At 56.9% G+C, this 449,349-nt stretch carries 445 protein-coding genes, 5 tRNA genes, 1 other RNA gene, 1 pseudogene and 1 riboswitch (2 of these 453 only partly in view); of the genes and pseudogenes, 235 read left to right on the top strand and 217 right to left on the bottom strand.

Features of this window, described 5'->3' with window-relative positions; genetic code table 11:
• The 3 genes in view from ACRZ96_RS05095 to ACRZ96_RS05085 are tightly spaced (each overlapping or abutting the next) and all read right to left on the bottom strand, a layout consistent with a single transcriptional unit that may run on beyond the window.
• On the bottom strand, positions 1 to 648 hold the 5' portion of the coding sequence (locus ACRZ96_RS05095) for a DUF1194 domain-containing protein (protein ID WP_480704430.1). 123 nt of this gene lie to the left of the window's left edge; only the first 648 of its 771 coding nucleotides appear in the window; its start codon is at positions 646 to 648; its stop codon lies off the left edge, out of view.
• A complete protein-coding gene (locus ACRZ96_RS05090) occupies positions 645 to 1,349 on the bottom strand; it encodes a DUF1194 domain-containing protein (RefSeq protein WP_170510742.1) in 705 nt (234 codons plus the stop codon). Before ACRZ96_RS05090 ends, ACRZ96_RS05095 begins: the two co-directional genes overlap by 4 nt.
• On the bottom strand, positions 1,346 to 1,774 hold the full coding sequence (locus ACRZ96_RS05085; RefSeq protein WP_170393645.1) for a VOC family protein: 429 nt from the start codon (positions 1,772 to 1,774) through the stop codon (positions 1,346 to 1,348). Before ACRZ96_RS05085 ends, ACRZ96_RS05090 begins: the two co-directional genes overlap by 4 nt.
• Positions 1,775 to 1,951: 177 nt before the next feature.
• On the opposite strand from ACRZ96_RS05085, the gene thyX reads away from it, so the two are divergent.
• The gene (gene thyX, locus ACRZ96_RS05080) at positions 1,952 to 2,863 is read left to right on the top strand and encodes an FAD-dependent thymidylate synthase (RefSeq protein WP_170393643.1); all 912 of its coding nucleotides are present in this window, start codon (positions 1,952 to 1,954) and stop codon (positions 2,861 to 2,863) included.
• A 115-nt stretch (positions 2,864 to 2,978) separates the two neighbouring features.
• On the opposite strand, the gene ACRZ96_RS05075 is transcribed toward thyX, so the two are convergent.
• Positions 2,979 to 3,185 (bottom strand): cold-shock protein, encoded by a 207-nt coding sequence (locus ACRZ96_RS05075; protein WP_008758035.1) that lies wholly within the window; start codon positions 3,183 to 3,185, stop codon positions 2,979 to 2,981.
• A gap of 214 nt (positions 3,186 to 3,399) precedes the next feature.
• On the opposite strand from ACRZ96_RS05075, the gene ACRZ96_RS05070 reads away from it, so the two are divergent.
• On the top strand, positions 3,400 to 3,717 hold the full coding sequence (locus ACRZ96_RS05070) for an arsenate reductase family protein (RefSeq protein ID WP_170422413.1): 318 nt from the start codon (positions 3,400 to 3,402) through the stop codon (positions 3,715 to 3,717).
• Positions 3,718 to 3,759: 42 nt separating this feature from the next.
• Positions 3,760 to 4,128: a hypothetical protein gene (locus ACRZ96_RS05065; RefSeq protein WP_170420996.1), complete on the top strand. Its 369-nt coding sequence runs from the start codon at positions 3,760 to 3,762 to the stop codon at positions 4,126 to 4,128.
• Position 4,129: 1 nt separating this feature from the next.
• Here the strand turns inward: ACRZ96_RS05065 and ACRZ96_RS05060 are convergent, their stop codons facing one another.
• The 5 genes from ACRZ96_RS05060 to thrS all read right to left on the bottom strand — a co-directional run bounded on the left by ACRZ96_RS05060 (position 4,130) and on the right by thrS (position 8,814).
• A complete protein-coding gene (locus ACRZ96_RS05060; protein WP_480814281.1) occupies positions 4,130 to 4,648 on the bottom strand; it encodes a hypothetical protein in 519 nt (172 codons plus the stop codon).
• Complete coding sequence (locus ACRZ96_RS05055) at positions 4,645 to 5,406, bottom strand: HvfC/BufC family peptide modification chaperone (RefSeq protein WP_480814280.1); 762 nt, start codon at positions 5,404 to 5,406, stop codon at positions 4,645 to 4,647. The genes ACRZ96_RS05060 and ACRZ96_RS05055 overlap by 4 nt, the downstream gene beginning before the upstream one ends.
• The gene (bufB, locus tag ACRZ96_RS05050; protein ID WP_480814279.1) at positions 5,403 to 6,260 is read right to left on the bottom strand and encodes an MNIO family bufferin maturase; all 858 of its coding nucleotides are present in this window, start codon (positions 6,258 to 6,260) and stop codon (positions 5,403 to 5,405) included. Before bufB ends, ACRZ96_RS05055 begins: the two co-directional genes overlap by 4 nt.
• A gap of 71 nt (positions 6,261 to 6,331) precedes the next feature.
• A complete protein-coding gene (locus ACRZ96_RS05045) occupies positions 6,332 to 6,634 on the bottom strand; it encodes a BufA1 family periplasmic bufferin-type metallophore (RefSeq protein WP_010439128.1) in 303 nt (100 codons plus the stop codon).
• A gap of 221 nt (positions 6,635 to 6,855) precedes the next feature.
• Positions 6,856 to 8,814: a threonine--tRNA ligase gene (gene thrS, locus ACRZ96_RS05040; protein ID WP_480814278.1), complete on the bottom strand. Its 1,959-nt coding sequence runs from the start codon at positions 8,812 to 8,814 to the stop codon at positions 6,856 to 6,858.
• 216 nt (positions 8,815 to 9,030) lie between these two features.
• Here thrS and ACRZ96_RS05035 point away from each other — a divergent pair, with 216 nt between their 5' ends.
• From ACRZ96_RS05035 to ACRZ96_RS05020, 4 genes are all read left to right on the top strand, one after another.
• Positions 9,031 to 9,780 carry an alpha/beta fold hydrolase gene (locus ACRZ96_RS05035; protein ID WP_480704441.1) on the top strand — a complete coding sequence of 250 codons (750 nt, stop codon included), beginning with the start codon at positions 9,031 to 9,033 and terminating at the stop codon, positions 9,778 to 9,780.
• On the top strand, positions 9,780 to 10,787 hold the full coding sequence (locus ACRZ96_RS05030; RefSeq protein ID WP_480704443.1) for an alpha/beta hydrolase: 1,008 nt from the start codon (positions 9,780 to 9,782) through the stop codon (positions 10,785 to 10,787). Before ACRZ96_RS05035 ends, ACRZ96_RS05030 begins: the two co-directional genes overlap by 1 nt.
• A 20-nt stretch (positions 10,788 to 10,807) precedes the next feature.
• On the top strand, positions 10,808 to 11,422 hold the full coding sequence (locus ACRZ96_RS05025; RefSeq protein WP_170510826.1) for a hypothetical protein: 615 nt from the start codon (positions 10,808 to 10,810) through the stop codon (positions 11,420 to 11,422).
• 73 nt (positions 11,423 to 11,495) lie between these two features.
• Positions 11,496 to 12,206 (top strand): alpha/beta fold hydrolase, encoded by a 711-nt coding sequence (locus ACRZ96_RS05020; RefSeq protein WP_170510715.1) that lies wholly within the window; start codon positions 11,496 to 11,498, stop codon positions 12,204 to 12,206.
• Here the strand turns inward: ACRZ96_RS05020 and ACRZ96_RS05015 are convergent.
• Together ACRZ96_RS05015 and phaZ are read right to left on the bottom strand one after the other, a co-directional pair.
• On the bottom strand, positions 12,203 to 12,787 hold the full coding sequence (locus tag ACRZ96_RS05015) for a DUF6151 family protein (RefSeq protein ID WP_170635515.1): 585 nt from the start codon (positions 12,785 to 12,787) through the stop codon (positions 12,203 to 12,205). The two genes, ACRZ96_RS05020 and ACRZ96_RS05015, sit on opposite strands and share 4 nt — an antisense overlap.
• Positions 12,784 to 14,055, bottom strand: coding sequence for a polyhydroxyalkanoate depolymerase (gene phaZ, locus ACRZ96_RS05010; RefSeq protein ID WP_480704445.1), 1,272 nt, complete (start codon positions 14,053 to 14,055; stop codon positions 12,784 to 12,786). Before phaZ ends, ACRZ96_RS05015 begins: the two co-directional genes overlap by 4 nt.
• A 111-nt stretch (positions 14,056 to 14,166) precedes the next feature.
• Between phaZ and ACRZ96_RS05005 the strand changes: the two genes are divergently transcribed.
• From ACRZ96_RS05005 to ACRZ96_RS04990, 4 genes are all read left to right on the top strand, one after another.
• Entirely contained in the window at positions 14,167 to 15,969 is a 1,803-nt protein-coding gene (locus tag ACRZ96_RS05005; protein WP_170393622.1) for a class I poly(R)-hydroxyalkanoic acid synthase, read from the top strand.
• A gap of 132 nt (positions 15,970 to 16,101) precedes the next feature.
• A complete protein-coding gene (locus tag ACRZ96_RS05000; RefSeq protein WP_029621740.1) occupies positions 16,102 to 16,548 on the top strand; it encodes a phasin family protein in 447 nt (148 codons plus the stop codon).
• Between the two features lie 135 nt (positions 16,549 to 16,683).
• A complete protein-coding gene (gene phaR / locus ACRZ96_RS04995) occupies positions 16,684 to 17,238 on the top strand; it encodes a polyhydroxyalkanoate synthesis repressor PhaR (RefSeq protein ID WP_170393618.1) in 555 nt (184 codons plus the stop codon).
• 8 nt (positions 17,239 to 17,246) lie between these two features.
• Positions 17,247 to 18,002, top strand: coding sequence for a trypsin-like serine peptidase (locus ACRZ96_RS04990; RefSeq protein WP_480814277.1), 756 nt, complete (start codon positions 17,247 to 17,249; stop codon positions 18,000 to 18,002).
• A gap of 9 nt (positions 18,003 to 18,011) precedes the next feature.
• On the opposite strand, the gene ACRZ96_RS04985 is transcribed toward ACRZ96_RS04990, so the two are convergent.
• From ACRZ96_RS04985 to ACRZ96_RS04965, 5 genes are all read right to left on the bottom strand, one after another.
• Entirely contained in the window at positions 18,012 to 19,211 is a 1,200-nt protein-coding gene (locus ACRZ96_RS04985) for a DegT/DnrJ/EryC1/StrS family aminotransferase (RefSeq protein WP_480814276.1), read from the bottom strand.
• A 112-nt stretch (positions 19,212 to 19,323) separates the two neighbouring features.
• A complete protein-coding gene (locus ACRZ96_RS04980) occupies positions 19,324 to 20,628 on the bottom strand; it encodes an NAD(P)/FAD-dependent oxidoreductase (RefSeq protein ID WP_480771340.1) in 1,305 nt (434 codons plus the stop codon).
• Between the two features lie 12 nt (positions 20,629 to 20,640).
• Positions 20,641 to 21,999 (bottom strand): glutamine synthetase family protein, encoded by a 1,359-nt coding sequence (locus tag ACRZ96_RS04975; RefSeq protein WP_170393610.1) that lies wholly within the window; start codon positions 21,997 to 21,999, stop codon positions 20,641 to 20,643.
• A complete protein-coding gene (locus ACRZ96_RS04970) occupies positions 21,999 to 22,679 on the bottom strand; it encodes a type 1 glutamine amidotransferase (RefSeq protein WP_170404894.1) in 681 nt (226 codons plus the stop codon). Before ACRZ96_RS04970 ends, ACRZ96_RS04975 begins: the two co-directional genes overlap by 1 nt.
• A 58-nt stretch (positions 22,680 to 22,737) precedes the next feature.
• Complete coding sequence (locus tag ACRZ96_RS04965) at positions 22,738 to 24,057, bottom strand: glutamine synthetase family protein (RefSeq protein WP_480814275.1); 1,320 nt, start codon at positions 24,055 to 24,057, stop codon at positions 22,738 to 22,740.
• A gap of 211 nt (positions 24,058 to 24,268) precedes the next feature.
• On the opposite strand from ACRZ96_RS04965, the gene ACRZ96_RS04960 reads away from it, so the two are divergent.
• A complete protein-coding gene (locus ACRZ96_RS04960) occupies positions 24,269 to 25,078 on the top strand; it encodes a M90 family metallopeptidase (protein WP_170421024.1) in 810 nt (269 codons plus the stop codon).
• On the opposite strand, the gene ACRZ96_RS04955 is transcribed toward ACRZ96_RS04960, so the two are convergent.
• The 4 genes from ACRZ96_RS04955 to ACRZ96_RS04940 form a co-directional block, all read right to left on the bottom strand.
• Positions 25,075 to 25,881 (bottom strand): ABC transporter permease subunit, encoded by an 807-nt coding sequence (locus ACRZ96_RS04955; protein ID WP_170421026.1) that lies wholly within the window; start codon positions 25,879 to 25,881, stop codon positions 25,075 to 25,077. The two genes, ACRZ96_RS04960 and ACRZ96_RS04955, sit on opposite strands and share 4 nt — an antisense overlap.
• Positions 25,878 to 26,765: an ABC transporter permease gene (locus tag ACRZ96_RS04950; protein WP_170393600.1), complete on the bottom strand. Its 888-nt coding sequence runs from the start codon at positions 26,763 to 26,765 to the stop codon at positions 25,878 to 25,880. Before ACRZ96_RS04950 ends, ACRZ96_RS04955 begins: the two co-directional genes overlap by 4 nt.
• A gap of 80 nt (positions 26,766 to 26,845) precedes the next feature.
• Entirely contained in the window at positions 26,846 to 27,595 is a 750-nt protein-coding gene (locus ACRZ96_RS04945) for a transporter substrate-binding domain-containing protein (protein WP_170393598.1), read from the bottom strand.
• Between the two features lie 33 nt (positions 27,596 to 27,628).
• The gene (locus ACRZ96_RS04940; RefSeq protein WP_170393596.1) at positions 27,629 to 28,405 is read right to left on the bottom strand and encodes an ABC transporter ATP-binding protein; all 777 of its coding nucleotides are present in this window, start codon (positions 28,403 to 28,405) and stop codon (positions 27,629 to 27,631) included.
• Between the two features lie 366 nt (positions 28,406 to 28,771).
• Here ACRZ96_RS04940 and ACRZ96_RS04935 point away from each other — a divergent pair, with 366 nt between their 5' ends.
• Positions 28,772 to 28,927, top strand: a complete 156-nt coding sequence (locus ACRZ96_RS04935; RefSeq protein ID WP_223118239.1) for a DUF5993 family protein — start codon at positions 28,772 to 28,774, stop codon at positions 28,925 to 28,927.
• 9 nt (positions 28,928 to 28,936) lie between these two features.
• Positions 28,937 to 29,515: a disulfide bond formation protein B gene (locus ACRZ96_RS04930; RefSeq protein WP_170563413.1), complete on the top strand. Its 579-nt coding sequence runs from the start codon at positions 28,937 to 28,939 to the stop codon at positions 29,513 to 29,515.
• A gap of 31 nt (positions 29,516 to 29,546) precedes the next feature.
• Here the strand turns inward: ACRZ96_RS04930 and ACRZ96_RS04925 are convergent, their stop codons facing one another.
• From ACRZ96_RS04925 to secG, 6 genes are all read right to left on the bottom strand, one after another.
• Positions 29,547 to 29,984: a tellurite resistance TerB family protein gene (locus ACRZ96_RS04925; RefSeq protein ID WP_170393592.1), complete on the bottom strand. Its 438-nt coding sequence runs from the start codon at positions 29,982 to 29,984 to the stop codon at positions 29,547 to 29,549.
• Positions 29,985 to 30,005: 21 nt separating this feature from the next.
• Complete coding sequence (locus tag ACRZ96_RS04920) at positions 30,006 to 30,455, bottom strand: tellurite resistance TerB family protein (protein ID WP_170393590.1); 450 nt, start codon at positions 30,453 to 30,455, stop codon at positions 30,006 to 30,008.
• 41 nt (positions 30,456 to 30,496) lie between these two features.
• The gene (locus ACRZ96_RS04915; RefSeq protein ID WP_480814274.1) at positions 30,497 to 30,790 is read right to left on the bottom strand and encodes a DUF1330 domain-containing protein; all 294 of its coding nucleotides are present in this window, start codon (positions 30,788 to 30,790) and stop codon (positions 30,497 to 30,499) included.
• 71 nt (positions 30,791 to 30,861) lie between these two features.
• Complete coding sequence (locus ACRZ96_RS04910; protein ID WP_170393586.1) at positions 30,862 to 31,638, bottom strand: isocitrate lyase/PEP mutase family protein; 777 nt, start codon at positions 31,636 to 31,638, stop codon at positions 30,862 to 30,864.
• A 102-nt stretch (positions 31,639 to 31,740) separates the two neighbouring features.
• Positions 31,741 to 33,384, bottom strand: coding sequence for a CTP synthase (locus ACRZ96_RS04905; protein WP_170421030.1), 1,644 nt, complete (start codon positions 33,382 to 33,384; stop codon positions 31,741 to 31,743).
• Between the two features lie 159 nt (positions 33,385 to 33,543).
• Entirely contained in the window at positions 33,544 to 33,912 is a 369-nt protein-coding gene (secG, locus tag ACRZ96_RS04900) for a preprotein translocase subunit SecG (RefSeq protein ID WP_010439184.1), read from the bottom strand.
• 151 nt (positions 33,913 to 34,063) lie between these two features.
• Between secG and nthA the strand changes: the two genes are divergently transcribed.
• From nthA to ACRZ96_RS04870, 6 genes are all read left to right on the top strand, one after another.
• Positions 34,064 to 34,678 (top strand): nitrile hydratase subunit alpha, encoded by a 615-nt coding sequence (nthA, locus tag ACRZ96_RS04895; RefSeq protein WP_170404906.1) that lies wholly within the window; start codon positions 34,064 to 34,066, stop codon positions 34,676 to 34,678.
• Entirely contained in the window at positions 34,675 to 35,352 is a 678-nt protein-coding gene (gene nthB, locus ACRZ96_RS04890) for a nitrile hydratase subunit beta (protein ID WP_480814273.1), read from the top strand. Before nthA ends, nthB begins: the two co-directional genes overlap by 4 nt.
• Positions 35,349 to 35,678: a nitrile hydratase accessory protein gene (locus tag ACRZ96_RS04885; RefSeq protein WP_170404914.1), complete on the top strand. Its 330-nt coding sequence runs from the start codon at positions 35,349 to 35,351 to the stop codon at positions 35,676 to 35,678. Before nthB ends, ACRZ96_RS04885 begins: the two co-directional genes overlap by 4 nt.
• Before the next feature lie 220 nt (positions 35,679 to 35,898).
• Positions 35,899 to 37,191, top strand: a complete 1,293-nt coding sequence (locus ACRZ96_RS04880; protein WP_170393577.1) for an adenylosuccinate synthase — start codon at positions 35,899 to 35,901, stop codon at positions 37,189 to 37,191.
• Positions 37,191 to 37,433: a DUF2842 domain-containing protein gene (locus ACRZ96_RS04875; RefSeq protein ID WP_170511086.1), complete on the top strand. Its 243-nt coding sequence runs from the start codon at positions 37,191 to 37,193 to the stop codon at positions 37,431 to 37,433. The genes ACRZ96_RS04880 and ACRZ96_RS04875 overlap by 1 nt, the downstream gene beginning before the upstream one ends.
• A gap of 79 nt (positions 37,434 to 37,512) precedes the next feature.
• A complete protein-coding gene (locus tag ACRZ96_RS04870) occupies positions 37,513 to 38,220 on the top strand; it encodes a porin family protein (RefSeq protein ID WP_480814272.1) in 708 nt (235 codons plus the stop codon).
• A 98-nt stretch (positions 38,221 to 38,318) separates the two neighbouring features.
• Here the strand turns inward: ACRZ96_RS04870 and ACRZ96_RS04865 are convergent, their stop codons facing one another.
• Positions 38,319 to 39,992 (bottom strand): hypothetical protein, encoded by a 1,674-nt coding sequence (locus ACRZ96_RS04865; protein WP_480704464.1) that lies wholly within the window; start codon positions 39,990 to 39,992, stop codon positions 38,319 to 38,321.
• 120 nt (positions 39,993 to 40,112) lie between these two features.
• On the opposite strand from ACRZ96_RS04865, the gene ACRZ96_RS04860 reads away from it, so the two are divergent.
• Positions 40,113 to 40,820, top strand: a complete 708-nt coding sequence (locus ACRZ96_RS04860) for a thiamine diphosphokinase (RefSeq protein ID WP_480814271.1) — start codon at positions 40,113 to 40,115, stop codon at positions 40,818 to 40,820.
• On the opposite strand, the gene ACRZ96_RS04855 is transcribed toward ACRZ96_RS04860, so the two are convergent.
• Genes ACRZ96_RS04855 through ACRZ96_RS04840 form a run of 4 tightly spaced genes read right to left on the bottom strand, consistent with a single transcriptional unit; the run spans position 40,765 to position 44,245 of the window.
• Positions 40,765 to 41,679 carry a DMT family transporter gene (locus ACRZ96_RS04855; protein ID WP_170404926.1) on the bottom strand — a complete coding sequence of 305 codons (915 nt, stop codon included), beginning with the start codon at positions 41,677 to 41,679 and terminating at the stop codon, positions 40,765 to 40,767. The genes ACRZ96_RS04860 and ACRZ96_RS04855 overlap by 56 nt on opposite strands.
• A gap of 45 nt (positions 41,680 to 41,724) precedes the next feature.
• A complete protein-coding gene (locus ACRZ96_RS04850; protein ID WP_170404929.1) occupies positions 41,725 to 42,141 on the bottom strand; it encodes a GFA family protein in 417 nt (138 codons plus the stop codon).
• Positions 42,142 to 42,168: 27 nt separating this feature from the next.
• Entirely contained in the window at positions 42,169 to 43,542 is a 1,374-nt protein-coding gene (locus tag ACRZ96_RS04845; RefSeq protein WP_480814270.1) for an L-serine ammonia-lyase, read from the bottom strand.
• 1 nt (position 43,543) lies between these two features.
• Positions 43,544 to 44,245 carry a glutathione S-transferase family protein gene (locus ACRZ96_RS04840; RefSeq protein ID WP_480814269.1) on the bottom strand — a complete coding sequence of 234 codons (702 nt, stop codon included), beginning with the start codon at positions 44,243 to 44,245 and terminating at the stop codon, positions 43,544 to 43,546.
• Between the two features lie 167 nt (positions 44,246 to 44,412).
• On the opposite strand from ACRZ96_RS04840, the gene rpiA reads away from it, so the two are divergent.
• From rpiA to ACRZ96_RS04810, 6 genes are all read left to right on the top strand, one after another.
• Entirely contained in the window at positions 44,413 to 45,198 is a 786-nt protein-coding gene (gene rpiA / locus ACRZ96_RS04835) for a ribose-5-phosphate isomerase RpiA (protein ID WP_170421048.1), read from the top strand.
• 129 nt (positions 45,199 to 45,327) lie between these two features.
• On the top strand, positions 45,328 to 46,686 hold the full coding sequence (gor, locus tag ACRZ96_RS04830) for a glutathione-disulfide reductase (protein ID WP_170393558.1): 1,359 nt from the start codon (positions 45,328 to 45,330) through the stop codon (positions 46,684 to 46,686).
• A gap of 72 nt (positions 46,687 to 46,758) precedes the next feature.
• Complete coding sequence (hflK, locus tag ACRZ96_RS04825; RefSeq protein ID WP_170393723.1) at positions 46,759 to 47,901, top strand: FtsH protease activity modulator HflK; 1,143 nt, start codon at positions 46,759 to 46,761, stop codon at positions 47,899 to 47,901.
• Positions 47,901 to 48,797: a protease modulator HflC gene (hflC, locus tag ACRZ96_RS04820; RefSeq protein ID WP_170393556.1), complete on the top strand. Its 897-nt coding sequence runs from the start codon at positions 47,901 to 47,903 to the stop codon at positions 48,795 to 48,797. The genes hflK and hflC overlap by 1 nt, the downstream gene beginning before the upstream one ends.
• Positions 48,797 to 48,991, top strand: coding sequence for a DUF2065 domain-containing protein (locus tag ACRZ96_RS04815; RefSeq protein ID WP_170393554.1), 195 nt, complete (start codon positions 48,797 to 48,799; stop codon positions 48,989 to 48,991). Before hflC ends, ACRZ96_RS04815 begins: the two co-directional genes overlap by 1 nt.
• A gap of 179 nt (positions 48,992 to 49,170) precedes the next feature.
• Positions 49,171 to 50,613, top strand: coding sequence for a Do family serine endopeptidase (locus ACRZ96_RS04810; RefSeq protein WP_480503421.1), 1,443 nt, complete (start codon positions 49,171 to 49,173; stop codon positions 50,611 to 50,613).
• Between the two features lie 229 nt (positions 50,614 to 50,842).
• On the opposite strand, the gene ACRZ96_RS04805 is transcribed toward ACRZ96_RS04810, so the two are convergent.
• The 5 genes from ACRZ96_RS04805 to ACRZ96_RS04785 all read right to left on the bottom strand — a co-directional run bounded on the left by ACRZ96_RS04805 (position 50,843) and on the right by ACRZ96_RS04785 (position 55,070).
• A complete protein-coding gene (locus ACRZ96_RS04805) occupies positions 50,843 to 51,511 on the bottom strand; it encodes a Crp/Fnr family transcriptional regulator (RefSeq protein ID WP_170393550.1) in 669 nt (222 codons plus the stop codon).
• Positions 51,512 to 51,620: 109 nt separating this feature from the next.
• Complete coding sequence (locus tag ACRZ96_RS04800; RefSeq protein ID WP_170393548.1) at positions 51,621 to 52,226, bottom strand: inner membrane-spanning protein YciB; 606 nt, start codon at positions 52,224 to 52,226, stop codon at positions 51,621 to 51,623.
• A gap of 16 nt (positions 52,227 to 52,242) precedes the next feature.
• Entirely contained in the window at positions 52,243 to 53,145 is a 903-nt protein-coding gene (locus ACRZ96_RS04795; RefSeq protein WP_170393546.1) for a DMT family transporter, read from the bottom strand.
• Positions 53,146 to 53,233: 88 nt separating this feature from the next.
• Positions 53,234 to 54,373 (bottom strand): signal recognition particle-docking protein FtsY, encoded by a 1,140-nt coding sequence (gene ftsY / locus ACRZ96_RS04790; RefSeq protein ID WP_170404941.1) that lies wholly within the window; start codon positions 54,371 to 54,373, stop codon positions 53,234 to 53,236.
• Between the two features lie 58 nt (positions 54,374 to 54,431).
• Positions 54,432 to 55,070 carry a lysoplasmalogenase family protein gene (locus ACRZ96_RS04785; RefSeq protein WP_480704476.1) on the bottom strand — a complete coding sequence of 213 codons (639 nt, stop codon included), beginning with the start codon at positions 55,068 to 55,070 and terminating at the stop codon, positions 54,432 to 54,434.
• Between the two features lie 156 nt (positions 55,071 to 55,226).
• On the opposite strand from ACRZ96_RS04785, the gene ACRZ96_RS04780 reads away from it, so the two are divergent.
• Positions 55,227 to 55,607, top strand: coding sequence for a hypothetical protein (locus ACRZ96_RS04780; RefSeq protein ID WP_255612129.1), 381 nt, complete (start codon positions 55,227 to 55,229; stop codon positions 55,605 to 55,607).
• Here ACRZ96_RS04780 and ACRZ96_RS04775 read toward each other — a convergent pair.
• A complete protein-coding gene (locus tag ACRZ96_RS04775) occupies positions 55,583 to 56,245 on the bottom strand; it encodes a glutathione S-transferase family protein (protein ID WP_480762274.1) in 663 nt (220 codons plus the stop codon). The two genes, ACRZ96_RS04780 and ACRZ96_RS04775, sit on opposite strands and share 25 nt — an antisense overlap.
• 3 nt (positions 56,246 to 56,248) lie before the next feature.
• Positions 56,249 to 57,733, bottom strand: coding sequence for an exodeoxyribonuclease VII large subunit (xseA, locus tag ACRZ96_RS04770; RefSeq protein WP_170393536.1), 1,485 nt, complete (start codon positions 57,731 to 57,733; stop codon positions 56,249 to 56,251).
• A gap of 74 nt (positions 57,734 to 57,807) precedes the next feature.
• Between xseA and purD the strand changes: the two genes are divergently transcribed.
• Positions 57,808 to 59,070 (top strand): phosphoribosylamine--glycine ligase, encoded by a 1,263-nt coding sequence (gene purD / locus ACRZ96_RS04765; RefSeq protein ID WP_170635543.1) that lies wholly within the window; start codon positions 57,808 to 57,810, stop codon positions 59,068 to 59,070.
• A gap of 94 nt (positions 59,071 to 59,164) precedes the next feature.
• Here purD and ACRZ96_RS04760 read toward each other — a convergent pair whose 3' ends face one another.
• From ACRZ96_RS04760 to ACRZ96_RS04745, 4 genes are all read right to left on the bottom strand, one after another.
• The gene (locus ACRZ96_RS04760; protein ID WP_480814268.1) at positions 59,165 to 59,863 is read right to left on the bottom strand and encodes an FG-GAP repeat domain-containing protein; all 699 of its coding nucleotides are present in this window, start codon (positions 59,861 to 59,863) and stop codon (positions 59,165 to 59,167) included.
• A 92-nt stretch (positions 59,864 to 59,955) separates the two neighbouring features.
• Positions 59,956 to 60,279: a 2Fe-2S iron-sulfur cluster-binding protein gene (locus ACRZ96_RS04755; protein ID WP_170404961.1), complete on the bottom strand. Its 324-nt coding sequence runs from the start codon at positions 60,277 to 60,279 to the stop codon at positions 59,956 to 59,958.
• 183 nt (positions 60,280 to 60,462) lie between these two features.
• The gene (locus ACRZ96_RS04750) at positions 60,463 to 61,296 is read right to left on the bottom strand and encodes a TPM domain-containing protein (protein WP_480771348.1); all 834 of its coding nucleotides are present in this window, start codon (positions 61,294 to 61,296) and stop codon (positions 60,463 to 60,465) included.
• A gap of 113 nt (positions 61,297 to 61,409) precedes the next feature.
• Positions 61,410 to 62,099 carry a glutathione S-transferase N-terminal domain-containing protein gene (locus tag ACRZ96_RS04745; protein WP_480704484.1) on the bottom strand — a complete coding sequence of 230 codons (690 nt, stop codon included), beginning with the start codon at positions 62,097 to 62,099 and terminating at the stop codon, positions 61,410 to 61,412.
• A 130-nt stretch (positions 62,100 to 62,229) separates the two neighbouring features.
• Positions 62,230 to 62,307: riboswitch (SAM riboswitch) on the top strand.
• A 62-nt stretch (positions 62,308 to 62,369) separates the two neighbouring features.
• Here ACRZ96_RS04745 and metZ point away from each other — a divergent pair.
• From metZ to ACRZ96_RS04720, 5 genes are all read left to right on the top strand, one after another.
• On the top strand, positions 62,370 to 63,560 hold the full coding sequence (gene metZ / locus ACRZ96_RS04740; RefSeq protein ID WP_223118223.1) for an O-succinylhomoserine sulfhydrylase: 1,191 nt from the start codon (positions 62,370 to 62,372) through the stop codon (positions 63,558 to 63,560).
• A gap of 181 nt (positions 63,561 to 63,741) precedes the next feature.
• Positions 63,742 to 64,845: a GTP cyclohydrolase FolE2 gene (gene folE2 / locus ACRZ96_RS04735; RefSeq protein WP_170563343.1), complete on the top strand. Its 1,104-nt coding sequence runs from the start codon at positions 63,742 to 63,744 to the stop codon at positions 64,843 to 64,845.
• 281 nt (positions 64,846 to 65,126) lie between these two features.
• Entirely contained in the window at positions 65,127 to 65,894 is a 768-nt protein-coding gene (locus tag ACRZ96_RS04730; protein WP_480704486.1) for a hypothetical protein, read from the top strand.
• Between the two features lie 51 nt (positions 65,895 to 65,945).
• The gene (locus tag ACRZ96_RS04725; RefSeq protein WP_170393516.1) at positions 65,946 to 67,394 is read left to right on the top strand and encodes a TrkH family potassium uptake protein; all 1,449 of its coding nucleotides are present in this window, start codon (positions 65,946 to 65,948) and stop codon (positions 67,392 to 67,394) included.
• Positions 67,394 to 68,968: a thiamine pyrophosphate-binding protein gene (locus ACRZ96_RS04720; RefSeq protein ID WP_480704488.1), complete on the top strand. Its 1,575-nt coding sequence runs from the start codon at positions 67,394 to 67,396 to the stop codon at positions 68,966 to 68,968. Before ACRZ96_RS04725 ends, ACRZ96_RS04720 begins: the two co-directional genes overlap by 1 nt.
• A 55-nt stretch (positions 68,969 to 69,023) precedes the next feature.
• On the opposite strand, the gene ACRZ96_RS04715 is transcribed toward ACRZ96_RS04720, so the two are convergent.
• On the bottom strand, positions 69,024 to 70,763 hold the full coding sequence (locus tag ACRZ96_RS04715) for a serine protease (RefSeq protein ID WP_480704490.1): 1,740 nt from the start codon (positions 70,761 to 70,763) through the stop codon (positions 69,024 to 69,026).
• A 205-nt stretch (positions 70,764 to 70,968) separates the two neighbouring features.
• On the opposite strand from ACRZ96_RS04715, the gene ACRZ96_RS04710 reads away from it, so the two are divergent.
• Positions 70,969 to 71,898, top strand: coding sequence for a glycine--tRNA ligase subunit alpha (locus tag ACRZ96_RS04710; RefSeq protein WP_170511026.1), 930 nt, complete (start codon positions 70,969 to 70,971; stop codon positions 71,896 to 71,898).
• 8 nt (positions 71,899 to 71,906) lie between these two features.
• Here ACRZ96_RS04710 and ACRZ96_RS04705 read toward each other — a convergent pair whose 3' ends face one another.
• Positions 71,907 to 72,539, bottom strand: coding sequence for a MarC family protein (locus ACRZ96_RS04705; RefSeq protein WP_223118220.1), 633 nt, complete (start codon positions 72,537 to 72,539; stop codon positions 71,907 to 71,909).
• Positions 72,540 to 72,617: 78 nt separating this feature from the next.
• Between ACRZ96_RS04705 and ACRZ96_RS04700 the strand changes: the two genes are divergently transcribed.
• The 9 genes from ACRZ96_RS04700 to glmM all read left to right on the top strand — a co-directional run bounded on the left by ACRZ96_RS04700 (position 72,618) and on the right by glmM (position 84,844).
• The gene (locus ACRZ96_RS04700) at positions 72,618 to 73,139 is read left to right on the top strand and encodes a DUF6446 family protein (RefSeq protein WP_480814267.1); all 522 of its coding nucleotides are present in this window, start codon (positions 72,618 to 72,620) and stop codon (positions 73,137 to 73,139) included.
• Positions 73,139 to 74,347 (top strand): sodium/glutamate symporter, encoded by a 1,209-nt coding sequence (gene gltS, locus ACRZ96_RS04695; RefSeq protein WP_480814292.1) that lies wholly within the window; start codon positions 73,139 to 73,141, stop codon positions 74,345 to 74,347. Before ACRZ96_RS04700 ends, gltS begins: the two co-directional genes overlap by 1 nt.
• A gap of 9 nt (positions 74,348 to 74,356) precedes the next feature.
• On the top strand, positions 74,357 to 76,576 hold the full coding sequence (glyS, locus tag ACRZ96_RS04690) for a glycine--tRNA ligase subunit beta (RefSeq protein WP_480814266.1): 2,220 nt from the start codon (positions 74,357 to 74,359) through the stop codon (positions 76,574 to 76,576).
• Between the two features lie 36 nt (positions 76,577 to 76,612).
• Complete coding sequence (locus ACRZ96_RS04685) at positions 76,613 to 79,174, top strand: putative PEP-binding protein (RefSeq protein WP_480569179.1); 2,562 nt, start codon at positions 76,613 to 76,615, stop codon at positions 79,172 to 79,174.
• A 186-nt stretch (positions 79,175 to 79,360) separates the two neighbouring features.
• The gene (locus tag ACRZ96_RS04680) at positions 79,361 to 79,999 is read left to right on the top strand and encodes a cell wall hydrolase (RefSeq protein WP_170393504.1); all 639 of its coding nucleotides are present in this window, start codon (positions 79,361 to 79,363) and stop codon (positions 79,997 to 79,999) included.
• A gap of 73 nt (positions 80,000 to 80,072) precedes the next feature.
• Positions 80,073 to 81,446, top strand: coding sequence for a multicopper oxidase family protein (locus tag ACRZ96_RS04675; RefSeq protein WP_480704498.1), 1,374 nt, complete (start codon positions 80,073 to 80,075; stop codon positions 81,444 to 81,446).
• A gap of 105 nt (positions 81,447 to 81,551) precedes the next feature.
• Positions 81,552 to 82,472 (top strand): dihydroneopterin aldolase, encoded by a 921-nt coding sequence (locus ACRZ96_RS04670; protein WP_170393501.1) that lies wholly within the window; start codon positions 81,552 to 81,554, stop codon positions 82,470 to 82,472.
• Entirely contained in the window at positions 82,469 to 83,467 is a 999-nt protein-coding gene (gene folP, locus ACRZ96_RS04665; RefSeq protein ID WP_170405004.1) for a dihydropteroate synthase, read from the top strand. Before ACRZ96_RS04670 ends, folP begins: the two co-directional genes overlap by 4 nt.
• 33 nt (positions 83,468 to 83,500) lie before the next feature.
• A complete protein-coding gene (gene glmM / locus ACRZ96_RS04660; RefSeq protein ID WP_170662194.1) occupies positions 83,501 to 84,844 on the top strand; it encodes a phosphoglucosamine mutase in 1,344 nt (447 codons plus the stop codon).
• On the opposite strand, the gene ACRZ96_RS04655 is transcribed toward glmM, so the two are convergent.
• The gene (locus ACRZ96_RS04655) at positions 84,841 to 85,743 is read right to left on the bottom strand and encodes a DMT family transporter (RefSeq protein WP_170405007.1); all 903 of its coding nucleotides are present in this window, start codon (positions 85,741 to 85,743) and stop codon (positions 84,841 to 84,843) included. The two genes, glmM and ACRZ96_RS04655, sit on opposite strands and share 4 nt — an antisense overlap.
• Positions 85,744 to 85,821: 78 nt before the next feature.
• Between ACRZ96_RS04655 and ACRZ96_RS04650 the strand changes: the two genes are divergently transcribed.
• Together ACRZ96_RS04650 and ACRZ96_RS04645 are read left to right on the top strand one after the other, a co-directional pair.
• A complete protein-coding gene (locus ACRZ96_RS04650; RefSeq protein ID WP_170510577.1) occupies positions 85,822 to 86,130 on the top strand; it encodes a metalloregulator ArsR/SmtB family transcription factor in 309 nt (102 codons plus the stop codon).
• Positions 86,127 to 86,582: an SRPBCC family protein gene (locus ACRZ96_RS04645; protein ID WP_480569191.1), complete on the top strand. Its 456-nt coding sequence runs from the start codon at positions 86,127 to 86,129 to the stop codon at positions 86,580 to 86,582. Before ACRZ96_RS04650 ends, ACRZ96_RS04645 begins: the two co-directional genes overlap by 4 nt.
• Before the next feature lie 45 nt (positions 86,583 to 86,627).
• Here the strand turns inward: ACRZ96_RS04645 and ilvC are convergent, their stop codons facing one another.
• A complete protein-coding gene (gene ilvC / locus ACRZ96_RS04640) occupies positions 86,628 to 87,650 on the bottom strand; it encodes a ketol-acid reductoisomerase (protein ID WP_170393489.1) in 1,023 nt (340 codons plus the stop codon).
• A gap of 131 nt (positions 87,651 to 87,781) precedes the next feature.
• Here ilvC and ACRZ96_RS04635 point away from each other — a divergent pair, with 131 nt between their 5' ends.
• Together ACRZ96_RS04635 and ACRZ96_RS04630 are read left to right on the top strand one after the other, a co-directional pair.
• Complete coding sequence (locus ACRZ96_RS04635; protein WP_480771355.1) at positions 87,782 to 88,237, top strand: Lrp/AsnC family transcriptional regulator; 456 nt, start codon at positions 87,782 to 87,784, stop codon at positions 88,235 to 88,237.
• Positions 88,234 to 88,692: an Lrp/AsnC family transcriptional regulator gene (locus ACRZ96_RS04630; protein ID WP_170393485.1), complete on the top strand. Its 459-nt coding sequence runs from the start codon at positions 88,234 to 88,236 to the stop codon at positions 88,690 to 88,692. The genes ACRZ96_RS04635 and ACRZ96_RS04630 overlap by 4 nt, the downstream gene beginning before the upstream one ends.
• Here ACRZ96_RS04630 and ACRZ96_RS04625 read toward each other — a convergent pair.
• Positions 88,689 to 89,390, bottom strand: a complete 702-nt coding sequence (locus tag ACRZ96_RS04625) for a GntR family transcriptional regulator (protein WP_170393483.1) — start codon at positions 89,388 to 89,390, stop codon at positions 88,689 to 88,691. The two genes, ACRZ96_RS04630 and ACRZ96_RS04625, sit on opposite strands and share 4 nt — an antisense overlap.
• A 232-nt stretch (positions 89,391 to 89,622) precedes the next feature.
• Here ACRZ96_RS04625 and ACRZ96_RS04620 point away from each other — a divergent pair, with 232 nt between their 5' ends.
• A complete protein-coding gene (locus ACRZ96_RS04620; protein WP_480704510.1) occupies positions 89,623 to 90,750 on the top strand; it encodes an aminotransferase class V-fold PLP-dependent enzyme in 1,128 nt (375 codons plus the stop codon).
• A 31-nt stretch (positions 90,751 to 90,781) separates the two neighbouring features.
• Here ACRZ96_RS04620 and ACRZ96_RS04615 read toward each other — a convergent pair whose 3' ends face one another.
• From ACRZ96_RS04615 to ACRZ96_RS04605, 3 genes are all read right to left on the bottom strand, one after another.
• Positions 90,782 to 91,978, bottom strand: a complete 1,197-nt coding sequence (locus ACRZ96_RS04615; protein WP_480704512.1) for a UbiH/UbiF family hydroxylase — start codon at positions 91,976 to 91,978, stop codon at positions 90,782 to 90,784.
• Positions 91,979 to 92,050: 72 nt separating this feature from the next.
• The gene (locus tag ACRZ96_RS04610) at positions 92,051 to 92,299 is read right to left on the bottom strand and encodes a hypothetical protein (protein WP_480704514.1); all 249 of its coding nucleotides are present in this window, start codon (positions 92,297 to 92,299) and stop codon (positions 92,051 to 92,053) included.
• Positions 92,300 to 92,386: 87 nt separating this feature from the next.
• Positions 92,387 to 93,031, bottom strand: a complete 645-nt coding sequence (locus ACRZ96_RS04605; RefSeq protein ID WP_170635565.1) for a pyrimidine 5'-nucleotidase — start codon at positions 93,029 to 93,031, stop codon at positions 92,387 to 92,389.
• A gap of 100 nt (positions 93,032 to 93,131) precedes the next feature.
• Here ACRZ96_RS04605 and ACRZ96_RS04600 point away from each other — a divergent pair, with 100 nt between their 5' ends.
• Complete coding sequence (locus ACRZ96_RS04600) at positions 93,132 to 93,779, top strand: GntR family transcriptional regulator (protein ID WP_170662202.1); 648 nt, start codon at positions 93,132 to 93,134, stop codon at positions 93,777 to 93,779.
• Here ACRZ96_RS04600 and ACRZ96_RS04595 read toward each other — a convergent pair.
• Both ACRZ96_RS04595 and carA read right to left on the bottom strand, forming a co-directional pair.
• Positions 93,736 to 95,664 carry a glycosyltransferase family 2 protein gene (locus ACRZ96_RS04595; RefSeq protein ID WP_480704516.1) on the bottom strand — a complete coding sequence of 643 codons (1,929 nt, stop codon included), beginning with the start codon at positions 95,662 to 95,664 and terminating at the stop codon, positions 93,736 to 93,738. The two genes, ACRZ96_RS04600 and ACRZ96_RS04595, sit on opposite strands and share 44 nt — an antisense overlap.
• A gap of 62 nt (positions 95,665 to 95,726) precedes the next feature.
• Positions 95,727 to 96,893: a glutamine-hydrolyzing carbamoyl-phosphate synthase small subunit gene (gene carA, locus ACRZ96_RS04590; protein ID WP_170510981.1), complete on the bottom strand. Its 1,167-nt coding sequence runs from the start codon at positions 96,891 to 96,893 to the stop codon at positions 95,727 to 95,729.
• A gap of 182 nt (positions 96,894 to 97,075) precedes the next feature.
• On the opposite strand from carA, the gene ACRZ96_RS04585 reads away from it, so the two are divergent.
• Entirely contained in the window at positions 97,076 to 97,558 is a 483-nt protein-coding gene (locus ACRZ96_RS04585) for a GatB/YqeY domain-containing protein (RefSeq protein WP_170393469.1), read from the top strand.
• Here ACRZ96_RS04585 and ACRZ96_RS04580 read toward each other — a convergent pair whose 3' ends face one another.
• From ACRZ96_RS04580 to ctaD, 4 genes are all read right to left on the bottom strand, one after another.
• Entirely contained in the window at positions 97,559 to 98,044 is a 486-nt protein-coding gene (locus ACRZ96_RS04580) for a DUF2244 domain-containing protein (protein WP_170510555.1), read from the bottom strand.
• Between the two features lie 46 nt (positions 98,045 to 98,090).
• On the bottom strand, positions 98,091 to 98,690 hold the full coding sequence (locus ACRZ96_RS04575) for a DsbA family protein (RefSeq protein WP_480704519.1): 600 nt from the start codon (positions 98,688 to 98,690) through the stop codon (positions 98,091 to 98,093).
• Between the two features lie 83 nt (positions 98,691 to 98,773).
• A complete protein-coding gene (locus tag ACRZ96_RS04570; protein ID WP_480814265.1) occupies positions 98,774 to 99,802 on the bottom strand; it encodes a bestrophin family protein in 1,029 nt (342 codons plus the stop codon).
• A 162-nt stretch (positions 99,803 to 99,964) separates the two neighbouring features.
• Positions 99,965 to 101,623 (bottom strand): cytochrome c oxidase subunit I, encoded by a 1,659-nt coding sequence (gene ctaD, locus ACRZ96_RS04565; RefSeq protein WP_170393460.1) that lies wholly within the window; start codon positions 101,621 to 101,623, stop codon positions 99,965 to 99,967.
• A gap of 278 nt (positions 101,624 to 101,901) precedes the next feature.
• Here ctaD and ACRZ96_RS04560 point away from each other — a divergent pair, with 278 nt between their 5' ends.
• Entirely contained in the window at positions 101,902 to 102,321 is a 420-nt protein-coding gene (locus tag ACRZ96_RS04560; protein WP_170610159.1) for an HIT family protein, read from the top strand.
• 486 nt (positions 102,322 to 102,807) lie between these two features.
• Entirely contained in the window at positions 102,808 to 103,743 is a 936-nt protein-coding gene (locus ACRZ96_RS04555) for a cation diffusion facilitator family transporter (protein WP_170510547.1), read from the top strand.
• A gap of 314 nt (positions 103,744 to 104,057) precedes the next feature.
• On the opposite strand, the gene lipB is transcribed toward ACRZ96_RS04555, so the two are convergent.
• Together lipB and ACRZ96_RS04545 are read right to left on the bottom strand one after the other, a co-directional pair.
• The gene (lipB, locus tag ACRZ96_RS04550; protein ID WP_480704525.1) at positions 104,058 to 104,714 is read right to left on the bottom strand and encodes a lipoyl(octanoyl) transferase LipB; all 657 of its coding nucleotides are present in this window, start codon (positions 104,712 to 104,714) and stop codon (positions 104,058 to 104,060) included.
• A gap of 39 nt (positions 104,715 to 104,753) precedes the next feature.
• The gene (locus ACRZ96_RS04545) at positions 104,754 to 105,413 is read right to left on the bottom strand and encodes a DsbA family oxidoreductase (protein WP_480704527.1); all 660 of its coding nucleotides are present in this window, start codon (positions 105,411 to 105,413) and stop codon (positions 104,754 to 104,756) included.
• Positions 105,414 to 105,543: 130 nt separating this feature from the next.
• On the opposite strand from ACRZ96_RS04545, the gene ACRZ96_RS04540 reads away from it, so the two are divergent.
• Positions 105,544 to 105,630: transfer RNA gene (locus ACRZ96_RS04540), tRNA-Leu, on the top strand.
• 27 nt (positions 105,631 to 105,657) lie between these two features.
• Here the strand turns inward: ACRZ96_RS04540 and ACRZ96_RS04535 are convergent.
• The 6 genes from ACRZ96_RS04535 to ACRZ96_RS04510 form a co-directional block, all read right to left on the bottom strand.
• Positions 105,658 to 106,653 carry an ABC transporter ATP-binding protein gene (locus ACRZ96_RS04535; protein ID WP_170662208.1) on the bottom strand — a complete coding sequence of 332 codons (996 nt, stop codon included), beginning with the start codon at positions 106,651 to 106,653 and terminating at the stop codon, positions 105,658 to 105,660.
• A complete protein-coding gene (locus ACRZ96_RS04530; RefSeq protein WP_480814264.1) occupies positions 106,650 to 107,684 on the bottom strand; it encodes a Gfo/Idh/MocA family protein in 1,035 nt (344 codons plus the stop codon). Before ACRZ96_RS04530 ends, ACRZ96_RS04535 begins: the two co-directional genes overlap by 4 nt.
• Entirely contained in the window at positions 107,681 to 108,520 is an 840-nt protein-coding gene (locus ACRZ96_RS04525; protein ID WP_170393445.1) for a carbohydrate ABC transporter permease, read from the bottom strand. Before ACRZ96_RS04525 ends, ACRZ96_RS04530 begins: the two co-directional genes overlap by 4 nt.
• A gap of 10 nt (positions 108,521 to 108,530) precedes the next feature.
• Entirely contained in the window at positions 108,531 to 109,445 is a 915-nt protein-coding gene (locus ACRZ96_RS04520; protein WP_170421115.1) for a carbohydrate ABC transporter permease, read from the bottom strand.
• A gap of 66 nt (positions 109,446 to 109,511) precedes the next feature.
• A complete protein-coding gene (locus ACRZ96_RS04515; RefSeq protein WP_170405048.1) occupies positions 109,512 to 110,762 on the bottom strand; it encodes an ABC transporter substrate-binding protein in 1,251 nt (416 codons plus the stop codon).
• Positions 110,759 to 111,682, bottom strand: coding sequence for an N-acetylmuramic acid 6-phosphate etherase (locus tag ACRZ96_RS04510; protein ID WP_170421117.1), 924 nt, complete (start codon positions 111,680 to 111,682; stop codon positions 110,759 to 110,761). Before ACRZ96_RS04510 ends, ACRZ96_RS04515 begins: the two co-directional genes overlap by 4 nt.
• 159 nt (positions 111,683 to 111,841) lie before the next feature.
• Here ACRZ96_RS04510 and ACRZ96_RS04505 point away from each other — a divergent pair, with 159 nt between their 5' ends.
• From ACRZ96_RS04505 to ACRZ96_RS04485, 5 genes are all read left to right on the top strand, one after another.
• Positions 111,842 to 112,729 (top strand): glucosamine kinase nucleotide-binding domain-containing protein, encoded by an 888-nt coding sequence (locus tag ACRZ96_RS04505; protein ID WP_480704535.1) that lies wholly within the window; start codon positions 111,842 to 111,844, stop codon positions 112,727 to 112,729.
• Complete coding sequence (locus ACRZ96_RS04500) at positions 112,716 to 113,471, top strand: GntR family transcriptional regulator (protein WP_170393434.1); 756 nt, start codon at positions 112,716 to 112,718, stop codon at positions 113,469 to 113,471. Before ACRZ96_RS04505 ends, ACRZ96_RS04500 begins: the two co-directional genes overlap by 14 nt.
• A gap of 12 nt (positions 113,472 to 113,483) precedes the next feature.
• Positions 113,484 to 114,512 carry an SIS domain-containing protein gene (locus ACRZ96_RS04495; RefSeq protein WP_480814263.1) on the top strand — a complete coding sequence of 343 codons (1,029 nt, stop codon included), beginning with the start codon at positions 113,484 to 113,486 and terminating at the stop codon, positions 114,510 to 114,512.
• On the top strand, positions 114,509 to 115,642 hold the full coding sequence (gene nagA, locus ACRZ96_RS04490; protein WP_223118203.1) for an N-acetylglucosamine-6-phosphate deacetylase: 1,134 nt from the start codon (positions 114,509 to 114,511) through the stop codon (positions 115,640 to 115,642). Before ACRZ96_RS04495 ends, nagA begins: the two co-directional genes overlap by 4 nt.
• Before the next feature lie 155 nt (positions 115,643 to 115,797).
• Entirely contained in the window at positions 115,798 to 117,798 is a 2,001-nt protein-coding gene (locus ACRZ96_RS04485; RefSeq protein WP_480704539.1) for a tetratricopeptide repeat protein, read from the top strand.
• A gap of 2 nt (positions 117,799 to 117,800) precedes the next feature.
• Here the strand turns inward: ACRZ96_RS04485 and ACRZ96_RS04480 are convergent, their stop codons facing one another.
• Complete coding sequence (locus tag ACRZ96_RS04480) at positions 117,801 to 118,103, bottom strand: DUF6476 family protein (RefSeq protein WP_480704541.1); 303 nt, start codon at positions 118,101 to 118,103, stop codon at positions 117,801 to 117,803.
• On the opposite strand from ACRZ96_RS04480, the gene ACRZ96_RS04475 reads away from it, so the two are divergent.
• Together ACRZ96_RS04475 and rpoH are read left to right on the top strand one after the other, a co-directional pair.
• Positions 118,102 to 119,136 carry an RluA family pseudouridine synthase gene (locus ACRZ96_RS04475; protein ID WP_170393425.1) on the top strand — a complete coding sequence of 345 codons (1,035 nt, stop codon included), beginning with the start codon at positions 118,102 to 118,104 and terminating at the stop codon, positions 119,134 to 119,136. The two genes, ACRZ96_RS04480 and ACRZ96_RS04475, sit on opposite strands and share 2 nt — an antisense overlap.
• A gap of 147 nt (positions 119,137 to 119,283) precedes the next feature.
• Positions 119,284 to 120,180, top strand: coding sequence for an RNA polymerase sigma factor RpoH (rpoH, locus tag ACRZ96_RS04470; RefSeq protein WP_170393423.1), 897 nt, complete (start codon positions 119,284 to 119,286; stop codon positions 120,178 to 120,180).
• Between the two features lie 47 nt (positions 120,181 to 120,227).
• Here rpoH and ACRZ96_RS04465 read toward each other — a convergent pair whose 3' ends face one another.
• Positions 120,228 to 121,295, bottom strand: a complete 1,068-nt coding sequence (locus tag ACRZ96_RS04465) for a fasciclin domain-containing protein (protein ID WP_480814262.1) — start codon at positions 121,293 to 121,295, stop codon at positions 120,228 to 120,230.
• A 339-nt stretch (positions 121,296 to 121,634) separates the two neighbouring features.
• On the opposite strand from ACRZ96_RS04465, the gene ACRZ96_RS04460 reads away from it, so the two are divergent.
• From ACRZ96_RS04460 to ACRZ96_RS04450, 3 genes are read left to right on the top strand one after another with little or no spacing between them, the layout of a single operon-like run.
• Positions 121,635 to 122,609, top strand: coding sequence for a Gfo/Idh/MocA family protein (locus ACRZ96_RS04460; RefSeq protein WP_170510509.1), 975 nt, complete (start codon positions 121,635 to 121,637; stop codon positions 122,607 to 122,609).
• Positions 122,610 to 122,665: 56 nt separating this feature from the next.
• On the top strand, positions 122,666 to 122,935 hold the full coding sequence (locus tag ACRZ96_RS04455) for a DksA/TraR family C4-type zinc finger protein (RefSeq protein WP_010439380.1): 270 nt from the start codon (positions 122,666 to 122,668) through the stop codon (positions 122,933 to 122,935).
• A gap of 15 nt (positions 122,936 to 122,950) precedes the next feature.
• Positions 122,951 to 123,844, top strand: a complete 894-nt coding sequence (locus ACRZ96_RS04450; protein WP_170393415.1) for a DMT family transporter — start codon at positions 122,951 to 122,953, stop codon at positions 123,842 to 123,844.
• A gap of 27 nt (positions 123,845 to 123,871) precedes the next feature.
• On the opposite strand, the gene ACRZ96_RS04445 is transcribed toward ACRZ96_RS04450, so the two are convergent.
• The 3 genes from ACRZ96_RS04445 to ACRZ96_RS04435 form a co-directional block, all read right to left on the bottom strand.
• On the bottom strand, positions 123,872 to 125,692 hold the full coding sequence (locus ACRZ96_RS04445) for a M3 family oligoendopeptidase (protein ID WP_480814261.1): 1,821 nt from the start codon (positions 125,690 to 125,692) through the stop codon (positions 123,872 to 123,874).
• Between the two features lie 79 nt (positions 125,693 to 125,771).
• Positions 125,772 to 126,743, bottom strand: a complete 972-nt coding sequence (locus tag ACRZ96_RS04440; RefSeq protein WP_480771367.1) for an alpha/beta fold hydrolase — start codon at positions 126,741 to 126,743, stop codon at positions 125,772 to 125,774.
• A complete protein-coding gene (locus tag ACRZ96_RS04435) occupies positions 126,743 to 127,033 on the bottom strand; it encodes an SCP2 sterol-binding domain-containing protein (protein WP_170393409.1) in 291 nt (96 codons plus the stop codon). Before ACRZ96_RS04435 ends, ACRZ96_RS04440 begins: the two co-directional genes overlap by 1 nt.
• Before the next feature lie 30 nt (positions 127,034 to 127,063).
• On the opposite strand from ACRZ96_RS04435, the gene ACRZ96_RS04430 reads away from it, so the two are divergent.
• From ACRZ96_RS04430 to ACRZ96_RS04405, 6 genes are all read left to right on the top strand, one after another.
• Positions 127,064 to 127,672 (top strand): tetratricopeptide repeat protein, encoded by a 609-nt coding sequence (locus tag ACRZ96_RS04430; RefSeq protein ID WP_480704548.1) that lies wholly within the window; start codon positions 127,064 to 127,066, stop codon positions 127,670 to 127,672.
• A 23-nt stretch (positions 127,673 to 127,695) separates the two neighbouring features.
• Complete coding sequence (locus ACRZ96_RS04425) at positions 127,696 to 130,512, top strand: helicase-related protein (RefSeq protein ID WP_480704549.1); 2,817 nt, start codon at positions 127,696 to 127,698, stop codon at positions 130,510 to 130,512.
• A 6-nt stretch (positions 130,513 to 130,518) separates the two neighbouring features.
• Positions 130,519 to 130,884 carry an RNA-binding S4 domain-containing protein gene (locus tag ACRZ96_RS04420; RefSeq protein WP_480704550.1) on the top strand — a complete coding sequence of 122 codons (366 nt, stop codon included), beginning with the start codon at positions 130,519 to 130,521 and terminating at the stop codon, positions 130,882 to 130,884.
• 65 nt (positions 130,885 to 130,949) lie between these two features.
• A complete protein-coding gene (gene fdxA, locus ACRZ96_RS04415) occupies positions 130,950 to 131,288 on the top strand; it encodes a ferredoxin FdxA (protein ID WP_010439399.1) in 339 nt (112 codons plus the stop codon).
• 284 nt (positions 131,289 to 131,572) lie between these two features.
• Complete coding sequence (locus ACRZ96_RS04410; protein WP_010439402.1) at positions 131,573 to 132,082, top strand: CarD family transcriptional regulator; 510 nt, start codon at positions 131,573 to 131,575, stop codon at positions 132,080 to 132,082.
• Positions 132,083 to 132,206: 124 nt separating this feature from the next.
• On the top strand, positions 132,207 to 132,968 hold the full coding sequence (locus ACRZ96_RS04405) for an ion channel (RefSeq protein WP_170406404.1): 762 nt from the start codon (positions 132,207 to 132,209) through the stop codon (positions 132,966 to 132,968).
• Here ACRZ96_RS04405 and cobS read toward each other — a convergent pair.
• The gene (gene cobS / locus ACRZ96_RS04400) at positions 132,965 to 133,729 is read right to left on the bottom strand and encodes an adenosylcobinamide-GDP ribazoletransferase (protein ID WP_480771369.1); all 765 of its coding nucleotides are present in this window, start codon (positions 133,727 to 133,729) and stop codon (positions 132,965 to 132,967) included. The two genes, ACRZ96_RS04405 and cobS, sit on opposite strands and share 4 nt — an antisense overlap.
• Before the next feature lie 79 nt (positions 133,730 to 133,808).
• Here cobS and cobT point away from each other — a divergent pair, with 79 nt between their 5' ends.
• A complete protein-coding gene (gene cobT, locus ACRZ96_RS04395) occupies positions 133,809 to 134,819 on the top strand; it encodes a nicotinate-nucleotide--dimethylbenzimidazole phosphoribosyltransferase (protein WP_480704553.1) in 1,011 nt (336 codons plus the stop codon).
• Here the strand turns inward: cobT and ACRZ96_RS04390 are convergent.
• Both ACRZ96_RS04390 and ACRZ96_RS04385 read right to left on the bottom strand, forming a co-directional pair.
• On the bottom strand, positions 134,816 to 136,699 hold the full coding sequence (locus ACRZ96_RS04390) for a monovalent cation:proton antiporter-2 (CPA2) family protein (RefSeq protein WP_170393396.1): 1,884 nt from the start codon (positions 136,697 to 136,699) through the stop codon (positions 134,816 to 134,818). The two genes, cobT and ACRZ96_RS04390, sit on opposite strands and share 4 nt — an antisense overlap.
• A gap of 20 nt (positions 136,700 to 136,719) precedes the next feature.
• On the bottom strand, positions 136,720 to 137,223 hold the full coding sequence (locus ACRZ96_RS04385; protein WP_370644441.1) for an Lrp/AsnC family transcriptional regulator: 504 nt from the start codon (positions 137,221 to 137,223) through the stop codon (positions 136,720 to 136,722).
• Between the two features lie 99 nt (positions 137,224 to 137,322).
• On the opposite strand from ACRZ96_RS04385, the gene hppD reads away from it, so the two are divergent.
• Entirely contained in the window at positions 137,323 to 138,420 is a 1,098-nt protein-coding gene (gene hppD, locus ACRZ96_RS04380) for a 4-hydroxyphenylpyruvate dioxygenase (protein WP_170563182.1), read from the top strand.
• A 56-nt stretch (positions 138,421 to 138,476) separates the two neighbouring features.
• Here the strand turns inward: hppD and ACRZ96_RS04375 are convergent, their stop codons facing one another.
• On the bottom strand, positions 138,477 to 140,363 hold the full coding sequence (locus tag ACRZ96_RS04375) for a hypothetical protein (protein ID WP_480814260.1): 1,887 nt from the start codon (positions 140,361 to 140,363) through the stop codon (positions 138,477 to 138,479).
• 164 nt (positions 140,364 to 140,527) lie between these two features.
• On the opposite strand from ACRZ96_RS04375, the gene ACRZ96_RS04370 reads away from it, so the two are divergent.
• Positions 140,528 to 141,223, top strand: coding sequence for an SIMPL domain-containing protein (locus ACRZ96_RS04370; RefSeq protein ID WP_170421149.1), 696 nt, complete (start codon positions 140,528 to 140,530; stop codon positions 141,221 to 141,223).
• 1 nt (position 141,224) lies between these two features.
• Here the strand turns inward: ACRZ96_RS04370 and ACRZ96_RS04365 are convergent, their stop codons facing one another.
• The 3 genes from ACRZ96_RS04365 to ACRZ96_RS04355 all read right to left on the bottom strand — a co-directional run bounded on the left by ACRZ96_RS04365 (position 141,225) and on the right by ACRZ96_RS04355 (position 144,300).
• Positions 141,225 to 141,935 carry a GNAT family N-acetyltransferase gene (locus ACRZ96_RS04365; RefSeq protein ID WP_480704559.1) on the bottom strand — a complete coding sequence of 237 codons (711 nt, stop codon included), beginning with the start codon at positions 141,933 to 141,935 and terminating at the stop codon, positions 141,225 to 141,227.
• Positions 141,936 to 141,939: 4 nt separating this feature from the next.
• Positions 141,940 to 143,232 carry an O-acetylhomoserine aminocarboxypropyltransferase/cysteine synthase family protein gene (locus ACRZ96_RS04360; RefSeq protein WP_170405113.1) on the bottom strand — a complete coding sequence of 431 codons (1,293 nt, stop codon included), beginning with the start codon at positions 143,230 to 143,232 and terminating at the stop codon, positions 141,940 to 141,942.
• Positions 143,233 to 143,304: 72 nt separating this feature from the next.
• A complete protein-coding gene (locus tag ACRZ96_RS04355) occupies positions 143,305 to 144,300 on the bottom strand; it encodes a hypothetical protein (RefSeq protein WP_170405116.1) in 996 nt (331 codons plus the stop codon).
• Positions 144,301 to 144,452: 152 nt separating this feature from the next.
• Between ACRZ96_RS04355 and ACRZ96_RS04350 the strand changes: the two genes are divergently transcribed.
• The 3 genes from ACRZ96_RS04350 (at position 144,453) to preA (ending at position 147,929) form a co-directional block, all read left to right on the top strand.
• Positions 144,453 to 145,085 (top strand): cupin domain-containing protein, encoded by a 633-nt coding sequence (locus ACRZ96_RS04350; RefSeq protein ID WP_480704561.1) that lies wholly within the window; start codon positions 144,453 to 144,455, stop codon positions 145,083 to 145,085.
• Positions 145,086 to 145,244: 159 nt separating this feature from the next.
• On the top strand, positions 145,245 to 146,579 hold the full coding sequence (locus ACRZ96_RS04345) for an NAD(P)-dependent oxidoreductase (protein WP_480704563.1): 1,335 nt from the start codon (positions 145,245 to 145,247) through the stop codon (positions 146,577 to 146,579).
• A 45-nt stretch (positions 146,580 to 146,624) separates the two neighbouring features.
• Positions 146,625 to 147,929 carry an NAD-dependent dihydropyrimidine dehydrogenase subunit PreA gene (gene preA, locus ACRZ96_RS04340; protein ID WP_170645896.1) on the top strand — a complete coding sequence of 435 codons (1,305 nt, stop codon included), beginning with the start codon at positions 146,625 to 146,627 and terminating at the stop codon, positions 147,927 to 147,929.
• A gap of 51 nt (positions 147,930 to 147,980) precedes the next feature.
• On the opposite strand, the gene ACRZ96_RS04335 is transcribed toward preA, so the two are convergent.
• Together ACRZ96_RS04335 and ACRZ96_RS04330 are read right to left on the bottom strand one after the other, a co-directional pair.
• The gene (locus ACRZ96_RS04335) at positions 147,981 to 148,202 is read right to left on the bottom strand and encodes an N-(5'-phosphoribosyl)anthranilate isomerase (protein WP_480704565.1); all 222 of its coding nucleotides are present in this window, start codon (positions 148,200 to 148,202) and stop codon (positions 147,981 to 147,983) included.
• Between the two features lie 37 nt (positions 148,203 to 148,239).
• Entirely contained in the window at positions 148,240 to 148,848 is a 609-nt protein-coding gene (locus tag ACRZ96_RS04330; protein WP_170393378.1) for a TetR family transcriptional regulator C-terminal domain-containing protein, read from the bottom strand.
• 171 nt (positions 148,849 to 149,019) lie between these two features.
• On the opposite strand from ACRZ96_RS04330, the gene ACRZ96_RS04325 reads away from it, so the two are divergent.
• The 10 genes from ACRZ96_RS04325 (at position 149,020) to ACRZ96_RS04280 (ending at position 158,346) form a co-directional block, all read left to right on the top strand.
• Positions 149,020 to 150,270, top strand: coding sequence for a Zn-dependent hydrolase (locus tag ACRZ96_RS04325; protein WP_170662813.1), 1,251 nt, complete (start codon positions 149,020 to 149,022; stop codon positions 150,268 to 150,270).
• A gap of 92 nt (positions 150,271 to 150,362) precedes the next feature.
• The gene (hydA, locus tag ACRZ96_RS04320) at positions 150,363 to 151,817 is read left to right on the top strand and encodes a dihydropyrimidinase (protein ID WP_170393377.1); all 1,455 of its coding nucleotides are present in this window, start codon (positions 150,363 to 150,365) and stop codon (positions 151,815 to 151,817) included.
• A 55-nt stretch (positions 151,818 to 151,872) separates the two neighbouring features.
• Positions 151,873 to 152,670, top strand: coding sequence for an ABC transporter ATP-binding protein (locus tag ACRZ96_RS04315; protein ID WP_170421163.1), 798 nt, complete (start codon positions 151,873 to 151,875; stop codon positions 152,668 to 152,670).
• Positions 152,670 to 153,101, top strand: a complete 432-nt coding sequence (locus ACRZ96_RS04310; RefSeq protein ID WP_480814259.1) for a GNAT family N-acetyltransferase — start codon at positions 152,670 to 152,672, stop codon at positions 153,099 to 153,101. The genes ACRZ96_RS04315 and ACRZ96_RS04310 overlap by 1 nt, the downstream gene beginning before the upstream one ends.
• Positions 153,098 to 154,015, top strand: a complete 918-nt coding sequence (locus tag ACRZ96_RS04305; RefSeq protein WP_480814258.1) for an ABC transporter permease — start codon at positions 153,098 to 153,100, stop codon at positions 154,013 to 154,015. Before ACRZ96_RS04310 ends, ACRZ96_RS04305 begins: the two co-directional genes overlap by 4 nt.
• The gene (locus ACRZ96_RS04300; RefSeq protein WP_170421165.1) at positions 154,012 to 154,857 is read left to right on the top strand and encodes an ABC transporter permease; all 846 of its coding nucleotides are present in this window, start codon (positions 154,012 to 154,014) and stop codon (positions 154,855 to 154,857) included. The genes ACRZ96_RS04305 and ACRZ96_RS04300 overlap by 4 nt, the downstream gene beginning before the upstream one ends.
• A 59-nt stretch (positions 154,858 to 154,916) precedes the next feature.
• Positions 154,917 to 155,906 (top strand): ABC transporter substrate-binding protein, encoded by a 990-nt coding sequence (locus ACRZ96_RS04295; protein WP_170393369.1) that lies wholly within the window; start codon positions 154,917 to 154,919, stop codon positions 155,904 to 155,906.
• A 161-nt stretch (positions 155,907 to 156,067) separates the two neighbouring features.
• Complete coding sequence (locus ACRZ96_RS04290; protein WP_170626032.1) at positions 156,068 to 156,781, top strand: ABC transporter permease; 714 nt, start codon at positions 156,068 to 156,070, stop codon at positions 156,779 to 156,781.
• A complete protein-coding gene (locus tag ACRZ96_RS04285) occupies positions 156,774 to 157,508 on the top strand; it encodes an ATP-binding cassette domain-containing protein (protein ID WP_480704569.1) in 735 nt (244 codons plus the stop codon). The genes ACRZ96_RS04290 and ACRZ96_RS04285 overlap by 8 nt, the downstream gene beginning before the upstream one ends.
• 22 nt (positions 157,509 to 157,530) lie before the next feature.
• Positions 157,531 to 158,346, top strand: a complete 816-nt coding sequence (locus ACRZ96_RS04280; protein ID WP_480584792.1) for an ABC transporter substrate-binding protein — start codon at positions 157,531 to 157,533, stop codon at positions 158,344 to 158,346.
• 39 nt (positions 158,347 to 158,385) lie between these two features.
• On the opposite strand, the gene ACRZ96_RS04275 is transcribed toward ACRZ96_RS04280, so the two are convergent.
• From ACRZ96_RS04275 to ACRZ96_RS04230, 10 genes are all read right to left on the bottom strand, one after another.
• On the bottom strand, positions 158,386 to 159,258 hold the full coding sequence (locus tag ACRZ96_RS04275; RefSeq protein WP_480704571.1) for a substrate-binding domain-containing protein: 873 nt from the start codon (positions 159,256 to 159,258) through the stop codon (positions 158,386 to 158,388).
• Positions 159,259 to 159,384 carry a hypothetical protein gene (locus ACRZ96_RS04270; protein WP_255612119.1) on the bottom strand — a complete coding sequence of 42 codons (126 nt, stop codon included), beginning with the start codon at positions 159,382 to 159,384 and terminating at the stop codon, positions 159,259 to 159,261. It lies immediately after the preceding gene.
• 13 nt (positions 159,385 to 159,397) lie between these two features.
• The gene (locus ACRZ96_RS04265; protein WP_170626029.1) at positions 159,398 to 160,660 is read right to left on the bottom strand and encodes a c-type cytochrome; all 1,263 of its coding nucleotides are present in this window, start codon (positions 160,658 to 160,660) and stop codon (positions 159,398 to 159,400) included.
• Positions 160,661 to 161,869, bottom strand: a complete 1,209-nt coding sequence (locus ACRZ96_RS04260) for a formate dehydrogenase subunit gamma (protein ID WP_170510449.1) — start codon at positions 161,867 to 161,869, stop codon at positions 160,661 to 160,663.
• Between the two features lie 73 nt (positions 161,870 to 161,942).
• On the bottom strand, positions 161,943 to 162,536 hold the full coding sequence (gene fdh3B, locus ACRZ96_RS04255) for a formate dehydrogenase FDH3 subunit beta (RefSeq protein WP_037307340.1): 594 nt from the start codon (positions 162,534 to 162,536) through the stop codon (positions 161,943 to 161,945).
• Positions 162,537 to 162,547: 11 nt separating this feature from the next.
• Entirely contained in the window at positions 162,548 to 165,442 is a 2,895-nt protein-coding gene (locus tag ACRZ96_RS04250) for a formate dehydrogenase subunit alpha (protein ID WP_480704574.1), read from the bottom strand.
• A 105-nt stretch (positions 165,443 to 165,547) separates the two neighbouring features.
• Positions 165,548 to 165,736 (bottom strand): ubiquinol-cytochrome c reductase iron-sulfur subunit N-terminal domain-containing protein, encoded by a 189-nt coding sequence (locus tag ACRZ96_RS04245; protein ID WP_170393361.1) that lies wholly within the window; start codon positions 165,734 to 165,736, stop codon positions 165,548 to 165,550.
• A 56-nt stretch (positions 165,737 to 165,792) separates the two neighbouring features.
• Positions 165,793 to 166,404, bottom strand: a complete 612-nt coding sequence (locus tag ACRZ96_RS04240; protein WP_170393360.1) for a molecular chaperone TorD family protein — start codon at positions 166,402 to 166,404, stop codon at positions 165,793 to 165,795.
• A gap of 4 nt (positions 166,405 to 166,408) precedes the next feature.
• Positions 166,409 to 166,990 (bottom strand): DUF3306 domain-containing protein, encoded by a 582-nt coding sequence (locus ACRZ96_RS04235; protein ID WP_480814257.1) that lies wholly within the window; start codon positions 166,988 to 166,990, stop codon positions 166,409 to 166,411.
• The gene (locus tag ACRZ96_RS04230) at positions 166,987 to 167,541 is read right to left on the bottom strand and encodes a DUF3305 domain-containing protein (RefSeq protein ID WP_170510438.1); all 555 of its coding nucleotides are present in this window, start codon (positions 167,539 to 167,541) and stop codon (positions 166,987 to 166,989) included. Before ACRZ96_RS04230 ends, ACRZ96_RS04235 begins: the two co-directional genes overlap by 4 nt.
• A gap of 250 nt (positions 167,542 to 167,791) precedes the next feature.
• On the opposite strand from ACRZ96_RS04230, the gene ACRZ96_RS04225 reads away from it, so the two are divergent.
• Complete coding sequence (locus tag ACRZ96_RS04225; protein WP_480705722.1) at positions 167,792 to 169,747, top strand: 4Fe-4S binding protein; 1,956 nt, start codon at positions 167,792 to 167,794, stop codon at positions 169,745 to 169,747.
• On the opposite strand, the gene ACRZ96_RS04220 is transcribed toward ACRZ96_RS04225, so the two are convergent.
• Positions 169,741 to 170,469, bottom strand: a complete 729-nt coding sequence (locus ACRZ96_RS04220; RefSeq protein ID WP_480704576.1) for a hypothetical protein — start codon at positions 170,467 to 170,469, stop codon at positions 169,741 to 169,743. The two genes, ACRZ96_RS04225 and ACRZ96_RS04220, sit on opposite strands and share 7 nt — an antisense overlap.
• A gap of 132 nt (positions 170,470 to 170,601) precedes the next feature.
• Between ACRZ96_RS04220 and ACRZ96_RS04215 the strand changes: the two genes are divergently transcribed.
• Genes ACRZ96_RS04215 through ACRZ96_RS04205 form a run of 3 tightly spaced genes read left to right on the top strand, consistent with a single transcriptional unit; the run spans position 170,602 to position 172,834 of the window.
• On the top strand, positions 170,602 to 171,663 hold the full coding sequence (locus ACRZ96_RS04215; RefSeq protein ID WP_480771377.1) for an Mrp/NBP35 family ATP-binding protein: 1,062 nt from the start codon (positions 170,602 to 170,604) through the stop codon (positions 171,661 to 171,663).
• Positions 171,660 to 172,358: a biotin/lipoate--protein ligase family protein gene (locus ACRZ96_RS04210; protein WP_480704578.1), complete on the top strand. Its 699-nt coding sequence runs from the start codon at positions 171,660 to 171,662 to the stop codon at positions 172,356 to 172,358. The genes ACRZ96_RS04215 and ACRZ96_RS04210 overlap by 4 nt, the downstream gene beginning before the upstream one ends.
• The gene (locus ACRZ96_RS04205) at positions 172,355 to 172,834 is read left to right on the top strand and encodes a DUF6505 family protein (protein WP_170801118.1); all 480 of its coding nucleotides are present in this window, start codon (positions 172,355 to 172,357) and stop codon (positions 172,832 to 172,834) included. Before ACRZ96_RS04210 ends, ACRZ96_RS04205 begins: the two co-directional genes overlap by 4 nt.
• On the opposite strand, the gene ACRZ96_RS04200 is transcribed toward ACRZ96_RS04205, so the two are convergent.
• The 8 genes from ACRZ96_RS04200 to acs all read right to left on the bottom strand — a co-directional run bounded on the left by ACRZ96_RS04200 (position 172,831) and on the right by acs (position 182,223).
• Positions 172,831 to 173,331, bottom strand: coding sequence for a flavin reductase family protein (locus ACRZ96_RS04200; RefSeq protein ID WP_480771378.1), 501 nt, complete (start codon positions 173,329 to 173,331; stop codon positions 172,831 to 172,833). The genes ACRZ96_RS04205 and ACRZ96_RS04200 overlap by 4 nt on opposite strands.
• An 86-nt stretch (positions 173,332 to 173,417) precedes the next feature.
• Positions 173,418 to 174,830, bottom strand: coding sequence for a 3'-5' exonuclease (locus ACRZ96_RS04195; protein WP_170393352.1), 1,413 nt, complete (start codon positions 174,828 to 174,830; stop codon positions 173,418 to 173,420).
• Between the two features lie 2 nt (positions 174,831 to 174,832).
• Positions 174,833 to 175,351 carry a hypothetical protein gene (locus ACRZ96_RS04190; protein ID WP_170393351.1) on the bottom strand — a complete coding sequence of 173 codons (519 nt, stop codon included), beginning with the start codon at positions 175,349 to 175,351 and terminating at the stop codon, positions 174,833 to 174,835.
• A gap of 27 nt (positions 175,352 to 175,378) precedes the next feature.
• On the bottom strand, positions 175,379 to 177,202 hold the full coding sequence (locus ACRZ96_RS04185) for a DUF294 nucleotidyltransferase-like domain-containing protein (protein WP_480704582.1): 1,824 nt from the start codon (positions 177,200 to 177,202) through the stop codon (positions 175,379 to 175,381).
• Between the two features lie 108 nt (positions 177,203 to 177,310).
• Complete coding sequence (locus tag ACRZ96_RS04180; protein WP_170393349.1) at positions 177,311 to 179,095, bottom strand: sodium:solute symporter family protein; 1,785 nt, start codon at positions 179,093 to 179,095, stop codon at positions 177,311 to 177,313.
• A 5-nt stretch (positions 179,096 to 179,100) separates the two neighbouring features.
• Complete coding sequence (locus ACRZ96_RS04175) at positions 179,101 to 179,385, bottom strand: DUF4212 domain-containing protein (protein WP_010439512.1); 285 nt, start codon at positions 179,383 to 179,385, stop codon at positions 179,101 to 179,103.
• A 182-nt stretch (positions 179,386 to 179,567) separates the two neighbouring features.
• Complete coding sequence (locus tag ACRZ96_RS04170; protein WP_170510418.1) at positions 179,568 to 180,251, bottom strand: adenylate kinase; 684 nt, start codon at positions 180,249 to 180,251, stop codon at positions 179,568 to 179,570.
• 7 nt (positions 180,252 to 180,258) lie between these two features.
• Entirely contained in the window at positions 180,259 to 182,223 is a 1,965-nt protein-coding gene (acs, locus tag ACRZ96_RS04165; protein ID WP_170595883.1) for an acetate--CoA ligase, read from the bottom strand.
• 408 nt (positions 182,224 to 182,631) lie between these two features.
• Between acs and ACRZ96_RS04160 the strand changes: the two genes are divergently transcribed.
• The 3 genes from ACRZ96_RS04160 to ACRZ96_RS04150 are packed head-to-tail and all read left to right on the top strand — an operon-like array spanning position 182,632 to position 185,744.
• Complete coding sequence (locus tag ACRZ96_RS04160; RefSeq protein WP_480814256.1) at positions 182,632 to 183,648, top strand: C4-dicarboxylate TRAP transporter substrate-binding protein; 1,017 nt, start codon at positions 182,632 to 182,634, stop codon at positions 183,646 to 183,648.
• 59 nt (positions 183,649 to 183,707) lie between these two features.
• Positions 183,708 to 184,337, top strand: coding sequence for a TRAP transporter small permease subunit (locus ACRZ96_RS04155; RefSeq protein WP_480814255.1), 630 nt, complete (start codon positions 183,708 to 183,710; stop codon positions 184,335 to 184,337).
• A gap of 3 nt (positions 184,338 to 184,340) precedes the next feature.
• Positions 184,341 to 185,744: a TRAP transporter large permease gene (locus tag ACRZ96_RS04150; protein WP_170393344.1), complete on the top strand. Its 1,404-nt coding sequence runs from the start codon at positions 184,341 to 184,343 to the stop codon at positions 185,742 to 185,744.
• A gap of 50 nt (positions 185,745 to 185,794) precedes the next feature.
• Here ACRZ96_RS04150 and ACRZ96_RS04145 read toward each other — a convergent pair whose 3' ends face one another.
• Genes ACRZ96_RS04145 through rocF form a run of 3 tightly spaced genes read right to left on the bottom strand, consistent with a single transcriptional unit; the run spans position 185,795 to position 188,685 of the window.
• Complete coding sequence (locus ACRZ96_RS04145) at positions 185,795 to 186,838, bottom strand: ornithine cyclodeaminase (RefSeq protein WP_480704589.1); 1,044 nt, start codon at positions 186,836 to 186,838, stop codon at positions 185,795 to 185,797.
• A gap of 6 nt (positions 186,839 to 186,844) precedes the next feature.
• On the bottom strand, positions 186,845 to 187,765 hold the full coding sequence (gene ctlX / locus ACRZ96_RS04140) for a citrulline utilization hydrolase CtlX (protein WP_480704591.1): 921 nt from the start codon (positions 187,763 to 187,765) through the stop codon (positions 186,845 to 186,847).
• Positions 187,765 to 188,685, bottom strand: a complete 921-nt coding sequence (rocF, locus tag ACRZ96_RS04135; RefSeq protein ID WP_170801112.1) for an arginase — start codon at positions 188,683 to 188,685, stop codon at positions 187,765 to 187,767. The genes ctlX and rocF overlap by 1 nt, the downstream gene beginning before the upstream one ends.
• An 86-nt stretch (positions 188,686 to 188,771) precedes the next feature.
• On the opposite strand from rocF, the gene ACRZ96_RS04130 reads away from it, so the two are divergent.
• Both ACRZ96_RS04130 and mprF read left to right on the top strand, forming a co-directional pair.
• Entirely contained in the window at positions 188,772 to 189,200 is a 429-nt protein-coding gene (locus ACRZ96_RS04130) for an Lrp/AsnC family transcriptional regulator (RefSeq protein ID WP_170393340.1), read from the top strand.
• A gap of 91 nt (positions 189,201 to 189,291) precedes the next feature.
• On the top strand, positions 189,292 to 191,898 hold the full coding sequence (mprF, locus tag ACRZ96_RS04125; RefSeq protein ID WP_480704594.1) for a bifunctional lysylphosphatidylglycerol flippase/synthetase MprF: 2,607 nt from the start codon (positions 189,292 to 189,294) through the stop codon (positions 191,896 to 191,898).
• Between the two features lie 3 nt (positions 191,899 to 191,901).
• On the opposite strand, the gene ACRZ96_RS04120 is transcribed toward mprF, so the two are convergent.
• From ACRZ96_RS04120 to ACRZ96_RS04105, 4 genes are all read right to left on the bottom strand, one after another.
• Positions 191,902 to 193,452, bottom strand: a complete 1,551-nt coding sequence (locus ACRZ96_RS04120) for an efflux transporter outer membrane subunit (protein ID WP_480704595.1) — start codon at positions 193,450 to 193,452, stop codon at positions 191,902 to 191,904.
• 11 nt (positions 193,453 to 193,463) lie between these two features.
• Positions 193,464 to 194,609 carry an HlyD family secretion protein gene (locus ACRZ96_RS04115; protein WP_170393337.1) on the bottom strand — a complete coding sequence of 382 codons (1,146 nt, stop codon included), beginning with the start codon at positions 194,607 to 194,609 and terminating at the stop codon, positions 193,464 to 193,466.
• A 21-nt stretch (positions 194,610 to 194,630) separates the two neighbouring features.
• Positions 194,631 to 194,993 (bottom strand): DUF3302 domain-containing protein, encoded by a 363-nt coding sequence (locus tag ACRZ96_RS04110; protein ID WP_170393336.1) that lies wholly within the window; start codon positions 194,991 to 194,993, stop codon positions 194,631 to 194,633.
• A gap of 89 nt (positions 194,994 to 195,082) precedes the next feature.
• Positions 195,083 to 195,841, bottom strand: a complete 759-nt coding sequence (locus ACRZ96_RS04105; protein WP_170563120.1) for a DeoR/GlpR family DNA-binding transcription regulator — start codon at positions 195,839 to 195,841, stop codon at positions 195,083 to 195,085.
• Between the two features lie 189 nt (positions 195,842 to 196,030).
• On the opposite strand from ACRZ96_RS04105, the gene glpD reads away from it, so the two are divergent.
• A complete protein-coding gene (glpD, locus tag ACRZ96_RS04100; protein WP_480814254.1) occupies positions 196,031 to 197,608 on the top strand; it encodes a glycerol-3-phosphate dehydrogenase in 1,578 nt (525 codons plus the stop codon).
• An 80-nt stretch (positions 197,609 to 197,688) separates the two neighbouring features.
• Here glpD and ACRZ96_RS04095 read toward each other — a convergent pair whose 3' ends face one another.
• The 3 genes from ACRZ96_RS04095 to metG all read right to left on the bottom strand — a co-directional run bounded on the left by ACRZ96_RS04095 (position 197,689) and on the right by metG (position 204,017).
• Positions 197,689 to 200,826 carry an efflux RND transporter permease subunit gene (locus tag ACRZ96_RS04095; RefSeq protein WP_480771379.1) on the bottom strand — a complete coding sequence of 1,046 codons (3,138 nt, stop codon included), beginning with the start codon at positions 200,824 to 200,826 and terminating at the stop codon, positions 197,689 to 197,691.
• Positions 200,826 to 202,007 carry an efflux RND transporter periplasmic adaptor subunit gene (locus ACRZ96_RS04090; RefSeq protein ID WP_170393332.1) on the bottom strand — a complete coding sequence of 394 codons (1,182 nt, stop codon included), beginning with the start codon at positions 202,005 to 202,007 and terminating at the stop codon, positions 200,826 to 200,828. Before ACRZ96_RS04090 ends, ACRZ96_RS04095 begins: the two co-directional genes overlap by 1 nt.
• A gap of 291 nt (positions 202,008 to 202,298) precedes the next feature.
• A complete protein-coding gene (gene metG / locus ACRZ96_RS04085) occupies positions 202,299 to 204,017 on the bottom strand; it encodes a methionine--tRNA ligase (RefSeq protein ID WP_170405227.1) in 1,719 nt (572 codons plus the stop codon).
• A 210-nt stretch (positions 204,018 to 204,227) separates the two neighbouring features.
• On the opposite strand from metG, the gene ACRZ96_RS04080 reads away from it, so the two are divergent.
• The 3 genes from ACRZ96_RS04080 to ACRZ96_RS04070 all read left to right on the top strand — a co-directional run bounded on the left by ACRZ96_RS04080 (position 204,228) and on the right by ACRZ96_RS04070 (position 207,786).
• Positions 204,228 to 205,154 carry a hypothetical protein gene (locus tag ACRZ96_RS04080; protein ID WP_480814253.1) on the top strand — a complete coding sequence of 309 codons (927 nt, stop codon included), beginning with the start codon at positions 204,228 to 204,230 and terminating at the stop codon, positions 205,152 to 205,154.
• Between the two features lie 206 nt (positions 205,155 to 205,360).
• Positions 205,361 to 206,077 carry an OB-fold-containig protein gene (locus tag ACRZ96_RS04075; protein WP_480814252.1) on the top strand — a complete coding sequence of 239 codons (717 nt, stop codon included), beginning with the start codon at positions 205,361 to 205,363 and terminating at the stop codon, positions 206,075 to 206,077.
• Between the two features lie 35 nt (positions 206,078 to 206,112).
• Positions 206,113 to 207,786, top strand: a complete 1,674-nt coding sequence (locus tag ACRZ96_RS04070) for a flotillin domain-containing protein (protein ID WP_170595861.1) — start codon at positions 206,113 to 206,115, stop codon at positions 207,784 to 207,786.
• A 31-nt stretch (positions 207,787 to 207,817) separates the two neighbouring features.
• Here the strand turns inward: ACRZ96_RS04070 and ACRZ96_RS04065 are convergent, their stop codons facing one another.
• The 7 genes from ACRZ96_RS04065 to ACRZ96_RS04035 form a co-directional block, all read right to left on the bottom strand.
• Positions 207,818 to 209,041 (bottom strand): MFS transporter, encoded by a 1,224-nt coding sequence (locus tag ACRZ96_RS04065; protein WP_170393328.1) that lies wholly within the window; start codon positions 209,039 to 209,041, stop codon positions 207,818 to 207,820.
• An 81-nt stretch (positions 209,042 to 209,122) separates the two neighbouring features.
• On the bottom strand, positions 209,123 to 209,719 hold the full coding sequence (locus tag ACRZ96_RS04060; protein WP_170563100.1) for a YceI family protein: 597 nt from the start codon (positions 209,717 to 209,719) through the stop codon (positions 209,123 to 209,125).
• Positions 209,716 to 210,930, bottom strand: coding sequence for an MFS transporter (locus tag ACRZ96_RS04055; protein ID WP_170421226.1), 1,215 nt, complete (start codon positions 210,928 to 210,930; stop codon positions 209,716 to 209,718). Before ACRZ96_RS04055 ends, ACRZ96_RS04060 begins: the two co-directional genes overlap by 4 nt.
• A gap of 43 nt (positions 210,931 to 210,973) precedes the next feature.
• Positions 210,974 to 211,600 (bottom strand): hypothetical protein, encoded by a 627-nt coding sequence (locus ACRZ96_RS04050; RefSeq protein ID WP_170510792.1) that lies wholly within the window; start codon positions 211,598 to 211,600, stop codon positions 210,974 to 210,976.
• Positions 211,601 to 211,649: 49 nt separating this feature from the next.
• Positions 211,650 to 212,231: a TIGR02281 family clan AA aspartic protease gene (locus ACRZ96_RS04045; protein ID WP_170563097.1), complete on the bottom strand. Its 582-nt coding sequence runs from the start codon at positions 212,229 to 212,231 to the stop codon at positions 211,650 to 211,652.
• Between the two features lie 41 nt (positions 212,232 to 212,272).
• Entirely contained in the window at positions 212,273 to 212,893 is a 621-nt protein-coding gene (locus tag ACRZ96_RS04040; RefSeq protein ID WP_170393323.1) for a MarC family protein, read from the bottom strand.
• Positions 212,890 to 214,743, bottom strand: coding sequence for an ABC-F family ATP-binding cassette domain-containing protein (locus tag ACRZ96_RS04035; RefSeq protein WP_480704610.1), 1,854 nt, complete (start codon positions 214,741 to 214,743; stop codon positions 212,890 to 212,892). The genes ACRZ96_RS04040 and ACRZ96_RS04035 overlap by 4 nt, the downstream gene beginning before the upstream one ends.
• A gap of 105 nt (positions 214,744 to 214,848) precedes the next feature.
• On the opposite strand from ACRZ96_RS04035, the gene ACRZ96_RS04030 reads away from it, so the two are divergent.
• The 3 genes from ACRZ96_RS04030 to rpiB all read left to right on the top strand — a co-directional run bounded on the left by ACRZ96_RS04030 (position 214,849) and on the right by rpiB (position 217,146).
• Positions 214,849 to 216,051, top strand: a complete 1,203-nt coding sequence (locus ACRZ96_RS04030) for a multidrug effflux MFS transporter (protein ID WP_170405251.1) — start codon at positions 214,849 to 214,851, stop codon at positions 216,049 to 216,051.
• Positions 216,052 to 216,155: 104 nt separating this feature from the next.
• Complete coding sequence (gene ndk, locus ACRZ96_RS04025) at positions 216,156 to 216,578, top strand: nucleoside-diphosphate kinase (protein WP_008757405.1); 423 nt, start codon at positions 216,156 to 216,158, stop codon at positions 216,576 to 216,578.
• Between the two features lie 118 nt (positions 216,579 to 216,696).
• Positions 216,697 to 217,146, top strand: coding sequence for a ribose 5-phosphate isomerase B (gene rpiB / locus ACRZ96_RS04020; protein WP_480704612.1), 450 nt, complete (start codon positions 216,697 to 216,699; stop codon positions 217,144 to 217,146).
• On the opposite strand, the gene ACRZ96_RS04015 is transcribed toward rpiB, so the two are convergent.
• Positions 217,143 to 217,490, bottom strand: a complete 348-nt coding sequence (locus tag ACRZ96_RS04015; protein WP_480704614.1) for a TfoX/Sxy family protein — start codon at positions 217,488 to 217,490, stop codon at positions 217,143 to 217,145. The two genes, rpiB and ACRZ96_RS04015, sit on opposite strands and share 4 nt — an antisense overlap.
• 92 nt (positions 217,491 to 217,582) lie before the next feature.
• On the opposite strand from ACRZ96_RS04015, the gene ACRZ96_RS04010 reads away from it, so the two are divergent.
• Positions 217,583 to 218,806, top strand: coding sequence for a cytochrome P450 (locus ACRZ96_RS04010; protein ID WP_480814251.1), 1,224 nt, complete (start codon positions 217,583 to 217,585; stop codon positions 218,804 to 218,806).
• A gap of 35 nt (positions 218,807 to 218,841) precedes the next feature.
• On the opposite strand, the gene ACRZ96_RS04005 is transcribed toward ACRZ96_RS04010, so the two are convergent.
• The 9 genes from ACRZ96_RS04005 to ACRZ96_RS03965 form a co-directional block, all read right to left on the bottom strand.
• Positions 218,842 to 220,212, bottom strand: a complete 1,371-nt coding sequence (locus tag ACRZ96_RS04005) for a sensor histidine kinase (protein ID WP_170563499.1) — start codon at positions 220,210 to 220,212, stop codon at positions 218,842 to 218,844.
• Positions 220,205 to 220,885, bottom strand: coding sequence for a response regulator transcription factor (locus ACRZ96_RS04000; protein WP_170393316.1), 681 nt, complete (start codon positions 220,883 to 220,885; stop codon positions 220,205 to 220,207). Before ACRZ96_RS04000 ends, ACRZ96_RS04005 begins: the two co-directional genes overlap by 8 nt.
• A 163-nt stretch (positions 220,886 to 221,048) precedes the next feature.
• On the bottom strand, positions 221,049 to 222,485 hold the full coding sequence (locus tag ACRZ96_RS03995) for a DegQ family serine endoprotease (RefSeq protein ID WP_480704618.1): 1,437 nt from the start codon (positions 222,483 to 222,485) through the stop codon (positions 221,049 to 221,051).
• A 746-nt stretch (positions 222,486 to 223,231) separates the two neighbouring features.
• A complete protein-coding gene (locus ACRZ96_RS03990) occupies positions 223,232 to 223,846 on the bottom strand; it encodes a nucleotidyltransferase family protein (protein WP_170393314.1) in 615 nt (204 codons plus the stop codon).
• 31 nt (positions 223,847 to 223,877) lie between these two features.
• On the bottom strand, positions 223,878 to 226,295 hold the full coding sequence (locus ACRZ96_RS03985) for a GcvT family protein (protein ID WP_480704620.1): 2,418 nt from the start codon (positions 226,293 to 226,295) through the stop codon (positions 223,878 to 223,880).
• A gap of 105 nt (positions 226,296 to 226,400) precedes the next feature.
• Positions 226,401 to 227,708, bottom strand: coding sequence for an HlyC/CorC family transporter (locus ACRZ96_RS03980; protein ID WP_170393312.1), 1,308 nt, complete (start codon positions 227,706 to 227,708; stop codon positions 226,401 to 226,403).
• A gap of 63 nt (positions 227,709 to 227,771) precedes the next feature.
• The gene (locus tag ACRZ96_RS03975) at positions 227,772 to 228,728 is read right to left on the bottom strand and encodes a site-specific tyrosine recombinase XerD (protein WP_170563074.1); all 957 of its coding nucleotides are present in this window, start codon (positions 228,726 to 228,728) and stop codon (positions 227,772 to 227,774) included.
• Between the two features lie 2 nt (positions 228,729 to 228,730).
• A complete protein-coding gene (locus ACRZ96_RS03970; protein ID WP_480704622.1) occupies positions 228,731 to 230,257 on the bottom strand; it encodes a hypothetical protein in 1,527 nt (508 codons plus the stop codon).
• Positions 230,247 to 230,396, bottom strand: a complete 150-nt coding sequence (locus ACRZ96_RS03965; RefSeq protein ID WP_170393309.1) for a hypothetical protein — start codon at positions 230,394 to 230,396, stop codon at positions 230,247 to 230,249. The genes ACRZ96_RS03970 and ACRZ96_RS03965 overlap by 11 nt, the downstream gene beginning before the upstream one ends.
• A 79-nt stretch (positions 230,397 to 230,475) precedes the next feature.
• Between ACRZ96_RS03965 and ACRZ96_RS03960 the strand changes: the two genes are divergently transcribed.
• Both ACRZ96_RS03960 and aroB read left to right on the top strand, forming a co-directional pair.
• Positions 230,476 to 231,063 (top strand): shikimate kinase, encoded by a 588-nt coding sequence (locus ACRZ96_RS03960; protein ID WP_170393308.1) that lies wholly within the window; start codon positions 230,476 to 230,478, stop codon positions 231,061 to 231,063.
• A complete protein-coding gene (gene aroB / locus ACRZ96_RS03955) occupies positions 231,063 to 232,175 on the top strand; it encodes a 3-dehydroquinate synthase (RefSeq protein ID WP_480704625.1) in 1,113 nt (370 codons plus the stop codon). Before ACRZ96_RS03960 ends, aroB begins: the two co-directional genes overlap by 1 nt.
• 3 nt (positions 232,176 to 232,178) lie before the next feature.
• Here the strand turns inward: aroB and ACRZ96_RS03950 are convergent, their stop codons facing one another.
• A complete protein-coding gene (locus tag ACRZ96_RS03950) occupies positions 232,179 to 233,249 on the bottom strand; it encodes a site-2 protease family protein (protein WP_480704627.1) in 1,071 nt (356 codons plus the stop codon).
• 18 nt (positions 233,250 to 233,267) lie between these two features.
• Positions 233,268 to 233,753 carry a single-stranded DNA-binding protein gene (gene ssb, locus ACRZ96_RS03945; protein WP_170393305.1) on the bottom strand — a complete coding sequence of 162 codons (486 nt, stop codon included), beginning with the start codon at positions 233,751 to 233,753 and terminating at the stop codon, positions 233,268 to 233,270.
• 207 nt (positions 233,754 to 233,960) lie between these two features.
• Between ssb and ACRZ96_RS03940 the strand changes: the two genes are divergently transcribed.
• From ACRZ96_RS03940 to ACRZ96_RS03930, 3 genes are all read left to right on the top strand, one after another.
• Positions 233,961 to 234,539 (top strand): lytic transglycosylase domain-containing protein, encoded by a 579-nt coding sequence (locus tag ACRZ96_RS03940; RefSeq protein ID WP_170405293.1) that lies wholly within the window; start codon positions 233,961 to 233,963, stop codon positions 234,537 to 234,539.
• 87 nt (positions 234,540 to 234,626) lie between these two features.
• Positions 234,627 to 235,589, top strand: coding sequence for a LuxR C-terminal-related transcriptional regulator (locus tag ACRZ96_RS03935; protein WP_170405297.1), 963 nt, complete (start codon positions 234,627 to 234,629; stop codon positions 235,587 to 235,589).
• Positions 235,590 to 235,719: 130 nt separating this feature from the next.
• On the top strand, positions 235,720 to 236,706 hold the full coding sequence (locus ACRZ96_RS03930) for an MBL fold metallo-hydrolase (RefSeq protein WP_170510750.1): 987 nt from the start codon (positions 235,720 to 235,722) through the stop codon (positions 236,704 to 236,706).
• A gap of 114 nt (positions 236,707 to 236,820) precedes the next feature.
• Here the strand turns inward: ACRZ96_RS03930 and ACRZ96_RS03925 are convergent, their stop codons facing one another.
• The 5 genes from ACRZ96_RS03925 to miaA all read right to left on the bottom strand — a co-directional run bounded on the left by ACRZ96_RS03925 (position 236,821) and on the right by miaA (position 244,563).
• On the bottom strand, positions 236,821 to 238,908 hold the full coding sequence (locus ACRZ96_RS03925) for a dipeptide ABC transporter ATP-binding protein (protein ID WP_170393301.1): 2,088 nt from the start codon (positions 238,906 to 238,908) through the stop codon (positions 236,821 to 236,823).
• Between the two features lie 93 nt (positions 238,909 to 239,001).
• A complete protein-coding gene (locus ACRZ96_RS03920) occupies positions 239,002 to 240,465 on the bottom strand; it encodes an ABC transporter permease (RefSeq protein WP_480569394.1) in 1,464 nt (487 codons plus the stop codon).
• Positions 240,466 to 240,478: 13 nt separating this feature from the next.
• On the bottom strand, positions 240,479 to 241,525 hold the full coding sequence (locus ACRZ96_RS03915; protein WP_170393299.1) for an ABC transporter permease: 1,047 nt from the start codon (positions 241,523 to 241,525) through the stop codon (positions 240,479 to 240,481).
• Between the two features lie 121 nt (positions 241,526 to 241,646).
• Positions 241,647 to 243,317 carry an ABC transporter substrate-binding protein gene (locus ACRZ96_RS03910; RefSeq protein WP_170393298.1) on the bottom strand — a complete coding sequence of 557 codons (1,671 nt, stop codon included), beginning with the start codon at positions 243,315 to 243,317 and terminating at the stop codon, positions 241,647 to 241,649.
• A gap of 352 nt (positions 243,318 to 243,669) precedes the next feature.
• Positions 243,670 to 244,563 carry a tRNA (adenosine(37)-N6)-dimethylallyltransferase MiaA gene (gene miaA / locus ACRZ96_RS03905; RefSeq protein ID WP_480814250.1) on the bottom strand — a complete coding sequence of 298 codons (894 nt, stop codon included), beginning with the start codon at positions 244,561 to 244,563 and terminating at the stop codon, positions 243,670 to 243,672.
• 97 nt (positions 244,564 to 244,660) lie between these two features.
• On the opposite strand from miaA, the gene pyrH reads away from it, so the two are divergent.
• The 10 genes from pyrH to ACRZ96_RS03855 all read left to right on the top strand — a co-directional run bounded on the left by pyrH (position 244,661) and on the right by ACRZ96_RS03855 (position 255,952).
• On the top strand, positions 244,661 to 245,413 hold the full coding sequence (gene pyrH / locus ACRZ96_RS03900) for a UMP kinase (RefSeq protein ID WP_170405311.1): 753 nt from the start codon (positions 244,661 to 244,663) through the stop codon (positions 245,411 to 245,413).
• 334 nt (positions 245,414 to 245,747) lie between these two features.
• The gene (locus ACRZ96_RS03895; RefSeq protein ID WP_480704630.1) at positions 245,748 to 246,974 is read left to right on the top strand and encodes an aminotransferase class V-fold PLP-dependent enzyme; all 1,227 of its coding nucleotides are present in this window, start codon (positions 245,748 to 245,750) and stop codon (positions 246,972 to 246,974) included.
• Positions 246,975 to 247,021: 47 nt separating this feature from the next.
• A complete protein-coding gene (locus tag ACRZ96_RS03890; protein WP_480704632.1) occupies positions 247,022 to 248,446 on the top strand; it encodes a cryptochrome/photolyase family protein in 1,425 nt (474 codons plus the stop codon).
• Positions 248,447 to 248,515: 69 nt separating this feature from the next.
• Positions 248,516 to 249,724, top strand: coding sequence for an SAM-dependent methyltransferase (locus ACRZ96_RS03885; RefSeq protein ID WP_170393292.1), 1,209 nt, complete (start codon positions 248,516 to 248,518; stop codon positions 249,722 to 249,724).
• A gap of 16 nt (positions 249,725 to 249,740) precedes the next feature.
• Positions 249,741 to 250,181, top strand: a complete 441-nt coding sequence (locus ACRZ96_RS03880; protein ID WP_480704634.1) for a TrgA family protein — start codon at positions 249,741 to 249,743, stop codon at positions 250,179 to 250,181.
• Between the two features lie 29 nt (positions 250,182 to 250,210).
• Positions 250,211 to 251,329: an NUDIX domain-containing protein gene (locus ACRZ96_RS03875; RefSeq protein WP_480704636.1), complete on the top strand. Its 1,119-nt coding sequence runs from the start codon at positions 250,211 to 250,213 to the stop codon at positions 251,327 to 251,329.
• 66 nt (positions 251,330 to 251,395) lie between these two features.
• Positions 251,396 to 252,430 carry a cysteine synthase A gene (locus ACRZ96_RS03870; protein WP_170393289.1) on the top strand — a complete coding sequence of 345 codons (1,035 nt, stop codon included), beginning with the start codon at positions 251,396 to 251,398 and terminating at the stop codon, positions 252,428 to 252,430.
• A complete protein-coding gene (locus tag ACRZ96_RS03865) occupies positions 252,430 to 254,883 on the top strand; it encodes a DUF3772 domain-containing protein (RefSeq protein ID WP_480814249.1) in 2,454 nt (817 codons plus the stop codon). The genes ACRZ96_RS03870 and ACRZ96_RS03865 overlap by 1 nt, the downstream gene beginning before the upstream one ends.
• An 87-nt stretch (positions 254,884 to 254,970) precedes the next feature.
• Positions 254,971 to 255,798: an exonuclease/endonuclease/phosphatase family protein gene (locus ACRZ96_RS03860; RefSeq protein WP_170510728.1), complete on the top strand. Its 828-nt coding sequence runs from the start codon at positions 254,971 to 254,973 to the stop codon at positions 255,796 to 255,798.
• 64 nt (positions 255,799 to 255,862) lie between these two features.
• Positions 255,863 to 255,952 (top strand) — tRNA-Ser (locus ACRZ96_RS03855).
• 107 nt (positions 255,953 to 256,059) lie between these two features.
• Here ACRZ96_RS03855 and ACRZ96_RS03850 read toward each other — a convergent pair.
• On the bottom strand, positions 256,060 to 256,938 hold the full coding sequence (locus ACRZ96_RS03850) for a LysR family transcriptional regulator (protein ID WP_480704640.1): 879 nt from the start codon (positions 256,936 to 256,938) through the stop codon (positions 256,060 to 256,062).
• Positions 256,939 to 257,034: 96 nt separating this feature from the next.
• Here ACRZ96_RS03850 and ACRZ96_RS03845 point away from each other — a divergent pair, with 96 nt between their 5' ends.
• Positions 257,035 to 258,342, top strand: coding sequence for an aminotransferase class I/II-fold pyridoxal phosphate-dependent enzyme (locus ACRZ96_RS03845; protein WP_480814248.1), 1,308 nt, complete (start codon positions 257,035 to 257,037; stop codon positions 258,340 to 258,342).
• A 58-nt stretch (positions 258,343 to 258,400) separates the two neighbouring features.
• Here the strand turns inward: ACRZ96_RS03845 and ACRZ96_RS03840 are convergent, their stop codons facing one another.
• On the bottom strand, positions 258,401 to 259,072 hold the full coding sequence (locus ACRZ96_RS03840; RefSeq protein WP_170393284.1) for a GntR family transcriptional regulator: 672 nt from the start codon (positions 259,070 to 259,072) through the stop codon (positions 258,401 to 258,403).
• 128 nt (positions 259,073 to 259,200) lie between these two features.
• Here ACRZ96_RS03840 and ACRZ96_RS03835 point away from each other — a divergent pair, with 128 nt between their 5' ends.
• The 5 genes from ACRZ96_RS03835 to ACRZ96_RS03815 all read left to right on the top strand — a co-directional run bounded on the left by ACRZ96_RS03835 (position 259,201) and on the right by ACRZ96_RS03815 (position 263,399).
• Complete coding sequence (locus tag ACRZ96_RS03835; protein WP_170421277.1) at positions 259,201 to 260,145, top strand: class II glutamine amidotransferase domain-containing protein; 945 nt, start codon at positions 259,201 to 259,203, stop codon at positions 260,143 to 260,145.
• On the top strand, positions 260,142 to 260,855 hold the full coding sequence (locus ACRZ96_RS03830; RefSeq protein ID WP_480814247.1) for a GltB/FmdC/FwdC-like GXGXG domain-containing protein: 714 nt from the start codon (positions 260,142 to 260,144) through the stop codon (positions 260,853 to 260,855). Before ACRZ96_RS03835 ends, ACRZ96_RS03830 begins: the two co-directional genes overlap by 4 nt.
• Positions 260,840 to 262,264: an FMN-binding glutamate synthase family protein gene (locus ACRZ96_RS03825; protein WP_480814246.1), complete on the top strand. Its 1,425-nt coding sequence runs from the start codon at positions 260,840 to 260,842 to the stop codon at positions 262,262 to 262,264. The genes ACRZ96_RS03830 and ACRZ96_RS03825 overlap by 16 nt, the downstream gene beginning before the upstream one ends.
• Positions 262,265 to 262,314: 50 nt before the next feature.
• Positions 262,315 to 262,959, top strand: a complete 645-nt coding sequence (locus tag ACRZ96_RS03820) for a type 1 glutamine amidotransferase (protein ID WP_480771392.1) — start codon at positions 262,315 to 262,317, stop codon at positions 262,957 to 262,959.
• Positions 262,960 to 263,048: 89 nt separating this feature from the next.
• Positions 263,049 to 263,399 (top strand): hypothetical protein, encoded by a 351-nt coding sequence (locus ACRZ96_RS03815; RefSeq protein WP_170510714.1) that lies wholly within the window; start codon positions 263,049 to 263,051, stop codon positions 263,397 to 263,399.
• Here the strand turns inward: ACRZ96_RS03815 and ACRZ96_RS03810 are convergent.
• Positions 263,396 to 264,535 carry an FAD-dependent oxidoreductase gene (locus ACRZ96_RS03810; RefSeq protein ID WP_480569433.1) on the bottom strand — a complete coding sequence of 380 codons (1,140 nt, stop codon included), beginning with the start codon at positions 264,533 to 264,535 and terminating at the stop codon, positions 263,396 to 263,398. The genes ACRZ96_RS03815 and ACRZ96_RS03810 overlap by 4 nt on opposite strands.
• A 92-nt stretch (positions 264,536 to 264,627) precedes the next feature.
• Here ACRZ96_RS03810 and ACRZ96_RS03805 point away from each other — a divergent pair, with 92 nt between their 5' ends.
• The 14 genes from ACRZ96_RS03805 (at position 264,628) to ACRZ96_RS03740 (ending at position 276,012) form a co-directional block, all read left to right on the top strand.
• Positions 264,628 to 265,920 (top strand): glutamine synthetase family protein, encoded by a 1,293-nt coding sequence (locus ACRZ96_RS03805; protein ID WP_480814245.1) that lies wholly within the window; start codon positions 264,628 to 264,630, stop codon positions 265,918 to 265,920.
• Positions 265,920 to 266,186: a EutN/CcmL family microcompartment protein gene (locus ACRZ96_RS03800; protein ID WP_480814244.1), complete on the top strand. Its 267-nt coding sequence runs from the start codon at positions 265,920 to 265,922 to the stop codon at positions 266,184 to 266,186. The genes ACRZ96_RS03805 and ACRZ96_RS03800 overlap by 1 nt, the downstream gene beginning before the upstream one ends.
• Before the next feature lie 43 nt (positions 266,187 to 266,229).
• The gene (locus ACRZ96_RS03795) at positions 266,230 to 266,538 is read left to right on the top strand and encodes a BMC domain-containing protein (protein ID WP_170393275.1); all 309 of its coding nucleotides are present in this window, start codon (positions 266,230 to 266,232) and stop codon (positions 266,536 to 266,538) included.
• Positions 266,539 to 266,561: 23 nt separating this feature from the next.
• Entirely contained in the window at positions 266,562 to 267,746 is a 1,185-nt protein-coding gene (locus tag ACRZ96_RS03790) for a hypothetical protein (protein WP_480814243.1), read from the top strand.
• On the top strand, positions 267,746 to 269,125 hold the full coding sequence (locus ACRZ96_RS03785) for an aldehyde dehydrogenase family protein (protein ID WP_170510285.1): 1,380 nt from the start codon (positions 267,746 to 267,748) through the stop codon (positions 269,123 to 269,125). Before ACRZ96_RS03790 ends, ACRZ96_RS03785 begins: the two co-directional genes overlap by 1 nt.
• The gene (locus tag ACRZ96_RS03780) at positions 269,122 to 269,745 is read left to right on the top strand and encodes a BMC domain-containing protein (protein ID WP_170563025.1); all 624 of its coding nucleotides are present in this window, start codon (positions 269,122 to 269,124) and stop codon (positions 269,743 to 269,745) included. Before ACRZ96_RS03785 ends, ACRZ96_RS03780 begins: the two co-directional genes overlap by 4 nt.
• Entirely contained in the window at positions 269,745 to 270,926 is a 1,182-nt protein-coding gene (locus ACRZ96_RS03775; RefSeq protein WP_480814242.1) for a malate dehydrogenase, read from the top strand. Before ACRZ96_RS03780 ends, ACRZ96_RS03775 begins: the two co-directional genes overlap by 1 nt.
• Entirely contained in the window at positions 270,923 to 271,333 is a 411-nt protein-coding gene (locus ACRZ96_RS03770; protein ID WP_480561597.1) for a Rid family hydrolase, read from the top strand. The genes ACRZ96_RS03775 and ACRZ96_RS03770 overlap by 4 nt, the downstream gene beginning before the upstream one ends.
• A gap of 96 nt (positions 271,334 to 271,429) precedes the next feature.
• Positions 271,430 to 272,710 carry an ABC transporter substrate-binding protein gene (locus ACRZ96_RS03765; RefSeq protein ID WP_480814241.1) on the top strand — a complete coding sequence of 427 codons (1,281 nt, stop codon included), beginning with the start codon at positions 271,430 to 271,432 and terminating at the stop codon, positions 272,708 to 272,710.
• A 65-nt stretch (positions 272,711 to 272,775) separates the two neighbouring features.
• Positions 272,776 to 273,627 (top strand): branched-chain amino acid ABC transporter permease, encoded by an 852-nt coding sequence (locus tag ACRZ96_RS03760; RefSeq protein WP_170510277.1) that lies wholly within the window; start codon positions 272,776 to 272,778, stop codon positions 273,625 to 273,627.
• A gap of 2 nt (positions 273,628 to 273,629) precedes the next feature.
• Positions 273,630 to 274,304: a branched-chain amino acid ABC transporter permease gene (locus ACRZ96_RS03755; protein ID WP_480814240.1), complete on the top strand. Its 675-nt coding sequence runs from the start codon at positions 273,630 to 273,632 to the stop codon at positions 274,302 to 274,304.
• Positions 274,305 to 274,322: 18 nt separating this feature from the next.
• On the top strand, positions 274,323 to 274,577 hold the full coding sequence (locus tag ACRZ96_RS03750) for a hypothetical protein (RefSeq protein ID WP_480814239.1): 255 nt from the start codon (positions 274,323 to 274,325) through the stop codon (positions 274,575 to 274,577).
• On the top strand, positions 274,574 to 275,305 hold the full coding sequence (locus ACRZ96_RS03745; protein ID WP_170393267.1) for an ABC transporter ATP-binding protein: 732 nt from the start codon (positions 274,574 to 274,576) through the stop codon (positions 275,303 to 275,305). The genes ACRZ96_RS03750 and ACRZ96_RS03745 overlap by 4 nt, the downstream gene beginning before the upstream one ends.
• Entirely contained in the window at positions 275,305 to 276,012 is a 708-nt protein-coding gene (locus ACRZ96_RS03740; protein ID WP_170393266.1) for an ABC transporter ATP-binding protein, read from the top strand. The genes ACRZ96_RS03745 and ACRZ96_RS03740 overlap by 1 nt, the downstream gene beginning before the upstream one ends.
• Before the next feature lie 7 nt (positions 276,013 to 276,019).
• On the opposite strand, the gene ACRZ96_RS03735 is transcribed toward ACRZ96_RS03740, so the two are convergent.
• The 5 genes from ACRZ96_RS03735 to ACRZ96_RS03715 form a co-directional block, all read right to left on the bottom strand.
• Positions 276,020 to 276,772 carry an outer membrane protein gene (locus ACRZ96_RS03735; RefSeq protein ID WP_255612112.1) on the bottom strand — a complete coding sequence of 251 codons (753 nt, stop codon included), beginning with the start codon at positions 276,770 to 276,772 and terminating at the stop codon, positions 276,020 to 276,022.
• 82 nt (positions 276,773 to 276,854) lie between these two features.
• Positions 276,855 to 278,099 (bottom strand): DUF3179 domain-containing (seleno)protein, encoded by a 1,245-nt coding sequence (locus ACRZ96_RS03730; RefSeq protein ID WP_480704653.1) that lies wholly within the window; start codon positions 278,097 to 278,099, stop codon positions 276,855 to 276,857.
• A 45-nt stretch (positions 278,100 to 278,144) separates the two neighbouring features.
• The gene (locus ACRZ96_RS03725) at positions 278,145 to 279,812 is read right to left on the bottom strand and encodes a sulfatase-like hydrolase/transferase (RefSeq protein WP_480704655.1); all 1,668 of its coding nucleotides are present in this window, start codon (positions 279,810 to 279,812) and stop codon (positions 278,145 to 278,147) included.
• A 99-nt stretch (positions 279,813 to 279,911) separates the two neighbouring features.
• A complete protein-coding gene (locus ACRZ96_RS03720) occupies positions 279,912 to 281,552 on the bottom strand; it encodes a sulfatase-like hydrolase/transferase (protein ID WP_480814238.1) in 1,641 nt (546 codons plus the stop codon).
• Complete coding sequence (locus tag ACRZ96_RS03715; RefSeq protein ID WP_480704658.1) at positions 281,549 to 281,827, bottom strand: hypothetical protein; 279 nt, start codon at positions 281,825 to 281,827, stop codon at positions 281,549 to 281,551. Before ACRZ96_RS03715 ends, ACRZ96_RS03720 begins: the two co-directional genes overlap by 4 nt.
• Positions 281,828 to 282,066: 239 nt before the next feature.
• Here ACRZ96_RS03715 and ACRZ96_RS03710 point away from each other — a divergent pair, with 239 nt between their 5' ends.
• Positions 282,067 to 283,284: a tetratricopeptide repeat protein gene (locus ACRZ96_RS03710; RefSeq protein ID WP_480771393.1), complete on the top strand. Its 1,218-nt coding sequence runs from the start codon at positions 282,067 to 282,069 to the stop codon at positions 283,282 to 283,284.
• Between the two features lie 11 nt (positions 283,285 to 283,295).
• On the opposite strand, the gene ACRZ96_RS03705 is transcribed toward ACRZ96_RS03710, so the two are convergent.
• The 10 genes from ACRZ96_RS03705 to guaA form a co-directional block, all read right to left on the bottom strand.
• Positions 283,296 to 283,910 carry a TetR/AcrR family transcriptional regulator gene (locus tag ACRZ96_RS03705; RefSeq protein WP_170393260.1) on the bottom strand — a complete coding sequence of 205 codons (615 nt, stop codon included), beginning with the start codon at positions 283,908 to 283,910 and terminating at the stop codon, positions 283,296 to 283,298.
• 83 nt (positions 283,911 to 283,993) lie between these two features.
• Positions 283,994 to 284,863, bottom strand: a complete 870-nt coding sequence (gene ppk2 / locus ACRZ96_RS03700; RefSeq protein ID WP_170393259.1) for a polyphosphate kinase 2 — start codon at positions 284,861 to 284,863, stop codon at positions 283,994 to 283,996.
• A 48-nt stretch (positions 284,864 to 284,911) separates the two neighbouring features.
• On the bottom strand, positions 284,912 to 285,865 hold the full coding sequence (locus ACRZ96_RS03695; protein WP_480771394.1) for an alpha/beta fold hydrolase: 954 nt from the start codon (positions 285,863 to 285,865) through the stop codon (positions 284,912 to 284,914).
• Complete coding sequence (metA, locus tag ACRZ96_RS03690) at positions 285,855 to 286,772, bottom strand: homoserine O-acetyltransferase MetA (RefSeq protein WP_170393257.1); 918 nt, start codon at positions 286,770 to 286,772, stop codon at positions 285,855 to 285,857. Before metA ends, ACRZ96_RS03695 begins: the two co-directional genes overlap by 11 nt.
• Positions 286,773 to 286,810: 38 nt before the next feature.
• Positions 286,811 to 287,683, bottom strand: coding sequence for an ATPase (locus ACRZ96_RS03685; protein ID WP_480771395.1), 873 nt, complete (start codon positions 287,681 to 287,683; stop codon positions 286,811 to 286,813).
• Between the two features lie 49 nt (positions 287,684 to 287,732).
• Complete coding sequence (locus tag ACRZ96_RS03680) at positions 287,733 to 288,644, bottom strand: DMT family transporter (RefSeq protein ID WP_480814237.1); 912 nt, start codon at positions 288,642 to 288,644, stop codon at positions 287,733 to 287,735.
• A gap of 82 nt (positions 288,645 to 288,726) precedes the next feature.
• Positions 288,727 to 289,953, bottom strand: a complete 1,227-nt coding sequence (locus ACRZ96_RS03675; RefSeq protein WP_170393255.1) for an OmpP1/FadL family transporter — start codon at positions 289,951 to 289,953, stop codon at positions 288,727 to 288,729.
• 137 nt (positions 289,954 to 290,090) lie between these two features.
• Positions 290,091 to 290,978, bottom strand: a complete 888-nt coding sequence (locus tag ACRZ96_RS03670) for a DMT family transporter (protein WP_170421307.1) — start codon at positions 290,976 to 290,978, stop codon at positions 290,091 to 290,093.
• A 187-nt stretch (positions 290,979 to 291,165) separates the two neighbouring features.
• The gene (locus tag ACRZ96_RS03665; protein WP_170393253.1) at positions 291,166 to 291,756 is read right to left on the bottom strand and encodes an acyltransferase; all 591 of its coding nucleotides are present in this window, start codon (positions 291,754 to 291,756) and stop codon (positions 291,166 to 291,168) included.
• Between the two features lie 57 nt (positions 291,757 to 291,813).
• Positions 291,814 to 293,373: a glutamine-hydrolyzing GMP synthase gene (gene guaA, locus ACRZ96_RS03660; protein ID WP_480771397.1), complete on the bottom strand. Its 1,560-nt coding sequence runs from the start codon at positions 293,371 to 293,373 to the stop codon at positions 291,814 to 291,816.
• Positions 293,374 to 293,443: 70 nt separating this feature from the next.
• On the opposite strand from guaA, the gene ACRZ96_RS03655 reads away from it, so the two are divergent.
• Together ACRZ96_RS03655 and ACRZ96_RS03650 are read left to right on the top strand one after the other, a co-directional pair.
• Positions 293,444 to 293,884, top strand: coding sequence for a GNAT family N-acetyltransferase (locus ACRZ96_RS03655; protein WP_170510246.1), 441 nt, complete (start codon positions 293,444 to 293,446; stop codon positions 293,882 to 293,884).
• Between the two features lie 134 nt (positions 293,885 to 294,018).
• Positions 294,019 to 295,563 carry a trimethylamine methyltransferase family protein gene (locus ACRZ96_RS03650; protein WP_170393250.1) on the top strand — a complete coding sequence of 515 codons (1,545 nt, stop codon included), beginning with the start codon at positions 294,019 to 294,021 and terminating at the stop codon, positions 295,561 to 295,563.
• On the opposite strand, the gene ACRZ96_RS03645 is transcribed toward ACRZ96_RS03650, so the two are convergent.
• Positions 295,564 to 295,863, bottom strand: a complete 300-nt coding sequence (locus ACRZ96_RS03645) for a DUF6477 family protein (protein ID WP_480704670.1) — start codon at positions 295,861 to 295,863, stop codon at positions 295,564 to 295,566. It abuts the gene before it with no gap.
• Between the two features lie 241 nt (positions 295,864 to 296,104).
• Here ACRZ96_RS03645 and ACRZ96_RS03640 point away from each other — a divergent pair, with 241 nt between their 5' ends.
• Together ACRZ96_RS03640 and ACRZ96_RS03635 are read left to right on the top strand one after the other, a co-directional pair.
• Positions 296,105 to 297,202, top strand: coding sequence for a DUF6456 domain-containing protein (locus ACRZ96_RS03640; protein ID WP_480704672.1), 1,098 nt, complete (start codon positions 296,105 to 296,107; stop codon positions 297,200 to 297,202).
• 60 nt (positions 297,203 to 297,262) lie between these two features.
• Positions 297,263 to 298,186 carry a hydrogen peroxide-inducible genes activator gene (locus ACRZ96_RS03635; RefSeq protein WP_480584899.1) on the top strand — a complete coding sequence of 308 codons (924 nt, stop codon included), beginning with the start codon at positions 297,263 to 297,265 and terminating at the stop codon, positions 298,184 to 298,186.
• Positions 298,187 to 298,237: 51 nt separating this feature from the next.
• Here ACRZ96_RS03635 and ACRZ96_RS03630 read toward each other — a convergent pair whose 3' ends face one another.
• A complete protein-coding gene (locus ACRZ96_RS03630) occupies positions 298,238 to 298,786 on the bottom strand; it encodes a redoxin family protein (RefSeq protein ID WP_480771399.1) in 549 nt (182 codons plus the stop codon).
• A 262-nt stretch (positions 298,787 to 299,048) separates the two neighbouring features.
• On the opposite strand from ACRZ96_RS03630, the gene lipA reads away from it, so the two are divergent.
• On the top strand, positions 299,049 to 299,999 hold the full coding sequence (gene lipA, locus ACRZ96_RS03625; RefSeq protein WP_480569492.1) for a lipoyl synthase: 951 nt from the start codon (positions 299,049 to 299,051) through the stop codon (positions 299,997 to 299,999).
• Positions 299,996 to 301,141: an amidohydrolase gene (locus tag ACRZ96_RS03620; RefSeq protein WP_480814236.1), complete on the top strand. Its 1,146-nt coding sequence runs from the start codon at positions 299,996 to 299,998 to the stop codon at positions 301,139 to 301,141. Before lipA ends, ACRZ96_RS03620 begins: the two co-directional genes overlap by 4 nt.
• On the opposite strand, the gene ACRZ96_RS03615 is transcribed toward ACRZ96_RS03620, so the two are convergent.
• Positions 301,131 to 301,304 carry a hypothetical protein gene (locus ACRZ96_RS03615; protein ID WP_480814235.1) on the bottom strand — a complete coding sequence of 58 codons (174 nt, stop codon included), beginning with the start codon at positions 301,302 to 301,304 and terminating at the stop codon, positions 301,131 to 301,133. The genes ACRZ96_RS03620 and ACRZ96_RS03615 overlap by 11 nt on opposite strands.
• Positions 301,304 to 301,852: a hypoxanthine phosphoribosyltransferase gene (gene hpt / locus ACRZ96_RS03610; protein ID WP_010439696.1), complete on the bottom strand. Its 549-nt coding sequence runs from the start codon at positions 301,850 to 301,852 to the stop codon at positions 301,304 to 301,306. Before hpt ends, ACRZ96_RS03615 begins: the two co-directional genes overlap by 1 nt.
• A gap of 72 nt (positions 301,853 to 301,924) precedes the next feature.
• Between hpt and ACRZ96_RS03605 the strand changes: the two genes are divergently transcribed.
• Entirely contained in the window at positions 301,925 to 302,368 is a 444-nt protein-coding gene (locus ACRZ96_RS03605) for a type II toxin-antitoxin system RatA family toxin (RefSeq protein WP_170393242.1), read from the top strand.
• A 38-nt stretch (positions 302,369 to 302,406) separates the two neighbouring features.
• The gene (locus ACRZ96_RS03600; protein ID WP_480814234.1) at positions 302,407 to 303,702 is read left to right on the top strand and encodes an MmgE/PrpD family protein; all 1,296 of its coding nucleotides are present in this window, start codon (positions 302,407 to 302,409) and stop codon (positions 303,700 to 303,702) included.
• On the opposite strand, the gene pyrC is transcribed toward ACRZ96_RS03600, so the two are convergent.
• Positions 303,699 to 304,736: a dihydroorotase gene (gene pyrC, locus ACRZ96_RS03595; protein ID WP_170817703.1), complete on the bottom strand. Its 1,038-nt coding sequence runs from the start codon at positions 304,734 to 304,736 to the stop codon at positions 303,699 to 303,701. The genes ACRZ96_RS03600 and pyrC overlap by 4 nt on opposite strands.
• A gap of 146 nt (positions 304,737 to 304,882) precedes the next feature.
• On the opposite strand from pyrC, the gene ACRZ96_RS03590 reads away from it, so the two are divergent.
• Positions 304,883 to 305,791, top strand: a complete 909-nt coding sequence (locus tag ACRZ96_RS03590; protein WP_170421335.1) for an AAA family ATPase — start codon at positions 304,883 to 304,885, stop codon at positions 305,789 to 305,791.
• Positions 305,792 to 305,825: 34 nt separating this feature from the next.
• Complete coding sequence (locus ACRZ96_RS03585; protein ID WP_480814233.1) at positions 305,826 to 307,082, top strand: vWA domain-containing protein; 1,257 nt, start codon at positions 305,826 to 305,828, stop codon at positions 307,080 to 307,082.
• A gap of 3 nt (positions 307,083 to 307,085) precedes the next feature.
• Here ACRZ96_RS03585 and ACRZ96_RS03580 read toward each other — a convergent pair whose 3' ends face one another.
• Positions 307,086 to 307,586, bottom strand: a complete 501-nt coding sequence (locus ACRZ96_RS03580; protein ID WP_170510628.1) for a hypothetical protein — start codon at positions 307,584 to 307,586, stop codon at positions 307,086 to 307,088.
• A gap of 206 nt (positions 307,587 to 307,792) precedes the next feature.
• Between ACRZ96_RS03580 and ACRZ96_RS03575 the strand changes: the two genes are divergently transcribed.
• From ACRZ96_RS03575 to ACRZ96_RS03555, 5 genes are all read left to right on the top strand, one after another.
• The gene (locus ACRZ96_RS03575; RefSeq protein ID WP_480771402.1) at positions 307,793 to 308,761 is read left to right on the top strand and encodes an XdhC family protein; all 969 of its coding nucleotides are present in this window, start codon (positions 307,793 to 307,795) and stop codon (positions 308,759 to 308,761) included.
• Positions 308,758 to 309,759: a molybdopterin-binding protein gene (locus ACRZ96_RS03570; protein ID WP_170393235.1), complete on the top strand. Its 1,002-nt coding sequence runs from the start codon at positions 308,758 to 308,760 to the stop codon at positions 309,757 to 309,759. The genes ACRZ96_RS03575 and ACRZ96_RS03570 overlap by 4 nt, the downstream gene beginning before the upstream one ends.
• 156 nt (positions 309,760 to 309,915) lie before the next feature.
• Positions 309,916 to 310,401 (top strand): (2Fe-2S)-binding protein, encoded by a 486-nt coding sequence (locus ACRZ96_RS03565; RefSeq protein ID WP_170393234.1) that lies wholly within the window; start codon positions 309,916 to 309,918, stop codon positions 310,399 to 310,401.
• Between the two features lie 51 nt (positions 310,402 to 310,452).
• Complete coding sequence (locus ACRZ96_RS03560; RefSeq protein WP_170405437.1) at positions 310,453 to 312,813, top strand: xanthine dehydrogenase family protein molybdopterin-binding subunit; 2,361 nt, start codon at positions 310,453 to 310,455, stop codon at positions 312,811 to 312,813.
• Between the two features lie 95 nt (positions 312,814 to 312,908).
• Positions 312,909 to 313,700, top strand: a complete 792-nt coding sequence (locus ACRZ96_RS03555) for an FAD binding domain-containing protein (protein WP_170662396.1) — start codon at positions 312,909 to 312,911, stop codon at positions 313,698 to 313,700.
• A 47-nt stretch (positions 313,701 to 313,747) separates the two neighbouring features.
• Here the strand turns inward: ACRZ96_RS03555 and ACRZ96_RS03550 are convergent, their stop codons facing one another.
• The gene (locus ACRZ96_RS03550) at positions 313,748 to 314,647 is read right to left on the bottom strand and encodes a MurR/RpiR family transcriptional regulator (RefSeq protein WP_480814232.1); all 900 of its coding nucleotides are present in this window, start codon (positions 314,645 to 314,647) and stop codon (positions 313,748 to 313,750) included.
• A gap of 110 nt (positions 314,648 to 314,757) precedes the next feature.
• Between ACRZ96_RS03550 and ACRZ96_RS03545 the strand changes: the two genes are divergently transcribed.
• Positions 314,758 to 315,510, top strand: a complete 753-nt coding sequence (locus ACRZ96_RS03545; protein ID WP_255612110.1) for a beta-keto acid cleavage family enzyme — start codon at positions 314,758 to 314,760, stop codon at positions 315,508 to 315,510.
• Positions 315,507 to 316,823: an aspartate aminotransferase family protein gene (locus ACRZ96_RS03540; RefSeq protein WP_480814231.1), complete on the top strand. Its 1,317-nt coding sequence runs from the start codon at positions 315,507 to 315,509 to the stop codon at positions 316,821 to 316,823. The genes ACRZ96_RS03545 and ACRZ96_RS03540 overlap by 4 nt, the downstream gene beginning before the upstream one ends.
• A 75-nt stretch (positions 316,824 to 316,898) precedes the next feature.
• Here ACRZ96_RS03540 and infC read toward each other — a convergent pair whose 3' ends face one another.
• The 6 genes from infC to ACRZ96_RS03510 all read right to left on the bottom strand — a co-directional run bounded on the left by infC (position 316,899) and on the right by ACRZ96_RS03510 (position 321,744).
• The gene (gene infC / locus ACRZ96_RS03535) at positions 316,899 to 317,360 is read right to left on the bottom strand and encodes a translation initiation factor IF-3 (protein ID WP_238528775.1); all 462 of its coding nucleotides are present in this window, start codon (positions 317,358 to 317,360) and stop codon (positions 316,899 to 316,901) included.
• 245 nt (positions 317,361 to 317,605) lie between these two features.
• Entirely contained in the window at positions 317,606 to 318,439 is an 834-nt protein-coding gene (locus ACRZ96_RS03530; RefSeq protein ID WP_170405452.1) for a ferredoxin--NADP reductase, read from the bottom strand.
• A gap of 105 nt (positions 318,440 to 318,544) precedes the next feature.
• On the bottom strand, positions 318,545 to 318,952 hold the full coding sequence (locus ACRZ96_RS03525) for a DUF934 domain-containing protein (RefSeq protein ID WP_170393227.1): 408 nt from the start codon (positions 318,950 to 318,952) through the stop codon (positions 318,545 to 318,547).
• On the bottom strand, positions 318,949 to 319,710 hold the full coding sequence (locus tag ACRZ96_RS03520) for a phosphoadenylyl-sulfate reductase (protein ID WP_170595766.1): 762 nt from the start codon (positions 319,708 to 319,710) through the stop codon (positions 318,949 to 318,951). Before ACRZ96_RS03520 ends, ACRZ96_RS03525 begins: the two co-directional genes overlap by 4 nt.
• Positions 319,700 to 321,364 carry a nitrite/sulfite reductase gene (locus ACRZ96_RS03515; RefSeq protein ID WP_480771407.1) on the bottom strand — a complete coding sequence of 555 codons (1,665 nt, stop codon included), beginning with the start codon at positions 321,362 to 321,364 and terminating at the stop codon, positions 319,700 to 319,702. Before ACRZ96_RS03515 ends, ACRZ96_RS03520 begins: the two co-directional genes overlap by 11 nt.
• A gap of 65 nt (positions 321,365 to 321,429) precedes the next feature.
• A complete protein-coding gene (locus ACRZ96_RS03510) occupies positions 321,430 to 321,744 on the bottom strand; it encodes a DUF2849 domain-containing protein (RefSeq protein ID WP_170393224.1) in 315 nt (104 codons plus the stop codon).
• Between the two features lie 245 nt (positions 321,745 to 321,989).
• Between ACRZ96_RS03510 and ACRZ96_RS03505 the strand changes: the two genes are divergently transcribed.
• A complete protein-coding gene (locus ACRZ96_RS03505) occupies positions 321,990 to 322,463 on the top strand; it encodes an Lrp/AsnC family transcriptional regulator (protein ID WP_010439761.1) in 474 nt (157 codons plus the stop codon).
• 106 nt (positions 322,464 to 322,569) lie between these two features.
• On the opposite strand, the gene ACRZ96_RS03500 is transcribed toward ACRZ96_RS03505, so the two are convergent.
• Positions 322,570 to 323,751, bottom strand: a complete 1,182-nt coding sequence (locus ACRZ96_RS03500; RefSeq protein ID WP_480704698.1) for a cytochrome P450 — start codon at positions 323,749 to 323,751, stop codon at positions 322,570 to 322,572.
• 46 nt (positions 323,752 to 323,797) lie between these two features.
• Between ACRZ96_RS03500 and ACRZ96_RS03495 the strand changes: the two genes are divergently transcribed.
• From ACRZ96_RS03495 to ACRZ96_RS03465, 7 genes are all read left to right on the top strand, one after another.
• Complete coding sequence (locus tag ACRZ96_RS03495) at positions 323,798 to 325,531, top strand: ATP-binding protein (protein WP_170421367.1); 1,734 nt, start codon at positions 323,798 to 323,800, stop codon at positions 325,529 to 325,531.
• Positions 325,528 to 326,757 (top strand): sigma-54-dependent transcriptional regulator, encoded by a 1,230-nt coding sequence (locus ACRZ96_RS03490; protein WP_170393221.1) that lies wholly within the window; start codon positions 325,528 to 325,530, stop codon positions 326,755 to 326,757. Before ACRZ96_RS03495 ends, ACRZ96_RS03490 begins: the two co-directional genes overlap by 4 nt.
• A gap of 318 nt (positions 326,758 to 327,075) precedes the next feature.
• Entirely contained in the window at positions 327,076 to 328,077 is a 1,002-nt protein-coding gene (locus tag ACRZ96_RS03485; RefSeq protein WP_480438504.1) for a DctP family TRAP transporter solute-binding subunit, read from the top strand.
• A gap of 116 nt (positions 328,078 to 328,193) precedes the next feature.
• Positions 328,194 to 328,871 (top strand): TRAP transporter small permease, encoded by a 678-nt coding sequence (locus tag ACRZ96_RS03480; protein ID WP_170393219.1) that lies wholly within the window; start codon positions 328,194 to 328,196, stop codon positions 328,869 to 328,871.
• A complete protein-coding gene (locus tag ACRZ96_RS03475; protein ID WP_480771408.1) occupies positions 328,871 to 330,247 on the top strand; it encodes a TRAP transporter large permease in 1,377 nt (458 codons plus the stop codon). The genes ACRZ96_RS03480 and ACRZ96_RS03475 overlap by 1 nt, the downstream gene beginning before the upstream one ends.
• A gap of 157 nt (positions 330,248 to 330,404) precedes the next feature.
• Positions 330,405 to 330,716: a DMT family transporter gene (locus ACRZ96_RS03470; RefSeq protein ID WP_170562909.1), complete on the top strand. Its 312-nt coding sequence runs from the start codon at positions 330,405 to 330,407 to the stop codon at positions 330,714 to 330,716.
• A gap of 65 nt (positions 330,717 to 330,781) precedes the next feature.
• Positions 330,782 to 331,228, top strand: a complete 447-nt coding sequence (locus ACRZ96_RS03465) for a nucleoside deaminase (RefSeq protein ID WP_170645982.1) — start codon at positions 330,782 to 330,784, stop codon at positions 331,226 to 331,228.
• Positions 331,229 to 331,237: 9 nt separating this feature from the next.
• Here the strand turns inward: ACRZ96_RS03465 and tpiA are convergent, their stop codons facing one another.
• Positions 331,238 to 331,987, bottom strand: a complete 750-nt coding sequence (tpiA, locus tag ACRZ96_RS03460; RefSeq protein ID WP_170465411.1) for a triose-phosphate isomerase — start codon at positions 331,985 to 331,987, stop codon at positions 331,238 to 331,240.
• Positions 331,988 to 332,107: 120 nt separating this feature from the next.
• Between tpiA and ACRZ96_RS03455 the strand changes: the two genes are divergently transcribed.
• Positions 332,108 to 333,022 carry an isopenicillin N synthase family dioxygenase gene (locus ACRZ96_RS03455; RefSeq protein ID WP_480704704.1) on the top strand — a complete coding sequence of 305 codons (915 nt, stop codon included), beginning with the start codon at positions 332,108 to 332,110 and terminating at the stop codon, positions 333,020 to 333,022.
• Here the strand turns inward: ACRZ96_RS03455 and ACRZ96_RS03450 are convergent.
• Positions 333,019 to 333,384 (bottom strand): HesB/IscA family protein, encoded by a 366-nt coding sequence (locus ACRZ96_RS03450; RefSeq protein WP_170465407.1) that lies wholly within the window; start codon positions 333,382 to 333,384, stop codon positions 333,019 to 333,021. The two genes, ACRZ96_RS03455 and ACRZ96_RS03450, sit on opposite strands and share 4 nt — an antisense overlap.
• Positions 333,385 to 333,548: 164 nt before the next feature.
• On the opposite strand from ACRZ96_RS03450, the gene ACRZ96_RS03445 reads away from it, so the two are divergent.
• Entirely contained in the window at positions 333,549 to 333,872 is a 324-nt protein-coding gene (locus ACRZ96_RS03445) for a hypothetical protein (protein WP_170393212.1), read from the top strand.
• A 304-nt stretch (positions 333,873 to 334,176) separates the two neighbouring features.
• On the opposite strand, the gene ACRZ96_RS03440 is transcribed toward ACRZ96_RS03445, so the two are convergent.
• The 3 genes from ACRZ96_RS03440 to ACRZ96_RS03430 form a co-directional block, all read right to left on the bottom strand.
• Positions 334,177 to 334,539: an SUF system Fe-S cluster assembly protein gene (locus ACRZ96_RS03440; RefSeq protein WP_170393211.1), complete on the bottom strand. Its 363-nt coding sequence runs from the start codon at positions 334,537 to 334,539 to the stop codon at positions 334,177 to 334,179.
• 95 nt (positions 334,540 to 334,634) lie between these two features.
• Complete coding sequence (locus tag ACRZ96_RS03435; RefSeq protein WP_170405488.1) at positions 334,635 to 334,913, bottom strand: NfeD family protein; 279 nt, start codon at positions 334,911 to 334,913, stop codon at positions 334,635 to 334,637.
• Positions 334,913 to 335,803: an SPFH domain-containing protein gene (locus ACRZ96_RS03430; protein WP_170393209.1), complete on the bottom strand. Its 891-nt coding sequence runs from the start codon at positions 335,801 to 335,803 to the stop codon at positions 334,913 to 334,915. Before ACRZ96_RS03430 ends, ACRZ96_RS03435 begins: the two co-directional genes overlap by 1 nt.
• A 175-nt stretch (positions 335,804 to 335,978) precedes the next feature.
• On the opposite strand from ACRZ96_RS03430, the gene ACRZ96_RS03425 reads away from it, so the two are divergent.
• The 4 genes from ACRZ96_RS03425 to lon all read left to right on the top strand — a co-directional run bounded on the left by ACRZ96_RS03425 (position 335,979) and on the right by lon (position 341,229).
• Positions 335,979 to 336,890: a nucleoside hydrolase gene (locus tag ACRZ96_RS03425; protein ID WP_480704707.1), complete on the top strand. Its 912-nt coding sequence runs from the start codon at positions 335,979 to 335,981 to the stop codon at positions 336,888 to 336,890.
• Between the two features lie 63 nt (positions 336,891 to 336,953).
• A complete protein-coding gene (tgt, locus tag ACRZ96_RS03420; protein ID WP_170393702.1) occupies positions 336,954 to 338,084 on the top strand; it encodes a tRNA guanosine(34) transglycosylase Tgt in 1,131 nt (376 codons plus the stop codon).
• Positions 338,085 to 338,176: 92 nt separating this feature from the next.
• A complete protein-coding gene (locus tag ACRZ96_RS03415) occupies positions 338,177 to 338,587 on the top strand; it encodes a DUF6636 domain-containing protein (RefSeq protein WP_170393207.1) in 411 nt (136 codons plus the stop codon).
• 233 nt (positions 338,588 to 338,820) lie between these two features.
• The gene (gene lon / locus ACRZ96_RS03410) at positions 338,821 to 341,229 is read left to right on the top strand and encodes an endopeptidase La (RefSeq protein WP_170393206.1); all 2,409 of its coding nucleotides are present in this window, start codon (positions 338,821 to 338,823) and stop codon (positions 341,227 to 341,229) included.
• A 51-nt stretch (positions 341,230 to 341,280) separates the two neighbouring features.
• Here lon and ACRZ96_RS03405 read toward each other — a convergent pair whose 3' ends face one another.
• Positions 341,281 to 342,867 carry an APC family permease gene (locus tag ACRZ96_RS03405; RefSeq protein ID WP_480704709.1) on the bottom strand — a complete coding sequence of 529 codons (1,587 nt, stop codon included), beginning with the start codon at positions 342,865 to 342,867 and terminating at the stop codon, positions 341,281 to 341,283.
• A gap of 248 nt (positions 342,868 to 343,115) precedes the next feature.
• Here ACRZ96_RS03405 and ACRZ96_RS03400 point away from each other — a divergent pair, with 248 nt between their 5' ends.
• Positions 343,116 to 343,343 carry a hypothetical protein gene (locus ACRZ96_RS03400; protein WP_170393204.1) on the top strand — a complete coding sequence of 76 codons (228 nt, stop codon included), beginning with the start codon at positions 343,116 to 343,118 and terminating at the stop codon, positions 343,341 to 343,343.
• A 75-nt stretch (positions 343,344 to 343,418) separates the two neighbouring features.
• Here the strand turns inward: ACRZ96_RS03400 and ACRZ96_RS03395 are convergent.
• A tRNA-Val gene (locus ACRZ96_RS03395) sits at positions 343,419 to 343,493 on the bottom strand.
• A 213-nt stretch (positions 343,494 to 343,706) separates the two neighbouring features.
• On the opposite strand from ACRZ96_RS03395, the gene ACRZ96_RS03390 reads away from it, so the two are divergent.
• The 4 genes from ACRZ96_RS03390 (at position 343,707) to uvrA (ending at position 347,546) form a co-directional block, all read left to right on the top strand.
• Positions 343,707 to 343,783, top strand: a tRNA-Asp gene (locus ACRZ96_RS03390).
• Between the two features lie 52 nt (positions 343,784 to 343,835).
• Positions 343,836 to 343,912 (top strand) — tRNA-Asp (locus tag ACRZ96_RS03385).
• Between the two features lie 127 nt (positions 343,913 to 344,039).
• Positions 344,040 to 344,582: a methyltransferase domain-containing protein gene (locus ACRZ96_RS03380; protein WP_480459362.1), complete on the top strand. Its 543-nt coding sequence runs from the start codon at positions 344,040 to 344,042 to the stop codon at positions 344,580 to 344,582.
• A 105-nt stretch (positions 344,583 to 344,687) separates the two neighbouring features.
• A complete protein-coding gene (gene uvrA, locus ACRZ96_RS03375; protein ID WP_170800955.1) occupies positions 344,688 to 347,546 on the top strand; it encodes an excinuclease ABC subunit UvrA in 2,859 nt (952 codons plus the stop codon).
• A 74-nt stretch (positions 347,547 to 347,620) separates the two neighbouring features.
• Here uvrA and mmsB read toward each other — a convergent pair whose 3' ends face one another.
• From mmsB to ACRZ96_RS03360, 3 genes are read right to left on the bottom strand one after another with little or no spacing between them, the layout of a single operon-like run.
• Positions 347,621 to 348,493 carry a 3-hydroxyisobutyrate dehydrogenase gene (gene mmsB, locus ACRZ96_RS03370; RefSeq protein WP_480814230.1) on the bottom strand — a complete coding sequence of 291 codons (873 nt, stop codon included), beginning with the start codon at positions 348,491 to 348,493 and terminating at the stop codon, positions 347,621 to 347,623.
• Positions 348,494 to 348,496: 3 nt separating this feature from the next.
• Complete coding sequence (locus tag ACRZ96_RS03365; RefSeq protein WP_480771412.1) at positions 348,497 to 349,537, bottom strand: enoyl-CoA hydratase/isomerase family protein; 1,041 nt, start codon at positions 349,535 to 349,537, stop codon at positions 348,497 to 348,499.
• Between the two features lie 8 nt (positions 349,538 to 349,545).
• Positions 349,546 to 350,688 (bottom strand): acyl-CoA dehydrogenase family protein, encoded by a 1,143-nt coding sequence (locus tag ACRZ96_RS03360; RefSeq protein ID WP_480704717.1) that lies wholly within the window; start codon positions 350,686 to 350,688, stop codon positions 349,546 to 349,548.
• A gap of 159 nt (positions 350,689 to 350,847) precedes the next feature.
• On the opposite strand from ACRZ96_RS03360, the gene ACRZ96_RS03355 reads away from it, so the two are divergent.
• Positions 350,848 to 351,708 (top strand): hypothetical protein, encoded by an 861-nt coding sequence (locus ACRZ96_RS03355; protein ID WP_480704719.1) that lies wholly within the window; start codon positions 350,848 to 350,850, stop codon positions 351,706 to 351,708.
• Positions 351,709 to 351,710: 2 nt separating this feature from the next.
• Here the strand turns inward: ACRZ96_RS03355 and ACRZ96_RS03350 are convergent, their stop codons facing one another.
• Positions 351,711 to 352,826 (bottom strand): carboxylate-amine ligase, encoded by a 1,116-nt coding sequence (locus ACRZ96_RS03350; protein ID WP_170610460.1) that lies wholly within the window; start codon positions 352,824 to 352,826, stop codon positions 351,711 to 351,713.
• Between the two features lie 135 nt (positions 352,827 to 352,961).
• On the opposite strand from ACRZ96_RS03350, the gene ACRZ96_RS03345 reads away from it, so the two are divergent.
• Together ACRZ96_RS03345 and ACRZ96_RS03340 are read left to right on the top strand one after the other, a co-directional pair.
• A complete protein-coding gene (locus ACRZ96_RS03345) occupies positions 352,962 to 353,813 on the top strand; it encodes a class I SAM-dependent methyltransferase (RefSeq protein ID WP_170421403.1) in 852 nt (283 codons plus the stop codon).
• A 71-nt stretch (positions 353,814 to 353,884) separates the two neighbouring features.
• A complete protein-coding gene (locus ACRZ96_RS03340) occupies positions 353,885 to 354,361 on the top strand; it encodes a fasciclin domain-containing protein (RefSeq protein ID WP_170393195.1) in 477 nt (158 codons plus the stop codon).
• 78 nt (positions 354,362 to 354,439) lie between these two features.
• Here ACRZ96_RS03340 and ACRZ96_RS03335 read toward each other — a convergent pair whose 3' ends face one another.
• Entirely contained in the window at positions 354,440 to 355,039 is a 600-nt protein-coding gene (locus ACRZ96_RS03335; protein ID WP_170393194.1) for a L,D-transpeptidase, read from the bottom strand.
• A gap of 188 nt (positions 355,040 to 355,227) precedes the next feature.
• Positions 355,228 to 356,727 (bottom strand): CoA-acylating methylmalonate-semialdehyde dehydrogenase, encoded by a 1,500-nt coding sequence (locus ACRZ96_RS03330; RefSeq protein WP_170405524.1) that lies wholly within the window; start codon positions 356,725 to 356,727, stop codon positions 355,228 to 355,230.
• A gap of 104 nt (positions 356,728 to 356,831) precedes the next feature.
• Between ACRZ96_RS03330 and ACRZ96_RS03325 the strand changes: the two genes are divergently transcribed.
• From ACRZ96_RS03325 to coaD, 3 genes are all read left to right on the top strand, one after another.
• A complete protein-coding gene (locus ACRZ96_RS03325) occupies positions 356,832 to 357,734 on the top strand; it encodes a LysR family transcriptional regulator (RefSeq protein WP_170405527.1) in 903 nt (300 codons plus the stop codon).
• A gap of 61 nt (positions 357,735 to 357,795) precedes the next feature.
• Positions 357,796 to 358,233, top strand: coding sequence for a CBS domain-containing protein (locus ACRZ96_RS03320; RefSeq protein ID WP_170405529.1), 438 nt, complete (start codon positions 357,796 to 357,798; stop codon positions 358,231 to 358,233).
• A gap of 82 nt (positions 358,234 to 358,315) precedes the next feature.
• Positions 358,316 to 358,807: a pantetheine-phosphate adenylyltransferase gene (coaD, locus tag ACRZ96_RS03315; protein WP_480569583.1), complete on the top strand. Its 492-nt coding sequence runs from the start codon at positions 358,316 to 358,318 to the stop codon at positions 358,805 to 358,807.
• Here coaD and gap (ACRZ96_RS03310) read toward each other — a convergent pair.
• The 3 genes from gap (ACRZ96_RS03310) to gap (ACRZ96_RS03300) form a co-directional block, all read right to left on the bottom strand.
• The gene (gene gap / locus ACRZ96_RS03310) at positions 358,799 to 359,803 is read right to left on the bottom strand and encodes a type I glyceraldehyde-3-phosphate dehydrogenase (protein WP_170393189.1); all 1,005 of its coding nucleotides are present in this window, start codon (positions 359,801 to 359,803) and stop codon (positions 358,799 to 358,801) included. The two genes, coaD and gap (ACRZ96_RS03310), sit on opposite strands and share 9 nt — an antisense overlap.
• An 81-nt stretch (positions 359,804 to 359,884) precedes the next feature.
• Positions 359,885 to 360,028, bottom strand: coding sequence for a hypothetical protein (locus tag ACRZ96_RS03305; RefSeq protein ID WP_010439846.1), 144 nt, complete (start codon positions 360,026 to 360,028; stop codon positions 359,885 to 359,887).
• A 73-nt stretch (positions 360,029 to 360,101) separates the two neighbouring features.
• Positions 360,102 to 361,103, bottom strand: a complete 1,002-nt coding sequence (gene gap / locus ACRZ96_RS03300) for a type I glyceraldehyde-3-phosphate dehydrogenase (protein WP_170393188.1) — start codon at positions 361,101 to 361,103, stop codon at positions 360,102 to 360,104.
• Positions 361,104 to 361,285: 182 nt separating this feature from the next.
• Here gap (ACRZ96_RS03300) and ACRZ96_RS03295 point away from each other — a divergent pair, with 182 nt between their 5' ends.
• Both ACRZ96_RS03295 and ACRZ96_RS03290 read left to right on the top strand, forming a co-directional pair.
• Positions 361,286 to 362,257 (top strand): DUF808 domain-containing protein, encoded by a 972-nt coding sequence (locus ACRZ96_RS03295; protein ID WP_480704727.1) that lies wholly within the window; start codon positions 361,286 to 361,288, stop codon positions 362,255 to 362,257.
• An 87-nt stretch (positions 362,258 to 362,344) separates the two neighbouring features.
• Positions 362,345 to 363,145, top strand: coding sequence for a thioesterase family protein (locus ACRZ96_RS03290; RefSeq protein WP_170421417.1), 801 nt, complete (start codon positions 362,345 to 362,347; stop codon positions 363,143 to 363,145).
• A 50-nt stretch (positions 363,146 to 363,195) separates the two neighbouring features.
• On the opposite strand, the gene tkt is transcribed toward ACRZ96_RS03290, so the two are convergent.
• The gene (gene tkt, locus ACRZ96_RS03285; RefSeq protein ID WP_480814229.1) at positions 363,196 to 365,217 is read right to left on the bottom strand and encodes a transketolase; all 2,022 of its coding nucleotides are present in this window, start codon (positions 365,215 to 365,217) and stop codon (positions 363,196 to 363,198) included.
• Between the two features lie 234 nt (positions 365,218 to 365,451).
• Here tkt and ACRZ96_RS03280 point away from each other — a divergent pair, with 234 nt between their 5' ends.
• The 3 genes from ACRZ96_RS03280 to ACRZ96_RS03270 are packed head-to-tail and all read left to right on the top strand — an operon-like array spanning position 365,452 to position 367,027.
• The gene (locus ACRZ96_RS03280) at positions 365,452 to 366,285 is read left to right on the top strand and encodes a coiled-coil domain-containing protein (protein ID WP_170393184.1); all 834 of its coding nucleotides are present in this window, start codon (positions 365,452 to 365,454) and stop codon (positions 366,283 to 366,285) included.
• Positions 366,285 to 366,677 carry a cell division protein ZapA gene (locus tag ACRZ96_RS03275; RefSeq protein WP_170393183.1) on the top strand — a complete coding sequence of 131 codons (393 nt, stop codon included), beginning with the start codon at positions 366,285 to 366,287 and terminating at the stop codon, positions 366,675 to 366,677. Before ACRZ96_RS03280 ends, ACRZ96_RS03275 begins: the two co-directional genes overlap by 1 nt.
• Positions 366,677 to 367,027 (top strand): MliC family protein, encoded by a 351-nt coding sequence (locus ACRZ96_RS03270; RefSeq protein ID WP_170405544.1) that lies wholly within the window; start codon positions 366,677 to 366,679, stop codon positions 367,025 to 367,027. Before ACRZ96_RS03275 ends, ACRZ96_RS03270 begins: the two co-directional genes overlap by 1 nt.
• A 1-nt stretch (position 367,028) precedes the next feature.
• On the opposite strand, the gene grxD is transcribed toward ACRZ96_RS03270, so the two are convergent.
• From grxD to ACRZ96_RS03240, 6 genes are all read right to left on the bottom strand, one after another.
• On the bottom strand, positions 367,029 to 367,391 hold the full coding sequence (grxD, locus tag ACRZ96_RS03265) for a Grx4 family monothiol glutaredoxin (protein WP_170393181.1): 363 nt from the start codon (positions 367,389 to 367,391) through the stop codon (positions 367,029 to 367,031).
• Positions 367,378 to 367,668 carry a hypothetical protein gene (locus tag ACRZ96_RS03260; RefSeq protein WP_170393180.1) on the bottom strand — a complete coding sequence of 97 codons (291 nt, stop codon included), beginning with the start codon at positions 367,666 to 367,668 and terminating at the stop codon, positions 367,378 to 367,380. Before ACRZ96_RS03260 ends, grxD begins: the two co-directional genes overlap by 14 nt.
• 43 nt (positions 367,669 to 367,711) lie before the next feature.
• Positions 367,712 to 367,948 carry a BolA/IbaG family iron-sulfur metabolism protein gene (locus tag ACRZ96_RS03255; RefSeq protein WP_170393179.1) on the bottom strand — a complete coding sequence of 79 codons (237 nt, stop codon included), beginning with the start codon at positions 367,946 to 367,948 and terminating at the stop codon, positions 367,712 to 367,714.
• Positions 367,949 to 368,086: 138 nt separating this feature from the next.
• Positions 368,087 to 370,246, bottom strand: a complete 2,160-nt coding sequence (purL, locus tag ACRZ96_RS03250) for a phosphoribosylformylglycinamidine synthase subunit PurL (protein WP_170393178.1) — start codon at positions 370,244 to 370,246, stop codon at positions 368,087 to 368,089.
• 189 nt (positions 370,247 to 370,435) lie between these two features.
• Positions 370,436 to 372,682 (bottom strand): mechanosensitive ion channel family protein, encoded by a 2,247-nt coding sequence (locus ACRZ96_RS03245; RefSeq protein WP_170393177.1) that lies wholly within the window; start codon positions 372,680 to 372,682, stop codon positions 370,436 to 370,438.
• A 268-nt stretch (positions 372,683 to 372,950) separates the two neighbouring features.
• Positions 372,951 to 373,859, bottom strand: a complete 909-nt coding sequence (locus ACRZ96_RS03240; RefSeq protein ID WP_170393176.1) for a LysR family transcriptional regulator — start codon at positions 373,857 to 373,859, stop codon at positions 372,951 to 372,953.
• A gap of 169 nt (positions 373,860 to 374,028) precedes the next feature.
• Here ACRZ96_RS03240 and ACRZ96_RS03235 point away from each other — a divergent pair, with 169 nt between their 5' ends.
• The 10 genes from ACRZ96_RS03235 to ACRZ96_RS03190 all read left to right on the top strand — a co-directional run bounded on the left by ACRZ96_RS03235 (position 374,029) and on the right by ACRZ96_RS03190 (position 385,471).
• Positions 374,029 to 377,448, top strand: coding sequence for an indolepyruvate ferredoxin oxidoreductase family protein (locus ACRZ96_RS03235; RefSeq protein ID WP_480814228.1), 3,420 nt, complete (start codon positions 374,029 to 374,031; stop codon positions 377,446 to 377,448).
• A 78-nt stretch (positions 377,449 to 377,526) separates the two neighbouring features.
• Entirely contained in the window at positions 377,527 to 378,405 is an 879-nt protein-coding gene (locus tag ACRZ96_RS03230; protein ID WP_480771414.1) for a lysophospholipid acyltransferase family protein, read from the top strand.
• A gap of 8 nt (positions 378,406 to 378,413) precedes the next feature.
• Complete coding sequence (murI, locus tag ACRZ96_RS03225) at positions 378,414 to 379,223, top strand: glutamate racemase (RefSeq protein WP_480771415.1); 810 nt, start codon at positions 378,414 to 378,416, stop codon at positions 379,221 to 379,223.
• A gap of 94 nt (positions 379,224 to 379,317) precedes the next feature.
• Complete coding sequence (gene argC / locus ACRZ96_RS03220; protein WP_480771416.1) at positions 379,318 to 380,346, top strand: N-acetyl-gamma-glutamyl-phosphate reductase; 1,029 nt, start codon at positions 379,318 to 379,320, stop codon at positions 380,344 to 380,346.
• A gap of 7 nt (positions 380,347 to 380,353) precedes the next feature.
• Positions 380,354 to 380,800, top strand: coding sequence for a cytochrome c maturation protein CcmE (ccmE, locus tag ACRZ96_RS03215; RefSeq protein WP_170405562.1), 447 nt, complete (start codon positions 380,354 to 380,356; stop codon positions 380,798 to 380,800).
• 149 nt (positions 380,801 to 380,949) lie between these two features.
• The gene (locus ACRZ96_RS03210; RefSeq protein ID WP_480704735.1) at positions 380,950 to 381,561 is read left to right on the top strand and encodes a holin-associated N-acetylmuramidase; all 612 of its coding nucleotides are present in this window, start codon (positions 380,950 to 380,952) and stop codon (positions 381,559 to 381,561) included.
• A complete protein-coding gene (locus ACRZ96_RS03205) occupies positions 381,552 to 382,130 on the top strand; it encodes a holin family protein (RefSeq protein WP_480704737.1) in 579 nt (192 codons plus the stop codon). Before ACRZ96_RS03210 ends, ACRZ96_RS03205 begins: the two co-directional genes overlap by 10 nt.
• A gap of 74 nt (positions 382,131 to 382,204) precedes the next feature.
• Positions 382,205 to 384,169: a heme lyase CcmF/NrfE family subunit gene (locus ACRZ96_RS03200; RefSeq protein ID WP_170563485.1), complete on the top strand. Its 1,965-nt coding sequence runs from the start codon at positions 382,205 to 382,207 to the stop codon at positions 384,167 to 384,169.
• Positions 384,166 to 384,621: a cytochrome c-type biogenesis protein gene (locus ACRZ96_RS03195; RefSeq protein ID WP_170405571.1), complete on the top strand. Its 456-nt coding sequence runs from the start codon at positions 384,166 to 384,168 to the stop codon at positions 384,619 to 384,621. The genes ACRZ96_RS03200 and ACRZ96_RS03195 overlap by 4 nt, the downstream gene beginning before the upstream one ends.
• Positions 384,622 to 384,694: 73 nt before the next feature.
• Positions 384,695 to 385,471 (top strand): enoyl-CoA hydratase-related protein, encoded by a 777-nt coding sequence (locus tag ACRZ96_RS03190; RefSeq protein WP_170393167.1) that lies wholly within the window; start codon positions 384,695 to 384,697, stop codon positions 385,469 to 385,471.
• A gap of 8 nt (positions 385,472 to 385,479) precedes the next feature.
• On the opposite strand, the gene bmt is transcribed toward ACRZ96_RS03190, so the two are convergent.
• Together bmt and ACRZ96_RS03180 are read right to left on the bottom strand one after the other, a co-directional pair.
• Positions 385,480 to 386,493, bottom strand: coding sequence for a betaine--homocysteine S-methyltransferase (bmt, locus tag ACRZ96_RS03185; RefSeq protein WP_480814227.1), 1,014 nt, complete (start codon positions 386,491 to 386,493; stop codon positions 385,480 to 385,482).
• A gap of 121 nt (positions 386,494 to 386,614) precedes the next feature.
• Positions 386,615 to 386,935: a DUF1476 domain-containing protein gene (locus ACRZ96_RS03180; RefSeq protein WP_170393165.1), complete on the bottom strand. Its 321-nt coding sequence runs from the start codon at positions 386,933 to 386,935 to the stop codon at positions 386,615 to 386,617.
• Positions 386,936 to 387,122: 187 nt separating this feature from the next.
• Between ACRZ96_RS03180 and purC the strand changes: the two genes are divergently transcribed.
• The 6 genes from purC to ACRZ96_RS03150 all read left to right on the top strand — a co-directional run bounded on the left by purC (position 387,123) and on the right by ACRZ96_RS03150 (position 395,403).
• Complete coding sequence (gene purC, locus ACRZ96_RS03175) at positions 387,123 to 387,878, top strand: phosphoribosylaminoimidazolesuccinocarboxamide synthase (protein ID WP_170393164.1); 756 nt, start codon at positions 387,123 to 387,125, stop codon at positions 387,876 to 387,878.
• 100 nt (positions 387,879 to 387,978) lie between these two features.
• Positions 387,979 to 388,209, top strand: coding sequence for a phosphoribosylformylglycinamidine synthase subunit PurS (gene purS / locus ACRZ96_RS03170; protein ID WP_010439914.1), 231 nt, complete (start codon positions 387,979 to 387,981; stop codon positions 388,207 to 388,209).
• Positions 388,210 to 388,234: 25 nt separating this feature from the next.
• The gene (purQ, locus tag ACRZ96_RS03165; RefSeq protein WP_480771419.1) at positions 388,235 to 388,903 is read left to right on the top strand and encodes a phosphoribosylformylglycinamidine synthase subunit PurQ; all 669 of its coding nucleotides are present in this window, start codon (positions 388,235 to 388,237) and stop codon (positions 388,901 to 388,903) included.
• Positions 388,904 to 388,939: 36 nt separating this feature from the next.
• Entirely contained in the window at positions 388,940 to 390,718 is a 1,779-nt protein-coding gene (locus tag ACRZ96_RS03160; protein ID WP_480438519.1) for a sensor histidine kinase, read from the top strand.
• Positions 390,719 to 390,729: 11 nt separating this feature from the next.
• Positions 390,730 to 392,064 carry a sigma-54-dependent transcriptional regulator gene (locus ACRZ96_RS03155; protein WP_170393162.1) on the top strand — a complete coding sequence of 445 codons (1,335 nt, stop codon included), beginning with the start codon at positions 390,730 to 390,732 and terminating at the stop codon, positions 392,062 to 392,064.
• A 507-nt stretch (positions 392,065 to 392,571) separates the two neighbouring features.
• On the top strand, positions 392,572 to 395,403 hold the full coding sequence (locus tag ACRZ96_RS03150; RefSeq protein ID WP_480771420.1) for a ribonuclease E/G: 2,832 nt from the start codon (positions 392,572 to 392,574) through the stop codon (positions 395,401 to 395,403).
• A 57-nt stretch (positions 395,404 to 395,460) separates the two neighbouring features.
• On the opposite strand, the gene ACRZ96_RS03145 is transcribed toward ACRZ96_RS03150, so the two are convergent.
• Entirely contained in the window at positions 395,461 to 395,694 is a 234-nt protein-coding gene (locus tag ACRZ96_RS03145) for a sulfurtransferase TusA family protein (RefSeq protein ID WP_480613598.1), read from the bottom strand.
• 105 nt (positions 395,695 to 395,799) lie between these two features.
• Here ACRZ96_RS03145 and ACRZ96_RS03140 point away from each other — a divergent pair, with 105 nt between their 5' ends.
• The 4 genes from ACRZ96_RS03140 (at position 395,800) to ACRZ96_RS03125 (ending at position 400,154) form a co-directional block, all read left to right on the top strand.
• Positions 395,800 to 396,552 (top strand): cytochrome c biogenesis CcdA family protein, encoded by a 753-nt coding sequence (locus tag ACRZ96_RS03140; RefSeq protein WP_170393160.1) that lies wholly within the window; start codon positions 395,800 to 395,802, stop codon positions 396,550 to 396,552.
• Positions 396,553 to 396,639: 87 nt separating this feature from the next.
• Positions 396,640 to 397,854: a hypothetical protein gene (locus ACRZ96_RS03135; protein WP_480814226.1), complete on the top strand. Its 1,215-nt coding sequence runs from the start codon at positions 396,640 to 396,642 to the stop codon at positions 397,852 to 397,854.
• Positions 397,851 to 399,200, top strand: a complete 1,350-nt coding sequence (locus ACRZ96_RS03130; RefSeq protein WP_480771421.1) for a cytochrome P450 — start codon at positions 397,851 to 397,853, stop codon at positions 399,198 to 399,200. The genes ACRZ96_RS03135 and ACRZ96_RS03130 overlap by 4 nt, the downstream gene beginning before the upstream one ends.
• A gap of 72 nt (positions 399,201 to 399,272) precedes the next feature.
• Positions 399,273 to 400,154: a fructose bisphosphate aldolase gene (locus tag ACRZ96_RS03125; protein WP_480704746.1), complete on the top strand. Its 882-nt coding sequence runs from the start codon at positions 399,273 to 399,275 to the stop codon at positions 400,152 to 400,154.
• Between the two features lie 12 nt (positions 400,155 to 400,166).
• Here ACRZ96_RS03125 and ACRZ96_RS03120 read toward each other — a convergent pair whose 3' ends face one another.
• Genes ACRZ96_RS03120 through fumC form a run of 4 tightly spaced genes read right to left on the bottom strand, consistent with a single transcriptional unit; the run spans position 400,167 to position 402,617 of the window.
• Positions 400,167 to 400,769: a DNA-3-methyladenine glycosylase I gene (locus ACRZ96_RS03120; RefSeq protein ID WP_480771422.1), complete on the bottom strand. Its 603-nt coding sequence runs from the start codon at positions 400,767 to 400,769 to the stop codon at positions 400,167 to 400,169.
• Positions 400,770 to 400,828: 59 nt separating this feature from the next.
• Positions 400,829 to 401,050, bottom strand: a complete 222-nt coding sequence (locus ACRZ96_RS03115; RefSeq protein WP_170405591.1) for a ribbon-helix-helix domain-containing protein — start codon at positions 401,048 to 401,050, stop codon at positions 400,829 to 400,831.
• Entirely contained in the window at positions 401,047 to 401,223 is a 177-nt protein-coding gene (locus ACRZ96_RS03110; RefSeq protein ID WP_170393154.1) for a DUF4169 family protein, read from the bottom strand. The genes ACRZ96_RS03115 and ACRZ96_RS03110 overlap by 4 nt, the downstream gene beginning before the upstream one ends.
• Complete coding sequence (gene fumC / locus ACRZ96_RS03105) at positions 401,223 to 402,617, bottom strand: class II fumarate hydratase (RefSeq protein ID WP_480704750.1); 1,395 nt, start codon at positions 402,615 to 402,617, stop codon at positions 401,223 to 401,225. The genes ACRZ96_RS03110 and fumC overlap by 1 nt, the downstream gene beginning before the upstream one ends.
• A gap of 207 nt (positions 402,618 to 402,824) precedes the next feature.
• Between fumC and ACRZ96_RS03100 the strand changes: the two genes are divergently transcribed.
• On the top strand, positions 402,825 to 403,388 hold the full coding sequence (locus ACRZ96_RS03100) for a hypothetical protein (protein WP_170421470.1): 564 nt from the start codon (positions 402,825 to 402,827) through the stop codon (positions 403,386 to 403,388).
• A 26-nt stretch (positions 403,389 to 403,414) separates the two neighbouring features.
• Here ACRZ96_RS03100 and ACRZ96_RS03095 read toward each other — a convergent pair whose 3' ends face one another.
• From ACRZ96_RS03095 to ACRZ96_RS03055, 9 genes are all read right to left on the bottom strand, one after another.
• Complete coding sequence (locus ACRZ96_RS03095; RefSeq protein ID WP_170393151.1) at positions 403,415 to 403,882, bottom strand: SspB family protein; 468 nt, start codon at positions 403,880 to 403,882, stop codon at positions 403,415 to 403,417.
• Positions 403,883 to 403,958: 76 nt separating this feature from the next.
• Positions 403,959 to 405,209 (bottom strand): chromate efflux transporter, encoded by a 1,251-nt coding sequence (gene chrA, locus ACRZ96_RS03090; protein ID WP_170510464.1) that lies wholly within the window; start codon positions 405,207 to 405,209, stop codon positions 403,959 to 403,961.
• Positions 405,206 to 406,021, bottom strand: coding sequence for a chromate resistance protein ChrB domain-containing protein (locus ACRZ96_RS03085; protein WP_480814225.1), 816 nt, complete (start codon positions 406,019 to 406,021; stop codon positions 405,206 to 405,208). Before ACRZ96_RS03085 ends, chrA begins: the two co-directional genes overlap by 4 nt.
• A 129-nt stretch (positions 406,022 to 406,150) precedes the next feature.
• Entirely contained in the window at positions 406,151 to 406,582 is a 432-nt protein-coding gene (locus ACRZ96_RS03080; protein ID WP_170393148.1) for an ester cyclase, read from the bottom strand.
• A gap of 99 nt (positions 406,583 to 406,681) precedes the next feature.
• Positions 406,682 to 407,028: a transfer-messenger RNA gene (gene ssrA / locus ACRZ96_RS03075) on the bottom strand.
• Positions 407,029 to 407,064: 36 nt separating this feature from the next.
• Positions 407,065 to 407,427 (bottom strand): DUF4345 family protein, encoded by a 363-nt coding sequence (locus tag ACRZ96_RS03070; RefSeq protein WP_480814224.1) that lies wholly within the window; start codon positions 407,425 to 407,427, stop codon positions 407,065 to 407,067.
• 62 nt (positions 407,428 to 407,489) lie between these two features.
• Complete coding sequence (locus ACRZ96_RS03065; protein WP_170421484.1) at positions 407,490 to 408,140, bottom strand: hypothetical protein; 651 nt, start codon at positions 408,138 to 408,140, stop codon at positions 407,490 to 407,492.
• Positions 408,141 to 408,153: 13 nt separating this feature from the next.
• The gene (locus tag ACRZ96_RS03060; RefSeq protein WP_170393145.1) at positions 408,154 to 409,554 is read right to left on the bottom strand and encodes a selenium-binding protein SBP56-related protein; all 1,401 of its coding nucleotides are present in this window, start codon (positions 409,552 to 409,554) and stop codon (positions 408,154 to 408,156) included.
• Between the two features lie 116 nt (positions 409,555 to 409,670).
• Positions 409,671 to 410,402, bottom strand: coding sequence for a FadR/GntR family transcriptional regulator (locus ACRZ96_RS03055; protein ID WP_170405607.1), 732 nt, complete (start codon positions 410,400 to 410,402; stop codon positions 409,671 to 409,673).
• Between the two features lie 89 nt (positions 410,403 to 410,491).
• On the opposite strand from ACRZ96_RS03055, the gene ACRZ96_RS03050 reads away from it, so the two are divergent.
• The 18 genes from ACRZ96_RS03050 (at position 410,492) to ACRZ96_RS02965 (ending at position 426,603) form a co-directional block, all read left to right on the top strand.
• Positions 410,492 to 411,283, top strand: coding sequence for a DUF2182 domain-containing protein (locus ACRZ96_RS03050; protein WP_480814223.1), 792 nt, complete (start codon positions 410,492 to 410,494; stop codon positions 411,281 to 411,283).
• 4 nt (positions 411,284 to 411,287) lie between these two features.
• Complete coding sequence (locus ACRZ96_RS03045) at positions 411,288 to 411,992, top strand: DUF1326 domain-containing protein (protein ID WP_170393142.1); 705 nt, start codon at positions 411,288 to 411,290, stop codon at positions 411,990 to 411,992.
• Positions 411,992 to 412,498 (top strand): DinB family protein, encoded by a 507-nt coding sequence (locus tag ACRZ96_RS03040; protein ID WP_480704760.1) that lies wholly within the window; start codon positions 411,992 to 411,994, stop codon positions 412,496 to 412,498. Before ACRZ96_RS03045 ends, ACRZ96_RS03040 begins: the two co-directional genes overlap by 1 nt.
• Position 412,499: 1 nt before the next feature.
• A complete protein-coding gene (locus ACRZ96_RS03035) occupies positions 412,500 to 413,594 on the top strand; it encodes a dimethylsulfoniopropionate demethylase (protein ID WP_170510029.1) in 1,095 nt (364 codons plus the stop codon).
• 50 nt (positions 413,595 to 413,644) lie between these two features.
• Positions 413,645 to 414,640 (top strand): acryloyl-CoA reductase, encoded by a 996-nt coding sequence (gene acuI / locus ACRZ96_RS03030; protein WP_480771426.1) that lies wholly within the window; start codon positions 413,645 to 413,647, stop codon positions 414,638 to 414,640.
• A gap of 184 nt (positions 414,641 to 414,824) precedes the next feature.
• Positions 414,825 to 415,388, top strand: a complete 564-nt coding sequence (frr, locus tag ACRZ96_RS03025) for a ribosome recycling factor (protein WP_170393138.1) — start codon at positions 414,825 to 414,827, stop codon at positions 415,386 to 415,388.
• Between the two features lie 9 nt (positions 415,389 to 415,397).
• Positions 415,398 to 416,129, top strand: a complete 732-nt coding sequence (locus tag ACRZ96_RS03020; protein ID WP_170421502.1) for an isoprenyl transferase — start codon at positions 415,398 to 415,400, stop codon at positions 416,127 to 416,129.
• Entirely contained in the window at positions 416,126 to 416,908 is a 783-nt protein-coding gene (locus tag ACRZ96_RS03015; protein WP_170393136.1) for a phosphatidate cytidylyltransferase, read from the top strand. Before ACRZ96_RS03020 ends, ACRZ96_RS03015 begins: the two co-directional genes overlap by 4 nt.
• Positions 416,908 to 418,080 carry a 1-deoxy-D-xylulose-5-phosphate reductoisomerase gene (gene dxr / locus ACRZ96_RS03010; protein WP_480814222.1) on the top strand — a complete coding sequence of 391 codons (1,173 nt, stop codon included), beginning with the start codon at positions 416,908 to 416,910 and terminating at the stop codon, positions 418,078 to 418,080. The genes ACRZ96_RS03015 and dxr overlap by 1 nt, the downstream gene beginning before the upstream one ends.
• 5 nt (positions 418,081 to 418,085) lie before the next feature.
• Complete coding sequence (gene rseP / locus ACRZ96_RS03005) at positions 418,086 to 419,438, top strand: RIP metalloprotease RseP (protein ID WP_170595683.1); 1,353 nt, start codon at positions 418,086 to 418,088, stop codon at positions 419,436 to 419,438.
• Positions 419,439 to 419,529: 91 nt separating this feature from the next.
• Positions 419,530 to 419,658, top strand: a complete 129-nt coding sequence (locus ACRZ96_RS03000; protein WP_255612105.1) for a hypothetical protein — start codon at positions 419,530 to 419,532, stop codon at positions 419,656 to 419,658.
• A gap of 128 nt (positions 419,659 to 419,786) precedes the next feature.
• On the top strand, positions 419,787 to 422,147 hold the full coding sequence (gene bamA / locus ACRZ96_RS02995; protein ID WP_170393133.1) for an outer membrane protein assembly factor BamA: 2,361 nt from the start codon (positions 419,787 to 419,789) through the stop codon (positions 422,145 to 422,147).
• Between the two features lie 6 nt (positions 422,148 to 422,153).
• The gene (locus tag ACRZ96_RS02990; RefSeq protein ID WP_170393132.1) at positions 422,154 to 422,738 is read left to right on the top strand and encodes an OmpH family outer membrane protein; all 585 of its coding nucleotides are present in this window, start codon (positions 422,154 to 422,156) and stop codon (positions 422,736 to 422,738) included.
• A 72-nt stretch (positions 422,739 to 422,810) separates the two neighbouring features.
• On the top strand, positions 422,811 to 423,284 hold the full coding sequence (gene fabZ, locus ACRZ96_RS02985; RefSeq protein ID WP_170393131.1) for a 3-hydroxyacyl-ACP dehydratase FabZ: 474 nt from the start codon (positions 422,811 to 422,813) through the stop codon (positions 423,282 to 423,284).
• Positions 423,281 to 424,066, top strand: coding sequence for an acyl-ACP--UDP-N-acetylglucosamine O-acyltransferase (gene lpxA, locus ACRZ96_RS02980; RefSeq protein WP_170405636.1), 786 nt, complete (start codon positions 423,281 to 423,283; stop codon positions 424,064 to 424,066). Before fabZ ends, lpxA begins: the two co-directional genes overlap by 4 nt.
• Before the next feature lie 4 nt (positions 424,067 to 424,070).
• Entirely contained in the window at positions 424,071 to 424,865 is a 795-nt protein-coding gene (locus ACRZ96_RS02975) for an LpxI family protein (RefSeq protein ID WP_480814221.1), read from the top strand.
• The gene (lpxB, locus tag ACRZ96_RS02970; protein ID WP_480569653.1) at positions 424,865 to 426,022 is read left to right on the top strand and encodes a lipid-A-disaccharide synthase; all 1,158 of its coding nucleotides are present in this window, start codon (positions 424,865 to 424,867) and stop codon (positions 426,020 to 426,022) included. Before ACRZ96_RS02975 ends, lpxB begins: the two co-directional genes overlap by 1 nt.
• A complete protein-coding gene (locus tag ACRZ96_RS02965; RefSeq protein WP_170393127.1) occupies positions 426,022 to 426,603 on the top strand; it encodes a cadmium resistance transporter in 582 nt (193 codons plus the stop codon). The genes lpxB and ACRZ96_RS02965 overlap by 1 nt, the downstream gene beginning before the upstream one ends.
• Here ACRZ96_RS02965 and mnmA read toward each other — a convergent pair.
• Positions 426,600 to 427,745: a tRNA 2-thiouridine(34) synthase MnmA gene (gene mnmA / locus ACRZ96_RS02960; RefSeq protein WP_170405650.1), complete on the bottom strand. Its 1,146-nt coding sequence runs from the start codon at positions 427,743 to 427,745 to the stop codon at positions 426,600 to 426,602. The genes ACRZ96_RS02965 and mnmA overlap by 4 nt on opposite strands.
• A gap of 130 nt (positions 427,746 to 427,875) precedes the next feature.
• Between mnmA and sciP the strand changes: the two genes are divergently transcribed.
• The 5 genes from sciP (at position 427,876) to ACRZ96_RS02935 (ending at position 433,668) form a co-directional block, all read left to right on the top strand.
• Positions 427,876 to 428,169 carry a CtrA inhibitor SciP gene (gene sciP / locus ACRZ96_RS02955; protein WP_170393125.1) on the top strand — a complete coding sequence of 98 codons (294 nt, stop codon included), beginning with the start codon at positions 427,876 to 427,878 and terminating at the stop codon, positions 428,167 to 428,169.
• 84 nt (positions 428,170 to 428,253) lie between these two features.
• Positions 428,254 to 428,970 (top strand): response regulator transcription factor CtrA, encoded by a 717-nt coding sequence (ctrA, locus tag ACRZ96_RS02950; RefSeq protein WP_170393124.1) that lies wholly within the window; start codon positions 428,254 to 428,256, stop codon positions 428,968 to 428,970.
• A 125-nt stretch (positions 428,971 to 429,095) separates the two neighbouring features.
• Positions 429,096 to 431,348 carry an NAD-dependent DNA ligase LigA gene (gene ligA, locus ACRZ96_RS02945; RefSeq protein ID WP_480704769.1) on the top strand — a complete coding sequence of 751 codons (2,253 nt, stop codon included), beginning with the start codon at positions 429,096 to 429,098 and terminating at the stop codon, positions 431,346 to 431,348.
• A complete protein-coding gene (gene recG, locus ACRZ96_RS02940) occupies positions 431,345 to 433,435 on the top strand; it encodes an ATP-dependent DNA helicase RecG (protein ID WP_480704771.1) in 2,091 nt (696 codons plus the stop codon). Before ligA ends, recG begins: the two co-directional genes overlap by 4 nt.
• Before the next feature lie 110 nt (positions 433,436 to 433,545).
• Positions 433,546 to 433,668: a hypothetical protein gene (locus ACRZ96_RS02935; RefSeq protein ID WP_255612104.1), complete on the top strand. Its 123-nt coding sequence runs from the start codon at positions 433,546 to 433,548 to the stop codon at positions 433,666 to 433,668.
• Positions 433,669 to 433,853: 185 nt separating this feature from the next.
• Here ACRZ96_RS02935 and ACRZ96_RS02930 read toward each other — a convergent pair whose 3' ends face one another.
• Together ACRZ96_RS02930 and ACRZ96_RS02925 are read right to left on the bottom strand one after the other, a co-directional pair.
• Entirely contained in the window at positions 433,854 to 434,492 is a 639-nt protein-coding gene (locus tag ACRZ96_RS02930; protein WP_170393121.1) for a MarC family protein, read from the bottom strand.
• A 55-nt stretch (positions 434,493 to 434,547) separates the two neighbouring features.
• Positions 434,548 to 435,000, bottom strand: a complete 453-nt coding sequence (locus ACRZ96_RS02925; protein ID WP_480704773.1) for an iron-sulfur cluster assembly scaffold protein — start codon at positions 434,998 to 435,000, stop codon at positions 434,548 to 434,550.
• Positions 435,001 to 435,048: 48 nt separating this feature from the next.
• Between ACRZ96_RS02925 and hisI the strand changes: the two genes are divergently transcribed.
• Positions 435,049 to 435,438, top strand: a complete 390-nt coding sequence (hisI, locus tag ACRZ96_RS02920) for a phosphoribosyl-AMP cyclohydrolase (protein WP_170421534.1) — start codon at positions 435,049 to 435,051, stop codon at positions 435,436 to 435,438.
• 23 nt (positions 435,439 to 435,461) lie between these two features.
• Here hisI and gluQRS read toward each other — a convergent pair whose 3' ends face one another.
• The 4 genes and pseudogenes from gluQRS to ACRZ96_RS02900 all read right to left on the bottom strand — a co-directional run.
• Positions 435,462 to 436,307, bottom strand: coding sequence for a tRNA glutamyl-Q(34) synthetase GluQRS (gene gluQRS / locus ACRZ96_RS02915; RefSeq protein ID WP_480704775.1), 846 nt, complete (start codon positions 436,305 to 436,307; stop codon positions 435,462 to 435,464).
• A complete protein-coding gene (locus ACRZ96_RS02910; RefSeq protein ID WP_170595665.1) occupies positions 436,304 to 436,918 on the bottom strand; it encodes a class I SAM-dependent methyltransferase in 615 nt (204 codons plus the stop codon). Before ACRZ96_RS02910 ends, gluQRS begins: the two co-directional genes overlap by 4 nt.
• Before the next feature lie 38 nt (positions 436,919 to 436,956).
• Positions 436,957 to 438,297 (bottom strand): methylenetetrahydrofolate--tRNA-(uracil(54)-C(5))-methyltransferase (FADH(2)-oxidizing) TrmFO, encoded by a 1,341-nt coding sequence (gene trmFO, locus ACRZ96_RS02905; protein WP_170405674.1) that lies wholly within the window; start codon positions 438,295 to 438,297, stop codon positions 436,957 to 436,959.
• A gap of 251 nt (positions 438,298 to 438,548) precedes the next feature.
• Positions 438,549 to 439,343: pseudogene (locus ACRZ96_RS02900) on the bottom strand (enoyl-CoA hydratase); the annotation flags it as partial.
• Positions 439,344 to 439,392: 49 nt separating this feature from the next.
• Between ACRZ96_RS02900 and ACRZ96_RS02895 the strand changes: the two are divergent.
• Positions 439,393 to 439,836 carry a PaaI family thioesterase gene (locus ACRZ96_RS02895; protein WP_480704777.1) on the top strand — a complete coding sequence of 148 codons (444 nt, stop codon included), beginning with the start codon at positions 439,393 to 439,395 and terminating at the stop codon, positions 439,834 to 439,836.
• A gap of 59 nt (positions 439,837 to 439,895) precedes the next feature.
• Here the strand turns inward: ACRZ96_RS02895 and ACRZ96_RS02890 are convergent, their stop codons facing one another.
• Positions 439,896 to 440,123: a YjiS-like domain-containing protein gene (locus ACRZ96_RS02890; protein ID WP_170393113.1), complete on the bottom strand. Its 228-nt coding sequence runs from the start codon at positions 440,121 to 440,123 to the stop codon at positions 439,896 to 439,898.
• Positions 440,124 to 440,222: 99 nt separating this feature from the next.
• Between ACRZ96_RS02890 and ACRZ96_RS02885 the strand changes: the two genes are divergently transcribed.
• A complete protein-coding gene (locus ACRZ96_RS02885; protein WP_170421552.1) occupies positions 440,223 to 441,626 on the top strand; it encodes an aminotransferase-like domain-containing protein in 1,404 nt (467 codons plus the stop codon).
• A gap of 3 nt (positions 441,627 to 441,629) precedes the next feature.
• On the opposite strand, the gene ACRZ96_RS02880 is transcribed toward ACRZ96_RS02885, so the two are convergent.
• Positions 441,630 to 441,995, bottom strand: a complete 366-nt coding sequence (locus ACRZ96_RS02880) for a nuclear transport factor 2 family protein (RefSeq protein ID WP_170421555.1) — start codon at positions 441,993 to 441,995, stop codon at positions 441,630 to 441,632.
• Between the two features lie 239 nt (positions 441,996 to 442,234).
• On the opposite strand from ACRZ96_RS02880, the gene rplM reads away from it, so the two are divergent.
• A complete protein-coding gene (gene rplM / locus ACRZ96_RS02875) occupies positions 442,235 to 442,693 on the top strand; it encodes a 50S ribosomal protein L13 (protein WP_039536983.1) in 459 nt (152 codons plus the stop codon).
• 6 nt (positions 442,694 to 442,699) lie between these two features.
• On the top strand, positions 442,700 to 443,185 hold the full coding sequence (gene rpsI / locus ACRZ96_RS02870; RefSeq protein ID WP_010440030.1) for a 30S ribosomal protein S9: 486 nt from the start codon (positions 442,700 to 442,702) through the stop codon (positions 443,183 to 443,185).
• Positions 443,186 to 443,245: 60 nt separating this feature from the next.
• On the opposite strand, the gene ACRZ96_RS02865 is transcribed toward rpsI, so the two are convergent.
• The 6 genes in view from ACRZ96_RS02865 to ACRZ96_RS02840 are tightly spaced (at most 30 nt apart) and all read right to left on the bottom strand, a layout consistent with a single transcriptional unit that may run on beyond the window.
• Positions 443,246 to 444,406 (bottom strand): ABC transporter substrate-binding protein, encoded by a 1,161-nt coding sequence (locus ACRZ96_RS02865; RefSeq protein ID WP_480814220.1) that lies wholly within the window; start codon positions 444,404 to 444,406, stop codon positions 443,246 to 443,248.
• 30 nt (positions 444,407 to 444,436) lie between these two features.
• A complete protein-coding gene (locus ACRZ96_RS02860) occupies positions 444,437 to 446,323 on the bottom strand; it encodes an AMP-dependent synthetase/ligase (protein ID WP_480814219.1) in 1,887 nt (628 codons plus the stop codon).
• Between the two features lie 5 nt (positions 446,324 to 446,328).
• Positions 446,329 to 447,102, bottom strand: coding sequence for an ABC transporter ATP-binding protein (locus ACRZ96_RS02855; RefSeq protein WP_170405694.1), 774 nt, complete (start codon positions 447,100 to 447,102; stop codon positions 446,329 to 446,331).
• The gene (locus ACRZ96_RS02850) at positions 447,099 to 447,863 is read right to left on the bottom strand and encodes an ABC transporter ATP-binding protein (RefSeq protein WP_170662527.1); all 765 of its coding nucleotides are present in this window, start codon (positions 447,861 to 447,863) and stop codon (positions 447,099 to 447,101) included. The genes ACRZ96_RS02855 and ACRZ96_RS02850 overlap by 4 nt, the downstream gene beginning before the upstream one ends.
• Positions 447,860 to 448,957, bottom strand: coding sequence for a branched-chain amino acid ABC transporter permease (locus ACRZ96_RS02845; protein ID WP_170662529.1), 1,098 nt, complete (start codon positions 448,955 to 448,957; stop codon positions 447,860 to 447,862). The genes ACRZ96_RS02850 and ACRZ96_RS02845 overlap by 4 nt, the downstream gene beginning before the upstream one ends.
• A gap of 4 nt (positions 448,958 to 448,961) precedes the next feature.
• A protein-coding gene (locus tag ACRZ96_RS02840) for a branched-chain amino acid ABC transporter permease (RefSeq protein WP_170393104.1) crosses the window boundary here: on the bottom strand, positions 448,962 to 449,349 show its final stretch. 488 nt of this gene lie beyond the right edge of the window; the window shows 388 of its 876 coding nt (coding positions 489-876); its start codon lies beyond the right edge, outside the window; the stop codon is at positions 448,962 to 448,964.

Here is a 449,349-nt window from a genome sequence, read left to right as displayed (position 1 = left end):
ATCTTCATAGGCTTCGAAGCCAAGGGCGACTTCGACGAAAGCATCGGGGCCTCGGATGACCCACGCGTGGTAATAAGCAGATAGCTCCCCAATTTCTACCTGGCGGGTGTCTCCTGGATTGGGGTCGTCGATACCGATTACAAGGGCATTGATTGTAATATCAGTGTTTTGCAGAGTGGCTTTTATGTCCCGCGGGTGATGTCCGAGATTGTGCTTACCATCACCGGACAGATCCAGTGTTCGCCGCCAGCAATCGCTTTGGCTCTCCAACATCTCAGCACCGTACAACATGGCCGACCCGACCGCCGTTCCCTGCGGCGCTGATGAGCGTGTTGTGCTTTCTAAATGTTGCTGAATTCGACGCAGATCAGCAGTCGAGCGAACATCTGTCCAACCAAGCAAGAGGCGTTGGTGGCCAGGTTCGCTCCATTCGTAGATAGCGATCCGTACAAAGGTGGACGGGTTTGAAAGGATCAGTTGAACCACCTCGGGATGGCGCAACGCCGCCGCAAGGCCACTAAGTTGCAACCTGTACTCACGACTGTCGACCGAACCAGAGACATCCATTCCCAACGCCAAGGCCTGTCGACATTGCGCTGAAAGCGGGTTGGCCAGCAGGCAAAGAAGTGTCACACACAGGCGGATCATTTCGCATTATCCGGTTGCAACGCACTAAGTTCCAATCCTTTCAATTCCCGTTCCAGTTTGCGACGCATGGCACGCTCAAAATCTTCGAACCCAGCGGCGATCTCAAGAAAAGCTCCGGGTCCGTGTAGAACATTTTTCTGAAAGAACGGGATCAAGTCGATTTCTCCTTCGAAATCAGCTGCATTGATCACCAGACCATTCACGGTCGTGTTTTCGAACGGAAAGTGTTTGTAAGCGATCTGTGGCCCGTAGCCATCGTTGTTCTTGCCATCGCCCGAGATATCGATGGTTTGGAACAGACAATTCGGGGCGCTCTCCAGCAAGGTCGCCCCAAAAGCCAGTGCGTGACCCATCGCAGTTGGAAACTCGTCTTCCGATCGCTTCGATGTCCCGATCCGATGCGCGGCGGAGATCAAATTGGCCCGAGTATCGATTATCGTCCAATCCAAAAGCAATGTCTGGTTGAAACTGCCGGACCATTCATAGACGGCTAATGCAACCGGTTGAGGTGAAAGGAAGAAAGCCTCCTGCACCTCGGGCGCAATCAATGCGTTGGCCAGCCCCTGTCGTTGCAGCGCATCCTCGGTCGCGTCCACCGAGGTCGAGATGTCCATGGCCAGCGCCAGCGCCAGGCGGCAGGTCTCGGCCCAAAGGGGGCTGCCCGTGACAGCCAGCCCCAGCGCTCCCAGCCAGCGGATCACCAGTGGCCGGTGCTTTCCATGCTAGACCAAGGCTCTGCCGGGGCTAACGCTTCACCATTTTGCAGCAACTCGATCGAGACATTGTCGGGCGAGCGAACGAACGCCATACGCCCGTCGCGTGGCGGGCGGTTGATCACGACGCCATTGTCCTGAAGATGCTGGCAGGTCTCGTAAATGTTGTCGACGCCATAGGCGAGGTGCCCGAAATGGCGGCTGTCGCTTGGCAGTGCGTCGTCGCCATCCCAGTTGTATGTAAGTTCAATGGGCGCGTCCTCTTGTCCCGGTGGGGCGAGGAATACCAGTGTGAACCGCGCAGCCTCGCTTTCATAACGACGCGTTTCCTTCAGGCCCAATAGTTCATAAAACGCTATGGATTTCTCAAGATCCTTCACGCGGACCATGGTGTGGAGATATGTCAGCCCCATCGCGACTTTCCTTGCATTGGTTGTGATGCCAAGCACCTTAGCGCGCCTTCATCCCATGTCGAGGGGCTGGCCGGACACAATTCCGATTTAGCGCAATGCGCCGCACATATCGCGGTTCCGATGGCAAGCTTGCCGATATATAGTGGTCGGCGACTCATTGCTGGAAAGGATAATTTCATGCCTCTGTCTGCCGACCAACTGGCCGAGATCGAAGCTCAGCGCGCACAGTCGAGCCCGACCCGCCGCGTCGTTGCCGAAGGTATGGAAGATCATCTGTACACGGCGCATCAGGTTCTGGATCACGGATTTGTCCGCGTTATCGACTATATGGGCGACGATGCTGCGATCTGTCAGGCCGCGCGTGTTTCCTACGGCAAAGGCACCAAGTCGGTGCAAAATGATGAAGGTCTGATCCGCTATCTGATGCGCCACTGGCATTCGACCCCGTTTGAAATGTGCGAGATCAAGTTGCACGTCAAACTGCCCGTATTCGTAGCCCGCCAGTGGATCCGCCACCGCACGGCGAATGTGAACGAATATTCGGCGCGGTATTCGATCCTGGATCGAGAGTTCTATATCCCGGCACCCGAACATGTCGCCGCGCAATCCGAGGTTAACAATCAGGGCCGTGGAGACACATTGCAAGGCGAAGAGGCCGCGCGCGTGTTGGAGATACTGAAAGCGGACAGTGCGCGCTGCTATGACAACTACGAGGCGATGATCGGTCAGGACGGCCAGCAAGGGCTTGCGCGTGAACTGGCGCGGATGAACCTTCCAGCCAACATTTATACGCAATGGTATTGGAAGGTGGACTTGCACAACTTGTTCCACTTCTTGCGTCTGCGTGCCGACCCGCACGCGCAGTACGAAATCCGCGTTTACGCAGATACCATGTGCAAGATTGTCGCCGACTGGGTACCGTTTGCCTACCGCGCGTTTGAGGACTACCGCCTTGGCGCAGTCAACCTCTCGGCGCAGATGGTGACCTGCTTGCGTCGGATGCTCAGCGGTGAAGATGTCACTCAGGAAAACTCAGGCATGACCGCACGGGAATGGCGTGAGTTTGAGGCTGTTATCCGAGAGGGTTGATTCAACAGAAAACCGAGCACGTCCCAAGGTGGGCGCGTTCACTAGGGTTTGCGGTTAACGGCCTGAAATTGGCCGTCAACCTTCTTTTATCTTTCCCGCCGGGGCGGGCTGTGCCTTACAGCGGCTTCAAATCAGCAGCCATTTGGCGGCCGTCACGTCCGTCCTGCAACTCGTACGAGACTTTCTGATTGTCAGCGAGTCCGGTCAGACCGGATCGTTCTACGGCCGAGATATGAACAAACACATCTTTGCCCCCTTCGTCGGGCGCAATAAAACCATAGCCTTTGGTTGTATTAAACCATTTCACGGTGCCGGTTGGCATTTCCCGTGTCTCCTTCTACTTACAAGTTGTCCCACAAATTGGTGGGGGCCTTGGCTGGCAAAACCGCCACACGTCACTGTTCGCCCTCACGATACAGCCCGGGTCGCGTGTTTCGCCTTTTTCAACATTACACGGTGAAGTAAAAAATCAAGAATAACTGGGGCAGCCTGATGGGTTTGTCTAAATTTGCAGCGATTACAGGATTAGTTAGATAATGCAGCTATATGGGTTAAAAACTTGCGATACGTGCCGTAAGGCATTGAAACTGCTTCCAGATGCGGTTTTCGTTGATGTCCGCGCACAAGGGGTTCCCGAAAATGTGCTGTCCGAGGCGTACGAGACTTTCGGCAAAGCCTTGCTCAATACGCGATCAACAACCTGGCGGGGATTGGATGATGACACACGCAATCGACCGGTGCTCGCGCTGTTGGCTGATCATCCGACCCTGATGAAACGCCCACTGATAGTATCCAATGGTCAGATGTATCTGGGCTGGACGCCTGAAACCCGTCAGGCCCTTGGTGTTGCCTGAAGAACTGCTTATGTGACACGGGCAACAAGCGGAGACCTGTGAATGCGAAACGCTGCCATGATTTTAGGCGTCATTGCCGGGCTGATCGGGATGATCGTCGGTTTTTTTGGCTACGGCTTTGTGGAACTGATCGACCAGTTTGGTGAGATCGAAGGCATTGCCGAGCAGGTAGAGAACCCCGAGTTGATCCAGACGGCTTCGATCGTGGCGCCTTTGTTGGCAATCGTTGGCGGGGCGATGGCCCATTCTCGAGCGCTGATTGCGGGTTTATTGCTGCTGATTTCTGCGGCTGGGATGTACTACGCCTTTGGCTTCGGCGTTTTCACCATGTTCCCGATTGCCTTTGCAGGCGTAGCAGGGTTGCTTGGGCTCGCCGCAGGAAAACCGGACGAGCCCAAGGCACATTTCTAGGTCACTTCAGGCGTAGTAACCGATCCAGAGACAGCGGACCCGCGCCGTTGATCACAATCACCAGCAGCAGGAATGTCCACATCACGCGCTGATCCATCAACGTAATTGCGTTGTCGAACAAGCCGCCCAGTTTGACGCCATGTCCGGTGACATCGGTCAGTGTTTGAACCCAGACAAATCCGATCATGCCAAGCGCGGCAAGGCGCGTCAGCAGGCCGACCAGCAAAAGCACAGGCAGGACAAATTCGGCCACTGTGCCAAAGAAGATGACGACCCGCTGGAAAAAGGTCATCTGAGTCACATCATACAGCACCGACTCTGCAGCTTTGGGAAAGATCTGGCCGAAGGCTCCGGCCGATGGCGAAAAGATCGAGCCGTCGATTTTCAGCGTGGCCGAGTTCCAGTAGTAGACGAACAACACAGCGATAAAGACCACCCGAGCCAGGGTTGGTGTCAGCCAACCGGACGCGTGATCCGCTTTTTCCATCGCATTATTGTAAGTTGAGATCAGGGCAGTCATGTGTCCAGCCTTTCGATAGTCACAGAAGTTATTGCACCGCCCTGCAAAAGCAGTGCCAGAGTGGTTCCAAGATCAAATTCGGGTGTTTCGGCCATGGTGGATTCAAATGCCTCACCGATGGATTTGCCATCCTGAATCAGCGCGATCCATGCCGCACCACCCGGTGGCAATGGGTGAGGGGCAGGGTCGTATTCGGGACGCATGATCAAAGTATCCTGAGCGCCCGCCTCAGGTTTCGGCGCGCCTTCTTGGGTGTTAAATAGCCAGATCGCATGTACGGGCCAGCTTGAACGCAACACCTGCACCGACGGCGCGAGGGTCAGTTTGGCCTGCATCAAGTCTTCCGGTGGCAAGCTGAGCGCTTCGGCATCTATGGGTTGTCGATCAGCGGCGTGGTAAGCCCTACGCAGCGCCAGTTCCAGACGGGCAACATCTGGCAGGTAGCCCAGATGCGACAACTGCTCCATTCCTTCCAGAAATTTTGGGAATTCCTCGCCATAAAACATCATCAGGGGTGAGGACGGCGGGTGCTGGCGCAAGAATATTCCAGCCAGCCCGTCCATATTCTGGGGTCCCAGCAGTTTTGTGATCACCGGGAAGGCCTGATGCATCGCCTCGGTCAGCGAGACGGCGACGTTGTTGCGATAGACGCTGAAGCGACGACCGGCGGGCTGCGCCTCGGCGTCCAGCAACCCATCGGGAATGGGCTTGTTGGCATCTAGCAGTGCCATATGGAATGTCGTTTGCGACACGCTCATGCGGGCACGCGATCCAGCGCTTTTTGCGCGCGCTCGGCTTCGGCCCGTAACACCGGCCAGTCCGGTACATCGGTGTCCCATTCAATCAACAGGGGTTTGGGGCCGGATTTGTCTAGTACGTAGTCCAGCAGCGCCCAGACCGGGTCCACCACTTCGCGCCCGTGGCTGTCGATCAGCAAGGGATGCCCATGATCGTCCTCGTCCTCATCATGCCCGCCCAGGTGAATCTCATCGACTTGGTCTAGCGGGTAGGCATCAATATAGCCCTGCGGTGAGAAATCCAGATTGGTGGCTGAAACAAAGACGTTGTTCACGTCCAGCAACAGCCCGCAGCCGGTGCGCCGGGTGATTTCGCGCAAGAAATCAGGTTCGGACCATGTGCTTTCCTCGAAAGCCAAATAGCTTGAGGGGTTCTCTAACAGCATTTGCCGCCCGACAATCTCTTGCACCTCATCAATATGGTCGCAAACACGGTCCAGAGTCGCATCAGTATAGGGCAGAGGAAGTAGATCGTTCAGGAAGTGGCTGTCATGGGTTGACCATGCCAAATGCTCCGAAAAGCTGGCCGGGTTCAACCAGCCGACAAGATGCTTCAGGCGGTCCAGGTGATCTGGGTCAAGTGGCGTTTCGCCGCCGATCGACAGCCCGACACCATGCACTGAAATGGGGAATTGTTCGGACAGGTGACGCAGTTGTGCCAGAGGTCTGCCACCATCGCCCATATAGTTTTCGGCATGAATCTCTAGCCACGCCACAGGCTTGGCCTGTTCAAGAATCTGCGAGAAATGCTGTGGTTTGTAACCAACGCCCGGTGCTGCAGGCAGCCGGTTCGATCTGAGCGCATTGTCCAACATTTGCAAATCCCCTGATCACGTGGAAAGGGCGGGCGATCCTGCCCGCCCTTTCTGGTTCATTCGGAAAAGCCTTATGCAGGCAGGTCACGCTCCAGCGGCTCAAGCGAGCCTTTGCGATCTGCACCGTCTGCTGTTTTAGGCAGCTCGATGTCGGCGCAGGTGCCTGCGTCAACCAGGGTCCATGCGTTGCCCTGATAGTCGACGGTCGAAGTGCCCGCGCAAGTTGTGCCGGGGCCGGCTGCACAGTCGTTCTGACCTGCCAGAGAAACGCCATAGCACTTTTCTTTGGCCTGGGCTGTTGCGGTTGTGGCCGCGCCGGAAACGGCTGCAGCAACTGCGCTTGCGATAACCAGTGTTTTTGCAGTGTTCGACATCTTGGTAATCCTTGTTAATGACTGCGTATGTCTGCTTGTGACAACGACAAGGTAATGGTTCAGGGGCAGCAGTTGAATTCACGAGCCCGTGTCTCACAACCCCGTCAAAGGTCGTCATGCACCCTTGAACGTTAACAAATTGTTTTTGAATTGAAAAATGATATTTGTTTCAATCCGGCCCAAAATAACGGGCCGGATTTCTAGCGGTTTGCTGCCGAATGTTACAGCAGATCGGGGGGCGTTGTAGCCACGCTCAACTCATTTGTTACAGCCTCAAGCGATTGGACCCGCGTCTGTTTTTCGCCAAGGCGACGGACACTGACCGTGCGATCTTCGACTTCACGGTGACCAACGGCCAGAATGATCGGCACTTTGCCAACCGAATGTTCGCGGACTTTATAGTTGATCTTCTCGTTGCGAATATCCGCCTCGGCGCGGATGCCTGCTGCGCGAAGGGTGTTGACCACTTCGGCCACATACTCATCGGCCTCGGAGGTGATCGAGGCCACAACGACCTGGCGCGGGGCCAGCCAGAACGGCAGCTTGCCCGCGTGTTCTTCGATCAGAATGCCGATGAAACGTTCAAACGAGCCCAAGGTCGCGCGGTGCAACATAACTGGGCGGTGTTTGCCACCATCAGCGCCGATATACGTGGCGTCCAGTCGCTCGGGCAGAACAAAGTCCACCTGATGCGTGCCGCATTGCCAATCCCGCCCGATCGCATCGGTCAGAACAAACTCGAGTTTCGGGCCGTAGAATGCCCCTTCACCCGGATTGAGTTCCGGCTCGATCCCAGCCGCGCGTGTTGCGCTGAGCAGGGCGGCTTCAGCCTTGTCCCAAACTTCGTCCGATCCTGAGCGTTTTTCCGGCCGGTCCGAGAATTTGACCGAGAAGTTCTCAAACCCGAGGTCTTTGTAGATACCGGACAGGAACCGAATGAACTCAGCGGTTTCGGATTCGATCTGGTCTTCGGTGCAGAAGATATGGCCATCATCCTGGGTAAAGCCACGCACGCGCATGATGCCGTGCAGCGCGCCCGAAGGTTCGTACCGGTTACACGATCCGAACTCGGCCATGCGCAGAGGAAGGTCGCGATAGGATTTGAGACCCTGATTGAAAATCTGCACGTGGCAGGGGCAGTTCATCGGTTTCAGGGCGTTGACCGCCTTTTCCCGTGCATGTTCCTCGTCCACTTCGACGATGAACATGTTCTCTTGGTATTTGTCCCAATGACCCGAGGCTACCCACAGCTTGCGGTCGACGACCTGAGGGGTGTTGACCTCAACATAGCCACCTTTGCGCTGTTGCCGACGCATGTAATCTTGCAGAAGAGTGTAGATGGTCCAGCCATTAGGGTGCCAGAAAATCTGCCCTGGGGCCTCTTCCTGCATGTGGAACAAATCCATCTCGCGACCCAGCTTGCGGTGGTCGCGCTTGGCGGCTTCTTCCAACATGTGCAGATGAGCCTTAAGCTTTTCCTTGCCGGTGAAGGCCACGCCGTAGATGCGCTGTAGCATTGCGCGGTCGCTGTCGCCGCGCCAATAAGCCCCGGCGATTGACATCAGCTTGAACGCGTCGCCCGGCAGTTGACCGGTGTGCTGCAAGTGCGGGCCACGGCAGAGATCCTGCCAGTGTCCGTGCCAATACATGCGCAGTGGTTCATCACCCGGGATGGATTCGATCAGCTCAACTTTATAGGGCTCATTATTGGCCTTGTAGAACTCGATCGCGCGATCGCGATCCCAGACCTCGGTGGTCACCGGGTCACGCTTGTTGATGATCTCTTTCATCTTTTTCTCGATGAGGCCGAGATCTTCGGGCGTAAACGGTTCCTCACGGTCAAAGTCATAGTACCAGCCGTTTTCGATGACGGGGCCAATGGTGACCTTGGTTGCGGGCCAAATCTCTTGCACGGCGCGGGCCATGACATGCGCCAGATCGTGTCGGATCAGCTCATTGGCTTGCGCCTCGTCCTTCATGGTGTGAATAGCGATTTGCGCGTCGGCTTCGATGGGCCATTGCAGGTCCCAATGCTGTCCATTCACCGTGGCAGAAATGGCTTTTTTCGCCAGCGAGGTCGAGATGTCGGCGGCGACCTGTGCGGGCGTAACGCCTGCTTCATAGGATCGGGAATTGCCATCGGGAAAGGTAAGGGAGACTGACTGTGAGTCCAGGGCCATATCGGCTCTCCTCGTCGGTTTGGCGCCCACTGAACGCCCGGTTGCGGGTTATGTATGCTCGGCTCATGTGGCAGGTGGGGACACAGGTGTCAAGGGCAGGAGCGAGGGGCCAGCCCCTCGCACTCCCCGAGGTATTTTTAGCCAGATGAAGAAGGATCGGGCAATTGCAGAGAGGTGCGTGACATGCATGATGGAAGGACAAGCAAAGAGGGTAGCATGGCAGAGGCAGAATTTCTGGAAACCGCTCAGGGACGACGTCTGGCGTATCACAAGAGTAATGGGCGCGGGCCGACCATCGTTTTTCTGGGTGGCTTGAAATCAGATATGGAGGGCACCAAGGCGGTGCATCTGGAAGCGTGGGCGCGCGCGCGCGGGCAGGGGTTCCTTCGGTTTGACTATTCGGGGCACGGTGAAAGCTCGGGCGCCTTTACTGACGGGTGTATCGGGGACTGGCACGAGGATACGCTGGCTGCAGTTTCTCGGTTAGCTGATGGTCCGCTGGTTGTTGTGGGATCGTCGATGGGCGGGTGGCAAGCGCTGTTGCTGGCGCGTGTCATGCCCGAGCGGATCGCAGGTATGGTGACAATTGCGGCGGCCCCGGATTTTACCGAGGATGGGTATTGGGCGTCGTTTTCGAACGAGCAGAAATCTGAACTAGAGACGGTTGGACATGTGGAACTGCCATCGGACTACATGGAGCCCTACGTCATCACCAAGCGGATGATTGAGGATGGGCGGCAGCGGTTGGTTTTGCGCGCTTCGCTTGATCTGCCTTTCCCTGTGCGTCTCCTGCAGGGGACAGCAGATACGGCCGTCTCGACCGATACGGCAGTGCGCCTGCTGGATCATGCCACTGGTCCAGACATGCAACTGCTGCTGGTCAAAGATGCGGATCACAGGTTCTCGGATGAGCGATGCCTCGGGCTGATTGAGCAGGCTCTGCGAGAAGTCCTGGAAGGCACCTGATGCGTCGCCTGGGCTGGGTTTTGGGGCGGGTGCTGGTGGGTTTGACGCTGGTTGGTGTGTTGATCTACGCCTTTGGCCCGCGCGAGCAAGTGGACCTGCATCCGCGTTTCGATCCGCGCAAATTTGGCGAGGGCGTTCAGGTTTACTTTGAAAGTATCGAATCCGCCTATGATGACATCGTGCCAGGTGTTGAAAAGCGCGTGGTCTGGCAGGATGGTTTTGTTGAACAGCGGACAGCTTATGCGGTGCTCTACATTCATGGGTTTTCCGCCACGTCCGAGGAGATCAGGCCAGTACCTGATCGCGTTGCGGACGCGTTGGGTGCCAACCTTGTCTACACAAGGCTTCAAGGGCATGGCCGCGATGGGGACGCAATGGCCGAAGGTACAGCGTCGGGCTGGATGCAGGATACAGCCGAGGCGTTGGCTGCCGCCAGGGCTGTTGGTGAGCAAGTCATTGTGATCGCAACATCAACGGGGGCGACATTGGCCGCCGCGGCTGCGATGGATACGGAACTGAGCACTGATGTGGCTGCGTTGGTTTTGGTGTCGCCGAACTTTGGCGTAAACTCGGCTGGTTCCTGGGTGCCATCCTTGCCGTGGGCCCGGCATTGGCTGCCGCCTTTGATGGGACAGGACCGGGATGTCTCAAGCACTGATCCCGAGAAGAACATCTTTTGGACAACTGTTTATCCGTGGGAGGCGGTCGTGCCGATGTTTGCCCTTGTAGATGCGGTCAATGCGCTGGACTTCTCGGGCGCGCGGGTTCCGGCGCTGTTCTGGTTTTCTGATGATGATCAGGTGGTGCGTCCGGATAAAATGCATGAGGTGGCCAAGACCTGGGGTGGTCAGGCGATGGTTTCATTGGTGACAATGGGGCCCGGGGATGATCCGGCCTCACACGTGGTCGCGGGGCGTCTGATGTCACCGGGTCAGACCGACGCGGCGGTCGCGGGCATATTGGAGTGGCTGTCAGAGCAGGGGATTCAGAGGCAAAGCGGGGGCTGAATATGCGTAGACCGGGCAGTATGTGGAGCCTTGAGACGTTGGGTCGCGTGCGACTATCCCGGCATTTTTTCATGCGTGATTTTCTATATTCCGAGATCGGGAACTTTCACGCATTGCAAAATATTCCCGACAACCCTGATCTTGCGATCGAGACCGGGCGCGCGTTTTGCGAGACCCTGCTGGATCCGCTGGAAGAAACCTTTGGTCGTATCGCGGTGCGCTCGGGCTATCGCTCGCGATCTCTGAACCGGTTCGGGAACGAGAACAGGTTGAACTGTGCCCGCAATGACAACCCGTTGGAGTGCCACATTTGGGATTGGGGCGAAGGTGACGCACGTGTAGCAGGGGCGTCGGTGGTAATTCCGTGGTTTGCAGACCGCTATGCGCAGGGGCGCGATTGGCGCGATCTGGCGTGGTGGATGCATGACCATCTGGATTATTCCGAGATTTGGTTTTTTCCCAAATTAAGCGCGTTCAATCTGGTTTGGCGGCCCAAGCCTGTACGGCGGATCGACAGCTATATCGCCCCGCGCGGCTGCTTGTTGCGGGCCGGGGCTGAGCCAGATGAACCGCTGGGCCAAAGGCAGGAACGCTATGCGGATTTCCCACCGTTTCGGGCGATCAGCTATCCGTGAAGTTTTGCTTGCCCGCTGTTGGCAAACCTCTCATCCTGTAACAAAACAATAACAACGAGCGGAGGGCACCGAGGTGATCGAGCCGTTGGTTTTGCTACCCGGATTGATGTGCGATGCACGGTTGTTTCAGGCGCAGATCACCGCGCTGTCGCGTGAACGTGCAGTTATGGTCGCACCGATCACCGGCGGTGAACGGTTCGAAGAAATCGCGTCGGGCTTGCTGGATCAACTGCCGCACCGGTTTGCTTTGTGCGGGTTTGGTCTGGGTGGTGGCGTCGCGCTTGAGATCGTGCGGCGCGCACCTGAGAGGGTGACACGACTGGCCTTGCTGGCGACGGATGCGCAGGCCGACACACCTCATATCGCGGCGAGTCGCGAAGACCTGATCGTTGGCGCGCAGGCGGGGAGGTTGGACGAAGTGATGCGCAAGCTGATCGGCTCGGACATGTTGTCTCCCGGTCCGCAACGCATCCCGATTTTGAACGAAGTGTTGCAGATGGCCGAGGAATTGGGCTCGGATGTGTTTGTGCGTCAGATAAGAACCATGCAACGCCGTCCGGACCAACAAGGCACGCTGCGCCGGATCAGGATGCCCACGCTGATCATCTGCGGTGCCCATGATGCGGAGAATCCGGTCCGCAAGAATACCTTCATGGCTGATCTCATTCCGGATGCAGAGTTGCGCGTGATTGATGAGGCCGGGCACTATCCGACACTGGAAGCACCCGAATCCGTGATTGCGATGCTGCAGGATTGGCTCCGGAAACCACTGCGGCTGACCTAGTCGTAGAAAACCGCGCGCTGGTTCTTGGTCAGAACAGTTGGTTGCACCACCGGCCGACCGGTTTCAGAGTCAAAGAATGGCGTTTTCTTCCAGCTCCCGGACAGACGCGATTTTAGTACGCGTTTAAGCAGACCCACAGCGGCATAGCGGATTTTCTCATGAGACTGCTTGCCGTCAGCCCTTGGCACAAATCCACGCGTAGTAATGGGACCCAAACTGCTGGGGTGGGGAATACGTTTGACGATAAAACCCGCGAACGGAAATTTTGGAGTTGTCGGCGTCGTGGCCAGCGGCGCGTTGCAGCATCTGGCATACCACCGCAACATGCCCTTGGGGCTAAGTTGCATAGCTGCCAAGTGCTCGACCCCTGCATCGATCTTGATGTCTTCCGGTGACATCTGAAACACCTCGACTGGGTCGGGCGCAGGGTCGGGCTGTTCAAAATAAAGCTGAGCCGCGCGGCAGTCATGGCAAAAACACACGACATGAGTGCCGGATACGACGCCGTGTTCAGTAATGCGCCCCGAAAGGGCACCGCAATTGCAACGGAAAGGAAGGTCTCCTGCCGCTGCGCGGCTCATGCAACTTTGTTGCTATTGGCGGCTCGTTGACGGGGATTGCGGCTGTTTTCATTCATGAAATCAATCACTAGCGGACGGATGTTGTCGCGCCAGCTGCGGCCCGCAAAAATGCCATAGTGACCCGCGCCGGGTTCAACATGGCTGGCCTTTTTGCTGTCGGGCAGACCCGTGCATAAATCCAGCGCCGCAATGCATTGCCCGGGGGCTGAGATATCGTCATTCGTGCCTTCGACCGATTTCACAGCCACATCAGTGATCTTGCCGATATCTACCTTGTGGCCGGCTACAACGAACTCGTTGCGCGCGATCTCACGGTTTTTGAAGACACGTTCAACGGTCGAAAGATAGAACTCGGCAGTCATGTCCATCACCGCCAGATATTCGTCATAGAACCGGTTATGGGCATCGTGGTCGGATGCCTCGTCACGAATAACGCGCTGGATCTGATCCGAGAACGCCTTGCTGTGACGTTCGGCATTCATTGACATGAACGAAGCCAGTTGTAGCAAGCCGGGATACACCATCCGGCCTACGCCCTTGTATTTGAAGCCAACCCGCTGGATCATCGTTTCTTCCAACTGACCCATCGTTACACGGCGACCAAAATCCGTAACCTCGGTCGGAGTTGCGTCGGGGTCGACGGGACCGCCGATCAGGGTCAGGGTACTTGGCTGCGCCTTCGGCTCGACCTCGGCCAGATAGGCGGTTGCGGCCAGAGTCAGCGGTGCGGGCTGACAAACCGCAATAACATGCGTATCGGGGCCGAGCTCTTTCATAAAATCGACAAGGTAGAGCGTGTAATCCTCGACATCGAACTTGCCTTCGGACACGGGAATGTCGCGCGCGTTATGCCAATCAGTAATGTAGACCTCACAATTGACAAGCAGGCTTTTGACGGTCGAGCGGAGCAGGGTCGCGTAATGCCCCGACATCGGTGCAACTAGCAGCACCTTGCGTGGCTGTTCTTTGCGTCCATTAACGCGGAAATGGATCAGGTCGCCGAAAGGACGCTCAAGCACGGTTGTGATATCGACCAGATGGTCCTTGCCGTCTTCGCAGGTAAAGGTGCGGATGCCCCAATCAGGCTTGACGACCATACGCTGGAATGTGCGCTCGGTTACTTCGCCCCATGCAGCCATCCAGTTGAAGGCCGGGTTGGGTGTCATCGAGAACAGGGGGTAGGATGCCATCGCGCTTGCGGTTGCACCAAGCCATTGGTTGGTGTTACGCATGGTTTCCATCAGGTCATAGGTCATCATGTAGCGCATCGAATGTGCCTCCTGAGTATCAGCCTGAGAATTCGGACCATTCGCCGCTTTGCCCCCCGACGCCAACGACGTTATTCTGCACAGCAGCGAGACTAGGGGGGAATTGTTAAAATGACAACTACCGAAGACCAGACGCCAAAACTGACCGAAGAACATATTGAACGACTTAAAGAAAATATGGACAAAGTAGAAGAACTGTCCAAACGCCTGGTCGAGGTCATGGCCGGAAAAACGCCGCACACCCCCGCTCTGGATGGCCCGAATCAAGAGCTTTTTGCAAAAGCAGCAACTGCGTATTGGGCTGAAGCGTTTCAAAACCCCACAAAGCTGTTAGAGCAGCAAATTGAGTATTGGGGAAAATCGGTTCTCAACTTTGCGGAAGCGCAGAAAGCGATGACCCAAAGCGACGGGGATGTACCCCCAGCCGCTGCCAAAGATAAACGGTTTGCCAATCCAATGTGGGAAACCAACCCCTACTTTCGCCTCATTCGCCAGCAGTACCAAACCAATGCCGAAGCGATCGCGCAGGCCGTTGCATCGGTTGACGATCTGGAAACCAAGGATAAGCAGCGTCTGCAGTACTTCTCGCAACAGATCATAGATATGATGGCGCCAACGAATTTTCTGGCCACCAACCCCGATGCGCTGGAAAAGGCGATCGAGACCGAAGGGCAGTCCCTGATACAGGGGCTGGAGAACCTCGTGTCGGACCTTGAGGCCAATGACGGCGAAATGGTTGTCAGGCTGGCTGACGAAAGTGCCTTTGAGATTGGCGGGAATATCGCAACTACACCCGGCGACGTCGTCTATCGCAACCGAATGATGGAACTGATCCAGTATAAACCGGTGACCGAGACGGTGCACGAAACGCCGATCGTTCTGTTCCCGCCATGGATCAACAAGTTCTATATCTTGGACCTAAAGGCTCAGAACAGCCTGATCAAATGGGTGACCGAGCAGGGCTATACCCTGTTTGTGGTCAGCTGGGTGAATGCCGATAGCTCGCACGCCGATATTGGGATGGAGGACTATATTCAGGAAGGGTTCCTGACCGCCATCGAAGAGGCGAAGAAAATCTGCAAGGTCAAGCAGGTCAACGCAGTGGGTTACTGCATCGCCGGTACGACGCTTAGCCTGACGCTTTCGCTGATGAAGCAGCGCGGTGACAAGTCGATCAAATCTGCCACCTTCTTCACCACCCTGACAGACTTTGGTGAGCAGGGGGAGTTCACGCCGTTCCTGCAAAATGACTTTGTGGATGGCATCGAAGAACAGGTCTCGAAGGATGGTATTCTAAAGGCATGGATCATCGGGCGAACGATGTCTTTCCTGCGATCCAGAGATCTCATCTATACTCCGGCGATCCGCAGCTACATGATGGGTGAAACACCGCCAGCGTTTGACCTGTTGTACTGGAACGGCGACGGGGCCAATCTGCCAGGTCGGATGGCGATCCAGTATCTGCGCGGTTTGTGTCAGAGCAACGATTTCGTCAACGACGGGTTCGAACTGCTTGGCCATAAGCTGCATATCAAGGATGTCGATGTGCCTTTGATGGCGATCACCTGCGAGACGGATCATATTGCCGCGTGGAAGGATTGCTATCGCGGGGTGCAGCAGATGGGCGCGAAGTCGAAGACCTTTGTGGTGTCCGAGTCCGGTCACATCGCGGGCATTGTGAACCCGCCCAGTAAGAAAAAATATGGTCACTATACCAATCCTGAGCTGAAGTGTGATGCTGATACATGGCTGAAAGAAGCTGACTTCCACGAAGGTTCGTGGTGGCCGATGTGGGAAGCGTGGTTAAAGAAGCGATCAGGCAAGCAGGTTCCCGCGCGCGATACCGGCGATTCGGATCATCCACGCCTTTGCCCGGCTCCGGGTACCTATGTTTTGGTCAAGGCAAACCGCTGATATCATTTTGAAACTCAAATTTTTCTGCATTGCAGCAAGAAAAAACTTGCAATGCTGCAATGCAGCAATCATATTACCTTCAAGCTGATGAGAACCGGGGTGGGCCCGGAACGGCTAGAAGGATTTAGGACAATGGCAAAGACCCAAGACTTTACCGCGACCCTGAAAGACATGATGGGCGCGTTCCCGGTTGACACAACCGCTCTGGAAGACGCATTCAAATCGACCGCTTCTCTGAACGAAAAGCTGTCGGGTGTTGCTCTGGACGCAGCTGAGAAATCGGCTGAAATCTCGAACAAATGGACCAAAGAAACCCTGGCCAAACTGACCGAGATGTCGAAAGCAAAAACCGAGCCTGCGGATTACGCAAAAGCTGCAACCGACTTCGCAAGCGCGTCGGCTGAAGTTGCCGCTGAAAACCTGGCTGCTTTCGCTGAAATCGCGAAAAAAGTTCAGACCGAAACCGTTGAGCTGCTGATGGCGGCTGGCAAAGACGCTGCAGAAGATGCAACCGCAGCCGTCAAAAAAGCCACCAACGAGGTGACCGCTGCCGCAAAGAAAGCAGCAACCGCCAAGTAAGTAAGGCTGCGATATAGCACCCATTCCTCCCAAATGGTGTAATCGCTTCGGGCAGGTCGCTTGACCTGCCCTTTCTTTTTGTTCTGCAGTCGCATAACCTCTGCTGCAACGCATCATCCTTGGGGAGGGTACAGGGTGTCGGAACAAGACAAACCGCTGCTGATCAAGCGCTATGCCAGCCGTCGGCTGTATAACACCGAGACCAGCGATTACGTGACGCTTGAAGATATAGCCGGTTTCATACGCGATGGCCGCGAGGTTCAGATCATCGACCTAAAAACCGGTGATGACCTGACCCGTCAGTATCTGCTTCAAATCATTGCCGAACACGAAAGCCGCGGCGAAAATGTTTTGCCGATTAATGTGCTGAACGATCTGGTGCGCAGCTACATGGTGCCGGGCGGGGGCATGATGCCGCAATTCCTGCAAAGCTCATTCGAGATGCTGCGCGAAAGCCAGTCGAAGATGATGGAGAACATGAGCGCCATGAACCCGATGTCCCAGATGCCGGGGTTCGAGGCGATGCAAGCGCAGCAAAAGGCCTTTCTAAAAGCCATGACCGGTGGTCTGTCGGGGAACTGGTCGGGGCCGGATGATGAACAAGAAACATCGCCCGAACCCAAAGAGGATTTGGACGACATCAAAAAGCAACTTGCCGAGCTGCAACAAAAACTATCGAAGCTGAGCTAGCCTGACCGATGCGCTGGCTGTCTGTTCTGGGCGCGTTGATCTGGGCCCAGACTGCACAGGCCCAAGGCCAGTTTACATTCGTGTGGGAACCTATCTGCACAATGGGTCGGGATACGGCTGCGGGCTGCGATGAGATTCGCGCGCGCGAAATTCTGGATGCAACGACCCCGCCCTGGCGCGCCATTGGCCGGGTCAATTTTGCCAGCCGCAGCCAGCGGTCCCATTGTACCGGCGTGCTGGTGTCTGAGCGGCTGGTTTTGACCGCGGCACATTGCTTGTACAACAGCGCGCGCAACCGCTGGATTCCTCCGGCCAGTATCCGGTTTGCCGCAGGGTATCAGCGCGGCGAGGCTGCCGCCGTGTCCAATGTATTGGCCTATCGGCTGGATTCGGAACAGGGGCGCGACGGTGTATTCAACAATCGCGCCGATCTGGATTGGGCCGTGTTGGAGTTGGCCGAGCCAATTGGAGAGCAGGTTGGTTTTTTCGATATTTCCCGGACTGTCCCGCAGATGGGCTCGTTCGCGGGCTATCCCGGATTGCGGCCCCACGTGCTCAGTCGCACCGATAGCTGCAATGCCGCACAGGCCGGCCAAGGGCTGATGCGCGCGATCTGCCCCGTCATGATGGGGGATTCCGGTGCGCCGTTTCTGATGCAAACAGAAACCGGGCTTGCCGTTGCCGGGATTTTGTCGCGCGTCGCGCCAACCCCTGACGGGATCGACGCATTGTTACTTTCAGTTCATGACCTTGATCTGCAATAGTACTGACGATCAGGTCCCGTAGACTGGCACCGGGCCAACAACCTCGCCAACAGAAGCCAGCAGGATGTCCGAGATTACGTCCAGTTCATCGCGCGTCAAACGCACGGGCAGACGTACATCGCAGGCCTTCATCAGCATCGCACGGGTCTGTGGCAGGTCGAACTGTTCGGGTAGGAACTGCCAGTTCCAGAAGGCACGAGCGTTATCCTGACTCAGGCCAAAGACCTGCACCTTGACACCGCGTGCCTCGGCTGCGGCGGCAAAGGCGCGGATTTCATCGTCGCTGAGGTCAACCAGATTGAATTGGATCGAATCCGGTGCGCGCTGCTCGGGTGTCAGAGGGGCAGGGACATCGATGTAGGGCGATGTGTTCAGACGATCAGCCACATAGTCATGGTTTGCCAGCCCGTCGCGGACACGGCGTGCCAATTCGGGGATTTGCGGACGAATGACTGCGGCGCTGAGGTTGCTCATGCGCAGGTTATACAGTGGCAACTGGTTCTGCCATTTGGCAAAGGCCTGTTCCAGCTCTGGTGAGCCAGAGTGCTTTTTCCAGTTGTGCTCGTATGCGCCCGACATGATAACAGCGCGCGCCACAAGATCCGCATCGTCGCTGACCAGAATGCCACCTTCGCCTGCGTTGATCATTTTATAGGACTGGAACGAGAAGCAGCCGACCTTACCGATGGTGCCAATATTGCGCCCATGCCAGGTTGTGCCCAATGAGTGGGCGGCGTCTTCGATCACCGGGATATCGCGCGCTTCACACAGCTCCATAATCGCGTCCATGTCCGAGGTATGGCCGCGCATATGGCTGATGATCACTGCCTGCACGCTGTCCAGCTTGGCCGTGAAATCGGCCATATCGACGCGATAATTGTCCCCGACCTCGCACAGAACCGGAATGCAATCCGCGTGAACAATCGATGACGGCACGGCGGCAAAGGTAAATCCGGGGATCAGAACCCGTGCATCGCGGGGCAGCTCAAGCGCCTTGAGCGACAAAAACAGCGCGGCAGAACAGGAAGAGACCGCCAGCGCGTATTTTGTGCCGAGCAGTTCGGCAAACTCTGTTTCCAGAAGAGCAACGGGCGCATCCTGAGGTGCGGTATAGCGAAACAGATCGCCTGACTTCATCAGGGCGTCGATTGCGTCTCGGGCGGCTGCGGGGATGGGTTCGGCTTCATGAACGTTGGGTACAAGCGTCATATTTGGATTTCCCGAATTTTATCTTTGGGAAATATAAATTCGATGTGCAGGCAAGCCAAGTCCCAATTCGCATCGTCAGCGAGATTTCACCAAATCGTCGTAAAGAATGTGTTCAGATACCCAGCCTGTCACGCAGCGCATACCAAGTCATGGCCAGTATCAGCAACGGCGTCCGCAAAGCAGGACCACCCGGGAAGGGCACTGCAGGAACGCGGGCCATGGTATCGAACCCCTCAGCCTGCCCCTGGATCGCCAACGCCATGAGTTGCCCCGCATGGGTCGCGGTGCCGACGCCGTGGCCAGAATAACCCGAGGCGGACAGGATATTTGGCGCAACCCGGGTCAAATAGGGCATGCGCCGCATGGTGATGCCCAGCGTTCCGCCCCATGCGTAGTCGATTTTGACGTCACGCAGATGCGGAAAAATCTCGGTCATCGGCTTGCGGACTTTTGCGGCGATGTCCTCGGGGAAACGATAACCATAACTTTCGCCACCCCCAAACAGCAGCCTGCCATCGGCGCTTAGCCGGAAATAGTTTATCACGAACTTGGTGTCAGCAACGGCGATATCTTTGGCCAGAACTTTTTGCACTTCAGCGCCCAAAGGTTCGGTTGCCGCGATGAAATTGTTGATTGGCATCACGCGCGATGCAACTTGCCGGTTCAGATCTCCGAGGTATCCGTTGCAGGCCAGAATTACGTGATCGGCAGTGATCTTGCCCTTTTCAGTGCGTACAGTAACACGAGCGCCCTGATCGATGCCAAGAACTTCGGTGTCTTCATGCAGTCTTAACCCGGCTCTGACAGCGGCACGCGCAAGGCCGAGGGTGTAGTTCAACGGGTGTAGGTGCGCGGCACCATTGTCCAGATACCCACCCGCATAGGCTGGTGAGGGGCAAAGCCCGCGCGCGGCATCGGCATCTAAAGTTTCGATTTGGTCGTATTTGTATTTACCCGACAGATGCGCCGCGTGATCATGTAGCTCTGCGCGCTCCGAGTTGTTAAAGCCCAGAACCGCAATGCCGGGCTTCAGGTCGCAATCGATCTGATGTTTTGAGATCAGAGATTTGACCAGATCCTTGGCTTCTTCGGCCAGATCCCAAAGCTTTAACGCATCTTCATCGCCGACAAGCCGTTCAAGATCCTCTTGATCCAAACGCTGCGCGCTGCCCAGTTGGCCTCCGTTGCGACCCGAAGCCCCAAAGCCCGCGCGATGAGCTTCCAGCAGGACAACATCGAACCCAGCCTCAGCCAGGTGCAATGCTGCCGAAAGGCCCGTGTATCCGCCTCCGACAATGCAGACGTCTGCGGTATGGTCGCCTTCAAGCGCTGGGTGGCGGTCAAATGCGTGCGCCGTCGCGGCATACCAGCTTGGCGGATACTCCGCCTTGCGGTCATTAGAATAGAGCAGGTTCATCGCGTCTTTGCCCTAGACGTTCATCAGCAGATGCTCGCGTTCCCACGGGGAAATGACCTGCAGGAACTCTTCGTACTCAGCACGTTTGACGATGCCGTAGACACGGGCGAACTCGGGACCCAGAACTTCGTGCAGGGCTGTCGCTTCATCAAACAGGTCCAGAGCTTCACCCATGATCTGAGGGATATCGCCGTCGCCTTCATAGGCGTCGCCATAGAATTGGCGGCGTGGGCGTTCTTGCTGAGTCAGGCCCAAATAGCCACAGGCCAACGACAATGCGATACCCAGATAGGGGTTGCAGTCCATGCCTGCGATGCGGTTTTCGACCCGGCGCGCCTCGGGGCCGGACAGAGGTACGCGAATGCCAGTTGTGCGATTGTCGCGTGCCCACTCCAGATTAATCGGGGCCGCATGGTCTTTGACATAGCGGCGATAAGAATTCACATACGGCGCCATCACCGCCAGCCCTGCAGGCAGGTGGTTCTGCAAGCCGGCGATGAAGTGATAAAACGCATCCGTCTCGCCACCTTGTGGGCCGGAGAAGATGTTCTGTCCCGTTTCTTTTTCGATGATCGAGTGATGGATGTGCATGGCCGACCCCGGCTCATCTTCGATCGGTTTTGCCATGAACGTAGCAAAGCAGTTGTGACGCAACGCGGCTTCGCGGATCAGACGTTTGAAGTAAAATACCTCGTCCGCCAGCTTCACCGGATCGCCATGACGCAGGTTGATCTCTAGTTGTCCGGCACCGCCTTCTTGCGTGATCCCGTCGATCTCAAACCCCTGAAATTCGGCAAAGTCGTAGATGTCGTCGATCACCGGCCCGAATTCATCGACCGCTGTCATCGAATAAGCCTGCCGCGCCGCCGCAGGTCGGCCCGAGCGGCCCATCATCGGCTTGATCCCTTGCGCGGGATCTACATTCGGCGCGACAAGAAAAAATTCCATCTCGGGGGCGACAACCGGCTTCCAACCTTTGTCGTGATACATCTTCACAACGCGTTTGAGCACATTGCGGGGGCTGAAAGGGATCGGCTCGCCATCTCGGTCGAACGCGTCGTGAATCACCTGCAAGGTCCAGTCGCCCGTCCAAGGAGCGGCCGACGCAGTTGAGAAGTCGGGTTTCAGGATCATGTCCCGCTCAATGAAACCGTCCTCACCTGCAGCTTCGCCCCAATCCCCTGTGATGGTCTGGTAGAAAATGCTGTCGGGTAGGTGAAAATAGGATTGCTTGGCAAACTTTGACGCCGGGACCGCCTTGCCGCGGGCGATGCCGGGCAGGTCAGAGATGATGCATTCAACCTCATCCAGCCGTTTGCCTTCAAAGTAGGTGCGCGCCGCCTCAGGCAGCTGATCTGTCCAGTCGGCCATCAGGCCCTCGCTTTCTTTAGGAACTCTGCCATGTGGTGGCCGATTTTGGCATTATCATCCGGGGCGTCTTTCCGGTTCGCTGCCGCCTGCATCAACGCATCGGGAACCACGCCTTTGCCTCGGGTCTCCATCAAGCCCTGTATGAAGTCATTTCCATATTCAGGATGGGCCTGCACGGTCCAGATCGTATCGCCATAGGTGACCATGGCGTTTTGGCAAAAGTCATTCGTACCGGTGACCACCGCTCCTGCGGGCAGTTTGGTCACTTGATCCTGATGCCAAGCATTCAAGGTGACGGTCTGATCGCCAAAGCTGTATTCCGTGCGTCCTACAGCCCAGCCACCATCAAACTTTTCCACTTTTCCACCAAGCGCTTGCGCGATGATCTGATGTCCAAAGCAGACACCAATCAAGGGGTTCCCTGTCTTCCGAATATCCCGGATCAGCTGTTCAAGCGGGGGAATCCAAACGTGATCTTCGTATGCGCCATGACGAGATCCGGTGATGATCCACCCGTCGGCCTGATGCGCGTCTTCCGGAAACTCACCATCGACCACTGCGTATGTTTGGAATTCAAAGCCGTTCCCACCCAGTAATGCGCGAAACATGCCATCATATTCCCCAAATTGTTCATGCAATTCATCGGGTGGGTGGCCGGTTACAAGGATGCCGATTTTCATAGTTCACCAAATTTGATCAAATTTATTCTAACGAAGCGAAGCGAGCTGGGCAAGAGGTTCAAACGCTCTCAAGATAGCTGAGCCAGTGCTCGTCAGGGGGGTGGGACGCGAATCGTGCAATTTCCTGCCGTTTGGTCATTACCAGGTTGCGGATCAGATCGTCCGGGAAAATGCGCGCAACTACCGGGGCAGTTTCGAAAGCAGAGATGGCCGACGGCCAGTCGGCTGCCAGCTGCGGCAGATCGGTCAACTCATAGGCATTGCCCGAAATCGGGCTGGGCGGTCGCAGGCCATCCTCGATCCCAACCATTGCCGCGCCCAGAACTGCGGCCAGCATGAGATAGGGGTTGATGTCACCGCCAGCAACGCGATGTTCGATCCGTCGGGCGGCAGGGGCACCACCCGGAATGCGCAGGGCAGCCGTGCGGTTTTCATAGGCCCAGCTTGCTCCGGTGGGTGCGTGGGCACCAGGCACGAGGCGCGTGTAAGAATTGCCATGGGGAGCGAAGATCAGCGTAGAGCCAGGCATCGCGGTCAGACATCCAGCAACCGCCGAGCGCAGTTCAACGGTTCCCTCGGCCCCTCCGTTATCGAAGACATTGCGTCCATCGACATCGACGACCGAGAAATGCACATGCATTCCGTTGCCCGCATCCTCGGCATAGGGCTTGGACATGAAGGTTGCTGTGAAGCCATGCTTGCGGGCTACGCCACGCGCCAAGGTCTTGAAAAGCCACGTATCATCGGCGCAGCGCATGGCGTCCTGATGGTTCAGATTGATCTCGAACTGACCGATCCCGCTTTCAGATATTGCAGTCTGAGCGGGAATACCCATAGCGGCGCAACCATCGTAGAGATCGGTGAAGAACGCATCAAACGCATCCATTTCGGCCATCGACAGAACGGCTTCGTCCCGCAGCCTGCGGCGCGTGACCGGGTTGATCGGAGGCTGCGGTTGGTCGCCTGAGGCGTCAAGCAGAGTGAACTCGAGTTCTGTGGCGGCGATGACCGACCAGCCCCGTTCGGAAAATCGATCCAGAACCGCAGAAAGCGCGTGTCTCGGATCGCCCGCAAAAGGCTTGCCGTCATCGTGGTACAGGCACATGGGCACCAGCGCGGTGGGTGTATCAAGCCAGGGCATGGGAACCGGACCACGCCCGGTGGGGCGCAACACACCATCTGCATCACCGCTTTCGAAGACAAGCGGGCTGCCTTCGATATCAGCGCCCCAGAGATCGACATTGAGCGCAGAGAACGGCATGCGCACGGCGCCTTTGTCCAACTTGGCACCGTATGAGGGCGGCACGCGTTTGCCACGCATCTGACCGTTGAGGTCACAGGCGGCGACGCGGAATGTATGCAGGGCGCTCAGGTCCATAGGGGGCTCCGTGGTCTAGTCACGAGAGGTTTAAATCAGGATTAGCGTCTTGTCACGAAATTTGATCAAATTACGAATAGGCGTCGCTTGCGGTGGGGCGCGATGTTGAAAATCAACCGACTTGTACAGTGGTCGAGACCGCTGTCTTCCGAGTTGTACAACATTCAAGTGCCCGATTGTGCCGGGCGTAGCGATACCTATAGTCTCAGATATGTTCATCTTTCTTACCATAGTGTTACTGATCGCAGGCGGGGTCGGCTATTACGTCTGGTCCAAGAGACAGGCCCGCGCGGCGCTGTTGGCGACGCGTCTGACCTCGGATCAACGGGACATCATTGATCAGCAAGTTCCCATCATCCGGCGGCTGCCCGCCGGGCTGCGCAGCCACTTGGATGGCAAGGTGAACCTGTTTCTGGATCAAGTGAGCTTCTACGGCTGCGACGGGTTGGAAGTGACTGAGGAGATGGAGCTGTCGATTGCGGCGCAGGCCTGTTTGCTCGTGATCAATAGCGACATTTGGTATGACAATCTGACGACCATTCTGATCTATCCCAATGCGTTCAAGTCAAAGCAGCAGCGGCGCTCGGGCTATGTCGTGTCCGAGAAAGAGATCGTGCGGACCGGGGAAAGCTGGGATCGCGGACCGGTCATTTTATCATGGGCACACAGCCAGCAGGGCGCTCTGGATGATCGCGACGGGCAGAACGTAGTGCTGCATGAATTTGCGCATCAGATCGATGATCTGTCCGGGGGTACAAATGGCGTACCGATCCTGAGTGAAGGGCAGAGCTTTGCCGAATGGGAAAAAGTATTCCTGACCGCCTATGACGCGCATGTTCACGCGATTGAAAGCGGGCGGCACACGGTTATCGACCCCTATGGCGCAACCGGGCATGAAGAGTTCTTTGCCGTCTCGGTCGAAGTGTTCTTTGAGCGCCCGAAAGCGCTGAAGCACGAGGTGCCCGAGGTCTATGAGCAGCTTTCGAAACTGTTCCGGCTGAACCCGGTGGAGTGGGCTTAGCGCGCCAAATTTAGTCGGAAGCGCATCTTGGCTTTCCGCTCGGCAGGTAGGTGGCGGTTCAGGCGTTTGTTGACCCTTCCGAAGCCCCAAACGATGACCAGCGTCAGCAGGATGAAATAGAACGCCAGAATCGGGTAGGGGATGAACGGGTTGAACGTCTTGTCCGCGAAGTAGCTGGCGTAGTAGAGCGCGTCGCCCCGTTGTTGCCAGGCCGGGAAGGCCGAGAAGAAGACCAGTGTGGTGGACTGGAAGACAAAGATCGCTTCGTTCGTATAGGCGGGCCACGCCAGCCGCAGCATTGTGGGCCAAACGATACGTCGGAAGCGCGACCAACCGGACATGCCATAGGCGTCGGCGGCTTCGATATCGCCCTTGGGGATTGAACGAAGGGCGCCATAGAAGATCTCACCCGAATAGGCGGAAGTATTCAGGAACAGCACGATCAGCGCCCCCAGCCAGGCCGAGGTGAAGGCGTCGAACATCGGATAGGGCTTCTTCAGCGAAAGGAAGAAGAAATAGGCAAAGAAGAACTGGATGAACAGCGGCGAGCCGCGGAACAAAAAGATGAACCACTCGGACGGTTTACGCAGCCATTTATTCGACGAGGCTTTGCCGACGGCCAACGCGGTGGCGAGGAAGAACCCCGTGACCATCGCCATGATCCCGAAATAGATATTCCAGATCATGCCCGAGCCGATCAGCGTGAAGTGCTCGCAGAGGGTGAAATCGGCTTTGGGCAGCAGGCGTTCCCCAAAGCCCAGCGAACGGAGGCCGTAATCTTGAATGGTCTGGATGCAGCTCATGCGGTGGTCTCCTTGCGCAGAAGCTCTCCGCCCGATGTGGCCTGACCATGGGACAGGCGGCGCATCAGTTTTTCAAGCCCGATTTCCGAGACGCGGGTCATTCCGAGGTAGAAGATCAGCAGGGCGAGGAAGTACCACATGCGCCAGTCGCCATGAGGGTAATCGGTAAAGCGGGATGTTTTTGTGCCGCCCAACTCGCGCGCCCAATAGACGATATCTTCGATGCCCAGCAGAAACAGCAGTGGCGTGGCCTTGATCAGCACCATCCACAGGTTCGATAGGCCGGGTAGGGCGTAGACCCACATTTGCGGCACTAGGATACGCCAAAAGGTCTGGCGGCGTGTCATGCCGTAGGCTGCGGCCGTCTCAAGCTGGGCATGTGGTACAGCGCGCATGCCGCCGAACAGGACGTTGGCGGCAAACGCGCCGAACACGATAGAGAATGTGACGACGGCAAGGAAGAAGCCGTAGGTTTCATGCACCCATTCGGGTGCAGTGCCCAGCGGCAGCTTGGCGGCCTGACAGACGATGAAGTCGTTGCCCTGCCGCACCGGATCGGTCCATTCGGGGCAGAGCACTTTATGGCGCAGCCATTCAAAGCCCTGATCCAGAGCGATCACGAAGAACAGAAAGAAAGCGATATCAGGCACGCCACGCACGATGGCGATATAGGCCTTACCCAGCCAGCTAAGCGGCGGGAAATGCGATCGCGCTGCCATAGCGCCGGCAAAACCGAAGCTCAGGGCGACCGGGGCGGTGACGGCCAGCAGACCCAGCACCTTGAAGAAAGAAAGGTAGAACGACCAGTGGACGCCATTGGTCAGATAGCACGAGAACCAGCGGAACGTGCCCAGCGTGTCAGGATCAGCGCAGTAGGAGAACATAAGGCGTCTTTCGAACGTCTGGCCGGTCTCAGGTCCGGCAGGTCCGGCGCGCGCACGCGCCGGACAATTGGACGGAGGGCTTAGTTGGTTACGACCGAGCCGTCTGTGTTGTATGTAGCGATACCTTCGCCAAACCATTTGACCAGCATCTCGTTGAGCGTGCCGTCTGCCTTCATGGACGAAATCGCGTCATCGAACTTGCCGCGCAGTTCTGCGTCGCTCTCGCGCAGGCCCATGCCGATGCCACCGCCCAGCGGGACAAGATCGCCGACAAAGACCAGCTCGCCACCGGATTCCTCAACAATCGGGACCAGGAAGTCATAGTCAGCCAGCACAGCATCCGCTTCGCCGTTGCGCACCGCGGCGATGGTTTCTTCGGGGGTGGCGAATTCGACCAGAGTCGCGCCGGATTCAGCAACGTGACCGGCCTGAATGGTTGCGGTCTGTGCAGCGACGATGCCACCTTTCGTGTCAGCGCCATCTGAAGCAGCTACGTAAGCTGAGGCGGTCGGCGGGTAGTAGTTCTGGGTGAAGTCGATGACCTCATCGCGTTCGTCAGTGATCGACATGCCGGCGATGATGGTATCGTAGTTGCCTGAAACCAGGTTCGGAATGATCGAATCCCAGTCGTTCTTGACCCATTCACATTCCAGACCAGCGCGCTTGCACAGCTCGTCACCGACTTCACGCTCGAAGCCGTCGATCTCACCAGCATCATTGATGAAGTTGTACGGAGGGTAGGCGCCCTCGGTGCCCATGCGCACAGTTTCGGCCATTGCGATACCGGCGGTCAACGCCAGCGCTGCGGTGGTCAGAATCAGGTTTTTCATGAGTTACTCCCCTTTATTGGTTCTGTCCGTTGGTTAAGCCGCCTGAGTGGCGGAGAGAAAGCCCTGAAGCCGTTCGGATTCAGGGGCAGTGAAAATGTCTTCGGCTGAACCCTCTTCTTCGATCAGGCCCTGATGCAGGAACACAACGTGGCTGGAGATATCCGCAGCCATCTTCATGTCATGAGTCACGATGATCATGGTGCGGCCTTCTGCGGCCAGATCCTTGATCACTTTGATCACTTCCTGTTCCAGTTCGGGATCGAGCGCTGAGGTCGGTTCGTCAAACAGCAGCGCCTGAGGTTCCATGCACAGCCCACGTGCGATTGCGGCGCGTTGTTGCTGTCCGCCCGATAGTTGCGCCGGATAGACGTCGCATTTGTCGCCGATGCCGACCTTTTCCAGATATTTGCGCGCGCTGTCTTCGACCTCGGCCTTGTCGCGGCCCATGACAGTGACCGGAGCCTCCATCACATTCTGCAGGATGGTCATATGGGCCCACAGATTGAACTGCTGGAACACCATCGACAGATTTGTGCGGATGCGCAGCACCTGCTTGGGATCGGCGGGACGGCGATGATTGTGGCTGCCAGTCCAACGGACGGGCTCGCCTTTGAACAGAATCTCGCCCTCTTGGCTGTCTTCCAACAGATTGCAGCAGCGCAGCAGGGTAGACTTCCCCGAACCGGATGATCCGATCAGCGACACGACGTCGCCGCGATGCGCGGTGATGTCCACGCCCTTGAGCACCTCGAGTTGGCCAAAGCTTTTGTGCAGGTTCTTGATCTCAATGACGGGAGCGGCGTCTGTCACGGGCAGTCCAGATATGATTGGTGTTGGTGCGGTAATAGGGCTGAAAAATCGGGCTAATGCAATGCGCAATTGACAAGTTCACGCAGCGAAATTGCCAAATCGGGCGGTCGCGCTGTCTAAACTGTCAGTTTGTTGGGCGCATTCTGTGACTCGATGCACCATTATCGACAGGTCAGCCAGATCAATCTCTTGATTGCGGCCCAGAGATTCAGGTCACAGGATTCCGGATCAACCGAGGTGATCCTAAGCGAAACCGAATTTATTGAACTGGCTTGATCCAATCACCAAAACTGTTTGAATTTGGGAATAATTCGTTTTGAGTTAAAGATTGAAATATACGAATTCAATTCACGTAAGGGGCTTCTTGTGATCGCGCTATTATTTGCATTGTTCGCCGGCACGATGGTGCTGGCATACTTTAAGCTGGTCAGAATTTCATACGCATTGTTCGTGCTGACGCTTTTGGCGAGTGCCTACTGGCTGAAGTTTCACGCCACGACCCCCTTAACGATTCAACTTTGAGGTCGTCCAATGTCACCTGAGTTTGCTCGTAACATGAATGCGATTGGTGCACTGGCGGTTTGCCTGGTTCTGGTGCTTGCCTTCTACTTTCAGCTTATCCTTTACGAACTGCCCTGTCCGTTATGTTTGCTCCAACGCGTGGGATTCGTGGCCGTTGGGTTCGGGCTTGCTCTGAACCTGTTATGGGGTACGCGCGCCAGAAACTATGGCATCGTGCTGGTGGCAGCGATATTTGGGATCAGCGTTTCGATCCGCCAGATCCTGCTGCATATCGTGCCCGGAACAGGGCACTACGGCTCACCCGTTCTGGGCCTACACTTCTATACCTGGGCGGGAGTCGCGTTTGGTTTGATCATCCTTGGCACCGCAATCATGCTGGTATTCGAGAAGCAGTATGATCTTGCGTCGGACGTTCGGGCAACCGAACGCTTCGGAGGAAGTACATTGGCCAAAACAGCGTTTTTCCTGATTTTGGCATTGGCCGTCGCGAACGCTGGTTCGGCGCTTTTGGAGTGTGGGCCCGGCATCTGTGACGATCCACCGACGGACTACAAGTTTCTGAATGAGCTTGAAGGCAGCGATTCATAGCGCTGACAAAGCCCGAAGGCTTGCCGGTTGATCAGACCTTCGCCGCCTTTTGTCTTGCAAGCGCCGAATCCACATCGCTCACGCCGAGCAGGCTGACGACAAGGCGTAGCAGAGAATCCTCTTCACCGCTGCGGTGCCCGTCCGCCAGTGCGACCGACCACATGGCCTGCACAACGGCCAGGCGGTCGTCATAGGCGATGGCCTCTTTGATGGCGCGAGTAAAGCGGACGGTGTCGGGCGCCTCGGCTTCAAGGTCTTCGGCGCGGGCGCGCAGGGCTGCGGCCTCAAATGGCGACAGGCCATAGCGTTCGGCCGAGATGCGGTCGATTCGGGCCATTTCGGTATCGGCATAGTCGTTGTCGGACCGAGCGATACGCACCAACAGGGCGGTGAGGGCCAGACGGGCATCATCTTCGACAAGCGGGTCGGGCTGCGGCTGTGTGAGCCGGGACAGGAAATCACTGAACATAAGCGTTTATATAGAGATAGCCTAGGTCGCTTCCAAGCGGCTTTGTATCCGCTCGCGTGCCGCTTTGCTGTCGTTGAAGCTGAGGCCCATGGCAATGCGGGCTTCTTCGACGATCTTGACCTCGCCCTCGTCCGAGTTGCCATCGGCCAGCACGACCTCCCACAGGGCGTCAAGCGCGGCCAAGCGTTCCTGAAGATCGGTGGTTTCGCGGATCAGTTTGCCGAATGTATCTGTTTCCGGAGCAGCTGCGTGCAATTTTTCGCAGGTGGCGCGGACCTTGGCGGCCTCGATCGCATTGTGCTGGTAAAGTCGCGCAAGAATGCGGTCGATCAGGCTGATCTCTTCCAGCTTGTAGTCGCGGTCGGCCTGCGCGACACGTACCAGCAATGCCCCCAGGGCCAGTTCGGCATCAGGATCGGGCAGTTTGTCATGTTGCGGCGGCCGAAAGGCCTGGAAGAATTTTTTCAACATATCGGCAGGATATTCCGTAATTCGAGGCGCGCCAAGCGGTGCTAGCCATCATAGCCCTGAATAATCACAAGATCGCCGGTCGAAACCGGATCGCGCAAGGCCTTGGCGGCTTGATAGGCATCGCTTTCATAGCAGGCCAGCGCCTGTTCATAGCTGGGAAATTCGATGACAACGGTGCGGGCGCGAGCCTTGCCTTCGGGCTCGCTCCTCTCGCCGCCGCGTACAAGAAACTTGGCCCCGTAATCGGCGAATGGGGCCGCATTGGCAGCAATGTAAGATTTGTAGGTTTCAATGTCGTCTACATCGACATGGGCAACCCAGTATCCTTTGGCCACAAGGTGTCCTCCGCTGGTATCGGATGCAAGGTGCGGAGGAACAGGTTGAAATGCAATCCCCTAAAAGTGGATCATCCACCGGATTGCAGCGCGGCGCGTGCTGAATCCTGTAACCAAGCGGTCATTTGCCGATAGGGAACCGGGCCATAGCTGATCCGGGCCACGCCGAGTTTCGCCAGCGTCGGCGTGTCAGGCGTGCCGGGCAGGGCGATGATGTTGACCGGCAAGTCGGTGGCCGCGCAAAGCTGGCCGATCATGGATTCGTCTTTCAGGCCCGGCGCGAAGAACCCGCTGGCCCCGGCATCGGCGTAGGCTGCCGCGCGGGCCATGGCGTCATCCAGCATCGCTTGATCATGCGTGTCCGGAGCGGCTTTGAGGAAGATGTCAGTGCGGGCGTTGATGAAGGCGGGAACACCGGCCACGTCACAGCTTTCGCGCATCGCAGCGACACGCGCTGCCTGTGTTTCGATGTCATAAAGATCTTTAGTTCCAACGACCTGATCTTCGAAGTTAAAGCCGATTACTCCGGTTTCCAGCGCGCGTTTGACATTGGCCGATATGCCAAAAGTATCCTCGGCATAAGCGCCTTCGAGGTCCATGGTGACCGGTATATCAACCGCCTCGACAATGCGGCGAGCGTTGTCTAACGCCAACTCAAACGGGATGTTCTGGCCGTCCGAAAACCCCTGCGCCATCGCGACCGGAGCACTGCCAGTCGCCAGCGCTTTGGCCCCTGCATCGCGTACAGCGACGGCGCTGCCGGGGTCCCAAATGTTATAGAGGATGACCGGATCACCCTTCTTGTGCAGGGCGGCAAATGTTTCTGCTTGGGTAATCTGATCGGTCATGGCCGGTCTCCTGTCGCTGCTATGGCGGCAGTTAACCGTGCAAACCGCCGGCGCGTAAAGATATTTCGCGCCGACTGGTACAAATCTGTTATCGGCCCGTGATCAGACCAGACGCGAGGTGTCTTTCGCGGCGCGCACGAATTCGCGGAACAGGGGGTGCGGGTCGAAGGGTTTGGATTTCAGTTCCGGGTGATACTGAACACCAATAAACCATGGGTGATCCGACCATTCGACGATTTCCGGCAAACGCCCATCTGGCGACATGCCCGAGAAATTCAGGCCTGCCTTTTCCAGTTTGTCGCGGTACTTGATGTCGACCTCGTAGCGGTGACGGTGGCGTTCCTCAATCTGGGTGCCGCCATAGACTTCCGCGACCTTCGAGCCTTCGGCCAGAACCGCATTATAGGCGCCCAAACGCATGGTGCCGCCCTTGTCGTCTCCGACTTTGCGTTCGACCTTGTGGTTGCCCTGCACCCATTCTTTCAGGTGGTAAACAACGGGTTCAAAACGCTTTTTCCCGGCTTCATGGTCGAATTCTTCGGACCCGGCTTCGGTGATTCCCGCCGCGTTGCGTGCGGCTTCGATCACTGCCATCTGCATGCCCAGACAGATGCCCAGATAGGGCACTTTGTGTTCACGCGCATATTGAGCGGCCTTGATCTTGCCTTCTGTCCCACGCTCGCCAAAGCCGCCGGGGACGAGGATGGCGTGGAAGCCTTCCAGATGAGGTGCGGCGTCTTCGTTGTCAAACACCTCGGCATCGACCCACTCGATCTTGACGCGGACGCGGTTGGCCATGCCGCCATGGGTCAGGGCCTCGGCAATTGACTTGTAGGCATCTTCAAGCTGGGTGTATTTGCCGACGATGGCTACTTTCACTTCGCCTTCGGCGTTGTGGATGCGGTCGCTGACGTCTTCCCATTTGGCCAGATCGGGCTTGGGGGCCGGGCTGATCTGGAATGCGTCCAGAACCGCCTGATCCAGACCTTCACGGTGATAGGCCAGCGGGGCGTCGTAGATGGTGCTGAGGTCTTGTGCGGCAATCACGCTGTCAGGGCGGACATTGCAGAAAAGGGCCAGCTTTTCGCGTTCTTTGGTTGGAATCGGTCCCTCGGACCGGCAGACCAGAATGTCGGGGGCTAGACCGATCGAGCGCAACTCTTTCACCGAATGCTGGGTCGGCTTGGTTTTCAACTCGCCCGAGGCTTTGATATAGGGCAGCAACGTCAGGTGCATGAAGATACACTGACCGCGCGGCTTGTCCTGACTGAACTGGCGGATCGCTTCAAAGAAGGGCAGGCCCTCAATATCACCTACGGTGCCGCCGATTTCACAGAGCATGAAATCAACTTCATCCTCGCCAATCGCGATGAAATCCTTGATCTCATTGGTGACGTGCGGGATCACCTGAATGGTCTTGCCGAGGTAATCTCCACGGCGTTCTTTCTCCAGCACGTTGGAATAAATCCGCCCCGAGCTGACCGAGTCGGTCTTGCGTGCCGCCACACCGGTGAAGCGTTCGTAGTGGCCAAGGTCCAGATCGGTTTCAGCGCCGTCATCGGTGACGAATACTTCGCCGTGTTCGAAGGGCGACATGGTGCCCGGATCGACGTTTAGATAGGGGTCCAGCTTGCGCAGACGCACCGAATATCCGCGGGCCTGCAACAGCGATCCCAACGCCGCCGAAGCCAGTCCTTTGCCCAAGGACGAAACCACACCACCAGTGATGAAAATAAAACGCGCCATGTTTTTCGGCTGCTCCCGTGAGACGTCATTATTAGCTGCCCGGCGGTTCGAAAAAACCGCTGCATCACGGGACTTCACGTATAAAGGATTCGCGCACATAGCGCAAGAGAACCGCAAGATGCTGTTGCAGTTCCCTTATGGCTTTCTAGGTTTTGTGGCTTAGTCGGCCGCCTGCGGGATCAGCGGAGCATTGTCGCCTTGCGCCGGCGGCAACAATTCATCTGCCGATGGGACTGCCGGAGCGCTTTCCTCAGCCGGGGCCGGGGCAGGCACGCCCAAACGGTCAATCACCGAGCTGCCAGAAGATTTCTGGGCCGCCAGAATCGTCAGCGTGATCGAGGTGACGATAAAGCACGCGGCCAGGATCCATGTCAGCTTGCCCAACGCCGTTGCTGCCGCGCGGCCCGTCATGGCCCCGCCGCCACCGCCACCCATCCCAAGGCCGCCGCCTTCGGAACGTTGCATCAGCACAACGACAATCAGGCCCAAGGCCAGAAGAAGGTGGATGATGAGAACGACGTTTTCCATGGTGGTCCTGTACAGCGTGGCGTGTATCGCGTGGTACTTATGCAAGTTTGCCAGCGGGGGCAAGTCACGAGTTGGCATCACGTGCGGTGATGTTTCATATCACACCAAAGAGACTGGACAGAGCGCTGTTCTGTCGCGCAGGCTGCGCCTCATGCCACATGATGATCACGACCACCCGCACGCCCTGTTGCCTCCCGAACCCGCGCTGCGCGTCAAAGCGCTTGAGACGATTCTGACCCGCAAGGGTCTGATTGATCCTGCAGCGCTGGATGAAATCATCGATACTTATCAGAACAAGATAGGTCCACAGAACGGCGCGCATGTTGTTGCCAAGGCTTGGAGTGATCCCGATTTCAGAGCCGCGCTGCTGGCAGACGCCACATCAGTCGTGGCGGATCTGGGCTATTACGGTCGTCAGGGTGAGCATATGGTGGTCGTCGAGAACACGCCTGAACAGCACAACATGGTCGTCTGCACCTTGTGCAGCTGTTACCCGTGGCCGCTGCTAGGAATTCCACCGGGCTGGTACAAATCTGACGCTTACCGCGCCCGCGCCGTGCGAGAGCCGCGCAAGGTCCTGTCTGAGTTTGGCGTTACCTTGCCCGAAGGCACTTCGGTTCGCGTCTGGGATTCGACGGCCGAAATTCGTTACCTCGTCCTGCCGATGCGCCCAGAGAGCACAGAAGGATTGAACGCGGATGAACTGGCCGCGCTGGTCACCCGCGACAGCATGATCGGCACTGGGCTACCCAAGGTGCCGTCATGACGCGCGTACATGATATGGGAGGGCGCTTTGGTGATGGTCCGGTGAACCCGGAACCCGAAGACGCGCCGGTGTTTGCCGAAGACTGGCACGGTCGGGCGCTGGCGGTAACGCTCGCTGCGGGGTTTCTGGGGCAATGGAATATCGATGTCTCACGCCACGCGCGGGAAAGGTTGTCTCCTACGGACTACGCGCGGTTTTCTTACTATGAGAAATGGATGTCCGGTCTGGCTGATCTTCTGGTCGAAAAGGGTGTCCTGACGCTTGATGATTTGCGCGGTGTTGACGGGGATGGTGTTCATCCTCTGACTGAGCGTACCCTGAAGGCTGACGCCGTCGCAGGCGCTTTGGCCAAAGGTGGACCCGCAGATCGCCCGTCGAACGTCGAAGTTCGGTTTCAAGCCGAACAAGCAGTCCGAACCTTGAGCCAGAGCGCCAATCGACTGGTTGATGGCGGCCACACCCGGTTGCCGATCTATGCCGCGGGTGCAACGGGTCGCATCCTCAGGCTGCATGGCACTCATGTCCTGCCGGATTCCAACGCCCATGGGTTGGGTGAAGCCCCCGAGCCGCTATATGCGGTCGTGTTTCCCGCCTCAGAACTTTGGGCAAACCCCGAGCATCCGGCGGATGAAGTCGTGCTGGACCTCTGGCAGTCTTATTTGGAGCCCGCATGAGCGATTGTATCACTCACTCGGCCCCCGAGCCGGTTTTTGCCGAGCCCTGGCACGCGCAGGTTTTTGCGGTCACAGTGGCCTTGAACGAAGCGGGCCGGTTTGATTGGCCGGACTGGGCGGAACGGTTTTCCAATACTTTGAAACGGAACGGCCTCAAAAAAGATCTGGATGGTGGGGACGATTACTTTCACGCTTGGTTAGAGACCTTGGAGGCGCTGCTGGCTGAGCAGGGGGAAGCGCCCACTGATGATGTCCAGGATCTTCGCAATGCATGGGAAGAGGCTTACCTGACAACACCCCACGGTCATCCCGTACAATTGCGCTAAAAGCAGAGGGGGCGCTGCCCCCGCCGCCCGTCCGGGCGACTCCCCCGAGGTACTTTTGGCCAGATGAAGCAGGGGATCCGCTCTTCATCTGGCCAAAAACACCTCCGCCGGAGGCATCGCGCGCAGCACGATTTGTATCTGCGGCGAAATATCGGTTTCCCTGCCGTCTGTGCCCGGCTATATGAGCCGGGTTTGAATATTCAGCGCAAAAGGACCGGATATGGCCAACGTGGTTGTTGTCGGCGCCCAGTGGGGCGACGAAGGAAAAGGCAAGATCGTCGACTGGCTCAGTGAGCGAGCGGATGTGATCGCGCGTTTTCAGGGTGGACATAATGCCGGGCACACGCTGGTCATTGAGGGTGAGGTTTACAAACTGCATGCGCTACCTTCGGGCGTCGTACGCGGTGGAAAGCTGAGCGTGATCGGCAATGGGGTCGTTTTGGACCCTTGGCACCTGATCAAAGAGATCGGTACGATCCGCGCGCAGGGTGTCGATATCACGCCCGAGACGCTGATGATTGCCGAGAACACCCCGCTGATCCTGCCGTTCCATGGCGAGCTGGATCGTGCGCGCGAAAGCCAGAACTCGGTGGCCAAGATCGGCACGACCGGTCGCGGGATCGGTCCGTGTTATGAGGACAAGGTCGGGCGGCGTGTAATCCGGGTGGCTGATCTGGCTGATGATGCGACGCTGGCGCTGCGGGTCGATCGGGCCTTGGTCCATCACAATGCGCTGCGCAATGGTTTGGGGTTGGAACCTATTGATCGTGACGCGTTGATTGCGCAGCTGAAAGAGATCGCACCACAGATTCTGCCGTTTGCCGCGCCCGTATGGAAGGTGCTGAACGAGAAGCGCAAGGCAGGCAAGCGAATCCTGTTCGAAGGCGCACAGGGTGCGCTGCTGGATATCGATTTCGGGACCTATCCGTTTGTGACATCGTCGAATGTGATTGCGGGCCAGGCCTCGACAGGCGTTGGGATTGGGCCGGGTTCGATCGACTTCGTTTTGGGCATCGTCAAGGCGTACACGACCCGCGTGGGTGAGGGGCCTTTTCCAACCGAATTAGACGACGAAGATGGCCAGCGCCTGGGCGAACGGGGGCATGAGTTCGGCACCACGACGGGGCGCAAACGCCGTTGTGGTTGGTTCGATGCCTGTCTGGTACGCCAAACCTGCGCGACCAGCGGTGTGAACGGCATCTCCCTGACCAAGCTGGATGTGCTGGACGGGTTCGAGACGCTGAAAATCTGCGTTGGATATGAGCTGGATGGCGATCGTCTGGACTATCTGCCGACCGCCGCCGACCAGCAAGCACGTTGCACGCCGATTTACGAAGAGATGCCGGGCTGGAGCGAATCCACCGAAGGCGCGCGCAGTTGGGCAGACTTGCCTGCGAACGCGATCAAATACGTGCGCCGCGTCGAGGAATTGATCGAATGTCCGGTCGCCCTTTTGTCCACCAGCCCGGAGCGGGAGGACACCATTCTGGTGACCGACCCGTTTGCAGATTGATGAGCAGCAACGACAAACCCGGCCTCAGCTATAAGGCACGTCGGCGGTGGTCATTGGTGCTGCTGCTGATCGGGCTCCCCATCTATATCGTTGCGGTTGTGACAATCGTGAACTGGCTGGATCGCCCGCCGGTCTGGCTGGAACTTCTGGTATATGTCGCACTTGGCATTGTCTGGGCGTTGCCGTTCAAATTTGTCTTCCGCGGGGTGGGCAAAGAGGACCCGGATCAAGATCAAAGCTAAGCCGCCCGATTGTCTTGGTGTCTTCTGCGTGGCACGATGTTTGCGACTTTCTTTCGCGGCAACCAGAGGCAGACAGGGCATGAAAAAACGGGTATTAGCGGCGGTTACCACAACATGTATCGCGAGCAGCGCTCAGGCCGATGATTGGCGCTATACCATTGCGCCTTATTTCTGGGGGCCGGAATTCAGAACCTCACTGGACGTGGGACCAAACCCGCCGGTGAACGGGGATACCTCGATCTTCGACATTCTTAAGGGCGCGTTCCTGATCGCTGGTCAGGCCCGAAATGGGCGTTGGACCATTGGTGGTGAGTTCAATTATCTCAATTTGGGTGACGATGTCTCGGTCGGTCGGTTTGACGATGCAGCCAGTTGGGATCTTGAGGGCACGATGGTCTCACTGGCGGCCAGCTATGCGGTCTATCAGGATGATCGGTCACGGTTGGAAGCGTTGGCCGGGCTGCGCCATTGGGACCTGGATGTTTCGACCACCGTGCTGGATCGCACCTTCAGCACAGATCAAAGCTGGACCGACCCGTTGATCGGCGCACGCTATAACTACGCGCTGAATGACCGCTGGAGCCTCACAGCGATGGGCAATATCGGCGGCTTCGGTTATGGCTCGGAATTCCAGTGGGAGGCGCTGGTGCAGGCTAGTTGGAAGTGGCGTGAGAATATCAACGTTGCGGGCGGGTATCGCCATCTGGATGTTGAGTTTGAAGACGGGCGCGATGTGATTGATCTGATCCTGACCGGCCCTTACGTGGCGCTGGCGTTCGACTTCTGAACTTGATTGGCTTTTTGGCTGCCAGCCAAGGAACGAAAAAGGGCCAGAGTTTCCTCTGGCCCAATTTTGTCTTGAGGGGGTATTGGGGGATCTTGGAGTCAGCCAGCGGCACGCTCGTCGTCGTTCGGGCGGAACCCGATTTGGGTTGAGGCGGCAAAACGGCCACCTCCGGCCTTTTCGATCTTGCCGTCCCGCAGCAACTGACCGAATGAGCGCAAGCTTTCTTCGCGGTTGAACGAGTCCTGCTTGAGCGAGCGAACCTTGTTCATCAGCTGTGGACGTGAGAACTGCTCCTGACCTTCGATGAAGGACAGATAAGCCGCGGCAGCTTCCAGCAGGTCGAGTAGTGATTGGGCACCCTGTTCTTGCGCAAAGGCTGCAAAACCACCTTCTTCATCTGCAGATTCCTCGTCCGCCGAGGTGACACGGCGCGGTGTCACCGGGCCGGTGTCAGCCGTTTCGGTATCCACCCGCTGTTCAGCCACCAGTTTCAATGGTGCGGCAGCATCCGGGGTGGGGCGTTCACTGGTGACCTCGATCTCGGGTCGGCGTGGATTGACGACCGAGGCCAGATCACCGCGATAATCATCCTCGGGGGTCTGAGATTTGTCTGCGCCATCTTCGCGGTCTGCTTCGGTTGCAGCAACGGCAGTGCGCAGGTGAGAATATGTTTCGCGCTGGCCGCTGGTGGCAGGATCATCCATATGGGCGCCCGCTTCGTCCATCAGGCGCGAGACGTCCTGATCCAGACCCGTCATATCGGGCAGCTCAGCCGTCGTGTTTGCCGCCAGCTCGGATTCTACCAGCGCCATTTCGTCAAGCAGCAGCGCCTCATCCTCGGCCGAGATGACGCCATGGGCGAGGCCGGTAAGATCCGGTGTTGTTTCATCTTCGTCGGTGTTGTCCTGGTCATTCAGGATGTTTGAGGGGCCTTCGTCTTCAGTTTCAGATTCGTCGTCGAGGTCCGAGAACAACACGTCCTTGTCCGTGACATCGGCTGCCGGCTGTTCGGGCGCTTCGTCCTCGTCTTCAAGTTCGGTAGTGATCGCCGGTGAGATGATCGGGGCTGGTTCGACTTCGTCCTGCTCGTTGGTGGCAGGTGCGATAGGTTCTTCGTCCTGAACGGGCAGCTCAGCGATGGTTGCCATTTGCTCAGGTTCAGCAGGCTGTTCGACCTTCGGGGCCGTTGCCGGAGCGTCGTCCGCGGCCGTGTCTTCCAGATCGGTCGGGCTCAGCGCGCCGGACTCAAAAGCGGCAGAAATTGCATCGACCTTTGGCTTCACGGGCTGCAGATAGCTGACGTCTTCGTCTTCAGAGTATCCGGCAGGGGCAGCATCGGAATGCGAAACAACAGCCCGGATTCGCTGCAGCTTGGCTGCGATGCTGTCAGCGGCGGGAGCATCTTCGGATTGCGGAGCAGACTGAGCAGGGGGAACAACATCCGCGACAGGCTGAACAGGTTCAGGTGCTGTGGCTGGCGCAATTGCAGCGGGGGTCGGTGCTGCAACCGGGGCGGTTTCCGTTGCGCGCAGCAACAGGCCGGTCTCGTTCTGGCTGGCTTCAACCTTCTGTGCGGCGTCCCGCTGTGCGATCCGGGTCAGCATCTCGGCGTCAGGCTGAGGAGGTTCCGATCCGAAGTATCGGTCATCCGCTGCAAGGTCCCGGAAATACTCGGCGATCGCCTTCATTGTTTCAAATGAATCGTCAAAGCCTTCGAGGGTGCACGAGAAGGTGCCGTATGAAACGGTGAGTACCTTGTTGTTCTGTACCATCAGACGCATGTCCTTTACAAACTACCAGGTCGATTACCAGACACAGCAGGGGCAACCGACTCGAAACTCTAGCCATGAAGCTATCATTTTGTGGTTTCATTATGTCCAAAACTGGAAATTATGGTCAATCTTGTGGAAAATGGGGCAATTGTTCGCTCTGGCGGGCCAATCGGGCTGTTTGGTGGGGGCGAAATCTATTCAGAGGATGTGAATCTGGTGCTAAATCGCGTCAATTCTGCCGTTGCGGCGGATGGCGGTGCGGCTGCGTTGATTGATTCGGGACGGATGCCGGACGCAGTGATCGGCGATTTGGACTCGATTACGGCAGAATATCTGGCCCGGATTCCCAAGGATCGGTTGTTCCAGATATCCGAGCAGAACAGCACCGATTTTGACAAGGCGCTGCGCAATATGGACGCGCCTGTGGTGCTGGCAGCAGGATTTCTGGGCGCGCGGGTGGATCATCAGTTGGTGGCGTTCAATACTCTGGTTCGGTTGCAGGATCGGCCTTGTGTCCTGTTGGGCGCACGAGAAATTGTCTTTCATGCGCCACCCAGGATCAGTCTGGAGCTCACAGCAGGAGACACGGTTTCATTGTTTCCGCTGCGGCGGGTGACCGGGCGCAGCGAGGGGCTGGAATGGCCGATTGATGATCTGGTGCTAGAACCGGACGGGCAGGTCGGAACCTCTAACCGAGCGCTAAGAGCGCTAACGCTTGAGGTCAATGGACCCGGGTTGCTGACGATCCTGCCGCGCGCGGCGTTGGATCAGGTCATGCAGGCGTTTCAGTCGGGCCGGACCGAGCGTTGGCCCGCTCGTGCAGGATAACGTAGAGCCCGGCCGCGATGGTGATGCCGATGCCTAGCGCGGCCAGCCCGTTTGGCAGATCGTGGAAGATCAGCCAGCCGATCAGGGTGGCGACCGGAATCTCTAGATATTGCATCGGGGCCAGAGTCGCAGACGGCGCATAGCGCAGAGACCATGTCATAAGTAGATGCGCCACGGTGCCCAGCACACCGATTCCCAGCAGCAGCCAGAGCGTCTCGGCCGTGGGCATTGTTAGGGACATTGCGGGCAGGCCGATTTGGGAACCCAGCAGGACAATCGGCAGCAAAAAGGCGGTTGCCATGGCCCCCGATACAGCCTGCAGCGCAACCGGGTCTGTTTCTTTGGCGATCTGCCGCGTAACCAACATGAACAGGGCGAAGACCACCGCAACGATCAGGGGCAGCAAGGCGGGCGCGCCCACTTGTGCAAAGCTGGGTTGGATGACCAGCAAGGTGCCGATGAATCCCACGACACAGGCGACCAGACGTCGGGGGCCGACCTGTTCGCCCAGTACGTATTTGCCCAAAAGCAGCATGATGAAGGGCATTACAAAGGCGATGGCCACGGTATCGGCCAGCGGCATATATTGCAGCGCTGTGAACATCGCTGCGATCCCAATGATGTGCAGAAGGGTGCGGATCATCGTCAGGCGCAAAACGCGCGGCGTCATCTTCCATGGCTTGCCGGTCATCGCGATCAGTGGGATCAAGATCATCGCCTGAACAGCAAACCGCACCAGTACCAGCAGTCCCAAAGCTGTGGTTTCACCCAACAGCTTTGCCATCCCGTCACCCAGCGGTGCGAGCACGCAAAAACCGAGCATCAATATGATGCCGAGAACGGGACGATCCTGAGTCATGTGCGCGACGCTAGCGCTTTAGCGGCACAGGGGGAAGCTCTGATCTCAGGTGTCGGGCAGGGGTTGGACTTTGGTGTAATCCGGGCCGATGCAGGTGGGCAGGCCGTCACCAAGCTGCAGCCAGCTAAGCTTTTCCTCGTGCGCGACATGCAAGGTTGGGCTGAGTGCTTCGGGTTTTTCCAGCGTCGCCACATAGAGGTGCATCACATCCGACATCACCGTGGACCGGAAGGATATCGGCGTGCCGCAATGGGGGCAGAAACTGCGCTCGACTCCGGGTGAGGAATTGAAGCGTTTCGGCTGCTCACCGGTCCAGCGCCAATTGCCGTCGCGCACGCCGAAATAGGTGGTCATCGGAGCGGCGCATTGGCGACGGCAGCTGTCGCAATGGCAGGTGACACAGGACAGAACCGGAGGGTCAACCTCGTATCCAATCTTGCCGCACAGGCAATGTCCGCGCATGTCACCCCACTTGTTCTTGCTGTCAGATCAGCAGTTCGGCACGTTGACGGCCAACCCGCCCAAAGATGTTTCCTTGTATTTCTCGTGCATATCTTCACCGGTCTGGCGCATCGTTTCAATGGCCGCGTCCAAAGGCATAAAGTGCTTGCCGTCGCCGCGAAGCGCCAGCGATGCGGCAGAGACGGCCTTGATCGCACCCAGGCCGTTGCGCTCGATACAAGGCACCTGCACAAGGCCCGCGACTGGATCGCAGGTCATACCGAGATGATGTTCCAGCGCGATCTCGGCGGCGTTTTCGACCTGCTCAGGCGTACCGCCCATCACGGCGCACATGCCTGCCGCAGCCATGGCTGACGCGCTGCCAACCTCGGCCTGACAGCCCGCTTCAGCGCCCGAGATCGAAGCGTTGAACTTGACCAGACCACCGATGGCGGCGGCGGTCAGCAGGAAATCCTCGATATGGCTTTCGGACGCGCCGGGCACGTGATCGAGGTAGTAGCGCAGAACTGATGGCAGCACGCCCGCCGCGCCATTTGTGGGGGCGGTGACAACTTGCCCACCGGCTGCGTTTTCCTCGTTCACGGCCATGGCGTAGACGCTCATCCAGTCGTTGATCGTATGCGGGGCATTCAGGTTCATGCCGCGTTCCGCCAGCAGGGCATCGTGAATGCCTTTGGCGCGGCGGCGCACGCTGAGACCACCGGGCAGGATGCCATCCGTTTTTAGCCCACGCTCGATGCAGTCATTCATGACCTGCCAAAGACGCGCGGTGCCTTTGGCAAAGCTATCCGCGCAACCGCGCGCGATCTCATTTTCGCGCTTCATCTGAGCGATGCTTTTACCGTTGTCTTTGGCCATTTGCAGCATTTCGGCGGCGGATTTGAACGGGAAGGGCACAGGCGCACCTTCGTCAGTTGCCTTGCCTTCGGCCAATTCCTCTTCCGTAAGAACAAATCCTCCACCGATGGAGTAGTAGACCTGACGCAGGATGACATCGCCTTGTGCGTCAGTGGCCATGAGGATCATACCATTGGCATGACCGGGTAGATTGTTGTCGTAGTCGAAGATCAGATCGGCTTTGGGATCAAAGCTCAGCGTCGGCAGGCCTTCGGGTGTCACCGTTTGGGATTCTGCGATAGCTGCCAGTGTGGCTTCGGCCTTGTCGTTGTCATAGGTGTCAGGCACAAACCCGGCGAGGCCCAGAATGGTAGCGCGGTCGGTGGCGTGGCCGACGCCGGTAAAGGCCAGCGAGCCGTGCAACGAGCCGCGCAGGCCCGAAAACTCGAACGGCGAGGCGCGCATCAGGTCAAGGAACCGTGCGGCGGCCACCATCGGACCCATGGTGTGGGAAGAAGATGGGCCGATGCCCACTTTGAACATATCGAAGACAGAGAGAAACATATCAGGTAGCTGAGCCTTCTGGAGGGTTGGCGTAGGTCGGCGAGGTGAAGGGAGTGACCCCCAGCCCCTCGGCGGCAATAGCTGCGCGGGTCGACGGGTTTGATTCTAGCTGCATCAGGATTTTTTGCAGATAAGGCGTGTCGGCGAGTTGATACCAGCTGCGGTCCGCCTTAGCGGGATAAAGCGCCATCCAGCGCATCATGCAGGCGACATATATCGTCAGGACTGAAGGGTGATCAGCACTGAACCAGTCGGGCGCTTTTTGGGCTTGAGCATCCAGCAGTTTCAGGTGCTGCCGCAGCCGGGGGCGGATGCCGGAGCGTAGTGTATCGGACTGATCAGCAGCGATGTATTTCTCGGCATAGAACAGCATTCGCAGATCGGCATGCAGGGTATTAGAGGCGAAGAACAGCCACTTCAGGAATGCCGCTCGATCAGTGCTGACCTGTGTCGGCGCCAATTGCCCATGCGTATCAGCCAGCCACAGCAGGATTGCGGCGGTCTCGAAGATCGGACCCTGGGGCGTCTCCAGCACCGGGATCAGCCCGTTCGGATTCAACGCCCGATACGCCGCACTATTCTGTGCATCACGGACGCGATCGACCAGTATGGTCTCATAGGGCAGGCCCATCTCTTCCAGCGCCAGTCGGATCACCAGCGAGGCGTTGTCGGGGGCGTAGTGCAGGCGGTATGGCGATTCCATGGCGACTATCTAGGGGGTCTGGCGATCACAATAGAGGCTGATTGCGACGTTTCCTATCGGAAACGCGTATTTCAGCGACATGTTAGCACAGGTGCGGAGTGTTTTGCCTCTCGCAGTTGCGCGGGGCATTCCGTATAAGTCTGGCAGTATTCTTGGGGGAAGCTGCCATGACCAGAGACTTGTCGCCCATCGACAAAGCGAAATACGTTGCTGCCTGTCGCGCCGCCGATCTTGTTCAGGACGGGATGCGTGTGGGATTGGGGACAGGCTCGACCGCCGCATGGTTGGTGCGCCGCCTGGGTGAACGGGTGCGCGATGGAGGGTTGAAAATCAAGGGCGTTCCGACATCGACCGCGACGGCGCAATTGGCGCGGGAAGAAGGGATCGAGGTCGTCTCGCTGGATCAGGCCGGCTGGTTGGACCTGACAATCGACGGCGCGGATGAGTTTGATGGCGAGTTCAACCTGATCAAGGGCGGTGGTGCTGCGCTGTTGCAGGAAAAGATTGTGGCCACAGCCAGCGATCAGATGGTGGTGATCGCGGATGCAGGCAAAGAGGTTGAGACGCTGGGCGCATTCCCTTTGCCGGTCGAGGTGATCCCGTTCGGCTGGCAGACCACCCGCACCCTGATTGAAGAAGCGCTGGACACGATGGATGTGCTGGGCACCTCGGTCACGCTGCGGATGAACGGTGAGGCACCCAAGGTTACGGATGAGGGCAATCACATTCTGGACCTGCATCTCAAGCGGATCGGCAATGCCCGCCAACTGGCACTGGTGATGAATCAGATCCCGGGTGTGGTCGAAAATGGGCTGTTCATTGATATTTGCGACAAGGTTGTCATTGGTTATGGCGATGGCCGGGTCGAATTGCGTGATATCAATGAGGGTACAGTCCTGACCGATATGCTGGGTGACGGTGGGGACAACCTGTTTTCCGATCTGGCGGACTAAAGATCAGGCAAGTAGCGCGATAAACTGCAGAAGAAAAATCACTATTTCCCGCGCCAGGGGTTGGCAGTTCAGGATTTGCGCCCAGATATCCAGTGAATTTTGGCCACGCGGAATAAAAGGAACTCGTACATGAGCTTTGACTATGATCTGTTCGTCATCGGAGGCGGCTCGGGCGGAGTTCGCGCGGCACGGGTGGCGGCGGGTGAAAACGGCGCCAAGGTGGCTCTGGCGGAAGAGGATCGTTACGGCGGAACCTGCGTGATCCGTGGCTGTGTACCCAAGAAGCTGATGGTTTTCGCTAGCGAGTTCGCGGATACGGTTGGGGACGCGCAGGCTTATGGCTGGGACATGCAGCCGGGTGCGTTCAACTGGAACACTTTCAAAGTTAAGCTGCACGCAGAGCTCGATCGGTTGGAAGGTATCTACCGCAATATCCTGAAGAACAATGGTGTCGAAAGTTTCGACCAGCGTGCCCATGTCGTTGATCCACATACGGTTGAACTGGCTGATGGTACCCGGAAGACGGCCAAGCATATTCTTGTCGCAACGGGCGGTCGTCCGGTTGTACCCGAGTTCCCCGGATCCGATCTTGCGATCACCTCGAATGAGATTTTCCACCTGGAGGAACTGCCCGAATCCATGCTGATCGTTGGCGGTGGCTATATCGCCTGTGAATTTGCCGGGATCATGAATGGGATGGGGGTCAAAACGACTCAGTTCTATCGCGGGGCGCAGATTCTGCGGGGCTTTGATGATGAGGCGCGCGGGCTGATCAGTGAAGAGATGTGCCAGAACGGGATCGATCTGCATCTGGGTACCAACGTGCTTGAGATGAAAAAGCAAGGCGACAAAATCTGGGTGAAGGCCACAAATGGCTCCGAGCAGCTGTTCGATGTTGTGATGTATGCCACGGGTCGCGCGCCGAATGCGGATGATCTGGGGCTTGAGGCTTTGGGCGTCGCGCGCGGTCGCAAGGGTGAGATCATCGTGGATGAGTACAGCCAGACAGGCGTGCCCTCGATATTTGCCATTGGTGATGTAACCGATCGGGTGAACCTGACCCCTGTGGCGATCCGCGAAGGCATGGCCTTTGTCGAGACCGTCTTTAAAGGCAACCCAACGCCCGTTGATCACGAACTGATCCCGACCGCCATCTTTACCCAGCCGGAAATGGGTACTGTGGGCCTCAGCGAGGAAGCGGCTGCGGAACAGGAACCGATTGAGGTTTATGCGACCTCATTCAAGCCCATGCAGAAGGCGTTTGCAGGAGGCACACAGCGCGTGCTGATGAAGCTGATCGTGTCGCAAGAGACTCGGAAAATACTCGGCTGTCACATCGTTGCGCCGGGCGCGGGTGAGATGATCCAACTTGCCGGAATTGCCGTAAAGATGGGTGCCACCAAAGAAGATTTCGACCGTACGGTTGCAGTTCATCCGGTGATGGCCGAAGAACTGGTGACAATGCGGCAACCTGTGCGCACGGCTTGATTTGCAAGCGCGCGCACACACGTTACAAGGGAACCCGTGATCACACGGTCCAACACAAGGGAAAAGATACATATGGCGGGCAACAGCGGCGGCCCCTGGGGGGGCGGAGGCTCATCCGGAGGCGGAGGAAATCGGGGTAATAACGGGGATGGGCGCAAGCCCCCCGAAGGTGACGGCCCGCAGATCCCCGAGATCGATGAGCTGATGAAGAAAGGCCAGGAGCAGCTGCGCGTCCTAATGGGCGGTCGTGGCGGCGGTGGCCGTGGTACGAATGGTTCGGGCGGCGGTGGTGGCCCCGCGTTTACCAAAGGGACTGTTGCGATCGGTCTGCTGGTTGCGGCTGGTCTTTGGGGTTTGGCAAGCTTCTATACCGTCAAACCGGAAGAACAGTCGGTTGAGCTGTTTCTGGGCGAATTCTCGGCGGTCGGAAACCCGGGCCTGAACTTTGCCCCGTGGCCGTTTGTGACCGCCGAGGTCATTCCGGTGACCCGCGAACAGAACGAAGACATGGGCGGTGCCCGTGGCAGCGACGATGGTTTGATGCTGACCGGTGACGAGAATGTGGTCGATATCGACTATCAGGTTGTCTGGAACATCAACGACCCGGCGAAATTCCTGTTCAACCTGCGTGATCCGCGCCAGACGATCCGCGCCGTGTCTGAATCGGCGATGCGTGAGATTATTGCCCAAAGCGAGCTGGCCCCGATCCTGAACCGGGATCGTGGCATCATTGCTGATCGCCTGCAGGAGCTGATTCAGGAGACTATGGACAGCTACGATTCGGGTGTGAACATCGTTCGTGTGAACTTTGACAAGGCCGACCCGCCACAGGACGTGATTGCCGCGTTCCGCGACGTTCAGGCCGCCGCGCAGGAGCGTGACCGGTTGCAGAACGTTGCTGACGCTTATGCCAACCGCGTTCTGGCCGAAGCGCGTGGTGAAGCCGCGCAGGTACTGGAAGAGGCCGAAGCTTATCGTGCCCAGCAGATCAACGGTGCACAGGGTGAAGCCAGCCGCTTTAGCGCGGTTTTGGAGGAATATTCCAAAGCGCCTGATGTGACCCGCAAACGTCTGTATCTGGAACGCATGGAGCAGGTGCTGGGTGATGTGGACAAGATCATTCTGGATGAAAACTCGACAGGATCGGGGCAGGGCGTTGTGCCTTATCTGCCGCTCAACGAGTTGCGCCGTAACCCTGCAGGGGAGAGCAACTGATGCGTAAGACAACGTTTATTCTGCCGATCATCTTTCTTGCGATTGTCGGTGTTCTGTCCTCGATCTTCATCGTGGACGAGCGTGAACGCGCTCTGGTTCTGCAATTTGGTCGCGTTGTTGCGGTTAAGGAAGATCCGGGGCTGGCATTCAAAATCCCGCTGATTCAGGAAGTGGTGCGGTATGACGACCGTATCCTGTCGATTGACGTTCAGCCGCTGGAAGTGACGCCTCTGGACGATCGTCGTCTGGTGGTCGATGCCTTCGCACGCTACCGGATTTCTGATCTGGAACAGTTCCGTCAGGCCGTTGGTGTCGGCGGTATCCCGGTTGCCGAGGATCGTCTGGACCGCATTCTGCGCGCCGAAACCCGCGAAGTACTGGGTTCGGTTTCGTCCCGTGACATCCTGAGTTCGGATCGTGCCGCACTGATGCTGCGTATCCGCAACAGCGCGATTGCACAGGCACGTGCGCTGGGCGTGAACGTAATCGATGTGCGTCTGAAGGCGACCGATCTGCCGCAGGCCAACCTTGAGGCGACGTTTGACCGGATGAAGGCAGAACGTGAACGTGAAGCGACCGACGAACGCGCCCGCGGTAACGAAGCCGCGCAGCGTGTGCGCGCGCAGGCCGACCGGACCGTGGTTGAACTGGTTTCCGACGCCAACCGTGAGGCCGAGATCATTCGCGGTGAGGCCGATGCCGAACGCAACGCGATCTTCGCCGAAGCCTATGGTGCCGATCCGGAGTTCTTTGAATTCTACCGTTCGCTGACCGCCTATGAGAATGCCCTGCAAGGCAGCAACAGCTCGTTGATCCTGAGCCCGGACTCGGAGTTCTTCAACTACCTTGCTTCTCCGACCGGGCGTCGGGCACCGGCAGCTGCGGCCGCTGAGTGATGGGCATGATCCTTCTGGCCTTCGGGCTGGTACTGATTGTCGAGGGGCTGGCCTATGCGCTGGCCCCTTCGCTTATAGAACGCATGCTTGAGGCGCTGCGCGCGTTGCCGGAACAGGCGCGGCGGCTGGTCGGGCTGCTTTGTGTGGTCAGTGGGCTGGTGCTGCTGTGGGGCGCATATCAGGTCGGTTTTTGATGCGATGGTTTCACGCACCGGTGATTTCCCCGCGATCCCGAGTTGCGGGCCGGGACAAACTGACTACATTGGTTGCAAAGAAGGGCATCCAGGTGATGCCAACAGAGAATTAGTCAACAAGGAGACCCCAAGTGCAGGCTAAGGCGCGCAGTGTGTCCGTCCGACGGGACGATTTTGTTATGAAGATGCGGCTGATGTGGCTGACCTTAGTGGGGGTGCTGCTGGTTTTGGCTCAATCTGTGTCCGCGCAGGCACGGGGTGATAGCCTGGCGCCGCTGGCTGAACAGATTAGCCCTGCGGTGGTCAATATCACCACGTCGACACTGATCGAAGGCCAGACTGGCCCGCAAGGGATCGTGCCTGAGGGCTCACCATTCGAAGACTTTTTCCGAGAGTTTCAGGATCGCAATGGCGGGGACAATGAAAATCGTCCACGTCGCAGCAATGCGCTGGGCTCGGGCTTCGTGATCTCGGAAGACGGCTATATCGTCACCAACAATCACGTGATTGCCGAAGCCGATGAGATATTGGTCGAGTTTTTTCCCGGTGATGGCCAGCCCGCGAAAGATTTGGTTGCCAAGGTAATCGGCCGGGACGAAAAGACCGACATCGCGCTGCTGAAAGTCGAGGCGGAAGGGCCGCTGAAATACGTGCAGTTCGGTGACAGCGACATTGCCCGCGTGGGCGATTGGGTGATCGCGATGGGGAACCCGCTGGGGCAAGGCTTTTCGGTGTCAGCAGGGATTATCTCGGCCCGGAATCGGGCACTGAGCGGGTCATATGATGACTACATCCAGACCGATGCTGCGATCAACCGGGGCAACTCGGGTGGGCCGCTGTTCAACATGAATGGCGAGGTGATCGGCGTAAATACTGCGATCCTGTCGCCCAATGGCGGCTCGATCGGGATTGGTTTCTCGATGGCTTCTAACGTGGTGATCAAGGTCGTTGATCAACTGCGTGAGTTCGGGGAGACCCGCCGCGGTTGGCTGGGCGTGCGCATTCAGGACGTGACCGAGGATATGGCCGAGGCGATGGGGCTGGACAAACCCGGAGGTGCGTTGATCAGCGATGTACCGGACGGCCCGGCAAAAGAAGCGGGCCTGCTGGCCGGAGACGTGATCATCAGCTTTGATGGCGTCGAGGTCGAGGATACACGCGGCCTTGTGCGGCAGGTGGGAGAGACCACCGTTGGCAAATCCGTGCGTGTGGTCGTGCACCGTGATGGAGGCACCCAAACCGTGCTGGTGACGCTGGGCCGCCGCGAAGACGCCGAACGTGCCGAGAACGGCGAAGAGCCGGAAGCCGAAACGCCGACGGAGGAAGACAAGGATATTCTTGGCCTGACCATCGCTCCGCTGGGGGATAGCCAGCGCGAGGAATTGGGTCTGGATGCCGACGCCGAAGGATTGTTGGTGACCAATGTTGATGAATCCTCGGAAGCCTTTGAAAAGGGTCTGCGCGCCGGTGATCTTATCACTGAGGCGGGGCAGCAGAAGGTGACTTCGATCACTGATCTGGAGACGCGGATGGATGAGGCGCGTGAAGCAGGACGCAAATCTCTGTTGCTGCTGGTGCGGCGGGGCGGGGAACCCCGGTTCGTAGCGCTGAGCCTAGAATAATAAACTCAGCGAACAGATCTGAAATTAGAAGGTCGGGATATTTTCCCGGCCTTTTTCATACTTTGTAAAGAAAAAAGCCATATGCCGGGGAAGGCATATGGCTCTGTACAGGGAGAGGTCGGTGGACAGATATCGGGGATGATAAAACCGACCTCCTACGGTAACGGGATTGACCTTAGGGCAATCTTAAAGCTGCGTATGTGAAGCGGATCACATCTGTGCCGAAAATTTAGATTAAATCGGATTCGGCCAGTTGCCGCAGCGCGTCAAAGTCGTGGATCTGCAGCCCGCCGCGCGAAGCTTCGACGACATTGTCGCGTTTCCATGTCGAAATGGTCTTTGACACTGCCTCACGCGTCGCACCGACAAATTCGGCCAATTCGCTCTGCGAAAGCGTGATACGTGCCGTTGGGCTGTCCTGTTGTCCTGCCAGGTGCAAAAGCTTGCGCGCCAGTCGGATCGGCATCGGCAGGAATACCTGCTCGTTCAATTGAGCGCCCATATAGCGCATGCGAAGACCGGCCAAGCGGATCAGATCCACCGCAAGGTCAGGGTGTTCCCGGATCTGCGCCATCATGTCTTTCTGGCGAACGCGCAGGACTTTGGAGGGCTCAGCTGCTGTTACGGTTGCGGTGCGGGGACCGCTGTCGAACAACGCGATTTCCCCGAACACCTCACCTGGGCGCATCATGCTGAGAGACAGCTTGCGCCCGCTCGACGCAAGAAATGACACTTCGAGCGCACCGGAAAGAATGGCATAGAGCGCATCGCCTTCATCGTCCTGCTCGAACAGGACATCGCCCCGATCCAATGTGACTTCGGTGGCCTGGGCTGCCAGCATGGTGCGCAGCTCTTCAGAGGCTTCGGACAGGAATCCACTGTTGGGAAATGCCATCATTCGGGCGCTGATCTCCGGGGTTGAGTGGTGCGGGTGGTGACCCAACTTTTCACAGCTTCAAGCTTAAGCCAAGAAATTTTGTTAGCTTGTTACGCTTGGGCAAGAACAGTTATTGCTTGTCGGGATCATCCATATAGCTTTGCAGCAGGTTGAACTGCATCATCAGAAACGCCATCAAGGCAATGGGAAAGCCGAAGGTTTCGATCTTGACCCATAGGTCCGTTGACATCGTGCGCCAGACCAATTCATTGGCTGCGGCCAGTACCGCGAAACAGGCACACAGACGCCGGGTGAGGATCATCCAGCCCTCGTGCTGCATGGGTAGCATCTCGTCCAGAACATATGCCAGGTAGGATTTCCCCTGCAAAAGCCCGATCCCGAGGATGGCGGAAAAGAAGCCATAGACCAGCGTTGTTTTCATCTTGAAAAACCGCTCGTCATTGAACCACGCGGTGAGGCCGCCGAAGAAAATCACCATGAATGCGGTGAAAATCTGCATCCGGCTGAGTTTGCCAGTCAGGTACCAGAGGATGCCCATGGCAGCCAGCATCAGCGGCACGAACAGGATGGTGGCGACGATGAACCCAGAATACTCGGTGCCGCCGATCACGAAATTGTCATCACGCAGGCGCAGGTAGATGAAGAAGAAGGCCAGTGGGGGGCCAAGTTCCAGTACCTGTTTGAGGAATGGGTTGATGTCTTTTTTCTCTGCCATGATTCCAACCTGCTGCTTACCCGCCCATTTCAACTATTACTGCGCCGAGTGCAATCAATGCCATCAACGCAATGCGTCTGGGGCCGACAGTTTCTTTCAGCACCAGCCAGCCGATGAGTGCTGCGAAAACGGTGGAGGTTTCGCGCAGGACCGCCGCCTCTCCGACCTTGTCCAGTCGCGTGGCGAGCATGATGGCACCGAAGGACATCGGCGCGATGATGCCGCCCGCGAACCCGCGAAGCATCAGAGGTCCAAGCGCAGGGCGGTGGATCATTGCGCGGTATCTGAGCGCAGCATAGATCGGCATCGCGGCCCCGTCGATCATGAAGAACCACGCTAGGAAGGTGAACGGATCGGCCGTAGCGCGGATACCGTAGGCATCATAGGTCGTATAGAGCGCCACGAAGAGGCCCGTGACGACCGCCAGCACCAGCGCGATTTGCAGCGTATCTCGATTGGTCTCAAGGTAGCGCAGGTTATAGGCGGCAAGGCCGAAGATACCCGCAAGAAGCGTCGCGACTCCAAGCCATTGGATGGCCGAGAAGGTTTCACCGAACAAAAGATAGGCTCCGATCACGGTGAAGAGCGGGCCAGTACCGCGCACGACCGGATAGACAACGGTATAGGAGCCTTTGGTGTAGGCCATCGCCTGCAGCACCTTATAGCCGATATGGATCAGCCAAACGACGCCAAAGATCGGCCACATGTAAGGTTCGGGCCATGGCACGATAAAGAAGGCGAATGGCATCGCCATAAGGCAGTAGCAGGCATCGATCGCCCCGCGCGACATCCACGGGTCGTGGCGGCCTTTTTGCAGTGCACCGAAAACCGCATGCAGGAAGGCCGCCATCAGCGCGAGCGCGAGGGCGAGTTGGTGGCCTGCTTCGGTGCCTTCGAGGGAGATCAGCCAGTCGCTCAAATCGGGGCTTTCGCTTGGGCGGAGAGAGTGGGGGGCTGTCTGCCCCCCACGCCCCCCGAAGGTATTTTCGGCCAGATGAAGGGGCGGATCAGGATTGTAAGCCCGTCAGGGCGGCGGCGAATTCTTCGGGATCAAACGGGGCGAGGTCGTCGATTTGCTCACCGACACCAATGGCGTGGATCGGAAGGCCGAACTTGTCGGCGAGGGCGACCAGCACGCCGCCTTTGGCTGTGCCGTCCAGTTTGGTCATCACGAGGCCCGAGACATCAGCCAGTTTGCGGAAGGTTTCGACCTGACTGAGGGCGTTTTGCCCGGTGGTGGCGTCCAGCACCAGCAGAGTGTTGTGCGGTGCGGTGTCGTCAACCTTGCGGATGACGCGGACGATTTTGGCCAGCTCTTCCATCAGGTCGGCGCGGTTTTGCAGGCGGCCTGCGGTGTCGATCATCAGAAGGTCAGCACCTTCGTTCTGGGCCTTGGTCAGTGCATCGAAGGCGAGCGAGGCAGGGTCGGACCCTTCGGGTGCCGTCAGTACGGGCACGCCTGCGCGGTCACCCCAGACCTGCAACTGTTCGACGGCGGCGGCGCGGAATGTGTCTCCGGCGGCGATGACGACTTTCTTGCCGGCGGCTTTGAACTGGCTGGCAAGCTTGCCGATTGTCGTAGTTTTGCCCGAACCGTTGACGCCAACAACCAGCACCACTTGCGGGCGTTTCGGGTAGATCGGCATTGGTTTGGCCACGGGTTCCATCACGCGGGCAACCTCCTGCGCCAGCAGCTGTTTGATTTCCTGGGTCGAGAGTTTGCGGCCAAAGCGGCCCTCGGCCATGTTGGACGTAACGCGCAAGGCGGTGTCGACGCCCATATCCGAGGCGATCAGAAGCTCTTCGAGTTGCTCCAGCATGTCGTCGTCCAGCGTGCGGCGGACAACGGTCTTGGATTCATTTCGGCCGAACAGGCGACCCATCAAGCCCTTGGATTCTGGAACCTCTGGGGGTGGAGGCGCCGGTGTGGGATCAGCCGGGATCGGAGCGGGAGGCTCGACCGGTTGGGGCGCGGGCGTGGGTTCAGGTACTTCGGGAACCGGTTGCGGTTCGGGCTCTGGTTCGGGGATCACCGGATCAGGATTTGGGGTTTCCTCGCCGCCATCCTCGACAATTGCATCCAGCCCCTCTTCGAGGCGCGATGAGGATTTGAACAGCTTGTCCTTGAGCTTTGAGAAAAACGCCATTTTTGATCTCCGCAGGTGTTCCCTTCACCTAATGTGGATTGAAGGCAGTTGCAAAGGGTCAGGTGAAGGCGATCAGAAACCCGGCTTGGGCAGCCCAGTAAAGCGGCCAGACCAGATAGGGCGTAAGCTTCAGGGTCGGGTGATTGGCAGGTAGCAGGAACTTTTCAGTCGCAAGCGCCAGGTCCGAGGCGATGAAGGCCATCGCGGCGGGAAGGGCCCAGCGTAAGGCTCCAGTTTCGGGAAGGGCAAGAACGGTGATGCCCATGCCCAGGATGATTGGAATATAAGCGAGGACGGGGATTTTGAGGTCTCCGGCGCGGGGGGTGAGCAGCGTGGCCATAACGATGCCCAGGATGATCAGGGACCAGAAGATCGCGGGGTGGTCGAAGATCTGTTCAGGGCTGCTGCTGGGGCTCGTCAAAAATAAGGCGATATAGGCCAAATGCCCCGCAGCAAATGCACCGATGCCTGCCATGAATGTGCTGTCGGTTTCGCGTGACAGAAGGGCATCACCTATCGCGCAGAAGGTGAGGGCGAGGATCAGGAGCCATGGCGCGCTTGCCAGTATGGCGACGCCTGCCAGCAGCACGACCGATGCTGTTTTCAGCATGCTACGCAGGGTGCCGGCCGGGCGCGCGGTAAGTGGCAGGTAGGCCAGCGCGCAGGCCGCCGCAATCCAGAAAAGAAGTGTCGTCATGGTGCGTCCCCGATGTTTTTGAGTCAATCATCGCCATGATCTCGGCGGTGCATCAAGGCGTGACGTGGAGTTATCTTGCCGATCGCCACGATGTGGAAAGGTTGAATGGCACTTGTGGGTTGCTTCTGACACAGTGTGACCATGATCCGAACTTGCATGATTCTGCTGACCCTTTTCGCTCAGCCCGTTGCGGCACAGTCGCCTCTGACAGGGCCTGAATTCGATGCGTATACGCGTGGGAAGACTTTGTATTACGGGTTCGATGGGCAGGCCTACGGAGTCGAACGGTATCTGCCAGACCGCCGAGTCATCTGGTCATTTCTGGATGGCAATTGCATGAACGGAGTTTGGTACGAGCAGGAAGATCAGATCTGTTTCATCTATGAGGATCAACTGGCGCCGCAATGCTGGGTTTTCTGGCAATCCGGGGGCGGTTTGATCGCACAATTCGAGGGCGATCCGACAGCGACCGAGTTGTACGAGGCCGAGGATATTGGCGAAGAGATGTTGTGCTACGGACCGGATGTCGGGGTCTGAAATGGTCGCAGGTCTTCATAGTCCAGCATGACGTGATGTTGAAACGCGGGCCTTTCGGTTAGCCGTTCATAGTATCGACGCAAATGCGGTAACGGTGCGCGGACGATGTCAATATCGTAGTAGCGGTAAAGGACGTGGCCGAGCTGTATATCCGCCAGTGTAAATTGCTCACCCCCAAGGAACGTGTTTTGGTCCAGCTCCTTGTCTGCGATTGCCAGTTTGATTTCCAAATCGCTGACGGCCCGATGGATCGCTGTTTGGTCCTGCTGTTCAACGGGTGTTCGCACAATTTGCCAGAACACCGGAACGGTAAACGCCATCGCCACGTTGAGTTTCGCCCATTCGGCCCATTTGTCGATCGTGGCGCGCCGGGCAGGATCTGAAGGCCAGAATGCCTGTTCGCCATATTGGGTGGCCAGATATCGCAGGATGGCGCCGGTTTCCCAAAGCGGTGGGTTGTCGCCATCTTGCAGGACGGGGATGGTTTTGTTTGGGTTCAGTGCCCGAAACGCTGCAGTGTCCAGCCCGCCGAAGCGATGGCCAAGATCGTGACGCTGGTATTCTAGGCCAAGCTCACCCACGCACCACATTAGGGCCTGAACGTTCGAGGATGTTTTACGGCCCCAGATCGTCAACATCGGTCAGAACAACGATCCCTGATCAGGAGGTGCCTGTTTGGATTTCTTGGGTGGCGCCTTGCCCGCAGCCCCGGTCCTGAGGCGACCGTCAGCGAATTCGATCTCAAGAACAGCGTGACCGGAGGCTTGAGCTTTGGTTGTGATGACCTCTCCTTCGGCGCGCACGACGGCGTAGCCACGCCCGAGCGTCGCCTTGTAGCTCAGCGTTTCACGTAGGCGGTCGGTGGCGTCCATCTGCTGGCGCAGGCGGTCCAATCGCGTGGATTGCCCGGTGTTCAGGCGTTCGGATAGGCGATTCAGAGCGTCGCGCCGTGTTTCCAGCTCGCGCTGGATCGGGCGCAGTGACAGGCGTGAGGACAGGTTGCGCCAGCGATCGCGGCGGGTTTCGACAAAGCTGCGCAGGGTCGAGGGGCGCAGACGCGCCGCACTGTCCAGCAGTTTGACGCGGCGGTTCTGAACACCCCGGATCAGCGCGTTGGGCAGGCGTTCCGAGATTTGGTCGAGCCTTTGGCGCGGGCTTTCCAGCAGTGTATCGGGGCGGGGCAGGGCTCGGGACAGGTCGCGCAGACGCTGGCTGCGGCGTTGCACGGCATCCGTGGAGGCGCGCGACAGGCGGGCCCCTTGTTCGTTGGTCCAAGCCAGCAGTTCCATGCGGACCGGTACGGCAAGTTCGGCAGCGGCGGTTGGCGTAGGCGCGCGGCGGTCCGAGACATAGTCGATCAGGGTGGTGTCCGTCTCGTGCCCGACGGCCGAGATCAGCGGGATTTCTGAGGCTGCAGTCGCGCGCGCGACGCTTTCTTCGTTGAAGCCCCAGAGGTCTTCTATGGACCCACCGCCGCGCGCGACGATAATCAGGTCGGGTCGCGGGAGGGCCCCGCCCGGTGTGAGTTGATTGAAGCCCTCGATGGCGCGGGTCACTTCGGGGGCACAGTTTGCCCCCTGAACCGCGACGGGCCAGATCAGTACTTTGCGCGGGAACCGATCACGCAGCCGATGCAAGATGTCTCGGATCACCGCACCGGAGGGCGAAGTGACAACGCCGATGATCTGCGGCAAGTAGGGCAGGGGTTTCTTGCGTTCAGCCGCAAACAAGCCTTCGGATTCGAGCTGCTTTTTGCGCTTTTCCAGCAATGCCATCAGCGCGCCTTGCCCGGCGACGGCGACTTCATCGACATTCAGGTTGTATTTCGACTGGGCTCCAAAAGCTGTCAGGCGCCCGGTGACGACAACCTCGAGGCCTTCTTCGGGAACAACTGAAAGACCAGAAATCTGCCCTTTCCAAGTTGTGCAGGCCAGCACGTTCCGGTCGTCCTTTATGTCGTAATACAGATGGCCCGAGCGGGCCTTGAACACGCGGCCCACTTCTCCACGCACACGGATTCGGCCAAAGGTGCCCTCGAGCGTGCGCTTCACCTCGCCCGAGATGTCCGAGACAGTGTATTCAGGGGTGTTCTGACCCGGAATCGGGTCATCTAGCAGGTCGGACATTTCAGCGCCTTGTGTCAAATCTCTGCGCAGCTTAGAACGCCGCGCAGGCAAGGCCAAGCAGATCGGAGCGATTCATGAATATCCTCATTCTCGGCAGCGGTGGACGCGAGCACAGTCTGGCTTGGGCGGTGATGCAAAACCCCAAATGTGATCGCCTGATTGTGGCGCCGGGGAATGCCGGGATTGCCCAGATCGCAGAGTGCGCGGCGTTGGATATCGAGGATGGCGGTGCTGTGGTCAACTTTGCCGAGGAAAACGCGATTGATTTCGTGATCGTTGGCCCCGAAGCGCCTTTGGCCGCAGGGGTTGCTGACCGGCTGCGCGAAGCGGGTGTGCTGGTTTTCGGGCCCTCGGCAGAAGCGGCGCGGCTGGAGGCCTCAAAAAGTTTCACCAAGGAAATCTGTGACGCATCCGGCGCGCCGACGGCGGCTTATGCCCGGTTCACCGAGGCTGAGCCCGCCAAGGAATACATCCGTGCGCAGGGGACCCCGATCGTGGTCAAGGCCGATGGGCTGGCTGCCGGGAAGGGCGTGATCGTTGCGATGGACGAGCAAACCGCCCTGGACGCGATTGACGACATGTTCGGCGGAGCCTTTGGTGGCGCGGGGGCCGAAGTGGTGATCGAGGAGTTCATGGAGGGCGAGGAGGCGTCTCTGTTCGTGCTCTGTGACGGAGAGGATATCCTGTCGATTGGCACCGCACAGGACCACAAACGCGTTGGCGAGGGCGATACAGGGCTGAACACTGGCGGGATGGGCGCCTATTCTCCGGCCCCGGTGCTGAGCGCCGAGATCGAGGCCCTTGCGATGGATCAGATCGTGCACCCGACGGTGGCCGAGATGAAGCGGCGCGGGACACCGTTTCAGGGTGTGCTCTACGCCGGTTTGATGATCAGGGATGGTCAGCCCAGATTAGTGGAGTACAACGTGCGGTTCGGAGATCCCGAATGTCAGGTGCTGATGATGCGCCTTGGCGCTCAGGCCATGGACCTGATGCACGCGGCGGCCGAGGGTCGCTTGGCTGAGACGCGGGTGAACTGGGCCGACGATCACGCCATCACGGTCGTGATGGCGGCAAAGGGGTATCCTGGTTCTTATGAAAAAGGCACTGTGATCAACGGCCTGGGCGATCTGGCCGAGGATAGTAGCAACATGGTATTCCACGCGGGGACAAAGGCGGCTGATGGAAAGGTTCAGGCTTCGGGCGGGCGCGTTCTGAATGTGACTGCGCGTGGGGAAACGCTGCAAGACGCACGCGACCGGGCGTATGACATGGTTGAAGGTGTTGATTGGCCTGAAGGGTTCTTCCGTCGCGACATCGGCTGGCGCGCGCTGTAGGTTAGCGGTCGGGCTGCGCCCGGCTTGATGATTTCGGGGCGAGGGGCCAGCCCCTCGCGCTCCCCAAGAGATTTATGGCCAGATGAAGGGCGGATCAGCACTTTAGTGCGTTGGACAGATCTGTGAGACTGTTGAGTGGTCCGTGGTCTTTTTGTCGCCAGCCCTTGCTGTACGAGACGCCTATGATCCGCGACCAGTCGGCGCTGGCGAGGATCAGCTCTGGGTGCGTTTCGCATTGGCGCAGGCCGCCTGAAATGAAATCTTCTCCGATCCTGTGATTGGTAAGGCCAGGGATTGTGGCGATTTCAATGAGTTCACCGTCTTTGTAACGCCAGATGCGCAGAGTTTTGGCAAGGTGTGGGCGGTCGACATAGGCGATCTCGACATGTCCATCACCGTCCAGATCGGCGGCACCGATGGGGGCGAGCCAGCGGTTGCGCGTGCCGATATGGGGGGTGGCGGCGATTTTTTGACCATTGACGTCATAGATCGCCAGTTGAGCACCCGTATGCTGCTGGGTCTCTACAACGATGACTTCGGGCAACCCGTCCTGATCGATATCGGCCAGGCGTGGGGCAAGATCTTCGAACACGCGGTCTTCAGGCAGACGTATTGTAACGGTCGAGCGTTTGGAGCTATCGACTTTTCGCCGCGCCGCCGAGGAAAGACTTGTACCGACGCCGATTTCCAAAGCACCGTATTCGATGGCGTCGCCAAGCACCCCATGGGCGTAGCGTGTTGTTGGTTCCGTGAAGCGAGCAGATACTTTGGTTTCGCCGCTGGCTGCGGGCATATTCCCCGTTAGCCAAATGCAAACCATCAGAACAGCGCCGCGCGCCCGACGGTGCCAAAGGCGGTTGGGCTGGCGCGGCGCATCAGGGTGCATCAGATCTGCTTTTCGGGCATCTGCACAACCAGACCATCAAGCGCGTCGGTGACCTTGATCTGGCAGGTCAGGCGCGAGCGGGTCGGGTCGGGTTCATAGGCGAAGTCCAGCATGTCTTCTTCCATGTCGTCCTTGGCGGGGATTCTCTCGACCCAGTCAGGATGAATATAGACGTGGCAGGTTGAGCAGGCGCAGGCGCCGCCGCAATCGGCCTCGATGCCGGGGATGTTGTTGTCGCGGGCCCCTTCCATGACCGTCAGCCCGTTGGCGACGTCGACTGTATGTTCGGTACCGCTGTGCTCGACATAGGTGATCTTTGCCATTGCTTGCGTCTTCCTTTTGCGATGTTCGAGAGCTTTCTTAGTGAAGGGAATTAGGTGATTCCAGTGGCAATTGCGACTCTGGATGCCGTGTTTGGATTTTTGCGGCTTTGGTAAGGCTAAGTTTGCGTGCCTGGCGACGCGATTGCAGGGAAACACTGAGAAAACGAATTTGCCTGATGAGTGCTACCAGCGCCCGGACGCGCCCCCGCCACCAGATCGACCGCCGCCGAAACCGCCCCCGCCAGAGCTTTGGGAAACCTGAGGGATATAGTAGCTGGTTTCTTCAGCGTAATCGCATTTTAGGCATTCGATCCGGCGAATACCCGAACCGGCCCTCGTTGTACTTGCGGAGAGCGTGATGCGTCGCCTCTGGCGCAGACTGCGGTTCCCACATTTTGGGCAGGTTCGAAGTCGTACCAGACCATCACTTATGAAATTGCGGCCTTTGAGCATCATAATCATCATGGCAAAGAGGCCAAATATCCAGAGACCTAGATCATCATTTGTTTTCTTGGCGGGCGCGGCCTCGCCAGTGCGAAAAGGCTTTATGATCTGATCTATGATAGCCGTAGTGCCGGCCTTGATCCCGATTGCATAATTGTTTGCTTTGAAGGCCGGGAGGAATTGCGTGTCAACAATGCGTTCCGCGGCGTGATCCCAGTCGCGCCCATAGGCGGCGCCAAGCTCGATTCGCATAGCCCGGTCATCCCGTAAGACCATCACAAGCACACCATCGTTTCGAGAAGCGTCGCCGATCCCCCAGTGGTCAAAAAGCCCGGTGGCAAACTGTTCGAGCGTCAGACCGTCGGCATAGTCGCCTTGAGTGCGCAGTGTCAGGATGGTCATTTCGACCCCTGTCTCGCGTTTGAGCCCATCTAGTTGCTCAGCAAGTGCCTCCTCGTCCAACGGGCTGAGCAAATTGGCAAAGTCGTTGACGGTCGTGCTTTGATAGTCGGGATAAGTTTGCCCAAATGCAGTATTGGCCCAAATCATTAATAAGACGAAAACAATTCTCATGGCTGCCCGCGTGTTTTTCGGAAGCGTATCACCGAGCGACACGCTAGCAACCGGGATATGGCCCGACCCTGGAAGGTTGTGTGTCAAATGCCGATGATGGTTTTCGGTAACGATTACCGCCTGAACAATACCCCCTGCGACTGCCGGTCCCGATGATCCCCGCGCAGTTCTGCATGTAAGGCTCGGCCTGCCTGCACGCTGGGTCGGGCGCTCATCATGTCCAGCCAGCGGGTGAAATGCGGTTTGTCCTCAAGCACCTGTTGCTGGCCTTCCCATAGGCTGGCCCAGCCCCAGATCGACATGTCGGCGATGGAGTAGAAATCGCCGGCGACGTATTCGTTTTCGGCCAGCCTGCGGTCGAGCACGCCGTAGAGACGCCCGACCTCACTGCGATAGCGGTCTTTCGGATAGGAATGGTCTTGTGGCGGGTCTAGATGTGGAGCGTATTTAAGGAAGTGATGCGCTTGGCCGGCCATCGGGCCTACGCCGCCCATTTGCCACATCAGCCATTCCTCGACTGCGATCCTGTCACGTTCGGTATTGCCGTAGAATCGCCCGGTCTTGCGGGCGAGGTACATCAGGATCGCGCCGCTTTCGAACACCGAAATAGGCGCGCCGTCAGGGCCGTCCGGGTCGACGATGGCGGGCATGCGGTTATTGGGCGAGATCTTTAGAAACTCGGGATCGAACTGGTCGCCCTTGCCGATGTTGATTAAGTGGGTTTTGTAGGGCAGCTCCATCTCTTCCAGCGCGATGGACACTTTCCAGCCGTTGGGCGTGGGCCAGAAATAGAGATCAATCATGGGGCCTCCTTGAATTTGGGCGATCATGAAGCTTTCTGCACAAACGGCAAGAGCGCGCGTGGCTGTGTTACGAAAGCGTGACCGGTGATCAGTCGGGCTTGACGTGTTCCGGGGCGGGGCGTAAACGCATCTTCATTCATGTGGCGATTTGTTACCGGATTGCGGGCCACGTTAAACAACACCGCTAAAAGGTCAGGATGAAAGACCCCTTTCGCTTGGCCGCGTCTGGGGTTTTTTGTTTGCCTCCAATGCGGGGCTGAAAGGAATGAGATGAGCGAGAGCTGGAACAAACGCACCCAAGCCGTCCATGGCGGCATCCGTCGCAGTCAGTACAATGAGGTTTCTGAGTCGATCTTTCTGACGCAGGGGTTTGTCTACGATAACGCCGAGCAGGCCGAGGCCCGGTTTATCGAAAGCGGCCCGGATGAGTTCATCTATGCCCGCTACGGCAACCCCACCGTGTCGATGTTCGAGCAGCGTATCGCAGCTTTGGAAGGCGGCGAGGATGCGTTTGCCACCGCTTCAGGTATGGCCGCTGTGAACGGTGCGCTGACTTCGATGCTGCAGGCGGGCGACCATGTGGTTTCAGCCAAGGCGCTTTTTGGGTCCTGTCTGTATATCCTCGAAAACATCCTGACGCGTTATGGCGTTGAGGTGACCTTTGTAGACGGCACCGATCTGGACGCGTGGGAGGCCGCGATCCGGCCTGACACCAAGGCAGTGTTTTTTGAATCCATGTCGAACCCGACGCTTGAAGTGATCGACATCACGTCCGTGTCGAAGCTGGCCCATGCGGTGGGTGCGGTTGTAATCGTGGACAACGTGTTCTCGACACCCGTGTTCTCGCGCGCGATCGAACAGGGAGCCGACGTGGTGGTCTATTCGGCGACCAAGCATATCGACGGGCAGGGCCGGGCGCTGGGCGGCGTGATCATCGGCACCAAGGAATTCATCCGTGGCACGGTCGAGCCTTACATGAAGCACACCGGCGGTGCGCTTAGCCCGTTCAGCGCTTGGATCATGGTCAAAGGTCTTGAAACCATGGCCCTGCGCGTAAACGCGCAAGCCGATAGCGCGCAAACGATCGCAGAAGCTTTAGAAGGGCATTCTGCACTGGAGCGGACTCTGTATCCCGGGCTGAGAACCCATGCGCAAAACGCGTTGGTGCAAGAGCAGCTGGGCGGCAAGGGCGGTACGGTTCTATCGCTGGACATCAAGGGCGGCAAAGCGGCAGCGTTTGCGTTCCTGAATGCGCTGACGATCCCTGTGATCTCGAATAATTTAGGCGATGCCAAGTCGATCGCAACGCACCCGGCCACCACAACGCACCAGCGTCTGAGTGACGAACAACGCGATGAGTTGGGTATCACGCCGGGCCTGATCCGCCTTTCGGTTGGGCTTGAGGATGCCGGTGATTTGCTGGCGGATATCCAGCGCGCGCTAGACGTATCTCAGGGCTAGTGTTGCGCCGGGAATGCACCATCAGGCGGATGTGATCCGCCTGATCCGGCGCATTTGGTTGTAAAATGACGATTTCTTGCCTCGAATTTCGATCCGGACTGCTATTCCGCGCGTATCGTTCAGGACTGGTAATTAAACCTCGGTGGTATATAACCGTCGGCCTAGCAAGGGATCCGTGCCAATGAACATTCATCCGCGCGACATCAACGAGACACCCGATCACGATCAGGCCGCAGCGGCGCTCAAGGTGCTGCGCGAATGGGCGAAATCAGCCTCGGCGGCCGAGATCAGTCAACTGGACCCGGCCATTGCGCAGCTTGTCCCGGGGCTGTTGCCGTCAAACTATCCAGCCCTGTCGCGCGAATATCCCCACGAGTTTGAGGCGGATGCAGCCTACAAGGCCACATTGCCGGATCTGCAAAACGGTCCATCCAGCCTGATCCGGGGTTCGAAGCAGCAAATCCAGCATGTCGGCATCTCGAATTTCCGCCTGCCGATCCGGTTCCATCGCAAAAGCGGTGCCGAGCTGACACTTGAGACCTCGGTCACCGGGTCTGTCAGCCTTGAGGCCGAGAAGAAGGGCATCAACATGTCTCGGATCATGCGGTCCTTCTACAAGCACGCCGAGCGCACCTTTAGTTTTGAGGTGATGGAGGCAGCGCTGAACGACTATCTGACTGATCTGGATAGTTTGGATGCGCGCATACAGATGCGGTTTTCCTATCCCGATCGGATTGAGAGCCTGCGTTCGGGCTTGTCCGGATACCAATATTACGACATCGCGCTGGAACTGGTCGATCAAGGCGGAGAACGTCTGAAGATTATGCATCTGGACTATGTCTATTCGTCCACATGCCCCTGTTCATTGGAACTGAGCGAACACGCGCGCGCAACCCGCGGGCAGCTGGCGACGCCGCATTCCCAGCGCTCGGTGGCGCGGATTTCGGTGGTTATCGATTGCAACGCCGATTGTCTGTGGTTCGAAGATCTGATCGCGCTGTGCCGCCGCGCTGTGCCGACCGAAACTCAGGTGATGGTCAAGCGCGAAGATGAACAGGCCTTTGCCGAACTGAACGCGGCCAATCCCATATTCGTGGAAGATGCCGCGCGTCTGTTCTGCGCCGAGCTGCAGGCCGATCATCATGTCGGCGATTTCCGTGTGATCGCCAGCCATCAGGAAAGCCTGCACAGCCATGATGCGGTCTCGATTCTGACCGAAGGTCCAACCTTCGAATCCGCGAGCCTGGACCCGCGTTTGTTCACGACGCTGTTTCATGTGGGCTGATTGACCCTGCGGAAGCTGCTGGAAAAACAGTCAAAAATCCTGCATGGGCGCTTTTTTGCCGCAATGCAGCAGGAATTGCTGCATCTGCACCCTGAATTGCGCTACATTGTCCCCGAGTGCAGCTGCTGCGCATCCGTAAAAACCGGGTCGCGCAGCCCGAAAGGAAACCGGGACGTGCAACGCCTTGGACCGCCAACCTGCAAATCCGCCCGGACGATTGGGGCGGGCGGGGTCCTTTACTCATCTACCCGCTGCCTCGGTTTTATCAGGAGAGACATGCAATGAATCCGATTACTCAACCGCTTGAGTTTCAGGCAGCGGCCATCCGGATGGCCGGTTACGCAATGGCCAGTCAGATTGAGATCATGCAGATCATGACCCGCGCGGCGTTTGATCTGCCGACGACACCTCTGCACGGACTGAAGACAGCCGAGGCACCCGCACCAGTTGCCCGCGAAGTGGCGACACCAGCAACGCGAAAGCCAGCCAGACCGGCTGCAAAAGCCAAGGTTGCAGTAAAGCCTAAAGAGGCGCCGAAACCCAAAGCAGCACCAAAGCCGAAGGCGGCGGCTAAGCCTGTGGCGGCACCAGCGCCGAAAACGGCGGCTCCTAAGGTTGCGGCCGCTGCACCCAAGGCGGCCCCGGCCGCCAAAACGGCTGTGAAAGCAGCACCGGCGAAGGCCAACGTATCTGCGAAACCCACCTCGAAAGCGGCCAAGCCAGTATCAACGGCGGCCAAGCCGGTTGCGGAGTTCAAATCTTCAGCACAAGCCAAGGCGCAACCGGCAGCCGCAGCGCCGAAAGCATCAGCAAACACGGCAAAAGCGGCGCCCAAGGCACCTGCGGTAGCTAAGCCCGCCCCGGCCAAGCCCGCCCCGGCAAAAGCTGCGCCTCAGGCCAAAGCGGCTCCGAAACCTGCCGCTGCAAAACCTGCGACGAAGAAACCCGCAGCTGCGTCGGCTGAGCAGGCCAAACCGGCACCGCGTCGTGCACGCGCCCCGTCGAAGCCACCCGCGATGCCGGGCGTTGAGATAAAATCCGACAGTTAACACGGATCATCTGCTTGACACCGTCGGGCTGGCGCGCCAACGCTGCCCGTCATGATGGATCTTCGCCCGGTCGGATATGTGATTGGCCTGCTGGTCGCCATTCTAGGGGCGACCATGCTGCTGCCCATGCTTGTCGACATGATCGAGGGGCGGGGCGAGTGGCATGTTTTCTTTGAAAGCGCGGTCATAACACTGCTGACCGGCAGTGTTCTTGCGATGAGTTGTTCCAACGGAGTGGGCGAAGGTCTGACCATCCGTCAGACCTTTTTGCTGACCTCGGGTGTCTGGGTGGCGTTGCCGGTTTTTGGCGCAATTCCGTTTCTGTTCGGCGAAACTGAACTGCGTTTCGTCGATGCCTATTTCGAGGCGATGTCGGGGCTGACCACCACAGGTTCAACCGTGATCTCGGGGCTCGACGAATTGCCACAGGGCTTGTTGCTCTGGCGGGGCGTTTTGCAATGGTTGGGGGGCATCGGAATCATCGTCGTGGCGATGGTGTTCCTACCCGAGCTGCGCGTTGGTGGGATGCAGATCTTCCGCTCGGAAGGGTTTGAAACCATGGGGAAAATTCTGCCCCGCGCGCAAGAGATCGCCGGGCAGATTTCCTTGATCTACGTATTTTTGACGGTGGTCTGCGCATTGGTCTATGCCGGTTTCGGCATGAGCTTTTTTGACGCCGTCGTACATGCCATGACCACAATCGCGACGGGCGGGTTTTCAAACTATGACAGCTCTTTCGCCCGGTTTTCGGGACCTCTGGAATATGCCGCTGCCATCTTCATGATCCTCGCGGCGCTGCCATTTGTGCGGTATGTGCAATTGGCCAATGGTCACACAAGCTCGTTGTGGAAAGACAGCCAGATTCGGGCGTTTCTGGCAACCATCGTGGTTCTGGTTGTGATTATGTCGATCTTCCTGACTTCGGTCTTTCCGCACCATTGGGAGCAGGCGTTCCGCGAGTCGCTGTTCAACATCACATCGATCATTTCGGGCACAGGGTACGCGAGTGTCGACTATATGGGCTGGGGCAGTTTTCCGGTCATGTTGTTCTTCCTGATCGGATTGATTGGCGGTTGCGCGGGGTCCACCGCGTGTTCGATCAAGGTGTTCCGCTATCAATTGCTGTTTGCGTCGATTAAAACCCAGCTCAGCCGAATTCGTTCGCCGCATGGTGTGTTCGTGCCGCGCTATGATGGACGACCGATCAGTCGCGACGTGCTGACCTCGGTCATGAGTTTCTTCATGTTCTTTGCACTATCGATGGGGGTTCTGTCGTGGGCGCTGGCCCTGACTGGGTTGGACTTTATCACCTCGGTATCGGGGGCCGCGACGGCACTGGCTAATGTGGGGCCGGGACTGGGGGAACAGATCGGGCCAGCAGGCAACTTTGCGGGGCTGAATGACGGTGCCAAGTGGCTGCTGACGATCGGGATGCTGGTCGGACGCCTTGAACTGCTGGCTGTCTACGCAATCTTTACCGTTCAATTCTGGAGAGGCTAATGAAACGACCCCTTGGGGCGCAGATCTCGCACATGCTTAAGGATCGTGGCGTTGACGTGATCTTTGGCATACCGGGCGTGCATAATCAGGAGATGTATCGCGGTATCGAAGAGGCCGGGATCACGCATGTTCTGGCCCGGCACGAGCAGGGGGCCGGTTTCATGGCCGATGGATATGCCCGCGCGTCTGGCAAGCCGGGGGTGGCCTATGTGATCACCGGACCGGGCCTGTGCAACATCATGACGCCGATGGGGCAGGCTTATTCGGATTCGGTGCCGATGCTGGTGTTGTCTTCTTGCCTCGAAGAGACACAAGCACTGCGTGGCCAATTGCATCAGATGAAGGATCAGCGCGCTGCGGCCGAGACAGTTACAGACTGGTCCTGTCAGGCGAACAATGCCCAGGCTGCCTATGGTCTGATCGAGCGCGCCTTCGAAGAGTTTGAGCTGTCGCGCCCGCGACCGAAACACATTCAGGTACCCATCGCGCAATTGGAGGCCGAGGCAGCGCCTGCGCCTTTTCCAAACCAGCCTGCCTTGCGCAACCAGACTGTTCCACCGGATGTGGCACCGGTTCTGTCGCTGCTGAATATCGCGCAGCGGCCTTTGTTCATATTAGGCGGCGGGTGCCGGTCTAACCTTTGGCGACAGATCCTGACCCAATTGGGGGCGGCGTGCTTCACGACGTATGCCGGTCGCGGGCTGGCCGGGTCCGATTATCCGCTGGATTTCGGATCGATGCTGCCACGACCGGGCAGCGCCAAAGTAATTGCCTCGGCTGATCTTGTCGTTGTTGTCGGTGCTGAACTGGGCGAGGTTGATCTGTGGCGCCATGATCTGGGCCACAACGCAACTATGGTGCGTGTTGATCTGGACCCGCAAGTGCTGTCAGACCACCATCGTGCGGCTGTCAAACTGCAGGCAGATGGTGAGAGTTTTGCGCATGCGCTGTGGGCAGTGTCCGATCAGGTAAAACCATCCGCTGGTTGGTCTGCGGACGAGGTGCGCGAGGCGCGCGCGCGCTGGCGGGCCGAGGTAGATGCCGAGCGCCCGGGCATTGTCCCCGTGGTCGATGCACTCAGGGCGGCCATGCCCTTGGATACGATGATTTATTCGGACATGACCCAATTCGCGTATGTCGCGAAAGAAGTCTGGGACATGGGCTTTCCTTATCATTGGCACCACCCGACTGGATTTGGCACGCTGGGTTACGCCCTGCCAGCCGGGATCGGTGGTGCAGTAGCACGGCGGGGCAAACCCACAGCGGTCATCGCGGGTGACTATGGTTTTCACTACACAATGCAAGAACTTGGGGTGGCTGTCGAACTCGGCCTGCCGCTACCCATCATTCTGTGGGACAATGGTAAACTCAAAGAGATTGAAGAGAGCATGGTGTGCGGACAGATCGCGCCCAATGCGGTGATCGCGCGAAACCCGGATTTCTGCAAACTGGCCGAGGCGTTCGGGGCGCTGTCAGCTGCACCGAAGACGCTGGATGAGATGCAGGACGCAGTGCGCGCCGCCTTTCAGGCCGAGGTTCCCACATTGATACGGGTCACACCGGATATCCTGTAAACCTATGAAAAAAGGCGTGCACCTTCGTGCAGCGCCTTTCCCTGAACCTGATTGTTCAGTCCCAGCAGTGCACCAGAACGGTCATTCCGTTGGCTCTGCGGCTCAGTTCGTTGGGTGAAATCTGGGCTGAGCCTTGCGCGGGCTGACCTGAGATGCCCGCCTTGGTCAGAACTTCGGTCAGACGTGCCACATTCGCCGCAAGGCTGACCGAGTCGGGCAGGGTACGCCCATCGGAAGGGGCAGGTAGCAACATGCCAACAACGCTGCCGCTATCGTCAAAAACAGGTCCTCCCGCGTCGCCGGGCTGGGCGGACAGTGCAAGGCGTTTGACGCCATCTTCTCCATTCAGGCCGCGGATATCAGCGATTTCGCCAAAGGTCAGAGTAGGGGCACCCAATGCGCCTTCGTAAGAAAAGCCCGAAACAGCGACCTGAGACTGAATACGCGGAACGCCCGCGCGGAACTCGGCAACACTGATCGGGGCTAGGGTCTTGCTAGGACGCAGCACAGCGACACCAAGGTCGGCATCCTGCCAAGCCAGCTGAACCTCTTGGTCACCGTCCAGCGTGATGCGGGTGCAGCTTTCAGCGGCCTCGGTGACCGTCAGAACCGTACCATCAGCGTCGGCGAAGAAGCCCGATCGCGATAGCCGCGGTTTGCGGATTTGCAGTCCTGACATCAAATCGATGCGCTGGTCAGCATCCGCTCCAGCACCGGCATCCAGTACGGCATCGGTCGTGGCAAAGCTTGCGCGCATCGCGGCCAGAACTCGGGCGCGGCGAGCCTCATCCCCGGCAGGCCAGACCAGCGTGAAACCTTTGATCTTGCCGTCTTTCAGAGCTGCTTGCGTGAACGAGGTCATGCCATTTCCGCGCCCTTCAATCGTGAAGCTGTTGCCGCGCAGGCTGCGCTCACCGTCCAGAGGAACGATTTCAAGCGACTGCATCACTTGATAGAGCGCCCGCAGGGTTGCGGCAGAGCCTTCCTGCGAGATCAGCAGCGCCTTGGCGTCCAGATCAGAAGTGGGGTTGAAATGGGCAAAGGGTGCCTCGTAACGGTCAAAGCCCAAGACGCCTATTGGCATGTCCAGTTCGATCCCGGCTTGCGGGTCGGAATAGCGTACCATCCCGACGCTGATCAGTGGAGCGTTGTAGTCATCCATCAGGGTTTTGCGCTGCAGCGTGGTCAGAACGCCAGTCGCGTCGAACCCGTTGGAACGTTGCCAATCGCCCATCGAGCGGCGGGTGCCCTGACCAAAGGCTCCGTCAATTGTTGAATTGTAGAACCCGGCTGCCTGCAACGCGGTTTGCAGGTCTCTGCGCTCTTGCGCGGTCAAAAGGCGTTCGCCTTGCAGAGCCTGCGAACGGGTTTCATCTGCGTCCTGCAGGGTAAGACCGGCCAAGGGCTGCTCTGGCTGCGGCTCGGGCTGGATCGGGGCGGTGACGACGCCGCGGTTCAGGATGTTGGCACCGATGGGCCAGAACTGTTGCCCCAGCGCGCTGGAGAAGGCGATGAAACTGTCCGATGGGATCTGACGCTCGGCCCTGTAAACGCGCAGCACCTGTTCGGCGTCGTCGCGTAAATAGGGCCCGATAACAATGGCATACCAGCCAGAATTCAGCCGAAACCCGTTCACATCGGGCAGCGCGTTCGCATAGACCTGCGCCCGTTCCTGCGCCTCGCGCAGCGACGGCTGCGCCTCGATCTGAACAAAGACGCCCGCATCTTGCTGGGCAAAAGCGGCGCGCAGGCCGAAGAGGATAAAGAATGTAATAACCGTAAATACGCGTGTCATTGTCTGCCCGTGTTCTGCAGTGTTTTCACTTTGGCGCAGATTACGCGGAATCGCGGTCCGATTGCCATGCCCGGAATACGGGGAATTCTGTGTGTGGCCGCTCAGCGACAGAGTGGCCGATTGGCCCGTTGACGCCCTTGGATGCCTTGCATAGGAAGGGCCGAACCCACCGGAACCGGGCGCTTGGGCGTCCAAGGGAATAGTCATGACCGAACCCAATAGCGCACCACGTTCATTTCAAGAGATTATCCTAAGGCTTCAGTCCTATTGGGCGTCGAAAGGTTGTGCGATCCTACAGCCCTATGACATGGAGGTCGGCGCAGGTACGTTCCATCCGGCAACCACGTTGCGCGCTTTGGGGTCCAAGGCTTGGTCAGCGGCCTACGTTCAGCCCTCGCGTCGCCCGACAGACGGACGTTATGGCGAAAACCCGAACCGGTTGCAGCATTACTATCAATACCAGGTGCTGATCAAACCCAGCCCGCCGGATCTGCAAGAGCTGTATCTGGGCAGCCTTGAGGCCATCGGCATCGACATGGATCTGCACGACATCCGCTTTGTCGAGGATGACTGGGAAAGCCCCACTCTGGGTGCGTGGGGTCTGGGATGGGAGGTCTGGTGTGACGGCATGGAAGTCAGCCAGTTCACCTATTTCCAGCAGGTCGGCGGCCATGACTGTGCGCCGGTTTCCGGTGAGCTGACCTATGGTCTGGAACGTCTGGCCATGTATGTGCTGGGCATCGACCATGTGATGGACATGCCCTTCAACGATCCTCAGTCGCCCAGCCCGCTGACCTATGGCGACATCTTCAAGCAGACCGAAGAGGAATACGCCCGCTGGAACTTCGATATTGCTAATACCGAGGTCCTGCTGCGCCATTTCGAAGAGGCTGAAACCGAATGCGCGACCATTCTGGCGCAGGAACATGACGACCCGAAGACGGGCAAGCGCATCATCATGGCGCATCCCGCATATGATCAGTGCATCAAGGCCAGCCACATCTTCAACTTGCTGGACGCCCGCGGGGTGATTTCGGTTACCGAAAGACAGGCCTATATCGGCCGCGTTCGCGCATTGGCCAAGCAATGCGCAGATGCGTTCGTGCAGACCGAGGCTGCCGGGTTCGAAGCTTGATGCAGCGCCTAGGCCAGTCCGGGCAACAACGCCTTCAGGCCGTCTGCGATCATGCTGATTGCGATAGCCGCAAGGATCATGCCCATGAAGCGGCTCATTATCACTCGGGCATTGTCCGACAGCCGCTTAGCCAACGCCGATGCGTTCCAGAACGTGATCAAAAGCAAGGCCACCACGAACAGAAATACACCTGCATAGACAACGGTTTCGACCGGGGTTTTGATGTGGTGCGCATAAAGGATCAGTGTTGTGATTGTTCCGGGGCCGACCAGAATGGGAAAAGCCAAGGGATAGAACGCAACGGTCTCGGGCGCGGGATAGGATTTCTTTTCTCCGTCGGTTCCGTGATGCGAGCTGCTCTCGTTCCCGTTCAGCATGTTCAGGCCGATCATCAGTACAACAAGGCCACCGGCGACGCGCAGGTCATCGACGCTGATGCCAAAGAGCCCAAGCGCTTGACTGCCGATCGCAGCGAAGGCGCCACCGAGGATCGTGCAATAAAGCGCAGTCTTCACAGCCACTTTGCGTTGATCCGAAACGGGCAGGTCTTGCGTTACACTCAGGAACACAGGCAAGTTGGTAATCGGATTCATGATTGCAAAAAGCGCGCCAAAGAATCCGACGGCAAGAGTGGTTTCCATGCGAGTAGCCTCGTTTCTGACCGTACTGCTTGGGAACCTGTCTTATTTTCTATGAACTTGAAAGAGGTGGCGTAAACGATGACTGGAAAATTGGTTGCGCTAATCCTTCTGATTTCTGGCGTTCTGGCCGGTGCTGGCATGTATTACCTGCAGGTTTATGGGTTCTATTATGAGGTAGAACCGCGCCCTGGCCAGGATGTGGTCCTGCTGGCGCAAGGGGCGGAAGCGCCCGAAGCCATCGCCTATACTGGGTTTAAGGCCATTGACGCCGACAGCTCTCCGATCCGGTATCGGGCCTGTTTCGAAACCGAGTTGAGGCCGGATCAAATGGTGGATTTTACCCCTGTCGAGAACCCCGAGCCATTGACCGCGCCAGGGTGGTTTGACTGCTACGACGCAGTTGCGCTTGCCGACGTATTGAAATCGGGTCAAGCACAGGCTTTCTTGGGCACCAAGAACATCCATTACGGTGTCGACCGGATCGTTGCCATTACACAGGATGGCAAAGGCTACGTCTGGCATGCGCTGAACAATTGCGGTGAAAAAGCCTATGACGGCACGGTTGTGGGCGAGGAGTGCCCACCCAAGCCCGAGGGCTGATGCAGATGGTCGTTGAGATACCGGAGTTCCTGACAGCAACGCTGGGCTTTGCGGTCTATCTGCTGGGGGCAGAGATCAACGCCCGTGTCGCACAATTGCGCAGCTTCAACATCCCCGAGCCAGTAACTGGGGGCCTTCTGGCCTCGCTCGTGGTATTGGCGCTGTATCTTGGTTTCGGCATTGAGCTATCCTTTGGCTTGACCGCACGAGACTTTCTATTGGTTCTGTTCTTTGCCGGGATTGGTCTAAATGCCCGTCTGTCCGATTTGATTGCGGGCGGCAAGCCTTTGCTTTTGCTTCTGATTTTGACGCTTCTGACCATCGTTGCGCAAAACGTGATCGGCGCTGCGGGGGCCGCGATGTTCGGTTATCCGGCGCAAGCCGGGGTGCTGTTCGGGTCTGCTGCGCTGATCGGGGGGCACGGAACCGCGATCGCCTGGGCCCCCGAAGTTGCGGGCGCCACCGGTTTGAGTGGCGCAACCGAGTTGGGGGTGGCCGTGGCCACATTGGGTCTCGTGTTGGCGGCTTTGGTCGGGGGGCCGATTGCGCGGCTGCTGATCGAGGGGCGCAAGCTCAGCCCCGAACGACCCGGGGAAGAGCATACGGTGGGTTTGCCCAATGAGGTCGACCAGAAATCCGAGATTGATCATCTGACAATCATGCGGGTGCTGCTGTACCTCAACCTCGCGATCATTTCAGGCGCGATCCTGAGCGAAGCAATCAGCGCCGCAGGGCTGAAACTGCCGTTGTTTGTGCCCTGCCTTATCATGGGGATCGTGATTGCCAATCTCCGCGCTATGTTCGCGCCGAATGCCAAGCCGGTCTCACGCACGCCCTCGCTGGCGCTGATCTCGGAATTCGCGCTTGGTGCATTTCTGGCGATGTCGCTGATGAGCCTGCAACTGTGGACCATCGCCGAACTGGGCCTTGCGATTGCGGTGATCATGACCGCCCAGACCCTGTTTGCCGTGGTGTTCGTGATCTGGGTTCTGTTTCCGTTGATGGGATCGAATTACCGCGCCGCCGTTCTGGCCGCCGGGTTCGGGGGGTTCGCTCTGGGTGCTACCCCCACAGCTATCGCAAATATGACCGCCGTAACCAAGCGGTATGGCCCATCACCTATTGCCTTTATCGTACTGCCCCTTGTATCCGCATTCTTTGTAGACATCGCCAATGCCATCGTCATCCAGACGATTGTAAATTTCTAAGGACCGAAAATGCCCGACCTGCTGATCGAACTGTTTTCCGAGGAAATCCCCGCGCGCATGCAGACCCGCGCCGGTGAAGACCTGAAAAAGCGGATCACCGATGGTCTGGTCGAAGGCGGTCTGACCTATGGCTCTGCCGCTGCACTGACGACGCCGCGTCGCCTGACGCTGGCGGTTGAAGGCCTGCTGGCGGAAAGCCCGACAATCCGCGAAGAACGCAAAGGCCCAAAGGTCGGCGCGCCTGACAAAGCCATCGAAGGCTTTCTACGCGGCGCGGGACTGACCCGAGACCAGCTGGAAGAGCGCGACACGCCCAAAGGCGCAGTGTATTTCGCCACCATTGAAAAGGCGGGTCGTCCAGCAGCTGAAATCATCGCCGAGGTCTTAGAAGCTACCATTCGAAACTTCCCCTGGCCCAAATCCATGCGCTGGGGGGCTGGATCGATGCGGTGGGTACGGCCTTTGCACTCGATCTTGTGCATCCTGACCGATGAAGCAGGCGCGCAGGTCGTGCCGCTTGCGATCGAAGGGATCACGTCCGGTGATACGACTGAGGGCCATCGTTTCATGGCCCCGAACCGGTTTACGGTGACCTCGTTCGAGGATTATGCCGCCAAGCTGAAACGCGCATTCGTGGTGCTGTCGCCCGAAGAGCGCACCGAACATATCTGGAACGATGCCCAGAACATGGCCTTCGCCGCCGGTCTGGAAGTGGTCGACGACAAGGGTCTTCTGGCCGAGGTTGCCGGTCTGGTTGAATGGCCCGTTGTGCTGATGGGGCAGATCGACGAGGAGTTTCTTAAGCTGCCGCCCGAGGTACTGCAGACCTCGATGAAAGAGCATCAGAAGTTCTTTTCTGTGAAGAACGCCAAGACGGGGCGGATCGAGCGCTTCATTACCGTCGCCAATCGCGAGACCGCCGATAACGGCGCAACCATTCTGGCGGGGAACCAGAAGGTTTTGTCGGCCCGTCTGGCCGATGCGAAATTCTTCTGGGAGAACGACCTGCGCGTTGCCAAGTCGGACATCGCCCAATGGACCCGCGCGTTGGAGAATGTGACCTTCCACAACAAGCTGGGCACGCAGGCGGAACGCATCGACCGCATTGCCGCGCTGGCCCGAGAACTGGCCCCGGTGGTCGGGGCGGATGCGGATCAGGCCGAGAAAGCCGCGCGTTTGGCCAAGGCTGATCTGAACTCCGAAATGGTCTATGAATTTCCTGAACTACAAGGGCTTATGGGGCGGTATTACATCGAAGCGGCAGGCGAGGATGCCGCAGTGGCCGCCGTTGCGCAGGAGCATTACTCGCCGTTGGGGCCGTCGGATGATGTTCCGACCGCACCGTTGTCTGTGACAGTGGCGCTAGCCGACAAGCTGGACACGCTGACCGGGTTCTGGGCGATTGATGAGAAACCAACCGGGTCGAAGGACCCGTTTGCTCTGCGTCGCGCGGCGTTAGGGGTAATTCGACTAATCGTGAATAATGATCTGCGTCTTCGGTTGGACCGTTTTTTCGATAGTCAACTGGTTCGATCAGAACGCGCTATCAATGAGGCTTTGCCCGAAGCGAATGTCCGCGATCTCCTGGAAGAAATCGCAAAACATGGTGTCTTTGGTGCTTCATTCCAGACTGTCAAAGAAAAGCTTGAAGGATCGCCCGCAGCAGCATTTCTTGAGCTTGAGAAAAAGGTTCCTGACGCGTCTGACGATCTTCTTTCTTTCTTCCACGACCGCCTCAAAGTCTTCCTCCGAGACGAAGGCATCCGCCATGATGTCATCGACGCTTGTATCGCGATGGAGGGGAATGACGACCTCAACCTGCTGGTCAAACGCGCCCGCGCTCTGAATGCGGTGATTGCGACCGAGGATGGAGAGAACCTCGTGCAGGGGTTCAAGCGTGCGAACAACATCCTGTCTCAGGCGGAAGAGAAGGATGGAGTCGAATACTCTTACGGCGCGGATGTGAAGTTTGCTGAAACTGACAGCGAAAAGGCACTGTTTGCAGCGCTTGACGCGGCAGAGGCCAAGATCGATCCCGCGCTGAAGGCCGAGGATTTCCCGACAGCGATGGCGGCAATGGCCGAACTGCGCGGGCCGGTGGATGCGTTCTTTGAGGACGTGCAGGTCAATACCGATAATGACATTCTGCGCCGCAACCGTCTGAACCTGCTGAGCCAGATCCGTAAGGTCTGCTCTAGCGTTGCTGATCTGACCCGTATCGAGGGATAACGCCCTTGCGCCAAGGGCGCAGGGGCTTATGCTGCGGTGAAACCAAAAGGTGCCGCAGTGCAGAATAATCCGCATACCACGCTTATCACTCCAAAAGCGCCCGTTGCCGCCAATACCCATGGTGGCCGGGCAAAGTGCCTGCAAAGACTGGTCCGGCTGGACATGCCGGTGCCGCGGACCGTGGCCCTTTCTTTTGACGCGGTGCAGCGAATTGCCAAGGGTGACATTCCCGATATCGCGGCCATTCTGGAACAGTTCGACGCCGAGTCTTTGCTATGTGTGCGGCCCAGTTCGGAAGATCCCGACTGGGGCGGACCGGGTGCGGTTCTGAATATCGGCATGAATGATGCCCGCTATCTGGATCGGTCTGCGGAAATGGGGGCGGATGCAGCGGCGGCGCTTTATCTGCGGTTTGTGCAGAGCTACGCGCTCCATATTGCCCGCCTAGACCCGGATGTGTTCGATACCATTGAGGCGGATGGGCGCGAAGGGCTGAGCTTGTCCTTGCGGGCGTATGAAGACGAGACCGACGAGGCCTTCCCGCAGGATCGTGGAGAGCAGCTGATCGGTGTTTTGCGCTCGATGGCACGTGCCTGGGACGGCACTTCGGCTCGCCTGCTGAGGCAGGCCAAGGGTGCACCTGCGGATGCCGGTTTGGGTCTGGTGATTCAAGAGATGATCCCGGGCGTCGGGCAGGGCGAATGCGGCTCGGGCGTTTTGCAACTGATTGACCCGGCGACGGGTATGCCCCAGATCACAGGTCGCTATCTAAGCCAGAGTCAGGGGCGCGATGCTCTGGGCGAAGGTGTCGCTGCGTTATATCTGGAAAAGGACGAGCGTGGCCAATCGCTGGAGGATGTGGCGCCCGAGGCTTTTGCCGATCTCAAGGCCCACGCTGCGTTAATGCGCGAGAAGCTGCGCGAAGAAATGCAGGTCGAATTCGTGGTGCAGAACGGCAAGGTGCATATTCTGGACGGCGTGCGGGTTCCGCGCGGGTCGCGGGCCGGGATGCGGATCGCGGTGCGCTTGGCCGAAGACGGGATCATTCCGCCGCAAGAGGCCGTGATGCGGATCGACCCGCATTCGCTGAATGAACTTCTGCACCGGCAGGTCCATCCTGAGGCCGAGCGTGATGTGCTGACCACAGCCATCGCGGCCAGCCCCGGTGCAGCGACCGGTCGAATTGTCTTTACGGCTGCCGAAGCGCAGGCCAGCGCCGCGCGGGGGGAGCCCTGTATTCTTGTGCGCCGTGAAACCTCGCCCGAAGATGTGCGCGGAATGCATGCCGCAGTAGCTGTTTTGACCGAAAAGGGCGGGATCACCAGCCATGCGGCGGTGATTGGCCGAGGTCTGGGTCTGCCGTGTATCGTCGGCGCGTCCGAAATGCGGTTTCAGACCAAGAAAAAGCTGCTAAGTGCACCGGATGGGCGTGTGTTCAAGACAGGCGATATTCTGACCATCGATGGGACTTCGGGTCAGGTATTGGCCGGACAACCCGAGATGCTTGAAGCGGCGCTGGATGATTGCTTTCAGACACTGATGAGCTGGGCCGATGCCGAGCGGGACATCGCCATCCGCGCCAACGCCGATACACCCGCTGACGCGCAAACTGCACGAAACTTCAAAGCTGAAGGGATCGGGTTGTGCCGAACGGAACACATGTTCTTCGATCCCGGTCGTTTGACCGTAATGCGCGAAATGATCTTTGCGCAGACCCCATCTGGACGCGCTGCTGTGTTGGAACGGTTGCTGCCGATGCAACGGCAGGATTTTGTGCAGTTGTTCCGGATTATGGAGGGGCAGCCGGTCTGCATCCGCCTGTTCGATCCGCCCTTGCACGAGTTTCTGCCCACTACGCGCACTGGTCAGCGCGAGCTGGCTGAGGCGCTGGATTTGCCAATCTCGGATGTCGAACGTCGGGTCGAGGCGATGAGCGAGTACAACCCGATGCTGGGATTGCGCGGGGTTCGTCTGGGTGTCACCGTGCCGGAAATCTACGACATGCAGGCACGCGCGATCTTCGAGGCGACGGTTGAGGCCAGCAAAGAAGGTGCCCCTGTCGTGCCCGAGGTCATGATCCCGCTGGTCTCGGCCAAGCGCGAGGTTGAACTGGTCAAAACACGCATTGATACTGTAGCGGCCGAGGTTGCCTCGGAGCAGGGGCAGGAGTTCGACTATCGATTGGGAGTGATGGTGGAAACGCCTCGGGCCTGTCTGCGCGCGAATGAGATTGCGCCGCATTCCGCTTTCCTAAGCTTTGGAACAAACGACCTGACCCAGATGACCTACGGATTGTCGCGCGATGACGCGGGGCGGTTCATGTCGGCATATGTCCGCCAAGGCGTGTTTGGCGAAGATCCATTTCACGTTCTGGATGCAGATGGGGTAGGTGAATTGCTGAAGCTGGGGGCCGAGCGCGGGCGCCAAGCCCAACCAGACGTTACGCTTTCTGTCTGTGGCGAACATGGTGGTAACCCCGAATCAATCGCTATCTGCCGGTCACTTGGATTCGACTATGTGTCCTGTTCCCCTTTCCGGGTTCCTGTCGCTCGGCTGTCTGCCGCTCAACTGGCGATTTCGTCCAAACTTGGGGGTTGACTAACTGTCTCCTACCTAGAAATAGTGGCGTAAGAAACGTTCCGCTGTCGATAATAATTGGCGGCGTGAGCGGTTTTTCTCTTGCATTTTTTTCAGAACTGGACGTCTCGCTTCGTCTGGGGTATTAGCCTCGTCGCGCCCGCCGGGGGAGGGTATGGCGCGTTTGTGCCTGTGCGAGGTTATCTGATGAGACGCTACATAGTGGCTGTTGCCGTGGGGGCCGCAGCCTTGCTACCGAGTTTGTCCTTTGCCGATAGGCAAGGCGATACAAAATCTGTTGAGTTGGTCACACGTAACGAGTTGCCAGCACAAAGCTTCCGCGATTACCTGAAACTGTTTAAGCCGCGTAAGGCGCCGGAAAAAGTCGAAATCTCCTACACCAAAGCCTGGCTGGACCAGCAGCCAAAGGCGACCGGAGATGAAAATTTCCGTTGTCTTGCCGAAGCGCTGTATTTCGAGGCCCGCGGTGAAAGCGTGCGTGGCCAATTTGCTGTGGCCGAAGTTATCCTGAACCGTGTTGAAAGCGGTCGCTTTCCGGATTCACTGTGCGGTGTGATAAAGCAAGGAACGGGCAAGAAATATCAGTGCCAGTTCACCTACACCTGTGACGGGCAGAAAGAGATTATCAACGAAAAACGCGCTTATGATCGCGTTTCGAAAGTCGCCCGTGCCGCAATCGATGGTGTAGCTGAAGAGATGACCGCAGGTGCCACGCACTACCACACCAAGGCAGTGCGCCCGTCCTGGTCCCGCGTCTATAAAGAAACGGCGCGTATTGGCGTGCATATCTTCTACAAGCACAATTATCGCACGGCCAGCAACTGATTGACGCACCAGCGCTGGAAGGGTGCTGGCAACAGGCGTTTTACCAACTATGTTGCGAGCCAGGAGGCTCGCAATGACCATATCACGCCGACAGTTTCTGCAATCGACCCTGGCCTTGTCGATGATACCACGCGTGGCGATGGCATCTGCCACCGAACTGGTGGCACAGACTTCCCTCCAGCAGATCGCGCCCCAGGGATACCCGGAAACTCCGGTCTGGAGTTATGGCGGCGGTGTTCCGGGCGCGGAAATCCGTGTTCCGCAGGGGGCTCGGGTACGCCGCAAGCTTGTAAACATGCTGCCGCAACCAACGACCGTTCACTGGCATGGCATCCGGATCGACAATGCGATGGATGGAGTGCCCGGCCTGACGCAGGAAGTTGTGCAGCCAGATTCCAACTTTGAATATGATTTCGTGGTGCCGGATGCGGGAACCTATTGGTATCATGCGCACAACCAATCGATGGAGCAGGTCGCGCGTGGGCTTTATGGCCCTTTGATCGTCGAAGAAGCCAGCGGACCCGATGTTGATCAGGACCTGACCTTAATGCTGGACGATTGGCGCCTTGACACCGAGAGCGCAAAGATATCCAGCGATTTCGACAATGCTCATGATTTGAGCCATGCGGGTCGGCTGGGCAACATTGTAACGGTGAACGGAGAGTTTGACCCTTCTTATCCGGTGCAGGCGTCTGAACGATTGCGATTGCGGGTGATCAATGCCGCGAATGCCCGGGTATTCGACGTAGCGCTCGACGGGCTTGCTGGCTGGATTGTTGCGCTTGACGGTATGCCGCTTGAGGTTCCATTGCGAGTTGAGAGCAGTTTTCCTTTGGCGCCTGCGCAGCGGGTTGACTTGATCGTTGATGTCTCAGCGGAATCCGGCCAGACGGCAAGTATTGTGAGTGTAGAACGGGATGGCGCTTACGGACTCGTCAAATTTGATGTGTTCGGAGTAGCATCGCGTATTGCTGATGCAAAAGTTAGACCGTTGCCAGCAAACCGAATGCCCGAAATTGAACTGCAGAATACACCTCTGCATCGTATGACGATGCAGGGGGGTGCAATGCGCTGGCTGGAGAGCGCCAAATTGGGCGATTCCGAGCTGTCGGGGCGCGAGTTGGCTCAGCTTGGACGATTCTGGGCTTTGAACGGATATGCAGAGCGGCCAGATGATCCGTTTCTGGATGCGCGATTGGGATCAGTTCATCGGATTGAATTCGCAAATGACACGGCGTTTCCACATGCGATGCATCTGCATGGACACCATTTTCGCATTATCCTGCAGGAAGGTACACTAGGGCCGTGGCGCGACACTGTTCTAGTCGAGCGAGGGCAGGTGCGGCAGGTTGCGTTGGTAGCTGACAATCCGGGCAACTGGCTGTTGCATTGTCACATGCTAGGCCATGCGGCATCGGGTATGATGAGCTGGTTCCGGGTCACGTAACGCCGCATTCCGTAGCTGGAAAGGCGTTTGCTGCGATGCTATACGCCCGCGAAACGCCTAAAGTGGGCTGATCATCAGTCCACCGAGCCCGAAAAGGTCCGCCGCATGAGCTCTGAAATCCGTCTTGCCTTTGCGCACCCGTCCGAACGGTCCGAGGCTACCGCCGCGCGCGGTGCGCTGGACCGCATTTCGCTGCGCGATCACATCGTTGAGGTCGAGATCGGTGCGTTTCAGGCCGAACGCGGTACCACGCAACGGATCTGCTTTAACATCGTGGTCGAGGTGCGTCCGCTGACAGACCCCATCGATGATGACGTGGATCGTATTCTGTCTTACGACCGTGTAACCGAAGCGATTGCGTTCGAGCTGGCTGCTGAGCGACTAAATTTGCTCGAGACACTGGCAGATCGCGTGGCGGAGCGCATTCTGCTTGAACCTCAGGCTGTAAGAGCCTTTGTTCGCATTGAAAAACTGGATCGTGGGCCCGGCGCGCTTGGCGTCGAGATCGTGCGCGGCAAGGATGCGGTACATCATGATGTGACCGAAGAAGAGCGGCCACATCCACGGTTGGTCTTTCTGTCGAATGCAGCGATTTCATCAGGTAATCTCACCGGCTGGATCGACCAACTTGAGAATCGCCAGCGCCCGCTGATCCTGTGTGTTGGGGCGTCTGATCTGGATGTGCCGCAGACGGGTCACGCAATGACCCAACGCCGGATAGATTTGTTGGCAATTGAACAGAACGCCTGGGTTCTGGCTGCGCGCGATCACCGTTGCGTGGTCGTTTCAACGCGGACCGAGTTGGATTGGGCGATGAAAAACGGCCAGATTTGTGTTTGGGCACCCTCCAAAATTGTTCTGGATGCGGTCGATGGCCCCTCAGCCGCGCCGTCTGACGCGGTGGCGCTGGCTGCTTGGTTCGCGGCAACCTTTGAAGCCAGCGAGATGCTGGTTATTGGCGGAGACCTGCCCGAAGCCCCCAAAACGCCATTGCGCGCAGTTCCGGTGGAGCAGGCGCAACTGTGACCGTCTATTACCGCCCATTGGTCCAGCATGGGAGCACGCGCGTCGACGGGGCGGTGCCACTGGCAGGGCAGGTGCTGTGGTTCTCACAGGCCGAGCGGATTGAGCGCGGGCAAAGCACCCAGATCGTCGATGCCGTTGAAATCCCAAAGGAACAGCTGGATCGTCTGACCTGCGCGCGTCCAGCGATTGCCGGGCTTGATATGGCACGAACGCAGATCATGGGCATTCTGAATGCCACGCCGGATAGCTTCTCGGATGGGGGGCTGTATAACTCGGTCGAGGCCGCTCGGACCGCTGCCGCCGACATGGTAGCGTATGGTGCAAGTATTCTGGACATTGGCGGCGAATCCACGCGCCCGGGCGCTGATTTTGTGCCTGAAGACGAAGAGATTGCCCGCACACGCCCTTTGATTGAGGCAATTCGGGGCGAGACGGATGTGTTGATCTCGATCGATACTCGCAAGGCCGGTGTTGCCAAGGCGGCTCATCTGGCAGGTGCGGGACTGATCAACGATGTGTCGGGATTTACCTTCGATCCTAAACTTGCACCATTTTGCGCGCAGATTGAGGCTCCGGTTTGTGTGATGCATATGCAGGGTGATCCGACCACGATGCAGGATGACCCGCACTATGACAATGTTCTGCTGGATGTTTACGATTTCCTTGAGGGGCAAATCGCGCATCTTGAAGGACTGGGGCTTAGCCGCGATTTGATTGTCATCGATCCGGGCATCGGGTTTGGCAAGAATCTGGACCACAACCTGACCCTTCTGCGCAATCTCAGCCTGTTTCACGGGCTGGGCTGTCCAATCCTTCTGGGCGTTTCGCGCAAGGGATTTATTGGTCAGATCGGCAAAGAGCCGCGCAAGGATGCCCGCGCGCCAGGGTCAATCGCGGTTGCTCTGGCGGGAATATCACAGGGCGTGCAGATTGTACGGGTACATGACGTGGCCGAGACGGCTCAGGCCTTGCGTCTATGGGCCGCCGTCCGGTAATCCGGGCAAAAGGAATTTTCAGGAGACCGACTTATGCGCAAGCTGTTTGGAACCGACGGGGTGCGGGGCACCGCCAACACGCACCCTATGACGGCGGAAATGGCTTTGCGGATTGGCGCGGCTGTGGGGCGTTATTTCCGCCGCGATGCCTCGGGCGTACACCGCGTTGTCATTGGCAAGGATACGCGGCTGTCGGGCTATATGCTGGAAAATGCGCTGACGGCAGGTTTGACCTCGACCGGTATGAATGTGCTTCTGCTGGGGCCGGTGCCGACTCCTGCGGTAGGGTTGATGACGCGCTCGATGCGCGCGGATCTGGGCGTGATGATCTCGGCTAGCCACAATCCGGCGATCGACAATGGAATTAAATTCTTTGGGCCGGACGGGTTCAAGCTGTCCGATCAGGCCGAGATTGAGATCGAGCGGCTGATCGAAGAAGGCGTAAGCCCCGCACAGGCGCAGAATATTGGTCGTGCGCGTCGGGTCGACGATGCGCGGTTCCGTTATGGCGAGCGTGTGAAATCATCGCTGCCGCGCAATCTGCGCTTGGATGGGCTGAAGGTTGTGATCGACTGCGCCAACGGTGCCGCGCACCGTACTGCGCCGGAAGTTCTTTGGGAGTTGGGAGCAGATGTGATCCCGGTCGGCATCGCGCCGAACGGCAAGAACATCAACCTCGGATGTGGCTCAACCCAGCCTCGTGTTGCGGCCGAAACCGTGGTTTCACACGGCGCCGATGTAGGTATCTGTCTGGATGGGGATGCCGACCGCGTCGTTGTGATCGACGAAACTGGCGCTGTCGCCGATGGGGATCAGTTGATGGCTCTGTTGGCGACCGCGTGGTCCCGCGCGGATCAGTTGAAAGGCGGCGCCTTGGTGGCCACTGTGATGTCGAACCTCGGGTTGGAGCGGCACCTGGCCGGGCAGGGGCTGCGTCTGGAGCGGACTGCCGTTGGCGACCGCTATGTGGTTGAACGGATGCGCGAGGGTGGTTTCAATCTTGGTGGCGAACAGTCAGGTCACATCGTGATGAGCGACTATGCCACAACCGGCGACGGTCTGATGGCGGGGCTGCATTTTCTGGCAGAGATGGTGCAATCCGGCAAGAAAGCCTCGGACCTATCGCGCCAGTTTGAGACGGTGCCGCAATTGCTGAAGAATGTGCGCTTTAGCGCGGGGCAGGCCCCGCTGGAAGCGGCCAGCGTCAAAAGCGCGATTTCCGAGGCCGAGGCGCGTCTGAATGGGCAGGGGCGTTTGCTGATCCGCAAATCGGGCACGGAACCTCTGATCCGGGTGATGGCGGAATGCGAGGATGCCGCACTGCTGACCCAAGTGGTCGATGGGATCGTATCCGAGGTTGAGGCGGTGACGGGTTAACGCCCCAGTAGCATTTTCTGCAGAGTGAACCACTGGCTGATTGCCAGCCCGGTTAGGATCATGGCAAGCGCGATATAGAACCGCAGCGGCAGGGCTTCGGATAGAATCCAGGCCCCGAACACCATCGACCAAACGGGCACCTGATAGTTCACCAGCGTCAGAAAGACGGACCCGGCGCTGCGGGTGATGGATACTCGCAGCAGGGTGGCGAAGGCCGTGGGGACAAGGCCCAGAACGATCAGGGCCAGACTGGGGCGCGTTCCCTGCCACGAGGGAAGCCCCTCGGTTAGCAGCATGATAGGTATCAATAGTACTGCGCCAACCAGCAGCGTCAGGGCTGCCAGAGCCATCGGTTCAATCGGAGGGCAGCGGCGGGTCAGGATCGACGAACTGGCGTAGCACAAGGCTGCCGTGACGCAGGCCATTTGCGCCAGTGGCTGCGTACCCTGACCCAATTGCGCCAGACCGGGCCCGATCAACACAAGCGCGCCAGAGAAGCCAAGGCAAACGCCGACCAGACGCCGTAGGTTCATAGGCTCATCCGAAAAGAAATGTGCCAGCGGCAGAACCATCAGCGGAATCGCCGCCATGGACAGACCCGCAAAGGCCGAAGGGACAAATTGTTGCCCCCAGCTTAACAGCATGAAGGGAACCGCCGTCGACAGAATGCCGATGAAGAAAATCGAACTCAAAAGGGCTGGTGTCAAACTCGGAATACGCCGTCCGGTAAGGCGCATCAGCACCAGCAGCATAACGGCACCCAATGTGGTGCGCGACGTCGCCACGGTGACCGGTCCATAGCCTTCCAGCGCCATGGCAACCACCATGAACGTCCCGCCCCAGATGAGGCCCAGCGTGAAAACACCGCTCCAATCCTGTTTTGTCGGTTGTTGAACCATTCCATCCACTTATCCCGCGAATCTGACGGTGTCACGCGCTGATATTGACATTAGGTAAGTTGCAACTTACCGTAAGTTATGGCTTACGAAGAAGTACTTTCGGCTTTAGGGGATTCGACCCGTCGTCAGGTTTTTGAGGCGGTGGCCAAGCGCCCCAGGGCGGTTGGTGATCTGGCTGCGGATTTGCCCGTAAGCCGCCCGGCGGTCTCGCAACATTTGAAGGTCTTGTCCGAAGCCGGGCTTGTCGTTTGCCGGGCCGAGGGAACGCGCCGCATCTATGCCGCCCGACCCGAGGGGCTGGCCGACCTGCGCGCCTGGCTCGAGCAATACTGGTCGGACGTGTTGGAGAGTTTCGCCGCCGAGGTAAACGAAGGACGAGATGCATGATCGAACCAATCATCAAGACCATCGTTGTAAACGCAGCGCCCGAGCACGCCTTTGATGTTTTTGTAAATCGCATTGCCAAATGGTGGCCATTGGATGGGCACGCTGTCTCAGCGGCGCAAGGCAAGCCTGCGCTGGCAGTTGTGATCGAACCTCATGTCGGCGGTGCGGTTTATGAAACCATGTTCGATGGCACCCGCGCTGATTGGGGCAAGGTGTTGATCTTCGAACAGGGGGCTCGCCTGGCCTTCAGCTGGCACCCCGGCACCAACACTGACCGCCCCACGCGGGTTGAGGTCCGGTTCGCAGCCCACGGAGCCGGGCATACCACGGTCACTCTGACCCATTCGGGCTGGGAAGTCTGGGCATCTGAGGCGTCGGACAAACGCACCGGTTACGACAGTGGCTGGGATTATGTTCTGGGCGAATGCTACGCAAATGCTGTCACCAAATGAAAAGGGCGGCCACCGGGGCCGCCCTTTCGCTGACATTTGTCAGACTTAGTTCTTTTCTTTGTCGACCATTTTACCAGCCGAGATCCAGGGCATCATGGCGCGCAGTTTTGCACCGGTTTCCTCGATCATGTGCTCATCGTTCGCACGGCGCGACGCTTTGATGGTCGGTTGGCCTACAGCGTTCTCCAGCATGAAGTCACGGACGAATTTACCCTGCTGGATGTCGTTCAGAACCTCTTTCATACGCGCTTTGGTCTCGTCGTATTTCAAAATACGCGGGCCGGTGACGTACTGGCCATATTCAGCCGTGTTCGAGATCGAGTAATCCATGTTGGCGATGCCACCTTCATAGATCAGGTCGACGATCAGCTTCACTTCGTGCAGACACTCGAAATATGCCATCTCGGGCGCGTAGCCCGCTTCGACCAGCGTTTCAAAGCCGCAGCGGATCAGTTCAACCAGACCGCCGCACAGTACGGCCTGCTCACCGAACAGGTCGGTTTCGCATTCCTCGCGGAAGTTGGTTTCGATGATGCCCGAACGGCCACCACCGATGGCCGAGCAGTAGGACAGGCCGATTTCCAGCGCTTTGCCGGTCGCGTCGTTGTCGACCGCGACGAGGCAAGGAACGCCGCCGCCTTTGGTGTATTCGCCGCGCACGGTGTGACCGGGGCCTTTGGGGGCCATCATGATCACGTCAACGCCTTCTTTCGGCTCGATCAGGCCAAAATGGACGTTCAGTCCATGGGCGAACGCGATGGCCGCACCTGGCTTGATGTTGTCGTGGACGTATTTCTTGTACGTCTCAGCCTGCAGTTCGTCAGGCATGGTGAACATAATAACGTCGCACCAGGCTGCGGCTTCGGCGATGCCCATCACCTGCAGGCCTTCCGCTTCGGCTTTCTTGGCCGAGGGGGAGCCCTCGCGCAGGGCGATGACCAGGTTCTTGGCGCCCGAGTCGCGCAGGTTCAGCGCGTGGGCGTGGCCTTGCGAGCCGTAGCCCAGAATCGCCACTTTTTTGTCTTTGATCAGGTTGATGTCGCAATCGCGATCGTAATAGACGCGCATTTCGCCGGTCCTTTCAGTTTCGATTGATGTGCTTCTATCTTGCGTGATTGCTATTGGCGATAGGGTTTGGATTGAGTATTTGACAAATAGATGAAGAATAATTCTTCTATTGAAGGAAATGTGAAAAAATCATGCTTGATGATGTTGATCGACGTATTCTGCGCCACTTCCAGGCCGAGCCAAGCCTGACAACGGCAGAATTGGCTGAGCGATGCCGCATCAATTCGGGCGTCTGCTGGCGCCGGATCGAAAAAATGCAGGCGGCAGGAGTGATCGAGGGGCAGGAAGCCGTTATCGACTGGGCCGCCTTGGGCTATGCGGTCGAGGTCTCTTTGCGAATAACGCTGGACAAGACGCAGGCACGGGCGTTCGACGAATTCACGGCGGCGGCGCGGAACGTGGCCGAGGTGATCGAGATCCAGACCTTCCTTGGTCGGGTGGATGTGCGCCTATCGGTGTTGGCGCGAGATATGGCGCATTATCAACAGGTCTATCGCGATCGCATTCTGACCCTACCGCATATCGCCGATATCGAAGCCCTTATGCATATCGCCCGAGTCAAACGGGATGAGGTGTTGCCGGTATGATCGAACTGGATGAGATCGACCGCAGAATTCTGCGCGCGCTGGTGCAGGACGCGACCCAAAGCGCGGGGGCTCTGGGGCGCCGCTTTGGCTTATCGCAGCCTGCGACCTGGCGGCGTATTCGTCGACTGGAAGAAGCAGGCGTGATCAAGGGGCGGCGGCTGCGTCTGAATGCCGAGGCCCTGGGTTTTGGAGTGACCGTCTTTCTCGGCGTGAAACTTGCGCGAAAAGGGCAGGTCAGCCTTGAAGATTTTGAACGTGCCGTCAGCGCCATTCCCGAGGTGCAGACGGTTGAGCATGTGCTGGGTCTTTATGATTATCGCTTGCGCGTCGTGGCGCGGGATCTGGCAGACTTCGAACGGGTTCTGCGCCGGAGGGTGATGACCTTACCAGGGGCCGGAGAGGTCGAAGCCAATGTACTGCTGAGCGAGGAACGCCTGCCCGGGCCGATCGGTTAGTATTTAGTGCGGATGCGGAACCCCGGATGATGGGTCATGCGGGCGAAAGTCATCGGTTGCCCGTCCTTCCACGTGGTCCGTTCCAGCTGAATCATCGAAGTGCCAGTGGTTGTGCCCATGAAATCAGCTAGACGATTGTCCGCCGAGATCGCGCAAAAGGCGATTTCAGCTTCGGTGAACGGGGCAGCATTCAACAACCATTCGTGTGGGCCACTTTTGTTGAGGTCGGCTTGCTCGACCTCGGGTACGGCTTCGATATTGATCCAGCGTTCTTCAAGCTGGAAGGGGCGGTTGTCTGCATAGTGCATGCAGATCACGTGCAGAACGCGCGCGTCCGGTTCGACATTCAGTTGCGAGGTCAACCAGCCGGGGCTGTAGACCACGTTCCGTTCCACCAGAGCATAGCGATAGGCTGAGTTTTGGTTCTCAACCGCTTGTCTCGCAAGTGAAATTTCAAGCTTGGCTTGTTTGCGTGGTTCTTTCTTGACCCGCGTTCCGCTTTTGCGCTTGCGCTCGACAAAGCCCTGTTCGGCGAGCTCCCTCAGCGCCCGGTTCACCGTGGCGCGGGCACAATTGAACTCTTCCGCTAATTGGGTTTCGGTGGGTAAAAGCGAGCCCTGAGGCCATATGCGGGATTCAATCCGCCGCTTTACCTCGTCTCGAACGACTTGAAAACTAATCCGCTTTTGCGCAGTCACGAGTAAAATTATCCGTTCTTGTTCAAAGTGTGTGTATCTGTTCAGAAACACGCTAGGGTGTAAAGGGGACCTGACTCTGGTTGGCGTCATTTCTGCTAATTGTGGCATGTAAAAACTCAAAATGAAATTTTTGGCTGTGGGTTACTTTGGGTCAACTTCAGGCCGCGTTTGACGCTTTACCGAGCGCGCAAGACAAGGCAGAACAAAAAGGACCCAATAGAAAGGATGCGTCATGCCGGCACTACTGAATACTGTTGACCCGGGCGGGCTGGAGGAGTTCTCGGTGGTTTTTACCGACCGTTCTCTGAACCATATGTCTGCAAGTTTTCAGCAAGTCATGCGCGATATTTCGGCAATGCTGCGTGAAGTTTACAATGCTGAAGGCGTTGCGGTCATTCCCGGCGGAGGCACCTATGGGATGGAAGCCGTCGCGCGACAGTTTGCGCGGGATGCTGATGTGCTTGTCGTACGCAATGGGTGGTTTTCATATCGGTGGAGTCAGATCATCGAGTCAGGTGATCTGACATCGTCGACCACCGTTCTCAAAGCGCGCGAAACCGGCAATTCCAGCCCGTCACCTTTTGCTCCGGCCCCGATTGATGAAGTTGTGGCGACAATCCATGAGAAACGACCGGGTATTGTCTTCGCGCCGCATGTTGAGACCTCGGCCGGAGTGATTCTGCCTGATGATTATGTGACAGCGATGGCCGCTGCTGCGCATGAGGTGGGGGCGTTGATGGTGCTGGACTGCATCGCCTCGGGCTGTGCCTGGGTCGATATGAAGGCCACCGGAGTGGATGTGCTGATCTCGGCTCCGCAGAAGGGGTGGAGCGCAACGCCATGCGCCGGTCTTGTCATGCTATCCGAACGCGCCGAGGCACGACTGGCCGAGACCTCATCCGATAGCTTCGCGATAGATTTGAAGAAGTGGCGCCAGATCATGCAGGTCTACGAGAATGGCGGTCATGCCTATCACGCCACCATGCCAACGGATTCTCTGCTTTCCTTCCGCGACACAATGGCCGAGACGCGCGCGTACGGCTTCGAACAGCTGCGCGCGGCGCAATGGGCGCTGGGTGATGGTGTCCGGGCCTATCTTAGGGACAAGGGCGTCATGTCGGTTGCTGCCGAAGGTTTCGGCGCGCCGGGTGTGGTGGTCAGCTATACAGCAGACCCCGAAGTGCAGAACGGCAAGAAGTTCGCGGCCCTGGGCATGCAGATCGCAGCGGGCGTGCCGCTGCAATGTGACGAACCCGAAGGGTTCAGCACCTTCCGTCTTGGCCTGTTTGGCTTGGACAAGCTGTATGATGTTGACGACACGATTGCGCGCCTGAAAAGGGTTCTGGATCAGGTGCTGTAATAGCGTGGCGGGCAGAAGCCCGCCCTGCGGTTCAGCGGACGCCGAGGCCCATTTGCATGAGCGTCTTGCGCACGGGTGGTAGGGAATAGAGCGCATTCAGCCCCATCGCTCGTGCGTCGCGCAGCGGACGCGCTTCGATCATCGAGGCGCGGTTCAGCAGGTCGATGCCCTTGACGCGCAGTTCAATCTCGGTATGGCGGGCCTTGTGATAGGAATCCAACATCTGCGCATCGCCTAAGCCCTCGGGCCGGGCTTGCGTCAATTCCAGCAAGCAGCGCAGATCGCCCAACGACATGTTCAGCCCCTGCGCACCAATAGGTGGCACAACATGCGCGGCCTCGGCCATCAGCGCGATGCGTTCGCACGACAACCGTTCCGCCGACTGGCTGATGATCGGCCAGATCGTCCGGCGTGAGGCCAATTTCAGCGGTCCGAACAGCCCGCAAGAGCGTTCGGTCATCGCGGCTTCGAACGCGTCGGATTCAAGGTTTAGCAGTTCAACGGCACGTGGCCCACGTTCCATCCAGACAATGGCCGAGGACGGCTGGCCTTGCCAGTCGGGCAGGGGCACCAAAGTGAACGGCCCGCCCGAGCGGTGAATCTCGGTCGAGACATTGTCGTGCGGGATAGGATGTGTGACGGCGAAGGCGAGGGCCTTTTGGCCGTAGCGCGTGGTATGAACATTGATCCCGGCAGCTTCGCGCATTGGTGAACTGCGCCCGTCGGCGGCGATTACCAGTTTGCAGCGGATGCGGGTGCCGTCGCTCAGGCCGACCCGTGCCTCATTGGTGCGGGTGAACAGGCTGACCGTACCGGTGCCGGGGCGGAAATCGACATTCGGCAGTTCGGCTAGTCGCGCTACCATCTCGCGGCGCAGCAACCAGTTGGGCAGGTTCCATCCGAATGGCTGGTCCGAGATATCGGCGGCGTTGAAATCACGCACGACGCGCGGTTCGGGCACATCACCACCCGCATCCACGATGCGCATGATCTGCAGGGGCGCGGCGTGGGCATCCAGCTTGGCCCAAAGCCCGCATTGTTCCAACAGACCATGGGCAGGCTGCAAAAAAGCGGTGGTACGCAGATCCGATCCGTCCACGTCCCGCTCGGTGATCGGAGGGGTGGGATCGACGCAGACTACGTCGAACCCGGCAGCGCCAAAGGCGGCGGCGGCGGTCAATCCGGCGATTCCGCCGCCGGAAATCAGGATGTCACAGCTGTCAGTCATGAGTATGTCTCCGTTGCCGCAGACACTAGTGCTGTTGCGCGGTGGGCGCCAAGTGACATCCTGTCTCGTGCTTTATCCCCGAGAGATCAAAATCAGGACAAGGAACATCGTCGGCACCAGCATCAGGGCGGGAATGTAAAGACCCGGCAGGCCGAACAGAAGGATGGAACAGCCCCACATGCTGACCAGCGCCGCGGCTGTATAATAAAGGTCTTCAGCGTCGGCATTGGCCGCGTCCCGGGCCATCCAGCCAAACACGGGAATTGCAAACAAAAGGCGCTGCCAAAGAGGCAGGCGCTGAGGCATCTCAAGCGCGGTCATTGGGGTCTCCGATTCTGTTCGTCGCTGAGCTGCATATGGGGTCAATTCTGCAACTGCGAAACGAACAGATCGTCGCAGTGTGACAGCCTATCGCAGGCGACCCAGAAACCCGGTCAGATCATCGGTGTGATGGTGAATATGGTCAGCCTCGTGCGGGTCAGGCGCGACGTGCACGGTACGCATCCCCATCTCGTGCGGGGCGGCCAGATTGCGTGGATCATCTTCGAACATGGCGGCTTTCGCGGTATCGATTCCATCCTGCGCAAAGATCGCCTCGAACGCGGCTTTTTGCGGCTTGGGGCGATAGCCTGCGTGTTCTACGCCATAGATCGCGTCGAACAGCCCATTCAGACCGCGTGCCGCCAGAACGCGCTCGGCATAAGGTGCAGATCCATTGGTATAGACAATGCGTCGCCCGGGCAAAGCGCGGATATGTTCCGCCAGCGCAACATCGGGTTCCATATGGCTCATGTCCACCTGATGCACGGCGTACAGATAGGGATCGGGGTCCAGATCGTGCTCTGCCATCAGGCCCGCGAGTGTCGTGCCGTATTCGCGCCAGTAATGTGAACGCAACCGGTCGGCCTCGGGGCGGTCGACGCCGATAGCTTGCACGACGTAATCCGTCATCAGCACTTCGATCTGATCGAACAGGCGCATATGCGGCGGGTAAAGCGTGTTGTCTAGATCGAACACCCATTGGGTGACATGGGAAAAGGCAGGTTTGACCATGCTTTGGGTTTAGGGCGATGGGCTGCGGTTTTCAATGCCGCACTTGATCGGGGGGGCGTGTGGCGGCTAGACAGGTCCGAACGAGGAGACAATTCAGCCGATGCCCCAATCCAAACAGTCCAATACGGACGCCTATAGCCTTATTCTCGAAGCGATAGACGTCGGTGTCTACAAGCCTGGTGATCGGCTGGTGGAAAGCGAACTGGCCGAGCGGTTTGGCGTTTCGCGCACTCCGATCCGCGAGGCGCTGCAGCGGCTGGAAACGCAGTCGTTGCTGGAACGGGACGGGCGGTCGTTGATCGTGGCCTCATTGGACCACAACCAGATGGCCGAGCTTTATGTTGTCCGGCGTGAATTGGAAGGGCTGGCCGCACGTCTGGCCGCAAAACACGCAACCGAAGAGGAAATTCGGGTCCTTCAGGAAATGGTGGTGGCCGACAATGAGTTGATCGGAGATCCTGTTGCGCTGTCGCGGGCCAACCGGAGATTTCACGAACAGATTCACCTGGCTTCGCATAACCGCTATCTGGTGCAGCAGCTTGATCTGGTGCATCGGACCATGGCCTTGATGGCGACCACATCGCTGGCCGCAGAAGGGCGTGGCGAGATTGCGCAGAGCGAGCACAAAGGCATCGTGGACGCGATTGCGGCGCGAGACGAGGACGCGGCGGCCAAGGCGTTGCAGGATCACATTTCGGTCGCTTTCATGACGCGGCTGAAACAGGATGCGATCCGGCGCGAGAAATAGCGGCCTCACGTTCCTCGACCGCATGGCCGTGTTGGGTCTTGTCCCAGAAGAACGGATTGACCGCCAGTTCCCACAGGCCTTTGTAGGCCGCCAACACGCCCAGCGGATAGTAAAGCACCATGGTCGGCACCCAGGGTAGCAGGAACCTGCGTTTGCCTGCGATGACACCGCAGATACCCACCAATAGGTTGGCGGCTTCGGCGACGAGAAACAGAACCACGCAGGCAGTCAATAAACCGGGTGTCAGGATTGGTTGATACAGGTGGGGCAGCCCGAAAAAGATGGGCCAGAACGCCCACAAAAGCGGGGCCAGAAGGAATTGGCCCAGTGTTCCCAGAAAAAAGGCCTGTAAGCCCAAAAAGCGCAGCAACCCCAGATCGCGCAGCAATTGGCGTGGTGCGCGCATATGCACCAGATAGGTTACCATGAACCCCTTCAGCCAACGCGAACGCTGCTTGACCCATGGCCAGGCGCGAAAGTTCGCCTCTTCATAGGTCGTGGTGCTGACGATCTCGGTCCGATATCCGGCACGGCTTAGGCGGACACCCAGATCGGCATCTTCGGTGACATTATGGGCATCCCAACCGCCCAGTTCGACCAGCTTGTCGCGGCGAAAAAAGAAGGTTGTGCCGCCCAGCGGAACGACCAGACCAATTCGCGCGATGCCTTTCAGGACGACGCGAAACCAGCCGCTGTATTCGATGCTAAAACAGCGCGACCGCCAATTGGTGCGCGGATTGTAGTAGTCTAGAATACCTTGAAGGCACACCACCTCCTTTGGGGCGTTCGCGAAATGGCGGACAACGGTTTCAATCTGATCGGATTGCGGCGCGTCTTCGGCATCCCAAACGCCCAAAATCTCTCCACGGCAGAAATCCAGCGCATAGTTCATCGCACGGGGCTTGGTGGTCAGGTCACCCCGATCCGGCACAACAATGGCGCGCATCCAGGTTGGCAGTTCTATTTGCCTGAGCGCCTCATTGGTTACGTCATCCCGCTCTTCCAGCACCAAAATGACATCCAGCAACGCTTTGGGATAGGTCAGGCGGCGCAGCCGGGCGATCAGGTCATCGGCAATCTCGCGTTCCTTATATAGCGGCACAAGGATCGAGACGCGGGGTAGGCGAAGTGACTCAGAGGTCTTTGTTGTTGGCTCAGATTTTTCTCGCCATAGATAAGCAATGAGCCCCGAGAGCCTGAGAGACAAGAACAGTCCTAGGGTCAGCAGTGCAAAGCCCAAAAGAAGGCCGAGGCCAACTATCGGGAAACAAACACAGAGTGCCGCGAACAGGATAAATCCAATGATCGGCCCACGGCGCGTCTGGGCCGACCAATTCCTGCAGCTTTGCCGCGCCTCAACGCGAGTTTCTGCAGCTTGTGCCAGCGGTTGAGCATATTGACGGGCGATGGCGGCATCGATCTGCTCGGGTCCTGCCAGAACCGGGATGATCGTGTAACCGTGGCCCTTCAATGCGTCTGCCACTGCGTCGAATGTATCTGGCCTGGCTGTAGCGATCAGCAGGATTGGCCCCACACGCATCCAGGGCAGTACATTGTGCTCCAACCAAAACTCGACCGGTTCGAGCAAACAGAGGTCTGCGGCAGGTGGTACCTGCGCAAGATCGGCGATCTGAAGGCCGGTTTGGTCAGACAGCGCCGAGAGAACCTGCGCACGGCTGGCCCATCCTTCACTGACCAGTATTTCCCCCAATGGCGCGTTCTGGAATACTTGCATCCGCAGGGCGCGCGCCAACTGGTCGGGTGTGATGATGCCTTGTTCGACGAGACATGTGCCGAGCGGTTTGCGCGAATGCGGCCCGGGCACAGGCTGCGCCAGTGTCTGACGCTGGAGATTCAATTCGACCATAACGAAACCCTGCCGCATGTAACATCCGGCAGGGTTGCTTAGTCAGAGTTAACACACGGTTAACGCTGTTGAATTCGCCTTTAAGCTTGTGCTTTTTGATCCGCCATCGCCGCGGCAAAGCGTTCGAACAGGTAGAAACTGTCCTGCGGGCCGGGTGACGCTTCTGGATGATGCTGCACCGAATAAACCGGGCGACCCGTCATGCGGATGCCGCAGTTCGAGCCGTCAAACAGAGAGCGATGCGTTTCGACTACGCCATCGGGCAGTGTTTCCGCGTCCACGGCGAAGCCGTGGTTCATCGAGGTGATCTCGACCTTGCCTGTTTCCATATCCTTGACCGGATGATTGGCACCATGGTGGCCGTGGTTCATCTTGATCGTCTGCCCGCCAAGCGCCAGTGCCAGCATCTGATGGCCTAGGCAAATGCCAAAGACGGGCAGATTTGTTGTATCCAGCACTTCCTTTATCATCGGAACAGCATATTCGCCGGTAGCCGCCGGATCGCCGGGTCCGTTTGACAGGAACACTCCGTCCGGCTTGTGTGCCAGCACCTCCGCAGCCGTTGCGGTGGCGGGCAATACGGTTACGTCGCAACCCGCCGAGGCGAGGCAGCGCAAGATGTTGCGCTTGGCACCATAGTCGATCGCGACCACCTTGTGCATCGGAGCTTCCTGACGCTGGTAGCCATCGGGCCAAGCCCAACGCATCTCATCCCAGCGATAGCTTTGGGCGCAGGTGACTTCTTTGGCCAGATCCATCCCTTCGAGACCCGCAAAACTACGCGCTGCAGCAATCAGGGCTTCGATATCGAAGTTTCCCTCGGGATCATGAGCTAGCGCCACGTGCGGTGCGCCTTGCTGGCGGATCGCGCGGGTCAGGCGGCGGGTATCGACGCCGCCGATTGCGATGCGACCACGGCGGGCTAACCAGCTTTTTAGCTCTTCTGTCGCGCGCCAATTCGACGGCTCGGTCGGGTCCCATTTGACCACCATCCCGGCTGCCACCGGGTCGCCGGTTTCGTCATCTTCGGGATTCACTCCGACATTGCCGATATGCGGGAAAGTGAAGGTCACGATCTGGCCCGCATAAGAAGGATCGGTCATGATCTCTTGATAGCCCGTCATGGCGGTGTTGAAACACAACTCGGCCTCGGTTTGACCGGTTGCGCCGAAGCCCACACCGTAAAACAGGGTTCCATCGGCCAACGCCAGACATGCGGTGGGCTTGGACGGGGCGTTCTGGGCCATGGCGCGACTCTCCTGCAAGGTAAACGGGCGCATAACTAAGTGGGTTATACGCTAGGGTCAAGTCTGTTCAAATTTTGGGCTATTGTTAAAAATCAATGAGTTACAATTAATGTCCACTGTTGTACCAACCTTTTTGTTTCGATATGGTCAGGGTTCCTTTGCCATGGGGATGGACAGACCATATGGATATGCGATCACGGGTGAACTCTGCCCTGAAGCAAGCTATGAAAGACAAAGCCGCCGAGCGTCTTTCGACACTGCGCCTGATCAATGCGGCGATCAAGGATCGTGATATTGCTTCGCGCGCCTCTGACAATGAAGAGACCAAAGGCTGCGGCGATGCCGAAGTGCTTGAAATTCTGGGTAAAATGACCAAGCAGCGCAAGGAAAGCGCACGCGCCTACGAAGAGGGCGGACGCCTTGATTTGGCCGAGCGGGAACTGCGCGAGGTTGAGGTGATTGAGGAATTCCTGCCCAAACAGCTGGACGACGACGAGGTTAGCAAGGCCATTCAGACCGCCATCACGTCTACTGGGGCGGGCTCAATCCGCGATATGGGCAAGGTGATGGGCGAGTTGAAGTCGCGCTATACCGGTCAGATGGATTTCGGCAAAGTAGGACCGATGGTCAAAGATCATCTTTGCGCTAACTCGAACGGCGCTTAGTCACGTCGATTTGCGCAGTTTCTGACTCAGATCATCAAACAGCGCGATCCGCTCGTCCTCGGACAGGAACGCGCCGATCTCAACTTCGCGCCCATCGCCGATCAGCGTTACGTAATGGGGTACCGGACCACCGCTGGTGTGCATTTCAGGACGGGCCCAATAGCGGTTGCAGGTCCATTCCTGATCGCCCTTGTCTGGGTGGTGGTGCACAAGGTGGGCTTGCGTCTGGCCTAAGGTCAGAACCTCGAACACGCTGCGCGCGCGATAGTTTGTCTGGATTGCCAACCAGAGACCCAGAACCGTCAGCAGCAGGAACGGCAGCAGACCCCACAGGACGATCGAACCCAACATCGCCAGCAGCGGGATCAGTCCGAACAGGAACACCGACAAGATGACGGTCATTGCGCCACGTGGTGGCAAGGAGTTGTGCGGCCAAAGCCGCAGTTCCTGTTCAGCGTCCGAGTTTTCTGTCCATTGATAAGGCATGGCGAGAACCTAGCTCAGACCGGCGCAAGGTCGAAGCAAAAATCAGTCAGACAACGTGGCCGACGCGGACCCACGACAGGGCATCGTCCAGCCGGTCATCGCCCCAGAACACTTCGTCGCGGACAACAAAGCTGGGTGCGCCGAAAACCCCCAGTTTGATGGCCTTGTTTGTCTCGGCCTCCAAGGCTGCAACAGCGTCCGGGCTGCGGGCACGGGCAAGCATCAGGCGTGGATCTTGTTGGCACCGAAGCAGGGCTTCGGAAATGGCGCTTTCGCTACCGGCCTCAATCCCGTCCTCGAACCAGATCCGATAAAGATTTTGCGTGAACCCGGCGCCCCAGCCGTCCTGCATGCCCAGCAAAGCCACCTGATTTGCCAGCGCCAGGTCAGAAATTGGATAGGGGGCGGGAAGTTTGGCGTGGATGTGATATTTCGCGGCGCGCCGCTCAATATCGCGCCACATATAGGCCGACTTCACCGGTTTGCCCGCGAAGGGTATATTTTGCTGTTCCGACATCACCGTGCGCACGTTGAAGGGGCGCCAGGTTACCGTCGCATCGTTTTCTTCGCACCAGCCATCCAGGCGCGTGATGGTCAGAAAACTGTAAGTGCTGCCGATTGAATACCAAAAGTCGATCTCGGGCATAGCAAGGCTCCTGTCAAAAGGGGCTTTGCCAACCAGAATACCGCAAAACGGAGGTTTTTTCGATCTTTGCCCAATTTAAATGGTCAAAGTAACGCTTTATCGATGGGTTCTGTCGGCTGAGGGGCAGTGCCGCAGGAAGTCATCTGGCGCAGGTCGATTTCGATCATGCGGCAGATGGACGAGATCGGAACATCGGTTACGTCGCCTTCGAACGGGTCCTCCATCGAGGCGCTGACCCGTTCAGTCACGAAGAAAATCCAGCAAACCAACGCTCCGATCGGAGCAAAGACTGCCCAGTCAAGCAGAACGGATTTTGTTACCGAGTAGCCCATGCCAGCGGTGATCGAGCGTTGGTCATTCAACGCCAGCGGTAACATGAAGATAAAAATATAGCTGAAGATGCGTCCGACCTCGGCGACCTGCCGTGGGAAGGGGGTATTCTTGATACGTTCGCTTTGGCCTTGCGCGTCTGCAAACCGTGCTAGCCGGTTCATCAGCGCCACATGCCAATAGGGGTCGATCTTGCCGGATTGCGCCAGTGATGAAAGCCGCTCACCCTGAAGAAACAACAGGTACGCGGCACGGTTGGATTTCCCTTCGAGCAGAGGCAAATCAGCCGTCAGTTGGGTATCGCGCCAGCATTCGGGTTCCTGATGCAGCGCGATTTTGTCCACGACCGGTTTGTGTCCGAACATCCACGGGCGGCGGGCGCGTCCATGCGTTGCGGGCTGGCGCAGTTGAAAGGCCAGCATGTTTTGCCAAGCGATATGACGTTCCAGCAATTCACGCCGTATCTCGGGCGCAAGCGGCGTGCCGTCAGCCTGAACCAGATTGCTGATCGTATTGCCCCAATCGCGACTGGCGTTGACGATGTCCCCCCAAATCTTGCGGGCCTCGACCCAGCGGCCATAGGCCGAGGTGTTCTTGAAACCCAGAAAAAATGCCACTGCCAAACCCAGCATCGTGACCGGTGGGCTGGAGTTCGAGATCAACTCAAGCGGAGTAACTTCATCCACTAGTTCAAGCAGGAGTATCCAGGCCATGACGATGCAAATGAACCCGGCAGAGCCTTTGACCAGTTGCCGAAGTGTGATGCCGTGATGGAGAATCATGTGGCGCGCACCCGTCTTAGATTATGCTGTTTTCGCAAATACTAGCGGCCTGATCTTTGGTGCGTCTACGTGTTGGGTGCAGCAAGTTGCGGACTGGGGGCATAAAAAACACAAAGCCCCGCACGGGGCGGGGCTTCGCTGAATTTGGTTTGGATGGCGGGATCAGTGCGCGTGGCCCTTGTCCCAGTCTTCCTGCTTGGGCAGCTGCTCGAACGTGTGTTCAGGTGGCGGCGTGGGCAGGGTCCATTCCAACGTATCCGCGTATTCGTTCCACGGGTTCGGGCGTGTCTCTTTCGCACCACGCAGCAGGGCGTAGATCACGATGCCGAAGAACAGCAGGAACGAGGCGAACGAGATGAACGCACCAATCGACGAAACGAAGTTCCACTGAGCAAACGCTTCAGGGTAGTCGATATAGCGGCGTGGCATGCCCTGACGGCCCAGGAAGTGCTGCGGGAAGAAGGTCAGGTTGGCGCCGATGAAGAACAGCCAGAAGTGAACCTTGCCCCAGAACTCGGAATACTGACGGCCCGTCATCTTCGAGAAGTAGAAGTACACGCCAGCGAAGATCGCAAAGACGGCACCCAAGCTCATCACGTAGTGGAAGTGCGCAACGACGTAGTAGGTGTCGTGATAGGCACGGTCCACGCCGGCCTGCGACAGCACAACGCCGGTCACACCACCAACGGTGAACAGGAACAGGAAGCCGAAGGCGAACAGCATAGGGGTTTTGAACTCGATGGAACCACCCCACATGGTTGCAATCCACGAGAAGACCTTAACGCCGGTCGGAACCGCGATGACCATCGTGGCCAGCATGAAGTAGGCCTGCTGGCGCAGCGACATGCCAACGGTGTACATGTGGTGCGCCCATACGACGAAGCCCAGCACACCGATCGCGATGATAGCCCAGACCATCGGCAGGTAGCCGAAGATTGGTTTACGCGCGAAGGTCGCGATCACGTGGCTGATGATGCCAAAGCCGGGCAGGATCACAATGTACACTTCCGGGTGGCCAAAGAACCAAAGGATGTGCTGATACAGGATCGGATCACCGCCACCAGCCGGATCAAAGAAGGTGAAGCCAAAGTTGCGGTCCATCAGCAGCATGGTGATCGCGCCTGCCAGAACCGGAAGCGACAGCAGAATCAGCCACGAAGTAACGAAGATCGACCAGCTGAACAGAGGCACCTTGAACAGTGTCATGCCCGGGGCACGCATGTTCAGGAAGGTGGTGATCATGTTGATCGCGCCGAGGATCGAGGAGGCGCCCGATACGTGCACGGCGAAGATCGCAAGGTCCATGGACATGCCGCCTTCGGTCGTCGACAGCGGTGGATACAAAACCCAGCCTACACCTGAACCAAGCTGGTCATTACCACCGGGGCTGAGCAGCGAGGCGACGCCCAGCGAGGTGCCAGCGACATACAGCCAGAAGGACAGGTTGTTCATCCGCGGGAACGCCATATCCGGCGCACCGATCTGCAACGGCATGAAATAGTTGCCAAATCCGCCGAACAGGGCGGGGATGACAACGAAGAACATCATCAGAACACCGTGATAGGTGATCATCACGTTCCAGAGGTGACCGTTGGGGGTGCATGGATCGGCCATGAACCCTTCGAGGCACATATACTGAACACCGGGGTGCATCAGTTCGAGCCGCATATAGACAGTCATCAGAACCGAGATCAGACCGGCAAGGGCCGAAAAGACCAGGTAGAGAATCCCGATGTCCTTGTGGTTGGTCGACATGAACCAGCGGGTGAAAAAGCCGCGCTGATCTTCATGCTCGTGACCATGAATGGCTGCGTCTGCCATTAGGTGCCTCCTGTTGCAACTGTACCGCGCAGTCGGACCTCTCCAACGCGCGGGATTCCTGCTGGTTTTAGATTGCGAAGGGGCGACCTTCAATGGTCGAGTTTGATCTGGATCAAGATTAATTGTCGCGGGCAGACTGTGCTGCGCGATAATCTGACCTCGGATGCGAGGGATTTGGGGATTCAGTCCGCGATTACAAGTGGTGACGGGGAAACCCGCTTGACCCGCATCAAGCGGCGCCTCAGAACAACGGGTAAGTCCAACACCGGAGGCCTGTAATGACCGCTTATGATCCCGAAAATGTCTTTGCCAAGATCCTGCGCGGAGAAATCCCGTCAAACCGTGTGTATGAAGACGACGACACCGTCGCGCTGATGGATATCATGCCCCGGGCGGACGGGCACTTGTTGGTGATCCCCAAAACCTCCTGTCGCAACATGCTGGATGCAACGCCCGAGCAACTGGCAGCGGTGATGGCGACGGTACAGAAGATGGCTCACGCTGTGAAAGAAGCGTTTGACGCTGATGGCGTCACCGTTCAGCAATTCAATGAGGCCGCAGGCGGGCAAGAGGTATTTCACCTTCATGTGCATGTATTGCCGCGCCACGAGGGCGTCTCGATACGCCCGCCCGGTAAAATGGGCGATTTTGACCTGATTGCTCAACACGCCGACAAGATCCGCGCGGCACTGACCTGATCCACCTTCGAAGCGAGCTGTCGCAGGCGTCGTGATCACCAAACGCATGGAGCACGACACTTGCGTAACAGCGCTGCCCGTCGCAGACCTGAGGAATACGGATCAGTCTTGTTCCATTCATTTCATGCGTGCGATCCGGACTCGTAAATCATCAGGCTGCTGTCCGGCGATTTCATTAGCCCGGTTCAAGTTTTTCCATTTGCACTTTCGAGTGTGAGCAAAGCCTCTAATTAGGCCAGTGGGTGGCCAGATCTTGGCCATGGCGTACGCATTGCAACCGCCGCAGCGCGGTTTCGTCATAGCGGCGCCGATTACCCGCAGTAGGTTCGAACGGCGGTAGAAGTCCAGAACCGGATCGTAGGTGCTTTGAACCCGGTGCGAAATGAGGGAGCCCCGATTGCATTCATTTTCGAAAACACCCCCTTGAACCTCTAGTTACTAGAGGAATTATGTAGCATGGTGATTCAGTAAATAGGACACACTAAAATGGCTCATCAGCATACCCACAAAGGGCACAGCCACGCGCATGTTGATCCGCAGGCCGGAGATGCGCGCGTTGCCTGGGCCATAGCGGTCAATATGTTCTTGACGCTGGCACAGATTGTGGGCGGGGTTATTTCAGGTTCGCTCGCCTTGATTGCGGACGCCTTGCACAACCTGTCAGATGCGATTGCGCTGGTCATCGCATTCTTTGCTCGCAAGATCGCTCGTCGACCCGCGAACGCGCGTATGAGTTTCGGGTATGGCCGGGCCGAGGTTGTAGCGGCGCTGGTTAACTACACAACACTGATCGTTCTGTCGGTCTATCTGCTGTACGAAGGCGTAATGCGGTTTGTCGAGCCCGAGCCGGTTAATGGCTGGATCGTTGTCTGGATCGCTGGGATCGCATTGGTCGTCGACCTTGTCACCGCTATGCTGACCTATTCCATGTCCAAGGACAGCATGAATATTCGTGCGGCATTCCTGCACAATGTGGCCGATGCATTGGGGTCCGTCGCCGTGATTGTCGCAGGTACCGCTGTAATTGTCTTCAACTGGACTTGGGTCGACCCAGCGGTCACCATCATGATCTCACTTTACATCCTTTGGCACGTCAAATCCGAGATCGGTGAAACCATACGCGTTCTGATGTTGGGCGCGCCAACAGAATTGGATCCGGAAGAGGTCGCCACAGCCATTGAAGGCGTATCGGGCGTGGCAGGAGTTCACCACATCCATCTTTGGAGCATGCAGGAGCGTGAGCCCGCGCTGTCGGCGCATCTGGTCATCAAACCCGACGCACAAGATAGTGCCGAGGATATCCGGGTGATGGTCAAGCAGGTTCTGCAGAACAAGTTTGGGCTTGGTCATGTTACGCTTGAAATCGAAGCCAGCGGGCACGCTTGCGTCGGATCAACCCGATTTGGGCATCAACAGATTTAGGGGCCTAAAACGAGAATTGCCGTTCCGATATGGGGTCGGAACGGCAGACTCGTAACCAAACACTTTCACGGATTTCGCAGGGCAGCCCTGAGATCACCGGTTAACACACCACTCACTCATGAACGGTCATTACATACTATGTGGTCAGATGGCGTTTGTAAGGAGAGGATGTGAAGAATCCCTGAATTTGAGGCGAATTGAGGCCATTCAAAGGAATTTTCTGAATGATTTTCGAAACAGAGTGCCCCAAATACTAGCATTGTCTTTTGCGTATTCTGGCCAGATCTATCCGAATACGTGGAATCACCTATAAACTAGGCGCCCTCGGTGGCGAAGACCTCATCAAAGGTCTTTTTTAGCGCAACATCGACGTCATCCATGGTCACCGGCAACCCAAGATCGACCAGTGAGGTCACCCCGTGTTCCTGAATTCCGCAGGGCACGATTCCGGTGAAATGTGACAGGTCCGGCTCGACATTGATTGAGATGCCGTGAAAGCTGATCCATTTCCGCAGGCGAATGCCGATGGCCGCGATCTTGTCCTCGGCTGGCTGGCCGGTGATCGTCAGCGGCTTGTCTTGCCGTTGCACCCAGACGCCCACGCGGCCGTCGCGGATCTCACCGATGACATTGAACTCGGCCAGAGCCGCAATCACCCATGCCTCAAGCTGCTGCACAAAGCGGCGCACATCATGACCGCGTTTGCCCACATCAAGCATGACGTAAACAACGCGCTGACCGGGGCCGTGATAGGTGTACTGTCCACCGCGCTTGCTTTCATAGACCGGAAAGCGATCCGGATCGGTCAGATCTTCTCGCTTGGCAGAAGTCCCAGCGGTATAAAGCGGAGGGTGTTCCAACAGCCAAATGCATTCGTCCGCCTCACCCGCTGCAATCGCGGCAACGCGCGCCTCCATGAAGGCAGTGGCCTCGTCGTAGTCGATCAGCCCGTCGGTAGTCTTCCATTCCATGCTCATTCCTTAGACCGTCTGCGGGGTAGGGGGAAGGGGTCAGGCGGCCTCGGCCAGGCAGCGTTGCAGGACCTGCGCATAAGTGTCCGTGCCCTGTGCGCCGGTCAGCAGATATTTCCCTCCAAACACCATCGAAGGCACGCCCGAGATGCCTCGGCTGGTCCAGAAATCTTGTTTTTCACGCACCGGTTGGGCATGCGCACCTGATTCAAGTGCGGTTCGCGCCGCCTCCGGGTTGAGCCCGGCCGTCTCGACCGCGCCCATCAACACTTCGACGTCAGAGACATCCTGTTGCTTGGTGAAATAGGTTTCGAACAGGGTCAGTTTCAGCGGATGCTGACGCCCCTGTGTTTCCGCCCAGTCAAGCAGTTGATGCGCGGCAAAGGTGTTCACGATTCTGCTGTCATCAGTGAAATTGAAGGTGAACCCAAGTTCAGTGCCCAACGCAGTCAACCGCTCGCGCGCCTGCTGGCTTTGTTCGGGCGTCGAGCCATATTTCTCGGCAATATGCTCCCTCAGATTCTGTCCCTCTGGCCCCATGTTGGGGTTCAGTTCGAACGGATGCCAGCGCAATCGGGCCAGCACATTCTCTTGCTTCAGTGCGGCATCGAGTTGACGAAAGCCGACAATACACCACGGACAGACCACATCCGAGACGACATCAATCTGCACGGTAGGGCGGGGATCGGGCGAGGGCATGGGCTGCTCCAGATTGCATTGTATCGCGGTTAGATATGGCTAAAGCACGTGATTTCAATCGGCTGTGTTTTTGCCTCTTCACATCGCGCGGCTCAGCGTCTATACGCCCCTCTACCAAGTCATTGGCAGTGCGGTCGTGGCGGAATTGGTAGACGCGCAGCGTTGAGGTCGCTGTGGGGTAACACCCGTGGAAGTTCGAGTCTTCTCGACCGCACCAACATCCTGAAATCGTTACCCGAAATTGTCAGGTGAGACGGGCGCCCTGTTGGTTGAAGCGGTAGGTTCGATCCTGGGCGTAGCCGAAATGGACGGATTCACCAGCGTTGACCTGATGCTGGCCGAACAGGCGCGCGGTTATCTGGTGGTCTTGCATCATCGCGATCACGTTTGTGTCTCCACCCAGATGCTCAACATGGGTCACGTTTGCGGTCAGGGGGCCTTCGTCGGATAAGTACAAGTCCTCTGGGCGGATGCCCAATGTTGTGTCCGCGCTGTCGCCGATTACGCTGGCGGGGAAGAAATTCATCGACGGAGCGCCAAGGAAACCCGCGACGAACTGGTTGGCGGGGTTATTATATAGCTCCATCGGGCTGCCAACCTGTTCAACGCGCCCGTCGCGCAGGACGACGATCTTGTCAGCGAGCGTCATCGCCTCGGTCTGGTCGTGGGTGACGTAGATCATCGATGCATCGAGCTGCTGATGCAGGTTGGCGATTTCCAGTCGCGTATTCATACGCAGGGCAGCGTCCAAATTGGACAAGGGCTCGTCGAACAAGAACAGTTTGGGTTCGCGTACAATGGCGCGACCGATCGCGACGCGTTGGCGCTGGCCGCCTGACAGTTCTGAGGGGTAACGGTCGATATAGGGCTCAAGGTTCAGCATCTTGCTGGCCTTGGCGACGCGTTCTTCGATGACCTGCTTGCTCTGGCCTTCCTGTTTCAGTGCCAGCGACATGTTCTTGCGCACATTCAGGTGGGGATAGAGTGCATAGCTTTGGAACACCATCGCGATGCCGCGTTTCGAGGGGGGCGTTAGGTTCATCACCTCTCCGCCAATGCGCACTTCGCCCGAGGTCACGTCCTCCAGCCCCGCGATCACGCGTAGCAGGGTGGACTTGCCGCAGCCGGAGGGGCCGACGAAGACGACGAATTCTCCGTCTTCGACTTCGATGTTAATATCTTTCAGTACCTCGACAGTGCCGAAGGACTTGTTCACGTTTGTCAGCGTCAGGGCGGTCATGTGCGTGCCTCTTTCAGCGAAATGGGTTGGCCAGTGCGGATGCTTTCATCGGCAGCTAGACAGATGGCCAGCGATTGCACGGCGTCGTTCATATGGCGGGTCAGGTCGATGTCCTCGGCGATGGCGCGCAGCATATAGGCTTGTTCGGCATCGCAGAGCTGCTGATGGCCGGGCTCATCGGGCATGTCGATTGTCTGGTCGCCATCGGGGCGATGGACCAGAAGGCCGCCAACCTTGGTGTGTCCGTCGATATCGGCGGATGCGCCCTTGTTGCCATCGGTGATCGAGACCGAGCCGTTGGGCGACACGATGTCTTTCACGAAGAACGCGGTTTCGGACATCATCGGGCCCCAACCGGCCTCATACCAGCCGACCGAGCCATCCTCGAAGACCACCTGAAACTGGCCGTAGTTGTACATGTCTTCGGCGATCTCATCGCTTAGGCGCAGGCCCATGCCGTGGACTCGCACGGGGTCGGAGTCAGTGATCTGACACATCACGTCGACATAATGCACACCGCAATCGACGATGGGCGAGGTGGTCTGCATCAGAGCTTTGTGTGTTTCCCACTCGGCCCCGCTGCTTTGTTGGTTGAGATTCAGCCGGAACACGTAGGGCCCGCCCAGGTCGCGCGCCTCGGAAATCAGGCGCATCCACGAAGGATGGTGTCGCAGGATGTAGCCGATCACCAGTTTGCGGTTGGTCTCAATGGCCTTTTCGACAGCACGCTTGGCATCTGCCACAGTGGTCGCTAGCGGTTTTTCGACAAATACATGCGCCCCGGCCTCCATCGCCGCGCAGGCGAAATCGGCGTGGCTGTCGGAGTAGGTCGCCACGACCACCAGATCGGGCTTGGTCTCTGCCAGAGCGGTGTGAAAATCCGAATAGGCCGGATAGATCGACAGATCTGGTTGATCCACGCGACCGGATCGGTTCACCAACCCAACAATCTGCGCGTCTAGGTGGTTGTGGTGGGCCAAAGCGTGGCTCAGCCCCATATTGCCGAGGCCGGCGATCAGAACTTTGGTCATTTCACAGCTCCTGAAGTGATGCCGCGGATCAGTTGGCGCGAGAAGATGACATAGAGCACCAGCACCGGCAGGATCGCCATGCTGAGCGCCGACAGAACCGCGTTCCAGTCGGTGACGAACTGGCCGATAAAGACCTGGCTGCCCAGCGTCAGTGTTTTGGTTTCCTCGGCCGGGGCAAGGATCAGCGGGAACCAGAGGTCGTTCCAGATGGGGATCATGTTGAACACGGCCACGGTCGCCATGGCGGGGCGGACCAGCGGTAGGACCAATCGGAAGAATATGGTGTATTCGGACAGCCCATCGACGCGGCCTGCGTTCTTCAGATCGTCCGAGACTTGCCGCATGAATTCAGACAGGATGAACACCGCCAGCGGCAGACCTTGCGCGGTATAGACAAGGATCAGGGCCCAAAGGGTGTTCACCAAACCGGTTGCCACCATCATCTCAAGTATCGCCACGGTGCCGATGCGGATCGGGATCATAATCCCAAGCGCCAGATAGAGACCCATCAGAGTGTTGCCCTTGAATTTGTATTCGCTCAGGGCAAAGGCGGCCATGGCGCCGAACAGCAGAACGAAGGCCAGCGACACCACGGTCACGATCAGCGAGTTTTGGAAATAAAGGAAGAAATCCCCTTGTTTCATAACCGTCTGGTAACCGATGAGAGAAAAGCTTTCGGCATCGGGCAGGGCGAGCGGCTCGCGGAAAATCGAGCGTCGGGTTTTGAAGCTGTTGATGATGATCACGAAGACCGGGAAGAGGGCAATCAACGTGTAGAGGATCAGCGCCCCGTGCATGGCGGCCGTGTTCAGCGGGTTATGGCGTGCTTTGTTCATGCGTTCACCCTCACAGCTGATACCGGCGCATCCGGGTCTGGATGCCGAAGAGGTAGATGCAGACACCCACGAGAATGATGGCGAACATGGCGCCTGCGATAGCGGAGCCCATATGCGGGTCGCCCAATTGCAGTTGGAAGCCGAAGAACGTGCGGTACATGAAGGTGCCGAGGATGTCGGTTGAGAAATCTGGGCCCGCCAGCGCGCCCTGCGAGACATAGATCAGGTCGAACGCGTTGAAATTGCCGACGAAAGTCAGGATCGAGATGATGCCAATCGAGGGAATGATCAACGGCAGCTTGATCTTCCAGAACGCCGAAGCACCGGTGATGCCGTCTATTTCTCCGGCTTCAAGGATCTCTTCGGGGATCGACAGCAGGGCGGCGTAGATCAACATCATCGGGATGCCGACGAATTGCCAGACCGAGACAAGTGCCAGTGTTGTCAGCGCGTATTCTTCCTTACCCAACCATGGTGCAAACAGCGACTTCAGACCAATGGCGTCCAGCATTGAAGGTGCGATGCCCCAAAGCGGGGACAATATCAGCTTCCACGCGAAACCGACGATCACAAAGCTCAGAATGGTCGGAATGAAGATCGCGGACCGATAGAGCGCGGCAAACCGCAAGCGTGGATGCGACAGAAGCGCGGCCAAAGCTATGCCGATGGGGTTCTGAACCAGCATGTGGATCAGGAAGAACCAGAAGTTGTTGCCCAAAGCGTTCCAGAACTGCTCGGACCAGATCGGATCGAAGAACAGGGTGCGGAAATTCTGCAAGCCCACGTAGATACGTGTCTGATCAACCTCGGTGAACAGTGCGAGGCGCAGTGTGTTGAACAAGGGGAAGATCATCACTGCCGTGTAGACCAGCACCGCAGGGGCGAGGAAAACGGCAATGTGCCAGCGTATGCGGCGGGTCTGCATGGGAATCTCCGGGGGAAAGGTCCGGACGCGACGCGGTAGCCGCGTCCGGTGTGAGTGGCCTAGTTGTTACTGATGCGGTGCGTACCAGCTGGCCAGACCGTCTTGCAGTTGCTGACCCAGTGCTTCGGGTGTCTCGGCACCCTTGATGGCTGCAACGGATGCACCCCAAGTCTCGTTTTCGAGGTTCGGCGTGCCGCGCGACAGGATTTGGTATGTCGAGCGGATTGTGCTTTCGCACTCATCCCGCCAACCGACGATTTCCTTGGCCAGTGGATCTTCCAGCTCGACCGGAGTGCTGGACAGCGGGAAGAAGCCGGGTAGGGCGTTACCGAAGATGCTGGCGAACTCCGGGCTTGCGACCCAAGCCAGGAAGGTGCGCGCAGCTTCCTGGTTCTCGCTCGCCGCGTTCATGCCGATGCCGATATCGGTGTGGTCCGAAATATAGCAGGTGTCGCCCGCGTTCTGGACCGGTGGCTTAAAGGCGCCCATTTCGAAATCGGCCTGCGTGTTGAAGCCCGAGATTTCCCAGCTGCCTGCTGGATAGACCGCTGCACGACCCAGCGTGAACAGGTTCTGGCTGTCGGGATAGGTTTGCGCTTCATACCCGTCGCCGAGATAGTCGGCCCACTTGGCCAGTGTCGCATACGGGGCGACCCACTGGGGGTCGGTCAGCTTCTGCTCGCCTTTGATCAGCGCCTGACGACCTTCTTCACCCTTCCAGTAGTTCGGGCCGATGTTGTTATAGCCCATCGTTGCGGCTTCCCACTGGTCATTGGTGCCCATCGCCATCGGGATATAGGTACCGTCTTCCTTGATCTTATCGAGGGCGGCAAAGAACTCAGCTTCGGTAGTTGGAACTTCGATGCCCAACTCATTGAACGCATCTTTGTTGTAGATGAAGCCGTGAATCACTGACGCCATCGGGACGCAGAAACTGGCTGAACCGTCATCGGTTTGCCACGCAGATTTGGCCACGTCCGAGAAGTTTCCCATGGCCTCAAGATCAGACAGATCGGTCAGGTGCCCCGACTCGTATAGTGCAAGCGAGGCATCAAACGGACGGCAGGTAATCAGATCGCCAGCCGATCCGGCCTCGAGCTTTGAGTTTAAGACAGCGTTGTATTCTGCCGGTGCAGAGGGCGAGAATATTACTTTGATGCCGGGATTCTCGGCCTCGAACGCCGGAATGATCTTTTCCTGCCACAACGCCAGATCGTCGTTTCGCCAACTTTCGATGGTCAAAGTGGCCTCTTGCGCATAGGCGCTTGTGACCAGCGCCGTGCTCATCATGGCAAGGCTCAGAACTTTGCGTGTCATTTGATATCTCCCAGGTTGATGGTTTCTTGGTTTTGTTTCATCCGCTCCAGCGCAGGGCGGAGGTGATCGTCGGTGTTGCTTAGCATTGCTTGCGCCGCGTCCAGCGACCCTGCGCCTACAGCCAAAAGGGCCGCGCATTTGAGGTTGCCCTCTGCCGCAGTCAACGCCTTTGTAGCCTGAGCGGAGGAAACGCCGGTCAACTGACAGACGATCCCGTTGGCTCGGGCGCGTAGCTTGTCATTGTCAGCGCGCAAATTGATCATCATGCCGTCCTGAATATGCCCCAGCTCCATCGCCATCAGCGTCGAAAGCATGTTCAGTGCGATTTTCTGCGCTGTACCAGCGCCCATGCGGGTAGAGCCCGAGATCAGTTCAGGTGGTGTGGAAAGCAGGATTGGATGGTCAGAAAGCTGCAACAGTTCGGTGCCCCCGTTATTGGCAATGCCGATAACCGTGGCGCCTCTGTCCCGCGCGATCCGCGCTGCTGCGGTTGTGTACGGTGTGGTTCCGCTGGCCGAGACGGTGATCAAGGTGTCTTTGGCAGAAAGATCGGCCAGGTCTCGGGCAAGGCTGTCGGTGGCATCTTCGACATCTCCCGGCATCTCTACCCCTGAGGGCAATCCACCTGCCATGTGGATGCGAATCTGGCGGGCTGGTATCGAAAAAGTTCCCCCCAGTTCCAGCGCATCCGAGGCGGCCATCAAGCCGGAAGAGCCTGCCGCCAAATAGCGCAAAACCCCGCCCGATCGGATGGATTGCGCCATAGCTTTTGCGCCTGCGCAGAGGGTGGGCAGCGAGGAAAGCGGGGCAGCGGCAGCGTCGGCTTGCGAGCGGGCCAGCAGCTCGGCTACCTCAGTCAGCGGTCGGGCGTCAAGTCCGATCGCGTCTTGATGTAGCTGTTCGGTAACTGGCTTGGTCACGTGATTCTCCCCCGAAATTTTGAATATCATACCTTTTAGATACCATTAGTCTACCATTTTATTTTTACGCCCACTATTTTCAAGATTTAGACAACTATTACTGAATTATTGTGGAATTTGGTCTTCAAAATTAGAAATAGGTATTATAAAGGTATCTCCATGAGTCGCCCTTCTGATACCATTGTGCTGGCCGCTGATGGCGGTGGAACACGCTGCCGTCTTGCTGTTTCAGACGGCTCTGCGGTTCAGTGTGTCGAGGTTGGTGCGGCAAATGTATCAACCGATTTTGACGCAGCCTGCGCTGAGTTGATGCACGGAATTGCTGCTTTGGCCCGACTTGCCGGACAAGAGGCAACTCAAATTTCTCGTGCGCCAGCCTACTTGGGGCTGGCCGGTATCACGGGGTGCGAGCTGGCTGATCGGCTGGCAGAAAAGCTGCCATTTGACCATGTTCTGATTGAAGATGACAGGCCAGCCGCATTGCGTGGTGCGTTGGGTTCGAAAGACGGTTTCGTAGCGCATTGCGGAACGGGCTCTTTTCTGGCGGTCCAGAATGGGGATCGCAGGTCATTTGCCGGGGGCTGGGGACCTGTTCTCGGGGATCAGGCCTCGGCGCAATGGGTTGGGCGGCGGGCTTTGGCCTTTACGCTTGACTGTGTGGACGCTCTGAAGCCTGCGTCTGATTTGGCGGACAGCCTGTTGTCGCGTTTTGATGGCGCTGCTGGGATTGTCAGGACCGCCTCCAAGATGTCGCCTACCGAGTTCGGAGCGCTGGCGCCTGTTGTCACGCAACACGCAAAGCAAGGAGATGCGCTTGCGCTGTCGATCATGGAGGATAGTGCACAGTATCTGGCGGATCAGATGTTGGCGATGGGCTGGATGCCCGGCCTTTCGATCTGCCTGACCGGCGGCATCGGCCCGCAATATGCGGAATTTCTGCCTGCGCCAATGCAACAGGAATTGGCCGACCCGCTGGGCGATCCGTTGACCGGTGCCATCGCGTTGGCCCACGCCTTTCAAAAGGAGACCCGACATGAGCGTTGCTGACTTCTTGCGGCCCGAGGGTTGGCTGGGTCAGACCGCCGGTCCCCGATACGTACAGCTGCGGCAGCGGCTGGAGCAGGGGATTGAAGAGGGTATTCTGGCTCCGAACAGTTCACTCCCGCCCGAGCGCGAGATTGCCGAGCTGACGGACCTGTCGCGGGTGACGGTCCGCAAGGCGATTCAGGAACTTGTGCGCAAAGGTGCGATTGAACAGCGGCAAGGCTCGGGGTCATTCGTGCGTCAAGCGGTTGCACGGGTTGAGCAGTCGCTGTCGCACCTGACCTCGTTCACCGAAGACATGGAGAGGCGCGGTTTTGAAACGACTTCAACCTGGTTGGAGCGCGGAATATTCCTGCCGTCACCTGATGAGATGCTGGCGCTGGGCCTATCGGCGAGTGATCAGGTCGCCCGCATTCATCGTCTGCGCGCGGCTGGCGGGCGACCGATGGCGCTGGAACGCGCGGCGTTGCCGCTGGATATATTGCCCAACCCGACTGAGGTTACCGGATCTCTCTATGCCTTTCTCGAACACTCAGGCAATCGTCCGGTGCGCGCGATCCAGAAAATCTCGGCCATCAATCTCGAAGCAACCGAGGCTGGATTGCTGGACGTTGCTGAAGGTACGGCGGGACTGCGCATTCAGCGGACCTCGTATTTAGAAAGCGGGCGCGTTGCTGAACTGACCCGATCCATCTATCACGGCGATGCCTACGATTTCGTAGCAGAGCTGCGTCTGTCAACCTGAAAGGCGGGGCTCATGTCCAGCGATACAACTCAAATGCGGCAGGAAATCAATGAGATACCTTTTGCCGTTGATCGGCTTCTCACTGATGGTGCCACGGCGATTTCAAAGACCGCAAGCGCGATCTGCGCGCACGATCCCGGCTTCCTGATTTCGGTTGCGCGAGGTTCGTCGGACCATGCCTGCAGCTTTCTGAAATACGCTTCGGAACTGCTGCTGGGCCTGCCCATGGCCTCGGTTGGGCCGAGCGTGAAATCGATCTACGGGGTCGATATGCGATGCCCCGGTGCGCTGTGTATTTCGGTATCCCAATCGGGTCAAAGCCCCGACATCGTACAGCTGACGAAGTCCCTGACAGAAGGCGGCGCGTATTCGGTGGCGATCACGAACGATACCACGTCTGCACTGGCCCAGAACGCCACCTCGGCTCTGTCCATCCTTGCAGGCCCCGAGCTTAGCGTGGCTGCCACCAAGACTTTCGTCACCTCTCTGGTCGCCGGGCTTTGGCTGTTGGCCGAGGTAAAGGGTGATGACACTTTGCTGGCTGCAATTCACAAATTGCCGGAAGATTTATCGCGGGCGATCACCTGCGATTGGAGCGCGGTGGTCGAGGCAGTCGATGGACAATCCCTGTTCACTCTGGGGCGGGGGATGTCCTGGGCGATCTCGAATGAGGCGGCGTTGAAATTCAAGGAAACCTGCCAAATTCATGCGGAAAGCTATTCCTCGGCCGAAGTTCTGCATGGCCCGGTTTCGATCGTGGATCAGGGCTTTCCGGTGATTGCGTTCTCGTCCGGAGACGCGGCTGAGGCCAACATCGCCGAAGTCGCCGATGCGCTCGCAGCCAAGGGCGCAAAAGTCTTCGCAACGACCAATCAGGTGTCTGATGCCGTGAGGCTACCACATGTCCGCACCACGCACTGGATGACAGATCCGGTAGCCTCAATCGCTTCGTTCTACGGTATGGTCGAAACTGTGGCCACGCGCCGGGGCATCAATCCCGATGCACCGCGTCACCTGCGGAAAGTGACGGAGACGGTATGACCGATGCGACGATCACCTTCGCGGGCGGGCCTATCTTTGATGGTAAAACCCTGAAGGACGGCCACGCCGCCCGTTTCGTCGGCGGGCTGCTCGACAGTATTTTGCCCGAAGCCGAGTTGCCTTCGGATGAGATGGTTCAGGATCTGTCGGGCGATATTTTAAGCCCCGGCTATGTAGATTTGCAGGTGAATGGCGGCGGAGGCGTCATGTTCAACGACGATCCATCGGTCGAGACATTACAGCGTATTGCGGCGGCTCATCGCAAGCTTGGCGCGACGTCGATCCTTCCGACGCTGATCACGGACACGCCCGAAAAGACAACGGCTGCCATTTCTGCTGCTTCTCAGGCCATTCAGCGCGGAGTTCAGGGGATTGTCGGCTTGCATCTTGAGGGGCCGCATCTCTCGGTGCGACGCAAGGGCGCGCATGACGGCGGGCTGATCCGCCGGATGCAGGACGCTGATCTTGCACAGCTGATAGAAGCGGCAGGGGCGTTGCCTGCATTGATGGTTACGCTTGCGCCTGAAAGTGTCACGATTGCTCAGGTCGAAACGCTCAGCAAGGCGGGGGTCATCGTGTCGTTGGGGCACAGTGATGCCGAGTTTCAGACCTGCGTGGCTTACGCACAGGCGGGCGCGCACTGCGCCACCCATTTGTTTAACGCGATGAGTCAGTTGGGCAACCGCGAACCGGGGCTGGTTGGCGCAGTCTTGTCCAGCGGTGCGATGTCTGCCGGGTTGATAGCGGATGCAATCCATGTTCACCCGCAGACGATGCGCGCCGCCTTTGCAGCTAAACAGGGGCCGGGGCATCTGTTTCTGGTGAGCGACGCGATGGCCGTTGCTGGAACGGATCTGCAGGAATTCAAGCTGGAAGGGCGTGTCATCCAACGTGAAAACAGCAGGCTGACCTTACCGGATGGAACCCTGGCCGGGGCCGATCTGAACCTGACCACCGCGCTGCGCGTGTTGACAACGGATGTCGGCGTTTCACTGACGGACGCCTTGGCAGCGGCCACACGCATTCCGGCGGATATCATTTCCCAGCGCTCAATCGCGTGCCTGAACTTGATCTCGCAGGCCATTCGCATTTCTCCGGATTTGTCGCAGGCCCGTCCGGCGGTTGCTTAACCTCGTGTTGCAACAAATTGCGAAACAGCGCGTTTTTCACATCTCGCCTCAACTGTAGCGGTTGTGTAAGACCTTAGGCGAACGTGGTTTGGGAATGTCTGTATGTATCAGATAATTGGAATAGTTGGCAGGGCATTGACCACCCGGATCGCGCAATGATCCAAACGCGTGGCGTTTTCATTGGTCAGCGTACGGATTGTTTGGGCGCGCGCCTGCTGATGATCCTGACCTGTATCCGTCTGGCCGAAGACTTTGGGACAGACTACCGGGTGAACTGGTTCCCGCAAGGCGCCGATGCGCCGGAGTTGGATCATCCCGAGGAGTTATTCACCAAAGACTGGATGGATGCGCATTTCCTTGATCAGGCAGAGTTCGACACGATAAGCGCGACCGCTCTGCCAATTTGGGCCTTCCAAAACGATCCATCACCCGAGCGGCTGATCGACCATTTGGCGTCTGGCCGTTCGGTTCTGGTCGAAGAAGCGAGCGAGATATTTGCCTTCCCGTGGGAAGATATCGAAACCATCCGTCCCCGCTATCGCGATTTCATACATAGCGTTGGATTTGTGGATGAGGTTCGTCAGATCATGGATCGCGCGGATCAGAAGCTCTCGGGGCAGGGGGTTTCGGCTTACCACATTCGGCGCGGAGAAATCCTGAACGGATTACCATGGAAGCATTCGATCTGGCCCGCCAAGATCGAACCTGACGAGTTTTACGAGGCCCATCTGGAGAAATCCAAGGGCCAGACGGTGATCATGTTTTCGGATCAGCCAGAGGTGATAGGCCGTTTCAAGCAACGGTTTCCGGAGCTCATGCAGATGTCGGATATCGCTGATCTGTTGGCTCTGACCCGGGCGCAGCGGGACTTTCTGGAGCTTTTTGCGATGTCACGGGCGGATCAGGTGATCGCGCCACACATATCTGGCTTTTCAATGGCTGCAGCCCGGATTTCGGGGCAGCAGCGTAAAGTGTTCCGCGATGTATTGTCCAAGGATGAGATGCAGGCGGCCAATGCGCGGTTCATCGAACGGGTTGCGAAGGGGCCATCGGCCTTTCTGAATCCCTCAGAGGCGGCGCATATCTATTCAAAGGCGGTGCAACATCTGTCAGCGCAGGATCGCTGCGAAGAGGCGTATGATAGTGCGAAACCTATTCTGGACGCCGGGGCCGACAACGCCTTTATGCCACTTCTGCAATCCCTGAACTGTTTTTACCTGTCGAAGTGGCAGGAAAGCGAGGCACATGCCAAAGAGGGATTGCAGAACCCGCATCTCTGGCCCGAAGACTATTCTGTTTTGTGCGCGTTGCGCGGCGCTGTTCTTGGCATGCAGGGCAAGCGCGGTGCGGCGACGCTGCACTTTGCTAAAGCGTTCTGGTCCAAACCCTTACGGCCGGATGTTGTGGTGCTGGGGTCCAGAATGCTCTACCGCGCCCAACTTGCGCTTAGGCTAATGCCGCCTGTGGATTGGTCGTTGCAGAAGGTCGTTCGGCAACGCCGGTTTGCACCGTTCAATAACCTGTATCTGGTTCAGCGTAAGGTTGTCGTCAGGCGTCCTTGCAACTTCGATTTCATACTCTTGGACTGGGCCGAGCTGGCGCTGGATCAACGCGCAAGTCGTATCTTTGATCACCAACAAAGATTGGAAGCGCTTTCAACCTCACTCGATGAGGTTCACGACGTACCAGCAGACGACCCGCGATTGTTGGGCGCGAGGGTGATACTACAGAGGCATCTGGGGGAATTGTCCGGGGCCCACGCCATTGATAAAACCCGCCAGATCGTAGCTGGTGTGCCGGAAAGTGCCTTGTACCAAAAGCGGCTGGCCGAACTTTACGAAGCAGAAGGCGATACCTTAGCTGCGCATCGAACGATGTCAGAGGCGCTAGCTTGTGACCCGGAAAGCCCGTTTCTTCTGTTTGCCATGGGGCGCTTGCTAGAGCGGACGGGCAAGACCGGTCAGGGTGAAAAGTTCATTCTGAAAGCTGCCGATCTGGATGAAGTCACCGTCGTCATTCAGGGCATGGCGGGCCAGATTCACATGCGTCGCGGCAACAAGAACAAGGCGCGTCCCTATCTTGAGAAAGCGCGCGACCTTTATCCGCCCCACAAGCGGTTCACCAATCAACTGAATAGACTTTCGGGTCAGGCGTGAAACTAGTTCAGCGTAACCTCTTGCCGCAGGTTTCCGGTCGTCTTGTCGAAGATCAGAATGCGATTGTCGTCGGTCACGATCGCATACCAGTTGTTGCCGATGGTCACGGCCTGGGCCTTTGCACCATCCGGCAGGTCTATCTGATCCGGCAGAGTCGGAGTTCGGTCCGATAGGCGGATGACAATCAAGGCGAATGTCACTAGAACCCCGCCAATCATTACCGCGGTCAACAGCATGACCATTCGCCGCAGCAGTCGAAGCTGCGGTGTTTCCTGCGGTTCCTGAGGTTCGGAAGGGACAGTCATGGGCACCCGCCTGATAGAGTTTCATATCGCGGCCGCTCCGCCGCCCCGCCTTGATAAGGCGCTTGCGCGGGATGTGCCAGCGGAAGTGAACCTGTCGCGCACCCGGCTGGCCCGACTGATCAATGAAGGGGCCGTGACTGTCGATGGTGCGGTAGTCGAAGACCCCAAAGCCAAGATTGCCGAAGGTGCGCAGATCGGGATCACCGTGGCCGAGGCTGAGGACAGCCACATCGGTCCCGAAGATATCCCGCTGGAGGTCGTCTATGAGGATGACGATCTGATCGTGATCAATAAACCTGCGGGAATGGTGGTGCATCCGGCACCGGGCTCGCCGAACGGGACGCTGGTCAATGCGTTGCTGCATCACTGTGGTGATGATCTTTCAGGCGTGGGCGGCGTCAAGCGTCCGGGCATCGTGCACCGGATCGATAAGGAGACCAGCGGATTGCTGGTGGTGGCCAAGTCAGATGCGGCGCATCACGGGCTGGCCGCTCAGTTCGAGGCGCATAGTGTCGAGCGTTATTATCGCGCGATTTGCTATGGCGTGCCTGATGCCAATGATCCACGTCTGCGCGGGATCAAGGGTGTCAGCTTTGAGCCGGGCAACATCATGCGTCTGACGACACAGCTGGCACGGCACAAGACCGATCGACAAAAGCAGGCTGTGTTGTTTCACGGTGGGCGCCATGCGGTAACGCGCGCACGGATTGTCGAGGTTTTTGGAACGCCGGGCAGCCTCTCTCTGATCGAATGCTGGCTTGAGACGGGCCGAACGCATCAAATCCGTGTCCATATGGCCCATGCCGGCCACGGGCTTGTCGGAGACCCGGTTTACGGCGGAAAGCGCAAACTGGCTGCGCGGTCATTCACGCCCGAGGCCGCCGAGGTGGTGCAGGCTTTCCCCCGCCAAGCTCTGCACGCAGCAGTGTTAGGCTTCGAACACCCGGTTTCGGGCCAGGCATTACGTTTTGAAGCCCCGCTGCCGCAGGATATGGCGGACCTGCTGGAAAATCTCAGAAAACCACTGAAATAAACTGCAAAGGCTTGTGAAAAAGGCCTTTTCAGCTTTCCTTTACATAGGGTTAATCTCAGACTGTTAACAGATCCTCTTGAATGTATCGGGTCTGGTACCCATATCCCATGTTAAGGGCTTAAACATTTGTCCAAGGGGCAGAAATAAATGGCAAATTACTCAAATCTTCCAGCGCCGACACCCGAGGGTGGGCTGAACCGCTATATGCAGGAGATTCGCAAGTTTCCTCTGCTGGAGCCAGAGGAAGAATATATGCTGGCCAAACGCTGGGTCGAGGAACAGGATACCGAGGCCGCGCATAAAATGGTCACGTCTCATCTGCGCTTGGCGGCCAAGATCGCCATGGGATATCGCGGTTATGGCCTGCCGCAGGCCGAGGTGATTTCCGAAGCCAATGTGGGCTTGATGCAGGCGGTCAAGAAGTTTGACCCCGAAAAAGGCTTCCGGCTGGCGACCTATGCCATGTGGTGGATCCGCGCTTCGATCCAGGAATACGTCCTTCGGTCGTGGTCGATGGTGAAACTGGGTACAACATCGGCGCAGAAAAAGCTGTTCTTCAACCTGCGTAAAGCAAAGGCACGCATTGGCGCGCTGGAAGAGGGTGATCTGCGTCCTGAAAACGTGGCCAAGATTGCAGAAGACCTCGGAGTGACCGAGGAAGAAGTGATCAGCATGAACCGTCGGATGTCCGGTGGCGATGCTTCGCTGAACGCGACCGTGGGGTCCGAAGGCGAAGGCACCATGCAGTGGCAGGATTGGCTGGAAGATGAAGATGCCGATCAGGCTGGTGACTACGAGGCGCGCGATGAATTGGAAGCCCGGCGCGAATTGCTCGCTGCTGCGCTGGATGTTCTGAACGATCGCGAGAAAGACATCCTGACTCAGCGCCGTCTGATGGACCAGGCTGTTACGCTGGAAGAGCTGAGCACGCAGTACAATGTCAGCCGTGAACGTATTCGTCAGATCGAAGTGCGCGCGTTTGAGAAGCTGCAAAAGAAGATGCGTGAGCTTGCGCGCGAAAAAGGAATGCTGGGTTCAAACTGACCCCAGACAGATATCAGCCCGCCATATGAGCGGGCTGATTTTTTTTGTTATGCGAAAATGAAATCGGACTCGGACAGGTGGCTTGCCCAGACGCCTGATAGATAGATGCTGTCTCCGTCGTCCAACTCGATCTTGGTCCCGAAGAACTTTCCGTCGATATCGTCTTCGATGTCCTCAAAGCTGGTAATGCCATCGTATTCGGACAGGTCGATCTTGTCCTTGCCGACGCGGAAATCGACAATCCAGTCGTGACCGTCGCCTTCATCGAACACAAACGTATCCTTACCGCGCCCACCAAAGAGTTTGTCATTGCCTTCGCCGCCGTCGATGATGTCTTTCCCACGACCTCCGAAGATTTTGTCATGGCCTTCATCGCCACGCAGAATATCCTTTCCGCGCCCCCCGAAGATTATGTCGTTCCCGGCACCGCCAAGCGCCACATCATTGCCCGAGCCGGTGTTGATCACGTCATTGCCACCATCACCGTGAACAAAGTCTTTGCCGCGTCCGGTAAAGATGAATTCATCGCTGCTGTCACCCAGGATAAAGTCCGTGTTCTTTTTGCCCAGAATGCCCGACACCGAGACGGGTAGAAGTACGCCGTCAAGTACGTGAATGATACCGTTTGACGCATCCACGTCGAACGCGATCAAGCCGGGATCGTCGATGCCCGGATCGGCATCGCCCAGGCTGGGAGGATCGCTTTCAAGGTTCAGTTCGACTGACGACCCAAGCAAAGTTTGGATTTCAGCCCCGTCGCCTAGACCGACCACTGTGGTGCTGTCGAACTCACCATCGACCACGTGATACTTCAAAATGTTGGTTAGCAAAGGGATAGGGTCTCCGCCGCCAAGCAGGGTGAGCGCCTTGATGGTGTGGCCCAATGCTCCAGCCTCGTCATCCCCTTTATACCCAAGCGTTTGTGCCAGAGTAATAAAAGCAGCGTCATTTGGGGCAAAGACGGTCAGTTCTGCCTCAGGATTGTCCAGCGTTTCCGCCAGCCCGGCTGCAATCACCGCTTCGCGGAGAATGTCGAAATCCTGATTGTCGCTGTCAAACGTTCCGGGATCACCGCTTTTTAGCACTGTTCCTGTAATCGTATGTGTTGCTGGCATTTCAGTAAGCCTCCCATCCTGTTTGCCGTTGCTCCAGATGTTGCCAGAGCGCCATCCGAGCATGATTCAGTCGATGTTTGAGCTACGGCGGCAGTATCAGACTGGATCAACAAAACTGATTTGCGAGGGCAGGTTTGACGCCGATCGATTTTAGATTATCGATATAAAGTATAAGGTTATCGGGGTTTTTTAATCTCATCAAAAAATTTACCGAGGCGTATGATTTTCAAATAGATAGAGAAAGGACTGACTTATTGGCAGGTGGTTGATAGACAGATCAGGAACTGAATTACATTGAGCTCGCCCTGGGCGGGTTACATCAATTTTTAGGGGGCGCGCATGCATAAACCGGTCAATTGGGGTGTTCTGGGTGCAGCCAGATTCGCACGACAACACATGGCGCCCGCCATCCATGCGGCAGAGGGCGCGCGGCTGGCGGGGTTGGCGACCTCGGATCCGGCCAAGGCCGAGCCCTTTGCCAGATATTGCCCTGATCTGAATGTCTACAACAGCTATGAGGCATTGCTAGCCGATCCTGAGATTGAGGCGGTGTACATCCCGCTGCCAAACCATCTTCATGTCGAATGGAGCCTGAAGGCGCTGGATGCGGGCAAGCATGTGCTGTGCGAAAAGCCGATGACCATGCGGGCCGATGAGTTTGACGCGCTGATCGCAAAGAGGGACCAGACGGGTTTGCTGGCTGCCGAAGCATATATGATCGTGCATCACCCTCAGTGGCATCTGACCCGTAAACTGATCGCGGACGGAGCGATCGGCCGGCTGGTCCATGTCACCGGGGCGTTCAGCTATGACAACCGGGCGGACACGGGCAACATCCGCAACCGTGCGGAAACCGGTGGGGGCGGGCTGCGTGACATCGGGGTGTATGTCATCGGCAGCGCTCGGTTTGCGACTGGGCAAGAGCCGGTCTCGGTCAGCGGTGCGATCCGGTGGGAAAATGACGTGGATGTTTTCACCGAAATACGCGCGCAGTTTCCCGAATTTACCTATTCCGCCTACGTCTCAACACGCATGCATCCACATCAGGAAATGGTGTTTCACGGAGAAGGTGGCATGATCCGTCTAACCGCTCCGTTCAATGCCCGTGTGTTCGGCGAGGCGCGGGTTGAACTGCACCGACCGGGCCTTGAGGTTCTGGTGCCCCGGTTTCCTGCGGACAACCACTATCAATTGCAGGTCGAAGCGTTCTGCCGATCGGTTCGCGAAGGGGTTGAATATCCCTGTTCGTTGGAATTCGTGAGGGGCACACAAGAGGTTATCGATCAGGTCTTTGACGCCGCCGTTTCGCTCTAGCTTGCCACCCCTGTGGTGTCTCGCGTATCCTGTCCCGACCGGATCAGGAGGGCTAAATGGCGGGCGGCTGGGCGCGCGATGGCGCGGTGAGTGAACAGATCGAAGCTTCGATTTCAGATGAACTGGCGCGGATGCAGGCACAAAAGCGACCTGTGGGCGAAAGCCTTACCCATTGTGCTGAATGCGAAGAACCGATCCCCGAAAAACGCCGCCTTGCTCTGCCCGGCGTAAAGCTGTGCCTGGATTGCCAGCAAGAGCGTGACAGCAGCTTCAAGACCCGCGGCGGGATCAATCGGCGGGGTTCGAAAGACAGTCAGTTGAAATAACGCGAGGAGCACCCGGTGAAGGATCAGCCGCAGAGATCAGTACTGCAAAACGGGTTGGTTCTTGGGTTCCTAGCCGCGTTTCTATGGGGTACGCACAGTGTCATCGTGCGGTACCTGACCAGCGATCTCGGCGGGTTGCAGATTGCCGTATCACGCCTGTTCATCGCTGCGTTTGCGATTTACTGCATGCTGCGGGTGATGGGCGCACGGGTTTCAATCCAGTACAGGGATTGGAACTTCCGGCTGGCGGTGTTGTCGACGGTGGTGAACTATATCCTGTTCCACATAGGTTTGGAACATACAGGTGCTGCTAATGCGATGGTGCTTGAGAATACCGCGCCGTTCTTCGTGTTGATATTTCTGTATTTCTTCGCGGATACCACCGTTGGCCGGACTGATGTATTGGCAACCCTGCTGGCGATCCTCGGTGTGTTTCTAACCGTCTATCGGGATTTTCAAGGCGGGGGAGAGCCCCTGCTGGGCGATCTGATGGAAATCGGGGCGGGACTTAGCTGGGCGGTGTTCCTGATTTCCAGCAGCCGCGCGATGCAGTCATCTGAGACCACTGCCGAAAGGTTGAACTTCCTGTTTGGCATCTTTTTGTGTTCGGGCGTTTTGCTGGTGCCACTGGCGGCTTTTTCTATTCAGATGCCGACCGCAAACGACGTGATCTTCTTGATCCTTCTGGGCGTTTTACCCACCGCGCTTGCCTATTATCTTTGGTACGAGGCCGCCGCCCGCGTGTCGACATTGACGGCGACGTTGCTATTCGCCGCCTCGGTTGTATTTACCTTTGTCAACTCGGCACTGTTTCTGGGCGCAACGATCACACCGCTTTCGATTGTTGGCGCGGTATTGATTGTCACGGCCATTTTCGTGACGACGATGAAATCAGCCAAAGAGAAATGAGGCAGCCATACAGGCTGCCTTTCAACTTTAGCTTTCCATCGCTTCCAGTTCGTCAATAAAGCCCGAGATCATCGACAGGCCTTTGTCCCAGAACTCAGGGTCGCTGGCGTCCAGTCCGAACGGGGCCAGAAGCTCTTTGTGGTGCTTGGAGCCACCAGCCCGCAGCATTTCGAAATACTTGTCCTCGAACCCGTCCGCACCGCTTTCGTAAACCGAATAGAGCGCGTTCACCAAGCCGTCGCCAAACGCATAGGCATAGACGTAGAACGGTGAGTGGACGAAGTGCGGGATATAGGCCCAGAAGGTCTTGTACCCGTCCATGAATTCGAATGCGGGGCCAAGGCTTTCAGCCTGAACGCTCATCCAAAGGGCGTTGATGTCGTCTGGTGTCAGCTCGCCCTCACGACGGGCGGCGTGCAGTTTGCATTCAAAGTCATAGAAGGCGATCTGGCGGACGACTGTGTTGATCATGTCCTCGACCTTACCGGCCAGAAGCACCTTTCGCTGTTCCGCTGTCTCGGCCTGATCCAGCATTTTGCGGAAGGTCAGCATTTCACCAAAGACCGAAGCAGTTTCGGCCAAGGTCAGCGGGGTTGATGAAAGCATCTCGCCCTGATCGGCGGCCAATACCTGATGCACGCCGTGGCCCAATTCATGCGCCAAGGTCATCACATCGCGCGGTTTGCCCAGATAGTTGAGCATCACGTAGGGATGAACTTCGGTCACGGTGGGATGCGCAAAGGCGCCAGGCGCTTTGCCGGGCTTCACGGCCGCATCGATCCAACCCTTCGAGAAGAAGGGAGCTGCGATCTCACCCATCCGAGGATCAAACGCGTTATAGGCGTCCATCACCGTCTTCTCGGCCTCGAACCAATCGACGATGCGAGTGTCCTCCATCGGCAACGGAGCATTACGGTCCCACACTTGCATCACGTCCAGACCAAGCCATTTGCGTTTCAGTTCGTAGTAACGATGGCTCAGCTTGGGGTAGGCGGCCACAACGGCCTCGCGCAGGGCTTCGACCACTTCGGGCTCGACATCGTTCGACAGGTGACGACCGGTCTGGGCAGATGGCATTTTGCGCCAGCGATCAACGATCTCTTTTTCTTTGGCCTGCGTGTTATGAACGCGCGCGAAGGTTTTGATGTTGCTTTGGAAAACGTTGGCGAGTTCGCGCGCTGCGGCTTCACGCTTGGCGCGATCCTGCTCGGTCAGCAGGTTCAGCGTACCTTCGATGTTCAGCTCTTCACCATCGACGGTGAAGGTCAGGCCCGCGATTGTTTCGTCGAATAGGCGTTCCCACGCGTCGCCGACAACGCCGAGGTCGTGCAGGAATTTTTCCAACTCATCAGACAGTTGATAGGGTTTCATCGCGCGAATGCGACGGAACACGGGCTCGTATCGCGCCAGATCGGCATTGGCGGCAAAATGAGCAGCCAGCGCGTCATCGTCGATGCGATTCAGTTCCAGCGTGAAGAACACCAGAGGCGTGGTGAAGACGGTGATCTTCTCCTGCATGTCAGAAAGGAACTTGGCGCGATCCGCGTCGGTGGTCAGTTGGTAATAGCGCAATCCGGCAAAGGACATGATCCGCCCGGCGATGGCGTTGATCTTTTCGTTGCGCAGCACGCAGGTCAGTAGGCCAGCTGCGTCCAATTCGGCCAGCTTACCCTCATAATCAGTGGCAAAGGACGCACATTCGCCCTCCAACCAGTCCAGATCGCGGGCCAGTTCGGGTGCATCTTCCGAGGCATAGAGGTCCGTCAGATCCCATTCCGGCAAATTGCCCAGATCATCGGCACCGCCGCCTGCATTTGCATCACGGACGGGAAAGGGAAGGTCGCGCATGGAACACCTCGAATAAACTGCGTTGGCAAACATTTAGGCGCGGCACGTCCGGATCACAAGCAAGCTGTCGGCTTGGGCCTTAATGACAGGGCTCGGGTTTTGGTTTCGCCGCGGCTGCCGCGAAATGTGCAGCAAGTTGATCAAAGACTGGCCCGCGCACCTCGGGTGCCTCCATCAGAACTTCGTGTTCGCCGTTGGGAATCTCGACCAGAGTACCGCTAGGCCAGTTGGCCATACGTGTCCGAATGGCCTTGCGGTCTACGATCTGTTCGTGGCTGCCCAAGAAGGTCAGGGCAGGGATCTCGGGCGCGGTCTGTTCCATCAGCCAGGTGCATTCATCCAGCGCCTCGCGCAGCCAGATGGTGGACGGTGCACCCAAAGCAAGTTCAGGGTGTGCGGCCAACTGATCCTGCATCATTCGGTACATCGCCGGATCGCGTGTCAGCACGTTTCCTTCGAAGGGCTGTGAGGCCACATAGCTCTCTAGCGTGGTGGTGGGCGGTGTTTTCTCGCCCAAGCCCAAGCGTGGCCCCCAATAGGCAGTTAGCTGGCTGAGAGGCTTCATGATTGGTGTAAAGAAAATCCCCCACATCGGGCCCGTAAAGGCGCAGGCCGCAAAATCAGCCCCCTCCAGAACGGCGCGAAGCCCGATAGCCCCGCCCATGGAATGGCCTATGACGTACCAAGGCTTGGGCAACTCCAGTTTTTCGGCCAGTTTCAGTATTGAGCGAACGTCGTGCTGGTAATCGGTGAATTGTTCGACATGACCGATCCGCGGATCATCCAGCAGGCGATCTGCAAGCCCTTGCCCGCGCCAATCGACCGCGAGACTTGCAAAGCCCCGGTTCACAAATTCCTTGGCGGTATCACCATATTTTTCGATGTATTCTGTGCGACCGGGGAAAAGCATCACCGTGCCGTGCGTATCGCCTCCGGGCAGCCAATGTGCCACGCGGATACGTTTGCCATCTTCGGTTATCAGCCAATGCGCCGCACCATCGGCAGGGCCGCCGGCCACGTCTTCGTATAAGGGGGCCGGCGAAAACTCCATCAGGCCAGCACCGAGGCGAGTTTCATGGCAATACCCATGTCTCCGTCAACGCTCAGCTTGCCGGACATGAACGCACCGGTTGGGTTCAGGTCGCCGCTGAGAATCTGTTCAAAGGTGTCCGCATCGGCGCTGAGGGTCACATCAGCATCTTCGTCGCTTACCCGCGCACCGCTTGCATCCAGAATGATAGAACCCAGATCGGCAATGGCAAATTTGGCTGACGCATCGAAATCGCCGCCCGACAGTTTCTCATTCAATGCCGCCGCGGCTTTTTCCAGAATATCGCTCATGGTCTTCCTCATATTGTTCATGCGCCGTGAATGGACATCCCCGGTCGCTACGCTACACTGACCATTGTTATGGGTATTGCAATCACCAATCTCAAACGTACCGTCGCGGCACTTGCCGTCATAGTCACGTTTTCCACCAGTTGCATCGCGCAGCAGGCGGATTCGCGGGACGAGGCATCACTGTTGCAGCAACTGGCACAATCGACGCCCGAACAGGCCATCGGATTGGATCGGCAATTGCAGGCGCTGTGGTCACAATCAGGTTCGGCTTCAGCGGATTTGCTGTTGGAACGCGGACGCGAAGCGCTGGATGACGGGGATGTCGAGGCCGCGCTTGATCATTTGACGGCGCTTACCGATCACGCACCCGAATTTGCCGAGGGTTGGCATGTGCGCGCTTCGGTTTTCTTCGGCATTGACATGTTTGGCATGGCTGCGGCGGATCTTGAACAGGCATTGACCCTGAATCCGAACAACTACGACGCTATTTACGGCCTTGGCCTCATTTTTGAGATCGTGGGCAAGCCAGAACAAGCGCTTGAGGCCTATTCACGTGCCCTGTCTATACATCCCCATCATGAAGAAGTAACCAATGCCGTGAATCGGCTGAAGCCTCAGGTTGAAGGCAAGGCGCTGTAAGTCTCAGGGCGCAGGGGGCAAAGGTGAGCGGGTCATCCCGAATCGTGGCCGTACTTGGCCCGACGAACACAGGTAAAACTCACTACGCGATTGAACGTATGCTGGGGTACCGGACCGGTGTCATCGGTCTGCCGCTGCGGCTGCTCGCGCGCGAGGTCTATGACAAGATTGTCGCTATTCGCGGTCCGTCTGTTGTGGCGCTGGTGACAGGCGAGGAACGGATCGTACCGCCGCGCACCCAATACTGGGTCTGTACAGTTGAGGCGATGCCAGAAGGCATGGGCACTGATTTTGTAGCGATTGACGAAATTCAGCTTTGCGTGGATCCCGAACGCGGCCATGTCTTTACTGATCGCCTGTTGCGGTCGCGCGGCACCAATGAAACGCTGTTTCTCGGCTCTGACACCATGCGCGGCCCCATCGCGGCCCTTGTGCCCGAAGCGCAGTTCATCCGGCGTGAACGGATGTCTCAGCTGGTCTATTCCGGTTCGAAAAAGATCAGCCGAATGCCTGCGCGCAGTGCGATCGTCGGATTCTCGGTCGATAACGTCTATGCCATCGCCGAGCTGCTTCGTCGCCAAAAGGGCGGGGCTGCGGTCGTCATGGGGGCGCTCAGCCCTCGCACGCGGAATGCGCAGGTTGACCTCTATCAAAACGGTGAGGTTGATTATCTGGTGGCTACGGATGCCATCGGTATGGGGTTGAACCTGGATGTGAACCATGTGGCGTTCTCATCTCTGACCAAGTTTGATGGCCGCCGAATGCGGCCTCTGGCCCCCAACGAGTTGGCCCAGATCGCAGGACGGGCCGGGCGCGGAATGTCGGATGGCACGTTTGGTGTGACGGGCGAGGCTCCGCCGCTGGATGAGGGCGTAGCCCAAGCCATTATGGACAGCCGGTTCACGCCTATGAAAAAGTTGAATTGGCGGAATGCCGCTTTGCGGTTCGGCTCAATCGACGCACTAATCGACTCGCTTGAGGTCAGCCCAGACAATGAGCATCTGATCAAAGCGCGGCCAGCTGACGATCTGAACGTCCTGAAATCTCTGTCCCAAGTCACCGAAGTTGTTGCCCGTGCCAGCGATGGACCGTCGATCCGATTGCTATGGGATGTGTGCAGAATCCCCGATTTTCGCGGCATCAGCCATGCCGAACATGCCAGCCTGCTTGAGGTGATCTATGGCCATCTGCATGAGCGCGGAAGTATCCCCGATGATTTCATGGCGCGGCAAATCCGCCGTATCGACCAAACCCATGGCGACATTGATGCATTGTCCAAAAGGTTGGCATATATTCGCACTTGGACATATGTTGCGCAACGAAACGGTTGGGTGCGTGACGAATCCCATTGGCGCGAGGAAACGCGCACTGTAGAAGACAGGCTGTCGGACGCTCTTCACGACCGTTTGACTCAGCGATTTGTGGACCGGCGCACGTCAGTGTTGCTGCGCCGGCTCAAACAGAAGGAGGCCCTTTTGGCCGAAGTAAATGACAAGGGTGAAGTGACCGTCGAAGGCGAATTCGTCGGTCGTCTGGAAGGGTTCCGGTTTACCCCGGACAAAAGCGCGCAGGGGACTGAAGCGAAAGCCTTGAAGTCAGCCTCTCTGCAGGCACTCGCGCCGCAATTCCATCTGCGTGCCGATCGCTTCTACAATGCGCCCGATACCGAAATTGATTTCACCGATCAGGGTGGCCTGATGTGGGGCGAGTATGCCGTGGGCAAACTTGTTGCCGGTGCCGAGCCTCTCAAGCCTGTAGTCGAGGTTTTTGTCGATGAGGCCGCCGGGCCGGACGTGGAACAGAAGGTTCAGCGCCGCCTGCAGCATTTCATCGACCGCAAAGTGGCAGCCCTGTTCGAGCCGCTGCTGAACCTGTCGCGGGATGAGGAGCTGAGCGGTCTGGCCAAAGGTTTTGCCTTCCGCATGGTCGAGGCGCTGGGCGTTCTGCCGCGCGCGCAGGTCGCGCAAGAGGTCAAGGATCTGGATCAGGATGCCCGTGGTGCACTGCGTAAACATGGCATCCGGTTCGGTCAATTCACCATCTTCATGCCGCTGCTGCTGAAACCCGCGCCAACGCGCCTGCGTCTGGTACTTTGGGCATTGTCCGGTGGCTTGCAGGAGTTCCCCGAAGCACCACCTCCGGGTCTGGTTACCGTTCCGGTCGCCAAGGACGCGCCGCAGGGCTATGACACCATGTGCGGCTACCGCGATGCGGGCGAACGCTCAATCCGGATCGATATGCTGGAACGGCTGGCCGACATGCTGCGGTCCGAGGATAGCCGCGGTGGGTTCGAAGCCAAACCCGACATGTTGTCGATTACCGGCATGACCTTGGAACAGTTTGCAGACCTGATGCAGGGACTGGGTTACAAGGCCGAACGCGGCGAACGTGAGAAGGCCAAACCGGTCCCCACGGAGCAGCCTGTGGCGGAAGCTGAGGAACAACCCGTCGTCGATGAGACACCGACCGCAAATGCCGAAGCGGATGACGTCGGTATAACCGCCGAGACGGCAGCCGAAGCCTCCGAAAGCACCGAGGCGGCAGCAGAGGCTACGGCCACTGAGAAATCAGCAGAGTCCAATTCGGATGAGCCCGAAATTGAGGTGTTCTACACCTTCACTTGGGGGCGCCAACGTCAGCAAAACCGTGGTCCGCGTCGCGAGCAGGGGCAGGGCAAGGGCAAGCCGCGTGGTAAACCTCAGGGCAAGCCGCATGGCAAGAAGGGGGGCAAGCCTCAGGGCGCCAAGACCTTCTCGTCACGGCCACCCAAAAAGGAAAAGGCAATCGATCCCGATAACCCATTTGCGGCAGCGTTGATGGGTCTGAAGGACGGCAACTGATCCGCGATGGCCGAGGCCAAGCTGCGGATCGACAAATGGTTGTGGCAGGCGCGGTTCTTCAAGACCCGTAGCCTGGCCGCCAAACAGGTCAGCGGCGGCCGTGTGCGTCTTAACGGAAATCGGGTGCTTAAACCGGCGCAAGCCGTGGCACCCGGAGATGTCCTGACCTTTCCGCAGGGGCGTATTGTCCGGGTTGTACGTATCGAAGCGCTTGGCGTGCGTCGCGGTCCGGCCCCCGAGGCGCAAGCTTTGTACTTTGATATGACCGAAAAGCAGGACGTATCGCCCAAGAATCCTGCGTTTGAGGGAAAAGGTCGTCCAACCAAGAAAGAAAGACGCGCGCTTGATCTTTCTCGCATCCCAAAGGGGTGATCTGACCTTGAAGCGGCGGTCAGACTGGATTAGCTAGTCGCCAAAGCGCAAACGGGAAATCCAACATGACCTACGTTGTCACCGAAAACTGTATTGGCTGCAAATACACCGACTGTGTCGAGGTTTGTCCGGTGGATTGTTTCTACGAAGGTGAAAACACATTGGTCATTCACCCCGACGAATGCATTGACTGCGGTGTCTGCGAACCCGAATGCCCCGCCGACGCCATCCGCCCGGATACCGAGCCGGGGATGGAGCAGTGGGTCGAATTCAACCGGAAATATTCGGAAATGTGGCCGGTGATCGTGACCAAAAAAGACCCCTTGCCCGAGGCCGAGGAACGCGACGGCGAAGAAGGCAAGATGGAGAAATATTTCTCGGAAGCCCCCGGCGAGGGCGGTTGACCGATTCGGCAGCCGGTTACCGTTCATTTGGCATCAATCTGTGCATTAATTATTTGAGGTAGAAAGGGAATTTCCCATTTACCTTGGCGCGGTCTTTTGAGTGTCGCAAATTTGTGATATACTTGGGACCGAATGATGACTGTGATTGGGATGTGCTCCGTAAGTATGCTCGCTTTGGAGTTCTGAATTTATGACAAATAAGCCGCCTGACGGGGCCATGCAGGGCCTCGGCTGTGGTGCTTTTGTCGTCTCATATCCCGATCAGTAATGAAGGATGAATATGAATGTCGAAATCGAAAAAGCTTGAGTTCCGCCCGAACGATTATGTCGTCTACCCGGCTCATGGCGTAGGTCAGATCGTGTCAATCGAAGAGCAGGAAGTTGCAGGCTTCTCGCTTGAGCTGTTCGTGATTTCTTTTGAAAAAGACAAAATGACCCTGCGCGTGCCGACTAACAAGGTCACTGAATCGGGGCTTCGGTCGCTCAGCTCACCGGATGTGATCAGTCAGGCAATGAAGACGCTGAAGGGCAAAGCCAAGGTCAAACGCGCCATGTGGTCGCGCCGGGCGCAGGAATACGAGCAAAAGATCAACTCGGGTGACTTGATCTCGATCGCCGAAGTGGTCCGCGACCTGCACCGCACCGACGACCAGCGCGAGCAGAGTTATTCCGAGCGTCAGCTGTACGAAGCCGCGCTGGAACGTCTGACACGCGAAGTGGCCGCAGTTTCTGGCGCCGATGAGATTTCGGCTGCCAAACAGGTCGATGAGGTTCTGACCTCACGCGCAGCCTGATTGCGTTCGAGCCAATTTAAGGGTCGTCCCGATATCCGGGGCGGCCCTTTTTCGCAACTAGGCGCTTGGTCTTGTGGTGTGTGTCGGGTATTTTTCTGTAACTGCAGGAAGATACGGGGACATGATGAAGCAAACCGTCAAGTTTCTCTACATCAGCCACGAGCCGGTCTCGGTCTGGTTTCGCTATGGGCTGATCCTGTTCGATATCGCCTCGATCATCTTTTTTGTCTCCACGGCGAATATCCCGCATGGGCCTGGGCTGACGGCGGCAAGTTTGGGTGTCGGGCTGATCATCCTAATGGATTTCTGCGCGCGGATGTGGATTTCCAAAGACCGCTGGAAACTGCTGCGCCAGATTTACACGATGGCAGACATCGTTGTGATCGTGTCGCTGCTGCTTGACCCGTTCCTGACCGGCAATCTCGCGTTTCTTCGGATATTGCGCGCGTTGCGGCTGATCCATTCCTATCATCTGCTGCGGGATTTGCGCCGAGATAGTCCTTTCTTCCGAACCCACGAGGACGCGGTGATTGCGGCGATCAATCTGATGGTCTTTGTTTTTGCAACCTCGACTGCAGTACTGGTCTTTTTCGTCCCCGAAGATGCGCAGACCCCCTATATCGACGCGCTTTATTTCACTATGGCGACCCTGACGACAACGGGGTTCGGAGATATCACGCTGGGCACACCAGCGGGAAAGCTGTTTTCCGTTTTCATCATGGTTGTTGGCGTGGCGTTGTTTGTCCGTCTGGCGCAGGCGATCTTCATGCCGCAGAAAGTGCGCTACAAATGCCCAAGCTGCGGCCTGTTCCGGCACGATCCGGATGCTGTGCATTGCAAACACTGTGGCGCGACGCTGCGCATTGAAACCGGTGGGGCGTCTTAGATTGAGGCTGTTAGCGCCAGGAGGAAGATGATTTCCGAGACCTGCTGCGTGGCCCCCAGAATATCACCGGTTTGGCCACCGATCTTGGTCTTGGCGATGCGAGCGACAAAAGCCGCTGCAAGTAGGGCGCAGAGCATCGGCGTGATGGCTGATCCACCCAGCAGCAATAGCGACAGGACGATAGCCAACACGATACTGGCCAGCACCGCAGACAAGGGGGGCGCACCAACCGAATGGCTCAGCCCCGATTTGCGAGCGTTGGGTAGCGCGCGCATCAGCACGGGCATCATGGCGCGTGAGAACAGGCAGGCGGCCAATATGCCCGTCAACAGACCCGCACCGATCAGTGCCATGACAGCAGCAATTCGAAGCAGTTGGCCCAGCAACAGGGCCAGTACGCCGTAAGTGCCGATATGGCTGTCCTTCATGATCTCCAGTCGACGTTCGGTTGTGAAGCCGCCCCAAAGCCCGTCGGCCGTATCGGCTAGCCCGTCTTCGTGCATCGCTCCGGTTGCGATGATCAACGTGGCGACCAGCAGGGCGGCGGTGGCAAGGGTTGGCAGCTGCGCCCAGATTGCAATCCAGGCGACGCCGCAAGCCAGCGCCCCCACAACAAGCCCGGCAAGGGGATAGGCCCAAGCCGCACGCGACTGGCGGGTGAACGCTTGATCGGGCAGGCGTGGCAGGGGCAGGCGCGTCAAAAGGACCAGAGCCAGCGAGATATCCCACAGGGAAAACGGGGCGGTGTCGTTTTTGGTCACTCCCAGGCCTTTCCGGGTCTTGTTGCTTTGCCAGCATTGGTTAAACACACACAACCACTCTGATGCAACGAGGCTTTCCATGCTGCCCGAACTCAATGACTTGAACAGTTTCCGCAATGCGCTGACCGGCGCACCCGGTCCGGACACCGCTGCCAAGCAGGGCGCGGAAGAGCGCAACGGTCAACTAACCAAACCGCCCGGCGCGTTGGGGCGGCTTGAGGATCTGGCGATCTGGTATGCAGGTTGGCGCGGGGATGCGCGGCCTCAGATCGATGCGCCGCAGGTCATCGTGTTTGCGGGCAACCATGGCGTAACTGCTCAAGGTGTCTCGGCGTTCCCGCCCGAAGTGACGGTGCAGATGGTCATGAATTTCGAACATGGCGGCGCGGCGATCAACCAGTTGGCAAAGGCTGCGGGCGCGAAGATGGACGTGCACGCGCTGGAGCTGGACCGTCCGACCGCAGATTTTACCCAAGCCCCCGCGATGAGCGAAGAGGAATTTCTAAGCGCACTGCGCACAGGATGGCAGGCGGTTGATCCGCAGGCCGATCTGCTGGTTGTTGGAGAGATGGGGATCGGAAATACCACGCCGGCTGCCGCCATCGCTTGCGCGCTATTTGGCGGGGATGCTGCCGACTGGACTGGCCGCGGGACCGGTGTGGATGATGCAGGTCTGGCGAACAAAACCAGGGTTGTTGCGGAAGGCGTCGCTCTGCATGGTCAGGGCGATGGACTTCATATTCTAAGGTGCCTCGGCGGACGCGAGATTGCGGCTATGGCGGGTGCGATAGCCGCCGCGCGCGTATTGCGGATACCGGTAATTCTGGATGGATTCATCTGCACCGCAGCTGCAGCCTGTCTGGCGCAGATTTCGGAAACAACGCTTGATCACACCATCGCGGGCCACCAAAGCGCCGAGGGCGCGCATGCCGCGATGCTGGGCAAGCTCGGCAAGGAGCCATTGCTGACCCTCGGCCTGCGCTTGGGCGAGGGCTCGGGCGGGGCGTTGGCGATCAACATTCTGAAAAGCGCGGTTGCTTGCCATTCCGGCATGGCGACATTCGCTGAAGCGGGTGTGTCGGACGGTTAAGCCGACTTCTTGGCGTGTTCCTCGGCCAGTTCCAGCAGCGCGGTTTCCAGATCTTTTTCCAGTTGCCGCGCACGCTCGATGTATTTCTTGTTTTCGGCTGTGGGCATGCCGGGGATCCACAGTTCTGCAAGCTCGCGCACCGATCCCCGGTCGTGGTGATAAAAGGTTTGTTCAGCTTGTGCGGCCTCGTATTCACTGAGGCCAATGTTCTCCAATACATAGCGGCCCGCGCGTAGCGATCCGTCGAACATCTCGCGGACAATATCGTTGGCCCCTGCCTGATACAGTTCATAGACATGGTTGCGGTCGCGGGCGCGGGCGATGATGTGCAGATCGGGCCGCTGGCGGCGGGCATATCCGACGAGACGGGTGACCTGTTTGTAGTCATCCATGGCCGCGACAAGGACCGCTGCCTTTTCGATTCCAGCAGCGCGCAGCAATTCGGGGCGAGTGGGGTCGCCAAGGAAGCCTTTGACACCGAACCGTCGCATCAGCTGGATCGTTTCGATATCGTGGTCCAGAACAACTGTTTTAAACCCGCTTGCCTGTACCAGCCGGTTGACGATCTGCCCAAAGCGACCGATCCCGGCGATGATGACAGGGCCTTTTTCGTCGATCTGATCGGGTTCAACCTGCGGATTGCTCTCGCCGAGAAAGCGCGAAAGTACGTCGTAGACGATAAACAGAAGCGGTGTGATCAACATGGTCAGCGCGATGATCATCAACAGTTTTTGCGACAAGCCCGGCGGAATCACGTTCTGCTGCGTAGAAAACGCCAACAAGACAAAGCCGAATTCACCGGCCTGGGCCAAACCCAGCGTGAACAGCCAGTGATCGCGCCCGCGCAGCTTGAAGGCGCGCCCGACGATGAACAGGATGATCCCCTTGGCCAGTATGACCAGCAAGGCCAAACCGATCAGGTCAAACGGGTCGGCGAAGAAATACCCGATATCGATCCCAGCGCCCACGGTGATGAAGAACAGGCCCAGCAACAGCCCCTTGAACGGCTCAAGGTCGCTTTCCATTTCGTGTCGAAACTCCGAACTGGCCAGAACCACTCCGGCCAGAAACGCGCCAAGAGCGGGCGACAGGCCCACAAGGGTCATCAGGAATGAGATGCCGACCACGATCATTAGCGCCAGTGCCGTATACATCTCGCGCAGGTGGGTGGCGTGGATGAAACGGAACAGTGGGCGGGTCAGGTAGATGCCGGCCAATACGACAAACGCGACGGCGCCAATGGTGACAAGCGTAACGGCCCAGCCGGGCAGACCTTCGACCAGCGAGAGTTTGGCGTGATAATCCGCGTCTTTGGCTATGCCTACGCCACGGCTGATGGAGCCGTCATCTTCGATGTGGATACTTGCGGGCAGGGCAAGCAGCGGCAGGAAAGCTAGGATCGGGATTACGGCAATGTCCTGCGTCAGCAGGACCGAGAAGGTCGCTCGACCTCCGTTGGTTTGCATCAGGCCCTTTTCGGACAGGGTCTGCAGCACGATTGCCGTGGAAGAAAGCGACAAGGTCAATCCAACCGCCAGCGCCACCGACCATTGATGACCCGCATAGAACGCCACAGCTGCGATTGCTGCGGTCGACAGGCCGACCTGCAGCCCGCCCAAGCCTAACAATTTGTCCCGCATATCCCACAAGGCACGGGGCTCAAGCTCGAGCCCGATCAGGAACAGCATCATCACGACGCCGAATTCGGCCACATGCTGTAGGCTTTCGGTCTCTGCGCCAACTAGCCCCAGAATTGGTCCAATCGCGATGCCTGCGGCCAGATAACCCAGCACCGATCCCAGACCCAGACGGGCGGAAAGCGGCACCGCGATCACCGCAGCTGCCAGATAGATCGATGCCTGATAAAGGAACTCGTTCATTATTGTCCTCTTAAATCCGCTCAGGTCGGGAGCGGCGCGTCGCGTTTCAATTGGTCCATCACGATCTGGCTTTGCACCCGTGCAACTGCAGGATGCGGCAGGATCACTTCGTGAAGCAAGGTATTGAGTGCGGATAAGTCGTCACAATAGACGTGAAGCAGATAATCTGCCTCACCTGTCATCGTCCAGGCGCTGGTGATCTCGGGGCGGGTGTTGACCATGCGGGCGAAGCCTGCGGATTGTTCGGGACCATGAGTGCCCAGATGCACCTGAATGAACCCCTGAACCTGTAGCCCCAGCCTCAGCGGGTCCAGTCGTGCGGTGTACCCAGTGATATAACCCTCGGCCTCAAGGCGCTGTCGGCGACGGCCCGCCTGACTGGCGGATAGATTCAGCACATCACCCAATTGCTGCGACGTCAGATGCGCGTCGCGCTGCAAAGCTGCGAGTATTCCGATATCAATCCGATCCAGCACGTGCGGCGTTTCCTCAAGATTTGCAATCAATATGCGGAAAGTACGCATCTAAACTTAGTTTATACGAAAACAATGCGCAGAAACAGCACTCATTAAGGCGTATTTTTGAATCAGCAAAGAAATTCCTGTTTTCCGAGGAGACGCGCCATGGGTCCTTTCCCGCATAACGCCCCGAAATCTGTCATCAGCGAAGAAAACCCAGCCGGTACCGACGGGTTTGAGTTTGTTGAATTCGCACACCCCGAGCCGCAAGAGCTGCGAGACCTGTTTGCGCGAATGGGCTTCGACTATGTCGGCTATCACCGCGACACCCCCAAGGTCGAGCTTTGGCAACAGGGTGATGTAACCTACATCCTGAACGCGGATCCTGACAGTTTTGCAGCCAAATTCGTGGCCGAGCACGGCCCCTGCGCCCCTGCCATGGGCTGGCGCGTTGTTGATGCTCAGAAGGCTTATGAGCACGCGATCGCCAAAGGGGCTGAGCCTTATGATGGCGCAGACAAGACCATGAACGTTCCGGCGATCAAGGGCATTGGTGGTTCGCTGATCTACTTCATCGATCAGTATTACGACACTTCGCCCTACAACGAGGAATTTGAATGGCTGGAGCAGTCAAAACCGCGCGGCGATGGGTTCTACTATCTCGATCACCTGACCCACAACGTGTTCAAGGGCAACATGGACAAGTGGTTCAAATTCTACGGCGACCTGTTCAACTTCCGTGAAATCCGCTTTTTCGACATTCAAGGTAAGTTCACCGGGCTTTACAGTCGCGCGTTGACTTCACCTTGTGGTCGCATCCGCATTCCGATCAATGAAGATCGTGGCGAGACCGGACAGATCGTCTCCTACCTGAAGAAGTACAACGGCGAAGGCATCCAGCATATCGCGGTGGGCAGCGACGACATCTACGCCTCGACCGATGCCATTGCCGAGAAGGGTCTGAAGTTCATGCCCGGTCCGAACGAGGCCTATTATGACATGTCTTACGACCGTGTGTCCGGCCATGATGAGCCCAAGCATCGGATGATGAAGCACGGCATTCTGATCGACGGCGAAGGCGTTGTTGATGGCGGTGAGACCAAGATTCTGCTGCAGATCTTTTCGAAAACAGTTATTGGCCCGATCTTCTTTGAGTTCATTCAGCGTAAAGGGGATGACGGGTTTGGTGAAGGCAATTTCAAGGCCCTGTTTGAATCGATCGAACGTGAGCAGATCGAGTCGGGTGAAATCTCGGCAGCCTAAACATGAACCAATGAAATCAACCGAGCGCCGTGTCTGACCGACATGGCGCTTTTTCTTTACCCGCGCGGCATCTTGAGCGTGATGTTCTTGCCGCGCTTCTGATAGCGCAACTCGCTGTCGCCGATAGCGATGACATTACCTCCGTCGATGCGATCGCCCACCTTCAGCTTTTTATAGCGTCCGCTGGGCAGGCGGACCAAAGCACGGCGGTTTGCCGGGGTGCCGTACACGCCGATTAGGTTCAACTTGCGCAGGTTAATCGCGTTGTCGATGGTTGCTTGTCTCGCAACTGAAGCGGAAGACGGGATTTTGGGATTGACCGTTCTGGGCTGGAACGAACCAACTTCATCGGCATTACTGGCCACATTTGCGGTCGAGGCCAGCGCTGCACTCCCAGAACTAGGTTGCCGTGTCGCGCGCGCCGTGATGCTGGCAGGCCTGATTTTTGGACGGGGTACCCGTACAACAGCCAGCGCAGTCGGGGTTTCATCGACCTGCGGAGGGGTTTGCAGAGACTCGGGCCGCAGCTTGGGCCGGACCGAGGCCAGTTCTTGCCGGGATCGACCGCCAAGTTGCTGGCGTTCGAATTGATCCACCAGATTTTCCGGGCGTGGCCGTGGGCGAAACGCTGCGAGTCTCTCATCGACCTCTTCTATGACAACGGGTTCTGTTTCGAACCTGGTTGGGGGTTCGGGGGGCACGGATGCGGGACGACCCAGATAAACCATCACACCGGCCGGGTTCAGTGTGCCTTCGGCGCTTGGCGTCACAAGTCCGCGTTCATCCAGGTTGAACCGCTGCCCCGCTTGGCCTGGCAAAGAGATCGACTCAAAAGACGCATCTGTGTCGAGGCTGGCAAGTTCGGGTAGTGCGACGGAATCGGTCGACAGGTCCGAGCGATCGACCGATGTGAGATATTGATTATCCACGCCAGCCACAGGCGCTGGCTCCAGATCTGAAGGTTCAACAGGGGCGGTGCCGGTAAACTCACGAAACTCGGTTCTGATCTCTGGCAGATCAGCGATGTCTTCGACCGGCTCCGGTTCAATCTTCAGTGCCTCGAGAATGGCCTCGTCCGTGGGGGTGAGCACCGGTTCTTCCTCTGCCACTTCAGGTTCTTGTGGGAGGCTTGCGATCTCGGTTTCCTGAGGTTCGGGTTGTGCCTGCGGTTCTGCAGTTGCAATTTCTGGCTCTGGCTGCAGCTCGGGCTCTAACGGTTCGGCCACTTCGACAATTTCGGGGTCAGAGCTGTTGTAAGACCAGACACCCAGCAACATTCCAACCACAACCGACGCTGCGATCGCAGGAATTGCAAAGCGTTTCAAATCCGTTCCTGTCTTGGCAGACGAGGGCAGTGCTTTGGTAGCAGGCTCAAATGCAGGGGGGGCTGCATCTTCAGCGATGGCGTGAACCGGTATGTCCGGCGTATCAACGGGTTTGGGGGCCGCAATCACAGCGTCCTCATCCACAATGATCGGCAGTTCCAGAAATGGCGCGTCCAGAGCATCGTTGCCGGTTGCGCTGACCCAGAATGCCTCGGGGATAAAGCCATGATCGGTGGCAAATGCGCTGGCTTCGTCCAGCGTTTGCTGGGCCACAGCGGCAACCGGGGTCTCAGTCCCCACGTCGCCCGCGACATAAGCCAGCTCTGATAGCTCATAGGGCGTGGCTGCGGCCAACGTATCCTTGACCTTTTTCGCCGCTGCATCGGTGTCCAAACCATCGGTGTCGACAACCAAGCGGCGCACCTGATCGGATGGAATCACAAGCTTGCAACTCAGGTCATTTTCCAGCGCGAATCCTTGATCCCGAAGGGCCTGCATCTGGTCCGCGAAATCCGACGCATCTAACGGAACGGTTCCAATGCAGTACCAGTCTCCATCCGACTGATGATGCAAGGAAATGCCGTTTTCAGAAAATGACAGCGCAAAGGCGGGTTTCATAATCGCGATGAACCATAATTGTCGGCTTTTATGCAAACGCTTAGATGTCTGCCCGCCGAGATTAGAGCAGGAACTCGCCGAGGGAAAGAAAAAGGCACGTTTCCCCCTTGCCGTGTACGGGCCCGACCACCCATCTTGAGAGCAAGCATCAAGGAGGGATCATCTTGAAGACACTTGCTTTTTTGGCCGCCATGGCCGCTGCCACCGCGACTCTGCCCGCCCATGCGGAAGAACGTCGCATCTCGGTCAGCGGGACCGGTACGGCTCTGGTTGCACCCGATATGGCAACGATAACACTGGGCGTGACCAATCAGGATGCGCAGGCATCGGTAGCGATGCAGGCGACCTCGGATGCGGTGACGCAGATCCTCAAACGACTGGACGAAATGGGATTGGAGGCGCGCGATGTTCAGACGCGCGATCTTTCGCTTTCACCGGTCTGGTCGGGGCGCAGCAATTCCAGCAATGAGCCACCCAAGATCACTGGGTTCACCGCGTCCAACCGCGTTTCGGTTCGCGTACGGGATCTGGATAATCTGGGCCAGATCATGGATGCGGTCATCAAGGATGGTGCGAATGATTTCGGCGGTCTGAGCTTTGGCGTGCAAGAGCCCAAACCGCTTGAGGCTGAAGCACGGGCCAAGGCTGTGGCAGATGCGACCGAGAAGGCGCAGCAACTAGCGCAGGCGTCCGGGGTTACGCTGGGTCCCGTCCTATCGATCAACGACCACGGCGGAGGTGTTCGCCCGATGGCTCAGATGCGCGAGATGGCTATGTCGGACGCCGGTGGCGTGCCGGTCGCAGGCGGAGAGATTTCCGTTTCGGTCAATATCGCGATGGAGTTCGAAATCGCGGAGTAATCTACGATCCAACCCGGGCTTGCAGCGGTTGGCGCTGCTGGCCCGATGCATCGAAATTCCCCGGCGCAAGCCAGTTCTCGAAGGCCGCCCGAATGCGCGGCCATTCGCTATCGATTATCGAAAACCACGCCGTATCCCGGTTGCGCCCTTTGTAATGGGTCGCCTGCCGGAAGACGCCCTCGAACGTGAAACCCAAACGTTCGGCTGCACGCTTTGATGGAGCGTTCAGCGCATCGCATTTCCATTCGTAGCGGCGATAGCCAAGCTCATCGAATACCCGGCGCATCATCAGATACATCACTTCGGTCGATTGCGGTTTACGCTGCAGCAGAGGCGAGAAATGGATGTGGCCCACTTCGATCGCACCCGCTGCTGGTTCGACCCGCAAATACGAGGCCATCCCCACGGGCACCTCATCCGCGTCGAGCACCGTATGGAACATCGGGTCCGCATCCATGCAGTTTGACTGCGCCCATGCGGTGAAATCCGCCTCAGAGTCGAACGGGCCGTAGGGCAGATAAGTCCAATTGTGGCCGTCCATGTCATTGGCAAACGCCCGGTACAAGCCAGGCGCGTGCCTGTTTACATCCAGTGGCACAACGGAACAGAACCGGCCCTGCATCGGTGTGTAAGGCGGGGTGGGGCGAGGAAACTCGCCCGCGACCGACAAGCCGATGGGTTGACCCAGTTCATTTGTGTTGTGCCCGGTCATCGGATCAGGCGCTGGCTTTGGACAGAGCCTGATCGAGATCAGCGATCAGATCGTCTGCATCCTCGATCCCGATGGACACGCGCACCACTCCAGGGCCTGCGCCTGCAGCTTCCTGCTGCTCGGGCGTCAACTGACGGTGTGTGGTCGAGGCCGAGTGGATGATCAGCGACCGTGCGTCGCCAAGGTTGGCCACGTGGCTGAAGATCTCAAGCGCGTTCACCAGCTTTACGCAGGCGTCATAGCCGCCCTTGACCGCAAAGGTGAACAGGGCGCCCGCGCCGCGCGGGTAGTGCTTTTTTACCCTGTCGCTATAAGGCGAGGATGGCAGGCCAGCATATGTCACGTAATCCACACGGTCGTCTGCCTCGAGCCACGCTGCTATTTTCTGCGCGTTTTCGACATGGCGCTCCATCCGTAGCGATAGCGTTTCTATCCCCATCAGTGTGTAATGCGCCGCCTGAGGGTTCATCGTCATGCCCAGATCGCGTAGACCGATCGCGATGCCGTGGAATGTAAAGGCGAGCGGGCCGAAGGTCTCGTGGAATTTCAGGCCGTGATAGGCGGGTTCGGGTTCGCTGAGCGAAGGAAACTTGTCATTTGCCGACCAGTCGAACTTGCCCGAATCCACGATGCAGCCGCCGGTCACGGTGCCGTTTCCGGTCAGGTACTTGGTGGTCGAGTGCACGACCAGCGTCGCGCCCTGTTCAATCGGGCGGCACAGGTAGGGCGTGGCAGAGGTGTTGTCGACGATCAGCGGAATGCCTGCTGCATCGGCTAAATCCGCCAGAGCACGGATATCAGTGACATAGCCGCCGGGATTGGCGATGGATTCGCAGAATACTGCACGGGTGTTTTCGTCGATAGCGGCCTTCACAGCGTCCAGATCATCGGTATCAACGAATTTGGCCGACCAGCCGAAACGTTTGATCGTCTGGCTAAACTGCGTCACCGTCCCACCGTAGAGGCGGGTCGAGGCGACAACATTGCAGCCCGGCCCCATCAGCGGGAACAGCGCCATGATCTGCGCTGCGTGTCCCGAGGAACAGCAGACCGCACCGACACCGCCTTCAAGCGTCGCCACACGTTCCTGCAGCACCGCAACAGTCGGGTTGGTCAGTCGCGAATAGATAAAACCCACTTCCTGCAGGTTGAACAACGCGGCGGCGTGTTCCGCGTCGCGAAATACATATGCCGTGGTCTGGTAGATCGGTGTCTGGCGCGCGCCTGTGGCAGGGTCGGGGCGGGCCCCGGCGTGAATTTGCAGCGTGTCAAAACCGTAGGTGGGTCCGTCAGACATCGAGGAAATCTCCTGTTGGAATGTGTGTTGCTGAATCTCTAGGACATTGGCTCGCCCGGCACAATGTCCGCGTCACCGCAGCCAAAGCCCCTTGGACTTGATCGTTTTGCGAATGACCTGTTCGCGTGCGGGCAGGTTGTTTCGGTCGAACAATGCCCGGATCTTCGCACCCTTGCGCTGTATCACGAGCTTCTTCAGTGGATCATAGCCTTTGAGCACTTTTTTGATCTTGTTCGGGGCCACGACGGTTTCCAATATCTCGACCACATGATCGCTTTCGCGGGCGTAGAGCATCGGGAACAGGCGATAGTGGCAGCTGATCCGACCATCCAGCAGGCCCTCGGGCAGGGCATCCCGTCCGCCACCGAAGGAATGGATGACCAGCGGCAAGGCGATCTGATCTAGCCACGGGTTCAGAACTTGCCCGGTCAGTTCGGGGATTTCCTCGTCGCGAATGGTGCGGGCATAGCCCATAAACCGCTCACCAAATTGGCGGGGGCATTTGTAGAAGAAATAACCGGCGTTAAAATACAGGTAGCGCCGCCAATAACCCTCGGGCTGGCTGGGATCGAGAGAGCTTTCGAAATCCAGCCCGAACCGGTCATACAGTGCGCGCCAGATACCCTCATATCCTGGGCCGTAGAGCGTGGGTTTGGGCCATGTTCCCTCGACCCGAAGTGAGGCGCCGGGCTGTTCGAAATCGAACGGGACGTCGGAAATTTCGCCGGTGATCAGAGTGTCGGAGTCGAAGAAGACAAAGGGCTCACCCTCTGGCATCGCCAGCAAAGCTTCGATCTTGTTGCCATTGGGATAGCTCGAGCCAAAAGCATGAGACTCAAAAGGCAGGATCTCGGCACCCAGATGCTGCAGGGCTTCAAGAACTTCGGCATCCTGAATGCTGGGGTTCTGAGGCCAAAGAGGGCCGGGCTGTGGCACCCCCACGAACAGCCGACCTTTGAACCCTGATGAGCTGTGGCGCAGCGAGGCGGCGAAAAGCAATGCCTCGTATTGCAGCCGGTTGTTTTGCCCGATGATGAGGATGTTAAATGTCGCCGGGCTTGCCTGCATCGTATTGCGCTTTCTGATCGGGCCGGTATTCGGCCGCTGCCTCAACCGGAAGTACAACAAGCTGTGAAGGGCGTCAAAACCCCAAACATGACCGGTTTGCAAATCCGGCTCGTGCTCCCATCTAATGTGACAGCAACGCAGGGGGATTGCATATGCGGGTCAATGCAGATTTCACACAGCGGGTCGCCGTTCACTTTGATCAGACCGAATGGGTCGCGTCACCGGTTGCTGGCGTCGAACGCAAGATGCTGGACCGCATTGGCGAGGAAGTGGCGCGTGCCACAACCATCGTGCGCTTTGCCCCCGGCAGCGCGTTTTCATCGCATACTCATGACGGTGGTGAGGAATATCTGGTGCTGGACGGAGTGTTCCAGGATGAAACCGGAGATTCCCCTGTCGGCAGCTATGTACGCAATCCCCCGACGTCCTCCCATACATCCTCGGCCAGCGAAGGCGCGACTATTCTGGTCAAATTGCATCAGTTCGACCCCAATGACTGCACCGAGGTTCGGCGCTCGATCAACGGGGGCGGAGATATCGATTTGTTCAAGGATGTGCATGAGGATGTCCAGGTGCAAACCTGGGGCGCGGGCGAACATATTGAATTGGACGCCGATAAGGGGTTTGAGGTCTTTGTTATCGAAGGTGGCTTTGCCGAGGCGGGCGAAGAATTTGGCACTTGGGACTGGTTGCGCTTGCCGCCTGGATCACGCTTTGCTGCTGTAGCAGGAGAGGGCGGAGCCCGTGTTTGGATCAAATCCGGCCACCTGGGCGGGATGGTCTGAGCCGCCGCTGCCAACAAAATAGGCAATTTCTGACTGAATCCGGGCCATTCCGCCCGGATTTTTCATTTTTTGACCATTTGGCAAATTTTACCAATTGATAAAAAATCAGATTGTGGCAAGCTGGGGTCCATAACAAACATATCTACAGGGAGTAGAGTGATGGCACAGGGCCAGATGGCACCCGGGATCGTCTCCGGGCGGCTTTCCAGCGATGAGCTGACCTCGAATTTCACCGATCTGCATCCGCCGCTGGCCCCGCACGAGGCCGCTGTGGCCGCCGATCGATGCTATTTCTGCTATGACGCGCCATGTGTGACGGCCTGTCCTACGGATATCGATATTCCGTTGTTCATTCGCCAGATTCAGGCCGGGCAACCGCAGGCGGCAGGGCAGACCATTCTGGAGCAGAACATTCTGGGCGGCATGTGTGCCCGGGTTTGTCCGACCGAAACTTTGTGTGAAGAGGCTTGCGTGCGTGAGACGGCAGAAGGCAAGCCGGTCGAGATCGGACGCCTGCAGCGTTATGCAACCGATGATGTGATGGCCTCGGGTGCGCATCCGTTCGAGCGCGCCGCATCAACCGGCAAGACAATTGCCGTGGTTGGGGCAGGGCCCGCCGGTCTGGCCTGTGCGCATCGTCTGGCGATGCTGGGGCACGATGTGGTGATCCACGAAGGCAAGCCCAAGCCAGGCGGTCTGAACGAATACGGGATTGCGGCGTATAAATCTACCAATGATTTTGCACAGGCCGAGGTCGATTGGCTGCTTAAAATTGGCGGGATCGCGATCGAGACCGGTTCGATTCTGGGAGAGACGGTTTCTCTGGAAGGGTTGCAGGAGAACTATGACGCTGTTTTCCTGTCAATAGGACTTGCGGGGGTGAACGCACTGCGGGCTGATGGTGTCGATAAAGACGGGGTGCGCCCGGCGGTCGACTTTATCTCGGATGTGCGACAGGCCAGCGATCTGGTTGATCTACCTGTGGGTCGCAATGTCGTTGTGATTGGCGGTGGTATGACTGCCGTAGATGCGGCAGTGAAATCGAAACTGCTAGGCGCTGAGCACGTCACCATCGCCTATCGCCGAGGTCGCGACGCGATGGGTGCCAGCCGGTACGAACAGGATTTGGCGGCGTCGCATGGTGTTCGGATTCTCTGCAATGTTCAGCCGGTGGCCATTCACGGAAATGGTGCCGCAGCAGAGATCGAATTGGAGTATACTGCGAGCCATGATGGTCGACTGACCGGAACGGGTGAAACTGTCCGTGTGCCGGCTGATCAGGTTCTTAAGGCCATCGGTCAGACGCTTGACGGTGCGCCGGAAGGCCTAACGCTGGATGGCAATAAGATTGCCGTGACGGGGGCGGGACGCACTTCAATGACCGGTGTGTGGGCTGGCGGAGACTGTGCGGCAGGAGGCGAAGACCTGACCGTGACCGCCGTAGCCGAAGGTCGCGATGCCGCGATGGATATCCACGCTGCACTGAGCGCGTGAAACTCAAAGACAAAGATGCAGAGCTGCATCAGGGAGGCCGGATAAATGGCTGATTTAACATCAAACTTTCTTGGAATATCAAGCCCGAACCCGTATTGGCTGGCCTCCGCGCCACCGACGGATAAGGAGTACAATGTTCGCCGCGCCTTCGAGGCCGGATGGGGCGGCGTAGTGTGGAAGACCTTGGGGGCCGAGGGGCCTCCGGTCGTGAATGTGAACGGCCCACGCTATGGCGCGATTTATGGCGCGGACCGCCGGTTGTTGGGACTCAACAACATCGAACTGATCACAGATCGGCCGCTTGAGGTGAACCTTGAGGAAATGGCCCGCGTAAAGGCGGATTATCCAGATCGCGCCCTGATCGCCTCGATCATGGTGCCCTGTGAGGAGGCTGCTTGGAAGGCCATTCTGCCGCGTGTGGCTGAAACCGGTGCGGACGGGATCGAGCTGAATTTTGGCTGTCCGCACGGGATGAGCGAGCGGGGTATGGGGTCTGCCGTCGGGCAGGTGCCGGAATACATCGAAATGGTGACCCGTTGGTGCAAACAGTATTACGACCGCCCAGTTATCGTGAAGCTAACGCCGAACATTACGGATATCCGCAAACCTGCGGCGGCGGCGAAGAATGGGGGCGCGGATGCGGTATCGCTGATTAATACGATCAACTCGATCACCAGCGTCAATCTGGACACCTTCAGCCCCGAACCCTCGATTGACGGTAAAGGCAGCCATGGTGGCTACTGCGGACCGGCGGTGAAACCAATCGCGTTGTCGATGGTGTCCGAGATTGCGCGGGCCGAAGCCACGCATGGGCTGCCGATCTCAGGCATCGGTGGCGTCACCACTTGGCGCGATGCAGCAGAGTTTATCTCGCTGGGTTGCGGCAATGTTCAGGTCTGCACTGCAGCGATGACCTATGGGTTCAAAATCATCGATGAATTGACGGCCGGCCTGTCGGAATGGATGGATGAGAAAGGCTATGCCAATATCGACGAAGTGATCGGACGCGCAGTGCCCAATGTGACGGATTGGCAATATCTGAACCTCAACTACATCGCCAAAGCGAAGATCGATCAGGATCAGTGCATCAAATGCGGTCGCTGTTTTGCAGCCTGTGAAGACACCAGCCATCAGGCGATTTCGATGTCGGCGGATCGGGTGTTCGAGGTTATCGACGAGGAATGTGTGGCCTGCAATCTTTGCGTGGATGTGTGCCCTGTAGAGGGGTGTATTTCCATGGATCCGATGGCCGCCGGAGCGGTTGATCCGCGCACAGGCAAGGTCGTTGATCCTGAATATGCCAATTGGACGACACACCCCAACAACCCCATGGCGAAAGCGGCGGAGTAGTCAGAGATTTTTCGTCGAAAAATCTTGGCGGAGAAAATTCGACGAATTTACTCAGAACAGAATGTCGATGGGTCCGTTGTGGCAGATGATGACATATTGATTGGCGGTGCGGATCAAATGGTATCCGCGCCGTTTCACTTCTGCCTGAAAAGCCGCGTGACCAACCTCCCGTTCGACCCAAGCAACTGAGCGTCGCACAACAGCTCCCGTTCGAGCAGATCGGGACGAGAAAAGCTGGGTGATCCAAGGCTCGGGATCTGAGCGATACGTCATCATGCTCCGAGCTTTTCTCAATAGGGTTAAACGTCTCTTAAGGTGTAAGCAGTTTTCGATAGAGCGTTTCCACGAACGGAACCGCGCCTTCGAAAGGGTCTTCTTCCCCAAGAATTGCCCGGACTTGAACATCGAAATCCGCATAATGCTGTGTCAGCGCCCAGATCGAAAAAATCAGATGATAGGGATGGACTCGTGCAATTTTCCCCTGAGCCATCCAGCTTGTCAGAATCGTGGTTTTTTCATCGACCAGTTTTTTGAGATCGCTGGACAAAGCTTCATGAATGCGCGGCGCGCCCTGAACAAGCTCATTGGCAAAGAGGCGGCTCTCGCGCGGCAGGTCGCGGCTCATCTCAAGCTTGCGTTGGATATAAGACAGTATTTCTTCCAGCGGGTCGCCATCCTCATTCAACGCGTGCAGGGGAGCGAGCCAGACTTCAAGCAGACCCGACAACAGGGCTGTATGGATCGCTTCTTTCGATGGAAAATAATAGAGCAGATTGGGCTTGCTTAGCCCCGCCTCAGCTGCAATTTGGTCGACGGTTGCGCCGCGAAAACCGTGGGCTGAGAACACATTCAGGGCCGCCTCGAGAATCGCTGCTCGGTTCTTTTGCTGAATCCGGGTTGGGGCGCGGTCTTTGGGCATGTTCACCTGTTGTCCTTTTTTCGGCCAGTTGGGCGTCAATTATGTCGAAAATTCCGGCAGGTCACTGCAATTTCTTGACTGATGTCGAACCCGTGATAGCGTGAGTTTGACCAGATGGTCAAATCAAGACACCAAAAGCGAGCCAAATCGCAAGCAACAGGGAAGAACATGATGGCAGCTCCGGCGCAGAATCTCAGGATCAATGGCGACAGGTTATGGGACAGCCTGATGGAGATGGCCAAGATCGGCCCAGGCGTCGCGGGTGGCAACAACCGTCAGACGCTAACGGACGAGGACGCCGAAGGGCGCGCGCTGTTTCAGAAATGGTGCGAGGATGCCGGTTGCTCGATGGGGCTGGACCAGATGGGCAATATGTTTGCCCGACGAGAGGGAGCGGACCCCGAGGCTCTGCCGGTTTATGTAGGGTCGCATTTGGATACGCAGCCCACAGGTGGCAAGTATGATGGCGTTCTTGGCGTGCTTGGTGGGCTGGAGATCATTCGCACGCTGAATGACCTGGGCATCAAGACCAAGCACCCTATTGTGGCCACCAATTGGACCAACGAAGAAGGAACGCGATTTGCCCCGGCGATGTTGTCTTCGGGGGTGTTTGCCGGAATGCACACTCAGGACTGGGCTTATGCACGTGAGGATGCCGAAGGAAAGAAGTTCGGAGATGAACTGAACCGCATCGGTTGGCGCGGCGATGAAGAGGTTGGTGCGCGCAAGATGCACGCTTTCTTTGAGTTGCACATTGAACAAGGCCCGATTCTGGAAGCTGAAGGTAAGGATATTGGCGTTGTAACCCATGGTCAGGGTTTGAGCTGGACCCAGGTTACCGTGACCGGCAAGGATGCGCATACTGGGTCTACACCGATGCCGATGCGCAAGAATGCCGGGCTGGCGATGGCGCGTATTCTTGAGAAAGTGGACGAGATTGCATGGTCGCATGCACCTCATGCCGTGGGTGCGGCGGGGCATATCGATGTCTATCCGAACTCACGCAATGTGATCCCCGGAAAGGCAGTGTTCACGGTCGATTTTCGCTCGCCCGAGTTGGACGTTATCACTGATATGGAGAACCGTCTGCGAGTCGCAGCTGAAGATATCGTCGAAGAGATGGGGCTGCAGATCGAATTCGAGAAAGTGGGCGGTTTTGATCCGGTGAAGTTTGATGAAGGTTGCGTGGCGGCGGTGCGCGATGCGGCTGAGCGGTTGGGGTATTCGCATACGGATATCATCTCGGGCGCCGGGCATGATGCCTGCTGGATCAACCGGGTAGCGCCAACGGCGATGGTGATGTGCCCATGCGTTGATGGGTTGAGCCATAATGAAGCTGAGGAGATCAGCAAGGATTGGGCTGCAGCCGGGGCGGATGTTCTGTTGCATGCGGTCGTTGAGACAGCAGAGATTGTGGAATAGGGGGCTCTGCCCCCGTCGCCCGATGGGCGGCTCCCCCGGGGTATTTTTAGCCAGATGAAGCAAGCGGCGTAGACCGCATCAGGGAGTTTAACATGAGCACTGTAATCAAGAACGGAACCGTTGTGACCGCTGATCTGACCTATAAGGCGGATGTAAAGGTCGAAGGTGGTGTGATTACTGAGATTGGGCCGGACCTGCGAGGTGATAAGGAACTTGATGCATCGGGCTGTTATGTCATGCCCGGAGGGATTGACCCGCACACGCATCTGGAAATGCCGTTTATGGGAACCTATTCCAGCGATGATTTCGAAAGCGGCACGCGCGCAGCGCTGGCAGGCGGGACCACGATGGTTGTGGATTTCGCGTTGCCTAATCCGGGCGAAAGCCTGTTGGACGCCCTGAAGCGTTGGGACAACAAGTCTACGCGCGCGAACTGTGATTATTCGTTCCATATGGCGGTGACCTGGTGGGGCGAGCAGGTGTTTGATGACATCAAAACCGTCATCGAGACGCGCGGCATCAACACATTCAAGCATTTCATGGCCTATAAAGGCGCGCTGATGGTGAACGACGATGAGCTATTTGCTTCGTTCAAGCGTCTGGCCGAGTTGGGTGGCACCGCGATGGTCCATGCCGAGAATGGCGATGTGGTTGCTGAACTGAGTGCGAAGCTATTGGCAGAAGGTAATACCGGGCCAGAGGCGCATGCCTATTCCCGCCCGCCACAGGTGGAAGGCGAGGCAACCAACCGCGCGATCATGATCGCGGATATGGCGGGCGTACCGCTCTATGTTGTGCATACTTCCTGTGAGGAGGCGCACGAGGCTATTCGACGCGCCAAGATGCAGGGCAAACGGGTTTGGGGCGAGCCTTTGATCCAACACCTAACATTGGATGAAAGCGAGTATTTCCACCACGATTGGGAGCATGCGGCACGGCGAGTCATGAGCCCTCCGTTCCGGAATAAGCAGCATCAGGACAGCTTGTGGAACGGTTTGCAATCGGGAACTCTGAGCGTCGTGGCCACGGACCATTGCGCCTTTACGACCGAGCAGAAACGATATGGCGTGGGTGATTTCACCAAAATCCCGAACGGGACCGGAGGGCTGGAGGATCGGATGCCGATGCTTTGGACGCATGGGGTGAATACCGGGCGATTGACGCCGAATGAGTTCGTGGCTGTTACTTCAACTAACATCGCCAAGATATTGAATTGTTATCCAAAAAAAGGTGCGGTTCTCGTGGGAGCGGATGCTGATCTGGTGGTTTGGGATCCGGATAAGGCCAAGGTGATCTCGGCTGATACGCAGCAGTCGTCGATCGACTACAACGTCTTCGAGGGCAAAGAGGTGCGAGGGCTGCCTCGGTTCACGCTGACCCGCGGTGCGGTGGCTGTACATGATGGCGAGATTCAGACTCAGGAAGGGCACGGTAAGTTCGTGGCACGTGAGGCCAATACCCATGTGAACAAGGCGCTGAGCACCTGGAAAGAGTTGACAGCGCCCCGGCCTGTTGAGCGGACAGGTATACCGGCAACGGGAGTATAAACCCCTTGGGTCGCCTTTCTGGCGACTCGGGTCTGAGCTTCTTCAAGGCAATGGAATGAATACAGAAAATACTACTCAGCCCGTTATTGAGGCAAGGCAGCTGGATCTTACATTTCAGACGAATGATGGGCCTATTCATGCGCTGAAAGATGTGAACTTGTCGATTGGCAAGGGGGAGTTCGTTAGTTTTATCGGCCCCTCGGGCTGCGGCAAGACGACGTTCCTGCGCTGTATCGCAGCGCTGGAAACACCGACCGGCGGGACCCTGACCGTGAATGGCATGACGCCTGACGAAGCACGGCGAAAGCGCGCTTATGGGTATGTGTTTCAGGCGGCCGGGCTCTACCCGTGGCGGACCATTGCAAAGAACATCAAGCTGCCGCTTGAGATCATGGGCTATTCCTCCGCCGAGCAGGAGGAACGCGTTAGAAAGGTTCTGGAACTTGTTGATCTTGATGGATTTGGCGGTAAGTTCCCCTGGCAGCTCTCGGGCGGGATGCAACAGCGGGCCAGTATTGCGCGGGCCTTGGCATTTGATGCGGATATTCTGCTGATGGACGAACCGTTCGGTGCGCTGGATGAGATTGTGCGCGACCATCTGAACGAACAGCTTCTGGCATTATGGGCGCGCACCGAGAAGACCATCGGTTTCGTAACACATTCGATCCCCGAAGCGGTGTATCTCAGCACCAAGATCGTGGTAATGAGCCCTCGGCCTGGCCGGATCACGGATGTGATCGATAGCCCTCTGCCGAAAGAGCGGCCTCTGGATATCCGTGACACGCCCGAGTTTATCGAAGTCGCCCACCGCGTGCGAGAAGGATTGCGAGCGGGTCATGGGGATGATGTTTGATGGCGGATAAAGGCATCAGACGGGCATCCTGCGAAGATGTGGGGGATTGCGCGCGCATCATCGCGACCTGGGCCGCGCAGACCGATTGGATACCCGAGGAATTGCCAGAAGAAAAGCTGGCGGATCTGATCCTTGAGGCGTTTCCGAACAGGGACATCTGGATCGCAGGTGATCCGATTGATTGCTATATGTCTGTCGATCCGGTCGAACATAAGGTTGGTGCGCTGTATTGTTTGCGCACTGGGCAGGGCATCGGCAAGCAATTGCTGGATAAGGCGAAGGAGGGGCGCGACCATCTTTGGCTGACCACACATGTGCCAAATGTCGACGCGCAACGGTTTTATCGGCGCGAGGGCTTTGTTGAGACGGGAAGAGAGCCTCCGGTGCCACCTGACACGGTGCCTGTCATTCGGATGGAGTGGCACGCATGAAGCAGATCATTGCAGTCCTCACCGTGATCGCCGCCATTGTCGTTGTCTGGTACGCGGCCTGTATTCCTATGAATATCAAAGGGGTTCTGACTGAACAGGAGCGCGCGGGTGCTGAAGTCCAACCACCTTCAGCCAAGGATCGCCGGGACATGGGGGAGATCGGTCTGGCCTTGAACAACGCGTTTGCAATCCCAGCCACATGGGAGCAGGGCCGCCCGCGGCTGCCTGCACCGCATCAAGTTGGGATTGAGCTGTGGGAAACCACGATTGAGAAAAAAATCACCTCGAAACGCTCTCTGATTTATCATGGCTGGGTCACGCTGAGCGCTACGATGCTGGGTTTTGCTATCGGAACCGGGTTGGGCATCCTGCTGGCGGTCGGGATCGTGCACAGTCGGGTGATGGATCTGTCGGTGATGCCCTGGGCGATCGTCAGCCAGACCATTCCTATCATTGCGTTGGCTCCGATGATCATTGTTGTTCTATATTCTGTTGGGGTTCAAGGGATCATTCCTAAGGCGATCATTTCGGCGTATCTGAGTTTCTTCCCCGTCGTCGTAGGCATGGTAAAAGGGCTGCGCAGCCCGGATGCTATGCAGTTGGATTTGCTGCGAACCTACAATGCCAGCCGTTCGCAAGGGTTTTGGAAACTGCGGCTGCCGGCCTCGATGCCCTATCTGTTTACATCGCTGAAAATTGGCGTCGCTGCTTCGCTGGTCGGGGCCATTGTTGGAGAACTGCCGACCGGGGCTGTTGCCGGGTTGGGTGCACGGCTGCTGGCCGGTAGCTACTATGGCCAGACGGTACAGATCTGGTCGGCGCTGTTTGCTGCGGCCATTCTCGCCGCCTGTCTCGTCGGGTTGCTGGGGCTGATCGAGCGGACCGTCCTGAAACGAATGGGGATGGCACAATGATACCTATTCTTGGTGCAATCGCTGTCTGGTTATTGGGCTGGTGGTTGAACAGCCGTCTGGCCAGCGGACCCTATTCTGACACACGGATGGTGCGGTTTCTTGCGCCCCTGATCTTCGGTCTGACCGTGATTGGCATCTGGGAACTGGTGGTGCGTGGACTAGAAGTGCCCTTGGTCATCCTGCCCGCACCATCGGTCATCTGGGACCGTTTCTGGGACAGTTTGCCGACACTTTGGGCTGACTTTGTTCAAACGATCATCAAGGGAGCACTCAGCGGCTACATCATCGGCTGCGGTTCGGCCTTTCTCATGGCAATTGCCGTGGATAGATGGGATTTCCTGCGCCTCGGGCTTCTTCCCGTCGGCAACTTCGTTGCAGCGCTGCCGATCGTGGGCACCGCACCCATTCTAGTGATGTGGTTCGGGTTCGACTGGCATTCCAAGGCGGCGGTCGTCGTAGTGATGGTGTTCTTCCCGATGCTGGTGAACACGGTGGCAGGGCTGCGCGAAGCCACAACGATGCAGCGCGATCTGATGGAGACCTATGCCGCCACCTATTGGCAGAGCTTCCTGAAACTTCGCCTCCCCGCCGCTATGCCGTTTATTTTCAACGGGCTAAAGATTTCTACCACTCTGGCGCTGATCGGCGCTATCGTGGCTGAGTTCTTTGGCTCCCCCACATTGGGCATGGGCTTTCGGATATCGACCAGCGTCGGGCAATTGTCGCTGGATATGGTGTGGGCCGAGATTGTGGTGGCCGCGCTGGCGGGGACGGCCTTCTATGGCGTAGTGGCGATGATCGAAAAGGCGGTAACCTTCTGGCATCCGTCGCAGCGAGGATAAAGGAATAACTCAACAGACCCCATAAACGGGGCAAACATAAGCAACTAGGAGATATGAAGATGAAGAAGCTACTCAGTGGGGCGGTTGCGGCCTTTAGCCTGGCAGCCAGTGCGACACTTGCTGCGGATGAGGTGACACTGCAATTGAAGTGGGTCACGCAAGCGCAGTTTGCGGGCTATTATGTGGCAAAAGACAAAGGGTTCTACGAAGAAGAGGGGCTGGACGTCACCATTCTGCCCGGTGGTCCTGATATTGCGCCCACACAGGTGATCGCAGGTGGTGGAGCAGACGTTACGGTGGAATGGATGCCGGCTGCACTTGCTGCGCGCGAAAAGGGTCTGCCTCTGGTGAACATCGCGCAGCCTTTCAAGAGCTCGGGCATGATGCTGACCTGCTGGAAAGATGCGGGGATTGCCTCGCCCGAAGATCTCAAAAATCGCACGCTGGGAGTCTGGTTCTTCGGCAACGAATTCCCGTTCATGAGCTGGATGAGTCAGCTGGGAATCGGTACCGATGGCAAAAGCGACAGCGGTGTCGAAGTGCTGAAACAAGGCTTTAACGTCGACCCGCTGCTGCAGCGTCAGGCCGATTGCATCAGCACCATGACCTACAATGAGTATTGGCAGGTTATTGATGCCGGTGTCACGCCCGAAGAACTGGTAACCTTCAAATACGAAGATCAGGGCGTCGCGACGCTTGAGGATGGCCTATATGTGCTTGAAGAAAATTTGAGCGATGCGGCCTTCACCGACAAGATGGAACGGTTTGTCCGTGCCTCGATGAAGGGTTGGAAATACGCCGAAGAGAACCCGGATGAAGCCGCCGAGATCGTTCTCGAAAACGATGCAACCGGTGCCCAGACAGAAGAGCATCAAAAGCGCATGATGGGCGAGATTGCCAAGCTGACCGCAGGGTCGAACGGGGCGCTGGATCCAGCCGATTTCGACCGCACGGTTGATACCCTGCTGGCGGGCGGATCTGATCCAGTTATCACCAAAAAGCCTGAAGGGGCATGGACACATCAGATCACCGACGCTGCGCTGAACTGAACCAGCTACAGCAAAAGACGCGCCAATCAAACGCGGCCCTGACGGGGCCGCGTTCTTAGTTTTGAATGTCGAATTTGTGCCTGTACTTGCTGGCCAGAACCTTTAGTATTTCCCTGTAATTTATGGCATTTTGTCACAGCATGCGGCATGAATGGTAGAATATGCAGGGATTTGCATCAGAATTCACCCAAGCGCTCTCGCTGATCCTCGAAGGGGATGCAGAGCTGTGGGCAATTGTGTTGTTGTCGCTGCGTGTTTCGATCTTTGCTGTTCTGATTTCGGCGGTCATCGGGATGCCTATTGGGGCAGCTTTGGCCGTCGCGCGGTTTCCGGGACGGCGGGCGCTGATTATCCTTGTGAACGCTCTGATGGGGTTCCCACCAGTTGTCGTCGGTTTGCTGGTCTACCTGATGTTATCCCGATCCGGTCCTCTGGGGGTGCTGGAACTTCTCTACACTCCCACCGCAATGGTCATAGCGCAGGTGGTGCTGGTGACGCCGATCATGGCCGCACTTACCCGGCAGGTAGTCGAGATGCTGGCCGAAGAGTATTCTGAACAGCTTCGCTCGCTCGGCGTATCGCGGTTGGCTTCGATCCCGGTGCTGTTGTGGGACGCGCGTCTGGCTCTGGTCACCGCATTACTGGCCGGGTTTGGCCGGGCAATCGCCGAGGTAGGCGCAGTGATCATCGTCGGCGGCAATATCAATCACGTGACGCGCGTGATGACGACCACGATTGCGCTTGAGACTTCGAAGGGGAACTTGGCGCTGGCGCTGGCCTTGGGTGTGATCCTGATCGGTTTGGCCGTGGCGGTAAACGCGATGGTCAGCGCATTGACCCTGCGGGCCGAGCGGGAAGGGCTGCGCCATGCGTGACGTCGTGACCGAGGTGCCAGGCATGTTAGAGGTCCAAGGGTTGCACATTGCACGCGAAGGCAAGGTGCTGCTCGATGTCCCGCATTTGTGCCTGGATGGCGCGGGTCCGACCATGATCTTGGGTCCAAACGGCGCTGGCAAAAGTCTGTTGCTGCGTTGTCTGCATGGTCTGATTCAACCCGACAGCGGGCGTGTCTGTCAGGACGGTGTTGTGTTGAATGCAGCCCACAAATCGCGGCAGGCGATGGTGTTTCAAAGCCCCGTGTTGCTGCGCCGCTCGGTCGCGGCCAATCTGGACTTTGTGCTAAAGCGGAAATCGATGCCCCGTGCCTTGCGCAGGCATCGTATCGAAGCTTTGCTGGCCGAAGGTGGGCTGGATGGCAAGGCACGTCAATCCGCGCGTTCGCTGTCTGGTGGCGAGGCGCAAAGGTTGGCGATCCTGCGCGCGCTGGCCTTGGACCCCAGGACCTTGTTTCTGGACGAGCCTACCAGCGCTTTAGATCCAAGCGCCATGCAGATGATCGAGCGGATGGTCCTGCGTGCCTCGGCCCGGGGTGTGCGAATCGTGATGGTGACGCATGACATCGGACAAGCGCGGCGCCTGGCATCTGACATCGTGATGATGCAGGCAGGGCGTGTGGTGGAATACGGAAGGGCGCAGCAGGTGTTGGAAGCCCCAAGAAGCAACGAGTCGCGCCGGTATCTGGCTGGCGGTCTGGTAACCTGATGAACAGAGATGGAGACTTCGAATGATCCCTGATTTCGTTCGGGCATCAATTGTCGCGCTTGGGCTGACCGCAGGCGCAGGTTTGGCCGAAGAACCCTTTATCGTTGTGCAATCAACGACCTCGACGCAGAATTCGGGTCTGCTGGACTATATCCTGCCGGGGTTCGAGGCCGAAACCGGTATCGATGTACGGGTTGTGGCCGTCGGGACCGGTCAGGCGATCCGGAACGCAATCAACGGCGATGGCGATGTTCTTCTGGTTCACTCCAAGCCCGCTGAAGAGCAGTTTGTAGCAGACGGTTGGGGTGTCGAACGGTTCGATGTCATGTACAATGATTTTGTATTGGTTGGCCCAAAATCTGATCCAGCCGAAATTGCCGGTGGCAACGACATTGTAACCGCTTTGACCGCTTTGGCCGAAGCGAAACTGCCGTTTGCCTCGCGCGGTGATGATAGCGGCACTCACAAAGCCGAGATGCGCTATTGGGAGGCGACCGGCGTTGACCCGACGGAGGCCTCGGGGACTTGGTATCGCGAGACCGGATCGGGGATGGGGGCAACGCTGAACGTGGCCAGCGGCATGGACGCGTATGCTCTGACCGACCGGGCGACTTGGTTGTCTTTCGGAAACCGGGGCAATCTGGAGGTCTTGGTCGAGGGCGATCCGCGCCTGTTTAACCAATATGGTGTAATCCTCGTGAACCCTGAAAAGCACTCCGGCGTTCGCGCCGCTGCCGGGCAAAGGTTTATCGACTGGCTTATCGGCCCTGATGGACAGGCGGCGATTGCGTCTTACACGCTGGATGGTGAGCAGTTGTTTTTTCCGAACGCACAGTAAGTTCGCCTTGGGTTAGCGCAACAAGGAATGGACGACGGATCAGCCGCTGGCGCCGTTGTGGTGGATCCGACCCAGATTTGCGAGATCATAGCCGCCTAGTTCATCAGCGCGTTCGGTAAAACGCTCGGATTTCAAAAACTGGGTCAGCGTCTGCATGGGGGCCTCGAAGAAGGCGCGGCGCCAGATTGCAAGGTCCAGACGCTCGGAATGGGTGGGCATGAAATTCAGCCCATACGGGCGCGCCAGTGCACCAAGGCCAAAACCAACCTCTGCCTTGCCGTCACGCAGGGCGATGGCCAGCTCTTCTTCTGTGCGGGCGCAAACGGGCAGGGTGTTCAGATCATCACGACCCAGACCGTGGGCGTCGAGCAGTGCATCGAATAGACGCTGGCTGGCGGCGCTGTCTTGCCGCAGAATGATCCGTCTGCCTTTCAGATCCTGAAACCCCGAGATGTCCGAAGTGCCGGGTGCCAGCAACAGGCCGCGCTGCCGGTTGGCAATCTGGTAGAGGATCACAGGTGCTTCGCCCATCGTGTCGCGCAGGGTCTGAGTGTTGAAGCCTTCTGGTTCGTGGATATGCAAGGCCGCCGCCTGTGCGCTGCGCTCCGCAAGACGATTCAGCCCGTCGAAAGACCCATCATAGTAAGTCGCAAGCCCAGAGCCGCTTTCCCGCAAAGCCCAGTCCAACAGGGGATCGTGGCTACCTGCCACGATCGGCGGCAGGGGTGGTTCGACGACATCGGGGCCAGAGCGTGAGGCGTTGAGCCACGCTATGATCTCGGCTTTTGGGAACAACAGCTTGCCCATGGCGCGTACACACGGGATTTCGCCCGAGGATGCCAGATCATAGGCCTTCCGCTCACCAATGCGCAGCAGATCCGCCAATTCGCGGGTGGTCAGGTATTGCGGCATTCAGTCGAGGCGTACAGCCGAACCGGACGTCTTGTCGGCGGCGCTGAAACCGAATTGATCCAGCGTGTAAGGAGCGGCGACAGTGATCACGACCATCGCGGCGACGGCGGTCAGAAAGGCTTTCATGTTCTCCTCCGGCTCAATCCTGCGGTGCGGTGGCGCTGCGCAGAAACGCGACCAGATCTAACCGGTCCTGTGCTTGCGTGATCCGCTGCATTGGCATCTTTGACCCCGGAATGTAATGGTCCGGGCCTTCGTCGAAAAGAGCATTTATTGTCTCTTCATTCCAAATAATATCAGAGTCTTGCAGCGTATCCGAGTACAAATAACCGGGCAATGTGCCCGCTTTCCGCCCAAAGATGTCGTGCAAGGTAGGGCCTGCACGTCGACCCCCATCCGGCGTCAGGCTGTGACAGATCGAACATTTGCGCGCAAATTGCCGTTCTCCGTTGCCCATCTCGCTTGGGTCTTTCAGAAAGCTGGGTTCGGCAGCGGCCATCTGTTCGCGATCGCCCAATGCTGAAACGGGCCAGCTGTACATTGCCTCATCAATGCCGCCTGCGTGAAGATTTTGACCATCTGCAGAAAAAGCGAGCGCCCAAACCGGACCGCGCAGGGTGGCGCGGAAATCTTGTGCAATGCGCCATTCAGCCGTGTCGATGACCATTATAAAGCCCTCACCATCACCGACAGCCAACAGCTTGCGATCGGGGCTCAATGCCATGGCGAGGATCGGGCGCCGATCCAACGTAAAGTCATGTTCTTCTTCGGTGGTGAGGCTCAGGATGCGTGTCACTCCATCGACGGTACCGTAGGCGATCCAGTTGTCTTGTGCGTTCAGGACCAATTCATTGATGCCAAAACCATGCTCGATCAGGCGATTTGTTTCCTGACCGCTGGCGACATCCCAGATACGCAACGCTCCGTCGACACCTGCCGAATAAAGCTGCTTTCCGTCCGGCGTAAAAACAACTGCATTCACCCCGCTGCCGATTGGCCCAAGCAGGGTCGGCTCGGACCCGTCCACCGGCCACAGGCCGATGGTGCCATCCCAGCTGGCCGTCGCGATATGAGTTTTCGACGCTGCAATGCCGATAATCTTGCCTTTGTGCTGCCCGACTACATCGCCGCCGGGCCAGCGGCGGAGGGTGAAGTCATCCCCGGCAGAATAGATTGCAGTGCCATTGAAAACGACCGAGTTCACTGCCGCTTCGTGCCCCTCCAGCCATTCCGGTGTCTGTCCGGTCCAGAGACCGACCGAATTGTCGAAACTGGCCGTTGCGATACGCCCATCCGGCGCCGAAGCGATCCCCATGATCGGCCCGCCATGGCCTTTGAGCGTGAAAAACTCGGACCAGGCGGGCAGGGGGGTCAAAACAAGCGCAAGAGCGAGCCAGCGCATCTATTCTGCAGGTGAGGCCGCTGCCTTGCCGGCCTCTTTTTCTTGCACCTCTTCCAGCCACAGCGAGTGGTGCTCGCGTGCCCATTGTTCTTCGACTTCACCGGTGCCCATGGCGTCAAACGCACCCTCCATGCCAACCGAGCCAAGGTAGATATGGGCGATGATGATGGCGATGAACACGTAGGCGACCATGACATGCCAGACTTGGGCATATTGCATCTCTTCCTGCGGTGACATCTGCACTGGCAGGTTCAGACCCAACGCCTGCGGAATACCTGTCGAGTTGGCGATTGAGAAGGTTTTGGCGAACATCGGCAGCTCGAACGGGAATAGCAGCGACAGGCCTGACAGGCTGATAGAGACACCCAGTAGAATGCAAGCCCAGAAGATTATCTTTTGACCCGCATTGAATTTCTTGGCTGGTGGATGGCTGTCTTTGGTGAACAAGCCCCCTCCGGCGGCCAACCATTTCAGGTCGGTCTTGTTGGGGATGTTATGGGCAATCCAGTTTATGGTGATGATTATCAGACCCAACATGAAGGCCCATGCGAGGTTGTTGTGAAGCCACTTGCACCCTTGCGCGATAGTGGCGAACCCTTCTTTGCCAAAGACCGGGATCAAGAAATCGCGGCCATAAAGGGTCAGCAGGCCTGTGATGCCGAGCACAAGGAACGACCCGGCAAAGAGCCAGTGACCGAAACGTTCGAAACTATTGAAACGAAGGACCGTGCGGCCGGTTTTTTCTCCGTCGATGCGGATTTTTCCTCGGATCAGAAAGAAAAGCACAATGATCGCAAGCATTCCGCCCAGAATGTAGGTTCCATATTCACGCAACGGGCCAGTTCGGAAGTTCAACCACCACATGCCGCCGTCTTGAATCAGCACGCTGTCCGCAGGTCCCTGGGATGAAACGGTGACGTCCGCAGATCCGTAACGCAGCGCGCGGTAGACGTCACTGTCAGAGGCAACACCGCGGGTGCCGAACTGTCCCAGCAGGCCTTCAACATTGCCCTGACCGGTGTTTTCAGACCTGTAGCTGTTGTCGACCTTCTCGCCACGCTGGCGGGCCAGAATGTCCTCAAGGGTGGTCGCGCCGCCGGTTGTAGACCGGTCGGTCGAATCCGCAGGGGCGGCCCCCTCACTGGTTTGAGCGCCGGCAACTTGGGTCAGCGTTAGCGAAAGCAGGAAAGCGATGAATAAGCGCAACATCGGAACCTCAACAAAAATCCAATGCAGGATGACCCACATCTGCGGGTCATCCGTTTTGCTTTGGTAGACGGGGTCAGCCGTCTTTCTGATCGTAGGCCGTGCCCCAACCCCAAGCGCCCGAACCAAATCCGCGCGCGACGACACGCTCGCGGTAAATAGCCGAGACCACGTCGCCATCGCCGGCGAGCAGGGCCTTGGTAGAACACATCTCGGCGCAGATGGGCAATTTGCCCTCTGCGATCCGGTTGCGTCCGTATTTGGCGAACTCTGCGGTCGAGTGCGTTTCCTCGGGGCCGCCAGCACAGAAGGTACATTTGTCCATCTTGCCTCGCGATCCGAAGTTGCCCGCCTGCGGGTATTGCGGCGCGCCGAAGGGACACGCATAGAAGCAATAGCCGCAGCCAATGCACAGGTCCTTGGAGTGCAGGACGACCCCTTCTTCGTTCTGATAGAAGCAGTCGACCGGGCACACCGCCATGCAGGGCGCATCCGAACAATGCATACAGGCCACCGAGATCGAGCGTTCACCCGGATTGCCGTCATTGATCGTCACCACCCTGCGGCGGTTGATGCCCCACGGCACCTCGTGCTCGTTCTTACACGCGGTTACGCAGGCATTACACTCGATGCAGCGTTCAGCGTCGCAGAGAAACTTTGCTCTAGCCATTATCGTCCTCCTTACGCTGACCAGATTTTGCAGAGAGTCGCTTTGGTCTCTTGCATCTGGGTCACTGAATCATAGCCATAGGTCTGGGCGGTGTTGGTACTTTCACCCAGCACATAGGGGTCTGCACCGGCAGGATACTTGTGCCGCTGGTCTTCGCCCTGGAAATGGCCGCCAAAGTGGAAGGGCATGAAGGCGACACCGGCGCCGACTCTGTTGGTCAGCATCGCCATCACCTTGACCTTGCCGCCCTCAGGACCTTCGACCCAGACCTGTGATCCGTCCCGAATACCAAGGTTGTTGGCATCGCGCGGATTGATCTCGACGAACATGTCCTGCTGGAGCTCAGCCAGCCACGGGTTCGACCGCGTCTCATCGCCGCCACCCTCATACTCGACCAGACGACCAGACGTGAGGATTATCGGGTAATCCTTTGAAAAGTCGTTCTTTTGGATCGACGCATAAAGGGTAGGTAGACGATAGGCCTGACGGTCATCGTAGGTTGGATAGTCCTCCACCAGATCGCGCCGGTTTGTATAGAGCGGCTCGCGGTGCAGTGGGATCGGATCCGGGAAGGTCCATACGACCGCGCGTGCCTTTGCGTTCCCGAAGGGCGCACAGCCATGGGCAATCGCGACCCGTTGGATACCGCCGCTAAGGTCGGTTTTCCAGTTGGTCTCCGGTCCCGCAACGGCGTCGATGGCCGCACGTTCCTCAGCCGTCAGATCACCGTCCCAGCCAAGGTCCATCAGCATCTGCATCGTGAATTCCGGATAACCATCCTGAATTTCCGAACCAACGCTATAGACCCCTTCGGCCAGCAGGTTGTCGCCGTCACGTTCCACTCCGAAACGGGCGCGGAAGGTCAGGCCACCTTCGGCCACCGGTTTGGACATATCATACAGGTTTGGTGTCCCCGTATGACCCATCTCAGCCGTTCCCCAGCAGGGCCAGGGCAGACCGTAATACTCGCCGTCGTTGGGGCCACCAATGGCTTGCAGCGTGGTTCTGTCGAACGTGTGCTGGTTGGCCATATGGCTTTTCAGACGTTCCGGCGACTGACCGGTATAGCCAATTGTCCAAAGGCCGCTGTTGAACTCACGCGTGATGCTTTCAACATTCGGGGTTTCGGGATCTTCCATCTCGATATTGCGGAAGAACCGATCCGCCCAGCCGAACTTGTTGGCGAACTTGGCCATGATGACCTCGTCCGGCAGGCTTTCGAACAGAGGTTCGACCACGCGGTCCCGCCACTGCAGCGATCGGTTCGAGGCCGTGACCGAGCCACGGGTTTCGAACTGCGTACAGGCGGGCAGCAGATAGACGCCATCGGTGCGGTCATGCAGCACGGCCGAGACGGTGGGATACGGGTCGATCACGACCAGCATGTCCAGCTTCTCCATCGCCGTCTTCATTTCCGTCATCCGGGTCTGCGAGTTGGGCGCGTGGCCCCACAGAACCATGGCGCGGACGTTGTTGTCCTGATCCATGTTAGCTGGGTCTTCGAGAACACCGTCGATCCAGCGGGAAACCGGGATGCCGCGCTCATTCTGCAGCGGTTTATCCTTGCCTTCCTTATCCTTGATCGTGGCGAACTGGCCTGCAAGCCACTCGGGCTCTTCACCCCAGACACGGGCCCAGTGACCCCATGCGCCTTTTGACAAGCCATAGTAGCCGGGCAGGGTATGGGACAGAACACCAAGGTCTGTCGCGCCTTGCACGTTGTCATGGCCGCGGAAGATGTTGGTGCCACCACCTGAGGTGCCCATGTTGCCAAGCGCAAGCTGAAGCACGCAGTAGGCGCGAGTGTTGTTGTTGCCGTTGGTGTGCTGCGTACCACCCATGCACCATACAACGGTACCGGGGCGGTTGTTCACCATGGTCCGTGCGACGCGGCGCAGCTGCGAGCCGGGCGTACCGGTGACGCGCTCAACCTCATCCGGGTTCCACTTGGCAACCTCTTCCCGGATTTGGTCCATCCCCCAGACACGGGTGCGGATGAACTCTTTGTCCTCCCAGCCGTTGTCGAAGATATGCCACAGGATACCCCAGATCAGAGCGACGTCGGTACCGGGGCGGAAGCGGACATATTCATCCGCATGGGCCGCGGTGCGCGTAAAGCGCGGGTCACAGACGATTAAAGGCGCATTGTTCTGCTCTTTCGCACGCAGGATATGCAGCAGCGAGACGGGGTGCGCCTCGGCCGGGTTACCACCGATGATGAAGATGGCCCGGCTGTTGTGCATGTCGTTGTACGAATTGGTCATGGCGCCGTAGCCCCATGTATTCGCAACACCCGCGACAGTGGTCGAGTGGCAGATACGGGCCTGATGGTCCACGTTGTTCGTGCCCCAATAGGCGGCGAACTTGCGGAACAGATAGGCCTGTTCGTTATTGTGCTTCGCAGACCCCAGCCAGTACACGCTGTCCGGCCCGGATTCTTCGCGGATGCTTATCATGCCATCGCCGATCTCGTTGATCGCCTCTTCCCAGCTGATGCGCTTCCACTCGCCACCTTCCTTTTTCATCGGATATTTCAGGCGGCGCTCGCCATGGGCGTGCTCGCGCACCGAGGCCCCCTTGGCGCAGTGTGCACCCAGATTGAATGGGCTGTCCCAGCCGGGTTCTTGCCCGATCCAGACTCCGTTCTGTACCTCGGCAACGACCGTGCAGCCGACCGAGCAGTGAGTGCATACGGATTTGATATTCTCAACGGCGGTGTTTGCCGCTGTCTGGGCACTGGCGGGCGTCACGGTTCCACCCGTGGCGCTGATCGCGGCAAGGCCGCCGATCGTCAGGCCCGAGCCACGCAAGAATGCGCGGCGATCGACGGTTTTCTCGCCGACCTGGGACAGGATACTTGTCCGCTGGGGGCGTCTCGCAACCCCGTTGGTCTTTTTCCTAAGCATTTCTTTCCTCCCTTGCTGGCCATGTAACCCATGGCTGGCTTGGTACTTCGCGAAACCGACGTCAGGGCCAATCGCAACCGTCTGTCGGGTATGACTACGTCCGGGTCAGAACCGGGCGCTGTCGAGGTATGCGCGCGTATGCGCGGTGTCCTGCATCCGGGTTTCGTCCGTCGGCAGTTCGGCTGCTTCGGCTTTCCCAGACAGGCTGGCGGCGGCTACAGCAGCGGGCGCTGCGGTTCCGGCCAGTTTCAGGAAGTCGCGGCGGGTTGCGCCTTCTTCCTTGGTCTTGCTCATGGGCTCCTCCTGTCCCAATTGCGGTTTGGTGCCTAAAGGCACCGGCGAGTGGCGGGCTAGGCCGCCGTCATTCGAAAGGCTTCACGTTCGATCTCCATGAACACCCGACCAGCCGTGCCGACCGAGGCGTAGAGAACCGAGTTCTCGGCACCTTCCAAATCCGAATAGAAATGCGCGGCCCAGGGCCCGATATGTTTGCTCCAGAACGCCTTTTGATCTTCCAGCGTGGCGGGCGCGCCGAACCGACCGACGATCATGCCCGCCATCATTTCCATTAGCGAGGCGATGTTGTCTTCGGGTTCATAAACATTCTGCGCCCGGGTGATGCCCCGCGCGGCCATGTCATTGCGCAGCTGCGCCAGGGGTTTTTCGTTCAGAAATCCCGTCAGGTAGAAAGAGGCATAAGGCAGCAGTTCGCCTCGGCCCAATCCGATGAAAAGTGCGTTGAATTCGCGCTCTGCGGCGGCAGGCTTGGTCACCTTGGCCACCCGTGCCATTGCCTGAATGGCCTGACCTAGATCCGAGTCATCACCGCTTAGCCCGGCCATCTGATCCAAAAGCAACTGATCGGGTGGACCGGCCAATAGCAGGCCAAGAAAATTATAGAAATCCGCACGCAGACGATCCTCAGTTGAGATATCCAATGTTTGCGCGTTGTCTGCGGTCATAGAGTTATCCTTCGAATTCGAATTTCATACGGCGTGGAGCAGGGGTGAGTTCGATTTCCTCTGGCTCTTTCATTTCAACCATCTGTGGGGCTTCCGGTTCTGGTTCGACGGCGTTGATCGGTTCTTCACCTGACTCGATCGCCTCGGGCATGTCAGCTTCTTTTTCTGCTTCGGACACTTCTGCCTCGGCAGCGAGCGCTTCGACATGCGCCAACATACCCTTGCCAACCTGATACGCGGTCTGGATGTTCTCAATCACGCAGGCCGCATCGGTATAATCCTCGCCGTAATCGACCAGCCCGTCGACATTGGCCAGAACAGGATTCAACCGCCATAGGCGCCGCAAGGCGCGGCGGCGCAAACGGTCAGGTACAGCTTTGACCATGAAGCCCGAGACATCATCGCCGGCTTCCAGCGTATCGGGATCGGGCAGATCAAACTCGGCCAGAATTTCGGCGTCGCTTTTTTCCTCCAGCTCAGCTTGCCGCGTTGTGATGATCTGTTCCTCTGCGGCCAAAGCTTCTGCTTCGGTCTCGGCCTGAACGGCGGCCTTGCGGCGGGACCAGAAATCGCGGGCCTGGGTCATTGCAGCACCCGACGCGGAGCCCGGTAGACATCTGAATCCTGCCGGATTCGTGCATCGCCCTTGCCGTCTTCCACCAGATCGGTGCGTTTCTTGTCCCGTTTACGTTTTATGAACACCTCGTCCTGATGATGCTGCAGGGTGAAATCGCGGAGCCATGCAATCAACCCTTCGGTCATCGGAATCTTCTCAACGATCTCTTCGCCGGTATCCGCATAATCCTGCCCCTCGAACGGTGAGGCGGTGATCAATACGGCATTTAGGGGTGTTTCGCCTTTCAGCTCATCCCGCAAAACCAGGTACAGCGAAGGTTGACCGTCCGACAGGTTGACCATGTAGGCTTCGGTTTCATCGGCCCAGAGGGTGAGGGGCAGGGTGGCTGCATGGTATTCGATGGCCTCACCTTCACGTCGCAACTCTTGCCAGTCGGCAGGCCCTGCACCTGGCAAAACAGCGACCGCGCGCCAGTTCCAACGCGCCCAGCGTGTCACCCCGGGTGTTCTGCGCACGACGACGCCAATTGTCATTTCAGTCCGGCTTGCGGCCTTGGCCACTGGCTCCTCCCCGGAAGGCTCTCCCCTGCCTTCCATTGATGTACTATGTTACATAAATTGGCGACCTGCCAAGTCTAGTTTCGCCTAATATGAGACATTCACTTAGAGTTTATTTCTAACTTCAGGTTTTGATGGCGATTTGTGATGAAAAATAATGCACATATCGGGATTTTCTCTGATGCTTCGCATTGCCTCGGCGCGGATTGGGTCTAAGCTGCTGATGGGGCAGAACGCAGCGTCGGGAGGGGAAATGGCCAGCAAGCTCATATTGTGTGATTGCGAGGGGACGCAGTCCCTGAACGCAGATGGTATTTCTGCAGCCTGCGATACGGAGTGCTCGAAGGTGCATACCGCCCTTTGTACGCGCCAGATTCAAACTGCCGCCGAGTTGATGACGGGCGATGAGCAGGTGGTGTTTGCCTGCGCTCAGGAAAGTGCAGTTTTTAGCGAGCTTGCCGAGGAACTGGGTGTTGAAGCGCCCGGATTTGTCGATCTGCGCGACCGGGCTGGCTGGTCCGAACAGGGTACCGATGCAACCCCCAAAATGGCTGCGCTCGCGGCTGAGGCATTACTGCCGCAGCCAGTGACCCCAAGTTTCGATGTCATCAGTGAAGGAACCTGCTGTATTTTGGGGCCCGGAGAGGTTGTCTTTCCGTTGGCCGAACAGCTGTCCGCTGTGTTGGCCGTGACTGTGCTTTTGGTTGACGATGCAGAACCGCTAAGCCGCAACTATGACGTTGCGCGCGCACGAATACGCAGACTGACCGGCGCGCTGGGCGGATTTGTTTGGCATCTGGATCAGGTGCAGCAACTAGATCCCGGCGGACGCGGAGAATTTGGTTGGAGCGCACCCCGTGACGGTGCAACGTCGCGTTGCGACATTGTTGTTGATCTGACCGGAGCAACACCTTTGGTTAATGCCCCCGAAAAGCGCGAGGGGTACTTGCGCGCTGATCCTCGCGATGCGGTGGCCGTCGCGCGTCTTGCTTTTGAAGCGGTGCAACTGGTCGGGACTTTTGAAAAACCGCTCTATGTCCGATTGGATGAGACGCTTTGCGCCCATTCGCGAGCGGAACAAACGGGGTGTTCAAACTGTCTGGACGTCTGCCCGACCGGTGCGATCACACCGGCTGGCGATCATGTAGCCATTGATCCGATGATTTGCGCTGGGTGCGGTGAGTGTTCGGCGTTGTGCCCGTCGACTGCCATTACATATGAAGACCCTCCGGTCTCGGCGGTATTGTCGCGGATGCACATACTGGCCCGGACCTTCCGGCGCGCGGGCGGCGTTGCACCGCGATTACTGGTGCACGACGCCCATGGGGCGCAGATGATCCGGATGGCGGCCCGGTTTGGACGGGGACTGCCAGCGGATGTCATTCCGCTGGAGCTGAATGTGGTTTCGGGCTTTGGACATGCCGAGATGCTCGCAGCGCTGGCGCATGGCTTTGCGCGCGCCGATATCCTGATTAGCCCTAAGACCGAACGGGACGCGCTTGATCGTGAATTAGAGCTGGCTCGGGCTATCGAAGTGCACGACGCGCTGAGTCTGATTGATGAAACCGACCCGGATGCGCTGGCAGATCTGCTTTATGCGCAGAATGTTCCGCAGCCATTGGCTGATCCGGTGCTTCCACTGGGTAATCGTCGTCAAATAGCGCGTCTGGCGGCGCAAGCTTTGAACCCGGAGGTCGAGGTGCCGCTGGCCTTGCCCGAGGGCGCGCCTTATGGCGCGATTGCAGTGAATACCGACACCTGTACATTGTGCCTGAGTTGCGTGTCCCTTTGCCCATCGGGGGCGCTGATCGATAACCCGGACAAGCCGCAGTTGAATTTCCAGCAGGACGCCTGCCTGCAATGCGGGATTTGCCGAACGATCTGCCCAGAACAGGCGATCACACTAGTGCCCCAGCTTGATCTGAGCGACCAAGCGCTGTCACAACAGGTGCTGAATGAAGAGGAACCCTTTGAATGCGTCGAATGCGGCGCAGCGTTTGGCGTTAAATCAACGGTTGAGCGGATCATGGAAAAGTTGTCGGGCACACATCCGATGTTCGCGACCTCGGATCAGGCGCGGATGATCCAGATGTGCGACAATTGCCGGGTAAACGCCCAGTTCCATAGCGCTGACAATCCGTTTCAATCCGCCCCCAGACCACGGGTCGTCACAACGGATGATTACCTTTCAAAGCGCAAGGATCACTGAAGTTGCAGTGGCGCGCCCAGATCGGCGGCGCGCATGGCGGTCACGAAAGCCAGAATTGCTTCGAGGTCATCCAGGCTCATCTCGACCGGATGGATCGGCGAGGGGCGCTCGGGCGGGAAAGGTTCGGTGACGCCCTCGATCTGTGTGAAAGCTGGGTGTGGGTTCAGGGCAAAGAACGCCTGAAACCGTTCCGACCAGTCGGGCATTGCGCGCAGCACTGCGAAAGACGGGGTCGAACCCAGCCCGTTCATCCGATTCTGTGGGCCAATCACATGGCACCGGCCACAATGGGTCATCGACAGATCTTCGCCAAGCAGCGCGTTTCCGTCGACCACGACCTCTTCGGTAACAGTGGCAGTTTCGAAACTTGCGCTAAAGGGCGTGCCCTCGTCGGGGATGAAGTTTTCAACCGTCCGTCTGCCAATGTCGGAAAGTAGCCATTCACGAAACCTTACCTGCTTGGCGCTGTCGTCGATTCGTAGATGATAGACCACCCCGTCACGGGCAAAGACCGGATCGCCGGGCGAACTCGGGGCCAGTGACATGACGCCGCTTTCATCCGCAACAACACGTATTCCGGTCTTGAGAGAAAAGCGCGGAAGAATATGTTGCAAAAGACCTGAGTTTGTCACCTCATCCGGGGCGGCAAGGCCCAATGCCTCTTGCGACCAAGAGGGGGTGGCGGTGAGCGTCAGGCTCAGGCACAACAGGACAAAGCGCATGGTTAAGCCTAACGGCGGCTGACCCGATGCGTCAAATGTACAAAATGAGACGGAGACACATGCAATGAGCGGCGACTATATTCTGTCGATACGCAAGGCGCCCAGCGCGGGGCGGATCAAGGGGAAGACGGCATGAGCATCCGTGATGCAGTTCTAGCGAACTTAAAGAAGATTACCGATCCGGTTTCTGGTCAGGATATTGTGAGCGCGGGTATCGTGCGTGCATTGAATGTTGAAGGCGATACCGTTCGGTTTGTGCTGGAGATCGATCCCAAACAGGCCGAGAAGATGGAGCCCGTACGCGCCACAGCCGAACAGGCGGCGCAGATGGTTGATGGTGTTTCCAAGGTCTCGGCAATGTTGACCGCGCATTCGGACAAGGCGCCGCCTGATTTGAAGCCCAAGCCAAAGCCCTCGCAAACCGGACCACAGGCCGTTCCCGGTGTGGACCGGATCATCGCGATTGCGTCGGGCAAGGGTGGCGTGGGCAAGTCCACCGTGTCGGTCAACCTTGCCTGCGCGCTGGCTGCTGAAGGCCGTCGCGTAGGCCTGTTGGACGCAGACGTATATGGCCCTTCACAACCCCGGATGCTGGGTGTGTCGGGGCGACCGGCCAGCCCAGATGGTAAGACGATCCTGCCGCTGCGCAATCACGGTGTCACCATGATGTCGATGGGGTTAATGACCAACGAAGGGCAGGCGGTTGTCTGGCGCGGCCCCATGCTGATGGGCGCCTTGCAGCAGATGATGAGTCAGGTGCAATGGGGCGCATTGGATGTGTTGATCGTTGATCTGCCCCCCGGAACCGGCGATGTGCAACTGACGCTGAGCCAAAAGTTTCAAGTGGATGGAGCCATTGTCGTCTCAACCCCACAGGATGTTGCTTTGATCGACGCCCGCAAGGGGATCGATATGTTCAACCAACTCAAGACGCCCATTGTTGGGATGATCGAAAACATGTCGACGCATATTTGCTCGAATTGCGGACACGAAGAACATGTCTTTGGCCATGGCGGTGTTGCCTCAGAAGCCGAGGCGCTGGGCGTGCCATTGCTAGGGGAAATTCCGCTGCATCTGGATATCCGAGTTGCCGCCGACGGGGGTGCCCCCATCGTGGTCAGCAAACCTGACAGCCCGCAAGCCGAAGCCTTCCGCAAGATCGCCCGCGACATGATTGCCAAGGGCAACGCGTGACCCAGCCGGTCTTTCCCCCATTGCTCAAAGGGCAACCTGCCAAGGCCGGCGAAGACCCGTTCGAGCGGGCCCAGGCGATGGCAGCGCTGGGCTGTGACGCGGGAACTGTGGTCCACAATATTCAGGCGGATCGTCTGCGCGTTGCGATAGTATTCGCGCCCGAGGTTCCGTTGCGGGATGCTATGGCGATGCTGCCGCTTTGTGCTGTCGGGTTCCAGAATGCGCTGGGCGCGCTGGCCCCACCCGAGGTCGCGGTGCACTTGGGTTGGGATGGGCTGATCTGTGTAAACGGTGCAAAATGTGGGACAATAAAAGTTGCAGCGTCGTCTGCCGAGGTGGATGAGGTTCCCGATTGGCTGATCGTTGGTTGGGAACTGGCCTTGCTTCAAACCAGCGATGCACCAGGGGAAACACCGGATGTTACCTCGCTCTATGATGAAGGATGCGCCGAGGTTTCTGCGACGCAGTTGGTCGAGAGCTGGTCGCGTCACATGTTGACCTGGTTGAACCGCTGGAACGAGGACGGTAACGCGCCGCTTCACGCTGAGTGGATGGGGCTGCTGCGCGGTGTCGGAGAACCTATTGGAGAAGGGGGTGTTTTTCTGGGCACCGATGAGCGCTTCGGTATGCTGATCCGCGACGGCGCGGACACTCATATACGCCCGCTGACAGAATTATTGGAGACCGCCAGATGAAACTCGCCCGTGCTATCCATTTTGATGAAAGCGATATGAACGTGTTTCATTCACCCGCAAGAACTGGTGAATGGAGCATCTCGGGCGGATTCGAGTTTTCGAACTGGAGTGAGGCTGATCTGGAAGGCAAGGCGCGTCAGGCCTTTGCCAATGGATGGCTGGGGCTTGAAACCTTCGGGCGCGTTACATTTGTTGCCGTCACACAAGTCGAGCAGGCCGAGATTGACCAAATCACGCAATATCTGGCCGAGCATTTCGTGCAATTCTACGGCGCGCCTTCGGTTGAAGCCGCGTTAGAAGTGGCGCAGGCCGAAGTCTCACATATGTCCGAGCTGTGCGAAGATCATGCCCCGAACACATTGCTGACCGTCGCCCGAGAGCTGACGGGGGCAGGGGTGCACGAGGCATTCCGAGTGATCACCCCGCAAGAGACGCAACTTGAAGCGTTGGCCGTCCACGGCTCGCTGGACGATTAGATCAGATCGGCGAAGCCGCCGAATTGTCCGCGCTTGAAGATCAGCCCCTGACCTGGGCGATGCATGACCTGTTCAACATGACCAACAAGGATCAGGTGGTCACCTGCCTCATGACGGTCCGAAAGACGGCAATCGAAGCGGGCGAGGCATTCCGCAAGTCGGGGGCGCCCGGCGTCATCCTCCTGCCAATCCGCATGGGAAAAATCGAACCCGTTTCGCGCGAATTGCAATGCTTGGTCGTGCTGGTCCTGCGCCATAACGTGGATCGCGTAATATTCGCAGTTGTGGAACGCGTCGTACCGGTTCGAATCCCGATCAAGACACCACAGGACCAGCGGCGGGTCCAGCGATACAGACGCAAATGAGTTCACCGTGATTGCTGCAGGGCCCTCGGAGGTATTTGTGGTCACAACGGTGACGCCGGTGCCGAAACAGCTCAGGGCCTCGCGAAAGGCAAGGCTTTGCTCGGGGCTGGGAATGAAGGTCTTTTCAGTCATCGCGCGCTCGTACATGGGCCTGTCTCAGGTGCCACGCGACGCCAGAATTGTCTACGGAAAGCTGCGGTGGTGGTAGTAATTTCTGGTCAGTTCAGGTCTTCAAGCAACCGTCCGTGTTTGCGAGTCTCGGTGATGACGTCGCCAAAGGTCACCAAATTACGGGCCGTAAGCATCGGTAGCATCCGAACCAGCACTTCGGCGGTCGCGACGGCATCACCCAAGGCCGTGTGACGCAGGGCTTCGGGAATTGTTATGCCAAGCCGTTCGCAGACAGCGTCCAGCGTATGCGTTTCGCTTGCCCCGAACAGCACCGCCGACAGCAGGACCGTATCCAGAATGGGGTGGCTCCATTCCACCCCCATACGCTCGGCATGGCGGCGCAGGAAAGCCATGTCGAATGGTGCGTTATGGGCAACAATGACGGCATCCCGGGCAAATTGGTGAAAGCTGCGACCGGCCTCGGCAATATCAGGCGCACCCTGAACCATCCGGTCGCTGACCTTATGCACTTTGGTTGAAGCTGGGGGGATCGGGATGCCGGGGTCGACCAGGGTATCAAGCCGTTCGCCTTCGACGATCTTACCCTTTACGACGCGCACCGCACCGATCTGTACGATCTCATCCTTATGCGGGAGCAGGCCCGTGGTTTCGGTGTCAAAGACTACGAAGCAGAGGTCCAACAGGGGTCTATCTTCAAACGCGTCGTCACCGGGTGTGTCGAGAAGTTCGAAATCGTAAACCAGCGGGCGGGCCGCGTCGGGTTCGATTTGCGCGGCACTGTCATCGAAGACCAGCATGTAACCGGGGGCATCGCCCAATGGTTTCATACGGGCAGAATACGATTGCCGCCCATCGACACTGGTTAGTGTGCAATGGACGTCTTTCCCGGTTTTGATTAGCTTCGCGTAGGAATCCGTCAGACCGGTCGCTTCGAGGTAGTCAAAAAGCGAGGCGTTTAGCCGAGGATGTGCGATCTGTGCCAACACCTCAGCCGCCTGCGCGTCATATAGAACGATCTGATGCTTCGGTCCGGCCAAAAGCATTGCAACCGGGATCTCGGTCAGCAGCGCGGTGAGACGTTGTTTTTCCGATGCCAGATGGGCCGTTTCCGCGGCCACGGCCTCAGCCGTGGTCATGGCGTTGGCAGCCAGTTGTTCGGCCAGTCCAGCGGCGGCTGGGGCCAGATCGCCCAAATAACGCGCCGCCTGAAGGTCCAAATCCGTGCTGACCCCGGCGTGTGCGCGCGCCCGGAGTTGGGCCGAGAGCCGCTCGATTGGTTTTGCAACGTTATCATCAAAAAGAAGCCAGACTCCGGCAACTAGCGCCAACATTCCAAACGCGATCAGTATCTCTGCGAAGATGAACGCATCCATAAGAGCGGGATCACTTGCCCTCTGATAACCGACCCACAAAGCCAGGGTGCTGATGATCAGCCCTCCTGCCGCAAGTAATAGGAAGAACAGGAACACCCTCAGGCGCAGGCTCAGATGGTTCAACATAGTCAGACCCCGCAGGTTGCCTCGATCACCGGATCTTCAGCGTCGATCTTGATCCAGCTGGCGTTCAGCAAACGTCCGTCATCGGCGAATTCGGCCCCGTCTGCCAGGTTGGCGCGGCTGTTTTCGGCGCAGTTTACAGCGACCGGCATCTTCGAGACCGGTGCCCAGCGACCAAAAAAGTAAAGATCGACCAGACGCTCGTCCGGCAAATTGGCATTGGTGCGTACCGATGTGGCGTCGATCGCAGCAAAGCGGTCGACAAAGGGCACGGCATACGTCCAAGGGCGATAAAAGGCGCGGCTTTCCACCTCCTGCACGATGGTGAGGCTGTCGGGCAGTTGGTCGCGCGTACGGTCATACCAAGAATACTCGCTGGTTATCGTCATACCGATCATCCCCGCACCTGCTGCAACCGGCGCGGCCCATTTGGGCAAGCGGCCCCCGGTCAGCTTGTTCACCACCATCACGACACCCGCAAAGGCAAAGCCTGCAAAAATCGTGCCGATCAGTTCCAGAAACATGTGATTTCTCCGTTCATTTCCAGTTTCTTAACCTAGCATTCCTTTGCCATGGCCAACCGCTGATTGCATGGTTTTTACCACGACAAAGGCATCGCGGAGATGACTTCGCTCAAAGTCCGACAATTCAGTGGGTGGCAGGTAATTGTCCGGTGCATCCCCGGATTTGACCAGACGCACTTGATGTTCCAATCGGGTCTCAGCGATCAGGTCATATGCGTCCAGTAAATCGCGTGCGCCAGACGCGCTGAGCACACCCGCAGCCTCGGCGGCGCTAAGACGGGCGCGGGTGTTCGCTTCGGTTAATTGTCCCTGCAGGCTGTAGATGCGTGCCAGATCCACGACAGGCACCACGCCATTATGCTTGAGGTCGAGCGTATTGCGATGCTCACCCGAACGTATGGTGGCGAATCCACGCAGCAGGCCCAGAGGAGGGGTGTGCTTGAGCGAGTTCGAGATCATATGCGCTACAAAGATCGAATTCGCATTGGCTGCCGCCAGCGTATCGGCCTGCAGGTCTGTGAACAGATCGAAGGACCCTCCGATGGGCCGCAGGTCAAACATCACCGAGGCCAGCATTTGCGCCTCGGGGTTGGGTTTGGCAATCCAGCCATTGAAATACTCGCGCCAGACACGCACGGGCTGGCACCAGCGAGGGTTGGTCGCCATCATGTCACCGGGGCAATAGAAATAACCGCAGGTATCCAGCCCGTCTGAGACGAATTTGGCCAGCGCAGCGAAGTAGGCCATATCACCGTCCGCCACACTGTCATCAAGCATCAGGCAATTGTCCTGATCAGAAACTCCGGTCTGTTCCTGCCGTCCTTGCGAGCCGCAAGCAAGCCACAAGTAGGGCACTGGCGGCGCACCCAGTTCAGCCTCAGCCAGTGCCAGCAACCGCCGCGTCGCAGTGTCTGCGATGTCGGTGATCAGCCGTGTAACGATCTCGTGCCGGTTGCCACCCGCGACGAGTTGGACCAGCAGTTGTGGTATCTCAGCGGTGACTTGAGCCATCTCTTGCGGGCTGTCGGCGCGGGCAATTCGTCCTACCAACTCGGCAGAATTGACCGCCTGATAGCGGGTGAGGTCGGTTTGGGTTACGATTCCGACCAGCTTACCGGCCTCGGAAATTGGAATATGACCGATGCCACGTTCCATCATCACGTGTAATACGTCCGAGCCGATATCTGTCGGGGCAAGAATGATTGGATCGGCGGTCATGATCGCCGAAACCGCGGTGTCAGCGGGCATCGCCTCGGCGACGTATTTGCCGGAAATATCGCGGAGGGTTGCGATACCCAACAATCTGTCCCCTTCGGTCACGCAAAGCGATGAGATATGGCGGTCGCGCATGATCTGCGCGGCGTTTTGAACCGGAGTATCGGGCGGGCAGGTGGCAGGGTCACGAGCCATCAGCACATCAATTGCACTGGTAGCCAGGCTTTGCGGTCCGCTCCGCCCACCGCGTGAACGGTTAAAGAACTTGGACACCACATCGTGACCTTCGATCAGGTTTTTCACAAGGTCTGGCGGCAACACGATCAACACTGACGGCGTGTGCGCGCGCGCATGTGTGGCGGCTTTGCCGTCCTTCAGCAATCCGCGCTCACCAAAAGAATTGCGCAATCCCAGATGCGAAACGACAGCGCCGTTCTCATCGGTAATTTCTACCTGTCCTTCATAGATCACAAAGACGCCGGGCAGAGCGTTGCCCAACTGGTAAATGCTGCCATCGGCATCGACTTCGCGCACTTCGATCTGCTTGGCCAGATCGTCCAAAGCATCATGGGGCAACGAGTCATAGGGGTGTACAGACTTCAGAAACCGGGTGATTTCGTCATGGGACAGGGGCATTTACGCTCTCCGGAGTTCCGAATAAAAAATCCCGCCCGGTGGTGTGCCGGGCGGGAACAGTAAGTCGAAAGATGCGATCGAAGACAAGAGCCGCCGACCGCATCCCACTCAGTGATCCTGAGCTGCGCCCGCACCACGGGGAATGCGAATGCTTTCGACCATATCTTTGATCTCCTGCGGAGTCTCTTTGGTCATACCGGCAACGACGTAGGCGACGCCGAAGTTGATCATCGCACCGATGGCGCCGAACGAAGTCGACTTGATCGGACCCAGAAGCGGATCAGCATCGGTGAACGAATTGGTGCCCGGAATGAACAGCCAGCCCTTATGCAGGAAGATGTAGACCAGGGTTACGGTCAGACCAGCCAGCATACCTGCAACCGCGCCGGTGTTGTTGATGCGGGTCGAGAAGATCCCCATCATCAGCGCCGGGAAGATCGAGGCTGCTGCCAGACCAAAGGCCAAGGCCACGGTTTGTGCCGCAAAGCCCGGAGGGTTGAGACCCAGATAGGTTGCAACGACGATGGCTACAGCCATGGCAATCCGTGCCGCCAGAAGTTCACCCTTTTCAGAGATCGACGGGTTGATTGCACCTTTGACAAGGTCATGGGACACAGCCGACGAGATCGCCAGCAGCAGGCCCGCAGCGGTTGACAGAGCAGCCGCAAGACCACCAGCAGCGACCAGACCAATCACCCAACCTGGCAAGTTGGCAATCTCAGGATTGGCCAGAACCAGGATGTCGCGGTTGAACTTGGTCAGCTCGTTACCGACCCAGCCTTTTTCTTCGGCGATCGCGGTCATGGCTTCCGACTTGTCGTTGTAGTACTGGATTTTGCCGTCGCCGTTCTTGTCTTCCCAATCCAGCAGACCGGTTTTCTGCCACGTGGCCATCCAGTCATAACGCGGATCGTTGTCGATTTCTTCGACCGAAACAGCGCCACCTTCGATGCCACCATTGGGCCACATCATGTCGGTGATGTTCAGGCGCGCCATTGCACCAACAGCAGGAGCCGTCAGGTACAGCAGAGCGATGAAGACCAGCGCCCAGCCTGCCGACCAACGTGCGTCAGACACTTTGGGAACGGTGAAGAAGCGCATGATGACGTGCGGCAGACCAGCTGTACCGATCATCAGCGACAAGGTGAACAGCACCATGTTCAGCGTGTTCGAGTGGTGAGCCGTGTAGTCGTTGAAGCCCAACTCGGTCACGATGGCGTCCAGCTTAGTCAGCAGGGGTTCACCGCTGGCGGTGTCACCAAACAGACCCAGCGCCGGAACAGGCGTGCCGGTCAGCTGCAGCGAGATAAAGATGGCCGGGATGGTATAAGCGGTGATCAGCACGCAGTACTGAGCGACCTGAGTGTAGGTCACGCCCTTCATCCCACCAAACACTGCGTAGGCAAACACAACGCCGGCGCCGATCAGCAGACCTGTAGTGTTGGACACTTCGAGGAAGCGGCCAAAGGCAACGCCAACACCGGTCATCTGACCGATCACGTAGGTCACCGACGCAACGATCAGACAGATCACCGCAACGATACGTGCAGTCTGGCTGTAGAAACGATCGCCGATGAATTCCGACACGGTGAACTTGCCGAACTTACGCAGGTAGGGCGCAAGCAGCAGAGCCAGCAGCACGTAGCCACCGGTCCAACCCATCAGGAAGGTCGAGTTGTCATAGCCGGTAAAGGCAATCAGGCCCGCCATCGAGATGAACGAGGCCGCAGACATCCAGTCCGCTGCTGTCGCCATACCGTTGGTGACCGGGTGAACGCCGCGACCGGCGGCATAGAATTCCGATGTGGAACCCGCACGAGCCCAGATCGCGATGCCGATGTAAAGCGCAAAAGACGCGCCCACAAACAGCAGGTTGATGGTAAACTGATCCATGCCGATTACTCCTCGTCCACGCCGTGCTCAGCGTCGAGCTTGTTCATGCGCCAGGCGTAGTTGAAGATCAGCACCAGAAAGACCAGGATCGATCCTTGCTGAGCGAACCAAAAGCCCAGATCTGTACCGCCAACGGCGATGCCGGACAGCAGCGGACGCAGCAGAATGCCGAATCCAAACGACACCAGCGCCCAAATCGCGAGGCTGATGTAGATGAGGCGCAGGTTGGCCTGCCAATAGCCCTTGTCGGCTTCGGCAGTCTGCGCGGAGTTTGTTGAATGATCCGCCATCGCGGGTTCCTCCTTCGCTTCCCTCATTGGCGGCCCATTGCCCAACTCCTCCAGTGCGGTGGGCCGCTTCTCGGTTGTGCCAAACGCCCCGTGACGTCAGGCATAACTTCTCTGGTCCGCCAAGGCGGGTCCATTGAAGTATTCTGATTTAGGATCAAAGCCCTAGGGCTTATCTCCTCCCCTTATTTCATGACCTCGCCGACAATCCCGTGAAGGTCTTGTGCGATGTCGTCGATCTGGCCCATGGCATCGATGCCTTTCAGCACGCCCTGGGCTTGATAGTAGTCAATCAGCGGTGCGGTCTGCGCGTGATAGGCCGCCAGACGCGACGCGACCGTCTCGGCATTGTCGTCGGCGCGGCGTTTGAATTCTGTGTGTCCGCACTTGTCGCATTTGCCGTCTTCGACGGGCTGCTTGTATGTGTCGTGATAGCCCTCACCGCATCCAGCGCAGGTGTAGCGACCCGAAATCCGCGTCACCATCTCGGCGTCTTCAACTTCAAGGCTGATGGCCGCGTTGATCTTCTGATCTGAAGACGCGAGCAGACCATCAAGAGCCTCGGCCTGGACTGTGGTCCGGGGGAAACCATCTAGTATGACGCCCTTGGCGCAGTCCGGTTCTGCCATGCGGTCGCGCAGGATCGCGATGACGATGCCGTCGCTGACAAGATCGCCTGCCTCCATAACCGCTTTGGCAGCATTACCAGCCTCGGTACCTGCGGCGACCGCGTCACGCAGCAGATCACCGGTGCTGAGTTGTACAAGCCCGAACTTCTCTTCAAGCATACGAGCCTGCGTACCCTTCCCGGCGCCCGGAGGGCCGAGAAGGATCAGAACAGCGGGGGATATGGTCGTGGCAGCGTCCATCACATCCTCACTTGTTTGCCCGGTTTTCGATCAGGTCTTCGACCACTGACGGATCGGCCAGGGTCGACGTATCGCCAAGCGAACCAAAGTCGTTCTCGGCAATCTTGCGCAGAATTCGGCGCATGATCTTGCCCGAGCGAGTCTTGGGCAGGCCGGGGGCCCACTGGATCACATCAGGCGAGGCAATCGGGCCGATCTCGGTCCGGACCCAGGTGCGCAGCTCTTTCAGCAGCTCATCCGACGGCTCGCGGTCATTCATCAAAGTGACATAGCAATAGATGCCTTGCCCTTTGATTTCATGGGGGTAACCAACCACAGCGGCCTCGGCGACGGCGGCATGGGCGACCAGCGCGCTTTCCACCTCGGCCGTGCCCATCCGGTGGCCGGAGACGTTGATTACATCATCGACGCGGCCAGTGATCCAGTAGTCGCCATCCTCATCGCGACGGCAGCCATCGCCGGTGAAGTAGTAGCCTTTATAGTCCGAGAAATAGGTCTTCTCGAACCGCTCATGATCGCCCCAGACGGTGCGCATCTGACCGGGCCAGCTGTCTTTGATGCACAGAACACCCTCAACGCCATTTCCCTCGATCTCAACACCGGATTGCGGGTCCAGAACTACCGGCTGGATGCCGAAGAACGGTTTCATCGCCGAGCCGGGCTTCATCGCATGCGCACCGGGCAGGGGGGTCATCAAGTGACCGCCGGTTTCGGTCTGCCACCAGGTGTCAACAATCGGGCATTTGCCTTTGCCAACAACTTCATTGTACCAGTTCCAAGCTTCCGGGTTGATCGGCTCGCCGACTGTGCCCAGCGTCCGGAGATCGCTCAGGTCGCATTTCTCGACGAACTCGGTACCCTGACCCATCAGAGCGCGAATTGCCGTCGGAGCGGTGTAGAACTGGTTCACCTTGTGCTTTTCGCACACCTGCCAGAAGCGTGATGCATCCGGATAGGTCGGCACGCCTTCGAACATCAGTGTGGTCGCTCCGTTGGCCAGCGGGCCATAGACGATATAGCTGTGGCCGGTGACCCAGCCGACATCGGCGGTGCACCAGTAAACGTCGCCTTCATGGTAGTCGAATGTGATCTCATGCGTCATCGCGGCATAGACCAGATAACCGCCGGTCGTATGGACGACACCTTTGGGCTGACCGGTCGAACCGGAAGTATAGAGAATGAACAGCGGATCTTCGGCATTCATCTCGGCGGGTGCGCAATAGTCATCCGCTTCAAGCGCCATTTCGTTGTAATCATAGTCGCGGCCATCAATCCAAGTGGTCTGCCCACCGGTGCGTTTGACCACCAGACATTTCACGCTGTCTTTGCAGTGCAGCAGGGCCGCGTCTGCGTTGGACTTCAGCGGAGTCTTTCGGCCACCACGTGGTGCCTCATCGGCAGTGATGACGACCTTGGCATCACATCCGTTGACTCGGGCTGCCAACGCATCGGGTGAAAACCCAGCAAATACAATCGAATGGATTGCTCCGATCCGTGCACAAGCCAGCATCGCATAGGCTGCTTCTGGGATCATCGGCAGATAGATCACAACGCGGTCACCTTTGCGCACGCCCATCGATTCGAGAATATTGGCCATGCGACAGGTGCGACGGTGCAATTCGGCGTAGGTAATGTGCTGAGCTTCGTCGTTTGGATCATCCGGTTCCCAGATGATCGCGGTCTGATCGCTGCGCGTATTCAAATGACGGTCAAGACAGTTGGCCGAGACGTTTAGCGTGCCGTCCGCATACCAGTTGATACCAACCGAACCAAAATCATAGCTGACGTCTTTGACCTGAGTATAAGGCTTGATCCAGTCAACGCGCTTGCCTTGCTCATCCCAGAATGCTTCGGGGTTGTTGATCGACGCAGCGTACATATCTGCGTATTTGTCGGCGTCGACATGCGCACGGGCGACAGTTTCTGCGGATGGCGGATATGTCTTGGCATCTGCCTGGGCAGCGGTAGTCATCTTTGAGGCTCCTCCCTCTGGACTGGATTACATGGGACCGATTTTGCCAGCCGATTAGGCAATGTCGATCCGGTTCCTCCCCAAGTTGAATAATACGGGGATCAGAAAAGAAATAAATAAATTGCCATAATCCTTGGATTTCTTTGTAAAGAAATTTCATTTTCGGCACTAACATTGTAAATAATTCTGAAATTGTGCGTAATATACACCTTAAATCAGCAAGATAGCTGTAATGACCTAAGTGCTCATTGGCATGTGTCTGGGGCTTTGGCCGATAGCTTTACTTTAATCTCGAAGTCTGGTGGCGATAACACCACTTCTCCTCGCAGGGGTTGGCAGCTTCTAGACTTGGCGCTAGCTTCACAAACAAGCATCCCGATAGGGGGCGCAACTAAGGGAGATACCACTATGAAAAAGATGTTGAGCGGTGCGGCTTTTGCCGCCCTGAGTGTGGCGCTTGTCACCGAAGCAGCCGCGACCGAATGGAATGCCTCGGTCTGGGGTAAGCGCCGCGCATTTACCGAGCATGTTGAGAAACTGGCTGAACTGGTGAACGAAAAAACCGGCGGCGATTTCACCATCAATGTTAGCTATGGCGGATTGTCGAAGCCCAAGGAAAACCTGGATGGAATCGAGATTGGCGCGTTCGAGATGGCGCAGTTCTGTGCGGGCTATCACCGCGATAAGAACCGCGCGATCACCGTTTTGGAACTGCCCTTCCTTGGCGTAAACACATTGGATGAAGAGGTGGCCGTCAGCCACGCAGTCTACGATCATCCAGCAGTCAAGGACGAGATGGCGCAGTGGAACGCGCGCATCATCATGACTTCACCGATGCCTCAATATAACCTTGTCGGTACCGGTGACCCTCGTGATGAGCTTGCCGAGTTCGACGGTATGCGCGTACGCGCAACTGGCGGTTTGGGGCAAGCATTTGAAGCAGTTGGTGGCGTACCTACGTCCGTGCCTGCGACCGAAGCCTACAATGCGATGGAATCTGGCGTGGTCGATACCGTGGCCTTCGCTCAGCATGCGCATTTGTCATTCGGGACGATCAACGAAGCTGACTGGTGGACGGCCAATCTGAATCCTGGAACGGTAAACTGTCCGGTGGTGGTGAATATCGACGCTTATGAAGCGCTGCCAGCCGAACATCGCGAAGCGCTGGACAGCTCGATTAATGAGGCTATCGATCACTATCTGGCCAACTACGGTGGACTGCTTGAAAAGTGGGATGGCGTGCTGGCAGAGAAAGGCGTTGAAAAGGTCGAGATTGACGATGCCGTGCTTGAGGAGTTTCGCGCCAAAGCCGCTGATCCTATTCGCGCGAAGTGGATCGAAGACATGACCGCCCAGGGTCTGCCTGCGCAGGATCTTTATGATCTTGTGCAATCGACGCTGCAACAGCAGCGCGGCGGTAACTGATCGCCACAGCCGGGTGTCATTAGGCACCCGGCATCTCCTTCAATCAAAGGAATGCTGAGATGGCAGGACATGCCTCGGTGCTTGAGGATGGCAGTCTTCTAAGCCGGTTGGATCACCGTTTGTTACGTCTAGAGCGTTTTATGGCGCTGATCAGCGGTTTCGCGGTTTTCGGGCTCATGGTGCTGGCTGTTGTGTCAGTCAGCGGCCGAAACGCCTTAAACGCGCCTTTGCCCGGATATGTTGACTGGATTGAACAGGCGATGCCCCTGATCGCGTTTCTGGGTATCTCGTTTGTGCAACGTGATGGCGGGCATATCCGAATGGATATCGTTATCTCGCGTCTGAAAGGGCGGGCGCTGTGGTTGTTCGAGCTGATCTCGGTTCTGTTGATACTGCTGCTGATGCTGGCGCTTGTTTGGGGTAGTTGGTCCCACTTTGACCGGTCCTTTGACTTCGGCGCTCCGATGTGGAGCCGCGACAGCTCGATTGATATCGGGATTCCTATTTGGCCAGCCAAGCTGCTGGCACCCGTTGCTTTTTCGGTGCTGTGCGCCCGGCTAATCTTGCAGGTCTGGGGCTATGGACGCGCCTTCATGCTGGGGCTCGAGGCACCGGTGGCCGTACCGCTGATACAGGATGCCGCCGCACAGGCTGCAGCCGAGGCCGAACAATTCGAAGGACGTAACTGACCCATGGACACGATTGATATCGGCCTTTGGGTCACTGCCGGACTGTTGGTTCTTGTCGTCACTGGCATGCGGGTGGCATTTGCTGCAGGTCTGGCAGGGTTGGTTGGCCTTGTTTGGATATTCTGGGCAAAGTTTGGGTATGATCCCGAGCGGTTTGGTAAGGCACTGACGGTGGCCGTCAAAACGGCTGGCCAGGTGCCACATTCCAAGGTGGCGTCTCATACGCTGAGCCTGATCCCAACATTCATCCTGATCGGCTATCTAGCCTACTACGCTGGCCTGACCCGCGCCTTGTTTGAGGCGGCAAAACGCTGGGTGGCATGGGTGCCTGGCGGGTTGGCCGTTTCAACGATTTTTGCGACCGCCGGTTTCGCCGCCGTATCAGGTGCATCGGTCGCCACATCAGCCGTCTTTGCGCGCATCGCCATCCCTGAAATGCTGGCCGTCGGGTATAATAAACGTTTCGCCGCCGGTGTGGTTGCCGCTGGCGGGACCTTGGCCTCGCTAATCCCCCCATCCGCGATCCTTGTGATTTACGCCATTATTGTCGAACAGGATGTGGGAAAACTGCTGCTCGCAGGCTTCATCCCCGGCGCGTTTTCGGCGGTGATCTATGGCTTACTGATCGTCGGTATCGCCGTGATCTTTAAGTCCGTCGGACCGCCGGTCACCGGGTTTACCTGGAAACAACGATTTGCTGCACTTCCGGGCGCACTGCCCATTGTGGCGGTGATCCTCATCATCATCTGCTTTGTCTATAACCCCTTCGGCGACAAGGCTTGGGGCACCCCGACCGAGGGCGGGGCCATCGGGGCCTTCATCGTGTTCTGCTTTGCCCTGATCCACGGCATGCGTTGGCCCGAGTTCAAATCGGCCTTGCTTGAAACCGCCAAACTGACCGCCATGATTTTCGCGATTATTTGGGGTGTTTTGATCTACGTGCGCTTTCTTGGTTTCGCAGATCTGCCGGGGGCGTTTTCCGACTGGATCACTTCGCTCGAAATGTCGCCTATGTTGATCCTCATTTGCATCCTGCTGGCCTACGCAGTGCTGGGCATGTTCATGGATGCGATCGGTATGTTGCTTTTGACACTTCCGGTTGTGTATCCCGCCGTTATGGCCCTGAACGGAGGCGAGGCCGTCAGCGCAGCAGACAGCGCCTTTGGTATGTCCGGGCCGATGTGTGCGATCTGGTTTGGTATCTTGGTGGTCAAAATGGCCGAGTTCTGCCTGATCACACCTCCTATTGGTCTAAACTGTTTTGTTGTCGCAGGCGTGAGGCCTGATCTTAGTGTTCAGGATGTCTTCAAAGGGGTAACGCCGTTCTTCATTGCCGATGCACTTACCATCGCACTGCTGGTGGCCTTTCCAGGGATTGTTCTATACCTGCCATCGCTTGCGGGATAAGAAAAAGCCCCGGCCAAAGGCCGGGGCACAGTTTTAGAAGTGCGGGTTCTTTATCCTGCCCGCATCAACATCCCAAACAGGTCCCTTGGGTCGTCAGGGTCTGCCAGCATATCCAATGCCTCATAGAAATCAGTGCCTTCAATCGCGCTTTTGATGTAACGTAGTGCCGAGAAGTCCTCGATCGCGAAGCCGACACTGTCGAACAACGTGATCTGTCGATCATCGGTGCGCCCTGTGGCTTGGCCGGTCAAAACTTCCCACATCTCGGTGACAGGGTGATCATCCTCCAGAGCCTGAATCTCACCTTCGATCCGCGTTTGTTCGGGGTACTCTACAAAGATCTCCGACCGCAAAAGAATGTCGCGGTGCAGTTCGGTCTTGCCGGGGCAATCCCCTCCGATCGCGTTGATGTGGACGCCGGGGCCAACCATGTTGTCGGTCAGGATGGTCGCGTATTTCTTATCGGCAGTGCAGGTCGTTATGATCTGAGCGCCTTCGATCGCGTCCTCAGGTGTTTTACATGGCACGACGGTCAGCCCTTTGCCCTGCAGATTGGCTGCACATTTCGCCGTCGCGTTCGGGTCTGTGTCGTAGAGTCGGACCGTATCGATCCCGCACATGGCTTTGAAGGCCAGGCACTGGAACTCGGATTGCGCGCCGTTTCCAATCATCGCCATCGTCGTTGCGGATTCGGGCGCGAGGTATCTGCCGACCAGCCCAGAGGTTGCCGCTGTCCGCAAAGCAGTCAACATCGTCATTTCGGTCAACAATGTCGGGTAACCGGTATAGACATCAGCCAGCAGGCCAAACGCGGTAACGGTCTGCAGGCCCTCAGACGTATTTTTGGGATGCCCGTTGACGTATTTGAACCCGTATGCCTCACCATCCGAGGTTGGCATCAATTCGATCACCCCATGTGGTGAGTGGGCCGGGATGCGGGGCGTTTTGTCAAAGCTCTCCCAGCGTTTAAAATCGGATTCGATCTGCGCGGCAATCTGCGTGATCATCTGTTCGACCCCGATGTGGTGGACCAGACGCATCATGTTGTCGACGGATACAAACGGCACGAGGGCCTTATCAGAAGGTTGCATCAAAGACTCCTATCGGCGGGAAAGATGGATACCAGCGATCATACAACGTACGGATCCACCGGCTGTTTCAATTGTGGGAACCGAGAGCGGCAGCGGAGTTGCACTGGCTTCGATGTTCGCGACTTGAGCAGGTGTAAGAGCCTGAAGCGCTCGGCTGGACAACGCCAGGACAAGACCATCATTGCCACTAAGCTCAATCGCGTTTCCTGCAAAATCTGCAATCTGCTCATGGGACAGATCGATGACAGTCCGCCCAGATTCTTCCAGCCGTGCCCGAACTGTTGCGCGGCGTTCCGGGTCGGAAATCATGTCCAAACAAATCAGCGCGTAGTGCGTCCCGATCCCCATCAGAACATTGGTGTGATAGACATCACGGCCTTCAGCGTCCTTTGCATCAAAGGCAATCGGCTCATAGTTGAAATGCGTACAGAAACGCTCCAACAACACCGGATCGGCGCGGTTGGATCGAACAGTGTAGGCAATACGGCCCACGTGATCCAGAACCATTGCGCCCGTGCCCTCAAGCGCGAGGTCGTCCTGTTCGAGGCCGGAATAGTCGATGACGTCTTGCACTCGATATTCCCGCTTCAGTAACTCAATTACATCTGAGCGTCTTTCGCGTCTGCGCGATGGAACGAACATCGGATAAACAGCGACATGACCGCCTGGATGGGTCGAAAACCAGTTGTTTGGGAACACGCTGTCGGGTGTGTCACGTTCGCCTTCGTCGTCAAACACATGAACGGTCACACCAGCAGCGCGAAGCTGTTCTACTGCTTTGTCATGCTCATCCCGCGCGGCAGCAGACGTCGCTGCAGCAGATCGATTTGCCAATGTTTGAAACGCATTGTCGTCGCGGGTCTCTGGATTTGACGCAAATGCATGGGGGCGCACCATCACGACAGCTGAAGGAGATTGAAGAGAAATCATCAGAAGCTCCGGGTTGGGCGATCGAAGATGCGACGACCCATAAGCGAGGCTGCAAGATCGACCATCAGTTTTGCGGTTCGGCCGCGCTCATCCAGGAATGGGTTCAGTTCAACTAGATCCAGCGAACAAACGAGACCGCTTTCATGCAGCAATTCCATGACCAGATGGGCCTCACGTTCGGTGGCACCGCCGGGGACAGTGGTGCCGACGGCTGGTGCGATCGACGGGTCAAGGAAATCTACATCCAGCGAGACATGCAGGATGCCGTTTGCTTCGCGCACTTTGTCAAGGAAGGCCAGTAGGGGTGTCTTGATCCCGTGCTCGTCGATGCTGCGCATATCGGCGAGCATCGCGTGATCTTTTTCCAATGCCGCGCGTTCGGCGGGATCGACCGAGCGCAAACCAATCATACCGACGCGATCCGTTGGGATCGGCGATATCAGCGGTGGAAAGGCGTCAAAGCCTGACTGGCCAGTGAAATAAGCGACCGGCGTTCCATGCAAATTGCCGCTGGCCGTACTGCTGGGCGTATGGAAATCACTATGTGCATCTAACCAGAGCACGAACAGAGGGCGCCCGATACGGTCCGCATGTGCCGCCATTCCTGCCACTGTGCCCATCGACAGGGCGTGATCACCGCCCATGAAAATGGGAAGGCCTTCAAGCGCGGCTTCCTGAGCCGTGCGGCTTAGCGCCTGTGTCCAGCCAACGCATTCCGGTAAAGAGAACAGATGGGTGTCTTCCGACATGTCGACGGCATCTGGTCGCGTGTCACCGATGTCCGACACAGAATGCCCGAGATCTGACAGCGCTTGGGCGAGACCCGCGACCCGATAGGCATCTGGACCCATCCGACAGCCTTGGCGGTGTTTGCCGGCATCCATCGGCGCTCCGGCGAGAATGATGTTCATTTTGCTCATAAGTCTATCTATCGATACGATATGAGTTGAGAAAAGAGATCAAATTGGTCAAAGTGAATTAGCTAATTCCGATTTGGTAATCACGCATGGACGAACTGGACAATCGCTTATTGAACGCACTGCACAGGGACGCTCGGGCATCGTTGTCGGAGCTGGCTGAACTGCTCGGAGTGACCCGAACAACCGTGCGCAGCCGACTAAAGCGGCTTCAGCAGTCTGGCGAAATCGTCGGCTTTACCGTTGTGACACGGCAGGGCGTATCGGAAAGCCCTGTTCGTGGATTGATGATGCTTGAGATCGCAGGCCGCGGGACCGAGCGGATCAGATCGCGGATCGCTGCGATGCGTCAGGTTCGGGCGGTGCACTCAACCAATGGAAGTTGGGATCTGATCGCAGAGATCGGAACCGATACACTGGATGAGCTTGATGAAGTCCTGTTCCAGATCCGTCGGATGGAGGGCGTTACACGATCTGAGACCAATCTGTTGCTCTCGACACGCAAGGGACGCTCGTGACGCGTTGGCCTAGGCCCTTTGCCGGATGGAAAATTCGTGCAAAGCTTTGAATTGACACTGATCTGAGGATCGCGGGGCAGGGGCGAACGGAATGACGACACAGCCGACAACGGAAGAGACACGCGCCGTACGTTTGGCCGAGTATGTGACAGGGCTGTTGGAAAAGCCGCTGGTCAAGATTGCGGTTCCGTTGCTGATTACAGGAATCGCGCTTGCGGTTCTGCATGACCTCTCTGCGCATGTGAAATGGTCAGATATCCAAAGCGATATCGCAGCGAAACCATGGAAATTCATGTTTTTTGCGATGTGCTGGACGGCTTTCAGTTTTCTGTCGCTTTCGTTCTACGATGTGCTTGCCGTGCAGAGCGTCGCCGATGGAAAAGTGCCTTTGCCCGTCGCAGGGATGGCCGGAGCAAGCGGCTATGCGGTATCGAACTGCCTGGGATTCTCCTATATCACCGGCACCGCGATCCGATACCGTATCTATGCGTCGCTGGGGCTTGATCTTGGCCGCGTGGCCGGGGTGATCGCGACCTCTTGGGTGGCGTTCTGGATGGGACTGATCCTGCTTTTGGGCCTGTTGCTTACAATACACCCGGATGGCATTTCCAAGGTCCTGCCGATCAGTGAAACGACGGAAACTGTGATCGGTCTGAGCATGTTGGCGGGGCTTGCGGTCTTGTTTGTCTGGCTTTCAAGCGGAGGGCGGCGATTGGCCTATGGCGGGTTTGGGTTCAACCTGCCGGGCGGCAAGCTGGCAAGTCTGCTGACAATCGCGGCGGTAGGCGATCTGTTCGGCGCTTCAATGGCGCTGTATGTGCTCATGCCGGACGATCTGGGGGTTGGCTACCCGTATTTCTTCGCGGTCTATATAGGCGCAATAGCGGTGGGTATCCTTAGCCATGCACCGGGTGGAATCGGTGTGTTCGAAGCCACTCTGATCGCTGGTCTAGGGGCGTCGGGCCGGTCTGATGTGATCGCTGCGCTTCTGCTCTACCGACTGGTCTATACGTTCCTTCCGTTTGCCATCGCCAGCCTGTCGATCGCGGTCGCGTCGGTGCTGACACAGCGCCATCGCATCGGGGGCGCGGTCACTTGGGTCTATCGCGCAATTCGCCCCATTGTCCCGATGGTGGCTGCCGGCGTCGCGGCTGTGGCAGGAGTTATCCTGTTGGTTTCAGGGGCTTTGCCTTCCAGTACGCAGAACCTTGGCGTACTGCGAGAGGTTTTGCCTTTGTCATTTGTCGAGGCATCTCATCTTGCAGGCAGCGCCGTGGGTGTCCTACTGCTACTTGTCTCACGTGGCCTATTCCGCAAGCTCTATCGGGCATGGGTTGTTGCCATGCTTTTGATGGTGGCAGGTTTCTTCGCCTCGCTCGCCAAAGGGCTTGATACGCATGAAGCCCTTTCATTGCTGTTCACGATTGGCCTTTTGGCGATGTTTCGGGGTGCGTTTTACCGGGTAAGCGGTGCATCTATCTTTCGGCTAAATATCCCTTGGCTGGTCAGCGTCGTCGCGTTGCTGGCGGTGATTTTCTGGATCGGATTGTTCGCTTATTCTCATGTCGAATATCAAAACGCGCTGTGGTGGGACTTTGCCTGGAGTGGAGACGCCTCGCGATTCCTGCGGTCCAGCCTCGTGGTGGCCGTGATCGTTGGCATCGTGGCGGTGAACTCGCTGTTCGGCCGTGAAATCCCCGCGCCGGTTAGGACTGAAATCCCCGAAGTTGTTGAACGGCTGGTGATGGAGTGCGAAGACACCGAATCTCAGATTTCACTGACGGGTGATAAGCAATTCCTGATCTCGCCTGACGAAACCGCATTCCTTGCCTATGCCGATACTGGCAATGCGCTGATCACCAAAGGAGAGCCTGTGGGTGATGAGCAAGCGGGGCAGCAACTGATCTGGCAATTGCGAGAAATGGCCGATCGCGAAGGCAAGCTTTGTGCGTTTTACAGTGTATCGACCAAATATCTGCCGACATTCCTGGACCTCGGCCTATCGATCCTGAAGATCGGAGAAGTGGCCCGCGTACCGCTGCAGAATTTCTCGCTGGACGGAAAATCGCGCAAACGGTTCCGGCAGGCGAAGAACAGGGCCGAGCGTGAGGGGTACAAGTTCGAAATTATTCCCAAGGAACAGCTTGCACCGGTGTTGCCCGAACTTCGTCAGATCTCGGACGATTGGTTGGCGCAAAAGGCAGGTGAGGAAAAGGGTTTTGCCTTGGGCGGCTTTGATGATGCCTACCTTTCTTATTTCGACCATGCGGTTCTGCGGGATGAGACGGGCAAGATCATGGCCTTTGCGAACCTGTTTCAAGGCGGAAACAAATCCGAACTGTCTCTGGATTTGATGCGTTATGAACCGGACAGCCCCAGCTTTGTCATGGATGCGCTGTTTGCTGAGATGATGGTCTGGGGGTCCGAGCAGGGATTCCACTGGTTCTCACTGGGCGCAGCGCCATTTTCAGGGATCGAAAACCGGCAGCTGGCCTCGCTTTGGAATCGGATCGGTGGGTTCGTTTATGAACATGGCGAACAATTCTACCACTTCGAAGGCCTGCGCGCCTTCAAGCAGAAATTCGATCCGGAATGGAGCCCCAACTATCTGGCCAGCCCCGGCGGGTTGGCCGCGCCACGTATCCTCTACGAAGTTAACATCCTGATCTCGGGTGGCCTGCGCGGGTTGACGAAATAGGCCTCAGTTCAAGCTGGCGCGTGTTGGCGTTTTCTCCAACAGATCACCCCAATCGGTGCGATAGGCCATCTCGGCCAGCACCGTCTCGGGTAGGAATTCCTGATTCTGCCGAATCTGCCAACCACCACCCAGACCTTTGTAGATCGCGACCAGATTCGAAGAGACCTCCTGCCGGGCCTCGATCAGGTTCGCCTGCGATCGTAATAGCGCGGTCTGCGTGTTCAGGATACGCGAATAGCTGGCGATGCCGTCTCGGTACTGATCGACCGCGATTTCAGCCGCCTTGCGCGAAGCTTCGACGCTGCGCTGATAAAAGGTGACCTGTTTGCGCGCCTGTGCGTAAGCAACCATCGCGCTTTCGACCTCGGAATACGCGGTTAGAACAGTATTCTGATAGTTGGCGATCAACGCTTGATAGGCGGCATCCTGCGCGCGGACATTGTTCTTGATGCGGCCATAATTCAGGACGTTCCAGACAACGCCTGCGCTAGCCAATCCTGTGGCGCTGTTGGTGCTGAACAGATCGCGCCCACCCGAGGCCTGCAAACCGATCGCGCCCGACAGAATGAACTGCGGATAGAGATCAGCTAACGCGATCCCGACCTGCGCCGATTGGGTGGCTGCCGCCAACTCGGCGGCGCGGACGTCAGGCCGTCGCCGCAGCAATTCGGCGGGCACACCAACGGCCACGTTGCTGCGCCCTGTTGGAATTCGGCCTGAATTGCCGATCAAGCCAGTCATCTGGGAAGGGGTTTTGCCCAACAGAACCGCCAGTGCGTTCTTGGCTTGTTGGATATCGCTTTCCAACTCGGGCACGAGTGCCTTGGTGTTGTTGAGCAGGGCAGTCGATTCCTGCACATCCAACTCGGTTGTAACGCCGTTGTTGAAGCGCAGCTGAGTGAGGTCTGCCGATGCCTGCTGAATCGTGATGTTTTCCCGCGCGATGCGCAGAGCCTCTTGCAACGAACGGATGTTGATATAAAGCGCCGCTACGTCCCCGGTCAGCGTGACCAGTGCGTCGTCATAATTAGCAACCTGCAGTGCCAGGTTCGATCGCGCGGCCTGTACGCCGCGACGTTGCTGGCCCCATACGTCCAGTTCCCATTGCGCATCAAACCCAACTTGCGAAGTCGAGAATTCGGTGTCCAAGGGAATAATCCGCCGGATGTCCGAAATCGGCCCAAGATTGTCGCTGATCTGTCGGCGTTGGAGCGAACCGCCCACGGCCTGCGATTGCGGGTAGAGCTCTCCGAATGCGATACCAAGCTGCGCGCGGGCCTGAAGTACGCGGGCACCTGCGACCTGTAAGGTCAGGTTCTGCGCATAGGCTTCGGCGATCAGCTTGTTCAGCGTCGGATCATTAAACGTTTCCCACCAGCGCACAACCGGAGCGCTGCGTGAGGTCAGGCCGCTCTGGCCCGCGCTGGGGTTGTTGACCTCCATCCATTGCTTCACGACCGGAGAGTTGGGGCGCACAAAATCAGGCCCCACTGGCGTACAGGCGGTGAGGGTAACGGCGCAAAGGGCAGTGCCTAACAACCGGCGGAGTGTCATCGTACGCATCCTCAGATATCCAGTGGCCGGATGAAGTTGGCGAAGGAATAGAGGCGAATGTTGATGCGCCTCAGAAATTCAAAGCTTTTTCCCATGCCGGTGTAAATCGCCACCGCAGCGTGGCCACCTGCAGGAAAAGTATGCCCCTCAGGCACATCGACCGAGATCTGAACAGCGATCCGACCGGGCAGTTTTGGCAGCTCAAAGCCGGGCAGGCGGCCTGAGGGCAAGTATTGGCCCTGACGTGTAGCCCACCAGACCGCCTCAACCTTGCCGGTCAGAATTTCTCCGGGATAGAGGTCCAGAGCAACTTCGACTGGTTGGCCGACCTCGACAAATTTCAGGTTCTGCTGGCGGAAAGTGGCTAGAATATAGGGGTCTTCTTCGGTGACAAAGCTGGCAATGGCACCCAGACGAATTTCCCCCACAACCATCCCCGGGCGGGCCTGTTGCGAAACGATCATGCCATTTTCGGGGGCATAGATCGTTGTGTTGTCGAGAAAATACTCGGCCTCGGCCAGCTGCGCCTCAGCCTCAATAATGCCGGTATTCACGCCGTCGATCTGCGAATCCAACGCAAGGTTGGCCTTCTCAAGATTGGCCTGAGCTTCCTTAATCTTCGCCTGATCTTCCGCGACCTGTTCGTTCCAGCGGTCTAGTTCATCCTGACGGGCACCTCCGGCGGGAACGAGATTCTCGTATCGCGCTTGCTCGGTCAGCGCATAGGCCAACTGCGCGTTTGCGCGTTCGACCGCTTCACCAGCGGCGATGACATCCTGTTCAAGGATCTTCGCGTTTTGCTGCGCCGCCACCAGCTGTGCATTCGCCTTGTCCACGGCCAGCGAAAACACCGTGTCGTCGAACTTATACAGCGGATCGCCCTTAGTGACCCAGGTGTTGGGCTCGACCAAAACCTCGGACAGGATTGTGGGCTGTGTCAGGCGCGGGACGATCTGGATGGTGGAGCGCACGACGTGGCTGTCGACGGAAAAGGGTTGAAAGAAGCGCAGCGCGACCAAAAAGATCAGCAGCAGATGAGCGCCGACCCAGAATGAGACGATCCCCCACATGATGTTGAATTTCAGCCATTGCACCTTGAAGAAGATGAACCAGACAAAAATAATGTAGAAAAGCGTGATGCCTAGGGCGACGAACATGAGTGCTGAATTCCTTTGGCCTTAGGCTTGCTTTGTTTCGTCGGTATCAAGTGGGTCCTGGTATTCCGGTTTGACGGTGCCTCCCAGACGCTTGATTTCATCCCTTATGGCCTTGCGTTCTTCATCAGGGCCGCGGCGCATGTCGACGGTGACGCCGTCGTGAAACGCCCAGATAAAGGCATGCACCCAAGGGACAATCGCTAAAAATCCCATCCATCCCATGATCTTGACCGCTTCGGCATGGGGGTGATTGCGTTTGATCGCGATACGTCCGGGCAGGCCCATTATGAATAGAAACAACGCCATCACCGCTGCCAGCAGCAAGATAAGTGCCACAAATGTCAGATAGTCATAGTAGCCCAGCGGCTGCCCCAAAAGTCCCATGCTCGCGCCTCCTGTTGTTGGAAACTGTTCCATCCTCGGGCGCTGTTGTCCAGCTAATCAATCACTTTCTGGCTGATCAGAAGGATGTATCAGCATTCAATAATTTTGGTGTTCCAATCTATGCACTTCTGATGGAGGTCGCCGGGTAGCGGTAGATCGGTATAAACCATATCAACATCGGATAATGAGGCGATGCGTGCGGGCGCGGTGCGCTGAAACTTTGAAGCATCCGCTACTAGGCTGATCTGCCGGGCTTGTTCAATGATAGTTTGACTGACCAGTACTTCTTGGAGATCGAAATCCATTAGATCCCCATCCGCATCCAATGCGGAACAGCCGATAATCGCGTGATCGAATTTGAACTGGCGGATGGTCGAGACCGCAAGATTCCCGACCAACCCACTATCTGATCTGCGCAGCACACCGCCTGCAACGACGATCTGGCAATCGGGGTTATCGGCCAGGATATTGGCGACGTTCATATTGTTGGTCACGACCATTAGGTTTTTGTGTTTCAGCAATTGGCGGGCAACGGCCTCGGTCGAGGTGCCTATGTTCATAAAGATCGAGCTGCCCTCGGGGATGTCGGCCGCGCAGCGTTCAGCGATGCGTGTCTTGGCTTCATGGTTCAGGGCGCGCCGGTCTTCGTATCCAATATTAGAAACGCCAGAACGCAGAACGGCACCCCCGTGAACCCGATCCAACTTACCAGCTTCTGACAGTTCAGTCAGGTCACGGCGAATGGTTTGAACCGTCACCTGAAAACGCTCGGCCAGCCCTTCGACAGTAACGCGGCCCTCTTTCTCGGCGACTAAAAGAATGTCCGATTGGCGAAATGATAGTGACATGGGCGGTCCTGAGTTCCGGAGTTTTCGTTTTTGTTCTAATTTTGCGGTTAAGCAAGGGAATTCGTTAGTTGCATTTATTAATATTCGTTGTTTCAGCTAAAACGAACATTATCGAAAAATAAAGTTGACGATACGAACCATCATGCTGCTAATGCGCTTGAAACTGCCACGTTGGGGAATCAATTGGATATGTCATCGGACAGCAGCCAAGTTACCGATCTTTTTGTGATCGGCGGGGGTATAAATGGGTGCGGTATCGCACGTGATGCGGCAGGTCGGGGCCTATCGGTCACCTTGGCTGAAATGAACGATCTGGCCTCGGCGACGTCGTCAGCCTCGACCAAACTGTTTCATGGCGGGCTACGGTACCTGGAATTTTTTGAATTTCGTTTGGTGCGTGAAGCGCTGGTCGAACGCGAGACCTTACTGCGCGCTATGCCCCATATCAGTTGGCCCATGCGTTTCGTGCTGCCCTATCACGCCGATATGCGTTTTGACTCTGAAACGCCGACCTCACGGTTGCTCAGTACGGTGATGCCATGGATGCGCGGGCGTCGTCCTGCCTGGCTAATACGGCTTGGCCTGTTTTTGTATGACAATCTGGGCGGTCGCAAAATCCTGCCGGGTACACGTTCGCTGAACCTGCGCGCGGCACCCGAGGGGGCTCCGCTGCAAGACAAATTTGAAACCGCCTATGAATACTCGGACTGCTGGGTCGAGGATTCGCGGCTGGTGGTTTTGAACGCCCGCGATGCCGAGGCACGCGGGGCCAAGATCATGGTCAGGACCGAGGTTCTTTCGGCTGAGCGGATCGATGAACTGTGGCAGGTTACGATCCGGGATCGGGATAGCGGCAAGACCGAAACCGTCCTTGCGAAGATGTTGATCAATGCGGGCGGACCTTGGGTAGGTGACATCATCCAGACCAAGATCCGGGTCAATTCCCGAGAAGGCGTCCGTCTGGTGCGTGGCAGCCATATCGTGACACCCAAGCTGTTTGACCATGACAAGTGCTATTTCTTTCAGGGCGAAGACGGGCGCATCATCTTTGCGATCCCGTACGAGCAGGATTTTACCTTGATCGGAACCACGGATCAGGATCATTCTGACCCCTCCGAGCCTCCGATTTGTACGGAGGCCGAGCAGGAGTATCTGTGCGCTTTCGCATCGAAATACTTCGCGAAGCCCGTTACCCGTGAAGATATTGTCTGGACCTATTCAGGCGTCCGTCCGCTATATGATGACGGCGCCAGCAGTGCCACGGCGGCTACCCGCGATTACACGCTGAAAGTTGATGCCGAGAGCGGGGCTCCGGTGTTGAATGTCTTTGGTGGTAAAATCACCACCTACAGACGCCTCGCGGAAAGCGCGCTGGAGAAGATTGGAGAACATTTCCCAGATCTTGGCGGACCATGGACCGCAGGCGTCCCATTGCCCGGCGGGGATTTTCCGGTCGACGGCGTGCAGGATTTGATCGGGAAACTGATAGCGGAGTACCCGTTCCTGACCGATTTTTGGGCCCGTCGATTGATCCGGGCCTATGGCACCGAGACCTGGGACCTTCTGGGTCCAGCAAAAGATCAGAGCGATCTGGGTGACGATTTCGGCGCGACATTGACCGAGGCCGAACTGGTTTGGCTGATGGACAAGGAATACGCGCGCACCGCTCAGGATGTCGTGTGGCGGCGCAATAAGCTGGGTCTAAGGCTCAGCCTCGAGCAGATCGGCCGGATAGACGACTGGATGGCCAAACAGTTAACTGACTAGCGCGCGGATCGGTTGATCCGTGCAAAAAAAAAGAAACGCCCCGCAGATGTGCGGGGCGTATTTCGATTTCAATGCGGGTCTTACGCGGCTTCTTCTGACGGTTCCGGGTCGTTCTTGCTGCCTTTGACCCATTCGCGCAGGCTCTGCATCACAGCGTACAGGACGGGAACCAGAATGACCCCGAACAGAGTGGCTGCCAGCATACCGCCGAACACGGCAACGCCGATGGCCTTCTGGCTGGCAGCTCCGGCCCCATTCGCGGCCAGCAGGGGAACCACGCCCAAAAGGAAGGACAGGGCGGTCATCATCACAGCGCGGAAACGCTGATATGCGGCTTCGGCCGCGGCCTCCTTGATTGACAGCCCCTTGGCCCTTTGCTCCATCGCGAATTCGACGATCAGAATCCCGTTCTTTGACGCAAGCCCGACAAGCATGATCATCCCGATCTGCGTGTAGAGGTTGATGTCGCTGCCAACGATTGCCACCGCTGCGACGGCACCGAACAAGGCCACGGTCACCGACATTAGGATCGAAACGGGCATCGTCCAACTTTCATATTGGCCGACAAGGAACAGGTACCCAAACAGGATCGCCAACCCAAGGATCACCACGACCAGACCGCCCGAGGCCAGCTGCTGCTGCGCCGTCCCGGTCCATTCGTAGGCATAGCCGGGGGGCAGGGCGGTCGCGGACTCCTCGGTCATGACATTGATGGCGTCCCCGGTGGAGAGCCCCGGTGCCGGAACCGCTGTTACAGTGGCCGAGCGGAACAGGTTATGCCGCTTTAGCAGGACCGGACCCAGCACGTTCTCGATATCGATCAGCGTGCCAAGCGGTACCATCTCACCTTTGGTGGAACGTACATAAAGCTCTGAGATATCATCGACCTTATTCCGATACGAGCCTTCGGCCTGGATCATTACGCGGTAGACACGACCAAACAGGTTGAAATCATTTACGTAATACGAGCCAAGCTGCGCTTGCATGGTCTGGAAAATCTCGGCCACCGAGACTTGCAGAGTTTTGGCCTTTTCCCGATCCAGATCGACAAACAATTGCGGCACGTTCGCGCGGAAGGTGGTGTAGGCCTGCGCGATCTCAGGACGCTGGTTTGCGGCATAGACATACGACCCAACGGCCGAGGCCAGATCCTGCGGCGAGCCGCCACCGGTCTGCTGCACTTCCATTTCAACCCCTGCAGACATACCAAGGCCCTGAATGGGTGGCGGGTTGAACGCAACAATCGATGCGGCAGACTCACCATATGCAATCGCCAGAACCTGGTTCAGGATCGCATCCGCACTGAGCTCGGGTTCCTGCCGCTCTTCCCAGTTGGTCAGGTTGACAAAGATGGCTGCGCCATTGGTAGTGGTCCCGTTCAACAGCGAGAACCCATTGACCAGAACGGTACTGGATACGCCGGAGATCTGTTGAATCTGTTCATCGATCCGCGCAGAAACCGCCTCGGTCCGTTCAAGCGTCGCCGCGTCGGGAAGCTGGATATCGACGAACAGATATCCATTATCTTCCAGCGGAATGAACCCTTTGGACGTGTTGCCCATAATGGTCCCAGTGCCTGCTGCGAACGCCGCAATGATCCCAAGCGAAATGACGGGCAGGATCAACAGCTTTCGCACAATGGCGACATAGCCGCTGCGCATGCCGCCGATAAATTTCTCGAACACAGCCAGCAGCCCTTTGGGTGGCCCTGAGCGTGGCTGCAAGACCAACCCGCACAATGCCGGAGACAAGGTCAACGCGTTGATCGACGAGATCACAACAGCGGTCGAGATCGTGACGGCAAACTGCGAATACAATCGCCCGGATATGCCGGGCATGAACGTCACCGGCACGAACACGGCCAGAAGCACCAGCGTGGTTGCGATGACAGGGCCGGTGATCTGGCCCATGGCCTTGCGGGTTGCCTCGGCAGGGGAAAGGCCTTCGTCGGCGATGATACGCTCGACGTTTTCCACCACAACGATCGCGTCATCCACAACGATCCCGATGGCCAGCACAAGCGCGAACAGAGAGATCGTGTTCAGCGACATGCCAAAAGCCAGCAGGAAGGCAAATGTCCCGATCAATGAAACCGGAATGGCCACCGCTGGAATGATCGTCGCCCGCCAACTGCCAAGGAAGATGAACACAACTGTGATCACCAATATGAATGTCAGGATGAGGGTCGAGACCACGTCATTGAGCGACTGTTCCACGAAATCCGTCGTATTGAATGGAACATCGTATTCGACATCAGTGGGAAAGGATCGTGACAGGCGCTCAAGTTCGGCCTCAACACGTTCGGACACCGCAAGGGCGTTTGCGCCGGGGGCCTGATAGATGCCGATAACGGTCGCAGGAACGCTTTCGAAATAGCCCGAGGCGGAATAGAACTGCGCCCCCAATTCAACCCGCGCAATGTCTTTGACGCGCACAATCGCACCGGCTTCGCCTGTACGGATTACAATATCTCCGAATTCATCGGCCGAGGTCAGGCGGCCTTTGGTCTTGATCGTGTACTGAAAGGTTTGTCCTTCAGGCACAGGAGGCGACCCGATTGAGCCCGCAGAGACTTCGATATTCTGTTCGCGGATGGCATTGATCACATCACCCGGAGTGATTGACAGCGCGGCCATCTTGTCCGGATCCATCCAGATCCGCATGGCGTATTCCAGATTGGTCAGAACATCCGCTTTACCCACGCCCTGAACCCGCGCCAGAGCGTCTTTCAAGTTGATTGAGGCATAGTTCGACAGGAACACACTGTCATATGTGCCATTGGGCGAGGTCAGCGTGACCAGCAACAACATGTTGGTTGACGCTTTTTGCGTGACAACACCGGATGAAGTCACTTCGGACGGCAGCGATGCCATCGCCTGTGCCACACGGTTCTGTACGTTGACCGAGGCGATATCGGGGTCGGTGCCCACCTCGAACGTAACGTTCAACGAATACGAACCGTTATCCGATGAGGTCGACGTCATGTAGATCATGTCGTCCACACCGTTGACCTGCGCCTCGATCGGGGCGGCCACGGTGTTTTCCACGGTTTCGGCATTTGCACCTGTATAGGTGGCCGTTACGCTGACCACCGGCGGCGTGATATCGGGAAACTGCGCAACCGGCAGAACCAGATAACCGATCCCGCCCAAAATGGTCAGGACCAGCGAAATGACAAGCGCCAGCTTGGGCCGGCTGATAAACAGGGCTGAGAACATCAGTTATTCTCCGGCTGCTCGGACGCAACGACTGCATCAACGGCGACGCCGGGGCGCACGCGTTGCAGGCCTTCGACGATGACGCTTTCGCCTTCGCGCAGGCCATCTGTGACGATAATCGCCGAATCCACGGTATCTCCGGTTGTGATATAGCGTTGTTCAACCATCTGCTTGTCATTGACGACCAGAACGAATTCGCCGCGCTGATCACGCTGCAGCGCTGCTTGAGGGATCAATACCTGCAGCGTCGGCTCAAGCGCTTCGATCTGAACGTTCACGAAGGCACCATCAACGAGCAGACGCTTGGCATTGTCGAATTGAGCCGTGATCGTAATGGCGCCGGTCAGCGGATCTATGCGGTTGTCGACAAAAATGATTTCGCCGGTTTCATCCAGCTCAGTACCGTTCGGCAGAGTCACATGAACATTCGGGCTTTGGCTGCTTTCAGCTAGCGTGGCCGGGTCTTCGCCAAATTGTTCAAGAACCGACGTGAACTGCTTCTCATTCAACGAAAAATTCACATAGATGGGGGCTTCGCTGACCAGGGTGACAAGCGGCGGATTGTTGGGGCCCACAACATCACCGACACTGGTTTCCACGCGGCCGATGCGGCCCGAAAACGGGGCGTGGATCTGTGTGTAGCTCAGATCAAGCTCGGCCTGTTGGATCGCTGCATTGGCGGCTTTGACCTCGGCCTCGGCGACCAGTTCATTGGCTCGGGCAATGTCACGTTCTGATTCCGGTGTAGCGTCGCGCTTATACAGCTCTTCCTTGCGGGCGAGATCGACTTTGGCCAGTTCAAGGTTTGCCTGCGCCCGATCCAGATCGGCTTTACGCGCCTCAAGCGTGGCTTCGTAAAGATCAGGTTCGATCGTGAATAGCAGGTCATCCTCATTCACCGGAGAGCCATCGTCGACGTTCTGGCTGTCCAGGAAACCACTGACGCGCGCGATAATATCGACCTTGTCGATTGCCTCGGCCCGTCCAATGAAGGTGGCCTGATCGGTGATCTCTTCGGTATAAGCTGCGGCGATCGACACCTTGGGCGCAGGGGCATCACCCTGATCCTGCGCGACCGCTATCTGAGGCAGGCTGGAACATGCAAACAAAGCGGCAGAAACGCCTAGTGCCCTGAAATAGCCGCGTGGGCGGAGTGCTGGCTTCTTAAATGCAAGGGACATGTTGGCGCCTCGTTCAAAGTAAAGATTGCACAACCGGGCAACAGAAACCCCCGGATGAGTCGATTGATTTTATAGGCAGGATGGCGGGTTTGACGCAGTTTCTCAAGCGTGTTGAGGTAATGCGTTGGCAAGAATCGACCCGAAATTTCTTTCCAGTCTGCAGACTTAGCCTGCATCCGCAGGCGTTTACCTGCCCGATGACAATAGGGGCGGGCGAATTTTCTCTGCCAAAAACCAGCAGCGGAGAGGCTTCAGGGCTCCGCTGCGGCATTCATAAATCGAATTTTGTTGTTATTCACGCGTTCCCGCAAACCGATTCTGCCAGTCTTCGCGCTGTTCGTCCGTGATTTTGGCAAACAGCACGTCGGGAACCGAAAATTCATGGCCAGCGGGCAGGGCGCACAGCGCGGCATCGATATCTTCGGGCCAGCTGGTATTGAGTGTGTTCATCGCACTAAGCATTTTTGCAGACGCATCGGGAATGAACGGCGCGCTCAGAACTGCATAGAGGCGGATCAGGTTCAGCCCCAGCCGCACCTGCGCCGCAGCCTGCACAGGATCTTCCTTAAAGGTAGACCATGGTGCGGCAGCCTGCAGATACTCGTTGCCCGCGACCCAGATCGCTCGCAGCTCTTGCGCGGATTTGCGCACTTCCATCGCTTCCATGTGGCCTTCGTAGGCACGTACTCGGCTATTAAGCTCAGCAATCAGGGTCTGTTCACGTTCGCCATACGCACCACCTTCGGGCACTGCTTCACCGAATTTCGAGCGGCAGAACTTAGTGATCCGGCTGACAAAGTTACCCAGAACATCCGCAAGATCTTTGTTCACCGACTGCTGGAAGTTCTCCCATGTGAACTCGCTGTCGCTGCTTTCTGGCGCATGGCTCAACAGCCACCAGCGCCAGTAGTCGGCGGGCAGAATGTCCAGCGCCTGATCCATGAACACGCCACGGCCCTGTGAGGTCGAGAATTGGCCACCGTCATAGTTCAGGTAGTTGAATGATTTCAGGTGGTCGACCATCTTCCAGGGCTCGCCCGATCCCAGAATGGTGGCCGGGAAAGACAGGGTGTGGAAGGGCACATTGTCCTTGCCCATGAACTGAACGTAACGCACATCTTCTGCGCCTTTGTCGGTGCGCCACCAACGTTCCCAATCGGCATCAGACTTACCATTGGCGTCGGCCCATTCCTTGGCGCAGGCGATGTATTCAATGGGGGCATCGAACCAGACATAGAAGACTTTGCCTTCCATGCCGGGCCAATCTTGATCACCTTTCTTGACTGGTACACCCCAATCCAGATCGCGGGTAATGCCGCGATCCTGCAGGCCGTCGCCATCATGCAACCATTTCTTGGCGATCGAGGTTGTCAGGATCGGCCAGTCTGTCTTGCTGTCGATCCACGCGTCCAACTGATCTTTCATTGCGGATTGACGCAAATACAGGTGCTTGGTCTCACGCACCTCAAGATCGGTCGAGCCGCTGATCGCGCTGCGGGGCTCGATCAGGTCGGTCGGGTCTAGCTGCTTGGTACAATTTTCGCACTGGTCGCCGCGCGCGCGCTCGTAACCGCAATTGGGGCAAGTGCCTTCGATATAGCGGTCGGGCAGAAAACGGCCATCGGCGTTGGAATAAACCTGCTTTTCGCTGACTTCCCGGATCAGCCCGGCTTCATCCAGTTTGCCAGCGAAATGCTGGGTCAGTTTACGGTTCTGATCGCTGGACGAGCGGCCAAAGTGATCAAAGCTCAGGCCAAAGCGCTTGGCGATATCGGCCTGTACTGCGTACATGTCAGCGCAATATTCAGCCACAGGTTTGCCCGCTTTGGCGGCGGCCAGCTCGGCCGGGGTGCCGTGCTCGTCGGTTGCACACAGGAACATGACCTCATTGCCCCGGCCGCGCTGATAGCGAGCGTACAGATCGGCAGGCAATTGCGAGCCGATCAGGTTGCCGAGATGTTTGATCCCGTTGATGTAAGGGATCGCCGAGGTGATGAGAATTCGGGCCATAATGCGCTTCCACGTATCTGTCTGCGCGCCCGTCTACCTTATGTGGCCAGTAAGCAAAAGCCCGCATTCATACCCGCTTGAATTTAACGGGTATTACTACGCGACTTCGTGCATTCCCGCGAGTTTGTGTCGCGTTCGTCAGCGATTTCGCCCCGTGCGTACCAATGGTGTATGATGATCAGGAGAACCCAGCTTAGGGGGAATTTCATTATGCAGAGTTTATGGATGGGCTGCTGTGCCGCCGTTGCAGCTATTGTATTTACCGCCAGCGCCATCGCCGACCAGAGCGCCACAGATGATCCGGTGCATGCTTTTGACCACGCTATGCTCTCGATCTTTCACCGTGGCCAGGATGCGCTGACGGCTGAAACCCGGCCCGTCATGATTATCGCACGTGATGTCACAGTCATGACCGAAGACGGAGAGGCGAGCTATCCAAGGGATGCGCCAACCTATCAACATCTGAAGTCCACGTCGCATGTTGTGTTGGGATTGATCGGGGCGGTGACTCCATGGCCTGATGATAATACCGATGATGAGCGCTGGAAGGCGGAGTTTGCAATTATCATCAATGAGATAGATGTATTTCTTGCGACATTGGGCGAACTGGGCATGACCGAGGGCGACTTGGCGAGCCAGCGCAAAATGCTCGAAACAGCCCGGGCATTTGCTCAAGGTGCACTCGACAAGGATCAGATCACACGTGAAGCGGTTTCGCAGGTGATCAACGACATGCGGCCCATCTGGGCAGAGAATATGGAGAAATCTTCACGTGCGGAGTTGAACGCACTTCATTCCGCCGTGTCCGACGCACGCGCAGCCATAAGCGAAGAGGAGTGGACCAAGATGTATGTCGTGCATCACGGCGGCTCCAGCGTCAAAGACGTCAATGTCGTGCTACTGTACCTACAGCGCGTGATGCCGGAAAAGGTTGCTGCCGGGCAGGTTCTGTTCGCTGAGAACGCTCATGGGAACGACGCGTTGGCTGGATACGCCGGATACGTTCGAATGCAGAAGCATGTTGGTGCATGGGTGTTCGGAGACCCGGAACGGATGCGGGTTGACCTGCTGGGATATGAGGCGGGATCAATCCTGGATGAAATGATCCCGGCACCACCGCCAAAGCCCACCGATTAGAGAATTACTCCAGCAGGTGTGAACAGGTGATACGTTTCGCTCGGGCGAAAGAAATTGAGCTTAATGTCATGGTTGCAGATTGTACCAGATATTTGAATTTAAATAACCTCAGGTTGAAACACAGAATCACAACCTCTTGAAATTGTAGCAATGACTTCCCATTTAAAATGTATACAAAAGTATACAATAACGAGGGCAATCTTCTGATGTTTGACTTTTTACTAGAGGGCGCATTTGTGCCCTTTACCTTGGCGCTTGCGCTTCTGTTCGGTCTTCTGGGCCTTGAACTGATCGCATTGGTTTTCGGGGGAAGTCTTCTGGCAGGCGAGGGCGAGGTTGATCTGGACATGGTCGGCGCGCCCGATCTGGACATCGCCGACTTTGATCTGGATATCGACGCCGACATCGATCTGGGTGACTTGGAACTGGCCGAAATTGAAACCGATGTGCCTGCGGCTACGCCCGTCGGCCCGTTTGGCTGGTTGGGCATTGGCAAGATGCCATTCATGATCTGGCTCGTTGTGCTGCTGGCTGGTTTCGGCCTGAGTGGCATAGGCCTGCAACTGGCGCTGCGTGATCTGCTGGGCTTTGACTTACCTGCATGGTTGGCCGCGATTCCGGCCGGAGTGTTCGGCCTATGGTTCGCACGTGGCTTTGGTGGTGTCTTCGCTCGCCTCCTGCCCAAAACCGAAACCGAAGCGATGTCGGAACGGATGCTGGCCCGCCGCCGTGGCGTGATCACTCAGGGTATCGCATCGCGAGGCCGTCCAGCCGAAGTCCGCGTCATGGATCGCTTTGGCAACACGCACTACCTGCGCGCAGAGCCGTTGCAGGACAAAGATGCGCTGGAGCAGGGAACAGAAGTCCTTGTTCTGCGTGATCGACGGCGCGACCGGTTCGTTCTGGTTCGCATGTCAGTTTAACCAAAAAATCTTAACCCCAATCCGGAGGATATTGCATGGAACTATCATTCCTGGCCGTTACAGTTGTGACTATTTTAGCCGTACTCTTGTTCATAGGCCTTGTACTTGGCCGCCTTTATCGACGCGCCACGCGCGAGATCAGCCTGGTGAAAACCGGCGCGGGTGGCAAAAAGGTCATCATGGATGGCGGCGTCATCATCGTACCGTTGCTGCACGAAGTCAGCCCGGTCAACATGAAGACTCTGCGCCTTGAGGTGCAGCGCAGCGGTGAGGCCGCGCTCATCACCAAAGACCGGATGCGTGTCGACGTGGGTGTCGAATTCTACGTCTCGGTGATGGCGACTGAAGAGGGCATCGCACGCGCCGCGCAAACGCTGGGTGATCGCACCTTTGACGTCGAGCAACTACGTGAGATGATCGAAGGCAAGCTGATCGACGGTCTGCGCGCTGTGGCCGCTCAGATGACCATGGACGGTCTGCATGAAAACCGCGCCGACTTTGTGCAAGAGGTGCAGAATGCGGTGTCCGAGGACCTGCTTAAGAACGGTCTTTCGCTGGAGTCCGTCTCGCTGACCGCGCTGGACCAGACCCCGTTCGAGGCTCTGGACGAGAATAACGCCTTTAACGCCGTGGGTATGCGTAAGCTGGCCGAGGTGATCGCCATATCCAAAAAAGAACGCGCGCAGATCGACGCCGAGGCCGAGGTTGAGGTGCGTCGTGCGGCGATGGAAGCGGAGCGTCAGAAGTTGCTGATCGAACAGGACGAACAGCAGGCGCGCATCGAGCAGGCGCAGAAGGTGGAAACTCTTCGTGTGGCGCAAGAGGCGGAGATCGCAGCGCGAACTGAAGACTCGGTACGCGAAACCGAACGCGCCCGGATTGCCCGTGAAGAGGCCATTCGTTCCGCCGAGATTGAGCGCGAGCGCAAAATCCGCGATGCCGAGATCGCCAAAGAGCGTGAGATCGAAGTCGCGGAACAGGAACGCCAGATCATCATCGCGCAGAAATCCGAAGAGGAAAGCCGCGCGCGCGCATCCGCCGATCTGGCTCGAGCCGAGGCGACCAAAGCAACCGAAGCCGTGGCTACGGCGCGCGAAGTGGCCGAGGCCGAGCGCCAGAAGCAGATTGTTCTGATTGAAGCCACCCGTGAGGCCGAACGTCAGGCCACCGCGATCCGTTTGTCAGCGCAGGCCGAGAAAGAGGCCGCCGCAGATCGCGCCGAAGCCCGCCGCGAGGAAGCGCAGGCCGAAGCAGACGCGTTGAACATTCGCGCCGAGGCCAAGAAGAACGACATGCTGGCCGAGGCGGAAGGTAAGCGTGCGATCGTAGAGGCCGACAATGCCCTGTCACCTGAGCAGATCCGGATGAAGGTCGACTTGACCCGCATTGAAACCATGCCCTCGATCATCTCGGAAATGGTCAAACCGGCCGAAAAAATCGACTCGATCAAAATCCATCAGGTTGGTGGGATCGGAGCTGCCAATGGTGGTGGTGTTTCAAGCGGTGAAAAGCCGGTTGTCAATCAGGCGTTGGATTCGATCATGGGAATGGCCGTGCAGATGCCAGCGCTCAAGAAACTGGGCGAAGAGCTTGGCTTGTCCATGGAGAACGGCGTCGGGGGCGTGGTGAACGGTGCGCTTGAGAGCACCGTGGACCCAGATGAGGTGGTCGACGTGGTCGAGGGCCATGGGCCAGCGGTCCAGCAGTAAAACAGAAGGGCCGGGATTTCCCGGCCCTTTTTCATTGCTTTTCGCGAGAACCCTTGAGCAGCCTGCCGATGGTAAAGGATGTGCGCGGAGCATAGACATAATTCGTCCGTTTCTCGGGCGTCGGGCGCGAGCGCATACGGGCGAGGCCAAAAACAATAAGAAACACATGACCCAATGCAACAAAAGCAAACAGGGCTCCAGGGCCGAATTGCTGGATCAACGTGGATGAGATGTAGGGCGATGCAATCGCCCCCAGCGCGTACCAGAACATCAAGGCCGCTGCCAATTCAACGCGTTGTTCGGTCGTGGCAAAATCATTCGCATGCGCCGAGGAAACCGAGAAAATCGGAAACGTGGTCAGGCCAAAGAACCCGGCGGCCAGCATAACGCCGACCGTTCCAGTTCCGCTAGCCAACATCGTGACACCGCAGCTTAGCACCGCTGCCACGGATAGCCAGATCAGCACCCAGCGTCGATCATACTTGTCTGCGAGCCAACCCAAGGGGTACTGGGCCAGTGCGCCGCCCAGAACGAAAGAGGCCAGAAAGAATGCAATCTGATCTACGCCCAGTCCGACCTCCTGACCGTATACCGGGCCGACCATGCGCAATGATGCCGAACTGAGCGCAGCCACGATAACGCCCGCCACAGCCAGTGGTGAGCTGTGCCAGGCCAGCTTGGGGCGCAGGCGCGGGGTGTCCGGTGTCTTGGGTTGGCTGGCGCGAGTTAGGGCCAGCGGCAAGATCGATGCACAGCATAGGATCGCAAGCAGGTTGTATGAAACGTAAGAGGCGGGTGGCAGAACAGCAATGATAAGCTGTGCACAAAGCGAGGCCCCCATATCGGCGATACGGTAGGTACCCATCGCGCGCCCACGGGTTTCGTTGGTGACCTTGGCGTTCAGCCAAGCCTCGATCACGGTGTAACAACCGGCGACACAAGTGCCCGACGCGATACGCAGCGCGGCCCAGACATAAGGGTTTTCAGTCAGCGTATGCCCCAGCAAACCCATCGCGCCCAAAGCGGTGCAGACCGCAAATGCGCGCGAGTGCCCGACGCTGCCCATAAGCCGCGGAGCCCACCAGCAACCAACAAAGAACCCAATGAAGTGCGATGACCCCAGCAGACCGATCTGTTCGGTCGAAAAATCAAGCGTCAGCCCCGAGATTGCATCCAGCGGACCAACACCGCCCGTTGAGAGCTGCAGCAGAATGACCGAAAGAAAGAGGGCGGCAAATGAAATGATCGTACGCATGATAGGTGCAACTTGACCTTGTCGCCACGAAATGCGCGCGCCTAATCGACGCCCTGACGTCGTTTTTTGCCTTTTTTGTGGTTAATCCTGCCGGATGATTTCGGCGTGGATGTCCAGGCCGATCGTGGGTTGTACAAGATCAGGATATCCAGACGCGCCAAACTCATTTCGATTGATCGCCCCCTCTAGCCGGATGGACAGGGTGTCCAAATCATCCACCGCGCTTCCCGGTCTCCGATACAGATTGGCGCTCAAAGTCACCGGACGCGTGATACCGCGCACTGTCAGATCGCCGGTCACGGTTGCACCTTCCGAGATACGGCCAGTGGGTCCCAGCTGAATCTTAGTCGTGATGAAACGGATGGTGGGGTATTGGGCAGCGTTCAACACACTTTTTCCCAACATCGGACCTCGGGCAAATGGTAGATTCGTCCGCGCCCGGGCCACGTCCAGCACGACATCGACCCGGCTGTTTTGCAAGCGATTGGTATCAATCAGAATTTGGGCCGACTGTACTGGCATCGTGCCCGTCTGAAGCGTGCCGGACAAATCATAGGTGAAGCCAACGGAACTGCGCGATGCTGCCAGCGCATATGGGGTGAGGGCGGCCATCGCTGCCCGTGCCATTGGTAACGCGCAAAGGCTTGCAATCAGGCTGCGTCGGGTAAGGTTCCTCATGCCATCGCCGTACGACCGCGCGGGCGCGAGCGTTTCATGAGCATCAGCACGATTGCGATGTTCAGCCCGTTCCAAAGGATGCCATTGATGAAAGCAAGCTGATAACTGCCAGTCACGTCATAGATCCAGCCCGACATCCAACCACCCAGAGCCATGCCGAGGATAGTCATCATCATGACAAAACCCACGCGCGCACCGGCCTCTTGCGGGGGCATATATTCACGTACAATCAGCGCGTAGCTGGGGACGATACCACCCTGGGCCAGCCCGAATAGCATGCTGACGACATAAAGCGAAACCATCCCATCATAAGGGAGAAACAGGAACAGAGCGATACATTGCAGGACCGAGCCGATCAGCAGTGTTGAAAGCCCTCCCAACCGGTCCGCGACAAGCCCCGAGATGATGCGGCTAACCACGCCGCCCAACAGCATCAGAGACAGCATCTCGGCACCAACGGCCGGGCCATAGCCCAAGCCCACACAATAGGAGACAATATGGACCTGGGGCATCGACATGGCCACGCAGCAGCCGATACCAGCCAGCCCAAGGATGTACTGCAGGGCGCGGGGTGAAAAGCCGACGCTTTGTGCTTTGACCTGTGCTGCCGCTGCTGCCGTGCCGTGCGCCTCGATGGGGACCTGTCTGCGCAAAAGCAGGGACAGAGGAATGACGGCGACCAGGGTGATGACGGCGAGGCTCAGATAAACCTGCTGCCACCCGTCGCGCTGCAGAATGCCCGACAGCAGCGTGGGCCAGATCGCGCCCGACAGGTAGTTGCCACTGGCCACCAGTGCCACGGCAATCCCTCGCCTGCGCATGAACCAATGCGAGATATCGGCGATCAGCGGTCCAAATCCGATTGACGTGCCGAGCCCCAGCAGAAGATGCGCAACCGACAGCAGCGCAATATTCGGCGCAAGGGTTGCCAGCAGATAGCTTACCGCGCTCAGCACAGCGGCGCCGATCAACGCCATTGTCACGCCCAGTCGGTCCACCAGCTTGCCTAGCCACATGTTGCCGAAGGCAAAGCCGATCATGGCGAGCGTATAGGGCATCGACGCTGCGGCTCGGTCTGCGCCAAACTCGGCCTCGATGGCGGGCATGACGACGATCACAGCCCACATGCCCACATTGACCACGGTTGCGATGGCCAGGGTGATCAGCAGGCGAAGCCAGGAATATCGGCTGTCATGGATCGGGTGTGTCATGCCGGCACGCTAGGGGGCAAGTCCGGTTTTGGCCAGTCACAAGTTATGTGATCATCGGGGCGTCTTCGGATTTGATCTGCTTTAGCTGCAGTCCGGAATGAGGAGCGGCCCGCGTCACGTGCCAACTGGCCGGGGGCAGGGCGCGGGCGCGGCGGCGGGTCAGACACCAACTGCAGGCCTCGTCCCGATAGGTGGGCACCATATGCCAGCGCGTCTCAATCCCCTGTGCGCCACCATCGTCAGGCGTCAGCAATAGCCCCAGCGGAGCCTGTCCCGATATGCCGCCCTGTTCGGCAGCCAGATGCATCCGCCGGACCGGGGTCAGACCCGGCGGGCCGGGCAAATCGCCAATGACCAACGGGGCGGCACCGCTGCGCAAGGCTTCTTCCATGCACCACAACAGGTCTTCGGGTTTGTCAGGGCGGATCAGTAGAAACCGGGACGGATCGGCAAAAGGCAGCATGCCCTCGGGATGCAGCTGCGCCACCTCCCAAGCCGGGGCAATCCACATCACTGGCCCTTGAGTCTGCGCCGCCACCCACAGAGCAAAGCTACGCCGGGCAGGGCCGCAGGCTTCGTGTACACGGGCCAGTTGCAGACTGATCTGTGGGTGCAGGGCCACCCCGGGTGGGGTGCGCGCGGGCTTGCGGCCAAGAAGATTGGTGGACATGCTGATCAAATTAGCATGTTCTCATTTTGTTCTCAATTGGAGAATGCGGTCAACGCGACAGGATTAGACGCCCATCTGCGAACTGGATGTTCGAAAAGCGGTGCAGATACGCCATCCCTAGCAAGGATTGACCCAGATCGCCTTCATTGACCGAGGCCGGGATACCGCGATCGGTGATGGGGCCCAAAGACAGGCTGTCCAGCCGAACCGGCGCTGTACGCACAATGCCATTGGCCGTCGAGGCGCGGCCGAGATAGTTCAATTGATCCGTATCGATTCCAATTCGTTCGGCATCTTTCGGGCTGATGACGATATTGCTGGCCCCGGTATCGACCAGAAAGGTCACCGCTGTGCCATTCACCAGCATTGGTAAATAGTAGTGTCCATCATAAGAGCGGGGCACTTCAATCCGCTGATCAGTTACGGTCAGTTGCGGGGTCGGGCTGACGGTTGAACGGATGTCATCCCACAATCCGACAACGGCAATGACACCGATAAAGATAAACACCCAAGCCGCGACCTGCTGCATGGTTTTTCCCAACGACTGACGGTTCTGAGTGATAAACCACATCAACAGGGCAGCACCCAGCAAAACCAGATAGGTCAATCGCCCAATATCGTAGCCGTCCATTCAATCACCCGAAATCAGTTGTCTCATACCAATATGGTGTTTCACGAGGCGAAACCAAAGGCTTTGAGGCCATCAAGAATGAACTGAACCGACAGTGCGGCCAGCAGCATACCCAGCAGCCGTGTCAGCACGTTCAGCCCGGTTTTACCGAGAATACGGGCGATCATGCCTCCGGCCAGAAAGAACACAAATACAACCAACATGACGGCAAGCATAACAGCGCAGGCCGCTGCGATCCCAGGGACGCCCGGGTTTTGTCCGGCCAAAAGAATGATTGTTGCGATCGATCCAGGGCCCGCGATCAGGGGTATGGCCAGGGGGAAAACCGAAGGGTCAGAATGATCTTCTTCCTCGGCGCGGTCCTCGCGGCGTTTGGTACGGCGGTCGAACAGCATGTCCAGCGCAGTCAGAAACAAAAGCGCGCCACCTGCAACGCGGAAGGCTTCCATCGAGATGCCGACGAATCCAAGAACCGCTTCACCAAAAGCGGCAAAGGCGATCAGGATGAAAACCGCGGTCAGGCAGCTGCGAATGGCAATCTTACGGCGTGTGGCCGCATCCATGTCCTGCGTCAAGGCAACGAAAATTGGCGTGGTTCCGAAAGGGTCGATCACCACAAACATCGTGGTGAAAGCCGTTATGAAAAAGGCCATGTCGATCATGCTGCGCTCTCTGCCTGTTCCAACCGTTCTGCGGCGGCGACCCATAGGGCTTCAGCCTTTTGCATGGCTTCGACCACCTCGGCGAATTTGCGGTTCCAGGTTTCCAGATCGTTGATCCGGTCATCTTCATAAAGCGCAGGATCCGCCAGCTTGGCAGAAAGCTTGTCGTGCATATCGGTCAGTTTCTCGACCCGGTCTTCGCATTTGCGCAGATCCGCACGCAGGGCCAATACGGTCTCGCGTGACGCACGTTTGGGTTTGGGCGCCTGTAGTTTATCTTTGACCGGTTTCTCGCGGGCCAGCAAAAGAGCGCGATAGGCCTCAAGATCGCCATCGAATGGCTTCACGGTGCCATCCGAGACCAGCCATAGCCGATCAGCGACAAGCGACAGTAGGTGCATGTCGTGGCTGACCAAGATGACCGCGCCGGAATAGGCAGTCAGCGCTTCGACCAGCGCTTCGCGGCTTTCGATGTCCAGATGGTTCGTCGGTTCGTCAAGGATCAGCATATGCGGCGCGTCGATGGTAGCGATCAGCAGCGACAAACGCGCTTTTTGCCCGCCAGAAAGACGCCCGACTAACGTTTCCGCCTGATCCGCGTTCAATCCGAACCCCGCCAGACGCGAGCGCCACTTGCCGGGCGCCTCATTCGGGCGCAGGCGGCGCAGGTGATCCAATGGTGTTTCGTCCACATACAGCTCATCTACCTGATGCTGCGCGAAATAGCCGATGCGCAGCTTGGAGCTTCGGGTCATTTTACCCGCCATCAGGGGTAGGCGGTCAGATAGCAGTTTTGAAAGGGTTGACTTGCCCTGACCATTCTTGCCCAGCAGAGCGATCCGATCATCCTGATCAATACGCAGGTTCAGTCGTCGCAGAACCTCGGTCTCACCATAACCGGTTACCCCTCCTTCAAGTTGAATGATCGGTGGCGACAGTTCTTCTGGCTCGGGGAATGAAAAGGCGCGCAAAGCCGCCTCTTGCGGAGTTGAAACCAGTTGGATGCGCTCGATCATCTTCAAACGAGACTGGGCCTGAACGGCCTTTGACGCCTTATAGCGGAAACGATCCACGAAACTTTGCAGATGTGCGATGCGGGCCTTGGCCTTGGCGTTTTCCGACTCTGCTTGTGCCAGACGTTCAGCGCGACGTTCGGCAAACTTGTCGTAGGGAACCGCGTAATAAGTCAGTTTGCGATCTTCGAGATGCAGAATTGATCCGACGGCGCGGTTCAACAACCCCCGGTCGTGGCTGATGATGATGACGGTGTGAGGGTATTTGGCCAGATAGCTTTCAAGCCACAACGCACCTTCAAGGTCCAGATAGTTGGTCGGTTCGTCCAACAGCAACAGGTCAGGCTGCGAAAACAGTACGGCCGCCAGCGCTACCCTCATGCGCCATCCGCCCGAGAAATCCGAACAGGGTTTCAGCTGATCCTCATCGTCAAAGCCCAGTCCTTTGAGAATTGAGGCTGCCCGAGCCTCAGCCGACCATGCGTCGATATCAGCCAGCCGTGTCTGGATTTCAGCAATTCGGTCCGGATCTATTGCGCTGTCTGCTTCGGCCATCAATGTGCTGCGTTCCACATCCGCGGCCAGAACCGTGTTGATCAGCGAGACATCCGAGGACGGCACTTCCTGCGCCACGCCCCCGATCCGCGCGCGTTTTGGCAGGGATATATTGCCTGATTCCAGCGACAGCTCGCCCCGGATCAACCGAAAGAGCGTCGTCTTTCCGGTACCATTGCGCCCGACAAGGCCGACCTTGTGGCCATCGGGAATGGTCGCACTGGCCCCGTCGAACAGAGGACGCCCTTCAACGGCGTATGTGATGTTATCGATCCGTAGCATGAGGCGCTCTTATCAGAGCATCCAAGACGCCGCCAGAGGTCACCATGTTCAAGCCAGAAGCAATGTGTTAGCGCTGTTCCGGTTCGTCTTCCAAACGGTTTCGATATGCGTGCGGCTCAATCTCCTCCAACCCTGATTACGCTGATCTTTGCAACGGCGCTCTCGGTTCTGACACTGAACATGTTCCTTCCGTCGCTGGCGCATATGAGCGAAGATTTCGGCGTGGATTATGGCCTGATGAACGTGGCCGTCGCAGGGTACCTATTTGTCTCGGCGGTCTTGCAGTTGATCGTCGGGCCGCTGTCGGATCGCTACGGGCGCAGGCCGGTTTTGTTGATCGCGATGGTCATATTTGTCGCCGCATCAATTGGATGCGTTTTAGCCGAGTCAATCTGGGTTTTCCTTTCGTTTCGGATGATTCAGGCGGCGGTGGTGGCCGGGCCGGTGCTGTCGAGTGCTTCGATCCGCGACCGATATCCACCAAACGAGGCCGCCAGCAAGCTGGGCTATGTCGCAATGGCCATGGCACTGGCACCGATGCTTGGGCCAATGCTAGGTGGCGCGCTGGATATGCTTTTTGGTTGGCGGGCCGGGTTCGTGCTGTATTCGCTGCTTGGGGCAGGGGTGCTGTTGCTGCTTTGGGCTGACATGGGTGAAACCAACACCAACCGCTCGTCGACTTTCGCGGCGCAGATGCGGGAATACCCGCATTTGTTCCGCGCGCGTAGGTTCTGGGGTTACGCCTTATGCGCCGCGTTCTCCATCGGCGGTTTTTTTAGTTTTATCACCGGCGCGCCTCTGGTCGCCGCAGCCTGGTTCGACCTGAGCCCAGCAATGCTGGGTCTGGGCATCGGTATCATCACGGGCGGGTTTATGGTCGGCAACTTTGTCACCGGGCGCATCGCAAAGCGCACCCAGCTGACGACAATGATCTTGTTCGGTCGGGTAGTGGCGTCGGTTGGGCCATTTTGCGGGCTGCTGCTGTTCATCGGCAATATGGGCTCGGTCTGGGTGTTTTTTGGATCCGCCATCTGCGTTGGTTTCGGAAATGGTTTGACCAATGCAAATGCCTCGGCCGGGGTGATGTCGGTACGTCCGAAACTAGCCGGCAGCGCGGCTGGATTATCAGGCGCCTTGATTGTGGCACTGGGGGCTGTCTTGACCATGATGACCGGGACGTTTGTAAGCCCTGAAAATGGGCCATATCTGGTGCTGAGCATGATGTGCGGCAGCAGCTTTGCTGGTCTTTTGGCAGTGCTCTATGTCCGCCGGTTGGATCGTACCGACCCACTGCCTGAGGCGATCTGAGCGATAAACGATCATAACGCTTTTCATGAGACAAATACCATGTTAGGCGGCGCGCGATGGATTTCGGCGCGAGGATCGCGCCCTTAAGTCAAGGAGAGGCCAATATGGCACTGGAACGCACATTCTCGATCATCAAACCCGATGCAACCCGCCGCAACCTGACTGGCAAGATCAATGCCAAGTTCGAAGAAGCTGGCCTGCGCATCGTTGCGCAAAAGCGCATCCACATGACCAAAGCTCAAGCAGGCAAGTTCTATGACGTGCACGCCGAGCGTCCGTTCTATGACGAACTGTGCGAATTCATGTCGTCGGCCCCTGTTGTTGTTCAGGTTCTCGAAGGCGAAGGTGCCATTGCAAAGAACCGCGAAGTCATGGGCGCAACCAACCCTGCAGACGCAGCACCTGGCACCATCCGCGCCGAGTTCGCTGAATCGGTCGGTGAAAACTCGGTCCACGGTTCGGACGCACCGGAAACTGCCGCGGTTGAGATCGCCTACTTCTTCTCGGGCATCGAACTGGTCGGCTAATCGGTCGTCAGATCACAGCTTTAGGCCGTACCCCATATCGGGTGCGGCCTTTCTTATGAGGGCAGGGCTCAAGAGTGTTTGTCCGCATTGCTTTAGTCGACAGGAGCGAAATGCCGTCATGAGCACAAACAAACGCATTGTTCTTTCCAGTGATCACGCTGCAATCGACCTCAGGCAGGCTATCTCTGCTTACGTTGAAGCCCAAGGTTGGGAGGTCGTAGATATCGGCCCGACCACATCGGAAAGCACTCATTATCCCGAACACGGAGCTGCCGCCGCGCGCCTCGTGGCTTCGGGTGATTGTCGCTTTGGTATCATCTTGTGTGGCACCGGACAGGGTATCATGATGGCGGCGAACAAAATCAACGGCGTCAGATGTGGCGTTTGCAGTGATGTCTTTTCGGCCCAGATGATCCGACAGCACAACGACGCAAACATGCTCTCGCTGGGGGCGCGGATTATCGATGAAAAGCAAGCACTGGAAATCACGGCTGCTTTCCTGACATCCGAATTCGAAGGTGGTCGCCACGCAACGCGGGTCGACATGATCGGGGTGCTCGAAGCCTAGTCTGCCGCCAAATCCTTGGCTGAAATTCGCACGCCCAAAGCATCAAGATCGGCAATCATCCGATGCTTTGGCGCTATGCTGACTCCGGCTTTGATCGCATCGAACCGTTCGCGCAAGGCCTTCTTTTCCTCGCCCTTGCAGTCATTCCAGGGTCGGCCTTGCAAGCCCATGACCAGTACATAATAGCCGATGAAATGAGGGCGCGTTCCGGCCTGTAACAGGCGCGTATAAGCCTCGTCTGCTCCCAACGCTCGCAACTCCTGAGCTGTCATAATGCCCGCACGTGCGCAGGCTTGCTCGAACGCCGGGCCAAGATTGCGGATGGCGGATATCGGATCAGACATGCCTTGTCTTATCCCGCCCGATACGGCCTGTCACCCGCTCAAGGTTGTTTGCAGCTTCCCTTTCCGCTACCCAAGCGTTGGAGGGGCCAAGAATGAACGATCTAAGCCTAGAGAATGTCGCGCAAAATCTGGACCTGATGAACCCGCCCGAGGGGTTTGTCGACGGCCCGTTCCCCTTTTACGATGCTCTGCTTGAGCATGCGCCAATATTGCGGCAGCCGGACGGTTCCATGTTGTTGTCGCGCCATGCGGATCTGGATGCCATTTATCGCAACACGACGCTTTATTCCTCGGATAAAGAGGCTGCGTTCGGCCCTAAATTCGGTGTTGGCTCGCCGTTATTCGAACATCATACAACTTCACTGGTGTTCTCCGATCCGCCGCTGCACACGCGGGTGCGCAAGATCATGACCTCAGCCCTGACGCCCCGGGCAATCGCGCGGATGGAGCCGGGTCTGATCGAAACCGTTGATACGCTGCTGGATGATATGGCGGGCAGGGGACGGGTTGATCTGATTGCGGATTTTGCCTCGACCATTCCAATCCAGATCATCGGCAATCTGCTGGATGTACCGATGGATGAACGCGCGCCTCTGCGCGATTGGTCTCTGGCTATCCTTGGTGCTTTGGAACCCGCTTTGACGGAAGCTCAGCTGGAAAAGGGTCACACTGCTGTTCGCGACTTCAAAACTTACCTTCGGGATCTCGTCGCCCGTCGTCGCGCAAAACCGGGAGATCCGGAAACAGATGTTCTGACACGTCTGATCCGTGGCGAAGGCGCGGATGAGATGCTGAGCGAGATTGAGCTTCTGCAAAACTGCATCTTCATACTGAACGCGGGCCACGAAACGACCACCAATCTGATCGGCAATGGGCTGGCGCTGCTTCATGACTATCCAGAACAACGCCAAAGACTGTTGGAAGATGGCGAATTGATTGCTCCGGCGGTTGAAGAGGTCTTGCGCTTTCGGTCGCCCAACCAATTTGGCAACCGGGAAACTACGGCGGACGTTGAAATCCGAGGACATCAGATCGCCAAAGGAACGAACCTGCATCTATGTATCGGGGCAGCGAACCGTGATCCCGAGGTGTTCACCGACCCGACCCGGTTTGACATCACACGCAAGCCGAACAGGCACCTAGCTTTCGCAGGCGGGCCGCATGTCTGCGTTGGCCTGACTTTGGCGCGTCTTGAAGGTCGTGTTGCATTGGGCCGGTTGTTGAATCTTTTTCCCGATTACCAGATTCAAGGAAAACGGGTGCAGGGTGGTCGCATTCGCTTTCACGGATACGCTTCCTTGCCTGCAGTTATGTAATTTTATCAAGGCTATAGTAGATGCTCTTCATGTAATTACGAATTGCGTGACAACTTCAGAGTTGTCTCAAGCCCTGGCTTCCGGTTACGCGCAAGAAATGTGCCGCCGTGCATATGCGAAATTGCCGCCACAAGCGCCAGTCCAAGACCGGCATTGCGCCCGGTCCTTGCAGGATCAAGCGTGACAAACGGCATCTGCAATCGGGGCAGATCGCTTTCTGGTACGCCAGGGCCCCGGTCGCGAACGCTGAGTAACGCATAGTCGCCGTCGTCTCGAATTTCGATGGTGATCGCTGTGCCGGGCGGGGCGTAGCGCATGGCGTTTTCAAGAAGGTTCGACAGTGCTTGAGACAGCAGAGGGCGATGGCCTTGGATTGGGTCCGCGTTTCCAACGACCTCAAGTCGGATGTTCTGATCAGACGCGACAGGTTCGTATAACTCAACCACGTCACCGACCAGTTGCAAAAGCTTTACCGGTTCAAATTGTTCGCGGCCCAGACCGGCCTCGGCGCGCGAAATCTCGGTCAGTTGGCTGAGAACGCGCAGCAGGTGATCAATCTCGCCGGTCGCGCGCGCCATGTCGATCTCGCGATCTTGATCGCTTTTGCCGGGCTCAGCCAGGGATTCGACCCGTTGCCGCAGTCGCGACAGGGGAGAGCGCAGGTCATGAGCAATAGAATTGGACGTTGTGCGCAGGTTGCTGATCAGTTCTTCAATACGATCCAGCATGTTGTTCAATGTGGCCGCGACCTGATCGAATTCATCGCCCGTGCCTCGTAGAGGCATGCGCAGAGCTAAATCTCCGGAAACGATATTGTCGGCTGTATTGGCGATGTCTTTCAGTCGTGAAAACACCAGCCGGGTCAGCAGCCAGCCGGTCAATAAACTCAGCGCCAATGCCGTGGCAAGTGCCAGCGCGACTGACCGGAACAGAACCCGGTCGAATTGCTGTCTGGCCAATGAATCACGCCCGACAAGCAGCCTCTCACCACCCGGCAGCCGGACTGAAGCGGCAGAGATCGGGACATATTGATCCGTATCTTCTTTGCGAAGCTGAAGATCGACCCAGCCGCTGCCCGGAGTTATCCCTTCCGGCCAATGCGTCAGGTTGCCCGCCAGTTTCGTGCCTTGCCGACCTGTCAGCAGGTACAAGGCATCCCGCTCAGCCGCTGTCGGCAAGCGGCGGTCGATGGCCGAGATCAACCCGATCATGCCACGCCGTTCATATTCATCTGCGAGGCCCGTAAGCTCGGCCTGAACGACCGAACGCGTCTCGCCTGAAATCGTGCGATTGGCCGTAAAATACACCATCGTCAGAACGGTCGCCGTCAGCAAAGTGCTAAGCACCATGCTGGCCAGAACCAACCGAGTACGAGAGTTTTTCAGCGACAGGCGCAGGTTATCCATCCGAAACCATGTATCCGGCGCCTCGGACTGTTTCAATCACCGGGTCGGCTCCGTCTTCATCAAGCTGGCGGCGCAGTTTCGAAATATGGACGTCGACCACGTTGGTGTTCGGGTCAAAGTGGTAATCCCACACACCTTCAAGCAACATCGTGCGCGAGACGACGCGGTTTTTTCGGCGCAGAAAGAACTCCAGAATTTGAAATTCGCGCGGGGTCAGGGTGATTTCACGACCGTTGCGCGTGACCTTGCGGGTCAACAGATCCATTTCGAGATCGCGGCACGCAAGGGTAGGCGTTTCTTCGGCTTCTTGCGGTCGACGCAACAGGGCTTCGATCCGGGCATGAAGTTCCTGGAATGAAAATGGTTTGACCAGATAATCGTCTGCGCCCGCGCGGAGGCCTTTGACTCGCTCATCCACTGCACTCATGGCGGTTAACATCAGAACAGGTGTTTTCAACCCAGCCGCACGCATTGACTTAATCAGTGATAACCCGTCCAGCCCGGGAAGCATTCGGTCCAGTACGACCGCATCAAATCCGCCGTCAGTTGCGTGGTACAGGCCTTCGCGGCCATCTGATGCGACTTCGACAACATAGCCTTCTTCACCAAATCCCTTGGCAATGAAGTCCCGTGTGTCTTGGTCATCTTCAACGATCAACAAGCGTCTGCTCATGGTCAGGGCTCCTTCCCAATGGGATTTAAACACACATACTCTTTGAAAAAAACATGCCGGGTGCAAAGGTGCACCCGGCTGTTCCGGCGGCACGTGGACAATCCGTGCCTGCCAGAATAAGCGCTCCAGATTTCCCCATCATGTGGCGCGCTTAGGTGTAGGGTTAGGCGATTTCGACCGCGACGAAGATCTGGTTGCCACCGCGATTGATCAAAACCAGAGCTGGATCCGTCTTTTCGTTCTCCAGCGCTTCTTTCAAAGCGTCTGGCGTAACGGTATCCAGATTGCCCAGTCGAACGATCACATCACCACGCTGCAATCCGGCCTTGGCCGCAGGGCTTTCGGGCTCCAGATCGGTGACAACAACACCATCGATGTTCTCGGCCACGCCAATCTCGGCGCGGGCGGTTTCGGTCAGCGGTGCCACGGTTACGCCCAGCGACGTACCTTCGAACTTGTCTTCAACCACGCTATCGGTCGCCGCCGAGGCTGACTGATGCTGACCGATTGTCAGTTCGATCTGTTCTTCTTTGCCATTTCGAAGAACAGTCAGCGTGCTATCAGTACCTACCTTGGTCGTGCCAACCAGGATCGGAAGATCGCTACTGGAATCAACGGCTTCGTCATTGAAGGTCAGGATCACGTCACCTTGCTGCAGTACGCCATCGGCCGGGCTGTCAGGTACAACATCCGATACCAGTGCACCTGTTGCCGTATCGATACCCATCGCAGCAGCCAGTTCGGGGCTGACATTCTGGATCGACACTCCCAACCAACCGCGGCTGACCTCGCCGTCATCGCGCAGATCAGCCGTGATGTGATCTACAATATTCGAAGTCACCGCAAAGCCGAGCCCGACTGAGCCGCCGCTGGGCGAATAGATCGCCGAGTTTACACCGATCACCTCACCATCCATGTTGAATAGCGGACCACCCGAGTTGCCTTTGTTGATAGCAGCGTCGGTCTGGATGAATTCGGCGTAGGGACCTTCCGAAATATTGCGCCCCTTCGCGGAAACAATACCGGTCGTAACAGTTGCATTCAGGCCAAACGGGTTGCCGATGGCGACGACGTCTTCGCCCACGCGAATGACATCGCTGTCACCCATTTGAACGGCTTGCAGGTCTTCTCCTGCGTCGATTTTAAGCACGGCGATGTCCGTAAGCGGATCTGTACCAACGATTTCAGCTTCGAATGTGCGGTTATCGCTCAGACGTACGGTCACTTCGCTAGCGTTATCGACAACGTGGTGGTTGGTGACGATGTATCCTGCCTTATCCAGCACAAAGCCTGATCCCAAACCCTGGCTGGGGCCTCGCTGCGGCATGTCAAATCCTTCAGGACCGCCGAACCGTTTAAAGAACTCGCCAAAGGGATGGTTTTCGAGGTCGAACTCCTGACCTTGTGTGGGGCGTGGTTTGGCATCTTGCTTGGCGGTGATCGTGACCACCGAAGGCGAGACGGTTTCGACCAGATCGGCCAGAGCCTCGTCTGCCATTGCGGGCAGGGCGGTGGTGGCCATCATGGCCGCGCCCAGTGCGGTAGCTCCCATCCAGCTGGATGTGCGTGGAATAAGCAGTGAGGATTTACGGATGCTCATTTTGACTCCTGTCTATTTCGGCGGTTGATCCCGCGCATTGAGACAGGAGATGCACTGGCAACCTTGGGATATCCTGAGAGAAATATTAAGAAACCTTAATTTCGCCACGTTTCGCCGCTTTAATGACTCCGTTCAAGGTGCTCGGGTAGCAAGAATCAGCTTGGGTGCTATGTGGCGAATCGGTGGATTGTTGCCGATAAAGTCAATAATTTCGAAAAAGCATTGAATTGATTCATTTTTGTTAACAAAGAAACGACGCTTTTGCGGTCTCAAAAATACTTCTCCTAAAAGTTGCGTGAGATGGAGTGTTCAAATTTCGAACACGCCCGTCGATGCCTTTGAAATAGGTAAGTTAGCCGTATTCTAAGTGCGCAACTGACGGAAACTTCTGGAAAAAGTATAAGTCGATGCAACCATTGGTAGAATCCAGAGTGTTGCATTGTTGCTCAAAAGCCAGTGCGCCTGCGCTGAAATTTACCATTTCATCCAATTTTACATTGTTTGAACGCATCGGATCAGCGACATTGGAGTTGCCCAAGTGAGGGGGGCCTTAGGCACTAGGGGGTGTCAAAGGCGCATCTCAGTCTCCATAGCGCTGAGCGGCATGTTAACGAGGGGGTCTTGTTTAGGTTCAGCAGCACAACGTCGGGAAGCCTGATTGGCGATCTGACCGCGCTTTAGAGATTGGTGAAAGTGGTAGTCCTGTTTTTGGGCATGCGACCCGGTCATTATTGACCGGGTCGCGTTTATTTGAGGGGCTGCTTTTGCGGTCGGCCCGCATTCCAACGGGTCCAATCGGCGGGTGTATCCAAATCAAGCAGCGCATTCTGGGCGGGCAGGCGATGCAGATGAACCTTGCCCTTGTAGCGTTGCACGACAATCTGCGCGCCGCTGTCACCGTTCAGTTCCGAAAGCTCTGAAAATAGAGAACGATCAAAGACGACAGGATGGCCGGGAGCACCTTCCTCAGTAGCCCCACGCCATATCAGATTGTCAGGGTGGGTTTTGACCGATCGGAGAACGCTGTTCAGGTCTTGGGTTGTGAGGTCCGGAAGGTCCGATAACAGGATCATGACCGCAGGTGCATTTGCTGGAACGGAGGCTATTGCGCCTCTCAAACTGGCATTCATGCCTTCTTGCGCATTTGGGATTTCGACCAGTTGAACATCGAGGCCCTGTAGCACCGTATATCGGGGATGTGGGGCCGGGGGCAGGGCGATGATAACGTGACCTGCGGCAAGCGCCCGCTGAGCCACTCGGCGCAGAAGCGGCACGCCTTCAATCGGTTGCATTAACTTATCAGCACCACCCATGCGGCTGGATTGCCCGGCAGCGAGCAGGATGATGGGAATCTGCGTCATTTCGCAAGCATGCCGTCGGTGGATTAATAAGTCATCCCCGCATTCTTGCGCCATCGGGATCGAAAAGTGGGGTCGTGATGACACGCGCTTTGTGCATCTGACCTAGAATTTCAATTTCAACTGCACGTCCCTCGGTGGCCTGTTCAGTCGGGAGGAACCCCATGGCAATCGACTTGTCCGCAAAGTGCGAATACCCACCAGATGTACAGAAGCCGACGACAGTGCCGTCCGACCAGATCGGTTCGTACGCGTTTACATCTGCATCTGCCGCGTCGACCTCAAAAGCCACCAAGCGGCGATCAGCGCCAGATGCGCGCTCGGCCTCGGCCGCTGCTCGGCCTATGAAATCACTGTTCTTTGAGAATGAGATAAACCGATCCAACCCGGTTTCTGCCGCTGTATAGTCGGGTGAAAATTCTCGCATCCACGAGCCAAAGAACTTGTCCAGACGCAGACTCATCATTGCGCGCATGCCAAATGGGGTCATGTCATGAGCTTGACCCGCTTGCCACAAACTCCACCAGAGTTGCCGTTGGGCCATTGGGTCGCAATAAATCTCATAACCCAGATCGCCGGTATAGCTGACACGCTGAACGATGCAGTCCGTCATGCCAATTGTCATCTCGCGCACGTCGAGGAACCTGAGCGAGGTGACTGCTTCTCTGGTGCAGGCCGACAAAACCTCGGTGGCCTTGGGGCCTGCGATCTGAAACCCATTCAACCGGTCGCTGATGTTCTCGATGCCCACGCCATGGTCCTGGTTTTGCAGGAACCAGCGCATATGAAATGCCTGACTTCCGTATGAGGCGGTCAGGTGAAAAAGGTCGTCGCCCAAGCAGGAGACGGTGAAATCCCCGATCAGCTTACCTTTATGCGACAACATTGGCGTCAGTGAAACGCGGCCTGGTTTGGGTATGCGGCCCGCCATGATGCGATCCAGCCATGCACGAGCACCGGCACCGGTAATACGGTATTTTCCGAAATTGTGGACTTCGTTGATCCCAACACCTCCACGCACGGCACGAACTTCGCGGCCGGTGGCCTCAAAGGCGTTGGAACGGCGGAATGAGGGTGTCTCGAAATCCGGTTCATCGCCTTGGGCAAAGTAGTTTGGTACTTCCAGCCCGTATTGCTGCCCCCAAACGGCACCGAGATCGCTGAAGATGTCGTACATTGGTGTGGTTCGGTTGGGACGCGCTGCAGGCAGTTCCTCGTTCGGATAAGCGACGCTGAACCGCTTCTGATAGTTCTCGATCACCTTGGGGCGCGTATAGCCCGGGCCGATCCAATCGCCAAACCGCGCCACATCCATGGCAAACACATCGCGTTCGGGTTCGCCTTCGATCATCCATTGAGCAAGGGTCAAGCCAACACCACCGCCTTGGCTGAAACCGGCCATGACACCGCAGGCTGACCAGTAGTTCCGCACGCCAGGCACCGGACCGACCAGAGGGTTGCCATCCGGGGCAAAGGTAAACGGCCCATGGATGACGGATTTGACACCCGCCTCAGCGAGAACAGGGAAGCGTTTGTAGGCGAATTCGATGCTATCGGTGATCTTGTCGAAGTCATCGGGCAGCAATTCATGGCCAAACTCCCACGGGGTGCCGTCGACCGCCCAAGGCTTGCAAGGCTGTTCGTAGAAGCCGATGCACAGTCCACGCCCTTCCTGCCGCAGATAGCTTTCGCCAGCGGGGTCCATCACATGCGGGTGCTCGCCACCTGCGTCGATGATGGCCTCGATCTCGGGTATGTTGTCGGTGACCAGATATTGATGCTCCATCGGATGCAACGGGAAATAGATCCCGGCCATCGCACCGACCTCGCGCGCCCACAATCCGCCCGCATTGACGATATGTTCGGCGTGAATTGTACCCTTGTCGGTCACCACGTCCCAAGTTCCGTCCGGGCGCTGGTTCGTCTCGCGCACCATGCAATGTGTTTCGATCGTAGCCCCGCCCATACGCGCGGCCTTGGCGTATGCGTGTGTTGTACCGGACGGATCAAGATGCCCGTCCAGCGGATCATACAGCGCACCAAGGATCCCATCGGTGTTGGTGATCGGAGCGATCTTCTTGATCTCCTCAGGCCCGACGATCTCGGTCTCAAGACCCATGAATCGGTGCTTGGCGCGTTCGGCGAGCAACATGTCGAACCGGTCTTGATTGTCGGCCAGCGTGACGCCGCCGACGTGGTGCAGTCCACACGACATGCCCGTGATCTCTTCCAGCTCTTTGTACAGCCGGATGGTATAGCCCTGCAGGGCGGCCATGTTTGTGTCACCGTTCAGGGTGTGAAACCCGCCCGCCGCATGCCAGGTCGAACCGCTGGTTAGCTCAGACCGTTCCAGCAGCATCACATCCGACCAACCGAGCTTGGTCAGGTGATATAGGACCGAGCATCCGACAACGCCGCCTCCGATAACTGCGACACGGGTGGTGGTTTTCACGATGTTTCTCCCTCGGCTTTTGGCCGAGCCTGCCGAGGGCTCTGGCGTATTACTGTTCCGTTCGCGACACCGCGCGTCGTTTGCTGAATACGCATGCTGTAGGGCTTAGAGAGGACGGACCTTGAGGGCCGTGATCCTGTTGCCTTCGCGGGCCGTGACCTCAAACCGGAAACCGTGGAACGAGAATACTTGGCCCACAATGGGGATCATCTGAGCCTCGTGGATCACCAAACCGGCCAGCGTGTTGGCTTCTTCATCCGGCAGCGACCAGTCTAGCGCGCGGTTTGCGTCGCGGATGGTCATCGCGCCTTCGACCAGATACTGGCCGTCGTCAGATCGGGTAACGGGGACATCTTCGTCGATGTCGAACTCGTCTGCGATCTCGCCCACGATCTCTTCCAGAATATCTTCCAGCGTGATCAGCCCGCGCAGCGATCCATATTCGTCAACAACAAGCGCGAAGTGGCTGTGCATGCGAAGAAACTCACGCATTTGGTCGTCCAGAGTGGTGGTTTCGGGCACGAAATAAGGATCATTGGCAACCTTCGCGATGTCGAAGTTCTTAAGCCGTTCAGGGTCACCATCCGCGCCACCTACCTGCGCATACATTGCGCGGAACAAGTCTTTGGCGTGCACGACACCCACGATGTTTTCCTGTTCTTCACGGAACACAGGCAGGCGGGTGTGTGGGCTTTCCAGACACTGTTTCAGGATCGCCTCGGGTTCGTCATCCGCATCGATCATCTCAATATTCGAGCGGTGAAGCATGATCTCTTCCACCGCGCGGTCGCCAAGATCGAGCGCGCCCAGAATACGGTCGCGATCTTCTTTTTCGACCACACCTTCGGAATGGCCCAGTTGCAATGCGCCAGCGATTTCTTCACGGACCGCAAGGATGTTGCTATCAGGGTCGATCTGTACGCCGAACAGGCGCAATACACCGCGCACCAGCAGTCGGACGGCAGCCACCACCGGAGAGAACACCGTTACGACGACGCTGATAACGGGTGCCACCAAGGCGGCGGCTTTTTCGGCGTTGGTAATCGCGTAGGTCTTGGGCAGCACCTCGGCAAAGATCAGCACCAGAAGGGTCATCACGAGCGTCGCCAGCGCCACACCGCTTTCGCCGAACAGGCGTGTAAACAGGGCGGTCGCCAACGAAGCGGCAAGGATGTTGACAAGGTTGTTGCCGAGAAGGACCGAGCCGATCAGACGTTCGTTATCATCGGTGATTTCCAGCGCTTTTTTCGCCCCGCGCGAGCCTTTGTCAGCCTGCGCTCTCAGCTTGCCACGCGATGATGCGGTCAGCGCAGTTTCGGAGCCCGAGAAAAAGCCCGATAGGACAAGGAGAAGAAGAATGGATCCTGTCGTGATCCAGAATGCGCCATCAAGCAGAGAAGGAGTGGGTTCCATTGGTCCTAGGTTGTTCGTGTTGCTGCATTCGTTATGGGGGTGCGGGCCCGGCCAATCAAGGGGTTAGCCCTGATCTGAGGTGTCGTCTTTGGCCAGCGGGTGGTGTTCCAACACCAGTTCCGACAGGCGTTCATCCAGAACATGCGTATAGATCTCGGTCGTCGCCACATCTGCATGGCCCAACAGCGTCTGGATCGAGCGCAAATCCGCGCCATTGGCCAGCAGGTGCGTCGCAAACGCATGGCGCAGCGTGTGAGGTGTGACTTTTTCAGGCGAAACACCGCCTTCGATCGCCAGTTCCTTGACCAGCAGAAAGAAGCGATGCCGCGTCAGGTGACCGGATTTCCCGCGCGACGGGAACAGGAAACGCGACGCTTGTCCTCCCTTGGAAACGGCTTTTTCCTCGGCCGCATCGCGGGCTTGCAGCCAGTCTGCCAACGCCTCGCGGGCAGGGGGGGACAGCGGAACCATCCGCTCTTTCCCGCCTTTGCCGAGGACCAGCAGCATGCGGGGATCACCTCTGGCTGAACTGACCGGCAGCGACACCAGTTCTGTCACCCGCATCCCCGTCGCATAGAGCAGTTCCATCAGGCACGTGTTGCGAATTTTGTCTGCGTCGGAACGACCCGTGCGCCGCGCTGCTGCAAGCAGGCGGTCAACTTCGGGCACGTCCAGTGTCTTAGGCAATCGCTTGGGGCGCCCTGGTCCCTTGATCTGGATGGCCGGGTTGCTTTCGCGCCAGCCTTCTTCGAAAGCAAATCGATACAATTGTTTGATCGCCGACAACCGCCGTGCCCTTGTCGAGCGCGACAGGCCCTGCGCATCGCAATCGATCAGGTAACCTTCGATCCGATCGCGATCCGCTTCGGAAAAGCCCGATTTCCGACGCGTCAACCAATCAGAGAAATCTTTCAGATCCCGGCCATAGGCGAGCAGGGTGTTGGTGGCAGCGCCAAGCTCGGCAGCTTGTGCTTCGAGGAAGGTGGAAATCCACAGCTCCTGAGACGCGGGCGCGGTCATGCTCAAGCCCCGTTCAAGATCATCAACTGCAACGCGGCCCGACGTGCGGTGTCTTCAAGACCCACGCGGCGGAACGCAGCGATTGCAGCGGTCAGGTCGACCAGATTGCCGCGCGCGCCATGGGCGAACAATTGCATCGTTTCCAGAATGGCTTCGCCCAATTGATCGTTACTCAGCAGCCCGTCGATATCCGAAGGGATGGGCGCGGACCAGGCAAAGCCCTGCGAAATGGCATCCGCCAAAGGGGTTGGCGACGGCGCGCGTTGCGGATCGCCCTGTGCCAGGGCGGCCAGAAACATGTTGGTCTCTGAACTATCAGGCACGTTTTGCGCCGCGTCTTCATAAAGCTCGGACAACAGAAGAATACGCCACCTCAGATTCTCGGCAGCCGGACCAGACAGTTTGATTGCAGCCAGGCGCGGGGCAAAGAGTTCGGCAAACGGAACTTCAAGCCCGACTGACTTCATCTGGGCCCAAACCTCAATTAAAGTCTTGGAAACCGCATCGGGATTTCCGGTTCCCAATGCGGTTTCGAACCGTTGGATGGCAGCCACGCGATCCCACACGGCGCCCGAAGCAGCCGGCGAACGTTCGGTATATAGGCCAAGCAACTGATTGGGTGTCAGCGCCCCAATCCGCGTCAATCGTTCAGCAGCTTCGACCTGGGCTTTCCAGCCCGCCACATCGCGCAGATCGGCATTGGCGAACGCCCGTGGCAGTGAAGCCGTGGGCAAACGTTCACCAATGGCCTCGAACAGACGGAACGTAAGCGGATTCGGGTCGTCGGGCTGAGGAAGATACTCAGCCCCTTCGAACAATTCCGGGCTGAGAAAGCGATCGAGCAACGCAAGCTGGTCCTCGGGCAGCACCTGCAGCGCATGAGCGGCTTCGAGCGTCAGCGCGGCTGAGGCCCAATCTCCACGACGGGCCTTGCAGAATATTTGCGCTGCGTAATCCCGAGACAAATTCGGCTGCGCGATCAGCGCCGTACAACTCCGGTCTTCGTCACCCGTCAGCAAAGTTGCATCGAACCAGCGTTTGAAACGAGCTTGCGTATCGGTCGGACCGGCCAGCTGAACCAGAGATTGTACCGGATCGGATGCGCCCAATTGCATAAGGCGGTCCAGTCGCGCCATCAGCAATTTGTCTTCTGCCTGTCCTCCGCTCGGGGGACGTGCCTCGGAAAGGAGCAGGGTGAACAGCAGCCGTTGCATAGCGGGGTTGGACTTGACCCGCACCTGCGCGATCAGTTCCGCCAGACGATCCGCATCGCTGTTCTGCCACAAGTTGACTGGCAGACCCGTGACGGAAGAGGCCACCAAACCCAACGGAGGCGACAGCGCCTCAAGCGGGGTGACCTGCACGTCCGGCTGTAACCCTGTCTGGGTGACAGGTGGCTCTAATAGCACTGTGCCCGGCAGATTCTCAGGCGGGTCGGTCAGCCAGTCGATGATCGACAAGGGCTCCGTCGATTGTGCCTGCGCAGTTCCGGCCAGAAAAAGCGCCAGAAGAGTGGTTCTAGTCGGCATTCAAGATGACCGGTTCGCGGACTTCACTTTGAGGAGCGGAAAAGTCCGCACCAAAAAACGGCCCGACATAGGCATACCCAACCAGCCCGATGAAACACAGGCAGATGAGGTAAATCAGGAACTTGATTAAACGGCCCATGGGTGAACGCTGCCTCAATTTGCGCTTTTGCCCAAGTTATAACTAGCATTTTTCTTAAGATCACGTCATTCACGACGAAATGAGCGAAATTAAGCATAACACGGTGCGTTCCGACACAGCCGCGCAGTTTCAACTGCACAAAACCGTCGTTTTGGTCGGAATGATGGGGGCTGGAAAGACTGCGGTGGGCCGGGCTCTGGCGGCTCGGCTCGGCGTTCCCTTTCTCGATAGCGATTCCGAGATCGAATCGGCAGCCAACATGACCATCCCCGAGATATTTGCCCGCGATGGTGAGGCGTTCTTTCGCAGCAAGGAAAGTCAGATCATCGGGCGGCTTCTGGACGAGGAAAAAGGCATTCTGTCGACTGGAGGCGGCGCGTTTCTGGCAGAAGGCAATCGAAAAATGATCTCAGATCGTGGTGCATCTGTGTGGTTGCGGGCCGATCTGAACGTGTTGTGGAATCGCGTCAAACATAAAGACACGCGCCCATTGCTGCGTACGGCAGACCCGTATGCAACGTTGCGTGGTTTGTACGAGGCGCGCGTGCCGATCTATGAACAGGCCGATCTGGTGGCTGACTCAGATGGCGAAACCGCAATCGAAGATATGGTGGATCGGGTGATTGCCGCATTGGTGACGCGCCCGGATATATTGGAACGAATTTAATGCATCAAACCGTACATGTTGATTTGGCCGAGCGTTCTTATGATGTAGAGATCGGCCCCGGCCTTTTGGCGCAATCAGGGGAACGGATTGCCCCGCTTCTAAAGCGCCCACGCGTTGCCGTTCTGACCGATGAAACGGTCGCGGGAATGCATCTGGACGCCCTGCGCGATGGTCTGGCCTCAGCCGGGATCGAGATGACCGCGCTGGCGCTTCCGGCGGGTGAGGCGACCAAAAGCTGGCCGCATTTTGAGCGCGCTGTGGAATGGTTGCTGGCGGAAAAGGTTGAACGGAACGACATCGTCGTTGCGCTAGGAGGGGGTGTGATCGGTGATCTGGCGGGATTTGCTGCAGCAGTGATGCGGCGCGGGGTGCGCTTTGTTCAGATACCGACCTCGCTGCTGGCACAGGTCGACAGCTCGGTTGGCGGCAAGACCGGGATCAACGCGCCACAGGGCAAGAACCTGATTGGAGCGTTTCACCAGCCGTCACTGGTGTTGGCCGACACGGACGTGCTGGGTACGTTACAGACGCGGGACTTTCTCGCCGGATATGGCGAAGTCGTCAAATATGGACTGTTGGGCGATGCCCAGTTCTTTGAGTGGCTTGAAGATAACGGGCCTCTGTTAGCATCCGGCGACATGGCTGCGCGCGTGCAGGCCGTCACACGCTCGGTTCAGATGAAGGCCGATATCGTGGCACGCGACGAGACCGAGCAGGGCGACCGGGCGCTGCTCAATCTGGGTCATACTTTCTGCCACGCGCTTGAGGCTGCAACCGATTATTCTGATCGATTGCTGCACGGTGAAGGTGTCGCCATCGGCTGTGCGCTGGCGTTTGAAACTTCTTCTCGGCTGGGGCTTTGCCCGCAAGAAGATCCAAGCCGTGTCAGGGCGCATTTGCGCGCCATGGGCATGAAGACTGATCTGGCCGATATTCCGGGTGAACTGCCGGATGCAGAAACACTGGTCGATCTGATGGCGCAGGACAAAAAGGTCGTGGATGGCCAGTTGCGTTTCATTATGGCACGAGGCATCGGGCAGGCATTCGTCACTTCAGAAGTGCCGCGCGAGACAGTGGTCTCGGTGCTTGATGATGCGCTGGCCGCCTGCTGAGATTCAGCGCCCCTGGATTACCATCAGCTCGCCGATGTTTTCGCGGGTGATATAGCCAACCATGTGTCCCGATTTGGTGCATACAGCAATTGCGGGTGCACCTTTATGCAGGCCATTCAGAACTTGGTCCAATCCGCTGGTGAGTGCGACTTGTGGTATGTTCTTATCCATAATCGACGCTGCAGGCTCGGATCGGGGATGGTCGCTTGCTAACGCTGCGAACAGTCGGTCACGGGTGACAAAACCCAAAAGGCTGCCATCCTCGGCCAAGACGGGAAACTCGTGCTGGGTCGTATGAATGACCGCTTGAGCCGCCGTCGCCAACGTATCATCGGGCGACAACGCCTTGAACTCGGTGATCATCGCATCCCGGGCCTTCACACGCCGCGCAACCGAACGTAGTGCAACGTCCTGGTTTTCGGAATTCGCGGCAATGAAGACAAATACGGCGATCAGAACCAGGATCGGGTTGCCAGAGGTCAGCCCCAGAAAACCAAGCCCGACCGCTACGATCTGACCGCCAAGGGCGGCGATCCGCGTGGCCTTGGCACGTTCCATCTTCATACATAGCAAGGCGCGGAATACACGCCCGCCGTCCATCGGAAATGCCGGGATCATGTTGAAGGCCGCCAGCAGCAGATTCACATAGGCCAGACCGCTCAATAGGTTCGTGCCTGCCGAGTCGATCTGGGCCAGCGATCCAAGTTGTATCCCCGCGCCTAAAACCACAAGGATGGCCCAGATGACGACGTTTACGGCCGGGCCTGCTAAGGCGACCCAAACCTCCTGCATCGGTTTTTCTGGCATCCGCTCAAGACGTGCCAGTCCACCGATTGGCAGCAAAGTGATATCAGGGGTGCGAATGCCGTATCGCCTTGCCATGAGCGCGTGACCGAATTCATGCGCGACGACACAGGCAAACAAAGCCAGAACGAACAGGATGTTGTTGAGCGCAGCGGGCCAACCACCGCTGGAATACGCTGCAAAACCAACCCAGGCGAGCAGCAGGAAGAAGGTGACATGGACCCTCAGTTCCGAGCCGAGCAATCGGCCAAGTGAGAAGGACCATGCCATGTTGTTTCTCCGTTTGGTTTAGAACGGAATCTCGTCGTCATCGATGCCGCCGGATGCAGGGGCAGGGGCGCTGGACTGGCCGCCATAGGGATCACCATAGCCTCCTCCGGCCTGACCACCGCCATAGCCACCACCGCCGCCACCGCCTTCACCGCGGGCATCCAGCATAGTCAGCTCGCTGCGGTAAGGGCGCAGGACAACCTCAGTCGAATAGCGATCCTGCCCCGACTGATCCTGCCACTTGCGGGTCTCTAACTGGCCCTCGACATAGACTTTGCTGCCTTTACGCAAATACTGCTCGGCAACGCGAACCAGAGGTTCCGAAAAGATGGCGACTGTGTGCCATTGGGTTCGATCCCGACGCTCACCAGTGTTGCGGTCTTTCCATGTCTCTGACGTTGCGATGCGCAGGTTGCACACCTTACCACCGTTCTGGAACGACCGCACCTCGGGGTCGGCACCGAGATTGCCGATCAGAATGACCTTGTTGACTGAACCCGCCATATATTCCCTCGTTTTACTCTGACTGGATGGCGCCCGAATCTGGCGCTGTATTCTGGTGCTGACCCTATACGGGCTACGACTTGGTTGAAACATGATTGATCGTGCAACGCTGAGCAGGAAAACATTAGGACTGTCTTAACCAAGCTTTCATTTCCGGCTGATTTAACTATAATCTGATTGGTTGTTGAGGGTGCAGGATTGGCATTAATGCGTTTTCTGGTCGGTGGTATCTCGGTATTGGGTCTTTGTCTGACGTCGTTCGCGACGCAGGCAGAAACGCTGTCCACCAAGAATCGCAAGGCGATATTCCTCAAGCAATCCAAGGTTTTGGATAATCGGGCCGCTACGCAATATCGCGGCTCTGAACGGCTTAAACCCAAGACCGAGCGTGGGAAATTCGTCAAGCGTTACACTGGTAACTATCGGGGCCAGTATCTCGATCATGCCAGAAAAGCAGCGCGGCAACATAATGTGCCGGAAGAACTTTTCCTGCGACTTGTTCAACAAGAAAGCGGGTGGAACCCGAATGCCAAATCCCACAAAGGGGCGTTGGGTCTTGCGCAACTGATGCCCCAGACCGCGCGGCTGCTTGGCGTCAATCCGCACGATCCGATCCAGAATCTGGAGGGTGGTGCGCGTTATCTTTCCTGGCAATACCGCAAGTTCAAGTCCTGGCGCCTTGCACTGGCAGCTTACAATGCAGGGCCCAAAGCAGTTGAAAAGCACGGCGGAATTCCACCCTACAAGGAAACCCAGAACTACGTAAAAGTGATCTGGGGGGGCTAGCTGCGCCGCAGCGTGTCTGTTTCTTGATCTACCGCCAAACGCTGTCCTAGTCTGATTGGATAACTTTTCGGACTGGTGCGAATTGCGATGATCCAAGATCGACCCAACATACCGCCCGAAACAATGGCGAACTGGCAGCGTTTGGTCGACCTTGTTTCGCAGCTGGCCGATGTGCCCGCCACTTTGATCATGAAGACCGAAGCGCCGGATCATGCGGTTCTGATCACATCGGATCATCCAGAAAACCCATACCCGGTCGGCATGAATTTTCGACTGAACCCGAAGCTCTATTGTCAGGGCGTTCTGGAACGCGACGGCGAATTTGTTGTCGAGGACGCAACCTGTGACCCGGCCTGGAGCGACAATGAGGACATGGAGCATGGCATGTCCTTCTATATCGGTTTTCCGCTGAAGTGGCCGGATGGTTCGGTATTCGGAACAATCTGCGTCTTGGACCGTCACCGCAATCGCCGGGCCTTGTTGTTTCGTGAAGGTTTGGCACAGTTTGCGCGCATGGTTGAATCGGATTTGGCTTTGATCCAAGAGGTTTACCTGCGCCGAGCGCTGGAAGTGAAGTTGAATGAAACTCTGGCGCAACTGGAGCACCGCGTCGCGGCGAGGACGCGGGAGCTGCAGGAAACAAACACGGCGCTACGGGTGCTGTTGACCAGTTTGGACGACGATCGGAAAGACCGGGATCAGGATATCGTAGATCAGGTTCGCACGATGGTGTTGCCTTATCTGGACAAGTTGCGCGGGCTATTGACCGAAGGCGACGCCTCGCAAGTTTATCTGGAACTGGCCGAGCGTAATCTGCAAGAGATTACTTCAATGATTTCCGACAAACTATCGGATGCGTTTTCGGTCATGACGCCGACCGAGATCGAAATTGCTCAGCTGGTCATGTCGGGCAAAACCACGAAAGATATCGCCCGGGCCATGTCGCGCGAAACTTCTACAATTGATTTTCATCGGAATAATATTCGTCGAAAACTTGGCCTCGAAGGCCGTGACCAGAACTTGCGAAGCCATCTTTTGTCGATTTCGTGATTTCTGAATATGGGGATTTCCCCCATATTACCCCCCGATTTTTCTGATCTGAGCAACCTGTGCCACGCGCGCTAGGTTGGTCGCAAGGGTGCGGACCAAGCCGGGCCTTTTCAACTCGGGAGGATAAAAAATGGATCGCAAAGATCTGAAACCCACAATTCTAAACGGAGAACGCGACACATTGGCAACTGGTCTGTCGCGTCGATCGTTCTTTATGGCTGCCGGGGCCGCCGGTGTCGGTGCAGGGGCCTCACTGCTGGGTAGCAAACCGGCCGAGGCGCAATCGCAGGCTTGGCTGCAGCCTGGCAACAATAACCATGTAATCGATCTACAGGGCTCGACTGGTCAGGCAAGTACGGGAGCGGTTGGAATCGATTATTACGGTCACTGCGCGATCAAAATTACCTCCCCAAACGGAGCGACCGTATTGTTTGATCCTTGGCGCGATGATCCCTCCGGCGCATGGGGCCTGTGGTTCCGCAACGAGTTCCCGCAGATCCCAGTTGATATCACCATGTCCACTCATGCTCATTTTGACCATGACGCTATCGAGCGACCAAGTTCCACAATGGTTTTAGACAGGATGGCGGGCAATTTTGAATTTGCTGATCTTAAGATCACAGGTTTTGCTGACAAACATGCCTGCGTTGCGCCGGGTTGGTACGAATGGACCAACGCCTTGGCCGAGTTTGGCGCGGAAGCTTGTCCGCCCAACAACGTCGGACATATGGACATGGTGGTCTACCTTGTCGAAACCGGAGGCATTCGCACCTTGATCTGGGGCGACAACCGCCACAATCCGCCTCAGGAGTTCTGGGATGCTATAGGACAGGTAGACGTGCTGACTTTGCCCGTCGACGGATCGGAACACATCCTTAGCTTCGATCAGGGCAATGATATTGTCGCCAAGCTCAAGCCCAAGATCATCATCCCGACGCACTACCTCAATGAGGTTACGTCATACACGCTTACGACGCTGCAGGCCGCAGACGATTGGGTCAAAAGCCAGCAGAGTTACAAGATGCTCGACAGCGCCAGTCTAAAACTGGAAGCCGGAGATGTGGCGGGTATGAATCAGGAGTTCATGCACTTCGGCAACAACGTGATGACGGGCTGATTACAATCAGAAACTGCCACTCACCCACGACCTGCGTCGCCTGTCTCCCCACTAAACGTGACGCAAATTGAAAGGGCCGGTTTTGACCGGCCCTTTTCTTTCGTTTGCGCGGATCTATTCGGCCGCAATCTTGATAACCGGCTCCATTTTGGCCAGAATGTCTTCGGCAAGGTGACATTTCACCTGATGACCATCCGCAAGTGTTTGCACCGGGGGCACATGGGATTCGCATCGCCCATCCGGCACTTCTGATTTCCAGCGACAGCGTGTTTGGAATGGGCAACCCGGCGGCGGGTTCATGGCCGAGGGGATATCGCCCTCAAGCACGATGTGCTGTTTTTCGATCGATGTGTCCGCGATTGGAACCGCACTTAGCAATGCCTCAGTGTAGGGATGATAGGGTGGGCTAAAGACCTGATCGGTGGTGCCCAGTTCAACCACATGCCCCAGATACATCACCATCACACGGTCACTGAGATAGCGTACGATTGAAAGGTCGTGACTGATGAACAGCAGCGTGGTTTTGTGCTCGCGCTGAATTTCCATCAACAGGTCTGTAACGGCAGCTTGTACGGATACGTCCAGCGCCGAAACCGGTTCATCCGCAACCACGATCCGTGCATCACCGGCAAAGGCGCGGGCGATACCGACGCGCTGCTTCTGACCGCCTGATAGCTGGCGTGGCATCCTGTCCGCGAAGGCGCGGGGCAATTTCACGAGATCCAGCAGTTCCAGCATCCGCTTCTTGCGATCGGCCTCGGAGTCACCGACACCAAAGATTTCCAGCGCCCGGATGATTTGACGGCCTACGGTCATCGACGGGTTCAGCGTGTCGAACGGGTTCTGAAACACCATCTGCACTTCGCCAACGGTCTTGGCGTCGCGTTCTTCGATGGGCACGTCCTCGATATTGCGATTGTCCAGCAGGATCTGCCCGTCGGTGGCCGTTTCCAGCCCCATCAAGACCTTCGCAAAGGTGGATTTGCCGCAACCGGATTCGCCGACAATGGCAAGCGTCTCGGATTCATGCGCTTCAAAGCTTAGCGTCTCATTGGCCTTGACCACTTTGGTCTCACCACCGCCGAACAATGCATTCGCAGCCACCTCATAGTATTTCTTGAGGTTGTCCATTTTCAGAACAGTCCGGCCAATCTCGCCTTTCTCTTTCTGTTCACCAACGGTGATTGGCGCGTTCCAGTCGATTTCCTGGAATTTCAAGCATCGCGTGTGGTGTCGGTCGTTGCCCGGTACCGCCTCCATCAGGATATCCTTGGCGTCACAGCGACCTTCTTCGAAATAGTCGCAGCGCGGACCAAAGTTACAGCCCGGAGGCCGCTCATGGGGCAGGGGAAAGTTCCCAGGTATGGCCACCAGCGGGCGCGAGTTCTTGTCGGCGCCCGGCAGCGGGATCGAGCGGAACAGCGCTTGCGTATACGGGTGCTGCATTTCGTCGAATACATCCTTGATCGAGCCACGCTCGACGGCCTCACCTGAATACATCACGCAAAGCCGGTCGCAGGTTTCCAGCACCAGACCCAGATTGTGCGAGATGAACAGCATCGAGGTGCCGTATTTCTTGCCCAGATCCTTGACCAACTCGACCACGGCGGCCTCGACCGTCACGTCCAGAGCGGTTGTTGGCTCATCCAAGATCAACAAGGCAGGTTTCGACATCAGCGCCATCGCAATCACGATCCGCTGCTGCTGACCGCCTGACAGCTGATGCGGGAACGAGTTCAGCATCCGCTCAGGGTCGGGCAGGCGTACATCGGTGACCACTTCCAACGCACGAGCATAGGCCTCTTCGGCACCAACGCCCTCATGAATCATTGGCACTTCCATCAGCTGTTTGCCGATCTTCATCGCCGGGTTCAGCGAGGCCATCGGCTCCTGATAGATCATCGCGATTTCATTGCCACGAATGTCGCGCAGCTCTTCGGTGGTCATCTCGCCCAAATCGCGGCCTTTGAACTTGATCGAGCCGCCAACGATGCGCCCGTTCTTGCCCAGATCCTGCATGACACCCAGCGCCACGGTAGATTTCCCACAACCTGATTCACCCACCAAACCGACGGCTTCGCCGGGTTGCACACTGACCGAGAAATCCATCACGGCAGGGATCTCACGAAGGCGGGTAAAGAAGGAAATCGAAAGCTTGTCGATCTCCAGGATTGGCCCGTCATAATCCGCCAGTTTGTTCATCTTATTACTCCTCGCGAGAGTCCGGGGGTTCCCCTTCATCTGGCTAAAAATATCTCGGGGGTCCGGGGGCAGAGCCCCCGGCCTCGATCACAATCAGTCCTTCAGACTTTCTTCGCGCAGACCATCCGCCAGCAGGTTCAAGCCAAGAACCAGCGACAGCAATGCCAGCGCGGGCGGCAGTGCGGGATGTAGATAGATCGACAGAAGCTTGCGCCCCTCGTTGATCGTCGAGCCCCAGTCGGGGCTTTCCGGTGGCAGCCCCAGCCCGAAGAAACCCAAGGTTCCAAGCAGGATGGTCGTGTAGCCGATGCGCAGGCAGAAATCGACGATCAGCGGGCCACGCGCGTTGGGCAGGATTTCCCACAGCATGATGTACCATGGACCCTCGCCGCGCGTTTGGGCCGCAGCCACATAGTCGCGAGTTTTGATGTCCAGCGCCAGTCCGCGTACGATGCGGAACACGGTCGGAGAGTTCACGAAGACCACCGAGACGAACACCACCAGAATACCGCCTGGAATATCGAACAGATCAAGGTAGGTCGGCAGACCCCAGATGCGGTAGCTGTCGGTGTTGATGATGTAGCCACCGGTCGAAATCAGCGACAGGTAGAGCCAGAGCGCAACACCCAGAACGCCGATCAACAAAGGCGTTCGAAAACTGGGACGCGTATAGAAACGCGAATTCAGCAGAACGCCGAGGAAGATGATCGGGAACACGAATAGGATCGCCGCCATATAGTTCGGCACGCCGGTCGCTACGATCTCGGGCGTGACCAAAAGGTAGAACAGCAAGATAACGGGAAAAGCCAGGATCAGGTTCGCGAGGAATGACAGGAGCGTATCCAGACGCCCGCCATAGTAGCCTGCGGGTAAACCCAGAGTGATACCGACCATGAAGGCAAACATCGTCGCCAGCGGCGCGATCTGCACGACGATCCAAGCACCTTTAACCATACGGCTAAAGACGTCGCGCGCGAGGTTATCTCCACCCAGCAAATACCAAGCGTATTGACCGTCCTCCAGATTGGGAAGCGGGGTGCCCGGCACCTTGTTCTTCATACCCGAGACCTGCGATAGGGGATCGTGGGTTACGATCAGATCGAGTGCGCCAAATATGCCGGTGAACACCCAGAACATCACAAGGCCAAAGCCGATCATCCCAATGGGGCTGTCGAACAGCTTGCCATAAAGGCCCAGCTTGCGCTTGAACGCAATCGACATCGCATAAAGGATGATCAGCGACAGCCAGACGGGCAGAAACTGCTGAGAGATAGCGCCGATGATGCCAGCACTGGTCCCCATCAGGATGCCAAGGACAATGTACGCCACCGCGATTCCCACACTTGCCAAAAAGCTATAGCGCAGCGCCGATTGTATCAGGATTCTCAGGCCAGAGCTCGAAATGAGCGTCCCATCGGCATTCACAATCATCTGATCTTCGGGCAGCACGATACTTGCCAGCATCCAGACAACGATGGACAAAAGCATCAGTCCCAACGCAATCATCAACAGCGGGTTCAGGAAGGCGATAGAGCCGGTCCAGGTAAGTGGTTCCATGATCTATCCCTCCTTACGAAATGCGGATGCGCGGGTTGAGGTAGACATAGCCGATATCCGAGATCAGCTGCGTCACCAGCACCACAAAGACCGACACGACCGAGATCGCCAGCAGCAGCTGGATGTCATTGTTGCCCGCTGCCTGTACAAGCGCCCAGCCAAAGCCCTTGTAGTTAAACAGGGTCTCGACGATCACGACACCATTCAGCAGCCATGGGAACTGCAGCATAATGACTGTAAAGGGCGCGATAAGCGCGTTGCGCAGCGCGTGTTTCATGACGATATTCGGGAATGACACGCCTTTCAGACGCGCCGTCCTGATGTATTGCGCCGTCATCACCTCGGTCATTGAGGCGCGGGTCATCCGGGCGATATAGCCCATCCCGTAAAGCGCGATGGTCAACACTGGTAGGAAGAAATTCTCAAATGTCGGGTTCTCCATCGCCTGAGTGGCGGTGCCTTTGAACCATTTGAGTCCGACGGCGGAGGATGTGAAGATCGCTATGAAGATAACGCCCGAGACGTATTCTGGGGTCGCCGTCGTCGTGATGGCAAAGGTTGAAAGCGTCCGGTCAGTGGCCGAACCTTCCTTCATCCCGGCCAGGATGCCCAGAATGAGTGCCGAAGGGACCATCAGCAGCATCACCCAGAACATCAGCCGTCCGGTCAGTGCCAGCCGGTTGCCAACAACGGTAGAGACCTCTTCCTTGAAGACAGTTGAATATCCCCAGTACCCCTGCAGGATACCGCAGAAATTCGGAGATTCCTCGGCAGTTTTGCCTGGCAGGATACATCTACCCTGAACGGTTCCGTCCTCATTTGTGTGTCTGAACGAGGGCAGGACACCCAGCCATTCACCGTATTTGATCGGCGTGGACTGGAGGTAGCCGTTTTTCTCTAGATAGCTTTCGACCTGTTCATCAGACATCCGGAAATTGCCCTGCGTCTTCGCAAGCTTTTCCAGGTTCGGGTAGAGATTGGTAAGGAAGAAGACCAGGAATGTCAGGCACAACGCTGTAAGCAGCATAATCCCCACACGCCTTAGAATGAAAAGTCCCATGTTAGCCCCTGTTGATCGGCTGGCGTGACAGGCATTTCGCCCCACGCGTTGCTATTATTCTGGTCGCCGTATTGAGGACGAAGGGCCGCGCCAGTTCGGCGCGGCCCTTGTAGGTTTCGGCTTAGGAAGTCAGGCCGAACTTATAAAGCTGCGGCAGGTCCGCAATGTGCTTTTCGACACCGACCATATTATCGCGGTGGTGACGCATCGCGGTCCGCCAATAGGGCTGGATGACCACGCCTTCGTCGATCATGATCGCCTGCAGTTTCGCCATCACCTCGCGGCGCATATCGACATCCGCGATCGAGTTCGCCTCGGCCAGCAGCTTGTCGAACTCTTCGTTGGCAAAACCAGATTCGTTCCAAGCGACACCCGACTTATACGCCAGTGCCAGAACCTGCGTGCCCAGCGGGCGGTGGTTCCAGTTGGTCGAGGAATACGGGTACTTGGTCCAGTCGTTCCAGAATGTCGAACCGGGCAGAACCGTGTGCTTTGCCTTGATGCCCGCATCGTTCAACTGAGCCACTACCGCAGCCGTGGTATTGCGACGCCAGTCATCGTCGATCGACTGCACTTCGTGTTCGAAATCGCCCATACCCGCTTCGTCCATCAGCGCCTTTGCGCCTGCCGGATCGTAAGGGATACGCGTCACAGCCGAGTCGTACTCGGGGTGCATCGGGCCTACATGACAGTTGTCGGCAGTGATGCCGTAGCCGGACATGCCAAGTTCAAGGCAGACGGCGTTGTCGACTGCCATGGCAAGGGCCTGACGGACCCTCTTGTCGCCATAGATTTTGTTGCCATCGGCGTCTTCAGCCAGCTGGTTGGGGCGTATGACAATGGTAAAGCCCGATGGGATTTCCGAGCGGACAAGGCCAATACTGTCAAAGATGTCGACAAACTCGCCAACCGATTCCCAGTTCATATCGATCTCTTCGGCCTCATAGGCGGCCAGGAAAGCGGCAGGGTCAGTGCCATAATCGATGAATTCGATCCGGTCGATATAGCCGCCTTTACCAGCTTCGTAGCCCCACCAGTCAAAGCCTTCGTTGCGGACCAGTACGCCCTTCACGCCGACCTCATGGCTTTCGGGCATCATGAAACCCGTACCAACTGGGTTGGACAGCATATCATTTGCATCAAAGCTGCTGTGTACGATTGCACCCGGATAGTCTGCCATGCCGGGGATGATCGTGATATCCGGCGCGTTGCACTTCAGCTTGACTGTATGCGAGTCGACAACGGTGATGGCGCCATCTGCGGCTTTCTGAGTGCTCTCATCCATCAGTGAGGCCATGCGCGAGGCCATCGAGTTCCCTTCCAGAGACCCGTCGCACCAACCTTCGATATTGCGAGCTACGTCTTCGGCAGTGAAATCGTCACCATTGTTCCACTTCACACCTTTGCGGACGTTCAGCGTGTATTCAGTGGCGTCATCATTGGCTTCCCAGCTTTCCAGCAGCATGGGTTTGAACGAGCCGTCATTATTGTATTCGACAAGATATTCCAGCCAGCCAGCCGTGAAGGTTGCGATCTGCGTCCAGTCATATGTGCGCGGGTCTTTCAGTGCGCGCACTTCCATTTGATAGCGGATGGTGCCGCCACGCTGAGGTTCGGCAGCGGCTGCCGGTGATTGCAGGCCAATCATGCCATATGCCGTCGGTACAGCAACGCCCAGCGCGGTTACACGGGCCAGAAATTCACGACGGCTCAGATTGCCCTCACGATATTCCTTGGCGTGCATCTCTGCCGCCCAATGCATCGGCTTTCCGTTGATTGTCTGGTTTTCCATAGATGTCTCCCTGTGACACATAATTTTTTTTAGATTTCGTGTTTCTGATTGATAGAGCCGGGCACTACAGGGACCGTTTGGTCTCGGTTGGTAGGGCCACGGGCTTGGATTTACGATTTATCAACATCCCCATAGCCGCATTCGGCACCAGTTTTTTCCCTGCGTCAATGTTGGAAATCGTCATAGATGGTACAAAAACGACATCCGGGCAGAAAGTGAGGTTCGGAAAGTTTCAATGTGAAAGGAAACGAGACACGTTGTGACGGATAGATGGATACATATCTATCTCTCACCATGGTGCTGATTAAGGCGTTGTTATTTTGGGCTTTATCGTATCCGGCGGCTGCAACCTTCAACGCGCTGCGTCAAGGTGATGCCAGAACTTCATGCGCGCACGGAACCATGTGCGTTGGCGCTTGGCAAACTGACGTGTCGCGATCGTCGCTTTTTCGCGCGCCTCATCCAGTGTCATGCGGCCGTCCAGGTAGCCCATTAGCTCCGGAACGCCGATCGCTTTACAGGAGGGAAAAGAGGGGTCAAAGCGATCGCGCATGGCCTCCACTTCCTCTATAGCTCCTTGGTCCAACATCAGGTCGAACCGTCGGTTGATGCGATCCAGCAGCCAGTCTTTTCTGGCGTCGAAAACAATCGGCACCGTGTTTTGAATATCCAGTATCGGGGCGGGGGTGTCAGCCTGCCAATCCGAAAGGGATCGCCCGGTTGCGTTCTGAACCTCCCAGGCGCGCTGAACACGCGCGCGGTTTTGGGTGTCGATCCTCTGCAGGGTCAGACCGTCCAAACCCGCGATTAGTTCTTGCAACGGCAACTTATCCGCGTGTTCCCGGATTTCCGGCGGGGTTGCGGGGATATCGGCCATCCCCTCGGTCAGAGCTGTGAAATACAGACCGGTCCCTCCGACGATTATCGGACGAGGGCGTTGCGACAGCATCGGCGTGACCTCTCGCAGCCAATGACCAGTCGAATAGGTCTGGTCATAGGCAACATGCCCATACAGACGGTGCGGTGCGCGGGCCTCATCCTCGGGCGAGGGGCGGGCCGAGATAATACGCCAGCAGTCATAGATTTGACTGGCATCGGCGTTGACAATCACGCCTCCGAAACGCTCGGCGATCAACAGCGCCAGCGCCGATTTACCCGAGGCAGTGGGCCCGGCGATCAATACAGGTTTGTCATCGGGAATCGACGGCAATTGCGCCAAAAGCCGGTTCTCAGAGTTGTCGGCCATGACTGGTTGCCCCGTTCCTGACTATCCGCATTGAACCTGCGGAGGTTTTGCTTCATTTTGCGCCGGAAAATAACCCCGTGCCAGCCCGGAGCGCAACATGAGCCTTTCCCCTTCCGTCGAGACCACCGAGACCCCAAAAACAACATATGACCGTGTCATGTTGAAGATTTCCGGCGAGGCGCTGATGGGAGATCAGGGATTCGGACTGCATCCGCCCACCGTTCAGCGCATCGCGCAAGAGGTCAAATCGGTTCATGATCTTGGTGTTGAGATTTGCATGGTCATCGGGGGTGGCAATATCTTCCGTGGTCTGTCTGGATCTGCGCAGGGGATGGAGCGTACGACAGCCGACTACATGGGCATGCTGGCGACTGTCATGAACGCGCTGGCGATGCAATCCGCTCTGGAGGGGGTAGGGGTCTTTACACGTGTAATTTCGGCCATTCGGATGGATGAGGTGTGCGAGCCCTACATTCGCCGCCGTGCTGTTCGTCACCTTGAGAAAAAGCGGGTTTGCATCTTTGCCGCAGGAACCGGGAACCCCTATTTCACCACCGATACCGCTGCGACTCTGCGCGCTAACGAAATGGCGTGTCAGGCGATCTTCATGGGCAAGAACGGTGTGGATGGCGTTTATGACAAAGACCCCAAGGTACACTCGGATGCAGTGCGCTATGATCAGGTTTCCTATGACGATGTTTTGGCCAAGCGGCTGCGCGTGATGGACGCATCGGCCATAGCGTTGGCGCGCGACAACAATCTGCCACTGATCGTTTTCGGTCTGGATGAGCCCGGCGGGTTCCGCGGCATCCTGGCGGGTGAGGGGACTTATACCAAAGTTCAGGGCTAATGCTGATTTGAACAACACTGAGCCGGGCATCTCTGCCCGGCATTTTTGTACTCAAAAAGAAACTAAGCCCCGCGTGGGCCAATGACGTCGTCAGTGCACGCATTGCGTGGCGGCAAAAAATACCATTAACGCAATCACTTGACCCAACCTTCTACCTCTGGCTATCTGGCCGGGTCTGCTGGTGGTGATGGGGCCATCATGGGGGCTGCCGTCGATCCTTACCCGTTCCAAGGACCTGCGGCTAGGCTGGAAGACCTGCCTTGTTTTCGGGGATGTCCGGACTTTGCACGGGCAACGACCCGGACTGTAGTGCATGATAAGGGAGAGAGATGCGATGGGCGCTCTTGATATTGAATTCGTTCGGGCGCAGTTCCCGGCCTTTTCGGAACCCAGCCTTCAAGGACAGGCCTTTTTTGAGAATGCAGGTGGATCCTATACCTGCAAACCTGTGCTTGATCGGTTGAGCCGGTTCTACACCCAGCGAAAGGTTCAGCCCTACGCGCCCTATGAGGCGAGCCGTGTGGGTGGCGCGGAAATGGACGAAGCACGAGCGCGACTTGCCGCGATATTGGGGGTGGAAGCAGATGAGCTGAGCTTTGGCCCTTCGACGACGCAGAACACCTATGTACTGGCTCAGGCATTCCGGCAGTGGATGCAGCCGGGCGAAGCGATTGTCGTGACCAATCAAGACCACGAAGCAAACTCGGGGCCCTGGCGGCGATTGGCCGATGAGGGGATCGAAATTCGGGAATGGAAGATTGATCCGGAGAGTGGGTCTTTGAACCCGCAAGATTTGGAGAATTTGCTGGACGAGAAAGTGCGGCTGGTGTGCTTTCCGCATTGCTCGAATGTTGTTGGGGAAATCAACCCGGTCACCGAAATCACCGCAATCGCCCATGCTGCGGGTGCTTTTGCCTGTGTCGACGGGGTTTCTTACGCACCGCACGGGTTCCCCAATGTCGGTGATCTGGGCCCTGATATCTATCTGTTCTCCGCCTACAAAACCTATGGCCCGCATCAGGGTTGCATGGTTATTCGACGAGCTCTGGGTGAATTGCTGCCCAACCAAGCGCATTATTTTAACGGCGACACTCTTTTCAAGCGGTTCACACCAGCCGGGCCTGACCATGCTCAGATCGCGGCCAGCGCAGGCATGGCGGACTATGTGGACCTGCTTTGTGCCCATCATGGAGGACCGGAAACAGGAGCTTCGGCACGGGGGTCCTTTGTGCATGATCTGATGCGGGAACACGAGGTCGCTCTATTGCAACCTCTACTGGACGCGGTCAAAGACCGGAACGCTCTGCGCCTGATCGGACCGTCTGATGCCAGTCGGCGCGCACCGACGGTAGCGTTAAGTCTGAATAAGAAGGCCGAGCCTGTTGCTGCCGAGCTTTCCAAACACGGTATCATGGCAGGTGGCGGTGATTTCTACGCACATCGCCCTTTGCAAGCGATGGGCGTTGACGCAGAACAAGGGGTCTTGCGCCTTAGCTTTACACACTACACCAGTCGACAGGAAATTGATCAGCTTTTGGAGGCGCTTGACCGCGTTTTGTGATCCAGTTTCTGCGGCGCTTCGTAGTTCGAAGAAAACATGGGGCGGACATGGATTTTGATCATTCTCCGATCATTTTGTGGTTCAGGCGCGATCTTCGGTTAGGAGATCATCCGGCGCTGAGCGCGGCGGTGCAATCAGGTCGACCCATCGTGCCCGTATTTGTTCTAGATCATCAGGTTCAGACTTTGGGTGCCGCGCCGAAATGGCGCCTTGGTCTGGGCCTTGACGCTTTTGCCGGCAGGCTTGAGCAGCTTGGCAGCAAGTTGATACTGCGCCAGGGTCAAGCACTGGATGTTCTTTGTGAACTGGTCAGAGAAACTGGGGCAGGCTCCGTATTCTGGACGCGGGCTTATGATCCGGAGGCGATCAACAGGGATACCCAGATCAAGGCTGCTTTGACCGAACAGGGTATCCAGGCACAGTCTTTTGCTGGCCAACTTTTGTTTGAGCCTTGGACGATCGCCACCAAAACCGGCCAGCCGTTTCGGGTCTTCACTCCGATGTGGCGATCAGTGCAGGGGCGCGAAGTCTCTTTGCCCGAGCCCGCGCCCACGCGGCTTATGACGCCGAAAACCTGGCCTGCGTCCGATCAATTGTCTGATTGGCGACTGGATCGGGATATGCAGCGCGGGGCCGCAGTGGTCCGCCCGTTTGTCCGCCCGGGCGAAAACGCGGCGCTGGACCAGCTGGACGCGTTTCTGGAACGTATTGATCAGTATCGCGAACAGCGGGATCAACTAGATCAATCTGGAACCTCTGATCTTTCAGAATACCTTGCACTGGGCGAGATCGGGCCGCGTACAATCTGGCATCGGGTGCAAATCGCCGACCAAACCGGGGCGCATGGTGGTGAAGGCTATCTGCGTCAGCTTGTGTGGCGTGAGTTCGCATATCACTTAATGTACCACTGGCCGCATCTTCTGAGTGCCAATTGGAAGCCTGAATGGGACGCATTCCCTTGGAATACTGATCCCGACACGCCCGAAGTGCGCGCGTGGCGTCAGGCAAGAACCGGAATTCCGCTTGTCGATGCCGGTCTAAGACAAATGTATGTCACCGGACGCATGCACAATCGGGCTCGAATGATTGTCGCGAGTTATCTGACAAAGCATCTGATGACGCATTGGAAAATCGGCGCAGACTGGTTCGGGGATTGCCTGATCGACTGGGACCCAGCTGCAAATGCGATGGGATGGCAATGGGTGGCCGGTTGCGGCCCTGATGCCGCACCGTATTTCCGTATCTTCAATCCCGACACACAGCGCGAGCGGTTTGATCCAAACTCAGGTTATGTGCGTCGCTGGATTGCCGAGGGCCAATCCGAGCCGCCATCGACCGCGCTGGCCTATTTTGATGCCGTGCCGCGATCATGGGGGCTTTCTCGTGACCAGATGTATCCCGCACCTGTGGTGGGGCTGAAGGAAGGCCGCGCCCGTGCGTTGGGCGCGTATAATGCCGGAAAAGACCAGTAAGGAACTGAAAACTTGCCAGAAACCGAATCCCGTCCTAGCTTTGACCCGCAACCGCAGAGGGGAGAGCGGATGTTCCTGACGAGCACCGAAGGGCAGGAAAACCTGCCGAGATATTTTACACAAGTCTTCAAGATGTTGAAGAGGATGGAGCGCGGCCGACTTGACATCGCGCTGCCCGACGGCCGCATTTTCCGCGCGGATGCGCCCCAACCAGGCCCCGTGGCACATGTGGACATCCACGACCCGGACGTCTTTTCCCGGCTGGTGCGCGAGGGAGAGCTGGGCTTCTCGGACGGCTACCTTGAAGGCGATTGGAGCACACCGGACCTACGCAGTTTCATGGACCTCGTGCATCTGGGAACTGAGACGGTCTACGATGATTTTACCGGACAGTTTCTAGTGCGAGCCTATGAAAGACTGCGGTTCTGGTTGCATCGTAACAACCGGTCGCAGGCGAAAAAGAACATCTCGTATCACTATGATCTCGGCAATGACTTCTATGGCCTGTGGCTGGATGACACGATGACCTATTCCAGCGCCATATTTGAAACGGGTCAGGAAAGCCTCGAAAAGGCGCAAACTGCGAAATATGCCAGCCTGGTGGATGAAATGGGGGCCAAACCGGGGGATCATATCCTTGAGATCGGGTGCGGCTGGGGCGGGTTCGCCGAATATGCCGCGAAAGAGCGTGGGCTGCGCGTCACCGGGCTGACCATTAGCCAAGAGCAGTTGAAGTTTGCTAGAGAGCGAATTGAAAAAGCGGGACTTTCTGATCTCGTGGAGTTCAAGCTACAGGACTACCGCGATGAGCAGGGTCAATATGATGGAATTGCCTCGATCGAGATGTTCGAGGCAGTCGGTCAGAAATACTGGCCCGCATATTTCAACACGGTCCGTGATCGGTTGAAGCCTGGCGCCCATGCCACTTTGCAGATCATCACGGTCGCGGATCATCGCTGGGACATTTACAAGAACGGCGTTGATTTCATTCAGAAATATATCTTTCCCGGCGGGATGCTGCCAGCACCGTCTATCCTTAGAGATCAGATCGATCAGGCGGGGTTGACCGTTGTACGCTCAAAAGAGTTTGGCAAAAGCTACGATCTGACCCTGCGGCGCTGGTACGAGACCTTCAATGCCAAGTGGGATCAGATATCGGAGATGGGGTTTGATGAGCGTTTTCGCCGCATGTGGAATTATTATTTGACCGCATGTGGCGCAGCCTTTGACACCGGTAATTGTGATGTGACACAGATCACGATAGCCAAACCCAGTTGAAGAACGGAAAAATCGAATGCCTACAGCCTCACGTCTCGTCGCCGCGTTGTGTCTGCTGGTGATCGCGTTCCTTGTGACGGGCATGATCATCGACAACGGGGAAGAGGGTAAGGACTATGGTTATTTCACTTACGTGAACATAATCCTGGGTTGGATCTGTGGCTGGGTTGTCATGGGTAAACGTGCTGGCCGTGGCTGGACCGCGGCCGTCAACAACGGTTTGACCGGTGTTGCGGCACTGGTGTTCTGGGGGCTGTTCGTTCAGGGCACCTACGAGATGTTCAGTCAGGCGATGCGCCATCGGTTTGGTGGTCCGTTTGAGGCTCTGCTTGCCATCTTTCAGATCGGGATTGCCTATGGTGAACAGCTTCTGGCACCGGAAATCCTGCTTACGCTGGGTTTTGGTGCTGTTCTCAGCGGGATACTTACCGAAATTGCCTTTCGCCGCTGGCGTTAAATCTGATCTGCCAATTCGGGGCCTCTGCTTTGTCCAATCTGTTTTTCTATGGCACTTTGCGCCATGTCTCTTTGTTGGAACTCGTCATGGGTCGCAGCGCAGGCGATTTATCGGCGATGCAGGCTGTTTTGCCGGATCACGCCGTATACGCGGTTCAAGATCAACCCTTTCCAATGATTGTCACCGAAAAGGGCAGTAAGGCCAGTGGCATTCTGGTGCAGGGCCTAGGTGACGTCGAGCGTAGTCGATTGGCCTTCTATGAAGGCGGTTTCGAATATGAACTGCGCCCGGAGACAATCGTGACTGAGGATGGAAAAGAACATCAGGCCTTGGTGTTCTTTCCGGATACTGACATTTGGAAAAAAGGCGCACCGTGGGATCTTGAAACCTGGATCAGGGATTGGGGTGCGCTTTCGGTGTTCGCGGCAGACGAGGTGATGGCCCATTATGGAAGAGTCGATGCCTCGGACATCGTGCGCAGCTTTCCAGCCATAAGAACACGCGCCTGGGCCAGATTAGCGGCAAGACAACGTGGAGCGGGGGATGAGCGGAGCGTTGCGGATGACGTGATCGTTCATGACCGCAAGCGCGCCTATGTCAACTATTTTGGGATGGATGAAATTGAACTGCAGCATCGTCAGAATAACGGCGAGATGAGTCCGGTGCTGCATCGCAATGGATTGATGCAAGGGTCCGCTGTGGTCGTCCTACCTTATGATCCGGTGCGCGATACGGTGTTGCTGGTAGAGCAATTCCGCGCGCCCGTGTTCCTGATCGACGACCCCGAGCCGTGGATGTGGGAGCCTGTGGCTGGCATGATCGACCCGGGCGAAACACCTCAGCAGGCGGCCACCCGCGAGGCCATGGAAGAAGCGCAGATTTCACTATACCAACTGGAATATGCAGGTGGTGCCTATTCATCCAGCGGATCGTCAACAGAATATGTTTATCTCTATGTCGGTCTTGGGGATCTGACTAGTACGGTTGAAAGCGGTGGCCTCGCTTCCGAAGGTGAGGATATCCGCAGCAGAATTCTGCCGTTTGATGAATTCATGAGCATGGTAGATGCTCATGTTTTCAAGGATCTGCCGCTTCTAACTCTTGCTTATTGGTTGGCGCGGAACCGCGATCGACTGCGCGCTAAGTGATCCCTGCTTGTGATCGCGTCAGGGCACCTGTAAATCTGCTGCAATACCATATGACAAGAGGATGCCATGCGCATTGCACGAGACCTTGCCGACGCTGTCGGTAAAACACCTTTGATCCGGCTGCGTCGCGTCAGCGAAGAAACGGGATGCGAGATTCTCGGCAAGGCCGAATTCATGAACCCGGGTCAGTCCGTCAAAGACCGTGCTGCGTTGTTTATCATCCGCGATGCGATAGCGCGCGGTGATCTGAAACCCGGCGGCACGATTGTTGAGGGCACGGCCGGGAATACCGGCATCGGTCTGGCGCTGGTTGGTGCCTCGATGGGGTTCAAGACGGTGATCGTCATTCCTGAAACCCAATCCGAAGAGAAAAAGGATATGCTCCGCCTGGCGGGGGCTCAGCTTGTGCAGGTGCCTGCGGCGCCGTACCGTAATCCCAACAACTTTGTGCACTATTCGCGCCGTCTGGCCGAACAATTGGCTCAAACCGAACCAAATGGCGCGATTTGGGCCAATCAGTTCGACAATGTCGCCAACCGTCAGGCACATGTGGAAACCACTGGTCCCGAAATCTGGGAGCAGACCGGCGGTAAAGTCGATGGCTTCATCTGTGCCGTTGGATCGGGTGGTACTCTGGCCGGGGTGGCCGAAGCGTTGCAGCCCAAGGGTGTCAAGATCGGTTTGGCTGATCCGATGGGGGCGGGGCTCTATTCCTTCTACACTACGGGTGAGATCGCGATGGAGGGTGGTTCTATCGCAGAAGGTATCGGACAGGTGCGGATTACCAAGAACCTCGAAGGGTTCACACCTGACCATTCCTGGCAGATTACCGATAGCGAAGCGCTGCCCTATATCTTCGATCTGCTGCGCGAAGAGGGTCTGGTGATGGGCGGGTCAACCGCGATCAACATTGCCGGTGCCGTCCGTTTGGCGAAAGAACTGGGGCCAGGGCACACCATTGTTACGATTTTGTGTGACTACGGCACCCGCTATCAATCCAAACTGTTCAATCCTGAATTCCTGCGTGAAAAGGAACTTCCTGTGCCCGATTGGATGACCGATGCGCCGCGCAGTATTCCTGGCGTGTTTGAGGACGTGTGATGCTGCAACAGGTCCGCCTGTGTCTGGTTCTGGTGCTATTCTGCTTGATTGGTTTGGGCGGAATCGCCTCTGCCCAACTTACTGATCGGCAAAGCGAGTATTATCAGGGCTGGGTCAGCACGGCGGACCGGGCGGAATCTGTTATTCGCGCGAACCGTGCATCCAACGCAGCATTAGAGAATTTGCGTTCGGAAATAAATGAGTATCGCGAAGACTTTAACAAAGCCCGAGGTGCCAACACCGATCGTATTCAGACGCTGGAAAGCCAACTCAAGGCGCTTGGCCCAAAGCCGGCTGAAGGGGAAAGCGAGGCCGAAGACATTGCCAAGCTGCGTGCGCAACTCGAAACACAACTGAACAGTTTGCGTGTTCCCCGCATCATCTCGGAAGAGGCTTTCAGTCGCGCGAATGGGCTGATCAGCGAAATTGATCGGATCGTCCGAGACCGACAAAAGAAAGAGATGCTGAAACGCGGGCCGTCGCCGCTCAACCCCGTCTATTGGGGACCAGCTTGGGTCGACATCAAAGAGGCGACGCACAGCCTTATTAACGAAACCATCGAAAACTTGCGCTCTGATGTGGTGCGCGAACAAATCCGCGAGCGCGGTCTTGGCATTCTCGTGCTGTTGGTTGTTTCAGCAGTTCTATTGCTGTTTGGGCGCAAATGGTCTGAGAAAGGCGGCGAATATCTCCGCTCGCTAGGAGGTAGCGGCAGCGGGGTCTGGACCTTTATTGTCTCGCTGTTGCGCATTCTATTGCCTTGGTTGGGCGTGTTGGCGTTGGTCACCGCTGTCGTGCTAACTGGCGTGCTGGGCCTGCGCGGTACACTTTTGTTCCAGCAAATCCCCTATTGGGCCGCGATTATCTTCTATTTTGATTGGATCGGCCGGCAGGTCTATCTGATGGGAGCGGCGCAGAACTTCCAAAGACTGTCCGCAGGCAAAATCAGAGAATTGCGGGTTTATATCGACCTGTTGGCGGTCATGCTTATTCTGCACGAGCTGGCGCAATTGTTCGAGCAGATCGAGAATATCTCGGACGCGACCCGTGCCGTTGTTGGCTTCCCGATCGTTGTGGTATCGGCCCTTCTTTTGCTGCGTGTGCGTCAGGTCCGCCAATCAGAGCCTCAGCAAGAACAGTCAGACCAGGAAGCTACCCGCCGTGGCGCAGGGTTCAGCCAATTGGTCGAGTTCCTGCGGCGCGCCTTGTTCATGCTTGGGATTGCGACTCCGATCTTGGGGGCCTTCGGATACATCAACGCTGCCGAAGCTATCGTATTTCCTGCCATCAAAACGCTGGTTCTGATTGCAGCACTGGTGATCGTGCAGCGATTTATTGGTACGGTATATGGCTGGCTTTCGGGGCAGGGCGACGCCGCGCGCGATTCACTGTTTTCGGTTCTGGTCGGGTTCGCGCTGGCCATTCTGGCGTTGCCGATATTGGCGCTTTACTGGGGCGCGCGCCAGACGGACCTGCTTGAAGCTTGGTCGCGATTGTTGCTGGGGTTCGATATTGGCGGGGTTACGATTTCACCCAGTAACTTCCTGACGTTCGTTGCCATTTTCGCCATTGGATATACGCTGACCCGTTTGCTGCAAAGCGGGCTGCGCAATTCACTGCTGCCGAAGACCAGCATTGATCCCGGCGGGCAGAATGCCATCGTGTCGGGTACCGGATATGTCGGAATTTTTCTGGCGGCACTGATCGCTATCATGGTTGCCGGTTTTGACCTGTCCTCGCTTGCGATCGTGGCGGGTGCTTTGTCGGTCGGCATCGGTTTCGGTCTTCAGACCATTGTATCGAACTTTGTCTCAGGGATCATCCTACTGGTTGAGCGTCCTATTTCCAAAGGTGACTGGATCGATGTGAACGGTATGATGGGATATGTGCGCGATATCTCAGTCCGGTCGACGCGGATCGAGACGTTCGACCGGACGGATGTGATCGTTCCGAACTCGGACCTGATCAGTGGGGTGGTTACGAATTACACCCGGGGCAATACGATTGGCCGAGTGATCGTGCCTGTAGGCGTCGCCTATGGTACCGATACCCGCAAGGTCGAAACTATTCTGGGCGAGATCGCAAACGGGCACCCGATGGTTCTGGCCAATCCCGCGCCCAGCGTAGTGTTCCAGGGCTTCGGTGCAGACTCGTTGGATTTCGAAATCCGCGCGATCCTGCGGGATGTGAATTGGGTGCTGTCTGTCAAATCCGACATGAACCACGAGATCAATCGCCGGTTCGTTGAGGAAGGCATCGAGATCCCGTTCGCGCAGCGTGACCTGTGGCTCCGTAACCCTGAGGTGCTGACGGGTCAGTCCGATCCGTCCAATGATGCTTCTGCCGTGGATGACGACCTATCACCCCATGCGCCATCGACAAAACCAGTGGACATGACAGCAGACGATCTGGACGCGGCAGGGGATCAGGACGGCGAGGGCGACAACCACTGAGCGTGATGCGATCGACATTTTCCCGCAAATGGTTATCGGACTGTTTCATTTTGATGTAGTCTGAAGTCATTTGCAGGAGGAATTTTGATGGTTACATTTTCACACAGCCTCGCGCGTATTGCCGTCTGGAATCTGGCCGGCTTCAATCCAGTAAACACAAGTCTGGGTATTCCGGCCAGCAGTGACCGGGTCACCCATCAAATCGAAGGGCTGGCCCTGCTGGACGCCGAACTGATCACTCTGGTCGAGGTCAGCCCCATCGAACATATCGATCGGTTGGCCTTGGGTCTGGCCGATAAGGGGCTGGACTATCAGGTCAAGATCCTGCCGCAGCCCAACGGCAATATCCATATCGGGTTTCTGCACAAACCGGGGGTCTCGGTGACAGGTTTGCAGCTGATCGACGGCTCGGAAGGTGACGATCCCGGCGGACGCCAGGCCCTGATCGCCGATGTCGAGGTCGGCAAATTCAAGGCCAAGCTGATCGCTGTGCATCTTAAATCCGGACGAGACCGGCCCGAGCAGCAGATACGTGACAGCCAATGCAGGATTATCGGAGACAAGATCGCCGAGATCCGCTCGACCCCCGGTCTGACACAGCGCACGATCCTTCTGATGGGTGATTTCAACATGATCCCCGGTCAGGACGTCAGCAATTTCCACCATCTTGGTGGGGATGACATGATGGACTTTGTTTCGTGCTGGGACTTGCAGGATCGGTTCTCGCATATTCTGGATAAGGGTCGCGCCAATTTACTGGACGGTTTTGCCGTATCACGCACCTATTCCACCGATTATGTCCGCGGCAGCCTGCGGCTGTTTCCAATGCACTGGACCATGAATATGGGGCGCGAGGCGTTCAAGGATGAGGTGTCGGATCATCTGCCATTTGTCGCCAGCTTTCGTATTTTCTGACCGGTCCATTTTTGCGAATGGGGCCTTGCGCTCGGTTCAGAAATTCGCATAAGTCACCTCTACCGGAGAGGTGGCCGAGTGGTCGAAGGCGCACGCCTGGAAAGTGTGTAGGCGGGAAACCGTCTCCAGGGTTCGAATCCCTGTCTCTCCGCCATATACCCCATGAAATCTGAGTTGCCTTGCGGTCTATGCGAGACTGTTTTGTGCGCGGCTTTCAATGTGAAGTGTCGTGCACAATGTACCGGATTGATGAGATTTGACTCAATCTGACAACAAGGCGATGACTTGATCGGTTTCGGCTCTTCGTCGCGATGCCACTGGCACTTGAACCGCTAGAGCACGCCCTGTCGGGCAGGATTGCGCGTGGGCCGTTACGAGTGCACCAGATTTCAATGGCTCTTCGAGTAAGCATAGGTGCCCCATTAGCACGCCAGCTGCGGCCTTGGCCTCTTCCACGGCAAGGCTGTAAAGCGAAAAATGCGGGCCAGTTTTGACATCTGGGACCTCACAACCTGTGCTTCGCGACCATGTGGACCAATCGCTGCTCCACGTCTGATCGTGCAACAAGGGAGTGCCTTGAAACCCGTTGTTGTCGGTCACCCGATCCAGCAGAGCAGGGGCGCAAACCGGTTGGGTTTCATCCTCGCACAGCACAATTTGGTCAGGTGCTTCGTCCAAGGTCGCGAAGAAGATCGCCAAATCGAACATCTCACGCGAAAGGCTGGGTGGTGTTTCCAGCGCCGTGACCGAAAAATTGATATGCGGAAAACACTTTCTGATCCGGCGTAATCGTTTGGGCAACCAGAGTTGGGCAACAGCAGGCAAGGCGGCGATGTGAAAATCGGCATTTGGCTTGAGGTTCCGAAGGGCCCGAGCGGCATCGCCCATCTGATCAAAGGCTGTGGTGAAGACCGCGACAAGTGATTGACCTTGGGGCGTCAGTTCCACCCCTTGGGCGTTGCGGCGAAACAGCGGCGCACCTGCCCAACCCTCCAACGCCTTTACATGTTGTGAGATCGCACCCGGAGAAACGTTCAGCTCTTCCGCCGCCGCGACAAAGCTGACGTGACGCGCCGCGGCCTCGAACGCCCTCATTGCATTCAGCGGAGGTCCCTTGGGGCGTTTGGGGGAGACACTCATTGATCTAGCCTTAGTTTTTCTACGCCAAGAAATAACAATTCTGCTTTGCGGTGTCACGCGAAAGCCGCCAAACTGCAAAAAACAGGAGGATGTCAGATGACACTTGTACAAAGAGATTGGGTGCCTGCCGCAAGCGAAACTCTGATCCAGGACATCGCGACAAAGGCCGCATCGTTGTCGTCTGGCGATCTTCTGGCCCGGATCGAGCATCTGGCGGACGAAAACCGCCGCATTCACGAAAAAGAGTGCTTTAACCTCAACCCGGCGACAAATGTCATGAACCCGAGGGCCGAGGCGCTATTGTCTTCGGGCATTGGATCCAGACCATCGCTGGGATACCCCGGTGACAAATATGAAATGGGACTGGAGGCGATCGAAGAGATCGAAGTTATCGCCGCAGAACTATGTGCCGATGTCTTTGATGCGCAGTTCGCCGAGGTTCGCGTGCCCTCGGGGGCCATTGCCAACCTCTATGGCTTTATGGCGACCTGCAAACCCGGAGATACGATCATCGCTCCGCCCGCGTCGATTGGTGGCCACGTGACGCACCACCTGGCGGGGTGTGCCGGTCTGTTTGGTCTGCGCACTATTGAGGCCCCCGTCAACGCAGATGGGTATTCCGTTGATCTGGACCGGTTGAGAGCATTGGCGAAAGCCGAACGCCCCAAGCTAATCACGATAGGCGGCAGTCTGAACCTGTTTGAGCATCCTGTGGCCGAAGTGCGTGCCATAGCGGATGAAATCGGCGCAAAGGTCATGTTCGACGCCGCCCACCAGTGCGGGATCATCGCCGGGCATGCGTGGTCCAACCCGCTGAAGGAGGGTGCGCATTTCATGACCATGAGTACCTACAAAAGCCTTGGCGGACCGGCCGGGGGTCTGATTGTGTCAAACGATGCAGAAATCGCCAAGGCGCTGGATGCAATTGCTTTCCCCGGTATGACAGCCAACTTTGATGCCGCAAAAACGGCTGCACTTGCCGTCACCATGCTGGATTGGAAAGAGTTCGGCTCAGCCTATGCAGATGAGATGATTGCGATGTCCAAAGCACTTGCTGCCGCGTTGGATGCGCAAGGTGTTCCGGTCTTCGCGGGTGGAGAGGGTTTCACCAATTCTCATCAATTCGCGGTACTGGCAGCGCCGTATGGTGGCGGTCAGACTGCCTCCAAACTGCTTCGAAAATCCGGGTTTCTGGCATGTGGCATCGGATTGCCAGTTGAGCCGGTGGAAGGCGACATGAATGGCCTGCGGATCGGCACGCCCGAGCTGGTCCGGTGGGGTATGACAGCAGGAGATGCAGAGCGTCTGGCAGAACTGATCCGACGTGGCTTGGGCGGTGAATCCGTTCTATCCGAGGTATCTGGATGGCGCAGTGAGTTCGATAGGTTGCATTTTGTGATTTGAACCAGTTGCGGCCAATCAGGTCTCAGGCCCTGATTGGTCGCTCGATCAGAAACGCGGTTTAGCCGTTATCCGCTTCTTTCAGACCTTCGATCTGAAGGTCGAAACCTTCCTGAATGTGGCTGGTGAAAGTTTCCAGCGCTTCGGTGACATCACCCGTCGCAATCGCGTCAACGAGCGTCAGGTGGTTTCCGAGCGATTTGGAGATATCGACGTTTTCAATCGCCGAAAACAGATGGAACGCCATTGCTTTGCCCCAAATCATATCGAACATGTCGATCAGAAATTTGTTGCCCGCCTCAACCATGAAGGCACGGTGAATGTGCCGGTTTGCGATAAAGTAGTCTCGGGTCGTCGGCTGGCTCAGATCTTCTTCGCGACGAATGAGTTCGCGCAATCGATCAAGAACCTCTGGTTCAGCGTGTACCGCAAGTATGCGCGCGGCTTGACCTTCGATGGCTGCGCGTGCCTGGTATAGTTGCCGAACCTCGGTCTGGTCCATGCGCGCCAGTCGAAATCCGCCGCTGGCGGCCACTTCCAACACGCCTTCAGTCTCCAACCGCATGAGCGCTTCGCGTACAGGCGTCCTGCTGATGTTCAACTCGGCGGCCAACTTTTCCTGCACTAGCCGATCTTCACCGGTGATCTCGCGACTCATGATGGCTTCGACCAGTTGGTCATAGACCTCGTCCGCCAGGCGTCTGCGCTGTGTTTTGATTTGTTTCAGAGCCACTCGGAGCCTCTCTTTCTGTCCTTCATGAATTCTGTATTCAATAAAACAACTGCTGCCAAGGCGAATGGGGTTGCTATTGTTCGTGTACTGTATACAGTATACAGGAAAGAATGAACAGGGAGCTCTTCATGTGTGGAATTGCTGGTAGAATACTGGCCGCGCCCGGGAAGGTTGGGGCGGATCTTGTTGACCTGATGGATGCGCAGGAACATCGAGGCGCCGACAGCACTGGCTTCGCCGTTTATGGTTTGCCACGAGAAACGGGATACGTTTTACGCGGAATGGGATTCGACAAGTCTCAACAGGATGCGGATCTCTCCGCGTTTGAAACGATATTGCGTGAACACGGAAGCAGCTTTCTGTCTGACCCCCAAATCGTAACGGACCAAAGTCGTCACTATTGCTTTCGGATGGAAATTTCAGACCCAAGGAATCTTCAAGCCTGGGTCGCGGACGCGGATGAGCTGACAGACCGCATTGAAGTTCAATCCTGCGGCCGTAGTCTTGAGATCATCAAGGATATTGGTGGTGCCGAAGCCGTGGCAGAAAAGCACGGCGTTCGCGATATGATAGGAACACATGGGCTGGGGCATGCGCGGCTTGCTACGGAAAGTTCGGTATTGCCTAACGCATCGCATCCGTTCTGGGCGCGCCCATTTTCGGATGTCGCGATCGTACATAACGGGCAGATCACCGATTACTTCACCTGGCGCGATAAGCTGACCCGAATGGGTTATCGGTTCTTGACTGAGAATGACAGCGAGTTGATTGCCGTGTGGGTCAGCGACCAGATGAAGGCGGGCCTGACCATGGAGCAGGCGCTAAAGAAGTCCATTACCTCTATCGATGGTGTGTTTACCTACATGATCGCAACGCCAAACGGGATTGGATTTGCCAAAGACCGATTTGCAATGAAGCCTCTGGTCGTCGTCAACCGCAATGGCGATCTGGCGGCTGCGACCGAAGAACAAGCGGTCCGCCGGGTGATGACCGAGGAATGCGATGTGATCAACTACGACGGCCCGTCGCTGACCGGTATCTGGGGCGTCGGAAACCGGAGTTTGGCGGCATGAATGAGGTGGCTGTAAAGATGGATGAGATCGTCATCGAAGTCGGCAAGCGACATATCCGCGAGGTCAATCGTGAGATAATGGAAGCCTGCACAATGGGTCGGCCGATCCGCGTGGTAGATACGCTGTCTCGTCATAATTTGGGCGTGGGTCTGCCAGACAATGTGGATATCACATTTGAGGGTTCTGTGGGGTACTACTGCGGCGGCCTCAACACCGGGGCGAACATCACAATTGAGCGCAATTGTGGGTGGGCCGTTGGCGAAGGTATGGCCAAAGGGCACATCACTGTCGGTGGCTATGCCGGTATGTCCTGTGGTGCTGCGATGATCGGCGGCACGATCCATGTCAAAGGCGATGCGGGCCCAAGGGTCGGCGTTGCGATGAAAGGTGGAAACATCGTCGTCGAAGGAAAGATTGGCTATCAGTCCGGCTTCATGGCGCATTCCGGTCGGATCATAGCGCTTGGCGGAGCGGGGGAATCCTGTGCTGATGCGCTTTGGGAAGGTGAGGTCTGGGTAGCTGGCGAGGTCGACAGCCTGGGTGTGGATGTCGACGTGATCGAACCGACTGCTGAAGAAGTGGCCGAGGTCGATGCGATCCTCGACCCGCTCGGGCTTGTCGACAGTTCGCGAAATTGGCGCAAAATGGTTTCGGGCCAGCGTCTTTGGTATTTTGAAAGCAGGGACGCAAGCGCATGGCTCATGATCTGAGTAAACCTTACGAATATCCGTTCGACGTTGCCTCGGAAGAGGAAATCAGGTTCCGCGATGCGGGAGCGATCGACGGCCGCCCGGCTGGCGTTCCTTCGTCGTATGATGAAGGAGGTTCGACCCGCTGGACACCCGAGGCGATCTCGGAAGTTCACGCGCTGGCGCAGCTTGGGCGCTATCAGGTACGTGGATACAACACGTTCAACAAGCAATTGCCGACCTTTGATGATCTGACATTCGTTCCTGCAACGATGACCCGCCTGCCGCTGGAAGGCTATCGCGAGAATTGCGATACGACGACCGTACTGGGTGGAGGGCGCGGCCTTGTGGAGCGCCCGCTTGAATTGAAGATCCCGATCTACATCGCTTCAATGTCCTTTGGTGCTTTGTCGGCATCGGCCAAGGCATCGCTGGGTTATGGGGCCTCGAAAGTAGGAACCATGACTTGCACGGGTGAGGGTGGCATGCTGGAAGAGGAGCGCGAAGCCTCCCAACGCCTGCTCTATCAGATGTCACCCGCGCGGTATGGTGTGGATCTGGATCATCTGCGCCGCGCGGATGCCTTGGAACTTGTCGTGGGGCAGGGTGCGAAACCCGGAACCGGGGGTCTGCTGCTGGGCATGAAGGTCAGCCCGCGCGTCAGCCAGATGCGAACTTTGCCCGAAGGTGTGGATCAGCGATCTACGATCCGCCATCCCGATTTTCTCGGCGCTGATGATTTGGCAGTGAAGATTGAAGAATTGCGCATCGCCACCAACTATCAGGTGCCAATCTTCATCAAGATGGGTGCGACACGTCCCCGGTTTGACGTGGCAGTTGCTGCCAAAGCGGGTGCAGATGTTGTAGTAGTTGATGGTGCCGAAGGTGGCACCGGCGCGTCTCCGGAGCTATTGCTAAACCATACCGGAATCCCAACGATGAGCGCTATTCGTGCCGCGCGTGAAGCATTGGACGAATGCGGCATGACCGGCAAAGTCTCTCTGGTCGCTGCCGGTGGCATTCGGTCCGGTGTGGACGCGGCGAAGTGTCTGGCCCTCGGTGCTGACGCTGTGATGATCGGCAACGCGGCCATGGTTGCGCTAGGGTGCAACAGTCCGCGCTATCTCGAAGATTACGCGGCGTTGGGAACCTCGCCGGGCGCCTGCCACCATTGCCACACGGGTCGTTGCCCGGTTGGCATTGCGACGCAGGATGAAAACCTCGAAGCTCGTATGAACCCGAATGCAGGCGCAGAGCGCATTGCGCGCTATTTGACGGCCATGACCATGGAGATTACAGCGCTAGCGAAAGCCTGCGGAAAGTCCTCGGTACACAACCTGGAAACTGAAGACCTGCGCGCGCTTAGTTTTCAAGCGTCAGCTTTTACAGGGGTGAAAATGGCTGGAATTGACAGGGCTTACGACTGGTGAAAATCGCAGTTCTTGAGTTGACTAGCCATCCGCTGCCATTGTTGGAGGGAATGCCGCGGACTTCACAGCAGATTCGGGAGTGGATCGCCCCACACCTACCGGAAGCCGAGTTCGTAGTAATCGGGGTTGTTGATGGAGAACCGCTCCCGGACGAGAGCGATTTCGACGGTGCTATAGTCGGCGGATCTGAATTTGGCGTTTATGATGACACGGATTGGATGCAGCCGCTACGTGCCTTCCTGGACCGTTGTCGAGAAATCCGAAAACCAGTCTTTGGTATCTGTTTCGGTCATCAGATCATGGCTGACGTCTATGGTGGTCAGGCCGAGAAAGCCGAGGTAGGCAATGTCGTTGGCGCACGGCCCTTCGACTATGGCGGAGATAGCGTGGATGCATATGTCTGGCATCAGGATCAGGTAACAAGCATTCCGGACTCGGCTCGGGTGACCGGATCAGCGGGCCACTGTCCAGTTGGTGCACTGGATTATGATTTTCCTGCCCGCTCTGTTCAGTTTCATCCCGAATACAAGGCGCATCATTTGCGCGATCTGTTCACCAGAGGTCGAGAGGTGCTTTTGTCAGCTACGGAGGCGGATGATGGGATGTCCTCGATCAACGCGGCAAAGGTGCCGGACGATATTGCAGCGCTTCAAGCAGTAGAGCTTTTTCGCGGTGCATACGTCCCTGAACAATAAGCGTTTGAGCGAACGGCTCTTGATCCTAATCAAGTCCAGCCAAGCCGCATTTTGTATACTGTATACGCAATCGGTTGGGAGATTTGGCAATGACGGGATACAAGGATTTCTTTGAGAGGATTGCGCGGATTGTGAATGCTCCACGCGAGGGAAGTATCAGCGATCTGGAGCTATCGGATCTCGGCCTGTCCCGCGCTGACTTGGCCATGTTGCGCTCTGGCGCGCCCAACGCGCGAGAGCGTATACTCTCGATGGCTAGTCAGTTTGGCCTGAGTGAAGATGATCTTAATGCCCATCCTGAGCTTGGCCTTGAGTTGGCGGAAAAATGTGGACATTGTCGCCAAGCAAAGACCTGCCGAGATGCAATTCGATCAGGCGTTCGCCTGCCTCAGGAAAAGTGCCCGAATTCAGGACTCTATGCGGCGCTTTCAGAAGGTTAACGCCCGCTTGGACTTTCTTTTGGGCTCAGTTTTCTTCGACCAGTGATCTTGAAACGATCAGCCGTTCCGAAATCCTTCATTCCAACACCTGCCGCAAATTCTGCAAAAACCGGCGCGTGTTTGAACAGATGTCCCGAGCAGCCTCCGGCGAACAGCACGTTTTCATGCTCGGGGTGCCAGTCGACAATAAAGTGCGTGTCTGGCGTCAGGATGATTTGGTTGAATTTGGAATCCACGACCCGCTCACCCTCAAGGCCCGGAAGACGATGACGGATGTAGCTGCGAGTGCGTCCCAGCGTTTCCTGCCGGATCAGCCTTTCGTCATTGTCTAGGTCGATCTTGTCCGGAATTACGACCGCGGCTTTCACGCCTGAACCCTCGGAGGAGGGCAGCCCGAATGAGCCCTGACCATGATCGATCCAGCAGGGCATTCGGCTCATATCGAACTCCTCGGACCCATCTGGAGTCGAGGTATAGAGGACATTCACACCAACCACCGTCGATATCGGCTTGATCGTCCTGGGGAACATATCTGCCATCCAGGGGCCGGTCGAGACAATGATAAGATCGGCCTCAAGCGGCTTTCCATTCAGCATTGGGCGCTCTGATCCATCGGTGGTCACGCGACCGCGCTGTACGATCCCGCCCGCTCGACGAAACAGTTCAAGCCCGGTCAGGACGCAGCGATGCGCCATCAGCATTCCGGCTTCGGGTTCGAACAGGGCGTATTCGATGTCAGGAACGCGAAACTGCGGAAATCGCGATTCGATGTCCTGCCGCCCGAACTTGTAGTAGGGCACACCAACGCGGTCGAAGGTTTCGGCTGTGGCGTTCTCCCAGTCGCAATGACCGCCTGTTGCAAGAATCAGCGCACCGCATTCATACATCAGGTTCTGGCCGCTCTCGGCTTGCAGTTCCAGCCAGCGCAGGCGGCTTTCGCGGGCCCAACGTGTATAGAACTCATCCCGCCCGGAAATCGCACGGATGACACGGTTGTAATCCGTTGAAGATGCACGGGAATGTCCCGGTTCCCAGCGATCTATCAAAGTCACTGCCTCACCACGTCGTTGCAGTGTAAGCGCCGTCATGACGCCGACGATGCCGCCTCCGACAACGATGACCGAGTTCTTGGACATGATGCAGATTTTCCTTGTTTATCGATTGTCTTTGTGAATACTGTATACAGAATACAACAATTATAAAGCCAAAAAACAGGGAGAGCGCATCAATGAGTTCGGGATTTGATCTGCCCGAAGGTACGCACACCGTCATACTCGGTGTGGGTGACCTCAACGGCATCATGCGCGGCAAGCGCATTCCGGCCAGCCACTGGGACCACGTCTGCAAAAGCGGCAATGCGCTGTCGATTGCATTGATGGCGATCGATATGACGTGCGACGTCTGGGATACGCCTTATGTCAATTTCGACAACGGCTACCCCGATATGCACGTCTTCCCAATGACCCAGCCCGTCGCTGTGCCGTGGGAGCCAGGCGTCGCTGTTTGTTTTGGTCGGGCGGAAGGTATGGACCACAAGCCTGTACCGATCGATCCGCGTCAGGCGTTGGTGCGTCAGGTTGAACGGGCCCGCGAAATGGGGTTCGAGGTCAATGTCGGCACTGAACTTGAATTCTATCTACTGGATCCGGAGACCGGACAGCCGCGCGATAGCGGGATTCAGGTCTACGGTCTGGGCCGTGCTGCGCGGATGGAGCACATCGTTGGACCGATCCGTCAGCAGATCAACGAATGCGGTATCCCCATCGAACAATCGAACCCCGAATACGCTGCGGGTCAGATTGAGGTGAATATCCGTTACGGCGAAGCGCTCGCAGCGGCAGATCGTGTCGTCTTGTTTAAGTCGCTGATCCGCCAGCTGGGCATCGCCCACGGCTATCTGGCAACCTTCATGCCAAAACCGTTCTTCGATCAGTCCGGCAACGGCTTCCACACACACTACTCGCTTTGGAAAGACGGCAAGAATGTCTTTGCCGACAACGGCAAGATGAACGATACCGGCAAATCCTTCATCGCCGGGCTGCAACAACGCATGTGCGAAACGGCAATCTGTGGCAGTGGCACCGTCAATGGTTATCGACGCCGTCAGCCTTATACTTTCTGCCCGATCAACACGAGCTGGGGTTATGACAACCGAACCGTTGGTATTCGGGTCATTGAAGGATCCGACAGCGCGGTACGCGTGGAAAAACGTGACGCTGGTGCAGATGCCAATCCCTACCTTCTGCTGGCGGCCGAGATTGCAGCGGGTCTGGACGGGATCGAGCAGGGCCTGGCTCCGTCAGAACCGACGACCGGCAACGGTTACGAAGAAGGGATCGGCGATCCGATCCCGACCGACTTGCCAACGGCGATCGAACTGGCGCGAGGATCCGAATGGCTTCGCGATCTCATGGGCGAAATGCTGTGGGAGCTGGTTCTGCAACAGGCCGAGCGCGAGCTTGATTTCTTCAATCAACAGGTCACTCCGGTTGAGTTGGACCGTTACCTGAGGACCTTCTGATGCATTTGGGTAAGGTCGCCGGGACCGTCACAGCCACGGCCAAAGACGCAAAACTGGTCGGTACGAAACTGCTGGTGACGGATTTGGTCGATAGCAAAGGCAAGGTGATCGAACCGGCGCGGGTCGCCGTCGACACCTGCGGTGCCGGGGTGGGGGATACGGTTCTGCTGGTCAAAGGCTCGGCGGCGCGTATGGCCGCCGGTCTGTCCACCGCGCCCGTCGATCTGGCGATCATCGCGATTGTGGATCGCGTGTCCACGACCTGAACCAAGAACACCAAACATCTAAATTTCTTTGGAGGAACGAAAAATGGCGAAACCAGTGGCGGGGCAAATGGCCCTGGGCATGATCGAAACGCGCGGACTGGTCGGCGCGATCGAAGCGGCAGATGCGATGGTCAAGGCGGCCAGCGTTTCGATTGTCGGCCAAACCAAGGCTGGCGGAGGCCTAGTCACCACCCTTGTGCGTGGTGAAGTCGGCGCAGTCAAAGCCGCCGCGGATGCCGGTGCGACAGCGGCAAACAAAGTGGGTGAAGTCGTATCCGTCCACGTGATCGCGCGCCCACATGATGAACTTGAGGCCATAATCGACAGCCTTGGTGCTGGCTCTGCGGCTTAATCCGTCTGTCTTGAGGAGACGCTATGTCAGCCGGTTTCGAGGAATTCACACGTGCAGCGACACGTGGCTCAACCCGGGGTGCACCTGAACATCCCAAGCTCGACCGGATATCGGTGTTGGGCGGCGGGGCTGATGCACGCCTGTTGGCCGCTCTTTGCCTTGCCGAAGGGGCTGAGGTCACCTTGTTTTCGGCCTATGGGGCCGAACTGTCGCTGTTGGCCCAGTCCTCGGGCATTTCGCTTCGCGGTGAAGGTCCGGTCGGGACCTATCAAGTCGATCGGGATGGGCCGTCGGTGCGCACAACCGCTGAGCTGGATGCAGCGGTGCGCGATGCACAGGTGATATTCCTGACCGGACCGCTTCACAAACAGCGCACTTATGCGATGGTGCTGGCCGATCACCTCAGCGACGGGCAAATCTTGGTCCTTGCGCCGGGACGATCTCTCGGGGCTGTGGAAACAGCCTGGTTGTTGCGGATCGGAGGCTGCGCGGCGGACGTCACGCTGGTTGAGGTTCAGGGTCTGCCATACTGGTTCCGTTCCGAGGGCGCAGCTTTGACGCTTTCACAGGCGGCACCGATGGCTGCGGCAACCTTGCCGCGCGGTCGGGAAGAGGTTCTGGACGCCGTGTCCGCCTATTTGTCCAACGTTCAGGCGGTCGACTCGGTTTTGTCGTGCGGCTTCAACGATCTGTCGGCCGCAGTCGAGATACCTGCGCTGATCCTCGGCGGTGCCGCAATGGGGACAGGTGGTCCTGACATTCCAATGGGTGGTGTTCAGCTTGAGGATAACCAGACCTTTGCGTCTCTGATTGGTCCGGACCAGACGGAGGTCATTCAGGGGCTTGCAGACGAACGGCGACGCATTGCTGCTGCGTTTGGAGTTCGCAACCTGCCGGAGACAGGGCTGTGGATAGCCACCTTTGCCGGCGCCGAACGTGGCTCGGGCGCGCGTCCGATCCCGGATCAGCAAACGTCGCGCGGTATGATGCGGGATGGGGTGTTGGGCTCGCTTGTACCTTTGGTCTCAGCGGGTGAGCTTGCGGGTATCCCGAGCCCGCTGACGAACAGCCTGATCGCGATGTCCGACCGAATTTTGGGGGCGGATGTGGCTGCCGCCGGACGGCGCCTCGAAGCCATAGGGGTTTCAGCGGGCGACGTTGATCAAGCGCGCCGTATCTTTGACACCATCGTCACCGGAGCTTCTTGATGGATGCAGATCTGAAATCAATCGCCGCCGCACGGCGTGCCGCAGATAGCGCTTTCGAGGCTTATCGCGCCTTTCTGGGCACCGACCCGGCGCAGGTAGACGCAATAGTCGACGCCATGGCGCGCGCCATCGAGCCCGAGGCCGAACGGCTGGGGCAAATGGCCGTCGAGGAAACCGGATATGGGAATGTGCCGGACAAGCGCGTCAAGAACCTGTTCAACGCGCTTTCAGTCGCGGATTATCTAAGAGATGTGACAACGCTGGGATTGCTTTGGCGCGATGATGCGACAAAGATCGCAGCCTTCGGTGAACCGATGGGCGTTGTGGCAGCTCTGATCCCGGTGACGAACCCCACTTCAACGATCATCTACAAAGTGCTTTCTGCGGTGAAGGCAGGCAATGCGATCGTGTGTGCGCCGCATCCGCGTGGTGTGAGTTGTGGCATCGAAACGGTGCGAATTATGGCGCGCGTGGCTGAACAAATGGGTGCGCCCAAGGGTCTAATCCAATGTCTGGATTCCGTGACAATTCAGGGCACAGCCGAGTTGATGAAACATCGCCGCACCTCGGTTGTGATGGCAACCGGTGGTCCGGCCATGGTCAAAGCGGCGTATTCCAGCGGCAAACCCACGCTCGCGGTCGGTGCGGGCAACGTGCCGTGTTACGTACACAAGTCGAAAGCACGCGATCTGGCGGAAGTCGCCGAGATGATCGTGACGTCGAAGAGCTTTGACTACGGGACCGCCTGCGTCAGTGAGCAGGCCGTCGTTGCCGACCCAGAAATCGCACGTGATTTGCGCCACGAGCTTAAATTGAAAGGTGCCTATTTCTGCACTCCGGCCGAGGCGGATCGACTTGCCGGGGTGATCTTCAAGGGCGTGCAGGCCATGGACCCTGAGAAAGTGGGGCAAAGCCCGCAGGCGCTGGCTGACGCTGCTGGTTTTTCCATCCCCCCACGCACCCGGTGCCTTGTTTCGGAAGAGACTGAAGTAGGCTGGAAACGCCCGCTGTCTGCAGAAAAGCTGAACCCCGTTCTGGCGTTCTACGCGGCGAAATCCACAGACCATGGGATCGATCTGGCGCAATCCATCGCCAAGTTCGAAGGCTGGGGTCATTCCTCAGTCATCCATTCGGACGACCCTGAGATCGTGGCCCGTTTTGCCACCGTGCCGACGGGTCGGGTTCTGGTGAACACGCCGGGCATCATGGGCGGTATGGGATATTCGACTGATCTGGAACCTTCCTTCATGCTGGGCACGGGTACTTGGTCGGGGTCGATCACCTCGGACAACGTGACAGCCCTGCATCTCATCAACATCAAACGGGTTGCCTACGAAAGCAGGCCCTGGCGCGACATTTACGAGGAGTATGGCGCATGAGCGAGATCACGATCCGGGCGCTGATGCAGATCGACAACCTGCAACCAAAATTCGCCGCCTATAACGGTGCGACGGTGCAAGGGTCGGTGCCCTTGTCCGGGGATACGGTTTTGATCGGAGAGTTTGCGCCGGGTAACGGAGTATTCTCGCTGATCGACCGGGCGCTCAAGGCATCTTCGGTTGAGGCGACAACACAGATGGTCGAGCGCGAGTTCGGGTTCTTTATCCTGCGGTCTCCGTCGAATGCGGAGGTGTCCGCCGCGCGCGATGCGATGCTGGCCGAGCTCGGCGCAACAATGTCTGACCGGTTGAAACCGGCGATCAGTTCCACGCAGATTATCACCAGCGTCGAACCCTATCAGGCGCAACTGCTGAACAAATGGCGCAAGGGGGCTCTGATCGTTCCAGGGCAGACGTTGGGCATCGTCGAATGTGCCCCGGCTGCTTATATCTCGATTGCCGCGAATGAAGCGGAGAAGGCAGCAGAGATCGATATTGTCGAAGTGCGCGCCGTGGGGCGATTTGGCCGCCTGTTCATCTCGGGGTCTGAAAACTCGGTCAAGACCGCCGTCGAGGCCGCAACCCGCGCGATAGAGGCGGTGGACGGGCGAGCCAACTGATGGCAGCGCCGCGCGTTATAGGTTCAGAGGCGGTTGAAGATGCCCGCCGTCGCGGTCGGATCGTGTTTGAAGTCCTGCCCGACGATATCGTGACGGCCTTGGCACGCGAAACTGCCGAGCGTGTTGGCATAAAGCTTGTCGACGGACCGCTGGAAAAGCCACAACCAACGCGTACAGACGCTGCTATTTCAATGCAGCGGGTGTTGTATCGCCGCTCGCCAAAATGGGTTGCTCCGGTGCGTGCGAAACACAAGGCCCGAAGGCTTGGCAAACTTGCCATGATCGGGGCAGGGGGCGTCGGGGGCAATGTGGCGCATCTGGCGGCGATGCAGGATATCGCGGATGAGATCGCGCTGATCGATATTGCGCCCGGAATGGCCGCTGCTACGGCGTTGGATCTGAACCACACGTCAGGCATTACCGGCGCACGGGCACGATGTGTTGGTGGCGAGTCGCTGGACCTTGTGTCAGGGGCTGAGGTGGTCGTGGTAACCGCAGGCCGTGTCCGGCGTCCGGGTATGAGCCGCGCGGATCTGATCGACGTGAATGCGCGCGTGATCCGCCAGGCCGCTGAGGCCATACGCTCCGCTGCGCCTGATTCCATCGTCATCGTGGTGACCAATCCGCTTGACGAAATGACCGTAGAAATGCTGCGCGCAACCGGGTTCCCTCGTGAAAGAGTGCTGGGCATGGCCGGTACTCTGGACAGCAGCCGGTTTCGCAACGCCCTTGCTATGGCTGCGGGAGTAGCGCCCGCTGATGTCGAGGCCTTCACGCTCGGAAGCCACGGGGACGAGATGGCGCCAATCCCAAGCCGGGCCAAAATTAAGGGCAGGGCATTGGATGTGTTTTTATCGCCTGATCAGATTGAGGCTTGCGTTCAGGACGCCGTGACCGGCGGTGGGCAGGTAGTTGCCCTGAAGAAATCCGGTTCCGCAACCATAGCACCGGCGCACGCGTCGATCGAGTTGATCGACCATATCCGGGGCGCACGCACCGGCCCGGTTCCGGTCTCGGTCATGTTGCAGGGGGAATATGGCATCGATGGGGTTGTGCTTGGTGTTCCTGCCCATCTGGGGTCTTCCGGGTTGGTCGAAGTCGAGGAGTTGCGGCTGACCGATCAAGAACAAGCAGCCTTGCAGAAAGCGGCGGATGCCATCCGATCGAGGTTAGGCCTGTGACCCTCCGCATCTGGAAGTCAGGCGGGCGGTTCGAAGAAGTTGCGTCTTATTCCCGCGCAAAGCGCATCGGTCCCTTCGTTTGGGTCGCAGGGACCACAGCGATCGAACCCAGCGGGCGTATTCATGCGCCAGGAGATGTGGGCGCCCAGACAAAATACATTCTGTCCCGTATAGAAGAGGCGCTTAAGGCCGTCGGTGCCGAGATGCGCCATGTAGGCCGGGTTCGCGCCTATCTGACCGATCTGTCGCGCGCGGGTGAATTCGCGAGCGTTCACGGAGAGGTATTCAAAGATATCGATCCTGTTCTGACAGCCGTTCAAGCCGGGCTGACGCAACCCGGTTTGACGGTGGAAATCGATGTGGATGCGGTGATTCACGACGAAAACGGCGAAATCAGCGGAATCTGAACATGAGTCATCAAGAAAGGATTTGATCGAACTATCGTCTTGTGTACTGTATACAGAATACAAGAAGGGCACAATAAGACACAGGGAGCTAATGTGATGATCAAGACAGCGCTACTCAGCGGAGCATGTATCGCGCTTGTGGCCTCGGCGGCCGCAGCTGAAATCAAGGTGGGCTTTATTGGATCTCTTTCCTCAGACACCGGTCTGTCGACGCTGCGTGGTGCAGAGATCGCGATTGAAGAGCTTAATGCGAATGGCGGCGTTATGGGGGAACAGATCACGCTGGTGTCTGCCGATACCGGTCAGGACCCGACTGAAGGTGTGCGGGCCTATGAATATCTGGCGGAAACCGAGGAAGTAGATTTCATCATCTCAGGCTCTATCGATGATGTTTCGCTGGGCTGGCTGCCGCGAATGCAGGAATACCGGATTCCGACGCTGGACACGTGGACGTCATATATCGGCATCATCGACATGGTGGTCGAAGATCCCGAAAGCATGGCACCATATTTCATGAACATCGCCTCAGACGAGGCGCTTGCCACGCTTTATATCAATTTCGGTGCGGATGTTCTGAAGGAAAAGATGGGTTGGGATTCCGTTGTCATTCTGGCTGAGGATACGGCATTTGGCGAAGCGATCACCGGATTGGTGACCGAGGCGCTTGCGCCGGTTGCGGGGATCGAGGTCAAGGACATCATCACCTATGATGTTGCCACCGTTGATTTCGCGCCGATCTTCAGCCGCGCGCAGGATACAGGGGCGGATTTCATCTACCAGGTCTCATCCGTAAATTCTCAGGTGGTCTCGTCGCAATATGTGAAACTGCAGGTGCCCATGGCGATGACAGGCGTGAACGTAGCTGCATTGGGTATGGAATATTGGGAAGACACTGGCGGAGCCGGGGGCGGCATCTCGACCCTGTCACCGATCCCGTCTGTAGGGTTCAAACTTGACCCGGCAAGCCAGACCTTTGTCGACACCTATCAGGCCAAGTATGACAGCCGCCCACTGCTGCCGCATTTCAATGGGTTCAACGCCTATCACGGGCTGAAGCAGGCCATGGCTGCCGCGGAAGAGGCGGGTGGCTTCGACAATGTCGAAGGCTGGGCCGATGCCATGAAGAAGCAGGATCTGGTTCTTGAGATGGATGGTCAGCTTTGGCTGCGCTATGCCTTCTGGGGCGATGATGAGGTCGAGCCTGTGACAGGCCGCACCTATCCCCACAACATTCGCTTTGATCTTTCCGAGCCGTTTGATGATGCGGCCCCGTCAATGGTCGTGGTCCAGTGGTACGAAGACGGCACTGCCGCAGTTGTGTACCCCGAGAAATACGCGACGGGCGAGTTCACGCTGCCCAGCTGGGTAAAGCCATAAACCTGCCCCAACCATAGCTTGAAACGGGTGCGCGGCGACGCGCACTCGCAGCCAAGGATCCACACATGTTGCAGATACTGATTCAGGGGCTTTTGCTCAGCGGTCTCTACGCGCTCATCGCTATGGGGTTCACGCTGATCTTCAGCATAGGCCGCGTTCTGAATCTCGCCTATGGCGCCTATCTGATGGTCGGCGGCTACATTTACTTCTGGATATCGCAGTCACTTGGTATGCCTAAGCTTATGGGGGTTGCCGTGGCCGCTGCGCTGGGTGTGCTGATGGGAGTTCTGAAGTACCGTTTGATTGTCAAAACGCTCAAAGGGGATCACGTGGCCGTCGAGATTTCGACGCTGATCCTTGCGGTCGTCATTCAGGCCGGGATCGTTTTGGTCTTTGGCGACAGCAGCAAAATCCTTTTGCCGATTGTTCCCGGGGTGATCAATGTGGCCGGGGCCTCGGTCACGTATAACATCCTGATTGCAACCCTTATTAGCTGGGCAATTCTGCTAGGGCTCTATGCCTTTGTGCGGCTCACACATACCGGACGGGCGATGCAGGCGGTGTCGATGGATGCTAAAGGCGCTGCAATTTCCGGGATCGATCCGGATCGCATCAATCTGATCACCTGGGGTATCTCTGGCGCATTGGGCGCAATCGGAGGCGTCTTCTTTGCCAGCTACACTCAGCTATCGCCATCCATGTGGGTGGCTCCGCTAATCATTTCGGTGGCTGTGGTTATCGTTGGCGGGATCGGATCGATCCTGGGCACTTTGGTGGTGGCGCATATTGTGGGCTTCCTCGAAGTCATCGTTGTGGCGACGCTTGCACCTGAGTTGCGCGGTGTTTTCACGATGCTGTTGATCATCGGGGTGCTGGTCACGCGACCGCAGGGCCTGTTCGGCCGAGAGGAGCTGTGACGATGGGGCTACGCTGGTTTCACTTTGCACTCTGGGGTGGCTTGATCGTCGGAATGTTCCTGCTTCCGCAATTCGTCTCGAACGGGACGATGCGCACGATGATCTTTGCCAACTACCTGGCGATCTTCGCTATCAGCTGGGACGTGTTGTCTGGCCGAACAGGCTATGTGAGCTTTGGTCATCCGTTCCTGATCGGTATCGGGGCCTACACCACGGCAATCCTGACCAAGCGCTTTGACGTCGCTGTCGAAATCTCGATCCCGATCGCCGTACTTGTTACCATGATCGCAGGCCTATTGGTGCTGCTTCCAGCGCTGCGTATACGTGGAAGTTATTTTGCGCTCGTCACGCTGGCGTTCATGGAGTTGCTCTACCAACTGGTTCAGGTCATTCGCCCGGATCTGACTGGCGGAACGCGCGGCATGTCGGGTATTCAAACTCTGACGCGCGGCGCGGCGAACGGGTATTACCTGTCCACGACGCTGATGTTGGCAATCGCCGTCAGCATGTGGCTTTTGATGAAGACGCGACTAGGTACGGCCTTGTCTGCCATCGGAATGAACGAGGAAAGTGTGCGCGGTTCGGGCCTCAGCACCACGCGCCTCAAAGCTTTTGCCTTTCTGACAAGTGCGATGATCGCGGGCTTGGGTGGTGCCTTCTACGTTCACTATCTGTGATCGCTCGCGCCGCGTGCGTTGTTTGATATTAACTTCCTGTTCACAATCATCGTTGCGGCACTTCTGGGGGGAACCTCGACCATCATTGGCCCCATGATCGGCGCGTTCTTCATGACATTCCTGTTGGAGTATCTGCGACCGGTCCTTCCTGGCGCCGAACGGTATTTCGTCTACGGAGCCATAGCGCTGCTCCTCTATATGTATCAGCCGAAAGGCATTGTTGAGCTGGTTCGGCGTGGTTTCAAAGGCCTGGGCAAGGGGCGGACGACATGAGCGTGGCGTTACAGGTTTCAGGTCTGGTAAAACGTTTCGGCGGATTAGTCGCGACGAATGATCTTTCGTTTTCTCTCAAAGAGGGCGAGTCGCTTGGATTGATCGGTCCCAACGGGGCAGGCAAGACGACCGTGTTCAGCCAGATCATGGGTGAGTTGCGGCAAAACGGCGGAACGATCGAACTGTTCGGACAGGAAATCTCGACGCTGTCGACCCCGCAACGCATTCGGGCCGGGGTCAGCCGAACCTATCAGATCCCACGCCCGTTTGGTGATATGAGCGTTGCCGAAAATATCCGGGTTGGCCTAATGCCCGACAATATCTGGCAGATGATCGTCTCACCCCCAGATAAAGAACGTGAGCGAGAGCTTGCGCTCAGCGTCGGGTTTACAGAAGCGGATTTGAAACGAGCGCCAACAGAACTGGCCATGGGTGATCTGCGTAAACTTGAGATGGCGCGCACAATGGCAACCGCGCCCAAGGTGATGCTGCTGGATGAAGTGTTTGCGGGTCTCACCACAGGAGAGATCGCCCAAATCTCTGATCTCATTCAGTCGATGCGCAAAGATGGGATGACTTTTCTGATCGTCAGCCATGACTTGCCTGCGCTTGAGCCATTGGTCGACCGTGCGATCGCCATTGAACGGGGCACGATGATTGCCGAGGGCTCGTTCAGCGAAGTCATGAACGACAAGGCTGTTCAGGCCTCGTATCTGGGGGGCGCGTAATGTCTTATCTGGAAATCGAAAACCTGTCGGCATTCTATGGCAAGGCGCAAGCGCTGACCGACATCTCGATCACCGTCCAACCCGGTGAGATTGTCGCTGTGGTGGGTCCAAATGGGGCTGGAAAATCGACCTTGCTGGACAGCATCATGGGGCTAGTCAAAATCGAGGGCGATATCCGGCTCAGGGGGCACAGCCTTGCCGGTCGGACGCCTTCCGAAATTGTACGACATGGCGTGGGTTATGCGCCCGAACGCTTCAACCTGTTTCCCTATATGTCAGTGCGTGACAACCTAATGGTCGGTGCCTTCACGGCCCGCGAAGACATCCAGAGCAATCTGGCAATGGTACACAGCCTGTTCCCGCGTCTCGAAGAGAGGGAAGGGCAGGAGACCTCGACCCAGTCGGGCGGGGAACGTCAGATGGTCTCGTTCGGACGCGCGCTGATGACCAGCCCCGAGCTGTTGCTCGTCGACGAACCGACGATTGGTCTGGCCCCAAAAATCTGTCACGAAATCGCCGAGGTGGTGCGCAAGCTCAACAAGGAATACGGGCTGACAGTTGTAATCACCGAGCAAAACGCCAATTTCGCGCTTTCGCTTGCGAGCCGGATTTACGTGCTCGAGTCAGGACGCATGCAGACATCAGGCACCGCAGATGAGTTGCGGAATGATAAGCGATTGCTCGAGGCTTACTTTGGCGGTCACTAATAGCCGCTCAAAAGCGGTAAGTCGCGCCAATCAGTGGACCGGATTGGTCGAACTTGAAATCGTTTCCGTCGATGTCGTGGTCGAATGAGATATAGCGGTATCCACCGCGGATCAGCCAACGATCATTAATCGCATAGTCGGCTGTCAGCAGAACCTGCCATGTCTCGCTGCCACTGCGGAAGCCGCCATAGTCTACAAACCCAGTTCCTGACCATTTGTCCGAGAACTTGACGCGTGCGCGGGCCCCGATCACGGGATCGGTCCAGCTTGAATCAACCGTTGTTCGACGGCCGGGGGCCGCGCCTGGTTGCAATTCAAAGTCGGTTTCCGTGCTGAACCACCTGAATCCACCGACAATATCCACATTCGCGGTTTGATCCTCGTAGACCCTATAGCCGACATAGCCGCTGAGAAATTGCGTGGTAAAGGATGTGTCCAAGCCTGAGCTGGCAGGGCCGGGAGTGTCGCTGCTGAAAGACAGATTGGTATAGTTATAGTCGGCCAACAGGGACCACCGGCCATTTGTGGCGGCAAACGCGGCCATGAAAGCAAAATCGAGATTGTCCAACGCATCGGAAAAACTCAGGGTGCCATCCAGTGTACCCATCGGTGTGCTGAGTGAGGTCTCAGTTTCCGGCATGAAAAGATAGATTGAGGCCTCATATGACCAGTCCGACTGTTGGGCCAAGGCCATTGGTGCCATCGAACCTGCCATTGCGAGGCCAAGCGCCAATCCTGTCCACTTTACTGTCACATCCATTTTTCCGTCTCCCGCCAAGAACCTTGAATTGAAATTCCGTTGTCGCCTCATGCCAATCTAGCCAAGCGCATTGTTCGTTCTTTCATGCTGCCACGTCTTCGGATTTGCCTGCGCCGTCACCGACACGATTGATATCGGTGCTGGGAAAAAACTCGGACCAGACATGCCAGAACACGCCTGCGCGCAGGGTTTCGACCCGTTGCAGTTGGCCCTGATCAGACATTCCCCAAAAGTCACATTGGGTCACTGGCTGACCGCTGTCATTGTACCAAACACCCAAGCTTTCAAATTTTGGATCGAGGCTGACGACGATATCCCGCCCGCCGACACGCGCGTTGACGATCCAATCGTTGTCGACAACGAAATCGTCGGTCCAGCAGGTGGCATCCTGTCCGATTGTGATCCCCCAGACATAGGTTTTATTCGGCAGCCGATTGTCCGAACGGTCCATGTTGTCCATCACCGGAGCCTCTTCCTGATGCTGGCGGCCAATGCCCCAGCCGAACGTGATCTCGGTCATCATGTCCAGCAGCCGCAGCAAGGGGTTTGGGGAGGGTTTGTTCAAAAACACCTCGCCTTCCGGGAAAGCCTTTTGAAATCCACGGAAAGTCATCCGATAGGTTGGCCAGGGTGTCATCTGCGCTTCGGGCCGCAGAGGGCACGCGAGACCGTGTGCATTTGTGTCACGATCCGCTTCGCGAAAACCGTATATGTGCTGGATGGGCTCGCCAGTATCGTTGTCCCGCAGGATCAGGTTGTTGCCATGCTGGGCGAGAACCTCAAGGTTCAGCCGTTTGCCTTCGATGCTTGGCGCATAGCCCTGACCGAGATTGGCCATGGCGCAATAGGTCATCACGACGTCTTCTCCGCCCAGCCCTTTGTCGTCGCCCGCCAAATGTGGGCGCATGATTTGTGCATCAGGATGGGCTCGGGCATGGCCGTCATTCTCAATCACCATCACGGGGGCAGTCGGCCCGACATATTTGCGGGCCTCGTCGATGGGAAAATACTGCGCGTCATTTAGCTGATTTCTCAGACCTAGATGAACCCAGACATAGGGAAAGCCATAGAGAAGTAGAGCAAGTAAAGCGGCAATGAGCCACAGCCAGAACGGCCCGGCTCCCAGGGCGAAATGCGCGAGCGTTGCGAGAGCAAATGCGCCCAACCCGATGGCAATCAAGCGGTATTCATTGCGGATGAAACGCACCATATTCTCGCGCTTTACCTTCAACAGCATCTGGGACACGTCGCCCAAATCACGGAAGTAGACGAACCCGATCCCAAGTGATCCGATTAAACCCAGTGCGAATAGGAGTAATCCAAGCATGTGATGATCCTAGAAACTTGAGTGAATGACGACGGCGACACCGTGCTATTGCTGCGGGGATTGGCTTTTGATCAGGAAAGCCTCGACCGCTTGTTGGGTTTCGGGGCGCAGGTTCTCGATCCCTTCATAGGGCACGCCATACGCGGGTGGCGTGTCGGGGAATTTCTCTTTGCGGGCCATGTGTCGGCCAAGGATGCGTGCGAATTCCTGCCCGCCCCAGGCGCCAACCTCGGTCGAGACTGAATATTCCTCGCGCGTGTCCCGGTAGAGATCAAAGAACTTTGCCAGAATGGCGCTTTCCCCGGCTCCCGGCAGTTTGAGCTTAAGCTGGTCCTTCACGATCGCCTCGGGTTTGTTCACCGAATAGATGATCACGTGATCTCTGCGCGCTTTGGCTTCGTCCGCAAACAATAGCGCTGCGGATTGATCGACGCCATCCACCAGACGATCTCGCGGGATGTATTGCTCGGCCCCCGCAAAACGTGAAAGCGTTGTATATAGGTCCGACACGTGAATGATGCTGTTCAGCAAACCATCTGCCTGAATCATCCCCGGCCAGCGAATAAAGGCATCGACCCGAACGCCGCCCTCGGTCGTATCCCCTTTGCCACCAGCATATATCATCGGAGTATAGCCCGATTGCGGGGCGTATTTGGTAAAGTGGCCGTTGTCCCCCATAACGATGACGATGCTATTCTCGCTGACCCCCAACTCTGCCATGCTGGCGAACAAATCACCCAGCCATTGATCCAAAAGTTGCATCTTGTCGACATAGAGACCGCCATTCGCGCTTTCGGGACCAGAACGTCCGGCGCGGGTATTATCCAGAGGGATCATCGGCCAATACTGCAGGAAAAAGGGGGTATCGTCGCTGGCAAGACGTTCAAGCTCTGACAAGGTTTTGTCCTGAAAGGCCTGGTTCATCTCATCGTATTTGGCCGCATTCCAGCGCTCACCTGACTCCATCCGAATTTCGCGAATAGGACCGCCTGTTTCGCCTTCGATGACGGTCATCATCGCTGAGGCGTCCGGCCTGAACCAACCGTCCAACGTGTATTTGTCATCATAATCTCTTATCGCGACCGAGACCTGCTCTTTGATTGCATCATCATTAAAGATCGTCAGCTGACCCTGCTGGTGAATGGCGTGCTGCGCATAGTCAAAGCCTTGGTTCATCGCCCAACTTTCCGCGATATCCCCCATGTGCCACTTGCCAACATGGCTGGTTGCGTAACCAACCTGTTTCAGCACTTCGGCCAACGTCACTTCCTCCCCCGGCAGGCCAAAGCCGGCAATATCAACGGTGGTATCACCCATTCCCATGCGTACAGGCAGCCGCCCCGTCATTTGGGCGACGCGAGTAGGGGTGCAAGAGGGTTCGGTATACATCCGAACCATGCGCATCGCGTCGTCGGAGAAATCGTTGATATTCGGCGTCGAATAACCCCGAACGGCGTTCAACTCGGGTATCCCCATGTCGCCGAATCCCAGATCATCGATCAGAACGCTGATGATGTTCGGTGGCTTGCCGTTGTTGCCTTCGCGAAATGCAGCCAGGGCTTCATCCACAGCCATATCATCCTGAGCCCATTGCTCTGCGCGCTGTGCTTGCAAGATATAGAATTCGGCATCGTGTTGGATTGGGTTTTCTTGCGCGAACGTGCTGCGCGCGGCAAGGCCGACGAATAAAACCAATACCCCTGAAATCTTCATTCGATATCCCCCGATCGTGTACTGGGCGGAACGCAAACACTCCTGCCGCTGATTTCATATTAAAACATTATCATATTTAAACAGGAATTTCTGTAGCCTTCACTGCTGCCAGCTGGTGAACACATCGCGAGCCAGTTCAGATTCCGGGCGCAGGTTGTCGATGCCCTCGTAGGGGATGCCGCGCCCGATTTCGGAATGTGGATGTTTCGCGATCATCTTCTGATGGCGTTTGATCATGTCCTGAAACGACGCTCCGGCCCAAAGCGAGTAACCGACCAAAGGGTGCAGTTCGCGTGGATCACGATAGATGTTGAAGGTCGGGGCCGCCGCTCCGGGTTGGCCGGGCGCGGGCAGGTGCATCTTGAATTCCTGCTTGACCACCGAGCGCAAAACCGGGCCTTCATAGACATATACATAATCGCGGCGACCGTTGCCTTCACCGTTCAGCAGCAGGGCGGTCTGATCGACACCATCGATGATGCGGTCGCGCGGGATATGATCAGTCGCGCCTGCGATCCGAGCCATTGTGGTATAGATATCAGACACATGAAAGATATCTCCGGCGGCGCTGTCAGCCTCGATTACTCCGGGCCAGCGAATGAATGCATCCGTGCGTACGCCACCTTCCAGATGTTGGGTCTTACCGCCACGATAGATCAGTTGATTGAGCCCCGAAGTTCCTTCGTAGTGGTACATCAGTCCATTGTCGGCCATCAAAACCACAATCGTGTTGTCGGCTTCTCCGGTTTCTTCGAGCTTGACCAGCAGGTCACCGATCCAGCCATCCAGTAGTTGCAGTTTGTCGGCATGAAACCCGCCGTTGCGAGAGATCGCGTTCTCGGCATAAACGAAATTCAACGGGTAGAGCGGCCAATATTGCAGGAAAAACGGTTCTTCCTCGGCTGCGGCACGCTCCAATTGCTCAAGAGCCTGACGCTGATACCTCTCGTTCATGGCTTCATACTTGGCTTGGGTCCAGACCTCGCCCGGTGACATATCCACCTCTCGAGCGGTGCCGCCTGCTTCTGCCTCGACACCGGTCACCAGCCCGTAGGGTTTGAAACGCTCATCCAGCAGAAACTGATCGTTCTGCCCCTCGGGCACGTATCCAAGCATGTTATTCGCGCGCATCGCCTCGGGGGTCATGAGGCTCAGTTGAACTTGTTGATGCAGGGGGAAGGCGGCCCAATCGAAACCTTGGTTGTGGGGGTAGGCCTGTTCGATATCACCTTGGTGCCACTTGCCGACATGCACGGTGTTGTAGCCAACCTCTTTTAGGATCTCGGGCAGGGTCACCTCGCTGGCTGGAAGGCCTTCGCCTACCAGAGCCACTTTGACTTCTGTCACACCGGCACGCACCGGATGTCGCCCCGTCAGCATTGCCGTGCGGGTCGGCGTGCACGAGGGTTCCGTGTACATTCGCATCAGCGACAAACCTTCGGTGGCGAACTGGTTGATGCTGGGCGTTTCGATGCCCATTACGTAGTTCATCTTGCGATCACCCATCTGACCAAAGCTGATGTCGTCGATCAGGATGTACAGGATATTGGGTGGTTTGCCCCCGTTTGCGTCGCGGATTTCGGCCAGTTTCGCGTCAATCTCAATGTCCTGGGCATCCCAGACCGCGCCGAACTGGGCACGCAGAAATTCGAACTCACCATCGTGAATAATCGGGTTCTGTTGGGCATATGCCGAACCTGCAGTGAGGATTAGCGCGGACAAAATGTGTTTCAGGGTCATTTCAAGCCTTTCGTTTTATCCATATGCCCGGGAGTATCTGGAAGGTCTGATAGCTTTGCTTCGATAGAGCTTCGCAAATCAGTAACGGTTTCCGCCAGATCCGCGAGGTACCGAGGGCGAACGCCCGTGTCGGAAAGAGGAGACTGAGCCAGTTCGGTCATCATCTCCTGATAATCGAGGCAAATCCGGTCGAACTCACTGTCTTGGGCGCGCATGTTTCGCAGCAGAACGGAGGTTCCCGGGAATTGTGCGTCAAAGAAGTCTTCTTCGTCCATCCGCGTTGCCTTCGTGGAAATTGCTCATAAAGCATGCATTCCCTAGAATATGACTTGAACGTATTAAGCCGCATGCTACCGTAGCACCATGGGGTCAAGCCATTGTCATGAAAGGATAGTTCTTGACTGCCCAGGCGGATAACAAACAACGTGACACAGCGCTTTCTTTCTCGGATGAGGAAGTGCGAAGTGCTCTTGAGCGGGTATTGAACTCAGGTGGCTTCAAAGGATCTGCCCGAATGCGGGCCTTTCTTAGCTATGTCGTGACCGAAGCGCTTGCGGGCCGCACGGATGAGATCCGCGCCAAGACCATTGCCATGGATGTTTATGGTTACAGCGCCGACGACTTGACCAAGCGGGAAGGGGTTGTGCGCGTTGATGCAGGTCGTGTCAGGCGAAAGCTAAAAGCTTACTACGGAGGTGATGGCGCAACTGATCCCGTGGTGATTTCACTGCCTGTCGGTAGCTATGCACCCGAATTTACGCTGGGGAGTTCGCAAGCCCAAAACCCACAGGGCATTCGGCGAAGCGCGTTGGTCATCGCGTTCTTTCTGGCTTTGATTGGCTTAGGCATCTGGGTATCAGGCTATTATTCAAAAAATGAGCCACGCGGCGCTGTGGGCCGAGGGCAAAGCGCGATTTATGACGTATCTCCCGCGCGGGTAGAAGCGATAAACCTTTGCAGTGCTGGCCGCGATGTGATGTTCCCCGTCGTTGACCTATCGCGTCTGCAACCGGCTTTGCTGATTTTTGAGACGGCGATTGAACGAGATCCACTCTTTTTCTGTGGCTATGCCGGAGCGGCACAGGTCGAGACCATGCTGGCCATTTTGTTGTTCTTTGAACCGGATGCAGAAAAGTATTTGAAGTCTGCCGATGAAAAAAGCGCCCATGCGATGGATATCGCACCTGATGAGGCTTGGGCGCTTTCGGCGCGGGCCTGGCTGGAATTTGCACTGGGCAATTACGATCGGGCATCGGCCCTGTCTCGCAGAGCCGTTGATCTGGCCCCGACCGATCCGCATGTTGCTGAGTTCGATGCGCTTATTTCACTCTATACTCTGAATTTCGAGCGGATTCTGGCGCAATCTGAATGGTATGAAGAGCTTGCGGAACGCAGCGGCGGGCTTGTCTTTGGCAATGTAGTAGGGTCTGTGCATTTTCATACCGGAGACTATGCAGCGGCGATCCGAACTTACGAGGACACGATCGAGCGCGGAGGACCATTTGGGCCGATATCAGCGGCCTATCTGATGGCCGCGCATTGGAACAAAGGCGAACAAGTCGAGGCACGGCGTCTCGCCAATGTTTACCAGAAAACTTGGCCTGGTTTTCCGCTGGAGGCCCTGAAACGCCGCGTATTCAAAGAGTCGCAACCGGTTGATGCGCTTATTGCAGGCGTGAGGGCAGCGGGAGTCCCGTTGATCGACGGCGGGACCGCCCGCGAAAGTGATTGACTGGCACGGTCTTATTCGTCCTGTGCGACCAGACCCAAACCGCGCAGATAGATTCCAATTCCGCTCTCCAGAAGGTCTTCAGGCGGGAAGGGGGAACTTGCGCCGGTATTGCGTGCGAAAAGTTCGACAACACCATGGCTCATGGCCCAGATATGGGCGCTGAACATCGAAGCGGGCGGACGCTTCTCCGGCGGAATATGCTGCGACAGATCGCTGGCGGCCTTTTCAAGCACGTTTTTGGCCCGGTTCGCGGCCAGCGCCAGTTCCGGTGTACGATTGATTGAAATCCCGCTTTCGAACATCGCAATATAATAGCCGGGGTGCTTGCGGGCAAAGGCCAGATAGGCGCGGCCCGTGGCCTCAAACGCCGCAAGTGCCGAGGGTTGCCCTTTGTCATAGGCAAATTGCATCAGGTCGGCGAACATCTCAAACCCCTGCCGCGCAGCCTCGGCGATCAGGTCCTCACGCCCTTCGAAATGGCGATAAACGGCGGCAGGAGTGACCCCAGCGGTCTTTGCGGCCTCTGACAATGTAAAACCGGTCGGTCCCTTCTGTTCGATCAGGGATAAGGCGGCCTCCATCAAGGCTTGCTTTAGGTTTCCGTGGTGATATCCGCGTTTCGTCATCCCGGCCTCAGGCGCGTTTTATTATATATATGCAGCGGCTAGGGCCTAATCCAGCATAGGCTGAGCAGAGTGTTGCAATTAGCTTATGCATCCCAGATTTCCGGACCACCACTGATCTTTTCATCCGGCATGCCCACCACTTCCAGGTTTTTGCCTTCGTAGTCGAGTTGGCTTAGCACGGTGCGAATGGCTGCCAGCCGGGCGCGTTTCTTGTCATCTGATCGAATGATCGTCCAAGGGCAGTTTTCGGAATGGCTTCGTGTAAGGGTTTCGGTAATCGACTGGCTGTATTCATCCCATTTGTGTAGGCCTGCGATGTCGATCGGGCTGAGTTTCCACTGCTTCAGAGGGTCGGTTTCGCGGGCAAGAAAGCGGTTCAATTGTTCGGCACGCCCGACATTCAGCCAGAACTTGAAGATATGTATGCCATCATTGCTAAAACCGGTTTCCAAGGGCAGGACCTGCCTGAAAAACCGTTCACGCTCTTCCGTCGTGCAGAAGCCAAAGACATTTTCGACAACGCCCCGATTATACCAACTGCGATCAAAAAACACGATTTCACCGGCCGATGGGAGATGAGAGATATAGCGTTGGAAATACCATTGGCTGCGTTCTGCGTCCGAGGGTTTGCTGAGCGCCACGTTCCGCGCGCCCCTCGGGTTCAAATTCTCGCGGAACCGTTTGATGGTTCCGCCTTTGCCAGCGGCGTCACGGCCCTCGAACAGGATAGCGATGCGCTGGTCATTCTCCTTGACCCATCGCTGCATCTTGACCAGCTCAATCTGCAGACCTTCCATCTGCTGATCGTATTCCTTGCCTTTAAGCTTTTTGGAGTAGGGGTAGGTCGGGTTCAGAATTTCACCCTTCTTGGCCTCTTCAATAGCCGAGCGTATGGGTTTTGGGGCGTGGTTGTGAAAATAGTTCTCGATAGTGTCCGGGTCTGATTGGGTCATGCACGCCTCGCCATAAAATCCATATCTTACTATGAATTACGGATGGACTTAACGCAAACCCGCGCGCTCGGCTGCGCGGTCGATTGCGGCGGCAACTTCTGGGGCGGCCACAACCTGCGGCATGTGTCCTATGCCGTCCAATTCGATCAGCTCAGCGCCGGGAATCTGTTCGATCAGGCGCTCGGAATGCCAGCCCAGCCCGACAGTCGTATCCGCCGTACCGTGGACAATTTCGGTTGGCACGGAGATCTCGCCATAGCGGGGTTGAAGCTCGGTGATTTCATCCAGCAGATTTGCACGCTGTTTGGCATTTGCGTGCATCGAAGACTGGCGCATGGTCAAGCCCGGCCCGAAATGCTCGGCATATCCTTCGGGGGCTTTTTGCGGTGCAAACACCTGGTCCAACGCCTTCGTAACAAACCAGTCAGGAACAAATGCGCTGACCAAAGGCAAAGCAAGGGCGTTGCCCGCTGTCGTCGCACCAATAGTGTTGAACGCGTCGAGAGGTGTTTCCCACGGGATCGCCGCCGGAGCGATCAGGACCAAAGCTGCGATGTTGTCGGGCCGGGTGACAGCCCAGGCAAGCGAAACCGAACCGCCATAGCTTTGCCCGGCGACGATCGGTTTTTCTGCGCCTAGTTTCGATGCGGCCCGTTGTAGGATTTCCGCTTGTTCGACAATGGTTTCTCCGTCGGAGTTAAAGCTATCTGAGTATCCAAGACCCGGGCGGTCAAAGACGATGACGCGATAGGTCTCGGCCAGAATTGGGGCCAGCGCAAAAGTCATGTCGCGCGTGTTTCCGCTGGATCCGTGGATCAACACCACATCTGGCCCTTCTCCCATCACGACGGCATGAACTGCAACACCATCGACTTCGACGATCTGGCCTTCTGGCGGAAACGAAGCCTCGGCGCTGCTTTCACGCTGCCCGCTGCGCCATGCGGTCACAAGAGCGAGACCCACAAGCGCAACGCTGAGTGATATCAAAAGCTTACTGGCCAATTTTACTCATATCAAACGGGGTTGTCTGGTAAATTTCATTGATCCAGTTACCATAAAGCAGATGCGCGTGACTGCGCCACCTGTTCTGAGGGTTCTGGCTTGGATCATCGTCGGGATAGTAGTTGATAGGCACATTAATCGGCGTGTTATTTGCGATGTCCCGGTCATATTCCTGTTTAAGCGTATCGCTGTCATACTCAAAGTGATTGAAGATATAGAGCGCCCGATGCACGGGATCTTCGATCAGGCAGGGGCCGACATCATCACTGCCAAGCAAAGTGATCAGATCAGGAACCGCATCGATCTCGTATTGCCGCATCTCGGTCCAGCGGCTGACGGGTATCACGCAATCATCAGAAAAACCACGCAAAAATGGAGACGCGGGTGCTAGGTTCCGGTGCCGGAAGCAGCCAAAGGCCTTCGCATCCAGCATGTGTTTTTCAACGTCGTGGAAATGGTTGATCATCGCCATACCACCCCAGCATACGCCAAATGTGGAATGCACATTGGTCTGGGTCCACTCAAACACTTCGCGGATTTCATCCCAATAGGTGACGTCAGCGAAATCCAGATGTTCGATTGGTGCACCGGTTATGATCAGGCCGTCGAACTTCTGGTCCTTCACCTCCTGAAAAGGATGGTAGAACTCGGCCATATGCTCGGCGGCGGTATTCTTGGTCTGGTGTTCCGTCATGCGGATCAGCGAGAGCTCAATCTGCAGCGGGGTCGCTCCGATCAGGCGTGCGAACTGGTTTTCGGTCTGTATCTTCTTTGGCATCAGGTTCAAAAGCCCGATCCGAAGGGGGCGAATATCCTGCCTTGCGGCCTGATCATCAGCCATGACCATGACGCCCTCATTTGTCAGGACTTCAAAGGCGGGCAGGTCGGAGGGGATTTTGATCGGCATTTGGTCACGCTGTTGAAACTGCGAAGGAAGTCTGGAACTTAGGCGGGGTTGGGGCGGGTCTCAAGGGTGCGTTCGATCAACTCATCGAAATCGCCACTATCCCGCACTTTGGCGATGTCATCGGCTGCTATTGTAACGCCCCAATTTCGGGCCATCGCTTCATAGCGTGGCTGCCGGTGCGCCAGCGCTTGCGCATAGGTCCAGCGGATGAATGCATCCGGATCAACCTCGGTGCCGGAACACTTGTTGAGGGCGAGGTATTCGTCCCAAACCCTCTGCAGGAACTCGGCCTTATAGGACATAGGCTTTGGTGCCTTGTCGAAGCGTTTGATCAGTTCTTCAGTGTGGGCTTCATCGCCCTTGATCCAGATCATCAGGGTCTGGCGCGACAATTCGGTCAGAATGTGGTCATTTGGATTTTCAGGCTCTACCCATTCGCAGATTGACCCGCCGGTATCGCAGATAAAGTGTGGATAGCTATAAAGACGATTGGCCCGGTCGATGAAATACTTGGTATCCAACAGGGCATGGATTTCGGCCTGTCGAAACTGGTCTTGCCGCAGCTGATATTCCGAGATTTCAAGGCCGCCCAGATCGGGATTGCCCGGCTTGCCCAGATAAGTCGACACCGGGGTCAGGTTTTGAAACGTGATGTTCGATCCGATATAGATCGAGTCCGACAGCAAAAGCTCGCGGAGAAAGGGTACTTTCATCGCCTCAGCCTTGGCATTGTCCGCGATATGTTCGCCCATATAGCGGGTGCCGATGCGGTAATCGATTGAATAGTGGAACCAGTCCCCGGCATCTCGCAGCGTGTTTGAGACATAGGATTTTCCCAACCCGGACATACCGAAGAACAACACCTTCTTTCGCGCAGCCTGACGCCAGTCCGTTGCCGAGTTGTAGATCATAATCCGCCGTCCCTTGTTTTGCCCTAGCTAAAACGGGCCGCTGGCGGCGTCAATCGCGTCGGCGAGATCGGCTGAGGATGAGCAAGCCGATCGCCAGTACCGTAAAACCGATAAAAGCACGTGGTGGCAAAGCTTCATCGCGTACCAAAGCACCCATTAGTATTGCGATTGGCGGAATTATGAGCGTTACGAGCAGAACATTGCCGCTGCCTGCTTGTTGTAGCACCCGATAGTACAGCAGATAGGCTCCGGCTGTTGCCAGCAGGGCGTAATAGGCGATTGCCAGCCAGGTTTGCAGGGGCAGGGTGAAGGTTGGAACTCCATCGACCAACAACATAACAGGCGTCATCAGGATCGCAGATCCGGTCAACATACCTGCCGCGGCGATCTTAGGGGGAAGGGCGCTCATGTGGCTACGCGCCCAGATGGCTGCAAACGCATAAGAAAGCGTCCCAGCCAGGATCGCAACCTGACCCAGGTTGCTTGGGTTTAGGTTGCTAAACTGTCTGAGGCCAATTGTGATTGAAACGCCCAGAAACCCAAGCCCTACGCCAAGGAGGCGGGTTTTGGTCAGCCTCTCGTCGCGAAAAAACAAGGCCGCCAGAAGGACGCCGAAGATCGCGGTGGCAGCGTTCAGAATCGATGTCAGCCCAGTTTCGACATAGAGCTGCCCCCAGGCCATAAGCGAGAATGGCAGGACATTGTTCAACAGCCCCATGATCAGAAAAATACCCCAGACCTTGGGATCGCTCGGGACCGATTGGCGTTGAAAGATGATGACGATCCACAACGCCAGCGCTGCCCAAAAAACCCTGTGGAAAACTGATGTTATGACGGGAATCGTATCAAGTGCGATTCGGATCGCAAGGAATGACATTCCCCAAATGACACCAAGCAGTATCAATTCGGTCCAAGTGCGAGCTGTGAGTGTTTTCTGAGAAGTCATGGCTTGTTCTGGCATCTCTCAATCAGCATATCGACCCGGAACATGCGAAAAAGCCCCACCGAGATGGCGGGGCTTAAAATGCACATTTGCATCTGCTTTAGTTCAGCGCGTAAGTCACCTGAATACCAACGCTCCATGCGCTGTTGCCAGTGAACGTGGCACGGTTATCGGGGCCAGTACCGTTGGCAGTGGCATCCCCAATATCCGTATAGCGTACACCACCGGAAATCTTGGCCTTTTCAAGAGAGTATGTGCCGCCCAGACCGATACTCCAGAACCCATCCGTCGGGCCTAGGTTCGAGACCGAGTTCCCCTGAGAGCTCTCGTAACCCAGCGTTACCGCGCCAGAGAATTCTTCGCTGAACTGATAGCCGAGACCCAGTGAGTAGGTCCATGTCGCTTCTTCGTAGTCGACCAGGTTAATACCTGTCAGACCAGTATAGACCGGCGGTGCGTACACGGTTTGCGGCCAGTCAACCCAACGGATCGAACCAAACAACAGCGTTTTTGGCGCGACACCTGTCTGGAAATCGAGATTGACCGATTGAGGCGTCACAACCTCGGTCGATGAATCAGCGCTGACGCGACCCACGACGGGTATGCCGGGTGGAACAATTCCAGTGATGGCATCGTTCGCTTCGGTCTGCGACAGATCATGTGTGATTTTCGAGTTATAGGTCAGAGCGACCCGTGCGGCGATATCTGGCCGTTCCCAAGCAACACCAACAACGTAACCGAAATCGATCTCGGCATCGGTTTCAACGCGGTATCCCCCGGACGCGAATGGTGTTGTGCTTGCACCAGCGATCGGAACTGAAACACTTGCTTTCAGACGCTGGGCGCGGAGACCACCGATAACACTGAAGCCACCATCCAATTTGTAGCGAAGCAAAGCCGTGATCGCATCGGTATCTGCTTTTGCGCGAAGCACGTCAGTTGTTGCTCCGGGAAGACCTGCCAGAGCCAAGACATTCTGCGACAAGGGATAATCCGAAGAATAGTCGATATCCGCGCCAAACGGCTCGTCATAAACCAGCGCGAAGTCGAGCTTTTCGGTCAAAGAAGTCTTGTATGCCAGATGCGGTGTGAAAAAGCTGTTCGAGACATTGCCCGAGTCAATCGTTTCCCCAAACGTCGGGCTGGTCGGGATTTGATCCTCCATCGATCCGCTTACGTCCGGCTTTGTATACCCAAGCCGAAACTGCACGACAGATCCCTCTTCGAACAGGATGTTAACACCTTGCCCACTTCGGTCTAGGCCGCCGGCCTGCGCCGCGGTTGCCCCAATGCACAACGCGCATGTGTGCAACAACACTCGTTTCATATATTCCTCCCTACACTGTCCAAATTGCCTGTTATACGCATCCTCATTGGGCGTATTCGGCCTCGTTACCGCTTTTTACTGTCTTAAACTTTAAAATTGGGTCAACCGGTGACGGAGCGTTATTCAGCAAAATAGCTCTATGCGGGTGTTGCTGAATTGTTACGGTTCTCGGACCAAACGTTCAGGAAAATCCCGGCAAAGATCACCACGGCCCCCAGAAGCGTCCAGTGATCCAGCGGCTCGTGATAAATGACCATCCCGAGGATCGCGATGGTCGGAAGGCGTGCAAAATCAAACGGCACGACCACGGTCGCAGGCGCGATGGCCAGGGCATTGGTAATACAGTAGTGGGCCAATAGGCCTGCCAAGCCGACAAGCAAAAGAAGCGGCGCAGTCGTTAAGGTTGGAAGTGTTATTTGCCCATCCAGACCTGATGCAACCAGACCCAAACCGGCCTGCATCAAAGTAAGCCAGAACATGATGCATCCGATGCTGGCTGTGCGCGTTAAGGACTTGGTCGATATTGCTGTTAACGCGAAGAAAATCGCAGATGCGGCCGCAGCAATAACGCCGGGACTAAGTGTGGCGGCCCCTGGACGGGCCACAATGAGAATCCCGGCAAATCCGATCAGGGCTGCGGTCAGACGCAAAGCGGTCAACCTCTCGTGCAGCAGCAGTGGGGATAGCAAGATCACCCAGATGGGTTGAGTGAATTCGAGCGCGAAGACCTGCGCCAACGGGATCACCGTTACTGCATAGAACCACAGGTTCTGCCCGGTGAAATGCAACACGTTCCGAATACCATGCAAACCAAGACGTTTGGTGGTTACCTGATGCCATTTGCGTGAAGCCGAGAGGACGATTGCCACCACGCAGATACCCACTAGGCTGCGATAGAACATGATCTCAAAGGTGTCGTGCGTCACGCTCAGCTCGCGGCCGGCAATGGCCATCGATGTGAATGAGGCGATCGCCCCTGTCATCCACAGCGCCGCCTTACCGATCTGCATTTTATTGCTGTTCATGAGATCTCTTACATGTGCCGTGGTGCAACGGGCTGAATAGATTGCGTTTTACCCGATGAAGCAAGGCTAAATGTACGTCTGGCCGTCTATGATCGCTTTGGGTGAGCGGCTTAGATGATGCCAGTATTCTGACTCGAACCCGCAAATAAAGGGGGTTCTTAACCGGTAAGCGCGCTGGCGCTGATACTCAGGTGGTTGGCAGAGCTTTGCTGACCGAATCGCCGTTCAACACGTATCGAGCACCGGTATGAGGGCAGGTAACCTCACCACGACCAGTGAGAGGTAAATCCAACTGCTCGCCATACTCGCTCATCCAGCCAATCTGTTTGGCAGCGACGCCCACCATCAGTGCGTATGGCTTCACGTCAGCATTAACAACGGCACCTGCGCCGATAAAAGCGTATTCCCCGATTGTAGCACCGCAAACGATCGTGCAATTGGCGCCCAGCGTGGCCCCTTTCTTTACCAGAGTATTGCGGTATTCGGCCTTTCGTTCGATCAATGAACGCGGGTTGTACACATTCGTGAACACCATGCTCGGCCCACAGAATACGCCGTCTTCCAGCGTAATGTTGTCATAGATCGAAACGTTGTTCTGAATTTTGCAATCGTCGCCAATGATGACCTTGTTCCCAACGAAGACATTCTGCCCGAGTGAAACATTTCGGCCCAGCTTGGCGCCTCCGCAGATGTGCACCCAATGCCAGATTCGGCAGCCATCTCCGATCTGCGCGCCTTCATCGACGATTGCCGTTTCATGTACCGAGTAGTTGCTCATCGAATTGTCCTTCTCCCGTCAAATGCGGTGCATTTCAGCACTGCCGAGGGGGAATAATCATTCCCATTCAATCGTCCCGGGAGGTTTCGAGGTGATGTCGTAAGTGCATCGGTTGATGCCCTTGACTTCGTTGATGATACGCGTGGCGGTTTCACCGAGGAATTCGTGGCTGAACGGATAGTAGTCCGCTGTCATGCCATCGACGGATGTGACCGCGCGGAGGGCGCAGGCATAATCGTATGTTCGTCCATCCCCCATTACACCGACCGTGCGCACCGGAAGAATGGCGACAAAGGCCTGCCAAATCTCATCATACAGACCATGTTTGCGAATCTGGTCGATATAGATGGCATCGGCTTCGCGCAGGATCTCAAGCTTTTCGCGGGTGATCTCACCCGGGCAGCGGATGGCAAGGCCGGGGCCGGGGAAGGGATGGCGACCGATGAAGCTGCCGGGCAGGCCCAACTCGCGGCCCAACGCGCGAACCTCGTCCTTGAAGAGTTCACGCAGAGGCTCGACCAGCTTCAAACCCATCTTTTCAGGCAGGCCACCCACATTGTGGTGCGATTTGATGGTCACAGATGGACCGCCTGAAAACGACACGGATTCAATCACATCTGGATACAGGGTGCCCTGTGCCAAGAACTCGGCGCCGTCGATTGTGTCGGCGTGTTTCTGGAACACGTCGATGAACAGCTTGCCGATAATCTTGCGCTTGGTCTCAGGATCGGATTGACCATCAAGTTCACCCAGGAACAGTTCACTTTCGTCCGCGTGGATCAACTGGATGTTGTAATTGTCGCGGAACATGCCGACGACTTCGGCAGCTTCGTTCTTGCGTAGCAGCCCATGGTCGACAAACACGCAGGTCAGCTGATCGCCAATCGCCTCATGTATCAGGATCGCCGCAACCGAGCTGTCGACACCGCCAGACAAGCCACAAATGACTTTTTTGTCCCCGACCTGTTCGCGGATCTTGCGGATCATCTCGTCCCGATAAGCCCCCATGGTCCAATCGCCCTTGAACCCTGCCAGTTTGACAAAATTCTCATAGAGCTTTGCACCCTTGGGTGTGTGATGAACCTCGGGGTGAAATTGCACCGCATAGAAATGACGCGAGGCTTCGGCCGTGATGGCATACGGCGCGTTGGGTGAAGTGCCGAACACCTCAAAACCCGGAGCGATTTCGCTTACATGATCGCCGTGGCTCATCCAGACCTGCTCGTCACCTTCGGCGAACCAGCCATCGAGGATATCAAGCCGATTATTCTGAGTAACAAATGCGCGGCCAAATTCTGCGGTGCCGTGCCCGCTTTCAACCTTGCCGCCCAGTTGATGCATCATCACCTGCTGACCATAGCAGATGCCCAGGATCGGCACGCCGTAGTCAAAAATCTCTTGCGGGGCGCGGGGTGAACCCTCGCGCGTAACACTGTCAGGGCCGCCCGAAAAAATGACGGCCTTGGGCGCCATCTCTCGCACGAAATCCATCGTGACGTTCTGGTAGGGGTGGATTTCGCAATAGACGTTCAGTTCGCGCAAGCGGCGGGCAATAAGCTGCGTCACCTGGCTGCCGAAGTCGATGATCAAAAGGCGGTCATGGCTGTCTTGGGTCATGATTGGCTATTAGGTCGCAAGCCTTGCTTGTGCAAGCGTAATGACGTCAATTCAGCGAGGAGGCTGATACATGACCACCATAAAACTCAGAACTGCCGAACGAAGCGACGCCAAGTCGATACAAGTTTGTATCGCAAGCGCTTATGCCGATGCGATGAGAGACATTGCCGATCTGCCGGATGTTACGTCTGGTATCGAGGAAGAGATCGCAGAGCATCAGGTCGTCATTGCTGAAGTGGACGGTACACTTTTTGGTGTCATCATATTTGATCAACAGGCCGAGGCTATGATGATATTCAATCTCGCCGTTTCGCCAGAGGCTCAGGGCAAGGGTATTGCGCGGCAACTGCTTGCAGTTGCTGAAGCTAAGGCCGTTGAGGCCGGGCTTTCAGTCCTGCGCTTGCGGACACATCGGCTGATGCGTGCAACCCGCGAAATGTACACTCATCTGGGGTGGGTTGAGGTCGAGGTGTCAGGAAACACTGTCGTTATGCAGAAAAAGGCAAAGTAGTAACCGACAGACATATGTCGCAGCGGCCCGCGGTTCATGTCGCTTTTACCTCTAGAGCGCCGTAAACTACCTGTGGCGAAGTTTGCCGTTCATGTAACACATCTACCAAACCAACCAATCACGGGATTTACTCAATGGCAGAGGCAAACACCCGGCGCAGGGCACGGGGTGGCGGCGGTGCCGCCCGTCGTGCCGAGCGTACGGCGGTCAAGATCGAAACCGCGAAATATATCGAACGCAATATCCCCAATTTCGAGGTCCTCAACGAAGAGGCGCTGGAGATTATCGAAACCAATGCGGAAACCGTATTGGCTGAGATTGGCGTCAATTTCGTAGACAATCCGGCAGCGCTTGAGCGCTGGAAAGACGCGGGTGCAGATGTCGATGGTGAGCGGGTCCGCCTGCCGCGCGGCCTGGCACGTGAGCTGATCAAGACCGCCCCTAGCGAATTTACCCAGCACGCCCGCAATCCTGAGAAATCGGTAGTCATCGGCGGCCGCAATATGGTTCTGGCTCCGGTCTATGGTCCTCCGTTCGTACGCGATGCGCAAGGCGGACGTCGTTACGCGACAATGGACGATTTCAACAAGTTCGTGAAGCTGGCCTACATGTCCAAGTGGCTGCACCATTCGGGCGGTACGGTCTGCGAACCGACAGATATTCCGGTAAACAAGCGCCATTTGGACATGCTGATGGCGCATATGACTCTGTCCGACAAACCGTTCATGGGTTCGGTCACTGATCCCAGCCGGGCGCAGGATTCGATCGAGATGTGCGAGATCCTGTTCGGCAAAGAGTTCGTGCAGAACAACACCGTGATGACATCGTTGACCAACATCAACTCGCCGATGACCTTTGACGACGTGATGATGGGTTCTCTGGAAGTTTATGCCGCAAACAATCAGGCCTGCATTATTTCGCCGTTCATCGTGGGTGGTGCTATGGCACCGGTTTCGGTCGCGGGCACGCTGACGCAGGTTCTGGCCGAGGTCATGGCAGGTGTAGCATATAGCCAGATCATCCGTCCGGGTGCTCCTGCGATCTTTGGGGCGTTCGTATCGTCGATCGACATGAATTCAGGAGCGCCGACCTTTGGCACCCCAGAGGCTTCGCACGTCACTTATGGCGCGGGTCAGTTGGCGCGCCGACTGGGTCTGCCATATCGCTCTGCGGGTTCGTTCTGTGGTTCAAAATTGCCGGATGCGCAAGCTGCGTATGAGACCGCGAACTCGTTGAACATGGGCCTGATGTCGGGTGTGAATTTCATGCTGCATTCCTGCGGTTGGCTCGAAGGCGGCTTGGTGGCGGATTTCGAGAAATTCGTCATGGATGCCGATCAGCTCGGCGTTTTGCACGGATTGGCCAAAGGTGTGGCCTATGATGAGAATGCACAGGCGATGGACGCCATCCGCGAAGTCGGTCCCGGAGGTCACTATTTGGGTTGTGCCCATACGCAAGCCAACTTCAAGGAAGCGTTCTGGAAAACCGATCTCTTGGATTATAAGCCGTTTGAGACCTGGGAAGAAGAAGGCGCCCGCGATACACGGACGCTGGCTTCGGCACGGGTTGAGCATCTGTTGGCGAACTACCAGCAGCCGCAGCTTGACCCTGATGTAAAGGCTGCGCTCGACGCATATGTTGCCGAAAAGAAAGCATCGATGCCGGACGCGTTCACCTGATTACTGATACTGCGTGGCGCGACTGGCCTGATACAGTTGCGCTTCGCCATTTAATGCAATCAGCAGATCAAGATGGCGCACCAGTGAATAGGCCGCGTCTACTTCGATGCGTTGCGCGTTAATCTCACGCTCCAATTCCAGCAAACGGATCAACGCTGCACCAGTGCCCGGTGTTGATCCATATCCAAGAAGCCGTTGCAGGTGGCGGTCGCGATTATAGTCCTGCACCCCGATCTTGGCGGCACGGGCCAGTAATCGCGGGCGGCGGAGTGTGGTGATCATGGTCATCAGGTCCTGCACGGCAGCTTTCCTTCTTTTTCAATTTCGCTGTCTGAAATGTGACACAACCTAAGCGGGTGTTGCCTTGTGCGGGATCACCCCGAACTATGGTTTCACCACTGTTTATCTTTTTGAATCAATTCTGCTCTGTGCCGTCTGTGATTAACGAACGAGTAACGAAAGCAACTCTAGTTAGATTTGGTTAACTAAGAATCCGACGGCTAAAACTGTCAGTTTGTTTTGTCGACGAGGGCGAAGAAATATGGAAAACAACGTGGCATTCACTGTTCCGGCATGGGTTCCCGAAGGGGCGCAACGATATCTGGACCATACGGAGTCAGGGCGATCTATTCGGGATATTGCGCGGTCCGCAGGGTGCCATGCCTCGACCATTCTGCGTCAGATCCGCAGGGTTGAGATGCGCAGGGACGATCCTTTGGTGGATGCAGCTCTGCATTCTCTGGCCCAGTCACACTTTGCGCCAATGGAGCGCACAGGTTCTTCATTTGCAATCGTGACGTCTGAGGCAGGACGGCCCGAAGCCCAAGACGACGAATTCGAGCGCGAGTCGCTGCGTGTACTGAGGCGCATGTGTGAATCCGGTGCCGTGCTTGCCGTGGCCGAGGATATGGACAAGGCTGTTGTGGTTCGGGACAACGGCAAAGGAGGAACTACCAAAACAGCAGTTGTAGATTGCCGGATCGCGCAGGCTCTGGCGCTGAATGATTGGATTTCATGCGATAGTCCGGGTCGGATCTCACGCTACCGGATTTCAACCTCGGGCAGGGCTGCGCTAAGTCATTTGATTGCCGAGGCCGAAAACCGGGCGCGTACGCAGAATGAATTTGGCATGGCGGAAGCGCAGGCCGCATTCAAACCCGCAACTGCGGGTGCAAGGGCGCCATCACAGCCTCGCGTCCGTTACAGCACTGTGGAAAGCCCGCTGATCGCTTTGGCGCGCCGCCGCGACCGGGATGGCAAGCCGTTTCTGGATGAAACTCTGGTGAGCGCGGGCGAGCGCTTGCGTGAGGATTTCGAACTGGCGCAGATCGGACCTCAGGTCACACAGAATTGGGATCGCTTTCTGACAGGCGGTGGACGCGGTGACTTTGCCTCGGACAGCCATGTGGGGCGAGGACCTTCTGGTGCCAGGGATCGTGTGGCCCGCGCGCTGTCTGACCTTGGGCCGGGTTTGAGCGACGTCGCGCTGCGCTGTTGTTGTTATCTAGAAGGGCTTGAGCTGGCTGAAAAGCGGATGGGCTGGTCTGCGCGATCAGGCAAGATCGTGCTGCGGATCGCGTTGCAAAGGCTGAAGCGCCACTACGAGGACCAGACCGAGCGGGATCGGATGATCGGCTGAACGTTTCATGCAGCCATATACCGGCCTTGCGGAAATGACCCCAAATGATAGTCAGGGGTTATGAATTTCACCTTCCGCCAGCTGCAATATTTCCAGGCCGTCGCCGAACAGCGTAACTTTGGCCGTGCCGCGCAGGTCTGCCATGTTTCGCAGCCTGCGCTTTCGGTTCAAATCAAGTCACTGGAAGACTCGATCGGTGGGCCGTTGTTCGAACGGCAGGCCCGCGACATCCTGTTGACACCACTTGGTCGAGACGTTTTGGACTATGCCCAACATGTCCTGAACGCGGCCGAACGGTTGGACCGGTTTGCACGCGACCATTCGGGTGGCCATAGGTCCCTGTCGATCGGGATTATTCCTACGGTTGCACCTTATTTGCTGCCGGGGGTGTTAGCCGGGTTGCGGGCTGCGGATGTCTCGTTACGGGTTCAGATTCGCGAGGCCCGGACCGAGCGACTGCTATCCATGTTGGGCTTGGGCGAAATAGATGCCGCCGTACTGGCGCTGCCCTTGGGAAATGGAACTTTCCACGAACAGCCACTGTTCGAAGATCGGTTCTTGCTGGCAGGAAGTCAGACTCGCATGAATCGATTGACCATCAGCCCGGAAGAGTTGCGGCCTGTGGACTTGAAGACAGCGCAATTGATGCTGTTGGAAGACGGGCACTGCCTGACAGATCAGGCGCTAGAAGTTTGCGGTCAGGATCGTACCAGCGGCCAAATTAATATGGGTGCGTCCTCACTTGCCACGTTGTCGCGTTTGGTCGCCGAAGGGTTTGGCCTGACGTTGATGCCTGAACTTGCGGCGCAGGCCGAGACGGATGCAGTCCCCGGTTTGCGATTGTTGCGATTTGGTGCGCCGCAACCGGCGAGGACCATTGGCCTGGTGCGTCGCAGCTCGACCGGAGCGGAGGAGTGGTTCGATCGATTGGCGCAAGTAATCCGGCAGGTCGGTGAAGACGTGGTAGCTAAAACTCGAACCTAACGAAAAAGGCCCGCCGAAATGGCGGGCCTTTCAAAGTAGGGCATGACAGGATTATGCCAGCGCCGGTTCGCGGGCTTCGTCCAGATGCTTCATTAGGTTTTCCGGGGACGACACGCCGTAAGGGTCTTCGGGGCAGTTATCCATCAGGCCGGGTTCTTCGAACCATGCCTCCACAACGCCATCGTTGACGATGGCTGCGTAACGCCACGAGCGCATGCCAAAGCCCAGATTGTCCTTGTCGACCAGCATGCCCATTTTACGCGTGAACTCACCGGACCCATCAGGAATGACCTTGACGTTTTCCAGACCCTGATCGGCGGCCCATTTGTTCATGACAAAGCTGTCGTTGACGGACATGCAGTAGATTGCATCGATGCCCTTGGCCGCAAAATCGCCGTGGCCTTTTTCGAAACCAGGCAATTGATAGGTCGAGCATGTCGGGGTGAATGCGCCGGGCAGCGAGAACAGGATAACACGCTTGCCTGCAAAATAATCCTCGGTTGTCTTGTCTTCCCAACGGAACGGGTTGGGGCCTTCGACGGCCTCATCGCGGACACGGGTGTGGAAGGTTACGTCAGGCAGTTTTGCACCGGTTTTCATCATCAAACTCCTGTGATTCACTTATGTTTGCCGCGAGAGTTAAAATGATTCTAACTCGGCTTCAATGATATATATGCTGCAAAAGCATAATATCTTTGATGGCGATAAAGCATTATAAGTAATGCGTAAAATGATGTGCATGATCGCTTTCGCTGCACGCGCGTAGACGTGCGGCATAGCGGCTATGCGCCGCTGGTGTAACCAAATGAGTCGGTCTATGTTATGAACAAAGAAAATTGACCCAAAGCCAGGAAAGCCAGCCGTGCGTGATCTGAAAGTACCCGAGCAAAGACACCCCGAAAAGGCACATCGACCTGACAATGCGGCTCCGCGCAAACCGAACTGGATTCGGGTCAAAGCGCCGGGTGGCAAGGGCTATGCCGAGACGCACAAGATCATGCGTGACAATAATCTGGTCACCGTCTGCGAAGAAGCCGGATGCCCGAATGTAGGTGAGTGCTGGAGCCAGGGGCACGCGACCATGATGATCATGGGCGAGATTTGCACGCGCGGTTGTACCTTCTGCAACATTGCGACCGGTAAGCCGGATACTCTGGATGCATTTGAACCGGGTCGCGTGGCGCATGCGGTGCAGAAGCTGGGCTTGAACCATGTGGTCATCACATCCGTGGACCGGGATGACCTGCTCGATGGAGGCGCAGATCACTTTGCACAGACCATCCGTGCGGTGCGACACCGCTCGCCCAAGACTACGATCGAGATTCTGACGCCGGATTTCCTGAAATGCGATCCCTCGGTGCTTGAGATTGTTGTCGAGGCCAAGCCAGATGTGTTCAATCACAATCTTGAAACGGTGCCGGGCCTTTATCCTCAGGTGCGTCCCGGTGCGCGATATTTCCACTCATTGCGCTTGCTGCAGCGGGTCAAAGAGATGGACCCGTCCATTTTCACCAAATCCGGCATAATGGTCGGACTGGGCGAGGACGAGCAGCAAGTTCGTCAGGTCATGGATGACATGCGCGCGGCGGATATCGATTTTCTGACTATCGGCCAGTATCTGCAGCCAACACCCAAGCATCATGGCATTGACCGCTTTGTTACACCCGAAGAGTTTGCGGCCTATGAAAAAGCTGCATTCGGCAAAGGTTTCCTTATGGTCTCGGCAACTCCTTTGACCCGGTCGTCTTACCACGCGGGCGATGATTTCGCCCGTTTGCGCGAAGCTCGACAAAAGAAGTTGAACCAGAGGTGAAACCCGAACTTCAATCCTGGCTTACCGAAAAGCGCCATGAACTGCATCAAGTGCCTGAGATATCGGGCGAGGAACGTGGAACCGCGACGAGTATCTCGAACTTGCTTCAGGCGTGTGATCCCGATGTGGTTCTGACAGGTATTGGTGGCCACGGTGTCGCGGCGGTTTATGATAGCGGACAGCCCGGACCAACCATCGGAATCCGATGTGAATTGGACGGTTTGCCGATTCAGGAAATCTCAAGTGCACGATACGCGTCGCAACATCCCGGAAAGGGGCATCTTTGCGGGCATGATGGCCATATGGCGATGGTGCTTGGTGTTGCCTTTGTATTGGGGGACAAGCGTCCGACCAAGGGGCGGGTGGTTCTGATTTTTCAACCCGCCGAAGAAACCGGTCAAGGTGCGATTGCCTATCGTGCTGATCCCAAGTTTGCGGATATCGCTCCGGACTATGTGTTTTCTTTGCACAATTTGCCGGGTTTGGAATTGGGCGGGGTTGAGCTTTGCTCGGGTCCGGCGAATTGCGCCTCGCGTGGGATGCGAATTGTTTTGACGGGCAAAACCTCTCACGCGGCGGCCCCTCAGGATGGAGTGTCGCCAGCCGGTGCGTTGGCAGAGCTTATGCCTGCTTTGGCCATTCTGGGGCAGGGTGGGGCGCTGGATGCAGAATATGCGCTGACAACGGTAACCCATGCTAGGCTGGGTGAGGCCACTTTTGGTATCGCACCCGGTCAGGCCGAACTGTGGGTGACCCTGCGCACGGTCTCGGACAGCCGGATGGCAAGCCTGATCCGCGACGCAGAACAGCTGGTGACTACGCGTGCTCAGGCACAGGGATTAGGTGTTGAAATCACCTATGACGATGTGTTTGAGGCTTGCACAAATTCGGGTGAAGCCGTGCAGATCCTGTCAGAGGCCTGCCAAAGCCGCGACATTCCTTGCAAGCTGGTTGCGACCCCACAAAGGTTTTCGGAAGATTTCGGGCAGTTCGGAAAAGGCGCAAAAAGCGCCATGTTCTGGCTAGGCGCGGGACGGGATCATCCGCAGCTACACAACCCCGACTATGATTTCCCGGATGCTTTGATCCCGATCGGGACAGATATTTTTTTGGCTGCTATCGAACAAACGCTCAAGGCCTGAGTTTTCTGGGCTGGCTTTCTGCCCATTCGGGCCACCAACCCATATATTCAATTCCGGCAATCATCAGGCAGATAAGGATCACGCCAAACACCAGTTTCACGCGCCGTTCCGAGGGCGGGTTTCGCCCCCATTTCGACATGCGAACAAAATGGCGCAGACTCATCAGTCCTGATCTTCGACAAATCGAACCTTGCCGATAAACGGCAGGTTGCGATTGCGCTGCGCATAGTCGATGCCATAACCCACGACAAATTCATCAGGGATTTCAAACCCGATCCAGTCCGAGCGGAAATCGACTTCGCGCCGGCTGGGTTTGTCCAGAAGGGCGATGGATTTCAACCGGTGTGGCTTGCGGGTACGGAGCAGCTTGGAGACGTGGTTCAGGGTATGGCCGGTATCCACGATATCCTCGACCACCAAAACATCACGCCCTTCAATAGCGCCGCGTAAGTCCTTAAGAATACGAACTTCTCGACTGCTTTCCATCGAGTCACCGTAGGACGATGCCTCCAGAAAATCGACCTCGATGGGCAGGTCCAGCTCGCGCACCAGATCAGCGATAAAGACGAAGCTGCCGCGCAGCAGGCCGACAACGACCAGCTTGTCGGTGCCGCCGAATTCAGCCGTTATTTCGCGGCAAAGCTCTTCGATCCGGGCAGCAATTGCCTTGGCCGAGATCATCTCATCTATCACATATGCGCGCTGGCTCATCGCTGCCCCCTTGATCTTTGGCGCGCAACATACGAAATCACGCCCCATTGTCACCAGTTAATCCCGGATATCATGCCAACCCATTCCGAGACCCGCCCGCTGCCTTACACCGCTCAGCAGATGTATGATCTGGTCGCGGATGTGGCGAAATACCCTGAATTTTTGCCTTGGTGCGCTGCGGCCCGTATCCGTCGGACCTATGCCGCGGGCGATGGCAAGGTGATGGAAGCGGATCTGGTTATTTCATTCAAGGTGTTCCGCGAACGCTTTGGCAGTCGGGTCACGCTGTTTGATGAGCTGAAACGGATCGATACCGAGTATCTGGACGGACCGTTCAAATACATGCGCTCGGATTGGGAGTTTGAAGATACGGAAGACGGCTGCAACGTCTCGTTCCACGTTGATTTCGAATTCAAGAACGCGGTTCTGCAAGGAATCATTGGCGTGGTTTTCAACGAAGCCATGCACCGTATCGTCCGAGCATTCGAACAACGTGCTGCCGTCCTGTACGGCTGAGGCTTTACGCCCGAGCGGCGCGCGCTAGACTGCGCCACATGACCGATTTGACAACTGCCCTTGCCGAGTTTGCTGCTGGTTCTGTGTCGACCACGGCGCAGGCTCGTATTGTGACATCTCTATCCGCGTTGGACTGGCTTGCTGTGGGGCGGGCAGGCGCAGATGAGCCGGTTTCCCGCATCATACGTCAGATGGTTCTTTCCGAGAGCGGTGCCGCACAGGCGCGTTTGTTCGGAGGCGGTGATGCGCCGCTACGCGCAGCGGCGCTGGTGAATGGTACCATTTCTCATGCGCTTGATTATGACGACACGCATTTCGCTCATATCGGTCATCCATCGGTTGCTGTTTTTCCTGCAGCCCTTGCTCTTGCGGCGTGGGAAGACCGACCTCTGGTCGATCTGCTTGAGGCAGCGCTAGTGGGAATGGAGTTATCGATCCGCATCGGTTTGTGGCTTGGTCGTGGTCATTATCAGGCTGGTTTTCACCAAACAGCCACGGCTGGCGCGTTTGGGGCTGCGGTGGCTGCGGGTCGGATTATGGCATTTGACGTAAAGCAGATGCGTGACCTGTTGGGGCTAACCGCGACCCGGGCCTCAGGGCAGAAATCACAGTTTGGGACAATGGGTAAACCCTATAACGCTGGGCTTGCAGCCTCGAACGGTGTTGAGGCCGCCCAGTTGATCCGCAACGGCTTTCAACCCGGTGCTGACGCATTGGAAGGCCCGTTTGGGTTTGGGGCGACACATTTGGGGGCTGACGATTTAGCTGCTGCGCTTGATGGTTTGGGGGACGAGTGGCTGTTCGAAAGCATCAGACACAAATTCCACGCTTGCTGCCATGGCCTGCACGCGGCGCTTGAGGCTGCGCGCGATCTCGACATCGCCGAGCCCGAGGTGGCCGAGATCAAGATCAAAACCCACCCCCGCTGGATGAGTGTGTGCAATCAACTGCAGCCGACCAGTGGGTTAGGAGCGAAGTTTTCCTATCGTACCGTGATCGCAATGCAGGCAATGGGCTACGATACAGCTCTGCCAGGGAGCTATTCCGACAAGATTTGTGCTGATCCAAGACTGCAATCCTTAAGGGACCGGATCACGGTCGAGGCGGATGAGAGTCTATCCGAGACACAAGCCCATCTGTCCCTGTTACGCCGGGACGGCGCGCGCCGCGAGGCCAGCCATGATCTGCTGGCTCCGATGTCTCTATCGGATCGCGAAGATCGCGTCAGGGAGAAAGCGGCGAAGCTGATCGGGGGGGATGAGGCGGACGCCATCTGGTCGATGCTGCGCACCGGCGGGCGCGCAGCGGATTTGGCTGAAAGGCTAACTGATTAAGCGACGCGCCAATGCAGTGGAAAACCCGGATCGAATACGGTCACGGGGCCGTCGCCGCTTTCGATTTTGGCCGGATAGACGACCTCATCGCCTTTGGTCAGCGTGATGGTCTCTTCGTTCACTGGCAGGCGATAGAAGGCCGGGCCGTTGAGTGACGCGAACGCCTCTAGCTTGTCCAACGCATCTGCGCGCTCGAACATTTCGGCCAGCAGTGACATTGTATTAGTTGCAGTGAAACAGCCGGCGCAGCCACAGGCCATTTCCTTGTTAGCATCCGTGTGCGGCGCGCTGTCTGTGCCCAAGAAGAAACGCGTATCGCCTGATGTCGCGGCGGTCAGCAGCGCCAGCCGATGCTCTTCGCGTTTGGCGACCGGTAAGCAGTAGTAATGCGGCTTGATGCCACCCACCAGAATGTGGTTGCGGTTGATGATCAGGTGATGCGTTGTAATCGTCGCACCCAGATCTTTCTCGTTCGCCTTGACGTAATCCACGCCGTTTGACGTCGTGATGTGCTCCATCACCACGCGCAGTCCGGGTGTTGCTTTGCGAATCGGATCAAGAACGCGGTCGATGAAAACCGCCTCACGATCGAAGATATCGATCTCGGCATCCGTGACTTCGCCGTGCACACACAGCGGCAGACCGATCTCGGCCATCTTCTCCAGCACCGGGCGCACCTTGTCGAAATCGCGAACGCCAGAAGACGAGTTGGTTGTTGCCCCAGCCGGGTAAAGCTTTACCGCCTTGACCAATCCGCTTGCATGTGCGGCGGCCACATCCGCCGGGTCTGTGTCTTCTGTCAGGTAGAGCGTCATCAGCGGCTCAAACGTCATGTCCTCAGGCAGAGCAGCAAGGATGCGGTCCCGATAAGCTGCTGCGTCGTCACCTTTGACAACGGGCGGAACCAGATTCGGCATGATGATGGCACGGGCAAAATGGCGCGCGGTTTCAGGCAAGACGGCTTGCAGCATCGCGCCATCGCGCAGATGCAAATGCCAGTCATCGGGGCGGCGGATCGTCAGGGATTGGGTCATGGCCCCCGGCTAACACAGCCGCTTGGGTGGTGAAAGACCCTCTTGCCCTTGCCGATGAGACAGATCGCCGTAAGTCACTGACGGATGGTGGTCTTGACCTCTGGTTGTGGTCATGACCTGTTGGGGCGCAGGAAAAAGGGGAACTCATGACACAGCCAAACTCCATCGATGCCGTGCAAGAGCTTTTGGGCTCTGAGGGTTATGTCTGTGGCCGGGCTTTGGCGACGGTTGTGTTTCTTTCGCTGAAACTTGGTCGACCTCTATTTCTGGAAGGCGAGGCGGGCGTCGGCAAGACTGAGATCGCCAAGGCGCTGGCCGCAGGATTGGGGCGGCGCCTGATCAGGTTGCAGTGCTACGAAGGCCTTGATGCCTCTTCCGCTGTGTATGAGTGGAATTTCCCCGCCCAGATGGTGGCGATCCGAACCGCAGAAGCGTCGGGTGGGGCGGACCGAGGCGCGTTGCAGACCGAGCTGTTCTCGGATGATTATCTGATCGAACGCCCCTTGCTGCAGGCCATGCGTCCGGATGCTAATGGGGCACCTGTATTGCTAATTGACGAATTGGACCGGACCGACGAACCCTTTGAGGCTTTCTTGCTGGAGGCGCTCAGTGACTTTCAGGTAACGATCCCTGAGTTAGGTACTGTCAAAGCGCCTGAACCGCCGATCGTGATCGTCACCTCGAACCGCACGCGCGAAGTACACGACGCACTGAAACGCCGCTGCCTATATCATTGGGTTGATTACCCTGACTTTGCGCGCGAAATCGAAATCCTGCACGCACGGGCTCCCGAAGCGGCAGAAGCGCTGAGCCGTGAGGTGGTCGCCTTTGTTCAGCGCTTGCGCACTGAAGATTTGTTCAAGAAACCGGGGGTGGCCGAGACCATCGATTGGGCTAAATGTCTGCTGGCGCTGGACGTTATCAACCTAAGTCCCGAAGTAATCGGCGATACGTTGGGTGCCATCCTGAAATACCAGGACGACATCCAAAAGTTGCAGGGGTCCGAGGCCAAACGCATTCTGGATCAGGCGAAAGCCGATCTCGAACCAGCCTGATGCTTCATATGCTCGAAAATACTTTGGGGGTTTGATGGCCGAACAACTCCCACTCGATATACCGGACAACCCCAAACTGGCCCAGAACATCACCCATTTTGCGCGCGCTTTGCGCAAGGCCGGACTGCCGATAGGAACTGGGCGCGTGGTTGACGCGATCCGCGCCGTGCAGGCTGCGGGGTTCACCGAGAAACGAGATTTCTACTGGACGCTGCATGCCTGTTTCGTGAACCGGCCGGAACATCGAACGGTTTTTGCGCAAGTCTTCCGCCTCTATTGGCGCGATCCGCGGTATCTAGAACATATGATGTCCATGATGCTGCCCGCCATTCGCGGTGTTCAGGAGGAGCGCAAAGCGGATGCGGCTGAAAAGCGCGCGGCTGAGGCGTTGTTGGATGGCGTCGAACGCGACTTGCCAGAATCAACCGAGCAACAAGAGGAAAGCGAGATCGAGATCAACGCGACCCAAACCGCGTCATCCGAAGAACGCTTGCGCAACCTTGATTTCGAACAGATGAGTACATCCGAGATCGCCCAGGCCAAACGCATGCTGTCGCGCCTGAACTTACCGGTCAAACCCATCGAGTCTCGCCGAGGTCAGGCCAGTCACCTCGGTCACCGCATTGATCGCGCTCGGACACTTAGGTCAGCGATGCGGCAGGGTGGCGAACTACGCGATATCGCGCACTTGCAACCCAAACCTCGGTGGCCGAATTTGGTTGCGTTGTGCGATATATCCGGGTCGATGAGCCAATACAGTCGGATCATTCTGCACTTTCTACACGCGGTTTCGAATGCCAAAGGCGCAGGTTGGGCCAAAGTGCACGCATTCACGTTTGGCACACGCCTGACCAACATCACCCGCCATCTGCATCAACGTGATGTCGATGCAGCGCTGGCCGCTGCTGGGGCCGAGGCACAGGACTGGGAAGGCGGAACCCGGATCGGAGAATGCCTGCATCAGTTCAATCGCGACTGGTCCCGGCGCGTCATGGGGCAGGGGGCGGTCGTGTTGTTGATCACCGACGGGTTAGAGCGGGGTGATCCCGAGATGCTGGAAAAGGAAATCGAGCGCCTGCACCTGTCGTCGCGGCGTCTGATTTGGCTGAACCCATTGCTGCGCTGGGACGGGTTCGCACCGAAAGCTCAGGGTGTGGCGACAATGCTTCCACATGTCGACAGCTTCCGCGCCGGGCATTCGATTGCGTCGCTGGAAGATCTGGCCGCCGTGATTTCGCAACCAGATGATCAGGGGCAGAAAGCGCGGCTGATGTCCGCGCTTTCAGACTAGCTGTTACGAAAGCTGCTCTTCATTGCACTTCCGTGCCATTTCCATGGCTTTGTAAGTGCCAGTCAGGTCAACGGTGAAGGCGAACTCTTTCTCCGGGAAAACGACCATCACCTTCTTCTTGGCAAGATCATCTGCGAACTGAGGGTCGTCTGACAGAACATACCCACCCGAATAGCCCTTGGTGATGTTCCCCTTCATGCCGGTGGCTTCTCCGACATAAATATTGTCGCCGATAAGGATGGCAACAGCCTCTTTCTCGCCTTTCTTGATGTTGGTTTTGGCCTTGGTGAAGACACCAACATAGCCAACGCCGCGATCTTCGGTCAGGCCCATCTGCACGACATTTTCAGCGTCATCAACCGCTTCGATAAGGCAGGATTTCTTGTCCTGATCGATGAAAACCTTCCAGCCTTCGACCTCACCGTATTTCAGAAATGTGTCAGCCCAGCCGGTGCTGGCAGTCAACAGGCCGATCGCTGCTCCGAGTGTAAGAATGCGTTTCAACTGTTTGTCTCCGCTATGAAATATGTTGGGACGATCCCGAATAGGCCCCGGAATCGCATGCAGGCTAGAATGACGCCTTCCAACATTCAACAATTTGTGAATGTGAGTTCAAAATCGGCTTGTTAGCGCCACAAGATCGACCCGCTGAGCGCTTTTCATTGCTCCAAAGCTGACTATGTTGAACCCAAGCAAGGCCGGAGGTCTAAATGGAACGATTCGATAGCAGCCCGGAAACCGCACTAAAATGGTATCGCGCCGGGAAGGGCGCGGCTTTGTCCACTGTGGTTGAGACCTGGGGCAGCGCGCCGCGCCGTGTAGGCGCGCAGTTGGTCATTGCGGGCGATGGTCGGATCGAAGGCTCGGTTTCTGGTGGTTGCGTCGAAGGTGCCGTGATCGTCGAAGCGCTGGAAGCCATAGAGGAAGGCGAGGCAAGGCTGCTAGAGTTCGGTGTAAGCGACGAGGATGCGTTTGCCGTCGGTCTGGCCTGCGGCGGTACGATCAGGGTTTTGGTTGAACCGGTCGGCAAGGTCCTGCCCGAACCAATGCTGGCCGAACTGGTCGCGGCACGGGCGCGGCGCGAGCCCTTGGCCTATGAAGTCAATGTCGAGACGGGCCAGCGCGCGTTGCGCCGTAATGCCTATTCCGAACGCTTGCGTATGGACAGGTCCGGGTTCGAAGAGGATGGGCAAACCTTTGTCGCTGTCCACAACCCACCGCTACGGTTGATAGTGGTGGGAGCGGTGCACATCGCCCAAGCTCTGGTGCCGATGGCCCGGATCGCGGGCTATGACCCGGCGATTATAGATCCGCGCGAGGCCTTCGCATCGGACGCACGTTTTCCCGGAGAAACCATCCTGACGGATTGGCCGGATGAGGCTGTGTCAAAGCTGGGTCTCGACTCGCGCACGGCGCTTGTGTTGCTGACCCACGACCCCAAACTTGATGACCCCGCGCTTCAGGCCGGTTTGGCGGCCGATGTGTTCTACATCGGCGCACTCGGATCTAAGCGCACACATGCCAAACGCGTGGAGCGGATGAAGCAGGCCGGGTTCAACGATGACCAGATTTCACTGATTCACGGACCTGTTGGGCTTGATATCGGGGCGGCTGGACCGTCTGAGATAGCCGTTGCGATCCTGGCGCAGATGACGGCGGTCCTGCGAGGCAGAGCGTGAAGTTTGGTCCGGTACCCGTTTCCGACGCCTACGGCGCGATGTTAGCCCATTCCGTCAAAGCGGGAAACCGCAAGCTTAGGAAAGGTATAACGCTTTCGTCCGAGCACATAGCCGAGTTGCACCAAGCCGGTCTGACCGAGGTCACAGTCGCGAGACTGGAGCAAGGTGATTGCCATGAGGACGAAGCCGCAGCGCTGCTGGCAGAAGCGCTTGCACCAAGTCCCACACAGGCAAATCTGCGTGTCACCGAAGCCTTTACAGGCCGGGTCAACCTTTTAGCAAATGGACCAGGCGTCGCGGTGCTGGATACCGATGCCTTGCAAAAGTTCAATCAGGTCAATCCGATGATCACTGTTGCGACGGTGCCGCAATATCAGCAGATGGCGGCTGGCGGCATGGTCGCGACGATCAAGGTGATTTCTTATGCCGTACCTCGATGCGACGTTGAGAGTGCGGCCCGTCATGCGCAGGACGCTATTCGGTTATCGGTGCCCAAATACGAAAATGCGGGTCTCATCGTTACCGACATTGCTGGCGGGCCATCTAATGAAAAAGGTATCGCTGCTATTCGTAGCCGGGTTGAGGCTTTGGGTATGAATCTGTCAGATGTTCAGGTGGTGCCGCATCGGATGGGCGACTTAACAGCATCGATTTCGGCCATTCGGGGTGAGATCGTCATGATCCTGACCGGATCGGCCACGTCGGATAAAGATGATGTGGCGCCTGCTTCTGTGCGGGCAGCGGGGGGTATCGTCGACCGGTTTGGAATGCCGGTCGATCCGGGGAACCTGTTGTTTTTGGGATCTTCCGGCGGGCGCCCCATTATCGGTTTGCCCGGATGCGCGCGCTCACCAGCATTGAACGGGGCGGATTGGGTCTTGTCCCGCGTTGCTTGCGGAATCGAAACGACGGGCGCGGACATCGCAGGGATGGGTGTCGGTGGGCTGCTAAAAGAAATCCCGACGCGGCCACAGCCCCGCGCTGCCAAGAGTAAATGACGCAACGGCAATTTTGCCCTGTTTGGTGGACGCATCATTGTTAGAAGGCTGATCAGCGAAACTGCGGAAAAATCAGGCAAATATTTTTGTTCTCAAACGAAATTTACCGTGTTTAACTCTGGCTTAGCAAATAAGCCAAAAAAAGGGGAGGATCTTATGACCAAGGTCTCAATGACCGTGAACGGCGTTGCCGTCAGCGGTGATGTTGAAGGGCGGACTCTATTATCCGGATTTCTACGCGACCACCTGAATTTGACAGGCACACATATTGGCTGCGACACGGCTCAATGTGGCGCGTGCGTAGTGCACGTGAATGGTGAGGCGGTCAAATCCTGCAACATGCTGGCGCTGGAAGCAGACGGCGCGGATGTGGGCACGATCGAGGGGCAGGCGGCCGAAGATGGCACGCTGAACGTGATCCAACAGGCCTTTCAGGATCATCATGGGCTGCAATGCGGGTTTTGCACTCCGGGCATGGTGATGAGCGCTGCAGCATTGCTAAAGGATAACCCGCGCCCGACCGAAGGCGAAATTCGCAAGTACCTTGAGGGTAACCTATGCCGGTGCACAGGCTACCACAACATCGTCAAGGCAATCATGGCCGCATCGGGTCAAGACGTTTCCAGCATCGCCGCCGAGTGAGGCGGTTAAGAATTTTCGACGAAAATTCTTTTCCACGGAGGAGAACAAGCAATGCCCAAAGACAGTGGCATCGGAGCCAGTTCCAAGCGGCGCGAGGACGTACGCTTTCTGACCGGAGCAGGCAATTACACCGACGACATCAACGTACATGGCCAGGCCTATGTGCATTTCCTACGGTCCGACATCGCGCATGGCCGGATCACCAACATCGACACATCTGCCGCCGAGGGTATGCAGGGGGTTGTGAAGGTGTTCACCGGCAAGGACTTTGAAGGCGTGGGCGGAATGCCTTGCGGCTGGGAAGTAACCGACCGTCATGGCGCCCCGATGCAGGAACCACCGCATCCCATTCTGGCGCAAGGCAAGGTCCGACATGTAGGCGATCCCATCGCTGCCGTTGTCGCGGACAGCCTTGAACTCGCCCGCGATGCGGCGGAAGCGATTGAAGTGGATATCGAAGAGCTCCCTGCCGTGCTGGATATGAAAGCCGCAGCGCAGGATGGCGCGACGCTTATCCATGAGGATCTGAAGAACAACATCTGCTATGACTGGCATCTGGGCGAAGAAGACAATGACAAGGTCAATGAGGTTTTTGCCAACGCGGCCCATGTCACCACTCTGGACCTGATCAATAACCGTCTGGTTGCTAATCCGATGGAGCCGCGCGTTGCGGTGGCCGAGTACAGCCGGGGTACGGATGAGTACACGCTCTACACCACTTCGCAGAACCCGCATGTGATCCGCTTGCTGATGTGCGCATTTGTTCTGGGCTTGCCTGAACACAAAGTGCGTGTCGTAGCGCCTGATGTTGGTGGTGGATTTGGCACGAAGATTTTCCACTACGCGGAAGAGGCGTTCTGTACATTCGCTGCCAAGGCCTGCAACCGTCCGGTCAAATGGACCGCCAGCCGGTCCGAGGCGTTTATGTCGGATGCGCAGGGCCGCGACCACGTCAGCACGATTGAGCTCGCTTTGGACGCGGACAATAACTTCACAGGCCTTCGCACCAACACCTACGCCAATCTGGGCGCGTATCTGTCGACCTTCTCAAGCTCGGTTCCGACTTGGCTGCATGGCACTCTGATGGCGGGCAACTACAAGACGCCGGTCATTCAGGTGAATGTGAAGGCAATGTTCACCAACACAGTGCCGGTGGACGCTTATCGCGGTGCGGGTCGGCCAGAGGCGACCTATCAGCTGGAGCGCGTCATCGACAAGGCAGCGCGTGAACTGGGTGTCGATCCGATCGCCCTGCGTCGCCAGAATTTCATCACCCAGTTCCCGTATGACACACCGGTGGCGCTGACCTACGACACCGGGGATTACAACGGGACGATGGATAAGCTTGAAGCTGCTGCTGATTTGGCTGGCTTTGCCGCGCGACGGGCGGAAAGCGAGGCCAATGGCAAGCTGCGTGGCCTAGGCGTCAATTGCTATATCGAGGCCTGCGGCATCGCGCCCTCGAACATCGTCGGCATGCTGGGGGCCCGGGCGGGTCTTTATGATGCTGCCACGGTGCGGGTGAACGCCACCGGTTCCATCAGCGTCATGGTTGGTGCACATAGCCACGGGCAGGGGCATGAGACCGCTTTCCCGCAGGTTGTGGCCGACATGATCGGCATCGACGAGTCGATGGTAGAGATTGTGCATGGCGACACCTCGAAGATCCCGTTCGGCATGGGCACTTATGGCTCACGCTCGCTCGCGGTCTGTGGTTCGGCCATGGTTAAGGCGACCGAAAAGGTGATCGACAAGGCCAAGAAGATCGCGGCCCACCTGCTCGAGGCGTCCGAGGCCGATATCGAGCTGAAGGACGGTCAGTTCAGCGTCGCGGGCACTGACAAGTCGGTGGCCTGGGGTGATGTGACTCTGACAGCCTATGTACCGCACAACTTCCCATTGGAGGTTGAGCCGGGGCTGGAGGAGACCGCATTTTATGACCCGGCCAACTTCACCTTCCCAGCGGGGGCATATGCCTGCGAGGTTGAGGTGGATCCCGAGACTGGACAGGTGACCATCGAAGCCTTCACCGCTGCGGATGACTTTGGCAACATCGTTAACCCGATGATTGTGGATGGTCAGGTACATGGCGGTATCGGTCAGGGTATCGGTCAGGCTTTGTTGGAAAATTGCGCCTATGACGAGAATGGCCAGTTGCTGAGCGCATCCTTCATGGATTACGCGATGCCACGCGCCGATGATCTGCCGTTCTATGCGGTCGACCATTCCAGCCAGACGCCGTGTACGCACAACCCGTTGGGTGTGAAGGGCTGCGGTGAGGCTGGTGCGATTGGCTCGCCGCCTGCGGTAGTCAACGCGGTTCTGGATGCGCTGAACTCGGGTGGAAAGGCTGTTGATCACATTGACATGCCGATGAGCCCGTCGCGTGTTTGGACAGCAATGCATGGTTGAGAGGTTCGGGTGCGAGGGGCCAGCCCCTCGCGCTCCCCGAGATATTTATAGCCAGATGAAGGGCGGATCCGCGCTTTTCGGAAAGGAAGAACGAAATGTACAATTTCGAGTTTGAGAAACCCTCGACCATCGCTGAGGCGGTTACTGCGTTGGGAGTTGAGGATGCTCAGGCATTGGGGGGTGGGCAAACCCTGATCCCCACAATGAAGCAGCGGTTGGCCGCGCCATCCAAGCTGGTTTCGGTCAATGGAATCGCTGAAATGAAAGGGGTCTGCGTCGAGGATGATGGCTCGGTAGCGATAGGCGGTGCGACAACCCACGCAAATGTGGCCGCTGAAGCTGCTGGTAACTATCCGGCGCTGGCAGCGCTGGCCGGCCAGATCGGTGATCCTGCGGTGCGTAATCGTGGCACTATTGGCGGTTCGATTGCCAACAATGATCCAGCGGCCTGTTATCCGGCGGGAGTGCTGGGTTCAGGCGCGACCATTGTCACCAATAATCGCCAGATAGCGGCGGATGACTTCTTTCAGGGCATGTTTACGACAGCTCTGGAAGAGGGCGAGATTATCACTTCGGTGCGTTTCCCCGTGCCTCAGGCGGCGAGTTATCAGAAGTTTTTGCAGCCCGCGTCTCGGTTTGCGTTGGTCGGGGTATATCTTGCCCGGTTTGCCGATGGCGTTCGGGTTGCAGTAACCGGTGCAAGCGAGGACGGAGTTTTCCGCTGGGCGGAGGCTGAGGAGGCCCTGAACAAAGAGTTCCGCGCGGACGCTTTGATGGGGCTGCACATCAATCCGATGAACATGATTGGTGATCTGCACGGGAGCAAAACGTATCGGGCGCATCTGGTCACTGTTATGACGAAACGGGCTGTCGAAGCTTGCAGCTGATCTGATTTTTAATCAGCTTTGAGAGCCTCGGTGAAAGCCGGGGCTCTTTATTTTTTCCGAACTCTTGGGGGCTTGGCGGGGCGCCAGTAGGCGCCGGTGTCTTCTCGTGCCGTCTGATAGCGTTCCACGCGGTCACGCGCGGCTGATCCCCCGGCGGCAAAGAGATGACCTAGCAGGCATTCAAGCACTGCCATCGCTCCGGAGAAGCTGGAAAAGTGATGTTGCGCGCGGGTACTGACAGGCAGCACGATGTCAGGGTTAACACCAGGGGCGATGACGTCGCTATCCGACAATAGCACGATGCGCATGCCGCGTTTACGCGCAAAACGCATGGATTGTATGGTGTCAGAGGAATAGGGGTGAACGGTAATAGCGAAAAGGCAGTCCGCTTCATCGGCCTCGAGCAAATCATCGATGGCTGATCCCATATGTCGCGGGATAAGCTGAAATCCTGGGTGTGCCATCCGACCCGCATAGTGGAGATAATAGGCCAAAGCATAGCTGGCCCGGGTCGCGGTTATGAAACAGCGATTAGCTGCAATCATGTGCTCCGTGACCTGTTGCATCAAATCAGGATCGGCCAGTCGCAGGGAGCGGGCTACGACGTTCAGTTCGTTTTGCGCAAACCCAGCTTGCGCGGCGCTGAATTGGCCCCCCGATTTCATGCGATCCAGCCAGCCTTGACCCAGCCGATCTTCCCGGTCTGTGACAAGGGTCTGGCGAAAGGGCCGTCTGAACGACTCAAAACTGTCGAACCCCATACGTTGTGCCAACCGAACCAGAACGTTTGAACTGACACCGATTTTCTCGGCGGTAAGCCGAACCGGGTCGAGCCCGAAATCGCCAGGGTGGTCGATGATGTATTTCGCTGCGGCTTGCATTTGCTGAGGCAGGGTGTCGATTTCGTGCCGAAGCTGCTCGGTCAGTTGGGATGAGGTGTGTTGCATTTGGTAAGAAAAAACAAATGTTATGAAGATTGCAAATTGAAAACGTGAGCGAGGTGTCTAATTCGGGATCGTAAAAAACAGGTGACGGAATGTCTGGGACTGGTTTGAGGATGACGAGAAGGCCATATGTGTTGGTGGCTCCGAACGGGGCGCGACGAGGGCATGGAGATCATCCTGCCCTGCCGATCAAGACTGATGAAATCGTCAAGGTCGCGAAAACGTGCCATAGGGCAGGTGCGCAAGGTCTGCATCTGCATATTCGCGATCAGTCAGGTAACCATTCACTAGATGCGGGTTTGTATCGCGAAACCATTGCTGAACTGCGTGCTGCGGCCCCTGACATGGACATCCAGATTACGACAGAAGCTGCTGGCGTTTTCGGCGTTCAAGCACAACTTGCTTGTTTGCAAAATGTGCGCCCGGACTGGGCTTCGATTTCGGTGCGCGAGATTGCACGGTCGCCCGAACTTGCGCCAAAGGTCTACGCACTATGCGCGGAACAAGGGACTCGTGTTCAGCATATCCTCTATGATGTCGCTGACGTTGAGTTACTGACCCATTGGCAGGCTGAAGGGGTGGTAAAATCGGATCAGGTCGACCGTCTGCTTGTCCTTGGTCGCTATTCCACGGCGCAGGAATCGAGTCCGAATGATCTGGATGTGTTTCCGCACAGCGCTGATCCATGGATGGTCTGTGCCTTTGGAGGGCAGGAGCATGCGTGCCTGCAAAAGGCCGCGCAGTTGGGTGGCGATGTGCGCGTGGGTTTTGAGAACAGCCTTGCCGGTCCGGATGGCCAGGCTTGGGCAGACAATGCTGCATCCGTCGCGGCGCTGATTGATCTTCTGAAAAGGACGTCGACATGAGTCACGTATTTCCACGCCATACAAAGTCGGAACTGCCTGAGGCCGCTGGTGGTGACGGCTGTTATCTCATCGACTCAACCGGCCGTCGCTATCTGGATTGTGGTGATGCTGCCGTTTCATGCCTCGGCCATTCCAACGCCGCTGTGGTCAAAGCGGTGCAGGATCAGGTGGCGCAGATTGCGTTTGCGCATACGGGCTTTATGACCTCGGCACCGGCCGAGGCACTGGCCGATCTGCTGATTGAACACGCCCCCGGCGAACTGGACCGGGTCTATTTTGTCTCGGGCGGGTCAGAGGCGACCGAGGCTGCTATCAAACTGGCGCGGCAGTATTATCTGGAAACCGGCCAGCCTGAACGCCGTCATGTCATAGCGCGCCGACAAAGCTATCACGGCAACACTTTGGGGGCACTTTCGGCGGGTGGCAATGAATGGCGGCGGGCGCAGTTTGCACCGATGCTGATCGAGATGACTCATATCGCTCCTTGCTATGAGTACGCCGAAAAGCCTGAGGATGAGAGCAGTTTTGAATATGGTCAGCGCGTTGCGAATGAGCTGGAGGCAGAAATCCTGCGCCTTGGGCCTGAAACGGTCATGGCTTTCATGGCGGAGCCGGTGGTTGGTGCGACGCTTGGGGCTGTTCCGGCAGTCGAGGGGTACTACAAGCGAATCCGTGAAATTTGCGATCAACACGGCGTTCTTCTGATCCTCGACGAAGTAATGTGCGGCATGGGGCGTACCGGGCATTTGTTTGCCTGTGATCATGACGATGTCACGCCGGATATTCTTTGTATCGCCAAAGGGTTGGGGGCTGGGTATCAGCCTATCGGAGCGATGCTGTGTTCGGGTCGAATCTATGATGCGATCCGGGATGGATCGGGCTTCTTCCAGCATGGCCACACCTATATCGGTCATCCGGTTGCGACTGCGGCTGCGCTTGCCGTTGTACAGGAACTTACTTCTCGTGACCTGCCAGCGCGGGCCGGCGTAATGGGGGGCAAATTGCAGAGCATGTTGGAAAACAAGTTTGGCCAACACCCGAATGTCGGGGACATACGGGGCCGCGGCTTATTCCGAGGAATTGAGTTGGTCGAGGATCGGGATGCGAAAACTCCGTTTGATCCGTCGCGCGGCCTAGCGGCCAAGATCAAGAAGGCCGCCATGGCCGAGGGATTGATCTGTTACCCGATGTCGGGAACGCGTGATGGACGCAACGGAGATCATATCCTCCTGGCACCGCCCTTTGTCATCGAAGATGACCAACTGGTCGAGCTTGTAGACAAGCTGGATCGGGCGATATCCTCGGTGATCTGATTTAGGCGAGAAGCCAGAAAACAAAGAAGCCCCTCCGATTTCGGAGGGGCTTTTGTCATTCTACAAAAACAAAACCTACTTCTGTGGCAGCGGGCCAATCATCATGATCATCTGACGGCCTTCCATCTTGGGCATGTTCTCGATCTTGCCCAGATCCTTGACGTCTTCGGCCACACGTTCCAGCAGCTCACGCCCCAGGTTTTGGTGCGCCATCTCGCGGCCCCGGAAACGCAGGGTGACTTTGACCTTGTCGCCGTTCTCAAGAAACTTGAACACGTTGCGCATCTTGACGTCATAGTCATGCGTGTCGGTGTTGGGCCGGAACTTGACCTCTTTCACCTCAATGATCTTTTGCTTCTTGCGGGCTTCGCTTTCGCGTTTCTGCTGTTCGTACTTGAACTTGCCGAAATCCATGATTTTGCAGACCGGCGGGTTCGCGTTGGGCGAAATCTCAACCAGATCGAGGCCGACATCGGCGGCCATCTGCATGGCCTTTGCGGGATGAACCACCCCGACATTTTCACCTTCGGCGCCAATCAGGCGAATTTCGGGAGCACGGATCTTGTCATTGACGCGCGGGCCGGTATCTCGCTGTGGCGGCGCGTTGTGAGGTCTGCGGGCTATGGGTTCATTCCTTTGATGATTGCAGAATTTCGAGCCCGGAATTTAGACCGGGCTGAGAGGTGTTTCAAGCGGCATAAATTGCAAGCCGCATGAATTTTCCATGAATTTCGTGAGTTTTTGCCGGTTTAGGGTGTCGATAACTCCACCGGCAAACCCCATTAGCCCACAAATGCCTTTTCAATCACGAATTCCTTGGGTTCGGAATTGGCGCCTTCTCGCAGGCCGAACTCTTCCAGAATTGCTTTGATGTCATGGTTGAAGGCAAGGCTGCCACAAACCATCGCGCGATCAGTGTCTGGCTTGATACCACCTTCGATGCCCAGATCGGCAAATACGGTGCCGTCTTTCAACAGCTCGGTTATACGGCCCATCTTTGGGCTCTCTTCCCGCGTGGTGGTGGGGTAATAGCGAATCTTGTCGGCGAAACCGTCACCAATCAGTTCGGCCAGCAACTCGTCCTGTTTGACGCTCTCGATCAACTCGCGACCGTAATCCAGTTCAGCTACGTCGCGGCAGGTATGGGTGATGATAACCTCGTCATAATCCTCATAGGTCTGCGGTTCACGCAGCAGCGACGCGAAGGGCGCAAAGCCTGTGCCGGTGGCGAAGAACCAGATGCGCTTGCCGGGCAGCAATGCGTCATGCACCAGCGTGCCGACGGGTTTGGGCCGAAGGATGATCTGATCACCAGGCTGGATGTGCTGCAGTTTTGAGGTCAGCGGGCCATCCTGCACTTTGATCGAGTAGAATTCCAGTTCCTCATCCCATGAAGGCGAGGCGATGGAATAGGCGCGCAGTAGCGGTTTACCGTTGTCGCCCAGCAGGCCGATCATCACGAACTCACCCGAGCGGAAACGAAGCGATGCAGGGCGCGACACCTTGAAAGAGAACAGGCGGTCGGTCCAATGTTTGACCTCGGTCACAGTCTGGGCGTCGGGCAGGACGGGGGCCTTAACGGCGGTTGCTTCACTCACGGGTTTCATCTCTGTCATCGTTTCACTACCGGTCTGCTAAACCGACATCTCCGTTTAATCTTTGATCCAAGTCAGGAAAAGGGCCAGATTGCCCCTTTCGTATCACAGGTTGGCGATGGCGGGTCAGCCGCGCAGGCGGGCCTGGTAGTTGTTGTCCTGCCAATTGGCCCGGGCCAGCCACTGATCTTCGGGCTGCCGGTTCGCCAAGGTGTCATCAATTTCGACTTCGTCAAAGCCGCTACGACGCGCCATGGCGTATTGGTCTGCAAGAACATGGCCTTTTGCCCGCAGGCGACCCGTATATCCTTTCAGACGCAGAACGCGCGCGATCGTAAAGCCGCGCCCATCCGCTGAGGATGGAAAGTCCACGCGCACCATCTGGGCGCTGCCCAGCCGGTCAAACAGTTCATCGGGGTCAGTGTCCGAGGCGATATCCAGTGCAACCACGTCATTCGCTGCATCGTCCAGCGTGACATAGCCATCGGTCCAATCATCGGGGGCAAAGCCCTCGTCGTTTACGATTACGTTCATGTTTTCTCTCCGATGCGCACCATTTTTCCATCAACAAAATGGATGCCGCATTCTTCCTTGTTCTGATCGCGCCAGCGCCCGGCGCGGGGGTCTTCGCCTTCTTTGACCGGCGAAGTGCAGGGCGCACAGCCGATCGAGGGGTATCCTTTGGCCACCAGCGGATGCCGGGGCAGGTTGTTTTCTTCCATATAGGCGCGCACATCGTTGGGCGCCCAGTGGGCCAAGGGGTTGACCTTGATCCGGCCGGTTCCGTCCTCGACCTCGAAAAAGTCCAGCGCGGCACGGGTGCCGGACTGAAACCGTTTGCGCCCGGTGATCCAGCCACAATACCCGGTCAGAGCTTTCTGCAGCGGGAAGGTCTTGCGCAGGTTACAGCAGGCATCGGTGTCACGCAGACGCAACGCGCCATAAGGATCGTCGCGCTGAACATCTTCATCCTCGGCGCGGATGATCTGCACATTGCGCAGGCCCAGACGCTCGCTGACCTCCTGCTGGTATTCCAGCGTTTCGGCAAACAGCATCTGGGTGTCCACGAACAGCACTGGGGTCATCTTGTCGACCACTGCAGCCATATGCAGCAACACCACCGATTCCGCGCCAAAGCTGGAGACCAGAGCAAGCTCCTCGATCTCGTCCAATGCGCCATGCATCACATCATGGGCACTGTGGTGGCGGAAGCGGGCGTTCAGTGCCTCGACCTTTTCGGTCAGTTCGGCGCGGTCAGCCCCCAGTTCCGTTTGGATCAGGTCAAGCGGCATTGGCCTGTGCCTCGGGGTAAAGCGCCGCTTTGAACGGTGCCATGCCAACGCGGCGATAGGTCTGCAAGAAGGTCTCTTCAGCGCTGTCGCGCTGCTCCAGATACGTGTCGACGATGCGCTCGACCGCCGGAACGATCTCGTCATAGGCGAAGCCCGGGCCAGTACGATCACCGATGGCTGCGGATTCGGTACCGTCACCACCCAAAGTGATCTGGTAGCTTTCGACGCCAGCGCGGTCCAGGCCAAGAATGCCGATGTGACCCACATGGTGGTGACCACAGGCGTTGATGCAGCCCGAGATCTTGATCTTCAGGTGGCCGATATCATGCTCCAGTTTCAGGTCTTCGAACCGGGTCGCGATTTCCTGCGCCACGGGGATCGAACGTGCCGTCGCCAGTGCGCAGTAATCCATACCGGGGCAGGCGATAATGTCGCTGATCAAGCCGATGTTGGCGGTCGCCAACTCGTATTCTTTCAGCGTCGCGTGGATCGCGGGCAGGTCGGATTTGTGGACATGCGGCAGGATTACGTTCTGCTCGTGGCTGATACGCAGTTCGTCATAGGCAAACTCTTCGGCCAGATCAGCCATTACGCGCATCTGCTCGGCAGTCGCATCGCCCGGCGTCTGGCCGTGCTTCTTGATCGAGATCGTGACGATCGCGTGGTCCGCGTTCTTGTGCGGCGCGATGTTGGTGTCGACCCACGAACGGAAGACCGGATCGTTGGTGTAGGCACTCTCGAACGAGGCAACCGAACCATCACGGAAGGCCGGAGGCGCAAAGTGGCCTTTGATTTCTTCCAGCAGGTTCATATCCGCGCCTTTGAATTGCGGGCGAACCTTCAAAAAGCGTTCGTTCACTTTGGCACGGATGGCGTCGATGCCGTGCTCATGCACGGTGATCTTGATACGTGCCTTGTACTTGTTGTCGCGACGGCCGATCTGGTTCCACACGGAAACGGTGGCCTCAAGATAGGCCAGCAGGTCGTCAAAGGCGACGAATTCCGATAGCTCTTTGCCGATCATGGGCGTACGGCCCAGACCACCGCCAACGATGACGCGGGCACCCAGAACGCCATCACGCTCGACCAGTTGCAGGCCGATGTCATGCGCCTTGATCACGGCGCGGTCATTCTCGCTGCCGGTGATGGCGATCTTGAATTTGCGGGGCATGAACTGGAATTCAGGATGGTCGGTCGACCACTGGCGCAGCAGTTCGGCATAGGGGCGCGGATCAGCGACCTCATCCGCGGCGGCACCGGCGAAGTGATCGGCGGTAACGTTGCGGATGGTGTTACCCGAGGTCTGGATGGCGTGCATGCCAACCTCGGCCAGTGCGTCCAGCATATCCGGCACGTCGTTCAGTTTCGGCCAGTTGTACTGAATGTTCTGACGGGTGGTAAAATGGCCGTAACCTTTGTCCCATTTCTCGGCCAGCAAAGCGAGCTGACGCATCTGAGCACTGGACAGCGTGCCATATGGAATAGCGACCCGCAGCATATAAGCGTGCAATTGCAGATACAGACCATTCATCAGGCGCAGGGGCTTGAATTCGTCTTCAGTCAGCGATCCGTCAATGCGACGCTCAACCTGCGCACGGAACTGCGCGTTGCGTTCTGCCAAAAATGCTGTGTCGAACTCGGAGTAGCGATACATGTTTAGCTGTCCTTAGTTGCAGCCCCGGACCCGGGGCCTTGAAGGGGAGAGAGAATGGCCTGAGATCAGGCCCGAGGCTGCGGGGAGGTTTCCTGTTTGCCGTGGGCATAGTTGGACGGACCAGTCCGGCGGAAATCCTCCCGAAAGTGGGTGGGTTCGGGGCCGTTTTCTCCGGCCACCGCGTCGGCAAGATAGGCACCGACGATCTTGTTGGCTTGACGCGCGGCATCCAGCAGACGAACTTGTGCGTGAGCTTCGTCCGTGATCAGTTCGGCATCGGACAACTCGCGCGACCACCGGTCATCTTCGGTCTGGTAAATCACATCACCTTCCAACAAGTCGTTGGCGGTGACGACTTTGGGGGTAAAAGCGCGGGCCATCAGGCAAGCTCCTTATTGAAAACCGAGACTACGTGCGGGTATTGCGCAACTCGGGCGACGCCGGGTTTGTGAATGCGCATATTTGTTTGTTTGACCTGCATCGGATCATCTCGTGACTGAATTGACTTGTGTGCCAATATAGGAAATATTCCCGCCAAATCGCCATATGCGCGAAGAAATAAGAACAAATGTTCTATATGCGGTGAGTGAAAGAAGGTTTGTTCTGAATTGGAAGGGAAATTGGAATGTCGGTGCGAATAGACGACACGGATCGGAAAATTCTAGCCGAGCTGCAACGGGATGCCAGCCAGTCGCTTGACGAAATCGCAGCCCGTGTAGGGAGCTCCAAGACGCCGGTTTGGAATCGCATTCGCAAGCTGAAGGGGGCAGGAGTCATTGGCCAGCAAACCGTATTGCTGGATGCCGAAGCGTTGGGCTTTGAGGCCACATTCTTTGTGCTGATCCGTACGTCGGAACATGAGGCTGAGTGGCAGCAGAAGTTCCTGAAAGCGTTGCGCGATCGTCCAGAGGTTCAGGAAGCGCACCGTTTGGCTGGAGACATCGATTACATTCTGAAAGTGCGCGTCAAGAACGCGCGTGCGTATGATGCGTTTTATCAGGCTTTGATTTCAGAGGTACGGGTGCACAACGTCACAGCCTTGCTTTCGATGGAAGAGATCAAATCGACCACCATGCTACCACTGAAGTCTGTCGGATAGGATGAAGCGTGAATGGGGGCGCCGCCCCCGCCGCCCGAAGGCGACTCCCCCGAGATATTTATGGCCAGATGAAGCACGGATCCGGGTTTCTTGACAGGATGTTAAGTCAGACCGCTACCATGAGTTTGGTCAGCCCGTGGAAATGGTAGCTGTCCGAATATTGCGGCTCTGCCGTCAGCTCTAGCTTTGGGCATTGCTGGAACAGGATGGGCAGGGCGATCCGCATCTCAAGCCGGGCCAGCGGAGCGCCCACACAGAAGTGAAGGCCACCACCAAAGCTAGTATTAGCGCTTACATCTCGCATCGGGTCGAATGTATCGGGTTGGGACCAAGCAGCAGGGTCGCGATTGGCTGCGCCCAGAAGCAAGGCAACTTCGTCACCACGCGCAAAGCGGTGACCGAAGAGTTCAATGTCTTCATAGGCATAGCGTCTGAACATGTGCAGTGGTGGATCGAAACGCAGGATTTCCTCGACTGCGCCGTCGATGGTGCCGGGCGTCAGGACATACTGCTGTGTACCCGTCGTCAACATAGTCTTCACGCCATTGCCAATAGCGTGCACGGTGGCCTCGTGACCGGCGTTCAGCAACAAAATGCAGGTCGTGATAAGTTCGTCCCGCGAGAGTTTTTCGCCATCTTCCTCTGCCGCGATCAACCGGGTGATCAGATCGTCACGCGGGTCAGTGCGGCGTTTTTCGATGTATTCTTCGAGATAGGTGGTAAAGGCTTGTGTGGCACGGACGGCTTCGTCTTCGGTCTGGCGCGTCCGGTTTGCCTGATACATGGCCACCATGGCGTGCGACCACTGCAACAGTTGCGGTGCCATGTCTTCCGGCACACCAAGCAGACGGCAGATCGTGATCACGGGCACTTGGGTGCAAAAGGCTTCCAACAGATCAAACGGACCGTCGGGGAACTGCTGGATTAAATCGAGACACAACTGTTCAGTGGACCCCTCAAGCGCCGTGATCGCGCGAGAGGTAAACGCCCGCAGTACCAGAGAACGCAATCGAGTATGACGCGGGGGTTCAAGCTCTAACATCGAATGGGATTCGACTTCTAGCCAGGGTGCAAGATGGTCTGGGCCGGGTTTTGCAAGTTCCGCTGGGATTTCACGCCCGAGGCGACGATCGCGCAGCAGAATTTGCACCGCTTTGTGCGAGACAGCCGCGACAAGGCCGTAGTCTTTCCAGTAGAACAGATCGCCCAACTGACGTGCGCTGTCATAAAAGGGGTATGGGTTTTGCACGAATGCCGGGTCGGTCGGGGATTGGGTCAGCGTCTTCATGCGGTGCAGACTTGCCATGGCGGCTGCTGAATGCAAGACCCTAGATATGCAACGTTTTTGGATCATAGCCGGTTTCTTATGCGCGGTCGGATTGCTGTCAGCGGCGGTCTGGACTTATGGCTATCGTCAGGCCCTGTCGCAACTGAGCGAGAAGGCCGAGGCTGATTTGGAACTGGCCGCCGACCGTCTGAGCACGCAAATGCAGGTCTATCAGGAAGTGGCCGCCTTGATGGCGGATCATCCTGCTTTGCAGGAGCTAGAAACATCAGAACAGCAACGGGCCGCCCGAAAGGTGCTGCTGGATGTGGCAGACAAAACCGCTGCCGTTAACGTTATGTACCTGAATCCGGAGGGGCAGGTTCTTGTCGCGGCCCAACCGGTGACGCAACGCGATATGTCCGCACATCCGGCCTTCGAGCGCGCCATGCAAGGTGCCTTAGGCAGCGCGCATGGGGTCGAAGACGCAAGCGGCGATCGCATCTATTCATATGCGGCCCCTGCATTTGGGGAATTGGGGCAGATACAAGGCGCGTTGATGGTTCTGGCCGATGTGCAGGACGTTGAACAAACTTGGCGCGGTAGCACCGATGCGGTGTTTTTCGTTGATACGGATGGGGTTGTCTTTATCTCGAACCGATCGGATCTGCTACTATGGCGCCGCGGGCAAGGGCAGCAGGGCCTGATGTCACCCGAAGGTGAGAATGTCGATTTCGCCTCAACCTGGATTGCGGGATATGAAGTGTGGAAGCTCAATTGGGGTCGCTATCTGCCCCGTCGCGCCCTGCATCTGACGCTCGATCTTCCGGTGATTGCGATGACCGCAGAGATGCTGGTTGATGTCGCCCCGGCGCGCCGGTTGGCGGGGTTGCAGGCGGCGGCGGTTGCGGCGATCTGTTTCGCCTTTGGTGCTTTGTTGTTTCTGGCCTCGGAACGCCGTCGGACACTTGCAGAGGCAAATACCGTGCTGGAAAGCCGGGTCGCGCAACGTACGCGCGCCTTGACGGCGGCTAATAGCGCTTTGCGCCACGAAGTTGCCGAGCGGCAGGAGGCGGAGGCCGCGCTCAAACAAGCGCAGGCCGATTTGGTTCAGGCTGGTAAGTTGAGCGCTTTGGGCAAGATGTCGGCTGGCATCAGTCATGAATTGAACCAGCCCTTGATGGCGATTCAGCAGTTCGCCGACAACGGGTCCGCCTTTCTTGAGCGCGGCAAGGGCCAGAGAGCTGGCGAAAATCTGGGCCGTATTTCCGATATGGCCGCACGCATGGCGCGGATCATCAAGAACCTGCGGGCTTTTGCGAGAAATGAAAGCGAACCAATGGGGCGCGTTGATCTGGTTCAGGTTCTGAACACTGCCACCGAATTGACTGAGGCGCGCCTGCGCGATGAGAATGTCGCGTTGGAGTGGGTGCCGCCAAAGACTGCGGTCTATGCTTGGGGTGGAGAGGTGCGTCTTGTGCAGGTGTTTGTCAACCTAATCAATAATGCAGCGGATGCGATGGTCGATCGACCGACGCGCAGGATATTGGTCACTCTGTCAGGGGGGAAGCCTATTCGCGTGTCTGTGCGGGATACCGGACCCGGCATCGAGGACCCCGACCGCGTGTTTGAGCCGTTCTACACCACAAAAACAGTTGGGACGTCCGAGGGGATGGGGCTGGGGCTGTCGATATCCTACGGTCTGGTTCAGAGCTTCGGGGGGGATATTCGCGGTGCCAACACGGACGAGGGTGCTGAATTCACGGTTGAACTGGAACCCTTTGAAGAAGATGAGGCAGCATGATCCGCAAAGTGCTTTTGGTCGATGATGATGCCGCCGTACGTGAGGCCTTGGCGCAAACCCTCGAATTGGCCGAGTATGAACCGGTCACCGCGGGATCTTTCGTGGCCGCAAAGGATCATATTCATCGTGACTTCGGCGGTGTGATCATCTCGGATATTCGCATGCCGGGGCGGGATGGGTTTCATCTGCTCGCATACGCGCGCGAGGTTGATCCTGAGCTTCCGGTGGTATTGCTGACAGGTGAAGGCGATATCCCGATGGCGGTACAGGCCATGGGGCAGGGAGCATTTGATTTTCTGGAAAAGCCCTGTGCAGCAGCGGACTTATTGGCGGTACTCGAACGAGCCTTTGCCGCGCGCGCAGAAATTCTGCAGGAACGCGAGCAACGGCGCGAACTTGAGCGTGGCGATCCCGCAGCACGCATGCTGTTTGGGTTGTCAGATCAAGCCGAGGCCTTGCGTGAGCGAGTGCGGAGCGTAGCGCCAACACGGGCCGAGGTACTGGTTACCGGGCCAGCGGGTAGCGGAGTTTCAAAGGTCGCTGAAGTTGTCCATCTGATGTCTCCGGTTGGACAGGGGCCATTTGTCAAACGCCCTGCCTCAGGCCTGAACCCGGATGATTTGTTGCGTGTCTGTAAGGATGCGGCAGGCGGATCGCTGTATCTGGATGAGATCTCGGCGATGTCGGATGCCACGCAATACGCCGCGCTGGAACTGATCGAACAAGGGACGGAAGCCAGAATCATCGCAGGGGCAACGGCCGATTTGTCGGACCTTACTGCACAGGGAAGGTTCAATGCCGATCTGTTCTATAGGTTGGATGTCATGCGGGTGCGAATCCCGGCCCTGTCAGAACGGCCCGAGGATATCCCCGTCATCTTTCGCCGCTATGTGGCGCAGGCCGCTGAGCAGGCCGGGATTGCGGAACCTGAAGTGACACCCGAGCATCTGGCCTCGCTGATGGCGCAGGATTGGCCGGGCAATGCCCGATCGTTGATGTCGGCGGCAATGCGGTTTGTGTTGGGGATGCCGGATGAGGTTGCACAGGCCGCTGATCTGGGGTTGAGCGAGCAATTGGCGCGTGTTGAGAGGTCTTTGCTGATTGCAGCCCTTGGGCGCCACAATGGCAAGGCTGCGGATGCCGCCAAGGCACTGAAGCTGCCGCGCAAAACTTTTTATGACAAGCTGACCCGCTACCACATTAGGCCAGAAGACTATCGTCGTTAGCAAAACACTTCCGCTAGGGCGAACTGCGGTTGCGCTGTGGCTTAAGCGAGCGATTCGCTCGCATCGATTCGGATATTGTGCGGAAATTCGCACAAGGTGCTGACTGCCTGTGCGAAAAATCGCACAGCGTAGTTCTGCCGAAACACCAGATTTATAACGGACATCATTTAACCGTAAGAAATTATTTGGAAAAAACAGATTTCAGCAACATCTAAACAAAATGTTGAGAGTGAGGAGCCGATTCGGTTCACTCCGCAACATACGGCGCTGATTGGGCGCTCGATGGAAGTTTTAGGGAAGTCTGGGAGGATAAGACTGATGAAATTCCTGACAACGGCAGCAACCGCAATCGCACTGTCCGTGACAGCGACCGCTGGTGTAGCAGCTTGCGATGATGGCGAGATCGTCGTCAAGTTTGCGCATGTGACCAATACGGACAAACACCCCAAGGGCATCGCCGCTTCGCTGCTTGAGCAGCGCGTCAATGACGAGATGAACGGCGTGATGTGCATGGAGGTTTATCCGAACTCCACTCTTTACAACGATGACAAGGTTCTTGAAGCGATGCTGCAGGGCGACGTGCAGTTGGCCGCGCCCTCGCTGTCGAAGTTCGAGAAATTTACAAAGCAATTCCGCCTGTTCGATCTGCCGTTCATGTTCAAGAACATCGATGCTGTGGATGCGTTCCAAGCCTCGGCTGATGGTCAGGCGATGAAAGACAGCATGCAGCGCCGCGGCCTTCAAGGGCTGGCATTCTGGCACAATGGCATGAAGCAGATGTCTGCAAACAAGCCGTTGGAAGATCCTTCGGATGCGAACGGCCTGAAGTTCCGCGTTCAGTCTTCGGACGTATTGGTTGCCCAGATGGAAGCAATTGGTGGCAGCCCACAGAAGATGGCGTTCTCGGAAGTGTACGGTGCTCTGCAACAGGGCGTTGTTGACGGGCAGGAAAACACCTGGTCGAACATCTACGGCAAGAAGTTCTTCGAGGTGCAGGACGGCATCACAGAAACGAACCACGGTATCATCGATTATCTGGTTGTAACCTCAGTTGACTGGCTGGACAGCCTGGAGCCTGAAGTTCGCGATCAATTCCTGACGATTCTCGCCGAAGTGACCGAGACCCGTAACAAGGAGGCCTTTTCCGTAAACGAAGCTGCCAAGGCTTCGATCACTGACGCAGGGGGCATCATCCGGGAACTGAACCCCGAGCAGCGCCAGGCCTGGGTCGATGCGATGAAGCCAGTCTGGGACAAATTTGCCGGTGACGTTGGTCAGGACAAGATCGACGCCGCACAGGCGATCAACGCCGGGTTCTGATCCCGGTTCAAGCCACGCGTCCGGGGACTGGGGAGTTATGGACGCATAGGCTGGGCGGGCCTTAATGGCCCGCCACACTCCCACCACTCTCATCAAAAAAATGCGGGGACAGAGAGATGTCTGGTGCGAAACCCGGCCAAGGCGGGCTGGTCGACCATATCGAAGAAACCATGATTGCGTGCCTGTTGGGTCTGATGACAATTGTCACCTTCGCCAATGTGATCGCGCGGTTTGTATTCAATTCTAACATTCTTTGGGCGCTGGAACTGACAGTATTCACCTTCGGTTGGTTGGTGCTGCTGGGTGCGTCTTATGCAGTGAAAAAGCATGCACATCTGGGTGTTGATGCGATCCTGAACATGCTGGCCCCCGCGCCACGCCGGGTTTTGGCGTTGATAGCCGTGGCTTGCTGTCTGGTGTTTTCTCTGCTCCTGCTCAAGGGTTCGTATGACTACTGGGCAGTGTTTGCCGATCTGCCGCCCACCTCGGGTCGCTGGTTTCCGACCGGCTTTGACATGAGTGCGCGCAGCCAGAGCTTCTATGAAGTTGATGATATCCCGATGGTCGCGCCGCTGCGGTTTCTGGAAGATATGATCAACTATGGCGAATATTACGAGAAACTGCCCAAGGTCGTTCCGTATTTCGTTCTGCCTCTTTCGATGTTGCTGCTGGTGATCCGTTTTGCACAGGTCGCAGTACAGATTTGGCGCGGTGAAACTGATCGCCTTGTAGCTAGCCACGAGGTTGAGGACGAGATCGAAGAAGTCCGCGCCCAGCAGGGGGAGCATGACTGATGGACGTCGTACTACTTTTCTCGATGGTCATTGGCCTATTGTTGATCGGAGTTCCGATCTCGGTGGCACTTGGTCTCAGCTCGACCCTATTCCTGCTGATCTATTCCGACAGCTCATTGGCTTCGGTCGCTGGCACGCTGTTCGAGGCGTTTGAGGGACATTTCACCCTCTTGGCTATCCCGTTTTTCATTCTCGCGTCATCTTTCATGACCACAGGTGGAGTGGCGCGGCGGATCATCCGGTTCTCGATCGCTTGTGTGGGGCACTTGCCCGGAGGTCTGGCAATTGCTGGCGTCTTCGCGTGTATGTTGTTTGCGGCCTTGTCGGGTTCGTCTCCGGCGACAGTTGTGGCAATCGGGTCGATCGTCATCGCTGGCATGCGTCAGGTGGGCTATTCCAAGGAATTCGCCGCCGGTGTGATCTGTAACGCAGGGACACTGGGCATTCTGATTCCGCCATCAATCGTGATGGTGGTCTATGCGGCAGCCGTGGAGGTTTCGGTCGGGCGGATGTTCCTTGCGGGCGTTATTCCGGGTTTGATGGCTGGTCTGATGCTGATGATCACCATTTACGTCATGGCCAAGGTCAAGAACCTTCCCAAAGGCGATTGGAAAGGTTGGGGCGAAGTTTTCACCTCGGCGCGCGAGGCCGGTTGGGGTCTGTTCCTGATCGTCATCATCCTCGGCGGTATCTACGGAGGTATCTTTACCCCGACCGAGGCCGCGGCTGTTGCTGCCGTCTATGCGTTCCTGATCGCAAGTTTTGTCTACAAGGATATGGGTCCGCTCAGCACCGAAGGGGATGCGCAGAACATCTCGCTGCTCAAGAAACCCTATGCGTTGATCACGGCCTTTGTGCACCCCGACACCAAGCATACACTTTTCGAGGCGGGCAAACTGACTGTCACGCTGCTGTTCGTGATCGCCAACGCGCTGATCCTGAAACATGTGCTGACGGATGAGCAGGTGCCCCAGCATATCGCAAGCGCCATGCTATCGGCGGGTCTGGGGCCAGTGACTTTCCTGATTGTGGTCAACGTGATCCTGCTGATCGGTGGCCAGTTCATGGAGCCCTCAGGTCTGCTGGTCATTGTGGCCCCGCTGGTCTTCCCGATTGCCATCGAGTTGGGTATCGATCCGATCCATCTGGGCATTATCATGGTGGTGAACATGGAGATCGGGATGATCACGCCTCCGGTCGGGTTGAACCTGTTCGTAACCTCGGGCGTGGCAGGTATGCCGATGATGAGTGTTGTGAAGGCAGCGTTGCCGTTCTTGGCCGTGCTGTTCGTCTTCCTCATCATGGTTACGTATATCCCGTGGATTTCGACATTCCTGCCCAACACATTCATGGGGCCTGAGATCATAACCAACTAGATCGGTTAAACCGAGCATATGAACCTGGCGGTGTAATCCGCCCGGTTTTTTTTGTCTTGAAACTGATGCCCAAACGCATATCTGAGGGTCAGAGGACGACCTCACCATCATGGACGATTATTCGGGACGACCCGATCTCGGAAAGTGAGGTGTTCTTATGCCCTGGATATTACTGTTGTTTGCTGGCCTGCTCGAAATCGTCTGGGCCGTCGCGATGAAGCAGACCGCTGGTTTCACGCGGCTGTGGCCGACGGCGATCATGGGTGTTGCGATGATCGGGTCATTTGGCCTGCTTGCAATGGCCATGCGGGATCTGCCGCTTGGTACCGCCTATACGATCTGGACCGGGATCGGCGCAGTAGGGGCGTTCACTATTGGCATCCTGTTCCTGGGTGAAGCGCTGACGCCCATGCGGATCGGCGCTGCGGTTCTAATCGTGACGGGTTTGGTCATCATGAAACTGGCCTAAGCGTTGACCGCCGTTGTGGTGTCGGGCAGCTTTGCGAAACAACTCCGAACAAAGGACACCTGCTTATGCTGACCGACACCGATGCACGCTTGCTGCGCGTTGCCTATGATGAGGCGAAAGCTGGATTTGACGAAGGAGGCTGCCCAATCGGTTCAGTGCTTGCGCGGGTTGGTGAGGTCGTCGCACAAGGGCGTAATCAGCGTGTCCAACTGGGCGACCCGATCGCCCATGGGGAAATGGATGCGCTGCGCAAGGCAGGGCGGCAGAAGACCTATCGCGATACTGTGCTCTATACCTCGCTGTCGCCTTGCATGATGTGTTCTGGCACGATCGTACAGTTCGGTATTCCGCGCGTTGTGATCGGAGACACCGTGAATTTTGGCGGCAATGAGGACTTCCTGCGCGATCGTGGTGTCGAGGTCATCATCGCAAATGACCCGGACTGCATTGCATTGATGAAGCGTTTTATCGAAGAGAAGCCCGCGCTTTGGGCCGAAGATATTGCCGAATGAGGTTGGCGATCAGGCGCTTTCAAGCGCCTGAATGATGCCCGAGAAATCATTTGCTTTCAGACTGGCGCCACCCACCAACGCTCCGTCAACATTTGAAACGCCAAAAATCTCGGCAGCATTACCGGGTTTGACCGATCCGCCATACAGCAGGCGGACTGACCGGCCGACACCTTCGCCAAATCGGCGTTCCAGACGTGCGCGTATGAAATCGTGCACTTCTCCGATCTCTTCCAAAGTTGGAACCTTGCCGGTGCCGATGGCCCAGATCGGCTCATATGCGACAATCAGGTTCTCGCCTGTCGCTTGATCCGGGATCGAACCCGACATCTGTCCACCGATGATATCCAGAGTATTTGCTGCTTCGCGCTGCTCAAGGCTTTCACCGACGCAGATGATCGTCTTCAGGCCTGCATCCATGGCGGTGCGGGCTTTGGCACGAATGTCTTCGTTCTGCTCAGCATGATCTTCACGGCGCTCGGAATGGCCAAGGATCACTGCGCTCGCCCCTGCATCCAACAGCATCTCGGCACTCAGATCCCCGGTATGCGCACCCGAGAGCGCCGCGTGGCAGTCTTGGCCACCAACAGTAATGCCCGAACCTTCAACCGTATTTGCCGCGCGATGAAGCAAAGTGGCTGGTGGGCATATCAGGATTTCTACCGCAGAAGATGGGTGCGAGGCTTTCAACGCTTCCAACTCGCTCAGCGCAACGCCAGTTCCATTCATTTTCCAGTTGCCTGCCGCCAACTTACGCCGCATCGCGATCCCTCCGGTTTTCTGCTTTGAATCCTCGGATATCACCCGCAGGCGGGGCTGACAATTCCGGTTGCATAGCGCTACTTGTCAGGACACATTGCGCGCGTTGTTGCGGAGGATGGCATGATAGACGATCTCGATCTCGCCAAATTGGATCTGCGTGATCCAGCTGAGATGGAAAAGCTGAGACGTGCTGTTCGCCAGATCGGATTTCTAACGATCTTCAATTCCGGCCTTGATGCCGCCCGTGTGAAGCAGGTGATCGACGCGTATCGCGATTTTTTTCGTCAACCCGATGAGATCAAGCAGAGCGTCGATATGGCAGCTACGGGTGCCAACCGCGGTTGGGGTGCGCCGCGTTCCGAACAGGTGGATCTCAGGGCGAACCCGGATTTCAAAGAAGTCTTTGATAGCGGTTTTGAACTGCCAGCCGATGATCCCTATGCGGGGCGGGGATTAAGTGTGTATGCCCCAAATCTCTGGCCAGACGGGGCCGACGCCTTTCGGAGAACGATCCAGAGTTACTATTCAGACGCCTGCTCAGTTGCCATTCGCGTTTTGCGCGCGATTGCGATTGCCATCGGTAGGGATGCAAACAGTTTTGATGCCGCCTTTGATACACCAATGGCGCTGCTGCGCGGTAACTTCTATCCGCAACGCCCTGATTGGGCGGGAGAAAAGGACTTTGGTATCGGCGCGCATACGGATTATGGCTGCCTGACTTTGCTGGCCACGGACGGCACACCGGGTCTGGAAGTTCGTATGCCTGATGGCGATTGGCAAGCTGTAAACGCCACGCCGGGACAATTCATAATCAATTTCGGGGAGATGCTGGAGTTTTGGACGGCAGGTGAAGTCAAAGCGACCGAGCATAGAGTCAAAGGCAGCGTGAACGAGAGGATCTCGGTTCCGTTGTTCTTTAATCCTTCTTACGACACAAATGTTGCGCCGCCGGGTTCATACGCCACGATCCGCGCCGGAGAGCACCTGACGCGGCGATTTAACGAGACCTACGTCCACCTAAAAGCTGCGAGTTAGCGTTGTTCAGCCAAGGTTTCGTCGAACTTAATCGATTCTCCGCATCCGCATGCATCGACTACATTCGGGTTTCGGAACTTGAACCCGGCCTCAAGCAGTGAAACCTCGTAGTCGATCTCGGTTCCGAACAGGAACATCTGCGCCATGGGGGCGATCATTACACGCGCGCCATCCTGCTCGACCACTTCGTCGTTCGGGTCGGCATCATCGACGTAGTCCATGGTGTATTCCATCCCCGCACAGCCGCCTTTCTTGACGCCGATGCGCAATCCGGTGTGACCGCCGGATTTCATAAGCCGAACAATCTGTTCAGCAGCTTTAGGTGTCATGGTCACGGCTTGTTTGCCGGGAATGCCAAACATGGTGGGCTCCGTTATCGCGCGTTATCTCTAATCTAAGGCCGACACGCGCCGGGCTCAAGAGAGAGCCTGTTCAAATACACACTCCGCGCAGGGTTGTCACGATGGTGCGCAAAGCTTTAGCGTACCTGAAGTAAAGGACAGGCATTCCAGAGAGGTTTGGATCGATGAGAGCGCAGAACTGGGCAGGAGCAGCCATTTTCACATCTATGTTGCTGGCGTCCGCGTCTGCGGCACTTGCGATAGATGACACAAAACGGCACCCGGTCAACTGTGCTACCGCACCCGGTGATCTGCGCGCAATCGCAGCTGAAAAGAAACATGCCGAGGACCAGCAGGCTGAAAGCGTGTTCTCGATCCTCCCTGCCGGTGCCTTGCTGGGTCTCGTCACAGGAACCGAGAGCAAGCACCTGAAGATGCTGTCAGGCGACTATATAAAAGAGCTGGACGCGCGCGCTGCTGAAATCAAATCGACCTGTAACATAGAATAATCAAACAAAAAGGGCCGCTCTCGGGCAAGAGCGGCCCGGAATGGGCCAATTGAATGGGGGATGGCTATGGTCAGAGGCCCATGCAATTCACGAAGTATGTCAATTTAGCGGGGCAATCGGATAAGACGCCCGCGACTCGACATCCTGCGCCAGCACGTCCAGCAGATCGAAAAACGAATGCTTAATCACTGGGTCAGTACCTGAGGACCTTGTGACCCAGCATTGTGACAACATGAAAACGGTTAAGTAACACGCAGTACACCGTTTTGTAACATCGCCATGTTTTTTGTGAGTAAATCGAGAGTTACATGAAACCCAGCTCAAGCCGGGCTTCATCTGACATCATTTCCATGCCCCAAGGTGGCTCCCAAGTCAGTTCGACGTCGACCTCTTTGACGCCTGCAACGGGTTCGATTGCTTCCACGATCCAACCGGGCATTTCGCCTGCGACAGGACAACCTGGCGCAGTGAGGGTCATGATCACCTTGACCGCGTTTTCTCCGGTGATGTCGATCGTATAGATCAGACCGAGATCGTAGATATTGACCGGTATTTCTGGGTCAAACACCGTCCGGCAAGCTTCGACCACGGGTTCGTAGAGCGGGTGATCGATGGTCGAGGGAGCGATTAGGGGGCTGCCTTCGAACTGTTCACTGGGGTGGGTCATTGATGCCTCGGGTCTGTTACCTGAGAAATTATATAGGGAAAGTGCCGGGCAGCGTCCAGAGGTGCCGTGGCGCCTGATTTGGGCGCCACGACAGATCAGTCGTTGATGTCGTGCTTGAAGGTTTTGACTTGGCCGTGCGGCAAGGCAAACATACGGCGCAGAACCAGCCATGCGACCAGTGACAGAACGGCAAATATCAACAGCAGAACAGGCAGGGATGGCGTGAGGCCAGGGATCAGCAAAACCACTCCGGTAATGGCTGCACCGATGGCAAAACCCAGGAAAATGAAGCCGGGCAGCGCGACCTCAAGGATGCCCAGAGCAAGCGCTCCGGCCAACCAAATCCACCACGTCAGCCAGAATGGATCGGCCATCATTTTCCTCCTTTAAGCATGTTGAAGGCATTGCCGAAGGCTTCAAGGGCGTTTGCAGGCACAACGATGGTCTGCGAGCCGGTGCCGTTGCCTAGGGCGTTCAGCGATTCCACCTGTTTCAACGCAACCTGATACTGTGCCGCTTCCAGCCCGTTGTCTTGAATGGCCTTTGCCACGACCTGAGTCGCATAAGCTTCGGCCTCAGCCGAGATTCGGCGGGCCTTGGCGGTCTGCTCTGCCGCATAAAGTTCGGCATCTGCCTGCAGCTCAACGGCACGCTTTTGGCCCTCGGCCTCGGTCACCTGTGCGCGGCGGGCACGTTCGGCGTTCAATTGCTGCAACATCGCGTCACGAGTGGCCTGATCGAGGTTCACGTCCAGAATCTCGGCGCGGGTTACTTCGATCCCCCAATCGTCAACGGCGGTTTCGACACTTTCCTGAATACGTTCAATTAGTTGCGCCCGGTTCGATTGCACTTCATCCAGGTCCATCTTGCCGATCTCGGCGCGGACGATACCGGCTACGGTCGTTGCAATCGCACCGTCGACATCGCGGATGCGATAGACCGTCTTTTCCGGCTCGAGAATGCGGTAGAACACCGAGGTATCGATCTGCACCAGAACATTGTCCTTGGTAATTGCGTCTTGCGTTGCGTTTGGCAACTGACGCTCAAGGATAGATATCTTGTGGCGGGCAACATCTAGAAAAGGAACGATAAAATTGATCCCGGGCCCAAGCACCGAATGCAGGCGGCCAAACCGTTCAACAACGTATTTCTCGGATTGAGGCACGATCTTGATGCCCTTGAAGATGACAATGGCAATAAGCGCCGCTGCCAGCAGGTAGATAATGTTTGAAGTAATCAGTCCGATAATCTGGTCTTCTATCATACTGTCCTCATTTATTGTGTACTATGGTATACATATTGGGATTGAATCGCTCAATTTCAACTCTGGTATGGATTGTACAGGCTGGAATGCAAATCTGTGAAAGCGTTCATACCGGCCAGAAATTCCCTTTTGTGGCAGCTTTGCATCCCACTGGTGTTTGCGTTATCGGACGAGGATGAAACTGATAATAGATACGGACCCCGGCATCGACGACGCAATGGCCATTGCCTATGCCGCCGCTGCCTCCGAAATTGACCTGATCGGCCTGACCACCGTGTTCGGCAACACCCATGTGCATCAATCCAGCCGCAATGCGCGGTTTCTGGTGGACAAACTAGGGCTGGGCATTCCCGTGGCCCAAGGCGCGCCATTCGCTTTGGGAGAGACCACGCATTCACCTTCGGAACATGTGCATGGCCCCGAAGGTTTTGGTGACCTGACCAAGATTGATGAGATAGGCGAAAACCACGCCCTGTCTGCCGCCGAGTTTCTGGTCGACATGGCGCGCACCCATCGCGGTGAACTGGTTGTATGTGCGGTTGGGCCATTGACCAATATCGCTGATGCCATGCGATTGGACCCCGAGTTTGCGGACAATCTTGGCAAGCTCGTTATCATGGGTGGTGCTGTATTCTGCCCGGGCAACATCACCGAACATGCCGAGGCGAATATCTATCACGATGCCAAAGCTGCAGACGAAGTCTTTGCCGCGCCGCCGCCTACGATTCTGGTGGGATTGGATGTGACTCTGAAAACGCTCTACGAGACCGCTGATTTTGAGGCGCTCGCTGAACGTTCCCCTGACATGGGTGGTTTTCTGCGTGATATCTCGCGCTTCTATTTAAAGTTCTACAAAGAGATCGGTGGGCTTGAAGGGTGCGGACTGCATGACTCGACTGCCGTTATCGCCTGCACCCATGAACCGATGTTCGAAATGGTCGAAACGGGTGTGCAGGTGGCGTTGGACGGGGCTGAGATCGGTGCGACTCGTCCTGACCCTGCACGGCCACCAGTGCGAGTGTGCCGGGATGTCGATGGGGCAGGGGTGGTGCGCCTGTTTACGGACCGTGTAGCCTCGTTGCCCTGACGGGTTGCAATGCCCTTGCAGATCGGGCAAAGCCTGCCCGGTTCAGCGATCCAAGGCGTTACCATGACCCAGCGATTTTCTTTCGACCTGAAAGCCACCGATGGCAAGGCCCGCACAGGCGTGATCAACACGCCGCGCGGTGAGGTGCGAACGCCGGCGTTCATGCCTGTGGGCACAGCCGCGACCGTCAAGGCGATGATGCCGGAAAGTGTGCGTGCCACGGGTGCCGATATTCTGTTGGGCAACACCTATCATCTGATGCTGCGCCCAACGGCCGAGCGTATCGATCGTTTGGGAGGCCTGCACAAGTTCATGAACTGGGACCGGCCCATCCTGACGGATTCTGGCGGATTTCAGGTGATGTCGCTGGCCGGTCTGCGCAAACTGACCGAGAAGGGCGTGACCTTTAAATCTCACGTCGATGGCTCGAAGCACGAATTGACGCCGGAACGGTCGATGGAAATCCAGCGGCTTTTGGGCTCGGACATCGTCATGTGCTTTGATGAATGCCCTGCGCTGCCCGCCGATCGCGACCGTATCGCCGAGTCCATGCGCCTTTCGATGCGGTGGGCTGCGCGGTCGCGTGAAGCGTTTGGAGACCGCCCCGGACATGCCCTGTTTGGGATCATGCAGGGCGGGCTGGAACAGGATCTGCGGGAAGAAAGTGCCGAGGCGCTTAAGCAGGTCGGTTTTGAAGGCTACGCCGTCGGCGGCCTTGCCGTGGGTGAGGGGCAGGAGGCCATGTTCAGCTGCCTTGACTATGCGCCTGACTTCTTGCCCCAGGATAAACCGCGTTATCTGATGGGCGTAGGCAAGCCTGATGATATCGTAGGTGCCGTTGCACGCGGGATAGATATGATGGATTGCGTTCTACCTTCGCGGTCGGGTCGCACCGGGCAGGTGTTCACGCGTTACGGTGTGGTCAATATCAAGAACGCCCGCCATGCTGACGACCCGCGCCCGCTGGATGAGAACTGCACATGCCCCGCGTGTTCAAGTTATTCTCGCGCCTACTTGCATCACGTGTTCCGCTCGAATGAGATGATCTCGGGCATGCTGCTGACTTGGCACAATCTGCATTACTTTCAGGAAATCATGCAGGGAATGCGGGACGCGATTTCACAGGGCACATTCGCAGATTGGCAATCGCAATTCCACGCGCTTCGGGAGCAAGGCGATATTGAACCGCTTTAGATTGTGGCCATTGCGGTGACAAACGCGGTATTTTTTGCTATACTGTTCGCGCATTATTTACCATTTTCATTTGTTTTGTTCAGGAGGATTCAATGCCTCGCTTTATTGTTTCTCTCGCAATCGTTCTTTGCGCATCGACATCTCTTGCGGATGTCTGGACCTTCGAAACCCCGTCCGAGAATATTCAGTGTGTCGTCGGGCAGGGGGCGAGTGTTTCGGACCTGTCTTGCACCATAATTGAGCGGAGTGGTGCGCCTGCGTTCCCGCGCCCGGCGGATTGTCAGTCGGACTGGGGACATGATTTTTTCATGACCAATACGGGCGCCGTCCGCATGCTGTGCCAACCAGTCAGCCATAACCGGGACGGATTTGACCGTGCAGACTACGGCGTAACCGGAGAGTTTGGCGGGTTCGTCTGCCATTCCTCGAAAAAGGGCTTGGAATGTAGAAACGAAGTCGGTCATGGCTTCTTTTTGTCGCGAGCTAAGCAGAGGGTGTTCTGATCCACGCTGGATGATTTGTTGCCCGTTTTAAAGCTGGGTTCGCTAAAATCGGTGGATATGTCTGTCGGATGCCTTGAAGTCCCCAAATCATCGGGTCATGCTGCATCACGACAAATGACGATGAGGTTGAAATGGGGGAACAGGTGCCCCACCTTTATCGTCCAAGACAGGAGATGGCCAAAGGTTGCCTGAATCAGGGACCAGCGCCGTCTTGCCAATGATAAGGATAGAGCATGCAAGAGCCTCTGAATTCCTCATACCCCGTCCTGCCGCTGCGCGATATCGTGGTCTTCCCACATATGATCGTGCCGCTGTTCGTGGGCCGTGACAAATCGGTCCGTGCCCTGGAAGAGGTGATGCAGGATGACAAGCAAATTCTGTTGTCCAGCCAGATTGATCCTGGTGAGGATGATCCGGAAATCGACGGTATCTACCGCTCGGGCGTTCTGGCCAACGTGCTGCAACTGCTGAAACTGCCCGATGGCACCGTGAAGGTGCTTGTCGAGGGGCAGGCGCGGGTGCAGATCACAGAATTCCTTGAAAACGATCAGTTTTTCGAAGCGCGCGCCGAGTATCTGACCGAGATTCCGGGCGATGTCACCACGACCGAAGCGCTGTTGCGCACCGTCGCGGACGAGTTTGAGCGCTATGCAAAAGTGCGCAAGAACATCCCCGAAGAAGCGCTGGCTGCTGTTGGTGAAACCACCGAGCCTGCAAAGTTGGCCGACCTTGTGTCAGGTCATCTGGGCATCGAGGTTGAACAGAAACAGGAACTGCTTGAGACGCTCTCGGTGAGCGAGCGGCTTGAGAAAGTCTATGGTCTGATGCAGGGCGAAATGTCGGTTCTGCAGGTCGAGAAAAAGATCAAGACCCGCGTCAAATCCCAGATGGAGAAGACGCAGCGCGAGTACTATCTGAATGAGCAGATGAAAGCCATTCAGAAGGAGCTTGGCGATGGTGAGGACGGCAGCAACGAAGTTGCCGAACTGGAAGCCAAGATCAACGAGACCAAGCTGTCGAAAGAGGCGCGCGAAAAGGCCGAGGGTGAGCTGAAAAAGCTCAAGAACATGTCGCCCATGTCGGCTGAAGCGACCGTTGTGCGCAACTATCTGGACTGGATCTTGTCACTGCCGTGGGGCACCAAATCCCGCGTCAAAAAGGATCTGGGTCGCGCGCAGGACATTCTGGACGCCGATCATTATGGACTTGAGAAAGTCAAAGAGCGGATCGTCGAATATCTGGCGGTTCAGCAGCGCTCGAAAAAGCTGAAAGGCCCGATCCTGTGCCTTGTTGGCCCTCCGGGTGTGGGTAAAACCTCGCTGGGTAAATCGGTCGCAAAAGCCACGGGGCGCGAATTCATTCGCATCTCGCTGGGTGGTGTGCGCGACGAATCTGAGATTCGTGGCCACCGTCGGACTTATATCGGGTCGATGCCCGGCAAGATCATTCAGGCGCTGAAGAAGGCGAAAACCACAAACCCTCTCATCCTGCTCGATGAAATCGACAAGATGGGGCAGGATTTCCGTGGCGATCCAGCCTCGGCGATGCTGGAGGTGTTGGACCCGGAACAGAACAACACGTTCATGGATCATTATCTTGAGGTCGAATATGACCTGTCCAACGTGATGTTCCTGACCACGTCTAACAGCTACAACATGCCTGGGCCTCTGCTAGACCGGATGGAGATCATCCCGCTGGCCGGTTACACCGAAGAGGAAAAGAGCGAGATCGCCAAGCAACACCTGATCGACAAACAGGTCAAAAACCATGGTCTGAAAGCCAAGGAGTTTGAGCTGACCGATGAGGCGCTGCAATCGATCATCCGCACCTATACCCGCGAGGCGGGTGTGCGGAACCTCGAACGCGAAATCGCCAAAGTGGCGCGGAAATCGTTGACCAAGATCATCAAGAAAGAGGCGGAGACCGTAAAGGTGACGCCCGACAATCTGGATGATTTTCTTGGAGTGCCCAAGTTCCGTTATGGCTTGGCTGAACAGGACGATCAGGTTGGTGTAGTCACTGGCTTGGCCTGGACTTCGGTCGGTGGTGATCTGCTGCATATCGAGGCTCTGAAACTGCCCGGCAAAGGGCGGATGAAGACCACTGGTAAGCTGGGCGATGTGATGAAGGAATCGATCGACGCGGCGTCGTCTTACGTCCGATCAATTTCGCCTCAGATCGGGGTTAAACCGCCGCAGTTCGACAAAATCGATATCCACGTGCACGTGCCCGATGGTGCGACGCCAAAGGATGGTCCGTCTGCGGGCTTGGCTATGGTGACCTCGATTGTTTCGGTCCTGACCGGTATTCCTGTGCGCAAGGACATCGCCATGACAGGCGAGGTTTCGCTGCGCGGCAACGCGATGCCGATTGGCGGGCTGAAAGAAAAACTGCTGGCTGCCCTGCGTGGCGGGATCAAGACTGTCCTCATTCCCGAAGAGAATGAAAAGGATCTGGCAGATATTCCCGACAACGTGAAAGAAGGGCTGGAGATCATCGCGGTCAAACACGTCTCGGAAGTACTGGAGCAAGCGTTGATACGTAAGCCCGAGTCAATTGAGTGGGATGAGGCCGCTGAAGAGGCCGCTGCCGCTGCCGCCAAGGCGGCCGAAGGGGCAGGACCGTCGGCAACAGCCCACTAAGCCTGAAACAGATTAATTAGAAAGGCGGGGTCATTCCCCGCCTTTTTTTGTTCAAAGTCCAATGACAGGTTTGGTCGGGTCCAGCACCTCTTCGTTTTCGATGTAAGCTTGGAATTTTTTGTCTGACAGCGCCGAGCGTACGGCGAGCGCAAAAATCACCGCCGAAAATGCCGCACACAGCACAATGTCCCAACCAAACGGGATCTGCTTTTGCGCGCCTTCTCCAAACTGACCCATGTAGGAGATCAGCCCCAAACCACAGAAATAGGGCATCAGCCAAAGCGCCTCGGTCGCGTCCATTTCATCGAGCCGATTGTGAAAGCGGATCAGCAGCAGCGCCATGCCGATGAGCAGTGCAATTCCCAGCCTCCAGACCGTGTCCCATCCGCTCCAGTAGACGATCAGGGTTGAGATCGCGAAGGCCGTGAGCCCGACAAGTTTGACGGCGGGAATACGGATTGAGCGCGGGCGGTCAGGCATCAGATCGCGTAAGCACACCACGGCGATTGGGCCGACCGCGAATGAAAGCACAATGGCGGCCCCGTTCAGGGCGATTACGGTTGCGAACGGGACCGTCAGTAAAAACAGAGTGCCAATCAGAAAGTTGAGAGCCAAGGCCCAAAGCGGTACTCCGAACGATGACAAGATCTGCAAACGTTTCGGCAGGAACCCGTTTTGCGACAGGGCCAGAGCGATACGGGCGTTCGATCCAGTTGCAACCAACCCATTGCCAAACGGGCCGATGACCGACCCGACGTTCAGCAAGCTGAGGAACCACAATATCCCGACGGACATGATGACGCCATCCAACGGACCTTGCCCACCGAAGCTGAGACTCGCCCAGCCATCGCGGATCATTGTGGGATCAAGCGCGCCGATAAAGGCCACCTGTAATCCAAGGTAGATCAGGGCACATAATACAATGGACAGAACCAGAGCAGCCGGGATGTCGAATTTTGGGTTTCGAACTTCTCCCGCCATATCAACAACATGTCGGAAACCTATAAAGGAAAAGATCACTCCACCGGTTGATACTGCGGCCATGATGCCTTTCAGGCCGTAGGGGGCGAATCCGTCAGGTGCGGAGAAATTCTGCACGTCAAAGCGGGTCGCGATCAACAACACGGACAAAACTATCGGAATGGCAATCTTGGCCCAGGTCAGCGTTGCATTTACCTGTGCAAAAAATTTCACGCCTAGTGCGTTCACAGCGACGAACAGCAACATGAACAGCAAGGCGACCGAAACACCAGCGCCGGTCAGTTCGCCGGTATCTGCGGCGTGGAGCCATGACGCGTAGGGTGCGAGGTATTTAAGCATGGCTTCAACTTCGATCGGAGCGGTGGTGTTGTAGCCAATCCAGGCCGTCCATCCCATCGCCATCGACACGATGTTGCCGTGTGAGAACTGAGGGACGCGTGCGATTCCGCCTGGGATAGGTAACATCGCTGAAATCTCGGCGAAGGTTATTGCCAGTATGAACATCGCAACGGCGCCAATAATCCAAGAAAGAACCGCGGCGGGGCCTGCGTGTTGCACGGCGAGCAGGGGGCCGAAAAGCCAGCCTGACCCAATGATTCCTCCAACCGAAATGAAGGTCAGGCCGACCAGGCCAATTTCCCGCTTCAGTTTCGCCATGTTATTTCTCGCCCAAAGAGGGGTGCCTTATTGGTGGCTATGACATCAGGATAAGCAGGCCACGGGAAACATGGCAAGCACCACATATCATGCAGAAAAATCGCGAAAACGAGGTCTGACCGATTCATCTTCTAAATCCTGCTGGGCGTGTTCTTCGAAACGCGATCGCCGGCAATAGGTATTTGAAGTGGAATCGACTCGGAACATGAGGCACGCTGGTCGTCTGTGCCAAGGTAGGAGAACCCAGGATGCCTCTGTACAATGATATGTTCGAGCTTTCGGTCGAAGATATGGATATAATCGAAGAGGCCATGCGTCATGCCATAGCTTCCAGATCGAATGGCCCTGTTGACGAGAGGGTAGAAGAAAGGGAAACCCGTGAAGACTTTGTGCGCAAGGCACACGACCTTCTGGGGCGTCTGCATGACCAAAAGGTTTTTTATCGTCCTAAATCCGGCGTGTATGTCGGAGGATGACAGCATTGTGCTCGCAGCGTTGAACCAAATGGCTCCAAAACGCTTCAACTATGCCGCATAAGCATTTGAATAATATGGTGGGTGATAAGAGATTTGAACTCCTGACATCTTCGATGTGAACGAAGCGCTCTACCACTGAGCTAATCACCCATAGCGGCGTTTGATACAGCGGCTTGTGTTTCGCCGCAAGTTCAAAGCGTTCAAATTGCAGCGCGTCAGACGAAATCCGGTTTTCACACATTGCCCGCCAAGTCGTATAGATCGGAAAAAATCAGGTTCGAGCAAAAAACTTGAAAACGCCGCTTGACGATGCCGGGGTGTAGCCATAATACACCCCAACGTTCAGAGATGAACGGGCAGTGGGCGGTTGTAGCTCAGTTGGTTAGAGTACCGGCCTGTCACGCCGGGGGTCGCGGGTTCGAGCCCCGTCAACCGCGCCATCGCTGCCAGCCTTTGATCCGGGCAAACGGATCGCACATAGACCCTAAATGCGCGGTTGTAGCTCAGTTGGTTAGAGTACCGGCCTGTCACGCCGGGGGTCGCGGGTTCGAGCCCCGTCAACCGCGCCATTTTCCTTCGATTTAGAAAGTCATACGCCCTTGTGGGCGTTTTTTTGTGCCGACATCTTACTGATCTTATGATTTATTGCCTGCAAAACATCAGGGGCAAGCAGTGACCAGTCTAAATCGAGTTATCATGGCACGGCGCAGCCGGCAGTGGGTCCGCGGCCTGAAGCCGGAAACACTTGATGTCATTGAGATTTCTGGTTCGTGGGGTAAGCAATTTGGATTTTGCAGCTATGAACAGATTTGGCATAAGCAACATGATATCTGCACCGGACCCGTTCTGAACAAACAACAGCAGGTGCGAAAGGTCGATCTGGTTTTGGCCAATCAGGTGTGGGAGCACTTGGATCGCCCGGTTGAAGCCACGCTGAACGTGCTAGAGATGCTAAGGCCCGGAGGGTATTTCTGGCTGGCCGTCCCGTTCTTCATTCCGTTTCACGCTGCTCCGCATGACTGTTCGCGCTGGTCTGCGCGCGGATTGAAAAACCTGCTCACTGAGTGTGGGTTCGACCCGGATCTCATCCGGGCCGAACAGTGGGGCAATCGGCATGCCGCTTTGCGCAATCTCGAACTTGAATGGCCTCCTGTTTATGACCCTGAGACAGACAATTTGGAGAACGATCCCGATTTTCCAATCTGCGCATGGGCTCTGGCTAAGAAAACCAGTGCTTAAGCCGAGTGTCGAAAAATCGCCTGTTCTTACTTTGTTCTAATTTTTTGGTTGGAGACTCAGCCGCTCTCGCCTATCTCTGAGTGACGTTGGTTGTTGGGGGCCTGAATGGCTGAGCTGAAGAATATCGAGGTGCGCGGTGCGCGCGAGCATAACCTCAAGAGCATTGATGTCGACATCCCACGGGATCAGCTGGTGGTGATCACTGGCCTGTCGGGCTCGGGTAAGTCTTCTTTGGCATTTGATACGATCTATGCCGAAGGGCAGCGCCGCTATGTCGAAAGCCTGTCGGCCTATGCGCGCCAGTTCCTCGATATGATGGAGAAGCCCGATGTGGATCACATTAGCGGACTAAGCCCCGCGATTTCGATCGAGCAGAAGACGACCTCAAAAAACCCGCGTTCGACCGTGGGCACCGTAACCGAGATCTACGACTATCTGCGCTTGCTCTTTGCCCGTGCTGGTACGCCTTACAGCCCGGCCACAGGATTGCCGATTGAGGCACAGCAGGTGCAGGACATGGTCGACCGGATCATGACGATGGAGGAGGGCACACGCGGCTATCTGCTGGCCCCCATCGTTCGTGATCGGAAAGGTGAATATCGGAAAGAGTTCCTTGAGCTGCGCAAGCAGGGTTTTCAACGCGTCAAGGTAGATGGTGAGTTCTATGAATTGGATGAGCCGCCGACGCTGGACAAGAAGTTCCGCCACGATATCGACGTCGTTGTCGATCGTCTGGTGGTACGAGAGGGCATGGAAACACGCCTGGCCGACAGCCTAAGGACCGCACTGGATCTGGCGGACGGGATCGCAATCCTCGAAACCGCACCGAAGGAGGGCGACCCGGAACGCATCACATTCAGTGAGAATTTTGCCTGCCCGGTCAGTGGGTTCACCATCCCCGAGATCGAGCCGCGCCTGTTCTCATTCAACGCGCCCTTTGGGGCTTGCCCCGATTGCGACGGGCTTGGGGTCGAACTGTTTTTTGATGAACGTCTGGTCGTGCCGGACCAGACATTGAAACTCTATGACGGGGCGCTTGCGCCCTGGCGGAAGGGTAAATCACCCTATTTTCTGCAAACGATCGAAGCTATCGCGCGACATTACGAGTTTGACAAGAACACTCCCTGGAAGGACTTGCCCAAGAAAGTCCAGCAGGTGTTTCTGCGCGGGTCTGGTGATGAAGAGATCCAGTTCCGTTATGATGAAGGTGGCCGCGTCTATCAGGTTACCCGAAGCTTTGAAGGCGTCATCCCCAACATGGAGCGCCGCTATCGCGAGACTGACAGCGCTTGGATTCGCGAAGAATTCGAGCGCTATCAAAACAACCGACCCTGCGGCACGTGCGAAGGGTATCGGCTGCGTGCTGAGGCGCTGGCCGTCAAAATTGCGGGTTTGCACGTTGGACAGGTCGTCGAAATGTCGATCCGCGAGGCGTTGGCCTGGGTCGAGGATGCCCCAAATCATCTGAGCGCACAAAAGAACGAGATCGCGCGCGCAATTCTCAAGGAAATTCGCGAGCGGTTGGGTTTTTTGAATAATGTTGGATTAGAGTATCTTACGATGTCTCGTTCAAGTGGCACCCTGTCCGGAGGTGAAAGTCAGCGTATCCGTCTGGCGAGCCAGATCGGCTCGGGCCTGACAGGGGTATTGTATGTGCTCGACGAGCCATCGATTGGTCTGCACCAACGCGACAATGATCGTCTGCTGGGAACGCTTAAGAATTTGCGTGACCAGGGCAACACGGTCATCGTCGTTGAACATGACGAAGAGGCCATTCGCGAGGCGGATTATGTGTTTGATATCGGTCCCGGTGCAGGAGTGCATGGGGGACAGGTGGTCAGCCACGGTACGCCCGAGCATATCGCCGGCGATGCGGCCTCGATCACCGGCCAATATCTTTCGGGGACACGCGAGATCCCGGTGCCGGTTGAGCGGCGAAAGGGTAAGAAGCAGAAAGTGACCGTTGTTAAGGCGACGGGAAACAACCTCAAGAACGTGACGGCCGAATTTCCGCTCGGAAAATTTGTTTGTGTGACCGGTGTGTCTGGCGGTGGAAAATCAACGCTGACGATTGAGACTTTGTTCAAAACCGCCTCGATGCGGTTGAACGGCGCTCGCCAGACACCGGCGCCCTGTGAAACGATCAAAGGGCTTGAGCATCTGGACAAGGTGATCGACATAGACCAGCGACCCATTGGCCGGACTCCACGTTCAAATCCAGCGACTTACACCGGGGCTTTCACCCCGATCCGAGACTGGTTTGCCGGGTTGCCAGAAGCCAAAGCGCGTGGATACAAGCCCGGGCGGTTCAGCTTTAACGTCAAAGGCGGCCGGTGCGAAGCGTGTCAGGGTGATGGCGTCATCAAGATCGAGATGCACTTTCTGCCTGATGTTTATGTCACCTGCGAAACCTGCAAAGGCGCGCGATACAACCGTGAGACGCTTGAGATCAAGTTCAAGGGTAAGTCCATCGCGGATGTACTTGATATGACAGTGGAAGATGCGCAGGAATTCTTTAAAGCGGTGCCATCGATCCGCGACAAGATGGATGCCTTGGCTCGCGTTGGGCTCGGCTACATCAAAGTTGGTCAACAGGCGACCACGCTCTCCGGTGGTGAGGCGCAGCGTGTAAAGCTCTCTAAAGAACTGAGCAAGCGATCAACGGGTCGAACGCTGTATATTCTGGACGAACCCACAACGGGTCTGCATTTCGAGGACGTGCGTAAGCTGTTGGAAGTCCTGCATGAACTGGTCGACCAAGGAAATACTGTTGTTGTTATCGAACATAATCTCGATGTCGTAAAAACCGCCGACTGGATAATCGACATTGGCCCGGAAGGTGGCGATGGCGGAGGTCAGATTGTGGCTGAGGGTACGCCCGAAGACGTCGCTGAATGTGAGCGTAGCCACACTGGGCGTTATCTGAAGCCAATGCTGGATGGGCAAGCCGTAGCTGCCGAATAGGAACAGAGCGAGAGAAGAAAATGCTGCGAATTTTCTTCTCTGTTGCTTCGTAGAGCGCTGCGTTCTGAGGTTGTTCAGTCTCTGGACCGCTTCTCAAAACGTGGCAGCATGGCGCTGAAATCGCGCCCCAAGCCATCTTCGTGTTCGACAAACGATTCATAGAGCTTTGTCGCAACCTGTCCCATGGGCGTATCGGCATTCGCACTTTCGGCGGCCTGTTGGCTGAGGCGTAGATCTTTCAACATCAGCTCGGCGGCGAAACCAGGGGTATAGTCATTGTCGGATGGGCTTTCGGGTCCAACGCCTGGGGCAGGGCAATAGGCGTTCATTGTCCAGCTGTACCCTGACGAGGTGCTGACCACATCGAACATCTTTTGCCGGTCCAGTCCCAATTTATCAGCAAGCGCAAATGCCTCGCAGGTCGCGATCATCGTCACGCCGAGGATCATGTTGTTGCAGATTTTGGCGGCCTGACCCGCGCCAGCTTCACCGCAGTGAACCGCTTTTTGCCCCATGATTTCAAATAACGGAGCCGCCTTGGCAAAAGCTGCGTCAGATCCACCGGCCATAAAGGTCAAAGTGCCTGCAGCGGCCCCACCAATCCCGCCGGATACAGGTGCATCAACTGATAGCAGACCAGCCTGAGCAGCTTGCTGCGCCACCGCGCGGGCGCTGTCGACATCGACCGTAGAGCAGTCAATCAGAACCGCGCCATCTTGCATTTCAGGGACAACTTCATCAGCCACAGCGCGCAGAATTTGCCCGTTGGGAAGCATGGTGATAACCACGTCGGCTTCCGAAGCAGCGGCAGCGCCGGAAGACGCCATGGCCACGCCTTCGATGGCGACATCAACTTGATCAAAGCCGATGACGTCATGGCCCGCGCGCGCCAGATTGGCCGCCATCGGGCCGCCCATGTTGCCAAGCCCTATGAATGCGATTTTCATCCCTTACTCCTCTGAAAAGCTTAAAGCATCCGCACCGAGCGGCTGCAGCATCTTGGACACTGCGACGGCAGGCACATCCAAATCTGCAAACTGCCAATTCGGGTTGCGATCCTTGTCGATGATCTGGGCGCGAATGCCTTCCAGAAAATCGCCATGCTCCATCGCGCGATAGGTAAACCGGTACTCCAGATCCAGCGCTTTTTGCAATGTCAGGTTGGTTCCGCGCAGCCGATGCAACATCTCGACAGCACAAGCCATGGAGATAGGAGAGTTTCGCTGCAGTGTGCCGAGAATTTTCGTCGAAAATTCTGTGTCATCGCTGCGCAAGCTGTTCAGGATATCGCCAAGGCTTTCTCCGCTGAATAGCCTGTCGATCTCGCCCTGCATTTCAGCCAAGGGGCTATCCGGTGCGGGCACTGCATGCTCATCCACCAGTTCCGCCCGTCCAGAGGCTTCCAACTGGTCTATCAGCCCCGCCCAATGCTCTTGGGGAATGAAATGGTCGGCAAACCCGGCATAGATCGCATCTCCGGGCCCCATGCGGTGGCCGGTGGTACCCAGATACTCGCCCAAACGCCCCGGCGCCAGCGCCAACATCAGCGATCCGCCCACATCAGGAACCAGCCCGATTGAGCATTCCGGCATCGCGATCTTTGAGCTTTCTCCAACCACTCGATGGCTGCCATGGCACCCGATGCCAACCCCGCCACCCATGGTGAAACCTTGCAGGAAGCTGACCACTGGTTTTGAGTACTCAAAAATCAAGGCATTCAGGCGGTATTCGTCGCGCCAAAACGTTTGGCCATAAGCATAGTCCGCCTTGGTGCCGGTCGCATAAAGCTCGGCAATATCTCCGCCAGCGCAAAAGGCTTTGTCGCCTTCGGCATCGAGAATGATCAGATCGACTTGATCATCCTCACGCCAGTTGCGCAGAGCGGTATCGATGGCCATGCACATCTCATAGCTAAGGGCGTTCAGGGCGTGTGGTCGTGTCAGCGTGATGCGCCCGGCACGGCCTGTGGTGCGAATGTCGATATCGGACATCAAAGACCTCAGCGATTGGAGAGCATCTGGCGCGCAACGATCACGCGCATGATCTCGTTCGTGCCTTCCAGAATTTGGTGCACGCGCAGATCCCGCACCAGTTTCTCGATGCCATAATCCGCCAGATAGCCATATCCGCCGTGCAATTGCAGACACTGATCCACAACCTTCGATCCGGTTTCTGTTACGAATTTCTTGGCCATCGCACAGAATTTTGTGGCGTCCGGTGCGCCCTGATCAAGTTTCCACGCTGCCTGACGCAAGAATGTGCGCGCCGCCTGTAGCTCAATCTCCATATCTGCCAGTCGGAACTGCAGCGCTTGAAACTGATCGATCGATTGTCCAAAGGCCTTGCGCTCGGACATATACTGCAACGTCATGTCCAGACCGTTCTGAGCTGCCCCCAGCGAGCAGGAGGCGATGTTCAGGCGGCCACCGTCCAGCCCCATCATCGCGTATTTGAAACCGTCGCCTTCAGCTCCGACCAGATTGCCGGATGGAATTTTGCAATCGTCAAACTGAACTTGCGCGGTTGGCTGGCTTTTCCAACCCATTTTCTGTTCCAGACCACCGAAACTCAGGCCCGGCGTGCCGTCTTCGACATATACCGTCGAGATCCCCTTGGGACCGTCCTGACCCGTGCGCACCATGCAGACATAGGCATCCGAATAGCCGCCGCCGGAAATGAACGCTTTTGTGCCGTTGAGCGTGAAGCCTTCATTGGTCCGTTCAGCGCGCGTTTTCAGCGCCGCAGCGTCCGATCCCGATCCGGGTTCCGTCAGGCAGTAGCTGAGGACGGTTTCGAGGCTGAGGATACTTGGCATAATGCGGTACTTCAGATCGTCACTGCCAAAGCTGTCCAGCATTTTGGCGCACATGTTGTGAATCGACAGGAACGCCGCGACCGAGGGGCAGGCCATCGATAACGCTTCGAACACCAGTGTCGCATCCAATCGCGTCAAACCCGAACCGCCAGCCTCTTCCGAGACATAAAGTCCACCAAATCCTAGTTCGCCGATTTTGGGCCAAAGCTCTTTGGGGATGGTTCCGTCTGCTTCCCACTGACGCGCGAAGGGGGCGATGTGGTCTTGGCCAAAGGCGTAGGCCATGTCGAAAATGGCCGTTTGTTCTTCGGTCAGCGCGAAATCCATGACGTGTGCTTCCTGATGGCTATAGAATTGAACGAGCGTTTTATTCTTCAATCCTTACAGAAATTTTTCAATGACGGCAAACCCGGCGATTTAGGGGATTTCTGGACGGTGAGGTATACTGCGGGAATTCTGCTTTCTTGATCATTACGGAGTATTCTTATGTCGTCACACAAGCTTGCTGTTATCGCGATTCACGGCATGGGCAGCCAGTACAATCCTCAGAACCAGCCCCCATCCACGACCCCAACGTTTTCCAAAGGGCTGAAACGACGCGTTTCGAACCGGGTCGGCGCGGATATGGATGATGTGATCTGGCACGAGGTGGTCTGGGCACAGATCCTGCAAGGGCGGCAAAAGGCATATCTGCGTAAGGTCAACCGCAGCCTAGGATACGACAAGCTGCGCGAGTTTGTAGTGTGCAATCTGTCGGATGCTGCTTCTTACCGACCAACTCCGGATGATGGCGATAAGATCTATGAGGCGATCCACAAGAAAATCGAGAATGTGATGGGGGTCGTCAAATACCAGGTCGGACCACAGGGGCCTGTACTGATCCTGGCGCATTCGCTGGGTGGGCACATAATGTCGAACTATATTTATGACATGCAAAGACATCTGCGCCAGGGTGGTTCACCGGTTCACCCGACAGATGTTGAAAACATGAAAACCGTTGCTGGCCTCGTGACGTTTGGGTGCAATATTCCGATTTTTCTGTTCGCATATCCCGAGAATGAGATTTTTCCGATCATGGCCCCGAACCGCGCGCTGCCGCCTGCGTTGCAGTTTTCGACCTGGTGGCGAAACTACTATGACAAGCATGATGTTTTGGGTTTTCCTTTGGGCAAAAGCGCGCCAAGCTATGAACAGCTCGCTCAAAGTGGGGCCTTGAAGGATAAGCCGATCAATGCGGGCAAAATCTTTACGTCGTGGAACCCGCTTTCGCATAACGGATACTGGACGGATCGCGATTTGTATGAACCCGTAGCGGACCGGATCAAGGAGATTTTGGCGGCGATTTGACTTTACAGGTCGGCGTGAAATTCCTCGATCAGGTGCTTGACCACCGCCATGCCCGGATCATCCCCGCGCGCCAAAGCTTCAGCGTAAACACGGCGTTGGCGGGTGGCGGAGGTGCCATTTTCTGCGATCTGCCGAAGGCGGGCGAGTTCGGTCATGGTGCCCAATGCCTCGGTGTCTTCGGCCAACATGCCCATCAGCTCTCCGATCAGTTCAGCCATCGGCTTGATTGAGCGATCACCGAAATCGATCAGACCTTCGCCCACACCGTAGCGCTGCGCGCGCCAACGGTTTTCGCCGATCAGAAACTTATCATATTGCCGCCAACGAAGATTGCGGTCTTTCAGGCGGCACAGCATCCGGGTCAGCGCCTGCACTAGCGCTGCAAGCGAAAGCGTATGTTCAAGCCTTGGCTGTACGTCCATGATGCGTGTTTCTAGGGTAGGGAACCGGTGAGATGGACGTAGGTCCCACCAGATTTTAGAGGTGTCCTCGATCACGCCGAGTTCGACCAGCACGCCGGTGGTGCGTTCGTATTCGCCCCAACTGCTGAACACCGGGGGCAGACCGGTCCGGGGCAGATTGTCGAACACGGTGAGCCTATAGGAGGAAAGCCCGGTATCTTCGCCGTTCCAATAAGGAGACGAGGTCGACAACGCCAGCAGATGGGGCAGGAAGTAAGAAAGCTGGGGTACCAGGTCGGCGCGCAAGGCTTGATCTTCGACGCCCACATGCACATGCATTCCGCAGATCAGCATCCGCCGCGCCACGCCGCCCAAAGCATGCTGCAGGGCGTCGTAGCGCTCTTTCCGTGTGTGGTGCTGGTCTTTCCAGTTCGCAAACGGGTGGCAAGAGACCGCGATCGGAGCCAAATTATACTCGGCTGCACGTTTTGAAACACAAGAACGCAGGCGCTTTAGATCTTCGCGCGCCGATCTGATCGTAGCATGTGGGCGGGTCCCGACTTCGATCTGGCACTGCAGAAATTCCGGGCTGACCTGGCCTTCGAAATCTGCCTGACAAGCTTCCATCAATGCTGCGGGCGCCTCGGCGAGCTGCAGACTGTCTTGATCGACCAGCAGGTATTCCTCTTCAATGCCGATCGTGAATTCCTGCTGCATGGCGGCCCTCGTTGGTCAATTCACATCAGTGAATACGGAAATTAGCGTTTTGCCAAGGGTTTGGCCTGTCGGTTCTTGCGGAAGTCCTGCGTGCACAGGTAAAGAGCGGGCGCAACGTAATGTGGAGCCGTCCTCGTGAAACCCAGAAAATTTCCGCAGATCAATGCAGCCCTAGATGAGTTGGGCGTCAAGCTGATCGACAAGGTTACGGAACAGGATGAACGGGCGCGGCTGGAAGCGTTCGAACGGGCAGGGGGATTGACCAGGCCCGCTTATGCCCTGTCGCCGGGAATGGACGGATTCGATATCGCGCAACTGATCAAAGAGTATACGCGCCATGCCGATGAGCTTGCTGCGTTGAAGGACCCGGCGCGAAACCAAACCGGTTATTACACCGGCAACGGATATTACGATAGCCCGGATGCGGATGCGCTTTACCTGATGATCCGCCGCTTTCAGCCCAAGCGCGTGATCGAGGTCGGCTGCGGGAACTCTACCCGCGTGACGCGGCAGGCGATCATAGATGGTGGTTTGGATACGACGATCACGGCAATTGATCCGTACCCGCGCGCAGATATCGCCCATGTCGTCGATCAGTTTGAGCAGAAGCGACTGGAAGAAGTAGATCCCGCGCTGTTCGATCAGCTTGAGGCTGGGGATGTTCTGTTCATCGATTCAAGCCATGTGGTTCGGATGAGCAACGATGTCGCCCATCTATTCTGTCGGATCATTCCGGCGCTGAAACCCGGCGTTGTCATTCATGTCCACGATGTTTTTCTGCCTTATGAATATCCCAAACGGTTCTTCTATGACTGCCCAGGATGGGGTGAGCAGTACATGTTGCACGCCTTGCTGCAATCCGGTTTCTATTCAATGCTTTGGCCCGGATATTACCTGCAGCAGGATCGCCCCGACGCCGTCGCAGCGCTGCCGTTTCTAGAAGAGGGCCGTGCGCAGAGCATCTGGGTTCAGCTCAAAGAAAATTGATTTCTGTGTGATCCGGTTCGAACCCAGGCCCGTAACCCTTTCCATAACAAGCTGGAGAGGAGTTAACAGCCATGTTCCGCCGCACATTCATGGGCGCTGCCGCCGCATTTGCACTTGCACTGCCCGTCAAGGCACAGGCCGCTGATATCGTAGATACCGCAGTTGCTGCCGGGTCTTTCAACACCCTGGTTGCTGCCGTTCAGGCCGCGGGCCTGGTTGATACGCTGAAAGGCGATGGGCCCTTCACCGTCTTTGCACCCACGGATGAGGCTTTTGCAGCTCTGCCTGAAGGCACTGTTGAAACCCTACTTCTGCCAGAAAACAAGGACCAGTTGGTGTCGATCCTGACCTACCATGTCGTGCCAGCCAAAGTGATGTCCGGCGACATTGCCGGAAAGCGCGCGAAGGTTCTGACCGTGCAAGGCGACCGACTAAGCGTGAACGCAAAAAATGGCGTGAAAGTTAATGGTGCCAAAGTTGTGCAGGCCGACATCGAAGCCAGCAACGGCGTCATTCACGTTGTCGACGAAGTGATCATTCCCGAATAAATCTACCACCTTCACGAAAACAAGAGCCCCGTTCCTGATGGACGGGGCTTTTTTGTGTTTCGTGTAGAAACTCGCCGTTTAGACCAAACGTACCTGAGTGCCGACCTTTACCAGCGGATACAGCTCTTCAACGTGCTGGTTATAAAGACCGATACAGCCGGACGAGCTCTGACGTCCAATCTTGCGAGTATCATAGGTGCCGTGAACCAAGTAGGCAGGCCAGCCAAGATACATAGCGCGAGTTCCCAATGGGTTTCCAGGTTCACCACCCTCCATGCGAATTGGCAACGAGGGATCGCGCTCGCGCATTGATGGGGTTGGTGTCCAGCTTGGGTTCTCCGCCTTGCGTGTGACTTTGGTATAGCCGCGCTTGGTCAGCTCTTCGCTCATCGGGACAGAACTGGGGTACAGCTTGTAGGTTCCATCCGGCCCCCAGTAATGAACAGCCCGGCTGGTGATATCGGCCAACAATGCGCCGACGCCCAACTCGTCAAAGTGATCCTGCCAATTCTGTTGCGAGAACGAGGAAACGTTACGACGTACTGGAAGCTGCGTGCTGATTGCTTCCTCGGTCTGTGGGAAAGCATCAGTGCTTTGAGCACGCACGATAGCAGGGGCCGCAATCAGCGATGCAGCGCCCAAAAGGGCGTGACGACGGGTAAAACGATTTTGGGACAAGGTTGCCTCCAGGGAGTTATGAGCTGCTCGGATAGTTGAATTACCGATAAAATATTAGTGAATGCCTGCTTTTTCCAGAGGGCGACCTCTGAATTTCTTGTGAGGTAGGCGATCAGGCAGCAACTGGCGCAGGCACGAAAAAACCCGACCCATGTAGGGCCGGGTTTCCTGATTTGTAAGCTGAATGATCAGTCCATCGCTTTGAAGTTGAACTCGCCACCTTCCTTGATGCCCGACGGCCAGCGCGATGTCACTGTTTTGGTGCGGGTGTAGAACTTGAAGCTGTCCGGACCGTGCTGGTTCAGGTCGCCGAACATCGATTTCTTCCAGCCGCCAAAAGTGTGGTAGGCCAGCGGAACCGGGATCGGAACGTTGATGCCGACCATGCCGATGTTCACACGGCTGGCAAAGTCACGCGCCGTATCACCGTCGCGGGTGAAGATCGCAGTGCCGTTGCCGTATTCATGATCCATCGCCAGTTTCAGCGCCTCTTCGTAGGAACCTGCGCGTACGGTCGACAGGACCGGGCCAAAGATCTCTTGCTTGTAGATGTCCATCTCGGGTGTGACGTTGTCGAACAGGTGCGGGCCGACAAAGAAGCCATCCTCATAGCCCTGCAGGCTGAAGTCGCGGTTGTCGACAACCAGCTTCGCGCCCTGCTCAACGCCCGAGTTGATCAGGCCAAGGATACGCTCTTTCGCGGCGGCAGTAACAACTGGCCCCATGTCTACGTCGTCGCCCGCTGTGTAGGGGCCAACTTTCAGCTTCTCCACGCGAGGGATCAGCTTTTCGATCAGTGCGTCTGCGGTTTCTTCGCCCACAGGCACGGCCACCGAGATTGCCATGCAGCGTTCGCCAGCCGCGCCGAAACCTGCACCGACCAGCGCATCAGCAGCCTGATCCAGATCGGCGTCAGGCATAACGATCATGTGGTTCTTGGCTCCACCGAAACACTGCGCCCGTTTGCCGTTGGCGGTTGCACGAGCATAGATGTACTGCGCGATCGGGGTTGAACCCACGAACGACACGCCCTGAATGATTTCGCTGTCCAGCAGGGTGTCCACGGCCTCTTTGTCACCGTTTACGACTTGGAACACGCCCTTGGGCAGACCAGCTTCGACAAACAGCTCTGCCAGCATCAATGGAACAGAGGGGTCGCGCTCGGACGGTTTCAGAACAACTGCGTTGCCGCAGGCCAGTGCCGGGCCGACGTGCCAAAGCGGCATCATTGCAGGGAAGTTGAATGGCATGATCGAAGCGACCACGCCCAGTGGCTGACGCATCGAATACATATCGATGCCCGGGCCCGCGCTGTCGGTGAACTCACCTTTCAGCATCTGGGGCGCGCCGATGCAGTATTCTATCACTTCCAGACCACGCTGCAGATCACCCTTGGCGTCCGGGATGGTTTTACCGTGCTCGCGGCTGAGAGCCTCGGCCAGCTTGTCCATGTCGCGGTTCATCAAGCCAACCATCGCCATCATAACGCGCGCGCGCTTCTGCGGGTTGGTTGCGCCCCAAGCGACCTGAGCTGCTGCAGCGTCTTCGATCGCAGCGGTGGTCTCGGCGACACTGGCCATCGGGCATTGGTACTGCACTTCACCCGTTGCTGGGTTGAATACATTGTCAAAGCGGCCAGATGTGCCAGCGACATTTTCGCCGTTGATGAAATGGGTCAGGTTCTGCATTGCAAACTCCTCCGGATTAAGTTGCGCGAAGAATAGACTTGCGAAAATCACCTGAACAGAGGCAATATTTCAAATCAGTTTTGCAAAAATGCAAAGGGTAGAGCATGACGCCGAATTGGGATGATTTGCGGGTATTTCTGGCGGTCGCGCGCGATGAAAGCCTTTCGGGTGCGGGGCGGGTTCTCAAGATAGACCCGGCGACTGTCGGGCGCAGAATCGCGCGGCTCGAAGCGGCATTGGACGCGGTGTTGTTCACGAAATCACAGCAGGGCTATGTGTTGACGACTGCAGGACAACGCCTGATGGAGCATGGGCTGCAGGCGGAAGAAGCTATGCGTGCAGCGACTGGTGTCATGTCAGGCTCTGCCAAATCGCTAAGCGGTCAGATCCGAATTGGTGCCCCGGATGGTAGTGCCAATTACCTGTTGCCACAGGTCTGCGCCAAGATCAGCGATGCCAATCCTGATCTCGACATTCAGATCCTGGCGTTGCCGCGCATCATCAACCTATCCCGGCGAGAGGCCGACATGGCGGTAACAGTCAGTGCGCCCACCGCAGGGAAACTGCTGGTGCAGAAGATATCCGACTATCGGCTGCATATGGTCGCAACGAAGGAATACCTGAGTCGTCACGCCGAAATTCGATCCATCGAGGATCTAAAAGGGCATCGGATGATAGGCTATATTCCGGACATGATTTTCGACCGCGAGCTGGACTATCTCAACGACATTGGTGTTGAACGTGTCGCGCTTGCATCAAACTCTGTTTCCGTTCAGCTGCGACAAGTTTCGCTGGGAACAGGGGTCTGCGTGGCACATGATTTCACATTGCCGTTCCATCGGGGATTGCAGAAAATCCTGACGGATCAGGTCAGTCTGACCCGGGGGTTCTATCTGGTCCGCCATCAGGGCGATCAGCGCAATGAGCGGTTGAACCGCTTTGCCGAGGCGTTGACGCGCGGAATACGGGACGAAGTAGCGCGGCTTGAGCGCGAAGCTTCACCTTGACACATTCACACATTCCGGCAACGCTTTGGAAAACAGTACGTAATTCCGGAGGTTTTCGCTTATGCTTGTACAGGCCATTCTCAAATCCAAGGCCAGCGGCGGTGTGGAGACGGTCGAGCCAACGGCATCCGTTTCTCAGGCTGCCGAGATTCTTGCGGAAAAGCGGATTGGTACTGTGGTCATTTCCGAGGATGGGGGGCAGACGGCAGCGGGCATTTTATCCGAACGAGACATTGTTCGCGAGTTGGCTGCCAGCGGCAGCGGATGCTTGGATAAACCCGTTAGCAACTATATGACCAAGCAACTTGTGACCGCCAGCCAGCAGGATACTGTTGAGTCTATCCTGTCCCAGATGACCGAAGGTCGATTTCGCCACATGCCTGTATTGGAAGATGGCAAACTGGTCGGCATCGTTACGCTGGGTGATGCGGTCAAGGCGCAACTGGCTGAACTTGCTATGGAAAAAGACGCGCTTGAGGGCATGATCATGGGGCACTGAACGCGGGGGCTGTTTCAGCCTCTTGCACCTGCGGCAAAGTTATGTTTGCTTGCGCAGAAATATTGTTGCGCTGGAGAGCCCAATGCGGGTTGGATTATATCCCGGTACTTTCGACCCTATCACCATGGGTCATATAGACATTATTCGCCGCGCGGCTGCGCTGGTGGATAAGCTCGTCATTGGTGTTGCTATCAACCGGGACAAGGGCCCGCTGTTTTCTTTGGAAGAACGTGTCGCGATGATCGAGGCCGAATGCGCCCATCTAACCGAGCAGACTGGCACCGAGATTGTCGCGCATCCGTTTGAAAACCTGCTGATCGATTGCGCCCGCGATGTGGGCGCTCAGATCATAGTGCGCGGACTGCGGGCGGTTGCGGATTTCGAGTATGAATTCCAGATGGTTGGCATGAACCGTGCGCTGGACGACTCAATAGAAACGGTCTTCCTGATGGCCGAAGCCCGGCATCAGGCTATCGCCTCAAAATTGGTCAAGGAAATCGCCAGATTGAATGGGGACGTGTCGAAATTCGTCACGCCCCGCGTCAACGACGCTCTGCGCGAGCGGTTAGGATAGCGCGCCCATCGCGGCTGCCGTATCAAGCATCCGGTTCGAGAAGCCCCATTCGTTGTCGTACCAAGCGAGGACGCGCACCAGCGTGCCGTCGGTTACTTTGGTTTCAGCCAGCGAAACGGTCGAGCTGTGTGAGTCGTGGTTGAAATCGATCGATATCAGCGGGCGATTCTCGGCAGCCAATACGCCGGGAATTTTCGCGGCGGCTTCTACGAATAGAGCATTGACCTCTTCTTCGGTCGTCGGCCGCGAAACCTCTGCGACCAGATCAACGACTGAGACATTGGGCGTAGGCACGCGAATGGCTTGCCCGGTCAGCTTTCCGGCCAGTTGTGGCAATACCAGACCCACTGCAGACGCCGCGCCGGTTGTCGTTGGAATCATCGACAGCGCTGCTGCGCGCGACAGGTAGGGGTCTTTGCCCGCAGTGTCGTGAACCGGTTGGCTGGCCGTGTAGGCATGAACCGTGGTCATGTTGCCGTGTTTGATGCCCAGTCCTGCGTCCAAAGCCGCCGCGACCGGCGACAGGCAGTTGGTGGTGCACGAAGCATTGGAAACAACGATATCGTCGGCGGTTAGCTCATGATCGTTCACGCCGAACACGACTGTCTTCACGCCGCCGTCGCCACGGGCAGGGGCCGAGATCAATACTTTCTTTGATCCGTTTTTCAGGTGCCGCTCAGCTGCTTCACGGGTCCGGAAAACACCGGTGCATTCCAGAACCACATCCACATCAGACCAGTCCAGTGCTTCGGGATCACGCTCGCTGGTCAGCCGGATGGGCCCAGCACCCACATCCAGACCTGCATCAGTCAGAGTTACGGGATTGGAATAGCGTCCATGCACGCTGTCGAACTCGAACAGATGTGCGTTCATTTCGGGCTTTGCCAGATCGTTGATTGCGATGATTTCAACATCAGTACGTCCGGATTCCATGACGGCCCGAAGAACGCCGCGCCCGATCCGTCCAAATCCATTGATTGCCAGCTTGAGTGTCATAATGCGCTCCGTCAGAACATGGTCCATAGATGGTTAGCGCTAACAAAGCCAGATTGGCGCGAAAGTCAAGAAAAACCTCTGTCAGCGCCAGAAGGCGAGCCAATCCAGGAAATCGTAGAGCTTCTTGCCCAGGAACAGCAGGTGTTCGGTGCCGAATAGTGCCACGTCCAGCATCAGACCGCCCAGAATTAGGATTCCAAGCCAGATGGCGATTTGATTTGTCATTTCTGCGCCCTGAACGTAAATGCCCGCTCAGATAACCTGAGCGGGCATAAAGGTACAAGCGATGTGCGAAGGGTCAGTTAAGGCGGCCCATCGCGACGGCGACATCCGCCATACGCACCGAGAATCCCCATTCGTTGTCATACCATGCCAATACGCGCACCATTCGGTTGTCGACAACTCGGGTCTGATCCGGCGCAAAGATCGAGCTTTCTTCGGTGTGGTTGAAATCGGTCGAAACCAGCGGCGCGGGCTCATACCCTAGAACGCGCTGCATCGGGCCTTTCGCTGCCTCTTCGACGATGGCGTTGACCTCTTCGACAGTGACGTCGCGCGAGGCGCGGAAAGACAGGTCAACGGCCGAAACATTCGGGGTAGGCACGCGGATGGCCGAGCCGTCCAGTCGCCCTTTGAGGTTCGGCAGAACCTCTCCCAGTGCTGCAGCGGCGCCAGTGGACGTCGGGATCATCGACATGGCGGCAGCGCGGGCGCGATAAAGATCGCTGTGGCGACGGTCCAGCGTCGGTTGGTCGCCGGTATAGGCGTGAATCGTGGTCATGATGCCATGCTCGATGCCGATACCTTCGTCCAGAACCTTGGCAAGCGGAGCAAGGCAGTTGGTGGTGCAAGAACCGTTCGACACCATATTGTCGTTTGCGGTCAGGCTGTTGTGGTTCACACCAAATACGATGGTCTTGTCGACATTTTTGCCGGGAGCCGACAGCAGAACCTTACCAGCGCCGCGCTCAAGATGGGTTTTGGCTTTCAGGCCGTCGTTGAATTTACCGGTGCATTCCAGAACGACATCGCAGCCTTCCCAGTCCAGCTCGTTCATATCGTAGGTCGAGAACATCTCCATCGGGCCGCGACCCAGATCCATGGTGTTGCCTTCGACCGAAACGTCGCGTGGGAAACGTCCATGGATGCTGTCGTATTTCAACAGATGCGCCGAGGTTTCCAGCGGGCCGGTGGCGTTGACCTTGATCACTTCGATGTCGTTGCGCGCCGATGCGGCGATGTGCGACAGAGTACAGCGGCCGATGCGGCCAAAACCATTGATACCGACCTTGATGGTCATCCGACGTCTCCAAAAATGCGCTTGCGTTGCAGGCCATATAGCCGCGAATATTGAATCTCAAAAGGGCAAAAATGGCATATTTTTAAGGTGTTAGCGCAAACCTGCGCCGATTGCGCTAACGCTTGCGCTAGCCGTTGGATCAGGTAGGGTCCGATCGAACAGATGAATGGAAAGGAAGCGCGATGAGTGGTCTGTTGGCCCTGTTGGACGACGTGGCGGGCATTGCAAAGGTCGCGGCGGCTTCGGTGGACGATGTGGTGGCCGCTGCCGGCAAGGCTGGGGCCAAGACTGCGGGTGTGATCATTGACGATGCGGCCGTGACGCCCAAATACGTTCAGGGTTTTGCCCCAGCGCGGGAACTGCCGATCATCTGGCGCATCGCGCGCGGATCGATTTTCAACAAGATCATTCTGTTGTTGCCAGTGGCATTGCTACTAGCCAATTTTGCGCCTTGGTTGATCACACCGCTGCTTATGCTCGGTGGTTCATATCTGTGTTTCGAGGGGGCCGAGAAGATTTTTCACGTCCTGTTTCCACATGGGAGCCATGTGATAGACGAAGATATGAAAAATCCTGATCCTGGCCATCTGGAAGAAAAAAAGGTGAAGGGTGCGATCAAGACTGACTTTATCCTGTCTGCTGAAATCATGACCATCGCTTTGGCGGCCATTGAAGCGCCGAATGTGTGGATGCAAGCCGCGACGCTGGCCGTGGTGGGCGTTGGGGTCACCGTCGCCGTTTATGGCTCGGTCGCTCTGATCGTGAAAATGGATGATGTCGGGCTGTTCCTGGCGCAAAACGCTCCGACGCCGATAGGGCGTGGAACGGGAAGGGGCCTAGTCAAAGCGATGCCCGTTGTCATGAAAGTTCTATCTATCGTTGGTACTGCTGCCATGCTGTGGGTCGGCGGGTCGATTATGATCCACGGTATGGAGGTCCTGAGCTTTGGCTGGCTGGGCCATCACATTTACGACTGGGCAAATGCTGCGAGTCATGCTGTGTCTGAACAATGGGCAGGCGCGGTAAAGTGGATCGCGAAGGCGACGATGGATGGTGTATTCGGTCTGGCCTATGGGCTGGCGCTGATACCGGTGGCAACCAAGCTGCTGTCCCCCGCGATCAGCGCGATTTCGGGATCTGCGAACAAACACTGAAATCAGGATCATGTGACGTGAGATTTCATCTGGCACAACGGTAAGAGCGGGGTAAGTTCCAATCGAAGCATATCCGGTGTGAGATCGATGACTAAACTCAGCCTTTCCCAAGTCCTTGCCAGTTCAGATCGGTTGAACGGGATGCTGCAGTTTCCGGTGCCGCCAAACTGGATGCAAGGCCGCACAACATATGGCGGCTTCTCGTCTGCCTTGCTGCTGGCTGCTGCGAGAAATGCGATCGATGTTCTGCCGCCATTACGCTCGGCCCTGATCAATTTTACCGCGCCCATCGGTTCACCTCCGCTGATCGAAACCGAGGTGCTTCGCAATGGGCGGAATGTCACAACGATCAATACACGAGCAAGGATTGAGGGGAATACAGCCGCACTTGGGACATTTACGTTTGGCAAGGCACAGGACAGCCATGTGGCGTTCGAACATCCGGCTAAGGCAGAGATACAGCCAGAGATCACAGAACACTATTTCCCGCCAGATTTGCCAAAACTTCCCATCGCATTTCTTGAGAACTTCGACGTTCGATTGATCGACGGGGCGCGGCCATTTGCTGGTGCAGAGCGTGGCTATGTGAAGGTTTGGGCGCGCCATAATGATGCCGATATGCGCGATAGGATCGAAGGGTTGATCGCGATTGCGGACCTATTGCCACCGGCCATATTCCCGACATTGAAGAAGCCGGGAAACAACTCGTCAATGAACTGGATTTTCAACGTGCTCTCCGAAGATATTCATACTCGCGATGGATGGTGGTTGATGGAACATCAATTGACAGCTGGACATGACGGCTACAGCTCTCAGGTCATGCGGATGTGGAACACCGATGGTGATCTAATTGTTGATGGTATGCAGTCAGTAATAATTTTCGTCTAACAAAAAAGGCCCCGGTTTTAACCGAGGCCTTCTGACTTATTTGGGTAGGTTCAACCCAGCAGTTCTTTGACCTTGGCGATTGTTGCCTCGGTCGTGATGCCAAAATGCTTGTAGAGCTCTCCGGCGGGTGCCGACGCACCAAAGCTGGACATGCCGATGAACCCAGCCTTGGCCTCGCGACCACGCTCGCCCAGAAGCCAACGGTCCCAGCCTCCGGCGCGAACCGCAGCCTCGATACCGACGCGGACGGCTCCCGCAGGCAATACGCGCTTGCGGTAGGCTTCGTCTTGTTCGGCAAACAGCTCCATACAGGGCATGGAAACGACCCGAGTGCCGATGCCTTCGGCCTCAAGTATTGCTTTAGCTTCCATCGCCAGCGAAACCTCGGAACCTGTGGCAATCAGAATCGCCTGACGCTTGTTTTCTGCGTCAGCCAATACATAAGCGCCTTGCGCGGTCAGGTTTTTGGCTTTGTGCTGGGTCCGAACAGTTGGCACGCCTTGACGGGTCAGCGACAAAACCGAGGGGCTGTCCTTGAAGGTCAGCGCCAATTCCCAGGCTTCGGCGGTCTCAATCGTATCCGCGGGGCGGAACACATAAGTGTTCGGCGTCGCGCGCGAGATCGCCAGATGTTCCACCGGTTGGTGCGTCGGACCGTCTTCGCCCAGACCAATCGAGTCGTGGGTCATCACGAACACCGTCGGGATCTTCATAAGTGCAGCCAAACGCATCGAGGGCCGCGCATAGTCGGTGAAGGCCATGAACGTACCGCCATATGGGCGAATGCCACCATGCAGCGCCATACCGTTCATAGCAGCGGCCATACCGTGTTCACGAATGCCGTAATGGATATACCGACCCTTGCGGTTTTCCGGAAGGAACACGCCCATATCAGCCGATTTGGTGTTGTTCGATCCAGTCAGGTCAGCCGAGCCGCCAATGGTTTCGGGCATGATCGGGTTAACGACATTCAACACCTTCTCTGAAGAGGCGCGTGTGGCCAGCTTTGGCTGGTCTTCCGACATCTGTTTCTTGAACGACCGGATGGCGCCGGCCAGCTTCTTTGGTGCCTCAAACGCATAGGCGCGGTTGAATTCGGCTTGTTTACGTTCGGAGACTTGCGCAAAACGCTCCTCCCACGCTGCGCGCTCGGCTTTGCCACGTGCACCAATGGCCTCCCAAGCGGCTTTGACCTCAGCAGGGATGACGAACGCATCATGCGGCCAGTCATATGCTTCTTTGGCGGCGTTCAACTGAACCTGATCGGTCAGAGCGCCATGGCCTTTTGAAGTGTCCTGCGCCGCGTGCCCCAGTGCAATGTGGCTTTCACAAGCAATCATCGTCGGTTTGTTCGACTTCTTCGCCTGCACGATGGCCGCATCGATGGCCTTGGGGTCGTGGCCGTCAATCTCAAGCACATGCCAGCCCGAGGCCGCAAAACGGCGCACCTGATCGGTGCGGTCGGCGATGTCGACTGTGCCGTCGATGGTGATGTTGTTGTTATCCCAGAAGACGATCAGCTTGCTCAGCTCGTGGCGACCGGCCAAAGTGATCGCCTCTTGGCTGACGCCTTCCATCAGGCAGCCGTCGCCCGCAATCACGTAGGTATAGTGATCAACGATCTTCTTGCCATAATGCGCACGCTGAATTTCTTCGGCCATCGCAAAGCCAACGGCATTCGAAATGCCCTGACCCAAAGGTCCGGTAGTGGTTTCGACACCATCGATCAGGAAGTTTTCAGGGTGCCCGGCAGTTTTGGCGCCCAATTGACGGAAGTTCTTGATCTCTTCCAGCGTAACATCGCCATGACCGGTGAGATACAGCAGCGAATAGACCAGCATCGAACCGTGACCCGCCGATAGGATGAACCGATCGCGGTCCGGCCAGTTCGGGGCAGTGGCGTCGAATTTGAGGTGCTTTCCGAACAATACGGTCGCAACATCGGCCATGCCCATCGGCATACCGGAATGGCCGGAATTGGCGGCGGCGACAGCGTCGAGGGTCAGGGTGCGGATGGCCGCAGCCTTGTCCCAGTGTTCGGGGTTGGCATTGCGCAGCGCAGTCAGGTCCACGGGCGTAGTTCCTTTGGTTTACGGGCAGATGGGCGCTGAATACCATCCGATTGTCAAAGTGCAAGCAGAACCGCGTGGCACACCGAATTGGCGCTTCAAGAGCGGTGTGCAAGTGGTTGAAACCAAACAGTGGGTATTTTCTGTCGCATTCCGTTAGACTAGGGCTGAGCGCCGCCGCTTTTGATTCGGGTAGGCGAATATCAGAACGAACCTTGATAAAGAGGTGACACAGGCATGAGTCAGATCGAAGAACTACAACGCCGCATTATCACCGCGATGGAGCGGATCGGTAATGGTGTCGAGGCCTTGCACGATGCTGGATCCGCAGCCGGTGATGACACGTCGCTGCGAACGGCGCTTGAAGAAGAGCGGGTGGCCAATGCCCAGCTTGAGGAACGGCTGAAAACGATCAAAGAGAGACACGCGCAAGAGATTGACGCGCTACGTGCGCAACCGGCACCGAGTTCGGAAGTGGATGCGCTGCGTGCGCAATTGGCCGAGGCGACCTCTCAGCTCGCCACGGTTGAGGCTGCGCGGGCCGAGTTGGCGGATGCCAAGGCTGCGCTTGAAAACACGGACGAAGTCGAGGGCTTGAAGGCTGAGATTGAGACTCTGCGATCACATCAGGGCGCCGCAGAAGAGGCCAATACGTTGCGCGCGCAGGTCGAGAAACTGACCCCAATCGCGGATCGCGCGGAAGAGATGGAGGCCGAATTGGCGCGTCTGCGGGCTGAACTGGTCGATAGCGAGCGGTTAACCGAACTCAATGCCGAGCTTGAGATGCTGCGCGCGGAACGGGCTAGCCATGGGGCCGCGATGTCCCGGTTGGATGATGATTTGCAACGGCTTCGCAATGCAAACGATCAGCTCCGGAGCGCTGTCGATGAATTACGCGCCGCCGCAGAGGACGGTGTCACGGATGCTGACATGCTGAACCGGGCCACGACAGCCGAATTAGAAGCCATACGTGCCGCGCGCGCGTCGGACGCAGCCGAAGCGCATGCGGTCCTGGCTCGACTTGAGCCATTGCTAAGTCATGCCAATCTGGCCGAGGGAGAGGTGGAATAATGCCCGAAGTAACCATTCATATCGGTGGCCGCGGCTTTGATGTCTCGTGCCAGGACGGAGAAGAACCGTTTCTGCAAGCGGCAGCCAGACTGCTGGATGATGAGGCTCAGGTTTTGTCGGACCAGATCGGACGTATGCCGGAATCGCGGATGCTGCTGATGGCGGGACTCATGTTGGCAGACAAGGCAGCCGCGCATGAAGATCGCATGAAACTGGCCGAGGCCAAGCTGGTTGAATTGGAGACCGAATTGAAGCGGCTCCGCAGCCAACCGCAGCCGGAACCTGAACGGATCGAGGTCGCGGTAGTGCCGCCATCTGTCACGGATACGCTGGCTGAAATGGCGGCGCGCGCCGAAGCCCTGGCGGCAGTCATTGAAGAAAGGACGGCCTAATGCCGATCGCCCGAATGGCCTTTTGCGCGGCCGTCGTCTCGCTGACTGGCACGATGGCAAAGGCCGATATCGACATTCTGTCCGTGACGTTTACCTGTGAAAACAACACGCAAGTGCCGGTGTCCTACTTTAACGCCTCAAATGGCGATGGGGCGGCTGCGATGATGATCGATGATCAGTTGATCCCCATGAAACAGGTTCCAAGCGGTTCGGGCATCCGGTATGAATCCGTCGGAGGGGCAGGGACATACACCCTGCGCTCCAAGGGGTGGGATGCCACGATCAGCCATCAGGCCGAAGGCGACACAGCCCCGGAACTCGTATTGTTCAAGGACTGTAGCAGCCGATAGCTTACGCGTTTGCTTCGCGGATTTTGTCCGCAGCGTCTTTGTTGTAGCCCACACTGTTTTCATCGAACAGTGTGTCTAGCTCGCCCGACAGCGTCATTTCAGTGATAATGTCGCAACCGCCGACAAACTCGCCTTTGACATAAAGCTGAGGCACGGTTGGCCAGTCGGAGTAGTCCTTGATGCCCTGGCGCACAGCTTCGTCAGCCAGAACGTTTACGTCGGTGTATTCGACGCCCATGTAATTCAGAACACCGGCCACCCGGGATGAGAACCCGCACTGCGGCATCTCTTTGGTGCCTTTCATGTAAAGCACCACATCGTTGGCTTTGACGGTTTCGTCGATCTGGGTCTTAACGTCGCTCATCTTGCTTTTCCTTTTCATCCGCTTGCGCGGCGGTCGTTCGGTTATCGGGCAGTTCAGGTGCCCATCCTTCTTCTTCAAGCCGCCGGTGTTCTGCTTGTGCAAGCGTCACCGGATCAAGCCCGTATCGTTCAATTCCCCCAACCTTGCTAAGCGTATCGGGGTCAGGGCGCATATCCGACAGTTTTCGTTTTCTGTTGCGTTTGACATAGGCTTCGATGAGGGCGGCGACAACTATCAATGCACCAAGAAGAGATATCCAGAAGGGCCAGCCACTCATCTTTTCAAAGCCACTTAGGCGCTTTTTTGAAAGTAGTTCTGTGTCATTCAGGTACCTTCGTCGTCAACGCCAGCGCGTGCAATTCCCCATCAGATCCATCCATCTTGCCTTTCAGCGCAGCGTAAACCGCACGCTGTTGCTGAACGCGGTTTTTGCCGCGAAAGCTTTCGTCCACGACCATGGCGGACATGTGCACGCCATCGCTGCCACCAACCTGAATTTCCGCATTGGGAAAGCTTTCGCGCAGCAGGGTTTCAATCTCGTGGGCGCTCATCGGCATGTAGGTTCACTCCTGTAGGTCTTTCCCAAGATGTAGAGTGATGGGAGCGGGCGTGCAAGATGTCGAGCATTTTTCAGATACGCGAATCCCGCGCCTATGGAAGACGCGAGAATTCTGGAATTCGGAAGAGACGATTTATCAGGCGACCGCGGCGGCAAAGCTCTGACGGAAGGTCTCGGTCAGTTCTGCCAAAGGAGCTTCGGAATTGCCGATCTTCACGCTGTCACCGGTAAATCGACCAACCGAGACCAGCGGGACACCGGCCTGACCGGCAGCGATCATCAGCGCCTCGGCTTGATCGAAGTTGCACGCCACAAGATAACGGGCCTGGTCTTCGCCGAATAGGAACTCGGATGATGCATCATCCAGGCAAACGCCGACGCCTGCAGCTTCAGCAAGTTCAAACGCAGCCAGTGCAAGGCCGCCATCGCTAAGATCAGTACATGCTTTGATCATCTCGCGATTGGCACGGATGAATTCCCCGTTGCGCGCCTCTGCAGCCAGATCAACATGCGGCGCGTCTCCGTCCTCGCGGTTGAATACCTCGGCCAGCAGGGCGGACTGACCCATATGGCCGTTGGTTTCGCCGATGACCAGCGCAACATGGCCATCCCGAACTTCGTTTCCGATTATCTCGTCGCTATGAGCAAGAAGACCAACCGCGCCGATGGTGGGGGTTGGCAGGATCGCCTGGCCGTCAGTCTCGTTATAAAGCGAGACGTTGCCCGACACGATGGGCATATCCAGCGCACCAACGGCGGCACCGATACCTTGGATCGCGCCGACGAACTGACCCATGATCTCGGGCTTTTCGGGGTTCCCGAAGTTCAGGTTGTCTGTGGTGGCAAGTGGTTTGGCCCCCACGGCGGTCAGGTTGCGATAGGCCTCCGCCACCGCTTGTTTGCCGCCTTCCACCGGGTTTGCACGGACATAGCGTGGGGTTACGTCGCTGGTAAAAGCTAGCACCTTGTCGGTGCCATGTACGCGGACCATGCCAGCGCCCAGACCCGGCGTGCGAGTTGAATCCGCCATGACCATGGTGTCGTATTGCTCATAGACCCATTGTTTGCCTGCGTAATTGGGTGAAGAGAGCAGGGCGCGCAGACCGTCGATCGGATCGATCTGTGGTACGTCTTCCAGTGGCGCGGACTCAGGGGTCGGTTCCCACGGGCGGTCGTATTCAGGCGCGGTCGAGGACAGTTTAGACAGGACCAGATCGGCTTTGATCTCACCATTGTGCATGATCAGGAAACGGTCTTCGGCAATGGTTTCGCCTACGATGGCAAAATCGAGGTCCCATTTTTCGAACACGGCGCGGGCCTCGGCCTCAAGCTCAGGTTTGAGGACCATCAGCATCCGTTCCTGAGATTCCGACAGCATCATTTCATAGGCTGTCATGTTCTCTTCGCGCTGCGGGACATTCTCGAGGTCCAAACGCACGCCCAGACCACCTTTGTCGCCCATCTCTACAGCCGAGCAGGTCAAGCCCGCTGCGCCCATGTCCTGGATCGAGATCACGGCACCGGTCTGCATCAGTTCCAGCGTTGCTTCCATCAGGCGCTTTTCGGTGAAGGGGTCGCCGACCTGAACGGTGGGGCGCTTTTCTTCGATGGTGTCATCGAATTCGGCCGATGCCATGGTTGCTCCGCCCACACCGTCACGACCGGTTTTTGCGCCCAGATAGACGACGGGCATCCCAACGCCCGAAGCGGCCGAGTAGAAAATCTTGTCACTGTCAGCCAAACCAGCGGCAAACGCGTTCACAAGGCAGTTGCCGTTATAGGCCGGGTGGAACCGAACTTCGCCACCCACGCAAGGCACACCGAAGCAGTTGCCGTAGCCGCCAATCCCCTCGACCACTCCGTTCACCAATTGGCGCGTCTTATGGTGGCCCGGCTCGCCAAAGGACAGTGCGTTCATCGAGGCGATGGGCCGTGCGCCCATGGTGAAAACATCCCGCAGGATGCCGCCCACGCCGGTCGCCGCGCCCTGATAAGGTTCGATATACGAAGGGTGGTTGTGGCTTTCCATCTTGAACACCACGGCCTGACCGTCGCCGATATCGACGACACCCGCGTTCTCGCCTGGGCCGCAGATAACCTGAGGGCCAGATGTCGGAAGGGTGCGCAACCATTTCTTGGATGACTTATAAGAACAATGCTCGTTCCACATCGCTGAAAAGATGCCAAGCTCGGTAAAGGTCGGCTCACGCCCGATAATCTCAAGGATCATGTCGTATTCCTCGGGCTTGAGCCCATGTGCGGCAATCAGATCGGGTGTGATGGCGGGCTCTTGCATCTTCTGTCCTGTGTCCAAGTGGGCCGAGATTGCGGGCCTTTTAGGGCAATGGGCCGCTTGAGGAAAGAGCCAAACCCGCACAGGGGTCATCGGGCAATAAAAAACGGAACCGGCCATAAGACCGGTTCCGATTTCAGAGGCGTGCTGATTTGGTTCAGCCAGCGGCTGAAACGTGTCGAAGCCTAAGTGTCAGGCGGGATTTTGCCCTTTGTTGACCGCATCTGCGGCGGCTGCGCCGGCGGCAGCTTTTTGTTCTTCAGTTATGTTCTCAGCCTCATCCAACCCCGGGATGGCGACGCGCACCTCGCGGCGGGCGAAGTCGATACCATTTGCGTTGAATTCGGCCTTCACACGGTTAAAGATTTCCTTACGCAGTGTGAATTGCTTGCCGGGCTTGGCCATGAACTTGCCTCGGATGATCATACCGACATCGTCGAAGTCGAACACACCCTGAGATTTGAAGGGCTGCAGGAAGCCATCTTTGTGAACCTCGTCCTGCATCATCTCGGCACCGATCTTCTTGAAGATCTTCTTGACCTTGTTGGGGTCGGTGTCGAACGGCACAGTAAATTTCAACTTCATGATCACCCAGTCACGGCTGAAGTTGGTGAGCTTTTGAATCTCGCCATAAGGTATAGTGTGCACCGGACCACGATGGTGGCGAAGCTGCATTGAGCGGATCGAAATTTTCTCGACCGTTCCCATGGTCCCGCCGACATCGACATATTCGCCGACGCGGAATGCGTCATCGATCAGGAAGAAGATGCCGCCTACGATATCGGCCACCAGTTTCTGCGCACCAAAGCCGATGGCCAGACCCAAAACACCAGCACCAGCCAGCAGCGGCGTGATGTTGATGCCCAAGGCGCTCAGGGCTAGTAGGCCGAAGATCACCGAGATGGTGACTTGTGCGGTAATCCGCAACAAGGGCAGGACGGTCGCCAGACGCGAACCACCTGCGCCGCCACCTTCTCCGCCGGCTTCTTCATCCAGCTCCTCGGCCGCTGTCTGTTCCTTGGCCAGACGACGGTTAATCCATAGCGAGACGATCTCGTTCAGGATGTAGCCGACAGCGATGATCAGCAGGAACTCGATGATTGCGCCGCCAACTTCGGCACCGATACCTGCGGACGCAACATGGCGCAGATCAAGCTGCCAAACACGGGAAATCATGAAGACGACGAAGAGGCCAGCAATCACCCGACCGATGCGAATATAGCTGCGCTTGGCCGATCGATAGGCGCGTTCTGCTAATGGCCCTTCGCCCGACATTGGCGGCTGCAGGTGACGCACCAAACCACGTATCAATGTATCAAGTGCAGGTGCAATCAACAGCCAGAACATGGTTGTGAAATGCGCTCCACCGGACAACACGCGGATAAGCGCCGGGTTGCGTTGTGCCACCAGGAATTCGACCAGCAGCCAAATCACGACAGAAACGCCGATTGCAAAATACGGGTAATACCGCGCGACTTCTTCGTCGAACTTGGTGTGGTCCGGGTCGGTACCCAGCATCATCTGTGACAAACCTTCGCGCGCTGTCCAGGCGATTATGCCAATATAGACGTGGATTGCTGCGTTCAGCCAGAAACCGATGCGCGTCTGATCGCCGGTTACCCCGTTGAGCGCGTTGAACCTTAGTACGAACAAGGTAAAGCCGATAAGGATCAGCAGACCGATCAGGTTGCGATGCAGGTATTTTGCCCAGTGGTCGTCAATGTTTACCAATCGGAATTGTGGCTTTTGCGGCGCAAGAACAAAGCGCGAGACTGCTGCCCCCAGACGCGGCACCCAGATTAGGTAGAATACAAATGGGGCTGCATAGATGATCTGCTCGGGGCTCAGCAAACCTCGGCCAATCGCCCGAATGACGACGTAGAATACGATAAGCCCTGCAATTTCGCGGCAAAATCGGCGGAACAGGTAGTTCACAGCGCCTCTGAGATCAGCGTCACCCGAGGGCTCGGTTGCCTCATGCCAGCGGCGGGTCAGGAAAATGAATAGCTTCTCAGCAATGAAGCCGACTATCAGGACCGAGAGCACCAGCCCCATTAGCGTCAGAACACCAGCGCCCCCCAATTTGTCAGAGAAATTGCTAAATGCAGTGATTTGCGCACTGATGATATTGGGAACTGTGGTCAGAACATGTGTCCAGGATGCGACCATTTCTGCCCAGATCTCATTGAGCTCGGTCAGCGGGTCTTCCTGACCTTCCTTTTCCGCCGCTTGCTTTTCGGCAACAGCGTCAAGGCGTTCCAGAAGGATTGCCCGTACCTGGTCGTCAGACATGCGCGCAACCAGATCATCAACCTGTTCTGGCGTCAGATCTTCGGGAATTTCAACTGTAGCGGTTGTGCTTGTGTCTTGTGCATGAAGTGGCACGGCCAGGAACAAGACTGAAATCATCGCCAACAATAGGCGGAATGAGTGGAACATGAATTAGCCCTCGAACACGAAATTTAGGTGTTTTTTCGGGATCATAGGCCTACGCGTTGGATTTTCCCAGTGCTTTCCACTGAATTGCATCAGTCTGGCGAAAAAAAAGGCCGAGCACTAAGCTCGGCCGTAGTCCAACAGGGAGGTATGAAGATGATGAGCGTTTCAGCATCACCGCCTTCATGTGCTCATTTAGGGATCAGTTTATTAACGATCAAGGTCTATTAGCAGACCCCGGCGTCATGCCCGCTATGCTCTGAGTGCATGGCTATAGCTTGCCCAATTGCCTCAGCTGTTTGCGATGGGCGATTATCTCATCCTGCACAAAATCCCGAAATGCCGCTATCCGTTTGGAATGACGCAATTCTTCGGGGTAGGCGAGGTAAACCGGTACATCAGCACTTTCGATGTCTGACATGACGGGGACCAGATCCGGGAAGTCCTCGGTCACATAATCAGGAAGTACTCCGATACCCAGATCATGCAGCACGCCCTGAAGAACGCCGAAATAGTTGTTCACGGTCAGCAATGAGCCGGGATTGTATGTCATAAGGTGACGCACCATCGACGCGCTTGCCCCAACCTGAGGGGCTGCGGGCGTTTGGCAGATCAATCGGTGCTTGGAAATATCTTCCAGCGTTTCAGGCGCCCCACCATGAGCATCCAAATAGCTGCGCGTTGCATAGAGCAGCATCTGCACAGTCATCAGACGTTTGCGCACGAGATCGGCCTGGCTGGGCTCTTTCATGCGGATGGCCACATCGGCTTCACGCATTGGCAGATCCAATACCCGTTCTTCAAGCATGAGGTCGATATTGAGGTCGGGATACTGTTCATAGAGCTTCGGTAGGCGCGGGGCGAGCCACAGCGTGCCGAACCCGAAGGTTGTGGTCACCCTCAGTACGCCAAAGACCTCATCTTCACTATCCCGGATACGCGCCGCAGCGGCATCCAGACGTTTCAGCATGGCCGTCGTGGCATCGAACAGCAATTCGCCTTGTTCTGTCAGAATCAGGCCGCGTGCATGACGGTGGAACAAGGTTGCATCGAGTGATTCTTCAAGCGCGCGGATCTGACGGCTCACCGCGGATTGAGATAAATTGAGCTTGTCTCCCGCGTGTGTGAGGCTGCCAGCGTCTGCAACCGCGTGAAATATTCTGAGCTTGTCCCAATCCATCGCCGCAACTTTCGTTATCCTCGCGCAGCCCTATATGAAACAGGTAACAAATTCCACAATGAAACCCGGAAATCGTTACGGAATAGAGTAAAATCACTATACAGGTCAGTATTTATGACCTAATATGCACGAGAATAAAGCACACTAATCCGACGAGGGGAGACGTCAGATGAGTCAGCCGAAAATTTCACTCAACGACCGGTTCGACCTGTCCAAAAGCCCGGTTCTTCTGAACGGCACGCAGGCACTGGTGCGTTTGATGCTGATGCAAAAAGTACGAGACACTGCGGCGGGATTGAACACAGCGGGTCTGGTCACAGGCTATCGGGGGTCTCCGCTTGGGGCTGTAGACCTTCAGATGTCTCGTGCAGAAAAGCAACTTGCCGAAAAGGATGTCACCTTTCAATTCGGATTGAACGAAGATCTGGCTGCAACCGCATTGTGGGGCAGCCAACAGGCGGGGCTGCGTGGCGACGGAAAATTCGATGGTGTTTTTGGGCTCTGGTATGGCAAGGGGCCGGGCGTAGATCGATCCGGTGATGTGATGCGCCATGCCAATATGGCGGGCACGGCGCAACATGGCGGTGTATTGATGGCCATGGGCGATGATCACACGGGTGAAAGCTCGACCGTTTTACATCAGTCGGAATGGTCACTGGTGGACATGTACATGCCCGTGGTCAGCCCGGCAGGTGTGCAAGAAATTCTGGACTATGGCATCTATGGATTTGCGCTCAGCCGCTTCGCCGGGGTCTGGGTCGGGTTGAAAACGATGAAAGACACGATCGAAGTGACTTCCGTCGTAGATGGCCGCCCTGACCGGATGCAGCTGGTCGCCCCTCAGTTCGATATGCCAGAGGGTGGGCTGAATATTCGGCTAGGTGATACACCGCATCTGCAGGAAGCGCGCGTAATCGACCACAAGCGCTTTGCGGCAGAGGTCTTTTCGCACGCCAACAAGTTAGACAAGAGGGTCTGGGGAAAACCGGGTGCCAAGATTGGGTTTGTGGCGGCGGGTAAGAACTGGCTTGATCTGACTCATGCCATGTCGCTGCTGAACATCAACGCGGATGAGGCCGAACGGCTAGGCATTACCACCTATAAGATCGGGCAGACTTTCCCCTTGGATATGAAGGGCTTCCACGATTGGGCTGAGGGGCTGGACCTGATCGTGATCGTCGAGGAAAAGCGCAAGCTGATCGAAGTTCAGGTCAAAGAGGCTATCTTTGACGACCGTCGTGGGCGTCGCGTTTATGGCTGGTACAAAGGCGGCGCGGGGACGCTGCACCGCGAAGAACTGTTCCCGACCCGAGGGGCGCTTGACCCGATCATGATTGCCGAGAAGCTGGGTGAGATCCTAATCGAAGAGGGGCGCGATACAGATGGCGTTCGTGCCGGACTGGAGGCGCTGTCCGAAGCGCGCCGGGCCGACAATGCGCAGGAAATCGCGGCGCGTTTACCATACTTCTGTTCAGGATGTCCGCATAACAGTTCAACCAAGCTGCCTGATGGCAGCCGAGCCTATGCCGGGATTGGCTGTCACTACATGGTGCAGTGGATGGATCGCGAAACCACCGGTTTCACACAGATGGGCGGCGAAGGGGCAAACTGGATCGGCGAGGCTCCGTTTTCGACCACACAACATGTTTTCCAAAACCTCGGCGATGGCACCTATAACCATTCCGGCGTGCAGGCGATCCGGGCGGCACTGGCCGCGGGCACAAATATCACCTTTAAGATCCTCTATAACGACGCCGTTGCGATGACCGGAGGTCAGGAGAACGAAGGTGGGCTAAGTGCCGAACGCATCGTCGCCGAGGTCCGCGCGATGGGTGTCAGCAACGTCGCTGTCGTTTACGACGAAAAAGAAGATGTGAATTTTGGTGCGTTGCCTTCGGGCGTTGAGACGTTCGAGCGTTCAAAACTGATGCAGGTTCAGGAAAAATTCCGCGAAATCGAGGGTGTATCGGTCATTGTTTATGTCCAGACCTGCGCAGCTGAAAAGCGCAGGAGACGCAAGCGCGGCACGTTCCCCGACCCCGATAAGCGAGTGTTCATAAATACTGATATCTGTGAGGGTTGCGGAGATTGCGGCGTTCAGTCGAACTGTGTTTCCATCGTACCGAAAGAGACCGAACTTGGCCGCAAGCGTGCGATTGATCAGTCAAGCTGCAACAAGGATTTTTCCTGCTTGAACGGGTTCTGCCCGTCTTTTGTAACCGTTGAAGGGGCGAAAATCCGCAAAGAGGCGACGACCGACCTCGACTTGCCCGACCTACCGGACCCCGTTTTGCCACAGATTAACGGCACCCATAATGTCGTGATCACCGGCGTTGGTGGCACAGGCGTTGTCACCATCGGGGCGGTTCTGGCGCAAGCCGCACAAATCGACGGCAAGGGTGCCGGTATGATGGAAATGGCCGGCCTCGCACAGAAGGGCGGCGCCGTACATATCCATTGCCGTCTGGCCAACCGGCCCGATGATATCAGCGCGATTCGTGTTGCCACTGGCGAGGCGCATGCGCTGATTGGCGGTGATCTGGTGGTATCGGCAGGAGCCAAGACGCTTGGCCTCACGCAAACCGGCCAGACCGGCGCCGTTGTGAACAGTCATGAGATTATCACCGGTGACTTCACGCGCGATACAGAATTCACAATCCCCAGCGATCAATTGCAGCTTGCGCTGCAGGCGCGGTTGAAAGATGGGGTGGCCCTTTTCGATGCCACCGATCTGGCGCGAGCCGTGATGGGCGACTCGATCTATTCCAATATGATGGTCTTTGGCGCAGCCTGGCAGCGTGGTCTGCTACCGATCAGTCACCAAGCGATAATGGGTGCTATTGAGTTGAATGGTGCGGCGGTCGAGCGCAACAAACGCGCCTTTGAAGTTGGTCGCTGGGCGGTGACCCACCCCGACGACGTGGCCAATATTTTGCGCCCCAACGTAGCAGAGTTACCAAAGACCCTCGATCAAGTGATCGATTTCCGCGCTGCGCACCTGATCGACTATCAGAACAAGCGGTTGGCGAAACGTTATCGCAAGCTGGTCGACAGCGTTGAAGATCAACACGTTCGTGAGGCTATTGCCAAAGGCTACCATAAGCTTTTGTCATATAAGGATGAATATGAAGTCGCCCGATTGCTGCTCGACAGTCGCCAGAAGGCGGAGGCCGAGTTTGATGGTGACTTTAAGATGACCTTCCATCTTGCGCCGCCAACCCTGGGGACGAAGGGCGACAATGGACGCCCGGCCAAGAAAGCGTTCGGAGAGTGGTTTCTTGGTCCGTTGAAGGTTCTAGCCAAGCTGAAAGGTTTGCGCGGCACTCCGCTGGATATCTTTGGCTACACGACAGAGCGCAAAATGGAGCGTGCTCTGATCCGCCAGTATGAAAAGGATATGAAAGAGGTTTTGCCCAGCCTGACACCCGAAACCAGTGATGCGATCGCGGCCCTTGCGGCTCTGCCATTGGACATTCGCGGTTTCGGTCCGGTTTTGGTCGCGAATGAAGCCAAGGCTGCGAAACGTCGCGAGGAATTGTTGGCTGTTATTCGCGATGGCGGGCCTCAGATGAAAGCTGCGGCAGAGTGAGGCTTTACAAGCTTGTCATCAAACCTATGCAAAATGGCTACCCGGCCTTATCTAAGCGGCAGCAAACCGGAGTAGCCAATGCCCTCGCGCCATCACGTCGCTCGTGACATCTCTTACGCCCATTCCGCAGAAACGCGGAGCGGGCGGATGGTGATCAAGTTGATGGAAAACACCACCGGTCGTCTGCGTCTTATCCGCCGCGCTGACGGGTATGAGCAGGAGGTCGCACAGGGGCGTGATTTTTGGTCCGTAATGGTGGATCGATATGGGCTGACATTAGACGTGGTTGGCGGTGCGTTGTCGAACATCCCAAAAGATGGGCCATTGATCCTGATTGCGAACCATCCTTATGGCATTCTAGACGGGCTAATGATGGGACACATCCTGTCTCAGACTCGGACAGACTTTCGCATTCTCGCCAATCATGTTTTTCGCAAAGCTGAAGACCTGAACAGCATCGTGCTGCCAATTTCGTTTGATGCCACAAAAGATGCGATGAAGCTGAATCTTGCGACCCGCAAAACCGCTCTGAACTACCTAAGCGATGGTGATGCAATCGGGATCTTCCCGGGTGGCACCGTCAGCACTGCGGCCAAGCCATTTTCTCATCCGATGGATCCAGGGTGGCGCGGATTTACAGCGCGGATGGTTGCCAAATCCAATGCGACCGTTGTGCCGGTTTTCTTCGATGGTCACACCTCGCGTTTGTTCCAGATTGCCAGCCATCTGCACAACACTCTGCGGATGGGGTTGCTGATCAAAGAGTTCAAGAAACGTGTCGATACCCCCGTCCGCGTGGTTGTAGGAGACCCCATTGGGCGCGACATTCTGGACCCGCTGGGCAAGGATACGCGCAAGATGATGGATTTCCTGCGCAAAGCCACGTATGAGCTGTCTCCAGAGCCATTGGAGTCTTATGACTATGGCTATGAATTCGAGGAACGGCATCGCGCCTGAAGGGGCAAATGGCAGTAGGTATCTTTGATTCCGGATTGGGTGGTTTGACCGTCCTGAACGCCGCGCAGAAACGTCTGCCCGACGTTGACTTTCTTTATTTCGCGGACAGCGCGCATGCGCCTTATGGTGTGCGCGATGCCGAGGATATCTTTAACCTGACACGAAACGCTGTGCAGGACCTTTGGGATCGCGGCTGCAATCTGGTGATTCTGGCCTGCAATACCGCAAGCGCCGCCGCCCTGCGTCGGATGCAAGAAGCGGGCGTGCCAGAAGGAAAGCGTGTACTGGGCGTATTTGTGCCTTTGATTGAGGCGCTGACTGAACGGCAATGGGGCGACAACTCTCCGCCGCGTGAGGTTCAGGTGCAGCATGTTGCGCTGTTTGCGACGCCCGCGACAGTGTCGAGCCGTGCGTTTCAGCGGGAGCTGGCGTTTCGGGCGATAGGGGTTGATGTCGAGGCGCAAGCCTGCGGCGGGGTTGTGGACGCCATCGAAGAGGGCGACATGATCTTGGCCGAGGCTTTGGTACGCAGCCATGTGGATGCTCTGAAGCGCAAGATGCCAGAACCGCAAGCAGCCATTCTGGGCTGTACGCATTACCCATTGATGGCAGAGACGTTTCAGCAGGCGCTCGGACCGGATGTGAAAGTCTATAGCCAGGGTGATCTGGTTGCGGAAAGCCTTGCAGACTACTTGCAACGGCATCCGAATATGCTGGGTGAGGGCACCGACGGCTTCCTGACAACGGGTCAGCCGGGCGTTGTGACGGATCGCGCGACTCAGTTCCTCCGACGACAAATCACCTTTGAAGCCGCCTGACCTAGGTCAAGGACGGCGCTTTTCCGATTCCGTAATTCGTTGACCGTCACAGCGGCGGTCACCCCATGTGACACATGAATGAAAGAGGTCTGACATGACCCACAAAATCGCAATTCTTGGCGCTTCTGGTTACACCGGCGCGGAACTCGTGCGGCTGATCGCCGGGCATCCGAGTATGGAAATCAAATCTCTGGCCGCCGAGCGGAAGGCTGGACAGACAATGGCGCAGGTATTTCCGCATCTGCGCCATATGGATTTGCCGGTGCTTTGCAAGATTTCCGAGATCGACTTTAGCCAAATCGACCTGTGTTTCTGCGCTTTGCCGCACAAGACCAGTCAGGAAGTCATTCGTGAACTGCCCAACACCTTGAAAATTGTTGACCTGTCGGCAGATTTCCGGCTTCGCGATGGCGACGAATACGAGAAGTGGTATGGTAATTCACATGCCGCGCTTGGGCATCAGGAAGAGGCGGTTTATGGTCTGACCGAGTTCTACCGTGACGAAATCCGCGGCGCTCGGCTGGTTGCCGGGACCGGATGCAATGCCGCGACGGGTCAGTATGTGCTGCGTCCGCTGATTTCGGCGGGTGTGATTGATCTGGATGACATCATTCTGGACCTGAAATGCGCGGTCTCGGGCGCAGGTCGGGCGCTGAAAGAGAATCTATTGCACGCAGAACTCAGTGAAGGGGCGAACGCATATGCCGTTGGCGGGACGCACCGGCATCTGGGCGAGTTTGATCAGGAATTCACGGAACTGGCTGGACGGACGGTGCATGTGCAGTTCACACCGCACCTGATCCCAGCCAACCGGGGTATTCTGGCCACAACCTATGTAAAGGGTGACCCGCAGAGCGTGTATGAGACACTTCAATCGGCCTATGAAGCCGAGCCCTTCATTGAGATGCTGCCATTTGGCGAGACGCCCTCGACCCACCATGTGCGGGGGTCGAACTTCTGCCATATCGGTGTCGTTGGAGATCGGATCGAACGCCGTGCAATCGTGGTGGCAGCATTGGATAACCTGACAAAAGGTAGCAGTGGGCAAGCCTTGCAGAACGCCAACCTGATGTTAGGTGAGGATGAAACCCTGGGTCTGATGATGGCCCCCTTGTTCCCGTGAGGACGGTATGAAAACGCTTAAGAAACGTCGTCGTGTACAAGTCATTCTAGTGGCTGTTGCGGCCCTGATACTGGCGACGGGTCTGATCGGATATGCGATGCGTGATGGCATCAACTTTTTCCGCTCACCCAGTCAGGTGATTGCAGAACCGCCGAAACCGACCGAGGTGTTCCGTATAGGTGGATTGGTCGAAGAAGGTTCGATCATTCGCGGGCAGGGTGAGACTGTGCACTTCGTCGTGACCGACGGCGGTGAAAGCGTAAAGGTCGCTTTTACCGGTGTTCTGCCTGATTTGTTCTCGGAAAATCAGGGTATGGTGGGCACCGGAAGTTATGTGAACGGAGTCTTTGAAGCCACTGAAATCCTTGCGAAACATGATGAAACCTACATGCCCAAAGAGGTTGTGGACGCATTAAAAGAGCAAGGCGTTTATCAGGAATCAGGCGATAGCTGAATGCAGCATCGCTGAATGCCATCGGCGCTAAAATTTCTAAACAGAAGAAGCGGGGCGTTGCGTGCGAGAGGTAGGCAGCGCCCTTTGTTTTGCAGTGGTGTTAACGAAATTGTCCGACCGTTTACCAAAGTTTGGCAGAGGGGGCGGCAATGCGGACAGTGCGGCAGATTGCAAAAGGGATCGTGGCGCGGGAAGGTGGTTTTGTGGATGACCCCGATGATCCCGGCGGTGCCACGAAATACGGGGTGACGATCCATACCATGCGCCGATTGGGTCTCGATCTGGACCGAGATGGTTCGGTGACGCAACAAGACGTGCGCATGCTTAGCAAAGCGCAGGCCGTCGATATTTTTCTGGAACACTATTTTGAGAAACCACGCCTTCAGGTGCTGCCGGAAGCCGTACAGGCATCCGTGTTCGACATGTACGTCAATGCAGGAGCTCAAGCGGTGAAAATCCTGCAGAACCTGCTGCGGCAGATGGAGTATGACATTACGGTTGACGGGGTCATCGGCCCTCAGACTGCGCAGGCGAGCCGGGAGGCGGCTAGTCCAAAGCCTCTGGTGTTTCGTGATGCCTATGGGGTCGCAAGACGAAACTATTACTTCCGTTTAGCAGACCGGCGGATGGCTCTTCGTAAATATGCCAGAACACGCGCGGGCGGCAAAGGCGGATGGATCAAGCGTGCGGAAGAGTTTTTATCGCCCAAGTATCATCTGAGCGAGGACGCGTTTCAGAAAAGGGTTTCGGGATGGGTTTGATCTCGGGTTTGTTGGCGCTCTTGTTTGGCGGAGGTCGCAATGTGGTTCGTGAAACTGCGGAAGTGTTTCGCGAAAATGTAGAAAGCGGTGCCGAGCGTTCTGTCGAACTGCGCAGTGCAGCCATGGCGCAATTCGGCACTGAATTCCAAGCTCCAAGCAAAACCAGGTTTGATCGATTCATGGATGGGCTGAATCGCCTTCCGCGACCGGCGCTGGCTTTGGGAACATTGGGTTTGTTTCTGGCCGCCATGATCGATCCGTTGTGGTTCGCAGCACGAATGCAGGGAATTGCGCTGGTGCCAGAGCCACTGTGGTGGCTGTTAGGGGTGATCGTGTCGTTTTACTTTGGCGCGCGGCATCAGATCAAAGCGCAGGATTTTCAAAGGGAAATCAGCGCGACAATGCTGAGGGCGCCTGAGGTGATCGCCAATCTTGAAACGATCCGCGGGTTGCGCGATGACAGTCCGGGTGCCGCCGATACTGGCTCGGACGCATCGTTGGCCGAAGCAGTCAACCAGCCGGAATCGAACCCTGCATTGGAGGACTGGAAGCGGCTTCGAAAGACCTGAGGCGCGACATTATGTGCGGTGATCCGAGGCGAATGTGAATGGCACTTGCACCGGTGCCGCAGTATAAGCAGGCCATGATTACAGAACTCGGCCATTTCGCACTTATCTTAGCCTTCCTCGTTGCCATCGTCCAAACTGTGGTGCCGTTGATCGGGGCTGCCAACCGTTGGAACGGGTGGATGGTTTTCGCTGAACCGGCCGCCATCACGCAGTTCATTTTGGCCGCCTTTTCCTTTGGTGCGCTGGTCTGGGCGTTTACCACGTCTGACTTCTCGTTACGGATCGTGGTGGAGAATAGCCATTCGGCAAAACCGATGCTCTACAAGATCACCGGGACCTGGGGAAACCATGAAGGTTCGATGCTGTTATGGGTCCTGATTGTAGCGATATTCGGCGCGATGGCCGCCATATTCGGCGCTGGCTTGCCTCCGACCTTAAAGGCGCGGGTGCTGGCCGTTCAGGCCGCGATCGGAGTAGCTTTCTATGCCTTTATCCTCTTCACATCGAACCCGTTTGACCGACTGCCTGTTCCTCCGTTCGATGGACGGGACCTGAACCCGCTGCTGCAGGACCCCGGTTTGGCCTTCCATCCGCCATTCCTGTATCTGGGCTATGTCGGCCTCAGCATGGCGTTCAGTTTTGCCGTTGCTGCATTGATCGAGGGCCGGGTGGACGCGGCTTGGGGGCGTTGGGTACGGCCTTGGACATTGGCGGCTTGGGTCTTCCTGACGATCGGTATCGCGCTTGGATCCTGGTGGGCCTACTACGAATTGGGCTGGGGCGGGTTCTGGTTCTGGGATCCTGTTGAGAACGCCAGCTTTATGCCTTGGCTACTGGCGGCCGCTCTATTGCATTCCTCCATCGTGGTGGAAAAACGCGAGGCGTTGAAAAGCTGGACGATCTTGCTTGCGATTATCGCGTTTGGGTTTTCTCTGATCGGGACCTTTATCGTGAGATCGGGGCTGCTGACTTCGGTCCATGCTTTTGCCAATGATCCTGAGCGTGGCGTGTTTATCCTGTTCATCCTGATCATCTTTACCGGCGGTGCGTTGACCCTGTTTGCTGCACGCGCGCAGGCGATGGAGGCGAAGGGTGTCTTCGGAATGGTCAGCCGCGAAAGTGCTTTGGTTCTGAACAACATCTTGTTGGCAGTTAGCTGCTTTGTCGTATTCTTTGGCACAATGTGGCCAATGGTGGCCGAGATGGCGTTCGATAGAAAACTCTCGGTGGGCGCGCCGTTCTTCAATGCTGCATTTACACCATTCATGGTCGCACTCGGAATCGTTCTTCCCGTCGGCGCAATGCTGCCGTGGAAGCGGGGCAAGCTAAGCCGGGCGGCATGGTCTTTGCGCTATGCATTTGTACTGGCGGTCACGATCGCGATACTGGTCTGGGTGATGCAGACCGGACGCAGCGCATTGGGACCCGTGGGCTTGTTCCTGGGGGCGTGGATCACCTTCGGCGCCATCGTCGATCTTTGGAGCCGCACTGGCCGCAAAGGCAGTTTTGGACGCCTGTTTCGACTGCCCGGCGCAGACTGGGGTAAGGCGGTGGCCCATAGTGGTTTGGGCGTCACCATGTTTGCCATCGCAGGCCTAACCGCTTGGGAAGTCGAGGATATTCGTGTCGCTCAACCGGGTCAGCCTTTTGAAGTGGGGCAGTTTACGTTGACGTTGCAAGATGTGCGTCAGGTACAGGGGCCGAACTATTTCTCAACCATGGCGGATGTGCTTGTTGAGAAGGACGGGCGCTATATCGCGACTCTTAACCCGGAAAAGCGCGACTACCCTGTGGCACGGATGCCGACAACTGAGGCTGCAATCGACTATCGCTTTCTGCGCGATCTATATGTTGTGATCGGGGATCAACAAGCTGATGGCGGCTGGGTGATGCGAACCTATATCAAACCTCTGGCCAACTGGATTTGGGGCGGATGTATCCTCATGGCTCTGGGCGGTGTGCTCAGCCTGTCGGATCGCCGTTTCCGTGTTGCAGCCGGTGCACGGAAAACGCCTGCAAGCGGGGTTCCTGCCGAATGAAGCGCCTGCTTGTTATCCTGCTGCTGATTGCATCCCCGATCATGGCTATTCAGCCGGATGAAGTGCTTGACGACCCGGCGCTCGAGACACGAGCGCGGGATATTAGTACCGGTCTGCGCTGCTTGGTGTGCAGGAACGAAAGCATTGACGAAAGCAATGCCGAACTTGCGCGTGATCTGCGTATCTTGGTGCGAGAACGTCTGGTTGCGGGGGATACTGATCAAGAGGTTGTGGACTTCATCGTTGATCGCTATGGCGAATATGTGCTGCTGAAACCCACCGCGACCGGTGCCAATCTGTTGTTATGGCTGTCGGCTCCTGTCATGCTGCTGATAGCGGCCGGCATGGGGTGGAACTTTTTGCGCAAGCGTGCGCAGCATCAGGAAGTAGCGCATTCCGAAGGCCTTAGTGAGGAAGAACAAGAGCGTCTGCGCCGAATTCTGGAAGACTGACGCGCGGTTCTTCTTTTCCTTTTTCCGCATTTGCGTCAGTGTTTTGCAGAACGCTGCGCAGCTGAGGTTTTGCATGGAATACGAAGCGGTCCTACTGGACATTACTGATAATTTGGCGGTTTTGACATTGAACCGGCCGGATAAGATGAATGCGTTGACGACGCAGATGCGGGCCGAGATCACCTACGCAATGAAAGATGCCGCGCAACACGCTCGCGCGATCGTCCTGACCGGTGCTGGACCTGCCTTTTGTTCAGGTCAGGATTTGGGTGACGCGTCAAGCACAGGAAAGATCGACCTCGAACGCGCGCTTCGCGATGAATATGAACCGATGCTTGAGGCTGTCTATGATTGCCCCGTGCCAACTATAGCGGCAGTTAACGGGCCTGCAGCGGGGGCGGGGGCCAACCTGGCGCTTTGTGCCGATGTGGTGATAGCAACCGAGAGTGCCTATTTTCTGCAAGCTTTCGCTCGGATCGGTCTGCTGCCTGATGCAGGCGGCACCTGGTTCATGCCGCGTCAGATGGGGTTTGCCAAAGCGATGGGTGCAGCGTTGTTTGCAGACAAGATCAGCGCGCGCCAGGCGGATGAATGGGGATTGATCTGGGAAGCGGTTGCGGATGATGAGTTCGACGCTCATTGGCGCAAGAGAGCTGCGTATTTGGCGAATGGTCCAACCTCCGGGTTTCGCGCGATCAAACAAGCGATCCGGGGAACTTACGATAGAACATTACCTCAGCAACTTGCAGCCGAAGCCCACCTGCAGGGCGAATGCGGACGTACCCGAGACTTTGCCGAAGGCGTCGTAGCCTTTCTGGAAAAGCGCCCTGCGAAATTCGAAGGGCGCTGATCATTCAATCAGGCCCGGCGGCGGCGACGAGTGCGCCGTTCGGGAACGGCCTCGTCCCCAGTGCCATCTGAGGCTGAGGTAAACGGACCAAGTGCCGATACGATCTGATCCAGGGTCGGGCGTTCGGCGCGCGGACCGTTATCTAACGCCTCGCGCATTTTGCGCAAATGCGCAGGCATAGTGCCACAGCAACCGCCAATGATCGTTGCACCTGCGTCGCGCGCCATGGCGGCGTACTGGCCCATCAGTTCAGGCGTTCCGTCATAATGGATATGACCGTCCACATATTTCGGGATCCCTGCGTTGCCCTTGGAAATCAGTGGACGTTCGTTTCCTTGGGCAGCGAACCCAAGCACCGTCCGCAGTATATCCGAGGCACCAGTGCCGCAATTCGCCCCGAACGCAACCGGAGGATTGGGCAGAGTTTCCACGATCATTGCCAGATCAGAAGATGTAACACCCATCATTGTGCGGCCAGCCGTGTCAAAACTCATGGTGCCGCACCACGGCATATCTGCCAGAGCGAACGCTTCTGCCGCAGCCCGGAATTCTTCCGGCGCGCTTATGGTCTCAAGCCACAGAACATCTGCGCCTCCAGCCTTTAGCGCTTCAGCCTGTTCATGAAACATCTCGACGGCTTCGGCGTGCGAAAGGCTGCCGACAGGTTCCATGATCTCGCCGGTCGGGCCAACAGAGCCGGCCACGATGATCGGGCGACCTGCCTTGTCAGCGACTTCGCGACCCAGTTCAGCTCCAATACGGTTCAGCTCGGCCACGCGGTTCTGGGCGTCGTGTAACTTCAAACGCGCGGCTGTTCCACCAAATGTGTTTGTCAAAAACAGATCACTGCCGGCATCGACCGAGCCCTGATACAGAGCACGAACCTTGTCAGGCGCATCGACGTTCCACAATTCCGGCGCATCGCCTGATTGCAGGCCCATGTTGAACAGGTTCGTCCCGGTTGCGCCATCCGCCAGAACGACGTCTACGGTTTCCAGAAGGTTGCTGAGCGCGTTTGTCATTGGAGTATTCCAAAATTGGGGCCACAGCCCGTCAAAATATGAGACGCCCCGTGTCTCACGACCGGGGCGTCAAATCAAATTCATAAAACTCATGAAGATCATGAGTTTTGCAGCTCAGGCATCAGGACTCGGCTTCTGCCATCACCTGCTCTTTGGCTTCGACCAGAAGTTCGACCATCTTCTCGCGGATTTTAGCCTCATCGGCGAGATCACCGAGGTATCCTTTGACCGCCTCGACAACATCGTCTTCGCTGACATTTTGCAGGTCCGTGTGGACCAGTTCCTGCCCGTATTTACGCGCCTGTTCCACAGTCTCGCCTTTCAGCGCCGAGGCCCATACAGCCATAAATCGGTTGCGGCGCATCCGAGCGATGAACTGCATCTTTTCGTCATGAGCGAATTTGTTTTCAAACGCGGCTTCACGTTCGTCGAATGTGGTCATTGGTTGGGGACCTCTTGGGTTAGATGTTCTTTTCTGATGATATGACTATACGACGCCCTGTGCGCAAGGTATTTGCGCTGCGTCAAAGCCTCTCGGGGTTGCGAACTTGCGGGAAAGCGGGGCTTGCACTATGAGGGCGCCAACGTGAAGGGACTCATTCCCTTTCCCCAGACTGGAAAGGTCGCTCATGGCGCGTCGCAAGAAGATTTACGAAGGTAAAGCCAAGATCCTGTATGAAGGTCCCGAGCCGGGCACCATCGTGCAGTACTTCAAGGATGACGCCACAGCTTTCAACGCCGAGAAGAAAGACGTGATCGATGGAAAAGGCGTTCTGAACAATCGGTTGAGCGAATTCTTCATGACCGGTCTGGCCCAGATCGGAGTTCCGACGCACTTTATTCGCCGTCTGAACATGCGGGAGCAACTTGTGCGGAATTGTGAGATCATTCCACTGGAAGTGATCGTCCGCAACTATGCCGCCGGATCGATGTCCAAACGCCTCGGTATCGCCGAGGGTACTCAACTGCCGCGCCCGATTGTTGAATACTGCTACAAGGACGATGCGCTGGGTGATCCGTTGGTGACCGAAGAGCACATTGCAGCATTCGGCTGGGCGAGCCAGCAGGATATGGACGATATCCTGAGCCTTGCACTGCGCGTTAATGATTTCATGAGCGGCGTGATGCTGGCGGTTGGTATTCGTCTGGTCGATTTCAAAATCGAGATCGGGCGCGTGTTCGAAGGCGATTTCCAACGACTGATCATTGCGGACGAAATCAGCCCCGATAGCTGCCGTCTATGGGATATCGAAACCGGTCAGAAGCTGGACAAGGATGTGTTCCGCCGTGATCTGGGTAGTCTGACTGATGCATATTCTGAGGTCGCCCGCCGTCTTGGCGTTCTGCCCAAAAGCAATGTCACAAAACCAACGCTGATCAACTGATCCTGTCTCATATCGACAGGGTTGTCCGACAAACCCAAGCGGGGTATCCCGCGCCCAACGAAACGGATCGATGCGCGGTCCATCAGTGGAGTTCTCGAAAATGAAAGCACGTGTGCATGTGATGCTCAAGAACGGGGTTCTGGACCCGCAGGGTGAGGCTGTGCGTCACGCATTGGGTGCGATGGGCTTTGATCAGGTCGAAGGTGTCCGTCAGGGCAAGGTGATCGATCTGGAACTGGCAGACGGCGCGACCGAGGCGGACGTAACCAAGATGTGCGAAAAGCTGTTGGCCAACACGGTCATCGAACGCTTCGAGATCGAACTGCTCTGAGTTTTCCGACCTAGGAGGGTCCGCCATGCGCGCAGCCGTCATTGTTTTCCCCGGTTCCAACTGCGATCGTGATCTTGCCGTTGCTTTCGAGCAGGCCGGTTTTTCCGTCGATATGGTCTGGCACAAGGATGCCGCGCTGCCCGTGGGTATAGATATCGTCGGTGTGCCGGGTGGGTTTTCTTACGGCGACTATCTGCGCTGCGGCGCGATTGCGGCGCAATCGCCCATTTGTAAAGCGCTGGCCGCGCATACCGAGCGTGGTGGCTATGCCGTCGGTATCTGCAACGGTTTTCAGGTTCTGACCGAAACCGGAATTCTGCCTGGCGCGCTGTTGCGCAATGCCGGTCTGAAATACATCTGCAAAACGATCGGACTCAAGGTCGAAACCAGCGATAGCGCCTTTACTGAAGGGTACAATGCCGGGGATGTGATCGAAATCCCGATTGCGCATCACGATGGCAATTATTTCGCAGACGATGAGACCTTGGTCGAGTTGAAGGATCAGGATCGCATTGCCTTCACATATGCCGAAAATCCCAATGGTTCGCGCGACGATATTGCAGGGATTTTATCGCACAACCGGCGCGTGTTAGGCATGATGCCCCACCCAGAACGAGCGGCGGATTCAGGCCACGGAGGCACCGACGGGACGGCGCTCTTCCGCGCATTGGCCGGGGTGCTGACGCCCGCGTGACTTGAGGTCATCAGTCGGGACGCGTAGCGTCAGTACATGAGCGCGGAAGATCAAGCAAACAGCAAAGGGTTTCTGAACCGGTTTCGCGGCGCGCCTATGGGCTGGCGGCTGCGTCTTGCCGTGTTTTTGTTGCTGCTTGCTACCGTCGCCACAGTGTGGATCACCAACAGTCTGCTAACAAGTCGCTTCACCGAATCGACCAGAAACCGGGCCGAACTGCGGTTAGCCTTGTATTCCGGCAACCTGCTGAGTGAGTTGCGACGCAACGCCATCGTGCCGCAGTTGCTTGCCCGTGACCCCACCCTGATTTCGGCCCTGCAATCCAGCGATTACACGCTGTCGAGCCAGCGCCTGATCTCTTTCGTTGAAGAAATCGGGGCGGCCTCGCTGGTTTTGCTGGATGGGGATGGCCTGACACGTGCTGCAACCGACCGGAACCGGTTGCAGGAAAGCCACCGGAACTCGCCTTACTTCATCGATGCAATTCGATCGAATGCCACTATATTCTCGGTCATTCCACGTGAGTCCGGCGGTTACAGCTTTGTGTACTCGCGGCGAATCGAGGCGAATGCAGAGATCCTTGGCGTGATCGTAGTCGAAGTTGATTTGCAGAAATTTGAACGCGCCTGGGCTGGTATTTCTGACGCGGTGATGGTCACAGACAGCACTGGAACGATCATCCTCTCGACCGAGCCTCAGTGGCGGGGTCTAGATGAAAGCGGTGCCATGTTGCGCCAACCCCCTCAGAACGCGATCCAGCGCGCGATCCGGGCCACAACCGATTGGAGCGCTTTGCCCCCCGATGCCTATCTTCAGGGCGAGGCTGTGATGCGGATGGAGACCCGTATTCCGTTCCGAGGCTGGCAAATGACCTCGTTCACCACCTATTCGTCGATCCGCGAGCGGGTGAACAGCGTTCTGGCGCTTGAGATCATGGCCTTTGCGATTCTTCTGGCACTGACCTTCTATGCGCTCAGCCGCAGAGCGACGTTGCGCATGACCTTGTTCCAGCGCGAGTCGGCGGAGCTTCGCGCATTGAACGTAAGGCTGCAGCGGGAAATCGCTGAGCGTGAACGTGTTGAAAAGACGCTGGAAGTTGCCGAACAAACCCTTGCCCAGAGCTCAAAACTGGCAGCACTTGGAGAGATGTCTGCGGCAGTCAGTCACGAGTTAAATCAACCTCTGGCTGCGATGAAAACTTATCTTGCCGGCGCGCGTCTGCTTTTGCGTCGAAACCGGCCCGAAGAAGCGTTGGCCAGCTTTGGGCGGATCGACGGATTGATCGAGCGGATGGGAGCGATCACGCGCCAGCTCAAATCCTATGCGCGCAAAGGTGCAGATGCGTTTTCGCCAGTAAATCTTGGCGAAGCGCTGGCCTCGTCCCTGTCGATGATGGAACCGCAGCTGCGTCAGCGGCATGTGAAGATAACCCAGATTTTGCCCGAAGAACCTGTTATAGTGATGGGTGATCGGATGCGGATCGAACAGGTTATGGTCAATCTCTTGCGCAATGCGCTGGATGCGACCAAGTCTGTGGATGAGCCGGATGTCGAGATCATTCTCGCTGCAGGTGAAACTGCGGTACTGACCGTGCGGGACAATGGCCACGGGATCGAGGATATCGAAAACCTGTTCGAGCCGTTTTATACAACCAAACGCCCGGGGGACGGCGTTGGTCTGGGGCTTGCCATCTCGTCCGGGATCGTGAACGACCATGGCGGACGGCTGACCGCGCGCAATGGCCAACAGGGTGGCGCGGTGTTTGAGATGCAATTGCCCATATTGGGAAGCGACGGCCTTGAGGCCGCGGAATAGAGGAAGTGACTATGGCACAGGCCATGAAAATCGCCATCGTGGATGATGAACAGGACATGCGCCAGTCGATCAGCCAGTGGCTGGCTTTGTCGGGGTACGACACCGAAACCTTTTCAAGCGCCGAGGATGCGCTCAAGGTGTTAGGGCCAGAATACCCCGGGATCGTGATTTCTGACATCAAGATGCCCGGAATGGATGGCATTCAACTGCTGAAAAAGCTGATGGGGGCCGATAGCACGCTTCCGGTGATCATGATCACGGGACATGGCGATGTGCCAATGGCCGTAGAGGCGATGCGTGTCGGGGCGTTCGATTTCCTTGAAAAGCCGTTTAACCCCGATCGCATGTCCGAACTGGCCAAACGCGCCAGCAATGCGCGTCGTCTGACGCTCGACAACCGAGCCCTGCGGCGTGAGCTGTCTGGCGGTACGCAGATCATGAACAAGCTGATCGGTGCCAGCCCCGTCATGGAGCGGTTGCGTGAAGATATTCTGGATCTGGGGCAGGCGGATGGTCATGTCCTGATCGATGGGGAAACCGGAACCGGAAAGACTTTGGTGGCGCATGCATTGCACGCGGTTGGTAGCCGGGCGGGTAAGAAATTCGTCCTGGTTTCTTGCGCAGCACTTGAGGAAGAAGCGCTGTCGAAACGCCTGTTTGGCCCGATGCTCCCCGAAGACACGCAGTTGCCCGCCATCGAAGAGGCCCGAGGCGGTACGCTGGTTCTTGAGGATGTCGAAGCCCTGAGTGATACGCTGCAGGCCCGTCTATTGAGCGTTATGAATGAGCAGGGCACCCCTGCGGAAACGCGGATCGTTGCGATTTCGAACCTGCAGGAAGCGGGCAAAACCTCAGAAGATGTATTGCGTCCCGATCTGTTCTATCGGTTGGCGGCGCTGCGCATCACCATGCCTCCGCTGCGACAGCGGGGTGAGGACATCCTGACGCTGTTCACCCGTCTGAGCGAACAGTTCGCAGAGGAATATGGCTGCGACGCGCCTCAGGTCAGTGCGCAGGAAGCGGCTCAGCTGCTTCAGGCCCCGTGGCCCGGGAATGTGAGGCAGTTGATCAACATTGCTGAGCGTGCGGTGCTGCAGTCGCGGCGCGGGTCGGGGACAATTGCTTCGCTGCTGATGTCGGATCACGAAGAGATGCAGCCAGTGATGACAACTGAAGGCAAGCCGCTGAAGGAATATGTTGAAGCCTTCGAGCGGATGCTGATCGACAATACGATGCGCCGTCACAAGGGATCGATCGCCTCGGTGATGGAAGAACTCTGCCTGCCACGCCGGACACTGAACGAAAAGATGGCGAAGTACGGGTTGCAGCGTTCGGATTACCTGTGAAAGCGGAGGAGGGGGCCAGCCCCCTCTTGAGCTTGCGGTTCAATTCAACCCCTGGATATTTCTGAACAGATGAAGGGACTCTTCGGCGCGTTCTTGGGTCGCGATGCAGTTTGCCCATTGTCTTTTCCACAGGACTGCTTTTATTGTGATCGAACGGGCCGGGTATTTTGTGCCTGCAAGCCCCGTGTTTTGAGTTTCGCTGCTGAGCTGATGGTGAGGATAGATCCCGCGCGGCGCGGCAGACCGATTATGCCCCGATGGGGCAGATGAACGCCTGAACCCGTCTGTGCGGGTGAAAGGAATAAATGGGCGGGCCGCATATAGACGCGCCTGTCGGAGAAGAACCGCGATGACGCGCGCGCAACGATTGAGTATACGGGCAGGGGGCCAAAGCGCCAGACCCTGCCGCGCGCCGTCCGATATCGCCCGTACAAGACACCTCCCCAAAAGCGCCTGTCCGCCTGGACGGGTCAGGACAACGCGTTTGGCGCGGTGCACCAAGGACACATGGCTAAGAAAATGCTTATCGATGCCACCCACGCGGAGGAAACCCGCGTTGTGGTGGTCGACGGAAACAAGGTTGAGGAATTTGACTTTGAATCCGAAAACAAACGCCAGCTTGCTGGCAACATCTATCTTGCAAAAGTAACACGGGTTGAGCCGTCGCTACAGGCGGCATTTGTGGACTACGGCGGGAACCGGCACGGGTTTCTGGCCTTCTCCGAAATCCATCCCGACTACTACCAGATCCCCGTCGCTGACCGCGAGGCGCTGATGGAGGAAGAGCGCGCCTATGCCGAGGCGATGAAGGCGCGGGATGAGGCCGAGGAAACAAAGCCCAAGAAGCGCCGGTCACGTTCGCGCTCGAAGGCCGCTGACGTCAAGACGGACGATCCGGTTGAGACGCTGGAGGTTTCCTCAGAGCCGACCGGAATGGAAACCATCGATCTGGATGACGGTGAAGAGACGGAGGTGCCCGAAGGGACGTCTCCGATGGAAATCGTTGCCGAGACGCCGGTGGAAGAGCCAGAGGATGCCGACGAGCCTGTTGCTGAAGAAGCTCCGACCGAAGAAGCCAAGTCCGAAGATGTAGATCAGCAGGCGGAAGCGCCAGAAGAGACTGCTGAGGTAGCGGAAGACGCGCCTGTCGAAGCAACTGATACCGACCAAGAAGAACCTTCGGATGAGGTCGAAGCCAAGTCTGACGAAGAAGAGGCGGAAGCTTCTGGTGATGAGCCCGAGGTGGATGGCGAGACAGAAAGCAAAAGCGCTGACGCGGCTTCGAAAGACGATACCATCGAGTCGGTGGCGGACGAAGACGATAGCGAGGATATCCGTCCTCCGCGCAAGCCACGCCCGCGCCGCTACAAGATTCAGGAAGTTATCAAGGTGCGTCAGGTCCTGCTGGTGCAGGTGGTCAAGGAAGAGCGCGGCAACAAGGGTGCGGCACTTACCACGTATCTGTCTTTGGCGGGTCGGTACTGCGTACTGATGCCCAATACCGCAAGGGGCGGCGGAATTAGCCGCAAGATCACCAATGCCGCTGACCGGAAGAAACTGAAAGACATTGCCGCTGAAATCGACGTGCCCACGGGCGCGGGTCTGATCGTTCGTACGGCGGGTGCCAAGCGGACAAAATCAGAGATCAAGCGCGACTATGAATACCTGCAACGACTGTGGGAGCAGATCCGCGAGCTGACGTTGCAATCCATTGCGCCTGCGAAAATTTATGAAGAAGGCGACCTAATCAAACGCTCGATCCGCGACTTGTATAATCGCGACATCGATGAGGTTCTGGTTGAAGGCGAGGGCGGGTATCGCATCGCCAAAGACTTCATGAAGATGATCATGCCGTCGCACGCCAAGAACGTGAAGCGATACGAAGACGCGCTGCCGCTATTCGCGCGATATCAGGTGGAAAGCTATCTGGCCGGGATGTTCAACCCGACGGTTCAGCTGAAATCCGGTGGCTATATCGTGATCGGGGTGACCGAAGCGCTGGTGGCGATCGATGTGAACTCGGGTCGGGCGACCAAAGAAGGTTCGATCGAGGAAACCGCGTTGAAGACCAATCTGGAGGCCGCCGAAGAAGTGGCGCGCCAATTGCGTCTGCGCGATCTGGCCGGTCTGATCGTGATCGATTTCATCGATATGGACGAGCGCAAAAATAACTCGGCCGTTGAGAAACGACTGAAAGACAAGCTGAAAACCGATCGTGCCCGTATTCAGGTGGGCCGGATTTCGGGCTTTGGACTGCTCGAAATGAGCCGTCAGCGCCTGCGTCCTGGAATGCTTGAGGCGACGACCCAGCCATGCCCGTCTTGCCATGGTACCGGCCTGATCCGGTCGGACGACAATATGGCACTGTCAATCCTTCGCCAGATTGAAGAGGAAGGCACTCGCCGCCGTTCGCGTGAGGTATTGGTGCGTTGCCCGGTTAGCATCGCCAACTTCCTGATGAACCAGAAACGCGAACACATCGCGCAGATCGAAGCGCGGTACGGTTTGTCGGTTCGGATCGAAGGGGACGTTCATTTGGTCAGCCCCGACTTCTCGATGGAGAAGTTCAAGACCGCTAGCCGTGTTGTTCCTGAAGCAACTGCGCCGGTGGTTTCGGTTGATGCGTCGCTGATGGATATGGTCGACGCCACGGATGAGGACGAAACCGAAGAAGAAACTGCGGTTCAGAGCGAGGAAGAGACCAAGCCCAAGCGTAAACGGCGTCGGCGCCGGCGCAAGAAGAGTTCGGGCAATGGTGACGCGCCGGATGGCAATGCGGACGAGTCTGACGCAGACAGTGTAACCGACTCGAGCAACGAAGCTGAGAGCGTCGAAGCCAAACAGACCGAGGCGGAGCCTGTTGCTGAGGAAGATGCCGAGAAAGCGACCAAACCGAAAAAGCGCCGGGCACCGCGTCGACGCAAAAAGGATACTGAGGCCACAGCCGAAGCAAGCGAGACGCAGACCGAAGCGGATAATGCGAACTCCGATCAGGAGAAAGAGCCGGTCAATGCTGAGGCCGACGAGGCTGAACAGCAAGAGCCAGCCGATGAGTCTGAAAGCATCGAACCAGCCGCTGAGCCCGATAGTGCTGATGCACCATCAGAACTTGAGATAGCCGAAGCAACGTCGGCTTCTGAAGTCGCTGAAGAAGTGCCAGAGGAACCTGCTGAAGCGCCTGAACTGGTTGCCGAAGAAGCCGAAGAATCGACCGTGGCAGCAGAACCCGAAGTCATTGAGGCTGCCACCCCAGAGCCAGTCTTGGAGGCAGTGGCAGACGAACCCGAACCCGCGCCGACCAAGCCAAAGCGCCGAGGGTGGTGGTCATTGGGACAGTAAGAAATAGGCGGGCCAACTGGCCCGCCTTTTTTCATTAGCGTGCGTTCCAAAGAAACCTCAGGCCGATTTTTGGATCACATATATCTGATGACCATCCACTGTTTCTTGCGAGACAAGTGTGTGGCCAGATTCGGTGCAGAAATGCGGTACGTCGATAATCGCGGCTGGATCATCGGCCAGCACGCGCAGCATACCCCCCGCAGGCAAGGATTTCAGGCGCTTCCGAGCCTTCAAAACAGGCAGGGGGCACAACAATCCCAACGCATCCAGTGTTTCAATCTCATTGGTCATGGGGCTGAGATATTTCTAACGAGCCATACTGTCCAGCGCGCAACCACGAGGATGTGACCGAATGGCCTCGTGACGAAACCCGCGCGATAACTTATGTGCTGAGTCATGTTCGGAATTGAGATCATAGACGCGGGCCTTCTGCCTGCCATGTTTATCGCCATGCTGGGCGGGTTGATAAGTTTTCTGTCTCCCTGCGTGCTGCCGATTGTGCCACCGTACCTCGCGTATATGAGCGGTGTAACTATCAACGAGATGCAGGATGAGGCGCGCGCGCGGCGCAAGGCGACCCTGGCGGCACTGTTTTTTGTTTTGGGTCTATCGACAGTGTTCCTGCTGCTAGGCTTCACAGCCTCGGTCTTTGGGGCGTTTGTCCTTCAGAACCAAGTGCTTTTCGCCAAACTCTCGGGTGCTGTCGTCATTGTCTTTGGCCTGCACTTTCTGAACGTGTTCCGTATTCCTTTGTTGGATCGTGAGGCACGCGTTGATACGGGTGACTCCAGCGGATCTGTGTTCGGGGCATATATTCTGGGACTGGCCTTCGCCTTCGGTTGGACGCCGTGCATCGGCCCACAATTAGGTGCAATCTTGTCGCTTGCCGCCTCCGAAGCATCAGTCACGCGTGGCACCGTATTGCTTGGCGTATATGCGGCAGGCTTGGGCATTCCATTCTTGCTGGCTGCGATGTTCCTGAACCGCTCGATGGCGGTTATGAACCGCATCAAACCGCATATGGGCACAATCGAGAAGGTGATGGGCGGGCTGCTGCTGTTTGTTGGCATCATGCTTGTCACCGGTTTGTTCACCGAATTCAGCTGGTGGCTGTTGGAAACATTCCCGGCTTTGGCAAACCTCGGTTAACCCTCTGGCTTTAAACGCGGATGGATAGACGCCAGGTCTTACCTTGGCGTCAACGCTGCGCTAATCTTTGGCGCAGAGGGCCGGGTAATGAGCAGTCAGCAATCCAAACCGCAGGTGCGCAAACGCCGGGTGTTTTACATTCCCGGCTACGACCCGATTCATCCGCGCCGATATCGAGAGCTCTACCGCAAAGAGGGGCACGCCCAGGCTGAGATATCGGGATACCAGATCGATATTAGCGCTAGGGCGGGCGAAGGTCCCTACGGCTGGCAGGTGACTTCTCAGCAGGACGGCAGTCCTGTTGATGCAGATGTTCAGGTTCTGGTCTGGTCCGATATCGTGCGTGACAGCATGGCTCAATCGATCCCGGCAACCTATCTGCAACTGGCGAGAACCGCCTGGATATATATCTCGACCGGTACGCTTTGGCGGCTGATGCAGCTGCGCAAGGGGCCCGTAATTGCGGCTCTATACCCGGTGGCAATGCTGCTGCTGCAGCTTTTGGCATCGTTGTTGATTGCTTGGGGTTTAGTCGCTGTATTGAAACCACTCGTTGGGTGGTGGTCTTTGGTACCTGCTGCCGGAGCAATCTATGCTCTGATGCAATGGTTCCGAAAGATCGATAATCGTCTGTTCGCTTATTACCTTATGCATGACTATGCCCACTCGGCGAAGCTATACGGCGCGTATTCGCAAGATCTGCAATCGAGGCTGCGGGAGTTTTCTGACCTGATCACCGAGACGCTGGACACAGACACCGATGAGGTGCTGGTCGTAGGTCACAGCTCTGGCGCCCATCTTGGTGTGTCAGTGTTGGCAGATGTTTTACGACGACGGGGCGGTGTACTGGATAAGCCAGTCGTATCCTTTCTGACCTTGGGACAGGTGGTGCCAATGGTTTCGTTTCTACCGCAGGCACACTCGCTTCGCGCTGATCTTAAATATCTATCCGAACGCGCGGATATGACTTGGATCGATGTCTCTGCACCGGGGGATGGCTGCGCGTTTGCGTTGTGCGATCCGGTCGCGGTCAGCGGCGTCGCTGGCCCCAAAAAGTGCGGGCCGCTGGTTCTTTCTGCGGCCTTCACCCAAACACTGTCCTCCGCGCGATGGCAGCAATTGCGTTGGCGCTTTTTTCGCCTGCACTTTCAATATCTTTGTGCGTTCGATCAACCTGGACTTTATGACTATTTCCGCATCACCGCAGGTCCTGAAACATTGAAGCAGCGGTTTGAAGGGCGCGCGCCATCTCGGTCGCGCATTGAACGGGCGGTTTCGAAATACATTGCGGTGGAAGCATGACGCCCCCAAAGCCCGAAGCACGACCGGATAAAGTCTCGCTGTGGCGGTATCTGCGTCTGTTTCGTCAAGACTTGCTGTCTGCTCAGCCCCAGCGTCTATATCGAGCGTGGATGGCTGAATTCCGAACGCCGTTCTTTCACTCGTATATGGTCAACCAACCCAATCTGATCCGCGCAGTTCTGAAAGAGCGCCCGGATGCGTTTCCAAAATCAAATCGCATCAGCGAAGGCTTAAGCCCCTTGTTGGGTCGGTCGGTGTTCCTGACCAATGGCGAAGTCTGGAAACGGCAGCGCAGGATCATTGATCCCGCCTTTGAAGGCGGACGTTTGAAAGATACGTTTCCCGCAATGTTAAATGCGGCGCAGGCTTGTGCGGATCGGCTTTCTGGCAGGGTTGGGCAGAAGGTGGAATGTGAAGAAATCACAAGCCATGTCGCGGCGGATGTGATTTTCCGCACCCTGTTTTCGGTTCCCATCGAAAATGAGGTTGCCGCGCAGGTCTTCGATAAATTTAGAATCTATCAGCGCGAACAGCCCTTGCTGAACCTGGCCGCATTCGTTCCGGTTCCAAGCTGGATGCCCCGATTTCATTCTCGCAAAACTCGCCAAACCGCCAGCGAGATTCGGGATCTGATCAGCCGATTGACGGATGAACGCGCTATAGCAATCGAAAACGGGTCGGCCCCCGATGATCTGGCCACCAAGATAATGACGACAACAGACCCGGAAACCGGAGACCGGTTTGATGCGCAGGAAATGGTCGATCAGGTCGCCATCTTCTTTTTGGCGGGGCATGAAACCAGCGCGTCTGCACTGGCTTGGACGCTCTACCTGATGGCGATGCATCCGGACTGGCAGGAAAAGCTGGCTGAGGAAGCGAAAGCTCTGGACATGCCCAAGTTTTCTACCATGTCCCAATTGAAACTTAGCCGCGATGTGTTTCGTGAAGCTTTGCGCCTGTATCCACCAGTTCCAATGATGGTGCGCGAGGCGACATGTCCTGAACGCTTCCGTGATCGGGATATTTCGCAGGGTTCTCAGATCGTTGTAAGCCCCTGGCACTTGCATCGGCACGAAAGGCTTTGGGACCGGCCGGACGATTTCGACCCCACGCGATGGACGACGGAAAACGGAAAGAAATGCCAGCGCGAGGCCTATATTCCCTTTTCGGCTGGCCCCCGGGTCTGCACGGGCGCAGGGTTCGCGATGGTAGAAGGTCCTTTGATCTTATCGATGCTCTTGCGTCGTTACCGATTCGAAACAATACCAGACGAAACGCCGGTACCGGTCGCGCATTTGACCGTCAGATCGAAAGACGGAATTTGGTTGCGCTTGGTTGAGCGCTAACAAACTACCATCGCTCTTCGGCATGCTGTATGCGGATTGAAAATGCGGAATCATATTGAACGGGATTGAGTTATGTCGAAAGCAGAACAGCGCGCGCAGATGTCCGAAGGCGCAGGATTTATCGCAGCACTGGACCAAAGCGGCGGTTCAACCCCCAAAGCGCTGGCTTTGTATGGTGTTGAAGCATCGGATTACGGATCAGACGAAGAGATGTTCGGCGAGATTCAGAAGATGCGCGCGCGGATCATTCTGGCTGACGATTTCACCAAGGATAAAGTGATTGGCGCGATCCTGTTCGAACGGACTTTGGGTGAAGAAATCGACGGCAAGAAGGTTGCGGATTACCTTTGGTCCGAAAAAGGCATCGTGCCGTTCCTGAAAATCGACAAAGGACTTGAGGATCAGGCCAACGGTGTTCAGATGATGAAGCCAATTCCGGGGCTGGCTGAGACGTTGGCCAAGGCGGATGGTGTTTTTGGCACCAAGGAACGCTCAGTTATCCACGAAGCAAATGCTCAGGGCATTGCCGACGTTGTCGCGCAGCAGTTCCAGGTCGCACGCGTGGTCACTGATGCGGGAATGGTCCCAATTGTCGAGCCTGAGGTAAACATCCACTCGGAAACCAAGGCCGAAGCTGAGGATATTCTGAATTCAGAAATCCTGAAGAACCTGGATCAATTGGCCGAGGGTCAGGAAGTGATGCTGAAGCTGACCATACCCAGCCAGGCCAACCTTTATGATGAGGTAGCGGATCACCCGCGCGTCCTGCGTGTTGTGGCGCTGTCCGGCGGATACTCGACCGAGCAGGCCTGCGACCTGCTTGGCCAAAACAGCAAGATGATCGCGTCGTTTTCGCGCGCACTGACCGAAGGGCTGTCCAAACAGCAATCTGACGCAGAATTTAACGCAGCGCTCGGCGGGAATATCGACAATATCTTCCGCGCCTCGGTCTGATAGTGGGGTAATCTATTCGGGCTTGATGAAATCGCGGCGCAATTGCGCCGCTTTTTCGCGCAAGACACATCCGTTGGCGTGATCATTGATCAACCCCATGGCCTGCATAAAGGCAAAGATCGTGGTGGGGCCTACGAATTTCCAACCGCGTTCCTTCAGATCTTTCGACATCGCAATGGATTCTGTCGATGTGGAAGCGCTTTGCGGGGCGGGTGGCGCCGTAGGCTCGTACCTCCAGACATAAGCGGCCAATGATCCCTCGTCAGCGATTAGGTCCTGCACGCGGCGGGCGTTGTTGATCACGGCTTCAATCTTGCCGCGGTGTCGCACGATGCCTTTATCGTCCAGAAGTCGATTGATATCTGCATCAGAAAATTCTGCTATCTTGTTGAAATCAAAATTTCTAAACGCTGCCCTGAAGTTCTCGCGTTTTGACAGAATGGTGCGCCAACTCAAGCCTGACTGAAAGCTCTCGAGGCAGAGTTTCTCAAACAGTCGTCTGTCATCGGAAACCGGATATCCCCATTCGTTATCATGATAGTCAAAGAATTCGGGGGCGGCGTTGCACCACGAACACCGAGGTTTTCCATCTGGGCCCGTTGCCAAATCATTCATGAATGTACCCTTTTTGTTCTCCGCGAGGATAAGCGACGCGATTGTTTGAAATCAAGCACTCAATCGGTTTGACGATACCAATTCAGAATGAAGACACGAATGGCCGAAGCCAGTCCGGTTTCCGGGTCTCGCTCTGCATCAATATTTGCCGCCAGGACATTGATTGGGATATCTTTTTTCCGCGCGATGTCACGAAAGGCTTGCCAGAACTCATCCTCAAGCGAAACGGATGTTCGATGACCTTGCAAGGTCAGGGAGCGTTTGACAGGACGTCCACTCATTCGTCGACCTTGTGACCGTCAAGGTCCCGGCGCTGCCGGTCTTGCTGCAGCTTTACAACGGTCCTGTCGGCTTTGGATTGCCCGTGTTTCGCAGCGTTTGCATCCGCGCGGGCCTTTTTTTCAGCCCGCGCTTTTTCTTTTCGAAACCGGTTCAGGTTAACCGGTTTACCCATCAGCCCTTGGGTCCAATCATATGCTCGGGCCGCACAACCGCATCAAACGTCGCCTCATCCACAAAGCCCAACGCAATCGCTTCTTCCTTAAGTGTTGTGCCGTTCTTGTGCGCTGTTTTGGCGACGGTCGTGGCGTTGTCATACCCGATTGTCGGTGCCAGAGCAGTCACCAGCATCAGGGATTCCTTCATCAGCTTGTCGATGCGTGGCTCGTTGGCTTTGATGCCCAACAGCATCCGCTCGGTAAAGCTGTCGGCTGCATCGCCGAGCAGCTGGATCGACTGCAGCAGATTATAGGACATCATCGGGTTGTAGACGTTCAACTGGAAATGGCCCTGCGAGCCTGCAAACTTCATTGCTGCGTCGTTGCCCATCACATGTGCGGCCACCTGAGTCAGCGCCTCGGCCTGTGTCGGGTTCACCTTGCCTGGCATGATGGACGAACCGGGCTCGTTTTCGGGCAGAATAAGCTCACCCAATCCTGAGCGGGGCCCCGAACCCAACAGACGGATATCGTTGGCAATTTTGTAGCAGGAACCGGCGATCGTGGCCAACGCGCCCGACAGGAAGACCATGGCATCATGTGCGGCCAGCGCTTCGAATTTGTTCGGCGCGGTCACAAAGGGCAGGCCGGTGATATCGGCCATATTCTTGGCGACAGCCTCATCCCAGCCGCCATGCGTGTTCAAACCGGTACCCACAGCAGTACCGCCTTGAGCCAGTTCATAGATACCGGGCATTGCAGCTTCTACGCGCGCAATACCCTGACGGATTTGGTGCGCATACCCGCCGAATTCCTGTTCCAACGTCAACGGCGTGGCATCCTGCGTATGGGTGCGGCCGATCTTGATGATACCGGCAAACTCTTTTGCCTTGGCTTCCAGCGCCGAGGCGAACTTCTCAAGCCCGGGCATCAACACATCTCGCACACTCATCGCTGTGGCGATGTGCATCGCGGTGGGGAAAGTATCGTTCGAGGATTGACCCATATTGCAGTGATCATTCGGGTGAACGGGATCTTTCGAGCCAATCTCGCCACCCATAATCTCAATCGCGCGGTTCGCAATGACCTCGTTCGAGTTCATATTGGATTGCGTGCCCGAGCCGGTTTGCCATACGACCAGAGGAAAGTTGTCGTCAAACTTGCCTTCGAACACTTCACCGGCCGCTTGTATGATCGCGTCGGCGATCTTGGCGTCCAGCTTGCCGATGGCTTTGTTTTCAATTGCACAGGCCTTTTTGATCACACCCAACGCGCGCACGATGGCGACGGGCTGCTTTTCCCAGCCGATGGGGAAGTTCATGATCGAACGCTGCGTTTGCGCCCCCCAGTACTTATCGGCAGGCACCTCAAGCGGGCCAAAGCTGTCGGATTCAGTGCGGGTTTGAGACATCGGTCGCTCCGGTCTGGTATGCAGTCGTATGCCGTTTACCCGCAGCAAGGCTGTGGCGCAATCGGCCAGTTGAGCGCACCTTAAACTTGGGCCGCGCAAAGGTATAGACGCGGCACAGCTACAAATAATTTCTGTTAGCGAAAACAGTGCCATTGTACGTCGGCGGGCTAAAGTTAAGATGGGACAATAACCCTGACGGAGGCAACCATGCGCGTGTCACTTCTCAAAAGCCCTTTGTATACGCTTGCGTTATTGTTTGCCGCGAGTTTTTGGCTGGCAGTATTTGTGCAACACGCTCAGGCGACGGGAATCGAGCCGTTCGTGGGCGACTATACCGGTTCGGCCGACGTTGTTGATGCGGATGGTACGGCGACCCCTCGGGATATGAGCGTTTCGATTCAGGAAATTAAAGGGGGCTTCAACGTGAGTTGGACCACCACGACTTACAAAGCCGACGGTCGCATCAAGGATGAGAAATACTCGGTTGATTTTCAAAGCTCGGATCGGCCCGATGTTTATTCTGCGGCCATGAAGCGTAATGTGTTTGGCCACGAGGTGCCGCTTGACCCGATGAAAGGGGAACCCTTTGTTTGGGGGCGGATCGAAGGAGATACTCTGACGGTGTTTTCGTTGTTCATAGCCGAAAACGGTGGCTATGAGCTTCAGCAATTTGACCGGACACTAGCTGATGGTGGGCTCGACCTGTCATTTTCCCGGTTTCGCGATGGGGTTAAGTCGCGCTCGGTCGAGACATTCCTTCAAAAAGAATAAACCCCGCATCAAGCGGGGTTTTCTGGTCATTTCCGGAAGCTGTCCAGCGAGACCACGTCCGCATCATGCTGCGGTTCAGCCTCTTCGGCCTCAAGCTCAATCGGGGCCTCTTCCGTCACATGGATCTCTTCGTCCTCGTCTTCCGGGCTTTCAAAGCGCAAGCCAAACTCAACCGAAGGATCCACGAAGGTCTTGATCGCCAGATAGGGGATGTAAAGCGGTTCCGGCGCATCCCCGAAATTCAGCGTAATCGAAAAGCCATCGTCACCGACTTCGAGGTTTTCGAACCAGTGCTGCATGACAATCGTCATCTCGCCTGGATAGCGCTCACGCAGCCAATCAGCCAACTCAACGCCCTCATGCCGTGTATCAAAAGTGATAAAGAAATGATGCGAACCGGGCAGGCCGGTTTCGGACACGTCGGTCAGGACGGTCTTGATCAGGCCTCGCATGGCCGTGTGCATCAGATTCCCGTAGTCGATGTCTTGCGACATGGTTGATCCTCGAAAGTGGTTAATCCCAGCATAGTTCATTCGGACGGAAACGAAAGGCTGTGCTGGGCTGTATTGATTACAAAATCTGCATGCCTAGTCCGGCCAGAACCATGATACCAAGTGTGGTTGCTAAACCGGATTTCATACGGAAAATCAACAGGCCAGCCAGAACGGTCAGCACAAGTGCGCTGAATTCAAGCGACGAAAGGTCGGGTAGGGGGAGAGAAACTGGTCCCCAATGCCACCCCGGAATTGAGGTGAACAAGACGTTTAGCCCGAACCACACGGAGAGGTTGAGAATCACTCCGACGACCGCAGCTGTGATTCCGTGCATCGCGGCCCCAAGACGCGGACGCTCGGCGATTCTGTCTAGATGCGGGGCTGCAAGAAAAATCCACAGAAAACACGGTACAAACGTCGCCCATAAAGCGACAATGCCCGCCGCAAACGCTAGCGAGGCGCCTCCGGCAATCTGACCGCTAAGCATGGCCACAAATTGAGTCACCAGAATCAGCGGCCCAGGCGTGGTTTCGGCCAGACCTAGCGCGTCGATCATCTGGTCCGTGCTGATCCATTGGTAGGTTTCGACCACGGTCTGGGTCATATAGGCCAGCACCGCATAGGCACCGCCAAAAGTTACAACCGCAAGGCGGGCAAAGAACCAACCCAGATCGCTGAGCAATTCCTGACCCGTCAGAGACAGCACGAACAACGGCCCCAGCCAAAGAACAAGCCAGAAAACCGCAGTGCGAACGGGATTGGCAAGCGTTGGGCTGGTTTGAACGGCGGCTGGTGCATGATCCTTCGAAGTGGCGAACCCCCAAACGGCGGCGCACAGGATGATCAGCGGGAAGGGCAGGTTGAAGACAAAAATCCCTAAAAAGGCGAGGCCCGCGATCATCCGATGCTCAACATCTGTCAGCGCTTTTTTCGATAGGTTCCGTAGCGCCTGAAGGACGATGATGATCACGGTGGCCTTGATGCCCAGAAACCCGGCCTGAACCAAAGGCAATGTGCCATAGGCCGCATAGAGCAAAACCAACAGCGCGATCACCAGAGCCCCCGGCAGCACAAACAAGCTGCCCGCGATCAACCCTCCGGCTACGCCGCGCAGCCGCCAGCCAGCATAAGTGGCAAGCTGCATGGCTTCGGGACCCGGCAACAGCATGCACAGCGAAAGCGCGCGTAGATAGGTCTGTTCGTCCAACCAGGGGCGCTTTTCGACCAGTTCCTGATGCATGAGTGAGATTTGGGCGGCGGGGCCGCCAAATGACAAAAGCCCGATGCGCCCAAACACCCTGATCAACTCTTGATATGAAGGGGTCATCTGCCGTGACCCGCGGGCCAATCATGCGTCTCGCTAGAGCCATCGCGCGCCCAGCGATAGAGTGCATCATAGATGTGCATTCCAGCCTGCAATTGTTGTTGGTCATCCCGATACTGGCGCGACAAGCCGACCGAAAGGGCCAGTAACCCGGCGGCCTCAGGCGCCAGATCGTGCTTGTTTGTATCGGCTGCACGTATGATCGTGGCCATGCGGTCCAAGGGCTCTGATCGCAAATTGAATGCATCCAGCATCGTATCGAAAGTACAATTGTCGCCGCGATGGCTCCAATCAGTTCCTTCAACATCAAAGGGTGTGGCGCCGAAGTGCTCGGCAATCCCCTGAATTTCATCCGGTGCTACAAACAGGAACCGAGCGCGCCTGTCGACAAACCTGCGGATCAGCCAGGGGCACGCGATGCGATCAATCTTGGGGCGATGCCGCGTCACCCAGACCGTGTTGCCTTTTGCAACTGCAGGAAGGGGAGGCACAGGCACGACCATTGCGCCCGGCATAGCGCGCCAGGCGAACATTCCACCTTCCAGAAATTCTGCCACCACCCCTTCAGCCTGCAGCCATGAAACAACGCCCTGACTCAGCTTTTTGCCTTTCTGGCAAATTACTATGCAAGAATGATCGCCGGTATGATTTCTTATGCCATCAACATTTTGATATGGCATTCGGAATGCGCCGGGTATGAGGGAGGGATCATCGTCGAAATCCCCATCTGTGCGCACATCAAACAGGATAGGAGCCTGAGGCGTACCGATCAGGCGCAAGAGTTGTCGGGGTGTAATTGCATTGGGGGCAGCCATTGCATGTTTCCTTATTGCTTTGGATACATGCGAACTTGGGCTGCCGCCTCACGGGGTGTTCGCAAGCTTACCCCTTGATCCTCTGCTAGCGCGCAAATGCGTGATGGGTCAAGCTTGCGGTCAAGTTTATCAGGCCCAGTCCAACCTTTGCCCGGTCATGCAAACCGGAAGAGTATCCTGTGGGAACTGCCCCAGCTGTTCAAAAAGTGTAATGAAATCAAACTGATTATAGGCCTCGACCATCTTGTCCCCTTTGAAGCGCGCCATGACTTGTCCGGTAACTTCAAGCGGGGCACCGTTATCGGCCCGGAAAGTGCGGACATGCAGAATACCCGAGACCCAATCACCATTTTCGATGATCTTCGGCAGTTCGACTGTGATCTCGCCCAGAACATGACGAAACGCCATGACCAGATCGCGAAAGTCGTCCGCGCCAACCTGCATTTCGGGTATCAACCCTTCGGCCATCGTATCCGGGGCAAAAAACTGATCGATTGCATCGGTATTGCCTTGTTCCCAGACCTCTGAATACCACGCCCTAAGCCTGTCAGAATTCGTCATCTCAGCCCTCCTGTCGCTTGTTCAGGAAGATGAAGCAGAGAAGTGAATAAACCCTGAATCCCAGGTGAGTTATGGGCATGGAGCAGACATAATCGGTAAAATGCAGGTTTCTGTTGCCAGGTACCTGCGAACCCCGCCTTACGCGGCTAGGCGCAAGGGCTTAAGTTTCGGTCTTGCTACTGCTTACGCAGCAACTGCAACCGGAGCACGATTGTCGTTTGCAATTGTACTAGTTTCGCCGGTAACGGTGGCAGACAGCCGAGACAAAGCTAACCCCTTTAGACGTTCGTCGATCCTATTTCGGCCCCATGATCCTCAAACGAAGGATGTTGGTGGAGCCGCCGGGTACCGCCCCCGGGTCCGATCCGCTTATTACGAGCGCGTTTATGTCCATAGTCCCGAAGGACCCCTCATATATAGGTTAGGACGTGGTCGGATGCAAACCCGGAATGCTAAGGTTGACTTATATCAAATTCAATAAGTTAAGCAGCTCTGTTCATGTTGGCGAGAATAAGCCAAAGGGCCAGAACAAGCTCGATTCCACCAAAAGTCAGCGCCTTGACGAACGGGGGATTATCCAGCGCCAAAGACACAAACCGACCCAACGCCGCCCCTGCATAAACAACGCCCAGCATGACATATGCCATCGGTGTGTTGAGCCAGAGAACCACGGCACCTGTCACCACGAACAACCCGCCAACCGAGGCTCGCATCTCACTAAGTCCCATGGTGCTTTTGGTGGGGGCTAGGTCCAGCGCGTTGGCTGTGTAGGCCGGGGCCAGAAATCCGAACAAACCAAAGCCGACGGTCAGCAAGGCGGCAATCACGTTAAGGGTTGTGATCATGGACTTTTTCCCTTTCTGCTCTGCCCGCAGAGTCTAGCGCAGCACTATGTAAAGAAAAGCATCTAAATCGCTGACCACAAGCCTATAACTCCGACCGCGATCAGGCTGAGAGCCCAGACAAGTTCCAGATTGAACCAACTGCGTGACAGAAATTGAAGGCCCAGCCAGCGATAGACGGCGAAGGCCAGAATGCCCCCGCCAAGGATCATGGCGGCTGTGTGAAGTGCAGCGACCGTCAGTACGAGCAGGCCATTGCTCGCCATGATCTGAGAGACTGCGATCTGGCCCGTTTCCAACTCGTCTGATCCACACAATCCAAGATAAATCGGAACCAACATCAACGCCGCGCCGTGTGCCAGCGCAACGAGGAACGACCAAAGTGCCAATTTGCTTGGCGGTACGCGCGACAACATCCGGGGATGCCGGCGTGTTATGGCGATGTAAACACCCATTGTGATCACAATCAGCGCAGCACCGATACGAATTTCGCGTTGATATTCAACCAGAACTGCCATCATAGCAAATGGCAGTAGGACCCCCAGCATGGCGACGAAATGACCACCAGCCAGGGCGGTCAATGCGCGCCACAAAGCTGATGGCCGTTGTTCCATCAGCGCCGAAGATACCGCAAGCGGCCAGCCCATTCCGGGATTCAGGCCATGATAAGCGCCGCTAAGCACAACGGCCAGCCAGAGACCAGCCGTTGATGTCATCAGAGTCTCCAACTCAGACCGATGGGTAGCAGAAACTATCGGTTGAACAGTCTCCACCCTCAAGCCGGATTTGGTGGGCCCGATATCCGTCGGGGAAGTCGACCCAGAACTTCGGATCCAATGTCAGGCCCCCGTTCTCGCCAACATCCGCCTTGACCATCGCAGCCCCGCGTTCACCGGGATAGAACTGATCATCCCATGTGGAATACAGCGAATTGGTCCAATATACCCGCTTTCCGTCGCGGCTGATTTCAACCATCTGCGGCCCGTAACCAAAGTCTTGCCCGTTGGGATGTTTGGTTTTCTTGACGATCCCCCCGATCTCGACTTTGCCCGCAAGGGTCGGGTTCATCGGATCAGAGACATCGTATTGATGCATCTCACCCGTGCCCCAACAGGCCACATAAAGGTATTTATCGTCTAAGCTGAGATCGATATCCGTGACCAGTGGCGGAACGGCAGAGAAGCCTTTCAGCAATTCAGGCAAGTCATCTGGATCAGCGGGCTGCGGATCGATCGTGATGGTCTTCTTGGCCTCGAAGGTGCCATCATCATTACGCCACCAAGTAAAGATCGCGCCCTGCAGGTTGGTCGTGTCAACCACCACACCACAGAACCCATATTGTTTGACCGGATCGTGAGCGGGCCGGATTTCCAGGGCCATCTGGTGATTTTCACCCAGATCGATGGTCTGAATATTGGTCCGGCTGCGCAGGTTCCAGAAATGGATGCTGTGCCCGTATTTGTTCGAAAGCAGATCCTCGGCCACGATGCCGTTTTCGAATTGCGGAGGCAGCCCCCATTCCGAACTGACCATATAGTCGCGTGGCAGGTTCCACCAGAAATCGTAGTGTTTGTCTTGGATACCTCGCTCGATCTCGTAGCGCCCGATGATCTCGAAGCTCTCGCAATCCATGATGAAAATGCCCGGAGGACCGTCCGTGCCGTCTTCGCCACCGCCTCCAAGCGTGCTCACGTAGATCCCCTCCGGTCCGCAATGGATCGTGTGCGGGCGGGAATATCCAGTTTTTGCAAAAACTTCTTCGGGTTCGATGATCTTGTGTATCTTGGCCTCAAGCGGGTTCTTGACGTCGATAATGTAGATCCGGCTTGATCGTATGCCAGGAACAATGAGGTAGCGGCGTTCCAGAAACGCATGGCCACTAAGCGGTGACAGCGCAGAGGAACAAGCGTTCCACCCGAAATGGTGAAACTCATCGCCTTTTTCTGGCATGATCACCTGATGAACAATTTTTCCGTAATCATCCGAAGTCGGATCCACGTTCACGACGGCCAAACCGTCTGGTTGGGAAAAATCAGGGCTTAGCATCAACGTGAATGCAAGCGTTTCAGTGGGGCCCTCCATCGCCAGTTTGGCTGATGGGTAAAAGGTTGGGTCCGGTCTTTGGTTCATAACGTCCTCCCGTAAGTCATTGATCTTCAATTCATGTTGGAAGTTCCGGTCTTAACGCCGGATGTCATGCTGCCTGCTCGGGCACCTCGCCGTCCTTCGTTCCTTTTTGCCTGTGGTCAGGCGGGTTTGCGTCGTCTTTCGGCCACGTCCTGCGCCAGTTGCCGTGTGTAGGCCTCAAGTTTGATCAATGCTGCATCGACCGAGCCGGCATCACGCGCTTCTAGTGCGTCTGTGATGTCACTGTGGAGGGCGATGATCTCTTCGCGGGATCGAGCCGTGAACGTAATCATGTTCATCAGAGGTTGCATAGCCTCGACCGCACCGGCCAATTGGTAGGACAGAACGGGGTTGCCCGCGCCATCCACAAGCGCGCGATGAAAGGCGACGTCGGACGCGCAGAAAGCCTCATCTGTGAGACCTGGTTGCGCCTGACGAAATATCTCGGCCCGCATGGTGGCGAGTTGATCTGCGGTGCGGCGTTGTGACGACAAAGCAGCGCATGCACGTTCGAGCGCATAACGCGCTTCGCATGCGGTGTCGAAACTGACAGCGTTCATCGACAGCAGCAGTGTCGAGGTTGTGACTTGTTGGGAATAGGCATCCTCAAAACTCAGTCGGTTCACAAACGCACCACCCGATGCCCCGCGTTGCGTGCGGATAAGGGACTGCGCTGCCAGGCGTTTCAGTGCTTCGCGAACCGTAGGCCGTGATACTTTGAACTGATCGGCCAACTCAGATTCTGAGGGCAGACGCTCATCTACGATCAGCCGACCCGAGATAATTGCGTCCCGGATCGCCTGAGCAATTTGAGCGGATAGATCTGCAGTACTCTGAGGGTCGATTTTCATGGTTGTTTTCGGCGATGCGTAATTTTTATTTGTCTGACATTTAAAAGTCTGACATTTGAAAAGCAAGAGAGTTGAGTCGGGAGGAGCAAGTGAGTCGCTCAATTTTCCGCAGCGCGCTTTGGTTGGGCTTCTACATCACGATCCTTTGGTCGTGGTGGATGATGGTCTCGATGAGCCGCGATATGGACGTGGACTGGATCGGTCGACCTGGACCGATGGGTCAGACGATGGCGGCCATGGATCCGCGTATGGACATGTATATGCCCATGGCCGAGTTCGGCCCACTTTTCTGGATGTGGGCGATCATGATGGCGGCCATGATGCTGCCGACTTTGGTGCCCACGTTGCGCAGTTATGATGATCTGATCCGCAGCGCGAACGGTACGCGGGCAGGGTGGCTGGGCGTTCTATCCGGATACTTCATAGTTTGGGTGGGCTTCGCTGCGCTGATCACTGGCCTGCAATTGGCGCTGCTGTTTGGCGGCGCGGTTGATATGTTGGGAATCGCTAAATCGCCATATCTGGCCGCCGGCCTGTTGATCGCCGTGGGTGCCTTTCAGTTTTCTCGGGCGAAAGAAGTCTGCCACGGTGTTTGCCATGCACCGATGACGTATTTTCTGGGCCACTGGAAAACCGGATTCGGCGGCGGTGTACGCATGGGCGTTGGACTGGGTGCGTTCTGTGTCGGTTGCTGCTGGGGCTTCATGGCGTTGGGCTTTGTCGGCGGCGTCATGAGCCTGCTCTGGATGGGGCTGGCGACCCTGTTCATGGTATTGGAAAAACTTCCCCAGATCGGGCACGCCGTGACCCGTCCTATGGGATTCGTCTTGATTGCGGGTGGTTTTGCACTGCTCGCTCATCACATTGTTTACGGAGGATAAGTCGATGGCTAAAAATAGAAAACCGGATGCAGACAAGCTGCCGGTCAGTCAAAGAATTGACAGCCGGATGCCAAATCCCAAGCGGCGTGAGATGAGCCCGACCGATTGGGCGGTTAAGGGTGAACTGATCCTGAATTGTTCGTGCGACGTATTCTGCCCATGCGTGGTTTCGCTGGGTGCACACCCTCCGACCGAAGGGCATTGCCACGCGTGGATGGGTATCGCGATCGACGAAGGCCATTACGAAGGCGAAGATTTGTCCGGTCTGAATGTAGGTCTGCTGGTTGATATCCCCGGACGCATGGGCGAAGGCCAGTGGAAAGTCGCGGCTTATGTGGATGAACGTGCCAGCGGCAAGGCTTATAATGGACTGTTGCAGATATTCAGCGGTCAGGCAGGTGGCACAACCGGGCTGTTCACTATGTTGGTCAGCGAGATCATAGGGGCTGAACGTGCACCGGTTCAGATCGAAAGGGACGGCACCAAACGCCGGATCATGATAGGGCGCAAGATTCAGGGTGAGATCGAAATGCTGGCGGGCAAAGACCCAGAGCACCCGGTGATGGTTTCAAATTCGAAATACTGGATGGGGCCGGACATCATTGTAGCAAAAGGCACGAAATCCAAGGTGCGCGACTATGGTCGCGTATGGGACTTCGGCGGCAAGTCAGCCGAGATCTGCCCGATTGACTGGCACGGGCCTAAGTAATGATAACCGGTGCCTATGCCCGTGAAATGGCGCGATATAACCACTGGCAAAACAACCAGTTAAAGAGCTTTCTCAAAGCTCTTTCAGACGAAGAATTGGCACGGGATCGCGGCGCTTTTTTCGGGTCGATCATGGGAACTGCCAATCATCTGCTTTGGGGGGATTGGATCTGGATTTCCCGGTTTGACAAGGGACCGGGGCCAGGTGGTGGCATTCCTAAGAGTGTCTCGATCTGCACTGGCATGGCCGACTGGCTGCCGCTGCGCGATACGATTGACGCCCGTATTGCGAGATGGGCCAATACGTTGGGGGATGATGTCCTGAGCGGTTCGTTCACGTGGTACTCGGCTGCAAAAGAGAACGACGTAACAAAGCCTTACGGGCAATGCGTCATTCATATGTTCAATCATCAGACGCATCATCGCGGACAATTGCACCAAATGCTGACCGAGGCTGGTTCGCAGGCACCTGTCAGCGATCTTGTCTTTCTGCCAGAGGATTTCTGACATGGCAGTCATCTCACCGAACCGGCGCGTGCGCAAAACCCCATTCACTCCGGGCGTCGAGGCCGAAGGCGTCACAGGGTATACCGTTTATAATCACATGCTGCTTGCGACGGTTTTTGAAAGCATCGAGGCTGATGCGGCGCATCTGAAACAGCATGTACAGGTCTGGGATGTCTCGTGTGAGCGGCAGGTACAGATCAAAGGCCCGGATGCGTTGCGGCTGATGAAGATGCTCAGCCCGCGCGATATGGACAAAATGCAGGCGAACCAGTGCTATTATGTGCCGATAGTAGATCACAATGGCGGCATGCTGAATGATCCTGTTGCGATCAAACTGGCGGATGATCACTATTGGTTGTCGGTTGCCGATGGTGACCTTTGGCAATTTGCTCTGGGAATCGTGATTGCGCTGGGGCTGGATGTCGATATTTCTGAGCCGGATGTGTCGCCCTTGGCGGTACAAGGCCCCAAGGCGGACGAGCTGATGACGCGCGTCTTTGGTGATGAAGTCAGGGATATAAAGTTCTTTCGATATAAACGGTTAGCGTTTGAAGATACATCTTTCGTCGTCGCCCGGTCAGGCTGGTCGAAACAAGGCGGGTTTGAGATATACGTCGAAGGGACGGATTATGGCATGCCACTATGGGACACGCTGTTTTCTAATGGCCGAGACCTGAACGTGCGGGCAGGTTGCCCAAACGGGATTGAGCGTGTTGAAAGCGGTCTGTTGAGTTTCGGGTCGGACATGCGGCGGGAGAATACGCCCTATGAATGCGGGCTAGCACGGTTCTGCAATTCTCCGCTGGATTATATCGGCAAAGCCGATTTGGCGGATCAGGCGAAAAACGGTCCGCCCCGGCAGATCCGTCCGCTTGTCATTGAAGGTGAGATCGGACCGTGCACCGAATCTTGGCCGCTGATGGCCGGGGGCCGGCAGGTCGGGCAGGTGGCTTCGGCTGCGTATTCACCCGAGTTTGGAGTGAATGTAGCCATTGGAATGGTCGACCGGTCCCATTGGGCGCCAGGTACGCGGATCGAATTGATGACCGAACATGGAATGCGATGGGCCGAAGTGCAGGAAAAATTCTGGCGCTAAGCCCTTGTTTCAGGAACACAGCCGATTGAGGCAATAGAAGGAGTAAGTTCATGTTTAATGCACTTGTCGTTGAAAAAGATGAAGAAAGTGGCCTCGCAAGCGCTTCGGTGAAGCAGATTTCTCTGGATGCGCTGCCGGATGGAGAAGTGACGATCGCCGTTGAATATTCAACGGTGAACTACAAGGACGGTCTGTGCATGTCGCCCAAAGGCGGTGGTCTGGTGCGTAGCTATCCTCATATTCCGGGCATCGATTATGCGGGCACGGTCGAGCAGTCCTCGGATGCACGCTACAAACCTGGCGACAAGGTCGTGCTGACGGGTTGGCGCGTAGGTGAAGCGCATTGGGGCGGCTATTCACAAAAAGCAAACGCGCGGGCAGATTGGCTGGTGCCGTTGCCGGATGGGTTGGATACACGGCAGGCGATGGCAGTTGGCACTGCCGGGTTCACCGCTATGCTGGCCGTCATGGCGCTGGAGGATCAAGGTTTGCAGCCGGGTCATGGCCCGGTGTTGGTCACAGGTGCCGCAGGAGGTGTCGGCTCGGTCGCGACGGCCATTTTGGCCCATCTGGGCTATGAGGTTGCAGCTGTGACCGGGCGTCCTGAAACCGAAGAATACCTGAAATCACTGGGTGCAACCACAATTGTCCCGCGTGACGAGTTGAACGAGACCACCAAGCGTCCGCTGGAAAGTGAAACTTGGTCCGGATGTGTCGATGCGGTGGGCGGAGCGATGCTTGCCCGCGTGCTGGGGCAGATGAAGTATGGGGCCTCGGTAGCTGCGGTTGGCCTTGCCGGAGGTGCGGCGCTGCCCGCGACCGTGATCCCATTCCTGCTGCGCGGTGTAAATTTGTTGGGCATCGACAGCGTGATGCAGCCATATGACAACCGGGTCCGTGCCTGGAAGCGTATCGCGACCGATTTGCCTATGGATAAACTTGAGGCGATGGTCCATGCAGCAACCCTTTCTGATCTGCCCCAGTTGGGAGCGGACATCCTGCAAGGTCAGGTAAAAGGGCGCGTCGTGGTAAACGTGAACGCTTGATAGACAAAACAGACAACGGATCGGCCGGAGCATGCATCCGGCCGACCCAATTGTCGGGAATGAGGCCGAAATGCCGGAAACAGTTCTGGCCATTGCCACATTTCGTGACCATGATTGCTATACATCCCATTTGTGATGGCTTAAGACCCATCCGAACATCACCTGAAGACGGGGAGTGAGCAGCATGTCTGATGATTTCGAACTCGATACCGATGATCTGAAACGCCGCATGGACGGTGCCATGGCCAACCTCAGAACCGAATTCGCTTCGCTGCGGACCGGTCGTGCATCGGCTTCAATGCTTGAGCCCGTCATGGTCGATGCTTACGGCGCGATGACTCCGATCAATCAGGTTGGTACCGTGAACGTCCCTGAACCGCGCATGGTAACCGTGAATGTTTGGGACAAGGGCCTCGTCGGCAAAGTTGAAAAGGCCATTCGGGAAAGCGGTTTGGGTATTAACCCGCAACTGAATGGTACCATCATCATGCTGCCGATTCCCGAACTGAACGAAGAACGCCGTCGCGAGCTCGGCAAGGTCGCGGGTCAATATGCAGAAAGCGCACGGGTTTCGATCAGGAATGTGCGCCGTGATGGCATGGACCAGATCAAAAAGGCCAAGGCAGACGGCATGTCCGAGGACGATCAGAAATTCTGGGAAACCGAGGTTCAGGAGCTGACGGATACCATGATCAAATCCGTCGATGATGCGCTCGAGACCAAACAAGCCGAGATCATGCAGGTCTGAGCATCGGATATGCCAAAGGATCCCGATACCTCTCCGATTGCAGGGCCGCGCCACGTTGCTATCATCATGGACGGCAACGGTCGCTGGGCACAGTCGCGCGGGCGGCCTCGATTGTTTGGCCATCATGCAGGTGCGCGCCGCGTCCGTGAGGTGGTCGAGGCCTGCCCGGGTTTAGGGATCAAGTATCTGACAGTATTTGCGTTTTCGACTGAAAACTGGAAACGCACTCAGGTCGAAGTTGCAGGCCTGATGAGCTTGTTTCGCCGTTACATCGTCAAAGAGACCAAGACCTTGAAAGATAACGGCATTCGGGTCCGTTTCATTGGGGATAGAGTTCGGCTGGATGCCAAGCTGACCGAGCTGATGGATACGCTTGAACGCGAAACACAGAACAACGACCTGGTTCATCTAACCGTTGCCTTGAACTATGGCGGTCGTGACGAGGTGGCGCGCGCGACCAGACGTTTGGCACGTGACGTGGCCGATGGCATTCTGCGCCCCGAGGACGTGGACGAGGAAACTCTGCCCAAATATCTGGACACGCGCGTTCTGCCTGACCCCGATTTGGTGATCCGTACCAGTGGTGAAGCGCGGATTTCGAATTTCCTGCTGTGGCAGTCTGCCTATTCCGAATACGAATTCATCGATACTCTGTGGCCTGATTTCACCGCTGCAGAACTAGAACGGCTGTGCCGCAACTATGGATCGCGTGAACGGCGGTTTGGAGCGGTCCCGGCATGAGTGATGGCCGATGGTCTGATCTGACTGCCCGGGTTTTGTCGGCTTCGGTTCTTGTGACTATTGCGGCAGTCGAAGTTTGGCTAGGCGGCCTGTGGTTTGAGATATTTATCGGCACCGTCTGCGGTCTGATGATATGGGAACTGATCCGGATGATCGACCCAGAACGTCAGGGTGTCGCGATTCAGCTGGCGATACTGACCGGGTTCGCCGTGGTCCTAAGCTATCATCTACCACCGCTATACAAGCTTCCATGTTTGGTGGCCCCGGCATTGGTAGGAGCAGGACAGATCAACCGTGCGCGCGGGATATACGTCCTGTTTGCCCTTTGGATCGCGATGTCGGGGCTGGGATTCATATCGATCCGAGAAAACCTGGGATTTGGATGGATGGTTTGGCTGATCCTTGTGGTCGTGGCCACGGATGTCGCCGGGTATTTTGTGGGCAAAACGCTTGGCGGACCTAAGTTTTGGCCCAGAGTTAGCCCCAAGAAGACATGGTCCGGTACGGTTGGAGGCTGGGTTGCCGCCGCGCTGGTCGGAACAGTTTTTGCGCACTATGCCGGTTTCGGCATTGCTTTTATCGTTGTCTCGGTTCTTGCCTCTATGGCCAGCCAGATCGGTGATATTGTTGAAAGCGCGACAAAACGTGGCTTTGGCGTTAAGGACAGCTCAAACCTTATACCCGGCCATGGCGGGTTTCTGGATCGGTTTGATGGGATGATGGGCGCGTCAGTCTTTGTGTTGCTCGCAGGGCTGTTTTACGCGCCCGGAGGTATGTGATGCGAAGGGTATCCATATTTGGCGCGACTGGTTCCATTGGCCAGAATACGATTGATCTGATCGCAAGAAATCCGAATGCCTATGACGTGGTCGTGTTGACCGGTGGACGCAACGTCGCGCAGCTTGCACGCGATGCGGTGCGCCTGGATGCAGACGTGGCGGTGACTGCGTTTGATGACAAACTCGATGATCTGCGTGACGCATTGGCCGGCAGCAGAGTGCGAGCGGCTGCGGGGCAGGCCGCTCTGATCGAGGCCGGGGCGCGACCGGCGGATTGGGTGATGTCTGCAATTGTCGGTTCCGCAGGACTGGCTCCGGGGATCGAAGCGTTGAAACAAGGGGCGACACTCGCGCTTGCCAACAAGGAAACGCTGGTTTGTGCCGGGCCGCTGGTTCTGGAAACGGCTCGGGCGCATGGCGCCACGCTATTGCCCGTGGATAGCGAACATTCGGCAGTTTTTCAGGCGCTTGTGGGCGAGGATATGACTAGCGTCGAACGGATCATTATCACCGCAAGCGGTGGAGCGTTCCGGGATTGGCCGCTTGGCGATCTGGCCAAAGCAACTGTTGAACAGGCATCGAGTCATCCGAACTGGAACATGGGACAGCGGATTACGATCGACAGCGCATCTATGTTCAACAAGGCATTGGAAGTTATAGAAACCAAAGAATATTTTGGCGTTAACCCATCGAATATCGAAGTCCTCGTGCACCCCGAATCCATCGTTCACGCACTGGTCGGATTTCAGGACGGCGCCTTGATGGCACATCTGGGGGCTCCGGATATGCGCCATGCCATCGGGTACGCGCTGCATTGGCCCGAACGACGCGATTTACCAGTTGCGCGTCTGGATCTCGCGCAACTGGGTCAGTTGCGATTTCATGCACCGGATGAAGCGCGTTACCCGGCTTTGCGTCTTGCCCGCGAAGTGATGCAGCGCGGCGGCTTGTCCGGTGCGATCTTCAACGCCGCCAAAGAGCGCGCATTGGACCACTTTATAGAAAACCGGATACGTTTTTTGGATATGGCAGACACGGTGTCGGCCGTGTTGGAGCGCTTTGAGGCCTCAGACAGCCTGATTGATGCACCATTGACCCTTGATAATGTACAGCAAACGGACCATCTCGCACGTCAGTGGGTCGATGAAACCGTATTGGAACGAGCAGGATAGAACTTTTGGACATACTCTCTTTGATCCCGCAATTTGGCAATCTGCTCTACACGATAATAGCCTTCGTTATTGCGCTTTCAGTGATTGTCGCGGTGCACGAATACGGCCACTACATCGTTGGTCGGTGGTCTGGCATTCATGCCGAAGTGTTCTCGATCGGTTTCGGCCCGGTTCTATGGAGCCGCGTAGACAAGCGCGGCACTCGCTGGCAGGTCGCGCTGCTGCCATTTGGCGGTTATGTCAAATTCCTGGGGGATGCCAATGCCGCGTCCGGCAAAGACGTAGACGCGATGAGTGAGATCTCTGCACAAAGCCCGGAAGAGCTGCGCCGCACCATGCACGGCGCCCCGCTTTGGGCGCGTGCGGCTACTGTTGCGGCAGGGCCGGTCTTTAATTTCGTGATGTCGATATTGGTGTTTGGCCTGATTTTCTGGTCGCAGGGTGTTTCCCGTGAACCTTTGACTGTTGGCGCACTGCAGCCGTTGCCTGGTACAATTCAGGGTCTGCAGGAGGGCGATGAGATTATCGCCATCGCAGGCATTCCAACACCGGATTTCGATGACGCAAGCAACTGGTCCGATTTCATCAATTCGCTGCCTGTAGAACCAGAGCTGGACTATACGGTTATCCGAGATGGAGAGACCACTGATGTCGTGGCACCTTGGCTCTTTCCACCGCTAATCCAACAGGTTACGCCGCGCAGTGCAGCGATGGACATACAGTTGCAGCAGGGCGACGTAATCACGGCGGTAGACGGTGATCCGATCTTTGCGTTCGAGCAACTTAAGGAACATGTCGAAGGATCGAACGGGCGCGTATTGCTGTTGGATGTATGGCGCGACGGGGCGGATTTAGAATTTGCACTTGCGCCCCGACGCACCGACGAGCCGACGTCGGATGGTGGTTTCATCACCCATTGGCGCATCGGTATCGTCGGCGGCATGATGATCGATCCCGAAACCGTTCCAGCGGGCATTTGGGATTCGATCGAAGGTGGCGTGGTCCAAACCGGGCGCATCATCGAAGGCTCACTGTCGGGAATGTGGCACATGATCACCGGAGCGATCAGCACCTGCAACATTTCCGGGCCGATCGGTATTGCCGAAACCTCGGGTGCTATGGCCAGCCAGGGAGCTCAGAACTTCATCTTCTTTATCGCCGTATTGTCAACGGCGGTCGGGTTGCTGAACCTGTTCCCGATCCCAGCCTTGGATGGGGGGCATTTGCTATTCTACGCTTATGAAGCTGTGTCTGGTAGACCACCCAGTGATAAAGCGCTGAGGGTACTGATGGGGGTCGGTGTCACACTGATCCTGTCATTGATGCTTTTCTCGGTCAGTAATGATCTGTTCTGCTGATTAAGGCGATCTTGGCACCGTTCCGACGCAAAATTGCCGCAATTCAAGCCTATCTTATTGGGGTGCATCGATAAGTGTAGGCTTGAGTTCAATGACCAAGGCGTTTCAAAAATCCTATCAGAGTGTCAGCGTCCTGTTCCAGTTGAACTGGGATATGCTGCTCAGCTTTGCCGTGACCGCACTGGCCCTAGCTGTTGGTGGTTATCTGCTCGGTTTGTGATTCTCCTGAACATGTCTGACTTACGTAAAACGGCCTTATGGGCCGTTTTTGCTTTTTCGTCTTTTGACATGGCCCCACAATCGGGCTACTCAGCAGCTAAAGGCTGAAAATTCTGGGTAGTGATAAAAATGACTGACAGCAGGCGCACGGGCACATACTGCGGCTCGCGGGGGCGGAAAAGCAACATTTTGTGGCAGGCACTAACGTTCTTTTTCCTTTTTGCTACACCGGGTTTACTGGTTCTGACGCAGCCCGCACAGGCGCAATCTTACACCATCAACAGCTTCGAAGTTGAGGGCAATCGACGGATCGAGACTTCGACGATTATCGCCCGCACCGGAATCGAACCGGGGCAGACTGTTACGGCAGGACAATTGAATGATGCCTTCCAGCGTTTGCTTGACAGTGGTGTTTTTGAAACAGTCGAACTTACACCACGTGGCAGTACGTTGGTCATCGCGGTCGAGGAATACCCGACCATCAACCAGATTAGCATCGAGGGCAATCGCCGCGTAAAAGATGATCTCCTGCTCGAAGCGATATCGTCCCAAACCCGCCGCGTATTCACGCCTCAACAGGCCGAAGCGGACGCTGACCTGATTGCCGAAGTATATTCGGCGCAGGGCCGCGTATCCGCGACGGTTATCCCGCGCATCATTCGTCGCAGCGATAACCGTGTCGATCTGGTGTTCGAAGTCGCCGAGGGAACGACAATCGAGGTCGAGCGAGTCAGTTTTGTAGGAAACCGCGCGTTTTCGGACCGTCGACTGCGCCGCGTGCTTGAAACAAAGCAGGCGAACATTCTGCGGACCTTCCTTCGCGGCGACACCTTCATTGCCGACAGAATCGAATTCGACAAACAGGTGATCCGTGATTTCTACCTGTCACGCGGTTATATCGATTTTCGCGTCAATAGTGCCAATGTCGAATTCACCCGCGAACGGGATGCATTCTTTCTGGTTATGAACGTCACAGAAGGACAGCGGTTCTCGTTCGGTCAGATTACGACCGTCAGTGAGATCCCGGGTGTGGACCCGGCGCCTTATCAGGCGGCTCTGAAAGTCAAACCAGGTGTAATTTATTCTCCGACGGTGCTTGAGAACTCGATCGCGCGGATGGAGCGTCTGGGGCTGAAAAACGGCGTTGATTTTCTGCGGGTCGAGCCCCGGGTAACGCGTAATCCCCGCGATCTGACATTGGATGTCCAGTTCGTGCTAACCCGTGGCCCGCGTATCTTTGTGGAACGCATCGATATCGAGGGGAACACAACCACGCTAGACCGTGTGATCCGCCGTCAATTCGATACCGTTGAAGGCGACCCCTTCAATCCCCGTGAAATCCGCCAGAGCGCCGAACGTATTCGCGCCTTGGGTTTCTTCTCGGTCGCTGATGTGGAAACCCGCGAGGGATCGTCGCCAAGCCAGGTCATCGTGGACGTGGATGTCGAAGAACAACCCACCGGTTCGTTGAGCCTGGGTGGTAGCTACTCGGTCTCGGACGGTTTCGGGATCGCAATCGGATTGAATGAATCGAACTTCCTCGGCCGCGGGCAAAACCTGGGTATCACGTTGTCGACAGCTCAGGATTCTGAACAGTACGTTATCAACTTTACCGAGCCTTATCTGCTGGGCCGTAAGCTGCGCTTTGATCTTGGGCTTGGTCTGGCCAGCACCAATTCGAGCTTTGCCAGCTACGACACAAAAACAGTGTTCTTCCGCCCACAGCTGAGCTACGCGATTGGTGAATTGTCGGCGTTGCGTCTTCGCTATGGTTGGGATCGCAGCGAAATGACCCAGCAGAGCAATGAGCGGAACGGCGCTGTCATCTCATCAGAGATCGATCAGGGGAAACGAACCAGCAGTTCTCTGGGTGTATCCTACGTATACGATAGCCGTATTGGTGGCCTGAACCCCACAGCGGGCGTCCTGTTCGAAGTCGGCGTGGATGCTGCTGGTCTTGGCGGGGACAACGAGTTCTTCAAAACCACGGCACGGGCGATAGCCCAGAAACGCGTCCTCAACGAAGAAGTCGTATTGCGCGCGACGCTTGAATTGGGTGCACTGAACTGGACCGGGGACGATTTCAGCCGCACGCTCGACCGGTTTGTTCTAGGTCCTAGCACATTCCGCGGGTTTGAGCCTGCTGGTATCGGGCCGCGTGACCTTTCGAACGGGCAGGACGATGCCATCGGCGGCAACTACTACTGGGTTGCTCGTTTCGAATCGGACTTCCCGCTGGGGCTGCCCGAAGAACTGGGGCTGCGTGGCGGCGTCTTCTACGATGTTGGCAACCTCTACAATCTCAACAACGTCAACACCGCTGGCGCTGATATTGTTGGTGAAAGCGGTTCGATCCGGCATGTTGTAGGGGTATCCGTACTGTGGGAAACACCGTTTGGTCCGCTTCGCTTCAACTTCTCGCAGGCCCTCAAGAAAGAGGACTTCGATAAAGAGCAAAGCTTTGACCTGACCGTTCAAGCCAGGTTCTGATCGCGAATGATCACCGAAGTTAAGAACATCCTGCAGGGCCCGCTAAGGGCCCTGTGCGTTTTGGTACTTGTAGCTGTAGCAATGCCGCTGGGTGCGCAGCAATTGGGCGTGCCACAAACAGACGTTCTGACAATCTCCAGTGAGCGTTTGTTTGCAGATTCCGCCTTTGGGCAGCGCGTCTTTCGCGAGATTGAAGCCGAAAGCACCCTTTTGGCTGAAGAAAACGAACGGATTGTGGCGCAGTTGAGCAAGGAAGAAAAAGATCTGACCGAAAAGAGGTCAGATCTTTCAGCGGACGAGTTTCGCCCGCTTGCCGAAGCTTTTGACGAGAAAGTTCAATCACACCGTGACGGCCAGCGCGCCAAACTGGACGCATTAGCGCGGCGCGGCGAAGAGGCGCGTGGTCAGTTTTTTGAAATGGCGCAACCGGTGCTGATCGAATTGCTGCGCGAATTTGGCGCCTCGATTGTGATCGAGCGGTCCAATGTGGTTCTAAGCACGGACGCCTCAGATATTACCAACGCTGCGATCGCCAGGATCGATGCCGCAATCGGCGACGGCGCTACACTTGAAAACAATAACAACGAATAGGCTGGCTTGCCCTTGGGTACGGGTATTGCTAACCACGCTTGAAAGAGACATCCAGAACAGGACATCCGCACCATGACCACGGAAACCAAGAGCGCCGACATTCAGCTGATTCAGCGTATATTGCCGCATCGCTATCCGTTTTTGTTGGTCGACAAGGTTGTGGATATCGATGGCTATCAATCAGCGGTGGGCATCAAGAATGTCACCATGAACGAGCCGCACTTTCAGGGCCATTTCCCCGGAACTCCGATCATGCCTGGCGTGACCATTGTCGAGGCGATGGCGCAGACTGCAGGGGTTATGCTGGGTGTCGGCATGGATGTAATCGACAGCGAGTTGCTGATCTATTTCATGAATATCGACAAATGCAAATTCCGCCGCAAGGTCGTACCTGGCGATGTTCTCGAAATGCATGTCGAAACTGTACGCGGTAAGAAAGGTGGCAAGATCTTCAAGTTCAGCGGCCGCGCGACAGTCGAGGGCGAGGTTGCTGCCGAAGCTGAATTTTCGGCCTATGTCGACTGGGACATGGAAAAAACAACATGAGCGGTATTCATCCCAGCGCCATTATCGAAGACGGTGCGCAGATCGGGCAGGGTTGTACGATTGGTCCATTCTGCCATATCGGTCCGCAGGTCCGTCTGGGCGATCGGGTCGAATTGAAATCCCATGTCGTAGTCACCGGCGATACGTCAATTGGTGATGACACAGTGATTTTTAGCTTCGCAGTAGTCGGTGAAATCCCACAAGATAAGAAATTCGGTGGTGAGAACACACGCCTTGAAATCGGTGAACGCAATCGCATTCGCGAGCATGTGACCATCAACACCGGCACGGATGGCGGCGGTGGTATCACCCGGATTGGCGATGACTGCTTACTGATGGCCGGTGTCCACGTGGCGCATGATGTACAAATCGGCAACCGGGTCATTCTGGTGAATCACGCTGGCGCGGCTGGTCACTGTATTATCGAGGATGACGTCATCGTTGGTGGAATTTCGGGCTTGCATCAGTTCGTGCGCGTAGGTCGCGGTGCCATCATTGGCGCGCTTACGATGGTCCCGAATGATGTGATCCCATATGGGCTTGTTCAGGCGCCTCGGGGCGAGCTGGATGGCTTGAACCTGGTCGGTTTGAAACGGCGTGGTGTAACGCGTGAGGATATCTCGGCATTGCGCGCGGCCTTCAAGGAACTGTCAGAAGGAGACGGCACCTTCATGGATCGCGCCACCCGGCTGGGCGAGGATGCAGACAACGAATATGTGCGCCAGATCGTCGAATTTGTGACGGGGCAAACAGACCGTTCGTTCCTGACCCCGAGGAAGTAGGCCAATGCTGGCATTGATCGCAGGAACTGGCGCTTTACCAGACGAGGTGGTCAATTGTCTGCCAAACCGCCCGCTAATCTGCGCTCTGGAAGGGTTTGAGCCCGATACACTGACCACCGACTTGGTTTTTCCATTGGAGCAACTGGGTAGCTTCATCGCCGATCTCAAAGCCCGCGGCGTGACCGAGATTTGCATGGCAGGGGCAGTGCGTCGTCCGACTGTCAATCCAGCTCGCATTGATGCAGCGACGATGCCGCTGGTTCCGATCCTGCAAAAGGCCATCATGGCCGGTGACGATGGCGCATTGCGCGCGGTCATTGGTATATTTGAGGATGCCGGTTTGACGGTCCGTGCGGCGCATGAGATCGCGCCGGATTTGCTGCCGCCGCTTGGCTCATTGACCGAAGCCCAGCCTTCTGAAGCGGATCACGCCGACGCAGATCGAGCGGCAGGAATCCTGCGCAACATGGGGGCGGCGGATATCGGTCAGGCTTGCGTAGTACTGAAATCCCAAGCGTTGGCGATCGAGGGCATCTATGGCACCGCATGGATGCTGCAATCCTTGACACAGCGCCCCGACGCGGGCGGTGGCATTCTGTACAAAGGTCCAAAGCCGGATCAGGACCGGCGCGCAGATATGCCTGCCATCGGACCCGACACCGTGTCAGCAGCCGTCGCTGCGGGCTTGTCTGGCATTGTCATTGAAAAGGGCGGCGTCATCGTTTTGCAACGCGATCGCGTGATTGAAGAATGCAATCGCCTTGGTCTGTTTCTTTATGTCCGCGAGCGCACGGTCTGATGCGCGTTTTTCTGGTCGCCGGTGAACCTTCGGGCGACCGTTTAGGAGCCGCGTTGATGGAAGGTCTGCGTACCCTTTTGCCAGAGGTGCAGTTTGATGGGGTTGGCGGGCCGCTAATGCAGGCGCAGGGGCTGACCAGCCGATTTCCCATGTCCGAACTCAGCATTATGGGGTTGGTCGAGGTTCTGCCCAAGTTCTTTCACCTGAAACGCCGTATCGCTGAGACTGCTCAGGCAGTTCTAGACACGAAGCCTGATGTACTGATCACTGTCGACAGCCCGGATTTCTCGTTGCGTGTGGCTAAGCTGGTAAAGGCCTCCAGCGAGATTCGCACTGTCCACTACGTTGCCCCCAGCGTCTGGGCCTGGAGACCGGGGCGCGCAGACAAGATGGCGAAAGTAATCGATCACGTCCTTGCGCTGTTACCCTTTGAACCGCCTTATATGGAGCGGGCAGGGATGGAGTGTGACTTTGTCGGCCATCCGGTTGTGAACGAACCCATTGCGTCCGATCAGGATATCCAGCGATTCCGCGCGGCTCACGATCTGGGCGACGCGCCCATCGTGCTGGCTTTGCCCGGCTCTCGACGGGGTGAGGTCGAGCGGCTGGCTCCGATCTTTGGCGCTGCTTTGCAGGAATTTCTGAAAGACCGCCCCGGTATGCGCGTGGTCGTGCCCGCAGTTGCACATATGGTTGATGCGGTCGTCGAACAGGTTCGGAACTGGCCGGGGAATCCGATAGTTGTCGATCCGCGGGAATTGCCCTCGGACGACGCGCAAGCGCAGAAACGGGCAGCGTTTGCCGCAGCTGATCTTGCATTGGCTGCATCCGGCACGGTCTCATTGGAACTGGCCGCGCAGGCAACACCGATGGTGATCGCCTATAACCTCAACTGGCTGACCACGCTGATCGCAAAACGAATGGTTAAGCTGGACACCGTCACACTGGTCAATCTGGTCTCGGAGACACACGCAGTACCCGAATGTCTGCTGGATGAATGCCAACCGGACAAGATCGCTTCGGCGTTGGAACAGGTGGCCGCCACCCCCGACGCCCAACATCAAGCCATGGCGACGACGATGGAGCGTCTTGGTCGCGGTGGCGAAGCACCGGGTTTGCGTGCGGCAAGGTCCGTTTTGGACAGAATGAAATCGTGATGCTGGATCATGTGATCTTTGCTGCTTCTGCCTTCATGGCGCAGGTTTTGACCAATCTCGACAACCTTGCAGCTCTTGTAGCGTTGATGATGGTGTCTGGTCCGCGCCGGACCGTTGCGGGGTTCCTGCTGGCGCAGATGTTAATCATCGCTGCCGCCTTATTGTTGGCCTTGGGTGTCGATGATGTGGTGCCACATTGGGCTGGATATCTGGGCGTGATACCACTTGGCCTCGGGCTGATCGGAGTTATCCGTCAGTTCCGCGGATCGGAGACCGAGGAGGCCCCTCAAATATCCACGGGTGCTTCGACATTCGTCACCATGCTGCTGTTCATAAGTCTGTCGATGGACACGTTCGCTGTGCTTGCGCCGCTATTGGCCGACTCAGCCCCCAGCTATCGGATTGCGGGTGTCACCGGCGCGGTGGCCGCAGCGCTGACGCTGACCATGCTGGGGCTTTGGGGTGCACAATCCCCAATCATGACCGGCGGTTTCGCACGTCGGCTTGAGAAACTGGTGCCTTACGTGATGATTTGTGCCGGGATCTATATCCTCAGCAACTCGTGGACTGACGCGATTTAGTAACCGCGCCAGATCCAGCCGCCGCCAAAGATACGGCTGCTATCGGTTTCGTAGAACACACAAGCCTGACCCGGAGAGATACCTTCCTCGGGCGTCAGCAATTCAACCTCGGCTGTTGTGTCCGAAAGGGGGCGAATAATCGCCTCACGCGGGGGGCGGGTCGAGCGGACTTTGACCGAAACATGCCATTCGTTCTTTGACGTGAACGGTTCGTCTCCCAGCCAATTGATCTCGCGCACGGGAACGGTTCTTGTGGCCAACATCTCTTTGGGGCCGACAACAACCTGTTTCTTGTCCACATCCAGCTTGACCACATACAAAGGTTCGCTGAGACCACCGATACCGAGCCCACGACGCTGACCGATCGTATAGTGAATCACCCCGTTATGCTGCGCCAGAACGCGGCCATCGGCGTGTACGATCTCACCGGGTTCTGCGGCTCCGGGGCGCAGTTTTTCGATCACGCTGGCATAGTTTCCGTTGGGCACAAAACAGATGTCCTGACTATCCGGCTTGTCCGCAACGGCGAGCCCATATTGTGCCGCCATCTCGCGCGTGGCGTCTTTGGAGGGCAGGTGGCCAAGCGGGAAACGCAGGAAATCCAACTGTTCCGGTGTGGTCGAAAATAGGAAATAGGACTGATCGCGATTTGCATCCTCAGCGCTATGAAGCTCGGCGCCATTGGGGCCCATCTTTCGCTGGATGTAATGGCCTGTGGCCATGCAGTCGGCCTCAAGGTCCTTGGCGGTCTCAAGCAAGTCCTTGAACTTCACCCGTTCATTGCAACGGATGCAGGGCACCGGAGTCGCGCCGGCAAGATAGCTGTCGGCGAATTCGTCGATTACAGCGTCCTTGAAGATATTTTCATAGTCCAAGACGTAGTGAGGGAACCCGCGTTCTTCCGCCACGCGACGCGCATCGTGGATGTCGATTCCCGCACAGCACGCGCCTTTCTTGGCCAACGCCGCACCGTGATCGTAAAGCTGCAGAGTAACACCTACGACATCATAGCCTTGATCAGCGAGATGGGCCGCCACAACAGAGCTGTCCACACCGCCGGACATGGCCACGACAACCCGCGTTTCCGAGGGTGGTTTGGCAAAGCCAAGCGAGTTCAGCGGGGTCTCGGTATCGAGGGCCATAGGCGGTTCCTGTCCGGGTTAAGAAAGACCGGCAGAATATAAGAAAATTCTACACACTCTCAAGGGGCGGTTTCACGCCCTTTTAAGTAGGCTGGGTGCAGCTTTGTCGCAGCAGCAGAAGGTATGAGAGATGTATTTGCACAAAGTGGAAGGTCCAAGGTCGGTCACCCTGCCGGACGGGAGCGTGCTGACACGCGCCGATTTGCCTCCTGCGGATACGCGGCGCTGGGTGGCGTCGCGCAAGGTGATCGTCGTGCGTGGTGTACTTTATGGGTTGATTTCGTTGTCCGAAGCCAAAAAGCGCTATGGCATCAGCGATGAAGAGTTCAACTCGTGGGTCTCAGCAGTTGCTGAGCACGGGATCGATGCGTTGAAGGTGACGGCCTTAAAAAAATATCGACAACTTAAAGGTGAAAGTGAATAAATGATTCAACGGTAACGTCAGATTAACCATTTTTATTCAGGCTCAAATCAGTTGAAGAATTTGACCTAAATTGGAGCAGTGAACATGCGCATACTTCTTGTCGAGGATGATCCAACCACGTCCAAAAGCATCGAACTGATGCTGACACACGCCAATCTCAACGTGTATGCGACGGACCTTGGCGAAGAAGGCATCGATCTGGCCAAGCTATATGATTACGACCTCATCCTGTTGGACTTGAACCTGCCGGATATGAACGGCCATGAAGTATTGCGCCAACTGCGCATAGCACGGGTAGAGACACCGATCCTGATCCTGTCGGGCGCTGATGACACCGAAAGCAAGATCAAGGGATTTGGATTTGGAGCAGACGATTATCTGACCAAACCTTTCCATCGCGAAGAGCTGGTGGCGCGCATTCATGCGATTATCCGCCGCTCTAAGGGGCATTCTCAATCCGTGATACACACCGGGCAGGTCGCCGTAAATCTGGATGCCAAAACCGTAGAGGTGAACGGAAAAACCGTACACCTGACAGGCAAGGAATATCAGATGCTGGAACTTCTGAGCCTGCGGAAAGGAACAACACTGACCAAAGAAATGTTCCTGAACCATCTCTACGGCGGCATGGATGAGCCCGAGCTCAAGATTATCGATGTCTTCATCTGCAAGTTACGCAAGAAACTCAGCAATGCGACCGGCGGTGAGAATTATATCGAGACGGTCTGGGGCCGTGGATATGTCCTGCGGGATCCACAAGCCAACAACATGGGTGAAACCCGCATGGCTGTGGGCGCTTGACCTGATCTGATAGCTGCCGTCGTTGGTCTGGGGCGGTAATTCCACTCGCGTTTCAGCACAACACTGGACCTGACCATGGCCTCGTCCTATCACTGGTTTTCAAGACGATGTGACAGGGCGGGGCCATGAGCGATACCACAGCAATCGCAGATCTGACAGAAGATGAAGCACGGGAAGAATTGGCCCGGCTCGCCAACGAACTGCTGCGGGCAAACCAGCTTTATCACACTGAAGATGCTCCAGAAATTTCGGATGCCGACTATGATGCTCTCAAGCGTCGCAATGCCGAGATCGAGGCGCGATTCCCCGAACTGAAACGCTCCGACAGCCCTACTGAACAAGTGGGCGCACGCGTTTCAGATGGATTTGCAAAAGTGACCCACGCCGTGCGTATGATGTCACTGGGCAATGCGTTTGATGACACGGATGTTGCCGATTTTGACCGCTCGATCCGCAAATATCTGGGACTGGGAGATGAGGCACCGCTCGCCTATACAGCTGAGCCCAAAATCGACGGCCTGTCATTATCCCTGCGGTATGAGCAGGGTGAACTGATGCAGGCTGCAACACGTGGTGATGGTGAGACCGGTGAAAACGTTACCGCAAATGCGCGTACGCTTTCCGATATTCCACACCGAATTGAGGGTGCACCAGACGTTCTCGAGGTCCGCGGCGAGGTATACATGTCTCACCATGATTTCGAGGCTTTGAACGCACGTCAGGTCGAAACAGGTGGAAAGACCTTTGCAAATCCGCGCAACGCTGCGGCTGGTTCGCTCCGTCAACTGGATTCCGAAATAACACGATCTCGCCCGCTGAAATTCTTTGCCTACGCCTGGGGTGAACTGTCTGCACCGCTAGCTGAGACTCAGATGGGCGCAATTGATCGCCTCAAAACCTTGGGGTTCCAGGTAAATGCGCTGACAAGGCGTTGCTCAACGACTAATGAGATGTTGGAACATTACCGTCAGATTGAAGCTCAGCGCGCGACCTTGGGCTATGACATTGATGGGGTCGTATACAAGGTCGATGATCTGAGTCTGCAGGCCCGGCTGGGTTTCCGATCTACCACGCCCCGCTGGGCGATTGCGCACAAGTTTCCTGCCGAACTGGCTTGGACGCAGCTTGAGGCCATCGACATTCAGGTGGGTCGTACGGGCGCGCTTAGCCCGGTAGCGCGGCTGCATCCGGTAACCGTTGGCGGGGTAGTTGTTTCGAACGCGACCCTACACAATGAAGATTATATTGCAGGGCGGGACGCCAAAGGCGGAGTCATTCGTGAGGGCAAGGATATTCGCGTTGGAGATTGGGTTCAGGTCTATCGGGCCGGGGATGTGATCCCGAAAATCTCGGATGTTGATCTGTCGAAACGACCCGATGATGCGCGGCCCTTCGCTTTCCCGACGAAATGCCCGGAATGTGGCAGCGATGCGATCCGGGAAGAGGGGGATGCGGTCCGCCGCTGCACAGGGGGGCTGATATGTCCAGCGCAGGCGGTTGAAAAACTCAAACATTTCGTATCGCGCAAGGCGTTCGATATCGAAGGGCTTGGCGCAAAACAAATCGAGATGTTTTATGGCGATCCTCTTCTGCCAATAAATACACCCGCTGATATATTTACATTGAAAGATCGCGACACCGAAAACCTGGCTCGGTTGAAAAACCGCGACGGCTGGGGCGAGACATCGGCCAGCAACCTGTTCGCAGCGATCGATGATAAGCGGACCATACCGTTCGCCCGTCTGTTGTTCGCTCTGGGGATTCGTCATGTGGGCGAAGTTGGTGCGCGTGATTTGGCGTTGTTTTATCGGGAATGGGATGTAATGGCGGCCTCCATTGATACGGCCCGGCCTGCCGCGCTTGCGCAGCGTGCAGCCGATGAAGCGGAAGACGCCGAGAGAATCGCGGCTACTGCAGAAGCGAGACGCGCGAAAGTTAAAGAAGTTCGGGATGCGGCTTTCGCGCGAATGGATGTTTCGACAGATGCCGCCAGCGCCTGGGCTGATCTGATTGGTATCGACGGAATCGGCGCCACGCTCGGGTTGTCACTATCTGATGCGTTTGCCAATTCGGAGGAACGCCAAGCATTTGATGATCTGCGTAAACATCTGACGGTTGTTCCACCAGAGGCTCCTGCGTCGGACAGTCCGGTCGCAGGAAAAACCGTCGTGTTTACGGGAACGCTTGAAAAGATGACACGCGCCGAGGCCAAGGCCCGCGCCGAAGCGCTGGGGGCCAAGGTATCCGGCTCAGTCAGCCAGAAAACTGATTTGCTCGTGGCGGGCCCGGGCGCAGGGTCCAAGGCGAAAAAAGCGGCTGATCTGGGCATCGAAACCTTGGATGAAGATAGCTGGCTTCAACTGATTGGCGATCTATGAGCGGTAGGCCTGAACAGCTCTTTCCGCTGTTTGCGGGTCTTGAAACACTAGATGGTGTGGGGCCGAAGACCGCGCAGCTTTTGGGCCAATTGGGGATCGATTCACCGCGCGATGTATTGTTTTCGCTACCCTATGCGGTGATTGACCGGCGGCGACGCGATACGATTCAGGGCGCCGACCTTCCAACGACTCTGACTGTTGAGGTGACGATCGGCACGCATCGACCACCGCGGAACAAAGGGGGCGCATATCGCATTCATGTTGAAGACAGTCAGGCGGATTTCCAACTGGTGTTTTTTCATGCCCGAGGGGACTATCTGAAGAAGCTGTTGCCGGAGGGCGCACGCCGGGTGGTATCGGGAAAGCTTGAGCTGTTCGATGGCATGGCTCAGATGGTACACCCCGATCATATGGTCGCGCCTGAAAACGCAGGCGAATTGCCCGAGTTTGAGCCGGTTTATCATCTGACGCAGGGTGTGACGCAAAAAACTGCCTATAAAGCTGCTCAAAGTGCGTTGGCGCGAGTACCTGCACTGGCCGAATGGGCCGACCCTGCTCAGGTGGCACAACAGAATTGGCCAGATTGGACAACTGCTATTCACGCGGCGCATCACCCACAAGGGGCGGACGACGTAGCACCTTTTGCGCCTGCGCGGGAACGTCTGGCTTACGATGAACTGCTCGCACATCAACTGACGCTGGCCCTGGCACGACAGCGTGAGCGTAAAGCGCGGGGGATCGTCAGTCTCGGCACCGGTGCTTTGCAATCCAAGGTGCTGGCAAGCCTTCCATATCGACCAACCGGAGCGCAGACACGCGCGATCGAGGAAATCTCGGCAGATATGACCGCTGAGACGCGGATGAACCGGTTGCTTCAGGGCGATGTGGGGGCAGGAAAGACTCTGGTAGCATTTGTTTCGCTGCTTATAGCCGTCGAAGCTGGCGGGCAGGGGGTGATGATGGCCCCTACCGAAATCCTTGCCCGGCAGCATCTTGAAGGGCTGCGACCATTGGCAGAAGAAGCCGGAGTTGTGCTGGAAATCCTGACCGGGCGCGACAAGGGGGCTGAGCGTCGAGCGAAGCTGGCTGCGCTGAAGCAGGGAGATATTCAGATATTGGTCGGTACCCACGCGGTGTTTCAGGACGATGTTGAATTCAAAGCCCTAAGGCTGGCCATCGTTGATGAGCAGCACCGTTTTGGCGTCCGCCAACGCATGGAGCTGTCCGAAAAGGGCCAACGCGCTGATGTGCTGGTGATGACCGCTACGCCCATCCCGCGCAGTTTGGCGCTTGCGCAGTACGGCGATATGGACGTTTCGGTGCTGGATGAAAAGCCGCCGGGTCGTAAACCGATCAAGACCGCAGTCGTCAGCACGCAACGCATGGATGAAGTTGTGGCCCATCTGCGCGGTGCGATTGATGCAGGCAAACAATGCTATTGGGTGTGCCCATTAGTCGATGAATCCGAGGTCTCGGACCTGACTGCGGCTGAGGAGCGTTTCAAACGGTTGCGCGCGATCTTGGGGGACGATGTGGTGGGTCTGGTACACGGCCAAATGCCGCCCGCCGATAAAGACGCGGCAATGGCGGCGTTTCAGAGTGGTAAGACCAAAGTCCTTGTCGCTACTACGGTGATCGAGGTTGGGGTGAACGTGCCGAACGCCACGATCATGGTGATTGAGCGGGCAGAGATTTTTGGTCTGGCGCAGTTGCATCAGCTTAGGGGCCGAGTTGGACGTGGTGAAGATGCCTCAACCTGTTTGTTGATTTATCAGCCACCGCTTAGCGAGGGTGGTCGCAAACGGCTGGAGGTACTCCGAGAAACTGAAGACGGCTTCCGCATTGCCGAGACCGATCTGCAGATGCGCGGTGCGGGTGACTTGATCGGAACCGCACAATCTGGCCTGCCAAAGTTCCGGATAGCTGATCTTGAAAGGCAAGCTGGGCTGATGGCGGTGGCGCAATCAGATGCGCGCGCTTTGCTGTCCGCAGACCCCAAATTGACCTCGGATCGGGGGCAGGCTGCGCGTGTTCTTCTGTGGCTTATGAAGCAGGATCAGGCGATCCGTTTGATATCAGTGGGTTAGACCGAAAATCCCACTAAGTTCACAAATGTTCTCAAAAAGTTCTTTACCGACTCGTTAAAATATGAGAACAAAAGGTCAACAAAGGATTAAACCTGACCGGAGGTGAGACCATGCTGAGCCAGATCAAAACTGCCTTTACCCGTTCACAATCCACGATTTTGCAGGATGCAGCGGGCGCGGTTTCACTGGTTGTGATGCTGGTGGTTGCCCTTCACCTGCCAACCGGGTTCTGAGCCTTTCTGCCTGCGATCTCGTGCCGATCACACCGCGCTTGTCTCCCCGTCATAGTCAAGGGTGACCTGCCTGTCCCATTTCCCTTGAAGGGGCCTGCCTCGGCCCCGTGCGGTGATCCGGACCCTACATGAGAAACGCATGACTTGCCGCCGCCCTTTCCGCCCGGAAGGTGCGGCGGTTCTTTTTACAGCTGTCCGGTTTTGATGATTTCGATCGTGGCGGATAGAACTGAATTTACGGCGACGGATGCAAGGATCATCCCCATCACGCGGCTGATGATCGCCGCGCCGGAATGCCCGATCAACCGGATGATCGGCTCGGCCAGCAGCATCAGCACAAACGCTATGGCAATAACGACCAACATAACCAGTGCAGTGATGCTCTGATCGGCGACGCTGTATCGGTTGTTGTCCGTTAGAACCACTATCGCCAGCATCGCGCCTGGTGACGCAAGCGAAGGGACGGCCAAAGGGAAAATGGCCGGATTGGTCTTGTGCATTTTGTCGTCCAGGTCTTCTTCGGCCTGGCGCTGCTCGATCACCTGTTTGCTTTCGCCAAAGATCATGGTCAGAGCGAAGAGAAACAGAATAATTCCGCCTGCAACCTGAAACGAGTTAAGGCCGATATCCAAAGCCTCGATCACAAGTTGCCCAAAGATCAGAAAGAACAGCAGAATGCCTGCGCTGACCAACGCGGCCAGTAAAGCAGTTTTACGACGCGCACCCGTCGCGATCCCAGCAGTGACAGCGATAAAGACGGGGATGGTGCCGATCGGGTCGATCACGACCCAGAGCGTCACAAAATGTTCCAGCAAATTGTTCACGTTAGCCCCCCCAATCATTGGGGGCACCCTATACGGCTTTGTATGGAAAAGCCAATCAGGCGCAGTTGGCTTGTTCGGCCTGCTCCATCGCCTCGGCGGTCGCGTCAAGCGCCAGCAGGATTGACGCGTGGCGGTTCTTGTAGTCCCGCGCGGGTATCAGAACTTCGAGCCCGTCAAAGGGCGCCTCGGGGGCAGGGCCGTCTTTCTTCAGCATTGCGGAAAGCTGATCACGTGCGGTTTCGACCTGCGACCGCGTCGCCCCGATCACGGCGCTGCCTACGACCGAAGCCGAGGCCTGACCCAACGCACAGGCCTTGACGTCTTGCCCAAAGTCCACGATCCGCCCATCTTCGAGCTTGACGTCTACAGTCACGGTCGATCCACACAAAGGGGCTCGTTTTTTTACCGTCGCATCGGGATTATCCAAGCGATCCAGATGGGGAATATCCGCAGCTAGCGCCAAGATGCGTCCGGAATAGAGCTTGATCAGATCGGTTTCGCCGCTCATGGCTTTCCCTCGTTGTCCATTCCCCATACATAATGGCGGGATTCTGGGATGCAAAAGGTTTTTGCGATGGCTGACGCAGTCTTGTTCGATCCGTCGACACTAAAATTCAACGAGGCGGGTTTGATCCCCGCGATCGCACAGGACGAAGCGACGGGTGAGGTTCTGATGATGGCCTGGATGAATGCCCAATCCATCGAGCACACGTTGGAAACCGGACGGGTTACGTATTGGTCGCGGTCACGACAGGCGTTCTGGATCAAGGGCGAAAGCTCAGGCCACTTGCAGGCCCTGGTGGATTTTCGCGTCGATTGCGACAGGGATTGCCTGCTGGTTGTGGTGAACCAAACGGGGCCAGCCTGTCACACCAACCGGCGAAGTTGTTTCTACACGGCCGTCCGCGATGGGACCGAAGTCGAACTCATGAAGCCAATGGAATAGAGGGGCCTCTGATGGTGGTCAGGTCAAATGCCCACCATCTCTCTGATTTCAGCGGGAGATGCTCCTTGTTCGCGATAAAGCGAGATGGCGCGTGCGTCGTCACGTTTTGCGAGGCGTTTGCCGTTGTTGTCCCGGATCAGACGGTGATGATGATAAACAGGTGTCGGCAACCCAAGCAGCCCTTGTAAAAGGACATGTATCTGCGTGGCATCGAACAAATCCTCGCCCCGGACCACATGGGAGATGTTCTGGTCCGCGTCATCAACCACAACGGACAGGTGATACGAACTGCCCATATTGCGCCGAACGAGAATGATATCGCCAACCGCGTTCATGAGGTTGTGCGCATCAAGCTCATGCGTTCCCAAATACTTCGCACCAGTTTCACAAAATCCACGAAGTTCGGATGCCTTGATTGCCTTGTGCATGTTCAGGCGCAGAACATCACCAGCTGAAGCATTCGACAAAGGGCGGTCGCGGCACGTGCCTGGATAGATGCGCCCGTCAGGTCCGAACTGGGGTACACCTTCCTGCGGAGCACCGGCCGCAGATTCGATATCGGCACGATTGCAGCTGCAAGGGTAGACCAGGCCCGTGTTTTTGAGAATCTCCAATGCCTCTCTGTATCGCGGCAGCCTGTCCGACTGGCGCATCACCGGGTGCGGCCAGTGCAGTCCAAGCCAGTGCAGGTCGTCGTAGATCTGGGTTTCCCAACGAGACCTGGATCGCGATTGATCAATATCTTCGATCCGCAAAAGAAATGATCCACCCGCAGCCCGTGCCTGATCAAACGCAAGAAGCGCGGAATAGGCATGCCCTAGATGCAGCGGACCTGTTGGAGATGGTGCGAAACGCGTTGTGAATGTCACGTTTTTTCAACAACATAAACGTCAGATTTCATGTCCATACCCGGTAGGTGCGGACCGTATTCGCGGAATAACAGCCTTGCGTGACCCATGTCCAGCCAGTCGTTCAGCCGCCCGGTGTAAGTGCGGTCAGCCAAAGTGTGATCGTTGAAGGAAAACGCCAGATATCCGCCACGTGGCAGCGCGTTCATAAGTAGATCAAAGGTTTCAGGCGGCGCGGCACCAACACCGATGACGCCAATGCATGTTATGGCTGAGTAAGCCTCGGCCTCAATGGGGTTGGGATCAGTAACTTCGAAGTTTATCAAGTTGCGATAAACCCCCTTGGCAGCGGCACCTTCCAGCATCTTTGGTGTTGGATCCATCCCATCGATGACACGAAAACCCGCCTTGCGAAGTGCTAAACCCGACAACCCGGTACCGCATCCGTAGTCCAGCACCGGCACATCAGCATCTGAGACAAAGGATTTCAATGCTGCCGCAACACGGTCCGGGGTGACATATCCGTGCTCACCGACTTCATCATCGTATGAGGCCGCCCATTTTTGGTAGTGATCGTGCGTTTCCTGGGCAGAATTCAGATTGTATGTGTCTTTCAGAAACTTATCGCTCATACCTTACATGTTAGGCGCAGGCTGGGGGCGACGTCCAGTCAACACTGCTTTACCCAATCGCTCCAGACTTCTTTTGCGCGATCGGTATAGGCCTTGTAGCGGTCCTTACGGCCTCGGCGCCCCCCCTTCAGGCCGTCGACCGGGCGAAACAGACCGAAATTCACGTTCATCGGCTGGAAGGTCTTGGCTTCGGCGCCGCCCGTGATGTGGTGGATCAATGCGCCCATCGCACTGTCTTGCGGTACGTCGGGAAGGGATCGGCCTAGTATTTCGGCAGCGGCCAAACGGCCTGCCAAAAGGCCCATCGCTGCGCTTTCCACATACCCTTCCACCCCCGTAATTTGCCCCGCAAAACGAATATTTGGCCTAGACTTGAGCCGCATCTGCGCGTCCAGCAAAGTCGGAGAGTTGATGAAAGTGTTGCGGTGAATGCCACCCAATCGCGCAAAGCTGGCATTTTCCAAACCCGGTATCATACGAAATACCTCGGTCTGCGCTCCGTATTTCATCTTGGTTTGAAAGCCGACGATATTGAACAACGTGCCCAAGGCATTGTCGCGCCGCAATTGGACGACGGCATAAGGTTTTACGTCCGGTTGATGCGGATTTGTCAGGCCAACAGGTTTCATCGGGCCATGGCGTAAAGTTTCACGACCGCGCTCGGCCATAACCTCGATCGGCAGACAGCCGTCGAAATAACCAGCGGTCTCTCCCTCGTGGAATTCGGTCTTATCTGCAGCCAGCAGCGCATCAATGAAGGCTTCGTGCTGGTCACGATCCATCGGACAGTTGAGGTAGGCGGTGCGCTCTTCCTCAGTCTCGCCCTTATCGTAGCGTGACTGCATCCAGGCTTTGCTCATATCAATGCTGTCTGCATAGACGATGGGGGCGATCGCGTCGAAAAAGGCCAGCGCCTCGGCACCAGTCTCTGCGCGAATGGCTTCCCCCAATGCGGGCGAGGTCAACGGCCCGGTTGCAAAGATCCACTTTCCGTCTTGGGGTAGACTGGTTACTTCTTCCGCAGAGACCGAGACCCGTGGATGGGCCTTCAGCTTGGCAGTTACGGCTTCGGCAAAAGGATCACGGTCAACCGCAAGCGCGCCACCCGCAGGCAGGCGATGGCTATCTGCGGTCGTCATGATCAACCCGTTTGCCGCGCGCATTTCCCAATGCAGCAAGCCGACTGCATTCTGTTCATCATCATCCGATCGGAATGAGTTCGAACACACCATCTCGGCCAGATTGCCGGTCTGGTGTGCAAACGTGCCCACATTAGGACGCATTTCGTGGATCACAACATCCACGCCCATTTCCGCTGCCTGCCAGGCGGCCTCGGACCCGGCCATGCCGCCGCCCACGATATGCAATGTCTCTGTCATGGGCTGCCAAATAGGGCAGAGCAGCGCCATGCGCAATGCGCAGTAATCGCTTTAGTTCTGAGGGGGATTCTTGGGGTCGCCGCTGCGGGAATGTCAACGCCGGTGAGAGAAACCAGCTTGGAGGGACCTTCCGCCCACGGCGACCCAAAAGTATGGTCAGGCCTTGGCCTTGACCCAGCTTTGCCACAGTGTCGCCCTTTTGAAAAGTGAAAAAATGCGAACAGTCGGCAAAAATGTATTAAATAATTGCGTTACTGGTGCCAATCAGGCGGGCGCTTTTCGATAAAGGCACTAATTCCTTCCTCAGTATTCCGGTCCATCATATTCTGTGCCATTACCTCGGCGGTATAATCGTATGCCTGATCAGTCCGCATTGTAATCTGTTGATAAAAAGCGGTTTTACCGATTTTCACCGCACTGCTGAGCTTGCCTGCCAACTTCTCGGCCAACGCATTGGTTTCATCTTCCAACAAGTTCTCGGGAACCGCTCGATTGATCAGACCCAGCTCAGCCGCGCGTTCGGCGGTGATAAAATCACCGGTCGTGAGCATTTCAAACGCCTGTTTCCGCGGTATATTCCGGCTGAGAGCCACCATCGGAGTGGAGCAGAACAAGCCGATATTGACACCATTTACGCCGAACCGTGTACCCTCGGCCGCGATTGCCAGGTCACAGGTTGCTACAAGCTGACACCCTGCGGCAGTGGCGATCCCGTGCGCTTGGGCGATCACGGGTTGGGGCAGGGACTGAATGGACATCATCATCTTGGCACATCGGTCGAACAGATCCTGAAAATAGGAAAGCCCACCATCGGGTGCCTGCCGCCCCTGGGTCATCTGTTTCAGATCGTGCCCCGCGCAAAAGGCTTTCCCCGCACCGGAAAGAACAACAACACGAATCGACTTGTCTTCGCGCAGCGCATTGAACTCTGCCTGCAGGGCCGCCAGCATTTCATCGCTGAGGGCGTTCAACCGCTCAGGCGCGTTCATTCGAAGCCGTGCAATTGCACCTGTGTCGTGACGTTCCAGAATTGCCATCTTGCCCTCCCGCTGGCGTTCAGGCCAACTCTAGGCGGGCAGAGCGACGAGGGGAAGCATGTCATTAGCACTGAACAAGCAAGAATTGACGGAATACCTGGCGCAGGTGTTTCCACAGGTTCATAGCGACTTTGTGGTCGAGGATCTGACAGAAGCCAACATCACCATGCGCCTGAGGGTCGAAGACCGTCACCTGCGCCCCGGAGGCACAGTATCTGGTCCGTCCATGTTCGGGCTGGCCGATGTCAGTGTATATGCAATGGTTTTGGCACGGAAAGGTCGGCAATCTCTGGCTGTCACCACCAACAGTTCTCTGGATTTCTTGCGCAAGCCCGAAGGCGGGGCGGACCTGATTGCTGAGTGTAGGTTGTTGAAATTAGGTCGAACACTGGCTGTCGGGGATGTGCTGATTTACTCGGAAGGCTCTGACAAACCCGTCGCGCGGGCCAGCATGACCTATTCGCTTCCTCCAGAAGGCTCAGCCGCTGCTGCCTTTGGGTAAAAAAGGCCGGGGATAAACCCCGGCCAGGAAGAGGTCCCTTAGATGGGACTGGGGATAGTCTATTTCATCCAGAAATAGCGGCTGACTTCTGCATCTGCCCGATGGCGGGTCAGCCCGACATCGCGGAGCAGCCTGTCATCCAGCTTACCTAAGTTTACCCGGCTGCGGCGGCGTTGTTCCCATTGTGTGACCGACGCCGCAAACCGCACGGCCAGCGCGGCGATCAGCGGCAGCCGGGGGCTGTCGTTCAGCAGCAAGAGGGCGGGGTTGTGCATTGCGCGTGTCATCTTGGGTATCCTTTCAAATTGTATTGACACAAAGTAAAAATGTTCGGTACACTACTTTGATACATTCAGCATTGTGTCGAAATCAAAGGAAGAATTGTAATGGATACAATTTGGCCAGAGGCGCTACCGAAATCCAAAGGTCCAAAATATACTCTGGTCGCTGACACGATCCGAAAAGCGATAGAAAACAAAACGCTGGAGGTTGGAAAGAAACTGCCTCCGGTGCGTGAGTTAGCGTATCGATTAAAGATTACACCAGGCACTGTCGCGCGCGCCTATACGATCCTGACCGATGAAGGTTTGCTACAAGCCGAGGTCGGGCGTGGTACATTTGTAGCCCCGCCGAGATCGCCCATTCTGGATGATGTCTGGTCGCGGCAGCTACATCTGAGGGACGACAAATATGAATCCAATGTCAGCCTGTTCAGCCCACGCTTGCCGGATGTGGGGCAGGTGACATTAATCCGCGAATGCCTTGAAAAGGTTGCAAAAGGCGATCCGCGGATGTTTATGAACTATCCGACCCGAGATGCCTACCTACCCGTGCGCCAGGTTGTGGCCGACTGGTTGTCAGATCTTCCTCTGGGCTCAATTAATGCAGATGACATTGTACTGACACATGGTGGGCAAAGTGGCATTTGCGTTGTGTTCCAGACCGTTCTGAAAGATCCAAAACCCATCGTGTTGGTTGAGGACTTGTCTTATGCCGGGTTCAGACGGGCAGGTGAGTTGATGCGCGCCGAGGTTGTCGGGGTAAAAATGGACAAATGGGGCATAAGCCCCGATGCGCTGGACCACATCCTCAGGCAAACGAAGGCGCAGGCGATCTGCGTCTCACCCGAAGTGCAGAACCCAACGGGCGGGCATTCACCTTTGGAGCGGCGCAAAGAAGTTGTCGAGATTGCGCGAAAGCATGAATTACAGATCATCGAAGACGATTGCTATCGCATGGGCGAGGCCCGCGCGCCCAGCTATCGTGCTTTGGCACCCGAACGGGGCTGGCATGTTTCGTCAATTTCGAAAACTCTAACACCAGCATTACGGGTAGGTTTCGCCATCGCACCGAAAGAGCAGAGCGTCGATCTGCGGCGTTCTGCAGAATACGGGTATTTCGGGCTCGCCCAGCCTTTGGCTGAGTTGACGCGGTTGCTGTTGGGACATCCAGAGGCGAGGCAACTTGCAAAAAACGTCCGTACCAAGATGGGCGAATATGTACGTGTGGCGGTAAACGCCCTGGGTGGCTTCGATCTAAACTGGGATTCGGAGATTCCCTTCGTCTGGCTTCATTTGCCTTCCGGTTGGCGGTCTGCTGCGTTCAGCCGGGCGGCCGAGCGGGAAGGTATTCAGCTGCGATCGGCCGATGAATTCGCGCTGCGGGATGGTCGCGCGCCAAATGCCGTTCGTATAGCGGTGAATGGGCATGTCTCGCTCGAGAAGTTCGAAGATGCCATGCTGCGTCTGCGCGCGCTGCTCGATAACCCACCCGAACAAATAAGCGTTTAGCCGCTATTGCACTGGGGCAGGGTCGCCAAAAAAGCCCGCCAAATGTGCAATCTTGCCATCGGCATCGAGACGAATGAAATCATGCCCGGTAACCATAATGGACCCATCGGAAGCAATCATATGCCAGGTGAAGTGGACCACATCATGGTGTGAATTCGGCTCACTGGTCAGCTCAACTCGGCCCTTTGTATCACTCAGAACCGCTCCGATATGGGCATTGAGTTGATCTCTGCCGGAAACTTCTGCAGTTGGATCGACGTAACGACCAGTTTGTGCAAAACACTGCTCAAGAAGGCTCAGTCGCCTTTCGGGATCGGTCGACTGCCATGCCGCACCATAGGCAGCGATAACCTGTTCCAATTCTTGCATAGCCACCTCCGACATTGGATGATCTTGGTTGAGTCTAGCTTAACTAAGCTACGCAAAATTGGATATGCCGAAGAAATTTTGGGGTAAAATAATACCTATTTTATAAGTTATTGTTATTGATAGATATATTATACTTTGCCTGTATTGACCTGCATAACTAGTAGGTCTAAACCCCCTCCATCGAATTCGGGCCGCTCCGCCAAGGGGCGGTCTTTCACATCAAACAGGACTATCCTGCCATGAAAACCTTTTCTGCAACACCTGCAGACATCGACAAGAAATGGATCCTGATCGACGCCGAGGGCGTTGTTCTGGGCCGTCTTGCCTCGATCGTCGCCATGCGCCTGCGTGGCAAGCACAAAGCGTCGTTCACACCCAACATGGACATGGGCGACAATGTCATCGTGATCAACGCTGACAAAATCCAGATGACCGGCAAGAAGCGCGAAGAGAACTTCTACTGGCACACTGGCCACCCGGGCGGCATCAAGTCGCGCACCAAGCAGCAGATCCTTGAGGGTGCACACCCCGAGCGCGTCGTGACCCAAGCGGTCAAGCGCATGCTGCCGGGCAACCGTCTGGCGCGTCAGCAGATGACCAACCTGCGCGTTTATGCTGGTGCCGAGCATCCTCATGAGGCGCAAGCGCCCGAAGTTCTGGACGTTAAGTCCATGAACAAGAAAAACACCCGGAGCTAATGACCGATGGCTGATCAGATCAATACTCTCGAAGAGCTGAGCGCCGTCGCAGGCGTTGAAACCGTGGCCGAAGAAGTCATCGTACGTGAACCCGTACGTGACGAGCTGGGTCGTTCCTACGCCACCGGCAAGCGTAAAGACGCTGTTGCCCGCGTTTGGATCAAGCCGGGTTCCGGCAAGGTCACCGTGAACGGCAAGGATCAGGACAAGTATTTTGCGCGTCCCGTTCTGCAGCTGATCCTGCGCCAGCCGTTCCAGGTTGCTGGTGTGGAAGGTGAGTTCGACGTTGTTGCAACCGTCAAAGGTGGTGGCCTGACCGGTCAGGCCGGTGCGGTCAAGCACGGCATCTCGAAAGCGCTGCAACTGTACGATCCCAACCTGCGTGGCGCTCTGAAAGCCGCAGGCTTCCTGACCCGCGACAGCCGCGTTGTGGAACGTAAGAAATACGGTAAGCGCAAAGCGCGTCGTTCGTTCCAGTTCTCCAAGCGTTAATCGCTACGGATACCGAATTGGAAAGGGCTCGCAACTGCGAGCCCTTTTTCCTTGGTCGGTTTATTCTTCGTAAACCAGTTTCCACGCACCATTTTCGACGACGCTGACAAATACAGTGTCAGCACCCTGATGGTCATCGGGCCCATATGTGATCTGGTTGCCGACCAATTCATCCATGTAATCCAGAGATTCCATCGCGGCAATGAAGCTATCATGCGTCAGATCAGGACCTGCAGCTTCAAGCGCTTTGACCATCATCTCGGCCGCTGAATAGCCCAGCATTGAAAATCCGACCGGGTCTTCGCCCGTAGCCTCTTTGTATTCAGAAATAAATGCTGCCGGGGCGGGCTCTTCGGCGCGCGCCCAGAGATCCAGCCACGAGGCCGCCGCATAGAAACCGTCGGTCACACCACCGGGCACCTGCGCCACCACGGTTAGGAAGCTGGCAGAGGTGCCGAGGAACTTCATGTCGGTCAGGCCCATTTTCTTGGCCGTTCCAACAACAGTGATTGCCTGACGCACGCCGAGCGCCATCGTGACGATGTCACAACCTTCTTCTTTAAGCTTGCTCAAGGACCCCACGAAATCCGTCTCGTCCGGTTTATGGGTGGTCTCAGCGCCGAAAGTGATGCCAGCCTCTTCGGCTCCCGCTTTGCTGCCTTCCAGAATTTCCTCACCGAAATCAGTAGGCAGGTACATGGTGCAAACGGTTTGCGATCCAAATTCACCGTTCAGATACTTCACCCCAATCCGAGCTTGATCGTAATAGGTCGAGAATGAGGTGAACTTGTTCTTCATCGGCTCTTGCAGCATTTGCCGCGCGGCGGTCAGAGGGGCGACGTTGGGAATACCTTTCGGATCCAGCAGCTTGAACCCAGCAACATTCATCGGCGTACCCAGCGACTGCAACATCGCGAAAACCTTGTCACGGTTCAGCAGCTTGTTATAGCCCTGCATCGCGCGTGGCATCTGGTAGCCGTTATCCTCGACGACAAAGCGGATCTTGCGGCCATGCACGCCACCCTCGGCGTTGACGCGATCAAAGACCACATTTGCGCCTTTGGTGGCCGGAACGCCCACAGCAGCGAAGATGCCGCTGAGGTCGTTGACTGAGCCAATGACGATCTCGTCATCTGTCACGCCTTGTGTTTGCGCCCAGCTGATCGTGGCAGATGCAGTCAATGCCGTCGCTGCGGCAAGGCCCTTATACAAGTGTTTCATACTTCTCCTCCCTGTTGGGTCGCCCCTTAACTAATTGTACATATCTTCAATGAGATGTGCGTGTTTCTTTTCCACCAGACCACGTTTGAGTTTCATCGTCGCCGTCAGCTCCTCATCTTCGGCAGTGAGCAACACGTCGATCAGCCGGAAATCCTTGATCTGTTCGACCCGCGCAAAGTCCTTATTGACCGCTGCGATTTCCTCGCCGATCAGCTCCGTCACTTCGGACGCAGCACAAAGGGAAGAAAAGTTCGAGAAGGGGATCTTGCGCTCTTGTGCGAATTTCTCAACGTTTTCCTGATCGATCATGATTAGCGCCGTCAGGTACTTGCGCCGATCCCCGATGATCACCGCGTCCGAGATATACTGGCTGAACTTCAACCCGCTCTCGATCTCTGCGGGCGTGACGTTCTTACCGCCCGCAGTGATGATGATGTCCTTGAGGCGCCCTGTGATGGTGACAAAACCTTCCTCGTCGATATGCCCCATATCCCCGGTGCGCAGCCAGCCGTCGCAGGTGAAGCTTTCGGCTGTTTTGGCATTGTTGCGCCAGTAGCCCTGAAAGACGTTGAGGCCTTTGACCTGAATTTCTCCGTCTTCCGCGATGCGCAGGTCGTTGCCAGGAACAGGTTTTCCAATGGTGCCGATCTTGTTGGCCTCAAGCGTGTTCAGCGCTGCTATGCCGGCGGTTTCAGTCATACCGAAGCCCTCGACAATGGGCACACCAATTGCCCAATACCACCTGAGCAAATCGGGAGAGATCGGCGCTGCACCAGAGCCGCCTCGGCGGAGACGATCTAAGCCCAGCATCCGGCGCAGGTTACGCAGAACAAGCCGATCCCAAAGCCAGAACTGCATAGCGATCGGTGCTGGAACAGGTTTGCCCGCAAGGATAAATTCAGCGCGCGCCATTCCAGACTTAAGCGCCTGTGCAAAGGCGAAGCGTCCTGTGGGCGTTGCTTCCTTCGCCATGAACATGACCTGCGAGTAGATCTTCTCCCACACGCGCGGGACGGCAGTGAAGGTGGCGGGAGAGACCTCTTGCAGGTTGGAGAACACTGTCTCGGGGCTTTCAGCGAAATTCACAGTAGTCTTCATCGCAAGCGGGTAGTAGATCGACACGTCGCGTTCGAGGATATGACAGAGCGGCAGAAAGCATAGCTGTTCGTCGGTTGATTGGGAGGGCAGGGAATGCGCCCCTGCCTCTATCGCGGCCATGATGTTCTCATGGCTTAGCATGGCGCCTTTGGGATTACCGGTGGTACCTGACGTATATATGAGCAGGGCGGTGTCTTGTGACGTGGTTTCAGCGATTTCTGCTTCGAATGCGCCGGGTTCATCGACCTCAGCCTGTTGCCCCAGAGCATACAAGTCCTCGATCATCATGCAACACGGATGATCCAGGTCGTGCAGGCCTTCATCCTCAAGGATAATGACCTTGAGCAGATCGGACAGATCCGCCTCGACTTCGAGGAACTTGTCCAACTGCTCTTCATCTTCAACGATCAGAAACCGGCTGCCACTGTCATTGATCAGGTATTTTAACTGGCTGGCCGAATCTGTGGTGTAGACGCCCGAAGCAATCCCTCCGACACACTGGATGCCCATGTCGAACCACGCCCATTCCTTGCGGTCTTCGGACAGGATCGAGACAACCTCGCCACGTTGCAGACCCAGCTTGCGCAGGGCCAGCCCGATCCATTTGGCGTGTTGCCAGTAGTCGGCCCATGAGTAGGATTTCCAGATGCCGAAGTCCTTCTCGCGATGCGCCGTACGCTGTCCCAGTTCGGCACAGCGTTTCTGGAATAGCTCGCATATCGTGACACAGCCATCGACTCGCAGGGGTCTCTGACCGGGCGTAGCGTTGAACTGCACACCGTTGATACTGGTCTGAGGGGGCAGGGGGCTTGCGTCCATCCAGCTCACCTCCACGTCTTTTTGCGTTTCCAGCGACGGTTTTCTCGCGCGCCTTCTTCCTGAACGCCCAGATAGAAGTTCTGAATGTCCTCGGATTGCAGCAAGGTTTCAGCCGCACCATCCATAACGATCCGTCCGATCTCCATTACATAGCCATGATGGGCGAGTTCCAGTGCTGCATTAGCGTTCTGCTCGACCAGCATCATTGTCATGCTCTGTTCGTCATTCAGGCGTTTGAGAATGCCAAAAATCTCTTGCACCAGCAGCGGCGATAGGCCCAGCGAAGGCTCATCCAACAGCATGATACGCGGGTTAGCCATCAGGCCGCGCCCAATCGCCAGCATCTGCTGTTGCCCGCCGGACAGAGTGCCAGCCTCTTGATTGCGGCGGTCTTTCAACACAGGAAAGTAGGAAAACACCAGATCGCGGTCATGATCGATCTGTCCTTTATCCGAAAGGGTATAAGCCCCAAGGTTCAGGTTCTCGTCGACGGTCAAAAGTGGAAAGACCTCGCGTCCCTCGGGCACATGGACGATGCCTTTTTGCACGACCTTGTGAGGTTCCGATCCCTGTATTTGCTGACCGTCAAATGTGATTGAACCTTTTTCGGGATCCATCACGCCTGAGATTGTTTTCATCAGCGTTGTCTTGCCCGCGCCATTTGCGCCCAGGATTGAAACGACCTGCCCTCGATGCACGTCCAATGACACGCCACGAATGGCCATGATCGGGCCATAAAAACTTTCAACATTGCGAATGCTAAGGATCGGTTGGTTCATGAAGCTTTGCCCAAATAGGCCTCTACCACAGCAGGATGAGATTGAACTTCGGTTGGGGTTCCAAGGGCAAGCTTCGCTCCGTCGGCCATGGCAAGAACCCGGTCGGACACGCCCGAGACCAGACCCATATCGTGCTCTACCATAAGCACGGTAATGCCCATCTGACGCCGGATGTCATCGATCCACCAACGCATATCTGTGGTCTCTTCCACCGATAGGCCCGAGGCGGGTTCATCCAACAGCAGGAGTTTTGGATCGGTGGCCAACGCTCGGGCGACTTCGACCACCTTACGCACGCCATAGGGGAGGCCCGAGATCATCTTGTCACGAAAGGCCTGGAGGTCGAGGAAGTCGATGATCTCTTCAACCTTTTCTCGGTTCTCGATCTCCTGACTGCGAGCTGAGGGCGAGAACAGAATTTCCGAGATCAGATTGGTTTTGCGGTGCCGGTGGCGCCCGACCAGAAGGTTCTGCAAAACGGTCGCATGTTCGAACAGTTCAATGTTCTGGAATGTCCGCGCGACGCCATAGGCCGCGACACCCGAGGGCTTGATACGCAGCAGATCATGCCCGTCAAAGTGGATCGCCCCTGCATAAGGATCATAGAAGCGCGAAATCAGGTTGAAGACCGTTGATTTGCCGGCGCCGTTGGGACCGACGATGGCGAACACCTCACCTTCTTGCACGTTGAAGGACAGATCATCCACAGCAGTCAGACCGCCGAATTTCAGGGTAACGTTTTCAAACTCCAGCAAGCTCATCTCAGACGCTCCGTCTTGAGATAGGACTTTTGTCGTTTGAACATGTCCTTGCGGTAGAAGGGGAACAGTTCGAACCACGTCCGGATTTTTAGCCATCGACCATACAGACCCATCGGTTCGAACAGGATGAAGGCGATCAGGATCATGCCGAAGATGCCGAATTCGAGCCCCGGAATGGCGACCGTATTGCCGCCAAACAGGGCTGCCGCGTATTCCTTTGAAATCGACAGAAACTGCGGCAGGAAACCGATCACAACTGCGCCCAAAAACGCGCCATGGATCGAACCCAGACCTCCGATAACGATCATCATCAGCAATTGGATGGAAATTACGACGCTGAATGTCTCGTTATTGAACGCCCCAGAGAACATACCCATCAATGCGCCTGCTAGTCCGGTGACGGCGCAGGAGAGGGCGAAAGAGATTGTCTTGGTGCGCGCGATATCCACACCCATCGCCTGCGCTGAGATCTCAGAGTCTCGTACGGCGATGAAGCTGCGGCCCAAGGGCGCGCGCAATAGGTTGATATAGCCCAGTGTCACGATAACGGCGACGGCCAGCACCAGCCAGAAAAACGGGGCCGGGGTGGCCCAACGATCGACCAGATATCCGAAGATTTCGACACCACCCAGATATTTACCCGCGACACCTCCGGTGACGGGTTCGGCCAGAACGATGATGTCGTCCATGAGCACAGACAGAGCCAGGGTGAAGATCGCAAGATAGATGCCATGCAGGCGTAGCGCAGGGATGGCGACGGTTGCTCCGACGATGCCGGTCAACAGACCCGCCAGCGGGAAAGCGATGAGGAATGGTACTCCAGCCTCGATCAGGATAACATTGGCATAGCACCCAACGGCCAGAAAGGCGGCATGGCCAAGGCTGGCCTGCCCGGTATGGCCGGTTAGGATCATCAAGCCCAAACCCGCGATGGCCCAGATCAGGACATTAGTCAGTTCCCCAAGATAGAAATCATCCAGCCACCACGGCGCAGCGGCTACGACCGCCAACAGGATCAGATAGAGGCTAAGCTGATAGCCATCCTTCCACGGGCGAATGTCCTGCATATAGTTTGTTTTGAAAACAATCCGCATGCGATCAGACCTTCTTGACCCGTACCTGGCTGAACAGCCCATGCGGTCGAAAGATCAGAACTGCCAGCAACAGCGCATAAGGCGCGATCTGACTGTACCCGGCTGCAATATAGCGGCTGGCAAAGGGCTCGATTACGCCGACGATTAGCCCGCCGGCCAATGCGCCGGGCAGGCTGCCAAACCCGCCGATCACAGCTGCTGCAAATGCCTTGATCCCCAGAAGCCCAGTTGTGGGATCGACCGAGCCTTTGGCCGCGAACAAAATTCCGGCAATCCCGGCGACAACTCCGGCCAATGCCCAGATTAAGCCCTGAACCCGCTTGACCGGTATCCCCATGTAATATGCCGCCAACTGGTTTTGAGACGCACCTTGCATGGCAAGCCCCAGCTTG

The sequence above is a fragment of the Ruegeria sp. CF1 genome, from assembly GCF_056537445.1.
The sequence above is the reverse complement of the archived record's forward strand: the minus strand, read 5'-3'. Positions and strand labels throughout refer to the sequence as shown.

Bases quoted from the DNA above. Each gene is read 5' to 3' on its own strand.
- ACRZ96_RS05085 (WP_170393645.1), bottom strand. From the start codon at position 1,774: ATGGGGCTGACATATCTCCACACCATGGTCCGCGTGAAGGATCTTGAG.
- thyX (WP_170393643.1), top strand. From the start codon at position 1,952: ATGCCTCTGTCTGCCGACCAACTGGCCGAGATCGAAGCTCAGCGCGCA.
- ACRZ96_RS05075 (WP_008758035.1), bottom strand. From the start codon at position 3,185: ATGCCAACCGGCACCGTGAAATGGTTTAATACAACCAAAGGCTATGGT.
- ACRZ96_RS05070 (WP_170422413.1), top strand. From the start codon at position 3,400: ATGCAGCTATATGGGTTAAAAACTTGCGATACGTGCCGTAAGGCATTG.
- ACRZ96_RS05065 (WP_170420996.1), top strand. From the start codon at position 3,760: ATGCGAAACGCTGCCATGATTTTAGGCGTCATTGCCGGGCTGATCGGG.
- ACRZ96_RS05060 (WP_480814281.1), bottom strand. From the start codon at position 4,648: ATGACTGCCCTGATCTCAACTTACAATAATGCGATGGAAAAAGCGGAT.
- ACRZ96_RS05055 (WP_480814280.1), bottom strand. From the start codon at position 5,406: ATGAGCGTGTCGCAAACGACATTCCATATGGCACTGCTAGATGCCAAC.
- bufB (WP_480814279.1), bottom strand. From the start codon at position 6,260: ATGTTGGACAATGCGCTCAGATCGAACCGGCTGCCTGCAGCACCGGGC.
- ACRZ96_RS05045 (WP_010439128.1), bottom strand. From the start codon at position 6,634: ATGTCGAACACTGCAAAAACACTGGTTATCGCAAGCGCAGTTGCTGCA.
- thrS (WP_480814278.1), bottom strand. From the start codon at position 8,814: ATGGCCCTGGACTCACAGTCAGTCTCCCTTACCTTTCCCGATGGCAAT.
- ACRZ96_RS05035 (WP_480704441.1), top strand. From the start codon at position 9,031: ATGGCAGAGGCAGAATTTCTGGAAACCGCTCAGGGACGACGTCTGGCG.
- ACRZ96_RS05030 (WP_480704443.1), top strand. From the start codon at position 9,780: ATGCGTCGCCTGGGCTGGGTTTTGGGGCGGGTGCTGGTGGGTTTGACG.
- ACRZ96_RS05025 (WP_170510826.1), top strand. From the start codon at position 10,808: ATGTGGAGCCTTGAGACGTTGGGTCGCGTGCGACTATCCCGGCATTTT.
- ACRZ96_RS05015 (WP_170635515.1), bottom strand. From the start codon at position 12,787: ATGAGCCGCGCAGCGGCAGGAGACCTTCCTTTCCGTTGCAATTGCGGT.
- phaZ (WP_480704445.1), bottom strand. From the start codon at position 14,055: ATGCGCTACATGATGACCTATGACCTGATGGAAACCATGCGTAACACC.
- ACRZ96_RS05005 (WP_170393622.1), top strand. From the start codon at position 14,167: ATGACAACTACCGAAGACCAGACGCCAAAACTGACCGAAGAACATATT.
- ACRZ96_RS05000 (WP_029621740.1), top strand. From the start codon at position 16,102: ATGGCAAAGACCCAAGACTTTACCGCGACCCTGAAAGACATGATGGGC.
- ACRZ96_RS04990 (WP_480814277.1), top strand. From the start codon at position 17,247: ATGCGCTGGCTGTCTGTTCTGGGCGCGTTGATCTGGGCCCAGACTGCA.
- ACRZ96_RS04985 (WP_480814276.1), bottom strand. From the start codon at position 19,211: ATGACGCTTGTACCCAACGTTCATGAAGCCGAACCCATCCCCGCAGCC.
- ACRZ96_RS04980 (WP_480771340.1), bottom strand. From the start codon at position 20,628: ATGAACCTGCTCTATTCTAATGACCGCAAGGCGGAGTATCCGCCAAGC.
- ACRZ96_RS04975 (WP_170393610.1), bottom strand. From the start codon at position 21,999: ATGGCCGACTGGACAGATCAGCTGCCTGAGGCGGCGCGCACCTACTTT.
- ACRZ96_RS04970 (WP_170404894.1), bottom strand. From the start codon at position 22,679: ATGAAAATCGGCATCCTTGTAACCGGCCACCCACCCGATGAATTGCAT.
- ACRZ96_RS04965 (WP_480814275.1), bottom strand. From the start codon at position 24,057: ATGGACCTGAGCGCCCTGCATACATTCCGCGTCGCCGCCTGTGACCTC.
- ACRZ96_RS04960 (WP_170421024.1), top strand. From the start codon at position 24,269: ATGTTCATCTTTCTTACCATAGTGTTACTGATCGCAGGCGGGGTCGGC.
- ACRZ96_RS04955 (WP_170421026.1), bottom strand. From the start codon at position 25,881: ATGAGCTGCATCCAGACCATTCAAGATTACGGCCTCCGTTCGCTGGGC.
- ACRZ96_RS04950 (WP_170393600.1), bottom strand. From the start codon at position 26,765: ATGTTCTCCTACTGCGCTGATCCTGACACGCTGGGCACGTTCCGCTGG.
- ACRZ96_RS04945 (WP_170393598.1), bottom strand. From the start codon at position 27,595: ATGAAAAACCTGATTCTGACCACCGCAGCGCTGGCGTTGACCGCCGGT.
- ACRZ96_RS04930 (WP_170563413.1), top strand. From the start codon at position 28,937: ATGTCACCTGAGTTTGCTCGTAACATGAATGCGATTGGTGCACTGGCG.
- ACRZ96_RS04925 (WP_170393592.1), bottom strand. From the start codon at position 29,984: ATGTTCAGTGATTTCCTGTCCCGGCTCACACAGCCGCAGCCCGACCCG.
- ACRZ96_RS04920 (WP_170393590.1), bottom strand. From the start codon at position 30,455: ATGTTGAAAAAATTCTTCCAGGCCTTTCGGCCGCCGCAACATGACAAA.
- ACRZ96_RS04910 (WP_170393586.1), bottom strand. From the start codon at position 31,638: ATGACCGATCAGATTACCCAAGCAGAAACATTTGCCGCCCTGCACAAG.
- ACRZ96_RS04905 (WP_170421030.1), bottom strand. From the start codon at position 33,384: ATGGCGCGTTTTATTTTCATCACTGGTGGTGTGGTTTCGTCCTTGGGC.
- secG (WP_010439184.1), bottom strand. From the start codon at position 33,912: ATGGAAAACGTCGTTCTCATCATCCACCTTCTTCTGGCCTTGGGCCTG.
- nthA (WP_170404906.1), top strand. From the start codon at position 34,064: ATGCCACATGATGATCACGACCACCCGCACGCCCTGTTGCCTCCCGAA.
- nthB (WP_480814273.1), top strand. From the start codon at position 34,675: ATGACGCGCGTACATGATATGGGAGGGCGCTTTGGTGATGGTCCGGTG.
- ACRZ96_RS04885 (WP_170404914.1), top strand. From the start codon at position 35,349: ATGAGCGATTGTATCACTCACTCGGCCCCCGAGCCGGTTTTTGCCGAG.
- ACRZ96_RS04880 (WP_170393577.1), top strand. From the start codon at position 35,899: ATGGCCAACGTGGTTGTTGTCGGCGCCCAGTGGGGCGACGAAGGAAAA.
- ACRZ96_RS04875 (WP_170511086.1), top strand. From the start codon at position 37,191: ATGAGCAGCAACGACAAACCCGGCCTCAGCTATAAGGCACGTCGGCGG.
- ACRZ96_RS04870 (WP_480814272.1), top strand. From the start codon at position 37,513: ATGAAAAAACGGGTATTAGCGGCGGTTACCACAACATGTATCGCGAGC.
- ACRZ96_RS04865 (WP_480704464.1), bottom strand. From the start codon at position 39,992: ATGGTACAGAACAACAAGGTACTCACCGTTTCATACGGCACCTTCTCG.
- ACRZ96_RS04860 (WP_480814271.1), top strand. From the start codon at position 40,113: ATGGTCAATCTTGTGGAAAATGGGGCAATTGTTCGCTCTGGCGGGCCA.
- ACRZ96_RS04855 (WP_170404926.1), bottom strand. From the start codon at position 41,679: ATGACTCAGGATCGTCCCGTTCTCGGCATCATATTGATGCTCGGTTTT.
- ACRZ96_RS04850 (WP_170404929.1), bottom strand. From the start codon at position 42,141: ATGCGCGGACATTGCCTGTGCGGCAAGATTGGATACGAGGTTGACCCT.
- ACRZ96_RS04845 (WP_480814270.1), bottom strand. From the start codon at position 43,542: ATGTTTCTCTCTGTCTTCGATATGTTCAAAGTGGGCATCGGCCCATCT.
- ACRZ96_RS04840 (WP_480814269.1), bottom strand. From the start codon at position 44,245: ATGGAATCGCCATACCGCCTGCACTACGCCCCCGACAACGCCTCGCTG.
- rpiA (WP_170421048.1), top strand. From the start codon at position 44,413: ATGACCAGAGACTTGTCGCCCATCGACAAAGCGAAATACGTTGCTGCC.
- gor (WP_170393558.1), top strand. From the start codon at position 45,328: ATGAGCTTTGACTATGATCTGTTCGTCATCGGAGGCGGCTCGGGCGGA.
- hflK (WP_170393723.1), top strand. From the start codon at position 46,759: ATGGCGGGCAACAGCGGCGGCCCCTGGGGGGGCGGAGGCTCATCCGGA.
- hflC (WP_170393556.1), top strand. From the start codon at position 47,901: ATGCGTAAGACAACGTTTATTCTGCCGATCATCTTTCTTGCGATTGTC.
- ACRZ96_RS04815 (WP_170393554.1), top strand. From the start codon at position 48,797: ATGGGCATGATCCTTCTGGCCTTCGGGCTGGTACTGATTGTCGAGGGG.
- ACRZ96_RS04810 (WP_480503421.1), top strand. From the start codon at position 49,171: ATGAAGATGCGGCTGATGTGGCTGACCTTAGTGGGGGTGCTGCTGGTT.
- ACRZ96_RS04805 (WP_170393550.1), bottom strand. From the start codon at position 51,511: ATGATGGCATTTCCCAACAGTGGATTCCTGTCCGAAGCCTCTGAAGAG.
- ACRZ96_RS04800 (WP_170393548.1), bottom strand. From the start codon at position 52,226: ATGGCAGAGAAAAAAGACATCAACCCATTCCTCAAACAGGTACTGGAA.
- ftsY (WP_170404941.1), bottom strand. From the start codon at position 54,373: ATGGCGTTTTTCTCAAAGCTCAAGGACAAGCTGTTCAAATCCTCATCG.
- ACRZ96_RS04785 (WP_480704476.1), bottom strand. From the start codon at position 55,070: ATGACGACACTTCTTTTCTGGATTGCGGCGGCCTGCGCGCTGGCCTAC.
- ACRZ96_RS04780 (WP_255612129.1), top strand. From the start codon at position 55,227: ATGATTCTGCTGACCCTTTTCGCTCAGCCCGTTGCGGCACAGTCGCCT.
- ACRZ96_RS04775 (WP_480762274.1), bottom strand. From the start codon at position 56,245: ATGTTGACGATCTGGGGCCGTAAAACATCCTCGAACGTTCAGGCCCTA.
- xseA (WP_170393536.1), bottom strand. From the start codon at position 57,733: ATGTCCGACCTGCTAGATGACCCGATTCCGGGTCAGAACACCCCTGAA.
- purD (WP_170635543.1), top strand. From the start codon at position 57,808: ATGAATATCCTCATTCTCGGCAGCGGTGGACGCGAGCACAGTCTGGCT.
- ACRZ96_RS04760 (WP_480814268.1), bottom strand. From the start codon at position 59,863: ATGCCCGCAGCCAGCGGCGAAACCAAAGTATCTGCTCGCTTCACGGAA.
- ACRZ96_RS04755 (WP_170404961.1), bottom strand. From the start codon at position 60,279: ATGGCAAAGATCACCTATGTCGAGCACAGCGGTACCGAACATACAGTC.
- ACRZ96_RS04750 (WP_480771348.1), bottom strand. From the start codon at position 61,296: ATGAGAATTGTTTTCGTCTTATTAATGATTTGGGCCAATACTGCATTT.
- ACRZ96_RS04745 (WP_480704484.1), bottom strand. From the start codon at position 62,099: ATGATTGATCTCTATTTCTGGCCCACGCCCAACGGCTGGAAAGTGTCC.
- metZ (WP_223118223.1), top strand. From the start codon at position 62,370: ATGAGCGAGAGCTGGAACAAACGCACCCAAGCCGTCCATGGCGGCATC.
- folE2 (WP_170563343.1), top strand. From the start codon at position 63,742: ATGAACATTCATCCGCGCGACATCAACGAGACACCCGATCACGATCAG.
- ACRZ96_RS04730 (WP_480704486.1), top strand. From the start codon at position 65,127: ATGAATCCGATTACTCAACCGCTTGAGTTTCAGGCAGCGGCCATCCGG.
- ACRZ96_RS04725 (WP_170393516.1), top strand. From the start codon at position 65,946: ATGATGGATCTTCGCCCGGTCGGATATGTGATTGGCCTGCTGGTCGCC.
- ACRZ96_RS04720 (WP_480704488.1), top strand. From the start codon at position 67,394: ATGAAACGACCCCTTGGGGCGCAGATCTCGCACATGCTTAAGGATCGT.
- ACRZ96_RS04715 (WP_480704490.1), bottom strand. From the start codon at position 70,763: ATGACACGCGTATTTACGGTTATTACATTCTTTATCCTCTTCGGCCTG.
- ACRZ96_RS04710 (WP_170511026.1), top strand. From the start codon at position 70,969: ATGACCGAACCCAATAGCGCACCACGTTCATTTCAAGAGATTATCCTA.
- ACRZ96_RS04705 (WP_223118220.1), bottom strand. From the start codon at position 72,539: ATGGAAACCACTCTTGCCGTCGGATTCTTTGGCGCGCTTTTTGCAATC.
- ACRZ96_RS04700 (WP_480814267.1), top strand. From the start codon at position 72,618: ATGACTGGAAAATTGGTTGCGCTAATCCTTCTGATTTCTGGCGTTCTG.
- gltS (WP_480814292.1), top strand. From the start codon at position 73,139: ATGCAGATGGTCGTTGAGATACCGGAGTTCCTGACAGCAACGCTGGGC.
- glyS (WP_480814266.1), top strand. From the start codon at position 74,357: ATGCCCGACCTGCTGATCGAACTGTTTTCCGAGGAAATCCCCGCGCGC.
- ACRZ96_RS04680 (WP_170393504.1), top strand. From the start codon at position 79,361: ATGAGACGCTACATAGTGGCTGTTGCCGTGGGGGCCGCAGCCTTGCTA.
- ACRZ96_RS04675 (WP_480704498.1), top strand. From the start codon at position 80,073: ATGACCATATCACGCCGACAGTTTCTGCAATCGACCCTGGCCTTGTCG.
- ACRZ96_RS04670 (WP_170393501.1), top strand. From the start codon at position 81,552: ATGAGCTCTGAAATCCGTCTTGCCTTTGCGCACCCGTCCGAACGGTCC.
- glmM (WP_170662194.1), top strand. From the start codon at position 83,501: ATGCGCAAGCTGTTTGGAACCGACGGGGTGCGGGGCACCGCCAACACG.
- ACRZ96_RS04655 (WP_170405007.1), bottom strand. From the start codon at position 85,743: ATGGTTCAACAACCGACAAAACAGGATTGGAGCGGTGTTTTCACGCTG.
- ACRZ96_RS04650 (WP_170510577.1), top strand. From the start codon at position 85,822: ATGGCTTACGAAGAAGTACTTTCGGCTTTAGGGGATTCGACCCGTCGT.
- ACRZ96_RS04645 (WP_480569191.1), top strand. From the start codon at position 86,127: ATGATCGAACCAATCATCAAGACCATCGTTGTAAACGCAGCGCCCGAG.
- ilvC (WP_170393489.1), bottom strand. From the start codon at position 87,650: ATGCGCGTCTATTACGATCGCGATTGCGACATCAACCTGATCAAAGAC.
- ACRZ96_RS04635 (WP_480771355.1), top strand. From the start codon at position 87,782: ATGCTTGATGATGTTGATCGACGTATTCTGCGCCACTTCCAGGCCGAG.
- ACRZ96_RS04630 (WP_170393485.1), top strand. From the start codon at position 88,234: ATGATCGAACTGGATGAGATCGACCGCAGAATTCTGCGCGCGCTGGTG.
- ACRZ96_RS04620 (WP_480704510.1), top strand. From the start codon at position 89,623: ATGCCGGCACTACTGAATACTGTTGACCCGGGCGGGCTGGAGGAGTTC.
- ACRZ96_RS04615 (WP_480704512.1), bottom strand. From the start codon at position 91,978: ATGACTGACAGCTGTGACATCCTGATTTCCGGCGGCGGAATCGCCGGA.
- ACRZ96_RS04610 (WP_480704514.1), bottom strand. From the start codon at position 92,299: ATGACCGCGCTTGAGATGCCTCAGCGCCTGCCTCTTTGGCAGCGCCTT.
- ACRZ96_RS04605 (WP_170635565.1), bottom strand. From the start codon at position 93,031: ATGGTCAAACCTGCCTTTTCCCATGTCACCCAATGGGTGTTCGATCTA.
- ACRZ96_RS04600 (WP_170662202.1), top strand. From the start codon at position 93,132: ATGCCCCAATCCAAACAGTCCAATACGGACGCCTATAGCCTTATTCTC.
- ACRZ96_RS04595 (WP_480704516.1), bottom strand. From the start codon at position 95,664: ATGCGGCAGGGTTTCGTTATGGTCGAATTGAATCTCCAGCGTCAGACA.
- carA (WP_170510981.1), bottom strand. From the start codon at position 96,893: ATGGCCCAGAACGCCCCGTCCAAGCCCACCGCATGTCTGGCGTTGGCC.
- ACRZ96_RS04585 (WP_170393469.1), top strand. From the start codon at position 97,076: ATGGATATGCGATCACGGGTGAACTCTGCCCTGAAGCAAGCTATGAAA.
- ACRZ96_RS04580 (WP_170510555.1), bottom strand. From the start codon at position 98,044: ATGCCTTATCAATGGACAGAAAACTCGGACGCTGAACAGGAACTGCGG.
- ACRZ96_RS04575 (WP_480704519.1), bottom strand. From the start codon at position 98,690: ATGCCCGAGATCGACTTTTGGTATTCAATCGGCAGCACTTACAGTTTT.
- ACRZ96_RS04570 (WP_480814265.1), bottom strand. From the start codon at position 99,802: ATGATTCTCCATCACGGCATCACACTTCGGCAACTGGTCAAAGGCTCT.
- ctaD (WP_170393460.1), bottom strand. From the start codon at position 101,623: ATGGCAGACGCAGCCATTCATGGTCACGAGCATGAAGATCAGCGCGGC.
- ACRZ96_RS04560 (WP_170610159.1), top strand. From the start codon at position 101,902: ATGACCGCTTATGATCCCGAAAATGTCTTTGCCAAGATCCTGCGCGGA.
- ACRZ96_RS04555 (WP_170510547.1), top strand. From the start codon at position 102,808: ATGGCTCATCAGCATACCCACAAAGGGCACAGCCACGCGCATGTTGAT.
- lipB (WP_480704525.1), bottom strand. From the start codon at position 104,714: ATGGAATGGAAGACTACCGACGGGCTGATCGACTACGACGAGGCCACT.
- ACRZ96_RS04545 (WP_480704527.1), bottom strand. From the start codon at position 105,413: ATGCCCTCGCCCGATCCCCGCCCTACCGTGCAGATTGATGTCGTCTCG.
- ACRZ96_RS04535 (WP_170662208.1), bottom strand. From the start codon at position 106,653: ATGACCGCCCTGACGCTGACAAACGTGAACAAGTCCTTCGGCACTGTC.
- ACRZ96_RS04530 (WP_480814264.1), bottom strand. From the start codon at position 107,684: ATGACCAAAGTTCTGATCGCCGGCCTCGGCAATATGGGGCTGAGCCAC.
- ACRZ96_RS04525 (WP_170393445.1), bottom strand. From the start codon at position 108,520: ATGAACAAAGCACGCCATAACCCGCTGAACACGGCCGCCATGCACGGG.
- ACRZ96_RS04520 (WP_170421115.1), bottom strand. From the start codon at position 109,445: ATGCAGACCCGCCGCATACGCTGGCACATTGCCGTTTTCCTCGCCCCT.
- ACRZ96_RS04515 (WP_170405048.1), bottom strand. From the start codon at position 110,762: ATGACACGCAAAGTTCTGAGCCTTGCCATGATGAGCACGGCGCTGGTC.
- ACRZ96_RS04505 (WP_480704535.1), top strand. From the start codon at position 111,842: ATGAGTCGCCCTTCTGATACCATTGTGCTGGCCGCTGATGGCGGTGGA.
- ACRZ96_RS04500 (WP_170393434.1), top strand. From the start codon at position 112,716: ATGAGCGTTGCTGACTTCTTGCGGCCCGAGGGTTGGCTGGGTCAGACC.
- ACRZ96_RS04495 (WP_480814263.1), top strand. From the start codon at position 113,484: ATGTCCAGCGATACAACTCAAATGCGGCAGGAAATCAATGAGATACCT.
- nagA (WP_223118203.1), top strand. From the start codon at position 114,509: ATGACCGATGCGACGATCACCTTCGCGGGCGGGCCTATCTTTGATGGT.
- ACRZ96_RS04485 (WP_480704539.1), top strand. From the start codon at position 115,798: ATGATCCAAACGCGTGGCGTTTTCATTGGTCAGCGTACGGATTGTTTG.
- ACRZ96_RS04475 (WP_170393425.1), top strand. From the start codon at position 118,102: ATGGGCACCCGCCTGATAGAGTTTCATATCGCGGCCGCTCCGCCGCCC.
- ACRZ96_RS04480 (WP_480704541.1), bottom strand. From the start codon at position 118,103: ATGACTGTCCCTTCCGAACCTCAGGAACCGCAGGAAACACCGCAGCTT.
- rpoH (WP_170393423.1), top strand. From the start codon at position 119,284: ATGGCAAATTACTCAAATCTTCCAGCGCCGACACCCGAGGGTGGGCTG.
- ACRZ96_RS04465 (WP_480814262.1), bottom strand. From the start codon at position 121,295: ATGCCAGCAACACATACGATTACAGGAACAGTGCTAAAAAGCGGTGAT.
- ACRZ96_RS04460 (WP_170510509.1), top strand. From the start codon at position 121,635: ATGCATAAACCGGTCAATTGGGGTGTTCTGGGTGCAGCCAGATTCGCA.
- ACRZ96_RS04455 (WP_010439380.1), top strand. From the start codon at position 122,666: ATGGCGGGCGGCTGGGCGCGCGATGGCGCGGTGAGTGAACAGATCGAA.
- ACRZ96_RS04445 (WP_480814261.1), bottom strand. From the start codon at position 125,692: ATGCGCGACCTTCCCTTTCCCGTCCGTGATGCAAATGCAGGCGGCGGT.
- ACRZ96_RS04440 (WP_480771367.1), bottom strand. From the start codon at position 126,743: ATGGAGTTTTCGCCGGCCCCCTTATACGAAGACGTGGCCGGCGGCCCT.
- ACRZ96_RS04435 (WP_170393409.1), bottom strand. From the start codon at position 127,033: ATGAGCGATATTCTGGAAAAAGCCGCGGCGGCATTGAATGAGAAACTG.
- ACRZ96_RS04430 (WP_480704548.1), top strand. From the start codon at position 127,064: ATGGACATCCCCGGTCGCTACGCTACACTGACCATTGTTATGGGTATT.
- ACRZ96_RS04420 (WP_480704550.1), top strand. From the start codon at position 130,519: ATGGCCGAGGCCAAGCTGCGGATCGACAAATGGTTGTGGCAGGCGCGG.
- fdxA (WP_010439399.1), top strand. From the start codon at position 130,950: ATGACCTACGTTGTCACCGAAAACTGTATTGGCTGCAAATACACCGAC.
- ACRZ96_RS04410 (WP_010439402.1), top strand. From the start codon at position 131,573: ATGTCGAAATCGAAAAAGCTTGAGTTCCGCCCGAACGATTATGTCGTC.
- ACRZ96_RS04405 (WP_170406404.1), top strand. From the start codon at position 132,207: ATGAAGCAAACCGTCAAGTTTCTCTACATCAGCCACGAGCCGGTCTCG.
- cobT (WP_480704553.1), top strand. From the start codon at position 133,809: ATGCTGCCCGAACTCAATGACTTGAACAGTTTCCGCAATGCGCTGACC.
- ACRZ96_RS04390 (WP_170393396.1), bottom strand. From the start codon at position 136,699: ATGAACGAGTTCCTTTATCAGGCATCGATCTATCTGGCAGCTGCGGTG.
- ACRZ96_RS04385 (WP_370644441.1), bottom strand. From the start codon at position 137,223: ATGCGTACTTTCCGCATATTGATTGCAAATCTTGAGGAAACGCCGCAC.
- hppD (WP_170563182.1), top strand. From the start codon at position 137,323: ATGGGTCCTTTCCCGCATAACGCCCCGAAATCTGTCATCAGCGAAGAA.
- ACRZ96_RS04375 (WP_480814260.1), bottom strand. From the start codon at position 140,363: ATGAAACCCGCCTTTGCGCTGTCATTTTCTGAAAACGGCATTTCCTTG.
- ACRZ96_RS04365 (WP_480704559.1), bottom strand. From the start codon at position 141,935: ATGACCGGGCACAACACAAATGAACTGGGTCAACCCATCGGCTTGTCG.
- ACRZ96_RS04360 (WP_170405113.1), bottom strand. From the start codon at position 143,232: ATGTCTGACGGACCCACCTACGGTTTTGACACGCTGCAAATTCACGCC.
- ACRZ96_RS04355 (WP_170405116.1), bottom strand. From the start codon at position 144,300: ATGCAGGCAAGCCCGGCGACATTTAACATCCTCATCATCGGGCAAAAC.
- ACRZ96_RS04350 (WP_480704561.1), top strand. From the start codon at position 144,453: ATGCGGGTCAATGCAGATTTCACACAGCGGGTCGCCGTTCACTTTGAT.
- ACRZ96_RS04345 (WP_480704563.1), top strand. From the start codon at position 145,245: ATGGCACAGGGCCAGATGGCACCCGGGATCGTCTCCGGGCGGCTTTCC.
- preA (WP_170645896.1), top strand. From the start codon at position 146,625: ATGGCTGATTTAACATCAAACTTTCTTGGAATATCAAGCCCGAACCCG.
- ACRZ96_RS04335 (WP_480704565.1), bottom strand. From the start codon at position 148,202: ATGACGTATCGCTCAGATCCCGAGCCTTGGATCACCCAGCTTTTCTCG.
- ACRZ96_RS04330 (WP_170393378.1), bottom strand. From the start codon at position 148,848: ATGCCCAAAGACCGCGCCCCAACCCGGATTCAGCAAAAGAACCGAGCA.
- ACRZ96_RS04325 (WP_170662813.1), top strand. From the start codon at position 149,020: ATGGCAGCTCCGGCGCAGAATCTCAGGATCAATGGCGACAGGTTATGG.
- hydA (WP_170393377.1), top strand. From the start codon at position 150,363: ATGAGCACTGTAATCAAGAACGGAACCGTTGTGACCGCTGATCTGACC.
- ACRZ96_RS04315 (WP_170421163.1), top strand. From the start codon at position 151,873: ATGAATACAGAAAATACTACTCAGCCCGTTATTGAGGCAAGGCAGCTG.
- ACRZ96_RS04310 (WP_480814259.1), top strand. From the start codon at position 152,670: ATGGCGGATAAAGGCATCAGACGGGCATCCTGCGAAGATGTGGGGGAT.
- ACRZ96_RS04305 (WP_480814258.1), top strand. From the start codon at position 153,098: ATGAAGCAGATCATTGCAGTCCTCACCGTGATCGCCGCCATTGTCGTT.
- ACRZ96_RS04300 (WP_170421165.1), top strand. From the start codon at position 154,012: ATGATACCTATTCTTGGTGCAATCGCTGTCTGGTTATTGGGCTGGTGG.
- ACRZ96_RS04295 (WP_170393369.1), top strand. From the start codon at position 154,917: ATGAAGAAGCTACTCAGTGGGGCGGTTGCGGCCTTTAGCCTGGCAGCC.
- ACRZ96_RS04290 (WP_170626032.1), top strand. From the start codon at position 156,068: ATGCAGGGATTTGCATCAGAATTCACCCAAGCGCTCTCGCTGATCCTC.
- ACRZ96_RS04285 (WP_480704569.1), top strand. From the start codon at position 156,774: ATGCGTGACGTCGTGACCGAGGTGCCAGGCATGTTAGAGGTCCAAGGG.
- ACRZ96_RS04280 (WP_480584792.1), top strand. From the start codon at position 157,531: ATGATCCCTGATTTCGTTCGGGCATCAATTGTCGCGCTTGGGCTGACC.
- ACRZ96_RS04275 (WP_480704571.1), bottom strand. From the start codon at position 159,258: ATGCCGCAATACCTGACCACCCGCGAATTGGCGGATCTGCTGCGCATT.
- ACRZ96_RS04270 (WP_255612119.1), bottom strand. From the start codon at position 159,384: ATGAAAGCCTTTCTGACCGCCGTCGCCGCGATGGTCGTGATCACTGTC.
- ACRZ96_RS04265 (WP_170626029.1), bottom strand. From the start codon at position 160,660: ATGCGCTGGCTCGCTCTTGCGCTTGTTTTGACCCCCCTGCCCGCCTGG.
- ACRZ96_RS04260 (WP_170510449.1), bottom strand. From the start codon at position 161,869: ATGTTGCGCTTATTCATCGCTTTCCTGCTTTCGCTAACGCTGACCCAA.
- fdh3B (WP_037307340.1), bottom strand. From the start codon at position 162,536: ATGGCTAGAGCAAAGTTTCTCTGCGACGCTGAACGCTGCATCGAGTGT.
- ACRZ96_RS04250 (WP_480704574.1), bottom strand. From the start codon at position 165,442: ATGCTTAGGAAAAAGACCAACGGGGTTGCGAGACGCCCCCAGCGGACA.
- ACRZ96_RS04245 (WP_170393361.1), bottom strand. From the start codon at position 165,736: ATGAGCAAGACCAAGGAAGAAGGCGCAACCCGCCGCGACTTCCTGAAA.
- ACRZ96_RS04240 (WP_170393360.1), bottom strand. From the start codon at position 166,404: ATGACCGCAGACAACGCGCAAACATTGGATATCTCAACTGAGGATCGT.
- ACRZ96_RS04235 (WP_480814257.1), bottom strand. From the start codon at position 166,990: ATGACCCAGGCCCGCGATTTCTGGTCCCGCCGCAAGGCCGCCGTTCAG.
- ACRZ96_RS04225 (WP_480705722.1), top strand. From the start codon at position 167,792: ATGGCCAGCAAGCTCATATTGTGTGATTGCGAGGGGACGCAGTCCCTG.
- ACRZ96_RS04220 (WP_480704576.1), bottom strand. From the start codon at position 170,469: ATGCGCTTTGTCCTGTTGTGCCTGAGCCTGACGCTCACCGCCACCCCC.
- ACRZ96_RS04215 (WP_480771377.1), top strand. From the start codon at position 170,602: ATGAGCATCCGTGATGCAGTTCTAGCGAACTTAAAGAAGATTACCGAT.
- ACRZ96_RS04205 (WP_170801118.1), top strand. From the start codon at position 172,355: ATGAAACTCGCCCGTGCTATCCATTTTGATGAAAGCGATATGAACGTG.
- ACRZ96_RS04200 (WP_480771378.1), bottom strand. From the start codon at position 173,331: ATGACTGAAAAGACCTTCATTCCCAGCCCCGAGCAAAGCCTTGCCTTT.
- ACRZ96_RS04195 (WP_170393352.1), bottom strand. From the start codon at position 174,830: ATGTTGAACCATCTGAGCCTGCGCCTGAGGGTGTTCCTGTTCTTCCTA.
- ACRZ96_RS04190 (WP_170393351.1), bottom strand. From the start codon at position 175,351: ATGTTTCTGGAACTGATCGGCACGATTTTTGCAGGCTTTGCCTTTGCG.
- ACRZ96_RS04185 (WP_480704582.1), bottom strand. From the start codon at position 177,202: ATGCCCCTGTCCCATGACGAAATCACCCGGTTTCTGAAGTCTGTACAC.
- ACRZ96_RS04180 (WP_170393349.1), bottom strand. From the start codon at position 179,095: ATGGATCAGTTTACCATCAACCTGCTGTTTGTGGGCGCGTCTTTTGCG.
- ACRZ96_RS04175 (WP_010439512.1), bottom strand. From the start codon at position 179,385: ATGGCGGATCATTCAACAAACTCCGCGCAGACTGCCGAAGCCGACAAG.
- ACRZ96_RS04170 (WP_170510418.1), bottom strand. From the start codon at position 180,251: ATGGACGCTGCCACGACCATATCCCCCGCTGTTCTGATCCTTCTCGGC.
- acs (WP_170595883.1), bottom strand. From the start codon at position 182,223: ATGACTACCGCTGCCCAGGCAGATGCCAAGACATATCCGCCATCCGCA.
- ACRZ96_RS04160 (WP_480814256.1), top strand. From the start codon at position 182,632: ATGAAAAAGATGTTGAGCGGTGCGGCTTTTGCCGCCCTGAGTGTGGCG.
- ACRZ96_RS04155 (WP_480814255.1), top strand. From the start codon at position 183,708: ATGGCAGGACATGCCTCGGTGCTTGAGGATGGCAGTCTTCTAAGCCGG.
- ACRZ96_RS04150 (WP_170393344.1), top strand. From the start codon at position 184,341: ATGGACACGATTGATATCGGCCTTTGGGTCACTGCCGGACTGTTGGTT.
- ctlX (WP_480704591.1), bottom strand. From the start codon at position 187,765: ATGATTTCTCTTCAATCTCCTTCAGCTGTCGTGATGGTGCGCCCCCAT.
- rocF (WP_170801112.1), bottom strand. From the start codon at position 188,685: ATGAGCAAAATGAACATCATTCTCGCCGGAGCGCCGATGGATGCCGGC.
- ACRZ96_RS04130 (WP_170393340.1), top strand. From the start codon at position 188,772: ATGGACGAACTGGACAATCGCTTATTGAACGCACTGCACAGGGACGCT.
- mprF (WP_480704594.1), top strand. From the start codon at position 189,292: ATGACGACACAGCCGACAACGGAAGAGACACGCGCCGTACGTTTGGCC.
- ACRZ96_RS04120 (WP_480704595.1), bottom strand. From the start codon at position 193,452: ATGACACTCCGCCGGTTGTTAGGCACTGCCCTTTGCGCCGTTACCCTC.
- ACRZ96_RS04115 (WP_170393337.1), bottom strand. From the start codon at position 194,609: ATGTTCGTCGCCCTAGGCATCACGCTTTTCTACATTATTTTTGTCTGG.
- ACRZ96_RS04110 (WP_170393336.1), bottom strand. From the start codon at position 194,993: ATGGGACTTTTGGGGCAGCCGCTGGGCTACTATGACTATCTGACATTT.
- ACRZ96_RS04105 (WP_170563120.1), bottom strand. From the start codon at position 195,841: ATGTCACTATCATTTCGCCAATCGGACATTCTTTTAGTCGCCGAGAAA.
- glpD (WP_480814254.1), top strand. From the start codon at position 196,031: ATGTCATCGGACAGCAGCCAAGTTACCGATCTTTTTGTGATCGGCGGG.
- ACRZ96_RS04095 (WP_480771379.1), bottom strand. From the start codon at position 200,826: ATGTTCTCAGCCCTGTTTATCAGCCGGCCCAAGCTGGCGCTTGTCATT.
- ACRZ96_RS04090 (WP_170393332.1), bottom strand. From the start codon at position 202,007: ATGTCCCTTGCATTTAAGAAGCCAGCACTCCGCCCACGCGGCTATTTC.
- metG (WP_170405227.1), bottom strand. From the start codon at position 204,017: ATGGCCCGAATTCTCATCACCTCGGCGATCCCTTACATCAACGGGATC.
- ACRZ96_RS04080 (WP_480814253.1), top strand. From the start codon at position 204,228: ATGCAGAGTTTATGGATGGGCTGCTGTGCCGCCGTTGCAGCTATTGTA.
- ACRZ96_RS04075 (WP_480814252.1), top strand. From the start codon at position 205,361: ATGTTTGACTTTTTACTAGAGGGCGCATTTGTGCCCTTTACCTTGGCG.
- ACRZ96_RS04070 (WP_170595861.1), top strand. From the start codon at position 206,113: ATGGAACTATCATTCCTGGCCGTTACAGTTGTGACTATTTTAGCCGTA.
- ACRZ96_RS04065 (WP_170393328.1), bottom strand. From the start codon at position 209,041: ATGCGTACGATCATTTCATTTGCCGCCCTCTTTCTTTCGGTCATTCTG.
- ACRZ96_RS04060 (WP_170563100.1), bottom strand. From the start codon at position 209,719: ATGAGGAACCTTACCCGACGCAGCCTGATTGCAAGCCTTTGCGCGTTA.
- ACRZ96_RS04055 (WP_170421226.1), bottom strand. From the start codon at position 210,930: ATGACACACCCGATCCATGACAGCCGATATTCCTGGCTTCGCCTGCTG.
- ACRZ96_RS04050 (WP_170510792.1), bottom strand. From the start codon at position 211,600: ATGTCCACCAATCTTCTTGGCCGCAAGCCCGCGCGCACCCCACCCGGG.
- ACRZ96_RS04045 (WP_170563097.1), bottom strand. From the start codon at position 212,231: ATGGACGGCTACGATATTGGGCGATTGACCTATCTGGTTTTGCTGGGT.
- ACRZ96_RS04040 (WP_170393323.1), bottom strand. From the start codon at position 212,893: ATGATCGACATGGCCTTTTTCATAACGGCTTTCACCACGATGTTTGTG.
- ACRZ96_RS04035 (WP_480704610.1), bottom strand. From the start codon at position 214,743: ATGCTACGGATCGATAACATCACATACGCCGTTGAAGGGCGTCCTCTG.
- ACRZ96_RS04030 (WP_170405251.1), top strand. From the start codon at position 214,849: ATGCGTGCGGCTCAATCTCCTCCAACCCTGATTACGCTGATCTTTGCA.
- ndk (WP_008757405.1), top strand. From the start codon at position 216,156: ATGGCACTGGAACGCACATTCTCGATCATCAAACCCGATGCAACCCGC.
- rpiB (WP_480704612.1), top strand. From the start codon at position 216,697: ATGAGCACAAACAAACGCATTGTTCTTTCCAGTGATCACGCTGCAATC.
- ACRZ96_RS04015 (WP_480704614.1), bottom strand. From the start codon at position 217,490: ATGTCTGATCCGATATCCGCCATCCGCAATCTTGGCCCGGCGTTCGAG.
- ACRZ96_RS04010 (WP_480814251.1), top strand. From the start codon at position 217,583: ATGAACGATCTAAGCCTAGAGAATGTCGCGCAAAATCTGGACCTGATG.
- ACRZ96_RS04005 (WP_170563499.1), bottom strand. From the start codon at position 220,212: ATGGATAACCTGCGCCTGTCGCTGAAAAACTCTCGTACTCGGTTGGTT.
- ACRZ96_RS04000 (WP_170393316.1), bottom strand. From the start codon at position 220,885: ATGAGCAGACGCTTGTTGATCGTTGAAGATGACCAAGACACACGGGAC.
- ACRZ96_RS03995 (WP_480704618.1), bottom strand. From the start codon at position 222,485: ATGAGCATCCGTAAATCCTCACTGCTTATTCCACGCACATCCAGCTGG.
- ACRZ96_RS03990 (WP_170393314.1), bottom strand. From the start codon at position 223,846: ATGACGCAGATTCCCATCATCCTGCTCGCTGCCGGGCAATCCAGCCGC.
- ACRZ96_RS03980 (WP_170393312.1), bottom strand. From the start codon at position 227,708: ATGGAACCCACTCCTTCTCTGCTTGATGGCGCATTCTGGATCACGACA.
- ACRZ96_RS03975 (WP_170563074.1), bottom strand. From the start codon at position 228,728: ATGACCGCGCCCGCGTCTCAGGAGCTGTGGATTTCCACCTTCCTCGAA.
- ACRZ96_RS03970 (WP_480704622.1), bottom strand. From the start codon at position 230,257: ATGCCGACTAGAACCACTCTTCTGGCGCTTTTTCTGGCCGGAACTGCG.
- ACRZ96_RS03965 (WP_170393309.1), bottom strand. From the start codon at position 230,396: ATGGGCCGTTTAATCAAGTTCCTGATTTACCTCATCTGCCTGTGTTTC.
- ACRZ96_RS03960 (WP_170393308.1), top strand. From the start codon at position 230,476: ATGAGCGAAATTAAGCATAACACGGTGCGTTCCGACACAGCCGCGCAG.
- aroB (WP_480704625.1), top strand. From the start codon at position 231,063: ATGCATCAAACCGTACATGTTGATTTGGCCGAGCGTTCTTATGATGTA.
- ACRZ96_RS03950 (WP_480704627.1), bottom strand. From the start codon at position 233,249: ATGGCATGGTCCTTCTCACTTGGCCGATTGCTCGGCTCGGAACTGAGG.
- ssb (WP_170393305.1), bottom strand. From the start codon at position 233,753: ATGGCGGGTTCAGTCAACAAGGTCATTCTGATCGGCAATCTCGGTGCC.
- ACRZ96_RS03940 (WP_170405293.1), top strand. From the start codon at position 233,961: ATGCGTTTTCTGGTCGGTGGTATCTCGGTATTGGGTCTTTGTCTGACG.
- ACRZ96_RS03935 (WP_170405297.1), top strand. From the start codon at position 234,627: ATGATCCAAGATCGACCCAACATACCGCCCGAAACAATGGCGAACTGG.
- ACRZ96_RS03930 (WP_170510750.1), top strand. From the start codon at position 235,720: ATGGATCGCAAAGATCTGAAACCCACAATTCTAAACGGAGAACGCGAC.
- ACRZ96_RS03925 (WP_170393301.1), bottom strand. From the start codon at position 238,908: ATGAACAAACTGGCGGATTATGACGGGCCAATCCTGGAGATCGACAAG.
- ACRZ96_RS03920 (WP_480569394.1), bottom strand. From the start codon at position 240,465: ATGGAACCACTTACCTGGACCGGCTCTATCGCCTTCCTGAACCCGCTG.
- ACRZ96_RS03915 (WP_170393299.1), bottom strand. From the start codon at position 241,525: ATGGGACTTTTCATTCTAAGGCGTGTGGGGATTATGCTGCTTACAGCG.
- ACRZ96_RS03910 (WP_170393298.1), bottom strand. From the start codon at position 243,317: ATGGAAAACCAGACAATCAACGGAAAGCCGATGCATTGGGCGGCAGAG.
- miaA (WP_480814250.1), bottom strand. From the start codon at position 244,563: ATGGCCGACAACTCTGAGAACCGGCTTTTGGCGCAATTGCCGTCGATT.
- pyrH (WP_170405311.1), top strand. From the start codon at position 244,661: ATGAGCCTTTCCCCTTCCGTCGAGACCACCGAGACCCCAAAAACAACA.
- ACRZ96_RS03895 (WP_480704630.1), top strand. From the start codon at position 245,748: ATGGGCGCTCTTGATATTGAATTCGTTCGGGCGCAGTTCCCGGCCTTT.
- ACRZ96_RS03890 (WP_480704632.1), top strand. From the start codon at position 247,022: ATGGATTTTGATCATTCTCCGATCATTTTGTGGTTCAGGCGCGATCTT.
- ACRZ96_RS03885 (WP_170393292.1), top strand. From the start codon at position 248,516: ATGTTCCTGACGAGCACCGAAGGGCAGGAAAACCTGCCGAGATATTTT.
- ACRZ96_RS03880 (WP_480704634.1), top strand. From the start codon at position 249,741: ATGCCTACAGCCTCACGTCTCGTCGCCGCGTTGTGTCTGCTGGTGATC.
- ACRZ96_RS03870 (WP_170393289.1), top strand. From the start codon at position 251,396: ATGCGCATTGCACGAGACCTTGCCGACGCTGTCGGTAAAACACCTTTG.
- ACRZ96_RS03865 (WP_480814249.1), top strand. From the start codon at position 252,430: ATGCTGCAACAGGTCCGCCTGTGTCTGGTTCTGGTGCTATTCTGCTTG.
- ACRZ96_RS03860 (WP_170510728.1), top strand. From the start codon at position 254,971: ATGGTTACATTTTCACACAGCCTCGCGCGTATTGCCGTCTGGAATCTG.
- ACRZ96_RS03850 (WP_480704640.1), bottom strand. From the start codon at position 256,938: ATGAGTGTCTCCCCCAAACGCCCCAAGGGACCTCCGCTGAATGCAATG.
- ACRZ96_RS03845 (WP_480814248.1), top strand. From the start codon at position 257,035: ATGACACTTGTACAAAGAGATTGGGTGCCTGCCGCAAGCGAAACTCTG.
- ACRZ96_RS03835 (WP_170421277.1), top strand. From the start codon at position 259,201: ATGTGTGGAATTGCTGGTAGAATACTGGCCGCGCCCGGGAAGGTTGGG.
- ACRZ96_RS03830 (WP_480814247.1), top strand. From the start codon at position 260,142: ATGAATGAGGTGGCTGTAAAGATGGATGAGATCGTCATCGAAGTCGGC.
- ACRZ96_RS03825 (WP_480814246.1), top strand. From the start codon at position 260,840: ATGGCTCATGATCTGAGTAAACCTTACGAATATCCGTTCGACGTTGCC.
- ACRZ96_RS03820 (WP_480771392.1), top strand. From the start codon at position 262,315: ATGCCGCGGACTTCACAGCAGATTCGGGAGTGGATCGCCCCACACCTA.
- ACRZ96_RS03815 (WP_170510714.1), top strand. From the start codon at position 263,049: ATGACGGGATACAAGGATTTCTTTGAGAGGATTGCGCGGATTGTGAAT.
- ACRZ96_RS03810 (WP_480569433.1), bottom strand. From the start codon at position 264,535: ATGTCCAAGAACTCGGTCATCGTTGTCGGAGGCGGCATCGTCGGCGTC.
- ACRZ96_RS03805 (WP_480814245.1), top strand. From the start codon at position 264,628: ATGAGTTCGGGATTTGATCTGCCCGAAGGTACGCACACCGTCATACTC.
- ACRZ96_RS03800 (WP_480814244.1), top strand. From the start codon at position 265,920: ATGCATTTGGGTAAGGTCGCCGGGACCGTCACAGCCACGGCCAAAGAC.
- ACRZ96_RS03795 (WP_170393275.1), top strand. From the start codon at position 266,230: ATGGCGAAACCAGTGGCGGGGCAAATGGCCCTGGGCATGATCGAAACG.
- ACRZ96_RS03790 (WP_480814243.1), top strand. From the start codon at position 266,562: ATGTCAGCCGGTTTCGAGGAATTCACACGTGCAGCGACACGTGGCTCA.
- ACRZ96_RS03785 (WP_170510285.1), top strand. From the start codon at position 267,746: ATGGATGCAGATCTGAAATCAATCGCCGCCGCACGGCGTGCCGCAGAT.
- ACRZ96_RS03780 (WP_170563025.1), top strand. From the start codon at position 269,122: ATGAGCGAGATCACGATCCGGGCGCTGATGCAGATCGACAACCTGCAA.
- ACRZ96_RS03775 (WP_480814242.1), top strand. From the start codon at position 269,745: ATGGCAGCGCCGCGCGTTATAGGTTCAGAGGCGGTTGAAGATGCCCGC.
- ACRZ96_RS03765 (WP_480814241.1), top strand. From the start codon at position 271,430: ATGATCAAGACAGCGCTACTCAGCGGAGCATGTATCGCGCTTGTGGCC.
- ACRZ96_RS03760 (WP_170510277.1), top strand. From the start codon at position 272,776: ATGTTGCAGATACTGATTCAGGGGCTTTTGCTCAGCGGTCTCTACGCG.
- ACRZ96_RS03755 (WP_480814240.1), top strand. From the start codon at position 273,630: ATGGGGCTACGCTGGTTTCACTTTGCACTCTGGGGTGGCTTGATCGTC.
- ACRZ96_RS03745 (WP_170393267.1), top strand. From the start codon at position 274,574: ATGAGCGTGGCGTTACAGGTTTCAGGTCTGGTAAAACGTTTCGGCGGA.
- ACRZ96_RS03740 (WP_170393266.1), top strand. From the start codon at position 275,305: ATGTCTTATCTGGAAATCGAAAACCTGTCGGCATTCTATGGCAAGGCG.
- ACRZ96_RS03735 (WP_255612112.1), bottom strand. From the start codon at position 276,772: ATGGATGTGACAGTAAAGTGGACAGGATTGGCGCTTGGCCTCGCAATG.
- ACRZ96_RS03730 (WP_480704653.1), bottom strand. From the start codon at position 278,099: ATGCTTGGATTACTCCTATTCGCACTGGGTTTAATCGGATCACTTGGG.
- ACRZ96_RS03725 (WP_480704655.1), bottom strand. From the start codon at position 279,812: ATGAAGATTTCAGGGGTATTGGTTTTATTCGTCGGCCTTGCCGCGCGC.
- ACRZ96_RS03720 (WP_480814238.1), bottom strand. From the start codon at position 281,552: ATGACCCTGAAACACATTTTGTCCGCGCTAATCCTCACTGCAGGTTCG.
- ACRZ96_RS03715 (WP_480704658.1), bottom strand. From the start codon at position 281,827: ATGGACGAAGAAGACTTCTTTGACGCACAATTCCCGGGAACCTCCGTT.
- ACRZ96_RS03710 (WP_480771393.1), top strand. From the start codon at position 282,067: ATGCGGGCCTTTCTTAGCTATGTCGTGACCGAAGCGCTTGCGGGCCGC.
- ACRZ96_RS03705 (WP_170393260.1), bottom strand. From the start codon at position 283,910: ATGACGAAACGCGGATATCACCACGGAAACCTAAAGCAAGCCTTGATG.
- ppk2 (WP_170393259.1), bottom strand. From the start codon at position 284,863: ATGACCCAATCAGACCCGGACACTATCGAGAACTATTTTCACAACCAC.
- metA (WP_170393257.1), bottom strand. From the start codon at position 286,772: ATGCCGATCAAAATCCCCTCCGACCTGCCCGCCTTTGAAGTCCTGACA.
- ACRZ96_RS03685 (WP_480771395.1), bottom strand. From the start codon at position 287,683: ATGATCTACAACTCGGCAACGGACTGGCGTCAGGCTGCGCGAAAGAAG.
- ACRZ96_RS03680 (WP_480814237.1), bottom strand. From the start codon at position 288,644: ATGCCAGAACAAGCCATGACTTCTCAGAAAACACTCACAGCTCGCACT.
- ACRZ96_RS03675 (WP_170393255.1), bottom strand. From the start codon at position 289,953: ATGAAACGAGTGTTGTTGCACACATGCGCGTTGTGCATTGGGGCAACC.
- ACRZ96_RS03670 (WP_170421307.1), bottom strand. From the start codon at position 290,978: ATGAACAGCAATAAAATGCAGATCGGTAAGGCGGCGCTGTGGATGACA.
- ACRZ96_RS03665 (WP_170393253.1), bottom strand. From the start codon at position 291,756: ATGAGCAACTACTCGGTACATGAAACGGCAATCGTCGATGAAGGCGCG.
- guaA (WP_480771397.1), bottom strand. From the start codon at position 293,373: ATGACCCAAGACAGCCATGACCGCCTTTTGATCATCGACTTCGGCAGC.
- ACRZ96_RS03655 (WP_170510246.1), top strand. From the start codon at position 293,444: ATGACCACCATAAAACTCAGAACTGCCGAACGAAGCGACGCCAAGTCG.
- ACRZ96_RS03650 (WP_170393250.1), top strand. From the start codon at position 294,019: ATGGCAGAGGCAAACACCCGGCGCAGGGCACGGGGTGGCGGCGGTGCC.
- ACRZ96_RS03640 (WP_480704672.1), top strand. From the start codon at position 296,105: ATGGAAAACAACGTGGCATTCACTGTTCCGGCATGGGTTCCCGAAGGG.
- ACRZ96_RS03635 (WP_480584899.1), top strand. From the start codon at position 297,263: ATGAATTTCACCTTCCGCCAGCTGCAATATTTCCAGGCCGTCGCCGAA.
- ACRZ96_RS03630 (WP_480771399.1), bottom strand. From the start codon at position 298,786: ATGAAAACCGGTGCAAAACTGCCTGACGTAACCTTCCACACCCGTGTC.
- ACRZ96_RS03615 (WP_480814235.1), bottom strand. From the start codon at position 301,304: ATGAGTCTGCGCCATTTTGTTCGCATGTCGAAATGGGGGCGAAACCCG.
- hpt (WP_010439696.1), bottom strand. From the start codon at position 301,852: ATGAGCCAGCGCGCATATGTGATAGATGAGATGATCTCGGCCAAGGCA.
- ACRZ96_RS03605 (WP_170393242.1), top strand. From the start codon at position 301,925: ATGCCAACCCATTCCGAGACCCGCCCGCTGCCTTACACCGCTCAGCAG.
- ACRZ96_RS03600 (WP_480814234.1), top strand. From the start codon at position 302,407: ATGACCGATTTGACAACTGCCCTTGCCGAGTTTGCTGCTGGTTCTGTG.
- pyrC (WP_170817703.1), bottom strand. From the start codon at position 304,736: ATGACCCAATCCCTGACGATCCGCCGCCCCGATGACTGGCATTTGCAT.
- ACRZ96_RS03590 (WP_170421335.1), top strand. From the start codon at position 304,883: ATGACACAGCCAAACTCCATCGATGCCGTGCAAGAGCTTTTGGGCTCT.
- ACRZ96_RS03585 (WP_480814233.1), top strand. From the start codon at position 305,826: ATGGCCGAACAACTCCCACTCGATATACCGGACAACCCCAAACTGGCC.
- ACRZ96_RS03575 (WP_480771402.1), top strand. From the start codon at position 307,793: ATGGAACGATTCGATAGCAGCCCGGAAACCGCACTAAAATGGTATCGC.
- ACRZ96_RS03565 (WP_170393234.1), top strand. From the start codon at position 309,916: ATGACCAAGGTCTCAATGACCGTGAACGGCGTTGCCGTCAGCGGTGAT.
- ACRZ96_RS03560 (WP_170405437.1), top strand. From the start codon at position 310,453: ATGCCCAAAGACAGTGGCATCGGAGCCAGTTCCAAGCGGCGCGAGGAC.
- ACRZ96_RS03555 (WP_170662396.1), top strand. From the start codon at position 312,909: ATGTACAATTTCGAGTTTGAGAAACCCTCGACCATCGCTGAGGCGGTT.
- ACRZ96_RS03550 (WP_480814232.1), bottom strand. From the start codon at position 314,647: ATGCAACACACCTCATCCCAACTGACCGAGCAGCTTCGGCACGAAATC.
- ACRZ96_RS03545 (WP_255612110.1), top strand. From the start codon at position 314,758: ATGACGAGAAGGCCATATGTGTTGGTGGCTCCGAACGGGGCGCGACGA.
- ACRZ96_RS03540 (WP_480814231.1), top strand. From the start codon at position 315,507: ATGAGTCACGTATTTCCACGCCATACAAAGTCGGAACTGCCTGAGGCC.
- ACRZ96_RS03530 (WP_170405452.1), bottom strand. From the start codon at position 318,439: ATGACAGAGATGAAACCCGTGAGTGAAGCAACCGCCGTTAAGGCCCCC.
- ACRZ96_RS03525 (WP_170393227.1), bottom strand. From the start codon at position 318,952: ATGAACGTAATCGTAAACGACGAGGGCTTTGCCCCCGATGATTGGACC.
- ACRZ96_RS03520 (WP_170595766.1), bottom strand. From the start codon at position 319,710: ATGCCGCTTGACCTGATCCAAACGGAACTGGGGGCTGACCGCGCCGAA.
- ACRZ96_RS03515 (WP_480771407.1), bottom strand. From the start codon at position 321,364: ATGTATCGCTACTCCGAGTTCGACACAGCATTTTTGGCAGAACGCAAC.
- ACRZ96_RS03510 (WP_170393224.1), bottom strand. From the start codon at position 321,744: ATGGCCCGCGCTTTTACCCCCAAAGTCGTCACCGCCAACGACTTGTTG.
- ACRZ96_RS03505 (WP_010439761.1), top strand. From the start codon at position 321,990: ATGTCGGTGCGAATAGACGACACGGATCGGAAAATTCTAGCCGAGCTG.
- ACRZ96_RS03500 (WP_480704698.1), bottom strand. From the start codon at position 323,751: ATGAAGACGCTGACCCAATCCCCGACCGACCCGGCATTCGTGCAAAAC.
- ACRZ96_RS03495 (WP_170421367.1), top strand. From the start codon at position 323,798: ATGCAACGTTTTTGGATCATAGCCGGTTTCTTATGCGCGGTCGGATTG.
- ACRZ96_RS03490 (WP_170393221.1), top strand. From the start codon at position 325,528: ATGATCCGCAAAGTGCTTTTGGTCGATGATGATGCCGCCGTACGTGAG.
- ACRZ96_RS03485 (WP_480438504.1), top strand. From the start codon at position 327,076: ATGAAATTCCTGACAACGGCAGCAACCGCAATCGCACTGTCCGTGACA.
- ACRZ96_RS03480 (WP_170393219.1), top strand. From the start codon at position 328,194: ATGTCTGGTGCGAAACCCGGCCAAGGCGGGCTGGTCGACCATATCGAA.
- ACRZ96_RS03475 (WP_480771408.1), top strand. From the start codon at position 328,871: ATGGACGTCGTACTACTTTTCTCGATGGTCATTGGCCTATTGTTGATC.
- ACRZ96_RS03470 (WP_170562909.1), top strand. From the start codon at position 330,405: ATGCCCTGGATATTACTGTTGTTTGCTGGCCTGCTCGAAATCGTCTGG.
- ACRZ96_RS03465 (WP_170645982.1), top strand. From the start codon at position 330,782: ATGCTGACCGACACCGATGCACGCTTGCTGCGCGTTGCCTATGATGAG.
- tpiA (WP_170465411.1), bottom strand. From the start codon at position 331,987: ATGCGGCGTAAGTTGGCGGCAGGCAACTGGAAAATGAATGGAACTGGC.
- ACRZ96_RS03455 (WP_480704704.1), top strand. From the start codon at position 332,108: ATGATAGACGATCTCGATCTCGCCAAATTGGATCTGCGTGATCCAGCT.
- ACRZ96_RS03450 (WP_170465407.1), bottom strand. From the start codon at position 333,384: ATGTTTGGCATTCCCGGCAAACAAGCCGTGACCATGACACCTAAAGCT.
- ACRZ96_RS03445 (WP_170393212.1), top strand. From the start codon at position 333,549: ATGAGAGCGCAGAACTGGGCAGGAGCAGCCATTTTCACATCTATGTTG.
- ACRZ96_RS03440 (WP_170393211.1), bottom strand. From the start codon at position 334,539: ATGACCCACCCCAGTGAACAGTTCGAAGGCAGCCCCCTAATCGCTCCC.
- ACRZ96_RS03435 (WP_170405488.1), bottom strand. From the start codon at position 334,913: ATGGCCGATCCATTCTGGCTGACGTGGTGGATTTGGTTGGCCGGAGCG.
- ACRZ96_RS03430 (WP_170393209.1), bottom strand. From the start codon at position 335,803: ATGATAGAAGACCAGATTATCGGACTGATTACTTCAAACATTATCTAC.
- ACRZ96_RS03425 (WP_480704707.1), top strand. From the start codon at position 335,979: ATGAAACTGATAATAGATACGGACCCCGGCATCGACGACGCAATGGCC.
- tgt (WP_170393702.1), top strand. From the start codon at position 336,954: ATGACCCAGCGATTTTCTTTCGACCTGAAAGCCACCGATGGCAAGGCC.
- ACRZ96_RS03415 (WP_170393207.1), top strand. From the start codon at position 338,177: ATGCCTCGCTTTATTGTTTCTCTCGCAATCGTTCTTTGCGCATCGACA.
- lon (WP_170393206.1), top strand. From the start codon at position 338,821: ATGCAAGAGCCTCTGAATTCCTCATACCCCGTCCTGCCGCTGCGCGAT.
- ACRZ96_RS03405 (WP_480704709.1), bottom strand. From the start codon at position 342,867: ATGGCGAAACTGAAGCGGGAAATTGGCCTGGTCGGCCTGACCTTCATT.
- ACRZ96_RS03400 (WP_170393204.1), top strand. From the start codon at position 343,116: ATGCCTCTGTACAATGATATGTTCGAGCTTTCGGTCGAAGATATGGAT.
- ACRZ96_RS03380 (WP_480459362.1), top strand. From the start codon at position 344,040: ATGGCACGGCGCAGCCGGCAGTGGGTCCGCGGCCTGAAGCCGGAAACA.
- uvrA (WP_170800955.1), top strand. From the start codon at position 344,688: ATGGCTGAGCTGAAGAATATCGAGGTGCGCGGTGCGCGCGAGCATAAC.
- mmsB (WP_480814230.1), bottom strand. From the start codon at position 348,493: ATGAAAATCGCATTCATAGGGCTTGGCAACATGGGCGGCCCGATGGCG.
- ACRZ96_RS03365 (WP_480771412.1), bottom strand. From the start codon at position 349,537: ATGTCCGATATCGACATTCGCACCACAGGCCGTGCCGGGCGCATCACG.
- ACRZ96_RS03360 (WP_480704717.1), bottom strand. From the start codon at position 350,688: ATGGATTTCGCGCTGACCGAAGAACAAACGGCCATTTTCGACATGGCC.
- ACRZ96_RS03355 (WP_480704719.1), top strand. From the start codon at position 350,848: ATGTCGTCACACAAGCTTGCTGTTATCGCGATTCACGGCATGGGCAGC.
- ACRZ96_RS03350 (WP_170610460.1), bottom strand. From the start codon at position 352,826: ATGCAGCAGGAATTCACGATCGGCATTGAAGAGGAATACCTGCTGGTC.
- ACRZ96_RS03340 (WP_170393195.1), top strand. From the start codon at position 353,885: ATGTTCCGCCGCACATTCATGGGCGCTGCCGCCGCATTTGCACTTGCA.
- ACRZ96_RS03330 (WP_170405524.1), bottom strand. From the start codon at position 356,727: ATGCAGAACCTGACCCATTTCATCAACGGCGAAAATGTCGCTGGCACA.
- ACRZ96_RS03325 (WP_170405527.1), top strand. From the start codon at position 356,832: ATGACGCCGAATTGGGATGATTTGCGGGTATTTCTGGCGGTCGCGCGC.
- ACRZ96_RS03320 (WP_170405529.1), top strand. From the start codon at position 357,796: ATGCTTGTACAGGCCATTCTCAAATCCAAGGCCAGCGGCGGTGTGGAG.
- coaD (WP_480569583.1), top strand. From the start codon at position 358,316: ATGCGGGTTGGATTATATCCCGGTACTTTCGACCCTATCACCATGGGT.
- gap (WP_170393189.1), bottom strand. From the start codon at position 359,803: ATGACACTCAAGCTGGCAATCAATGGATTTGGACGGATCGGGCGCGGC.
- ACRZ96_RS03305 (WP_010439846.1), bottom strand. From the start codon at position 360,028: ATGACAAATCAAATCGCCATCTGGCTTGGAATCCTAATTCTGGGCGGT.
- gap (WP_170393188.1), bottom strand. From the start codon at position 361,103: ATGACCATCAAGGTCGGTATCAATGGTTTTGGCCGCATCGGCCGCTGT.
- ACRZ96_RS03295 (WP_480704727.1), top strand. From the start codon at position 361,286: ATGAGTGGTCTGTTGGCCCTGTTGGACGACGTGGCGGGCATTGCAAAG.
- ACRZ96_RS03290 (WP_170421417.1), top strand. From the start codon at position 362,345: ATGACTAAACTCAGCCTTTCCCAAGTCCTTGCCAGTTCAGATCGGTTG.
- ACRZ96_RS03280 (WP_170393184.1), top strand. From the start codon at position 365,452: ATGAGTCAGATCGAAGAACTACAACGCCGCATTATCACCGCGATGGAG.
- ACRZ96_RS03275 (WP_170393183.1), top strand. From the start codon at position 366,285: ATGCCCGAAGTAACCATTCATATCGGTGGCCGCGGCTTTGATGTCTCG.
- ACRZ96_RS03270 (WP_170405544.1), top strand. From the start codon at position 366,677: ATGCCGATCGCCCGAATGGCCTTTTGCGCGGCCGTCGTCTCGCTGACT.
- grxD (WP_170393181.1), bottom strand. From the start codon at position 367,391: ATGAGCGACGTTAAGACCCAGATCGACGAAACCGTCAAAGCCAACGAT.
- ACRZ96_RS03260 (WP_170393180.1), bottom strand. From the start codon at position 367,668: ATGAGTGGCTGGCCCTTCTGGATATCTCTTCTTGGTGCATTGATAGTT.
- ACRZ96_RS03255 (WP_170393179.1), bottom strand. From the start codon at position 367,948: ATGCCGATGAGCGCCCACGAGATTGAAACCCTGCTGCGCGAAAGCTTT.
- purL (WP_170393178.1), bottom strand. From the start codon at position 370,246: ATGCAAGAGCCCGCCATCACACCCGATCTGATTGCCGCACATGGGCTC.
- ACRZ96_RS03245 (WP_170393177.1), bottom strand. From the start codon at position 372,682: ATGTTCCACTCATTCCGCCTATTGTTGGCGATGATTTCAGTCTTGTTC.
- ACRZ96_RS03240 (WP_170393176.1), bottom strand. From the start codon at position 373,859: ATGGATTGGGACAAGCTCAGAATATTTCACGCGGTTGCAGACGCTGGC.
- ACRZ96_RS03235 (WP_480814228.1), top strand. From the start codon at position 374,029: ATGAGTCAGCCGAAAATTTCACTCAACGACCGGTTCGACCTGTCCAAA.
- ACRZ96_RS03230 (WP_480771414.1), top strand. From the start codon at position 377,527: ATGCCCTCGCGCCATCACGTCGCTCGTGACATCTCTTACGCCCATTCC.
- murI (WP_480771415.1), top strand. From the start codon at position 378,414: ATGGCAGTAGGTATCTTTGATTCCGGATTGGGTGGTTTGACCGTCCTG.
- argC (WP_480771416.1), top strand. From the start codon at position 379,318: ATGACCCACAAAATCGCAATTCTTGGCGCTTCTGGTTACACCGGCGCG.
- ccmE (WP_170405562.1), top strand. From the start codon at position 380,354: ATGAAAACGCTTAAGAAACGTCGTCGTGTACAAGTCATTCTAGTGGCT.
- ACRZ96_RS03210 (WP_480704735.1), top strand. From the start codon at position 380,950: ATGCGGACAGTGCGGCAGATTGCAAAAGGGATCGTGGCGCGGGAAGGT.
- ACRZ96_RS03205 (WP_480704737.1), top strand. From the start codon at position 381,552: ATGGGTTTGATCTCGGGTTTGTTGGCGCTCTTGTTTGGCGGAGGTCGC.
- ACRZ96_RS03200 (WP_170563485.1), top strand. From the start codon at position 382,205: ATGATTACAGAACTCGGCCATTTCGCACTTATCTTAGCCTTCCTCGTT.
- ACRZ96_RS03195 (WP_170405571.1), top strand. From the start codon at position 384,166: ATGAAGCGCCTGCTTGTTATCCTGCTGCTGATTGCATCCCCGATCATG.
- ACRZ96_RS03190 (WP_170393167.1), top strand. From the start codon at position 384,695: ATGGAATACGAAGCGGTCCTACTGGACATTACTGATAATTTGGCGGTT.
- bmt (WP_480814227.1), bottom strand. From the start codon at position 386,493: ATGACAAACGCGCTCAGCAACCTTCTGGAAACCGTAGACGTCGTTCTG.
- ACRZ96_RS03180 (WP_170393165.1), bottom strand. From the start codon at position 386,935: ATGACCACATTCGACGAACGTGAAGCCGCGTTTGAAAACAAATTCGCT.
- purC (WP_170393164.1), top strand. From the start codon at position 387,123: ATGGCGCGTCGCAAGAAGATTTACGAAGGTAAAGCCAAGATCCTGTAT.
- purS (WP_010439914.1), top strand. From the start codon at position 387,979: ATGAAAGCACGTGTGCATGTGATGCTCAAGAACGGGGTTCTGGACCCG.
- purQ (WP_480771419.1), top strand. From the start codon at position 388,235: ATGCGCGCAGCCGTCATTGTTTTCCCCGGTTCCAACTGCGATCGTGAT.
- ACRZ96_RS03160 (WP_480438519.1), top strand. From the start codon at position 388,940: ATGAGCGCGGAAGATCAAGCAAACAGCAAAGGGTTTCTGAACCGGTTT.
- ACRZ96_RS03155 (WP_170393162.1), top strand. From the start codon at position 390,730: ATGGCACAGGCCATGAAAATCGCCATCGTGGATGATGAACAGGACATG.
- ACRZ96_RS03150 (WP_480771420.1), top strand. From the start codon at position 392,572: ATGGCTAAGAAAATGCTTATCGATGCCACCCACGCGGAGGAAACCCGC.
- ACRZ96_RS03145 (WP_480613598.1), bottom strand. From the start codon at position 395,694: ATGACCAATGAGATTGAAACACTGGATGCGTTGGGATTGTTGTGCCCC.
- ACRZ96_RS03140 (WP_170393160.1), top strand. From the start codon at position 395,800: ATGTTCGGAATTGAGATCATAGACGCGGGCCTTCTGCCTGCCATGTTT.
- ACRZ96_RS03135 (WP_480814226.1), top strand. From the start codon at position 396,640: ATGAGCAGTCAGCAATCCAAACCGCAGGTGCGCAAACGCCGGGTGTTT.
- ACRZ96_RS03130 (WP_480771421.1), top strand. From the start codon at position 397,851: ATGACGCCCCCAAAGCCCGAAGCACGACCGGATAAAGTCTCGCTGTGG.
- ACRZ96_RS03125 (WP_480704746.1), top strand. From the start codon at position 399,273: ATGTCGAAAGCAGAACAGCGCGCGCAGATGTCCGAAGGCGCAGGATTT.
- ACRZ96_RS03120 (WP_480771422.1), bottom strand. From the start codon at position 400,769: ATGAATGATTTGGCAACGGGCCCAGATGGAAAACCTCGGTGTTCGTGG.
- ACRZ96_RS03115 (WP_170405591.1), bottom strand. From the start codon at position 401,050: ATGAGTGGACGTCCTGTCAAACGCTCCCTGACCTTGCAAGGTCATCGA.
- ACRZ96_RS03110 (WP_170393154.1), bottom strand. From the start codon at position 401,223: ATGGGTAAACCGGTTAACCTGAACCGGTTTCGAAAAGAAAAAGCGCGG.
- fumC (WP_480704750.1), bottom strand. From the start codon at position 402,617: ATGTCTCAAACCCGCACTGAATCCGACAGCTTTGGCCCGCTTGAGGTG.
- ACRZ96_RS03100 (WP_170421470.1), top strand. From the start codon at position 402,825: ATGCGCGTGTCACTTCTCAAAAGCCCTTTGTATACGCTTGCGTTATTG.
- ACRZ96_RS03095 (WP_170393151.1), bottom strand. From the start codon at position 403,882: ATGTCGCAAGACATCGACTACGGGAATCTGATGCACACGGCCATGCGA.
- chrA (WP_170510464.1), bottom strand. From the start codon at position 405,209: ATGACCCCTTCATATCAAGAGTTGATCAGGGTGTTTGGGCGCATCGGG.
- ACRZ96_RS03085 (WP_480814225.1), bottom strand. From the start codon at position 406,021: ATGGCTGCCCCCAATGCAATTACACCCCGACAACTCTTGCGCCTGATC.
- ACRZ96_RS03080 (WP_170393148.1), bottom strand. From the start codon at position 406,582: ATGACGAATTCTGACAGGCTTAGGGCGTGGTATTCAGAGGTCTGGGAA.
- ACRZ96_RS03070 (WP_480814224.1), bottom strand. From the start codon at position 407,427: ATGATCACAACCCTTAACGTGATTGCCGCCTTGCTGACCGTCGGCTTT.
- ACRZ96_RS03065 (WP_170421484.1), bottom strand. From the start codon at position 408,140: ATGACATCAACGGCTGGTCTCTGGCTGGCCGTTGTGCTTAGCGGCGCT.
- ACRZ96_RS03060 (WP_170393145.1), bottom strand. From the start codon at position 409,554: ATGAACCAAAGACCGGACCCAACCTTTTACCCATCAGCCAAACTGGCG.
- ACRZ96_RS03055 (WP_170405607.1), bottom strand. From the start codon at position 410,402: ATGAAAATCGACCCTCAGAGTACTGCAGATCTATCCGCTCAAATTGCT.
- ACRZ96_RS03045 (WP_170393142.1), top strand. From the start codon at position 411,288: ATGGCTAAAAATAGAAAACCGGATGCAGACAAGCTGCCGGTCAGTCAA.
- ACRZ96_RS03040 (WP_480704760.1), top strand. From the start codon at position 411,992: ATGATAACCGGTGCCTATGCCCGTGAAATGGCGCGATATAACCACTGG.
- ACRZ96_RS03035 (WP_170510029.1), top strand. From the start codon at position 412,500: ATGGCAGTCATCTCACCGAACCGGCGCGTGCGCAAAACCCCATTCACT.
- acuI (WP_480771426.1), top strand. From the start codon at position 413,645: ATGTTTAATGCACTTGTCGTTGAAAAAGATGAAGAAAGTGGCCTCGCA.
- frr (WP_170393138.1), top strand. From the start codon at position 414,825: ATGTCTGATGATTTCGAACTCGATACCGATGATCTGAAACGCCGCATG.
- ACRZ96_RS03020 (WP_170421502.1), top strand. From the start codon at position 415,398: ATGCCAAAGGATCCCGATACCTCTCCGATTGCAGGGCCGCGCCACGTT.
- ACRZ96_RS03015 (WP_170393136.1), top strand. From the start codon at position 416,126: ATGAGTGATGGCCGATGGTCTGATCTGACTGCCCGGGTTTTGTCGGCT.
- dxr (WP_480814222.1), top strand. From the start codon at position 416,908: ATGCGAAGGGTATCCATATTTGGCGCGACTGGTTCCATTGGCCAGAAT.
- ACRZ96_RS03000 (WP_255612105.1), top strand. From the start codon at position 419,530: ATGACCAAGGCGTTTCAAAAATCCTATCAGAGTGTCAGCGTCCTGTTC.
- bamA (WP_170393133.1), top strand. From the start codon at position 419,787: ATGACTGACAGCAGGCGCACGGGCACATACTGCGGCTCGCGGGGGCGG.
- ACRZ96_RS02990 (WP_170393132.1), top strand. From the start codon at position 422,154: ATGATCACCGAAGTTAAGAACATCCTGCAGGGCCCGCTAAGGGCCCTG.
- fabZ (WP_170393131.1), top strand. From the start codon at position 422,811: ATGACCACGGAAACCAAGAGCGCCGACATTCAGCTGATTCAGCGTATA.
- lpxA (WP_170405636.1), top strand. From the start codon at position 423,281: ATGAGCGGTATTCATCCCAGCGCCATTATCGAAGACGGTGCGCAGATC.
- ACRZ96_RS02975 (WP_480814221.1), top strand. From the start codon at position 424,071: ATGCTGGCATTGATCGCAGGAACTGGCGCTTTACCAGACGAGGTGGTC.
- lpxB (WP_480569653.1), top strand. From the start codon at position 424,865: ATGCGCGTTTTTCTGGTCGCCGGTGAACCTTCGGGCGACCGTTTAGGA.
- ACRZ96_RS02965 (WP_170393127.1), top strand. From the start codon at position 426,022: ATGCTGGATCATGTGATCTTTGCTGCTTCTGCCTTCATGGCGCAGGTT.
- mnmA (WP_170405650.1), bottom strand. From the start codon at position 427,745: ATGGCCCTCGATACCGAGACCCCGCTGAACTCGCTTGGCTTTGCCAAA.
- sciP (WP_170393125.1), top strand. From the start codon at position 427,876: ATGTATTTGCACAAAGTGGAAGGTCCAAGGTCGGTCACCCTGCCGGAC.
- ctrA (WP_170393124.1), top strand. From the start codon at position 428,254: ATGCGCATACTTCTTGTCGAGGATGATCCAACCACGTCCAAAAGCATC.
- ligA (WP_480704769.1), top strand. From the start codon at position 429,096: ATGAGCGATACCACAGCAATCGCAGATCTGACAGAAGATGAAGCACGG.
- recG (WP_480704771.1), top strand. From the start codon at position 431,345: ATGAGCGGTAGGCCTGAACAGCTCTTTCCGCTGTTTGCGGGTCTTGAA.
- ACRZ96_RS02935 (WP_255612104.1), top strand. From the start codon at position 433,546: ATGCTGAGCCAGATCAAAACTGCCTTTACCCGTTCACAATCCACGATT.
- ACRZ96_RS02925 (WP_480704773.1), bottom strand. From the start codon at position 435,000: ATGAGCGGCGAAACCGATCTGATCAAGCTCTATTCCGGACGCATCTTG.
- hisI (WP_170421534.1), top strand. From the start codon at position 435,049: ATGCAAAAGGTTTTTGCGATGGCTGACGCAGTCTTGTTCGATCCGTCG.
- ACRZ96_RS02910 (WP_170595665.1), bottom strand. From the start codon at position 436,918: ATGAGCGATAAGTTTCTGAAAGACACATACAATCTGAATTCTGCCCAG.
- trmFO (WP_170405674.1), bottom strand. From the start codon at position 438,297: ATGACAGAGACATTGCATATCGTGGGCGGCGGCATGGCCGGGTCCGAG.
- ACRZ96_RS02895 (WP_480704777.1), top strand. From the start codon at position 439,393: ATGTCATTAGCACTGAACAAGCAAGAATTGACGGAATACCTGGCGCAG.
- ACRZ96_RS02890 (WP_170393113.1), bottom strand. From the start codon at position 440,123: ATGACACGCGCAATGCACAACCCCGCCCTCTTGCTGCTGAACGACAGC.
- ACRZ96_RS02885 (WP_170421552.1), top strand. From the start codon at position 440,223: ATGGATACAATTTGGCCAGAGGCGCTACCGAAATCCAAAGGTCCAAAA.
- ACRZ96_RS02880 (WP_170421555.1), bottom strand. From the start codon at position 441,995: ATGCAAGAATTGGAACAGGTTATCGCTGCCTATGGTGCGGCATGGCAG.
- rplM (WP_039536983.1), top strand. From the start codon at position 442,235: ATGAAAACCTTTTCTGCAACACCTGCAGACATCGACAAGAAATGGATC.
- rpsI (WP_010440030.1), top strand. From the start codon at position 442,700: ATGGCTGATCAGATCAATACTCTCGAAGAGCTGAGCGCCGTCGCAGGC.
- ACRZ96_RS02865 (WP_480814220.1), bottom strand. From the start codon at position 444,406: ATGAAACACTTGTATAAGGGCCTTGCCGCAGCGACGGCATTGACTGCA.
- ACRZ96_RS02860 (WP_480814219.1), bottom strand. From the start codon at position 446,323: ATGGACGCAAGCCCCCTGCCCCCTCAGACCAGTATCAACGGTGTGCAG.
- ACRZ96_RS02855 (WP_170405694.1), bottom strand. From the start codon at position 447,102: ATGAACCAACCGATCCTTAGCATTCGCAATGTTGAAAGTTTTTATGGC.
- ACRZ96_RS02850 (WP_170662527.1), bottom strand. From the start codon at position 447,863: ATGAGCTTGCTGGAGTTTGAAAACGTTACCCTGAAATTCGGCGGTCTG.
- ACRZ96_RS02845 (WP_170662529.1), bottom strand. From the start codon at position 448,957: ATGCGGATTGTTTTCAAAACAAACTATATGCAGGACATTCGCCCGTGG.